The organism is Bradyrhizobium diazoefficiens (genome assembly GCF_016616235.1).
Lineage (GTDB): Bacteria > Pseudomonadota > Alphaproteobacteria > Rhizobiales > Xanthobacteraceae > Bradyrhizobium > Bradyrhizobium diazoefficiens_H.
In genome coordinates this window covers 566,008-1,022,484 of record NZ_CP067100.1, presented here as the reverse complement: position 1 = coordinate 1,022,484, position 456,477 = coordinate 566,008, and the positions used below count along the sequence as shown (strand labels likewise).

The following is a 456,477-nucleotide window of genomic DNA, read 5'->3' as shown; positions in this document are numbered from 1 at the left end:
ATCGAGATGATGACGACCCTTGGCTTCGTAGTGGAGCGTGCCGCCAACGCAAGAGAAGCACTCGCTAAGCTTGCGGCCAAGGGCCGGAACGTCGGCCTCGTATTCTCCGATGTTGTGATGCCCGGGGGCATGCTCCTGCCGAGATCCCCCTAGACGGCGGTTCCATGCGCTGCTTGAGACTCGCAAGATCGGCGCAGCGACCTACATTGGGCGCAGGGCCTGCCAAAAATCCCAAAAATCAAAGGGGCACCGATGCCGGGAGTGATCGAACGAAACAACGTGCACGTTCACGGCGGCGGCATGAGGGCGATAATGTTTGCCCATGGATTTGGCTGCGACCAGAACATGTGGCGGTTCGTGGCGCCCGCGTTCGAAAAGGACTTTAGGATCGTCCTGTTCGACCATGTCGGCGCAGGTGGCTCTGACTTGAGCGCGTACGACAAGAACAAGTATTCGAGCCTGGAGGGGTACGCAGACGATGTCGTCGAGATCGGTCGCGAGCTGAAGCTGAAGGATGCCGTTTTCGTCGGGCACTCCGTCAGCAGCATGATCGGCGTGCTTGCCTCGCAGAAGGCGCCCAAGATGTTCGGCAAGCTGGTGCTAATCGGTCCCTCCGCCCGCTACATCGACGAGGAAGGGTATGTCGGCGGCTTCAGCGCCAGCCAAATCGAGGAGCTGCTGCAATTCCTGGACGCGAACCACATGGGTTGGTCGACCCAGATGGCGCCGATGATCATGGGCAATCCCGACCGGCCAGAGCTCGGCCAGGAGCTGACCAACAGCTTCTGCCGTACGGATCCCGAGATCGCCAAGGCCTTCGCCCGCGTCACCTTCACTTCCGACAACCGCAAGGACCTGGCCCGCGTCGCCGTCCCTACTCTCGTCTTGCAATGTAGCGAGGACATTATCGCGGGTCAGGAGGTGGGCGATTTCGTCAATCAGAACATTCCGAACAGCCGCATGATCGTCCTGAAGGCGACCGGCCACTGTCCGAACCTGAGCGCGCCGCAGGAAGTCGTTTCCGCCATGCGAACCTTCGTGTAACCATCCATGAATGGCGCCAATCATCTCGATTTCGAGGATATGGTCGAGGAGGCGCCTTGCGGGTACATCTCGCTGTCGCCCGGCGGCCGGATCGAGCATGCGAATCGGACTTTTCTCGGCTGGACCGGCCATGCGGCCGAGCAAATGGTCGGAAAGCGCCTGAGCGACTTCCTGACGATGGCGGGCCGCATCTACTACGAAACGCACATCGCGCCGCTGCTGCGGATGCAGGGCGCCTTTGAGGAATTCGCCGTCGACGTATTGAAGGCCGATGGGCAGCCGTTGCAGATGATCGCCAACGCCACCGAGCGGCGAGATTCAGATGGCCAGTGTCTTTCCATTCGCCTGGCGCTCATCCGGGCCACCGACCGTCGCCGTTACGAGCAGGAGCTCCTCGGCGCGAGAGAATTGGCGCGGGCGGCGGGGAGTGCGAGCGAAGAGAAGCTGCAGCGCGAGCATGAGGCTTCCGAGCTGCGCGAGCAGTTCATCGCCGTGCTTGGCCATGATCTGCGCAACCCGCTCGCCTCCATCAGCGCCGGAGCGCGCATCCTCGACCGCACGGTGCAAACCGACAAGGAGCACCAGGTCATCGCCATGATGCAGACGACGGTGGTCCGGATGGCGGGGCTGATCGACAACGTACTCGATCTCGCCCGCGGCCGGCTCGGAGGCGGCATCGGACTGGATCGGGACGCGGGAAAGCCGCTCGAGCCGGTTCTCATGGGGGTGGTTGATGAATTGAGACTGGCCTGGCCAGGTCGCGTGATCGAGGCCGAATTCAAGATCGATCGTTCGGTGAACTGCGACCGCTCCCGCATCGGGCAGTTGCTCTCCAATCTCGTCGGAAACGCGTTGACGCACGGAGCCTCCGCTCAACCCGTCATCGTCCATGGCGAGACGCGGGACGAATTCTTCGAGCTCTGGGTCGCTAACGCAGGCGATCCCATCCCGCAAGCGGCAATGGACAAGCTGTTCGAGCCGTTCTTTCGCGGGAACGCGCACGCGAGCAGGCAAGGCCTTGGACTGGGCCTCTATATCGCCTCCCAGATCGCCAAAGCGCACGGGGGCGAACTGACCGTTCGTTCGACGGAGGAAGAGACACGGTTCACTTTCGCCATGCCACTCGCGGCGGCATCGGCTCTCCCCTAGCCAGGGCCCGCCCGGCTAGGGCGATTCTGCTGCCAAGAGGTATACCGCGATCGAACATCGTCTTGGGCCGGGTGAGAACTGGCAGTTCGAAGTTCATCGCGAGGCCGGCCCATGTACTCCTCGAATATTTGCGCGGGCATCTACAGCGCGCGGCAGCTAACTATCGCCAATTTTGGGATGGTCTCGAAACGCCGGGTGAAGTCGACAAGATCGTCTCTGTCGAAGTCGAGGATTGAAAACCTTACAGGCTTTCGAAGGCGAACGTCGGCGCAGCCGAGATTGCCTCTCTTTAGGAGCGATGGCCGGCGCGACAAGCTTGACAGGACCTAACGATCAAAGTTGCAAAAACAGGAGCAAGGGCGAGGAAGCGCGCGTACTCGCGCGCTTATTGTGCCTCTACTAGAGGAAGAGCACCACGGCAAACCGTGACGTGGCGGACCCCGAGCCGAAGCTCGCGCAATGCCGTCGCACAATCGCACTCTGGCGTGCAAAAGCGTAGTTTTGGTGCCCAGGGGCGGAATCGAACCACCGACACTGCGATTTTCAGTCGCATGCTCTACCAACTGAGCTACCTGGGCGTGCTCCAAGAGAGGGGCCAGAGCCCATCGAGCGGGCGGGTTATAGTGGGCTCGGAGCGGCCTGTCCACCCGGCTTCGCCAAGAGGCTTCGCCGGGCGCGGCCCGGCTGTGTACAAGCTGGGGCCGGGTTGCCCGGCTCACCCGCGGCGCAGCTATCGCCACGACAAGACATTGGTATTATTTATCTATTCTCCGCCGTCGACCTCCTCATCTCGGCCGGGAATGACATAGGAGCCCTTCAACCAGCGGTTCAAATCGACGTCGCGGCAGCGCGAGGAGCAGAACGGACGGGTGGCCTGCACCTGCGGCTTGCCGCAGATCGGGCAGGTTTTGAGGGGCTTGGCGGGCTTGTTGACCTGGTCGTCCATGAGTTGCGCAGCTTACACGAGGTGAAGGAGTTCAAGCGCCTGTCGGCGAAGCGGTTCCTCGGCCGACCGCGCATGCGGGGCCGCCGGGGTCGAGAAGGCCCATTCTACTGTGCATGGGGTTGTTTTCGAGATTTTTGCAGAGCGGGTTTCGAGCTTCAAACGGCGGTGGCGTTGAGCCAGCCGAAGCGGATCGGAAAACCTTCGCCGCCGAGCAGGGTCGTGGTCTCGTAGAGCGGCAGGCCGACCACGTTGGTATAGGATCCGACCATCTTCACCACGAAGGAGCCGGCGATGCCCTGCACCGCGTAGCCGCCGGCTTTGCCGCGCCATTCGCCGGAGCCGATATAGGCCTGGATGTCGTCCTCCGAGAGGCGCTTGAAGCGGACGCGGGTCTCGACCAGGCGCTGGCGGAAGGCCTCGCGCGGCGTGACAAGGCAGATCGCGGTGTAGACGCGGTGATTGCGGCCCGACAAGAGCCGCAGGCATTGCGCGGCCTCGTCGACGAGGTTGGCCTTGGGCAGGATGCGGCGGCCGACCGCCACAACAGTGTCGGCGGAGAGGATGAAGGCGCCGCGCAGCTCGTCGTCGAGCTGCACGGATTTGAGCGCCGCATCGGCCTTGGCCCGGGCCAGACGGTTGGCGCAGGCGCGCGGCAGCTCGCCGCGCCTCGGCGTCTCGTCGACGTCGGCCGGCCGGAGCGCGTCCGGCTCGATGCCGGCCTGGTTGAGCAGCGACAGGCGCCGCGGCGAGCCGGAGGCAAGTACGAATTTGGGGCGGCCGAGCATCAGGTGATTTTTGGGGGACGAAGCAGGGGGTGAATTGCGCGCGGAACCTATCGGACGGGGGCTGATTTCACAACCCGGGAACCCGAGGTTAGATGATTCGGGGCTACCGATAAGCGTGTGCCCTTAGTCTGTGACGCAGGTGTTACGCCCGCCCGGTGCTACCCGCTGGCCGCGCCGACCTTGGCAAAGCGCCGGCGGATACGCATCAGGAGCTGGTCGCAGACGTCGCGGTAGGCGGCGAGCTTCTGGTCGCGGCTGCCCTCGATGGTGGTGGGGTCTTGCGTCGGCCAGTATTCGACGTCGGCGGCGAGCGTGCGGGTCAGCTCCAGCGCCTTGTGGTGCGCTTCCGGCGAGAGCGTGATGATGAGGTCGAAATTCAGCCCCTCCCAATCCTCCAGCTCCTCGAAGGTCTGCGGCTTGTGAACGGAGATGTCCTGGCCGAGCTCGGCCATGACGCTGACCGCGAACGGATCGAGCTCGCCGCGCCTCGCGCCGGCCGACTTCACGTAGAGGCCGTGCGGAAACATGTGCCGCAGCAGGCTCTCGGCCATCGGCGAGCGCACGCTGTTCATGGCGCAGGCGAACAGCACCGATTGCGGATCGCGTGCGCGTGAGGGCGCAGCCATCCGTCATCAGCCTTTCCAATGGAGGACGGTAATGAGCGTGAACAGCCGGCGCGAGGTCTCGAAGTCGACCCGCACCTTGCCCTTCAGCCGCTCCTGGAGCGTGCGCGATCCCTCGTCATGGATGCCGCGGCGGCCCATGTCGATGGCCTCGATCTTGTCCGGGGTCGCGGTGCGGATCGCCTGATAGTAGCTGTCGCAGATCATGAAATAGTCCTTCACGATCCGCCGGAACGGCGTCAGCGAGAGCAGATGTGCGACCACGGGCGTGCCGTCCTCGCGGCGGATGTCGAACATCAGGCGGTTGCCGGTGATGCCGATATGCAACGTGAACGGACCTTGCCCCTCGGCGCCGTCGGGCGCGAACAGGTTTTGCTCGATCAGGTCGTAGATCGCGATCGCGCGCTCATGCTCGATGTCGGGCCCGGACCGGCCGATCGAGTCCTCGTCGAGCGTGACGCCGACGATACGGTTCTGCGAGTCGTCCTGTTCGGGCGGCTTTGTCATGACAGATTGAGGCGCAATCCAATCGAGCGCGAATGGGCATCCAGCCCCTCCGCTTGTCCGAGCGTCATCGCGGCCGGGCCCAGCGCACGCAATTGCTCCGGGCCGCATTTCAGGATCGAGGTGCGCTTCATGAAATCGGCGACACCGAGACCTGAGGAGAACCGCGCCGAGCGCGCCGTCGGCAGCACGTGGTTGGAGCCGCCGACATAGTCGCCGATCGCTTCGGGCGTATGCGCGCCGAGGAAGACGGCGCCGGCGTTGCGGATTTTTGCGGCGAGCGCGTCGGGATCGGTTGTCATGATCTCGAGATGCTCGGCGGCAATTGCATCTGCGAGCGGGATGGCATCGGTGAGGTTCTTCACCATGATGATGGCGCCGAAATCGGCCCAGGAGCGGCCTGCGATCGCAGCGCGCGGCAGGGTCTTCAACTGCGCTTCGACCGCCTTTTCGACATCGGCGGCAAGCCGTAGCGAGTCCGTGATCAGGATCGATTGCGCGCTGGCATCGTGCTCAGCCTGTGCCAGCAGATCCGCGGCGATCCAGTCGGCATTGCCGGTGTCGTCGGCGATGACGAGCACTTCCGAGGGCCCGGCGATCATGTCGATGCCGACCTTGCCGAACACCAGCCGCTTGGCAGCGGCGACATAGGCATTGCCGGGACCGACGATCTTTGCCACCGGCGCAATCGTCGCGGTGCCGTGCGCGAGCGCGGCCACGGCCTGCGCGCCGCCGACGCGGTAGATCTCAGTGACGCCGCCGAGTTGCGCGGCCGCCAGCACCAATGGATTGAGCTTGCCGTCAGGCGAGGGCACCACCATCACCAGGCGCGAGACGCCGGCAACTTTTGCGGGCACCGCGTTCATCAGCACCGAGGAGGGATAGGCCGCGGTGCCGCCGGGGACGTAGAGGCCGGCGGATTCGATTGCGGTGTAACGCCAGCCGAGCTCGACGCCGAGCGCATCGGTGAAACGCTCGTCCTTCGGCAGCTGGCGGCGGTGATAGGTCTCGATGCGGTCGCGTGCGAGCTTGAGCGCATCCAGCGTCGCGGCATCGCAGGCCTTTACCGCTGTCTCGATCTCGGCGGCGGTGATGCGGAGGCCGGAGGCATCCAGCTTGAGCCGGTCGAACTTGGCGGTGGCCTCGAGCAGGGCGGCATCGCCGCGTTTGGCCACATCATCGACGATCGCGCGCGCGGCGGCCTCGACGTCGGCCGAGATCTCGCGCTTGGCGGCGAGGAAGGCCGCGAATCGCTGGTCAAAATCGGCGCTGCTGCGGTCGAGACGAACGGGCATTTTTGGCTTGGCTTCCGGCTGGTCTTTGGGGCGGATTGGCTCACCCGACCCCCTGCTCAATGGCGCGGCGGCGAAGCGGCGTCAACCCTCGCAAGGTGCCGTCCCGGCCGAGGCCCGGGCCGGTTCGACTGGTATACAGGTGACCTCAGCCCTCCCCCTCGATCCCCACTCCCGTTCCCAGCTCGTCCGCCCCGAGATCGGTCAGCTCGCATTCCAGGCATTCGACATCGAGGCGAATGGCGCCGCCCTGCGCGAACAGCAGCAAGGCGCTGCCGCCGGGCTCCTCGTCGCGGCCGTCCTGGGGATGAAACTCGATGCCGACGAGATCCAGAACCTTGTCCAGCGCACCGAGATCGATGTTGCGCGATTTGCAAGCGAGCACGCGGTCGAACCGGAGCGCGGCGACCAGCCGGCGCGGCTCGGCCTCGCCATCCAGCGTCTGCTCCCAATCCAGCCGGCTCATGCCGACTACCAGCCGCTTCTCGCTCTGCCGCCAGATGATATCGGCGGGCTGGACGCGAGCGTCCTGGACATGGGCCGAGATGACGGCGAGGTCGTCGGCATCGAGCGCGATCAATTTGAGCTGGGGAGACATCACACTACTTCTCCTCGGGAAGCGGACATGGCTCAACGCGCGCGGGCGGGGAAATTTCCTCCGAACGAAGGTGCGCATGAGAAGCCGGAAGCTTTCGTCAGGCGCACGTTCGATGCGATCCGGGCGATATTGAAGTGAGGTGCTTATCCTCCCTTGGAGGGCAGGCTCGGAGCCGCGTTTCGCTTACCCCCTGAAAAACGCCAGCAGGTCGGCGTTGATGGTCTCGGCATGCGTGGTCGGCATGCCGTGGGGGAAGCCCTTGTAGGTCTTCAGCGTGCCGTTCTTGAGCAGCTTGGCCGACAGCGGGGCGGAATCGGCGTACGGCACGATCTGGTCGTCGTCGCCATGCATCACCAGCACGGGGACGTTGATCTTCTTGAGGTCCTCGGTGAAGTCGGTCTGCGAGAACGCGACGATGCCGTCGTAATGCGCTTTCGCGCCGCCCATCATGCCCTGGCGCCACCAGTTCTGGATCACCGCTTCGGACGGTTTTGCGCCGGGACGGTTGTAGCCGTAGAACGGACCGGCGGCGATGTCGCGGTAAAAGGCCGAACGGCCGGCGGCAAGCGCGGCCTGGAAACCATCGAACACGCTCTTCGGCAGGCCGCCGGGATTGGCTGCTGTCTGCACCATCAGCGGCGGCACCGCGGAGAGGATCGCGGCCTTCGCCACCCGGCTCTCGCCGTGGCGCGCGATGTAGTGCACGACCTCGCCGCCGCCGGTGGAATGGCCGACGTGAATGGCGTTCTTGAGGTCGAGATGCGCGGTGACCGCGGCGAGGTCGTCGGCGTAGTGATCCATGTCGTGGCCGTCGGCGACCTGCGCCGAGCGGCCGTGGCCGCGGCGGTCATGGGCGATGACGCGATAGCCGCGCGTGACGAAGTACATCATCTGCGCGTCCCAGTCGTCGGCCGACAGCGGCCAGCCATGGCTGAACACGATCGGCTGGCCCGAGCCCCAGTCCTTGTAGAAAATCTCGACACCGTCCTTGGTGGTGATGGTAGGCATTGCAGCGCTCCTTTAGTGAAACGTCATTCCGGGCGCGCGAAGCGTGAACCCGGAATCTGGATATTGTTAGATCGACATTCCCGGGTTCATCGCTGCGCGATGCCCCGGCATGACGGCTATTGGCGATCAGGCAAGGGCCATCGGCTTGAAGCGGCGCCAGGCGCCGATGGTGAGCACCACGAAGAACACCAGCACGAGGCCCTGCACCGCCGCGAACACGGGGCCCGACGGCGGCGCCGGCGGCACAGCGGGTGCGAGCGCGGCCAGCGCCGGCACTTTCAGGAACGACTGGATGATCAGCACGAACACGTTGAAATAGAGCGAGATCATCGCCGTGACGATGTAGAGCGGACGCCAGACGCCTTTGAGCTTCATGCCATAGAGCGCGAAGCAGGCGATCGCGAGCAGCACCAGCGAGATGATGGCGATGATGTGCGAGGGCAGCACTTCCTTGAATGGAAACAGGAAGCCGGTGGCGCTGGTGAGGATCGTGAAAGCTAAGAAGATCGCGGTGAGGCCGGGCATCGGCCTGGAGCCGAGCAGGCCGAACATCACAACGAGGCCGGCGGCAATGGCGATCAGGCTGATGATGACATGGATCATCGTGAAGGCGGGCAGGCTCAACCCGAGAACCATGACGTCTCTCCTACTCTCTGCATTGAGGTCGGAAGATTAGTATTACGCGCCTCATCGGATTACCACCTGCGCCGGCACCACAGATGCGCGCGCAGCCATGCGTCATCGTGCGAATCGACAAAACGCATGGCTGTTTTTTTGCAGCCGTCACGAACGACGGCAGGTTTCGACGAAAGTTGGATCGAGTCTCAAACTTCCTTGGTATCGAAGATCAGCAGATCGGCGCCGCCGCTGGCGAATTTCGGCACGTCGCCCGCGGCCGCCTTGCCTTCTTCGCTGCCGAATGCCTTCTGGATGTCGGCCACGCTGTCGAAGGTGAGGATGGCGACGAGATGGATTCCGGACGGGCCGGCGGGGGAGCCGACCGGGCCCTTGCTGACGGCGTATTTCTTCAGGCCGGGCAATTTCTTGGCGAGCGGAATGTGGGTCTCGGCATAATGCTTGTCGAAAGCGGCAGCATCTTTGGGCGTCTTGTAGAGCACGACGAGTTCGGCCATTTAGTCCTCCCTATTGAATCTTTTATTCGCCTCACGGGCGAAGCGCCTCGCGACGAGGCGATAGTCTGTGGGACACGACACGATGGCAAGCCAGATTCGACCTGCCGTCTGCTTGTCTTGTCCTTGACTAAAGCGCCGGTTTTGCGGCGTCGCCGAGATAGCCGTGCAGGGAGGCCACGACCTGCGCGCCTTCGCCGATGGCACCGCCGACGCGCTTGACCGAGCCGGAGCGGACGTCGCCGACGGCGAAGACGCCGGGCACCGAGGTCTCCAGCGGCGCCACGAGGCGGCCCTGGTTCTGCTCGGACTGCGCGCCGGTCACGACGAAGCCGCCGCGATCGAGCGTGACGCCGCAGCCGTCGAGCCAGCCGGTGGCGGGATCGGCGCCGACGAACAGAAACAGATTTTTGATCTCGGCGGTGTCCTCGTCGTCCGAGAGCCGGCTCTTCCAGCGGATGCGCCGCAAGAGCGAGGCCTCGTCGCCCTCGAGCGCCGTGATCTCGGTGTTGAACATCAATTCGATGTTCGGTGTCGCTTCGATGCGCTCGATGAGATAGCGCGACATGCTGGCGCCGAGACCACCGCCGCGGATGATCATCAGCACCTTCTTGGCATGGCCCGACAGGAACACGGCGGCCTGGCCGGCCGAGTTGCCGGCGCCGACCAGGGCGACCTCCTCACCGGCGCACAATTTCGCTTCGACTGGCGAAGCCCAGTACCAGACGCCGCGGCCCTCGAACTTGTCGAGGTTCGCAATATCGGGCCGGCGATAGCGCGCGCCGCTGGCGACCACCACCGCGCGCGCACGCAGGGGTTCGCTGCCGTCGAGCGTCACCGCGAACGCGCCGTCCTTGCGGGTGCAGTCGAGCGACTTCGCCGTCACCGGGATCATGATGTCGGCGCCGAACTTCTGCGCCTGGTTGAACGCGCGTGCGGTCAGCGCCAGGCCGGAAATGCCGGTCGGAAAGCCGAGATAGTTTTCGATGCGCGCGCTGGCGCCGGCTTGTCCCCCGAAGGCGCGGGTGTCGAGCACGGCGACCGAAAGTCCTTCCGAGGCGGCATACACCGCGGTGGCGAGCCCCGCCGGTCCGCAGCCGACGATGGCGACGTCGTAGATACGGTTGTCGCTGGGGCCGCCGATCATCCCGATCGCGCGCGCAAGCTCGGTTTCGCCGGGATTGCGCAGCACCTCGCCGCCCGGCGCAACGACCAGCGGCCAGTCCTCAGGGCTCGGCGAATAGCGCGCGATCACCTCGGCGGCGTCACGGTCGCGCTCGGGATCGAGCAGATGATGCGGCTGGCCGTTGCGGGTGAGGAAGCCCTGAAGGCGCACCACGCCGGCCGAATGCGACGGACCGATCAGCACCACGCCGCCGACGCCGCCCTGGAGCAGATTGACCCGGCGCAGGATCAGCGCGCGCATGATGCGCTCGCCGAGTTCGGCCTCGGCCACCAGCAGTGCGCGCAGCCGGGGCGGCGGCAATAGCAGCGTCTCGACCTCGCCTTCGGCGCGGCCATCGACCAGCGCCGGCCGGCCGGAGAGCTGGCCGAGCTCGGCCAGGAATTGCCCCGGCCCCTGGTCGATCAGCGGGGTGACATTGCCGAGCCCGTCGCGCTGGGTGATGGCGACATGGCCCTTCAGCACGACGAACATGCCCGGCCCCGGCTTGCCGGTCTCGAACAGCAACTCGCCGTCGGAATAGCTGCGGACCTCGCCGAAATGCCTGATGCGTTCGATCTCGGCGGATGTCAGCGCCGGAAAGGTCTGCTCAGGACGGATGAACCGCGCCATCTGCGCATCTCCGCCGGTTCGTTGCTGTCCGTCCTGCCCCATTGCCACGTCCTGCACTCCAAAAATTCCAGCTGCCGGTCTCTAATTGCCGATCTTGCCAGTCCCCTCATTTGGGGAACCATCGTCGTTGTGCGAGGACTCGGCGGTCGCGGCGCGTTCGCGCGCCTGCACCTTCCGCCGCTTCAGGTTCTCGCGCAGCGCCGATTTCAGCCGCTCGTCCCGCGACACCCGATCCTGCCTCGCGCTCTTGTCGTTCTCGTCGGCCATCACAGGTCCCATACAGCGATCCGGGCTAACATGCCCAGCGAATGCGGCAGCTCAAGAGCCTGGGCGCGATCCGATCGTGCGAAACTCTAAATGGACCGGCCCTGACGATGTGGCCAACTGGCCAGTTGGCCGGGGATAAGCGGAGCCAGATCGTCGGAAAGCCGGTGCTTTCCCGCGAAAACCGGGCATTCGGCCCCGATATCGGCCCGATTTTCTCGTTTTCACGGGACTTGCAAGCTTGCACAGTAGGGGGGCTTGTGGCAGATATCGGCCCGCTTGGCAGGCCCCCTTGGCGGCCGATTCTTGTCCCAGCACATGCTGCCGTAGCTCAGTGGTAGAGCACTCCATTGGTAATGGAGAGGTCGACAGTTCAATCCTGTCTGGCAGCACCATTTTCTGGATCACATCACGCATGGATCGGCATTCTCGCGGCGGGAAATGCCCGAGTTTTGCTCTCCTCTTTCGCCCTCCTCTCTCGAAGAGGGCGCAGGGAAGGCCGGGTGCCGGCTGGCACCCATGATCCGCTGCGCGAAGACTTTGCACACGCAAATGCGCAGGCGGGTAACAGGTGGGCCGGAAAACACCCGGCCTTCCCTGCGCGATGGGTTGACGGCTTATACGCGCTCTCCCCGGAGCCGAGTTCCTTCTGGCCTCCGTCACCTCGCGAATTGACGATGCCTTCAGGCCCGGTTGAGCCCCAAAGCATCTCCGCAAGGCTTGACCGTAGCAACGACGGCCAGGACCACGCGCTTTCGCCGTACGCAGCCGACCTGCCTCGCCCAAAGGGGCTTCGCAGGACATCGGCGCCGTCCGTTCCGCAGGGAGCCGAGGACCTCACGAGGTTCATCTCGCCCTGGTCCGGCCTCCCCTGCCCGGCGCTGCCGCGCCCACCGCACCCCGATCCACGTTCGACACGACGTACGATCGCCCCTCTTCGAGGACCGGGATGACGGGATAGTGCCGCAAATCCGAATTTCGGTAAAGAGGAATATTTTTACGGGAGGAGGTTGACGGGTTTTGGCGAACGACGGGTGTTTTGCCCGACGGGACAGATTAATGCAGGTGATCTAAGCTTTTGAATCTTTGCGGGCATTCGCACGAACGCTTCCGGAAAAGCGCTGCCATCCTAGGGCTTACCGCAATCCCCGCTGTGGGTATGGAGCCAATTCAGCGCGCAACTGTTGCGCAGCCGACACTAGATCGATTTCTTCCATTGGAAATTCGACGCAAAGATCCTCCCATCCGGCACTCCGGCTCGACGCCCATGACGGCCGGGCTTCGAGATTGAAGTACACCCGGAGTACTGGTCGCTCCTGGCTCAATAACACTCGAAATTTGAGATTGGGCTCGGTGAAATCACACGTATCGGAACATGGACTTTTATCCGCCGCTGCATCCATCCAGGATGCCAGCCGCGCGGCTTCATAAGTAAGAAGGCACGGGTGAGTGAATCGCCAGGATCCCCTTGGATGCCTGCCTTCGCCAGCTACGACCAGCCAATTTGAATCGTATTCGGCCGTCTCCAAATGAGGAAATTCATATCCAAGGATTCGAAGTTCAAGGGATTGCCCGTCACGGCTAACGAGTTTCATGGCCTCGCACATTTATCTCGAGGGGCCTCGCCTTCCCCCACCTCGCGTCCCGCAAACCGCTCGTCCGCCCTTCGCAACCTCCGGCACAGCTCGCGATTGATGTTCTGCAGCACGATCACATAGGCGTGGATGTCGGCCTTGTAGCAGGCGTAGAGTTTTTGGGCGGTCAGCTCGTACAGCACCGTCGGGCTCTCCGCGACTACCGTGGCGGAGCGGTTTTGCATTTCGATCAGCGTCATCTCTCCGAAGAAGTCGCCGGGCTCCAGGACTGAAATCGGGACTGAAATCGGGATGGCGCTCCCCGTAGTCGCGCGTTTGCTCACCGCCAGACGGCCGGATTTGACGATGAACAGCGAACGTCCCGGCTCGCCTTCCGTCACGACGGTCGTGCCGGCATCGAAGCGGCGCTCGACCAGCATCGAGATCAGGAGGTCCAGACTCGGGTCCGAAAGGCCGCCGAAGAACGGCGTCGCCAGCAGGAACGCTTTCAGATCGGGGCCGCTGTCAACCATCGCGCCAGGATATGCCCCGCCGCCATCTGCGGCAAGCAAAGCGGCATCGGCGCTGACGATGCCGAACGGGTTCCAACAAGGCGATCAGCGAACGTTTCCGGAGGATGGGTAGACCACTTGCGAAGCCATCCTGTTTTCCGCACAGACAAGTGCGATGGGTTTCGCTTCGCTCTACCCATCCTACGCGCGCTGGCCTTCCCGCGGCCGGCTCCTACATGTGAGGCCACGCTCCTATCGGGAGCCCTATCCGGTGCCCACGCATGATCCCCTTCTCCGTGCTCGACCTCGCTCCGATCCGCCAGGGATCAGACGCGTCGCAGGCGTTCCGCAATTCGCTCGATCTCGCACAGCACGCCGAACGTTGGGGCTACAAGCGGTTCTGGCTCGCCGAGCATCACAACATGACGGGCATCGCGAGCGCGGCGACGTCGGTCGTGATCGGGCATGTCGCGGGCGGCACCAAGACGATCCGCGTCGGCTCCGGCGGTGTCATGCTGCCGAACCATTCGCCGCTGGTGATCGCCGAACAGTTCGGCACGCTGGAATCGCTCTATCCCGGGCGGATCGATCTCGGGCTCGGCCGCGCGCCCGGCACCGACCAGTTCACCGCGCGGGCGCTGCGGCGCGACCTCGCCACCGCTGCCGAAAACTTTCCGCATGACGTCCTGGAATTGCAGGCGCTGCTCGGCGACATCAAGCCGAACCAGGCGATCCGCGCCGTGCCGGGCATGGGGACGAAGGTGCCGCTCTGGATCCTGGGATCGAGCACCTTTGGCGCGCAGCTTGCGGCCATGCTCGGCCTGCCCTTCGCCTTCGCTTCGCATTTCGCGCCGCAGATGATGATGCCGGCGCTGCGCGAGTATCGCGCGCGCTTCGAGTCCTCGGCGCAGCTGGAAAAACCCTATGCGATGATCGGCGTCAACGTGTTCGCCGCCGACAGCGATGCCGAGGCGCAGCGGATGTTCACTTCGCTGCAGCAGCAGTTCATCAATCTGCGCCGCGGCACGCCTGGGCAGCTGCCACCGCCGGTGGACGACATGGACGCGCTGTGGTCGCCGGCCGAGAAGGCCGGCGTCAGCCAGTCGCTTTCGTGCTCTGCGATCGGCTCGCCTGCCGTGGTTGAGGAAAAGCTGAAGGCGCTGATCGCGGAGACCGGGGCGGACGAATTGATGACCACGGGCCAGATCTACGATCACGCCGCGCGGCTGCGCTCGTTCGAGATCGCGGCGGAGGTGCGGGACCGGCTGGCGGAACAAGCGGCGTGATGTAGGTCCGATTGTTGCAACGAAGACGGTGCGCTCCCTCCCCCGCTTGCGGGGGAGGGCTGGGGAGAGGGTGTCTCCCCAAGAGGAAAGAGCACTCACCCCGACCCTCTCCGCGAGCGGGAGAGGGAGTGCACCTTGTTCGTGGCGAGCTTCGGGCTCTAATCCGGAAAGCCGAACAGCTTTGCCGGATTGTGCACCAAGATCTTCTCCAGCTCCGCCTGATCGGGCGCGTAGCGGTACATCAGCTCGAGCAGGTCGGCATCGTTCGGCGGCTGCTTCACCGAGACCGGATGCGGCCAGTCGCTGGCCCAGACGCAGCGGTCGAGGGCGGCCTCGATATAGGCGCGCGCGATCGGGATGACGTCGTCATAGGGCGGGCCGGCCTTCGAGGTCTTCTCGCCGAGCGAGAGCATGACCCAGAAATTGCCCTGCTTGAGCAGCTCCAGCATCTTGCGCAAATTGGGATCGTTCTTGCCGGCGTCCGGATCGGGCCGCGCCATGTGGTCGATCAGCACGGGCACATCGAGACTCTCGTATTTGGCAACGCTCGACATGATGCCGTCCTTCTCGGGCTGGATCTTGACGTACCAGCCGAGCTCGCGGATGCGGGCGATGGCGCGAGCGAAATCGGCATCCGACAGCACGGCGCCCAGTTCCTGTCGAAAACTGAAGCGCGCGCCGCGCACGCCGGCATCGTGCAGCGTGGCGAGATAGGAGTCGCTCGCCTCCGCGAACACCAGCGCGTTGGCGCAGCCGCGATAGTTCGGGCCCATCGCGGCGAGGCCGTCGAGCACCACGGCATGATCGGCGCCATAGGTCGTGGTCTGCACGATGATGCCGCGCTCGATGCCGAGCTGCTTGTGCATCCGTAGCGCCGCTTCCCAGGTCGCGGTCGGCATCCGGTAGGCCGCGCCGGGGCGCTCCGGATATTTCTCGATCGGACCGAGCACGTGAAATTGGCTGTCGACGGTCTTCGGCGGCGGCGCCTTGAGGGGCCGGCGCGGGCTGGGGTCGAACGGCAGATAGGTCGGCATGCATATGCTCCTTCAGTCGATCACGGCGGTGAAGTCGCAACTTACCAGTGCGCCGCCGTCCATGTTGTCCATCGGCAGCGCATGGCGCGCCGGGCGCGAATGCTCGTCCGGAAACATCTTGAGCCATTCCACATTGAGAGGGCCGCGCTGGGTGCGGTCCTTCAACCACACCGTCATCTTGATGATGTCGTCGGTGGTGCCGCCGGCAGCCTCCACAATCGCCTTCATATGCGCGAACATGTTGGCACATTGCGCATCGAGACTTTCGGGCATCACACCGGCAGCGTCGCGGCCGAGGATCACGCCCGACATCACGAGATTGCCGATGCGGCAGGCGTTCGGAATCGGATTGGCGTGCTTGAAGCCGCCGATGTGAATGCTCCTGCGCCGTGTCATGGTGCGCTCCCTCTCTTTTGATTCAGACGAACTGGCACGACACCGAGCCGAACGTGCCATAATCGGCATGAAACGTGTCGCCGCGGCGGATGTCGACCGGACGCGTGAACGATCCCGCCAGCACCACTTCGCCGGCGGCGAGATGCTCGTCATGCGGCGCGAGCCGGTTGGCAAGCCAGGCGATGCCATTGGCGGGGTGGTTGAGCACGCCGGCGGCCAGCCCGGTCTCCTCGACCTCGCCGTTGCGGAACAACAGCGCGCCGATCCAGCGCAAATCGGCATCCATCGGCCGGATCGGCCGGCCGCCGAGCACGAGCGCCGCGTTGGCCGCGTTGTCCGAAATCGTGTCCATCACCTTGCGAGTCTTGCCGGTCTCAGGATCGACGCGATGCATGCGCGTCTCCAGGATCTCCAACGCCGGGGTGACGTAGTCGGTGGCGTTGAGCACGTCGAAGATGGTGCAGTCGGGCCCGCGCAGCGGCGCTTTCAGCGCGAAGGCGAGCTCGACCTCGATGCGCGGCGCGTGAAAGCGGTCGAACGGGATCGGCGTGGCGTCGGCATAGAACATATCGGCGAACAGCACGCCGTAATCGGGCTCGGAGATGCCGACTGCGTTCTGCATCGCCTTCGAGGTCAGGCCGATCTTGTGCCCCTTGACGATGCGGCCGCGGCCAAGCTGGAGTTTTGTCCAGGCGCGCTGGACGGCATAGGCATCCTCGATCGTAAGGCCGGGATACTCTTTCGAGAACATCGGGATCAGCACCTTGGTGCGCTCGGCCTCATCGAGCCGCGCGGCGAGGCGTTCGATCGTGGCGGCGTCCAGCATGACCTAGCTCTCCGCGGCGACGGTGTTGCGCAGCACGCCGATGCGGCTGGACTCGACCTCGACGACGTCGCCCACCTTGAGCCAGCGCGGCGGATCGAACCGGGCGCCGGCACCGGTCGGCGTGCCCGTCACGATCATGTCGCCTGGCTTCAGCGTGGCGAAAGTGGAGAGATAGGAGATCAGGAAGTCGAACGGAAACATCAGCCGCTCGGTCGTGTCCTGCTGGCGCACCTCGCCGTTGACGCGGGTGATGATGTCGTGCGGCCCGCGCGGATCGAGCTCGTCCGACGTGACAAGCCAGGGGCCGATGCTGCCGGAGCGGTCGAAATTCTTGCCCTGCGTGACATTGAACTTGCCGTGGCGCAGCCAGTCGCGAATCGTGCCTTCGTTGCACAGCGTCATGCCGAAGATGTGGCCCCACGCTTTCTCGCGCTGGATGTGCCGGCCGCCCTGCCCGATCACGATGACGAGCTCGCCTTCGTAATCGAGCTGGTCCGAGACTTTCGGCTTCTCCAGCGGCTGGCCGGAGCCGGTCATCGACGACATGCTCCGCACGAACAGGCTTGGATATTTGGGCTGGTCGGAATTGTCTTTGTATTCGGCGTTGCGCTCGGCGTAGTTGACGCCGATGCACCAGAGCTTTTCAGGCGCGAGCACCGGCGGCAGCAGGACGAGGTCTTCGAGCGCGTGGTCGGGCTTCTGCCCGGCCGCGGCCTCTTGTGCATCGGCGAGTCCATTGGCGGCGATCAGCGCCTTGACGTCGGAAAAGTCGCGGCCGATGCGGCTGGTCAGATCGACCACGCCACCAGCAACGGCCGCGCCGTAGCGCGGCTCTCCGTCCAGGAGATAGCTTACGAGTCGCATTGTTGTTCTCCAATGATCTTGAGGCGCGGTCGCGGCCTCGCGCTCAGTCTTTCGATTTGGGTGTCTGAAACACGGTGTTCAGCGTCACGATGTCGCCGAGCCGGGCGTAGCGCGGCCCGCCGATGCGGGCGATCGGGTCGAGCGCCTTGGTCTCGATCTTGCCGTGATTGACGAGGCCGTCGCGCAAGTGGAACATCACGACCTCGCCGACGATGAGGCGGCTCTTCGCCTCGCCGAATTCGAGGCACTGGTGGAAGCGGCATTCCATCGCGACCGGCGCCGCTGCAAGCCGCGGCACCTTGATGCGCTCGCTGGCGATCGTCTCCAGCCCGAGATGCTCGACCTCGCTGATCTCAGGCGGATGCTCGACCGAGCTGTCGTGCACCGCCGACATCAGCGGGGTATCGGCGATGTGGATCACGTATTCCCCGCTATCGAGGATGTTGTGCGCGGTGTCCTTGTAGTCACTGCCCTTGCGGCCGACGCTGATGGCGAGCATCGGCGGCTTCTGCGAGACGAAGGTGAAGGCGCTGAACGGGGCGAGGTTGAGCACACCCTTGCTCGAGAGGCTCGTCACCCACGCAATCGGGCGCGGCACCACGATGCCGGTCATCAGGCGGTAGATGCGCTCGGCGCCGAGCTCGGTGGGGTCGATCCGCATGCGATCAGTCAGCCTTGATGTTGGCCTTGCGCACGACCGGAATCCACTTGGCGTCCTCGCGCTCCAGATAAGCCCTGAACTCGTCCGGCGACATCGGAGTAGCCTCGCCGCCGAGTTTTTCGAATTTGTCGACCACGCCGGGGTCTTTCAGGATCGCGACCAGCGTCTCCTGCAGCTTGTCGACGATGGGCGCCGGCGTGCCCGCGGGCGCGAACAGGCCGGTAAAGGTCTGGCCGTCAAAATCCTTGTAGCCGAGCTCGATGAAAGTCGGAACATCAGGCAGCGACTTCAGGCGGTGCGGGCTGGTGACGGCGAGCGCGCGGAACAGGCCGGCCTTGATGTGCTGGAGGCTGACCGTGAGCTGGTCGAATGCAAATTGAACTTGCCCGCCGAGCAGGTCGTTGATCGCAGGCGCGTTGCCCCGGTAGTGCGCGGTGACCCATTGCAGGCCGAGGTTCGACTGCATCAGCTCGCTGAGCAGGTGGTTGGTGGTGCCGGGGCCGGGCGAGGCCATGGTCAGCTTGCCGGGCTCGCGCTTGGCGAGATCAATGAATTCCTTGAAGGTCGTCGCCTGCACCGACGGATGCACCTCGAGCACCAGCGGCGTCATCGAGATCGTCGAAATGGGGAGGAAGTCTTTCTTCCAATTGTAGGCGTCGCGCTTGTTGATCTCGGTCGCGAACAGCACCGGGCCGTTGGCGCCGACGAACAGCGTGTAGCCGTCGGGCGCCGATTTCGCGAAGGCTTCGCCTGCGATCATGCCGCCGGCGCCGGCCTTGTTCTCGATGATGAAGGGCTGGCCGAGCTTTTCCTGGAGCTTGTCGGCGATGATGCGTGCCGCGCTGTCGACGTTGCCGCCGGCAGGATAGGGCACGATCAGCTTGACGCTGCGCGCCGGCCATTGCTGGCCCGAGGCGGGTGCCGCCAGCATTGCGGCTGCGGCAGCCATGGCAATCCAGATTAATCTCATGTTAACCTCCGAGCGGCGCTTCCAATTTCAGGTCGGCTGCCTTGAGGCGGCAAGGCATTGCTGATTGGAGCGCAATCTCCAGACGCGCCCTTTACCTGTCGAGTGAATTGTGGCGTTCTTGTCCATATTATGGACAAGACAAAATCCGCCCGTAGCGCGATGGAACCGCGACAGGGCGCGCAGGCGATCCGGCGCGCGGTTGCGGTGCTGCGCATTCTTGCCGCAGGGCGCGAAAACGGCGTGCCGCTGGCCGAGGTCGTGCGCGGGACCGGCCTCACCCGTCCGACCGTGCATCGCATCGTCCATGTGCTGATCGAGGAAGGCATCGTCGAACGGAACGAGAGAAGCGGCCGCTACGCGATCGGCACCCAGGTGCCGGAGCTCGCGCTCGCGCGTCCGCGGCCGTCGCAGCTTCTGGTCGCCGCGAATCCGTCGCTGCGGCGCGTCTCCACCGCGATCGGCGACACGCTGTTCCTGACGGTGCGGACCGGCAACGACACGCTGTGCGTCGATCGGAGGATCGGCGTCTATCCGATCCAGGTGCTGTCGATCGAGGTCGGCGCGCGCCGGCCGCTCGGCGTCTCCAGCGCCGGCGTCGCCATCCTGGCGGCGATGCCGGCACCGGACGCGCGAAAGATCGTCGCAGCCAACGAGAAACGGTTCGAGGCCTACCACATCGACGCCGCTGGGGTGATGGACCAGGTCACCGCGGCGCGGCGGCGCGGCTATTATCTGAGGGAGATCGGCCTCGTGCAGGGCACGAAATCGATCTCGACCTGGATCAAGACCCCGGACGGCCAGCCCGCGGCGGCGATGACCGTCTCCGCCGTTCGGACGCGGCTCGGGCCAAGACGGGAGCAGGAGGTCGCGGAGATTTTGCTGCGGGAGACGCGCATCATCGAGCAGGCAATTCGCGGCTAGCTTCGCCTCTCCCCGTAAGAACGGGGCGAGGGAGCGCACCAATCGTGCGGCGCTGTCAATGGCTGACGTGGGGCGTATTTTTATGGCACAAGAGCCGCCATCGCCGACCGACCAACGAGGCCACGCATGCCCGCGCCAAAACCGCCTGCCTTCGAGACCCTGAGCCTGCATGCGGGCCAGCATCCGGATCCCGCGACGGGCGCCCGCGCGGTGCCGATCTACCAGACCACGTCCTACGTATTCCAGGATTCCGACCACGCCGCCGCGCTGTTCAATCTGGAGCGCGCCGGCCACATCTATACGCGCATCTCCAATCCGACCACCGCCGTGCTGGAGGAGCGGCTCGCGGCGCTCGAAGGCGGCGTCGGCGCGATCTGCACCGCCAGCGGCATGGCCGCGCTGCACCTGGCGATCGCGACACTGCTCAACGCCGGCGACCACATCGTGGCGTCGAGCTCGCTCTATGGCGGCACCATCAACCTTCTGGCGCATACGCTGCCGCGCTTCGGCATCACCACCAGTTTCGTCAAGCCGCGCGATCTCGACGCATTCCGGTCCGCAATCAGGCCGAACACGAAGCTGGTGATCGGCGAGACCATCGGCAATCCCGGGCTCGAGGTGCTCGACATTCCCAGGGTCGCCGCGATTGCGCACGAGGCGAAGATTCCGCTGCTGATCGACAACACCTTTGCCACGCCGTATCTCAGCCGCCCGATCGAGTGTGGTGCCGACATCGTCATGCATTCGGCGACCAAATGGATCGGCGGCCACGGCATCGCGATCGGCGGCGCCATCGTTGACGGCGGCCGCTTCGACTGGCGCGGCTCCGGAAAATTCGGCGTGCTGACCGAGCCCTATGGCGGCTATCACGGCATCGTCTTCGACGAGCAGTTCGGCACGGCCGCCTTCATCATGCGCGCACGCACCGAAGGCCTGCGCGATTTTGGCGCCTGCCTGTCGCCGACCAACGCCTTCCAGCTGCTCCAGGGCGTCGAGACGCTGGGCGTCCGCATGGACCGCCACATGCAGAACACGCACTCCGTGCTGGAGGCGCTGAAGTCCAACAAGGCCGTGGATTGGGTGCTGCACCCTTCGCTGGAGAACCACCCCGACTATCAGCTGGCCAAGACGCTGCTGCCGCGCGGCGCCGGTTCGATCGTCTCCTTCGGCATCAAGGGCGGCCGGCCCGCCGGGCGCAAATTCATTGAATCCCTGCGCATGATCAGCCATCTCGCCAATGTCGGCGATGCCAAGACCCTGGTGATCCACCCCGCCTCGACCACGCATCAGCAGATGGATGCCGAGCAGCTCAAGGCGGCCGGCATCGGCGAGGAACTGGTGCGGCTGTCGATCGGCATCGAGACCGCGTCCGACATCATCGACGATCTCGCGCAGGCGCTGCGCATCTCGCAGAAGGTCTGACACCATGAAGCTCTCCGTCAACAGCGCTGATGTGTTCGTCGCAACCGGCGGCCGCGACTTCGACAAGTCCCTGCCCGCGGTTGTCTTCATCCATGGTGCCGGCTTCGATCATTCGACCTGGGCGCTGCATACGCGCTGGTTCGCCCATCACGGCTTTGGCGTGCTGGCGCCCGACCTTCCCGGCCACGGCCGCTCGGCCGGACCGTCGCTGTCGAGCATCGCGGAAATGGCCGACTGGACCGGCGCGCTGCTCGATGCGGCGGGCGCTGAGAAGGCGCATCTGATCGGCCATTCCATGGGCTCGCTGATCTCGCTGGAGACGGCGGCGCGCCACCCCCACAAGGTCTCCGCGTTAAGCTTGATCGGCACCGCCGCGACCATGACGGTCGGTCCGGATCTGCTCAAGGCTGCCGAGGCCAATTCGCAGGATGCCAACGACATGGTCTCGATCTGGGGCCTCGGCTTCAACGCGGAGCTCGGCGGCAGTCTCGCGCCGGGCCTGTGGATGCATGGCGGCGCGCAGGCGGTGCTGAAGACTTGCGAGCCGGGCGTGCTGTTCAGGGATCTGTCGGCCTGCAATTCTTACGCGAATGCGCTTCAAGCCGCCGCGACGGTGAAGGTACCGACCACACTGATCCTCGGCGAGCGGGACATGATGACGCCGGCGAAGGCGGGCAAGGCGCTCGCCGCCGCGATCCCGCACGCGAAGACCGTCGTGGTGCCCGGCGCCGGACACATGATCATGGCCGAACGCCCGGATGAGCTGCTGGCGGCGCTGAGGAACTAGGCGGATCGATCTTCCATCTGGTGCGTTGCGGTCAGGTATCCCTGCCACTCAGAAAGGGGAACTCGACCATGCCAAGACAGGAAGTCATCCGTAAAGCGAAGCGGGACAAGCGTGCCGGCAAATCGGCGAGCACGCAGGCCGGCGAATTCGTCAAGGACGAGATCGACAGGATCCGGAAGGGCAAGCACGGCGCACGCTCGACCAAGCAGGCCATCGCCATCGGCCTGTCCGAGGCGCGTCGCGCCGGTGTCGACCTGCCGCCGCCGCGCAAGGGGCGAACCAAGAAGTCGACGCGCCGTAGCGCCAAATACGCCTATGAGGTCGGTCAGGGCAAACGCACCCCGAAGCGCCGGCCGAAAGTATCGCGCGCCGTCGAAGGCGTCATGAAGAAGGAGCCGCGCTCGACCGCGTCGCGGAGTGCCTTGTCGAAGCAGGGCAAGCGTGCCGCGAGCCAGCGGACCGCCGCCTCGCGTTCGGCCGCCGCGCGCAAGGCCAGCCGGACCAAGGGCGCCAAGGCCCGCTCCGCCGCCGCAAAGAAGGCCGCGCGTACCAGGGCGCGCCGCCGGAGCTGATCCCGGGTGGCGTTTTCTTCGCAACGGCGCGTCGCAAACTCAACCGTCGGGCATTCGCCCGCGTGATATGATCCGATCGTCACAACAGGCGGATGCGGGAGTTCGAACATGGCAGGGACTCTTGAAGGGCGCACGGCGCTCGTCACCGGAGGTTCGCGCGGAATCGGGGCTGCGATCTGCCGGCTACTGGCCGCATCAGGCGCGGCAGTGGCGATCAATTGCCGCGAGCGGATCGGACAGGCCGAGGAACTGGCGGACGAGATCAAGACGCGCGGCGGCCGTGCCATTGTCATTGCCGCCGACGTCTCGCAGCGCGAGGCCGTGGCCGGCATGGTCGAGCGCGTCACGGCCGGGCTCGGGCCGGTCGACATCCTCGTCAACAATGCCGGCATCGCCATCACGCGCGGCGTCGACGATCTCACCGAAGACGATTTCGACCGCACCATCCTGGTCAATCTGAAATCCGCCTTCCTGTGCACGCAGGCGGTGCTGCCGGCAATGCGCGCAAGGAAATGGGGGCGCATCGTCAACGTCTCCTCCGGCGCGGCACGCGGCGCCGGCTCGATCGGCCCGCACTACAATGCCTCCAAGGCCGGCATGGAGGGCCTCACGCGCGGTTATGCGGCGCGGCTGGTGAAGGACGGCATCACCGTCAACGCCGTGGCGCCGTCGCTGATCGAGACCGACATGATGAGCGGCCAGCCTCAACTGGTCAGCCGCATCCCGCTCGGCCGCTTTGGTACGGCGGAGGAGGTGGCGAAAGCCGTGATGCTGCTGGTCGACAACGCCTACATGACCGGGCAGACGATCGCGCTGAGCGGAGGGATGGCGTTTAATTAGGACGCTCTTCTCCCTCTCCCCGTAAGAACAGGGAGAGGGAGAAGAGGCAGCGGGGCGAGGGAGACGAGAGAGCGGGGGCTCACCACATCGTCGCGGCAGCACGGTCCGGCCAGATGCGGTCGTACTCCTCGCCGCCGACCCTGTTCTCGCTCATCTCGGCGAGGATTTGACCTGGCGTCGGCAGAGTCTTGGGATCGACACGCTTGTCGGGATTCCAGAGGTCGGAGCGGACGATGGCGCGGGCGCACTGAAAGTAGATTTCATCGACGGCGATCACCATCACGCTGCGCGGTGCCTTGCCGTCGACCTTGAACGAAGCGAGCAGATCCGGATCGATCGAGAGATGCGCGCGGCCATTGGCCCGGATCGCGTTGCCGGAGCCGGGAATCAGGAACATCAGCGACACGCGCGGGTCGCGCACGATGTTGCGCAGGGAATCGACCCGGTTGTTGCCGCGCCGATCCGGCAGCATCAGCGTCTTGGGATCATGGATGCGGACGAAGCCGGGCAGATCGCCGCGCGGCGAGCAATCAATGCCCTCCGGCCCGATGGTCGCGAGCGCAGCGAACGGCGCCTTCTCGATGAAGACGCGGTAGAGCGGCGTGACGTGGTCGGCGACTTTCACGGTCGAGGCGTCATTGGTGACGCCGTAGATGGCCTCTAATTGTTCGACCGTTTCGATCACCGACATCCCGTTCTCCTTGTTGTGCTACTCGTGCCAGCTTTGATTTCTGATCACGCGCTCGAGCTGGCGGCCGTGATAGTCCGCGCTGCCGGCATTGAGGATGGTGACGTCGGCATTCGCCGATGCGTCGTCGACGCTGCGCGCGAGGCGATTTGCGATATTGCCGTCGCTCACCCGCGCCCGCGCGGCAAGCCGCTGCGCCAGCACCTCCGGCGGTGCCGTGATCGCGACCACCACGACATTGGCATAGGCCTCGCGCAGCGCGGCGATCACGGTGCGCGAGACGTTGACGACGACGGCGTGGCCGGCGCGGATGTCGTCGTTGATCTCGAGCGGCAGGGCGTAGCTATGCCCGTGTGCCTCCCAGTGCACGGCAAAATCGCCGTGATCGCGGGCGCGGTTGAATTCGTCGGGGCTCATCGCGATATTGTCCTCGGCCGCGGAAGCTTCGCGCGTCACGATGCGGCGCGGGAAGACGATGTCGTGGTCCTCGGCGCAGGCCGCTTGCGCCTGCCGCAAGAGCGTGTCCTTACCGGCACCGCTGGGACCGACCACGAGCACGAGCCGCCCGGGTCCGATCGCGCCCGTCTCATCCTGCGCCACGGCCACGGTCTCGCTCATGCGACACGGCTCCCTTCGCGCCAGACGCTGCGGACGACGGGAAGTTGGCCTGCAACATGCACGCGGATCAGGTCGGCGCGCTTGCCGGTCGCGACCTCGCCGCGATCAGTGAGGCCGACCGCCTCGGCCGGCGCCTTGGTCACGGTGCGAACCGCAGCCGGAAGGCTGATCGCCGGCACATGCTCGGGCAATTGCAGCGCGGCCATCAAGAGGCTGGAGGGAATGTAGTCCGACGACAGGATGTCGAGCAGGCCCTCGCGGGCGAGATCGACCGCGGCAATGTTGCCGGAGTGCGAGCCGCCGCGCACCACGTTCGGCGCCCCCATCAGGATATCGATGCCGGCCTGATGCAGGCCGCGCGCGGCCTCCAGCGTGGTCGGGAATTCCGCCACCGAGACGCGATCGCGCACGGCGTCCGCGACGTTCTCCTCGGTGGTGTCGTCGTGGCTTGCGAGCGGGATGTTGTGCTGATGCGCGAGCGCGACGATCTCGCGCATGTTGGCCGCGGCATAAAGCTTCTGGTACTCGAAGCGCTTCGCGAACAATTCATCGAGCTCTGCGTCGGTCTTGCCGCCGCCCTTGCCGCGGTAATAGTCGCGCAGCTTGACCTCATCGCGGAACTGGCGCTGGCCGGGCGTGTGGTCCATCAGCGACATCAGCTTGACGTCGGGCCGTTCGATCAGCTCCCTGGCCTCCTCGACTACGCTCGGCATCGGGATCTCGCAGCGCAGGTGCAGGAAGTGATCGGCGCGCAAGAGATCACCCTTGCGCGCGGTCGTGATCGCGGCGGCGAGCACGCCGGCGCGGCCGTCGACCTCCTCGGCGCCATCCTCGCGCCAGACCCGGAGCGAATCGAATACGGTGGTGATGCCTGAGGTGGCGAGCTGGCCATCATAGGAGATCACGGCCGCAACCGGATTCCAGAATACTTTTGGCCGCGGCACGTAATGCGCTTCGAGGTGGTCGGTGTGGAGCTCGATCAGGCCGGGCATGATGAGGTCGCCGCCGGCATCCTCGGCACCAGCGGGCGCCCTGCCCTCGCCGATCTCGGCGATGCGTCCATCGGCAAGAGCAAGCCAACCCTGCTCGATCACCCGTTCCGCCAGCACGATCCTGGCGTTGGCGATCAAAATTTCCTTCGGATTGGCGTTCATGTCCCTTGTCCTTCAGGCCGCGGCGGCAAAACTGGTGACGTCGACGATACGATCGGCAATCAGATGGCGGATTTCGTCGTCATGGACAATGGCGACCATGGCCACACCCTGGCGCTTCTTCTCGGCGATCAGCGCGACCACCACAGCGCGGTTGGCGGCATCGAGCGAGGCGGTCGGCTCGTCCAGCAGCAGGATCGGCAGATCCGAGATGAAGCCGCGCGCGATGTTGACGCGCTGCTGCTCGCCGCCGGAGAAGGTCGCAGGCGGTAGCTGCCAGAGCCGCTCGGGGATGTTGAGACGATGCAGCAACGCGCCGGCGCGCGCCTGCGCATCGGCACGGGCCATGCCGTTGACGATCAGCGGCTCGGCGACGACGTCGATGGTCGCAACCCGCGGCACAGCGCGCAGGAATTGGCTAACATAGCCGATGGTCGAGCGGCGGACATTGAGCACCTGCCGCGGCTCGGCGCTGGCGAGATCGACCACCACACCGCGATGACGGATGCCGATGCGGCCGGAATCGCAGCGGTAATTGCCGAAGATCATCTTCAGGATCGACGATTTGCCGGCACCCGACGGTCCCGACAGCACGACGCATTCGCCGGGGTTGACGTCGAAGGTCACGCCACTGACGACGGGCAGCTCGATGCCGCCCTGGAGGTGCATCGTAAAGGTCTTCTTCGCGTCGGTGATAGCGATCATCGCGGTCATCGGAAAACTCATCTTGAAAAGCTTATGGCGGCAGAATCGAGGAGACGAGGAGCTGGGTGTAGGGCTCGCGGGGATCGTCGAGCACCTGGTCGGTGAGGCCGGCCTCGATGACGCGGCCGCCCTTCATCACCATCACGCGGTGCGACAGGAGGCGCGCGACCGCGAGGTCGTGGGTGACGATGATGACGGCGAGATGCAGCTCGGCGACGAGGCTGCGCAGGAGATCGAGCAGACGCGCCTGCACCGAGACGTCGAGGCCGCCGGTCGGCTCGTCCATGAACACCAGCCGCGGCTCGGTGACGAGGTTGCGCGCGATCTGGAGCCGTTGGCGCATGCCGCCGGAATAGGTTCGCGGCGCATCGTCGATGCGCGCGACGTCGATCTCGACGCGGGTGAGCCAGTCGGATGCAGTCTCGCGGATGCGGCCATAATGGTTCCAACCCACCGCCATCAGCCGCTCGCCGACATTGGCGCCGGCCGACACCGCCATGCGCAGGCCCTGCGCCGGATCCTGGTGCACATAGCCCCAGTCGGTGCGGAACAGGAAGCGCCGCTCGGCTTCGCCCAGCGTGGCGAGATCGCGGATGATGCCGTCACGCATGCGATAGGACACCTGGCCGGCGGTCGGCGCCAGCTGGCCCGACAGCATCTGCAGCAGCGTCGACTTGCCGGAGCCGGATTCGCCAACGACCGCCAGCACCTCGCCGGGATAGAGCGAGAACGACACCTCTCGGCATGCGGCGATGCGGCCATAGGACTTGCTGAGCGACTCCGCGACCAGCAGCGGCTGATCGTTCTCCAGCATATCGGGATCAGCCATTGTGCTTCTCCTGCGCCTTCTCCTTGTACGGCGCAGCGCTGAGGCTGCCGTGATGGCCGGCGGCCTGGCGGCCCTCGCAATAATCGGTGTCCGAGCAGACGAACATGCGCCCGCCCTTGTCGTCGGTGACGATCTCGTCGAGATAGGAGTTTTCAGCCCCGCACAGCGCGCAGGGCGCGTTGAAGCGGTACGGCTCGAACGGGTGATCCTCGAAATCGAGCGACACCACCTGCGTGTGAGGCGGGATCGCGTAGATGCGCTTCTCGCGGCCAGCGCCGAACAATTGCAGCGCCGCGCAATTGTCCATCTTGGGATTGTCGAACTTCGGGGTCGGCGACGGGTCCATCACATAGCGCGCGTTCACCTTCACCGGATAGGCGTAGGCGGTCGCGATGTGGCCGAAGCGGGCGATGTCCTCGTAGAGTTTTACGTGCATCAAACCGTATTCGGCGAGGGCGTGCATGCGCCGCGTCTCGGTCTCGCGCGGCTCGAGGAAGCGTAAGGGTTCCGGGATCGGCACCTGGTAGACCAGCACCTGATTCTCGTGCAGCGACGTCTCGGGAATGCGATGACGGGTCTGAATCACCGTTGCCTTATCCGTTGCCGTGGTCGTGGCGACGCCGGCGGTCTTGGCGAAGAATTTTCGGATCGAGATCGCGTTGGTGGTGTCGTCAGAACCCTGGTCGATCACCTTCAGCACGTCTTGGGGCCCGAGGATCGCCGCGGTCACCTGCACGCCGCCGGTGCCCCAGCCATAGGGCATCGGCATTTCGCGGCTGGCGAACGGCACCTGATAGCCAGGGATCGCGATCGCCTTGAGGATCGCGCGGCGGATCATCCGCTTGGTCTGCTCGTCGAGATAGGCGAAATTGTAGGCGGGCGCGTTCATTCCGCGGCCTCCTTCATGGCATCGGGCGCATGGGCATCAGCGAATTCCTTGCGCAGCTTGCGGAGCAGGCCGAGCTCCGACTGGAAATCGACATAATGCGGCAGCTTCAGATGCTCGACGAAGCCGGTCGCCTGGACGTTGTCCGAATGCGACAACACGAATTCTTCATCTTGCGCCGGGGCCACGGCCTCTTCGCCGAGCTCGCGGGCGCGCAGCGCGCGGTCGACCAGCGCCATCGACATGGTCTTGCGCTCGCTCTGGCCGAAGGCGAGGCCATAGCCGCGAGTGAAGCACGGCGCTTCCGTTGCTGACCCCTTGAACTGGTTGACCATCTGGCACTCGGTCAGCTCGATCGAGCCGAGCGGCACGGCGAAGCCGACGTCCTCGGCGAAGAATTCGACCTCGACCTCGCCGAAGCGGATCTCGCCGGCAAAGGGATGGTTGCGGCCATAGCCGCGCTGGGTGGAATAGCCCATCGCCAGCAGGAAGCCTTCGTCGCCGCGCGCAAGGTTTTGCAGGCGCAAATCGCGATCGGCCGGGAAGTTGAGCGGCTCGCGGGTGAGATCGCCGACGTCGGCGCCGCCTTCGGCCTGCGGCGAGGATTCGATCAGCCCGTCGCGGCCGAGAATATCCGTCACGCGCGGCGTCGGTGCGGTCGACGCTTCGGCCGTCGCCGGCGCTTCCGGCACAAATCCTTTCGCGAGTGAGGGATCGAGCAGGCGGTGCGTGTAATCGAAGGTCGGCCCGAGGATCTGGCCGCCGGGAATGTCCTTGAACGTCGAGGACACCCGCCGCTGCACCCGCATCGCGCCGGTGTCGACCGGCTCGCTGGCACCGAAACGCGGCAAGGTGGCGCGGAAGGCGCGGACCAGGAAGATCGCCTCGATCAGATCGCCGCGCGCCTGCTTGATCGCCAGCGCCGCGAGCTCACGGTCATAGAGCGAGCCTTCGCTCATGACGCGATCGACGGCGAGGCCGAGCTGCTCCGAGATCTGGTCGAGCGAGACTTCCGCAACGCTTTGATCGCCGCGCCTGGCGTTGGCGAGCAGGCGATGGGCGTTCTCGATGGCGCGTTCGCCACCTTTGACTGCGACATACATGCTTCAGCTTCCCTTGTTCGCGACACGCGTCGTGCGCGAGATCGCAACCACGGCGTCATCGGCGACCAGCACCACATCGATGCCGCGCGGAAACAGCGTTTCGTTGAACCTCAGGCGCTCGAACAGGTCGAAAGGTTTGATCGACGCCTGGAGCGTCGCGACACCGTCGATGCCGGGGCCGCGCAGCTCGAAGCCGCGCCCAGTGTCGAGGCTGTCGACCTGGATGATCACCGTGGTCGAACGATCCGGATATTCATTGGTGCCGAGCGCGAAGCGCTCGAGCGCCGGCAGCAGGATGCCGTCACTGATCAGCGCGAAGCTCGCGATCGAGGCATCCTGGATCACCGGCGCGCCGGTGTGGAACTTCAGCCATTTCGTCACGTCCGAGCTCTCCGACATCCGCGCATCGAGCCAGAGCGGCGTGTCGTGGTCGAACAGCGTCAGCGCGATCGCGGCGGTGCCGCGCATCATCATGCCGGGCGCGCCCGCCATCGGCACGATGCGCTGGACCGAGCCCGGCCGCGCCATCGCGTCCATCACCGAGCGAAAGGTCGATTGCGCCGACAGCACCTTGTCGACGAACCCCGGCGGCAGTTCCGCAATCGTGGTCATGGTCTCACCCCTCACCGCGCACCATGGTGTAGAAATCAACCTTCGTCGCGGCGGTCTCGGCCGCGACCTGCTTGCGCTCGACCATAAGCTGCTCACGCAACGGCGCGATAACGTCGCGCTCGACGGCGGCGCCGAAATTCGGCGACTGCATCAGGGCATCGCACAGCGCGATCAGCCGCGCCTTCTCACTATCGCGCCCAAGCGTGTAGCCGAAGCCGACCTCGCCGCTCGCAAGCCGCACCGCGGCGCGCGACACGGTCGCTTCGCCGAGATTGAACGGTGCGCCGTCGCCGCCGACCCGGCCGCGCAGCATGACGAGGCCGTTCTCCGGCGCACGCAGATCCTGATGACCCGGCAAGGCGATAGCGCTGAGACGGGCGGCAATCTCGGCCGCCTCCGCATGCGCCAGCACGGCCATCGCGGCTTGGCGCTGGGCTTGCTGGTTGTTGTGCTGGGTCACCTGATCCACCGAGCCTTCCGAGCGAACTTGCCGAGTCCAAGTTGTCTATGATAATAGACAACTTGATACGGAAGCGCCATGACCGTTTCGTGACAAACGTGTGATTTCTGGAGTAGGCTTTTCCGCGATATGAGCATGCAGGACACCGCCTCCTCGGGCGTCGCGCTGTGGCGCCTCGTTGCCGACGGCATCGAACGCGGCATCGCCGACGGCCGCTTTGCGGCCGGCGACAAGTTGCCGGGCGAGATGGAGATTGCCGAAACCTATCGCGTGAACCGCCACACCGTGCGGCGTGCGCTGGCGGCGCTTGCCGAGCGCGGCCTGGTGCGTGCCGAGCGCGGCAGCGGAACCTATGTCGAGACGCAGAAGCTCGCCTATCCGCTGCGCTCGCGCACGCGCTTCTCCGAGATCGTCGGCGCCGACGGCCGCGAGCCGCATGGCCGGCTGATCGAGGCGTCCGATGACGTCGCAACGCGCGAGGTGGCGCGGGAGCTCGGCCTGAAGCCGGGTGCGCCGCTGGTGCGGATCGAGGCGATCCGGCTTGCCGACAGCACGCCGATCTGCGTCTCCACGACTTGGCTGTCCGCCGAGCTGTTTCCCGGTGCCGGCGAGGTGTTCGCCGCGACGCGCTCGATGACGAAGTTGCTCGGGCACTTCGGCGTCCGCGACTATCGCCGCGGCGCGACCCGGATCACCGCCGGCATCATCGACGCGACCGATGCGGCGCGGCTTGACCTTCCGCTCGGACGACCGATCCTCGTGGTCGACGCCACCGATCACGATCTCGACGGCAAGCCGCTGGTGACCAAGCATTCGCGGTTTGCGGCCGAGCGGGTGGAGTTCCTGGTGGAGAACGGGTGAGGCCTGTTCCCCCTTCCCGTTCTTACGGGGAGAGGGTTGGGGTGAGGGGCTGCTTCCGCAATCACGGTGAGAGTTGGACTCGCGGAGAGTCCCCTCACCCGGAATCCGCGCTACGCGCGAATTCCGGCCTCTCCCCGCAGGCGGGGAGAGGCAAAGGACTTAGGCCACCGCTCGCCTTCCGATGATCGCGAACCGCAGCTTGCCTGAGATGAAATCGATCGCGGCGACGGCGACCAGGATCATCAGGATCAGGAACGACACCTTCTGCCATTCCAGGACGCGGATCTGCTCGGCGAGCTGGAGGCCGATGCCGCCGGCGCCGACGATGCCGATGATCGTGGCCGAACGCGTGTTGGATTCGATGAAATAGAGCACTTGCCCTGCGATCACCGGCAGCACCTGCGGCAACAGGCCGAAGCGGATCTCGTGCAGCGCACTGCCGCCGGAGGCGCGGACGCCTTCGACCTGCTTCTGGTCGGCGCCCTCGATCGCCTCCGAAAACAGTTTTCCAAACGCGCCGAAATCCGACACTGCGATGGCGAGCACGCCGGCGAACGGGCCGAGCCCGACCACGTTGATCCACACCAGCGCCCAGATCAGGGTGTCGACGCCGCGAATGCAATCCAGGAAGCGCCGCACCGGAAAGCGGAACAGGTTCGGGACGATATTGCGTGCGGCGAGCAGGCTGACCGGCAGCGCAAATATGGCAGCCAATGTGGTGCCCAGCAGCGCGATCGACAGGGTTTCACCCAGCGCCTTCAGATAGATCGGCAGCGATGTGCCGGGGTCAGGCGGGATCATCATCATGCTGATCCAGCCGAGCTGACTGAGACCCGCGACGAAGCGCGACGGCGAGAAGTCGAGATCGACGAGGCCATAGGCGAAGATCGCACCGGCTGCGACGATCGTCGCCGGCGTCGCGAGCCGCGCCGAGGCCGGTCGATGGAACACATCGGGATAGCGCGCGCGAATCTGCGCGGTATCGACCTGCTGCGGCTTCGTCACGTCCGCGCCTCCTTGCCGAACAGACGGGCGCGCAGCCAGCCGGTGGTGATGTCGATGATGAAGACGGTGAGGATGATCGTGACCAGGATGGCGCTGACGTCGGAGTAGTAGAACTTGCGGATCGCGACGACGAGCTCCTGGCCGATGCCGCCGGCGCCGACAAAGCCCATTACGGAGGCCTCACGGACGTTGATCTCGAAGCGCAGCAGCGCGTAGCTGGCATAGCCGGCAGTCACCTGCGGCAGAATGGCGAAGCGCATGCAGGCGAGCCAGCTCGCGCCGGTCGAGCGGATGCCCTCGACCGGCTTCATGTCGGCGTTCTCGACGATCTCCGAAAACAGCTTGCCGAGCGCGCCGGTGGAGTGAATCGCGATCGCGAGCACGCCGGCCATCGGCCCGAGACCGAACGCGATGACGAAGATCAGCGCGAACACGATGCCGGGTACGGTACGGGCGAATTCGAGCAGGCGCCGCACGGTGAAACGCAGCCAGGCTGCGGGCGAGGTGTTTTCCGCGGCGAAGAAGTTGAGTGCGAAGGCGAACACAGCCCCGGTCAGGGTGCCGACATAGCTGATCAGCAGCGTCTCACCGAGCAACTTCAACCATTTGTGCCAGCCCCAGAACCATTCGCCGAAATTGGTCCAGACGCGCTGGCCGTTGTCGAGGGTGAGGATGCGGTCGAAATAGCTGACGAAATTGCCGAAATAGGTGAAGAAGGTGCGCAGGTTCACTTCCGCGCCGATCGCGGCCACGATCAGCGCGGCAACGAACAAAGCCAGACCCGCCAGCAGCCGCAGACGCTTGCGCGCGACCGCCTTGCGGTAGGCGGCGTTCAGGGCGGCAAGCTGCTGCTCGGGAAGGATCGCAACCGCAATCGTCATCGAGGATATGGATCCACCAAGAAAAGAGCCGGGTCCATCGACCCGGCTCGAGGTGCGTCGTCCCGACGAAATCAGGACGCCTTCTTACGCAGAGCGTCGACGAACTTAATCAGCTCGATGGTCTTGTTGTAGTCGTCGTTGGCGATCGGCTCCCACGGCTTGTTCTTGCCGTCGGAGAGCTTCTTGAACGCCTCGGGGTCCTTCTGCGCCGCTTCGAGGAAGGCCTTCTTGATCGCGGCCTTCATGTCCTCGGGCAGATCGCTAAGATAGGCGTAGGGCGAATTGATGATGAGATCGGACTTCACGATGATGCGGAAGTCTTCCTTCTTCATTACGGTGCCGTCGGCCGACTTCACCATGCCCTTGTTGAGCATGCGGGTCAGGTTGGAATCGTCGTCGGCGTTCCACCAATTGGCGGCGACATCGACGGTGCCCTGGGCCAGCGCCAGCACCGCGTTCTCGTGGCTGCCCGTGAAGACGACCTTGGAGAAGTAGGCGTCGGGGTCGATGCCCATAGCGTTCAGCTTGAACCGGGGCATGTTGTTGCCCGAAGTCGAGTTCGGATCGACCAGGCCGAGATTCTTGCCCTTCAGGTCTTCGATCTTCTGGTAGGGCGACTTAGCCAGCACGTAGAAGACCGAATAGTAGCCCTTGGAGCCGTCGGCATTAACGTCGATCACGAAGGCATCGGTCTTCACGCCGGTCAGACGGGCGCGCGAGAACGATGCCGGACCGTAATAGCCGATGTGAATATTGCCGGCGCGCTGGCCCTCGATGACGGCGGCGTAGTCATTGGCGACGCGGAGCGTGACCTTGACGCCGAGTTCCTTGGACAGATAGTTCATGAAAGGTCCGTAGCGTTCGGTGACCCCGGAGCCGTTCTCGGCCGGAATCACCGCGAAGGTGATCTCCGGATATTTCGACTTCCAGTCTTCGGCGGAAGCGGATCCGGCAAAGGTCAGCGCGGCGGCGCCAGCAAGAACTAATCTGCGAGTGATCATGATACCCTCTTCATCGGTTGGGTCGGTGGACGCAAAAAACTTGAAACTGAGGTCTTGCAACTAAACAGCTGGCGCGGCTCAGGCCGCCGCAGCCGTTCCAAGCGCCGGAACGCCCTCGGGCGCCGGTGTGGATGCGCCGCCCATGACATCGGCGGCTTCGAGATCGTAGAGCTCGCGCGCGACGTGATCGGTCAGCTCGGACGGCACGCCGTCGAACACCACGCGCCCCTGCGCCATGCCGATGAGGCGGTCGCAATAGCTGCGCGCCAGGTCGAGCGAATGCAGGTTGCAGAGCACGGTGATGCCGAAATGCTTGTTGATGCGCAGCAGCGCATCCATCACGATTTTGGTGTTGCGCGGATCGAGCGAGGCGATCGGCTCGTCGGCGAGGATGATGTCTGGCTGCTGCACCAGGGCGCGGGCGATTGCGACGCGCTGCTGCTGGCCGCCGGAGAGCTGGTCGGCGCGCTGGGCGGCGAGCGAGGCGATGTCGAACTGTTCGAGCGCCGACATTGCCAGCGCCTTGTCCTGCTCGGGCCAGATCTGCGACAGCGAGCGCCAAGCCGGCATGGTGGCAAGACGGCCCATCAGCACGTTGGTGAGAACATCGAGGCGGCCGACCAGGTTGAACTGCTGGAAGATCATGGCCGAACGGGCCCGCCACTGCCGCAGATCCTTCCCGCGCAGCGCGGTCACATCGAGGCCGTCGAACAGGATGCGGCCCTGCGTCGGGATCACGAGACGATTGATGGTCCGCAGCAGGGTCGACTTGCCGGCGCCGGAGCGCCCGATCACCCCGACGAAACCGCCGGGGGAAATTTGAAACGAAGCGTCGTCCACCGCGGCTTTTGCGCCGAAGCGGCACGTCAGACCTTCTACCACCAGCATGCAGGGCTCCAGAGTAGCTGGCTGCCACCGCTAACGCCGGCGCTTGACACTTGTGTGACACACAGATTGCCGTGCGGCGATGCTACACATCTCGTCCCCTGTCATCCCAGCGTCATGACATTGTCATCGAGCCACTCGAAGAGGAGTGCCCGCCTTAGCATCACGGATGTCACATGGCCGGCAAGACGCTCTCGGATCAACCGACCATCGATGCTTCCGCAACGCTGCACGAGACCAGGCTCGGCGCCTATACCGAAGTCGGCGCACGCACCATCCTGCATGAAGTCGCAATGGGCGATTACTCCTACGTCGTGAACGACGCGCAGATCACCTACACCACCATCGGAAAGTTCTGCTCGATCGCGGCGATGACGCGGATCAATCCCGGCAATCACCCGATGCATCGCGCGACCCAGGCGCATTTCACCTATCGCTCCAGCGCCTATTTCCCGGGCGAAAGCGATGACGAGGAATTCTTCGACTGGCGGCGCCAGCATCACGTCCACATCGGTCACGACGTCTGGATCGGCCATGGCGCGATCGTGCTGCCGGGACGCAACATCGGCACCGGCGCGGTGATCGCGGCCGGCGCCATCGTCACCAAGGATGTACCGGCCTACGCCATCGTTGCCGGCAATCCGGCGCGCATCGTGCGGCGGCGGTTTTCGGAAGAGATCGCCGGGCGTCTCGCCAGGCTCGCCTGGTGGGACTGGGATCACGACAAATTGCGTGAAGCGCTGCCAAATTTTCGCAAGCTCGGGATTGAAGATTTTCTCGCAACATATGAAGCACGGGCAAGCTCTCCCCGCAGCAACAAGAGCGCAATCGCGTGACAGACATTTTCCTTGAAGGCGGCCGGACCCTGATCGGCTCCGATCTCGTCGAAACTTCACTTAGCCTGGCCGGAACTGAGATCGTCGCGGTCGATGCCTCGCGCGGCCGTGCGCGGCTGGCGATCGATGCACGCAACCTTCTGGTGCTGCCCGGCATCGTCGACCTGCACGGCGATGCGTTCGAGCGCCAGATGATGCCGCGCGCCGGCGTCGACTTTCCGATCGACGTTGCCCTCGCCGACAGCGACCGCCAGGCGATCAGCAACGGCATCACCACCGTGTTTCACGCCACCACCTGCTCGTGGGAGCCGGGCCTGCGCAGCGCCGACAATGCGCGCGACCTGATGGAGGCCATCGAGCGGCAACGTCCGCAATTTGCCGCCGACACCCGCTTCCACCTCAGGCACGAGACCTACAATCTCGCCGCCGAGGCCGAGATGACCCGGTGGCTGGCGGAGGGCCGCGTCGATTTGCTCGCCTTCAACGATCACATGGACGGGGTCGTTGCCGACATTTCCAATCCGCGCAAGCGCAACCGCATGGTGGAGCGTACCGGACTGTCGAGCGAGGACTTTGACGAGCTGGTCGGACACGTCGTGTCGCGCGCGTCCGATGTTCCCGCGTCCGTCTCGCGGCTCGCCGCTGCAGCCCGTGCCGCCGAAGTACGGATGCTCTCGCACGACGATGCGACACCGGCGATGCGCCAGGAGTATCGCGAGTTCGGCGCGCTGATCGCGGAGTTTCCGGTCAACGAGGAGACGGCACGCGCCGCCGCGGCTGCTGGTGATCCCATCGTCTTCGGCGCCCCCAACGTCGTGCGCGGCGGCAGCCACACCGGCTGGACCAGGGCGTCCGACATGATCGCCAAGGGGCTCTGCTCGGTCCTCGCCTCGGACTATTATTATCCCGCACAGCTGCTGGCCGCGTTCCGCCTCGCCGCCGACGGCGTGCTGCCGCTGACCGAAGCTTGGAACCTGATCTCCGCCGGACCGGCGCGCGCGACCGGCCTCACCGATCGCGGCGTCATCGCGGAAGGACGCCGCGCCGACATCCTGCTGGTCGATGACACCGTGGCGCTGCGGCCGCGGCTCGTCGCGGTGATCGCGGGCGGCAAGCTCGTGCATCTCACCGATGCGGCGCGCCTGCTCGCGGCGGCGACGACGCCGCGCGAGGCTGTCGTTGCGGCATGAATTGGTTATGCTGAGGCGATGACAGGCTTTCCCCGCTACGCGATCTATTTTGCCGCAGGCAGCGATAGCGCCATCACCCGCTTCGGCGCGGAGCTGCTGGGCTACGATGCCTATACCGGCCACGAGCTGCCCTTTCCCGCGGATGCGTTGCACGTCGCGCCGGACTGGCGCGACGTCACCGGCGATCCCCGCAAATACGGCTTTCATGCCACGCTGAAGGCGCCGATTGCGCTGGCGTCCGGCAAGAGCGAAGCGGAGCTCATGGCCGCCTGCGCGGCCTTCGCAGCCAAGGCGCGGCCAATCCCGGCGATCCGCCCGGTGGTCGATTCCATCAGCGGCTTCATCGCTGTGATTCCGGCCGAACCGGTCGACGCGCTTCAAGAGTTCGCTGCCGATTGCGTTCGCGAATTCGATTCTTTCCGCCCACCCCTGACAGCAGAGGATCGCGCGCGGCGCAAGCCGGACAAGCTGAGCGAGCGCCAGCGCGATTATCTCGACCGCTGGGGCTATCCCTACGTCATGGAGGAATTCCGCTTCCACATGACGCTGACAGGCCGGCTCGATGCGGAGCGCCGCGGGCCGATCCTGGAGATGCTGCGGGACAGGTTTGCGGCGCTGAAGGTCGATACGCTCGAGATCGATCGCATCGCGCTGTTCAGGCAGGATGACGCGAAGGTGCGCTTTCGCATCATCGACGAGTGGAAGCTGGCTCGTTAGCCGAAGTCGCGCGTCGCATTCAGCCTTCGAAGGGTGGGCAAAGGCGTGCAAGCGCCGTGCCCACCACTCTTCCTGGCGGCAACAAGTTGGTGGGCACGCTTCGCTTTGCCATCCTACGACAGCCGAGTATGTCGCCCTACTTCCCCCACCGCAGCGCCAAGGCGTCGCGCTCCCTGGCGAGCTCCAGCAATCCCGCGCGCGTGGCCGGATGCAGCGGCTGCAGCGGATGCCGCACGGCCTCCGACTTGATCACGCCGCCAGCCTGCATCATCACCTTGCAGGCGATCAGGCCGCATTGGCGGTTCTCGTAATTGATCAGCGGCAGCCAGCGCTCATAGGCGGCCTTCGCTTTCTCGCGGTCACCGGCGAAATAGGGATCGATGATCTGGCGGATGCCGTCGGGATAGCCGCCGCCGGTCATCGCGCCGGTGGCGCCGGCATCGAGATCGGCCATCAGCGTGATCGCCTCCTCGCCGTCCCACGGTCCTTCGATATCCTTGCCGCCCGCCTCAATCAGGCTACGGAGCTTTGACGCGGCACCGGGCACCTCGATCTTGAAATAGCGGATGTTGGCGTATTCGCGCGACAGCCGCGCCAGCAATTCGACCGACAGCGGCGTGCCCGCAACCGGCGCATCCTGGATCATGATCGGGATGTCGATCGCGCCGGAGAGCACCTTGAAGAATTCGACGATGCCCTTCTCAGGGACCCGGAAAGTCGCGCCGTGATAGGGCGGCATCACCATCACCATGGCGGCACCAGCAGCCTCGGCCTGCTTGCTGCGCGCCGCACAGACGGCGGAGCTGAAATGCGTGGTGGTGACGATGACGGGAACCCGGCCCGCGACGTGCTCCAGCACCGCATGCATCACGGTCTCGCGCTCGGCGTCGGTGAGCACGAACTGCTCGGAGAAATTGGCGAGGATGCAGAGGCCGTGCGAGCCGGCATCGATCATGAAATCGATGCAGCGGCGCTGGCCCTCGAGGTCGAGTTCGCCGCGCTCATCGAAGATGGTGGGCGCGACCGGGAACACGCCGCGATAGGGGCGCTGGGCCTTGTGTGGGGTGACCGGCATCGAACTCTCCATCGCTGATGTGCCTTGCGTCTGGTGCCGCGCTCGCGCGGCGGCACAGATGTACCCGCCGCGCGGACCGGCGGCAATGCCCGCGCGACGTTGACGGGAGAAGCGAGCGAAGCTAGGCGGTCTTCACCGCGCCGAGGAAGCCCTCGACGGCGACGCGGAGACGATCGGCGTCGGCCGACATCTGCTTCACGGATTCCGACAGCACCGTGCCGGCGTTGCCGGTCTCCTGGTTCAGCCTGGCGACGCTGCCGATGGTGTCGGTGACCTCGCGGGTGCCCTGCGCGGCCTGCTGGAAGTTGCGCGAGATCTCGGTGGTGGCCGCGCGCTGCTGCTCGACCGCCGCGGCAATCGCCGTCATCTTCTCGTCGATGCCGCTGATGGCGCCTCCGATCGAGCGGATCGCGGCAACCGCCTGGCCGGTCGCACCCTGGATCTCCTCGACCTGACGCGAGATCTCTTCCGTCGCCGTTGCCGTCTGGGCCGCGAGGCTCTTGACCTCGCCGGCGACCACGGCGAAGCCGCGGCCGGCTTCACCGGCGCGCGCGGCCTCGATGGTGGCGTTGAGCGCCAGCAGATTGGTCTGGCCGGCAATGGCGTTGATCATTTTCACGACCTCGCCGATGCGGCTCGCGGTCTGGTCCAGGATCTCGACCGTGGCGTTGGTCCGCTCGGCCTGCGAGACGGCCTCGCGTGCTTCGCGGGCGCTCGACTGCACCTGTGCGGAGATCTCGCCGACGGACGCGGAGAGTTCTTCAGTCGCAGCCGCAATGGTTTCGAGATTGTTGGTGGCCTGCTCGGCGGCAGAAGAAACCGCCGCGGTCTGGCTGCTCGATTCCGACACCAGCGAGCGCACGCCGGTCGCGGTGGCATCGAGCTCCTTCGTCGACGCCACGACGCTCTGGATGACCGCCTGCACGGTATCGTCAAAACTGCGGCAGGCCGCATCGACGGAGCCCGAACGGGCGAGCTGAAGCGCCTGCTGCGATTCGCGCTCCTGGCCGAGGCGCTCGGCGGTTGCCGCGCTCTCGCGCAGGCTTTCGAGCGCGGCGGCCATGGCGCCGAACTCGTCGGGATGGCGGGATTGCGGCACCGGTGTCGCGTAGTCGCGGGCGCTGATGCGCGCGATGGCATCGAGAATGGCGCGTACCGGGCGCATCAGGCGATTGCGCACGACGTACACGCCCGCCATGGTCACGGCGAGCGCGAGCAGGAATGCGAGCGACTGCACGACGAGGTTGGTCAGCGCTTTGGTCTGAACGGTCTCGGCGCGCGCGATCGACTGATCCAGCGCCTTGGTCGCGACGCCGACGATGAGCGGGAACGGCGACTGGCACAGCGCGTTCCATTCGGACGCCGGCATCGCAGGCTTGCCGCTGTCATCGAAGTTTTTGGTGAAATCGCCGATCTGCTTGAGGACGGCATCGGTCTTGGCCTTCGCGTCCGAGGCTGCCGTCACCAGTTCCGCCGTCACATCCGGCGCCGCCAGCAACTCCGCCATGCCCGCCCAGCCGGAGGCGATGGTGCCGTCCCATTGCGCCAGCGATCGCTTCTGCGCATCGTCGAGCGGCTTGCTGCTGTTGACGTTCGAACGCAGCATCGAACAATGGATGCCATAACGGTCGCGCACCTGCCAGGCGAAGCGGCGGACCTGGATCATACGGGCGATGTAGGGATCGTTCATCCAGGCGCGATTCGACACAGCGGTCGAGGCGAGGTTCGCCGTTTCGATCACCTTGGTGACGGCATCGTACCAGGAATTGGTCCGCTCGATCTTGCGCTCGGCACGCGGACGCTTGGCTTCGTCGTAAAACAGCTGGAATTGCGGTGCGGCGTCGCCCCAGCGCTGCTTCAGGGTGCTGGCGAGTTCGTCGCGGCGGGCGAACTCGATGGTGGCGAGCGCGGCGCTGATGCCGTCATAGCCGCCCTGCTCGGCCCTCTCGGCTTCGGCGAGCTTTGCCCTGGGATCGTCCTCGCCGAGGATGGCGCTCTGGGCATCGCCGCGATTGTTGCGCAAGGACAGCACGCCGTGGAAAATTGCCTTGTCGGCAGCGGCAAGCCGCGCCGTCTCGAGACTGTCGCTGTAACGGCCGAAGGCCCCGACCATCTGGATCGCCGTCGAGGCGAGCGCGCCGGCCGCCAGCAAAGCCATCAACGTCAGGAGGAGCGAGCTTACCGATTTCTTAAACATGGACATGGGTCAGGAGGCCTGCGCTTCACGTGCGGCCACCTTGCACCCGACATGCCAACGTTTCGTTAAGGTTTTAGTCGAATGCCCGGAGTTCCCGAATTGCCGAGCGTCGGACAGGCGACGAATGTCACGCAAGCTTCGTAAAATCAGGCGGACGGCGCTCGGCAAATGCGGTGAACGCCTCGCGCGCTTCGGCGGTGCGCAAACGCTGTGCGAACTGTTCGCTTTCCGCATTCATCTGCGCGACCAGCGCCTCGCCGCTGCGCATCAGCTTCTTAGTGGCGGTAAGCGCGCCGGCGGGCTGACGGGCAAGACGCTGCGCGAGCGCGAGCGCCTCGGCATCGAGCTTGTCGAGCGGCACCACGCGGTTGGCGAGGCCCCATTCCAGCGCGGACCTGGCCGGCACGGTCTCGCCGAGTGCAAACATTTCATAGGCCCGGGCATGGCCGATGCGCGCCGGCATCAGGAGGCTGGAGGCGGCCTCAGGCACCAGCGCGAGGCTGACGAACGGCGTCGACAATTGCGCGTTGTCGGCGAGCACGACGAGATCGCAATGCAGCAGCATCGTGGTGCCGATGCCGACGGCGCGGCCCTGCACGGCGGCGACCAGCGGCGGGGTGCACCGCGCCAGCGACTGGATGAAGCGTATGACGTTCCGACTTCCATCCGACTTGCCGGAGGCGACCGCCGCGAACTCGCCGACATCGTTGCCGGCAGTGAACATATCGCCCTCGCCGCGGATCAGGATCACACGGGCGGAGGGATTGAACTCGGCGGATTCGATGCTGTCGGCGAGCTTGCCGTACATCGCATCCGTCAGCGCGTTCTTCTTGTCGGGGCGCGCCAAGGTGAGGGTGAGAATTCCGCCGTTGTTCTCGATCCGGACATGCTCGGTCATGACTCTCTCCTGTTAGTCCTCTGGGTCTCTCGTCGAATCTCTCGGAATTTATCCCGGATGCTCGTCAGCCAGCGCGCGACGATGTCGATCTCCGCGCTGGTAAATCCCTCCGTCAGCGCCGCGTTGATGCCGGCGGCGGAGGTCTTGGCCTGCATCAGCGCGGCCCGCCCCTTCGGCGTCAGCCATACGCGAAAGGCGCGGCCGTCCTCGGAATCGGCCCGCCGCTCCACCAGCTTGACCGCCGCCGTGCGATCGACCAGGCCGGAAATGCCGGCCGGCCCGAGATCGAGCGCCGCACCCGCCTCGCCCATCAGCACGCCGTCCTGCTTGCCGAGGATGAACAGCAGCCCCGCCTGCGCCGGCGTCACTTCGCTTCCGGGCTGCGCCGCCATCCAGCGCTGCAGCCGGCGTTGCGCGACGTTCAGCAGATAGATCAGCCGGTGATGCTTCGCTGCGGCAGATTTATTTCGCATGCGAAATAGATAGCCTGAGACGTCCAGCTTGTCGATCGCCAATTTTGAGCGGCCGTCGCACTTGACGGCTGCTTGCCTTTATGTTCTCTATTCGTTCTATTCAATCATAGATTGTCCGGAGATCTTCGTGATGAATAGTATGCGTGGCGAGAGCCAGCCGACCCAACTCGTAATTCATAACGACGACGATACGCCGGACCAGTTCGTGATGGATCTGCTCCGCCAGGTTTTCGGCAAATCGGAGCGTGAAGCGGCCGCGCTGATCACTCAAATCGAGCAAAAGGAAAAGGCGGTTTGCGGGCCTTACCCGCAATCCGTCGCTGAAGCCCTTTTTAAATCCGCACGACAATCCATCGGCTTGGCCGGCCACCGGCTGCACCTCACGCTCGAGGCGATCAAGACTTCTTGCGAACTCTGTGGCAAGTCTGAGGGACAAACGGACGTTAGGATCGGCGACCGCACGGTCTGGCTGTGCAGCGAATGCATCCGTGCGGCGGACGGGCCTTCGAGCGAACAAGAAGAAGATTTCGACTTTGCTTGCGACGTTCTCAACTGGCACTTCGACGGCGTTCCGCACAGCAAGCTCGTCACCACGATCCGCCAGTTTCCCGGCCACATGCGGGTCGATGTCCAGGCAGCGATCGACAGGCTGTTCGGCAAGGCTGTCCGGCTGCTCGGGCTGAACGAGGAGCAGCGCTATGAAACGCTGTCGATTTCGCGGCTCCTCAAGGAGGGGCGCTATGCGCTCGCGATTGCTCCGCTGCAATATTCCGACGTCGATATAGGCGAGAAGAGCCCGGTCAAGTGCCTGGATAACGGACTGTGGCTGTGCGAGCAGGATGCTCTTCGCTATGCGGTCCTGCTCTGCGCGCATCGCGAGTACAGCCGCGAGCCGCGAATTCGGATCGAGATCCTGGTGCCATCAGGTTCCGCAGGCGCGGCTTTGGTCCAGCAATGCTTCGGTGAGTTGGAGGAGGCCGTGCAGTCCGCGCGGACCTATCGCGGCAAGATCCTCTCGCTCGATGCCGATTCCGATTATCGCGGCCGATCGCGCGGCATCACCGTGCACCGCTTGCCGCCAGTCGCACGCGACGAGGTGATCTTGCCGGAGCAGACCCTGCGGCTGCTCGATCGCAACGTGCTGACTTTCGTCGGCACCCGCGATCAGTTGCGCCGGCTTGGCCAGTCGACGCGTAAAGGCATTTTGCTGTACGGCCCGCCCGGCACAGGCAAGACCCATACCATCCGCTATCTCGCGACCCATTTGCCCGGGCACACGACGCTGATCATCACCGCCGAGCAAATCGGCCTGCTCGGCGCCTATATGAGCCTCGCACGGTTGCTGCAGCCTTCGATGGTGGTGATCGAGGACGTCGATCTTATCGCCCGCGACCGCGACGACATGGGACCGTGCGAAGAATCCATGCTGAACAAGCTGCTCAACGAAATGGACGGGCTGAAGGAAGATGCGGACATCCTGTTCGTCCTGACCACCAACCGGCCGCAAGATCTCGAAGACGCCCTCGCCGGTCGTCCCGGTCGTATCGACCAAGCCATCGAAGTGCCGCTCCCGGACGAGGCCGGCCGCGGCAAGCTGGTCCGGCTCTACGGCAAGGGGCTGCCGATCGAGGACACCGTCGTCGCCGAGGCGGCGCGGCGCAGCGAAGGAACGAGTTGCGCCTTCATCAAGGAATTGATGCGGCGGCTGGCGCAGGCGAGCCTCGCGCCCGACGGCGGCAAGTCGGTTATTTCCGCAGATATCGACGAGGCGCTCGACGACATGCTGTTCTCCGGCGGCCGGCTCAATGCGCAACTGCTCGGCGGGGCGCAGGCTATGGCGGCCGGATGACACCCGCCACCACAGCGATCGGCCCGGGCTCACCTGTTACGGCGCGCAGGTAAAGCTCGCCGCCTCCGTCACTGGCCCTGACTTGTAATGCGGCCAGGCCGGCCAGCGGCACAGCGGCATTGCGCGCGTCACCGCGAATGATGGCGCCTCGACCTTCTGTTCCGCAACCTCCAAATCGCCGGGCGCCTTGCCGTTCTCGACCCAATCGACCAGCGCGCTCAGCATGTCGACATTGGCCGGCGCGCCGGAGCCGACATGATCGACCCCGGGTGCGGTGTACAGCCGGGCGAACTCTGCGGTCTCGGCCCTGCCGAGCTTGCGCTCGACGCTCTCGAAATAGCGGATGCCGGCATAGGGGCTCTGCGCGTAATCGGCCATATGCTCGAGCATGATCAGCCGGCCGCCACGGGCGCGAAACCGGCTGAGATCGGGGTCGGTCGAGTCCATCAGACTGGAGACCTCGAGCAGCCGCGCCTTATGCTCCTCCACCTTGTAGGTGGTGACGTCGAGCTTGGGATCGCGCGCGAACACATATTGGATGCCGCCAGCGCCGTAGATCCAGGCGATGCCGTTGCTGGGCACCGGCGGCTGCGCCGGCGGCGCAGTGCCGAGCCACCACGCGACCCAGCCGCCGGTCGGCCCGATCGCGGGCGTGTCCTCGCCCGAGACGCCCCAGCCCGGATAATCGTCGAGACCATTGGCCAGCGCGAACGGGAATGTGTAGGTGGCGTGCAGCGTGTTCACGGCCTTGATCTGCGCCTCGGTGAGACACTGATCACCGCTCTGGCCCGCCGCGCAACGTAGCGTCTCGACCTTGAATGCCGCCTTGCAGACGACGGGGTCCTGCACCACGGCGTCGTCGGAGCCGTCGGCCTTGTCGCAGGCCGCCCGCACGGCGTTCGCGACGAGCTTCACCTGCGCCGGATTGATCCAGCCTTCGCCCATGGTCACGAGGCCCGAGCGCGTGCCGGCGTGCTGCAAGCCGACCCAGTTGATGACAGGGACGCGGGCGAAGATGCCGTCGAAATTGTCCGGGTAGCGCTGGGCCATGGTCAGCCCTTCGCGGCCGCCTTCGGACGAGCCCATGAAATACATTTTTTCCGGCTTCTTGCCGTAGGCGCGCTGCATCAGCGCAACGGCGGCGTCGCGCACTTTCTTGTAGGCCCGATGCGCGAAATTCTCGAAGGCCTCGTCATTGAGCGCGAACAGCTGTGGCGGCTCGCCGGGCCTGGACTCATGGCCGGAATCGGTGCCGTAGGTCACGAAGCCGCGGGCGAGCGGCGACGGCTTGTCGAAGGGATAGGCCGGCGGCAGTGCAAGTCCCGTGATCAGCACGCCATTGAAGCCGCCGCCGCCATATTGCAGCGAGCGTCCGTTCCATTCGACCGGAAGGTTGACCTGGAATTTGATCGGCGGCGCCTTGGGATCAACGGGATCGATATGACCGAGCACCTTGCAGAAGGCGGGATTGGCCGGCGTGATGCGCCCCGACGGCGTCGGTCCGCGCTCGGCGACGGCCAGTTGCGATGGCGCCAGCAATGTTGCGGAATCGATCTTCGCCGCGTCGCCGCCGCCGACGAGACCTTTGCAAACGGTGTCCGCGTCCTCTGCCAGCGTCGCCGCCGACCCGGCGCTCGCGCTCAGCGCAGCCGCACCGACAAGCCACGCACACAGTCTCACGACCTTGCGCACCATCGTTTCCTCCTGCTTTGTCTGGTCTCGTTCGTTCCGACTGGAGGCCGCATTCAAGGCGACCTCCGGCTGGCGGCGTAGGCAGCGCAGCGCGCTTAATGCTCGAACACCAGCCGCGCGCCGACCGTGCCCTCGAGGCTGCGGATTTGCGCGAGCAGCGCGCCTGAATCCTGGCCGCCGAGATCGGCGTCGAGCACGACATAGCCGAGGTCGCCGGCGGTCTCCAGGTATTGCGCGGCGATATTGATGTCGCGCTGGAGGAACACCTCGTTCAGACGCCGCAGCATGCCCGGCACGTTGCGATGGACATGGCTGAAGCGCGCGCCGGCGGGACGCAGATGCAGCTGCACCTCCGGGAAATTCACCGCGCCCATGGTCGAGCCGGTGATGAAATAGTCGACCAGCTTGCGCGCGACCTCGCCGCCGATGCGCTCCTGCGCCTCCTCGGTCGAACCGCCGATATGCGGGGTGAGGATGACGTTCTCGAGACCCTGCACCGGGCTCTTGAAGCGATCGGCGTTCGAGGACGGCTCGACCGGAAACACATCGATCGCGGCGCCGGCGAGATGGCCGTCACGCAAAGCGCGCGCGAGCGCGTCGAGATCGACCACGGTACCGCGGCTGTTGTTGATCAGGAACGAGCCCGGCTTCATCGCCCGCAATTCCTTCTCACCGATCATGCCTGATGTTTCCGGCGTCTCCGGCACGTGCAGGCTGACGACATCACTCTCCGCCAGCAGCTCCTCGAGCTTCTCGACCGGCTCGGTGTTGCCGTGGCGCAGCTTGTCGGTGCGGTCGTAGTAGATTACGCGCATGCCCATGGCTTCGGCCAGGGTCGAGAGTTGCGAGCCGATATTGCCGTAGCCGATGATGCCGAGGGTGCGGCCGCGTACCTCGCGACTACCGGTCGCCGATTTGTCCCAGCCGCCCTCATGCGCCGACACCGAGCGCGGGAAGATGCGCCGCAGCAGCATCACGATCTCGCCGATCACGAGCTCGGCGACGCTGCGGGTGTTGGAGAACGGTGCGTTGAACACGGGAATACCGCGCTTGCGCGCCGCCAGGAGATCGACCTGGTTGGTGCCGACGCTGAAGCAGCCGACCGCGAGCAGCCCATCTGCGGCGGCGAGCACGTCATCGGTGATCTGGGTGCGCGAGCGGATGCCGAGCAGCGACACGCCCTTGAGCGCCTGCCGCAGGTTGTCGCCATCAAGCGCCTTGGTCAGCCGCTCGACATTGGTGAAGCCGGCGCTCCTGAACAGGTCGACCGCGCTGTCGTTGACGCCTTCGAGCAGCAGCGCCTTCGCGTTCCGCTCGGGGCTTTGGCCTGGGGCTGGCATGGAATCTCCGTAAGTCACAGCTTTGCCGCAGCTCATAGACCGCGGACGAGACGCAGCACAATAGGGTTTGGATACGGGGAGAAGATGGCGGGGTGGCAGATGTGCTGGTGTACCAGACCCGTCAGATCACATAGAACCCGTGCGTGCCGTCAAGGCGCAGCTGCTCGACGAGGCCATATTCCCAGTCGAGATAGGCCTGCATCGCGGCTTGCGCGACGTCGGTGCCCTCATACGGCCGGCGGTAGCGGTGGGCCGGATCGGGTTTGGGCAGCACGCGCGGCGGGCCAATCTCGAGCGCGCCGTCATAGCCGCCGTCGAGCACATAGACCTCCCAACCCATCTGCGCGAGCCAGGATGCCGTCATGTCGGCGCGCACGCCCTTGTCATCAGTGAGGACGATGCGCGCGCCGCGCACCGGTGCGGCCATGTCGGTCTCCTGGACCAGCTGGCCGCCGGGATAGTGGCGGAAGCCCGGCAGATGACCGGCCTCGTATTCCTCGGCGTCGCGTACGTCGAAGCGGTAGAGCGTACGATCCGTCTGCGCGACCAGCGCAGCCATCTCGTTCGCGCCAACATGCCGAACGCCGGCGCGATAGGCGACGTCGCGCGCATTGGCCGGACCGCCCTCGAACGGCCCGATCGCGCCACGCTTGTCGGCGCCGTGGTTGAGCGTGTGCCGCGCCAGTGTCCATCCGATCGTTCCGTTGCGCAGCGCCCGCACCTTGTTGGGCAGGCCCGCATTGATCAGCGACTGGGTGCCGATGATCGAGCGGGTGCGGCCGGCGCAATTGACGATGATGGTGGTCTCCGGATCCGGTGCGGCCTGCCCCGCTCGCAGCACCAGCTCCGCGCCGGGCACGCTGACCGAACCCGGAATGTTCATGGTCGCATATTCGTCGAAGCGGCGGACGTCGAGGATGGCGATGTTGGCCTTGTCGGCGATGAGCTTGGCGACCTCATCTGCACTGAGAGACGGCGTGTGCCGGCGGGCCTCGACCAGCTCGCCAAACGCCTTGGCGTAGGAATTGACGTCCTCGAACATTTGATAGCCCGCCGCGCGCCACGCCTTCAGCCCGCCATCGAGCGCACTGACATTGGTATAGCCGAGCCCGGCAAGACGTTCGGCGCCGGTTGCAACAAGTCCCTCACCGTCATCATAGAGCACGATCTGCACATTCTTGCGCGGCAGCCTGACCTCGGCTTCGACCTCAATCCGATCGGCGGCCATGTTGGCGGCGAACAGCGGATGCCCGGTGGCGAAGCCGGCCTCATGCCTGAGGTCGAGCAGCGCGATCTCTTCGCGCAGCAGCAACGCGCGGCGGATATCGGCGGGAGTGACTGTCGGGATCTTCATGGCACGACCTTGAGAATACGGCCAAGAGCTTTTGAACGATTGCGAGAGTGTTGGCTAGCTTTATCGAGAATCGAAGACGAGGCGACAGTCGATCATGACTCGATCGAGGACGAGCTATGTTCTGGCCGTGTTGCGCAGACGCAAGCTCACCCAGCTGGCTTTGCGCTAGTCGCATTCCAACGTGGCGACGACCTGGGAAAAATCGAGTCGGGCAAGAGCATCCCGGTCGATCCAGAAATGAAGCACGCATCCGATATCGGAGTGCCAATCAAGAAACGCAAGCTCACCTTGGATTTGGAGTAACAATATGTCCTCCAAATGCTCTTCGGTCGCATCTTGCGGGCCGCTACCATATCCGAGCATCTGATGAAGCGCCGTGTCGAAATGGCGACGTTTTCCATCTTCCGCCGTCGGCGTTTTCCAACGATTTTGTCGCTCGAGATTCGCAACGTAGCTGAGAGGGGCGTCATCGCATGCATCAGCATCGTGCGCCGCCATGCAACGGATCGTGTGGTTGATGGCATCGCCCAAATCCGCCGCGAGAGCGCTCGTATACGTGCGTACTCGCCCGTCCATCTTCTTATAGGTCTGAACGGTGTCGAGCCACCATGACCTGAAGGCCATCTTTGTGTCTGGATCGACGTCATCCATTGGGGTCAATGCTCGGCAACGCTCGAGCCATCCGATGGCACGTGCATGAAGGCGGTTCAGTTCCACGATTGCTTCGTCGGCAAGCGGCTCGCCGTAATACCCAAGCTTCAAATCGCGCAGGACGTGCGACAAGACCGACCGAACCACATAATTGATCAGGAGCCAATTGAAGGGCCAATCCTCATCTTTCTCATACTCAGCCGCCGTCCGGAACTGAAGCAGATCACTTTCCTTCGGCTCACCCGGACCCAATGCCTTGCATAATTCTTCGATCATGAGTTCACCTCCCACATCATCCTCGCGGAAGTAGAAGTCGCGGATCAGCTGGAACGAAAGCGGGTACTTGAATTCGACCTTGGAATGAAAGTCGAGGGCCGGATCGAGCCACCTGACCTGGGCGTCACCGTCAGAGCCTGCCAGCGGCATAAGATTTGGCGGTGGCGCGCGGTCGGGATACGCACTGCCGTCGGTAGGGCTATAGAGAACGCGGCAAGGTGGACGCCCTTCGCCAACGAACACCGAACTGCAGAAGAAATAGAGCGTACCTCGCTTCGGAAGCGGCGACCAGCCGGAGCCAGGCACTTCGGCCAAGTCGATCTGCGCAACGAAGGTGATCGCCACTGTCTCTGGCGTTACATTCGCCGTGACTTCCGCCGTAGGCCACTCGAACTGCGGTGGGAGCTTGGGAAGTCCGCCGAAAAAACTCCGCGCTGGATGGGCAAGCGGCACAGGCAGATCGCTGCGTCTGATAAGCACTGCAGGCACCGCTGTCTCTTCAAGCTCGTCACGTTCCGATCGTCCCATTTAGCCCCTCTACGACTTAGGCGTGCATCGATCGGATCGAACCATTTTGCTAAATCTCCGACAAGCGTTTCTTGTCGGTCGCATGGCATACGTTGCATTGTGATCACTATTTGGGACCGTCCAGTAAGGGCTAAGCCGTCGGCCGGGCTTCGCGATCACTCGCCCGGAACGAGCCGCCCGAGTGGTGGCGGCGCCGGCTGCCGCAGCTTGCGGCGCGAGAGGTAGAGCAGGATGCCGGTGACCGAAAACAGCGGCATCAGCGCTGCGGCGATCATGAAGACGAGCTTGCCGGGCCGACCCAAAATGGCGCCGTGATGGATGTCGAGCAGGTTGGCGATGATCTTCTCACCGAACGTCTTGTCGGCATAGCGCTCCGCGGCGACCACCTGACCGGTGACCGCATCGACGCGAAATTCGTCGCGCGTGGTATCGAGCGTCGAATCCTTCGGCCACGACCGAATCCGGATCATTGTCCCGGGGCCGGCAGGCAGCGTCAGCAGCGCTTTGGAGAAGCGCCCGCCCTCCTCGCGTCGGAGCGTCGTCCATGCCTGGTCGAATCCGATCGGCTGGGCCGGCTCGGAATTGGCGGCACTACGCGATGCTATTGCAGACATCCTGGGCTGCATCTTCGCAGCAGTGACCTCCGGGCGCGAGAGCAGCCAGACGACACCGTCCTTGTACCAGTCGAACGAGTACCAGAGGCCGGTCAGTGTCATCACGAGGTAGATCGGAACAATCCATGTGCCGATCACCGCATGCAGCGACCGATGCAGCCCGCGGCCGCCGAGCGTCAGATTCGGCTTCAGCCACATCTTCACGCTCGTGGCGCGACGTGGCCAGCGCAGCACGACGCCGGAGACCAGCATGACGATGAGACCGAGTGCGGCCACGCCGGTGATCTGACGGCCCCAGCCCTTGGCATCGCCGGGAATGAGCAGCCAGCGATGCAGCCTGCGGACGGTTGCAAAAAACTCTTCGCCGCGTGGCGAGCCCAGCACGCGCGCGTCATAGGGGTCGACATAGAGCGAGGCCGCCCGCCCGCCCTGCTCATCTCGGCCGAAGCGGACACGCACGGCCGCCGTCGGATCACTCGACAGCGTGACGGCCGAGACCTTGCCGATGTCCTGCACCGCCTTCAGCCGCGCGATCAACTCGTCCGGCAGCAGCGCCGGCACCTCGCGCGGCGCGACCTGCATGAACCCGGCGTTGAGATGACCGACGATCTCGTCCTCGAAGCTCATGATCGCGCCGGTCAGTGCGATCAGGGCAAGCAGCAGCGCAAGCACAAGGCCCGCGATGGAATGGACCTGGAGCAGGGCGACCTTGATGGTATGCCCGAGCCGCGCCGCCATCGCTAGAACTTCACCGTCGCCGCCAGCGAGAAGCGCCGCGCATCACCGATCGCGACGTTCAAGGCGCTGCCGGTGGTGGACGTATAGTAGACCTTGTCGAACAGGTTCTTGACGTTGAACTGATACGTCACCGGCAGATTGTCGATCTTCGTTTCGTAGGTCGCAAAGATGTCAGCGACGGTGTAGGCCGGCATGAAGAACGTATTGGCGGAATCGCCGGGACGGTCGCCGACATAGTGGGCGCCGCCGCCGAGCCGCAGACGTCCGGGCAGCCGATCGCCGAAATCATAGACCAGATAGAGAGAGGCCGTGTTCATCGCGGCGTTCAGCAGCTTGGCGTTGCCGACGAGGGGATCGTTGATCAGGCGCGCGTCGGTATAGCCATAGCTACCGATCATGCTCCATTCATCGGTCAGCCTGCCAGTGACATCCAGTTCGACACCGCGCGACCGCGCGGCGCCTGAGGTGCGCGCCGCCTTATTGCCACCGCCGATGTCATCTATTACCAGCACGTTCTTCTTCTGGATATCGTAGACGGCCAAGGTGCCCGACAGACGCGTGTTGACGTCGAACTTCAGGCCGGTCTCCCACTGTGTTCCCTCTTCGGGCGCGATGGTGGAGTCGACGACGAAGCCGGCCGGAGCGCCGGAGAACGCCGCAATGGTCGAGGTCGGCTTCAGCGACTGCGTATAGCTCACGTAATACGACAGCTGATCGTTCAGCTTGAAGATGACACCGCCCAGCGGCAGCACCTTGTCGCCCGCCAGATTGGTGTTCGTGATGAACTTCGGCCGGCCTTTTCCGGCGAGTTGCTCGTACTCCATCCAGCGCACGCCGCCGACCACGGACAGCCAGTTGGTCACATGGAACGTGTCCTGGGCGAAGAAGCCACGCGTGCCGAGCTTGTCGGTCTGCTCGCTGTCGACCGCCGAAACCGTCGTGCCCGGTGTGATGAGTCCGTACACAGGGTTGTAGAAATTGAAGCTTGGGGTCGCCTGGCGGATCAGGTCGTGGCGATCGATCGTGCGGTACAACGCTTCGCCGCCGAACAGGATCTCGTTGCGGAAGCCGCCCACCCAAACGTCACCCTGCAAGTAAGAGGTGCCGTAACTGGCGTTGCTCAGCGAGTTGCGGGTGCCGTCGTTGCTGCGGGTCTCGACGCCGGTGGTGGCATTGACGTTTGTAATGCGCAGCTGATTGGCGCTGAAGGTCTCGGTGTTGTAGCTGTAGGCCGCCGTGACCTTCCAATTGTCGTCGAGCTTCTGCTCGACCGAGGCCTGCACCAGGTCGGAGGTGCCCCACATGTTGTTGAAGGGCTCGTCGAGCCGACGCGTCTTCGGGATCGCCAGCGGTGCGCCCTTGACGAAGGCCGTGCCGCGATCGAACGGATAAATGAACTCGCGGTGCTCATAGGTGAGCTGGACGGTCGTGTCCTGGCCGTACCAAGCCAGCGACGGATTCACCAGCATCTCGCGGTGGCGACCGAAATTACGCCAATAATCCTCGCTGACGCCATAGCCGACAAAGCGATAGGCTAGGCCCTGGTCTCCGATTGGACCGGTGACGTCGAGCGTGCCGTCAGCGCCGCTGCGGTTGTTCGCATAGGTCGAACCGAGCAGCGTCACCGAACCGTGCTGGTAGAGCTCCGGGCGCTTGCTGATGGTGTTGATGATACCGCCGGGGTCCATGATGCCGTAGAGCAGCGAAGCCGGCCCCTTCAGCACCTCTACACTCTCGACCGCGGGATTGAGGCTGCGCCCCTGCACCAGCGGCATGCCGTTGCGCATGATCGAGCCGTCACGGTTGTCGCCAAAGCCGCGGCGGATCACTGCATCCTGAGTGCCCGCAAGCGTATTGGTTTGAGTGATACCCGAGATATTGGCGAGCGCATCGTCGATGTTGCGCGGGAGTTGATCCTTCAACACCTGCGCGGGCACGACGTTGACGGACTGCGAGGTGTCGAGCGGCGAAGCCCCGCTGCGCAGCGTGGTTGCGCTCGGCATCGCGCGATAGCCGAGTTTTGCAGGCTGTTGCGCGGCGGCTTCCGCCGCGGCGCGCTCCGAGAGCGTCGGCGCTGCGGGCGCGGGATTGCGATTGGGCTGGCGGCGCGCCGCCGTTTGCGTACGGCGTGGAGACTGCTCCGATGCCCGCGCCGGCTTCGGCCGCTGCACTGGCGCTTCCACCGTCACCGGCGGTAGCGCCGACTGCGCCTGCGCGCTCGCCGTGCTGGAGGGAGCTTCGGCGAGCAGCACGGCTGCACCGACGAGAAGACCTGCACGGCTCTTGCCGGCACGACGACGATGGCCGCTGACGCGCTGGCCATCCACGAGAGCACGCACTTTCATTCCACTTCAAGTCAAGAACGTTGAAGTGCGGGCCTGTAACAGTCAGCGGGATCGAAGAGAACCGTAGCCGGCCTTGAATCGCTCTAGTGTTGAATCGTTCTAAGCGCAAAGCAGCGCCGAACGTCAATCACCGATTGATCTCGCAGGAAGTGCGACACGCGCTGCGCGAATTCGCGACAGGTTGTCGCGGCTTCATGCAGATCTCACACGATGGCGGGAGCGATCAACTCGTCGAGCTTCCGCTTGAACGCGGTGCCGTCGGACAGCGCGCGAAGCGGCGGACGCACGCGCAGCCAGGCTGCGTCGCCGGTCTGTGCCGCGAGGATCGCCTTCAGCGTTGCGAGGAACGATGGCGTCTTCACGACGACGTCGATCGCAGCTTGCATGCGCACCTCGACGTCCTTGCCGTCGACCATGCCCTTGACCAGCTCGGGCACGATATTGGCCATGCCGCAGATGGTGCCAGCGCCGCCGGCGGCGATTGCGCGGACGATGTCGGCCTCATTGCCGACGGTGATGGCTAATTCGGGAGCAGCGGCACGGAACGCCTGGAACTGCTTGAAGTCGCCGCTGGAGTCTTTCAGGCCCGCGACCAGCTTGCCATAGCGCTTGCGCAAATTCGCGGCGACCGTCGTCGGGACCGCGACGCCGGAGACCTGTGGGATGTGATAGAGCGAGGCGCGCAGGCGATCATCGGCGACGCCGTCGATGATCGCGGCGAATGCGTCCTCGACGCCCTCAGGCGTGACGCTGCGATCGAAATAGGGCGGCAACAGCAGAACGTGGCGCAGGCCGAGGCCGAGCACGGCGCGCGTCAGTGCGATGCTGTCGCTGATCGCGGGAAAGCCGCCGCCGATGCCGATGCGTTCCGCAGCAATGCCGGCCTTGAGCATGGCTTCGACGGCTGCGACGCGTTCGCTGACATTGAACGAGGTGCCCTCGCCGGTGGTACCGAACAGCACGATGCCATCGACGCCCTTGCCGAAGAGCTGCCTGGCATGAGCCGCGAGCCGGGCGGAGTCGACATGACCGTCTGCTGCCAGCGGCGTCGCCGATGCCACCCAGAACCCGCGAATTGCCTCTGCCATGTCACCACCCATCAGTTCTCTCTCCGGACCAAGCCCCTGATCTCCAACGATCATGAGGGACTTCCGGGCCTCGTTCTGCTTTACTTTCGCTCTTGTACCTTACATACAAGATGGACACAATCCTTTCCACCGTCACGGCGCGCATGAGGCGCAGCTGAATTTGGAGGAGGTCTGCATGAACATGGTGACCCCCATCGAACATCCCGGCCAATTGCTCGGCGCGCTGCGCGACAAACTTGGCGCAGCGGCGGTGCTGACCGGTACCGACGTGCCCGCGCGCAATTGCAACGACTGGAGCGCGAGCCTGCCGCAGACGCCGCTGGCGGTGATCCGCCCGCTCGATGCGCAGGGCGTTGCCGACGCGATTGCAACCTGCCGGCAGGCGCGCCTGCCCTTCGTGCCGCAGGGCGGATTGACCGGACTGTGCCGCGGTGCCTCGCCGGAGGCCGGCTGGGTCGCGATCTCGCTGGAGCGCATGAGCGGCATCGAGGAGATCGATCGTGCCTCGATGACGATGACGGTGAAATCAGGCACGCCGCTGGAGACGATCCAGAAGGCGGCGGACGAGGCCGGCCTGTTCTTTCCGCTCGATCTCGGCTCGCGCGGCTCCTGCGCGATCGGCGGCAACCTCTCGACCAATGCCGGCGGCAACCGCGTGATCCGCTACGGCATGACGCGCGAGCTGGTGCTCGGCTTGGAGGCGGTTCTGCCCGACGGCACCATCATCACCAGCCTCAACAAGCTGATGAAGAACAATGCCGGCTATGACCTCAAGCATCTCTTCATCGGCTCGGAAGGCACGCTCGGCATCATCACCCGCGTGGTGCTAAGACTGTTTCCGAAGCCGCGCTCGACCATGGCTGCGCTCTGCGCGCTGAAGGACTATGCCGCGGTGATCGATCTGCTCGGCGCCGCGCGCAGCGGGCTCGGCCCGCTGCTGTCAGCCTTCGAGGTGATGTGGCCGGACTATTGGGACGTCATCACGGCGCGCGCCGGCGTGAGGCCGCCGGTCGCCGCTGACCACGGTCTCTATGTGCTGGTGGAAGCGCAGGGCACCGACGAGAGCCTCGATGCGCCACGCTTCCAGGCCTGGCTCGAAGAGCTGATGGAGCGCGGGCTGCTGGCGGACGCCGCCGTGGCGCAATCGCTGGCGCAGACGCAAGGCTTCTGGCGCGTGCGCGACATCTGCGCCGAATTCGGCCAGGTGCTGGGTCCGCACATCTCCTACGACATCGGCCTTGCGGTCGCGCGGATGGACGAGTTTGCCACGCGCTGCAAGGCAGCCCTGGCCTCCGCCATCAAGGGCTGCGAGAGCGTCTATTACGGCCATATCGGCGACGGCAATCTGCATCTGGTTTCCTGGGTCACCGGCCTCACCGTCGCGCAGCAGCCGAAGGACGCGATGGACGCGGTCATCTACGGCCTCGTCCGCGAGATGGGCGGCAGCGTCTCCGCCGAGCACGGCATCGGCACGCTGAAGAAGCAATGGCTGGGCCACGCCCGGAGCGAGGCCGAGATCGCGCTGATGCGGACGCTGAAGGCGGCGCTTGATCCCGATCATTTGCTCAATCCCGGCAAGGTGATCTGAGCGCCTTATGCGATCGCTCAAGCTCGATACGCCGAAATCGCTGTCGCAGCGCGTGATGCAGCGGCTGCGGCAGGCCATCATCGACGGCGAGTTCGCGCTGGGAGCTGCCATCTCCGAGGAGATGGTGGCGAACGCCTTCGGCGTCAGCCGCACGCCGGTGCGGGAAGCGATGGGCCAGCTGCAGGCGCAGGGGCTCGTCGTGATCCGGCCGCAGGTCGGCAGTTTTGTCTTCACTCCGAGCGCGGACGACATCACAGCGCTCTGCGCCTTCCGCATCGCGCTCGAGCCCAAGGCGGCCGAGTTCGCCTTTCGCCATGATCGCGACGGCGCGCTCGGGACGATGAGTGAGGCGATCGCGGCGATGGAGCCAGCGGTTGCGGCAAAGGACAACATCGCCTATGGCCGCGCCGACGCCGCCTTCCACGAGGGACTGTTCGCCCATTGCGGCAACCGCTATCTCGCCGAGTCCTACCAGCTCGTCGCGGGCCGCGTCGCCGCGCTGCGCACCAATCTGACCTCGCCGATCGACGTGCGCACCCGCTCGTCCTTCGACGAGCATCGCAGGCTGCTCGACCTGTTCGCGCGCGGCGAGTTCGCCGCGTTCGAAGCGCTGATGACGACGCACATCACCAATTCGGGTACGGTCTATGCCAGAGCGCTGAAGGTGGGTTGAGCGCCTCAGGTCGTTTGAGCATGATCTTTCCGGAAGACCGCTTCACAGTTTCCGGATCATGCTCTAACGCGCGTCCTTCGATCCCGGGCGGTCCAGAAAATCCAGCGCCGTGTTGATCTGCTCAAGCTGGTGCTCGATCCTGTCGCGGTCCTCGACGACTTGCGCCTTCTCGAGTTCCTCCACGAGCTTTTGCTTCCGTGCCAGCAAGTTCTCTATGACCGTACTCACAAGTCCCCCATCGCCCCCAAAAAGCGAGCATCGGGGGCAAAAATCCGGCCTCGGGCTTGGCGCGGGGATTGTCGAGGCGCGCGCAAGCGGGGCTCGCGCGGGTGCCCAGCTCACAATGTTCGCGGAGGCTGTTGGTTCCTGACGCGCAGGCTCGGACTGCCACCCCGGAACCCTGATCTTTCAAGCGCCCGGCGGTTGTATTCGCCGGCCCGGAGTCCTATGCGTAGGCGCCATGGACATCCAGATCGTCGCCGCCGAAAAGCCCCTGATGGCCGAGGCGCGCCCGCGCAAGCCGGCGCCGTTCCTTCCCATGAGCCGTGCCGAGATGGATGCGCTCGGCTGGGACGCCTGTGACATCGTGCTGGTGACCGGGGATGCCTATGTCGACCATCCGAGCTTTGGCATGGCGATCATCGGCCGGCTGCTGGAGGCGCAGGGTTTTCGCGTCGGCATCATCGCGCAGCCGGACTGGCATTCGGCCGAGCCGTTCAAGGCGCTCGGCAAGCCAAAAGTGTTCTTCGGCGTCACCGGCGGCAACATGGATTCCATGGTGAACCGCTACACCGCGGACCGGCGCATCCGTAGCGACGACGCCTACACGGCCGGCGGCGAAGGCGGCAAGCGGCCCGACCGCTGCACCATCGTCTACGCCCAGCGCTGCCGCGAGGCGTTCAAGGACACCCCGATCGTGCTCGGCGGCATCGAGGCTTCGCTGCGCCGGATCGCGCATTACGATTACTGGTCCGACAAGGTGCGCCGCTCGGTGCTGGCCGACGCCAAGGCGGACTTGCTGCTCTACGGCAATGCCGAGCGCGCCGTCGTCGAAGTCGCGCAGCGTCTCGCCGCCGGCGAAGCGCCGCGCGCGCTCGACGACATCAGGGGCGTGGCGCTGTTCCGCAAGGTGCCTGCGGACTACACCGAGCTGCACGCCGACGATCTCGAGTCCGCCGACGAAGGCGCAACGCGCCAGAAGGGCTTGACCGTGATCCGGCTGCCGGCGCTGGAGCAGGTCGAGCAGGACAAGGAAGCCTACGCCCGCGCCTCGCGCGTGCTGCACCGGGAGAGCAATCCCGGCAATGCGCGGCCGCTGGTGCAGCGGCACGGCGACCGCGACCTCTGGCTCAACCCGCCGCCGATCCCGCTGACCAGCGAGGAGATGGACGCGGTCTACGATCTGCCCTACGCGCGCGCGCCGCATCCCTCCTATGGCGATGCGAAGATTCCCGCGTGGGACATGATCAAGTTCTCGGTGACGATCATGCGCGGCTGCTTCGGCGGCTGCACCTTCTGCTCGATTACCGAGCATGAGGGCCGCATCATCCAGAATCGCTCGGAAGGCTCGATCCTGCGCGAGATCGAAAAAATTCGCGACAAGACGCCGGGCTTCACCGGCGTGATCTCCGACATCGGCGGCCCGACCGCGAACATGTACCGGATGGCGTGCAAGGACCCGAAGGTCGAGGCCGCATGCCGGCGGCCGTCCTGCGTGTTCCCGGAGATCTGCCCGAACCTCAACACCTCGCATGACGATCTGATCCGGCTCTATCGCAAGGTGCGCGAGACCAAGGGCATCAAGAAGGTGATGGTCGCCTCCGGCGTGCGCTACGACCTGGCGGTCGAGAGCCCCGAATACATCAAGGAGCTCGTCACCCATCACGTCGGCGGATATCTGAAGATCGCGCCGGAGCATACCGAGCGCGGCCCGCTCGACAAGATGATGAAGCCGGGCATCGGCGCTTATGACAAGTTCAAGCGGATGTTCGATGCGGCGGCCGAGCAGGCCGGCAAGAAATATTACCTGATCCCGTACTTCATCGCGGCGCATCCCGGAACGACCGACGAGGACATGATGAACCTCGCGCTGTGGCTGAAGAAGAACCGCTACCGCGCCGATCAGGTGCAGACCTTCCTGCCCTCACCGATGGCGACCGCAACCGCGATGTACCACACCGGCGTCAATCCCTTGCGCGGCGTGCGCCGCGGCGGCAGCGACAAGGTCGAGGCGATCAAGGGCCTGCGCCAGCGCCGCCTGCACAAGGCGTTCCTGCGCTACCACGACCCCGACAATTGGCCGGTGCTGCGCGAGGCATTGATCCAGATGGGCCGCCGCGATCTGATCGGCTCACAGCCCCACCAGCTCGTCCCCGCATATCAGCCGCCCGGCACCGGCAAGGCCGCCGGCACCAAGCGTCCCATCCGCCCCGGCGGCAAGACGCAGCGGTTCACGACCAAGGGCGTGCGGGTGATGAAGTAGCGGGCGGGAGCCCTTTGCCTTGGTGCTCTCAAACAAAAATCGAAAACAACCCCATGCACAGTAGCCGGGGACAGCAAAATCAACGACTTGAAGCGTGACGAGATTGCGATGAAGCGTCATCGCGCTTTCGCTTGTTGTCTGGCGGAGTGCCCCCTTCGGAAAGTCATTGCGCGCCTTTCCGGTTTTACGAATCGGTTGACCCGTCGGGCAAAACAGGCGCATGATGGCATCATCGGCGCTGCGGGATCGGCGAGCCCCGCGCTACTCTGTATCGATATCTTCGAGCTTCACACCGCGTCCCGCACGCAGGCTGTTCCGCGCCTGTTCGACGCGCTGCAGGAAACGGGGATCGTGCTCCAAACGGTACTCGAACCAGTCGTCCTCCGATTCGAACCCAATCAGCACGCCAGCCGGCTTGCCATGACGCGTGATGACGATCTCCTGCGTTTCCGCTTCACGGAGATAGCGGGACAGATCATCCTTGATCGCTGAGAGCGGGACTTCTTTCACTCCGGACTTCCGAATTGTGCGAGCCATGACTCGGCCTCCGATTTGGCAACGATCGCCAGAATTTCGACGGTCGCGCCGGAAACATCGTAGAATACCTGGACGTCGTCCACACGGTTGACTTCGGTATCGTCATGTAACATACAAAGTTACATGAAACGAGACAGCCGCCTGTCGGGCGTGCTCCACGTGCTCCTGCACATGGCGCAGCAGCCCGGGCCCTTCACATCCGAGACTCTGGCGAAAGCCATGGACACCAATCCGGTGGTGATCCGCCGCATCATGGCGGGGCTGCGGGACCTCGGCTATGTCCGCTCCGAGAAGGGGCATGGCGGCGGCTGGTCGCTGGCTTGCGATCTTTCGAGAGTGACACTGCGCGACGTCTACGCCGCGCTCGGCAGTCCCTCGCTTCTCGCGATGGGCAATCGGACGGAGGCGCCCGGCTGCCTTGTCGAGCAGGCCGTCAATGCCGCGCTCGATCAGGCTTTTGGCGATGCCGAGACGCTGCTGCTGTCGCGCTTTGGCGAGGTGACGCTGGCGATGCTGAGCGACGATCTGCGCAAGCGCCTCGGGTCGCGGAAGCATCAGGGCATGAGCGCGCATCCGTGATCAATCCAACAGGGCCACATCGTGACCGACATTCAAACCGCGTTCTCCGATCCGAAGATGGTGGCGAACTATACGGAAGGACCGCCGCGGTTCGTTCCCGGCTACAATTCCATGCTGTCCATGGCGGCGATCCTTCTGGCCGAGCGCGCAGCCGAAGATGCCAGAGTGCTCGTTCTCGGCGCCGGCGGCGGCCTGGAATTGAAGGCATTTGCGCAGGCGCAGCCGCGCTGGACGTTTGACGGCGTGGACCCCTCCGCAGCGATGCTCGACCTCGCCGGGCAGACGCTGGGCCCGCTGGCGTCGCGCGCGCATCTGCATCAAGGCTATATCGACGATGCGCCGGAGGGGCCGTTCGACGGGGCCACCTGCCTGTTGACCCTGCACTTCGTGAGCGCCGAAGAACGGCGGCGAACAGCCTTCGAAATCCGCCGCCGCCTCAAGCCGGGCGCGCCGTTCGTGGCGGCCCATTTCAGTATCCCTGGCGGCGGCGACGAGCAGCCGCTTTGGTTCTCGCGTTATTCCGCGTTCCTGGCCGCATCCGGTGTCGAGCCAGACAAGGCGGCCGCCGCCCGCACCGCGATCAGGCAATTGAGCATTCTGCCGCCGGAGCAGGATGAGGCGATCCTGCGCGACGCTGGCTTCTCCGCCCCAACTCTGTTCTACACCGGCTTCACCTTCCGCGGCTGGGTCGCGTACGCGTGATACGACCCTGCCGCGCCAACACTGATAGACTGCCCGCATGAAAAAGATCGGATTCCTCTCCTTCGGACACTGGACACCCTCGCCGCAATCGCAGACTCGCTCGGCGGCGGATACGCTGCTGCAATCGATCGAGCTTGCGGTCGCGGCGGAACAGCTTGGCGCCGACGGCGCCTATTTCCGCGTGCATCATTTCGCGCGGCAGCTCGCTTCGCCCTTCCCGCTGCTTGCCGCGGTCGGCGCCAAGACGAGCAGGATCGAGATCGGCACGGCCGTGATCGACATGCGTTACGAGAACCCGCTCTACATGGTGGAGGACGCGGGCTCCGCCGATCTCATCGCCGGCGGACGGCTGCAGCTCGGCATCAGCCGCGGCTCGCCCGAGCAGGTGATCGATGGCTGGCGCTACTTCGGTTATCGCCCGGCCGAGGGCCAGAGCGATGCCGACATGGGCCGGCGCCACGCGGAAGTCTTTCTCGACCTGTTGCGCGGTGAAGGCTTTGCCGAGCCCAATCCGCAGCCGATGTTTCCGAACCCGCCGGGCCTCCTGCGCCTCGAGCCGCATGCGCAAGGCCTGCGCGAGCGGATCTGGTGGGGCGCCGGCTCGAACGCGACCGCTGTCTGGGCGGCCAAGCTCGGCATGAACTTGCAGAGCTCGACGCTGAAGAACGACGAGACCGGCGAGGCGTTTAACGTGCAGCAGGCCGCGCAGATCCGCGCCTATCGTGCGGCATGGAAAGAAGCCGGCCACATCCGCGATCCCCGCGTCTCCGTGAGCCGCAGCATCTTCGCGCTGATCGACGATCGCGACCGCGCCTATTTCGGCGGGGAGCGCGGCGGCGAAGACCAGATCGGCTTCATCGACCCGCGCACCCGCGCGATCTTCGGCCGAAGCTATGCGGCCGAGCCCGATGTGCTGATCGAGCAGCTCGGGCAGGACGAGGCGATCGCGGAGGCCGACACGCTGCTGCTGACGATTCCGAACCAGCTCGGGGTCGACTACTGCGCGCATGCGATCGAGGCGATCCTGACACACGTCGCGCCGGCGCTGGGGTGGCGGTGAGGCACTCCACCGGCTCACGTCAGGCCAGCTCCTGCTGGTCCTGATCTTCTCCAGCCACGCCCCCAAGCCGGGATGTCTCGTATGCCGGGCTTCCAGGCCTGCCAGTTCCTGCTGAAAGGCCGCCAGCGCAGCCCGTCACTTGCGCGGTGCCAGCTGCAGCTCCATCAAGGCGATCCTCTGGAGGTCAGCAACGTTACGTTCGCCCGCACCGGCCGTGCGCAGGATGGATTCGGCGAGCGCGTTGACATGCGAGGAATGCACAGGCTCCGGCAAGGTTGCGACCGCAGCTTGCAGGGCGGCGCTCATGAGCTCGATCACCTCAGGGGAAAATTCCGTGTTGGAAAGGTTCTTCATGTCGCGCGCCGCCCGCCTATGCGAGCCGCCGGCCCAACGCCGGGAAAAACTGGAAGTTCCTGCGATGGGCCCGTCGCCACGACTTGCCCCTGTTGACACGACCACCCCTGATGCAATTCTCCTGTCCGCGCGACAATCCAGCCGGACCCTTGAATTGCATGACGACCCTGGAAGCTGCATTGCGTGGAGGAGCGGTCGTCATCCTTCTTCTTCGCGCGACGGTCGCCGCTCGGAGCGCGCGGCGCGATGCCGTGAGCCGCTATGCCGCGCCGCTGGCAGCGGGGATTGCGGCCTATATCGTCGAATCGGCCCCCGGCTTCGGTACGCTGGATCTGCGCCTGCGCATTCCGGTCGCAATCGTCAGCGCCGGCGTGCCGGCCGCGTTCTGGATCGCCATGGGCGCGATGTTCACCGACGAGTTTCGGCCGCGCTGGTACCATGCGCTTGGCTGGCTGGCGCTGGTGGGGCTCGCCTTGATGGACCAGTTCAAGCACCCGATGGAAGTCGACGTGGTACGCACCGGCCTGTCGGTGGCCTTCCTGCTGCTCGGCGCCTGGCATGCCTTGTCGGGGCGCGCGATCGACCTAGTGGAAGGGCGGCGGCGGCTTCGCATCTGGTACGCCGCTGTTACCGTGCTCTATGCGCTGGTCGCGATCGCATCGGACTGGCTCTGGCCCGGCGGCCTCTCGGCAGCGCCGGTCAGCCTCGCCAATGCCGCCACTTTGACGATAGTGATCTTCCTGTTCGCCGTGCTGGGCTCGATCATTGCGGCCGAGACACAGCTGGCGCCTGCGGCGCTCCGGGCAACGCCATCGCCGCTTCCATCGGATTCGCGGCCGGCGGCACCGGCAACCGGGCCGGAAGCGGCGCAACTCGCCGCGCTTCAACATGTGCTCGACCACGACAAGGTCTTCCGCGAGCCGGACCTGAGCATCGCGTCCTTGTCGCAAAAGCTCGACATTCCGGAGTACCGGCTGCGCCATCTGATCAACCGCCAGCTCGGCCACCGCAATTTCAACGCCTTCGTCAACGGCTACCGGCTGGCTGAGGCCGAAGCCGCACTGAGCGATCCGGCGCAAGCCGGCGTCCCGATCCTGACCATCGCGCTCGATGCCGGCTTCGGCTCGATCGGTCCCTTCAATCGCGCCTTCAAGGTCCGGACCGGGCTGACGCCCTCGGAGTACCGGCGGACGCGTCTTGCCGGCGCGGAAGGGGCCGTCCAATCGCGTGTGGCCGTGGGACCAGATGCGGCCGTCGGACCGCATGCGGCCGAGACCTGACCGATTCCTGATCCCGAGCGACCGTTTGCAGGAATCGGCAATCCGCCGTCAGGAATCGGCGCGCCGCGGCATCTTCGCCATGCAAGCTGTCCTCCGGGCAGGCCGCGCGCCTGCGATACGGAGATTGCCATGACGCTGCTGCTCCAGGTGCTGAAATTCGCCCTTCCCGCCCTGATCGTGATCGCGACGCTGGAAGGCCTGGTCCTGGCCCTGGTGATGCGACGCGAGTACGACTGGCGCGCCTATTTGGCCTCGCTCGCGGACGCGCTCGGCCGGGAATATTTCGTCTACGCCATCGTGCCGCTCAGCCTGGCGCAGCCGCTGGTCGAGCTGGCCTGGAAGCATCGGCTGTTCACCGTGCCGCTGAACGGTCCGCTGGCCGTGGCCGTGCTCGTGATTGCCCAGGATTTCAGCTATTACTGGTTCCATCGTTGCAGCCACCGCGTGCGCTGGTTCTGGGCGACGCACGCCATCCACCATTCCTCGAACGAGTTCAACCTCGCGGCGTCCTACCGCTTCGGCTGGACCGGGCGGCTGACCGGCACCGCGATCTTCTTCGTGCCGATGATCTGGCTCGGCTTCGCCCCAGGCCCGGTGTTCACCGCCGCCGCCGTCAATCTGCTCTACCAGTTCTGGCTGCACGCGGAGTGGATTCCGAAGCTCGGCTGGCTGGAATATGTGCTCAACACGCCCTCGCATCATCGCGTGCACCACGCCTGCAACGCGGAATATCTCGACCGCAATTACGGCGGCATCTTCATCGTGTTCGACCGGATGTTCGGCACCTTCGTCGCAGAGCGCGACGATCTGCCGTGCCGTTACGGCCTCGTCACGCCGCTGCGCTCCAACAATCCGATCGTGATCGCGTTTCACGAATGGACGGCTCTGGCGCGCGATCTCTGGCGCTCGACCTCCTGGCGTGACCGGCTCGCCTGCCTGATCGGTCCGCCGCGCGGCGAACCGCCGGTGCCTGTCGTCACACCTGATGCAAACACCTGCCGGTTTCGAAGGCCCGCCTCTCCTGCCTGACATCGCGCGCCGCGACTCATGACGGTTGGCGCCGGCGCGAAACGATGCTTGCACGACCTGAAGTCGCAATTGACTTCAGCCACCACCCCAGCCAATGATGCCCGGGGACCATTGGAATTCGGGGCGAGAATGCGTTGGCGGATGGGGATCGTGGTCGTGGCCACCTTGCTTGCAGGGTGCGCATCGGGGCCGATGGGCAGCACGGCCCTGACTGACGGCGTCAAGTCAAATACGGCACGCCTGGTGGTCTACCGCACATCGGCCCTGGGATTTGCGATCCAGCCCAGCTATGCCGTCGACGGACGCGTGATTGGCGGCAGTCAGGCCGCCGGATTCGTGGCCTGCGATCTGCCCCCGGGCCGTCACGAGGTCGCCGTCAACAATCTGCCGTTGAGCAGCAATCTGTTCGGGCAGGGCAGCGAGAAGGTGAGCCTCGATCTGCGCGCCGGCAGCACCACCTATCTCTCCGCCCAACCACAGATGGGAATCGTGACGCCCGGCGCGATCACGCTGGTCCAGGTCACCGAAAACCAGGGCCGCGCCGACGTCGCCAGCCTGCATCAGAGCAACGGCGCGTGCGGGAAGGCGTGATCTGCATTTTGCCGTGATCAAAGCGCGAAGGAGTCGCCTCTCCTGCAATGATCGGGACGACACGATCCCCGCTCCCGGCCCGGAATGCCAGGCTTATTGCACCTCGATGTTCGCGTCCTTGACCAGCTTGCGCCAGCGCTCTTCCTCCTGCCGGACATAGCGATCGAGCTCTTCCGGAGCGCTTCCAACCATGATGAGACCTTCGTTTGCCTCCAGCTGCTTGAAAGCACCGGACCGAACGGCCTTTGCGACCGCCTGATTCAGGCGTGCGATCACCGGAGCGGGGGTCTTGGCCGGAGCGTACAATCCGTACCAGGACTCCGCGGCGTAGCCGGGCACCCCGGCCTCCGCGACGGTCGGCAATTGCGGAAACGCCGCCGAACGTTCGGCGGACGTGACGGCCAGCGCCCGGAGCTGCCCCGCGGCCACCAGCGAGGCCGCGCTTGCCACCGTGGTGAACATCACGTCGATCTGCCCGCCCAGGAGATCGCTGATGGCGGGCGCTGCGCCCTTGTAGGGCACCGCGGTCATCTTGACCTTCGCCATCGCATTAAACAGCTCGCCGGCGAGATGGGCGGAGGTGCCGGTGCCGAACGTACCGAAATTGAGCTTGCCCGGATTGGCCCTGGCCTCGGTGATCAGATCGGAGATCGAGTTGATTTTGGATGCCGGGTTGACGACCACGATATTGAAGGACCGCGCGATCAGCGAGACCGCCGCGAAATCCTTGTGCGGGTCGAACGGCAGCTTGTTGTACAGGCTCGGATTCACCGCGTGCGCGAAGGTCGCCATCAGCAGCGAATAGCCGTCGGGCTCGCTGGTGGCGACAGTCTGGGTGCCGATGATGGTCCCGGCGCCCGGCTTGTTCTCGATGATGACGGACTTGCCGAGGTCCGCCTGGATTTCCTGCGCCGTCGTTCGCGCGATGATGTCGGTGCCGCCGCCGGCCGCGAAGGGCACCACGATCTTGATGATCTTTTCGGGATATTCGGCGCGCGCCGGCACCGGTCCGAGCCCCGCGACCACCGGCAGGACGGCACAGGCGAGGACGGCGATATCCAGCCAGCGCCGCACGGCGCAACGCTTCCCGCGATCGACGTCGTGATTGATGATTTCGCCAATGGCCATATCGACCTCCATCCGATTCTGTTCAGGCATTGAGAACAACCAATCCGTCGGCCGCCTTCACGCCCTGGCCCGCCGGCAGCACGAAAACCGGATTGATCTCGGCTTCAGTGAGGCGGTCGCCGAGTTGCGCAACCATGCCCGAGAAGGCGACGATCGCCTCAGCGAGCGCTTCGACATCACATTTCGGGCGGCCCCGAAAGCCGTCCAGCAACGGCCATGCGATGAGCTCGCGCGTCATCGCGCGAGCCTCAGGCATGCTGAGGCCGCCTTGCGGCGGAAGCAGACGCATCGTCGTGTCCTTGAACAGTTCGGCGGTGACGCCGCCCATTCCGAGCAGGATCGCGGTGCCCAGGGGATCGCGATGCATTCCGAGAATGATTTCGACCCCGCCCGACACCATTTCTTGAAGCAGGAACCGTTCGGGCCGCGTCCCGGTCCTCGCTTCGACCTCGTCCGCCATCACCGTCAGGCGATTACCGATCGCATCGATGGTGAGGCCAACGGCGACGCCGCCGATGTCGCTCTTGTGCGCAATCTCGCGCGAGAGGATCTTGAGCACAGCACGGCCGCCGAAATCCCGCGCCGCCTGTTCCGCTTCGCCTGAGGTTGCGACCACCTTCTCTGCGACGACGGGAATACCGAAGCGGGCGAACAGGGCTTTCGCCTCCGCCTCATCCAACGATCCCGCCGGGACGTCGCTCATGTCGATTGTCCCGATCGCGCCTGACGTCTGGACCTGCACCGGCATGTCGGCCTGCAAGAGCCCGTCGAGCGCGGCAGCACAGCTTTCGGCCGACGTGTAGGCCGGGACGCCGCGCCGGGTGAGGACGGAGACCACGTCGGGAGCGTAGGGACTCACATAGGCAATGACGGGCTTGTCGCTGAGCGGCAGACAATCGTGGATGGCATCGGCCATCAGGGCTGGCGATCCCACGGCTGAGGAGCCGGCAATGATCGCCAGCGCATCGTAGGAGGAACTGGCGAGCAAGATGCGGATGGCGGCGCGCAGCAGATCCGGCTGCAGACCGGCCAGCGTCACGTCGATCGGATTGCGGTCGAGCGCGGCATGCGATCCCGATTGCAAGGCGCGCAATTGCGCGGCCGTTTCCGCATCCGGTGCGGGCGTTGCAAAGCTTGCGACGCCCAGACTGTCTGATACGATCGTGCCGGCGCCGCCGGTGGAGGTGAGGATCGCCACGCGCCTGCCGCGGAGCTTCCGTCCGGCCGCAAGCAATGCAGGAATATCGAGCAGGTCTTCGAATGTTTTCGCCCGGATCACGCCGAGTTGCCTGAACAGGGCGTCGTACATGCGATCGGAGCCCGCCAGCGCCCCGGTGTGCGAGACCGCCGCCTTGGCACCCGCCTCCGATCGTCCGATCTTGAAGGCAACGACAGGCTTACCGGCGCGGCGCGCCTTCAGCACCGCCTCGCGAAAGCGGGCCGGATTGCGGATCGCCTCGATATAGAGCGCAATGACCCTGGTTGCACTGTCGTCGGCAAGAAAGCCGATGAAGTCGGCGAGCTCGAGATCGGCTTCGTTGCTGGTCGACACCAGCTTGGACAGGCCGATGCCGCGCGCCGCGGCGCGCGACAGCAAAGCGCCCAAAATGCCTCCGCTTTGCGAGACGAGGCCGATGGGGCCCGCTGGAAAGTGATCCATCGCCAGCGCGCCGGACGCCGAAAGCACGATGTTGTCGGTCAGATTGACGAGGCCGATCGTGTTCGGCCCGAGCAGGCGCATGGATCCGGCGGCTTCCATGAGCTGCTTCTGGCGCTCGGCGCCGTCCGCCCCGGTCTCGGTGAAGCCGCTGGCGAGAACGATCGCCGCGGCGGCCCCGCGCCTGGACAAGTCGCGCACTGCGATGTGCGCGCGCTCCGCACCTAGCAGGACGATGCCGACATCAGGCACATCAGGCAGCGAAGCGACATCGGGGTAGCAGGCCAGGCCGCCGATCTCTGCGACCTTCGGATTGACGGGATAGATGTTGCCCGCAAAGCCATGCTTCTGGAGATAGGCGACCGGTCGCCCCGACGTCTTGCCCGGGTCCGCCGAGGCACCGATGATTGCGACGCTGCGTGGCCGGATCAGGCGCTGGATCGCATCCATCGCTCAATCCTTCGACGAGGATTGCGCAAGGAACGCCGTCACGGCCTCGCGATGCTCGGCGCTGGTGTAGCAGATGGCCTGCGCCTGGCTGCCCAGACTGAAAATGTCATGCGCGGAGTGCTCGAACGTCTCGTTCAGGATCTTCTTGCCCAGCGCCAGCGCGGTGGGAGATCCCTGAGCCAGCTCGGCCGCCCAGGCCTGCGCCGCCGGCAGCAATTCTGCCGAGGCCACCTTGCGATCGACGATGCCGAGCGCGAGCGCTTCATCGGCCTCGACCATGCGGCCGGTGAAGATCAGCTCTTTTGCCCCGGCAAGCCCGACCCGGCGCGGCAGGAAATACAGGCCTCCGCCATCGGGGATCAGACCGCGCTGGATGTAGGACCAGGTGAATTTCGATCGTTCCGTTCCCATCACGAAATCGCAGGCGAGCGCAGTGTCCGCACCGAGCCCCGCCGCGGCGCCATTGACGGCGGCGATGGTCGGCTTCGGCAGGCCGAGCAGGAACGACTGTACGTGGTGCACGCCCTGCTGACGGCTCCAGCCGTTGAAGGCCACCTCGCCCTGCGGCGCCTCGAGACGGCGCTTCATTCCGCTGATGTCACCGCCGGCACAGAAGGCGTTGCCGCGCCCCGTCAGCACCAGAGCCTTGACCGCTTTCTCGCGGGCGACGGTTTCGAGCGCAGTGACGAACTCGGCGCGCATCTCGTCGCTCATGGCGTTGCGTCGTTCCGGCCGGTTGAATGCGATCGTCGCGACACCGGCTTCGACGGAAAGTTCGATCAGCTGATAGGACATGGCAAAGCCCGTGGTTGCAGTCGCGCGGCGAGGCATTCGTCTTGTTTCGAGCGTATCGCGGCTTGCACCATCCGGAATATCCCCCTATTCCACTTAGTGGAAATGGTTTTGCCGGGGAATTGCTTGGGAGGCCGGATGTGGCGCAGGTGCGCAGATATGCGGGCGGGGTTGACGGCAACCGGTCGCTCGAAAGGGGCATCGAAATTCTTCGGGCGTTCCGGCCCGGGGTCGATACGCTGGGCAACGGCGAGATCGCGGAGCGATGCGGCTTGCCGCGATCGACGGTCAGCCGGCTGACCCGAACGCTGGTCAATTCCGGCATGCTCGACCAGGTCCGCACGGAGCGGACCTACCGCCTCGCCGCGTCCGTCATCAGCATCGGCCACGCCATGCGGACGGGATCGCCCGTGCTCAACGCGATCGGAGCGATGATGCGGGTGGAATCGGCGAAGCGCCGGCTGAACGTCGGGCTCGCGACCGCGGATCGGACCATGATGGTCTATCTGGAGTCGATCCGCTTTAGCCCGCGCGCGGCGCTGCGCAACGTGGTCGCCGGCCAGCAGGTCCCGATGGACCTGACGTCGCTGGGCCGTGCCTATCTGGCCGGCATCGCCGAGACCGAGCGCAGACGATTGCTGAAACAGTTCAAGCGGCGCAGCGCCGCGGCCACCAGGGCGCTGCTGGCGGACGTCGCGCGATCGATAGGCTCGGTCGAGCGCAACGGCTATTGCGCCGTGTCGTGGCAGCCTGGCGTTCTTGCCGTCGCGACGCCGATCCTGCTCGACGGGCTTCCGGTCTACGCGCTCAACATGAGCCTGCAAAATGTGGATCGGTCCGAGGCGCTGGCAAGCGAGATCGGCTCGTACCTCAACGCCTTTGCGGCCAAGTGCAAGGAGGCGCTGGCGGGCCGTTGAAGCGGATCGGCGGCGCCCGGTCGCCAACACCGGTTGAATTCACGCGGCTATGGCAGCCGCCCGTGTGTGCGTTCCGCATGAGAGACAAGAAGCTGCTCATCCGAAGTTTTTGAACCTGGATGTCGGTCAGGCCGGGACTTGTCTCAGTACTTGTCTCAGTACTTGGCGACGACCGGCCCTCCCCAGTTGAAGCGGTAGACCAGCGAGGTCGAGATGGTCTGGACCCAAGGTTTGAAGGTAACGGCTTCGCCCGTTATGCCGCCCAGACCAAGAAACGTCGTGGCCAAGGTCGCGCGGTTGTAGAAAGCCGCGCGATATTCGGTCTTCATGAACCAGCCCGGCGCCGAGATTCCGAAAATGTTGAGGCTGTTCTCCGCGCCGCCCCCGATGAACCAGCCGTTACGATGAAAGGAAGAGGTCGTGTCGAACGCCGGCAAGGCGGGGCTTGACATCGTCATGCCTGACCATTCCGAACCGGAGTAGCCGCCATTGACGTAGGATAAGACGTTCGGCGCGACGAGATAACCCAATCTCACGCCTGCTGCGTAGCTGGTGCGGAGCTTTTCGACACCATCGACGTCACCCACGAACGTCGGATCGCTCAGCGAACCACGAATGCTGCCGAATTGGCCATCGGCAAAAATGCCGGCCAGCCAGGTTCTGTTGAACTGCCAGTCATAGCCCGCGCCGACCGTTCCGAACCAACCCTCGCCACCGAAGCGCTGATCAAGCGTCAGAACAGTACCCGCGGGCCCAAAGGCGCCGAGGCTTCCGCCTGTGCTCACAGCGTTGCTGTCGGCATTCCACAGGCCCCCGCCGGCGCCGCCGAAGAGGTAGAAGCCGGTCCAGTTCGCCGCCGCCTCGCGGATGACAGGCGCCTTGGTGTAGGTGCGCGCCGGAAGATCGGCGGCGACAACGGATCCGCTTGTGTTGAAGCGGTACACCAGTGAAGTCGAGACGGTCTGCACGATGGGCTTGAACGTCGCCGACAAGCCATCTGGTCCGCCAACGGGGGTGAATGCTTCCGGCAACGCAATGCGGTCGTAGTAAGCCGCGCGGTACTCGGTCTTCATGAACCAACCCGGCGCTGTGATGCCGAAGATGTTGAGGTTGTTCTCGACGCCGCCGCCGACGAAAAAGCCGTCGCGATGGAACGACGGGGTGGCGAGAAAATCCCGGGTGCCCGCGGGAAACAGGCTCGAGAAGCTGGCCCCCGACCAATCGGAGCCGGAATAACCGGCATTGACGTACGACAGAACATTTGGCGCCACCAGATAACCCAGCCTGACACCGGCGGCGTAGCTGGTCCTGAGCGTTTCAGGTCCCGCTGCAGAAATGAAGGGTTCTGTAATCGAGCCGCGGATACTTCCGAATTGTCCGTCAGCAAAGATGCCGGCCACCCAACTCCTGTTGAACTGCCAGTCGTAACCGGCGCCGACCGTGCCGAAATAGCCGCTGCCGCCGAACCGCTGTTTGTGGCTGACGGCGGGCCCGCCTGTGTTGAGGACCTCATAGCTATCCGCGGCCCACAATCCGCCGCCCGCACCACCGAAAACATAAAAGCCGGTCCAGTTGGCGACCGGCTCAGGCATCACGGGCGCCCTGACGGTGGTTCGTGCTGGAAGGTCGGCCGCGAGAGCCGATCCAGTGAGTACCGCGACCGCTGTCGAAGCCAGCACCAACTTCTTCATATGTCACCCCCTCGGCCGGAGCGGTTGAAGTCCGGCCCGCAATTGGAAAACGCGCGTTCGTCTATGCTCCGCCCGGCCTGCTGGCCTGATCATGGTCGCAGGAACCCTCGGCACATCAGCTCTGTGCCGATTTCTGCGCCATGACATCAGGGGCAACCTAGGCTTGAGCCGCACATGGCGTTTGCACAGAGACGAACTGGAATGGGACGATCGGCGTTTTCGGCGCGATTCTGTCGGTATGTTGCCACGTCGACACATGGCCGCAGCACGCCACGTTGCTCGACGCTACGAACATCATACAAGCCAGAAGCCACAAATCGCCCATGGACAAGCAGCCTCAGAACATCATGGAAGGCGGCTCCCCGAACGAGGCAAAAACCAATGCGACGACACCTAGCAGCAGGCTGATGCCGCAGAAAATGACAGTGCCGGACGGGGAATCATCGTTGGCCGAAGGAGTTTCGGCATGCGCAATTGTGTGGACGAGTTCGAAGAGGGTCATTGTCTCGCTCTCTGCAATCCAATCGACGGGCTCAGGTAGCCGAGCGGCAAGGCTGGTGATGGCAAATCGTCGGCACCAATCCGGCCGTAGGCGAATGCTTGCAATCTAGCCCTTGCGCGACGCTCGCCGTTAGTCCTGCGCCGAAGTCGAATTGAACGCTCCGCTTGGTCGGCGGGATCTTGATGGAGTTCCACCCGGTCATGAGATGAGGGCAGAGCAGGTCCATGGACTGATGCGCACTGGTCTTGCCCGGAAGCGAACAAGCGCGCCGTGCCGATTTATTTGCTTTCAAATGCGACGCCAAATGCGATGTTGACGTGCAGAGTCGGAAGCGCGTGTCCGCCGAGGTCTTGGGGCCATCCCGTCACAACGGATGAGGTCACTTTTGAACAAGATTGCTTTTTCCACCGACGACCTGCCGGCCCAATTCGACGACCGGGCACGCCTGTCGGAATGGCGCGATTTTCTCCACGGCGTATTTGGCGGGATGGAGCTTTCCTGCCTGCCCGACCGCGCATTTTCGCAATACCTCGAGGCCACGCAATTCGGCAGCGCCTTGCTGGTCCGGCTTGCAGGAACGACCGATCGCTTCTCCACGTCGTCGAGCGTTGCCCGAGCCATGCGTCCGGACTTTTTTCTCTGCTTCCGCTCCGATCCGGGCCCGGCATCGTTCTCGCAGCGCGGGCGCGAGGTGAGCTTCGATTCGCCAACCGCCGTGCTTGGCAGTTGCAACGATCCGGTCGATTTGCGTACCCGCGATCGCAACGGATTTTTGCAATTGGCGATTCCCCAGCCACGTCTGGAAGATCATGTCGCCGGTCTGGAAGACCTCGTCGCCAAGCCGCTTGATTCCCGGACTCCAGCGATGCGGCATTTGGGCCGCTATCTGACGCTTCTGGTCGAATCGGGTGGACCGGGCGATGACCCCGATCTGACCGCGCACATCGAAACGACGCTGCTCGACCTCATGACGCTCGCGCTGGGAGCCGGCCGGGATGCCAGCGAAATCGCGCATATGCGCGGCCTGCGTGCCGCTCGCCTTCAGGACATCCTTGCGAGTATTCGGGCCGGCTTCGCCAACCCCGACTTCTCCCCGGACGAGATCGCGTCCAGGCTCGGCGTCACGCCGCGCTATGTTCAAACCTTGCTGCAGGAGGCCGGATCCACCTTCACCGAGCGCGTGCTGGAACTGCGGCTGCAGCGCGCCCGCGACATGCTGTCTGATTCTCGCAGCGACCGAATGAAGATCGGCGAAATCGCCGAAGCATGCGGTTTCAGTGAAATCTCCTATTTCAATCGCCGCTTTCGCCGACGTTTCGGTTTGACGCCAACGGCCGCGCGCGGGCGACCGGATGCCTTGTGAATCGCTCCCTTCCGGCAATCGCATTGGCGCTTCAAACATGCGTCGAGTTACGACGGCGACGAACCTGCATGGAGAGCGGGAGAGAGTCGCTGGGTCCGGACCACAGCGGGGTCTGGCGAAGAAATGGCGCGCCCGGAACGATTCGAACGTCCGACCCTCAGATTCGTAGTCTGATGCTCTATCCAGCTGAGCTACGGGCGCGTGTTTCGCGAACAGTGCGGGCCTTGGCCCGCAGGCAGCCTCCGGACAGCGCCGGAGGGGTGCGAAAGAGCGCTTTGACTAACCGCTCTTATCGCTGTTGGCAAGGTCCGGGATGGGGAGATTTTGCAGGAAGATGACGGTTTTCGGCGTCATTCCGGGGCGATGCGCAGCATCGAACCCGGAATCCCGCGCCAAACCTCGGGATTCCGCACTTCTCGCTTCGCGAGTCCCGGAATGACGGGAGACGCTCGGCCGCTGGCCGAGCTACGCCCGCTGCCGCTCGTTGCGGATCGAAAGCAGTTCCACGGGGCGGTCGGGGATAACGATGCGGAAGGTGGCGCCGATGGTGCCTTCGACCAGATGGATGTCGCCGCCATGGGCGCGCACCAGCTCCGCGGCGATGGCAAGGCCGAGCCCACTGCCGCCGGGGCGGCCGGAGGTCTGGAACGCCTCGAACAGGTGCTCCCTTGTCTTCTGCGGCACGCCGGGGCCGGTGTCGGAGACCTCGATGATGGCGACGGCGCCTTCGCGCTTTCCGGTGATCCGGATCTGCTGCACGCCGCCGTCGCCCGAGGCATGGCTTTCCAGCGCCTGCGCGGCGTTGCGGACGAGGTTGAGCAGCACGCGGAACAGCTGGTCGGGATCGGCATCGACCGCGAGCCCACGCTCGATCGCGGCGACCCAGGCGATCGAGGCGTCGTTGGCAAGGCCCGCCGTCTCGCGCACCTCCATCACCACGGGCTCGATCAGGATCATGCGGCGGTCGGGCGCGGCCTCCTGGGCGCGGCCATAAGAGAGTGTCGACTGGCAGAACGCGATGGCCCGCTCGAGCGAGCGCACCAGTTTTGGCGCAAAGCGCTGCACCCGCGGGTCCGGCACACTGGCGAGCTGATCGGACAAGAGCTGCGCCGAGGCCAGCAAATTGCGCAAATCGTGGTTGATCTTGGACACGGCGAGGCCAAGGGCGGCGAGCCGGCTCTTCTGATGCAGCATCGACATCAGATCGCGCTGCATGTCCGACAGTTCGCGCTCGGCGACGCCAATTTCGTCGCTGCGCTGGCTGGGCACGATGATCCCGGCCGAGCTCTCGGGGTTTTCATGGAAGCCGACCAAGCTCGCGGTCAGCCGCCGCATCGGACGCACGAACAAATAATGGAGCGCGAGATAGACCAGGCCGGCGGTCAGCACGCCGATGACCAGCGCCACCACCACGACATTGCGGGAGAAACGGTACATCGATTGCCGCAGCGGCAATTCGTCGGTCACGATCTCGACGAACTGGGCATTGCCGACGCCGGGGCCGACGATGCGGATCGGCTGGTTGCCGGTCTCCAGCATCATCTGGAACGAGCCGGTGATCGCCTCCCACACCGTCATGTCGCGTAGATCGACGTCATGGTCGATCGCAGTAGGCAGATTGTCGCTGGCGAGCAGCCGGCGCTGCTGGCCCATCTTGATGGCGACGGCGCGGGCATTGATGCTCTTCAGGATCTCGCGCGACAGCGAATCGGGCACCATGCCGAGCGGCGCGGCATCGAGCACCAGCGCCGCCGTGTTCGCCGCCGCGACGCGATCGTTCAGCCGGTTGACCCAGAAGTTCGCAATCGCGGGCACGTAGAGCAGGATCGCCGCAATCATCACCAGCGGCACGGTCAGCAGCAGCAGCTTGCCCGACAGTCCGAGCCCGCCTGCTCCACGCGGCCGCGCCGCCGGCGGATCCGGCTGATCCACATCCTGGATCGGCTGGCGGTCTGTCGTTGCCACGAAATTCGTCCTCGCTGCCTTGTCCGTAAACGACTTGCCCAGTGAGCGACTTGCCCAGTAAGCGACTTGCCCGGTGAACGATCTGGCTGAGGAAGGATGCGGTCCGCCCCCGGCCCGGTCAAATTACAGATCGCTAATCTGCCAAGGTGGGATGTAATCACGGGCGCCGCGAGTCGCTACCTCATGGGTTAAAAAGCCCGCACGAACAGCGATATTGGCCGGAACAGCGCGCTCTTGCGGCGTTGACGAAAACAAGACGCTCGCTTATAAGCCGCGCAAATTGTCCGCGATGACCCGGTGTGACGCCGGGAGCGGCTCTCTTGGGGCCGAAAAGGGCCCGTTTTGGGCCGCATCTTCCGGACTTTACCATCAATTCTACAGGCAAATTGCCCGGTCAGCGGAGAAAAACCCGTGAAGCGGACTTATCAACCCAGCAAACTGGTGCGCAAGCGCCGTCACGGTTTCCGTGCCCGTCTCGCCACTGCCGGCGGCCGCAAGGTCCTCGCCGCCCGCCGCGCCCGCGGCCGCAAGCGTCTGAGCGCCTGAGCCGGACCCCCATTTTTGGGATTTCATCATGGATCGGCTGAGGCAGCGGGCGGATTTCCTCGCCGTTGCCAATGGCGCGCGGGTGAATAGTCCCGCGTTCGTCCTGCAAAGCCGCCGCCGCGACGATTTCGGCCCTGTCAGAATCGGCTTCACCGTCACCAAAAAGAACGGCAACGCCCCCGAGCGCAATCGCATCCGGCGCCGGCTTCGCGAACTCGTGAAGCGGCTCGATCCGGTGTCGATGCAGCCCCATCATGATTATGTGCTGGTCGGCCGAAGGGACGCGCTCTCGCGCGACTTCACGACCATGCTCGACGATCTGCGCATAGCGTTTACCAAGCCCGCGCGGCATACGGCCAAGGCGCGCGGCCAGAGGCCAGGTCACGCCGCAGCGACCAGCCGCAAACCGGATTGATGACGAGACAATAGTGATGACCGACAATCGCAATACCATCCTCGCCGTCATTCTGTCGGGCCTCGTCCTGATCGCCTGGCAATATTTCTACAACGTGCCGCAGATGGAGAAGCAGCGCGCCCTGCAGCAGACGCAGGCCGAGCTCCAGAAGGGCACGCCGCAGCCGACGGCCTCCGCAACGCCCGGCACCACGCCGCAGGCCGGTGGCCCCGCGCAGCCGTCGACACCGGGCGCGAGCCAGCAGGCCCAGCCGGTCGTTGCGCGCAGCGCCGCGATCGAAGCCAGCCCGCGCGTGAAGATCGACACGCCGCGGCTTTCCGGCAGCGTCTCGCTGAAAGGCGGCCGCATCGACGATCTGGCGCTGGTGCAGTACCGCGAAACGGTCGACCCGACATCGCCGCCGATCATCCTCTATTCGCCCTCGGGCACGGCAGAACCCTATTACGCCGAGTTCGGCTGGGTGGCCGCCACGGGCGTGACGGCAAAGGTGCCTGATTCCCAGACCGTCTGGCAGCAGGACGGCAGCGGCAGCCTGACGCCGACGACGCCGGTGGTGCTGAAATGGGACAATGGCGCGGGCCTGACCTTCCGCCGCACGATTTCGGTCGACGACCATTATCTCTTCAGCATCAAGGACGAGGTGAGCAATGTCGGCAATTCGCCTGTCACGCTCTATCCGTTCGCGCTGATCTCGCGCCACGGCACGCCGCACGTCTCGGGCTACTACATCCTGCATGAGGGCCTGATCGGCTATCTCGGCGAGCACGGCCTGCAGGAATATGCCTACAAGAAGATCGACGAAGCCAAGAAGGTCGACTTCAAGGCCACCAATGGCTGGCTCGGCATCACCGACAAGTACTGGGCTTCGGCGCTGCTGCCCGACACCAATGCCCAGCTCCAGGCGAGCTTTTCATCGACCCTCGCCAACAACATCCACGGCTATCAGACCGACTATCTGCTCGATCCCGTCACTGTCGCGATCGGCGGCACCGCCACCGCGAATGCGCGGCTGTTTGCGGGCGCCAAGGAGGCCGGCGTCGTCGGCGTGTTCCCGTTCGCCGGCCTCGGCGGCTACAACAAGGAGCTCGGCCTCAACCATTTCGATCTGTTGATCGACTGGGGCTGGTTCTACTTCATCACCAAGCCGATGTTCCTCGGGCTCGACTTCTTCTACCGCTTCTTCGGCAATTTCGGCATCTCGATCCTGCTCGTGACCGTGATCGTGAAGCTGCTGTTCTTCCCCTTGGCGAACAAGTCCTACGCCTCGATGGCGAAGATGAAGTCGATCCAGCCGCAGCTTCAGGCGCTGAAGGAGCGCTACCCCGATGACAAGGTGAAGCAGCAGCAGGAGATGATGGAGATCTACCGCAAGGAGAAGATCAATCCCGTCGCCGGCTGTCTGCCCGTGGTGATCCAGATCCCGGTGTTCTTCTCGCTCTACAAGGTGTTGTTCGTCACCATCGAGATGCGGCACGCACACTTCTTCGGCTGGATCAAGGACCTCTCCGCGCCGGATCCGACCAACCTCTTCACCCTGTTCGGATTGATCCCCTACGATCCGACCACGATCCCGGTGTTCGGCCATTACCTCGCGCTCGGCATCTGGCCGATCATCATGGGCATCACGATGTGGTTCCAGATGAAGCTGAACCCGACGCCGCCCGATCCGACGCAGCAGATCATCTTCAACTGGATGCCGCTGATCTTCACCTTCATGCTGGCGGGCTTCCCGGCGGGCCTCGTGATCTATTGGGCCTGGAACAACACGCTCTCGGTGCTCCAGCAGAGCTTCATCATGCGCCGCAACGGCGTGAAGGTGGAGCTGTTCGACAATCTCAAGGCGACGTTTGCACGGAAGGCGACGTAGCTTCGCACGAGCGCGCGCGGTCATGCGGGCGCAAATGCCTCCACATCGTCATGCCCGGGCCGGTCCCGGGCATCCACGTTTTGGAGGGTTGCAACTTAGCCAAGACGTGGATGGCCGGGACAAGCCCGGCCATGACGAGAGGATAGAACCTTCGCATGACCGACAATAAAGATGCGAAGCTGATCGAGGCCGGGCGAAAGCTGTTCGCCCGCGACTGGCAGTTCATCTGGGCCTCGCCCTCGATCGCGACGCTGCCGCCGATGGCGGGGCTGGAGATCGCCTTTGCCGGCCGCTCCAATGTCGGCAAGTCGAGCCTGATCAACGCGCTGACCGGCCGCAACGCGCTGGCGCGCACCTCGCATACGCCGGGCCGCACCCAGGAGCTGATCTTCTTCGAGGTCCCCGGGAAGAGCGACCTGCGCCTCGTCGACATGCCCGGCTACGGCTACGCCAAGGCACCGAAGAGCCAGGTCGCGTCCTGGACCGAGCTGATCCACAAATTCCTGCTGGGCCGCGCCTCGCTCGCGCGCGTCTACGTGCTGATCGACGCGCGCCACGGGCTCAAGGATGTCGATCTGGAAGTGCTCGGGACGCTCGACCGCTCCGCGGTCAGCTACCAGATCGTGCTGACCAAGGCCGACCAGGTGAAGCCTGCCGAGCTGCAATCGCGCATCGCCGAGACCGAGGCGGCGCTGGCGAAGCATCCGGCCGCGTTCCCGAACGTGCTCGCGACCTCCTCGCGCAGCGCGACCGGCATGGCCGAGTTGCGGGCCGCGATGGCGAAGCTGTTGGAAGAGCGGGCGCCGTGATGGTGGCGCTTCGCCTGCTGATCGGGCTCGCCGGCCTAATGGGCGCCGCCGGCGTTGCGCTGGCCGCCGCCTCCGCCCATGGGGCGGATGCAAGCCGGCTCGCCTCCGCCAGCGCCATGCTGCTGTTTCATGCGACTGCCATCCTTGCAGCGGTCGCGCTGCTCGCGCGCGGCCTCCTGCACGGCGGAATTGGCCTCATCGCCGCGTTCGGCTTCGCGCTCGGCGCCGCGCTGTTCGCGGGCGACCTGACCTTGCGCCAATATGCGGGGCACGCGCTGTTTCCGATGGCGGCACCGACGGGTGGAACGGTGATGATTGCGAGCTGGCTGGTGGTGACGCTGGCGGCGGTGGTGGCGCGGACGTGACGCTCTTTCTTACCCTCCCCTGGTGGGGGAGGGTCGGCTCATATTGAGCGTAGCGAAATGTGAGCCGGGGTGGGGTGAAGGTCTTTCCCCATCCAACGGTGTTCGTGTGGAGAGATCACCCCACCCCGCTCGCGCTTCGCGCGATCGACCACGGGCGAGCTACGCTCGTCCCGGACCCCTCCAGGGGAGGGTAAGAGCACGCTTTGCGCCTCGCCCGCCAATCGGATAGAACGCAGGCCGCGTTCATCCCGCCAGCGAGATCGTGACATGACCGACATCTCCCCGCTCGACCAGGCCCGCATCCTGTCCGAAGCGCTGCCGCATATGCAGCAGTATGACGAGGAAACCATCGTCATCAAATATGGCGGCCATGCCATGGGCGACGAGGAAACCGCGAAGAACTTTGCCCGCGATATCGTGCTGCTCGAGCAGACCGCGATCAATCCGGTCGTGGTGCATGGCGGCGGGCCGCAGATCGCGACCATGCTCAAGCGTCTCGGCATCCAGTCGGAATTTGCCGCCGGCCTGCGCATCACCGATGCCGCGACCATCGAGATCGTCGAGATGGTGCTGGCCGGCTCCGTCAACAAGCAGATCGTCGGCTATATCAACGAAGCCGGCGGCAAGGCCGTGGGACTCTCGGGCAAGGACGGCAACATGGTGAAGGCGGCGAAGACGACGCGCACCATCATCGATCCGGATTCGCATATCGAGAAGGCGATCGATCTCGGGTTCGTCGGCGACCCCGAGAAGGTCGACCTCACTCTGCTCAACCAGCTGATCGGCTACGAGCTGATCCCGGTGCTGGCGCCATTGGCAACCTCCAAGGAAGGGCTGACGCTGAACGTCAACGCCGACACCTTTGCCGGCGCGGTTGCCGGCGCGTTGAAGGCCAAGCGCCTGTTGCTGCTCACCGACGTGCCGGGCGTGCTCGACAAGTCGAAGAAGCTGATCCCGCAATTGTCGGTGAAAGACGCGCGAAAACTGATCGCCGACGGCACCATTTCCGGCGGCATGATCCCGAAGGTCGAGACCTGCATCTACGCGCTCGAACAGGGTGTCGAAGGCGTCGTCATCATCGACGGCAAGATGCAGCATGCGGTGCTGCTCGAGCTCTTCACCAACCAGGGCACGGGCACGCTGATCCACAAGTGATGAGCGCGCGGCCAGGAACGGAGTCGGGAGAGCGGCGGCCTCGCCGCTCGGCCCTCACGCGCTTCCTGATGACACTGCCGGCCGCGGCTGTCTCTTATCTCTTCTCCTCCGCACCGGCCTTCGCCGACCTCAAGATCTGCAACCGCATGTCTTATGTCGTCGAGGCCGCGATCGGCATCGACGACAAGGCGGCGACCGCGACGCGCGGCTGGTTCAGGATCGATCCTGCCACCTGCCGCGTCGTGGTGCAGGGCACGCTGTCCGCCGACCGCATCCTGCTCAACGCCCGCGCGCTCGGCGTCTATGGCGCTTCCCCGATCCCACAGAACGGCAGCGACATGCTGTGCGTGGCGCAGGACAATTTCGTCATCGCCGCGGCGCGGCAATGCCGCAGCGGCCAGACGCAAGTCCCCTTCACGCAGGTGACGCCGACGCAAGGCGCAGACGGCAATCTGGTCTCCTATCTCGCCGAGGATTCCGAATATGACGACGAGCAGGCGCGCCTTGCCGGCATCCAGCGCCTGCTGGTGATCATCGGCTACGACGTCGGCGCGATCGACGGCGTCGACGGACCGAAGACGCAAGCCGCGCTGGCCGCGTTCCTGAAGAGCCGCGGCCTGTCGTCCGACGCCGTATCGTCGCCGAATTTCTTCAAGACCATGGTCGATGCGACGCAGACGCCGTCGCCGAGCGGCCTGACCTGGTGCAACGACACGCCGCACAAGGTGATGGCAGCGGTCGCCACCGACGACGGCAAATCGGTGACGAGCCGCGGCTGGTATCGCATCGATCCCAAGACCTGCCTGCATCCCGATGTCGCGGGCACGCCGAAGCAGATCTTCAGCTTCGCGGAGGCGCTCGATGCCGACAACCGCATCATCAAGCTGAAGGACAAGCCGCTGAACTGGGGCGGCGACAAGCAGCTCTGCACGCGCGAGACCAAATTCGAGACCAACGAGCAGACCGATTGCGGCGCGCGCGGGTTTGTAGCGACGGGCTTTGGTGCCGTGGACATGTCGAGCGGCGGCAAAACGCTGCGCTTTTCGGTGCCGTGATTGAGAGAGTTGTCATGAAATCGCTCCGCGCCTTCACCCATGTCGACACCTGGGTGTTCGACCTCGACAACACGCTCTATCCGCATCACGTCAATCTGTGGCAGCAGGTCGATGCGCGGATCGGGGAATTCGTGTGCAACTGGCTGAATGTCGGTCCTGAGGAAGCGCGCAATATCCAGAAGGACTATTACCGGCGCTTCGGCACCACCATGCGCGGCATGATGACCCTGCATGGCGTCTCCGCCGACGATTATCTCGCCTATGTGCACAAGATCGACCACTCCCCGCTGGAGCCGAACCCGCAGCTCGGCGCAGCCATCGCCAAGCTGCCGGGGCGCAAGCTGATCCTGACCAACGGCTCGGTGGACCATGTCGACGCCGTGCTGGCGCGGCTCGGCCTCGGCAGCCACTTCGACGGCGTGTTCGACATCATCGCGGCCGGCTTCGAGCCGAAGCCGGCGCCGCAGACCTATCAAAAATTCCTCGCCGACCATGCGGTCGATCCGACCCGGGCCGCGATGTTCGAGGACCTCGCCCGCAACCTCACCGTCCCGCACGCGCTCGGCATGACCACCGTGCTGGTGGTGCCCGACGGCACCAAGGAAGTGGTGCGCGAGGACTGGGAGCTGGAAGGGCGCGATGCCGCCCATGTCGACCACGTCACGGATGATCTGACGGGGTTTTTGGCGGGGTTGCCCCACCCCAAGTAGCTGTCATACCCCGCGAAAGCGGGGTCCAGTAATCACCGCTGTCTCGATTCATCACGACCGCTGCGGCGTACTGGATCACCCGCTTTCGCGGGTGATGACAGCGAACCAAGCTTGACTCTCCCCGCCCAAATCCCGAAAAAGCGCCCCAATCCATCAAAATTCCCGCCTGCCACTGAGGAAATCCCGATGTCCCTGTCCGCCCTCGAATCCACCATCAACAGCGCCTTCGACGCGCGTGACGGCATCTCGACCTCGACCAGGGGCGAGGTGCGCGAGGCGGTGGAGCAGGCGCTGGAGACCTTGGACAAGGGCGAGGCCCGCGTCGCCGAGCGCGGCGCTGACGGCAAGTGGAAGGTCAATCAATGGCTGAAGAAGGCGGTGCTGCTGTCGTTCCGCCTCAACGACATGGGCGTCATTCCCGGCGGCCCCGGCAAGGCGAGCTGGTGGGACAAGGTGCCCTCGAAGTTCGAAGGCTGGGGCGAGAACCGCTTTCGCGACGCCGGTTTCCGCGCGGTGCCGGGCGCGGTGGTGCGCCGCTCCGCCTTCATCGCCAGAAACGTCGTGCTGATGCCGTCCTTCGTCAATCTCGGCGCTTATGTCGATGAGAGCACCATGGTCGACACCTGGGCCACCGTCGGCTCCTGCGCGCAGATCGGCAAGCGCGTGCACATCTCGGGCGGCGCCGGCATCGGCGGCGTGCTCGAGCCGCTGCAGGCCGAGCCCGTCATCATCGAGGACGACTGCTTCATCGGCGCGCGCTCCGAGGTCGCCGAGGGCGTGATCGTGCGCAAGGGCGCGGTGCTGGCAATGGGCGTGTTCCTGGGTGCCTCGACCAAGATCGTCGACCGCGAGACCGGCGAGATCTTCATGGGCGAAGTGCCGGAATATTCCGTCGTCGTTCCCGGCGCGCTGCCCGGCAAGCCGATGAAGAACGGCCAGATCGGCCCGAGCACCGCCTGCGCCGTGATCGTCAAGCGCGTCGACGAGCGCACGCGCGCCAAGACCAGCATCAACGAGCTGCTGCGGGATTGATCGGCGCGCATGACCGACGCTCTCTCGATTGCCCGCGATCTCATCCGCTGCCCCTCGGTAACCCCGAACGATGCCGGTGCACTGGGGGTGCTCGAAACAGCCCTCACCGCAGCCGGTTTCATTTGCCACCGCGTCACGTTCAGCGAAGAAGGCACCGCGGACGTCGACAATCTCTATGCGCGGATCGGCACTGACGGCCCGCACCTCACCTTTGCCGGCCACACCGACGTGGTGCCGCCCGGCGACGAGAGCGCCTGGAGCGTCGGTGCATTCTCGGGCGAGGTGAAGGACGGCTTCCTGCACGGCCGCGGCGCGGTCGACATGAAGGGCGGCATCGCCTGCTCGGTCGCAGCCGTTCTGGAGCATCTTGCCGCCAATGGCGGCAAGCCGCGCGCGGACGGGACGGGCTCGATCTCGTTCCTGATCACCGGCGATGAGGAAGACGTTTCCATCAACGGCACGATCAAGCTGCTGAAATGGGCCGCCGAGCGCGGCGAGAAATTCGATCATTGCGTGCTGGGCGAGCCCTCCAATGTCGAGACGCTCGGCGACACCATCAAGGTTGGCCGTCGCGGCTCGCAATCCGGCACGCTCGTCGTCGAGGGCGTGCAGGGCCATGTCGCCTATCCGCACCGCGCCTCCAATCCGGTGCCGGATATTTCGCGGCTGATCGTGGCGATCTCGGACGAGCCGCTCGACCACGGCAGCGCGCAATTCCAGGCCTCCAATCTCGAGTTCACTTCAGTTGACGTCGGCAACAAGGCCAGCAACGTCATCCCCGGCGAGGCCCGCGCAAAGTTCAACATCCGCTACAACGACAACCATACGCAAGCGAGCCTGCGTGAACTGGTCGAGACCCGCCTTGCAAAAGCCTGCGGCAACCGCATCCGCGCTCGCATCGTCTGGGAGCCCTCGAACTCGAACGTGTTCGTGACCAAGCCGGGCCCGTTCACCGATCTCGCGGTCTCCGCAATCGAAGAGGTGACGGGGCGGAAGCCGGAGCTGTCGACGAGTGGCGGCACGTCGGATGCGCGCTTCATCTCGAGCTATTGCCCGGTGATCGAGTTCGGCCTGGTCGGCCAGACCATGCACCAGGTCGACGAGCGCGTGCCGGTGAGGGATCTGGAGAAGCTGACGAAGGTGTATCGCGGGATATTGGCAAGGTATTTTGGGTAGGGCGCTTCCGCCTCCACAAATATCGCTGTCATCGCCCGCGAAGGCGGGCGATCCAGTATTCCAGAGACTCCCGTGATTGAGCCGAGAGGCCGCGGCGTACTGGATGCCCCGCCTTCGCGGGGCATGACACCAATGGTGGGGCAAGAGCATCCGCCTCTCGCCTAATAATCCACCCTCATCAGGTACAGCCCCTCCGGCGGGGCGACGATGCCGCAGGCGGCGCGGCTTCGGGCTGCGAGCGCGGCGGAGAGATCGTCCGCGCTCCAACGGCCCTCGCCGACCCAGACCAGCGAGCCCACCATCGAGCGCACCTGGCTGTGCAGGAACGAGCGCGCCGAGGTGAGAATCGTGATCTCGCGGCCGTCGCGCAGCACGTCGAGCTGGTCGAGCGTCTTCTCCGGCGACTTCGCCTGGCACTCGGTGTCGCGAAACGTGGTGAAATCGTGTTTGCCGAGCAGGCGTTGGGCTGCCGCATGCATCGCGTCGGCATCGAGCTTGCGCGGCACGCGCCAGGCGTGGCCGGCGTCGAGCGCGAGATTGGCGCGGGTGTTGATGACGCGGTAGCGGTAATGGCGCTTGATGGCCGAGAAGCGCGCTTCGAACGTGTCAGGCACGATCTCGGCGTCCAGCACAGCGATCGGATGCGGGCGCAGATGCGCGTTGAGCCCGTCGCGAAAACGCCCCTGCGGAAACTGCTTGTCGACATCGACATGCGCGACCTGGCCGCGCGCGTGCACGCCGGCATCGGTGCGGCCGGCGCCATGCACCCGCGCGTCCGTTCCGGTCATCGCCTTCACCGCGGCTTCGAGCGCGCCCTGCACCGAAGGCAACGTGTCCTGCACCTGCCAGCCGAAGAACGGCGCGCCGTCATATTCGATGGTGAGCTTGTAGCGCGGCATCTTGTCCAATTTCGCTGTCATCGCCCGGCCTTGTGCGCAATTGCGCACAGGACCGGGCGATCCAGTACTCCGAGACATCTCTGTTCAGCCGAGAAGTCTCGGCGTACTGGATACCCCGCCTTCGCGGGGTATGACAGCGTCACGTGAATTTAGCTCCTGCCTTCAGCGGCACGCCGCGCAGGAAGTCTGCCGCCTGCATCCGCGCCTTGCCTTCGCGCTGCAGCTCGATGATACGGATCGCGCCCTCGCCGCAGGCGATGGTGAGCTGATCGTCCAGCACCGCTCCCGGCTCGCCCGATCCCTTTGCCAGTTCGCAACGCAGGATTTTTACGCGCGCGTTCTCACTCACGCCAGTGAGCTCGGCCCAGGCGCCGGGAAACGGCGACAGGCCATGGATGTGCCGCAGCACCGCGTGCGCGGGCCTGGTCCAGTCGATGCGGGCCTCGGCCTTGTCGATCTTGGCGGCATAGGTGACGCCGTCCTCGCTCTGCTTTGTGAGCTGGAGAGTGCCGCGTTCGAGCGCAGCCATGGCGCGCACCATCAGGTCGGCGCCGAGGCGGGAGAGGCGATCGTGCAGGTCGGCCGCGGTCATCGTGTCGGTGATCGGAAGCCGCTCGGCCATGGCGACGTCGCCGGTATCGAGGCCAACATCCATCTTCATCACCATCACGCCGCTCGCGGCATCGCCTGCCATGATCGCGCGGTTGATGGGCGCGGCGCCGCGCCAGCGCGGCAGCAGCGAGGCATGCAGATTATAGCAGCCGAGCTTTGGCGCATCGAGGATCGCCTGCGGCAGGATCATGCCATAGGCGACGACGACGGCGGCGTCGGCGCCAAAGGCGCGGAATTCGTCCAGCGCTTCCTCGGTCTTCAGCGTCTTCGGCGTCAACACGGGAATGCCGAGCTTTCGCGCGGCTTCCTCGACCGGGGTTGGCTGCAATTGCAGGCCGCGCCGCCCGCCCGGCTTCGGCGCGCGGGTGTAGACCGCCGCGATCTCGTGGCCATGCGCGACCAGCTCGAGCAGCGTCGGCACGGAGAAATCGGGCGTGCCCATGAAAATCAGGCGGAGGGGCATGTGACGAGACAATCCTCGGACAGAGCAAGGTACTCGTCATGGCCGGGCTTGTCCCGGCCATCCACGTTCTTCCTGCTCGCGGCGGCGAAGAACGTGGATGCCCGGCACAAGGCCGGGCATGACGGCGGAGGATGTGGCTACTCCGCGCGCTTGGCGGCTTTCTCGAACTTCTTGATCACGCGGTCACGCTTGAGCTTTGACAGATAGTCGACGAACAGCACGCCGTTGAGATGATCGATCTCGTGCTGGATGCAGGTGGCGTAGAGGCCTTCGGCGTCCTCCTCGTGCAGCTTGCCGTCGAGATCCGTGAAACGCACGCGCACCTTCGCGGGCCGCTCGACCTCCTCGTAATATTCGGGAATCGAGAGGCAGCCTTCCTCGTAAGTGGACAGCTCCTCGGACGAGGCGATGATTTCCGGATTGATGAAGACGCGCGGCTCCGGATTGGTCTCGCCGTTCTCGTCGCGCTTGGCGAGGTCCATGGTGATCAGGCGCAGCGGCTGCGCGATCTGGATCGCGGCCAAGCCAATCCCGGGCGCGTCGTACATGGTCTCGAACATGTCGTCGGCAAGCTTGCGGATCTCCGGCGTGACCTTCTCGATCGGCTTGGAGACCAGACGCAGCTGCTTGTCGGGCAGGATGATGATTTCTCTAAGAGCCATGGCCGCGATTTAAGCCGCATGCCGGATGCGGTCAATGCGGCCAGGAACCCCGTTAACCCCTCGCTAACCATAAAACTTCGCCTTTCGTTAACCATAAAACTTAGGGGACGGTTAACCATAAGCGTTCGCTATTCGTTCGCGCATCACCGCGAATCGGCTAGAACACGGTCATGAACGAGATCATTTTCATGGCTGGCGACTGGCCGGTGCGCACCATCGATGCGCTCATCGGCTTCGGCGCACTGATCCTCATCCTGCTGATTGTCATCGCCGTCGTGATCGTACGCTCCGGGCGGCGCGGCGCGGAACTCGCGATGGCGAGTGCCATCCGCGCCGACGAGCTTGAGGAGCGCCTCGCCCAGGTGCTACGCGCCCAGAGCGAGGCCGCCGGCCGGGCCGATGCCATGACTCAGGCGCTGGCCGGCCGCCAGGCCGAGATGGCCCGCGCCGTCAATGAGCGGCTGGATTCGGTGACCCATCGGGTCGGCCAGTCCATGGAACACTCCACCCGCAACACCATGGAGAGCCTGCGCGCGCTGCACGAGCGGCTCGGCATCATCGACAACGCCCACAAAAACCTCACCGACCTCACCACGCAGGTGACGACCTTGCGCGACGTGCTCGCCAACAAGCAGTCGCGCGGCGCCTTCGGCCAGGCACGGATGGAGGCGATCGTCCAGGACGGCTTGCCGAAGGGGGCTTACGAATTCCAGTTCACGCTCTCGACCGGAAAACGGCCGGACTGCGTGGTGTTCCTGCCCGACCAGCGCCCGCTCTGCATCGACGCGAAATTTCCTCTTGAGGCGGTGACGGCGCTGCACGATGCCCGCACCGACGAGGAGCGGCGGGTGGCCACGCAGCGGCTGCGCGGCGACGTGATGAAGCACGTCAGCGACATCGCCGACAAATATCTCGTCACCGGCGAGACCCAGGAGATGGCGCTGATGTTCGTGCCGTCGGAATCGGTCTACGCCGAGATCCATGACGGTTTCGACGACGTGATCCAGAAGGCCTATCGTGCCCGCGTGGTGCTGGTCTCGCCCTCGCTGCTGATGCTCGCGATCCAGGTGATGCAGCAGATCATGAAGGACGCGCGCATGCGCGATGCCGCCGACCAGATCCAGACCGAAGTGATCAAGCTCGGCGACGACCTCGGCCGCCTGCGCGAGCGCGTGCTCAAGCTCCAGAAGCATTTTGCCGACGCCAACGAGGACGTCCGCCAGATACTCATCTCCGCCGACAAGATCGAGAAGCGCGCAGGCCGAATCGAGGAGCTCGATTTCAGCAAGACCGATGCGCCGGCGGAAGCACCGCGGCTGGTGGCGACTGGGGCCGCCGAGCTGTTCCCGAGGAAGCTTCAGGCGGGGGAGTGACACTGCGCTGAGATGCAGAGACTGCCGCCTCAATTACAGGTGTCGTCGCCCGGCTTGACCGGGCGACCCAGTATCCCAGAGACGGCGCATGGGCGAACGCTGCTACTACGTCTACATTCTCGCCAGTAAGATCGGCGGCACGCTCTACATCGGCGTGACGAACGATCTCATACGCCGCGTGGCAGAACACAAACTGAAGCTCATCAAGAGCTTCACGAAAGATTACGATGTCGTAAAGCTGGTCTATTTCGAGCAGTTCGACGACCCCGAGAATGCGATCAAGCGGGAGAAGCGGTTGAAGAAGTGGAAGCGCGACTGGAAGATCGCACTGATCGAGAAGGACAATCCGAACTGGAACGATCTTTACTCGGGGATCGCTGGTCCTCCCTAACTCCGGCCTCTGGAATACTGGGCGGATTCAACCGCTCGTCGCAACACTTCAGCAAAGGAGGTTGCGATGGAGAACTATGTGCGATCAGGTCGGCCCCGAGAGGCCCTACGAAGGCATTACAGACCGTTCTGGGCTGCGATTGCTTCGGGACGATCGAGCGAGGATGCTGCGGTTGAGGCCGGGGTGTCGCCGGCGATCGGAGTACGCTGGTTCCGGAGGGCAGGCGGTATGCCGCCAACACATTTATCGCGGTCGTCCAAGCCTGCATCGGAGCGCTACCTCTCGTTCGCGGAACGTGAGGAGATTGCCATCTTGCGTGCACAGGGTCATGGGGTGCGAGCCATCGCTCGTCGGCTCGATCGGCCTCCATGCACGATCTCTCGTGAACTCCGGCGCAATGTGGCGCGCCGCCACGGTGCTCCAGAGTACCGAGCGACCACAGCACAATGGCACGCTGATCGGTCTGCCCGACGGCCCAAGTTGGCGAAGTTGGCCGTCAATCCGGCCCTGCGGGATTATGTGCAGGACAGGCTTGCCGGTATGATCGCCAAGCCGGACGGGGAACTCCTCGTTGGCCCGAAGGTCGTGTGGAAGGGACGCCGGGCTGTGCATCGGCAAAACCGACGCTGGGCGAGGGCATGGAGCCCCGAACAGATTTCTCGGCGACTTCGGCTCGACTTTCCCGAGGATGAGGCGATGCGCATCAGTCACGAGGCGATCTATCAGGCGCTTTATGTGCAGGGTCGAGGAGCTTTGCGCCGCGAACTGACGGCCTGCTTGCGCACCGGGCGGGCATTGCGGATGCCGAGAGCGCGCGTCCGTAAAGGCCGAAGCTTCATTCCTTCCGAGATCATGATCAGTCAGCGTCCGGCGGAGGCCGCTGATCGCGCGGTGCCGGGCCACTGGGAAGGTGACCTCATTATGGGTCTGGGAAGCTCCGCGATCGGCACCCTGGTGGAGCGTACGACCCGTTTTACCATCCTGTTGCATCTGCCGCGTATGACGGACCAGGAACGGGAAGCTGGGGTGAAAGGATCTGCACTCGCCGGACATGGCGCTGAAGCCGTGCGCGACGCCATCACCCGCGCAATCTTCACCATGCCCGAGCAACTGCGCCGGTCGCTGACCTGGGATCAAGGAGCTGAGTTGGCTCAGCATGCACGTCTGAGAATTGACGCAGGCGTGCAGGTCTACTTCTGCGACCCTCATAGCCCATGGCAGCGCGGCACCAACGAGAACACCAATGGGTTGCTGCGCCAGTACTTTCCCAAAGGGACCGATCTCAGCATGCACAACGCCGATGACCTTGAGGGCGTCGCTCTTGCTCTCAATACCAGGCCTAGGAAAACCCTGGGCTGGAAAACACCAGCGGAAACTCTCGACCAATTGCTCCGAGTGAGCGATACACAGCGTGTTGCGACGAGCGATTGAATCCGCCCTGGATCGCCCGGTCAAGCCGGGCGACGACACCTCCCTTGTGGCGGCCAGAATCTGCTAACACCTCCCCATGACCGCACCCGAGGCGACCTCCCCTGCTGCGACCGCCGCCCCTGCGACCTCCTGGCGCGAGGGCCTTGCCGTGTACCTGCAGCCGCGGGTGCTGATCGTGCTGTTCCTCGGCTTCTCCTCCGGCCTGCCGCTGGCGCTGTCGGGATCGACGCTGCTGGTGTGGATGCGCGAGGCCGGGGTCGATCTCAAGACGATCGGGCTGTTTGCGCTGGTCGGCACGCCCTACACGCTGAAATTCCTGTGGGCGCCGTTGGTGGATGCGCTGCATGTGCCGCTGTTCACCCGCGCGTTCGGACGGCGGCGCGGCTGGCTGCTGTTCTCGCAACTGCTGCTGATCATCGCAATCCTGCTGCTGGCGCTCACCGATCCCGCGCGCTCGCCGTTCTACGTCGCGCTCGGCGCGCTGCTGGTGGCGACGACATCGTCGACGCAGGACATCGTGGTCGACGCCTTCCGCGTCGAGAGCCTGCCCGAGAGCGAGCAGGCCGCCGGCATGGCGGCTTATGTCGCGGCCTACCGCATCGGCATGCTGGTCTCGACCGCAGGCGCACTGTTCATCGTCTCGGGCTTCGAGGGCACCGGCATCCCGCGTGCGTCGGCCTGGATGTGGGGCTATGTGGTGATGGCGGCGATGGTGCTGATCGGGACGATCACGGCGCTGACCGCAACCGAGCCCGAGCAATCGGTCCGGGCGGAAGCCGCGACGCAAACGGAGACTGCGTTCACGCGCGTGCTGCACGCCGCGATCGGCGCCTTCTCGGAATTCCTGTCGCGCAAGGACGCAGCTGCCGCGCTCGCCTTCGTCGTGCTGTTCAAGTTCACCGATGCTTTCTCCGGCACGATGACGGCACCGTTCGTGATCGACCTTGGCTTTTCCCGCAACGACTACGCAGCGATCGTGAAAGGCGTTGGCCTCGCCGCAACGCTGATCGGCGGCTTCGCCGGCGGATTTGTCGCGCGGCGCTACTCGCTCGCCGCATCGCTCTGGATCGGCGGCGTGGTGCAGGCGCTGGCCAATTTGACCTTCTCCTGGCTCGCCGTGGTCGGCACCAACCAGTGGGCGCTGGCGCTCGCCATCTGCGCCGAGAATTTCACCAGCGCCATCGGCACCGTGATCTTCGTCGCCTATCTTTCGGCGCTCTGCCAGAACCCGCTGCACACGGCGACGCAATATGCGCTGCTCACCGCGCTTGCGGCGGTCGGGCGGACGTATCTGTCGTCGGGTGCCGGCTTCGTAGCGGATACGACCGGCTGGCCGCTGTTCTTCGTGATCTGCGTGCTGGTGGCAATCCCAAGCCTGGTGCTGCTGGCGTGGCTGCAGAAGCGCAGGCATTTTGAGACGCTGGGGCCGGTGAGGGTGTAGGACTCGCCTCTCTCCTCGTCATTGCGCGCGAAGCGAAGCAATCCAGACTGCCGCTGCGGAAATAGTTGGGATTGCTTCGTCGCAAGGGCTCCCCGCAATGACGGCCGAGAGAGCCGTCGCGCCTCCTACTGCTTCCTGATCAAACTCCATTTCGTCACCACGGCCTCGCTCATCTGGCCGGGATCGCTGGCGCAGGCGACCTCATCGACCTTGACCGAGATCGCCTTGCCGACGAACGATTTCAGCTGTGCGGCCTGCGCGTCGCTGGAGGTGACGAGCTGGAAGGTCTCAGGGCCGGTCTCGAGATTGCACAGCCCGTTCGGCGCCGGCAGGCGGCGCGGCTCGGAGGTGATCTGATAGGTCGCGATCCGCTTGCCACCGTTCTTGACGTCACGCACTTTCAGTGCATTCAGCTCGCCCGAAAGCACGTCGCCATTGTTGATCGGCTTGCCGGGCTTGGGCGCCGGCGGCGCCTCGTCGTCCCGTTGCGCGGAGACGGCCGGGGTCACCAGCGTTATCATCGTCGCGACCAAAGCCAATCGTGTGGCGAAAAGTTTCGTCATGTCGTCCGTTCCGTAAAGTCTGGATGGCTAGAACAGCGTCCGCTGCCGCATGGCGGCCGATAGCGTACCTTCATCGAGATAATCAAGCTCGCCGCCGACGGGCACACCGTGCGCGAGTCGGGTTACTTTTACGTTGGCGTCCTGAAGCAGGTCGGTGATGTAGTGCGCCGTGGTCTGGCCGTCGACGGTCGCATTCAGCGCCAGAATGATCTCGTGCACCTCGGCCGCATGCGCGCGCGCCACCAGCGCATCGATGGTGAGGTCCTGCGGGCCGACGCCGTCGAGCGGCGACAAGGTCGCACCCAGCACGTGATAGCGACCCTGGGTCGCGTTGGCCCGCTCCAGCGCCCAGAGATCGGCGACATCGGCGACGACGACGATGATAGAGGGATCGCGCCTCGGATCGGTGCAGACGGTGCAGGGATTTTGCGTGTCGATGTTGCCGCAGGTCTTGCAGACCTCGACCTTGTCGAGCGCGACCTGCAAGGCCGAGGACAGGGGCATCATCAGCGCTTCGCGCTTCTTGATCAGATGCAGCGCCGCGCGCCGCGCCGAACGCGGACCGAGGCCCGGCAGCCGCGCCAGAAGCTGGACCAGCCGCTCAATTTCAGGACCTGCAACCGCGCCCATCTTACTGGCCGAACAGCCCCGGCGGCAGGCCGAGCCCGCCGGTGAGCGACTGCATCTTCTCCTGCATCGCCGCCTCCGCCTTGCGGCGGGCATCGCTCAAGGCGGTAACGAGCAGATCTTCCAGCACCTCGCGCTCTTCGGCCTTCATCAGCGAGGGATCGATCTTCACGCCCTTCACGTCCATCTTCGCGGTCATACGCACGGCGACGAGACCGCCGCCCGAGATGCCCTCGACTTCGACGTTGGCGAGCTGCTCCTGCATCTCCTGCATCTTGGATTGCAGCTGCGCCGCCTGCTTCATCATGCCGAGAAAATCAGCCATGGGTGCTTGTCCTCAAAACTGGCTCAGAGATCGTCGTCGGTATCGGAACCGTCGGGCGGATCGTCACTGCCATAGTCCGCGTTAATATTGGATTCCGGCGTCTCGGGGGCAAGCCTGCGGACCTCGACGACCTTCGATCCCGGGAAGCGCGACAGCACCTCCTGCACGCGCGGATCGGCCTCGGCGGTGCGTGCATGCTCCTGCTTCGCCGCCTGGTTCACCGAACGCAGCGTCGGCTGGCCCTGCTCGTTGGAGACGATCACCGTCCAGCGGCGGCCGGTCCAGAGCTCGAATTTCTTGGCGAGCTCCGAGATCATGGTCTTGGAGGCGTTCGGCTCGAGCGCCACCTCCAGCCGGCCCTCCTCGAACCGGACGAGGCGCATGTCGCCTTCGAGTGCGCCCTTGGTCATGAGATCGCGCTTCTGCCCGGCGAGCGCGACGAGCTGGGTGAAGCTGGTGATGCGCAGCTGCGGTGCCGCACTTTGCGGATCCGGCGCGGGCGCCGCCATCTGCGGCCGGGCGCCGCCGCCGCCGAACGCAGTCGGTGACGAGGTCGGCATGCGAACAGGCGCGGCAGACGCAACCGGCGCCGCGGAGGCCGCCGGTGCGGACGGACCGCTGGCGCGCGCGGCGCTGCCGCCGCTCACGACCGGCGAGCCGCCGCCGTTCTGCTCCAGCATCCGAATCGCTTCATCTGGCGTCGGGAGATCAGCGACATAGGCGATGCGCACCAGCACCATCTCGGCGGCTGCGGCGGGACGCGTCGCGGCTTGCACCTCGGTGATGCCCTTGAGCAGCATCTGCCACATCCGCGACAGCACGCGCATCGAGATCTTCGCGGCAAAATCCCGCGCGCGCACGCGCTCGGTCTCGCCATAGGCGACGTTATCGGCGGTCGCCGGCACGATCTTGACGCGGGTGACGAAATTGACGAATTCGGCGAGATCCGAGAGCACGACGATCGGATCGGCCCCGACGTCATACTGGTCGCGGAACTCCTTGAACGCGGCAGCAATGTCGCCGCGCGCCAGCGAATCGAAGAGGTCGATGACGCGGGTGCGGTCGGCGAGGCCCAGCATCTGCCTGACCGCATCGGCCTTCACGGCACCGGCCGCATGCGCGATCGCCTGGTCCAGCAGCGACAGAGAGTCGCGCACGGAGCCTTCCGCGGCACGCGCGATGATGCCGAGCGCTTCCGGCTCGATCTCGACGCTTTCCTTCGCAGCGATATTGGCGAGGTGCTTCATCAGCACATCCGCGTCGACGCGGCGCAGGTCGAAGCGCTGGCAGCGCGACAGCACGGTGACCGGAACTTTGCGGATCTCGGTCGTCGCGAACACGAACTTGGCGTGCTCGGGCGGCTCCTCCAGCGTCTTCAGGAAGGCGTTGAACGCCGCCGTCGACAACATGTGGACTTCGTCGATGATGTAGACCTTGTAGCGGGCGCTGGCGGGAGCATAGCGCACGCTGTCATTGATCTGGCGGACGTCGTCAACGCCAGTGTGCGAGGCCGCGTCCATCTCCAGCACGTCCATGTGCCGGCTTTCCATGATGGCCTGGCAATGCACGCCCAAGGTCGGCATGTGAATGGTCGGCCCCTTCACCGAACCATCCGGCATCTCGTAGTTGAGCGCACGGGCCAGGATGCGCGCCGTGGTGGTCTTGCCGACACCGCGGACACCCGTGAGAATCCAGGCCTGCGGAATCCGTCCGGTCTCGAACGCATTGGAGACGGTGCGGACCACGGCCTCCTGGCCGATCAGATCGTCAAAAGAGGAGGGGCGATATTTGCGCGCCAGAACCCGGTAGGGCGTTGCCTGGCCGGCGCTATCAGAGTTGGGAGGGGCGCCAGCTTCAGTCATCGGTCGATCCGCAATGGAATGTCTCTCGGCCGGCTTTTGCGGAAAGGAGCGCGCTGGCGGAGGCCCGCCGGCGCAATTCGCTCGGAAAAACAGGTAGGAGACTGACGAGCGACCCGATCCGGACCTCGTTAGGGCTGCTTCCTTCCGGACCTGACCCGGTTGGCGAGTGGCTCGTCCACCGCCAATCTCCCGGTCCCTATTTGGGGCCAAAAGAGCGGGAAAGCAAGCGAGTATCGGCTCAAGCCGTCGGGGTTTGCCCAGCATCCGGGCAAATCCGGGTCTGCCCAGCCGATAGGCTGTGCTTTCGCTGATGGGACCGCCTTGCTAAGAACGCTGCTGGAACTCCATCCAACCAGAAAAGCGATTGATCCCAATGGTTACACGTCGTGATGTCGCATCGATTGTCGGACTTGGCGCGATGACCGCGGCCGCGCTCGCCTCTCCGGCCGTGGCCCAGACGGCCGATCCCAACGAGTCAACCTTCGCCCGCATCCGCCGCACCAAGAAGATGCGGATCGGCGCGGTCGGCGGCGGCGCGCCCTATTACATGAAGGATCTTTCCAGCGGCCAGTGGAAAGGCTTCTACATCGATATCGCCAAGGGGCTCGCCGACGACATGGAGGCCGAGCTCGAGATCACCGAAACCACCTGGGGCAATTCGGTACTCGACCTGCAGTCCAACAAGATTGATATCTTCTTCGGGCTCAACCCGACGCCGAAGCGCGCGCTGGTGGTCGATTTCTCGGTGCCGGTGTTCAACAACGCCTTTGGCATTCTCTGCAAGAAGGACTTCAAGCCGAAAAGCTGGGCCGAGCTGAACTCGCCCGACATCAAGATCGCGGTCGACCAGGGCTCCTCGCACGACCAGGTCGTCAGCCGCCTGACGCCGAAGGCGCAGATCTCGCGGCTGAAGACCGCCGACGATGCCACCGCCGCGCTGCAGACCGGCCGCGTCGACGCGCAGTGCCTGATCACCATGCTGTCGCTGACCGTGCTGAAGAAGAACCCGTCGCTCGGCCAGTTCGTGCTGCCGACGCCGATCTTCGCGACGACGTCGAACGCCGGCTTCCGCCGCGAGACCGACAAGACGTTCCGCGACTACGTCAACACCTGGATCGACTTCAACAAGGGCCTCGGCTTCATCCGCAATGCGATCATCACCAACATGGAGCTGGTGGGCGTGACGGAAGCAGACATTCCGCCGGGCGTTTCGCTGTAAGGTATCGCAAACTTGGGGCAGTCTCGATCCGCGCGCGCCGCTCCACTCCCTCTCCCGCTTGCGGGAGAGGGCTGGGGTGAGGGTGTCTCCTCTAGGGAGATTCCCCAAGAGGAGAGAGCCCTCACCCGGCGCTTCGCGCCGACCTCTCCCGCAAGCGGGAGAGGTGCAGCGAGCGCGCGGCTCGAACTTTCCAAGCCATTACGCGACTGAGGTCCGAAAGAGTATGTATCAGTGGGACTTCGGCATTCTCTGGAGCTATCGCTGGCTCTTCCTTAACGGGCTCGGCGTCACCGTCGGCTTCACCGTGGTCATCGTGGTGCTCGGCCTCGTCTTCGGCCTGTTCGGCGCGTTCGGCAGCCTGTCGCGCTTCAAGGCGGTGCGCCTCCTCGCCCTCACCTTCATCGAGGCGTTCCGCTGCACGCCGATCCTGGTGCAGCTGATCTGGTTCTATTACGCGCTGCCGATCCTCGCCGGTGTCGAGATGACGCCGATCACGGCCTCCGCGCTGGCCCTGTCGCTCTATGGCGGCTCGTTCTACTCGGAGATCATCCGCGGCGGCATCGTCTCGATCGACCGCGGCCAGTCCGAAGCCGGCGCCGCGCTCGGCATGACGCCGGGACAGACGATGCGGCGCATTGTGCTGCCACAGGCGATCAAGCGCATGATCCCGGCGCTGATGAACCAGTCGATCATCCAGTTCAAGAACACCTCGCTGGTCTCGGTGCTGGCGGTGCCTGACCTCGTTTATCAAAGCCAGGTCGCGGCCCATGACAGCTACCGGCCGCTGGAGACCTACACCGCGGTCGCGGTCGCCTATGCGGCGATCCTGATTCCGCTCACCATCATCGTCCGCCGCGGCGAGAAGCAACTGGCGGTCGGCGAATGAACGAGACGTCCAACAACACTTTGAAGATCGAGATCCGCAGCCTTCGCAAGAGCTTTGGCAGCAACGAGGTCCTCAAGAACATCAATCTCGACGTCGCCAAGGGCGGCGTCGTCGCGCTGATCGGGCCATCAGGCTCGGGCAAGTCGACGCTGCTCCGCTGCATCAATCTGCTGGTCGTGCCCGACGGCGGCAGCGTTCGCGTCGGCGACACGCACTTCCGGTTCGGGGAAGGCACCAAGCCGCCGGACGTGAGGACGCTGGCCAAATTTCGCGCCACCACAGGGATGGTGTTTCAGCATTTCAATCTGTTCCCGCACATGACGACGCTTCAGAACGTGATGGAGGGGCCAGTCACCGTGCGGCGGATGGCCAAGGCTGACGCCGAAAAGCTCGCGCGTGCGCAGCTTGCCAAGGTGGGCCTTGCTGAGAAGGCCGACCAATATCCCGCGACGCTCTCCGGCGGCCAGAAGCAGCGCGTTGCGATCGCGCGTGCGCTGGCGATGGAACCGGATGTCATGCTGTTCGACGAAGCCACCTCGGCGCTCGATCCCGAGCTGGTCGGCGAGGTGCTGAGCGTGATCCAGCAGCTGGCCTCCGAGGGCATGACCATGGTGATCGTGACCCATGAGATCGCCTTTGCCCGCGAGGTCGCCGACCGCCTCATCTTCATGCGCGACGGTGTCGTGGTCGAGGAAGGCCCGGCCCGGCAGGTGATCGATAATCCGCAAGCAGCCGCAACGCGCGCCTTCCTCAGCCATTTCCACCGCACCGGCGCGCTGCCGCCGGCCAACGCAACACCGTGATGCCCGATATCGATCGTGTCTATCTCGTCACTGGCGCCGCCAGCGGTATCGGCCGCGCCACCGCAAAGCTGCTCGCGGCGCCCGGCACCGCGTTGCTGTTGCACACGCGTTCGAACGCTGAAGGTCTCGGTGCGACGGCGGCGGAAGCTGAAGCGAGAGGTGCTGTGGTCGCGAAGTGCCTTGGCGACCTCGCGGAAGAGACTGCCGCCGCCAACGCCATTGCCGCCGCGCAAGCGGCCTTCGGTCGGATCGACGGATTGATTCTCGTCGGCGGCCATGCCCGCCGCGGCAGCGCGATCGGCACGCCGGCGGATCAATTCCGGCGGGCGATGGATGAATCGGCGCTGGCGTTCACGCGAATGGTCGAGGCCGCGCTTCCTTTGCTGCGTGCAGGACAGGACGCCCGGATCGTCGCAGTATCGTCTTTCGTGGCGCATGCGATCCGGCCCGAATTCGCGCCGTTCGCGGCGACAGCGGCGAGCCGCTCCGCGCTGGAAGCACTGGTGCGGCTGACCGCGATCGAGCTCGCCAGCGACGGCATCAGCGTCAACGCGGTTGCGCCCGGCCTCATCGTCAAGGACAAGCCGAGCGCGAGCCGGCTCTCGCCCGAGCAGATCGCCGCGACCGAGGCGCTGATCCCGATGCGCCGCCGCGGCCGCCCCGAGGAAGTCGCCGAGATCATCGCCTTCCTGGCATCACCGAAGGCGTCCTACGTCACCGGCCAGGTCTGGCACGTCAATGGAGGCCTGACATGAGCGAAGCGACCATCGAACGTCTCAGGCTGTTCCTGATCGAAAGCCCGATCAAGATGGCGCGCCTGCAGGGCGTCGGCAACGTCAAGGGCACGGTGAAGCGCGTGCTGCTCGAGCTGACGTCGAGCGACGGCGTGATCGGTTGGGGCGAGGCCGCGCCGTGGGAGGTGTTCACCGGAACGCCCGAGGCCGCCTTCTCCGCGCTCGATATCTATTTGCGGCCGGTCTTGCTCGGCAAGCCGGTGCGCCGCATCCGGGCGCTGATGGCGGAGCTCGACCGCGCGCTGGTCGGACATGCGGAAGCAAAAGTCGCGATCGAGATGGCGCTGCTCGACATCGTCGGCAAATCGTCGGGGCTGTCCGTCGCCGACCTCCTCGGCGGCCGCGTGCGCGACACCATTCCGCTCTCCTTCTCGATCGCCGATCCGGATTTTGCCGCCGATCTCGAGCGCATGCGGACAATGGTTCCAGACGGCAATGTCATCTACAAGGTCAAGACCGGCGTGAAGCCGCATCGCGAGGACCTCGATCACCTCGCAGCGATCCGCAAAGAATTCGGTGACAAGGTCGATCTGCGCGTCGACTACAACCAGGCGCTGGCGCCGTTCGGGGCCATCAAAATCCTGCGCGACGTCGAGGAATTTGCGCCGACCTTCATCGAGCAGCCGGTGCCGCGCAAATATCTCGACGTGATGGCGCAGCTCACCGCGGCCTTGGAAACGCCCGTGCTCGCCGACGAAAGCTGCTTCGACCGCCGCGACATGATGGAGGTGGCACGCCGCGAGGCGGCCGACGCCGTCTCGATCAAGCTGATGAAGGCGGGCGGCCTGTTCGAGGCGCAGGCGATCATGGCGATTGCCGACATCGCCGGCCTGCCCGGCTATGGCGGCACGCTGTGGGAAGGCGGCATTGGCCTTGCCGCCGGCACGCAGCTGATCGCGGCCACACCTGGCATCTCGCTCGGCTGCGAATTCTACATGCCGCATCACGTGCTGACCGAGGACGTACTGGAGGAGCGTGTGGCGAACCGCGCAGGCCATGTTGTGGTGCCGGATGGTCCTGGCCTCGGCATTCGCGTCAGCGAGGCTTCCGTCCGCGGCAATGCGCGGGTGATCGCGGAGGCGTAAAGAGGATTCGGCGGCGCGCTCCGCTTCACCTCACCCCGCTTGCGGGGAGAGGTCGGATCGCTCTTGCGATCCGGGTGAGGGGGTACAGGTCTCTCGACGGTGTCACGTGTGGAGAGAGGCCCCTCACCCAACCCTCTCCCCGTAAGAACGGGGAGAGGGAGAAGAAAGCGACGACCGCGTATGCAGCGGCAGCGGGGCCCAATCCTTCCCCTACCGGACTCCCTATCGTATGGTGGCACCAACCAGCCCGCGCCAACGGGCCATCCGGAAACGCATATGCCCGATCCCGCCTGGTCGCTGCACTCCCGCCTGAAAGAGGACACCATCGACATCGGCGATCTGCCGCTGTCGAAGGTGCTGGTCATCAAGGACGCGCATTATCCCTGGCTGCTGCTGGTGCCGCGGCGGGTGGATGCGGTCGAGATCATCGACCTCGACGAGGTGCAGCAGGCGCAGCTGATGACCGAGATCTCCCGCGTTTCGCGCGCGCTCAAGGAGATCACCAAATGCGACAAGCTCAATATCGCAGCACTCGGCAACCTCGTGCCACAGCTGCACGTCCACATCATCGCGCGCCGGACCGGTGACGCGGCATGGCCGCGTCCGGTCTGGGGCGTGATGCCGCCTTTGGCGCACGACGCCACTGAAGTGCAGAATTTCATCAGCGCGCTGCGCCGAAAAATCTGGTTGGGTTGAAAGAATAACAATGTCAGCATTCGACTCGTTTCCACTGGGACAGCCGGCCTTCGTCACCAACGTCCTCGACCGCGCCGCGCATCTGCGCCGCGATGACGAAAAACTGTTCGCGCTGGAGCAGAAATCGTCCTCGCGCGCCTATGTCGCCTACCGAGACTCACTGCTGGTGAAGCGCGAGGGCGACAAGGTGCGCGCGCTGCTCAGAATGGACGAGGCGCTGAAATGCGGCGCCAATCCCGGCACGATCTTCTTAGGCCTTCGTGACGGCGCTGCCGTGTTCGGCATGGGCCTGTCGCAGGCCGCGGCCGAGAAGCTGATCGGACGCGAGGACTATACCGTCACCGAGCTGCGCGGCATGGCGATGCAGGGCGCGATCCCGCCCGACGAGCTCTCGGCAGTCGCGATGGCGAAGTCGATGGTGGGCTGGCATCAGCGCCACGGCTATTGCGCCAACTGCGGCGCCCGCACTGCGATGAAGGAAGGCGGCTGGAAGCGCGAATGCCCTACCTGCAAAGCCGAGCACTTTCCGCGCACCGATCCCGTCGTGATCATGCACGTCTCCTCCGGCGACAAATGCTTGCTCGGCCGCCAGAAGCAGTTTCCGCCGGGCATGTATTCATGCCTCGCCGGCTTCGTCGAGGCCGCCGAGACCATCGAGGACGCGGTGCGCCGCGAGATCTTCGAAGAATCCGGGATTCGCTGTACCGATGTGCAGTATTACATGACCCAGCCCTGGCCCTACCCGTCGTCGCTGATGATCGGCTGCAGCGCGCGGGCGCTGAACGAGGACATCGTCGTCGACCCCTCGGAGCTTGAGGACGCGCGCTGGTTCACGCGCGAGGAGGCCGCCCAGATGCTGACGCGGACCCATCCCGGCGGACTTGCCGGCCCGCATCCTTTCGCCATCGCCCATCATCTGCTAGGCCGCTGGGTGCACGCGAAGGGCTGATGACGCCGTAGTTGCTTCGCAACACATTGCAGCAGAACAGTTTTTTGGCGATTGCCGGATTCCGGCATCGCGCGGCCGTCGAGAATACGCGCTTGCCATAGAAAGATTTTCTCTATATCAGGGAAATCAGCCCCTGAAATGAAACAAAGTTCTTCAAATGACCGATGCTGCCGTCCAGATCCCCGAGACCAGCCGCCGCCTTGATGCCATCGACCGCAAGATTCTGATGGTGCTCCAGGAAGATGCTTCGCTCTCCGTCGCCGAAATCGGCGACCGCGTCGGACTGTCCTCGACCCCCTGCTGGAAGCGCATCCAGCGCCTGGAGGCCGACGGCGTGATCATCAAGCGCGTGGCGCTGGTGGACCAGAACAAGATCGGGCTCGGCATCTCCGTGTTCGTCTCGGTCGAGAGCGCCGACCATTCCGACGCCTGGCTCAAGAAGTTCGCCGAAGCTGTCAGCGCCATGCCCGAGGTGATGGAATTCTACCGGATGGCCGGCGACGTCGACTACATGCTGCGCGTCGTCGTCGCGGACATGCAGGCCTATGACGTCTTCTACAAGAAGCTGATCAGCGCCGTGCCGCTGAAGAACGTCACCTCGCGCTTTGCGATGGAGAAGATCAAGTCGGTCACGGCGCTGCCGATCCCGGCGGTGGTGGCGGCTTAGGCGGCAACCGAGACTGCTAACCTCGCCCCGCTTGCGGGGAGAGGTCGGATTGCGAAGCAATCCGGGTGAGGGGGTACAGGTCCCACTGCCATCACACGTGTGGAGAGAGGCCCCTCACCCCCAACCCTCTCCCCGTAAGAACGGGGCGAGGGAGCGCGCCGCCGTCGCGTCAGGCAGTCGTCAATCAGATCTTCTGATTGTACGCGCCGACCTCGGGATGGGTGCGCAGCACGCTGTTCACCATCTCGAACATGTCATGCATGCGCTGCTCGGAGACCGGACTCTCGACCACGACCACGAGCTCCGGCTTGTTGGAGGAGGCGCGCACCAGCCCCCAGCTGCCATCCTCGACCGTGACGCGCACGCCGTTGACGGTGACGAGATCGCGGATTGCCTGACCGCCGATCCTGACGCCCTGCGCCTGCAGTCCGTCGAAGTGCTTCACCACCTGGTCGATGACGCCGTATTTGACCTCGTCGGCGCAATGCGGCGACATGGTCGGCGATGACCAGGTTTTTGGCAGCGCGTTCTTGAGGTCGGCCATCGACTTGCCGGGCGCGCGGTCGAGCATGTCGCAGATCGCGAGCGCCGAAACCAGACCGTCGTCATAGCCGCGGCCATACGGCTTGTTGAAGAAGAAGTGGCCCGACTTCTCGAAGCCCGCGAGCGCGCCGGTCTCATTGGTGCGGCGCTTCATGTAGGAATGGCCGGTCTTCCAATAGGCGACCTTCGCGCCCTGCTTCTGCAACACCGGATCGGTGACGAACAGGCCGGTCGACTTCACGTCGACGATGAACTGCGCATCCTTGTGGATCGCCGACATGTCACGCGCCAGCATCACGCCGACCTTATCGGCGAAGATTTCCTCGCCGGTGTTATCGACGACGCCGCAGCGGTCGCCGTCGCCGTCGAAGCCGAGGCCGACATCGGCCTTGTGCTGCAGCACCGCATCGCGGATCGCGTGCAGCATTTCCATGTCTTCCGGATTCGGGTTGTATTTCGGGAAGGTGTGGTCGAGCTCGGTGTCGAGCGGGATCACCTCGCAGCCGATCGCCTCCAGCACCTGCGGCGCGAACGCACCCGCGGTGCCGTTGCCGCAGGCGGCGACGACCTTGAGCTTGCGCGTCAGCTTCGGACGGCTGGTGAGATCGGCGATGTAGCGCGCTGGATAATTCTCGTGGAATTGATAGGAGCCGCCGGCCTTGTTCTGGAAATCGGCATTGAGCACGATCTCTTTCAGCCGCGTCATCTCCTCGGGACCAAAGGTCAGCGGGCGGTTGGCGCCCATCTTCACGCCGGTCCAGCCATTGTCGTTGTGCGAGGCCGTGACCATGGCGACGCAGGGCACGTCGAGATCAAACTGCGCGAAATAGGCCATCGGCGTCACCGCAAGGCCGATGTCGTGCACCTTGCAGCCCGCCGCCATCAGGCCGGAGATCAGCGCGTATTTGATCGAGGCCGAATAGCCGCGGAAGTCGTGGCCGGTGACGATCTCCTGTTTGACGCCGAGCTCCGCGATCAGTGCGCCCAGCCCCATGCCGAGCGCCTGCACACCCATCAGGTTGATTTCCTTCTGGAACAGCCAGCGCGCGTCGTATTCGCGGAAACCCGTCGGCTTCACCATCGGCTCGGATTCGAAGGCGTAGGTGTTGGGCAGCAATACCGGTTTCGGCTTGGGAAACATTGAGACAATCTCGCGGAAAAGGACAGGAATTGGCGCAGCCTTAGCGAATGCCGGGCCGCAGCGGAAGGCGGGAATGGCAGCTTATGGCGGATAATTGCGGCAGTTTGGTAACGGGAAAACGCGGCCTAGCGCGAGACTTTCCGCCTGCCGTCCCGAAAATTGACGCGAACGACCATTCGCCGGCGCGGTCAGGAGCTTCTACTGCTCCAGCACCATCTGGCCGTTGGCGTATTCGAAGCGCTTGAGGCGGGACAGGAAGGAGAGGCCGAGCAGGTTCTCCGACAGCGCCTCGTCCGGCAGCACCATGGCATCGACATCGCGCACGACGAGGCCGCCGACATCCAGCATGGCGATGCGGGTGCGCGCGGCCTTGATGGTGCCGTTGGCGGTGGAGACGGTGGCGTTGTACTCGCCGCGTGACGGGCGCAGGCCGAAGCGGGCGGCCGAGGTCTCGTTCAGCGCCACCACGGAGGCGCCGGTGTCGACCATGAAGCCGACGCGCTGGCCCTCGATGCGGCCTTCGGTCTGGAAATGGCCGCGGCGATCGCGCGGGATGTTGAGGGTGCGGCCGGCGGCCGGCGCCGCGGTTGCAACCGCGACCGTCGTGCGCGGCACTGACGTGGCGGAGGCCGAGCTCATCCTGTCCGCCACCTGCGCCATGAAGGTGCCGAGACCGATCATCACGGCCGCGAAGATCATTATGTTACGCATCACACCACGTCCGAGCCGGAAAGCTCGATTTCATCACGCGCCACGGTTATCCGCGAGCGAGGCCACGGCTAAGGCGGTGCTATTTTGACGAAAAGGATGAGCGGGCGGTTAATGCGCGGTCTTGATTTCTCACGTCCCGCGCGGCTTCACCCGCCGGGTCGGCAGCGCGCTGGCCGGATCGTCCGGCCAGGGATGGCGCGGGTAGCGGCCGCGCAGCTCGGAGCGCACCGCGGCGTAGCTGCCGCGCCAGAAGCCGGGCAGATCGCGCGTCACCTGCACCGGGCGCTGCGCCGGCGACAGCAATTCCAGCACCAGCGGCACCTTGCCTGCGGCGACCGACGGATGGGTGTTGAGGCCGAACAATTCCTGGAGCCGCACCGCGATGGTCGGCCCCTGCTCGGCCTCGTAGTCGATCGCGAGCACGCTTCCGGTCGGCGCCTCGAAATGCGTCGGCGCCTCGCGGTCAAGCCGCGCGCGCATCTCCCAGGGCAGCAGCGCCATCAGCGCATCGGAGAGATCGCCGGCGGAGATGTCCTTGAGCGCAATCTTGTCGTAGAGCGCCGGCACCAGCCAGTCGTCACGGCGCGCGATCAGCCCGTCGTCCGATACATCAGGCCAGCTGTCGCCCTCGGCCTTGCGCAAGAACATCACGCGGTCGCGCCATTGCTTGGCAGCTTTCGACCAGGGCAGCCGGTCGAGGCCCGCGGCGATCAGGCCGTCGGCAAAGATGCGCGCGGTGTCTTCCGAAGGCGAGACGGCCATCGTCGCCTCGGAGAGTGTGATCGCGTGCAGCGCGCGCTTGCGCCGTGCGCGTAACGCCATCGCGCCGCGATCGAAGGAGATCTCGTCAACGCTTTCGATATGCTCGGCGAAATGCCGCTCGATTTCGTCCTGCGTGATTTGCGCGGCGAGCAGGATGCGTCCGCTCGCGGCCGTTCCCGTCATCTCGCCGATCGCGATATAGGGCGCGCGGGCGAGCGAGGAGGTCTGCTCCACGGCGGCGCCGCGGCCATTGGCGAGCACGAAACTGCCGTTGCCGCGGTTGCGCGCGACGCGGTCCGGGAAGGCATAGGCGAGCATCAGGCCGGTGGAGAGGTCATCCTGCTGCCCCGGCTTTTCCGACGCTGCGACCTGAGAGGCCCAGCGCCGCGCCAGATCGCGGGCGCTCGCGGCGCGCGGCGAACGATCACGGTGGAACTGGTCGCGGCGGTGCTCGAGATCGACACTGTCGCCCCCCAGCCCGCGCTCCGTGATGATGGCCGCGATCTCGGCGGCGGCTTCGCCTTCGCCGGCACGATGCGAATCCACGATCATGCGCGCCAGCCGCGGCGGCAGCGCCAGCGCGCGCAGGCTCCTGCCCTCCGCGGTGATGCGCCCGTCCCCGTCGAGCGCGTTGAGCTCAGACAGCAGGCTTTTCGCTTCCTTCCAGGCCGGCTGCGGCGGCGGATCCAGGAACGACAGCGCTGCGGGATCGCTGACGCCCCATTGCGCGAGGTCGAGCACCAGCGAGGACAGGTCGGCGCTCAAAATTTCCGGCTGGGTGTAGGGCGCGAGCGAGGCGGTCTGCGGCTCGTCCCAGAGCCGGTAGCACACACCGGGCTCGGTGCGGCCGGCGCGGCCGCGGCGCTGATCCACCGCCGCGCGCGCGGCGCGCACGGTCTCGAGCCGGGTCAGACCGATGTCGGGCTCGTAGCGCGGTACGCGGGCAAGGCCGGAATCGACCACGATGCGCACGCCTTCGATGGTGAGCGAGGTCTCCGCGATCGAGGTCGCCAGCACCACTTTTCGCGTGCCCTTCGGCGCCGGCGCGATGGCGCGGTCCTGCACGGCGGCATCGAGCGCGCCGAACAGCGGCACGATCTCGACGGAGGCGTCCTGCACGCGCTCGGCGAGGAAATTCTGGGTACGGCGGATTTCGGCGGCGCCGGGCAGGAACGCCAGAACCGAACCGGTGTCGGCGCGCAGCGCAGAGGCGATCGCATCCGCCATCTGCCGCTCGATCGGCGCATCGGTCTTGCGGCCGAGATAGCGCGTCTCGACCGGAAAGGCGCGGCCTTCGCTTTCGACGACGGGCGCCTCGCCCAGCAGCTTTGCAACGCGCGCGCCGTCGAGCGTTGCCGACATCACGAGGATACGTAAGTCCTCGCGCAAGCCCTGTTGCGCGTCCCGCGCCAGCGCGAGGCCGAGATCAGCGTCGAGCGAGCGCTCGTGGAATTCGTCGAACAGGATGGCGGCGACACCTGAGAGTTCAGGGTCGTCGAGAATCTGGCGTGTGAAAATGCCTTCGGTCACGACCTCAATGCGCGTCGCGCGCGAGATCTTCGAGCCGAAGCGGACGCGGTAGCCGACGGTTTCGCCGGTGCGCTCGCCGAGCGATTTCGCCATGCGGTCGGCGCTGGCGCGCGCAGCGATGCGGCGCGGCTCCAGCACGATGATCTTCTTGCCCTTCGCCCAGGGCGCCTCGAGCAGCGCGAGCGGCACCCGCGTAGTCTTGCCGGCACCAGGAGGGGCGACCAGCACGGCGGCGTTGTGCGCCTCCAGCGTGCGCGACAAATCGTCGAGCACGGCGTCGATCGGGAGGGGCGTGTCGAAGCTGCGGGGCAAAAGTCCTGGTCCGTCACCGTCCGCCTTGTGCGCGTTTGCGCACAGGGGCAGACAATCCAATCAACTCAGATCCCGGCCATTCCGGAGATTTGTGCGTACTGGATACCCCTTCGGTTCACGAAACAAGTGCAACACCTGCTAAGGTGTTGTTGCGATGGGACGATGTTATGGCCAGCTCAGCCTTGAGGAGCGCGTTGAGATATACCGCCTGCATGCAGGCGGTATATCTCAAAACCAAATTGCGGCGGCCCTGGGCCGGTCGCCTTCCACGATCAATCGGGAACTTAGGCGCAATTCCAAGCGGACGAAGGCTTGGGCCGGCGGGTATGAGCCGGTCCGCGCCCAGCAATTGGCCGAGCGACGGAGGCGATGGGATTGTCGCTTCAAGCTGGCGCGCCAGTCAGACCTGCGAAGATGCGTCGGCAAAAGCCTTGCGATGGGACATTCGCCGGAGCAGATCGCCGGCCGACTGGCGCTGAAGCATGGTCGCGTCATCATTAGCCATGAGTCAATCTATCGTTTCATCTATCATCGGACGGCCCAGAAGGATTACTGGTATCGTCTGCTGCCCCGTCACAAGAAAATGCGAGGGCGCCGGCGACGGGGCGGCAGCTCCGCCAGCCTCATAAAACAGCGGCGCTCGATCACAGAACGGCCCATTGAGGTCGAAGGCCGCCAGGTGCCGGGCCATTGGGAGGCCGACTTCATGATGTTCTCCCGATCCGGTCAGGGGCTGATGGTTCTCCATGAACGACACAGCCGCTTCAACCTGGTTCACCGCCCCGTTGACCGAAAAGCTATTCCCACCGCTCGAGCCATCGCCCGCCAGCTCGGCAAACTGCCACCAGCGATGCGCCAAACCATCAGCTTCGACAATGGCAACGAGTTTGCCGAGCACCATCGGCTTCACGATATCCTCGGCGTTCAGACTTTCTTCTGTGATCCTCACAGCCCTTGGCAAAAAGGCGGCGTTGAAAACTCGATCGGCCGCTTGCGACGCTCGCTGCCTCGCAAGACGGATCTCGATCTCCTCACGGCTGCCGATCTCAGACGATATGTTCAGCGCCTCAACAACACCCCACGCAAATGCCTGGACTTCAAGACACCCGCCGAGGCATTCTCCGACCTTAGATCAACCGTTGCACTTCAAACGTGAATCCATCCCCGGCCTTCGCGGGGTACGACAATCATGGGTGGCGATCAGCCTTGCACCGGCGGACGGCCGACGCTCTCATAGGTGAAGCCAGCGGCTTTCATCTCTTCGGGGCGGTAGATGTTGCGGAGGTCGACGACGACGGGCTGCGCCATGACGCTCTTCAGCCGGTCGAGATCGAGGCCGCGGAACTGGGTCCATTCAGTGACGACGACGAGCGCGTCGGCGCCTTGCGCGCAGGAATAGGCATCCTCGCAATAGGTGATATTGGGCAGCTCACTCTTCGCCTGCTCCATGCCGACGGGATCGAACGCCCTGACCTTCGCACCCATGTCGATCAGGCCGGTGACCAGCGGGATCGACGGCGCATCGCGCATGTCGTCGGTGTCGGGCTTGAAGGTGAGGCCGAGCACCGCGATGGTCTTGCCACGCAGGGAGCCGCCGAGCGCCTGGCTGACTTTCCGCGCCATCGCGCGCTTGCGGTTCTCGTTGACCGCCAGCACGGATTCGACGATGCGCAGCTGCACGTCATGGTCCTGCGCGATCTTGATCAGCGCCTTGGTGTCCTTGGGGAAGCAGGAGCCGCCGAAGCCCGGGCCGGCATGCAGGAATTTGGTGCCGATGCGGTTGTCGAGGCCAATGCCGCGCGCGACCTCCTGGACGTTGGCACCCGCTTTCTCCGAGAGATCGGCGATCTCGTTGATGAAGGTGATCTTGGTCGCGAGGAAGGCATTGGCGGCGTATTTGATCATCTCCGCGGTGCGGCGCGCGGTGAACATCAGCGGCGCCTGGTTCAGCGACAGCGGCCGATAGATGTCGCCCATCACCTTGCGGCCGCGCTCGTCGGAGGTGCCGACCACGATACGGTCGGGGAACTTGAAGTCGCGGATCGCCGCGCCCTCGCGCAGGAATTCGGGGTTGGAGGCGACGACCACATCGGCCTTGGGATTGGCCTCGCGGATGATGCGCTCGACCTCGTCGCCGGTGCCCACCGGCACGGTCGATTTGGTGACGACGACGGTGAAGCCCGACAGCGCCTGCGCGATCTCTTTGGCGGCGGCGTAGACATAGGACAGATCGGCGTGGCCGTCGCCGCGGCGCGACGGCGTGCCGACCGCGATGAACACGGCGTCGGCTTCGGCGACCGGCTTCGACAGATCGGTGGTGAAGTCCAGCCGCCTGGCCCTGACGTTATTGGCGACGAGCTCGTCGAGGCCGGGCTCGTAGATCGGAATCTCGCCGCGATGAAGCGCCGCGATCTTCCTCTCGTCCTTGTCGACGCAGGTGACGTCGTGACCGAAATCCGCAAAGCAGGCCCCGGACACCAGTCCCACATAGCCCGTGCCGATCATCGCGATTCGCATGAAAAACCCTGTTCTGGCTTGGTTAACGAAACCCCAATTCGGGGCGGTTTAGCACTTTCCGGCGGGGAGGGAACAGTCCGCATGCAAAAACCGGCACGCGAATTGAACCGGTAAAGAAGTCGGAAACCACTGCGATCCAGACTGCCCCACGCCCACACAGAGCCGGGCGGAACACGCCTCGAAACAGGACACCATGGCATCATCAGGTACAATCGCCGCGAGCGGAAGCCCGAAGGCCCCGACTGCCGCGCGTGTCGACTGGGTCGACTACGCCAAAGGCATCTGCATCGTCATGGTGGTGATGATGCATTCGGTGCTGGGGGTCGAGCTCGCCGCCGGCGAGACCGGTTTCATGCATGTCCTGGTGGCCTTCGCAAAGCCGTTCCGGATGCCCGATTTCTTCCTGATTTCGGGCCTGTTCCTGCCACTGGTGATCGATCGGGACTGGCGAACCTATCTCGACCGCAAGGTGGTGCATTTCGCCTATTTCTATGTCGTTTGGGTGACAATCCAGTTCGGCTTCAAGGCGCCCGTCTTCGCGGCGCAGACGGGCTGGCGCGAGGCCGGCCTGCTGTATCTGGAATCCTTCATCGAGCCGTTCGGCACGCTGTGGTTCATCTATCTGCTTCCGGTGTTCTTCGTCGTCACAAAATTGACACGCAAAATCCCGCCGTTCGCGATCTGGATCATCGCCGCCGCGCTGGAGACGGCGCGCATCTCGACCGGCTGGACCGCGATCGACGAGTTCTGTGCGCGCTTCGTGTACTTCTATTCGGGCTATCTGTTCGCGCCTTACGTGTTCGCGCTGTCGGAGCGCGCGCGCAGGCATCCCGCGCTTGCGCTGGCCGGGCTCGCAACCTGGGCACTGGTCAATGCCGGTCTCGTCGCCCATGGCGCCAGCGAGTGGAAGATCGTCTCGCTCGTGCTTGGATTTGCCGGCGCGTGTGCCATCATCATATCAGGCACGCTGCTCGCACGCGCGCATTGGCTGAACTCCTTCCGCTTCTGCGGCGAGCATTCGATCGTGATCTATCTCGCTTTCTTCCTGCCGATGGCCGCAACCCGCACATTGCTGCTGCGTACCAGCGTCATTGCCGATATCGGCACGGTCTCGCTGATCGTCACCATCGTCGGCGTACTTGGATCGCTCGCGATCTGGCAGGCCGCCTTGCGCCTCAACGCCCACTTCCTGTTCGAACGGCCGGATGCGTTCTGGATCGCGCCGAAGAAGGCGGGGCCCGTCTTGCAGGCGGCGGAGTAGCTGCATTCTCGGTGTCGTCGCCCGGCTTGCCGTCTTCGCTAAAGCTTCGCCGGCCCAATACCGAAGAGCCCGGCGAAGCCTTGGCATAGCCGGGACCGGGCGACCCAGTATTCCAGAGACAGCAATTGTTGACCGATACGCCGCGGCGTCCTGGATTCCCCGCTTTCGCGGGGAATGACGGCGGGGGGTGTGGGGAATGACAGTGGGGATAGCGGCAACCGCAAGCCAAAAATCCCCCTCCCGAGGCTGTCAAAGCCCGCAAAAATTCATACATTGCGGCCATGCCCAAAACATCGCCGAAGACCGCCACCAAAGCTGACACCCAGGCCACGCCGAAGGCTGCGGCCGAAAACAAACCTGCCGCGACAGCTGTTGCCAAACCGGTCGCGGCGAAGGCGGTTGGCAAGGGCGACCACGTCTTCCTGGTCGACGGTTCCTCCTACATCTTTCGCGCCTATCACGCGCTGCCGCCGCTGAACCGCAAGTCCGACGGCTTGCAGGTCAATGCCGTGCTCGGCTTCTGCAACATGCTGTGGAAGCTGCTCCGCGACATGCCCGAGGACAACCGGCCGACGCATCTGGCCATCGTGTTCGACAAGTCGGAGATCACCTTCCGCAACAAGATCTACCCCGAATACAAGGCGCACCGGCCGCCGGCGCCTGATGACCTGATCCCGCAATTTTCGCTGATCCGCGAAGCGGTCCGCGCCTTCGACCTGCCGTGCCTGGAACAGGTGGGCTTCGAGGCCGACGATCTCATCGCGACCTATGTGCGGCAGGCCTGCGAGCGCGGTGCGACCGCGACCATCGTGTCCTCCGACAAGGATTTGATGCAGCTCGTCACCGATTGCGTCACCATGTACGACACCATGAAGGACCGCCGCATCGGCATCCCCGAGGTGATCGAGAAGTTCGGCGTGCCGCCGGAGAAGGTGGTCGAGGTGCAGGCGCTCGCCGGCGATTCCACGGACAACGTGCCTGGTGTGCCCGGCATCGGCATCAAGACCGCCGCGCAGCTGATCGTCGAATATGGCGATCTCGACCAATTGCTGTTCCGCGCCGGCGAGATCAAGCAGCCGAAGCGGCGCGAGGCGCTGCTCGAGAACGCGGAGAAGGCGCGGATCTCGCGCCAGCTCGTGCTGCTCGACGACAAGGTTGACCTCGAGGTGCCGCTCGACGACCTCGCCGTCCACGAGCCCGATGCGCGCAAGCTGATCGCGTTCCTGAAGGCGATGGAATTTTCGACGCTGACGCGCCGCGTCGCCGATTATTCGCAGATCGATCCCGCCAGTGTCGACGCCGATCCCGGCTACGCCAGCGGCGCCAGCGTGTTCTCGCCGCTACCGCCCTCGGATGTGGTGCCCGCGCCGGGACCGGGCACACCGGCGCAAGCCGCCCCTCGCGATCCCAACAAGTCGGCGGGCAAGGAGGACAAGGCCGCGAGCCCGAAGGGCGCGCCGATCTCGCTGGCCGCCGCACGCGAAGAGGCGCTGCGCAAGCTTCCGGTCGATCGCAGCAAATACCAGACGATCAAGACGCTGAAAGAGCTCAACGCCTTCATCGCGCGCATCCACGATGCCGGTCATGTCGCGATCGAGATCCAGGCGAACTCGATCGACCCGATGCAGGCCGATCTCTGCGGCATCGCGCTGGCGCTGGCGCCAAACGAGGCCTGCTATGTGCCGCTGGCGCACAAGCAATCCGGCGGCGGCGCCGGCCTGTTCGACGCCGGCCTCGCGCCCGACCAAGTCAGGCATGACGACGCGATCGAAGCGCTGCGGCCGGTGCTGGAATCACCGGGCATCCTCAAGATCGGCTTCGACGTCAAGTTCGCCGCGGTGATGCTGGCGCAGCACGGCATCACCTTGCGCAACACCGACGATGCCCAGCTCGTCTCCTATGTGCTCGACGCCGGCCGCGGCTCGCACGCGATCGAGCAGCTTGCCGAGCGCTGGTTCGGCCACGCCATGCTGAAGCAGAACGAGTTGCTTGGCAGCGGCAAGGGCAAGATCACCTTCGACCAGGTGCCGATCGAGAAGGCGGCGCCGCTGTCGGCGGAAGGTGCCGACATGGCCCTGCGGGTCTGGCGCGTGCTGAAGCCCCGCCTCGTCGCCGAGCACATGACCACGGTCTATGAGACGCTGGAGCGGCCGCTGGTCGCGGTGCTGGCGCGCATGGAGCGGCGCGGCATCTCGATCGACCGCCAGGTCTTGTCGCGGCTCTCGGGCGAGTTCGCCCAGACCGCCGCGCGCGTCGAGGCCGAGATCCAGGAGATCGCGGGCGAGCCGGTCAACGTCGGCAGCCCCAAGCAGATCGGCGACATCCTGTTCGGCAAGATGGGATTGCCGGGTGGCAGCAAGACCAAGACCGGCGCATGGTCGACCACCGCGCAGGTGCTCGACGAGCTCGCCGAGCAGGGCTACGACTTCCCGAAGAAGATTTTGGAGTGGCGCCAGGTCTCGAAGCTGAAATCGACCTACACCGACGCGCTGCCGACCTATGTCCATCCGCAGACCCATCGCGTCCACACGACATACGCTCTGGCCGCGACCACGACGGGCCGGCTGTCGTCGAACGAGCCGAACTTGCAGAACATTCCGGTGCGCACCGAGGACGGCCGCAAGATCCGCCGCGCCTTCGTCGCAACGCCCGGACACAAGCTCGTCTCGGCCGACTATTCGCAGATCGAGTTGCGCCTGCTGGCGGAGATCGCCGACATTCCCGTGCTGAAGCAAGCGTTCCGCGACGGCCTCGACATTCACGCCATGACGGCATCGGAAATGTTCGGCGTGCCGATCGAGGGTATGCCCAGCGAGATTCGCCGCCGCGCGAAAGCAATCAATTTCGGCATCATCTATGGCATCTCGGCCTTCGGCCTCGCCAACCAGCTCGGGATCGCGCGCGAGGAAGCCGCGGCCTACATCAAGAAGTACTTTGAGCGCTTCCCCGGCATCCGCGCCTATATGGACGAGACCAAGGAGGCATGCCGCAAGAACGGCTATGTGACGACGCTGTTCGGCCGGAAGATGTACTATCCCGACATCAAGGCGTCGAACGCCTCGGTGCGCGCCTTCAACGAACGCGCCGCGATCAATGCACGCCTGCAAGGCACCGCCGCCGATATCATCCGCCGCGCCATGATTCGCATGGAAGACGCGCTCGCGGCGAAGAAGCTCTCGGCGCAGATGCTCTTGCAGGTGCACGACGAACTGATCTTCGAGGTGCCGGACGCCGAGGTCGAGGCGACGCTGCCCGTGGTGCAGCACGTGATGCAGGACGCGCCGTTCCCGGCCGTGCTGCTCTCACTGCCGCTGCATGTCGACGCGCGCGCGGCAAACAATTGGGACGAGGCGCACTGATCTTTCCTACCTCGCCCCGCTTGCGGGGAGAGGTCGGATCACATCGCCAGATGTGATGCGGGTGAGGGGGTACAGGTCCATCGACGACCTCAAGTGTGGAGAGAGGCCCCTCACCCCATCCCTCTCCCTGCAAGAGCGGGGCGAGGGAGCGCACCGCGTTCGCCGCACCATGTCGAATTGTCCTCCGAGCAATTGCGCGATGGCTCCGCGGTCTCACGCATATTAGAACCGTGCCATCTCCCGCACCGGTTCACCCATGCCCCACAATTCCGCCCTGCTCGGTTTCGCTCTCGTCTGCCTCGGTCTCGTGCTCACGCCGGGGCCGAACATGATCTACCTGATCTCGCGCTCGATCACGCAAGGACCCGCGGCCGGCATCGTCTCGCTCGGCGGCGTTGCGCTCGGCTTCGTGTTCTACATGCTGTGCGCGGCGTTCGGCATCACGGCGCTGCTGCTCGCGATTCCCTTTGCCTATGACGCACTGCGCTTTGCCGGCGCCTTCTATCTCTTGTGGCTCGCCTGGCAGGCCGTGAAGCCGGGCGGGCGCTCGCCATTCCAGGTCAAGCAACTCGCAATCGACAGCCCGCGCAAATTGTTCGCGATGGGCTTCGTCACCAATCTGCTCAACCCGAAGATCGCGATGCTGTATCTGGCGCTGCTGCCGCAGTTCATCGATCCCGCCGCCGGCAGTGTGCTGACGCAGTCGGTGGTGCTCGGCGCGATCCAGATCGCGATCAGCGTCAGCGTCAATGCGATGATCGCCCTCGCCGCCGGATCGATCGCGCTATTCCTGGCGAGCCGGCCGAGCTGGATGCTGGTGCAGCGCTGGCTGATGGGCACGGTGCTGGCCGGCCTTGCGGTCAGGATGGCGGTGGAAGCAAAGAAGGTGTGAGCTTTTATTTACCCTCCCCTGGAGGGTAAGTAGATCAATCCAGCTTCGCGTCCATCCCCCGCTTCACTCCTGGGCGCGCCATCAGAGCGTCATACCAGCGCTTGACGTTGGGGAAGTCGGCCAGGTCAACCTTGTGGCGAGGGTGGCGCCAGGCCCAGCCCAGGATGGCGAAATCGGCAACCGAGAGGTCGCCTGCGACGAAATCGTGGTCCGCCAGCCGGCGGTCCAGCACGCCGTAGAGCCGGCGCGTTTCGGCCATGTAGCGCTTCAGGCCGTAGGCGCGGTCCTGCTCGTTCTCAAGCGCGATGAAATGATGCACCTGGCCGGGCATCGGGCCGAAGCCGCCCATCTGCCACATCAGCCATTCATAGACGGGAATGCGCGCGACAAGCGATTTCGGCAGGAATTTGCCGGTCTTCTCGCCGAGATAGAGCAGGATCGCGCCGGACTCGAAGATGCCGACCGGCTTGCCGTCCGGCCCCTCGGGGTCGAGGATCGCGGGGATCTTGTTGTTCGGGGAAAGTTTGAGGAACCCGGGCGCCATCTGCTCGCCCTTGGTGATGTTCACCGGGACCACCTTGTAGGGCAGCCCCATTTCCTCCAGCGCGACCGAGATCTTGCGGCCATTCGGCGTGTTCCAGGTGTGCAGCTCGATCGTCATTGCCCGTTTCCTTCCCCGCTGATCTGGCATCCCACTACTCCAGGACGTTGCGGCCTTACAACCAGCGGTTCGGCATGGATGCCCTGTTGACGGTGGTTTTGCGGACCCTGCCCCCTCTTTCATGTCGCAGCGGTCGCGGATAAATTCCGCCTCCTCTCAAAACGCCGTTCGAGGGACCACAGTGTCGAAATCCGCCTCCCGCGCCCGTCTGTTCGAAATCATCCGCCGGCGCTCCTTCGGCCGCGGCGAGGTGACGCTCGCGTCGGGCCGCAAGAGCGATTTCTACTTCAACCTCAAGCCGACCATGCTCGACCCCGAGGGCGCGACCCTGCTCGCCGAACTGACCTATGAGGCGCTGAAGGACGACCAGCTCGATTTCATCGGCGGGCTCGAGATGGGCGCGGTGCCGCTCGCCGGCGCGCTGGCGCAGATCTCCTGGATCAAGGGCCATCCGATTGCGGCCTTCTTCGTGCGCAAGAAGCCGAAGGAGCACGGCGCAAAACTCGCGATCGAAGGGCTGCCCAAAGGCGAGACGCTTCAGGGCAAGCGCGTCGTGATCGTCGAGGATGTCACCACCACGGGCGGCTCGGCGATGAAAGCGGTGGAATCCGTGCGCGAGACCGGCGCCGAAGTCGTGCTGGTGCTGACGATGGTCGACCGCGAGGAAGGCGCCACCGACACGTTTGGCAAGGCCGGGCTGCCGTTCCGCTCGTTGTACAAGGCGTCGGAGTTTTTGAAGGCGTGATGGGGCGAAGCATCCTTCGCCGCCACGCCCGGGCGTGGCCCGGAAGCAACGATCGTTCGGAAGCTGTGCCTGGCCCTAAAGAGGCCACCACCTTGTCTTGAAACCGCCTCCGCTCAACTGCTCATTTACCATCGCGCACTATGGTGAATCATGTGCTGCGACCTCAAAGGTCTCGGCCTGTTCAGTAGCGTCGGGTGGAGTGAGCATTGCGTACACACTTGTCCCATGCGCGGCGGCGGCCTCGCGCAGTGCTTGTAGCCAGCCTCCTTGCGGCTCCAATGCTGGCAGCTCCCACTCCGGTTTCGGCCGAAGGCCTGTTCGACTTCCTCTTCGGCGGCCTGCAGCAGCAGCGACCGCAGCGTGAGGCGCCGCAGCAGCCGAGCTCCTATGCCGATCCCTTCACGGGCCAGCAGAACGCCGCAACCCCGCAATATGTGCCGCCGACACGCTCGGCGGCAGCCGGCGGCTCCGGCCCGGCCTTCTGCGTGCGCAGTTGCGATGGCAAATATTTTCCGCTGATGCGTGGCCTCGTCTCGCCGGCGCAGATGTGTCAGGCGTTCTGTCCCGCCAGCGCGACCAAGGTCTATTTCGGCTCCTCGATCGATGGCGCCTACTCGCAGACCGGCGAGCGCTACGCTGACAGCGAGAACGCGTTCGCCTATCGCAAGGCACTGCGCTCGGACTGCACCTGCAATGGCCGCGAGCCGGCCGGCCTCGCCCCGGTCGATCTGGCGCTGGACTCCTCGCTGAAGGCCGGCGACGTCATCGCTACCAGCGACGGCCTCGTCGCCTATACCGGCATCCGCGTCGGCAACGACCAAGCCGCCGACTTCACTCCGGTCGCCTCCTATCCGGGCCTCACCGCGCAGGTCCGCGCGCGCCTGGGCGAGATGAAAGTTGCGCCCGTGCGGGCCGAAACGGTGTCGGCAGATGCGCCGGCCCAGGCCGAGATCGTGCGCGAGGCGCTGCCTGACGTGACGGTGCCGAAGACACAGCCGAAGCCGGCGAAGCGGGCGGGATTGGATTAGCTCAGTCTCGTGTCCCGGACGCGGCGCGGCATGCAATGACGCGACGCAGAGCCGGGACCCAGAACGCCGCGAGCATGGGCCCCGGCTCTGCAGCGCACCGCTCAAGAAGCGCTGCGCTGCGTCCGGGGGACGCAACTACCTTCCAATGATCACCCCGATCACATTCGGCGCGGCCAGATATTTCTCCTCAATCGCCGCGCGCGCGGCGGCGCGGTTTTCAGCCGTCAGCAGGCCGCGCTTCTCGGCCAGGATCATCCAGCAGAAGCCCCACCAGTCGGTCAGCATGCCCGTCTCGCCGATGAGGTCATAGCCCTGCTCGGCCGCGAAAATCCGCGCATGCGCTTCGTCGAGCGTGTCGAGGAACAGATGGTCCTCGGACGAAAACAGATCGTCGCTGATGTCGTCGATGGTGTAGCCCCAGATCGACTGGCATACCGCGTTGAACTCGCGGTCGAACTGGTCGTCATCGACCGCGTGACGCCGCGCCGCCTGATGCAGCCGTGACAGCGAGCGCGCGAAATCCGCGATGCGGGTGAGGGCAAACTGATCGAAAGCAATGTTGGACATGTAGTCCCCGCAGAGTCTGACAGACGCTAGATATGGTATCGGCAACGCGCCGAATCACAATGATATATCAAAGACTTGCTAAAGTGTTCTTAATTTGTTCCGGCGCACGCCGGAATCTCAGTAACAACGCGAGGCCGCAATGGCGTGGACGCGGCGGTCGCCGAGCAGATGGGCGATAAAGCCGTTCCTCGGGAAGATCTTAGCAAAGGCCGCGTCGCGGATGCTGAGGCCGCCGGCATAGGCGCCGAAGGCGGGCATCACGGCGCGCATCCCGTCGCTGGCGAAACAGCGGCGCTCCATCGAACGACCGCGCGCGGAGACGCGCGCCTTGGGGTGCAGATGGCCGGCGATCTCGCCATGCGCGCCGGTCGGCTCGTGGCGGAAGGTGATTGGGCCGATCGCGACCCCCTCGGCGACCGTGCCGCCGAGATCGCGCGGCAGCATGGGGTCGTGATTGCCCGAGATCCAGATCCAGTCGCGGCCGGTCTGGAGCGCCGCAACGGCGTCGCGATCGTCCCTCGAGAGGCGCTCATGTGCGGTGCGATCGTGAAAACTGTCACCGAGCGCGATGACGGTGCGCGGATCATGGCGGGAGATGACAGCAGCAAGCCGGCTCAGCGTTGCCAGCGTATCATAAGGCGGCAGCAGCACGCCGCGCGTGGCGAAGCTCGAACCTTTTTCAAGATGCAGATCGGAGACGACGAGCAGGCGCTGCTCTTCCCAAAACAGCGCGCCCGACAGATCGGCCGCGAAGGTCACATCGCTGATGCTGACTCTGGAAACGCGCATGTCCTCGACATCTCCTGAAACCTGCGCGCCCGCCGTCACGTCAAACCTGCTCTTATCCCATCGCCTCTTTGACCAGCTCGTCGGCGGCCTCCGCCAACAGCTCGTCGCCAGCTTCGCCATAAACTGACTCGCGGCCGATTTCCAGCATCACGGGCACGGCGAGCGGGGAGACGTGGTCGAGTTCCCGGTGCGTGATGCGGCCCTGAATGCGGGTGAGCATGTCGCTGAGGCGGCGCAGATCGAGCAGGCCGGTGGCGGCATCGGCGCGGGCGGCGCGCAGCAGGACGTGGTCGGCCTGGTGTTTTCGCAAGACGTCGTAGACGAGGTCAGTGGAGAACAGCACTTGGCGGCGGCTCTTCTCCTCGCCGGTATGCCGACGCGCGATCAGGCCGGAGATGATCGCGCAATTGCGGAAGGTGCGCTTCATCAGCGCGGATTCGGCGAGCCAGGCCTCGAGGTCGTCGCCGAGCATATCCGGGTCGAACAGCGCGTCGAGGTCCAGCCTGCCGTTGCGGATCATGAACGACGTGTCGCCAAGGCCCCAGATCGCCACCGCATATTCATTGGCGACGAAGCCGAGCGGACGGGCGCGGGCGCGCTCGAGCCGGCGCGTCAACAGCATGCCGAGGGTCTGGTGCGCCAGCCGCCCTTCGAAGGGGTAGCAGACGATGTAATGCTTGTTGGCGCGCGGGAAGCTCTCGACCAGCAGTTCGCGTACGGCCGGCACGCGTGAGACGTCCTTCTGTTGCGACAGCCAGTCGCGCACCTGCTCCGGCAAAGCCCCCCATGCGCGCCCGTCATCGAGCAGGCGGCGGACGCGCTCGGCGAGATAGGTCGAGAGCGGAAACTTGCCGCCCATATAGGACGGTACCTTCGGGTCCTTCTCATGCGCGCGCGAGACATAGACCTGGTCCTCGACCAGGGTTTCGTAGCGCACCACCTCGCCTGAGAACACGAAGGTGTCGCCGGGCGAGAGGCCCTCGATGAAAGCCTCCTCGATCTCACCGAGCAACCGGCCGCCACGCGCGATCACGCCGGTCGACCCCGTTCCACCGCCGCGCGAGCGCACCAGCCGCACCTTCAGCATGTCGTCCTCGACGATGGTGCCGACATTCATCCGGTAGCTCTGTCGCACCTTTGGATTGGCGACGCGCCAGCGGCCCTCCTTGTCCTGCTTGATGCGGGCGAAGCGCTCATAGGTCTTGAGCGCGTAGCCGCCGGAGGCGACGAAATCGACGACGTCGTCGAAATCCGGCCGCGTGAGACCTGCGTAGGGCGCGGCGGCGCGGATTTCGCCGTAGAGCTCGTCACTCAGGAACGGCTCGCCGCAGGCGCAGCCGAGCACATGCTGGGCCAGCACGTCGAGCGCGCCGGTGCGCAACGGCGGCGTGTCCTGCGCGTTCTCGGCGATGGCATCGATGGCGACCCGGCATTCCAACACCTCGAACCGGTTGGCGGGCACCAATACCGCGCGCGAGGCTTCGTCCAGGCGGTGGTTGGCGCGACCGATGCGCTGCATCAGGCGCGATGAGCCTTTTGGCGCGCCGATGTTGACGACGAGATCGACGTCGCCCCAGTCGACGCCGAGGTCGAGCGAGGAGGTGCAGACCACGCCGCGCAGGCGTCCTGCCGACATGGCGTCCTCGACCTTGCGGCGCTGGGCGACGTCGAGCGAGCCGTGATGCAAAGCGATGGCAAGGCCGTCATCGTTCATGCTCCAGAGATTCTGGAACAGCATCTCGGCCTGGCTGCGGGTGTTGACGAACACCAGCGTGGTCTTGTTCGCCTTGATCAGCTCGTAGATCTCGGGGAGCGCATGGCGCGCGCTGTGGCCGGCCCAGGGCAGCCGCTCGCGGGTGTCGAGCATCTCGACCAGCGGCGGCGCCGCGCCGCCGGCGACAACGATGTCGGCCGATACGGCGCTGTCCTTCGGCTGTGGGACCAGGAATCGTGCCAGCGATTCCGGCTCGGCCACCGTCGCCGACAGGCCGATCGCGCGCATCTGCGGCGCCAGTCGCCACAACCGCGCCAAGCCGAGCGAGAGCAGATCGCCGCGCTTCGAGGTCACCAACGCATGCAGCTCGTCCAGCACGATGCGCTTCAGCGAGGAGAATAGGAACGGTGCGTCATCGGAGGACAGCAGCAGGGCGAGCTGCTCCGGCGTCGTCAGCAGGATGTCCGGCGGATAGCGCCGCTGCCGCTGCCGCCGCGACACCGGCGTGTCGCCGGTGCGGGTCTCCACCTTGATCGGCAGCCCCATCTCGGCGACCGGCCGCTCGAGGTTGCGGGCGATGTCAACGGCGAGCGCCTTGAGGGGGGAGATGTAGAGGGTGTGGAGGCCGGCGCTGCGCTGAACGCGGCGGCCGGTGGAGACGAGACTTTGCTTCGCACTTGCATCCCGTGCGGGAGACGACAGCTCCACCAGCGTCGGCAGGAAGCCCGCCAGCGTCTTGCCGGCGCCGGTCGGCGCGATCAGCAGCGCGCTAGCGTCCTCGCGCGCTTTCTCCAGCAGCGCGAGTTGATGCGCGCGCGGCGACCAGCCGCGGGCCGCGAACCACGCCTGGAAGCGGTCGGGCAGCAGCGTGGTCGGCTTGGCCGGGATGTCGAGGATGCGGGGCGGCACGGCATGACAGGTAAGCCGTGGGCGCGGGTTCGTCGAGGGGTGGGGCGGGGCTTCCTTCGCCTCTCCCCGCGTGCGGGGAGAGGCCGGAATTTGCGCGCCAGCGCGAATTCCGGGTGAGGGGGAGTCTCCGCGCATCCAACTGCCAGCGTCCCTGCGGAGACTCCCCCTCACCCTACCCTCTCCCCGCAAGCGGGGCGAGGGAAGAGACATGCCGTCCTACTCCGACATCGGCTTGTCGGAGATGTCCCAATCCTTGCCGCTGAAGGTGGAGATGAACAGCGTCTTCATCGGGGTGTAGTCCTCGGGCGTGTAGCTGTAGGTGACGCCGTCGAGGAAATAGGGCGAGTGGAAGCCGTTGAGATTCGAGGCCTGCTTCAGCACGTTGGCGCGGGTGAGATCGTCGCCGCAGCGGCGCAGGATCTCGCCCATCGTCACCGCCTGGCCGTAGCCGGCAAAGGCGATGGTGTTGTCGGGATCGATGGCCGGCGTGTACTTCTTGCGCAGCTCCTCAAACGCCATCACGTCCGGGTCCTTCTCCCATTTCGGCAGGCCGACCTCCTTGTTGTAGCGGATGGCGACAATGCCGGTGCAGTTCTCAAGGCCCGCGGCGTTGAGAATCGAGCGGCCGGTCGAGCCGGCGGACAGCAGCTGCAGTGGCTTCCAGCCGAGCTCGGCCACTTTCCGGATCGATTGCGACGACGCCTTGCCGGTGGAGATGTTGTAGAAGACGTCCGCGCCCGATTTCGAGAGATTGATGAGCTGGGAATCGACGGTCGGATCGGTGAGATCGTAGGTCTGCTCCATGATCACCTGCGCGGTGCCGCCGACGTCGGCCAGCACCTTCTTGAACGGACCCAAGAAGTCGCGGCCGAAATCGTCATTCTGGTAGAGAATGCCGACCTTGGCGTTCGGCTTCACGCTGACGACGTGCCGCGCCAGGATGCGTGCCTCGGTCGGATAAAGCGGCAGGCCCGCCATGGTCCATTTGAACTCCTTCGGGTTATTCCATTTCGACGCGCCGGTGTTGAGCAGCAACTGCGGCACCCCCTTGGAGTTCAGGTATTTGTGCACGGAGGTCTGCGGCGCGGTGCCGAGCGAACCGTAGAGCGCGAGCACTTCCTCCTGCTCCACCAGGCGCCGCGTCGCCTCGACGCATTTCGGCGCGCTGTAGGCATCGTCCATGGTCAGGAATTTGACCTTGCGTCCGTTGATGCCGCCCTTCTCGTTCAGCATCTGGAAATAGGCCTCGCCGATGCGCCCGAGCACGCCGTAGAGCGAACCGGGGCCGGAATGCGGCACGGTCTGGCCGATCTTGATCTCGGTGTCGCTGGCGCCGGCATCGTATTTCTTCTCCGCGGCCCAGACATACGGCGCGGGCAGCACGGACGCAGCGATGGTGGCGAGCGCGGCGGCGCCGACATCGCGCCGCGATGGATTCTTCGTCATTGTTGTTTCTCTCCCTGTGCGCGCATTGTGCTGGCATCGCCGCACAGCTCGCAAGTGGGAAGTCGCAGCTTTGCGACGCAATGACGCTCAAATCGGCTGGCGGCTAGCGCCTAGACTCAAGTTTTCTCGGCAACAACGACGAGGCCGCGTACCGGCTCGTTGTTCTCGTTGCGCGGCGAGGCCGGCTCCAGGGTCAGCAGCTTGAGCCCGGCTCCGGCGATGGCTCCGCGCACGTATTCCGCGGCATGGGCATAGCGCAGACCTTCGCCGAGAACGATGCCGCTGCCGTCATGCGTCTCCAGCGTGAAGGCGAGCACGCCGCCGGATACGAGCACGCGCCTGGCTTCGGTGAGCACCGGCGCGAGATCGGAGAGATAGACGAACGCATCCGCCGCCACGACCAGGTTCGCACTGGCATCGCTCTTGCCGCGCAAGCCGTCGATCATGTCGGCGACCTCGAACTCGGCATAGAGGCCGGTGGCGCGCGCCTGCTTGATCATGCCGGGTGACAGATCGATTCCGACGAACTGATCGACCTGTCTTGCGAAGGCCGCGGCCGCAAGCCCGGTGCCGCAACCAAGGTCGATGGCGCGCTTGAACAGCGCGGGCTTCTTCGCCGCGACGCGGGCGGCGAGCACGGCCTTGAAAATCAGCGATGGCGCGCGATAGCCGAGATCGTTGATCAGCACGTCCTCGAAGCGCGGCGCATATTGATCGAACAGGGCCTGCACGTAGGCCTTGGGCATCTCGGACAATTGCTCATCGCCCAATCGGATCAAATGCAGGCCGGCGCCGTGCTGGTCAGCAGGATCGGATCGGCGCGCCTCGCGAAAGGCGGCGATCGCCTTGTCGCGCTCGCCGAGCTGGCTGCGGATTTCGCCAAGCGTAAACCAGGCCGACGTGAAGCTCGGCGCGAGCTCGAGCGCCTGCTCCAGCAGGTCGGCAGCGGCCGGCAGATCGCCCTTGAGCTGGAGGTCGCGCGCGAACTCGAAGCGGCGGTCGGCCATCAGATCGCCGGAGGACAAGAACAGGCGCAGGGGCATCTTTGGAACCGGAGTGTCAGTGCCGGGCTTGACCGGCAATCCATCAAAAGAACGACTGTTTAAGAGGACGGATGCGCGGGTCAAGCCCGCCCATGACGGGTTAATTTGGAGTGACCGCTTCCTATATGAACACCATGCGTCCGCAAGACATCCTGCTGCCAGTTGCTGCCGGCCTGTGCTGCAAGCCCGGCGGCTTCCATATCGACCCTGTCCGTCCCGTCGAGCGGGCCGTGATCACCCACGGCCATTCCGACCACGCCCGCGCCGGCCATGGCGCGGTGCTGGCGACGCAGGAAACGCTTGATATGATGCGGCTGCGCTATGGTGAGAATTTTGCCGGATCGACGCAAGTCATCCGCTATGGCGAAGAGATCCGGCTCGGCGATGTCAACGTCAAGTTTCATCCGGCCGGTCATGTGCTCGGCTCGGCCCAGATCGCGGTGACGTGCAAGGACACCTGCATCGTCGCCTCCGGCGACTACAAGGATGCGCCCGATCCGACCTGCACGCCCTTCGAGCTGGTGCCCTGCGACGTCTTCATCACCGAGGCCACCTTCGGGCTGCCGGTTTTCCGGCACGGCGATGCCGGCGACGAGGTGAAGAAGCTGCTGGCCTCCGTCGCGCTGTTTCCCGAGCGCGCGCATCTGGTCGGCGCCTATTCGCTCGGCAAGGCGCAGCGCGTCATCGCGCTGTTGCGGCAGGCCGGCTATGACGCGCCGATCTATCTGCATGGCGCGATGGAGACGATCACGCATTACTACCAGAGCCGCGGCATCGATCTTGGCGAGCTCAGGCCCGTGAAGGGCATGAAGAAGGCGGCGCTCGCCGGCACCATCGCGCTGGCGCCGCCATCGGCGACGTCCGATCTCTGGACGCGCCGGTTTCCCGATCCGGTCACCGCCTTCGCATCGGGATGGATGCGCGTGCGCGCCCGCGCGCGGCAGCGCGGCATCGAACTGCCGCTGGTGATCTCCGACCACGCCGATTGGAACGGCCTCACCGCGACCATCGCGGCGACCGGCGCGGAAGAGATATGGGTCACTCACGGCCAGGAAGACGCGCTGGTGCATTGGTGCAGGTCGCGCGGCCTGCGGGCGCGGCCGCTCGATCTCGTCGGCTACGGCGATGAGGAGGAGAGCGAGGCGCCACTTGAGGGCGAGGCCGAGGCATGAACCGCTTCGCCGAACTCCTGGACCGCCTCGCCTACGAGCCCGGCCGCAACAACAAGCTGCGGCTGATCACCAGTTATTTCCGCGAGGTCGGCGATCCCGACCGCGGCTATGCGCTCGCCGCGCTGACCGGCGCGCTCAGCTTCAAGCATGCCAAGCCCGCACTGATCCGCGATTTGATCGCGTCACGCACCGACCCGGTGCTGTTCGGGTTGAGTTACGACTATGTCGGCGATCTCTCGGAGACGGTGGCGCTGATGTGGCCGCGGAGAATCGTCAACAATGGCGAATCTTTTCCGGGCCACCCCTCTCCCCCACCCTCCCCCACAAGAGGGGAGGGAGCGCAGTTGCGCGCGCGGCGACGGACGGGCTCGACCAATGAAATTGATTCAGCGAGTGATGGACGCACGAACCTCTCCGTCCCCTCCCCCCTTGCGGGGGAGGGTCAGGGAGGGGGGTACCGCGGGCGAGATGCCAGTGATGCGCCTCACCCGAGCAATCACAACAACCCACCGCCGCCGACCCTCACCGAGGTCGTCACCACGCTGCGCACGCTTGGCAAGACCGAGCTGCCCAAGCAGCTCGAACGCTGGCTCGACGAGTTAGATGAGACCGGCCGCTGGGCGCTGCTGAAACTGGTCACCGGCGCCTTGCGCATTGGCATTTCCGCGCGTCTGGCGAAGACCGCCGCGGCCGCGCTCGGCGACAAGGACCCGCATGAGATCGAGCTGATCTGGCCGGGCCTCTCGCCGCCCTATCTCGACCTGTTCGCCTGGCTGGAAGGCCGCGCCGACAAGCCGGTCAATCGCGATCCCGCGCCGTTCCGCCCCGTGATGCTGGCGCATGCGATCGAGGACACCGATTTCGCCGCGCTCGATCCTGCCGACTACATCGCCGAATGGAAATGGGACGGCATCCGTGTTCAGGCGGTGGCCGGGCGCGACGACCGCGGCCACATCACCGCGCGGCTCTATTCGCGCACCGGCGAGGACATCACGGGGAGCTTTCCCGACCTCGTACCGTCGCTGCGGCTGCCTGGCGCCATCGACGGAGAGTTACTGATCCTGCGCGAAGGCCGCGTGCAGAGCTTCAACGTGCTGCAACAGCGGCTCAACCGCAAGGTCGTCTCGCCAAAACTGATCAAGGAGTTTCCGATCCATCTTCGCGCCTACGACCTGCTCGGCGACGACGAGAACGATCTGCGCGAGCTGCCGTTCGCGGAGCGGCGCGAGCGGCTGGAGACATTCATCGCAAAGCTCGACGATCCGCGCATCGATCTCTCACCCACCGTTCCCTTCGCAAGCTGGGACGCATTGACCGCTGCACGCGCCGATCCTGCAAGCGCCGGTGCTGGCGAAGACGCCGACGCCGTCGAAGGCGTGATGCTGAAGCGGCGCGATGCGCCTTATCTGCCGGGACGGCCGAAGGGCCAATGGTGGAAGTGGAAGCGCGATCCGCACATCATCGATGCCGTGCTGATGTATGCGCAGCGCGGCCACGGCAAGCGCTCGTCCTATTATTCCGACTACACCTTTGGCGTCTGGACCGAAGGCGATGCCGGCGACGAACTGGTGCCGGTCGGAAAAGCTTACTTTGGCTTCACCGACGAGGAGCTCCTGCAGATCGACCGTTTCGTCCGCCGCAACACCACCGAAAAATTCGGTCCCGTCCGCCATGTCGTCCATGAGGCGGACAAGGGCTTGGTGCTGGAGGTGGCGTTCGAGGGCCTGCAGCGCTCGCCGCGGCACAAATCCGGCGTCGCCATGCGCTTCCCCCGCATCAATCGCCTGCGCTGGGACAAGCCGCCGCGGGAGGCGGATAGGCTGGAAACGCTGGAAAAGATGCTGAAGGCCGAGGCGGCCGAGATTGAAGCGTGAAGGGATGAGGCTCGATCGTCGCCGCAGAGACAGTGCGCCCCCTCGCCCGCTTGCGGGAGAGGGTTGGGGACATGGGCGCTAGGTTATGCGTTTGTGTAGATAGTCGCATTGTTTTCTGCGCCGGCGTGGCGGTTCGCAGAAGTGCCGGCGGGCTCGGGTGAAGAGATTACAGAAAGCCTGCCAGAGAAGTGGTCCACGAATGGCGGCACGAACGGTCGCCAGGGCGATCTTCATGAGGCGCCAACGCGATGGGCTTGCTTGTGGTGGTTCCGAACTCAGAGGGGAAAGAGTCCGGGACTTGCCCGGCGATCTGTTCAGCGATGATGGCGACGATCAGTCTGGCGTAGATCCACGCCCGCGCAAGTTCAGGCTTCTTGGCTGGCAGCATGTCGAGCCCGGCTAAGCTCTTGAACCGCTTGAATGCCAGCTCGATCTGCCAGCGGAAGCGATAGAGGGCGAGGACATCGGCCGGTGGGAAGGTGGCGACTGGCAGCGAGGTAAGGAGAAGAATGTACTTCGCCGCCTCGAGACTGCGTGGATCGGGTTGCTTGCCGCGCTTCTTGGCATCCTTGAGCAGGCGCTTTCGCTCGGTTTCGGCCTGCTCCGGCGGCTTGCGTCGCACGACGAGGCGCAGGATCAGCGGCTCCGGCGGTGGAGTCTTTGTCTGGCCCTCGTGGACGCGAACTTGCAGCTCGCTTTCCTGTTCCGACTGAGCCGCGAGAGCGGCAAACAGATCAAAGGGCTCGCCATTGGCCTGCAACAGGCGCAACGAGTTCCAGCCAGTCCGCACGATGAAGTCTGCACCGGCTTCGATCACCGGCCGCAGATCGCGCGGCCTCGCATAATAGCGGTCGCCCAGCACGATATCGCCGTGTGCGTAGGTGAGGCGCTGAAGATTCTCCGCGCCATGCACGTCGGTTAGCTCAAGCTGATCAACCTGACCCGTTGCCAGATCGTAGCCGACGTGCAGCCGCCACGTCGTACGGTCAGCTCCCGGTTCGCAGATCGAGGTTCCGTCGAGTGCACGCAGGCGATACCCAACCCAGCTCCCCGCCGTCATTTTGGCCTGTTCGGCGATCAGCGCAGCCACAATGTCACCAAGCCAGGGCGCGGCTTTACACAGCCGATCGAGCAGTGATGGATCGGACAAACGGACGATGCCGCCGGCTTCCGCCCACACACACGTCTCACGCAGCGACATGCCCAAGCCGCCATAGGCAAGCGCCAACCGCAACAGCGTCTCGGCGTTCTTAATCTCCCGCGCCCGGGTAAAGGCTCCGCGTAACCGCGCCGTGGCTTCCAGGTCGAAGCCTCCCGGAAGTCGCGCACTCACCTCCGGCCAATGATCCAGAATCTCAGGACGAATCTTCATCCCAAGTTTGAATCATATCGAGATTCTTCGTGTCCAGAGCTAAACCTAGCGCCTATGAGGGTTGGGGTGAGGGGCCTCTCTCCACACGAGAGGTCGCCGAGAGACTTGTGCCCCCTCACCCGGATCGCAAGGGCGATCCGACCTCTCCCCGCAGGCGGGGAGAGGTTAAGGAACTCCCGGCGCCAGCGCGCCCGAAGCTTCGGCGCGGCCCGAATTAAACTCCCGTAAGCCGATTGACGCCCCGCTACGGGTTCCCCATGTGCCTCGCGCTGCCCTATAATGGGGTCGAATCCGCCTGAGGAGTTTGCGATGGTCCAAGACGTCAGAGATTTGCCGGCCGGCCGCAGCGATGGCCTGAACCGCTTTCTCGGCGGCTCACCGCTCGCGGTCGCGTTCCGCCTGGTGCTGCTCTCGATCCTGGTCGGTGTCGTGCTCGCCGCAATCGGCTTCGATCCCTGGAACATCATCTACAGCATTCGCCTCTTATTCCAGCGTCTCTGGGATCTCGGCTTCGATGCCGTGAACTGGCTGTGGCGCTACTTCCTGCTCGGCGCCGTCATCGTGATCCCGATCTGGCTGCTCTCGCGCGTGTTCGGCGCGCCGCGCCGCTAAGTCCGGATCATACTCAGGGAGGCCGCAGCCGATGCAACTACGCTTTGTCGGCTGCGGCGATGCCTTCGGCTCCGGTGGCAGGCTCAACACCTGCTTCCATATCTCGGGGCGCGCGGCGAACTTCCTGATCGATTGCGGCGCGTCGGCCCTGCCGGCGCTGAAGCGGCTCGAGATCGACCGTAATGAGATCGATCTCATTCTCATCACGCATTTCCACGGCGATCATTTTGCCGGACTGCCGTTCTTTCTGCTCGACGCCCAATTCTCGCGGCGGACGCGCCCGCTGACCATCGCGGGCCCGCAAGGCATCGAGATGCGCCTTGCGCAGGTGATGGAGGCGCTGTTCGAGCACTCCTCCAAAACCAAGCAGCGGTTCGAGCTGAACATCGTCGAACTCACGCCCGGGCAAAGCCGGAGTTTTGGCGCGGTGATGGTGACGCCCTACCCGGTCGTGCACGGCGAATCCGGCGGTCCCTTCCTCGCCTATCGCATCGAGGCCGACGGCCGGACGCTTGCTTACAGCGCCGATACCGAATGGACGGAGGCGCTCATTCCGCTGGCGCATGGCGCGGACCTTTTCATCGCCGAAGCCTATATGTACGAGAAGGTGGTCAAGAACCATCTCAGTCTAAAGACCTTGGAACGGCATCTCCCCGCCATCGGCGCCAAACGCCTTGTCCTCACTCATATGAGCGACGACATGCTGTCGCGCCTGGACGACATCGAGCATCTCGCCGCCGAAGACGGCATGGTGCTCGTGTTCTAAAATGCACGCGCCCGTTCCCCTCAAGATCGGCTCCCGCCAGGTGTTCGCCATCGCCGGCCCCGCGATGGTCGCGAATCTGACCACGCCGCTGATCGGCGTGGCCTCGACCACGGCGATCGGGCGACTCGACGATGCCGCCCTGCTTGGCGGTGTCGCGATGGCTTCCGTCATCTTCGACTGCCTGTTCTGGCTGTTCGGCTTCCTGCGCATGAGCACGCTCGCCTTCACCGCGCAAGCGCTCGGCGCCGGCGAGACGCGCGAGCAGACCGTGATCCTGGTGCGCGGCTTCATCGTCGCAGGGCTCATCGGCGCCGCGCTGATCGCGCTGCAATTGCCGCTCGGCACCGCGCTGTTCGACCTGATGGGCGGCAGCGAAGGCGTCACGCGCGCCGCAAAGACCTATTTCATGATCCGGATCTGGTCATCGCCGTTCGCCTTCGCGAACTATGTCATCCTCGGCTGGCTGGTGGGGCAGGCCCGCGCCAATCCGGCACTCGCGCTTCAGGTCGTCATCAACCTCATCAACATGGCGGCGACGATCTTGCTGGTGCTGGTTTACGATACCGGCATCGCGGGTGCGGCGATCGCGGCGCTGCTCTCGGAGGGCGTGGGCTTTGTCCTTGGCGTCATCGTTTGCCGGCGCTATGCACATGGCGGCTTTGCCGTTGCCCGCGCAACGCTGTTCGACCGCGCAAGGCTGATGCGGATGCTGGCGGTGAATTCCGACATCCTGATCCGCACCGCGGCTCTGATCGCCGTGTTCCTGTTCTTCACCGCCAAGGGCGCGCGTGCCGGCGACGTCACGCTGGCGGCGAACTCCGTGCTCAATAATTTCCTGCTGGTCAGCGCCTTCTTCCTCGACGGCCTTGCCAACGCCGCCCAGCAGCTCTGCGGCCGCACCTTTGGCGCGCGCGACGCCAAAGGCTTTGCGGATTCGACCCGGCTGGTGCTCTCCTGGGGCCTCGGCTTCGCCATGGTCGTTGCGGTGCTGTTCGCGCTGTTCGGGCCGAACCTGATCAATTTCATGACCACTAGCGAGGACGTCCGCCGCGCCGCGCGCGACTTCCTGCCGTTCATCGTGCTCGCGCCCATCCCCGGCGTGTTCGCCTTCGGCTTCGACGGCATCTATGTCGGTGCCACCTGGGCGCGCGAGATGCGCAACCTGATGCTGGCCTCGCTCGCGATCTTCCTTGGCACTTGGCTGGCGCTGCGATCGTTCGGCAATGCCGGGCTGTGGTGCGCGCTGATCGCGTTCTACATCGCCCGTGGCGGCCTGCAGGGCACCAGGTATCCGGCGCTGTACAGGATGACGTTTGCCCCTTCTCCTTCTTCCCGCTTGCGGGGAGAAGGTCGGGATGAGGGGGAGCTTCCGCAAGGACGGTGAGAGACGGACTCGCGGAGAGTCCCCCTCACCCGGAATTTGCTTTCGCAAATTCCGGCCTCTCCCCGCGAGCGGGAGAGGCGAAGAGCCTACATCCCCGGCCAGTCTTCCGCCGTGAGCGTCGCGGCATCGGCACCGACGATTTCGGACAATGAATCCCGGCCCGTGCGCAACAATGTCGAAGTCAGATCGCGCTTGATCTCGTCGACGAGGCCGAGGCCCTTGTAGACCAGCGACGAATAGAGCTGGATCAGGCTGGCGCCGGCCCTGATCTTCGTCAGCGCCGCGCCGCCGGAATCGACACCGCCGACGCCGACCAGGGGGAATGCGCCCTCGACGCGCACATAGGTCTCCGCGACCATGCGCGTCGATAGTCGGAACAGCGGCCGGCCGGACAAGCCGCCCTGCTCCCTGGCGCGCATCTGCTCGCGCAGCGTGCTCGGCCGCGCGATGGTCGTGTTCGACACGATCATGCCATCGACCCGGCGCGAGCGCGCGACCTGCACGACGTCGTCGAGCTGGGCGAGGCTCAAATCCGGCGCGATCTTGAGCAGCACCGGCGTGTCGCCGGCCTTCTGGCGCACCCGCTCGCGCGCGTCGATCACGCGCGCAAGCAGATCGTCCAGCAGCGCGCCTTCCTGCAGATTGCGCAGGCCCGGCGTGTTCGGCGAGGAGACGTTGACGGTGAAGTAGCTCGCGACCGGCGCAAACGTCTCGATCAGCTTGACGTAGTCGTTGACGCGATCCGGCGAGTCCTTGTTGGCGCCGACATTGACCCCGACGATGCCGCCATGCTGTGCGCGCGCGGCGAGCCGGCGCAGCGCGACGTCCGCGCCGTCATTGTTGAAACCCATGCGGTTGATGACGGCCTCGTCGCGCTCGAGGCGAAACAGCCGCGGTCGCGGATTGCCGGCTTGCGGCTTCGGCGTCACCGAGCCGATCTCGACGAAGCCGAAGCCGAGCCGCAGCAGCGCATCCGGCACCTCCGCGCTCTTGTCGAAACCCGCGGCCATGCCGACCGGATTGGGAAAATTGAGCCCAAAGGCGCGCACCGCGAGCTTGGCATCGTCCGGGCGCGGCTTGACCGGCGGCAGGAAACGCAGGCCCTGGATTGCGAGGCGATGCGCGTCCTCCGGATCGAGCCAGCGCAGCACCGGCAGCGAGAGAGCATCGAAGGCGCGGATCACGGGGCGAGCTCCGGACAATGGTGGCTGCCGTCGGAGCGCATATTGAGGTTCGTCACCGCGATCACTGCGCCAAGGTCGAGCTCGCCGTAGAGATGCGGAAACAGCTCGTCGTTACGCGAGGGCTCCCAGCGCAACTCGCTGCCGAGCGCATCGCCATCGACCTCGACCAGGAACAGCGCGCGCTGCCTGAAATAATGCTTGCGCAGGGTCTCCGGAACCTGGGCGGCGGTGGAGAAATGGATGAAGCCGTCGCGCGCATCGTCCGCGCTGCCCCGATACACGCCCTGCCGTTCCGCCTCGCGCCAGGCCGAGGCCGGACAGATTTTGTAGATCTTGACCACCTGCTGCGGTGCCTTGTTTGCTCTTTGAGTCTCTTGAGGTTTTTGGCCTCTTGCAGGCCCAAAAACCCGGCGCGACCGTAAAGGCCGCCCCCTCCGAACTCAAGACTTAGCGCCGCCTCTTGCGCGAAAAACGGAAAACCGGTTGATTTGAGGATAGTTTTCCTGAGTTGCGACGGCTGGGACCTTCCATGGTCAAGCAGGCCAAAGCGCAGAGGATGCTGACCCACGACCAGATCTGGGTCGCGCTGGATCGGCTGGCGGAGCGTGCCGGCCTGTCGCCGTCGGGCCTTGCCAAACGCGCCGGACTCGACCCCACCACCTTCAACAGGTCCAAGCGCGTCACCTCCGACGGCCGCGAGCGCTGGCCATCCACCGAATCGGTCGCGAAAGCGCTCGCCGCGACCGGCGCCTCGATCGCGAGCTTTGCGCGACTGGTCGACGATGACGCGGGCGATGGTCGCTCGGTGCCGCTGCTCGACGTCGCGCTGGCCGGCGCGAGCGGCGCTTTCGACGAGTCAGGCTTGCCGTCCGGCAAGGGCTGGAGCGAAATCGCGCTGCCCGGCAGCGGTGACGGGCGCACGTTTGCGCTGGCAATTTCCGGCGATGCGCTCGCGCCTCTCTATCGCGACGGCGACGTCATCCTGGTCTCGCCCGGCGCGCCGATCCGGAAAGGGGATCGCGTGGTGGTGAATATCCGGGCGGGCGAGGTCACCGTCGCGACGCTGAAGCGCCGTACGGCCAAGGCGCTGGAATTGCAGCCGCTCGATGCGTCGCAGAGCGAGCGCACGATCGCAGTGGGGGACGTCGGCTGGATCGCGCGAATTGTGTGGGCGAGCCAGTAAGGGTCACCACGTATTCCAATGTCATTCCCCGCGAAAGCGGGGAATCCAGTACGCCGTAACTCGGTTCTATAATCACGGCCTCTGGAATACTGGATCGCCCGTCAAGCGCGGGCGATGGCAGCGAGGACATCCCTCACGCACTCCGCGCCAGCGCGCCGTCGATCATGTTGACCGCGTTCTGCACGCCGTAGACCGCGACGAAGGAGCCGAAGCGCGGACCCTTCTCCTGGCCGAGCAGCACCTGGTAGAGCATGTTGAACCAGTCGAGCGTCACGCCGGGACGGCCGTCCTTGCCCTTCTTGACCTGGTCGAGGAACGGCTCGCGGCGGCCGATCTCGTAGACGACGTTCTGGATGTCCTCGGCCGAGGCATCCTGCGGCAGCTGCGACAGCGCTTCGCGCAGATCCTGCAACGCGGCGCGCTCGGTCTCCGTGGGTACGCGGAACTGCTTGGTCGGCGCGACGAAGTCGCGATAGTAGTTGATGGCGTAGCCGACCATCGCGTCGAGCTTCGGATGCGTTTGCGGGCTCACGCCGGGACGATAGCGGCCGATGAAGCCCCACAACGTCTCGGCATTCTCCGCGTTCGACGATGACACCAGCGTCAAGAGAAGCTGAAACGTGACGGGCATGTCGCCCTTCGGCGGATGGCCGCTATGGATATGCCAGACCGGATTGCCAAGCTGCTGTTTGGCATCCTGCTTCGGGAAGCCGTCGATGAACTGCTGATAGTCGTCGACATTGCGCGGGATGACGTCGAAATACAGCCGCTTCGCCGCCTTGGGCTCGCGATACATGAAGAGCGACAGCGATTCCGGCGAAGCGTAGCGCAGCCATTCGTCGATGGTGAGACCGTTGCCCTTCGATTTCGAGATCTTCTGGCCCTTCTCGTCGAGGAAGAGCTCGTAGTTGAAGCCTTCGGGCGGCGTGGCGCCAAGCGCCCTGGCGATCGCACCGGAGAGTTTTACCGAATCGATCAGATCCTTGCCGGCCATCTCGTAGTCGACGCCGAGCGCGACCCAGCGCATCGCCCAGTCGGCCTTCCACTGGCACTTGACGTTGCCGCCGGTGACGGGCGTCTCGACTTCCTGGTTGGTATCAGGATCGACATAGGTCACCGTGCCCGCCGCAACGTCGCGGCGGATCATCGGCACCTGCAGCACGACACCGGTGGTCTTGCTGATCGGCAGGAACGGCGAATAGGTGGCACGGCGATCGGGGCCGAGCGTCGGCAGGATGATCGCCATGATCTTGTCATAGGCGGCCAGCATCTTGAGCAGCGTCGCGTCGAAGCGGCCGGAGGTGTAATAATCGGTCGAGCTCGCGAACTCGTAGTCGAAGCCGAAATGATCCAGAAACGCGCGTAAGCGCGCGTTATTATGCGCGCCAAAGCTATCATGGGTGCCGAATGGATCTGGCACGCGCGTCAGCGGCTTTCCGAGATTGGCTTCCAGCGGCGCCTTGTTCGAGACGTTGTCCGGCACCTTGCGCAGGCCGTCCATGTCATCCGAGAACGCCAAGAGCCGGGTCTTGATCTTGTCTTCGGTGAGCACGCGGAAGGCATGGCGCACCATCGAGGTGCGCGCGACCTCGCCGAAGGTGCCGATATGCGGCAGGCCGGACGGACCATAGCCGGTCTCGAACAGCACCTCGTCTTTCGGGCTTTTCTTCAGCCGCGCGACAATGGCCTTCGCCTGCTCGAACGGCCAGGCGTTGGATTGTTCGGCGAGCGCACGCAGGTCGCTCGGATTCGCGGCGAGATCGAGTACGGACATTAAGGGCCTCCGGAAGGGCCGGAAAATAGCGATTTCCGGACAGAATGCAAAAGTTGTGAGCGGCTGTCGCCGCACTACTCCCTCTCCCGTTCTTACGGGAAGAGGGCTGGGGTGAGGGGCTGCTTCCGCGATCACGATGAGAGTTGGACTCGCGGAGAGTCCCCTCACCCGGAATTTGCTCTCGCAAATTCCGGCCTCTCCCCGCAGGCGGGGAGAGGCGAAGAAGCTAGAACGGGCTCACCGAAAAATACCGCAGCCACAGATCGGTGTAGCGGCCTTTTTCCCAGACGCGGAACAGGGCCCAGTTCAAGGCCTGGCGCAGCACGTCGTTGCCCTTGCGCACCGCGATGCCGATGCCCTCGCCGAAGAAGCGGCTCTCGACGAAGGGGCCGCCGGAGAAGGCGCAGCAATCGCCGGAATCGGTGCCGTTGATCCAGAACGCCAGCGAGATCGCATCGCCGAAGATGAAGTCGACCTCGCCCTTCCGAAGTGCGGTGCGCAGCGCTTCGTCGTTGGGATAGGCATGCAGCTCGGCATCGGTGAACATCGCCTTCAGATACGCCTCATGCGCGGAGCCGGCGATGACGCCGACCTTCTTGCCCTCGAGATATTCGGGCCGGATCTCCGGCATCACCGCATCCTTGCGCGAGGCGAACCGCGCCGGCACGCGGTAATAGGGATCGGTGAAATCGACGCGGGCGCGCAGCTGCGGACTCACCGCCATCGAGGCGATGATGGCATCGCCCCGATTGGAGGTGAGCGCATCGACCAAGGTCTCGAAGCGGCGCATCTGCACCGTGCAGGTGACCTTGATCTCGTCGCACAGGCTGCGGGCGAGATCGACGTTGAAGCCGGCCGGGTTGCCGTCGGCGCCGGTGTAGTTGAACGGCGGATAGTCGGTCTCGGTCAAAAAGCGGATCACGGTCAGGCGCGACAGATCCGGCCGCTCCGGCCGGCGCCGCGGGTCCCAGAAGCCAGGCACGGCCTGCGGGGCCGCCTGGGGCGCGACCCGCGGCGAGGCCTGGGGTGCCGCTGGCGGCTGCTTCGCGGGCGCCTGGGCCTCGGCGGCGGTTAGCCCGGCCAGCAGGCAAAGGCCGGTCGTCAGCCCGAACAGGGCGCTGCGCACGATTTTGGGCGATTTTACCTGTCGCGAGGGGGCCATCGGCGGGAAATGAACAAATTCCGTTGGGATCGGAGGGCCTTATAGACCATCCGACCGGGAACGCGAGCGCGGATTGCGGTCAACCGAAGCCCTAGAGATACCGCTTCAAATCCGCCGCCGCCTCTTCCGGGGGGCGCTTAAGGTTGAACGGCGAGACGAAGCGGCCATCGCGGTCCATCAGGTAGGTCAGCGCGGTGTGGTCCATGGTGTAGTCGCCGTCCTTGCTCGGGACCTTCTTGGCGTAGACCCGATAGGAGGTGATCACCTTGGCGATCTCGGCGGGATCGCCGGACAGGCCTTCAAGATGCGGATCGAAGCTCGACAGATAGTCCTTCATCGTCGCCGGCGTATCGCGCTCGGGATCGACCGAGATGAAGACGGCATTGACCTTGTCGGCATCCTTGCCCATCGCCCGCAGCACTTCCGAGATCTCGAACAGCGAGGTCGGGCAGACGTCGGGGCAATGGGTGTAGCCGAAGAAGATCAGGGTCGGCTTGCCCTTGAGGTTCTGGTCGGTGACGGCCTTGCCGTTCTGGTCGGTCAGCTGGAACGGGCCGCCGATCGCGGCCGGCTGCGCCACTTTGCTGACCCCGCCCATGGCCCAGAACAGGATCAGCAGCCCAACGACGAGGCTTGCGGCGAAGGCGGTCGCGATCACCAGCGGACGGGCGGTGGAGCTCATGAGCGGAAAACTTCCTGTCGCGGATCAGAAGCAGGCGGCAAAGCCGGTCCTGATCATTTCGAAGAACACCTGGCTGCCATAATGGAACCAAAGCGCCAGTGCGCCGAGCACGACCAGCCCGCCGATCCCTGCGCCGGCCAACAGGAGCACGGACGGCAGCCGGCCGGCAGTGGGCGAATTGTCCGATACAGGATGGAGCGGGTGCAGTGGTTGAACCATGACAATGATCGGAGACAACGATCGGGGCGAAGGCCCCGGTTCCCGAACCTTCAGATAAGCTTTGGCCCGCCTGCGGGCAAGACGCCGCTGGCGGGCCAAAACGATCCCGTCATGTCGAGGATGTCAGTGAAGCAGCTGGCCCCGGGCCGACTCGAGCTGTTCCGACTGCGGGAGAGATCGGCGTGACGGCTTGCTGGCCGAGGCCTGCGCGTCCAGGTAGCAAGGCTTATACATGGCCTGAAGCTGCTTGCCTCTCAGGAACAGCATGTGCGGGGTGAGACCGCCGCGCTGGCTGATCCAGCGCCTCACCTGCGAGGGATACATCGCATAGAGCATCTGGGTCGCTTCGGGATTGGTGACGGCGCGGCCATTGGCGCCGAAATCCCAGGCTGCATGGAAGCCGAGCGTCGCGCTCGAGGTCACGCAGATCCGGTCGTGCGGGATGGCGCCGAGCACGATGGTGCAGGCCGAGGCGCAAAGACCGTCGATGATGACGGTATCGCCGGACTGGCGCAGATCCTGGTATTTGTCGACATAGGTTCCGATCCGGCCGCCGCGGTCATCCGCGATCCGAACCACCGCGTGAGAAGCCCCCATACAAGCGATCAGCAGAACTGCCGCAAGCAATCCGGTCAGAAACTTCATTGTCCCCCGCCCCAGTCGAATACGATTCTTTGTGTCAGGTGGTGATGCACAGCTAGCGTCTGTCGTAACCAAGGTTTTGTCTAGGCAGGCCGGCTCGCTCAAAACAAATTCAAATCCAGTGTTGCGTCCGCGCTGCACTCGGCCAGCCTCTATCCCAAAGTGGAACAAGTTAATGATGTCTTACGCGCCCCGCCCTTGATCTCAGGTGCAACCGCTGGCTTCAATCCCGGGTAACTACAGGGGGGAACTCATGGGCGGGCAGACAGACGTCATCGTCGTCGGTGCAGGACTATCCGGACTCGTCGCCGCAACCGAGATTGCGGACGCGGGCAAGCGCGTGATCGTGGTCGACCAGGAAGGCGAGCAATCGCTCGGCGGCCAGGCGTTCTGGTCGTTCGGCGGATTGTTCCTGGTCGATTCGCCCGAGCAGCGCCGGCTCGGCATCAAGGACTCCTTCGAGCTCGCGCTGCAAGACTGGCTCGGCACCGCCGGCTTCGACCGCGACGAGGACTTTTGGCCGCGGCAATGGGCCGAGGCTTATGTCGCGTTCGCAGCGGGCGAGAAGCGCGATTGGCTGCGCGCGATGGGCCATCGCATCTTCCCCGTGGTCGGGTGGGCCGAACGCGGCGGCTATGATGCGATGGGCCATGGCAATTCGGTGCCGCGCTTTCACGTCACCTGGGGCACCGGGCCCGGCATCGTCGAACCGTTCGAGCGCCGCGCGCGTGACGCGATGAAGAGTGGCCGTCTGACGTTCAAGTTCCGCCATCGCGTCGACGCGCTCTCCATCACCAATGGCACGGTGGACGGCGTCAGCGGCGCGGTGCTCGCACCTGACAACGCCGAGCGCGGCAAGAGCTCGTCCCGCAATGTCGTCGGCGCGTTCGCGCTGAAGGCGCAGGCGGTGATCGTGGCGTCCGGCGGCATCGGCGGCAATCACGAGCTGGTGCGGCAGAACTGGCCGCAGCGGTTAGGTGAGCCGCCAAAGTTCATGATCTCCGGCGTGCCCGAGCACGTCGACGGCCGCATGATCGGCATCACTGCAAAGACTGGCGCGCGGCTGATCAACCGCGACCGCATGTGGCATTATGTCGAAGGCATCCGGAACTGGGCGCCGATCTGGCCGCGCCACGGCATCCGCATCCTGCCGGGTCCCTCCTCGATGTGGTTCGACGCCACCGGCACGCGGTTGCCGGCGCCGCTCTTCCCCGGCTCCGACACGCTGGGCCAGCTCCAATACATCATGTCGACCGGCTACGACTATTCCTGGTTCATCCTGACCCAGAGCATCATCAAGAAGGAATTTGCGCTGTCGGGCTCGGAGCAGAACCCGGACCTGACCGGCAAGAGCTGGCGCATGACCTTGCGCCGCGCCACCAACAAGGGCGCGCCAGCGCCGGTCGAGGCGTTCAAAAGCCATGGTGCCGACTTCATCGTGCGGGACAAGATCGAGGACCTCGTCGCCGCCATGAACAAGCTCGCCGGCAACGACCTGCTCAAGCTCGAGCACATCAAGATGCAGATCGAGGCGCGCGACCGCGAGATCGCCAATCCCTACGTCAAGGATGCGCAGGTGATGAACATCCACAACGCGCGCCGCTACATCGGCGACAGACTGATCCGCACCGCCTCGCCGCACCGCATCCTCGATCCCGCGCAGGGGCCGCTGATCGCGGTCAAGCTCAACATTCTCACCCGCAAGACGCTCGGCGGCTTCGAGACCGATCTCGATTCGCGCGTGTTCGGCCAGGAGGGCAGCGTCATTCCCGGCCTCTATGCGGTCGGCGAAGCCGCGGGCTTCGGCGGCGGTGGCGTCCACGGCTATCGTTCGCTGGAGGGCACGTTTCTGGGCGGCTGCCTGTTCTCCGGCCGCAACGCCGGCCGCGCCGCGGCGAAGGCGGTGGGCTAGATCATGCCGCGACGGATGCGTCAACGGTGACGCGGATTGCCTCGCGCTGTCCCAAGGGGCACGATGTCGTGCTCTATCGCGTCAACGGCGGCGGCCACCGCCTGCCTGGCCTCGCGCCGGATGCCCGCTTTCCGAAAATTCCGGTGCGCCTGCTCGGGCCGCAGAACGGCGATATCGACGGCGCCGAGACGATCTGGTCGTTCTTCAGTCAATTCCCGTAAAATCAGCGCATGCATTGCCGGCAACGCATGCGTGCCTGGGGTGGCAGAGTACGGGGCGCTGCGCTAGACAGGGCCGCCATCCCAGCAGGAGATCCCCAATGAGCATTCAGCGTTTCGAAACCGGCCCGCGCATGAGCCAGGTCGTCGTGCACGGCGACACCGTCTATCTCGCCGGCGTCGTCGCCACCAAGGCCGCTGGTGAAAGCGTCACGAAGCAGACCCAGGACATCCTGGCCACCATCGACGGCCATCTCGCCAAGGCCGGCACCGACAAGTCGAAACTGCTCTCGGCCACGATCTACATCACCGACATGAAGACCTTTGGCGAGATGAACGCGGTGTGGGACGCCTGGGTCTCGCCAGGTAACACTCCAGCCCGCGCCACCGTCGAGGCCAAGCTGGCGGCGCCGCAATACACCGTCGAGATCATGGTCACGGCCGCGAAGTAGTCTTCGCGTTGCAAATTGGTGCGCGCCGATGACCTCCAAGGTAATCGATCGGCGCGCGCAATCCTTCGATAGTCAGGTCAGCCGAACCTCACGGCACCATCGAAGGAGAGCAACATGACCGACCACACCGCCATCGCCCTCTGCTACATCGATCTTTGGAACGAACGCGCGAGCAGCCGCCGGCGCGAGCTGCTGAGCGAGACCTGGACCGCGGATGCGAGCTATGTCGATCCGATGATGACGGGCGACGGTCCTGATGGCATCGACGCGCTGATCGCCGGCGTGCAGCAGCGCTTCCCCGATTTCACATTCAAGCTGATCGGCGAGCCCAACGGCTATGGCGACCATCTCCGCTTCAGCTGGGGACTTGGCCCTGACGGCGTCGACAGCCCGATCAAGGGCACGGATTTCGCGGTCCTGAAAGACGGGCGCATCAGGAGCGTGACGGGATTCTTGGACCAGGTGCCCGCGGGCGCGTGAAGCTTTCTTACCCTCCTCTGGAGGGGGAGGGTCGTTACGCATGGAGCGAAGCGCAATGCGGAGCGGGGTGGGGTGACGGTCTCTCCACGTTGAACACTGCCCGAGTGGAGCGATCACCCCACCTCGCGCTTCGCGCGATCGATCCTCCCCCTCCAGGGGAGGATAGGTACCTCGACGCTCCGTCCCTAGCTTGCGATGGCGAGCCGGTACGCCTGCTTCGCATTCACCCCGAACGCCTTCTCGCGCACCTCCGAGCCGAGCCTCACTAGACACGCCTCCAGCGCGCTCTTGATCTCGCCATAGCTGCCCGCAAGCAGACACACCGGCCAGTCCGAACCGTAGATCAATCGGTCCTCGCCAAAACATTTGGCAGCATGTTCGACAAACGGAAACAACCGCTCTGCATCCCAATCGTCCCAGGCCGCCTCCGTGGCCAGCCCCGAAATCTTGCACCAGACGTTGCCGCAGGCAGCTAACGCTTCGATGCGGTCGGACCATTCGTCGCTGCCGCCATCGGCGATCGGCGGTTTTGCGGCATGGTCGAGCACGAAGTGCGCTTGCGGAAAAGCCTGCGCGGTCGCGATTGCCGCGGGCAGTTCGCGGGTACGAACGAGGAAGTCGTAGGTGAGATCGCGGGCGAACACTGCTATGAGGCCGCGCTGGACGTCTTCGCGCAGCAGCCAATCCGCGTCGGCCTCGTCGTGGACCTGGTGGCGGATACCTATCAGCTTGTCACCCCCAGGCGACGCACGCAGCCGATCCAGCGTTTCGCCGAGGTCGCCATCCGTCAGATCGGCCCAGCCGACGACGCCGATCACCGATGGCGTGCCATGCGCGATGCGTAAAAACTCCTCGGTCTCCTCCAGCGCGGAGCGGCACTGCACAACGATGCTCGCGTCGATGCCGTTCGCCTTCAACAGCGGCGCCAGATCAGCCGGGCCGAAGGCGCGGCGGATCGGTGTCAGCTCGGGCGCGTCCATCCAGGGATAATCGGCGCGCGCAGGATTCCAGAAGTGCTGGTGGGCGTCGATGATCATGGCTCACGCTCCACCCGGCAGCGGAGCCCGGGCGTCAACGAGGCCGCGCGCCCGCAATTCCTGCCAAAGGGCCTGCGGCACGCTCCTCTCGGACATCGCGATGTTATCGGCGACCTCGGCCGCATTGCGCGCGCCGAGCACGGCCACCGTCACGGCGGGGTGAGCCATGCAGAACTGGAGCGCGGCCGCCTTCAGCTCGGTCCCGTGCTTGCGGCAGAGCTCGTCGAGTTCGAGCGCCCGCGCAACCAGCGCCGCATCGGCATCCTGATAATTGAACTTCGCGCCGGCGCTCGGATTGGCCAGGATGCCGCTGTTGTAGATGCCGCCGAGCAGGATGCCGATGTTTTTCGCCTGACAGACCGGAAACAGCGCATCGAGCGCGCCCTGATCGAGCAGCGTATAGCGCCCGGCGAGCAGGAAGCAGTCGACCGGCACGGCCTGCGCAAAGCGCACCAGCATTTCGGACTGATTCATGCCGGCGCCGATCGCCTTGACCGTGCCGTCCTCGCGCAGGCGCTGGAGTGCGCGGAACGCGCCGGAAACGGCAGCGTCATAGTGGTCGTCGGGATCGTGCACGAGCAGGACGTCGACGCGGTCGAGCCCGAGGCGCGCAAGACTCTCCTCGACCGAGCGCATCACGCCGTCATAGGAGAAGTCGAACACCGGCCGCTCGCGCGGGGTGCCCTTGTAGTGCTCGTCCTCAACGGCGGCGCCATCGGGCACGCGCAGCAGGCGGCCGACCTTGGTCGAGATGGCGTAGGACTCGCGCGGCTGTTGCCGCAGGAATGCGCCGAGCCGGCGCTCGGCCAGGCCAAAGCCGTAGAGCGGCGCGGTGTCGTAGAAGCGGACACCGAGCGACCAGGCGCGTTCGATCGTGGCCTCCGCATCGGCATCGCTGACGGGGCTGAACAGTCCGCCGAGCGGGGCGGAACCGAGACCGATTGAGGTGACGTCGAGAGAACCGAGCCGCGACCGTTTCATTTCCATTGCCTTCAACAGCCTGACCTCAAAATCATCTCTCCCGCTTGCGATAATTCGCAAGCGGGAGAGGCACGCAGGAGCGGGGGCTGGCGACGCTCCTACTTCAGCATCTGCGCGACATTGTCCCTAGTGACGAGATCGAGGCCGGTGTAGACGATCTCCGGCACCTTCTCGCCCTTCTTGATGGCGAGCAGCGTGTCCATCGCCTTCTCGCCCATCTCGAACGGCCGCTGGCCGACCAGCGCATTGGCGTAACCGTCACGCAGCAGTTCGAGCTGCATCTTCAGCGTATCGGCGACGACCAGCGTGAACTTGCCGCTGTCGATGTCCTTCTTGTTCTTGCTGGCGAAGGCCTTGAAGCCCTCCGGGGCGAACATCGGCCAGCCGCCGACGGGAACGATCGCGGCAAGATCGGGCGTTGCGGTGCGCATGTCAGTCATCTGCTGGACCGCGAGCGCAGGATCGTCGTTGCAGAAGGTCGGCGAGCCCGCGACCTCGGTCCATTTCGAGCCCTTCAGCGCCTCGCGCACGCCGTCGACGCGCTCGGCAAGGTTCTTGGCCCCGGGGCCGCCCGAGACCATGGCGTATTTGCCGCCATCGGGCCGCAGCTTTAGGAGCTGCTTGCCGAGTGCGAGCCCGAATTCCTTGTTGTTGGTGCCGATATAGGCGATGCGCTTGGAGCCGGGCGCATCCGCGTCGAAGGTGATGACGGGGATGCCGGCGGCGGTCGCCGCCTCGATCGACTTGGTCATGGCCGCGACGTCGGCGACCGAGATGGCGAGCCCGTCGGCCTTCTGGGTGACGAAATCCTGGATGATCTGCGCCTGTGTCGCCGGCTCATGCTCGACCGGCCCCTTGTAGATGCACTCGATATTGCCGAGCTCCTTGGCCCGCTTCTGACAGCCGTCGCGCGCAAAGTCGAAGAACGGATTGTTCATCGCCTTGGGTACGATCACGAAGCGGTAGTTCGCGGCGAACGCCGGGCTCGCCATCATTGCGACCGCGATGCCGGCAGAAAGAAGTTTCCTCATTGTCTCCTCCACCCTTGTTTGGTGCCCATCCTCTCGAAAGTGCCCGGGAAGCGGACAGGCCACATTTTCGTTGTCTTCCCGAGATGACGTCACGTCAGATCGTCCGCGAACGGATGCGGTCGACCAGCACCGCCAGGATGATGATCACGCCCACCAACGCCTGCTGCCAGTAGGAGCTGACCTGCGCCAGCACGAGGCCGTTGCGGATCACCTCGAGCAGCACACAGCCGACGATGGCCCCGAGCGGACCGCCGATGCCACCGGCGAGGTTCGCGCCGCCGATCACGGCGGCCGCAATCACATTGAGCTCGTAGGAGGTCGCCATGTTGGCGGGCGCCGATCCGAGCCAGCCGGAGATGATGATGCCCTGCAGGCCCGCGGCGAGCGCGCAGATCACGTAGACCTCGATCTTCACCCGCACCACGGGGATGCCGGTGAGCTCGGCCGCCTTCTCGTTACCGCCGAGCGCGAAGACGTGACGACCGAACGAGGTGTGATGCAGCACCACCGCCATCGCCAGTGCCAGGATCACGAGATAGATGAACGGCACGGGCACGCCGAGCACGTCGCCCGAGGTGAGCGCATAGAAATAGTCGGCGTCCGGTCCGCCCGGGAAACTGCCGCGGCCATTGGAGACGACATAGCCGAGCCCGCGCACGATCGAGAGCATGCCGAGCGTGGTGACGAAGGGCGACAGGCCGAGCACAGCGATGCAGAAGCCGTTAACGAGGCCACCAATCAGCGCGACACCGAGGCCTGCGACGATGGAGACCAGCAGGATCAGGCCGGGGACATTGGCCAGCACGGTCTTGCCGTCGGCGGCCATATGCACGAACAGCGAGGCGCCGAGGCCGCCGGGCGTCGACAGCTCGGTCATGACCATCGAGGTGATCATGGCCGAGAAGCACATCATCGAGCCGACCGACAGGTCGATTCCGCCGGTGATGATCACGAAGGTGACGCCGAGGGTGGCGATGGCGATGAAGGAGAAATTCTTCGCCACGTTCTGCATGTTGCCTTCCGTGAAGAAATACGGGCTGGCGAAATGCATGATCACCAGCAGGACCACCAGCGCGAGCAGCACGTAGCCGGTCTGCGAGGCGAAGATGCCACGCTGCCACCATCTGATCTTGCCGACATTGGAGAAGGTGATCGGACTTTCCAGGGGCATGGCCATCACGCCGCCTCCTTCGCGCCAGTGATGAGGGCCGTGACTTCCTCGGGCGAGGTCTGGTGGATCGGCTTGTCGGCCCGCTTCTCGCCGCGGCGCATCACGACGACACGGTCGCACACCGCGAACACGTCGGGCATGCGGTGCGAGATCAGCATCACCGCGACGCCCTGCTCCTTCAGCCGATGGATTAGGCCGAGCACCTGCTCGACCTGGCGCACCGAGATTGCCGCGGTCGGCTCGTCCATCATCACCAGCCGCGCATTGGAAAGCCGCGTCCGCGCGATCGCGACCGCCTGGCGCTGGCCGCCGGACATCTGCTTGACGAGATCGTCCGGGCGTGTCTCCGAGCGCAGCTCGCCGAACAGCTCCAGCGCGCGGGCCGCCATCGCCTTGTGGTCGAGCAAGGCGATTGGACCGAACCTGCGTTTCAGCTCGCGGCCGAGGAACACATTGGCCGCGGCCGTCAGATTGTCGGCCAACGCAAGATCCTGATAGACGACCTCGATCCCGACGGCGCGGGCATCGACCGGGCGGGTGAAATGGACCGCGCTGCCGGCAAACCGGATCTCGCCATGAGTGGGACGGAAATTGCCGGCGATGATCTTGACCAGCGTCGACTTGCCCGCGCCGTTGTCGCCCATCAGGCCGACCACTTCGCCCGGGAGGACCTGCAGGTCGACGTCATGCAACGCGCGGATCGCGCCGAACTCTTTGCCGACGCCGGTCAGTTCGAGGACGGGTGTTGCTCCGTCACTTGTCATCGGCGGCCTTTCTCAGACATAGCGGTTGACCAGGGATTCCAGATATTCCTGCCGGCCCGAGCGCGGCTGCGGATCGAAGCCTGGAGCGAGCGCACGATCGGCGAGATCGGCGAGCGAACGCTGCCCGCCGAGAATGGCGCGGCCCTCGGGCGCGGCCCATCCCTCGTAGCGCTTCGCAAGCGGCGCATTGAGCGCGCCGGCATCGAGCATATCGGCGGCGGCGAGGAAGGCGCGCGCGCAGGCATCCATCGAGCCGACATGGGCGTGAATGAGGTCATCAGGGTCGATCGATTGGCGGCGGATCTTGGCGTCGAAATTGAGCCCGCCCGAGGTGAAGCCGCCGCGGTTCAGGATCTCGTGAAACACGAGCGCCAGCTCCGGCACGTTCATCGCGAACTGGTCGGTGTCCCAGCCGAGCAGATCGTCGCCGCGGTTGATGTCGAGCGAGCCGAACACGCCGAGCGCGTCGGCGAGCGCAACCTCGTGATGGAAGGAGTGGCCGGCGAGGATGGCGTGGTTCTGCTCGATGTTGAGCTTGACGTCCTCGAGCAGGTCATAGCGCGCGAGGAAACCGTAGCAGGTGGCGACGTCGAAATCATATTGATGCTTGGTCGGCTCCTTCGGCTTCGGCTCGATCAGGATCGGCCCCTTGAAGCCGATCTTGTGCTTGTGCTCGACGACCAGCGAGACGAAGCGGCCGAGCTGGTCGAGCTCGCGCTTGAGATCGGTGTTGAGCAGCGTCTCATAGCCCTCGCGCCCGCCCCACAGCACATAGTTCTGGCCGCCGAGCCGGTGCGTCACCTCCAGCGCGGCGCGGACCTGGCCGGCGGCATAGGTGAAGATGTCAGGGTCGGGATTGGTCGCGGCGCCCGCCATGTAGCGGCGATGCGTGAACAGGTTCGCGGTGCCCCAGAGCAGGCGGACTTTGGCCGAGGCCATCTTCTGTTCGAACAGATCGGCGATGGCGTTGAGATTGGCCACGGACTCGGCGAGCGAGGCGCCCTCCGGCGCGGCGTCGACGTCGTGGAAAGTGAAGAATGGCACGTCGAGCAGGCGAAACAGCTCGAACGCGACATCGGCCTTGGCGCGCGCCAGCGCCATCGGATCAGTGCCGTGGTGCCAGGGTCGCAAAAACGTCTCGCCGCCGAAGGGATCGCCGCCCGGCCAGCACAATGAATGCCAGTAGCAGACTGCAAAACGAAGATGATCCTCGAGCCTGCGGCCGTGGACCATTCGGTCCTTGTCGTACCAGCGGAAGGCGGGCGCCTCGCCGGCGTTCTTGCCGGCGTCCTTGCCGGCAAAGGCGACGGGTGCGCTGACATCGAAGAATTTGGCTGGCGCGTTCACTTAAGTCGTCTCCTTCAACGCGGGATAAAGCTCGCGCCATCGGCGATAGGCATCGTCATAGGCGGCAGCGACGGAAGCGCGCGGCGCGAAACTTGCGAGCCGTCGTGGAGGGGTGCAGACCTGCGCCGCATCCTCGCCGGTGGCGGCAAGCCGGCCGAGCCGTGCGGCGCCGAGCGCGGCCCCGACCTCGCCCTCCTCGACGCGGTGGATGGCAATGCCGAGCACGTCGGCGCAGATCTGCGCCCAGAGCGGCGAGCGCGAGCCGCCGCCGACGAGATCGACCTCTAAGACTGGTCCGCTCGCGGCGCTCAGCGCCGCCAGATTATCGCGCGCGGCAAAGGCAACGCCTTCGAGCACGGCCTGCACGATCTGACTCCGGCCAGTCGCACCGCGCAGGCCGACGAAGGCGCCGCTCGCGGCAGCGTCGTTATGCGGCGTGCGCTCGCCGTCGAGATAGGGCAGGAATTTAATCGGGCTCGGCCCATCGACGCGCTCGCCGAGCGGCGCCAGCAGGGCGGCGGCCGGTGTCTCCATCACGCCCGCGAGCCAGGCGAGCGAGGCGGCCGCCGACAGCATCACGCCCATCTGGTGCCAGAGGCCAGGCACGGCATGGCAGAAGGCATGAACGGCCGAGGCCGGCGCCGGTGCGAAGCGATCGGTGACGCGGAACACCACGCCAGACGTGCCGAGCGACAGGAACGCATCGCCGGGCGCGATCGCCCCGAGCCCGATCGCACTCGCAGCGTTATCGCCGGCACCGCCGGCGACCACCACATTCTTTGCCATGCCCCAGCGCTGCGCGTATTCCGGCGCAAGCACCGCGCTGATGTCGCTGCCTTCAACGAGGCGCGGCATGTGGCGAAGATCGAGCCCGGTGGCATGCAGCAGCGCTTCCGACCAGCAGCGCTGGCCGACATCGAGCCACAGCGTGCCGGCGGCGTCCGACATGTCCTCGACCATCTCGCCGGTGAGGCGATAGCGGACATAGGCCTTCGGCAGCAGGACCGTTGCCACGCGTTCGAAAACGTGGGGCTCGTGCCGCGCCACCCAGAGCAGCTTTGGCGCAGTGAAGCCGGGCATGGCCAGATTGCCGGCAAGAGCGTGCAGGGACGGACAACGCCGCTCCAGCTCGCCACATTCGGCCTGCGAGCGGCCATCGTTCCAGAGGATCGCGGGTCGCAGCGGACGGCCGTTCTCGCCCAGCAGCGTCGCGCCATGCATCTGGCCGGACAAGCCGATGCCGGCTACCCGCGCGACCTCGCGCGGATGATGGCTCGCGAGATCATCGACGGCGCCGGTTGTCGCGCCGACCCAGGAATCGGGGTCCTGCTCGGACCACAGCGGCGCCGGATGCGACAGCGCGAGCTCGCGCGCCGCCGTCGCGACAATCGCGCCGGCTTCGTTCACGAGCACTGCCTTCACACCGGACGTGCCGATGTCTAGTCCGAGATACACGCCATCCTCCCTGTTTCCGGTGGCGTGCGCGAGTTCAAACTTCGCCCTTTCGCCACAGGCCGTCCAAAGTCGCGCCGCCGCTACGGCAGATTGTCCCGCATCACGATGTCGATCCTGATCTTCTCCTGTTCGCGCAGGATCGGCTCGCCACGGGCGAGTGCGAGCAGCACGCGCACGGCGGCGCGCGCCTCGTGGCCCGGATTCTGCGAGATCGCGGCATCCATCACCCCCTGGAGCAGCAGCCGGCGCGTCAACGCGGTGACGTCGTGCCCGACGAACACGACCTTGTCGCGGCTGGCCTCGCTCAACGCTTTGGCGACGCCCTGTGTGCCGGCACCGACGTTATAAAGGCCGACAATGTCAGCATGCCTGCCCAACAGTCGCGCCAGGAGTTGCTCCGACCGCGCGTCCTCGTCGCGTCCTTCCAACACGGGCAGCAGGCTGAGCTGCGGAAACTCGGAGGCCATCACCTGATTGAAGCCAAAAATGCGCTCGGCGTGGTCGCGCAGGCCCTGCGATCCCGCGACGATCGCGACCTTCCCGGACCGGCCGCCGGCCAGCCGCCCGACCAGCGCGCCGGCGGTGCGACCGGCCGCAATGTTGTCGATACCGATATAGTGGTGGCGGCGCGAGGACGGCACATCGGAGACCAGCGTGACCACACTGGTGCCGGCATCGACGAGATCATTGATCGCGGCACGGACGCCGGGATGATCCAGCGCCACCACCGCGACGCCGTCATAGTCGCCCGACAGCGCCTCCAGCGAGGCAGCCAGCACCGAAGCGTCGAACACGTCGGTCGCGACCAGCTCGACGCCGAGGCGACGCGCCGAGAGCCAGGCCGACATCTCGCCGAGATAGGCCTCGATCTGCTGCATGAACGGGTTCGGCCCTGACGGCATCACGAACGCGAAGCGGCGGACGCGGCCGCGGGCGAGCTCGGCGGCCGCCACATGTGGCTGGAACTGATTGCGTTCGATCGCTTCCCTGACGCGCCGGACCGTATCCGGCCGCACCCCCGGGCGGTTGTGCAGGACCCGGTCCACCGTCGCCAGGCTGACGCCCGCCTGCCGGGCGATGTCCTTCAGCGTCAGCGCGGCCGCGGTAAGAGTATCGGTGTCCTCTGCCATGGCTGAAGGCTAGCAGAGGCGGTTTGAGGTGCGCAACTCATTTTGAGGGGCAAGCGCGGCTTTTTGAGCGCAGTCGCGCCCGCGCTGCCGTCGGCAGGCTCAGCGGCCGGTCAAATCGAGCGTCAGGAACAGGCTATTGCGATCCTCGACATAGGCTTGGAACGGGCCGCAGAGGACGAAGCCGTGGGCTTGGTAGAGTGCCAGCGCGGGCTTGAAATAATCCCACGACCCGGTCTCGAGACTGAGCCGCGTCATGCCCCGCGCGCGCCCCTCCGCAATGATTTGGCGGAGCATCTGGCCGCCAAAGCCGCGCCGCCGCGCGGTTTGCAGCGTGTGCATCGACTTCACCTCGCCATGGTCGGCCGACAGCGTCTTCAGCGCGCCGGTGGCGACCAGCGTCTCGCCGTCCCAGCCGGTCCAGAACGCGACGTCGCTGGCGCGAAGGCCGGCCAGGTCGAGCGCATGGGCGCTGCCCGGCGCGGTCTGCGCCCGCGCGGCCGCGACGTGATGGTCGAGCAGCGCGATCACGCGCGGATCGTAGGTGTCGCCGGTGCGGATCTGCATCGTCACGGCCTCACACCACTTGCGAGCTGCTTCTGCATGAAGACGAGATCGAGCCAGCGGCCGAACTTGCAGCCGACCTCCGGCATGCGGGCGACCTCGGCGAAGCCGAGCGAGGCATGCAAGGCGATCGAGGCGGCGTTGGCGGCATCGATGCCGGCGATCATCGCGTGCTTGTTCATCGCGGTGGCGCGTTCGATCAGCGCGGCAACGAGGCTGCGGCCGATGCCGAGCCGATGATGCCGCTCGTCGACATAGACCGAGTTCTCCACCGTGTGGCGATAGCCGCGGAACGGACGGAAATCACCGAACGAGGCAAAGCCGACGGCATGGCTGCCCTTCATCGCGACCAGCACCGGATAGCCGGCCTCCCGCCGCGCGTCGATCCAGGCGCGCCGCGAGGCGAGGTCGGCCGGACCGTCGGTCCAGACCGCCGTGGTGTTGAGCGCGGCGTAGTTGTAGATGGCGAGAATGTCGGCGGCATCCTCCAGTGTTGCGTCCCGCACGATCAGCGACATCACATTTTCCCATAAGACGTGCCGCGCCGCGTGATGATGACGTAGCGTGCATCCTGCTTGGTTTCGTTCTCGAACGTCACGGCGCGCATGACGTCGAAGTCGAGACAGTCGCCGTCGCGCAGGCGCACCGTCTTGGCGTCGATATACACGCAGACCGCCCCCTCCAGCATCAGGAGCTGCTGGGTGAAGGCATTGCGGCCCCAGGGGCTGTAGGAGACGCGCGCGCCGGCCGGCAGGTCGACGACGATGATCTCGATGCCGCTCGCTGCATCCGGCGGCGAGGCATGACGCCGCCGGTAGCCGCTGTCGGGATCACGCCAATGCGGCTGGTCGGCCAGCCGCATCAAGCGCTCCGGCGGCTTCTCCGCGAGCGCGACGACGTCGCTCAGCGACACGTCGAGCGCGGCGCAGAGCTTGCCGAGCAGCGCGGCGGTCGCGCTGCTCTGCGCCCGCTCCACCCGCCCGATCATGGCCCGGCTGACGCCGGATCGCGCTGCCAGCTCGTTCAAGGTCATGCCGCCTTGCGTCCTCAGCGTCTTCAAGCGGCGACCGATCGCGCGGTCGAGTTTCTGCTGGTTCATGGTCTCTGATCCGAACATTGCCCGACAGGAGGACCGCATCCGGCGGGCGGGCGGAGCTTAAGCCGGGGAAACGGCGCGTGCCGGAAGCGAGGAGCTAATGTATTGGAATCTTCGGGCGGCGCGCGAGCGCGCGCTTTGGACAGTCAGACCAAATGGACATGCAATTGCGAAAGCTTGGAGCGGGCGAAGGGAATCGAACCCTCGTATGCAGCTTGGGAAGCTGCCGTTCTACCATTGAACTACGCCCGCTTATGCGCCTTGCGCCTGTCCTGATTAGCCGAGACGGCGCGCCCCGCCAAGCGGTTTGGCGCGCGGATGCTTCTTAACGTTTTGGCAAGATTCCAGGTGCGCCGGATTGTGGCAGTGTTATGATCCTCGTGTCTGGGGAGAGACGTGCACTGAGTGGGGCGTGTGCATGGTGGGGCACGGCTATACAATATTCGACACGGCCATAGGCCGTTGCGGCATGATCTGGAGCAGCACCGGCGTCGTTGCCGTGCAATTGCCGGAGGCGCGGGAGCTCGACACCCGCCGCCGGATTTTCCAAACCCATCCCGAGGCGCGCGAGCAGCGGCCATCCGAGAACGCGGAGCTGGCGATCGAGGGGATCGTGGGCCTGCTGCAAGGCAGCGATCCCGATTTTTCCGAGGTCAGCCTCGACGCCGGCGGGGTGCCCGGCTTCAACCGGCGGGTCTATGAGTACGCCTGCACGATCCCGCGCGGGGAGACGCGCACCTATCACGAGGTCGCCAAGGCGCTGGGCGCCTCCGGCGCCGCACATTCGCTGGCGCAGGCGATCGCCAAAAATCCTTACATGCTGATCGTGCCCAGCCACAGGGTGCTGGAAGCCGGCAATTACACCGACCGGCTCTCGCCTTACGGCGGAGTGATCTCCAAGCGACGGCTGCTGGCGCTGGAGGGCGCGCACCCAATCGCCAGCAAGACCCTGTTCGACGTGCTGCTGCCCGTTGCTCCGCCCCGTGCGCCTACCTAAATAGGCGCGATGGACGCGACCACGCTGCTGACGACACGCTCAATGACCGTCTCCGAGTTTCGCTGCGATGCGGGACCGGACGACACGCCGTTTGCGGAGTGCCGCACCGGCCATTCCATCGCCTATGTCCGCTCCGGCAGTTTTGGCTGCCATTGCCGTGCCGGTTTCTTCGAGCTGGTGGCGGGCGCGATGCTGGTCGGCGCGCCGGGCGAGGAATACACCTGCACCCATGAGCATGTCTCTGGCGACGTCTGCCTCGGCTTCTTCCTCAGCGCGGACCTGGTCGATGCGCTCGGCGGACAGCGCGAGGTCTGGCAAGTCGGAGCAACGCCGCCTCTGCCCGAATTGATGGTGCTGGGCGAACTCGCCCAGACGGCAGCGGATGGCAACAGCGACTTGGGTCTCGACGAGGTCGGGCAAATCCTGGCCGGCCGTTTCGTCGACGTCGTCTCCGGCAAGGCGCGCAAGCAGACGACGCCGACCGCACGCGACCGCCGCCGCGCGGTGGAAGCTGCGCTGTGGATCGACGACAATTCGCATACTGAGGTCGACCTCGAACAGGCAGCAAAGCAGGCGGGCCTCAGCCCGTTCCATTTCCTGCGGCTATTCTCGAGCGTGCTCGGCGTCACCCCGCATCAATATCTGGTGCGCTCGCGGCTGCGACATGCGGCGCGCCTCCTCACGGACGAGGACATCGCGGTCACCGACATCGCCTATGACGTCGGCTTCGGCGACCTTTCCAACTTCGTCCGGACGTTTCATCGCGCCGCCGGCGTGTCACCCACAAAGTTCCGGCAGGCTTCGAAGGGTGAGCGCAAGATTCTCCAAGAGCAGCTTGCCCTCAACTGACTAGAGTCGTCTCCAGCGCGCACCGCCACGCGGCACACTTTGCAAATGGAGACCACCATGTATGACCACATCGGACTTCGCGTTGCCGACCTCGACGCCTCAACGCGCTTCTATACCGCGGTGCTCGCGCCGCTCGGTTACGTCCTGTGCTCCAGCGGCGAGGGCTATGCGGGTTTCGGGCCGAAGGGCGAGCCGGCGCTGTGGCTGCATCTGAACAAGGGGCGGAAGGCCGACGGCGCACATATCGCGTTTCGCGCCAAGGACCACGACGCGGTCAAGGCGTTTCACAGCGAAGGCCTGAAGAGCGGCGGCCGCGACAATGGCGGCGCCGGTCCGCGCAAGGATTACAGCCCGACCTACTTTGCGGCGTTCTTGATCGACCCCGACGGCAACAATGTCGAGGCGGTTTGCGTGTGAGCATGCTCGCGCCACACCACACGTCGTCATGCCCCGGCTCGACCGGGGCGTCCAGTACGCCGGGGCCTCTCGATTCTATCACCTCGGTCTCTGGACTGGATCGCCCGATCAAGTCGGGCGACGACAGCTGAGATGATGGCCCTATCGCCCGCCTCTCCACATTACAGGAATCCCCATGGCCTCCATCCACAACGACATCCGCCTCTCCGCTTCCGCGCACGATGTCTGGGACGCGGTGCGCGATTTCGGCGCGCTGCCGCAACGGCTGGCGCCGGGCTTCGTCACCGCCTGCACGCTCGACGGCGATGCGCGCATCGTCACCTTCGCCAATGGCTCCGTCGCGCGCGAGGTGCTGGTCGATTGCGACGATGCGCGGCGGCGGCTGGTCTATGCGATCAACAGCGAGCGGCTGAAGCATTACAGTGCCTCGGTGCAGGTGATCGCGGAGGGCGACAAGAGCTGCCGCCTGGTCTGGATCATCGACATGCTGCCGAACGAGCTTGCGGCCTATGTGCAGGGACAGACTAAAGACGCCGTGATCGCCATCCACAAGGCGTTTCCGCCCGCTGCAGCCTAGCGGAGGCTCACGCGTCGCGGCTCAGTGATTTTTCTCACAGAGCCCTCCTCTCCTCAGCCGTAACCATGGCAGCGTGCGTCCGGTTGGCGCCGCTCTCCCGGTGGCGCCACGCACGCGAGGAGCAGGCCATGAGAGGTGCGGACAAGGTGATCTGCCAGGCGGCCGCCGTGCTGCTGTTGTTTTCGATCTCGAGCGCGCCGGCAAAGGCGCAGTTCCTCGGCGGCGGCGGTGCCGGCGGCGAGGACATGATGACGCAGATGGCGCCGATGCTGGAGATGATGAAGGCGAAGATGGGCAAGCGCCGCTTCGCCATGCTGATGCAGACCATGGGCCCGATGATGAGCCGCATGATGGAGAACGGCGGCGGCGGATTTGGTGGTGGCCTCGGCGGCGGCAATTTTGGCGGCGGATTCGGCGCGCCCAATTACGGCGGCTACACCCCAATGGGCGGCAGCACCATCCCGGCCGGCTTTGGCGGCATGGGCGGCGGCGATATCATGGGCATGCTCGGCGGCGCCGGGAGCGGCGACATGATGGCGATGATTCCGCAACTGATGCGGCTTGCCAATGTCGGCGGCGGCCATCGCCGCCACAGGCATCGTTAATCGGCAACGGTCGAGAGCACCGGCCTGACTGCAGGCTTTGTGTCCCGCGGCCCCCAGCGCGTCAGCACCACGCTGGAGCAGGAGAGCAGGCCGAGCACGACCATCGAGCTCGCGGCCAGCCAGAAGAAGTTTTGCGCAGTGGCGTCATGCGTCGACAGCCACCAGCCGATCGCGGCGATGTAGACGAGCCGCGCGGTCTGCGCCAGCACTGGGCCGATCACCTTGGCCGCCCCTTGCGAGGAGAAGTACATGGTCGAGGCGAGACCGATGAAGGCGTAGAATGGCGCGACCGTCGACAGATATTGATGGCTTGTCGCTCGCACCGTCGCGCTGTCGGTAAAAATGTTGACCCAGAGATCGGGGAAGGTGGCGACCAGGCATGCCGGCGTGCCGACAGCGACGAAAGCGGAGACACCTGCGATCCAGGCAATGCGGCGGGCCCGCGCGATGCGGCCGGCGCCGACCGCCATGCCGATCATCGGCACCGAGGCAATGCCGAACGAGAACGCGATCGAGGTCAGCAAGAATTCCAGCCGGGCGCCGATGCCGTAGCCGGCGAGGATCGCGGTGCCGAACTTCGCCAGCAGGTGGGTGAAGATCGAGATCGTCAGCACCGATTGCAGAGGCGAGAAGCAGGCAATGGCGCCGACCTTCAGGATGTCGAAGAACATCGCCCATTGGACGCGCAGGCCACGCAGTTTTGGGACAACGCGCGCGCGGCCGGAGAACAGGTACCAGCCCATCACGCAGATGTTCATGGAATAGGCGATCAGCGCGCCGGCCGCGACGCCGCGCATGCCGAGCTGCGGCACAGGGCCGAGCCCAAGGCCGAGCGTGCCGCCGAGCACGACCTGCCAAACAGCGGAGTTGAGGATCAACAGCGACGGCAGCTTCATGTTACCGGTGCCGCGCAGCACGCCCGCCATGGTGTTGAGCAGCCAGGGCAGCACCGCGCCGCCGAAAAACACCTGCGTGTAGGCGATCGCATGCGTCAGCACATCGCCGCGACCGCCGAGCATTTCGAGCACTTTGGGTCCATAGAGCAGCATGCCCAGCATGAAGACCAAGCCGAAGGTGATACCGATCAGCAGCGCATGCGCGGCGAGTGTGCCCGCACGCTCGCGATCGCCGGCGCCGAGCGCGCGCGCGATGGCGGAGGCCACCGCGCCGCCCATGGCGCCGCCCGACATGGTCATGGTCAGGATCACGGTCGGAAACACCAGCGCCATCGCGGCCAGTGCTTCCACGCCAAGACGTCCGATATAGGAGGTCTCCGCGATCACCACGCAGGTGCCCGCTGAGAGCGCGACCACGTTCGGCCAGGCGAGGGAGAGCAGCGTCCGCAGGATCGGGCCGTCCATCAGCGCGCTCCGCACCGGCCGCGGAGGTGGCGGCAGCGGACGCTCTTGCTCATCGACCGGGATTTCGGCGATGTCGGACATATTCTCTCCCGGGCACGGGCGCCATTGGCGGCGCGGCAAATGAGCAGGTGTGCCAATGAATTTGTTCGCGCAGAAGGCGCCGAGATGGTTGTTAGCACGCCAATTGCCGATTCCTCCTGCGTCAGGTGCAGGCGTGCCCTGCGGCAGCGCATTTCAGCCCGTGGAATTGCGGTGCTTCCTTTCTTCTCCTTCTCTCCGTTCTTACGGGGCCGCGACGAGCTTCGCTCGCGCTGAGAGGGTCGGGGTGAGGGGCTCTATCCGCGCAGACGGTGAGAGCTGGACTCGCGGAGAGTCCCCCTCGCCCCGAATCTGCGGCCGCAAATTCCGGCCTCTCCCCGCACCCGGGGAGAGACGAAGTGCGCGGCGACAGTCCTGTCTACCCGATTGTCCAGACCAGCGGCGGGCGGCCAGTTGCCGCCGGGCGAAGCTGCACGCCGATGTGCCGGCCGCATCCGGCAGCGAGACCCTCGAACAAGCCTTCCAGCACTCTGGCGCAGGCGCTGTGATAGTCGGCGACGTCATCCATCAACTTCCAGCTCTGCTGGCGGATTTCGAATGTGCCTGCGGACTGCACCGTCTCGGCGGCGTCATCCTGCGCGGCGGACAGCGCGTTGAGGAATGATGCGAATTCGCTTGCACCGCCGCGATTCATCGCGAGCGCGGCCGCGACCTCGTCGAAATACTGCATGCCGATCAGCTTGCCGGTGAGATGCAGCAGATAGCCGGCGTCTTCCGGGCCGAACAGCTGCACCATCACGGGCGCGGCGGTGCGGACATATTCCATCGCGTAGTTGCGATAGGCTTTTTCCAGCCGCGGTTTCGGCCAGCTGGCGACGGGCAGCGCCGGCGCGGTCTTCGCGTCGAACAACGGCGCCTCCAGGTGCCGCGCGAACACCAGACGCCCGTCGAGCTCGAGCGGGTGGTCGTATTGGTGGTAGTAGCCTTCGAGCCCGTCCTGGCCATCGACGCTCTGCTTGGTGCAGACGAAGCCCAGCCTGGTATCGCCGAGTGCAACGCCGTTGTTGGCGTGCCAGCCGCGCAGCATCGCGCGAGAGACCTCGCCCGGCACGCCGCAGATCGCGGTGCCCTTCCAGATCCAGCGCGGCGGCGGATAACGGATCCATGCCTTGGTGTCGCTCTCATACATGTATTCGACATGCACGCCGCCGATCCAGTTGGAGAGATAGTGATATTGCGCGGCAGCGACCGCCGGCGGCAGGTGGTCGAGGCCGAGCTTCTTGAGCCCCGGCAGGAAGCGCTCCTGCTGCTGGCGGCGGAAGACACGGAAGACGAACTCGGCCGCATCGGCCGTGCCACGTCGGGTGACGACAGTGAGGATGAGGCCGGTGAAATAGGCATGGTACAGATCGGCGACGGCGCGCCAGCGTTTCCATTGCGCTTGCTGCGCGGCGTCTGCGGCCATGTTCGCTCCCGATCGTTGTCTTGATCGAGTGTGTCACCGCCCCCGGTGACGGGCAACCTGACGTTCATGCAGGGCGCCCTGCACGGCGGCCCATCAATTCCGCGTCACGAATTTTGCGCAGCCTTGGCCGCGCGCTCGCGCTCGACGCGTTCCGTCACGTCGCGCGCCATCGCGACCGATCCTTGCACCGCCCCGCCAGCATCCCGCACCAGCGCGAAGGTCATCTCGATGTAGAGTTTGCGCTCGCTCTTGTGCAGCGCGCGGGTCAGCGTCGGCCTGCCCGCAAGCTTCATTGCGCCGCTGGCAAGCGCGGCCTCGAAGCCTTTCCAGTGCGCAGGCCGCAGATGTTCGGGAATGATCAGATCGAGGTTCTGGCCCAGCGCTTCCGCGGCGGTGAAGCCGAACAGGGTGGTCGATGCGCGATTCCAGCGCATGATCGTGCCGGAACGGTCGGCATAGATCAGCGCGTCGGCGACATCGTCGAGGATTTTTGCATCGAGTTCGGATGGATTGCTCATCTCGTCACCTCGCGTGTAGCCGGATTGACTTCGTATCCTGCCACACATTCGGTGTCATCGCCCGACCTTGATCGGGCGATCCAGTATTCCAGAGGCGGTTGTGATGGAGTCGAAGAGCCGCGGCGTACTTGATTCCCTGCCTTCGCGGGGAATGACAGGGCTGACACTACACCCGAAAATGCTTGCTCAGCTTCAGGCCCTGCGCCTGGTAGTTCGAGCCGATGCGCTGGCCGTACATCGCGTCGGGACGGGCCAGCATTTTCTCGTAGACGAGGCGGCCGACGATCTGGCCGTGCTCGAGGATGAACGGCACTTCGCGCGAGCGCACCTCCAGCACGGCGCGCGATCCCAGCCCGCCGGCGCCGGCATAGCCGAAGCCGGGATCGAAAAAGCCGGCATAGTGCACGCGGAATTCGCCGACCAGCGGATCGAACGGCACCATCTCCGCGGCGTAGTCGGGCGGCACCTGCACCGCTTCCTTGGAGGCGAGGATGTAGAACTCGCCGGGGTCGAGGATCAGGTTGCCGTCCGGGCGCGCCGAGATCGGCTCCCAAAACTCTTCGACTGCGTAGCCGGAGCGGCGGTCGACGTCGACGACGCCGGTGTGGCGCTTGGCGCGATAGCCGACGAAGCCATTTGCCTTTTCGCCGGAGAGATCGACGGAGACGGCGACGCCGCCGGACAGATCGGCGTCCTCGATGTCGACGAGGCGCTCGGCGGCATGCAGGTTATCGAGCTCGTCGGCATTGAGGATGGCATCGCCGGTGCGGAAGCGCACCTGGCTTAGCCGCGAGCCCTCGCGCACCAGCACCGGAAACGTTTTCGGGCTGATCTCGGCATAAAGCGGGCCGTGATAGCCGGCGCCGATCATGTCGAAGCGGCGGGTGCCGTCGGCGATCACGCGGGTGAAGACGTCGAGCCGGCCGGTCGAGCTTTTGGGATTGGCGGCCGCGACGATCTCCGGCGGCAGCGCGAGGCTTTCCAGCAGCGGCACGATGTAGACGCAGTTGGTCTCCAGCACCGCACCATCGGCGAGGCTGAACTCGTGCAGCTTCAATTCGTCGATGCGCTCGGCAACGGTTGCGCCGGGGCCCGGCAGGAAGCTCGCGCGAACGCGATAGGCGATGTCGCCGAGGCGCAGATCGAGGCTCGCCGGCTGGATCTGGCTTTCGACGAAATCGTATGCGGGCAAGATCAGCCCCGCCTCCGCCATCGCCGCGATCATGCGGTCGGGCAGGATACCATTGGCGTCGGCAGCGACCGTGAATGTCAACCGGGGGTCCTCATCGGGGGGCAAATACATCCGGACATGCGGGAAATACGAGCCTTTTACGGCTATCCGATGGACGCCTTGACGGAAAGGCCATTGCGGAATATGAGCATCACTTATCCCGTGGTGATTTGAGCCGGCCGGCTTGCAGCCACGTTAAATAAGTCGCTAAACAGGCCGGGGACCTCTGTGATCCCGGCCCGTGGTTTTGTCCAGGCCGGTTTTTTTGTGACCGTTTTCGACGAGACGGTCATATCGGAGGATCCTATGTCGAAGTCGCCTGCCACCTACCGCCCCGAAACCCGCCTGGTCCATTCCGGCACCCTCCGCTCGCAATATGGCGAGACCTCGGAGGCGCTGTTTTTGACCCAAGGCTACGTCTACGAAAGCGCCGAGCAATGCGAGGCGCGATTCAAGGGCGAGGACCCCGGCTTCATCTATTCGCGCTACTCCAACCCGACCATCGCGATGTTCGAGCGCCGCATGATCGAGCTCGAAGGCGCGGAAGCCGCCCGCTCGGCGGCAACCGGCATGGCGGCGGTGACGACCGCGATCCTGGCGCCGCTGAAAGCCGGCGATCACGTCGTCGCGTCGCGCGCGCTGTTCGGCTCCTGTCTCTACGTCGTCCAGGACCTGCTTCCTCGCTACGGCATCGAGACCACGCTGGTCGACGGCCTCGACCTCGACCAGTGGCAACGGGCGCTCAAGCCGAATACCAAGACGTTCTTCCTGGAGAGCCCGACCAATCCGACGCTCGACGTGCTCGACATTCCCGGCATCGCCGAGATCGCGCACAAGGGCGGCGCACGGCTCGTCGTCGACAACGTGTTCGCGACACCGATCTGGCAGAGCCCGCTCGCGCTCGGTGCCGACGTCGTGGTCTATTCCGCGACCAAGCACATCGACGGCCAGGGCCGCTGCCTCGGCGGCATCATCCTGTCGTCGGAAGCCTTCATCGCCGAGCACATCCACAATTTCATGCGCCAGACCGGTCCGTCGATCTCGCCGTTCAACGCCTGGGTCCTGCTCAAAGGCCTCGAGACGCTGGGCGTGCGCGTGCGCGCGCAGACCGACACGGCCGCGCGCATCGCCGACGTGCTGGCGGACCACCCCAAGATTTCGCGGCTGGTTTTTCCGGGCCGCGCCGATCATCCGCAGGCGGCACTGGTGAAGAAGCAGATGCGCGGCGGCTCGACGCTGGTCGGCTTCGAGGTCAAGGGCGGCAAGGCGGCGGCGTTCCGCGTGCTCAACGAATTAAAGCTGGCGAAGATCTCGAACAATCTGGGCGACGCCAAGAGCCTCGTCACGCATCCGGCGACCACGACGCATCAGCGCCTGAAGCCGGAAGACCGCGCCGCACTCGGCATCAGCGAAGGTTTCATCCGCTTCTCCGCAGGACTGGAGCATGCGGATGATCTGATCGAGGATCTAGCGGCGGCGCTGGAGAAGGCGTGATTTGTCTTACCCTCCCCTGGAGGGGAGGGTAAGCGACGCCTACATCGGCCGATACGCGCGCACGTCCGCAGGCACGTTCACGCCGATCTTGATCTGGCCGACCGAGCGGATGATGTCGTCGCCCAGCAACTGGGCGAAGCAGGCATAGCCCCAATCGTTCATGTGCAGGCCGTCGGCGATCACGAAACCCTCGACCGGGATCGCCTGCTTCTCGTGCCAGTCGCGCATCACCTCGAAGCGCGGGAAGATGCCGACGTGACGAAGCTCGGCGACCTTGCCGAGCAGCTTCACCATCTTGCCGGCGCTCTCGGCGCGCTGATTGACGGCCGGGGAATATTGCGGATCGACCAGCACGATGTCGGTGCCACCCGAAGCCTGGATGCGGGAGATGCCTTCTTCGACGATCTTGGCGGTCTCGCCGGGATCGAGATTGCGCAGCACGGCGTTGGTGCCGACCTGCCAGATCACCAGATCCGGATGCGCATCGATCACCTCCTTCTGGAGGCGCTTCATCATCTCGGGCGCATCCTCGCCGCCGACGCCGGCATTGACGACGGTGATGTCGGCGCTCGGATATTGCCGGCGCAGCTGCGCGGCGAGCCGGTTCGGATAGTTGAACTCCGGCGAGCTCGCACCGAATCCAGCGGTCGACGACGAGCCGAATGCGACGATGACGACGGGCTGGCCGGCGACCAGCTTGCCCGCGACATGCGGCAGCGAGCCCATCGCCTTCGATCCGCCCTTCGGCCGCAAACAGGGAACGCGGCTGAAGATGTCGCCGGCGGATTTCGCGACCTGCTTGACCTTGTCGATGGCGCGCGCGGTGATGCCGCGCTGCTCAGGCGACGTCGCGGCGACGGTGGTCTGGGCGGGCGATGCGGGAGCGGGACTAGCCGACTGCGCGGGCGCGGGTGTTGCCTGCGCGGCTTGCGCCTGCGCGCGCGACTGCGAGGCCGGGGTCAGCAACAGCAGCGCTGCCGCTGCGGGCGCAGCCAGCCAAGCCGACAGGCAAAAAGGGCGGAAAGAACTCATTTACGCTAGACCTCAATTTTGCTGCTGGGCCGGCTCCAGATGGGCAGCGTCGATCACGAACTGTGCCAACGCCCGGCCAAGGCAATCATGGACTTGTTTCGCCAGCTCCGGCCCGCGGGACGGGCTGAACAGGTCGAACTGACCCTGATCATTCCACTGCCGCATGATCGCGAAACGGTCAAACAGCGGGATGTCATGCTCCTGCGCCACCACCCGCATGTTGTCGAGGTATGGCGGCACCGAGATCATGGTTTCGGTACGCGGGCTGTACTGCAAATTCATCAAGACGACGTCAGCCCCTGCATTTTGCAACGCGGTAACCCCTTCGGTCAGCGCGCCGCGAAAATCGTCGGGATCGATGGCTCGGATAGCATCCACCGTCCCGGTCTGCCAGATGACCAAAGTAGGCTTTTTTGCTTCCATCAGCTTAACGAAGGTTCCGGCCGCCTCCTCGGCCGTCTTCTTGCTCTGTATTTCTACGGAGACGTGCACGACCTCCGACGGCGGCAGCTTGTCCTTCAAAACGGCCTGCATGCGCGCCGGATATGAGCTGTCCTCCGAGGCCGGAATGGTGGTCGAACGGCTGCCGATGACCAGGATTTCGAGCGGGTTGCCTGATTTGACGGTCTCGGCGACCTTGGGAAGCTGGCTCTCGCTGGTGAGCAGATAGGGCGGCACTTCGCAGGCTGCGGGCGCGGCAGGAGCGGCAGCAGGCGCAGCATCGCCCGCGCGCGCCGGCGGCGCGGCGAGGCTACCGCATAGCAGGACCAGGCTCAGGAGAACCTTCGCCTTCATCAGCCCCCTCCCGCCAGATCGGCGTTGCCGACGGCGTTTTTGGTTTTCGCACCGCTTTTGTCAGCCACGCGCTTGTACCACGAAATCACCGCGGCCACGCCCCACATGATCAGGATTCCGCAGAGACTAATCAACGCATGCATGACGGCGCCGCCGGAGACCTCGGCCAGGATGAAATGGCCGGCAAAGGCGAGGAAGACGCCGAGGCAGAAGATCTCGAGCGAATGCGAGCCGCACAGGATCAGCGGCCGCAGCCAGGGCGATTTCAGGCCCGGCCACTCCCGCGGCAGGAACCGCACGGTGAGCGCGGCCAGCGCCAGGAAATGCGTGAAGCGCAGCACGTCGAGGTCGGTCTTGTCGATCGGATACATCCACTGCTCGAGCCGCTTCGGCATGAAGTGCGAGAGCTGCGGCACGTACCAGGTCAGCGTCACGCAGAACGCCGCGACGATATAGGCCATCGCGATCCACATCGTCACGGGCGAGGCCAGGATACGCGACATGCGCCGCGCACCTCCGAGCGCACACCATGCACCGAACACGAACAGCAATTGCCAGGCGAGCGGGTTGAACGCCCAGAAGCCGTTCGGATAGGCGGAGAAGTAGAGGTCGAATTCCCAAGTCACCGCATAGAGCACGACCGAGAGCGCGAGCGTGACGTCGGGCTTCCACTTCATCGAATAGAGGATCAGCGGCAGCGCCAGCATCAGCACGATGTAGAGCGGCAACACGTCCATGTTGACGGGACGGAAGCGCAGCAGCAGCGCCTGCACGATGGTGACGTCGGGCTGCTTGAGGAAATCCATGATCCCCATCTCTTCGGTGTAGAGCGGGTTCTCGAAGCTGGTCGCCACATAGGAGATCTCGGCAAGGAAGATCGTGAACAGGAAGACGTGGGCGACATAGATCTGCCAGACGCGCCGCAGGATGCGCGCGGTGGCGATGAGAAAGCCGCTCTCCAGCATTGCGCGGCCGTAGACGAAGGCGGCGGTGTATCCGGAGATGAAGATGAAGATCTCGGTGGCGTCGCTGAAGCCGTAATTGCGGATCGTGAACCAGGTCAAGAGACTCGGCGGCAGATGGTCGATGAAGATCAGCCACAGCGCAAGTCCGCGGAACAGGTCGAGCCGGAGCTCGCGCTCGCCGATAGCCGGCAGCGAGATGGCCGGCAGCGAGGTGGCCGGCGCAGCCGCGCGCGGCTTGGCTTCTGCCGGTTTCGCGGTTCCCGCGATCGTCGATCCCGTCACTTGGTCGGCAATGGTCATCGGGGCCAAAAACCCTTGCGCAAATCGCGACGCATTGAGGAGTGTACAGGTCCGGTCGCTGTCTCGAAAGCGGCCGGATCACATTGGGGTCTACTTCCTCACCAATTCTGGCGGGACGATGTCGCGAAATCCGCCTGCGGCGTTTGGTTCCGGAGCCGGATTTCGTTATGATGGCAGCCATGTACCGCGCCGTGACCCGTCAGATCGAAGTGACCGTCGAGCCGAACTTTGTTCCGGAGCAGTCGTCGGCCGACCGCTCGCGCTTCTTTTGGGCTTACACCATCGTCATCACCAATTCCGGCGACGAGACCGTGCAACTCAAGACGCGGCACTGGATCATCACCGACGCCTCCGGCCGTCAACAGGAGGTGAAGGGTGAGGGCGTGGTCGGCGAACAGCCGATCCTCGCCCCCGGCGAGCGTTTCGAATACACCTCCGGCGTGCCGCTCACGACCGCCTCCGGGTTCATGACGGGCCGCTACCAGATGGTCAGCGAAAGCGGCGAACGCTTCGAGATCGACGTGCCGACGTTCTCGCTTGACAGCCCGGACAGCAAGCGGGTGTTGAATTAGGCGATGCCGTAGGGTGGGCAAAGGCGCAACGTGCCGTGTCCACCATCTCTCTCGAATTCGGAGATGAAGCGGTGGGCACGCTTCTGCTTTGCCCACCTTACGATGCGGCGACTTACGCGCGCTCCACACCGGCCTCGTCCGGCGTGAACTGATAGACCGACGAGCAGAACTCGCAGGTCACCACCACCTTGTCGTCCTTGACCATGGCGGCGCGATCGTCGGACGAAAAACTCCTCAGCATCGAGGCGACCGCGTCGCGCGAGCAGGAGCATTGCGCCCTGAGGTTCAGCGGGTTGAACACGCGCACGCCGCGCTCGTGGAAGAGACGGTAGAGCAGCCGCTCGCCGGACAGCTCGGGATCGATCAGCTCGACGTCCTCGACGGTCTCGATCAGCGAGCGCGCCTCGACCCAGGCGTCGTCTTCCGCAACGCTGTGCACCTCGACGCCGTCGGGTGCATCGCCGGGATGCAGGTCGGCCTGCCGCGCGCGCTCGGGCGCCTTCGGCAGGAATTGCATCAGCATGCCGCCGGCGCGCCAACGGTGCTTGCCGCCGTCGCTGGAGCGCCACTCCTCGCCGACCGCAAGGCGCACCTTGGTCGGGATCTGCTCGGAGCGCAGGAAATATTCGTGGGCGGCATCTTCCAAGCTGCCGCCGTCGAGCGCGACCAGACCCTGGTAGCGGCTCATGTCGGGGCCCTGGTCGATGGTCATGGCGAGATGACCGCGGCCGAGCAGCGCGCCGGTATCCCTGGTGTCACCAAGGCGGGCGGCATCGAAGCGCGCATAGGCGCGCAGACGATCCGGTGCCTGGTAGTCCACCACCAGGAACGACACCGGGCCATCGGTCTGGGCCTGGAGGATGAAGCGGCCTTCGAATTTCAGCGCCGAGCCGAGCAGCGTCGTCAGCACGATGGCCTCGCCCAGCAGCTTGCCGACGGGCGCCGGATAATCGTGCTTGGTCAGGATCTCGTCGAGCGCAGGCCCGAGCCGCACCAAACGGCCGCGCACGTCGAGCGCGTCGACCTCGTAGGGCAGCACGGCGTCATCGATGGGAACCGCCGATGGCGCGCGAACCGGGCCTTCAGGCCCGGTTTTCATGTCAGGGGATTGGGAAACCATGGCGCTTTATCTGGGGTCCGAGGTGGTGAAATGGAAGGGCCGCGAGGCGGTGTGTTCCGGATACAGTTATGATCGCACACGATCCTGCAAATTCGATGTCATCGCGCGGCGCGCCACTTGTCCGCCGAAGCTCAAAGAGCGAAGACGGAAGCGCGCACCGGGACCCATAATCACAGGATTACGTTGTAACCGGCGATGACAACTCCGAGTCATCGTCAAGCCACATCCTGTGGTTATGGGTCGGATCTGCGCTTACGCTTCTCCGCGAGGACAGCGGAGGATGGGTGCACCAGCACAGCCACCCCGCTCCGCCACAGCCTACTTCACTGCGTCGAAGCACCAGGCCAGAATGCCCTTCTGCGCATGCAGGCGGTTTTCGGCCTCGTCGAACACGACCGATTGCGGACCGTCGATCACCTCGTCCGTGACCTCCTCGCCGCGATGGGCGGGCAAGCAGTGCATGAACAGCGCGTCGGGCTTGGCCAGCGACATCAGTTTCGAATTGACCTGATAGGGCTTGAGCACGTTGTGACGGTGCTCGCCTTCCTTGTCGCCCATCGACACCCAGGTGTCGGTGACGACGCAATCGGCGCCCTTCACGGCGGCCTCGGGGTCGGTGCCGAGCACGATCGGCGCGCTGGTCGCCTTGATCCAGTCGCGCATCACCTTCTTCGGCGCGAGCTCAGGCGGGGTCGCGACGTTAAGCCTGAACTTGAAACGCTCGGCGGCGTGGGCCCAGGACGCCAGCACGTTGTTGTCGTCGCCAGTCCAGGCCACCGTCTTGCCCTCGATCGGGCCGCGATGTTCCTCATAGGTCATGAGGTCGGCCATCACCTGGCAGGGATGCGAGCGCCGCGTCAGGCCGTTGATGACGGGCACCGTGGCATATTCCGCGAGCTCCAGCAGCGCCTCGTGATTGAGGATGCGGATCATGATGGCGTCGACATAGCGCGACAGCACGCGCGCGGTATCGGCGATGGTTTCGCCGCGGCCGAGCTGCATCTCGGCGCCGGTGAGCATGATGGGCTCGCCGCCGAGCTGGCGCATGGCGACGTCGAACGACACGCGGGTGCGGGTCGAGGGACGCTCGAAGATCATCGCCAGCGTCTTGCCTTCGAGCGGCTTCACCGGCTGGTGTGCCTTCTGCTTCGCCTTCATCGCGGAGGATGCGGCAAGCATGCGCTTGAGCTCGGTCAGCGGCAGCTCGTTGATGTCGAGAAAGTGCTTTGGCGTGTTATTGGGCGAACCGCTCATCAGCTTACCGCCCGCTTGTTGCCGGCGAGCGCAGTGCAGGCGCGCTCGAGCCGCGCGACGCCATCCTCGATCTCGGCTTCGGTGACGACGAGGGGCGGCAGGAAGCGCACGACGTTGTCGCCGGCACTCACCGTAAGCAATTTTTCGTTGCGCAGCGCGGCGACCAGATCACCGGAGGGCACCACGGCCTTGATGCCGATCAGGAGGCCCTCGCCGCGCACTTCACTGACGATTTCAGGATGGCGGTCGATCACGGAAGCAAGCTTCTGCTTGAGCAGCAGCGACATTCTCTGCACGTGGTCGAAGAAGCCGGGCTTGAGCATGACATCGAGCACGGCATTGGCCGCCGAGATCGCGAGCGGATTGCCGCCGAAGGTCGAGCCGTGCGAGCCCGGCCCCATGCCGGCCGCCGCGCCGGCTGTCGCCAGCACCGCGCCGATCGGGAAGCCGCCGCCGAGCGCTTTCGCCAGCGACATCACGTCAGGCGTCACGCCGGTGCGCCGATGTGCGAACAGATCGCCGGTGCGGCCCATGCCGGTCTGCACCTCGTCGAATGCGAGCAGCAGGCCCTTCTCATCGCAGAGCTGGCGCAGCGCCTTGAGGAAGGCCGGGGTCGACGAGCGCACGCCGCCCTCACCCTGGATCGGCTCAATCAGGATGCCGGCGGTTTGCGGACCGATCGCCTTCTTCACGGCCTCAATGTCGCCATGCGGGACCTGGTCGAACCCTTCCATCGGCGGACCAAAGCCTTCGAGATATTTTGCAGAGCCCGTCGCAGCCAAGGTTGCCAGCGTGCGGCCGTGGAAGGCGCCCTCGAAGGTGATGATGCGGTAGCGTTCCGGATAGCCCTTGGAGAAGTGATGATGGCGTACCAGCTTGATGACGCCCTCCAGCGCCTCGGCGCCGGAATTGCAGAAGAACACGAAGTCCGCAAAGCTCTCGCTGCAAAGACGCGCGGCGAGCTTCTCGCCGTCTGGGCTCTGGAACAGGTTCGACATGTGCCAGAGCTTCGTCGCCTGCTCCTGCAACGCCCTGACCAGCGCGGGATGGGCATGGCCGAGCGCGTTCACGGCGACGCCCGAGGTGAAATCGAGATAGCGCTCGCCATTGGTCGCGATCAGCCAGCAGCCTTCACCGCGCTCGAAACCGAGATCGGCCCTGGCGAAAACGGGGAGCAAATGCGGCGCTGCGCTGATAGTCATGGCGGTCACTTGAATGTTGCGGCGGACTGGGCGTGCATTGCGCAACGCACCATTGACCGGCCCGGAAAACGAAACGTGCCGCCTTTTAAGGGCGGCACGCGTGACTATCTTATGCCTGGTAAGACGGGTGTCAATGCCGCCCGGAAAGCCTCGCGAAACGCTGAATCCGTAGTCTTGCGGTGCAGATTTTGCGGGATTTTCACCACGGAACATGTGGAAGCGAGTCGGCGGACTCTTGCGCGTGAGTCACGCCATATTGTAGCGTTTGGCTTGTCAGATACGACATCTCGTGCAGCAGTTCTGATCCCAAGAGTCCTCATGTACCGGCGTAACGTTCGGGCGTTCTAGGCGCGCCCGGCGAGCCTTAAGGGATTCTGACGGCACGGGTTTTTCGAGGCTTAGGCATTCGCCGCGAGGCGCCAGGACGGCAGCTGCGCGGCGAGGGAAAGGGTGCAATGACGGTTTTGACCTGGTCCGATGATCGCGTCGAGCAGCTGAAAAAGCTCTGGGAAGCAGGACTTTCTGCCAGCCAGATCGCAGCCGAGCTCGGCAATGTGACCCGCAATGCCGTGATCGGCAAAGTGCACAGGCTCGGCCTGTCCGGACGCGCCAAGAGCCCGTCATCGGCAGCGCCCCGGCCGCGCAAGGCGCGTCCGGCGCAGCACATGATGCGGGTGAGCCGGCCGATCTCGCGCGGCAACACCGCGCTGGCGCAGGCCTTCGAGGTCGAGATGGAGGCCGAGCCGGTCACCTACGACAACGTGGTGCCGATGAGCCAGCGCCTGTCGCTGCTGGAGCTGAACGAGGCGACCTGCCACTGGCCGGTCGGCGATCCCTCCAGCCCGGATTTCTTCTTCTGCGGTGGCAAGGCGCTCTCGGGCCTGCCCTATTGCGCCCAGCATTCGCGGGTTGCGTATCAGCCGGCCGCGGATCGCCGCCGCGCGGCACCGAAGCCGGGTCCCCGCTGAGTACGTCCAAAATCTGCTGATGATGTCGTTCACTCTCCCCGCTTGCGGGGAGAGGTCGAAATCCAAGCATCGCTTGAATTTCGGGTGAGGGGCACTCTCCACGACTCCAGCTGTCACCGCCCTTGCGGAGCTCCCCCGCAAGCGGGCGAGGGAGCAGCAAACAGCTCGCAAACCCTACGTCTGCTCAGCCTTGGCAAACCGATCATCCAGCGCGTAACCCGCGCCGCGGACGGTGCGGATCGGGTCCTGTTCGCGGCCGAGATTGAGCAGCTTGCGCAGGCGGCCGATATGCACGTCGACAGTGCGTTCGTCGATGTAGATATCGCGGCCCCAGACGCTATCGAGCAGCTGCTCGCGCGAGAACACGCGGCCGGGATGCTCGAGGAAGAACTCCAGCAGGCGATATTCGGTCGGGCCGAGATCGATCGGCCGGCCCGAGCGCGCGACGCGGCGCTTGTCGCGGTCGAGCTCGATGTCGCCATAGGCGAGCACGGTGGCGAGCCGCTCGGGGCTGGCGCGCCGCAAGAGGCCCTTCACGCGCGCCAGCAGCTCCGGCACCGAGAACGGCTTGACGATGTAATCGTCGGCGCCGGTCGCAAGACCGCGCACCCGCTCGCTCTCCTCGCCGCGCGCGGTGAGCATGATGATCGGGAGCTGCTTGGTCTCCGGGCGGGTGCGCAGCCGCCGGCACAGCTCGATGCCGGAAAGGCCCGGCAGCATCCAGTCGAGCACGATGAGGTCGGGGATGTGCTCCTTGAGACGGGTGTCGGCGTCGTCGCCGCGCATCACCGTCTCGACGTCATAGCCGTCGCCTTCGAGGTTGTAGCGAAGCAGCTCGGTGAGAGCTTCCTCGTCCTCAACCACCATAATGCGTGCGCCCATGGTGTCGTCGCTCCTTGGCTCTTCAGGTATTCGGGACCGTCGTCGCGAAGGTCGTCATGTCGCCCTTCGGCCGCTTGTCGGTGATCGCCTGGCCTTCGATCATGTAGAACACGGTCTCGGCGATGTTGGTGGCGTGATCGCCGATCCGCTCGATGTTCTTGGCGCAGAACATCAGGTGGATGCAGAACGAGATGTTGCGCGGATCCTCCATCATGTAGGTGAGGAGCTCGCGGAACAGCGAGGTGCAGATGGCGTCGACTTCCTCGTCGCCCTTCCACACCGCCATCGCCGCCGGCAGATCGTGCGCGGCGTAGGCATCCAGCACCGACTTGACCTGCTGCTGCACGAGGTCGGTCATGTGCTCGAGGCCGCGGAACAGTTTCAGCGGATGGAAATCCGTCTCCAGCGCCGCGACGCGCTTGCCCATGTTCTTGGCGAGGTCGCCGATGCGTTCGAGATCGGTCGCGACGCGCATGGCACCGACGATCTCGCGCAAATCGACCGCCATCGGCTGGCGACGGGCGATAGTGAGAACAGCACGCTCCTCGATCTTCTTCTGGAGCGCGTCGATCTCGGCGTCGGTCGCGACCACGCGCTGGCCGAGCGCGACATCGCGGCGGATCAGCGCATCGACGGAATCGACGATCATGCGCTCGGCGAGGCCGCCCATCTCGGCGACAAGGCGAGTGAGCTCCTGGAGGTCGGTGTCGAAGGCCTTTGCGGTGTGTTCAGAAACCATGTCCAGTCTCCTCAGCCGAACCGGCCGGTGATGTAGTCCTGCGTGCGCCGATCGGTCGGCGACGTGAAGATCTTGCTGGTATCGTCGAACTCGATCAGCTCGCCGAGATACATGAACGCGGTCTTGTCGGAGACGCGCGCCGCCTGCTGCATGTTGTGGGTGACGATCGCGATCGTGTAGTTCTCGGACAGCTCCTGGATCAGCTCCTCGACCTTGGCGGTCGAGATCGGGTCGAGCGCCGAGCAGGGCTCGTCGAACAGGATCACCTCGGGCCGCACCGCGACGGTGCGGGCGATGCAGAGGCGCTGCTGCTGGCCGCCCGAGAGCGACAGGCCGGAGGCATTGAGCTTGTCCTTGACCTCGTTCCAGAGCGCGCCGCCGCGCAGCGCCTTCTCGACGCGGTCGTCCATCTCGGACTTCGAGATCTTCTCATAGAGACGGATGCCGAAGGCGATGTTCTCGTAGATCGTCATCGGGAACGGCGTCGGCTTCTGGAACACCATGCCGACCCGCGCGCGCAGCAGGTTGAGGTCCAGCTTGGGGTCGAGGATGTTGGTCTGGTCGAGCATGAGCTGACCGGTGGCGCGCTGGCCCGGATAGAGGTCGTACATCCGGTTGAAGATGCGCAGCAGGGTCGACTTGCCGCAGCCGGACGGGCCGATGAACGCCGTGACGCGGTTGGTGCCGAGCGTCAGGTTGATGTTCTTCAGCGCGTGGTGTTCGCCGTAATAGAAATTGAGGTTGCGAACCGTCACCTTGGCGGGAGCCTCGGGCAGCATCGGCGCCTGCGGAAGCCCACCGGACGCGCTCATCGACGATACGGAAAGATCACTCATTTTGCGGTCCTTTCGGCGCCAAGGATGCGCGCGCTGATGTTCAGGGCAAGCACTGTCAGGGTGATGAGCAGCGCACCGCTCCAGGCCAGCTGCTTCCAGTAGACGTAGGGGCTCTGCACGAAGTTGTTGATGGTCACCGGCAGGTTCGCCATCGTCTTGGTCAGATCCAGGCTGAAGAACTGGTTCGACAGCGCGGTGAACAGCAGCGGCGCGGTTTCACCGGCGACGCGCGCGGTCGCGAGCAGCACGCCGGTGATGAGGCCGGACCGGGCGGCACGATAGGCGATCCGCTTGATCACCAGCGAACGCGGCAGTCCGAGCGCCGAGGCTGCCTCACGCAACGCGCTGGGCACCAGCAGCAACATGTCCTCGGTCGTGCGCAGCACCACCGGGATGACGATCACGGCGAGCGCGAGACAGCCGGCGATCGCCGAGAAGCCACGCATCGGCACCACCACCGCGCCATAGATGAAGAGGCCAATGATGATCGAGGGGGCCGAGAGCAGGATGTCGTTGATGAAGCGGATCACCGAGGTCAGCTTGTCGTTGCGGCCGTATTCCGCAAGATAAGTGCCAGCGAACATGCCGAGCGGCGCACCGATGCCGACGCCGATCAGCGTCATGATCAGCGAACCGACGATGGCGTTGAGCAGGCCGCCTTCGGTCGAGCCAGGAGGCGGCGTGTTCTCGGTGAAGATCTGGACGTTGAGACCGGCCACGCCGTTGTAGAGCAGCGTGATCAGGATCAGCGCAAGCCAGGTGACGCCGAAGGCGGCAGCGGCGAAGCAGAGGCCGCGGACGACGATGTCCCATCGGCGGCGGCGTGAATAGATCGGGTTCAAGGCCATCGCGTCACTTCCCCGCCTTCTGTTCGAGCCGCATCAGCATCAGCCGTGCGGCCGCGAGCACGAAGAACGTCAGCACGAACAGCAGGAGGCCGAGCAGGATCAGGCCGGACTGGTGCAGGCCGTCGCTCTCGGCGAACTCGGATGCGATCGCCGCCGAGATCGTGGTGCCCGGTGCGAAGATCGACGAGGAGATGCGAAACGAGTTGCCGATGATGAAAGTCACCGCCATGGTCTCGCCGAGCGCGCGGCCGAGCGCCAGCATGATGCCGCCGATGACGCCGACGCGGGTGTAGGGGATCACGACGCTGCGGACGACTTCCCAGGTGGTGCAGCCGACGCCATAAGCGGCCTCCTTCAGCACCGGCGGCACCGTCTTGAACACGTCAACCGAGATCGAGGTGATGAAGGGCAGCACCATGATGGCGAGGATCAGCGCGGCGTTGAACAGGCTGAGATAGGACGGCGGACCGGCGAAGATCGCGCCCAGCACTGGGATGCCGTCGAAGATCTTGATCATGAAGGGCTGGAAGGTGTTGGCCAGGAACGGGCCCAGCACGAAGAAGCCCCACATGCCGTAGATGATCGATGGGATGCCGGCAAGCAGCTCGATCGCCATGCCGATGGGGCGGCGCAGCCACTGCGGGCAGAGCTCGGTGAGGAAGATCGCAATGCCGAGGCCGACCGGAATGGCGATCAGCATCGCAATGAACGAGGTGACGAGCGTGCCGTACATCGGCCCGAGCGCGCCGAGCACGGGCGGATCCGCCGACGGCGCCCAGCGCTGCGTCCACAGGAAGGAGAGGCCGTATTCCTTCATCGCCGGGAAGGCACCGATGATCAGCGAAACGATGATGCCGCCAAGGATCAGCAGCACGGAAATCGCGCTGAGGCGAGTGATCCAGTAAAAAGTGACGTCACCGAGCCTGAAGGCGCTCAACGCTTTGGCGCGATCATATGGTCCGGCGGCATCAACTACATTGCTCTCGACAGCCATCTCTGCCACGCCGATCCCCTGTACTGACAGATACTATTTCTAGGTCGCCGGTCTCCGGCCCAAGACGGTTCGCAGATCGCGAGTCCGGCCCGGAGAACGATAGTCCGCAAAGCGCCCCGGGAGCGGCGGCGCGGCTTTCGCCGCACCGCCTTTCGGAACAGAAGAGCTTAGCTCTTGATGTCGGCCGACCAGGTCTTCTCGATCAGCTTCACGACGCTCTCGGGCATCGGAATATAGTCGAGCTCCTCAGCCGCCTTGGCGCCGTTCTTGAACGCCCAGGCGAAGAACTTGAGGGCTTCCTTCGACGCCGCCTTATCAGCCGGCTCCTTGTGCATCAGGATGAAGGTCGCGGCCGTGATCGGCCAGGACTTGTCGCCGGGCTGGTCGGTCAGGATGACGTAGTAGCCGGGAGCCTTGGCCCAGTCGGCGTTGGAAGCGGCCGCCTGGAACGCCTCGACGGTCGGCTGGACGGTCTTGCCGGACTTGTTGACGAGTGCAGTGTAGGTCAGCTTGTTCTGCTTGGCATAGGCGTACTCGACATAGCCGATCGAGTTCTTGGTCTGGCTGATGTTGCCCGACACGCCTTCGTTGCCCTTGGCGCCGACGCCGACCGGCCACTCGACCGCGGTGCCCTCACCGACCTTGCTCTTCCAATCCGCGCTGGCCTTGGAGAGATAGTTGGTGAAGTTGAAGGTGGTGCCCGAGCCGTCCGAGCGGCGGACCACGGTGATGGCGTCCGACGGCAGCTTCACGTTCGGATTGAGCTTCTTGATCGCAGCGTCGTCCCACTTTGTGATCTTGCCGAGATAGATGTTGGCGAGGGTCTCGCCGTCGAACACCAACTCGCCGGGCTTGACGCCCTCGATGTTGACGACGGGAACGATCGCGCCCATCACCATCGGCCACTGGACGAGGCCGTCCTTCTCGAGCTGCTCGGCCTTGAGCGGCGCGTCGCTGGCGCCGAACGTCACGGTCTTGGCCTGGATCTGCTTGATGCCGCCGCCGGAACCGATCGACTGGTAGTTCAGACCGTTGCCGGTCTCTTTCTTGTAGGCGTCAGCCCACTTCGAATAGATCGGGAACGGGAAGGTCGCCCCGGCACCCGTGATGTCGGCAGCGAAAGCCGCCGTCGCCGATGCGGCGACCAAGCCAGCAGCGACGACAGTTTTGATGAAATTCATGCTGGTCTCCATACAGGGGAACGAAGCGCCATGCGCGCCCGATTGCGCTCCCCGTGCCGCCCCTTTAGGAGCGGTCGGCTGTGCTTTTACGAAGGTTTCATGACAGTCGGATGACACAACCAAGCGATTGGAATCACTAGAAATTCAGCCCTGCGTCAGGGTCTTCGCCTGGGGGAAACAGGCGGTGAAAGTGGCGCCCTGTCTGGGCACGCTTTCGATCAAAAGCCGGCCGCGATGACGGTTAAGAATATGTTTCACCAGCGATAATCCCAGTCCCGTCCCGCCCTGCGAGCGGCTGTCGCCGACGTCAACCCGATAGAACCGCTCGGTCAGGCGCGGCAGGTGCTCGGGCGCGATGCCGGGACCGAAATCGCGCACCATGACCCGGATTTCCTGAGTGCCGTCACTGGCCGCCGGAACCGTCAGCGACACGATAACACGCCCGCCCGAGGCGCCGTATTTGAGCGCGTTCTCGATCAGGTTCTCGAACAGGCGCAGCAGCTCCTCGCGATCGCCGGCGATCATCACCGGCGCCTCCGGCAGATGGGTCTCGACCTCGACCTGGCGTTCCCGCGCCAGCGGCTCGAGCCCATCGGCGACCTGGAGGATGATTGGCAGCAGGTCGACCAGGGTGTCCGGCCGCACATGGGCCGACAGCTCGACGCGCGAGAGCGAGAGCAGATCGTCGATCAGGCGCGCCATGCGGGTGGCCTGGTTGTGCATGATCCCGAGAAAGCGCTCGCGCGCCTTGGGATCGTCCTTGGCTTGCCCTTGCAGCGTGTCGATGAAGCCCGACAGCGCGGCGAGCGGCGTGCGCAGCTCGTGGCTGGCATTGGCGACGAAGTCGGCGCGCATTTCCTCGACCCGGCGCAGTGGCGTCTGGTCATGGAAGGTCATCAGCATGCATTTGTCGGCGCCGCCGAAGCTGGTCGGAACCGGCACCGGGGTGATGATCAGCTCCATCCAGCGGTCGACCGGGACATGGTCGAGATAAGTCGCGCGGCGCGGCTCGGTGGTGGCGATCGACTCGCGCAGCGCGGTGATGATCTCCGGCGAGCGCAGCGCGAACTGGGCGAGCTCGTTCTTGCGCAGCGCCGGCGCAAGCTGGGCGGCAGCGGCATTGAGATGGATGACGCGGCCGGCGCGGTCGAGCAGCACCGCCGGATCCGGCATGCCGGCGACCACCGCGGCCACTGCTGCGCTTTCGACCGGATTGACGCGGCGGGTGTCGTCGCGCGAGGCGGCATGATCGTGCAGCCGCCAGGGGATCAGCGCCGCGGCAGCGATGCAGAGGAACACCGTCGCGGCGCGCATCACTGACAATTCGCCGAGCGAGACCACCACCGACAGCGCCACCGCCGCGGCGATCAGGATGACAGTGGAATGCCGCAGCCGGTCGGACCAGGGCTGGGTGGAGGGAGACGATGGGGCGTCGATCGCCATCGGGGCGGGCTTCTCCTAGGGGCTCAGGCGCCGCTGTCGCTGCGTTCTCTCACATAAGCGGCTTCACGCGCCGGGCCGGGGTCGAGCTTGAGCGCCGCCTGCTGCAAACGCTTCGATCGTGCACCGATTATAACTTCGCGAAACGTCAGCAAGATTACAGATATGACGAAGGGGGACAGATAGTAGAGCACGCGGAACAGCAGCATGCCGCCAAGGAGTTCCTCGCGGTCCATCTGCCAGAGCCCGACCAGCATGGCGGCGTCGAACACCCCGAGGCCGCCGGGCGAGTGGCTGGCAAAGCCGAGCAGCGTCGCCGAGACGAAAATCACCGCGACCACGACGAAGCCGAGGTTGGGCTCGTCCGGCACCAGCACGTACATCGCGAGCGCGCAGAAGCCGAGATCGACGATGCCGATCGCGATCTGGAGCAGTGTCAGCGGGCCGCCCGGCAGCATCACGGTCCAGGGTCCGCGGCCGACCACGCGCGGCTGGGTCCAGACCCACACCACATAGGCGACCAAGGCCACGATGATCATCATCGCCATCGCCCGGTTCAGCCAGGGCGGAAGCTGGTCGATCGCGGCGGCGGCCTCCGGATGGTAGGAGATGCCGAGGCCGAGCACGGCGGCATTGCCGAGCCAGAAGGTCAGGCCGGCGAGGAAGCAGATCTTCGCAACGTCGATCGCGTTCAGCCCATAGGCCGAGTAAATGCGGTAACGTACCGCACCGCCGGTAAAGACGCTGGCGCCGACATTGTGGCCGATCGAATAGCTGGTGAAGGCGGCGAGCGCGTTGACGCGATAGGGTACGTGGGCATGGCCGATCGCGCGCACGGCGAACAGGTCGTAGAAGGTCAGGGTGAAATAGCCCGCGGCGACGAACAGCGCCGCCATCGCAATCTGGCTCGGCTCGGTGCTCTTGATCGCCTCGAGCACCTCGTTGAAATCGATGCCGCGCAGCATATGGTAGAGCACATAGCAAGCGATGCCGATGACCGCGACGCTGACCACAACTCCAAGTTTGTGCAGGATTTGCTTCTGGCGCAGAAACGTCATCGCCCTGCGGATAGCTTCCAGCATCTAGACCTCGAACAACGCTTCAGCGGCCGGGGTGGCCGACGGACAGGCAGACGACGCACTGGCACTCAACGAACCCTTGCCAGGCCCTTTGCCGCCGGCTCCGGCCTCGCGCATGCCCCCTGCCCCTCCACTAGCGCGTTTTGCGGCCGAGTGGAATTCGCCAATTCGAATAAAAACTCGTGCCTTCAATGTTTTAGGCAGGCTATGGGCTCCGGGTGCACGGGTTTGGCGCTTTCGGCGGCAGGACCTGAGGCGAATCTCCATGGCAATCCTGCGCAGGTGCCATGAAGTTTTGATGATTTCAGCCGCACAATGTTCCGTCGCGGCTTAAGCCGACGTCAATCTATGGACCGCGCCTGCCTGTTGAAAGAGGGGCAGCCCGAAGCCGTTGTTCACGGTTTTCCAATGTGCCGAAGGGCTACGTAGCCAGACCCTGCCGCCAATGGTCAGGGTGCGCAGCAACATCACGGAGCCGCTGGCGGCGCGGTCCGCGATACTACCCGGTCGCGCAGCCAGGCCCCGATGGTGCAGCCGACGAGATAGCAGGCGAACATGATCAGGCCGAGGTCGAGCCAGTAGCCGAAGCGACCGGGGACCACATGCGTGAATGAGGCCGCGACCAGAGCGGCAGCGAGCGCGGCCAGCCAGCGGGCGGTGACCTTCGAGGTGCCGTTGCCGCGCTGGACCACCGAGATCCAGCCCATACAGAAGCCCAGCAGCAGCGAGCCGATCAACCAACCCACATGAAACGAGACCAGATAGGGCATGGTCACCTCACCAGAAATTCGATGCGGCGGTTTTGCGCCTTGCCTTCGTCGCTGTCGTTGCGGGCGAGAGGCTGCGTGGCGCCGTAGCCGACCGCGGTGAAGCGGGTGGCGGGCAGACCGGCCTTGACCAGATAATCGATCACTGCCTGCGCGCGCTTCTCCGAGAGCGCCTGGTTGAAGGAGTCCTCGCCGTCGGCATCGGTGTGCCCGGCGACCTCGATATTGGTGGTGGGACAGCGCAGCGCCGTCTCGATCAGATGATCGAGAACGCCGGCGGAATCCGGATCAATGTCGGCGCGCTTGGCCGCGAAGCGGATCTTGCCCTTGTTCAGCAGCTCGGTGAACAATTGCTGGCACACCGTGCCGTCGACCGGGCCCGCCGCGGGCTTCACCGTGATCTCGGGCTTGTACTGCCAGTTCTTCGGAAAGTCCTTGCCGAGCCCTGCGCGAATGTCGTTGGCGGCGCCTTCATAGAGCGCATCGCCCGACAGCTTCACCTCGCGATCGGACACCACGAGCGTGCCGGTCGACAGCCGCGACAGCGCGCCGAGCGCGGCGACCACGGCGGTGCTGAACGAGCCGGGCGCCCCGATGCTGGCCTTCAGATTATCGACCACCTTCTCGCCAAAGAATTTGCGCGACGCACTGGTCGCGATCGCCCCATGCACGTCGTTGTCAGGCACGTAGCCGGTCAGCGTCACGGTCGCGGCGACCGGGTCCTTGTAGGCCTGGAAGATGTAAGGCGGCGCCTTGATGGCGTTGCCGGCGATCGAAAAGCCTTCGGGCAGATTCTTCAGCGCCGCGGCGATGGCCTCGCGGCCGCCGAGCTCGCGCGCCATACCCGACAGATTGACCTTGGTATCGGCGATCGTGATCTTGCCGTCCTTCAGCTTGCCGATCTGGTCGAGCAGCAGCATCGCAGCCGCTTCGAAGCGCGGCGGCGCACCGCGCGCCAGCCCCATCTGATCGGCGACCTCGCCCCCGTTGACCTCCTTGCGGGCCGCCTCGGTCAGCCGCTGCTTCATCGACGGCAAGGGCGCGGAGCCCGACAGCGTCACCCGCACCACGTCACGTTCGGCATTCCAGACGAAGGGTTTTGCTTCGGGAACAAGGCGAGTCCGGTCGTCGACGAGGCGCACGCCGGGAACGGTCTCGACCGCCGTCACGGCGTCGCGGCGCCCTTCCTCGGAAAAGGCCTCCGCGGCCAGGCTGACGTCGCGGCCGTCGACCGTGATCCGCGTCTTATCGAGGACTGTGTCCTTGAGCGCCGCCGTGCTGCGGGCCGAGAGATCCGCCTCGACCGGCAAGGTGTTATTCCAGGCCGCAAATCCCCACATGACGGCCAGGGGGATCAGCCCCGGCCACCATTTGCTGGCCCACCTGAAAAGTTTGTGCATTCGACGACCCGAACTCTGGAACCGAAGACAAAACAAACCCTTGGCGGGCTGTCAAACCGGAAATGGTCCCTTTTCGGGCGCCTTTCGTGAAACATTTGGAATAACTTTTTCTTCAAGGGTCACACCCTAAGTTGTGGGCGGAATGCCCCGGGGGTTCGCCAGCCTGCAATGAAACAACTCCGCAACAACGTCATTCGCGCCGGGCTGGGGGCGCTCTATTTCAGTGGGGCGCACCATTTGCTGCGTCCGCTGTTGTCGGGCGTCGGCGCCATTTTCATGCTGCACCATGTGCGGCCGGCTCGTGAAGGCGCGTTCCAACCGAACCGGCATCTCGAAGTCACCCCCGAATTCCTGCGCGCCACGCTGTGCCATCTGCGCTCGCGCGACATCGACATCGTCAGCATGGACGAGCTACATGAGCGGCTGGTGCAGGGCCGCTTCGCCCGCCGCTTCGCCGCCTTCACCCTCGACGACGGCTATCGCGACAATGTGGACTATGCGCTGCCCGTGCTGCGCGAATTTGACGCGCCATTGGCAGTCTATGTCGCCAGCGATTTCGCCGAAGGATCCGGACGGCTGTGGTGGGCGGCGCTGGAAGCGGTCGTCGCCAAGGCGGAGCAGATCGAGGTGAGAATCGGCAATGCCGCGCTGCGCCTTGATGCGACGACGCCGGCCGCAAAGCAGGCGGCATTCGACCGCCTGCATGATTGGCTGCGCGCGCTGCCGGGCGAGCACGACCTCAAGCGCGAGATCGAGGCGCTCTGCACGACATACGGCGTCGACCTAGGCGCGCTGTGCCGCAGCCTGTGCCTGTCGTGGGACGAGGTGAAGACATTTGCCGCCGATCCGCTGGTGACGATCGGCGCCCACACCATCAGCCATTGCAATCTCGCCAAGCAGGCCGAAGATATCGCCGCGCAGGAGATGGCGATCGGCCGTGCCCGGATCGAAGCGGCGCTGGAGCGCCCCGTACAGCATTTCGCCTATCCCTATGGCGACCGCGAGGCCGCCGGGATGCGCGAATTCGTCCTTGCCGCATCCGCCGGCTTCAAGACCGCGGTGACGACGCGGCCCGGCATGCTGTTCGCCGAGAACGCCGGCCACCTGACCGCGCTGCCGCGGGTCTCGCTCAACGGCAATTACCAGGACACGCGGATTTTGCCGGTGCTGACCTCGGGCGCTGCGACCGCGATGTGGAACGGCTTTCGCCGAATCGCGGCGGCCTGATCCGTCCGCACATTCAGACCTTATCCTGAGGAGCGCTCCGAAGGAGCGCGTCTCGAAGGATGGCCGCCCGCATCCTTCGAGACGCGCTGACGCGCTCCTCAGGATGAGGCGGAGCGATAGCGGAGATTGACTCCCCACCCCTCCCCGCCCACAACGAGCGCCAACAAGGGAGGCACCATGTTCAACGACCTGTTCTCACTCAAAGGCCGCATTGCGCTCGTCACCGGCGGCTCGCGCGGCATCGGCAAGATGATTGCGGCGGGTTTTCTCAGCGCCGGCGCGGCGAAGGTCTACATCACCGCGCGCAAGGCCGGGCCGTGCGAGGAGACCGCGAAGGAGCTCTCCGCACGTTATGACGGCGAATGCATCGCGCTGCCGATCGACATCTCGACGCTGGCCGGCGCCGAGCTGCTCGCCGGCGAATTCAAAAAGCGCGAGCCGAGGCTCGACATCCTCGTCAACAACGCCGGTGCGGCCTGGGGCGCCGCGTTCGACGAATTTCCGGAGAGCGGCTGGGACAAGGTGATGAACCTCAACGTCAAGGCGCCGTTCTTCCTGACCAAGGCGCTTGCACCGGCCCTGCGCGCGGCAGCGAGCGCCGAGCGGCCGGCCAAGGTGATCAACATCGCCTCGATCGACGGCATCTTCGTCAACCCGATGGAGACCTATTCCTACGCCGCGAGCAAGGCCGGGCTGATCCACCTGACCCGGCGCATGGCGGTGAAGCTGATCTCCGACCACGTCGTCGTCACGGCGATCGCGCCGGGCCCGTTCCAGTCCGACATGAACCGCGCCGCCCGCGACCACGGGGACGAGGTCGCGACCCGCGTGCCTGCGGGGCGCATCGGCACCGACGAGGACATGGCGGGCGCAGCGATCTATCTCGCCTCGCGCGCGGGGGATTACGTGGTGGGCGCGACCATCGCGGTCGATGGCGGGATCGTCTATGCGAATCCGGGGATCAAGGGGAGCGGCTGGGATAGCTGAGAGCGCCGCCCATCCTTCAAGGCCCGCAAAACGACGCCTCGCTCAAGACGCTAGCCGGAACGTCACGCCGCCCAGCAGGAACTCGTTGCCGGCAACCGCGAGCCCCCTTTGCCGCGCCGCGTGCAGGGCACTTGCAGGATCGGCAACCCGAAACTCCAGCGCGCTCATGATCTCGCTGGCGCCGGTGGCGAAGCGGAAGGTCGCATTTGGAAGTTTCAGTTCGGCATCGCCAGTCGGGGCAACCCCGATGATCTTGCCCCAATGCGCCGCCAGCCCCTGTGGGTCCGGGCTCTGCATCTCGACGCTGGTCAGCGCCTGGGTCACATCCTTGCGGATGAATTTCTGCCAGTCGGGTCCCGCCGGCGGATACGGGCCTAAAATGTCGTCGCTGCCTTCGGTGTGGTTGAACTCGATGAAGGCCGCGCGGCAGTCGCGGGGGTGGAGCTGCACGCCGTGATAGGGCGCGTGGTCAATAACGTTCGCCGTGCGCACACCCATCGCATTGGCATGACGCCCGCGCTCGTCGGGATCGTTGCAGCAGAAGATCGCCATGTAACCGCCGCGGCCGCCGGTCTTCTCGATGAAGCGGCCGGCCGCGGTGCCGTCCTTGAACGGCGCGACCACCTCCAGCAGGATCGTGTCGACCGGGAGCAGCGCGTTCTCCAGGCCATATTTCGCGACATTACCGTCGCGGTAGCAGACGGCGAGGCCCATGATCCGGGCGATATCCGTGATCACCGGCTCGAGCTGCGGCGCGACCAGGCAGATCTGACGCAGCCGGACATAGGGCGCCATCGTCATGCGCCCTTGAACGTCGGCTTGCGCTTCTCGACGAAGGCCTTTGCAGCCTCCTTGTGATCCTCGGTATCGCTGCAGCGGGTGTGGTGGATCGCTTCGCCATCGAAACAGTCCTCCAGCGGCAGATGCTCGGCATTGTTGATGTTGCGCTTGATGAAGCCGAGCGCGATCGACGGCCCTTGCGCCAGCGACAACGCAAGTTCGTGCGCGGCGGCATCGATCTCGGCGTCGGGCACGACCTTGGTCACCATGCCGATCGCATGCGCTTCCTTCGCGGTCAGCACCGGCGACATCAGATAGAGCTCCCGCGCCCGCGCGCTGCCGAGCAGCTGGGTGAGAAAATAAGTGCCGCCGTAATCGCCGGAAAAACCGACCTTGGCGAAAGCGGTCGTAATCTTGCAGGATTCGCTGGCAATGCGCAGGTCGCACGACAGCGCCATCGACAGGCCGGCACCAGCTGCTGCACCATCGAGCTGCGCCACCACGGGCTTCGGCATCTGGTGCAGGATGCGCGAGACCTCCATGCCGCGGCGCAGGTTCGCCATCTTCACCTCGAATGGCAGCGGGGCGCGGCCTGCCGCCATCGATTTGACGTCGCCGCCGACGCAGAACGAGCCGCCTGCGCCCTTGAACAGCACCGCCCGCACCTCCGGATCGTCGGCCGCGCGCCGTGCCGCTTCGACAAGGCCGGCGACCATCTCGGGATTCAGCGCATTCTTCCGTTCGGGCCGGTTCATGGTGATGGTGAGCAGCCCGCCTTCGAGCTTTTGCAGGACCATGTCGTTCATGGGGTGGTCTCCCTTGTTGTTGTTTTGATCGGTCATTCTGGGGCGCGCGAAGCGCGAGCCCGGAGTCCATTTTTCGACAGTCACTGCGGCCCGATGCATCCCGGGCTCTCGCTTCGCGAGCCCGGGATGACGTCGCGACCTACGTCACGATGTCATTTCTTCACCAGCGGGCAGCGCGACTGCTCCAGCGACTGGAACGCCTCGCTGCCGGGCACGGTGGCGAGCAGCTTGTAGTCGTCCCAGCGGCCCTTGGACTCCGACGGCTTCTTCACCTCGAACAGGTACATGTCGTGGATCATGCGGCCGTCCTCGCGGATCCTGCCGCCGTGAGCGAAGAAGTCGTTGATCGGCGTCTCCTTCATCACCTTCATCACCGCGGCGGCGTCTGTCGTGCCGGCGGCCTTCACGGCCTTCAGGTAATGCGTGACGGAGGAATAGACGCCGGCCTGCGCGGAGGTCGGCGGCCGCTTCATGCGCTCCTGAAAGCGCTTCGAGAAGGCGCGGGTCTCGTCATTGAGGTCCCAGTAGAACGCTTCCGCGAGCAGCAGGCCCTGCGCCGTTTCCAGCCCGATCGAGTCGATGTCGGTGACGAAGGCGAGCAATGGCGACAGTTTCTGGCCGCCCTTCATGATCCCGAACTCCGCCGACTGCTTGATGGCGTTGACGGTATCACCGCCCGCATTGGCGAGCCCGATCACCTTGGCTTTCGAAGCCTGGGCCTGGAGCAGGAACGACGAAAAGTCCGACGTGTTGAGCGGATGGCGCACGCTGCCGAGCACCTTGCCGCCGGTCTTGGTGACGACGGCGCTGGTGTCCTTCTCCAGGTCCTGGCCGAAGGCGTAGTCCGCGGTGAGGAAGAACCAGGTGTCGAGGCCGGACTTCACCGCGGCAAGGCCGGTCACGTTGGCCTGGGCGAAGGTGTCGAACACGTAATGCACCGTGTAGGGTCCGCAGGCCTCGTTGGTGAGACGGATCGAGCCCGGGCCGTTGAACATGATGATCTTGTTGCGCGCCTTCGCGATCTCGCCGGCGGCAAGCGCGGTCGCGGACGCCGCGACGTCGTAGATCATCTCGACGCCCTGGTTGTCGATCATGTCGCGGGCAATGTTGGCGGACAGGTCGGCCTTGTTGAGATGGTCGGCCGCCAGCACCTGGATCTTGCGTCCGAGCACCTCGCCGCCAAAATCCTCGACGGCCATCTTGGCTGCGGTCTCACTGCCGGCGCCGGTGATGTCGGCGTAAAGGCTCGACATGTCGAGAATGCCGCCAATCTTCAGCGGCGGCTTGTCCTGGGCCTGTGCCGCGGCGCTCGCACTGAGGGCAAACGCTGCGGCAAAAATGCCCGACAAAATATGCTTCATGGAAAAAGACTCCCCTTATCGCGCCGTTGCTCTGATGGCGGCTTGGTTATCGTTGTTGCCGCGATCATGCCGCATGCGCGACAGCGCAGCAAGCACGGGTGCGGATGAACGATCATGCGCATGTTTTCCGTAAAACGGAACGAAGCCCCTTCGCGCTCCACCGCGCGTGAGTTAAGGTCGACGCGTAACGCAACCTCTCCGGGTCACGTGACGCAACGGCTTCGTCTCATCGTCGCATCCTTTCTCCTCGTGGGTCACGCCGCGCTGGCCGCGCCGTGCCAATTCGACACGCAGGGCGAAGGACGCGTCGCCACGATTGTCGATGCGCGCAGCGTGCGTCTCGACGACGGCCGCGAGGTGCGCCTCACCGGCATCGAGGCGACCGCAACGACGAAGCAGGCGCTGACTTCTCTGCTCGTCGGCCGCGACGTGATCCTGCGCGGCACTGACGACACGCCCGATCGCTATGGCCGGCAGGGCGCGCTCGTGTTCATCGGCGAGAGCGACATGTCCGTGCAGGCCCTGCTGCTCGCCCAAGGGGACGCCCTCGTCTCCGCCGAGATCACCGACAAGGACTGCGCGGCGGTCCTGATGTCGTCGGAGGCCGAGGCGCGGCGCCAAAAAAAGGGCAGTTGGGCTGACCTGTCGGCCATAAAAAACGCGGAAAGTCCGGACGATATTTTGGCCGGGATCGGGCGCTTTATGGTGGTCGAGGGCAAAGTCCTGTCGGTCCGGCAAGCTGGGGCAACGACCTACCTCAACTTCGGACGAAGCTGGACACGCGGCTTTGCCGTGACTATTTCAAAGCGCGTGCTGCCGGCGTTCGAAACCGCCGGAATCGCCCTCAAGTCCTTGGAAAATCGTCGTATTCGAGTTCGGGGCTGGGTCGAGGGGAATACGGGGCCGCGGATCGATGTGCGCCTCATCGGACAGGTCGAATTGCTGGGCGCAAACGAGCCGACAGGGGTAAGGCCTTAGATAAGGCTGGGCACAGGTTAAGCGACGTGAATGGGGTGCTAGAACGGCACGGACGAAGTAATGGCCGCCGCCTGCGGGCTGCGCCGGCCGCGCTTTGCCTTGCGCTGGGCGGGCTCCTCGCCGGTTGCGGCGACATGAACCGGTTCCAGACTGCGGCCGCTCCGCCGACCGTGGCGATGCCCAAGCCGAAGCCGGCCGTCGCGCAGACTCCTGCCACCGAGAAGGAGCATGAGCGGATCCTGGCGAGCTACGGCGGCACCTATGACGACCCCAGGCTCGAGGCGCTCGTCAGCAAGACCGTCGACCGGCTCGTCGCCGCGTCCGACCGTCCCGACCAGGGCTACAAGGTCACCATCCTCAATTCCGGCGCGGTGAACGCCTTCGCGCTGCCGAACGGCCAGCTCTATGTCACCCGCGGACTGCTTGCGCTCGCGAGCGATACCTCGGAATTGTCCTCGGTGCTGAGCCACGAGATGGCGCATGTGCTGTCCAAGCACGCGGCGATGCGCGAGGACCAGGCCCGCCAGGCTGCGATCGTCACCCGCGTCGTCACTGACATGAGCACCGATCCCGACCTCACCGCGCTCGCGCTCGCCAAGACCAAGCTCACCATGGCGAGCTTTTCGCGAAACCAGGAGTTCGAGGCTGACGCCATGGGCGTCGGCATCTCCGCCAAGGCCCATTTCGACCCTTATGGTGCTGCACGGTTTCTTTCGGCGATGGAGCGCAATGCCGAGCTGAAAGCCGGCAAGACCTCGCTCGATCCGCGCGCGCAGGATTTCACCTCATCGCATCCGGCAACGCCGGAGCGCGTCCAGAACGCGCAGGCCATCGCGCGGCAATATACTGCCCCTGAAGGCGCCGAGCGCGACCGCGAGAGCTATCTCGCCGCGATCGACAATCTCGTCTATGGCGAAGATCCCAGCGAAGGCTTTGTCCGCGGCCGCCGTTTTCTGCATCCCAAGCTCGGCTTCACCTTCCAGGCGCCGGACAATTTTACGCTCGACAATACCGCGCAGGCTGTGATCGGCGTGCGCGACGGCGGCTCGCAGGCGATGCGCTTCGATGTCGTGCGCGTGCCAGCCGAGCAGTCGCTCGGCGATTACCTCAATTCAGGCTGGATGGAGGGCGTCGAGAAGGCATCGACCGAGGACCTCACCATCAACGGTTTTCCGGCGGCGTCCGCCACCGCCAAGGGCGACCAATGGCAGTTCAAGGTCTATGCGCTGCGGTTCGGCAGCGATGTCTACCGCTTCATCTTCGCGGCACGGCAGAAATCGACCGAGAGCGAGCGCAACGCGCGCGAGACCGTCAATTCATTCCGCCGCCTGACGCTCGACGAGATCCAGGCCGCGCGCCCGCTGCGCATCAAAGTCATCACCGTGCAGCCCGGCGATACCGTGGAATCGCTCTCGCACCGCATGGCCGGCGTCGATCATCCCGCCGAGCGGTTTCGTGTGCTGAACGGACTCGATCGCTCCGCGCAGGTGAAGGTGCGCGACCGCGTGAAGATCGTCGCGGATTGACGCTGCCGTATCTCGACAAATTCCGCCGTCGTCCCGGACAAGCGTAAGCGCGGATCCGGGAGCCATAACCACAGAATTTGGTTTGGCGAAGACTCGTGGTTGCCAGCTCGCCCCTACAACCCCACCCTGGGGTTATGGGTCCCGGCGTTCGCCGGGACGACACCTGTTTTGGAGCTGCAGCTCGCGCCTAGCTAACCGCCCGCGTCCATGTCGCCGGCTTCGCGCTGGCCGCTGAGCCAGAGCGCAAGCAGGGTCCAGAACGCGCCTGACAGCAGATACGCACCCGAGGCGATGACGCCGAGATTGGTGGCGAGCAGCAGTGCGACGAGCGGCGCGAAGCCGGCACCGAACAGCCAGGCCATGTCCGAGGTCAGCGCCGAGGCCGTGTAGCGGTAGGCCTGCCTGAAGTTCGAGGCGATCGCGCCCGAGGACTGGCCGAACGACAGGCCGAGCAGGATGAAGCCGATCACCATGTAGATGGTCTCGCCGAACGCGCCGGCATCGAGCAGCTGCGGGGCGAAGCCGCTGTAGATCGCGATCGCGATTGCCGATCCCATCAAGAGCGACTTGCGGCCGACGCGGTCGGCGATGATGCCCGAGATCACGATCGCGGCGACGCCGAACACGGCAGCGACAATCTCGATGATCAGGAAGCGCACCGGGCTTTCGCGGGTGAACAGGAACACCCAGGACAGCGGAAACACCGTGACCATGTGGAACAGCGCGAAGCTCGCCAGCGGCGCGAACGCCCCGAGCATGATGTTCTGGCCCTCGCGCGCGACGGTCTCGGAGATGCGCGCGGGCTGCAATTCGCGGGTCTCGAACAGCGTGGCATATTCCTCCGTCGTCACCATGCGCAGCCGCGCGAACAGCGCCACGACGTTGATGGCGAAGGCGACGAAGAACGGATAGCGCCAGCCCCAATCGAAGAAATCGTCGGCCGAGAGGTTGCCGGCGAAATAGGCAAACAGCGCGCTCGCCACGATCAATCCGAGCGGAGCCCCGAGCTGCGGCACCATCGCGTACCAGCCGCGCTTGGACGGCGGCGCGTTCAGCGCCAGCAGCGAAGCCATGCCGTCCCAGGCGCCGCCCCAGGCCAGGCCCTGCGCGATACGCGCCAGCGCCAAGAGCCAGATCGCCGCACTGCCGATGTCGCGATAGCCGGGCAGGAACGCGAGCGCGACGGTGGCGGTGCCGAGCAGGAACAGCGCCGAGACCAGCTTGGCCGTCTTGCCGTACTCCCGGTCGACAATCATGAAGATGACGGTGCCGATCGGGCGGGCCATGAAGGCCAGCGCGAAGATCATGAAGGAATAAAGGGTGCCGGTCAGCTCGCTCGTGAACGGGAAGACCAGGCGCGGAAACACGATCACCGAGGCGATCGCGAAGACGAAGAAGTCGAAGAATTCCGAGGTGCGGCCGATGATGACGCCGATGGCGATCTCGCCGGGACTGGCCTGGTCGTGGCCATGCTCGCCCGAGTGGAGGTCTGCCATTGCGGGGGTCTGTGCCGTCGCCATGCGTGCGCCCTTAACGTCCTGAAAACCAAAGCCGGCCGCCCGGCGGATGCCAGGCAATCTGGGCCTGTTTGACCCAACATCCCGCACTGCAACATTGGACAAATTGTCCAATGTCCTGATTGTTGCGCCGCAGCTACCCCTTGGTCCCGCAAAGGAAACCCATTCTCAAAGGTTCGGCCCGTGTCCCGTCTCAAGATCCTGGCGCTGCTACCCCTGGCAGTTGCGCTCAGTGGCTGCAACTACATCGTGCTGGCGCCAGCCGGCGACATCGCTGCCCAGCAGCGCGACCTCGTCATCATCTCCACCGTCCTGATGCTCCTGATCGTCGTCCCCGTGATGGCGCTGACGGTGCTGTTCGCCTGGCGCTACCGCCAGTCCAACAATTCGGCCCGCTACGAGCCGGAATGGGATCACTCGACCAAGCTCGAGCTGGTGATCTGGTCGGCACCGCTGCTGATCATCATTTGCCTCGGCGCGCTGACCTGGATGGGCACGCATCTGCTCGATCCCTATCGCACGCTCGGCCGCATCCACGCCGATCGCGCGATCGACCAGTCGAAGGCCCCGCTCGAGGTCGACGTCGTCGCGCTCGACTGGAAGTGGCTCTTCATCTATCCGGACTATGGCATCGCCAGCGTCAACGACCTGGCGGCACCGGTCGATCGTCCGATCAATTTCCGCATCACCGCCTCCTCGGTGATGAACTCGTTCTACATCCCCGCGCTGGCCGGCCAGATCTACGCGATGCCCGGCATGGAGACCAAGCTCCACGCCGTCGTGAACCACGCCGGCACCTACAAGGGCTTCTCGGCGAACTACAGCGGCGCCGGCTTCTCCGGCATGCACTTCAACTTCCAGGGCCTCGACGACAAGGGCTTTGACGCCTGGGTCGCGCAGGCCAAATCGGCCGGCGGCTCGCTCGGCCGCACCGAATATCTCCAGCTCGAGAAGCCCAGCGAGAACGAGCCGGTGCGGCGCTACGGCACCGTCGATGCCGATCTCTACCGCCTGATCCTCAACATGTGCGTCGAGACCGGCAAGATGTGCGCGAGCGAGATGATGGCGATCGACGCCAAGGGCGGCAACGGCCATGAGGGCCTGAACAACACCCTGCCGCTCACCTATGACAAATACGCCCGCCGCGGCAGTCCGTTCGGGCCGGAGCCGACCTTCGTCGCCGGCACCTGCACACCGGATGCGCCGCAAGGCGCCGCGACCACGGCCGCGATCAAGGCCCCCGTCGACACGGCGCCGCTCATTGGCGCCGGTCTGAAGCGACCGACCTTCGCGCCGCTGAAGTCCTCGTCCTTCTTCCTCGGACAACGTCCCAGGTCCGACTCCTGAAGTCAGACTCGTAAAAGAGATCCCGCATGTCTCCTGATCTTCTCAAGCTCATCTTCGGCCGGCTCGGCCTCGATTCGCTGCCGCTGCACGAGCCGATCCTCGTCGGCACCTTCGCGGTGGTCGCGCTCGGCGGTATCACGCTGTTCGGCGGCGTGACCTATTTCCGCCTCTGGGGCTATCTCTGGCGCGAGTGGTTCACCACGGTCGACCACAAGCGCATCGGCATCATGTACATGATCCTCGGCATCGTGATGCTGCTGCGCGGCTTCGCCGACGCCCTCATGATGCGCGCTCAGCAGGCGCTCGCGTTCGGCGGCTCCGAAGGCTTCCTTCCCGCCCATCACTACGACCAGGTCTTCACCGCTCACGGCGTGATCATGATCTTTTTCGTGGCGATGCCGCTGGTCACCGGCCTGATGAACTACGTCGTGCCGCTCCAGATCGGCGCGCGCGACGTGTCGTTCCCGTTCCTGAACAATTTCAGCTTCTGGATGACGGTCGGCGGCGCGGTGCTGGTGATGGCCTCGCTGTTCATCGGCGAGTTCGCCCGCACCGGCTGGCTGGCTTATCCGCCGCTGTCGAACATCGGCTACAGCCCGGACGTCGGCGTCGACTATTACATCTGGGCGCTGCAGGTCGCCGGCGTCGGCACGACCTTATCCGGCATCAACCTGATCTGCACTATCGTCAAGCTGCGCTGCTCCGGCATGACCATGATGAAGATGCCGGTGTTCACCTGGACCTCGCTGTGCACCAACGTCCTGATCGTCGCCTCCTTCCCGGTCCTGACCGTCGTGCTCGCGCTGCTCTCGCTGGACCGCTATGTCGGCACCAACTTCTTCACGAACGATTTCGGCGGCAGCCCGATGATGTACGTGAACCTGATCTGGATCTGGGGTCACCCCGAGGTCTACATCCTGGTCCTTCCCGCCTTCGGCATCTTCTCGGAAGTGACCTCGACCTTCTCCGGCAAGCGGCTGTTCGGCTACACCTCGATGGTCTACGCCACGGTCGTCATCACCATCCTGTCGTACCTGGTCTGGCTGCACCACTTCTTCACGATGGGCTCGGGTGCCAGCGTCAACTCGTTCTTCGGCATCACCACGATGATCATCTCGATCCCGACGGGTGCGAAGATGTTCAACTGGCTGTTCACGATGTATCGCGGCCGCATCCGCTACGATCTGCCGATGCTGTGGACCATCGCCTTCATGCTGACCTTCGTGATCGGCGGCATGACCGGCGTGCTGCTCGCGGTGCCGCCGGCCGACTTCGTGCTGCACAACAGCCTGTTCCTGATCGCGCACTTCCACAACGTGATCATCGGCGGTGTGGTGTTCGGCGCGTTCGCCGGCATCAATTACTGGTTTCCGAAGGCGTTCGGCTTCAAGCTCGATCCGTTCTGGGGCAAGATGTCATTCTGGTTCTGGGTCACCGGCTTCTACCTGGCTTTCATGCCGCTCTATGTGCTCGGTCTGATGGGCGTGACCCGGCGCCTGCGCGTGTTCGACGATCCGTCCCTGCAGATCTGGTTCGTCGTCGCCGCGATCGGCGCCGTCTTCGTCTTCATCGGCATCCTCTCGATGCTGATGCAGTTCGCGGTCAGCTTCCTCAAGCGCGAGCAGCTCAAGGACGTCACCGGCGATCCCTGGGATGCGCGCACGCTGGAATGGGCGACCTCCTCGCCGCCGCCGGACTACAACTTCGCCTTCACTCCCGTGGTTCACGACAATGACGCGTGGTGGGACATGAAGAAGCGCGGCTACCAGCGTCCGCTCACCGGGTTCAAGCCGATCCACATGCCCAGCAGCACCGGCACCGGCGTCATCCTCGCCGGCCTCGCCACCGCGATGGGTTTCGGCCTGATCTGGTACATCTGGTGGTTGGCTGCGTTGAGCTTCATCGCGATGCTTGCCGTCGGGATCGGTCACACCTTCAACTATCACCGCGACTTCGACATTCCGGCTGAGGACGTCATCCGGACCGAGGACGCGCGCACCAAACTGCTCGCCGGAGCCAAGTAAATGACTGTCGCTGTCAATCCCACCCAAACCGGCGAGCCGGTCTTCTATCTTGCCGACGAGCACCCGCATCCGGAAGGCTACAGCACATCGCTCGGCTTCTGGATCTACCTGATGAGCGACTGTCTCATCTTCGCGATGCTGTTCGCCGCCTTCGGCGTGCTCGGCGGCAACTACGCCGCCGGCCCGGCGCCGAAGGACCTGTTCGACCTCGACCTGGTCGCGGTGAACACCTCGATGCTGCTGCTCTCCTCGATCACCTATGGCTTCGCCATGCTGACGATGCAGCAGAACAAGATCGCCCTGACCCAGATGTGGCTGGCGATCACCGGTCTGTTCGGCGCAGCTTTCATCGGCATCGAGCTCACCGAGTTCGCCCACATGATCCATGAAGGGGCGACCCCGCAGCGCAGCGCCTTCCTGTCCGCCTTCTTCACCCTGGTCGGCACCCACGGCCTGCACGTCTCCTGCGGCCTGATCTGGCTGGTCACCTTGATGGTGCAGGTCTGGAAGTTCGGCCTGATCGAAGCCAATCGCCGCCGCCTGATGTGCCTGTCGATGTTCTGGCATTTCCTCGACGTGGTCTGGATCGGCGTCTTCACCTTCGTCTATCTCCTGGGAGTTCTGCGATGAACACCGATACCCACGCTGCGCACGCGGCCGATCATCACCACGGCGACAGCCACGCCCATGGTACCTTCTCGAGCTACATGCTCGGCTTCGTGCTCTCGGTGGTGCTGACCGCGATCCCGTTCTGGCTGGTGATGAGCGGCGCGCTGCCGAGCAAGCAGATCACCGCGCTGGTCATCATGGCTTTCGCGGTCGTGCAGATCGTCGTGCACATGATCTACTTCCTGCACATGAGCCCGAAATCCGAGAACGGCTGGAGCATGATGGCGCTGATCTTCACCATCGTCATGGTGGTGATCGCGCTGTCCGGTTCGCTGTGGGTGATGAACCACCTCAACAGCAACATGATGCCGATGCACGAAATGACGGGGATGAGGTGAGCGAGCCTCTGACGTGAGCAAAACCGGGACCGAGACAGAAGAGGAAAACGGGGCGCGCGGCAAGGCTGCGCGTCCTTCCCTGTGGCTCACCGTCCTCTCGCTTGCCGCCTTTGCTCTTCTGATCGCGCTCGGAATCTGGCAGGTCGAGCGCCGGGCCTGGAAGCTGGCGCTGATCGACCGTGTCGAGCAGCGCGTCCATGCCCCGGCCCAGCCGATCCCCTCACCGGCTTCATGGCCCGAGGTCTCGACCACGAACGACGAATACAGGCATGTGAGCGTCGCCGGCCGCTTCCTCCATGACCGCGAAACTTTGGTTCAGGCGGTCACTGAGGAAGGCCCCGGCTATTGGGTGCTGACGCCACTTGCGCGCAGCGGCGGCACGCAGATCCTGATCAACCGCGGCTTCGTGCCGAGCGACCGGCGCGAGGCATCGACGCGGCAGGAGGGCAATCCGCAAGGCGAGGTCGAGATCACCGGCCTGCTCCGCATGACGGAGCCGAAAGGCGGCTTCCTCCGGAACAACGTTCCCCAACACAACCGCTGGTATTCGCGGGATGTCGCCGCGATTGCGGCGGCGCGCGGCCTGCACGATGTCGCCCCATTCTTCGTCGATGCCGACGCCGGGTCACAATCCGCCGGCGGGCCAATCGGCGGATTGACCGTGATCCGCTTTCCCAATAACCACCTGATCTACGCGCTGACGTGGTTTGCTCTGGCTTTCATGCTGGCCGGTAGGCTTTTCGTCACATTCGGCGGCGGGCTGTTCCGCCGCAAGCGCTTCGTCCACGAACCGGCCAGCGGCCACGATGCCGCCGTGCGCAGGACGGGATCAGATGCTGGAACGATCGTCGAACAGGCCTGACGGAAGGACGCAAGCACTTGGCGAGCTCGTGGTCACGCTGCAATCGCAGGCGGACGCGCGCCGCGAGCTGATCGGCGCTGCGCCGACCGACGACGAGACCAACCGCAAGAACATGGCGCTGCTGATCCAGCTGCGCTGGACCGCAGTGGTCGGCCAGATCGTCACCATCGGCGGCGTGCATTTCTGGCTCGGCATTCCCCTGCCCTTGCCCCGGATGGGCGCGGTGATCGGGGCGCTGGTGCTGCTCAATGTCTCGAGCCTGGTGTGGGTGCGCCACCGCGCCGCCGTCACCAACAACGAGCTGCTGGTCTCGCTGATGCTGGACGTTGCAGCCCTGACCGCGCAGCTCTATCTGAGCGGCGGCGCCACCAATCCCTTTACCTCGCTGTTCCTGCTTCAGGTGACGCTCGGCGCCGTGCTGCTCGATGCGCGCTCGACCTGGTCTCTGGTGGCACTGACCAGCGCGAGCTTCGTGTGCTTGACGCTGTCTTACAGGCCGCTGGATCTGCCGCCGAACTTGCTGAGCGAGACTTACACTCTCACCGTGACTGGCATGCTGCTGGGCTTCATGCTCAACGCCGTGCTGCTGGTCGTGTTCGTGACTCGCATCAATCGAAACCTGCGCTCGCGCGATGCGCATCTGGCGGCGCTGCGCCAGCATGCGGCCGAGCAGGACCACATCGTCCGCATGGGCCTGCTCGCCTCCGGGGCAGCGCATGAGCTCGGCACGCCGCTGGCCTCGCTGTCGGTGATCCTCAGCGACTGGCGCCGCATGCCGGACCTCGCCGCCAACCAGGAGCTCGCCGAGGATCTCGCGGAGATGGAAACCTCGCTGCAACGCTGCAAGTCCATCGTGACCGGCATTCTGGTGTCGGCAGGCGAGGCGCGCGGCGAAGGCTCCTCGCCGACGACGGTCACGGCCTTCGTCACCGCACTGGTGGAGGAGTGGCGCAACGCGCGCTCGGCGCGCACGCTCTATTTCGTCAATACGTTCGGGGAGGATGTCGCGATCGTCTCCGACGTCGCGCTGAAGCAGGTGATCTTCAACGTGCTCGACAACGCCTATGAGGTCTCGCGCGACTGGGTCGAGCTCGTCGCCGAGCGCGACGGCGACAATCTCGTGCTGGCGATCAGCGACCGCGGCCCGGGCTTTGCGCCGGAGATGCTGACCCAGCTCGGCAAGCCCTATCAGTCGAGCAAGGGCCGCGCCGGCGGCGGGCTCGGCCTGTTCCTGGTGGTAAATGTCGTGCGCAAGCTCGGTGGCACCGTGACTGCCGAGAACCACAGGAAGCGCGGTGCCACGGTGCGCCTGACGCTGCCGCTCGCCACGCTCGCGATCGGAGGCAAGTTTGACGTCTGACCGTTCGCTGATCGTCGTCGAGGACGATGCGGGCTTCGCGCGCACGCTGAAGCGCTCGTTCGAGCGCCGCGGCTACGAGGTCGTGCTGGCGGCCTCCATCGAGGAGGTGCGCCAGGTGCTGGAGGAGCGCTCGTTCGGCCATGCCGTGGTCGACCTCAAGCTCGGCGGCGCCTCCGGGCTCGCCTGCGTCGAGCTGCTGCACACCCACGACCCTGACATGCTGATCGTGGTGCTCACAGGCTTTGCCAGCATCTCCACCGCCGTCGAAGCGATCAAGCTCGGCGCCTGCCACTATCTCGCCAAGCCCTCGAACACCGACGACATCGAGGCCGCCTTCAACAAGGCCGAAGGCAACGCCGAAGTCGCGCTCGATACCAGGCCGACCTCGATCAAGACGCTGGAATGGGAACGCATCCACCAGACCCTGATCGAAACGGATTTCAATATCTCGGAAGCGGCGAGACGGCTGGGGATGCACCGCCGCACGCTGGCGAGGAAGCTTGAGAAGCGACCTGTGAAGTAGGAGGACCGCGTCGAGGTCCTCGTACTTTTCTTTCTCTCTTGAGACGCTTATTTGCCGAACCGCGCAATGACATCGGCTAGCGCGATGTGGCCTGCACAATATCCTGCTCCCGGATCAGAGGCTCCATTCTCCAAAGCGGTGGCGTAGACCACAGCAGGATCGGCTTCGAGGCGAGCTCGCAGAGCCGCCAGCTTCGGCCAACGGCTCCTCTCCGCAACAGCATGGAAATCGAGCCAGCGCGCAACACCGGCCAGCAAGGCGTCGGCGAGGGTCGGCCGGTCGCCGAGCAGGAATTCCCCCGCATCGATCATCGCTTCGAGCTTGTCGTGGCGCTCGATCACCTTCATCCTGCCAAAATTCCGCAAGGCCGACTTCATTGCGGGCTCCATCCCTTCGGCTTCCATTGCGACCCAGAGCGGCGTGAAGGCGGCAGTGAAACCGGTATTCACGAACGCCATGAGCTGATGCATGCGATCGGCCTTTCGCGACAGAGGATCGAAGCTCACGCGCCGTTCGACGTCCCTGGCTTCGAGCCAGGCCGCGATCGCCATTGTTTCCGTCAACAGCTCGCCTTGCTCCGTGATGAATGCAGGCGTCTCATGTCGCGGGTTGACCCGGGCATAGGAGGCGCTCCGCATCTCGCCGAGCATGTCGACGCGACACAAACGGTACGGCTTGCCCAGCCATTCGAGAGCCGCAACGAGCCCCATGGAGCTTCCCATCGGGAAGCCGTAGATTAGAATTGGGTCCATGATCTATTCTCCGTGATTTCTGATGATCACGCTGCGCAGCGATGCCAGACCTTTAGCCACTCGCTGCATCAAGTAAATTGCGAACTTTTTTGTAACCGGGAGTCGCCGATGAAAGATCTCGTGTCGAGATGTCCGATCGAGGAGGTGATGCAGATTCTGAGCGGTCGCTGGCCGACGCTTCTGATCTACTATTTGAAGTAGGGCACCAAGCGCTTCAGCGACCTGCGCCGGGACAATCCGACCATCTCGCACAGGATGCTCGCCCTGGAGCTTCGCAAGCTGGAGGATGCCGGCATCGTGACTCGCACCGAATTCGATGGATATCCGCTGCGGGTCGAGTATGACCTGACCTCCGCCGGTCACACGCTCGTGCCGTTGATCGACGCATTGGGCGACTGGTGGTCGACCGTCGCACCATTGGCCGGCGGAGAGGGCCGCGAGACCGGGATCGGCTCGACGCGACGCGCACCCCCGATTTGATCCTGCGCAGGACCAACATCGCCGAACGACGACAGCTATCGTTCAAAACAAAAAGCCCGGCCGAAAGGCCGGGCTTTTGATCTGTTGCGATCGACGCAAGAGGAGCTTACGCGGCCTCGTCGGCGACGGTGGTATCGTCGCCATCGCCGTCGTCGGTCTCGCCCTCGGCATCCGTCTCGCCCTCGGCGGTTTCCGCCTTGGCGTTGCGGCGCGGGCTCTTGGCGAGCTGGGCCTCGATCTCCTTGACCGCTTCGGTCTCGGTCGAGTGCTGCACCACCGCGATCTCGCGGGACAGACGATCGAGCGCCGCTTCATAGAGCTGGCGTTCAGAGTACGACTGCTCCGGCTGCGACTCCGAGCGGTAGAGGTCGCGCACGACTTCCGCGATCGCGACGATGTCGCCCGAATTGATCTTCGCTTCGTATTCCTGGGCGCGGCGCGACCACATGGTGCGCTTGACGCGGGCGCGGCCCTTGAGCGTCTCGAGCGCCTTCTTGACCAGCGCCGGGTCGGACAGCTTGCGCATGCCGACATTGGCGACCTTGGCGGTCGGCACGCGCAGCGTCATCTTATCCTTGATGAAGTTGATGACGAACAGCTCGAGCTTCGCACCGGCGATCTCCTGCTCCTCGATGGCCAGGATCTGCCCGACGCCGTGAGCGGGATAGACCACGAATTCATTGGCTTTGAAGCCCTGACGCTGAGTCACGACCTTCTTTTCCTCGGCCTTCGGCGCGGGTGCGGCGGCCTTCACGACCGGCTTGGCAGCAACGGGAGCCTTGGCAGGAGCAGCAGCAACCGGAGCCTTCGCAGCGGGCTTCGCAGCAGCGTGAGCCTTGGCTGTAGCAGGCTTGGCAGCCGCAGGCTTGGCAGCGGTCGCTTTCGCGGCCGGTTTGGCAGTCTTGTGAGGCATTGCGCTTCTTTTGTTCTTCGAGGACTTTGCAGCCGGCGCCTTCGTCGCGGTCCGACCCTTGGATGCGCTACGGCTGGCCGCGGCGACTTTCTTGGCCACCTTATGGGAGGCCCTCGCTGAAGTACTCTTTTTACGCGTTTTCTGTGACACAGCCTGCGCGCGGAAACTGCCACGCCCCTGTTCGACATTTGGTTTCACGGGAACCCAGAGGGGCCAACGGGGCTGACGGGGTTCGGCTTAATGTGCCCAATATAGCACATTTCCCGCAAAAATCAATGATTTAGGGACTTTTGTGACTGGTTTTCGGCGCCGACGAAGGTATTAGGGTTAAGTTTGCCCCTGATTCAGTCTCCGGAGCCGGGGTTCGGAGAAAAATATTTCTCGAACTTGCCTTCCTGACCGTCGAATTCCTTGGCGTCGGCCGGTGATTCTTTCTTCTGGGTGATGTTCGGCCAGCTCTTGGCGTAGTCGGCGTTGACCTGGAGCCACTTTTCCAGCCCCGGTTCCGTATCCGGCTTGATGGCGTCGGCGGGGCATTCCGGCTCGCACACGCCGCAGTCGATGCACTCGTCCGGATGGATGACGAGCATGTTGTCACCCTCGTAGAAGCAGTCGACCGGGCAGACCTCGACGCAGTCGGTGTACTTGCACTTGATGCAGTTTTCAGTGACGACGTAAGTCATCCAACGCTCCGAAAAGCTCTTTTAAAAGTCGCGGCTTGCGTAGCGCGGATGGCCCGGCGCCGCAAGGTCGGGAACGCCCGATCATGACGGCTTTATGTGCGTGATCGGCCAAGAAGTGAATTCTGACCGCAATTAATTGCGCTTTGCTTCACTCAGCTCCTCGTAGAGCACGCGCGCCGAGGCGGCGTCGCCGCGGCGCTCGTTGAAGGCGGTCACTTTCAACACGCGCACGGTGCGATCGAGCGCGATGGTGAGAACGTCGCCGATCTTGACCGCATGGCCCGGCGATTTTTCGCGCTCACCATTGACGCGGACGTGGCCGGTGACGACCAGCTCAGCCGCGGAGGTGCGCGCCTTCACCACCCGCGCGTGCCACAGCCATTTGTCGATGCGCTGCCGCTCGGTCGTCGTGGGATTACTCCTTCCGCCCCGAGAGCTGCTCTTTCAGCGCGGCGAGCTTTGCGAAGGGCGAGTTCGGATCGGCGGGACGATCGCGCTCGCGCGGGTTCGCGCTCGAGGCGTAGGGACGCAGCGAGGGACCGCCCTGACGGTCACGCCCCTTGTCGCGGTCGCGGCCGCGATTGTCGCGGCCCTTGTCGCGATCGCCGCCGAACTTGCCCTTGTCGCGGTCCCGTCCCTTGTTGTCGCGGTCTTTGTCACGATCCTTGCCTTCGAAGCGACGATTCCTGTCGTCACGCCCCCTGTCGTCCCGCCCCTCTTGGCGCGGCGCAGCTTCGCCGCCGCCTTCGCGCGGCTTGCGGAAGTCTCTGCCGCCGTCGCGACGATGACCGCCGTGACGATGGCGCTCGCCACGCTTCTCGCCGTCGGTGCCTTGCGCCGCCTCACCTTCAGCGGGCGCAGCGCCAGCCTCGGCACCGGCCTGCGGGCGCTGATTTTGATGACGTTGGTGACGATGGCGCTCGTGGCGCGGCTTGCGGTCCTCGTGACGGCCACCGGGACGCCAGACCTCGACGAGCTCGGGCTCGGCGGGCGCAGCCGCAGCCTCCACAGGCGCAGCGGCATCGGCCGATGCGGCGGCTTCCGTCGCAGCGGCCTCGGCCGGTGCGGCTTCAAGGCCAGCAGCCTCCCCCGTCGGCGCAGCAGGTTCTTCCGCCGGCGGTGCGATGCCCGGAGCGTCCTCGGACGTGACGGGAGCCTCGGGCGAAGCTTCGAGCGCCGGCGCTTCGGCCGCTCCCTCGTCGTGCGGCTCCATGCCCGGCGCGTCTTCGACGGTGATGGCTTCAGCAGCGGGCATATCGGAAACGGCAGCCTCGGCCGGCAGACCGGCGACCGCTTCAGCTGCGGTCTCGGTCGAGGTCTCCGCGCTGCCCTCAGCGGGCGGCGTCTCGGCCGCAACCGTCTCCGCGGCAGGCGCCGCCGGCTTTGGCGGCAGCGGCGGGCGCTTCTCCATGCGATAGCCGAGCGCACGCAGCACCGACGCAAAGTCCTCGCCGGCCGAGCCGGTGAGCGAGGTCATCGCCTGCGTCACGACAAAGCTGCGGCCGTCGAACGCGCCGGCGGGCTTTTCGCCGGGCGAGTTCTCGCGCCAGGCCAAAGCGGGACGGATCAGATCGGCAAGGCGCTCCAGGATGTCGACGCGCACGGCGCGCTCGCCAGCCTGCTTGTAGCCGAGCACGCGATAGGCATCGCGCGGCAGAGCCTTGTCGACCGGGAACGAGGTGCGGCCGGACGAGGCCAGATGCTGCGCGCCGGAGAGCGAGGACAGATCGACATTGTCCTGCTTCAGCGCCCACAACAGCGCGGCGAGCGCACGTGCGGCGGGCTTCAAGAGGCCGGGGAAATAGAGGTGATAGGCGCCGAAGCGGACGCCGTATTTGCGCAAGGTCGCGCGCGAGGGCTGGTCGAGATCCTTCAGCTCGTTGGCGATCTTCGGACGCTCGAGCACGCCGAGCGCCTCGACCAGCTGATAGGCGATGCCGCGGGCAATGCCGGTGACGTCCTCGGCCTTCGACAGCTCGAACATCGGCCCGAGTAGTTTTTCGATATGGGTCTTGAGCCAGAGCTCGAGGCGGGCCTGCACTTTGTCACGCGGCGGCCCGGTGAGCCTTTCGTCGGAGATGATGCGGATGCGCGGATGCAGCGCCTCGTCCGCGGCGGACAGCCGCGCCACGGCATCACCGGTCCAGCGGATGATGCCTTCCGAGGTCAGCACGAACTGCTCGTCCGGCGCGTTGCCGAGCTTTTCGGCGCGCGCGTTGATCTCGCCGGCGAGCACCGCTTGCGCTGCAGCCTGCAAGGCTTTCGCATCAGAGCCGGCTTCCGCCGCATCCGGTGCAAAGGTGAAGCCATCGAGGCGGCCGATGACATGGCCTTCGACGATGACTTCGCCGGTCTTGCCGATTTCAGTATTCAAGCTCGTGTTCTCCCGCAGGCGGCGCATCAATACACTGGTCCGGCGATCAACGAAACGCTCAGTCAAGCGTTCGTGGAGCGCATCCGATAATTTATTTTCGACCTCCCGCGCGATCCCCTGCCAGCGCTCGGGGTCCTTCAGCCAGTCCGGGCGGTTGGCGACGAAGGTCCAGGTGCGGATCTGCGCGATTCGGGCCGACAGCGTGTCGATGTCGCCGTCGATGCGGTCGGCCTGGTCGACCTGAGCCGCGAACCAGGAATCGGGGATGCAGCCCTTCTTCATCAGGAAGCCGTACAGCGTGGTGACGAGCTCGGCATGGGCCGCCGGGGACAGTTTTCTGTAGTCCGGGACCTGGCAGGCCTCCCACAGCCGTTCCACCGCCGCCTTGCCATGCGCGATATCGCGCACCTCGACGTCGCGGGCGGCATGGTCGAGCACGCGCATGTCCTCGGCAACCGGCGCGCGCGTCAGCGCCTGGCCGGGGGCGAGGTTCAGCGAGACCTGGAGCGCGCCGAGCGAGGCGAAATCCAGCTTCGAGTTGCGCCATTGCAGCACCTTCACGTTGTCGAAGGTGTGGTTCTGGAGCGCGTTGACGAGTTCGGGCTCGAACGGGGCGCAGCGGCCTGTGGTGCCGAAGGTGCCGTTGCGCGTGGCGCGGCCGGCGCGGCCGGCGATCTGCGCGAACTCGGCCGGCGTCAGGCGGCGGAACTGGTAGCCGTCGAACTTGCGGTCGGAGGCGAAGGCGACGTGGTCGACGTCGAGATTGAGACCCATGCCGACGGCGTCGGTGGCGACGAGATAGTCGACATCGCCGTTCTGGAACATCGCGACCTGCGCATTGCGGGTGCGCGGCGAGAGCGAGCCCAGCACCACGGCGGCGCCGCCATGCTGACGGCGGATCAGCTCGGCGATGGCATAGACTTCATCCGCCGAGAACGCGACGATGGCGGTGCGGCGCGGCTGGCGGGTGATCTTGCGGTCGCCGGCGAATTCGAGGCTCGACAGGCGCGGCCGCGTGATCATGGAGACGCCCGGCAAGAGCCGCTCGATGATCGGGCGCATGGTGGCGGCGCCCAGCAGCAGCGTCTCGTCGCGGCCGCGGCGGTTGAGCAGCCGGTCGGTGAAAACGTGGCCGCGTTCGAGATCGGAGGCGATCTGGACCTCGTCGACGGCGAGGAAGGAGACGTCGAGGTCGCGCGGCATCGCCTCGACGGTGGAGACCCAGTAGCGCGGGTTCTTCGGCTTGATCTTCTCCTCGCCGGTCACCAGCGCGACGCTCTCCACGCCGGCGCGGTCGGCGATCTTGTTGTAGACCTCGCGCGCGAGCAGGCGCAGCGGCAGGCCGATCATCCCGGAGGGATGCGCCAGCATCCGCTCGATGGCGAGATGGGTCTTGCCGGTGTTGGTCGGCCCGAGCACCGCAGTGACGCCAGCGCCGGCGGCGCGCTCGGAAGCGAAGGGGGAGGGAGAAAAAGCCATCTGGGGGATTAGGTAGTGGCGATTGGGGCAAATGTCAGTGCTGTTTGGGGCGGGTCGGGGACTGGTGCTTGTTGGCTGCGTCTCCGATCGCTCCGCTGCCGCGCCGCTCTCCGCGGTCATGCCCCGGCTTGACCGGGGCATCCAGTACGCCGCGGCCTGTCCGCTCGACCACATCCGCCTCGGCGTACTGGATCGCCCGGTCAAGCCGGGCGATGACACGGTGAGTGTGGAAGCTGCCTTCCCGAACCTCGCGCAACTGTCTCACTTTGCGACGCTTTTCCCGTTCGCTTTAAGCTTCGGAACGACTCCAGAACGAATCGCGGCCGAATCGCTGACTCCCCCGGGAGTCCCGTTCCGTTCACGCAAGATGTTGCGGGACTCGTTTTGCGTGCGCACTAGATGGAGTTTTGCGCTGCCGCACAAGCGGCGTTTCGAGGGCGCAATCGGTTAAGTTGGGGACGGCGCGGAGTCGAATCAGAATCGGGGCGGAGTCAAATGGATTCCCGGATTCGGGGGCGGCAAGGCAAAAGTTGCGAAAACAACCCCATGCACAGTAGGCAAGCCATTGAATTTGCGTGCTTTCTTACCCTCCCCTGGAGGGGGAGGGTAAGATCACTGCGTCTTCGCGACGCGCGGCGGCTGGGCGGAGGTGATGAAGCTTGTCGCTTCCAGCATCGCCGGCCCCAGCGGCGTCGGGACCTTCAGCCAGAACGGGACCAGGATGCGCGTGCCGGCGACCGGCGCAAACGCGATCTCAATGTTGCGCTGGGCGGCGAGGTATTTGATCACGGGGCGGTCGGGGATGTAGCCGGCCACAGGCACGAAATAGAGCGCGCAGACCACGACCGGGCCGTGATAGCCCTTCTCGGCCTTCACGTTCTCCATGCGCTTGAAATCGAGCTTGAGGTCGTAGCGCATGCGGCCGTCGAACACGGGCGCCGAGTTGTGGCAGGCCTCCGGCGTGACGGGGTCGCCGGTGCCGGGCACGCGCAACAGCGAGGCCGTCATCGGATCCCAGACGCCGCGGCGATGCGCATCGGTGACGACGATGCGGTCGGCATCGACCGGCGGCTCCGGCACGATGCCGAACTCCTTCACATTGCCCTTGTCGAGCGTGATGTGGATCTGTTCGGTCTTCTTCGAGGTGGTGGTGGAGGCCTGGTAGGCGGTCGCAACCAGCGCGCCGCCAACGACGCGGCCCTGCGAAGCGCCGGTGCCCGAGCCGCCCGCGAAGGATTTCAAAATCCCCGTGGTGCCGCCGGAGGCTGCGGCGGAGAACACGTCCTCCCCAATATCGATGTTCCAGGCACCCTTGCCGACCGGAATGCCCGCCAGCGTCGCCTCATACTGCGCCTCGAGCTTGCCCTGCGCCGCCACGGGCTCCGCGCCCCACGCCAAGGCGAGCCCGCACAGGGCCGCGAAGGCCATCCGGCGAGCCGAGCGCGGCCGGAGCGCAAGTCGGGGAGAACTGAGCACGAAACTTTCCAATCGGGGCGCGACGGCTGTTACTTAAGCCAAAAACCGCGGCAGACAATGTGTCCGGGCCTGTCCGGCCTGGAACTTGGGCTGACTCTTCAGGCCCGATTGCGCCGTTTATGTGATGGTAAGCGGTTTCAATCATTGCCGTTTTGGTGATCGGGGCAGCGGGCGGGCTAACCTCTCCCGCGTGCGGGAGAGGTCGCGCGCAGCGCGGGTGACGGCTCTCTCCTCTGGGGGACACTCACGACTGCCCCGCCGCGGAGGCACCCTCCCCAACCCTCCCCGCGCGCGGGGGAGGGAGCGCACCGCCCGAGCGGCGCAACCCCCGCCCAAATCCTTGACTACCCGCCCCTTCCCCCTATACGTCCGCCGCTCCCTGCAAGGACAGAGAATTAGCCCCCGTGGCGCCCCGAATGGCGGCCGCACATCGTTGGGGGTTCGAACCTAAGGATTGATGCCATGTCTCGCCGCTGCGAACTGACGGCCAAGGGCCCCCTCGTCGGCCACAAGGTCAGCCACTCCAACATCAAGACCAAGCGCCGCTTCCTGCCGAACCTCGTCAACGTGACGTTCATCTCGGAAGCCCTCGGCCGCAACGTGCGCCTGCGCGTCTCCACCAACGCGGTCAAGAGCGTCGACCACAATGGCGGCCTCGATGCCTTCCTGCTCAAGGCCAACACCGAGGCCCTGTCGCCGCGCGCGGTCGACCTGAAGCGCGCCATCCAGAAGAAGGTCGGCGACACCGCGCCGGCGAAGAAGGCGAGCTAAAGATTTTTGGAATTGGGCGGGGGCTAGGTTGCGTCGCGTGGCGTAGGCTTAGCCGGTAGAGTTTTGCGTTGCGGCCGGATCGGAAGATCCGGCCGTTTTTGTTGGTGGGAAGGCGACACGCGAAATTGGATGCAGCTTTCTACGTCTACGCGTCGCTCGCGCTAGGATGAACCTGCCTTTAGTAATCCGCACGCAGCGAACTCAGACACAAAATCCTCGACACAGCTCTCTGGTACGGCAAGAACAAAGAGATTACGTGCACGAGTGACTGCAACGTACCCGATCCGCCCAATCTCGGTATGAGTTCCGTCGAGCATACTCCGCACCTGCGCCTTGTCAGCAACGTACATAACGGCGCTAATGCTCTCGCCTTTCACTTGATGAACTGTGGACACATGCATAGGCCCGCTTTGGTTGCCGGCGAGATCAGATAGCTCGATAATCGGAGCATCGGACAAGGCCTTGTTCGCCAACTTCTGACCGACGTTATCTGCGGGCGCGAGCGAGAACTCGGTCTCTAACCGTTGAAGCAGCGCAAGCAACCGAGCCTTCAAGAGCGGATGCCACTGCGACTTGGCGAGTAGTTTCCCAGAAGGCAACCCATCGTCCGCACCTCGTACAAACGACCAGATGACTCGCCGCAGAGGAATTGCTGTGGCACGCGGCTGTCCTCTCTTCAGCACTGCGACTAGATCGCCATGGTCCTCTCCTAACAAGCCGACAATACCTTTACAGGCCTTGTCGAAAGCCTCGTCGAACCGGCCGAGTTTGTCGCGCATAATGGTGGCTTCTATAAACGACCTTACAATTCCCTGGCCCTGCGCTTCGCCGCCTCCTCGCCACTCATCCACCCAATTCGTACTGCGACAGAGGATTACCGCATCCCTCGCGTCGATATCTGCAGATGCAAGCATGCTCTTGTAGGCTGCAAGTAGCTTGGCTTTCTCCGCCTTCTTGTACGGAATGTAGTAGGCGCCGCTCATCTCCGAAGGTGCAGTTCGATTGGCGATATCAGAGCGTCCCGACAGCTTATTGGCGACCTCGACGACGGTGGGTACAGACCGGTAAATCTTCCCTTCTGAACATTATTTTGCGAGCGCTCAAACATGCCACTGAACAGCACTCTCGCTTTCGCAGCATCGCTAACCTCCGAAGCCACATCTAAGCGCGTCGACAACTGCGGTCTTACCAATATTGTTTGGACCGACGAGCACGTTAAGACCGGGTACAAATCTAAGGGTGGCTTCGCTTAAGCGACGGAAATTCTTGATGGACAATTCAGCTAAGTACATTTCGCCCCTATGATTCTCACGAGAATTGCGTGCTATTGATTTTGGAGTAGATTCGCGAAAACAATTATGCGCGTCACTCTCAACTTGCTCCCCATTTTCCGCTATACTCGCCCCGGTAGCATCACCCGGAGGCGCATCCCATGGAGCACGCAGCCAACCCAGACCACAACCCCTCGCCGAAGCACCTCGTCATCTGCTGTGACGGCACCGGCAACGAGATCAGCGAAAGCATCTCCAACGTCCTGAAGCTGTATCGCTGCCTGCGCAAGACCGACAGGACGCATCCCAGGCAGATGGTGTTTTACGACCCCGGGGTCGGCACGGTGACGGAGCCGACGACGTGGCACCGGCTCAAGGCCAATATCGACCTGGTGCTGGGGCTCGCCACCGGCTACGGGCTGGATGCCAACGTTCTCTCGGCCTATTGCTTCCTGGTCCAGCATTATGCGCCCGGCGACCGCATCTATCTGTTCGGCTTTTCGCGCGGCGCCTACACCGTTCGCGTGCTGGCGGGGCTGATCCACAAGATCGGGCTGATCTCGCCGGAGCAGGCGAACCTCGCAGGCTCGGGGCTCGTCGCCTACAAGCAATATTCCGGCACCGGGCGCGGCAACGACATCGACGATCTCAAGGACATCGCGGTCGACGAGCAGGGGCCGCTGCCGAAGGGCACGTTCGACCTCGCCGCGCAATTCGCGCGCATCACCTCGACGCGCTGGCCGACCATCCACTTCATCGGCGTCTGGGACACGGTGGCGAGCGTGATCGTGCCGCGGCGCGACAATTTCTTCTATCTGTTCAGCCTGGAGGAGCTCGCCTTCACGCTGCGCAATCCGAGCGTCAAGATCTTCCGGCAGGCGATCGCGATCGACGAGCGGCGCTGCATGTTCCGCCTGAAAGAGTACTGGGAGCCGCAGGAGTTCTGGCGCAACCGCTATGTGCCCGACGAGAAGAAGGAGCCGCAGGATATTTTGCAGGTGTGGTTCGCCGGCGTGCATTGCGACGTCGGCGGCGGCTATCCGGAAGCCGAGAGCGCGGAGTCGAAATGGCCGCTGATCTGGATGATCGAGGAGGCGGCGAAGGCGGGGCTGAACTTCAATCCGCGCACCGTGAACCAGCTCGCCTGGGGCGTGCCGCGCAAGAACTCGCCGTTTAGATATGTCGCGCCTGAATACACCGGCAAGGCGGGCGCATTGCACAACTCGATGACGGCGGCCTGGCGCGTGCTGGAGTATGTGCCGAAGCGTGCGACGTACAAGGAATGGCCCGACCGGAAGGTGTTTGCCGGCTTCTACATCCCCGATCGCGAGCCGCGCGTCATCCCCGAGGGCGCGCATGTGCATGAGAGCGTGGTGAAGCGGATGGCGGTGGAGCCGGACTACCGGCCGGTGAATCTGCCGAAGGTGTATGTGACCGTGCCGATGCCGGTCGGGCCGCATGCGGAGGCGGCGGCGGAGGAGAACGTGGCGTGAGGGGATTCCTCTTACCCTCCCCTGGAGGGGGAGGGTCGGCTCGCATCGCGCAGCGAGGGGAGACGGGGTGGGGTGACGGTCTCTCAGCATCCAGCAGTGCCCGTGTTGAGAGATCACCCCACCCCGCTCGCGCTGTGCGCGATCGACCCTCCCCCTCCAGGGGAGGGTGGCACCGCGCTACCGCTGCTTCCGGCATTCGCTGCTACTTTTCATTAAAATTCGCGCGCTCGCCTTAGCCGGATCGCATCAACTCCGTTTCATCATTGCGACCAAGCCCGCCGCGACCCTTTTGGTTGGGCATGATCTGCTCGGAAAACCGCTCACACTTTTCCCGATCATGCCCTGCGGAGTTGGAGGAGATGTGCCAATGCATCCGCGACGATTTACCCGCGTGAAACCCGCCGGCCTGGTGTCCCGCCAGGCCAAGATCATCACCGACCCGCGCGCGCCGGTGATCAACTGCACCCTGATCGACTATTCGCCCGGCGGGGCCTGCGTCGATCTCGGCGGGCAGGTGAGCATCCCCGACCGGTTCGAGCTGCTGCACGTCAACACCAAGAAGCGGTGCCGGATCGCCTGGAAGCGCGGCACGCGGGTCGGCGTGGTGTTTTAGGATTTTGTAGACTTCAGCATCACCACGCGGGAGGTACGCTCCCTCCCCCGCTGGCGGGCAGGGGAATCGCATATGAGTAAATCGCGGCTTGCGGATCGGCGTTTGAGAGATTCTGTTGTGGTTTTCTCTTTGCGGAGAAGGCCTGATGCAGTCTTACATCTCGATATTGCGAGAAGTACGCGACCCACGCGACATCAATGCTCGTCACCCTATTGGAACTATACTGTTTTTGACTTTGGCGGCGACGCTGTGCGGAGCCAAGAGCGGTGCTGAAGTCGCCGATTTCGCAGAAGCGCGTGTGGAAGAGCTTTCTGCGATTGTCGACCTGCCCCACGGGGCACCGAGCCACGATACCTTCAGCCGTCTGTTCCGCCTGCTTGATCCGGACGAGTTGGCGAAGGCGTTTATGGCCTTTATGACGGCACTGCGGGCGGAGCTCGGGTTGAAGCCTGCGCCAGGGGTTGTGGCGGTCGACGGCAAAAGCCTGCGACGCGGCTATGAGAAGGGGCGGGCCTACCTGCCGCCACTGATGGTGAGCATCTGGGACACCCAGACGCGAGTGGCCTTGGCCCAAGCGCGCGCCCCCGGCGGCAATGAGGTGGCCGCAACCCTGCAATTGCTGGGCAGCCTTGTCCTCAAGGGCTGCACCGTGACGGCGGATGCACTGCATTGTCACCCGGCGATGGCGCAGGCGGTCTTGGACGCCAAGGCCGATTATGCTCTGGGTCTCAAGGGCAACAATGGTCCGCTTTACGCCGAGGCCGAGCGCGCCTTCGCAAAAGCCGGCGACGTCGCTGCTTCGCTGGCCACGGAGGAGAAGGCCCACGGCCGGATCGAGCGGCGCCGCGCGAGCGTAATACCGGCTCCAGCCGCAGCGCGGGCCTTGCTGCCTGGTCTCAAGGCGTTTGGCCGCATCGAAGCAGAACGCACCACGGCCAATGGCAAGCGCGAAACCGCCACACGCTATATTGCGCTCTCGCGCAGGCTATGAATGGCCCAAGTCGTGCGCGCACATTGGGGTATCGAGAACCAGTTGCACTGGATTCTCGATGTCGTATTCGACGAGGATTCCGCACGCACCCGCAAGGATTATGGGCCGGAAAACTTCGCTGTGATCCGCCGTCTTGCTCAAAACATCTTGCGAATGCATCCCTCCAATACATCCATCAGCAGTAAAATGCGCCGCGCCATGTGGAGCAAAGACTTCTTCTTCGAGCTCTTTACTCATATGCGATAGCCCTGCGCTGGCGGGGGAGGGTCGGGGAGAGGGTGTCTCCGCGATGGGACACTCCCCCAGAGGAGGGAGCCCTCACCCGCGCCTTCGGCGCGACCTCTCCCGCACGCGGGAGAGGTTGCAGCGCGCGCGGCGCGATCGTTCTTCAACAACTCCCCCGCTACCCGCGCATCCTGGCTTTCGCCCCTGCGACGATCTGCATGGCGACGCCGGCGATCCAGCCGAGCAGCGCGAGCCAGCTCCAGGCGATGTGCGGGTCGAGCCGCAGCACGATCACGGCGACGGAGGCGAGCGCGGTGAAGGTGGCGCAGAGCGTGCCGGCGGCGCTCAGGAATTCCGCGGCGTCGATGTGGCTGTGCGCTTCGTCGAAGGGCAGCTGCGGCGTGTCGATGCCGAGATAGAAGCCGACGAAGCCCAGCACCATCATCAGCAGCAGGAAGCCCTGCGTGGTGAGGTGCGGGATCGCCGATCCCACATAGGCGCCGACGAACAGCCCGCACGCCGCGCCTGCCATCGCAAGGCCCACGCGCTCGAACACATGGGCAGTTTTGCGAACACCAAAACGCATGGCCGGCCTCCGTGAGGCGTTGCAGGTTGCGGAGGTTAGGCCAGTTTTGCGGGGGGTGGAAGGTTGGGGGGAGTTACGGATGCGTGAGGGGGAGATGTCTCCCTCTCCCCGTTCTTACGGAGTCGCGACGAGCTTCGCTCGCGCTGAGAGGGTTGGGGTGAGGGGCCTCTCTCCGCGAATGAGATCACCATGAGACCTGTACCCCCTCACCCGAATTCGATCTGCGATCGAATTCGACCTCTCCCCGCAAGCGGGGAGAGGTAAAGACATCACCGCGCCCCGAACGTGGTCTTGCCGAACAGCGCCTTCTGGCTGGAGGGCTGCGAGCGCCAATATTGCGGCGGGGCTTCGACCTCGCCGCCGAGCTCGGCGGCGGCGTGCCAGCCCCAGCGGGGGTCGTAGAGCATGCCGCGGGCGAGCGCGACCATGTCGGCCTTGCCGGACGCGACGATCTCTTCGGCCTGCTTGGGCTCGGTGATGAGGCCAACGGCGATGGTCGGCACGCCCGTCTCGCGCCTGATGGCCTCGGCGAACCGGACCTGATAGCCGGGGCCGAGCGGAATCTTCTGCAGCGGCGAGACGCCGCCGGAGGAGGCGTCGATCCAGTCGACACCGCGCGCCTTCAGCGCTTGCGCGAATTCGATGGTCTGCGCCAGATCCCAGCCGCCCTCGACCCAGTCGGTCGACGACACCCGCATGCCGACCGGCTTGTCGTGCGGGAACACGGCCCGGACCGCGTCGTAGACCTCGAGCGGGAAGCGCATGCGGTTCTGCAAAGACCCGCCGTACTCATCCGTGCGCTTGTTGGAGATCGGCGACAGGAACTGATGCAGGAGATAACCGTGCGCGCCGTGCAGCTCGATGGCGTCGATGCCGATGCGGTCCGCGCGGCGGGCACAGTCGACGAAGGCGTCGCGGATGCGCTTCAGGCCCGCGGCATCGAGCGCAAGCGGGGCGGCCTCGCCCTCCTTGTGCGGCACCGCCGACGGCGCCACCGTCTGCCAGCCGCCGTGCTCGACCGGGATCAGCTGGCCGCCGTCCCAGGGCCGCGCGCTCGACGCTTTGCGGCCGGCATGGGCGAGCTGCATCGCCACCGCCGTGGAGGAACGCTTGCGCACGGAGCTAAGGATCTGCTTCAGCGCGGCCTCGCAAGCATCGCTGTAGAGCCCGAGGCAGCCCGGCGTGATGCGGCCGATCGCCTCCACATGGGTTGCCTCGATGCAGAACATCGCCGCGCCCGAGAGGCTGAGATTGTTGATGTGGGTGAAGTGCCAATCGGTGGCGACGCCGTCCTCGGCCGAATACTGGCACATCGGCGACACCACGACGCGGTTCTTCAAAGTCAGGCCGCGCAGCTTGATCGGGGAAAACAGGGCGCTCATGCGGGAGTTCCGGGGATGGAGGGATGGAAGCGATTGCATGAAGTTTAGTGGCCCGGCGGCGAATTGCGAGTTGCGCAGGCGGCATGGCCGCCTGCGGGGCCATGCATTGCGGGTCATGTGGTCACGAGGTGAGCCTTCACATTCCGCTGTCGACCCTGCGAAAGCAGGGACCCAGAACCACAGGGAGGAGTTTGGCGGAGATTAGTCGTTCGGGATTGGCATCATCCCCAATCGCTAGATCACGCGGTATGGGTCCCTGCGCCCCGTGCGCAATTGCGCACTAGGCAGGGACGACAGGAGAGTGTGTCGCGCCCCCGCTACTCCACCAGCGCAAACTGCAGCAGCAATGTCCGCTGCAACATGGAAAAGTTGTCGTCCGACACCAGCGTCAGCACGGTCTCGCCCTCGGCCGTGACGTGGGCGTCGATGCCTTCCATGTTGTCGATCTCGTGGCCGAGATCGGCGGCGAACAGCGCGGGGCCGTCGACCAGCGCGCCCGGTGCGATGGATTTGAGCGGGATCGCGCGGATGCGGATGTTGACGCCGGTGAACCAGGAGAATTTGCGTTCGAGGATCAGGAGCTCGCCGCTGGGCAGCAGCACGGCGTCGCTGATGTCGAATTTCTCGGTGCGGCGCACGCTGAACTGGCCGGGCGTGGGGCCGCCGATCAGGAACGCGAGCAGATTGCCGTCGGCATCGAGCCCGCGCTCGGAGAAGGCGATCAGGGTGCCGGCCAAGGGTTGGCCCTTCGGCACAAACACCAGCGCCTCCAGCCCCTTGTTATCCGGCAGCTTGCGGATCGCCGCCGGCGTCGGCACCACCTCGCCGCGCGCCTGCATGCCGCCCCTGGCGAAATCGAAGCGCATGATCTGGTTGACGCGCTCGAGCCCGACATAAAAGACATTGCCGTCACGCGCGAGCGACTCAGTGTCGTACCAATTGCGCTTCTCGGTGATCGGCCGCCCCTCGGCATTCAGCATCGGCGCCGCCTCGACATCGTCGAGCGCGACCATCTTGCCGCCAGAATAGCGGATGCGCCCGGTGAACCAGCTGCCCTGGTCGGACAGCGCGAGAAAACGCTCGCCTTTGCTGTCGAGAAAACGGAGCGCGGACAGGCCGCCAAAGCCGCGATGCGGCGAGGTCAGCACGAGACCGCTGCGATATTGCAGCGAGCCGAAGCGCACGCGCGCGCGGTCGCGCGGCTCGAATGACGGAATCGGCCGCGCATTGACCTCGATGCTGACAGGCGCAGTGATGGCGTGCTCAACCTGCGCCTGCGCCACTCCAGGGATCGCTAGAATGGAAAATCCCGCCGCCGCGTGGCCGAGAAAGCTGCGGCGGGATTGATCGGTGCTCACGAATGCAATTTGCGGCGCGGGCGGGCGGCCGGCTGGCTCGGCGCGGTGTTGGTCTCGCTGAACAGCTCGGCGAGCTTTTCGGTGATGGCGCCGCCGAGCTCCTCGGCGTCCACGATCGTCACCGCGCGGCGGTAGTAGCGCGTCACGTCATGGCCGATGCCGATCGCGATCAGCTCGACCGGCGAGCGGGTCTCGATCTCCTCGATGATGTGGCGCAGATGCCGCTCGAGATAATTGCCGGGATTGACCGACAGCGTGGAATCGTCGACCGGCGCGCCGTCCGAGATCATCATCAGGATCTTGCGCTGCTCGGCCCTCGCCAGCAGGCGCTTGTGCGCCCAGTCGAGCGCCTCACCGTCGATGTTCTCCTTGAGCAGCCCTTCGCGCATCATCAGGCCGAGATTTTTTCGTGCACGGCGCCACGGCGCATCCGCCGACTTGTAGATGATGTGGCGGAGATCGTTAAGACGGCCGGGGCTGGCCGGCTTGCCGGCGGCAAGCCACGCCTCACGCGACTGCCCGCCCTTCCAGGCGCGGGTGGTGAAGCCCAAAATCTCGACCTTGACGCCGCAACGCTCCAGCGTGCGGGCGAGAATGTCGGCGCAGGTGGCGGCCACGGTGATGGGCCGACCGCGCATCGAGCCGGAATTGTCGAGCAGCAGCGTCACCACGGTATCGCGGAACGTCGCCTCCTTCTCGTGCATGAAGGACAGCGGGTGATAGGGATCAGTGACGACGCGCGAGAGGCGCGCGGGGTCAAGAATGCCCTCTTCGAGGTCGAACTCCCAGGCGCGGTTCTGCTGCGCCATCAGGCGGCGCTGGAGACGATTGGCAAGACGGGCGACGATGCCCTGCAGATGCGCGAGCTGCTTGTCGAGATAGGCGCGCAGCCGCTCCAGCTCGTCATGGTCGCAGAGGTCTTCGGCCGCGATGACCTCGTCGAATTTCGGCGCGAAGGCGTGGTATTCGGGCCCGCGCGGCTCGTTCTTGCCGTGCGCGTTCGGACGCGTCGCCTCGCCCGGGGTCTCGTCGTCGCCGAGCTCGCCGTCGTCGAAGCTGTCGGAGGTCGAGGCCTGCGCGCTTTCCATTGCGCTGTCGGCCATCTCCTCGGATGAGGCTTGCGCCTGGTCGGCGCTCATCTCCTGCGCGGCATCGGAATCGGGCGAGCCTTCGGCGCCGGACTGATCGTTGTCGCCGTCCTGGTTCTCGTCGTTGTCCTCATCGTCCTCGCTGTCGGCGCTGCGCTCGTCGCCGAGCTCGAGTGCGGTCAGGAGATCATGCACGGCATCGCCGAACCGGATCTGGTCCTCGAGCACGCCGTCGAGCCGGTCGAGCCGCTTGCCGATCTTGTCCTCGAGAATCGGACGCCAGAGATCGACCATCTTCCTGGCGGCCGCCGGCGGCGCCATGCCGGTCAGGCGCTCGCGCACCAGCATCGCCAACGCGTCGGCCAGCGGCGCATCGGCGCGGTCGGTGATCTCGTCGAACTTGCCGCGATGGAAATGGTCGTCGAGCATCGCGGTGAGGTTTTTCGCAACGCCGGCCATGCGGCGCGCGCCGATCGCCTCGACGCGGGCCTGCTCGACCGCCTCGAACACGCCGCGCGCCTGCGGGTTGCCGGGCATCAGCTTGCGGTGAACTTTGGGATCGTGACAGGCGAGCTTGAGCGCGATGGAATCGGCATGGCCGCGCACGACCGCGGCATCGCGCTTGGTCATCTTGCGCGCCGGCTCGGGCAGCCGCGCCTTGCCCGGCGCAAGGCCGGGACGCTCGGCGGCGAAGGAGACGTCGAGCTCAGGCGATTTCGCGATCGCCTTGAGGCAGGAGGCGACCGAGCGCTTGAACGGCTCGGTCGGCGCTTCCTTGCTGTTACGGAATTTGGAATTGGAGGTGGTCATCTCACCCTATCCGTCGTCCCGACCCGGCGCGCAATTGCGCACGGGGAGCCGGGACGACATCCTAGACCTCAGCTGAGCGCCACGTTGACCGCCGATTCCGGCAGCTCCGCATTGAAGCAGCGCTGATAGAACTCGGCGACCAAGGGACGTTCGAGCTCGTCGCATTTGTTGAGGAAGGTGACGCGGAAGGCGAAGCCGATATCGCCGAAGATGTCGGCGTTCTCCGCCCAGGTGATCACCGTGCGCGGGCTCATCACCGTCGACAGATCGCCATTGGCGAAGGCGTTGCGGGTGAGGTCGGCCAGGCGCACCATCTTGTTGACGGTGTCGCGGCCTTCCTGAGTGCGATAGTGCTTGGCCTTGGCCAGCACGATCTCGACTTCCTCGTCATGGCTGAGATAGTTCAGCGTGGTGACGATCGACCAGCGGTCCATCTGGCCCTGGTTGATCTGCTGGGTGCCGTGATAGAGGCCCGAAGTGTCGCCGAGACCGACCGTGTTGGCGGTCGCAAACAGCCGGAACGCCGGATGCGGCTTGATCACCTTGTTCTGGTCGAGCAGGGTCAGGCGGCCCGAGACTTCCAGCACGCGCTGGATCACGAACATCACGTCGGGACGGCCGGCGTCGTATTCGTCGAACACCAGCGCGACGTTGTTCTGCAGCGCCCAGGGCAGAATGCCGTCGCGGAATTCGGTGACCTGCTTGCCGTCGCGGACCACGATCGAGTCCTTGCCGACGAGATCGATACGGCTGATATGGCTGTCGAGATTGACGCGCACGCAGGGCCAGTTCAGACGGGCGGCGACCTGCTCGATATGGGTGGATTTGCCGGTGCCGTGATAGCCGGTCACCATGACGCGGCGGTTCTTGGAGAAACCTGCGAGCACGGCGAGCGTGGTGGCGCGGTCGAAGCGATAGTCGGAATCAACTTCCGGCACATGAGGGTCGACTTCGGAATAGGCCGGCACTTCGAGATCGCTGTCGATCCCGAACACCTGGCGCACCGACACCTTCATGTCGGGCAGACCGGAAACTTCCTCAACTTTGGACAGGGCGGCGGTCGTCATCAATCCTCCGAGGTCCCGGGCGATCCCGAGACCAGTTATTTGCACGTTGGCTGCGGCTGGGTGCGGCTGCGAACCTATCAGAGACAACGTGCGGGCAGAAGCCCGCGCCCCAATCAAAGTTCCGTTGTCTTTTCATTTAGATAGGTGAGGAACGCAGTTTTTGGAGGGCTGCCTTGCGAATCACGCCCGAATTTCGCCTCTGGACGGGCGAGGGGCCTTGCGCGAGTGGCACTTTCGCCGCCCTGCCTTACTTAACCAGGGTCTGAACCGGATAGTCCCAGCCCACCACAGAGACGACGTGACGTCCTTCCTCGATCCCCTCATCTCGTTTGTCTCGGCCCATGCGTGGCTGGCCTATCTGACCCTGTTCCTGGCGGCTCTGTTAGAGGCGGTTCCGGTGGTCGGATCGGTGATCCCGGGCTCGACCATCATCCTGGCGCTGAGCGCGCTGGTCCCCGGCGGCGAGCTGCAGCTGCAATGGGTGCTGCTGGCGGCCGCGCTCGGTGCCGTGCTCGGCGACGGCTCGGCCTACTGGATCGGGCACCGGCGCCAGCGCGAGATCCTCACCGCCTGGCCGCTGACCAATTATCCGCGTGTGGTCGCCGAGAGCGAAAGCTTCTTCCACCGCTTCGGCACCTGGGCCGTGTTCTTCGCCCGCTTCGTGCCGCCGATCCGCGCCTTTGTGCCGGTGACGGCGGGCGCGCTGGGAATGGCGCCGGCGAGATTCTATGCGGTGAATATCCCGGCGATCCTGCTGTGGGCGCCGGCGCATGTGCTGCCGGGCGTTCTGGCGGTGTCGGCTCTGCACGAATATGCCGGGCTGCATCACCATGGGCATGTCGGCAAGCACATCTGGATTTTGACCGTGGTCGGCGCGGCGCTCGGTCTGGGTGTAGCGATGTGGATCTATCGCCGGCGAAACGGCGACGGCTTCGCGAAAGGCAAACCGCGGGCCTAGAGTGTGCGCTACAACTTGGTTCAGCCGAGGAAAGCATGCATTGTCGTAGCGACGGTATCGCGCGGTGGGCGCAACTAACAGCGCCGATCAGGCTCCCGCTAGGCGAAGCGCCTCCCGCAATCGGCGGGTTGGAGCGCTCTTAACTACGCAACGGATGCGCCACACGCAAAAGAAAGCACCTGCTGGCATTCTTCCTTGAAGTATTCCCGGTGCTGGTGTATTGTTCCCGCATCGATACTGGCCGAACAACTGTTCCGCTTTCGCCTCAGATCCTGACGGCGCGCACGTTTCAGACATTCTCCAAAATCGACTACCCGGAATGATGGCCGCGATTCCCGCGAGCCAGTTCCTGCGTGCACCCGAAAGGAAAACCTGATGAACACAGGTACAGTGAAGTGGTTTAACGGCCAAAAGGGCTTCGGCTTTATCCAACCGACGGACGGCAGCAAGGACGTGTTCGTTCATATCAGCGCCGTCGAACGCGCCGGCATGGGCAGCCTGAACGAAGGTCAGACGGTGTCGTATGACATCGTCGCAGACCGTCGCACGGGAAAGTCGGCTGCTGAAAATCTTCGTGCTGCTTAAGCAGTAGCACAACAGCCATGTCGCTCTAGCCACGGATGTACTGGCAGGGCCTGTGGTCCCGCCCCGCCGCCGCGTGATCGGAGGCGGGGCTTTTTTTGACTCGGCAACTCATGTCACGCTGGCCAGCGGCCCTTTCGGCCTGACTGCCGCAGCCCTCAGTCTCCGCACGAAACTGTTCAGCGCGTTTGTCGGAAATACGGCCCAGCTAGCACACAACGAGGAGACCCAATGAGCATTGTAAAGCGCCATCTGGCCGAACAAGAAGAGCGCCTCGTCCTGGTTGAGGAGATTTGCATCGACAAAGGCGCGCTGGTCTTGGATCTCGCAACCGACGAAGTGTACTTTTCGGCAGACGAAGAGGCCTACAAAAGCGCCTACGTCACCGTGTTTCAGGCTTGGGCCAAGGGCACAATCAAGGGCACGGCGGAACAAGTCTTCTTAGCCACGAAATCCATTCTTGAGGACTAGAAGATCTGCTCGCGCTTGCAGCGCAACTGCATCCTACAACGTCAGTGCGGCTCATTTGAGCCAGCGGCTATGGGGCTGACGACTTCGAGCCAGTGCTTCTGGACAGAGGACTGCCGGGCAGCGCACTTCACTCGTTGGTCTTACGTCCGGCGTCCCGCGCTAGCCGCTCCGCTCTGAGACGTTCATGATTTTCCTTGAACTCTGGATCGGCGTGGCTATCCGCTATCGTTTGGCGCGCCCCAACTGGGTTTTGCGCCTTCCGGTCGGCCTCGTCGGCGAGCTGCTGCTCGGCGGAGCGTTTCGCTTTGCTCATTGTTAGATGATCCTTGCACCCTATGCCTCAGGGCTGCGCGCCGTGGTGCTTCCACGTTTTACCAGCTAGGGGCCTATCTGAAAAGATTGCTGCGGTCTCGAGACGCAGGCTTGACGAACTCTACAGCGACGTACGATCCGAGCCGGCGCATTGCAGCAGGCGTGAGTATATGCCCTAGGCCTTCTCCACGACCATCGATCTCCGCCCCGGTGCCGGTCCCACATACCGCGCCCGTGGCCTGATCAGCTTGCCGAACTGCAATTGCTCGCTGGCGTGCGCGATCCAGCCGACGCTGCGGGCCATCGCGAACAGAGCGAGTTCGCTGCCAGCCGGCAGGCGCAGGGCATGCACCAAGACCGCGAGCGCGTAGTCGATGTTGACCAGCTCGCCGGTTGCCTCGACGATCCGCTCCGGCACCTCCCGGGTGAATTTTCGCGGCGCGCCCGCACGGGCGAGTGCGTTCAGCAGCGATTGCGCGCGGGGATCGCCGCGCTTGTAGACGCCATGGCCGAAGCCGGCGAAACGCTCGCCGAGCGCGACGCGCTCGCGCACCATCGGCTCGACATCGCGGTCGATCAGTGTCTTGACCAGCTGCGAGGCCAGCACGCCGGCGCCGCCATGCTTGGGGCCTTTCAGCGCGGCAAGGCCAGCAATGACGGAATCATAGAGGTTGAGTCCGGTGGAGGCCGCGCAGCGCGCGGTGAAGGTCGAGGCATTCAGCTCGTGGTCGGCGAGCAGCACCAATGCGCGTCGGATCAGATCGGGCGCATGCTTGTTGTCCGCCGCCCACGCTTTCGCGACCTGCTGATGCAGCGGCTCGGCCGAGGCTTCCGCATTGAGCATAGTGGCGACCAGGAGGCGGACGATGCGCGCGCCGACCAGCGCGCGGCCATCGGACGCGCGGGTGAAGGCACGCGGATCGGCGCTGGCGGCGAGCGCGAGCACGGCGATGGCGCGATCGATCGGCGCGGCCCGGCGCGCGGCTTCTGCAATCGCGCGCATCTCCTCGGAGATCGCGGGCTGATTGTCAGGCGCGAACGGATCGACGCCGGAGACGTCCCAGAGCAGTGTTGCGGTGTGCTCCAGCGTGTCGTTCTCGGCGAGATCGACGCAGTTCACGCCGCGATAGATCGCGCCCTCTTCGCTGATGGTCGAGATCTCGGTATCCATCACCGGCAGATCGGCGTCGAAGCTGCGCAGGCCCTTTGGCTCCGGCGCCGGCACCCGGCGCTCCTTCAGGGCGCGAACGTCCTCGGCGCGGTAGCGGTTCTTGCGGGAATCCGGCGTCGGCTCGGAGCGGATCAGGCCGCGGCTGACATAGGCGTAGAGGGTCGCCGGCGAGATCGCAAGTTCGGCGGCGGCTTCCCGGGCCGAGAGGTAGAGCTCCCTGGAATTTTTCATATTGATTTATGTAATCAAGATTGATCAATCTGTCGAGAGGCCCGACCTTTCTCTTCGTGCAGTGCAAAGGAGATCGGGTCATGAACATCCACCTCACCAAAAGCCAGATCGGGCTGGACGGCATTCCCGCGGCCGAGACCGCGCTGAGCCATGTCGACGGCGAGCGCGGCGAGCTGATCATCGCCGGCGAGCATGTCGGGCGCCTCGCCGCCACATCGAGCTTCGAGGGCGTCACCGCGCGGCTCTGGAACGGCGCCAGCGCAAGCAAGACCAGCTTGAGCGAAGCCGATGTGCAAGCGAGCCTCGGCGCGGCCCGTAAGCGCGCTTTCGCGCGGCTGGACGAGTTGCTGCCGGCGACGCGCGGCATGGGCATCATCGACGGCTTTCGCGCGGCGGTCGCCGGACTTCGCGCCGAAGAGGGCCTTACGCATGAAGCGACCATCGTCGGCGCGTTTCCGGTGATCGCCGGCGCGCTGGTCCGGCGCGCCAAGGGGCTCGATCCGGTCGCGCCCGAGCCGAGCGCGAGCCACGCCACCGACACGCTGCGCATGCTGCATGGGCGCGGGCCTGAAACGCGCGAGGTCACGGCGCTCGACGCCTATCTTGTCACCGCCAGCGACCACGGCATGAACGCCTCGACCTTCACCACGCGCGTGGTTGCCTCGACGCAAGCCGATCTGTTCGCCGCCGTCACCGCCGGCTATTGCGCGCTGACCGGCCCCTTGCACGGCGGCGCGCCCGAGCCGGTGCTGGAAATGCTCGACGCGATCGGCTCGCGCGAGCGCATCCAGCCCTGGGTGGATGCGGCCCTCGCCCGCGGCGAGCGGATGATGGGCTTCGGTCACCGCGTCTACCGCGTGCGCGATCCGCGCGCCGACGTGCTCAAGGCCGCGGTCGAGGCGCTTGCCGCCAACGGCGCCGACTTGCCCTTCGCGGGCGAGGTCGAGGCCTATATCCGCAGCGCGCTACGCAAGAAGAATCCGGAGCGGCCGCTGGAAACCAACGTGGAGTTCTTCACCGCGATCCTGCTCGATGCGCTCGCGATCCCAAGGCAGGCCTTCACGCCGATCTTCGCGGTCGCGCGCGTCGCGGGCTGGACCGCGCATGCGCGCGAGCAGCAGCGCACGGGACGGCTGATCCGGCCGAGTTCGTCCTATGTTGGGGCGATGCCGGAGGAATGACGAAGCAGTTCCGATGGAGCGAAGCGCAATCCGGAAAAGTCGCTTGTGCGAGATGGACCCGGACGACGCTGACGCTCCATCCGGGCGCCTCGGCTATGGAAAGGTCGAGGGGCCTGCTCGTCCCCGAGGAGCAATGTGGAACCTATACGCGGCCGACGAATTGCCTGATGTGGCGCGTAGAGGAACGCAATGCTGGACTTGTTTGGGCCATCTGACGAGGCCAGGATTGGCGAGATCGCCAGACAGGCAGCAAGCAGCAGCGCGGCCGGCGCGGATTCCGAGAGGCGATTCCGGGACTTGCTCCAGGCACTGCCCGCAGCCATCTACACCACCGACGCAGAGGGCCGCATCACCTTCTTCAATCGGGCCTGCATCGACTTCGCCGGACGCACGCCGAAGATTGGCGAGATGTGGTGCGTGACTTGGAAGCTCTATTTGCCCGACGGCACACCGCTTCCCCACGACAAATGCCCCATGGCGGTCGCCCTCAAGCAGAATCGTCCCGTGCGTGATGCCGAGGCTGTTGCCGAACGGCCCGACGGCTCGCGGATCTGCTTCGTGCCCTATCCCACGCCGCTGCGCGACGAAGACGGCCAGCTGGTCGGAGCCGTCAACATGCTGGTCGACATCACGGCCCGCAAGCAGGCGGAAGAGCGGATGATGCTTCTCACCGCCGAAGTCGACCATCGGTCCAACAACCTGCTAGCGGTGATCCAGGCGATGCTGCGGCTAACGAAGGCCGAGAGCGCGGACGAGTTCCAGGCCGTTTTTCAAGGCCGGCTCAGCGCCCTTGCCAACGTGCAGAGACTGTTCTCGGCTTCGCGCTGGACCGGCGCGAGCCTGAAGACGATCGTCGAAGAAGAGCTCCGGCCCTACGCAAGCGGGGACCGCGAACGGGTCCGCATCGAGGGCGAAGACATCCGCCTGCCGGCGATGCTGGCCCAGTCGATCGCAGTTGCCGTCCATGAGCTGGCGACCAACGCCGCCAAATACGGCTCGCTGTCGACGCCTTCGGGCCGGTTGAATATCCGCTGGGAGGCCGATCCGGCCACGTCTCTCGTCCTGCGCTGGTCGGAAAGCGGCGGGCCGGAGGTCACCGAGCCGACCCGCAAGGGTTTTGGGATCGGCGCTGTCGATGGTGTGATCCGGACCTTGCGGGGAAGAATCACCCGGCAATGGAGGCCAGAAGGATTGGTCTGCGAGCTGTCTTTCCCGGAGATCGCGGCCTAGAGCATGATGCTCGACCCATAACCCAAATCGCGATGAGGATTCATCCCGACCTCGTCGCGCTTTAGGCCTCGCGCACCACCGTCTTCAGGTAATTATACGCCTTGATGATCTCGATCAGGCGGTCTTCGGTCGAGCGGTCGCCGCCGTTGGCATCGGGGTGGTGCTGCTTGACCAGCGCCTTGTACTTGCTCTTGACGTCGGCGAGTGTGGAATTGGGGCCGAGACCCATGACCTGGAGCGCCTTGCGCTCGGCGTTCATCACCTTGCGCGTCTCGGCCTTGGGCTGGGCCTCCGGGCCCTTCCGCCAATTCGCACGGCCGTTGATCTCGGAGAACATGCTGAACGGATCGGACGCCATGTCGATCTCGGCTTCCGCACCCTTCTTGCCGCCGTTGGCGCCCATCTTCCAGGTCGGACGGTGGCCGGTCAGCGCATCCTTCTGGTAGCGCGCAACCGCGTCGGCATTCATGCCGGAGAAGAAATTGTAGTTCTGGTTGTACTCGCGCACATGGTTCAGGCAGAAGTGCCAGTACTCACGCTGGTTCTCGCGGCCCTTCGGCGCACGGTGCGCGCCCTTGTTCTGACACCCGGCCCATTCGCAGTTGACCACGGCGTCGCGCGGCTTCACTTCCGGCTGCTTGCCCCGCGGCTTCACGCGGATGGAGTCGAAGAACTTTGATGAATCGATCGGCATGGCTGACTTTGACTACGCAATGCAAAAACCTTCAAGTCTTGACATTGCAATTAGGGCGAAACCCCGTAGCACCTCGGCATTTTTTAGGACCGCCGCCAGAGGCGGCCTATGCAATTGACGGGGCGCTTGCGCACGCTTTAATGGCACTCATGGTTATGAAAGACACTATCAGCAACAAGTTGCAGGAAGCTTTCACGCCGGAAAGCCTGCAAGTCGTCGACGAGTCACATTTGCATGAGGGCCACGCCGGCCATCGGCCAAGCGGCGAGACGCACTTTCGCGTTTATATCGTGTCTGCCGCCTTCAAAGGGAAGAGCCGGGTCGACCGCCACCGCATGATAAATTCGGCGCTGGCGGCGGAACTCTCCGGCACCGTCCACGCGCTCGCGATCCACGCGCAGGCACCGGGGGAAGGGTGACCGCTGTCATGCCCCGCGAAGGCGGGGCATCCAGTACTCCGCGGCGGATGTGGTGGGAGCGAATCCCCAACGCCGGCCTCTGGATACTGGATCGTCCGCCTTCGCGGACGATGACAGCTCGCCATGCGTCAAAACGACGTCCCGGCCCTTCTTGGCTTGGCCCCCTCCAGCTCGGCCTCGCGCGGCACCGGTGAAATACGGAGCGCGGTGATGCGGTTGCGTTCCCGGCGGAGAACGCGGAAGCGGAAGCCGTGGAAGGTAAAACTCTGGCCGCGGTCGGGGATCGAGCGCGCCTCGTGAATGACGAGGCCGGCGACCGTGGTTGCCTCCTCGTCGGGCAGGCGCCAGTCCATGGCGCGGTTGAGATCGCGGATCGGCACCGAGCCGTCGACCACTACCGAACCGTCCGGCTGGGCGCGCACGCCGGCGACCACGACGTCGTGCTCGTCGGAGATGTCGCCGACGATCTCTTCCAGAATGTCTTCCAGGGTCACGAGACCTTCGACTTCGCCGTACTCGTCGACGACCAGCGCGAAATGGGTCTTGCGGCGGCGGAAGGCCTTGAGCTGCTCGGACACAGGCCGCATCTCCGGCACGAACCAGGGCGGCAGCGCGATGGTGGAGACGTCGATGCGCGAGGTGTCGCCGTCGGCGGCGCGGATCGCGCGCAACAGGTCCTTGGCGTGAAGCACGCCGATGATGTTCTCCGGCTTCTCGCGCCAGAGCGGGATGCGGGTGTACTCGGTCGCCAGCACCTCGCGCACCAGCTCCTCCGGCGGCAGGTCGGCATTGATCATCATCATCTCGGTGCGATGGATCATGACGTCGGAGACCTGGAGCTCGCGCAGGTCCAAGAGCCCGCCGAGCATGTCGCGGTCCTGCTTCTCGACCTTGCCCTCGTGATGCAAGAGGTCGACCGCGCCGCGCAGGCGCTCGGTCGGCGACAGGATGGCCTGGTGCTCGCCGGCGAGGCCGAACAGGCGCAGCAACAGGCGGACGATGACTTCGACAATCCGTAATAGGGGCCCCAGCACGTACATGGTCAGCCGCATCGGCCGCGCGACCGCAAGCGCCATGCGGTCCGGCGCATTGATCGCGATGGTTTTTGGCAGCACTTCCGCAAAAATCACGACCAGCGCCGTCATCACGCCGGTGGCGTAGAGCACGCCGACGTCGCCGAACCAGGCGGTGAAGATCGAGGTCGCCAGCGCGGAGGCGCTGATATTGGCGATGTTGTTGCCGAGCAGCAGCGCGCCGATCAGGCGCTCGCGCATGTCGAGCAGGTCCGAGACCACGTCGGCCTCGCGGTTACCCTGCTTGGAGAGGCGGAGCATGCTGGCGCGCGAGGCGCCGGTCAGCGCGGTCTCGCTCGCGGCGAAGAAGCCCGAGACCAGCAGGCAGATGATGACGATGGTGAAGCCGAGCCAGTCCATGAACCACTCTGGTTTCTTGTTTGACGCGTTTTCTTGACGCGAACCGGGTACCCACTTCGCTCGAAAACGCTTTAGCGAAATTCAGCCGCGTTTCAGGCCCTTTGCGCGAGCTTCTCTTTCAGGAAGTCGCGCACAGGAGCCGGCTCCACGTCTTTCGCGATGACGGCGCGCCCCACTCCCTCCAGCAGGATGAAGGTGAGCTTGCCGCGCTTGACCTTCTTGTCCTGCGCCATCAGCGCCATCAGCGCGTCGGCATCGGCAAGACCTTCCTGCGCAAAGCCCGCGATGTCCTGCAGGTGTGTCGGCAGGCCGGCTTCGATCAGATGACGCTCGACACGCATCGCATCGGCTTCGCCGATCATGCCGAGTCTTGCGGAGAATTGCGCCGCCAGGGTCATGCCGATCGCCACGCCCTCGCCGTGAAACAGGCGGTCAGAAAAACCGGTTGCGGCTTCCAGCGCGTGACCGAACGTATGGCCGAGATTGAGCAGCGCCCGCTCGCCGGTCTCGCGCTCGTCGCGCGAGACGATTGCCGCCTTGGCGCGGCAGGAGGTCGCGATGGCGTGCTCGCGCGCGGAGCCGCCCTTGACGATGTCGGAATGGTTCTTTTCCAGCCAGCTGAAGAAGGCCTCGTCGCCGAGCACGCCGTATTTGGCGACCTCGGCATAGCCGGCGCGGAACTGCCGCGGCGACAGCGTGTCGAGCACGGCGGTGTCGGCGATGACGAGAACCGGCTGGTGGAAGGCCCCTAACAGGTTCTTGCCCTGCGGCGAATTGATGCCGGTCTTGCCGCCGACGGAGGAATCGACCTGCGCCAGCAGCGAGGTCGGCACCTGCACGAAATCGACGCCGCGGCGCAGGATCGCGGCGGCAAAGCCGGCGAGGTCCCCGACCACGCCGCCGCCGAGCGCGATGACGAGATCGGTGCGCTCGATTTTTGCCGCGATCAGGGCTTCGCTGACCTTTTCGAGGCCCGCATGGGTCTTGGAGATCTCGCCTTCCTCGACGACGATGCGCGAGGTCGGAATGCCTGCTGCGGCAAGCGACGCTTCCGCCGGCTCAAGCCAGTATTTCGCGACCGTGCGATCCGTCACGATCGCGGTGCGCACGCCGGGGCGTAACGCTGCGACCCGCTCGCCGAGCGAAGCCAGCACGCCGCGGCCGATGACGATGTCGTAGGCGCGATTCTCCAGCGCGACCTCGACGTTGATAGGATCGGAGTGTTTCAAAGGCGCGGTCATCGAACGGCACTCGCGAGGTCGGCTGGTGGTTGGCCGCAGAGATACGCATGCAGCGTCGCGATGGTCTCATCGACGATTCTGTCGTGCGGCACCTCGCGCGAGGCGATGGTGAGGTCGGCATTGCTATAAACCGGCTCGCGCTCGGTGAGCAGTCGCGTCACGGTTCCCTCGGGATCGGCGGTCTGGAGCAGCGGGCGGTCGGCGCGGCGGCGGACCCGGCGCATGATGACGTCGTGATCGGCCTTGAGCCAGATCGAGACCGCCTTGGCCGCGATGCGCGCCCGCGTCTCCTCGCGCATGAAGGCGCCGCCGCCGGTCGCCAGCACGATGGGTCCGCCCTCGAGCAGCCGCGCGATCACGCGGGCCTCGCCGTCGCGGAAATGCGGCTCACCATGGCGCTCGAAAATCTCAGGGATGGTCATGCCGGCCGCCGCCTCGATCTCGCTGTCGGCGTCGACGAAGGGCAGCTTGAGCCTCAGAGCCATGCGGCGGCCGATGGTGGATTTGCCCACTCCCATCATGCCGACCAGCACGATCGAGCGCGCGCCCAGCGCCGACAGGATGTCGGCCTCAGGGGATGCTGGTATCGGCAGCGCGGCGTCGGACATAAATCTCGCTCTGGATCTCGCTCGATCTGCCGCCAAAGGCGGCATGGTTTGGCCACCTATACGACCCCGCAGGGGGCCTCGCCAGAGGACTCTTGCCACGAAACGGCGAACATGTTGGATGATTTCATTGGTTAATTCGCCGCGCCTCGAGACCCTCCCGAGATCTTGCCCGATGCCCAGCCTGTTCCGCTTCCTGACGGTCGTCGCCGTGATCGCCGGCATCGTCTATGGCGTGGTGTTCGCGCTGGCAAACTTCGTGAGCCCGAAGCCGCGGGAAATGACGGTGACAATCCCGCCGGATAAGTTTCTCAAGAAATAGCAGCTAGCCTGACCGGCATGCGCACCAGATCTTCCGCCAACAAGCCCTCGGATGCCAAGCTCACGGGCCTGTTCCTCGACATGCTCGCGGCGGAACAGGGCGCCGGCCCCAACACGCTCGATGCCTACCGCCGCGACCTCACCGATTTCTCGGAGTTTCTGGGCCGGGTCGGCCACACATTCGCGGACGCCGAAACGCAAGTCCTGCGCGACTACCTCGCCGACCTCGACACCCGCGGCTTCAAATCCACCAGCGTCGCGCGCCGGCTGTCGGCGATGCGGCATCTCTATCGCTTCCTGCTGAACGAGCGGATCCGGAGCGATGATCCCGCCGCGATCCTGTCCGGCCCGAAGCGCGGCCGCGGCCTGCCAAAGGTGCTGTCGATCGCCGATGTCGACCGCATGCTCCGCCGCGCCAAGGAATTGAGCGAGGCGGAAGATGCCTCACCCTCGAAGCGGCTGCGCGCGTTGCGGCTCTATTGCCTGCTGGAAGTGCTCTACGCCACCGGCCTGCGCGTCTCCGAACTGGTGGCGCTGCCGCGCTCGGCGGCCAAGCGCGATGCGCGCATGATCGTGGTGCGCGGCAAGGGCAACAAGGAACGGCTGGTGCCGCTCAACGAGGCCTCGCGTCAGGCGATGGCGGATTATCTCGCGGCGACGGAAGCCGCGAAGACCGAGAAAAAGAAGCACAGCCTCGCCGCCGCGAAATGGCTGTTCCCCTCGTTCGGCGAGAGCGGGCACCTGACGCGGCAGCATTTCGCCCGCGACCTCAAGGAGCTCGCGGTCGCATCCGGCCTGCAGGCGCGGCTGGTCTCCCCGCACGTGCTGCGCCATGCCTTTGCCAGCCATCTCCTGCACAACGGCGCCGACTTGCGGATCGTGCAGACGCTGCTGGGGCACACCGACATCTCGACCACCCAGATCTACACCCATGTGGTTGAGGAGCGGCTGAAGAGCCTGGTGCGCGACCTGCACCCGCTGGCGGAGAAGTAAACAGGTCTCGTGCCCCGGATGCAGCGCAGCGTGAAACGGTGCGCTGCTGAGCCGGGGCCCATGCTGCTTGCTGGGTCCCGGCTCTGCGCAGCAGCGCGATAGAGCGCTGCAGCGCGTCCGGGACACGAGAGTTCGGCCCCGGGCAACCCCCGAAACCGCCTTGACTTCGGCCACATCTCCGCAGAAAGAGCCGGGGCCTTTCGAACGATCTGGCGCGCTTCGCATGGCGCTCAGGTCAAGTCCTTGAAGAAGCTACAGTTCTTTCCTTGAGCCCAGATCCGCTTCGCCGCCTCGCCCGATCCTTCCTATATTGAGTTGATGCCAGACCAGATGCGCAGCTATCTCGACTTCGAAAAGCCCGTCGCCGAGCTCGACTCCAAGCTCGACGAATTGCGCACGCTTGCGGCCTCCGGCACCGACATCAGCGATGAGATCGGGCGGATCGAGGACAAGGCGGCGCAGGCGCTGGCCGACCTCTATCTGAATCTGACGCCGTGGCAGAAGACGCTGGTGGCGCGGCACCCGCAGCGACCGCATTTCAACGACTTCATCAAGGGCCTGATCACCGAATTCACCCCGCTCGCCGGCGACCGCAAGTTCGGTGAGGACGAGGCGCTGGTGGCCGGCTTCGGCCGTTTCCGCGGCGAGCCGATCTGCGTCATGGGCCAGGAAAAGGGCGATTCCACCGAGAGCCGTATCAAGCACAATTTCGGCATGGCGCGCCCCGAAGGCTATCGCAAATGCGTGCGGCTGATGGAGATGGCCGAGCGGTTCGGCCTGCCGGTGCTGTCGCTCGCCGATTCCGCCGGCGCCTATCCCGGCATCGGCGCCGAAGAGCGGGGCCAGGCCGAGGCGATCGCGCGCTCGACCGACGCGTGCCTGGCGCTGACCGTGCCGAATGTCGCGATCATCACCGGCGAGGGCATGTCGGGCGGCGCCATCGCCATCACCACTGCCAACAAGGTGTTGATGCTGGAGCACGCGATCTACAGCGTGATCTCGCCGGAGGCGGCGTCCTCCATCCTCTGGCGCGACGGCACCAAGGCGCAGGAAGCCGCCAACAACATGAAGATCACCGCCCAGGACATGCTCCGCTTCGGGGTGATCGACCAGATCCTGAAGGAGCCGGTCGGCGGCGCCCACCGCGACCCCGCCGCCATGATCGCCACCACCGGCGATGCCATCGCCAAGGCCTTCGACGAACTCCGCGGCCTCGACGGCGAGGCCATCCGCAAGCAGCGGCGGCAGAAATTCCTCGATATCGGCCGGAAACTGGGGTGATTCGAGCCCATTTCGGCGCGACGGCGGTGGTGCGCCCCCTCCCTCGCTTGCGGGAGGGTCGGGGAGAGGGGGTCTCCGCAAATGAGAACCCCCAAGAGGAGAGAGCCCTCACCCGGCGCCATAGCCGATGCTTCGCATCGGCGTTCTCGAAGAACGGCGGCCAAGGCCCGCCTATGCCGACCCCTCCCCGCAAGCGGGAGAGGCGAAGAGCCCCGGTAACCCCGCGTTAACCCTTTTTTTGCCCAAATCAGCGATCTCCGTTCCAATTTGGCTGCAAGGTCCAAGTTCCGCCCAGTTTAAGTCTCTGTTGACCACACCTTTGGGCCAACGCCCTCGTGATCCCCGCTCGGGTTGCGACCGCATCACCCAGAGGTTAGAATTTTAATCAATGGCTTCAGGGCATCAGCGCTGGGGCGTGATCTGAACGAGCCCGCCACGGCGGGTCGGTTGTCCGCTCGGATCATGCGCCAAACGAAGTGGGGTTCGCGCTCTCTGCCCGGCACGGTGTGGGGTCCATCTTGATTTCTCGTTCGCTTGCTCGCGCGCTCTTGGCTTCGGTTGCGCTGATGACGGCCGGCGTTCTGCTGACCGGCTGCGACACCGACCAGGTTTCGCTCGCGACCAATGCCAAGGCCAACCAGCCGGTGCCGCCAAAACTTCTCGCCGCGATGGCCGAGAAGGACATGGACCTGCAATCGCCGATCCTGGTGCGCCTGTTCAAGCAGGAGGCCGAGCTCGAAGTCTGGAAGCAGACCCGAAGCGGCCAGTTCGCGCTGCTCAAGACCTATCCGATCTGCCGCTGGTCGGGCGATCTCGGCCCCAAGGTGCGCGAAGGCGACCGCCAGGCGCCGGAAGGATTTTATTCGATCAATCCGAGCCAGATGAATCCGCAATCGGCCTATTATCTTTCCTTCAATACCGGATACCCGAACGCGTTCGACAAGGCGCTGGGCCGCACCGGCTCGCAACTGATGGTGCATGGCGACTGTTCTTCGCGCGGCTGTTACGCGATGACGGACGAGCAGATCGCGGAGATCTATTCGTTGGGGCGCGAATCCTTCTTCGGCGGCCAGAAGGCGTTCCAGCTGCAGGCCTATCCGTTCAAGATGACGCCGGTGAACATGGCCAAGCACCGGAACAATCCGAACATGCCGTTCTGGAAGATGATCAAGGAAGGCTATGATCATTTCGAGGTGACGCGGCAGGAGCCGAAGGTCGATTTCTGCGAGAAGAAATACGTGTTCGACGCGGCCAAGCCGGCCGATGCCAAGCGCGATCCCATATTCGATGCTTCCGCAAAATGCCCGGCCTATGTGATCCCCGAGGAGATCGCGAGCGCCGTGCGCGAGAAGCAGGCCAAGGACGAGGCCGAATACGCCAAGCTCGTCGCCAAGGGCACGCCGGTGGCGCGCATGAACACCGGCATCGACGGCGGCATGAACAAGATCTTTGCCGCCAAGATTCCGGAAGGCTCGACCGGCCTGTCCGAGAGCGCCGAAGGCACCACCTTGCAGATGCTGGCGATGGCGAAGGCGCCGGGCACGATCCCCGGCCACGTCAATCCGCCCAAGCCGAACCTCGATGCGGTGGCGTCCGCGCCCGCGCCGCAGGAAGAGCCGGTCGTTGCCGTAGCCGCGCCCGCGACCAACACGCGCGTCGCCGCGGCCGAAAAATCCGGCGGCGGCTTCTTCTCCAACCTCGGCCGCAAGATGGGCCTCGGCTCCGCCGACACGACGGCGACGACGACACCACCGCCGCAAGCCACTGCGTCCGTCGCCCCGGCCGCGACGTCCACGACGCCGACCACCGCAGCGTCAAGGCTGAAGGCTGCCGTGACCCGCTTCGTGCCGGGCCACGACAAGTCCAAGGAAGCGGTGAAGGATGCAGCAAAGGACGCGCCGAAGCCGGCGGTTGCCGCGGCCAAGCCCGCCGAGGCGCCGAAGCCGCAGCCCGACACGCGGCTCGCCCAGACGCGTCCGGCGCTGAAGCCGTCGGTGAGCGATGGGGCGGCCGACAGCACGCAGATGGCCGGCGCAGCACCCGTGGTGTCGTCGAACTCCTTTGAGAGCCGGTTCGGGGCGGTGAAGTAAAGCCGCCGCGCCTTTCTCACGTGAAACGCCCTCAGCCATCATCGCCGTGTCGTGCGCAACCGCGCATGAGGGCGGGCAATCCGGTATTCCAGCGAAAGTTGTGATTAAGCCGAGAAGCTGCGGCACACTGGGGCGCCGGTCGAGCCGAGCGACGACAGTGGAGAGCGAGGCGCTATCGTCGCGCCTCGCAAACGCATTCAGCCCTTACGCGTACCGCCCGTGGCAGTGCTTATACTTCTTGCCACTGCCGCACGGGCAATCCTCGTTGCGGCCGACCTTGCCCCAGCTCGCCGGGTTCTTCGGGTCGCGCAGCGCTGCGTCGGTGGCCTGCGGGGCGAGGGTGACGCTGGCGAGCGCCATTTCGTCTTCGCCGGTGTTCGGATCGAACTTGTGCGCTTCCATCGCGGGCAGCATCGGGGCTTCCTGCTCCGGCGGGACGATCTCGACGCGCATCAGCTGCGCCGTGACGGCCTCGCGCAAATGCGCGCTCATCTCCTGGAAGAGGTTGAAGGCCTCGGTCTTGTACTCCTGCAACGGATCGCGCTGGCCGTAACCGCGCAGGCCAATGACTTGGCGGAGGTGGTCGAGCATGATCAGATGCTCGCGCCAGAGATGGTCCAGCGTCTGCAGCAGAATGGTCTTCTCGACGTAACGCATCACGTCGGGACCCCATTGCGCGACCTTGGCCGCCATGTGCTCGTCGGCGCGGTTTTCGATGCGGGTGAGCAGCTCCTCGTCGGCGATACCCTCTTCCTTGGCCCAGTCGTCGACGGGAAGGTCGAGATCGAGCACACGCTTCAGCTCTTCCTTGAGCCCGGCTGTGTCCCACTGCTCGGCATAGGCATGCTCGGGCACGTGCTTGGTGACGAGGTCCTCGATGAAGGCGTGGCGCATGTCTGCGACGGTCTCGGCGACGCTCTCGTCCTTCATCAGCTCGACGCGCTGGTCGAAGATCACCTTGCGCTGGTCGTTCTGGACGTTGTCGAACTTGAGCAGGTTCTTGCGGATGTCGAAGTTGCGCGCCTCGACCTTCTGCTGCGCCTTCTCCAGCGCCTTGTTGATCCAGGGATGGATGATGGCCTCGCCCTCCTGCAGGCCGAGACGCTGCAGCATGCTGTCGAGACGATCCGAGCCGAAAATGCGCATCAGATCGTCTTCCAGCGACAGGAAGAACTTCGAGCGGCCGGGGTCGCCCTGACGGCCGGAGCGGCCGCGCAGCTGGTTGTCGATGCGGCGGGATTCGTGGCGCTCGGAGCCGATGATGTAGAGGCCGCCCGGCTTCTTCACGGTTTTGGCGGGCTTTGAACCCTTCGCCGGCTCGACCTCGACGGTCTCTTCCGCCTTCAGCACGATGTCGCGGAAGCGCTCGATGTCGGCCTTGATCTGCTCGATCTTCTTCGCCTTCTCTGCCTCGTCGGTGATGCCGGCGGTCTCCTGCTGGAGACGCATCTCGAGCGAGCCGCCGAGCTTGATGTCGGTGCCGCGGCCGGCCATGTTGGTCGCGATCGTGATCGCGCCGGGCACGCCCGCTTCCGCGACGATATAGGCTTCCTGCTCGTGGAAGCGCGCATTCAGCACCGCGAACAGTTTTGCCGGCTTGCCGGCGCGGGCGGCGGCGTAGAGCTTGTCGAGCGCGTGCTCCTTGCCGAAGTCGATCTGCTTGTAGCCGTTCGATTTGAGGAATTCGGCGAGCACTTCCGATTTTTCAATCGACGCCGTGCCGACCAGCACCGGCTGCAGCCGCGCGTTCGCCCGCTCGATCTCGGCGAGGATCGCCTGGTACTTTTCCTTCTGCGTCCTGTAGACCTCGTCGTCTTCGTCAAGACGCGCCACAGGCAGGTTGGTCGGGATCTCCACGACCTCGAGCTTGTAGATGTCGAACAGCTCGTCGGCTTCGGTCGCGGCCGTGCCGGTCATGCCGGCCAGCTTCTCATACATGCGGAAATAGTTCTGGAAGGTGATCGAGGCCAGCGTCTGGTTCTCGGGCTGGACCTGGACGTGCTCCTTGGCCTCCAGCGCCTGATGCAGGCCTTCGGAATAGCGCCGGCCCGGCATCATGCGTCCGGTGAACTCGTCGATGATGACGACCTCGTCGTCGCGGACGATGTAGTCCTTGTCGCGGGTGAACAGCGTGTGGGCGCGCAGCGCCTGGTTGATGTGGTGCACGACGGAGACGTTCTCGACGTCGTAGAGCGACTCGCCCTTGAGCTGGCCGGCGTCGCGCAGCAAGGTCTCGATCTTCTCCATGCCGGCTTCGGTCAGCGTCACGGTGCGCTGCTTCTCGTCGACGTCGTAGTCGGACTTGTCGAGCTTCGGCAGGAAACCATCGATGGTGTTGTAGAAATCAGAGCGGTCGTCGAGCGGGCCGGAGATGATCAGCGGCGTGCGCGCCTCGTCGATCAGGATGGAGTCGACTTCGTCGACGATGGCGTAGAAGTGCGGCCGCTGGACCATGTCGTCGAGCCGGTACTTCATGTTGTCGCGCAGATAGTCGAAGCCGTATTCGTTGTTGGTGCCGTAGGTAATGTCGCAGGCATAGGCCGCCTTGCGCTCGGAATCGTCGAGGCCGTGCACGATGACGCCGGTGGTCAGGCCGAGGAAGCCATAGATCTGGCCCATCCAGCCGGAGTCGCGGCGGGCGAGGTAGTCGTTGACGGTGACGACGTGAACGCCCTTGCCGGCGAGCGCGTTGAGGTAGACCGCGAGCGTCGCCACCAGCGTCTTGCCTTCGCCGGTCTTCATCTCGGCAATGTCGCCCTCGTGCAGCACCATGCCGCCGATCAGCTGGACGTCGAAATGGCGCTGGCCGAGCGTGCGCTTGGCGGCCTCGCGCACGGTGGCGAAGGCGGGCACCAGCAGGTCGTCGAGCGTCTTGCCCTCGGCGAGCTGTTTCTTGAATTCGGCGGTGCGGGCCTTGAGTTCCTCGTCCGAGAGCTTGATGAGCTCGGGCTCCAGCGCGTTGATCGCGTTGACGCGGGACTGATATCCCTTCACCCGCCTATCGTTGGAGGAGCCGAAAAATTTGCGGGCGAGCGCGCCGATCATGACCAGTTCCTGTGTTCGCGATTTAACCGCGTGGCAGCCGAAATGTTGTCACCCACCTGCCTATCAACTCACCGTGACGCTTTATGGCGCCAGAGCCCGGACTGCGGGGGGTCGTCCGCCATATGGGTGGGAATTGGGCAAGTCAGGGTTCAACGGCCAAAAACGCAGCAAAATAAACGCCATCGCCATGGACGCGACCGGGCAGAGATATGGCCGGCCCCTAGCCTTGTCAACGGCGGCCGCATTGCGGCCAATTCATCAAATTGACAGACTTTTCGCGTTGCAAAGCCCCCCTGAATTGGGCGAGTGTCCGCCCCGCTCGAGCAGCCCCCTGCTTCAACAAAAGGATTTTCCATGACCACCTCGTTCCCGGTAACCACCGGCCAGCGTTTCCGCCATGCCTCCGCCCTGGCTGGATGCCTCGCTCTGGCGCTGTCCCTGGCGCTTCCGGGCCCGTTGCGGGCCGCCGACGATCCGGTGCTGGCGAAGGTCAATGGCGCGGAGATCAAGAAGAGCGACGTCGCCATGGCCGAGGAGGAGCTCGGGCCGAGCCTCGCCCAGATGGACCCAGCGACCAAGGACGAGAATGTGCTGTCGTTCCTGATCGACATGAAGATCGTCAGCAAGGCTGCCGAGGACAAGAAGATCGGCGACAGCGAGGAGTTCAAGAAGCGCCTGGCGTTCGCCCGCAACCGCCTGCTGATGGACGGCCTGCTCGCCAACGAGGGCAAGGCCGCCACCACCCCCGACGCCATGAAGAAGGTCTATGAGGAGGCCTCCAAGCAGATCACCGGCGAGCAGGAGGTGCGTGCCCGCCACATCCTGGTGGAGACCGAGGACGAGGCCAAGGCGGTGAAGGCCGAGCTCGACAAGGGCGCCGACTTTGCCGAGCTCGCCAAGAAGAAGTCCAAGGATCCGGGCTCCGCCGACGGCGGCGATCTCGGCTTCTTCACCAAGGAGCAGATGGTGCCGGAATTCTCGGCGGTGGCCTTCGCGCTGGAGCCCGGCAAGATTTCCGACCCCGTGAAGTCGCAGTTCGGCTGGCACATCATCAAGGTCGAGGAAAAGCGCAATCGCAAGGCGCCGGAGTTCGAGCAGGTCAAGCCCCAGATCGAGAACTACGTCACCCGCAAGGCCCAGGCCGATTACGTCGCCAAGCTGCGCGCGGACGCCAAGGTCGAGCGGATGGACCAGGCCGACGCCTCCAAGGACGCCAAATCGGACGCGAAGCCGGCCGACGCGGCCAAGCCGTCCGACAGCAAGATGGCGCCGCCTGCAAAGAAGTAGGACCGCGAAGAAGTAAGAATTCGCTGTCACTTCTGGGACGCCAATAGTATCTAACGTCGCAATGGCCGGGCATCGCCCGGCCATCTGCATGTTCAGACCTCATCAAGGCGCCCATGATGTCCTCAGCCGTCTCTCCCCTCGCCCCGAAGAACGTTCCCGACATGCCCACCATTGCGGGCGTCCGCCTCGCGACGGCCGAGGCCGGTATCCGCTACAAGAACCGCACCGACGTCCTGCTGGCAATGATGGACAAGGGCACCGCGGTCGCCGGCGTCTTCACCAAATCGAAGTGCCCGTCAGCGCCGGTCGAATGGTGCCGCGCCAAGCTGAAGGGCGGCAAGGCGCGCGCGCTGGTCGTCAATTCCGGCAATGCCAATGCCTTCACCGGCAAGACCGGCCGCGCCTCCACCGCGTTGACCGCCAAGATCGCGGCCAAGGCGGTCGGCTGCAGCGAGAGCGAAATCTTCCTGGCCTCGACCGGCGTAATCGGCGAGCCCCTGGATGCGACCAAGTTCGACGGCGTGCTGGGGCGCCTCGCCGAGGCCGCCGAGCCCGGCGACTATCTCGCCGCCGCCAAGGCGATCATGACCACCGACACCTTCCCCAAGATCGCGACCGCGACGGTCAAGCTCGGCAAGGCCAAGGTCACCATCAACGGCATGGCCAAGGGCGCCGGCATGATCGCGCCCGACATGGCGACGATGCTGTCCTTCATCTTCACCGACGCGCCGATCGCGCCGGCCGCGCTGCAGGCGCTGCTCAAGGCCGGCGTCGAGGACACGTTCAACGCGGTGACGATCGACGGCGACACCTCGACCTCCGATACGCTGCTGGCGTTCGCCACCGGCGCTGCCGCCGCGCACGGCGCGCCGAAGATCAGCCGCGCCAGCGACCCGCGCCTGAAAGCGTTCGCCAAGGCGTTCAACCAGATCCTCGCCAACCTGTCCGAGCAGGTGGCCCGCGACGGCGAAGGCGCGCGCAAGCTGGTCGAGATCACGGTCGAGGGCGCCAAGACCAAGGCGTCCGCGCGCAAAATTGCGATGTCGATCGCCAACTCGCCGCTGGTCAAGACCGCGATCGCCGGCGAGGACGCCAATTGGGGCCGCGTGGTGATGGCGGTCGGCAAGGCCGGCGAGCCGGCCGACCGCGACAAGCTCTCGATCGCCTTCAACGGCATCCGCGTCGCCAAGAGCGGCGCGCGCGATCCTAATTACGACGAGGCGCAGGTGTCAGAGGCGATGAAGGCCCCGGAGATCGCGATCAAGGTCTCGCTCGGCCTCGGCAAGGGCCGCGACCGTGTGCTGACCTGCGATCTCACCAAGGAGTATGTCGCGATCAACGGCGATTACAGGTCGTAGGGCATGGCCGAGCTCAAGCTCACCCTTGTCGTGGCCTGTGCGCTTGTGGACGCCGACAAGCGCGTCCTGATCGCACAGCGCCCTGAGGGCAAGCCGCTGGCGGGCTTATGGGAATTTCCCGGCGGCAAGCTCGAGGCGGGCGAGCGGCCGGAACAGAGCCTGATCCGCGAGCTCCACGAGGAGCTCGGCATCACTGTTGCCGAGCCCTGCCTGGCCCCGCTCACTTTCGCGAGCTACGGCTACGAGACCTTTCATCTGTTGATGCCGCTGTACATCTGCCGGCGCTGGGAGGGCATGGTGGAGGCGCGCGAGGGCCAGAATCTGGCCTGGGTCCGCGCCAACAGACTGCGCGACTACCCGATGCCGCCGGCGGATATTCCGCTGATCCCGCATCTGATTGATTTGCTGATGTGAGATCAGTGTGCCCCGGACGCAGCGCAGCGCTCTTGCGGTGCGCTGCAGAGCCGGGGCCCTGCTTTCGGCAGGCTGGGTCCCGGCTCTACACAGCAGCGTAAGAACGCTGCTGCGCGTCCGGGACACACGTCACTTTCTCCCCGTCTTCTTCACCGCCTCCGCGAGACTCGCCTTCGCCGAACCCGGCTTCAACGGCTGCTGCTGGCTCGCATGCGGCGCCCAGCCTGAGAGCCAGATGATGTCGAACGTCGCGCGGATGCGGCCGTCGGCATCGGCAAAGCGATCGGCGTAGATTTCGGCCATGCGCAGCAGTGTCGCGCGACGGCTCGGCGCGCGGCGCCGCTCGAGCAGCATATTGGCCGCGCCCATGCGCCGGAGATCCTGCATCAGCGCGAACGCATTGGCATAGCGCACCACGACGCGGTCGACATCGGTCACCGGCAGCGCAAAGCCCGCCCGCTGCAACAGCGCGCCGATGTCACGCAGATCGGCAAATGGCGCCACGCGCGGCGATACGCCGCCTTCGCATTCGGCCTCCGCCGCGGCAAAGGCCTGCCGCAGCTCGGTCAGGCTGTCGCCGCCGATCATCGCGGCGAGCAGCAGCCCGTCCGGCTTCAGCGCCCGGCGGATTTGCGCCAGTACGCCCGGCAGGTCGTTGACGAATTGCAGTGCCAGCGCGGAGACGACGAGATCGAGGCTTTCCGGCGCGAAGGGCAATTTCTCCGAGCCTGCCGCATCGAGCGCGATCCGTTCGATGGACGGAAGCCGCGTGCGCAGCCCCGCGAGCCCTTCACCGGGTGTCCAGAGATCGGCCGGGGCGTGAAACGCGCGCATCACCGCGGCCAGCCGGTCGGACATGTCCTCGGCGACGCGATCAAGCAAAAAGGTCGCCGCGCCCTGCGCCCGCGCGCGGTGCTGCCGCGCAAGCAGCAAGGCACGATCGAACAAAGCGGGCGGGGTTTGCGGGGGCTGGGCCATGCCGCTGGTTACGCCGATCCAAGTCGGTCTGGCAATCGCTCTCGTGTCCCGGACGCGGTGCGGCACGCAGTGACGCTCCGCAGAGCCGGGACCCATGTCTCGGCGCACACAGGTTCTGGGCCCCGGCTCTGCAGCGCACCGCTACGCGCTGCGCAGCGTCCGGGGCACGAGAGCGTGGCTTGAGCCCCCGCAAACAGAGCGCTAGCCTCCTTCGATGGAAGCCGACGCCGCCCCCACCCGTTCCCTCTCCGCGCCGCTGCGGGCCGCATGGACGGCCGGCCGCCATGTGCTGGTGCGGGCGACACGGCTGGCGCTCGACATTGCGCTGCCGACGCTGTGCGTGTCCTGCCGCGAGCCGGTCGACGGCGAAGGCGTGTGCGCGGCCTGCTGGGCAAAGCTGTCGTTCATCGAGCGGCCCTATTGCCCGCGGCTCGGCATTCCCTTTGTCTATGATCCCGGCCCCGAGATGCTGTCGATGGAGGCGATCGCGAGCCCGCCGGCTTACCAGCGGGCGCGTGCAGCGGTGCGTTACGACGACATCGCGCGCACGCTGGTGCATGCGCTGAAATACCAGGACCGCACCGATCTGGCGCCGGCCATGGGCCGCTGGATGGCGCGCGCCGGCGGCGAGCTGCTCGCCGGCGCCGACATGCTGGTGCCGGTGCCCCTGCATTGGCGGCGGGCCTGGCGCCGCCGCTACAATCAGTCCGGCGCGCTGGCGCGCATCATCGAACGGCAGAGCGGGGTCAAGGTCCGCGGCGAGGTGCTGCGCCGGGTGCGCGCCACCGAGCAGCAGATCGGCCTGTCGCGGGCTCAGCGCGCTACCAATGTGCAGGGCGCATTCCAGGTATCCGCCGACCGTCAGGCGGAAATCCAGGGCCGCCGCATCATCCTGATCGACGACGTCCTGACCACGGGTGCGACGCTGGAGGCCTGTGCGCGGGCCCTGCTCCGCGCCAAGGCGGCCCAGGTCGACGTGCTGGTCTTTGCCCGGGTTGTCGAGAGCGGCCCCCGTCCCATATAATTCAATGAATTCATGAATTGAGAGCGCTGGACGAGATGACCGCTGCTGTCGAGATCTATACCAGGCCGGGATGCGGCTATTGTTCCGCCGCGCGGTCGCTGCTGACCCGCAAGAAGGCCAGCTTCACCGAGTTCGATATCGCCAAGAACCCGTCTTGGCGCCAGGAGATGTACGACCGCGCCGGCGCGGGCTCCACGTTCCCGCAGATCTGGATCGGCGGAACCCATGTCGGCGGCTGCGACGAACTTTACGCGCTGGATCGCGAGGGCAAGCTCGATGGCCTGCTCGAAAGCGTGAAGGCGGTGTCATGAGCCAGACTCAAGCTCAAGACAGGACCTTCACCGCCGCGATGGTGCAGATGCGCACCGGCCTGCTCCCGGGGCCGAGCCTCGAGCAGGCGACGAAACTGATCCGTGAGGCGGCGGCCAACGGCGCCGACTACGTGCAGACGCCCGAAGTCAGCAACATCATGCAGCTGAACCGCAAGGCGCTGTTCGAGCATCTGCAGAGCGAAGAGGATGACGCCTCGCTGAAGGCCTATCGCGCACTTGCCGCTGAGCTCGGAATTCACATCCATGTCGGCTCGCTGGCGCTGCGCTTCTCGCCGGAGAAGGCGGTCAACCGCTCGTTCCTGATCGGGCCCGAGGGCACCGTGCTCGCGAGCTACGACAAGATCCACATGTTCGACATCGAGCTGCCGGACGGCGAGAGCTATCGCGAATCCGCCAATTACCAGCCCGGCGAGACCGCCGTGATCTCCGACCTGCCCTGGGGCCGCGTCGGCCTCACGATCTGCTACGATGTGCGCTTCCCCGCGCTCTATCGCGCCCTGGCCGAGAGCGGCGCCTCTTTCATCACGGTGCCGTCGGCCTTCACCCGCAAGACCGGGGAAGCACATTGGCACGTGCTGCTGCGCGCACGCGCGATCGAGACCGGCTGCTTCATTTTTGCCGCCGCGCAGGCCGGCCTGCACGAGAACAAGCGCGAGACCTACGGTCATTCGCTGATCATCGATCCCTGGGGCGAGATCCTCGCCGAGGGCGATGTCGAGCCCGGCATCATCATGGCCAGAATCGATCCGACCAAGGTCGAGACCGCGCGCCGGGCGATCCCCTCGCTCCAGCACGGCCGCCGCTTCGGCGTCGCCGACCCGAAAGCGGGGCCGGATCACCTGCACCTCGTGCGGGGATCGGTATGATCCGCTACGCACTGCACTGCGACCGCGGCCACGATTTCGAAAGCTGGTTCCAGAGCTCGTCGGCCTATGATTCCCAGGTGAAGCGCAAGCTGGTGACCTGCCCGATCTGCGGCTCGGCCAAGGTCGACAAGGCGATCATGGCCCCGCGCATCGCAAGCAAGAAGGGTCGCGCGACGCCGCTGCCCGAGCCGGCCACGACCGCCGCGCCCGAAGCTGCGGCAGCCGGATCGACCTCGCTGATGATGGCGCAGGAGCGCGAGCTGCGCGCCAAGCTGAAAGAGCTGCGCGACCACATCGTCAAGAACGCCGACAATGTCGGCGAGCGTTTTGCCAACGAAGCGCGCGCGATGCATTACGGCGACAAGGAGCACCGCCCGATCTATGGCGAGGCTTCGCCCGACGAGGCGAAGTCGCTGATCGACGAAGGCATCGAGGTCTCGCCGCTGCCGACGCTGCCGGAAGACCGGAATTAAACTCCGACCAGCAGCGCGACACCGACCACAATCAGCACGATGCCAAAAATCTCGCGCGGCGCGATCGGCTGCTTGAACGAGTAATACGCCACGGCTTGCGCGAACAGCACCTCGACCAGCGCGAGCGTGCGGACATTGGCCGCGGCCGTCAGCGCGAAGGCCAGGAACCAGAATTGCGAGGCGAAGGCGCCCGTGAAGCCCGCCAGCATCGACGGCCGCCACATCGCGAGGATACCCTGCAGAACCTTTGGCGCGCGCCAGAGCAAATAAATCGTCAGCACCAGCGTCTGCACGAACAGGCCGAGCACCAGCGTGAACGAGGCCGAGGTCACGAAGGAGACGCCGGGGACGTTGATGATCGCACCGCGAAAACCAACCGCAGACAGCGCGAAGGCCGCTGCGGCGACGAGGCCGGTGATGGTCGGCTTCAGCTCGGCAAAACTCTTCTCGCCGCCGGGCCGCAGCGCGGTGATGACGACGCCGACCGTGGCAATCACGATCGCCAGCACTTTCAGCCAGGTCAGGTGATCGCCGAGGAAGACAAAGCCGAAGATCGCGGTCTGGATCGCCTCGGTCTTGAGGTAGGCCGTCGTCACCACGAACGAGCGGTCGTTCATCGCGAGCAGCATCAAGCCGGTCGCGACGATCTGGCTCAGCGCGCCCAGCAGCAGCCATGGCCAGAACACGGTCGGCGGCAAGCCGAGATGATCGCCGGTCGCCGCCAGCACAACGGCCAGAAACAGCAGCGAGAACGGGAAGCCGAATAGAAAGCGGATATTGGTCGCGCCCCATGTCCCCAGCGGCTTCGTCAACGACCGCTGCATCGCATTGCGCGCGACCTGGCCGAGCGCTGCAATGACGGTGAAGGGAATCCAGAGGCTGGCGATAGTGAACATGGGATGAAAACGGGCGGAGGGCTGAAGACGTCGGCCAACCTGCCGCTAGCGGCGAAGCAGGTCAATCACGCCCACGTCATAGGAGCGATGCTCGCGCCTCGCTCACTCGCCCCTCATAGCATCCGTTCCGCCACCACCATGTAGTTCACGTCCATATCCGACGAGAGCGTCCATTTGTCGGCGAAGGGCGAGTAGACGACGCCGGTCTGCTCGGTGATGACGAGGCGGTTGTCGAGCAGGTATTTGGTCAGCTCGTCGGGGGTGACGAACTTGTTCCACTCATGGGTGCCGCGCGGCAGCCAGCGCAGGACGTATTCGGCGCCGACGATGGCGAGCGCGAAGCTCTTCCAGTTCCGGTTCAGGGTCGAGACCACCATCAGGCCGTTCGGCTTCAGCATCGCGGCGCAGCGCTTGAGGAAGACGCCGACGTCGACGACATGCTCGACCACCTCCATCGCCAGCACGATGTCGAAGCGCTCGCGGGGGTCGATCTCCTCCACCGTGGTGCAGCGATAGTCGATCGCAAGATGGCTCTTGTCGGCATGCAGCTTCGCAGCCGCGATGTTGCTGGCCGAGGGGTCGACGCCGATGACCTGCGCGCCGAGGCGCGACAGCGGCTCGCACAACAAGCCGGCGCCACAGCCGATGTCGAGCAGGCGCAGGCCGCCGAGACAGTTGAGGCTGCGCACATTGCGCTCGAACTTGCGGCAGGCGGCGTCGCGGATGTAGCCGAGCCGCAGCGGGTTGATCCGGTGCAGCGGCGCCATCTTGCCCTTGGGGTCCCACCACTCGGCCGAGAGTTTTGAGAATTTCGCGATCTCGGCGGCGTCGACAGTCGAGCCCGGCTGGGCGGTGGCGGTTGCGGAGGTATTTTGCTGCATGCTCATGCTTACGCGCGGTCCTACCGCGTGGTGATCGAACTACGGAAGGCGAGCGGCGAGGCGATGGTCCTGATCGTCTCGACCCCCTCGCCCACGCCGCGAATCGTCACGTCGCCGTAGTTGAGAATACGTCCAGGAATGGTCTGATCGACGTCGACGCTCTCGACCTTGTCCAGCGCCATCTCGAAGGTGCGGCGCTTGATGAACCCGGTCTTGTGCACGACCCTGAGGTTCGTGACGTCGGTCTCGGTGGTGAAGCGATGGAACCAGCCCTTCACGGTCCAGAACAGGGCCGCCAGCGCGACCAGCGCTGAGCCGATGAGACACAGCATCACGAGCCCATCGGCCGTGGCCTGCCGTGACAGGACCAGCAGGACCAGAGCCAAGATCCAGGCCACGATGGCCGGAAAATAGAAAATCCAGTGCGCATTGGTCGAATACAGCACCTTCTCGCCGGGCTGAAGAATCTCGTCGATATAGCGCGCCATGATCCCGGTTAACCCATTACCCCCGCACCCTGCCCCCGCAGGAACCCGCTTGCCCCCGGCGCCGCCGCTATGTATACGCGCGGTCGGTGTCCGCGAGGCTCCGTCCAGTGCGGCCACCATACTGATCCTTATGAGGGAATGCACGCGTCGTCATGAGCCGCCTCGTGATGAAATTCGGCGGCACATCCGTCGCCAATATCGAACGCATCCGCAACGTCGCACGCCATGTGAAGCGTGAGGTCGACGCCGGCCATGAAGTGGCCGTGGTCGTCTCGGCGATGTCCGGAAAGACCAACGAGCTGGTGGCCTGGTGCACCGAGGCCTCGCCGATGCACGATGCGCGCGAATACGACGCCGTGGTCGCCTCGGGCGAGCAGGTGACGTCGGGTCTGCTCGCCATCGTGCTTCAGGGCATGGGCATCCAGGCCCGCTCCTGGCAGGGCTGGCAGATCCCGATCAAGACCAGCGACGCCCATGCCTCGGCGCGGATCGAGGACATCGACGGCAGTGAGATCATCAAGCGCTTCCGGGAGCACAAGGAAGTCGCTGTCATCGCCGGCTTCCAGGGCATCGACCCCGAAACGAACCGCATCACCACGCTTGGCCGCGGCGGCTCGGACACCTCGGCCGTGGCGGTCGCCGCTGCCGTCAAGGCGGATCGCTGCGACATCTACACCGACGTCGACGGCGTCTACACCACTGACCCGCGAATCGTGCCGAAGGCCAAGAGGCTCGACAAGATCGCATTCGAAGACATGCTGGAACTGGCTTCGCAGGGCGCCAAGGTGCTCCAGGTGCGCTCGGTGGAACTCGGCATGGTCCATAACATGCCGATCTTCGTCCGCTCGAGCTTCGACAAGCCCGAGGATATCGACCCGCATGCCAACCAGCCGCCCGGCACGCTGATCTGCAGCGAGGAGGAGATCATGGAAAGCCACGTCGTCACCGGCATCGCCTTTTCGAAGGACGAGGCCCAGATCTCGGTGCGCCAGATCGAGGACAAGCCGGGCGTTGCGGCGTCGATCTTCGGCCCGCTGGCGGATGCCAACATCAACGTCGACATGATCGTGCAAAACGTCTCCGAGGACGGCAAGACCACCGACCTCACCTTCACGGTGCCGGCGGCCGACTACGGCCGCGCCAAGGACACGATCACCGCCGCCAAGGGCAAGATCGGTTATGCAAGGCTGGATACAGCCACCGACGTCGCCAAGATCTCGGTGATCGGCAGCGGCATGCGCAGCCATGCCGGCGTCGCCGCCCAGGCGTTCTCGGCCCTCGCGGGGCGGAATATCAACATCCGGGCCATCACAACCTCCGAGATCAAGTTCTCGGTTTTGATCGACACGGCCTATACCGAGCTTGCGGTGCGCACCTTGCACACGCTTTACGGCCTGGATCAGGGCTGAAGCGCGCCCCGTCATCGCGCTTCAGATTTGTTGTTTGAGCCTGATCGTTCCGGAAAACCGCTTCGCCCTTTTGCGGGCCATGCTTGGACTAATTTTCTCTTAGCGGTCGCAGCAAACGCGAAGGTGTACACACCTTCGCGTCTGGCAGGCGTTTTGCTTGGCAAAACAAGCCTCAATTCGCTATACGGCGGACAGGGCGGGCTGCCACAGACTGTGCCCCAGTCGAGGCGGCGCTGATTCGGCTCAGGTAGGCAGCCTGGGCCGTTGCCGGATAAGCAAATTCGTTGTTTTTCTGGATTTCGGGCGAGCCGCCGGGCACCTTTCGGGCCCGGCTGACGGAGGAGATTGACGGTTCATGCGGAGCGCGTCGGGAGGTCCCCGCGTCTTGTTGAGACGGCTCCGCGAAACCATGGCGGAGCAGGTCTCGGCCCAGGAGCGGCTGGACAAGATCGTGGTGCTGATCGCCGCCAACATGGTGGCCGAGGTGTGCTCGGTCTATGTGCTGCGCGTCGACAACACGCTCGAGCTCTACGCTACCGAAGGCCTCAACCGCGAGGCCGTGCACCATACCGTGCTTAGCGCCCATGAGGGCCTGGTCGGCCTCGTCGCCAGCGAGGCGACCCCCCTCAACTTGAGCGATGCGCAGAGTCATCCGGCCTTCTCGTTTCGCCCCGAGACCGGCGAAGAAATCTACCACTCCTTCCTCGGCGTGCCGATTCTGCGCGCCGGCAACACGCTCGGCGTGCTGGTGGTGCAGAACCGCGCCAAGCGCAACTATGTCGAGGAGGAGCTCGAGGCGCTGCAGACCACCGCCATGGTACTGGCGGAGCTGATCGCCTCCGGTGAATTGTCTGCGCTGGCGCAGCCGGGCCTGGAGCCCGCCGCGCGGCATTCCGCGCAGAAGGTCGGTGCCATCCTGTCGGAAGGCATCGCGCTCGGCCATGTCGTGCTGCATGAGCCGCGCGTCGTCATCAAGGACTACATCGCGGAAGACCTGCCGAAGGAAATCAAGCGGCTCGACACCGCGCTCGCCAAGCTCCGCGCCGATCTCGACCGCATGCTGGAGCGCGGCGATGTCGCCGAGGGCGGCGAGCACCGCGAGGTGCTGGAAGCCTACCGCATGTTCGCCAACGACCAGGGCTGGTCGCACAAGCTGCACGAGGCGGTCGCCACCGGCCTCACCGCGGAGGCCGCCGTCGAGCGCGTGCAGTCCGACACCCGTGCGCGCATGCTGCGCTCGACCGATCCCTATTTGCGCGACCGGCTGCACGACCTCGAGGATCTCGGCTACCGCCTGATGCGGCAGCTGGTCGGCCAGGATCACGCGCCGTCACGCGAGCAACTGCCCGATAACGCCATCGTCATCGCGCGCGCCATGGGTCCGGCGGCGCTGCTCGATTACGACCGCAAGCGCCTGCGCGGCATCGTGCTCGAGGAAGGCACCGCCAACTCCCACGTCTCGATCGTGGCGCGCGCGCTCGGCATTCCCGCGGTCGGCGAGGTCCCGAATGCGCCCGGCATTGCCGATCCCGGCGATGCCATCATCGTCGACGGCACCTCCGGCTCGATCTATGTGCGCCCGTCGCAGGAGGTCGAAGCGGCCTTCGCCGAGCGCGTGCGCTTCCGCGCCCGCCGCCAGGCGCAATATCTCGCGCTGCGCGACCGTCCCTGCGTCACCAAGGACGGCCAGAAGGTCGAGCTGATGATCAACGCAGGGCTCGCGATCGACCTGCCGCACATCGAGGACACCGGTAGCGCCGGTATCGGCCTGTTCCGCACCGAGCTGCAATTCATGGTCGGACAGAGCCTGCCGCGCACCAGCGACCAGCTCGCACTCTATCGCACCGTGCTGGACGCGGCGGGCAGCAAGCCCGTCACCTTCCGCACCCTCGATATCGGCGGCGACAAGGCGCTGCCCTATATGGAAGCCGTGATCGAGGAGAACCCCGCGCTCGGCTGGCGCGCGATCCGGCTTGGACTGGACCGTCCGGGCCTGCTGCGCGGCCAGATCCGTGCGCTCTTGCGCGCCGGCGGCGGCCGTGCGTTGCGCATCATGTTCCCGATGATCTCGGAGGTGACCGAATTCGACGCGGCGAAGGCGCTGGTCGAGCGCGAACTGACTTACCTGCGCCAGCACGGCCACACGCTGCCGGAGCGCATCGACATCGGCACCATGGTCGAAGTCCCCGCCCTGCTCTACCAGCTCGACGAACTCCTGAGGAAGGTCGACTTCATCTCGGTCGGCTCCAACGATCTGTTCCAGTTCCTGTTCGCGGTCGATCGCGGCAATCCCAAGGTCTCCGAGCGTTTCGACACCATGTCGGCCCCCATTCTGCGCGCGCTGCGCGATATCGCGCGCAAATCGCAGGCCGCGCAGAAATCGCTGTCGCTGTGCGGCGAGATGGCCTCCAAACCGATCGGCGCGCTGGCGCTGATCGCGATGGGCTATCGCTCGCTGTCGCTGTCGGCGACCGCACTGGGGCCGGTCAAGGCGATGGTGATCGATCTCGATGCCAGGAAGGCCGAGACGATGCTCAACCCTCTGCTGGATGCGCCCGCCGGCAGCGTCTCGATCCGGCAGAAGCTGACGGAATTTGCCGAGGCCGAAGGCCTGGCGTTGTAGCGGGCCTGCCGCCGCTTTCCGCCGCCTCACCTCCTTCCGCCTCTTGAGACTGAACCGATGTCGTCACTCCCCGAAGCCAAACTGGACGTCCTGCTCGCGCATCACGCCTCGCTCGAGGCCGAATCGCTGGGACAGCTCGCCTCCGAGCGCTATGTGCAGATCACCCGCGAGCTCGCCGAACTCACGCCACTGATCGAGGCGGTGAAGGCTTATCGGTCTGCGGTCAAGGAGCTCGCCGACACCGAGACGCTGATCGCCGATCCCGCAACCGATGCCGAGATGCGCAGCATGGCGGAAAGCGAGCGCGACGAGCTGACGTCCCGGATCGAGGAGCTGGTCCAGAAGATCCGCGTCGCGCTGCTGCCCAAGGATGCCATGGACGATCGCAACGTCGTGCTGGAAATCCGCGCCGGCACCGGCGGCGACGAGGCTTCGCTGTTCGCCGGCGACCTGTTCCGCATGTACGAGCGCTTCGCCAGCTTGCAGGGCTGGAAGGTCGAGGTGATCTCGGCCAGCGAAGGCACGGTCGGCGGCTACAAGGAAATCATCGCGGAGGTGCAGGGCCGTGGCGCGTTCTCGAAGCTGAAGTTCGAATCCGGCGTGCACCGCGTGCAGCGCGTGCCCGATACGGAAACCCAAGGACGCATTCATACGTCCGCAGCGACCGTTGCAGTGCTGCCGGAGGTCGAGGATGTCGACGTCGACATCAAGAACGACGACCTCCGCATCGAGACCATGCGTGCGCAGGGCGCCGGCGGCCAGCACGTCAATAAGACGGAATCGGCGATCCGCATCACCCACATCCCGACCGGCATCGTGGTGATGATGCAGGACTCGCGCTCGCAGCATAAGAACCGCGCCTCAGCCATGAACATCCTGCGCTCGCGCATCTATGACGCCGAGCGCCAGCGCGTCGATGCTGCACGTTCGGCCGAGCGCAAGGAGAAGGTCGGCTCAGGCGACCGCTCTGAGCGGATCCGCACCTACAATTTCCCGCAAGGCCGCGTCACCGACCACCGCATCAACCTGACGCTCTACAAGCTGCCGCAGGTGATCGCGGGCGAGGCGCTGGGCGAGTTGATCGACGCGCTGACCACCGAGCACCAGGCAGCGCAACTCGCGGCGCAAGGCGCGGCGGCTTAAAGCTCGCGCCTCAACGCGCTTTTGGCCCGGAACGATCGCAGGATCTTGCCCAAAGCGGGCGCGGCGGCAGTCAGCTCGTCCAGATGAATGCGCGAGAGCGATCTCAGTTTCTGCTCGCCCTTGGCCGTCAGCTTGACTAGGACGCGACGCGCGTCCTCGGGATCGGCTTGCCGGCCGATCAGCTTCAGCTTCGCCATCCGATCCACCAGCTCCACTGCGGTGTGGTGTCGGATCAGGAGGAAGCGCGCGAGATCGCCGACGCTGGCGCCGTCCGGATCAGCCAATCCCTTGATCGCCAGCAGCGCCTGGTGCTGCTGCGCCGTCAATCCGGCGTTCTGGGCCGCGGCTTCGCTGAAGGCCAGGAAGGTTCGGAGCTGGTAGCGGAATTGCGCCAACGCCGCGTAGTCGGAGTCGCGCATGGTGCGGCTGTCTGAAGACCGTGCAGGCATTGTCGCCGCGGACCGTTGCGCCTTCTTCGCCTGAACCATGCGGTGCCGCCTCCGACCCTGCGCCCGGCGATGCGGGCGGCTTAGCCAAAAGTAGCAAGCAGCGGCCGCCGAACCAATCGGCGGGCGCCGCGGATGCACAAATATCGGCGCCTTGCGGCCGGCTATTCGAAGCTGGACAGCAGGATTTTGACGAGGATGACCTGAAACGCGATCGGGATGCGGACGCTCTTGCGCCGGATCGAGCGCTGGAGCGCGCTGACGATCTCCGCACTGCTGAGGGCACCCGTCGATGCATTGATGATCAGCTCGGACCACATCTGCGACAGCGAGCCGCCGGGCCGGATCACCGGCTTGATGGTCACGCCGCAGCCCTGCGCCCAGTCGACGATCTCCCGCATGGTGTGGGGACCGCAATTGCGTGCGGTCGCGAGGCGCTCGGCCGTCAGCGCGCGCAGCAATTCGCGCGAGGGCGACCAATTCCCCTTCGGCGGCTGCTCGCCGGTAAGCTCGACCGCGAGCTCCTTGAGGACGTTCTGGGCGCGGACGCTCAGGCGTTTCATCGGCACCGGCGCGCGCTTCGCCGGAACGGAGCCGACGGCCGGTCCGCGCTCGACGGCCGGCCGATTGTGCGGCTCGGGCATGCGGAAGGCATCGCCCGACTGCGGCGCCGTGCGCTGGTCGCCCGCCTCTCCGGCGGGCCGCACAGCCTCTTGCCGCTCCGCCTCCTGCGGCCAGGATCGCCGCTTCCGGGCACCTGCCACTGTCGTCTGCCGCGCCATGTCCCTCGCCGAACGCCAGCCTCGTACTCACAAAGACTAATATATATCGTCATACGACATGTTTTCACGACATAATTTTCGTCGTTCGACCAAAGGCGAAATTGACAGAAGGTCTTCACAAGCAATGCTTATGGCCAGGAACTACACGCGGATGTGACGTGCCCGGCGGGGGCAGGCCAAGCGAGGCCGGTTGCCGCCGGACAGGTCGTGTCTGGCCTGCAACCAAGAACGATGTTCGGAGGAAACGATCATGACTGACAAACTCGTCCGCCGCGGCCTCTCGCGCCGTGGCCTGCTCCAGACCACCGCAGGCCTGATCGGCGGCTCAGTGCTGCCCGCGCTGCCGGCATTCGCCGAGGACAAGCCGGCGATCGGCACCTATCCCGCGGGCGTATCGGGTTCCACCGCCTTCATCGGCATCTCGGTACCGCGCACCGGCACCTATGCCGTGCAGGGCGAGGACGAGCTCAAGGGCTATCAGCTCGCGATCGAGCACATCAACAGCGGTCACGATCTGATCAAGAAGATCTCGCCGAAGACCAGCAAGGGCGTGCTCGGCAAGGAGCTGAAGTTCGGCGTCGCGGATTCCGCGGCGAAGCCCAACGAGGCGGTGCAGGCGCAGCAGCGCTTCATCAGCGAGAACAAGGCGATCATGATCACCGGCGGCACGTCGAGCGCGGTCGCGGTCGCGCTCAACAAGCTCGCCCAGCGCGAGAAGGTGATCTTCGTGTGCGGCATCTCCGGCTCGAACGACACCACCGGCAAGGATTGCGTCCGCTACGGCTTCCGCCAGAACTTCTTCGGCCAGACCGCGGCCGCGGCGATCGGCCCGGTGATGGTGCGCGAGTTCGGCAAGGGCAAGAAGGCGGCGTATCTCACGCCGGACTACACCTACGGCCACACCGTCACCAAGTCGATGCAGGACTTCCTCGCCGCCGCCGGCTGGACCACCGTGACCAACCAGGTCGCGCCGCTCGGCGCGCCGGACTATTCCTCCTATTTGCTGAACGTCGCGAATTCCGGCGCCGACGTGCTCATCAATGTCAACTGGGGCCACGACGCGGTGCTGTCGACGCAGCAGGCCAAGCAGTTCGGCGTGCTCGACAAGATGAAGCTGGTGGTGCCCTATCAGGTGCCGTTCATCGCGCGCGAGACCGGCGGCCTGATGCAGGGCGTCTACGCCGCCACCGACTATTGGTGGACGATAGAGGACAAGTTCCCGCTGGCCAAGATGTTCAACGAGGCCTTCGAGAAGAAGTACGGCTACAAGCCGGAATGGGGCGCCGAGAACGCCTATGTCAGCTTCGCGCACTGGGCCCGCATGTGCGAGGAAGCCGGCAGCTTCAATCCGCCCGACGTGATCAAGGCCTATGAGAAGGGCGAGACCATCCCCTCGCTCGTCGGCGACGTGCATTACCGTCCCGAGGATCACCAGTGCGTCCGTCCTGTCATCATCGTCAAGGGCAAGCAGCAGAAGGACATGAAGAACAAGGAAGACTGGTACGACGTCGTCGAGATCGTCCCGGGCGAGGGCTTGATGCAGAAGCCGGACGCGTTCGGCTGCCATCTCGGCGACTACACCTGATCCCGCGCTAACCCCTGTGACGCCGCGGGCTGTACTCTGGTCCTGCGGCGTCGCCTTTTTTTGACGCGCGCTGCTGTCGCGTCGCAACGGCGACCATTGCATGATTAGTTGGCCCAATCTCGTTTCGCAGCTCTTCAATGGGCTCGCGCTCGGCGCGCTGCTCGCGCTGATCAGCTCCGGCCTGACCATCATCTACGGCACGCTCGGCGTGCTCAACCTCGCGCATGGCGCGATGTTCATGATCGGCGGCTATGCCGGCTTCGTCACCTACCAGTACACGGAATCGTTCGTCCTCGCCGTGATCGCGGGCTCGCTGTTCGTGATGCTGCTCGGGGTCGCGATGGAGCGCGTCATCATCCGCCATTTCTATCATCGCCCGCACGAGGATCAGCTGCTGGTGACGTTCGGGCTCGGCATCTGCTTCGTCGAGCTCGTGCGGCTGATCTTCTCGAGCCAGTCGCAGATCGTGCCGCCGCCGCCGCTGTTCCAGGGCATCACCAATCTCGGCTTCATGTTCTATCCGACCTACCGCCTCGCCGTGGTCGGCATCGTCGCGGTCGCGCTCGGCGCGCTGTTCCTGGTGCTGTACCGGACCCGCCTCGGCATGATCGTGCGCGCCGGCATCGAGGATTCGGTGATGGTCGATTCGCTCGGCATCAACGTCTACCGCGTCTTTATGGTGGTGTTCGGCATCGGCGCGGCAGCCGCCGGCTTTGCCGGCATCGTCAACGCACCGGTGGTGTCGCTGACCCCTGGCATCGGCGACGACATCCTGGTCCAGACCTTCGTGGTGGTGGTGATCGGCGGCGTCGGCTCGTTCCCCGGCGCGATCCTCGGCGGCTTGATCGCCGGCGAGATCATCAGCGTCACCTCCATGTTCAACCCCGGCTATGCCTATGTGATGCTGTTTGCGGCAATGACGCTCGTGCTCGTGGTGCGACCGCATGGCCTGCTCGGCGTCCAGGGCCGCGAGTAAGCGATCCCCTGATGCTCAAGCAACGCCCGTTCCTGATCGAGACCCTCACCGCGATCGGGTTGATCGCAGCGCCCTTCGTGCTGCCTCATCTCGGCTTCGCGCCCAACACCGTGAACCGGATCCTGGTCTGGGGCCTGTTCGGCCTCGGCTTCGACATCCTGTTCGGCTTCACCGGCCTTCTGTCGTTCGGCCAGTCCGCCTTCTACGGCACCGGCGGCTTCGTCGCCGCCTACCTTTTGACCCGCGCCGGCTTCGGCAACGTGCTCGGCGCGCTGGTCATCGGCATGATCGCGGCGGCCGCGACCGGCTACCTCATAGGCCTGATCGCGCTGCGCCGCACCGGCATCTACTTCGCGATGATCACGGTGGCGATCGCGGAAGTGTTCTTCTTCGTCGAGTTCAATCCGCTCTCCGACTTCACCGGCGGCGAGAACGGCCTGCCGGGCGTGCCGACGCCGAGCTTCAATCTCGGCTTCACCACCATCCACTTCACAAACGGCTGGTCGCTCTACCAGTTCATCGCGCTGTGCTACTTCATCGGCGTCATCATCGCGCTCAGGATCGTGCGGTCGCCGGTCGGAGCGATTCTGAGCGCGATCCGCGACAATCCGCTGCGCGCCACCGCGGTCGGCCACAACATCCACGGCTACAAGCTGACCGCCTTCGTGATCGCAGCCGCTTACGCAGGCTTTGCCGGCGGCCTGCTCGGCGTGCTCCAGGCCTTCATGCCGCCCGACGCCTTCACCTTCGACACCTCCGGCCAGCTCGTGATGCAGACCGCCATCGGCGGCCGCGGCACGCTGTTCGGACCGCTGGTCGGCGCAACCGTCTGGCTGTTCCTCCAGGATTTCCTCCAGTCCGCGCTCGGTCTCGGAGCCGCCTGGAAGCTCGTGCTCGGCGTCGTGTTCGTGCTGCTGGTCTGTTTCCTGCGCGGCGGCATCATCGGCGGTCTTGCCGATCTCTATCGCCTCGTTTCCGGCAAGCGTCAGCGGACGGAGACGGAGAACGAACGGGACGCCGCGGATTCCGAGGCCGCACAGCAACTCGCGCCGGCCCCGATGCAGGCCAAGGAAGCTCAGCACCCCGCTTATTCCGGACCGATCCTGAAAGCCACCGGCCTCACCAAGCGCTATGGCGGTCTCGTCGCCAACAGCGACATCGATTTCAGCGTCGATCGGGGCGAGCTGCGCGGCATCATCGGGCCCAACGGCGCCGGCAAATCGACCTTCTTCAAGATGCTGACCTGCGAGATCGCGCCGACCTCCGGCCAGATCGTGTTCGAGGGGCGCGACATCACGGGCCTGAAGGTCACCGAGGTGTGCCAGCTCGGGCTCACCAAGAGCTACCAGGTCAACCAGCTCTTCACCGGCCTGACGGTGCGGCAGAACCTGACCATCGCCGCACTCGCCGAGCTGCGCGGCAAATTCCGGCTTGACCTGTTCAGGAAGCTCTCGAGCGTCAAGGGCCTGACCGAGCAGGTGGAGCACACGCTCGCGCTGGTCAACCTGACCCGCCGCGCCGACACGCCGGTATCCGAGCTCGCCTATGGCGAGAAGCGCAGGCTGGAGATCGGGCTCGCGCTCGCGACCTCGCCGCGCCTGCTGCTGCTCGACGAGCCGCTCGCCGGCATGAGCCCGCGCGAGCGAGTCGAGACCGTCAAGCTGCTCAAGTCGATCGCGCGCGGCCGCACCATGATCATCATCGACCACGACATGGATTCGCTGTTCGAGCTGGTCGAGCGCGTCACCGTGCTGCAGGAGGGCAAGGTGTTGATCTCCGGCACGCCCGAAGAAATCAAGACCAATGCCGCGGTGCAGGAGGCCTATCTCGGCGGCGTGCATGGGGAGATCGCCGCATGAGCCTGATCGAGGTCAACGGGCTGAACAGCTATTACGGCGATTCCCACATCCTGTTCGACGTCGCCATGCACGTCGAGCGCCACGAGGTGGTGGCGCTGCTCGGGCGCAACGGCGCCGGCAAGAGCACGACGCTGAAAAGCCTGATGGGCGTGGTGACGCCCCGCAGTGGCAGCGTGAAGTTCGACGGCATCGACATCGCCGGACGCCGGAGCCACAGAATCGCGCAGGCGGGCATGCAGCTCGTGCACGAGGAGCGCCGCATCTTCGGCAGCCTCTCGGTGGAGGAGAACATCATCCTCGCCGGCATCACCGCGCCAAAGCGCTGGCCGCTTGGGCGCATCTACGAGATGTTTCCACGCCTGAAGGAGCGGCGCAACAACCGCGGCACCGAGCTTTCCGGCGGCGAGCAGCAGATGCTGGCGATCGCGCGGGCGCTGGTGCGCGATCCCAAGATCGTGCTGCTGGACGAGCCGTTCGAGGGGCTCGCCCCCGTCATCGTCCACGATCTCGTCAAGGCCTGCCGCGAGCTCGCCGCCGCCGGCCAGACCATCGTGCTGGTCGAGCAGAACCTCGCCGCAACGCTGGCGCTGGCGAGCCGGATCTACATCATCAACAATGGGCACATCGTGCATGAGGGGCCGGCGCAGGAGCTCAAGGCACAGCCGGAGCTGCTGCAGCGCTATCTCGGCGTCTAACCCGCGAGCGCAGCGACCATCCGCCTGGCGTGATCGGCGAGCACGGCCATGTCCTCCTTGCGCGTCTGCGCCGGCAACAGCTCGACGCCGGCCCTGACCGGCATGACATGCATGTGCAGGTGAAGCACCACCTGCCCACTGGCGGGCTCGCTGAACTGCTGGAGAATGATCCCTTCCGCGTCGAACGCCTTCATCGCCGCGATCGCGATCCGCTTGGCGGTGCGAGCGACCGCGGCGAGATCGTCATCGGCGATGTCGAGAATGCCGCGCGCCGGTGCCCTCGGAATCACCAGCGTGTGGCCGGGCGAGCGCGGCATGATGTCGAGAAAGGCCAGGCTGCGGTCGTCCCTGAACACCTCGAAGCAGGGAATTTCGCCGCGCAGGATCTTTGCGAAGACGTTCTGATCGTCATAGGCCGTCATGGATCCTCTCCTTCGCTGCGCGGCGCGATCAAACGCGCTCCTTTCCGTTGACGCAAGCAAGTCCGCCGATCTATCCACGATGCCAGGCAGGATGGTTCCATTGGCGACAGATTCCGGACACAGCATCGAGAGGGCGCGGCGCGCGCTTGCGGCACGGCTGCAAGCGGCGGGCATCGAGGAGCCCGCCCTCGACGCCCGCCTGCTCGTCGGCGCCGCGGTGGAGCTCGATCTCACGGCGATGGTCACGCAGGCGGCGCGACGATTGACGCCTGAGGAGGCTGCCCGGCTCGAAGGCTATGCGCAGCGCCGGCTTGCGCGTGAGCCGGTCGCCCGCATTTTGGGAGCGCGGGAATTCTGGGGCCTGCCGTTCCGCCTGTCGGAGGCAACGCTGGTGCCGCGGCCGGACACCGAGACCGTGGTCGAGTTGGCGCTCGCAGTTTTTCGCGAACTCGATCTATCGGGCCGGCGGCCGCGGATCGCTGACATCGGCACCGGATCCGGCGCCATTTTGCTCGCATTGCTGCACGAGATTCCCGCCGCGTTCGGCGTCGGCACCGATGTCAGCCTGACGGCACTCAACACCGCACGTGACAACGCGGCCGCGCTCGGCCTCGCAGGCCGCTCCGGCTTCGTCGCCTGCTCCTATGCGGCGGCGCTTGATGGCCCGTTCGATCTCATCGTGTCGAACCCGCCCTATATCCCCTCGGGGGAAATTCCGAAGCTGAGCCGCGAGGTGCGCGAGCACGATCCGCATCTGGCGCTCGACGGCGGCAATGATGGCTATGACGCCTACCGCGCCCTGATCCCGCAGGCGGCCGAGCGGCTCGCGCCCGGCGGGGCCCTGATCGTCGAGGCCGGACAGGGCCAGGCCCGGGATATTGAAACCTTGATGGCAGCTGCCGCGTTATCGCTGGACAGGCCGCCGAAGGCCGATCTGGGAGGCATTCTCCGGGCGGTTTCGGCCCGAAAAATGCCCCCATAAAAGCCCGATTGGCCTGCAAAAAGCTCTTGGAATATCGCTTGGGAACGACTACCTTCCGATTAACACATCGGTGTCGGCCCCGTAGACCTACGGGCGAAAGCCGGGCTCTCGAGCGAGAGCTTCACTGATTTAAGGTTCCAAGCCGCAGGTCCCAATAAGCGCGATGGCTATCGAAGCTGCGCTGCTTTCCGACCGCAACGTGAACGAAAGCCTGATATTGCGCTTGAACACTTACGCAAGAAAGCTGGGCTTGTTTCGGCAGGCGATATGAATGGGTTCGCTGGCAATGAATGCTGGCGGGTGGGGAACGCGTCTTTGTTGAACGCGACGGTCGACGAACATCGGCAGGGTTTGATCCGTTTTTGCGCGCGGTGCGTGCAAGATGTGTGAACCGCTGTCACCAGGTCACTCACCAGGTCACTCCTGGCAATCAGTAATGCGTGCAACCTTTAGGGCTGGAATTAAAGGCAGGACATGAGAAACGGTCAGAACAAGCAGCGGATGCGCAACCGCAACAACAATAACAACAACAACCGGCGCGGCCAGAACCCGATGACCCGGGTCTACGAGTCCAACGGACCCGACATCAAGATCCGCGGCACGGCCTCGCACATCGCTGAAAAGTATCTCCAGCTGGCGCGCGATGCGCGCTCCTCCGGCGACCCCGTCGCTGCCGAGAACTACTATCAGCATGCCGAGCACTATTTCCGCCTGATCGCGGCGGCCCAGGAACAGTTCCGCCAGAATCAGCAGCAGCCGCGCGGCGACGAGCCCATCAGCACGAGCGACGACGGCGAGGACGACGGCGAGAATTTCTCGAATTTCGGCCAGGAGCCGGGCTTCGTTCCGCAACCGCCGCAGCAGCAGCCTTACATGCGCGAGGGCCAGCGCGATCATCACCAGCGTGATCACCAGAGCCGCGACAATCAGCAGCCCTATCAGCGGGAGAACCAGCAGCCGCGCGAGCAGCGCGAACGCGAGCCTCGTCCGCAGCCGCAATATCAGCCGCAGCCTGCGAACCAGCCGCAGCCCGTTATCGCCGACGCCGGCAGCGTCGATCGCCTGCCCTCCTTCATCACCGGCGCGCAGCCGCAGGCGAATGTCGGCGCCAATGGCGGCCAGGGCGGCTTCGAGGGCGGTGGTGGCGGCGAGCGCTATCCGCGCCGGCGTCGTCGGCCGCATGGCCCGCGCCCCGAGCGCGAGGCGGCGCCAGCCGGTTCGAGCGATGATCTCGCCCCCGGCGAGTAAGCGCCTTCTTCTGATTTTATGGACTGCCATCGTCCTGGCCTCGCGCCGGGACGATTTGTTTCTAGCTGCGCGTGACCGTCGAGGACGGCACCAGCACCGGCTTGGTCAGCGCGGGAATCAGGCGCGCCCGTTCGCGCTTGGCGGGGATCGCGCGGTAGACCTGCTTGGTGGCCTCGACGATGTGCACGCCGGCAAAGGGCAGCGACAGCGCCGCGCCGGCACGCTCCCACATCTGCGCCGATTTCAGCACCCAGCCGCCAGCATAGGGCGGCATGAATAGCGCCTCGCCCCAGGCGGTCGGCGTGAACCAGGTCTGGCGCAGCAGCTCGGTGATCTGCGAGCGCGAATAGGGCCGGCCGTGGCCGAACGGCGTGTTGTCGGTGCGGGTCCACACCCCGCGCCGGTTCGGGATCACCGCGATGACGCGCCCCGAGGGCGACAGCACGCGCCATACCTCGCGCAGCAGCGCGGCCGGATCGTCCGACATCTCCAGCGCATGGATCAAGAGGATGCGGTCGATGGCGGCATCAGGAAGCGGCAGCGTGAACTCGTCCACCAGCGAGGCCAACGCCGGCCGGCCCGTCGGCCATTTCAGCACGCCCTGGGCCGCCGGCATGAAGGCAATGCAGCGCTCGGCATCCTCGCGGAACAGTCCGAGATAGGGCGTGGGATAGCCGATGCCGAGCACGCGCTGGCCCCCGGCGTTCGGCCAGCGCTCCCTGATGCCGCGATTGATCATTTGCCGCGCCACAATCCCGAGGCGGCGGGAATAGAACTCGCGAAGGTCGACGACGTCGATGGTCATGACCGTAATGTAACATGCACAAGGGCGCAGCCGCGCGCGGAATATTGCATTGCCTGCGCAACGTTAACGCCATATCTGTCTGGCGGGGCTGAGCGCGATGGAGATGTCATGGCCGCCGAAATTCGTACTTTCACCTGTTTAAACGACAATTTCGGTTATTTGATCCACGATGTGGAAACCAAGGCGACCGCATCGATCGACGCGCCGGAGGCCGGTCCCATCCTGGCGGCGCTCGAGCGCGAGGGCTGGCAGCTCACCGACATCCTGATCACCCATCATCACGGCGATCATGTCGGCGGGGTCGCCGAACTCAAGCAGAAATACAATTGCCGCGTCGTCGCGCCGCACGACAAGACGACGAAGATCGCCGATGTCGATTTGCGCGTCGCCAATGGCGACGTGGTCAAGGTCGGCAGCTTGCTCGGGCGCGTCATCGAAACGCCCGGCCATACCCTCGACCACATCTCCTACGTGTTCGACAACGAGAAGACGGTGTTCGCCGCCGACACGCTGTTCTCGATCGGCTGCGGCCGCGTGTTCGAGGGCACCTACCCGATGATGTGGGATTCGCTGTTGAAGCTGCGCGCCCTGCCCGACGACTTCAAGCTTTATTGCGGCCACGAATACACGGCGTCCAACGTCAAATTCGCGCTCACCATTGAGCCCGACAATGCGGCGCTCCAGGCGCGTGCGGCGGAAGTGACGAAGCTGCGGGCCGAGAACAAGCCGACCATTCCGTCCCTGCTTGGCGACGAGAAGCGGGCAAATGTGTTCCTGCGCGCCGACGAACCGTCGGTTGCGGCCAAGCTGCACATGAAGGGCGCGGATGCCGCCGCGGTGTTCGGCGAACTGCGCGAACGCAAGAACAAGTCCTGACGAAGAAAGTGCTGACCGGATCGATGCCGACCGCAGCCGAGATCATCGCGCGCCTCGAACTCCGCCCGCATCCCGAGGGCGGGCACTATCGCGAGACGTTTCGCGACCAGACCACGGACGCCAATGGCCGCTCGCGCTCGACCCTGATCTACTTTCTGCTCGCGCGCGGCGAGCGCTCGCACTGGCATCGCATCGATGCGGTCGAGGTCTGGCACTATTACGCCGGCAGCCCGCTAACGCTGCGCATTGCGCATGAAGGCTGCTCGCAGCACGTGGTACGGCTCGGCACGGATCTCGTGAGCGGCGAGCGGCCGCAGGCCATCGTGCCGGCTGAGGCCTGGCAGACGGCCGAGACCACCGGCGAATGGACGCTGGTCGGCTGCACCGTGGCGCCCGCCTTCGAGTTTGCAAAATTCGAGCTCGCGCCAAAAGGCTGGGAGCCGTAGTCCAATCTGGAATCGGGTGGGATCGATCAATCCAACACCGTAGGACGGCGCTCTCAGCAAAGAGGAGCGCACGATGCACGGAACACTCGGTCCCGCCGCCATCCAGATCGACCCGGCCATTTTGTATTTCGGAACGCCGGTCGTCCTGATCGGATCGACCAACGACGACGGCTCTCACAATCTCGCGCCGATGTCCTCGGCATGGTGGGTCGGGTGGCGCTGCATGCTCGGGCTCGCGCGCAATTCGAAAACCACCGAGAACATGATTCGTACCGGCGAATGCGTGCTCAATCTACCGTCGGCCGATCTCGTTGCCGCCGTCGACCGCCTCGCGCGCACGACAGGCTCGAATCCAGTGCCGCCTGGAAAACTCTATCGCGGCTATCGACATGAGAAGGACAAATTCGGGCTTAGCGGCCTGACCGCGCTGGCGAGCGAAACGGTCAGCGCGCCACGCGTGGCCGAGTGCCCGGTGCAGATGGAAGCGAAGGTCACTCATGTGCACGAGATGGCGCAGGACGATTCGGTCTGGCGCGGCAATCTGGCCGCGATCGAGGTGCGCATCACGCGCGTGCACGCCCATCCCGACATCATGATGAACGGGACGAGCAACCGCATCGATCCCGACAAATGGCGGCCGTTGATCCTCAGCTTTCAGGAATTCTACGGCTTGACGCCGCAACGCTTGCAGCGCTCCGAACTCGGACAGATTCCGGAAGCGATGTACCGGCCGCCGGGATGGCAGCCAGCGCTTTAGCCGCGGATCAATCCTTGTCGGCTGGAATGGGCTTCCGCACGGGTATCCGGCGAACAATCACCGTCGGAAGGCTTTCGTAGGCCGGCCGATAACCGCCAGCTCGATATTCTTCTTCGGTCAGTTGGCTGAAGGATTTTCCATTGGTTATCGTAACGGTCTTGGGGCGGCCATACGCGCCCTTGCTCCGATGAATGTCCGTGAATGTTTCGGGAGTCCCGCTGACTTGCGCCATAGCGCCTGGAGTGGCGAGCACCGGGATCAGCATCAGCGATATGGAGAAAGAGCGCCTCACCGCTTCCTCCACACCATGTCCTTCGCCGCGATCAGGCCGCCCCCGGCGATCAGGATCGCGGCGATGGCGATGTTGGCGCTGGCTTTGGCGAAACCGGCGGCGATGAGGAAGCCGGTCGAGAGCAGCGGCGTCGCGTAGGAGGCGGCGCCGAGCACGCGGATGTCTCCGCGCTTCATGCCGATGTCCCAGGCGTAGAAGGCCGCGCCGACCGGGCCGATGCCGAGCCCGATCACGGCGAGCCATTGCAACGCAGTCTCAGGCCACACGGTGGTTTCCAGCATGCTATGCATCAGCGCGGCGAGCGCCGATGTGGCGAGGCAGAAGCCCGCGACCGCATCGGTCGGCACCGCCTTCAGCCGCCGCGACAGCACCGAATAGGCCGCCCAGACGAAGGCAGCGATGAAGGCCGCGACCAATCCCGGCACCGCGCCGGGCGCGAAGCCGGAGGTGTTGCCGGCGAACAGCAGCACGGTGCCGACGAGGCCGAGCACGGCGCCGATGATGTGATGCGCGGCAAGCCGCTCGCCGGGCAGGAGCGATGAGAACAGCACGATCAGCAGCGGCCACATGTAGTTCAAAAGGCCGGCTTCAGCCGGCGGCGCGAAGCGCAGCGCAAGGAAGTACAGGGCGTGATAGCCGAACAGGCCACCAACGCCGACAATCCAGACAACCAGCGGCTGATGCAGGCTTTTCGCCGCACCGCCGCGGCCGATCCAGGTCAGCAGCCCGACGGCACCGCCGATCGCAAAGGTCATTGCGGCGAGCTGAAACGCCGGGATCGTTCCGGTCGCGACTGTCATCACTGACAGCAGCGACCACATCAGGATCGCGGTCAATCCGATCAGGGTGGCGGCGCGCGGATTCATCAATTGAAAGGCTCTGAGGACGCGGATGCCCGGCACGGGGCCGGGCATGGCGTCTCTCTCTTATCGTCTCGCCGCGCGCGAAGCTAGAAACTTGGCGCTACGTCACGCGTGGTACTGGCCGCCATTGATGGTCAAGGTCGAGCCGGTGATGAAGCCGGCCTCATCGGCCGCGAGGAACACCACCGCTCGCGCGATCTCCTCGGGCTCGCCGAGACGATTGACCGGGATCTGCGGAATCACGTTCTTCTCCAGCACGTCCTTCGGCACGGCCTGCACCATTTCGGTGTTGATATAGCCGGGCGCGATCACGTTGACGGTGATGCCGCCCTTGGCGTTTTCGATCGCCAGCGCCTTGGTGAAGCCGATGTCGCCGGCTTTCGCCGCGGAATAGTTGACCTGGCCGAACTGGCCTTTCTGGCCGTTGATCGACGAGATCGAGATGACGCGGCCGAACTTGCGCGCGCGCATCCCCTCGATCACCTGGCGCGTCATGTTGAACAGCGAGCCGAGATTGGTGTTGATGACGGCGTTCCACTGCTCCAGCGTCATCTTGTGGAACGCGGTGTCGCGGGTGATGCCGGCATTATTGACGAGCACGTCGATGGGGCCGAGCTCGGCTTCGACCTTCTTCACGCCATTGGCGCAATCGTCGAAGGACGCGACGTCCCATTTGTAGACGGGGATACCCGTTTCGGCCTTGAACTTCTCCGCCGCGGCATCGTTGCCGGCGTAGCTCGCCGCGACGTTGTAGCCGGCCGCCTTCAGCGCCTTGCTGATCGCAGCTCCGATGCCCCGCGTACCACCCGTCACCAATGCAACACGTGCCATATCGTATTCCTTCCCTTGGACGCTTCGGACGTTTCTGAGTGACCGTTTTTAACGGTGGATTATGCGGTTGGTTTGACGGACATCAAGAACAAAACGCCCGGCGTCGAGCCGGGCGTTTCTATTTAGTCGAGGCTTGCGCGGTTGCGAAGAATATTTGATTTGCAACCGCTGCCTTTTTAGTCGCGTGCAACGCACTCAGTCTGTGTGCAGCGCACGCGCAAGTTATACGTAAGCTAGACGTCAGTCATTTTCAGTCGCGCGCCAGACACATTGCGATACCCATGCCGCCGCCGATGCACAGCGTGGCGAGGCCCTTCTTCGCATCGCGCTTCTGCATCTCGTGCAGCAGCGTCACCAGCACGCGCGCGCCGGAGGCGCCGACCGGATGACCGATCGCGATCGCGCCGCCATTGACGTTGACCTTGGAGGTGTCCCAGCCGAGGTCCTTGTTGACGGCACAGGCCTGTGCCGCGAAGGCCTCGTTGGCCTCGATCAGGTCGAGATCGCCGACGCTCCAGCCGGCCTTCTTCAGCGCGGCGCGCGAGGCCGGGATCGGGCCCGAGCCCATGATCTTCGGATCGACGCCGGCCTGCGCCCAGGACACGATGCGCGCGAGCGGCGTCTTGCCTTCCTTGGCGGCCTGCTTGGCCGTCATCAGCACCACGGCGGCAGCGCCGTCATTGATACCCGAGGCCGAGCCCGCAGTGACCGTGCCGTCCTTCTCGAAGGCGGGCTTGAGCTTGGCCATCGCGTCGAGCGTGGCGCCATGACGCGGATATTCGTCGTCGCTGAGGACGATGTCGCCCTTCCGGGTCTTGATGGTGACGGGAACGATCTCGTCCTTGAACTTGCCGGCCTTCTGCGCGGCCTCGGCCTTCTGCTGCGAGGCGACCGCAAACTCGTCCTGCTGAGCGCGGGTGATCTGCCACTGCCGCGCGACGTTCTCGGCAGTGTTGCCCATGTGGTAGCCGTTGAAGGCATCCCACAGGCCGTCCTTGATCATGGTGTCGACGAACTCGACCGCGCCCATCTTGACGCCGCCGCGCAGGTACTGGGCGTGCGGGGCCATGCTCATGGACTCCTGGCCGCCGGCGACCACGATCTCCGAATCGCCGTTGAGCAGCGCCTGATAGCCGAGCGCGACCGTGCGCAGGCCCGAGCCGCACAGCTGGTTGACGCCCCAGGCCGGGCTCTCCACCGGGATGCCGGCCATGATCGAGGCCTGGCGGGCGGGGTTCTGGCCCTGCGCGGCAGTCAGGATCTGGCCCATGATGACTTCCGAGACCCGGCCGGGCTCGATGCCACCGCGCTCCAGCGCGGCCTTGATGGCGACGGCGCCGAGATCGTGGGCGGGAAGGGTCGCGAAGGCTCCGTTGAAGCTTCCGACCGGGGTGCGGGCGGCGCTGACGATGACGACATCGTCTGACATGGGCATCTCCTGGGGCTTGAGGTTCTTTGAAATGGGGGCAGGCGGGTGACGAGAAAAGGGGTCGCCAGTCTCGAAAGGCATCCTGTTAACGTCGTTGCGGCATGTCAATCGGGCGGGCGCCAGATTCATGCCGCAGCGCATTCAAAATAGCGCATCTGGTGTTTTCGCAAGCAAGTATTTGCTGTGCAATTAACCGTGCCGCACAAAACGGTAGCGTGACCCCTTTGAAAATGCTTATTTTGTTGCGTTGCGTAGCCGTCCCGCCTTGCGGCATTGCCGCAGGTTCCCGTTCTCAGCGTCCTTCAAGTGAGAGCCCATGGCGAAATCTGACCAACCCACCACCATCAAGAAATACGCGAATCGCCGGCTCTATAACACCGGAACGAGCACCTACGTGACGCTGGAAGACCTCGCCACCATGGTCAAGGAGGGCGAGGATTTCCTGGTCTACGACGCCAAGACCGGTGACGACATCACCCGCTCCGTGCTTGCCCAGATCATCTTCGAGCAGGAGAACAAGGCCGGCCAGAACCTGCTCCCGACCACCTTCCTGCGCCAGCTGATCCGCTTCTACGGCGACAGCATGCAGATGGTGGTGCCGAAATATCTGGAGCAGTCGATCGCGACGCTGACCCAGGAGCAGGAGAAGTTCCGCAAGCAGATCGCCAATACACTGTCCGGCACGCCGTTTGCGCCGCTGGAAGAGCAGGTCCGCCGCAACATGGAGCTGTTCCAGCAGACCTTCTCGATGTTCAAGCCGTTCGCCGCGCCCCGCCCGGCGGCCAGCCCCGAGCCGGAGCCCGATGCAGGCGCCGAGGCGCCGAAGGACAGCAACATCGACGATCTGCGCCAGCAGATGAAGGAAATGCAGGAACGCCTCGATCAGATGTCGAAGAAGGAAGAATAGGTCTTTCATTCGCATCGGCGCGTCCGCATGCGGCGGGCGCGCGAATTTCCGATTGATTGTGCATCGCCATTTGCGCGTTGCCGTCCGGGTCAGGGCCGGAGCCGCCATGTCGGACCGCACCACGCACTGGCAGAACGTCTACGCCACCAAGGGCGAGGCCGAGGTCAGCTGGTTTCAGGACAGCCCAACGATCTCACTCGATATGATTCGCGCGGCCCGTCCGGACCGTGACGCGGCCATCATCGATATTGGCGGCGGGGCCTCGCGGCTGGTCGATGCGCTGCTGCGCGAGGGATATCGCGATCTCACTGTGCTGGATCTTTCCGCCAACGCGCTTGATACGGCGAAGAAGAGGATCGGCGCCGCCGCTTCAACGGTCGACTGGATCGTCGCGGATGCCACGACATGGCGGCCGATGAAGACCTACGATGTCTGGCACGATCGCGCGGCGTTTCACTTCCTGACCGATCCGCACGACAGGGCTGCTTATGTCGAGCGCCTGCGGTTGGCAGTCAAACCAGAAGGGCATGTCATCATCGCGACGTTCGCGCCGGATGGTCCGGAGACATGCAGCGGCCTGCCGGTGCAGCGGTATGACAGCGCGAGCCTTGCCGCGCAGCTCGAGCCCGACTTCGAACTCGTCGAGACGCGGAGCGAGACGCATCGCACGCCGTGGAATTCGACGCAGGCGTTTCAGTTCAGCCGGTTTCGAAGGCGCGGCTCGTGAGCCCGCGCCGCAGGCTCGGCCTTACGCCGCCAGCTTCACCGCATGCGCAAAGTCCCAATAGAGTTTTCGCGCCCTGGTGTAGAGCGGGCCGGGCTTCAGCTCGCGCTGCTCGATGCGGATCACCGGCGCGACTTTCGCAAAGTTGCCGGTGGAGAAGATCTCGTCTGCGGCGAGGAAGTCGGCATAGCGCAGCGTCGTCTCGACCACGGTGACACCGTCGCCGCGCAGCAGGCTGATGACGCGCTGACGCGTGATGCCGTTCAGGAAGGTGCCGTTCGGCACCGGCGTGAACACGACGCCGCCTTTCGCCATGAACACGTTGGAATTGCCGAACTCGGCGACATTGCCGAGCATGTCCAGCATCAGCGCGTTCTGGAAACCGCGGGAAGCGGCTTCCGCCAGCGCGCGCGAATTGTTCGGATAGAGGCAGGCGGCTTTCGCCTCGACGGGTGCACATTCGGCGGTCGGCCGGCGGAACGGCGACAGTGTGATCGCGTTGCCGACGGGTTTCGGCATCGGTGCCTCGTAGATGCACAGGCACCAATTGGTGGTCTCGGGGTCGAACAGCACGCCGCCGCCCGAGCCGTTCTGCGCCCAGTACATCGGGCGCACGTAGAGCTCGGCATTCGGCGCGAAGCGCGCAATGCCTTCATTGGCGAGCCCAAGCCAAGTGTCGGTATCGACCACCGGCTTCAGGCCGAAATTGACCGCGGATTGGTTGGCGCGGGCGACGTGACGATCGAGGTCCGGCGCGACGCCTTCGAACGCGCGCGCACCGTCGAACACGACCGAGCCGAGCCAGGCCGCGTGCGTGCGCGGCCCCATGATCGGCACGTTGCCGTCATGCCATTTGCCCTCGAAGAAGGTCCAGCTCGGCGAATATTCGATCGGCTTCTTGATCTCGGCCATGACCGGCCTCCCCTTGACATAAGCGGACACTATTGGCCCAATTTCTAAACGATTTGCTGCGGGATTGGACACCTCGCCTGGAGGTAAACGGAGCAGACCGGCTATACAGTCGGGCAGTCACGGAGTTTCCCATGCCGCTCGATCCGCTCGCCAAGCGCTTGTTGACCATGATGGCTGCGGCCGCGCCGCAGGCGCGCAGCCGGCCGAGCGTGGAGGCGCGGCGGCAGTCGCTGGCGAAGCTGATGCAGTTCGCGCGCGCCGATGCGCCTGATGTAACGGCGTCAGACGGCGTACTGCCCGGTCCCGGCGGCGAACTGCCCTATCGCCTCTACACGCCCGCGGCCGCCGGCGGGCACACGCCTGGCTTCGTGTTCTTTCATGGCGGCGGGCTCGTCGCCGGCAGCATCGCCACGCATGACCGCATCGCCGCGGCGCTGGCGCATGCGACCGGCTGCCGCCTCGTCTCGGTCGATTACAGGCTGGCGCCCGAGCACAAATGTCCCGCGGCCGTGGACGATGCGATCGCCGCAACTGAATGGGTCGCGCGGCAAGCGTCCGCGCTCGGCATCGATGCCGAACGCCTGGTGGTCGGCGGCGATTCCGCCGGCGCCACACTTGCTGCGATCGTGTGCCAGGAGGCAGCGCAGAACGCCGGCCTCTCGATCGTCGCGCAATGCCTGATCTGTCCGGTGCTGGATTTCGAAGAGACCTCGCCCTCACGCAAGGAATTCGCCGAGGGCCATCTGATCGATCGTGTCACGATCGAGGCCGATCTCGCCGATTACCTGCCCGATGATATCGACGCCGCCGATCCCCGCATCTCGCCTCTGCGCGGCACGCGGCTCGCGGGCCTGCCGACCGCGATTATCCACACCGCCGAGTTCGACCCGATGCGCGACGAGGGCAATGCCTATGCCCGCAAGCTGCTCGCCGCGGGCGTCGCGGTCGAGCACGTCTGCCATGACGGCATGATCCACAATTTCCACGCCATGGGTGCGATCCTGCCGCAGGCGCAGCTCGTGCTGTCGCAGATCGGCGAGCAGGTGCGGCGTGCGGTGGAGAGGTGAAAGCGCAAATCAGACCCGCGCGCCAATCACCGCGCGCGCGGCCACGACATATTCAGGCCAATACGCATCAGCATAACGCTCGGCCTGCCGGGCGCAGCTGAGGTTGGGCGCATGCGCGGCGGCAATCGTGCGCGCGAAACGCTCTTCGGCAACCGTCACGGCACCAGGCTCGGACGACGGTACGGCGGCGGATGCTGCGGTCGGAGCCACGGCGAGCCCCGCGATTCCAGCGAGCAAGATGCGGCGTGACGTGTCCATTGCTTTCAATCCCACTTGTTCTCGACATCCATGGTAGCCGACAATGCGTCATGGCGGCGGCAACGTAACGCCGTGCTCGTATCCGGTCCAGAATTCGCTGATGCGACACGAACGCCCGATCTCGCAACCCGGTTCCGTGATCACAGGACCGGAGCGCAGCATCGACGAAGCCGCCCGCCGACGAGATGGTGCGGCTATTCCGGCACCGGCACGTCGAACGTGTTCAGCGTGACCGAGACCATGCAGTAGACGCCGACCAGGTAAGACAGCTCGGCCGCGCCGTGCTCGCCGAATTCCTTCACCGCCGCCCGCCAGGTCAGCTCCGGCAGCACGCCGCCGCTGACCAGCGCCGAGGCCATGTCGTAGGCGACCGCTTCCTGCTTGGTGAGATCGACCGGCCGCTGTCCGGCGACGATGGTGGCGAGCTTCTCGTCGGAGAGGCCGCGCTGCTCGGCGACGAGCACATGGGCATAGAGCTCGTAGCCGGAGCGGAAATGCGAGCCGGTGACGAGGATCGCGACCTCACGCACAGCGGCGGGCAGCAGCGGGTTCGACGCGATCGCCTTGACCAGCTCCCACACCGGCCCGCCGAAGCGCGGCTCGCGAATCCATGGATTCCAGGGCCCGAGCAGCGCGCCGTCGTCGCGCATGTTCACAAAGCCCTTGAAGTGGTCCTTGATGCCGGCTCGCATGTCGGCATAGAGCGGCTTCTGTTCGTCGGTCAGCTCTTTCGGATCGAGAATGGGAAGGCGCACGGCAGGATCTCCTCGTTGAGAAGCGGCGAGGCTCGCCCGCAGATGCGTGCATGGCAAGTGAAGTTGCCGTGACGACCGTGCGATTCGAAAAGCGGCATGGAAGCATCAGCATGTGCTCAAAACTCCAGCGGCGCGTTGTCGACGACTTCCTTCATCACGAAGAAGGTGCGGGTCTGCCGCACGCCGGGCAGCGCGATGAGCTGCTCGCCGTGGATACGGTTGAAATCCTCCATGTCGCCGACGCGGATTTTCAGGAAATAGTCGAAGTCGCCGGCGACGAGATGGCAGTCGAGCACGAATTTCAGTTTCGCGATCGCCTGCTCGAAGGTCGCAAAACTCTCCGGAGTCGAGCGGTCGAGCACGACGCCGACCATCACCAGCGTGCCCTTGGCCACCTTTTTCGGCGCGACCATGGCGCGCACAGTGGCGATAAACCCGTCCTCGAACAGACGCTGGGTGCGACGATGACAGGTCGCGGGGCTGATGGCGACGGTTTCGGCCAGCTCCGCATTGCTGAGCCGGCCGTTATTCTGGAGCAATCTCAGGATCTTAAGGTCGGTTCGATCGAGCCTGGCGGCCATGGAAGAAGCTTCCAGAATTGCGGACATTTAGGAAGGAATTCTATCCAAATACCCCAAGTGCGCAAGAACATGCGCAACATTGGCGCAATATTCGAGAGCACCTTTTCCCAATGAGGTGCTAGCCACGTCCCGGACATCAACGCCAATCGGGATCACCTGACGATGCTGGAAAAATTCGCGCGCTATCCGCTCACCTTCGGCCCGACGCCCATCGAGAAGCTGGAGCGGCTGTCAAAGCATCTCGGCGGCACGGTCGAGATCTATGCCAAGCGCGAGGACTGCAATTCGGGCCTTGCCTATGGCGGCAACAAGCTGCGCAAGCTCGAATACATCATCCCCGACGCCATCGCCTCCAACGCCGACACGCTGGTCTCGATCGGCGGCGTGCAGTCCAACCACACCCGCATGATCGCCGCCGTCGCCGCCAAGATCGGCATGAAGTGCCGCCTGGTGCAGGAATCCTGGGTACCGCACGAGGACGCCGTCTACGACCGCGTCGGCAACATCATGCTCTCGCGCATCATGGGCGCCGACGTGCGCCTCGTCGACGACGGCTTCGATATCGGCATCCGCAAGAGCTGGGAGCAGGCAATCGAGGACGTGAAGGCGGCCGGTGGCAAGCCTTACGCGATCCCCGCTGGCGCCTCCGTGCACAAATTTGGCGGGCTCGGCTATGTCGGCTTTGCGGAGGAAGTCCGCAAGCAGGAAAAGGAGCTCGGCTTCAAGTTCGACTACATCATCGTCTGCACCGTCACCGGCTCGACCCATGCCGGCATGCTGGTCGGCTTTGCCGCTGACGGCCGCGCACGAAAGGTGATCGGCATCGACGCCTCGTTCACGCCGGCGCAGACGAAAGCGCAGGTGCTTGAGATCGCGCAGAACACCGCCAAGCTCGTGGAGCTCGGCCAGGAGCTCGTCGCCGATGACGTCGTGCTGATCGAGGACTATGCCTATCCCGCCTACGGCGTACCATCGGAAGAGACCAAGGAGGCGATCCGCCTCACCGCGCGTCTCGAGGGCATGATCACCGACCCCGTTTACGAGGGCAAGTCGATGCAGGGCCTGATCGACCTGGTGCAGAAAAACCATTTCGAGAAGGGCGCGAAGATTCTGTACGCCCATCTCGGCGGCGCGCCGGCGCTGAACGGATATGCGTATGCGTTCCGGAACGGGTGAACGAGCCCGGCCTCGCGCCTCGTACACCGGTGTCGTCCCGGGCAAGCGTTAGCGCAGACCCGGGACCCATAACCCAGGGAGATGTTTGGCGAAGACTCGTGGCGACCGGCTCACTCTAACCACATCGTCCTGTGGCTATGGATCCCGGATCGGCGCTCCGCTCTGGACAACGCTGCGCGTTGCCAAGAGCTGCGCTTGTCCGGGATGACGTGTGGAGGGAGTTGAGCGCGCCAATGACCGATCCGTTATTCGCTACCGCGTCCTGACGATCTGCAACAGCTCCTCGCCGTAATGCTCGAGCTTCTTGTCGCCGATGCCAGGCACGTTGCGGAGCTCGTCGAGCGTGGTCGGCCAGGCCCGGACGATGCCGTCGATGGTGGCATCGTGCAGCACCACATAGGCCGGCACGCCGCGTTCGCGCGCGACGTCCGAGCGCCACGCCCGCAGCCGTGCGCGCAATTCGGGATCGACATCGCCTTGCGGCGCGGCCGCCGCCGGGGCGAGATCGCCGCGGCGGGATTTTGCGCGGCTCGACCGGATGCGCGTGCCGGGCGCCTCCTCGCGCAGCCACACCTCCGTTTCACCGCGCAGCACGCCGCGCGAGGACTCCGTCAGCTTCAGCGCGCCGTAAGCCTCGCTGTCGCTCTGCAAATGGCCCATCGCCACCAATTGCCGCAGCACGGTGCGCCACTGCTTCTCGTTGAGCTCGCGCCCGATGCCGAACACCGACAGCTTGTCGTGGCCGAACTGCGTCACCTTCTCGGTTAGGCGTCCGATCAGGACGTCGATCAGGTGCATCGCGCCGAAGCGCTGGCCGGTGCGATAGACGCAGGACAACAGCTTCTGCGCCAGCACCTTGCCGTCGCGCATCTTCGGCGGCGTCAGGCAATTGTCGCAATTGCCGCAGCTCTCCCCCATCACGATCTCGCCGAAATAGCCGAGCAGCCGCTTGCGGCGGCAGTGCGCGGTCTCGGCGAGGCCGACCAGCGCGTCGAGCTTGCGGATCGAAACGCGCTTGAATTCGTCGGAGCCGCTGGACTCGTCGATCATGCGGCGCTGTTGCACGATATCGGAGAGGCCATAGGCCATCCAGGCCGCAGACGGCTTGCCGTCGCGGCCGGCGCGCCCGGTTTCCTGGTAATAGGCCTCGATGCTCTTGGGCAAATCGAGATGGGCGACGAAGCGCACGTCGGGCTTGTCGATGCCCATACCGAAGGCGACGGTCGCGACGATGACGATGCCGTCCTCGTTGAGGAAGCGGTCCTGGTTGCGCGAGCGCAACGACCCGTCGAGACCGGCATGATAGGGCAGCGCGGCGATGCCGGCATCGGCGAGCGCGGCGGCGACCTCCTCGACGCGGTTGCGCGACAGGCAGTAAACCACGCCGGCATCGCCCGCATGACGCTCCCGGATGAACTCCTTCAGCTGCGACACCGCATTGCGCTTGTCGACGATCTCGTAACGGATGTTGGGGCGGTCGAAGCTGGAGACGAATTGCGGCGCGTCCGTGAGCCGAAGCCGCTCGACGATCTCCTTGCGCGTCAATTCGTCGGCGGTCGCCGTCAGCGCGATGCGCGGCACCTCGGGAAAGCGCTCGGCGATGATGGAGAGCCCGACATATTCGGGGCGGAAGTCATGCCCCCATTGCGAGACGCAATGGGCTTCGTCGATCGCGAACAGCGCCACCCTGGCCTGCGCCAGCAGCGACATACAACGCGGCGTGACCAGGCGCTCGGGCGCGACATAGAGCAGATCGAGATCGCCGGCAACGAGACGACGCTCGATATCGGAGGCTTCCTGCGGCGTCAGCGACGAGTTCAGCGCGGCGGCGTTGACGCCGGCTTCGATCAGGCCTGCGACCTGGTCGCGCATCAGCGCGATCAGCGGCGACACCACGATGCCGCAGCCTTCGCGCAGCAGAGACGGTAACTGGTAGCACAGCGACTTGCCGCCGCCGGTCGGCATCAAGACCAGGCAGTTGCCGCCGCCTGTGACGTGGGCGATGATCTCACCCTGCGCGCCGCGGAACCCGGGCAGGCCGAACACCGAATGCAGCACCGACAGCGCGTCGCGGCCGTTGGCCGGCGCAGGCGGCGGAGCGGTGGAAGGGGCGGACATGGGCGCGTGTCGGAAGCCTTGGGATTCGTCACAAGGCCAGTCGCATGGCTGCGCGGGCATGGCAAGGCTGTTTGCCCTGCCTGTTCCCCCTCTCCCCGCCCTTGCGGGGCCGCGCCGAGCTCCGCTCGCGCTGAGAGCGTTAGGGTGGGGCCTCTCTCCGCACATGAGATTGCTGATGGACCTGTACCCCCTCACCCGGATCGCATCTAGCGACGCGATCCGACCTCTCCCCGCAAGCGGGGAGAGGTTAAAGAACCTACGCCCCGATCCTGCGCAGCGCTTCCGCGACCGTCACGATCGGCATGTTACGCTCCCCCGCCGCTTCCAGCGCATGGCGCATCAGGGCCGGCGTGCAGCCATAGGGGCTCGGCGCGTTCGCGACGTCATGCCCGTAGAAAATCAGCCAGCCGCCGCTTGCGACCGCTTCGTCGAAATAGCGAGCGATGCCGGCGCGGTCGATCTCGCATTCGACCAGGGGCGAGGCGCGCAGGAATTGGAGATCGATGACATCGCGATTGACGCCGGGGAGGATGCCGCGCGCCGAGCGGAACGCCTTGGCGAGCTGCGGCTTGCGCCACACCGAGGCGATGCCATAGGGGTAGGCGAAATTCTCCAGCATGATCGACGAATCGATGCCGCGGAAATGATTGCGGTTGTGCTCGATCTCGCGGGCCATCGCAGCCTCGTCGAGATCGGCCGAGCTCTGGTGCGAGAAGGTGTGGCAGGCGATCTCGTGCCCGGCGTGGTGAAGCCGCACGACGGCGTCATTCGACAGGCCATGCCAGTGGTCGGATGGATGATCGATCAGGCTGCCGGCGATGTAGTACGTTCCGCGGCCGCCATGCGCTTCGAGCAGCGAGGCCCCCTCGCCCGCGGCGCTGTCAGGCGCATCGTCGAAGGTGAAGCTCACCATCGGCGTATGCGCGGGCAGGCGGTGCGGCGCGGCGCGAAAATGCCGGGCCAGCCGATTGCTCACGCGTCCCTGGAGTGCCGACCACACGACCGCATTTCCTGTTTGCCCCGATTCGCGCAATCAAACATTCGTGCGTGGTCCGAGGCAAGCTTCACACCTTGTTAGTCCTAACAGAAAACCCGCTGCCCCGGCCTAGCGCACCACGACCGATGCGTCGGCATCCGCGCCGAGATATTGCAGCCAGTTGCGGAACAGCACCGCCGCCGCATTGCGGGCCGCGATATCGTTGCGCAGATTCAGCGCGGGCAGCTCGTTGGTCAGCGCCGGATGACGCTGGTGCTTCGCCTGCTTCTCGAAACGGAGGAGCTTCTCCTCCGTGGCTGCGTCAAAATAGCTCACGGGCAGGTGCGGATAGGTTTCGCGCTCACGCGCGAGATAGCGGCCGATGTCGCGCAGATATTCGCGCTGCAGCGACAGCGCGTCGTATTCCGGGTGACCCTGGAAGAACACGAACCGGCTGGCATGTTGGCGGATGAAGATGTCGACGCCGGCCTGAGCCGAACGTGTCAGCACCTGATAACCCGCCTCGTCGAGGTCGCTCTCGGCGATCTCGTTCAGCCGCGAATGCGAGACTTTTAACGGCGCGGGCGCCGCGCGGGTCAGGGCATCGTAGGTCACGGCTTCGCAGTCGAAGATGCCGTGACATTTGGACGGCAGCCGGCGCCGCTGGATATGGTCGAGATGCAGCACCGCCGCATGGGCGGCGAGGCACGACCAGATCGTCGAGCGCGTGTTGACCTTGGCCCAGTCGATCAGCTCGGTGAGATCGCGCCAATACGGCTCCTGGTCGAGCTCGGGTGCGACCGGCTCGGCGCCGGTCACGATCAGCCCGTCGAATCTGTGCCGCCTGAGATCGGCGAGATCGGAATATTCGCTCTCGACATGCCACTTCGCCTCTGGCGAGCGCTTCACGGACGGCAGCGAGAAGCAGTGGAAGTGGATGCGGCGCGCACCGGCGGCGGCCTGGAGCAGCTTCATGAACTGCCGCTCGGTCGCCTTCAGCGCCGTATCAGGCATGTTGTTGATCAGGCCGATGGTGAGCTCGCCTTGGTCGCGCGCGAGATCGCGCTCTGCCGGCACCAGCGCCGGGCTCGATATACCTTGATCCCTGTCGATCAAGATCGTCATCGATCCCGCCGCCTACTCCGCAGCCTGAAGGCGCGCCGACGGACACGCCTTTTCCAGCGCCTGGTCGATGTCCTCGATGATATCAGAGGCATGCTCGATGCCGATCGAGAGGCGGATCGTCTCCGGCAGCACGCCGGCTGTGCGCTGCTGCTCCGCCGACATCTGGCGGTGCGTGGTCGAGGCCGGATGGCAGGCCAGCGATTTGGCATCGCCGATATTGACGAGCCGCGTGATCAGCTTCAGCGCATCATAGAAGGTCTTGCCGGCTTCCATGCCGCCCTTGATGCCGAAGGTGAACAGCGAGGACGCGTTGCCGTTGAGGTACTTTTGGACCAGCGGATGATAGGGGCTGTCCGGGAAGCCGGTGTAGTTGACCCAGGCGACGCGCGGGTCCTTGCGCAGGAATTCCGCGACCTTGCGGGCGTTCTCGACATGGCGCTCCATGCGCAGCGCCACGGTCTCGATGCCCTGGAGCAGCAGGAAGGCATTGAACGGCGACAGCACCGAGCCCATGGTGCGCTGATAGACGCTGCGCGCACGCTCGATATAGGCAGTCTTGCCGAAGCGCTCGGCATAGACGAGGCCGTGATAGGAGGCGTCCGGCTTGTTGTAGGCCGGAAAGCGGTCGGCGTATTTCGCCCAGGGGAAGTTTCCGGAATCGACGATGGCGCCGCCGAGTGTGGTGCCGTGGCCGCCCAGGAACTTGGTCAGCGAATGCACGGCGATGTCGGCGCCGTAGTCGAATGGCTTGAGCAGGATGGGGGTTGCGACCGTGTTGTCGACGATCAGCGGCACGCCATGGGCATGCGCGATTTTCGCCAGCGCCTCGATGTCGCAGACATTGCCGGCGGGATTGCCGATGGTCTCGGCGAACACCGCCCGGGTGTTCTCGTCGATCAGCTTCGCGATCGCGTCCGGCGCGTCGCTCTCGGCAAAGCGGCCGGTGATGCCCTGGCGCGGCAGGATATGGGAAAGCAGCGTATGCGTGGTGCCGTAGAGCTGCGGCACGGACACGATGTTGCCGCCATGGTCGGCGACGTTGACGAAAGCGAAATGCAGCGCCGCCTGACCGGTCGCGACCGCAAGCGCGCCGACGCCGCCTTCGAGCTGGGCGATGCGCTTCTCCAGCACCGCGCTGGTCGGATTGGCGATACGGCTGTAACGAAAACCCTCGGCCTCGAGATTGAAGAGCGCCGCGCCATGATCGGCGCTGTCGAAGGCGTAGGCCGCGGTCTGGTAGATCGGCACGGCGACAGCGTGCGTGGTGGCTTCGGGCTCGTAGCCGGCGTGAATAGCGATCGTCTCGTTGCGCATCGTGCCACCTCCGCGTGGAGCGGCCGCACTCATTGGCCTGTATGAGGCATGTGCGTTGTCCGCCGTCCCTCTGTTAGAGGCGGGCGGTAAAGCGGACAATAATTCGCATAGAGATCGAGGAAGTAACCCTAACGGTTGTTGGCGAATTGGATCAAATTCGAGTTAATTTGGATTCATGAATTGATGCATCCTATCGTCGATGAACGGCACCATTCCGACCCCCGGCGACGGCTCGTCATCCTCACCGCAGAAATGGCTATTCTTCGTCTCCGACGGCGTGGCCGACTACTACTACCCCTCGAACTGCAGCCAGACCGTGATCTCCTCGTCGGGCCGGTGCCGGGAGCCGCTGACCACGACGATCTGCGGCACCATCAAGGCACGAGGGGTCAAGATCGCCGTGCTCTACACCACCTATCTCGCGATCACCAACAACAGCTGGTACAACACCTATATCGCGCCATGGCGCAGCTCGATCGCGACCAAGATGCAGTCCTGCGCGACGTCGGGTTACTATTACGAGGTCTCGAGCGATTCGAGCATTACCGACGCGCTGAATGCACTGTTCCAGAAAGCGATTGCCGCCTCGCATCTGACGAACTAGCCGCGCGCCTCCGATCGGCCGGCGACGTCGCACGCAGAGCTCTCGCGGGGCGTCCGACGCCGCGCTGCACGGCCTGCGCCGCAACGCCGGGCAGGCCGGTTGATCGCAGAGGTCAGCCATCGCCGAGACTCGTCCTCATTCCGCCGGACACGCCGCGGCGGCCATCTGTCTACGGTCGAGTTGGAGGCTCCAGAGGGCGAGCAGGAGGCCGACCGCGGTGATGCCGGCCGCGACCAGCGGCAGCGCGGAGAGGCCGAGCCCGCGATCGATGGTGAGGCCGCCGGCCCAGGCGCCAAGCGCATTGCCGAGATTGAACGCGGCGATGTTGAGGCTCGATGCGAGCGTGCGACCGCTGGGCCCGGCCGCTTCCAGCACGCGCAGCTGAAGCGGCGCGACGGTTGCGAAGGCGGCAATGCCGAGCAAGAGGATCAGCACGACGGCAGCGATCTTGACCGACAGCACGGCGGCCAAACCGAGCAGCACGAGCGCGAGCGCGGCCAGCGTGCCGATCAGGGCGCGCGCGAGGCCGCGGTCGGCGAGCCTGCCGCCCGCGACATTGCCGATCGCAAGGCCGACGCCGAACACCAGCAGGATCGGCGAGACCGCAGCTTCCGAGAAGCCGGTGAAGCGGGTCAGGATCGGCTGGATATAGGTGAAGACGACAAACAGGCCGGCGAAGCCGAACACGGTCATGGCAAGGCCGAGCAGCACCTGCGGACGGCCGAGCACCGCGACCTCCTCCGCAAGCGAGATCGGCTTGTCGCCGCTGCCGACATGGCCGGGCACCAGTGCCGCCACCACGGCAAACGCAATCACGCCGATCACTGTCACCGCCCAGAACGCCGCGCGCCAGCCGAGCATCAGGCCGAACCAGGCGCCGAAGGGCACGCCAAGGAGCGTCGCGACGGTGAGGCCGATGAACATAGTGGCAATGGCGGAGGCGCGCTTGTCTTCGGCAACAAGACTGGTCGCCACCACTGAGCCGACGCCGAAGAACGTGCCGTGGGCGAGCGAGGTCAGCACCCGCGCCGCCATCAGCAGCTCGTAGCTCGGCGCGAGCGCGCAGGCGGCGTTGCCAAGCGTGAAGATCGCCATCAGCGCCAGCAGCACGGTCTTCCGCGGCATTCTTCGTGTCGCCAGCGTCAGCACCGGCGCGCCGACGAACACGCCGAGCGCATAGCCGGAGATCAGCAGGCCTGCGACCGGCACGGAGACCCCCATGTCGGCAGCGACCTGGAGCAACAGGCCCATGATGATGAATTCGGTGGTGCCGATGCCGAAGGCACCGGCGGTGAGGGCGAGGACGGCGGGAGGCATGCGTGGCTCCAATGGATGAGACGAGCCACGCAGATAGCCGCGCCTGCACAAAACCATTAGAATGTCCGCAATCCAACCATCTGTGACGTGAATTCAACATGGCCCGCTTCGACCTCAACCGCTCAGCCGAGATGGAGGTCTTCGTCCGCGTCGTCGATCTCGGCGGATTCACCCAAGCTGCGCGAAAACTGCGGCTGACGCCGTCGGGCGTCAGCAAACTGATCTCGCGGCTGGAGACTCGGCTCGGCACGCGGCTGATCAACCGCACCACGCGCAAGCTGACGCTGACGGAGGAAGGCCGGGCCTTTTACGAGCGCGCCGTGCGCATCCTCGCCGAGATGGAGGAGGCCGAGCGCGAAGCAGCCTCTGGCGCTGCGCCGCGTGGCCGCCTCACGGTCAACTGCAACATTCCGTTCGGCATGCTGCATGTGATGCCGCTGCTCCCGCGCTTCCTGGAGCAGCATCCCGAGATCACGCTCGATCTCGTCTTGACCGACACGCTGATCGACCTGATGCAGGAGCGCGCCGACGTCGCCATCCGCGCCGGCCCGCTGCGGGCCTCCCGCCTCGTCGCGCGAAAGCTCGGCACCAGCCGCATGGTGGTGGTCGGCGCGCCGAACTACCTGGCACGCTCAGGCACGCCGAAGAGTCCGGCCGATCTCGCCGACCACCGCGGCATCGGCTGGACCTTTCCGCGCTCGATCCGCGCCTGGCCGTTCAAGCGCGGCGATCACGCCGAGGAAATCGTGCCGCCGCCGGTCGCGCGCGCCAGCGACGGCGAAGCCGCCCGCCGCCTCTGCCTCGGCGGCATCGGCCTCGCCCGCCTCGCCGTCTTCCACATCGGCCCCGACATCGAAGCCGGACGGCTTATTCCGGTTCTTCAAAACTATAATCCCGGAGACCGCGAAGACATCCACGCCGTCTATGTCGGCCCCACTGCGCCCCTTCCGGCCCGCGTCCGGGCGTTCATCGACTTCCTCGCCGAGCACGTGCGGATGAGCGATCCCGCGCTGAAGCGCGCTGGGGATGGAAGATGGAAATTGGTGGGATGAGGCTGATGGCGCCCGCGCAATGCATGGGATCACCAGGCGTAGCGCAGCGCCACCGTGCCGGCGTAGAAATCCGAGCGCCTAGCGAACTCGCCGTCGAACTTGGCGAGCAGCTTCCAGTCGCGGTTCAGGTACCAATCGGCGCCAAGCGACGCGAGCCCCGAGTTCTGCGCGGTCGGCGCGCCGAACACCGTGAAGTTCGAGAGCGGCAGCGCCTGAAACGCTGCGCTCAACGAGGGCGTGTTGACGAAGTCGTGCGCCCACGCCAGCCGCGCGCGGATGACGAGCGGTGTGCCGGCGAGCAGCGTCGGGCTGTCGAACCGCGCGCCGAGCTCGGCGCGGACGTCGGTCGCTTCCTTCGCCGCATAGTTCAGTCCGAAGCCCATGTTGTTGACGTCGCTCTCGCCATAGCTGCCGGAGTGGAATGCCTGCGCCTGCGCCGCCGCGTAGGGTGTGATGCCGAAGTTGGGTGTCACGGCAACGCGATAGCCGCCCTCGATACGCGCGCCGATGCTCTGGCCGGTGAAGGTGGCACGCAGATTGTCGCCGAGCGCCGTTCGATTGGTCGTGAACCAGTGGCTCGCAAAAGCGATCGACTCCGCGATGTAGGCCGGACCGATCACCGTCCTCGCATAGGCGCCGATTTGCGCCGACTCGCTGCGACCATTGCCAAGGCTGTTGGACAGCCCCCAATTGGTGCCGCCGCCGGCCGCGGCAAGGCCGACCACCGTGTGAGGCGAGAAGCGATAATCGAGACCGCTGGCGAAGCCATAGGTGCTGAGCCGCGTGTCGGTCGAGCCGATCGCGGGATCCCCACTGGTCTTGCCGCTGCCGCCGAACGCCGCATTCCACAGGCTCCAGCGCTGCTCGAAGCTTGCCGGTTGCGGTGCCTTGAACACGGCGGCGTAGGCCTGCGCCATCTCCGGCGGCAGGTCGGCCTGCTCCTCCGGCGCAAAGCCGGAGACACCGCCCGCGGCGGTGCCGAAATGGCCGTCGATAGCGGGGTTCAGCATCAGATTGAGGAATTCGTCACCGAGGCGGAACGCGGCGCGTTGCGCGCCGGTCGCAGCTTCGCCGTCGAGCTGGGTAAAGGCCGCGCTCGCCTGCGATGCGGACAGGCCCAGCAGCAAGTTCAGCAGCGGTCCGCTGAAGCCATTGGCGTTGCCGGCAGCGTTGAGCGCCGACGCAACATTGAACTGGTTGACCGTCTGCGTCACCGTCGTGAAGTCCACACTGCCGCCGGCGCCATTGCCGGTGATGCTCAGGTAGACGTGCGTCGGATCGTAAGACAGCGATGTCGTCAGAAACGCCGAACCTGTCGGGGCCGACAGCGAGGCGAAGGTGCCGCTGATGGCGCCTCCGGTCATGATGGTGTGCGTGCCGACGGCAGCGCCCAGATTGGAGATCGATGCCGATACACTGGCGCCGGAGACCGTGACGATGCCGGTGGCCGTGATGGAATCGTTGACGGCGCCGTTGACGCGGATGCTGTAGGTCGCGCCTGACGCGAGCAAAACCGGGCCGTTCACGCTCAGGGTCGGTCCGACGGTCGAGCCGGCCAATGCCGGCATCAACGAGCCCGCCTGCAACTGAATGCCACCGTTGATCGCGCCGCCCGGGCTGATGGCGTTCGCGCCGCCGGTGAGCTGGATGGCGAGTTCGCGCGTGGTCCCCGTGCCGTCCAGACCGCCGCTGATCGTCCCGCTATTGGTGATGGTGAGGCCCGCGCCAATGATGCCGATGCCGCCCGCGCCTGCAGTGCCAAGGAGGCCGGGAGCGGCACCAGCGCCGCCGGCAATCTGACCGGCGTTGATCAGGGTTGCTCCCGAAGTGGTAAACCGAATTGCAGCGCCACCGGCGCCACCGGTTCCACCAACGGGGCCCGCTCCGCCGGTTCCGCCAGCCACTGCCCCCATGTTGTTGAATGTCGAACCGGCTCCTTGAAACAGGACGCCCGTTCCGCCTGTGCCGCCGACACCCGAAAGTCCTGCTCGAGTCACAACTGTCCCGCTGGCGCCAGCATTGACCCCTGCGCTTGCACCCGCGCCGTCTCCACCAACACCGCCGGTTCCGGCAATCACCGAGCCCAAGTTCATGAAGCTGACGTTGGAGCCGGCAAAGACGGCGCCGGCGCCGCCAGTCCCTCCGTTCCCGCCGTTTCCACCAATTCCGAGGGCATGATAGATGCCGGTTGCCGCGTCGGCCTCTGTCGTTCCCGATCCCTCACCGCCCTTTCCACCGATGCCACCCGCCCCGCCAGTGGCGGTGGCTGTATTGATCACGGTGATATTGGACCCGGTCGATTCGAGAGCGGCGCCGCCACTGCCGCCGTTGCCGCCATTGCCGCCTGTCCCGGTCGCATTCGCGGTCCCGCCTGCACCAAAGGACGCCGCGCTAGCGGTGCCGTCGCCGCCCATCCCGCCGGTACCTCCAACGCCGCCGAAGCTGTTGGTGCTGAATGTGAACGATCCGCTTCGCAGATTGCCGACACCACCGTCGCCGCCGCCACCCCCGCCGCCGCCGGTGACGATCGCGGTCACAACACCGCCGGCACCAACCGTCGCATTGATCTTCGCATTCCCGCCCTTGCCACCGGCGCCGCCCAAACCGCCCGTGGCGAGACCGGAGCCACCGCCGCCGCCGCCACCACCGCCGCCCGTCTCCAGCACGTTGGTACCACCGCCAACAAAGCCGGCGACGTCTAGCCCGGCGCCTCCGTTGCCGCCTTGACCGGCCACGGCACCATTGAAGCCACCACCGCCACCGGCGCTGGTGCCGCCTGCGGCTCCGTTTGGAGAGCCGGCCGTGCCGCCCGCACCGCCTGGGCCCCCGAAAGCCCCCCCTCCTGCGCCGCCATTCCCGCCGCCGCCTGCGCCACCGCCTCCGCCGCTGCCTAGATTGCCGTTGTCGCCAGTGGCGGTGTTGGCTGTGCCGTCACCTCCCGCAGCGCCGGTATTACCGGCACCGCCCGTTCCGCCAGCGACCGCGCCCGATGCTCCGCCAGTCCCGCCGTTGGCGCGTGCAATTGGCGTAGTGGCGACAATTACCAGAGTCGCGAGTGCCGTGCTCGCGAGCAATGTCCTGAGCACGCGCGCATGCAAGCGCGGCCGCTCCCAGGTCGAAGCGCGCGCCGCGCCAGTGTTCTGAAGCCTGGAAAATATCTTCGGCATGGTTGCCCCGCTGAGAATTTTCCGACGCGATGCTGAATGACTCGGTCGATCCGTCGGTTGCGTCAACCTCGCACAGTCCGCGCGCAACTTCTGTCGTGCGGGGGCAACAGCGCGATTTACGCGCTTGACCTATAGTGTGATGGGCTTTGCAAATCGTGCGCCGGCGCAGGCCGGATTCGTCCGGAGCTACAGAACGATTATCTGCGATCCCGCCGCGCATGGCGGCGGCATCACTTGATCTATTGCGCATATGTCTTGCATTTTTGCGTACAGCGGACGGAAGCGTTGCACTTGAAGGCTGTCCCGCCGCTTCGTGACGCGCGACCGCTCGCCTTCCGAGAGTAACCGGCTCAGCTCCGTGAAACAGCGTCTGCCTCGATGCGACGGGACCGTACTCGTAGATCGTGGCCATCGTCTGGAGACGCCGTTTCGACGGAATTCGCAACTTTTTCGGATCGGATTCAGGAAACGCCTTGGCGTCCGTGAAACGATGGCACGGGTATCCGTTGGCATTTGTAACGGCGGTTAACAACCGGGCGTGCGGAGCTGGCGGTCTTGCGTGCGTTGCTGCACGCAAACGCGCACCTGTGCGCGTGTGCTCATTTGGAATGAAATCCATTGTGGCGATGAACGCCGACGACATTGACCGGAAGCCGATGCAATTTACGACCGACGCGGTTCCCGAGCATGAGCGACTCGCCCGCTGGCGGGAAGAATTCGGCAAGACCATCATCAGCGTCGATATCGCGCCGCTGGCGCCTGAGGAGCCCTTCCGCGCCGAAGCTTTGCTGCAGCGATTACCCGGCGTCCGCATCGCGCTGTGCGACGGATCGGCGGCCGAGTTCACGCGCACGCGCGCTCAAGCCGCAGCAGGCGGCGACCCGGTCTGGATGATCGTCAATCTCGGCGAGCCGGCCTTCGCCCTGCAGCGCGATACCGAATTGACCCTTGGCATTGGCGATGCCGTGCTCGTGCGTCCGGACGAGCCGGGCCGGCTGCGCGGCGTGACGCATCTCGATCTGGCCATTCCCCATGCGCCACTGGCTGAGCGCCTGCACGACCTCGATGGCGTGTTCATGAAGCCGGCCCCGGCAAGCCATGAAGCGCTGCGCCTGTTCATGCGCTATCTCCGGATGGTCCTGTCCGAGCCGAAACCGGAGGAGTCGGCGCTGCAGCAGGCCATCGTCAATCACATCCACGATCTTGCCGCCCTCGCCTTCGGCGCCACCCGCGACACCTCCGAGCAAGGACGCCGGGCGATCGCCGCAGCGCGGCTCGCCGCTGTCGTCGAGCATATCGGCAAGCACTTTGCCGATCCCGCCCTGTCGGTGGCAAGCGTTGCGCTTCATCACGACATCTCGCCGCGCTACTTGCACGAACTGCTCGAGCAGTCCGGCGCCTCCTTCGTCGCACGCGTCAACGAATTGCGCTTGAAGCGCGCCTTCGCCCTGCTCACGCGCTTTCCGAACCGGGCCGTGGCCGAGATCGCAGCGCAAGCCGGCTTCTCCAACGTCTCGCATTTCAACCGCCTGTTCCGGATGCGTTTCGGCGCCAGCCCGAGCGGCGTGCGCAGCCGCTCGTGACGCTTTCGCCAATTAGTCCGGCAGCGCGGCAGGGCGGCAACGCGTTAGGCGCTTAGCCCAGGCCGGCTTTGCGGAGTCCGTCGAGGAAATGATCCCGGTCGGCGCGGTCTCTGTACCTACTGGCGCGCATCCGAGCGAGGTCGAGCGTGTTGAGCGGCGGAGCTTCACCATTCTCGCTTAATTCCAGACACCTCTCTCGAACGAATGCGCGCGCCTCGAAACCTGCTTCCGTCAGCCGATCGGTTTGCGCGTAGCATGCCGCGAGGAGCGCGCGCGACCATCCTCGTGACAGGCTGCATCGCCTTCGCGCTTCTGACACTTCTGCTGTCACGAAGCGGCACCGTGCTTCCCATCGTCGTTGCTCTTGGAGTCCTTTGCGGCCTGCCCGCCGGTGCGATCATGAGCCTGCCTGCGCGTGCGCTCGAGCAGACGACGCGGCCGACCGGAATGGAACTGTTCTATACCGTCTTCTATGCCGGCATGCTGGCCGGGCCGGCGATCGGAGGAAAGCTTTCCACCTCGGTCGTCTTCGTGAGCGCCGCGCTCGATTTCGGCGCCGCCATGCTCCTTTTTGCCCCGTCATCCTGTGGCTCTTCCGCCAGATCGTTGCCCGCGGGTATCGGCCGGTCACTTCACCGATGCTCAAATCACATGGTCAACTCATGTCCGCCCGGCACGACGCACGAGCACAAAACAGAACGTGAAACCGGCGACTATCGTGGTCCCGCCACCATAGCGAGCGAGCCGGGTCGCCGGCTGCATCTGGCTGTTTTGCCCATCGCACGTCGGGTACCCGGCATTGCGAGCGTCGCCGCTTTGGAACGTTCGTTCAATTTCAGCGTTCCCGCGTAGACCGCTTCCGTCAATTCCTTGAGGCGGGGTTCGAGGTGCCGGCAGCGATAGAACAGAACGACCGGGTAGGCGTAACGCAATGATCGTTTCAACAGTAGCCGTAGCGTCATTCTCCCAGCTGCGATCTCATTCGATAAAAAAGCTGAAAACGCGATTCACTCGATTGCCTGGCTCGTGAGGTGGAGCATGGAGGCTGGACGGCCATACTCTCGGTTATTGTTGCGGCTCGAGCGATTCAACGCGCTCTCGGCTGAAGACCGACGGCGCATCGCCGACCTTCCGTTAAAGGTCGCAACTTGTACGGCGGATCGGGAGGTCCTTTCACCGGGCGACCTGGCTTCGCGGTGCACGTTTGTGCTCGATGGATTTTTGTACAGCCACAAGCTGGCCGCGGGATCGCGCCGACAGATCACATCCTTCTTCGTACCCGGCGACATCGCCGACCTCAATACTTTGTACCTGCCTTCGGTCGACTACGGCATCACCAGCCTGGGGTCCGCGGTGGTCGCATTCGTGTCCCATGCAGCGTTGAAGGAGATGTTGGACAGATCGCCGTCCCTGACGCGAGCTTTCTGGCGCGAGTCGCTGATGCAGGCGGCGATCTGGCATGAATGGGTCACCAATCTGGGACGGCGCGATGCGCTCGCGAGGATCGCACATGTCCTCTGCGAGCTGACGCTTCGGCTTCAACTCGCCGGGCTGGCGCGCGAACAGTCCTTTTCGATGCCCTGCACGCAGGTGGATATTGCGGATGCCTGCGGAATTTCGAGCGTTCACGCCAATCGGATCATTCAGGAGCTCCGGCAACTCCACGTGGTCGAATGGGATTCGAGGCGCGTAAGAATCCTCGACTGGCTCGCGCTGGCTCGGCTTGGCGATTTCAGCGGTAGCTATCTGCAATTGAAGCAGCCTGCACCAGACAGGAAGCAGGCTCCGCCCTCCGGGCAAGGCGTTCCGGAGTGGATTTAAAGAAGATGCCGGCTTTACCCCTCGCATCGCAACGAACTGCCGGCGACCGCGCGAGCGGCGAATTGAGCTCTACCCTCCGCCGGAATGTCGAGAACTTGAGAAACCGCCGCAAGCAGGAGACGCGCACGGCGCGATTCGAGGACAGGCTCGCTGATGCCATTACCGCTTTCACCGGCAGCATGCGATCCGTGTACTTGCATCTGGTTGTCTATGGCGCCTGGATTACATGGAATCTGCTGCCGGGCGTTCCGCATTTCGACCCGACCTTCGTGATCCTGGCGATGGAAGCTTCGGTTGAGGCGATCTTCCTCTCCACTTTCGTGCTTATCAGTCAGAACCGGGCTTCAGCAGCGGCAGACAAGCGCGATGATCTCGACCTGCACATCAACCTGCTAACCGAGCACGAGTTGACCCGGCTGATCCAGATGGCCACGGCCATTGCCGAAAAGCTCGAGGTGCGCACCGGCACGGAAGAGGAAATCCCCGACATCACAAAGGATGTTGCCCCCGAAGCTGTACTCGACGAAATCGAGCAGCAGAACCGCAAGGGTTGAGGAACTTTGGCACCTTGAACAGCTTCCTGAGCAACGCCGGAATTTGGCGCGCCCGTCAGCGTTCGTGCCGTTGTTGTTTGATCATGATCTTTTCGGAAAACCGCGGCACACTTTTTCGGATCATGCTCTAGTGCAACCGGCGAGCGCGGTGCTCGGCAACTGGAAGCGTGCTAAGCCGACTTGCGGGAAAAAACTTCGTTGAGTGCAATCCGTGCGACCGTCTTGAACTCGCCTAAGGTGGTGCTGCCCCGGCGCGCGCTGCGAATCAGCTCCTTGGCGATTCGCTTTCGAGTCTCGTGATCACCGCCATGCGGGAGGACGCTGCAGACCTCCTCGAGTGCAACATCCATGTTCGCCGCTGTTCGTTCGTCAATCTGCTTCATGGCAGCCCCAATGATCAGCAGAAAGTCAAGGGAGAGCGCCCGGATCCTAGCGCAATCGCGCGATCGAGAATTTAGCATATGTTAAGTCGGATCTTTCCTGCCCACAGCCGGCGGGGTATGAAGCCGCCAGGGATCCGCAATATTGATACCGCGCCCCAGGTCCCTCAGGCGGAGCGCACCATGTCCTGCATTTTCACCCTGTTTCGCGCCTGAAGGGCGCAGCGGACCTCCTCGATCACGTCGCTCCATTCTCCAGCACGATGCTGATGGAACAGTCGCGCACGCGGATACCAACACGTTCCGCCGTTGCCCTTCAGAGGCCAGCGCCAATCGCAGTCGGCATGCAGCAGCACCCAGGCTTCGTGCCCGAGGGCGCCGGCAAGATGTACCGGCATAGTGTCGACGCTGACGATCAGGTCCACCTCGCCCATCCGATGACCCAAAGTAATCAGGTCCGGCGTGCTGATATCGCGAGCGCCGATCTCGGCTGCTGCAGCGCACGCGGCGCCCCGTTGGAAGGAAAAAAGTTCGACGCCATCGGAAGCGAGCCGCTTCAGCAAATGCGGGGGAACCGCCCGGCGCTTGTCCCAGTCGCCGACTTCCCAGACCAGCCCGATGGCCAGACCTTGGCGCCCCCGGCCAAGGCACTTCGTCGCTTCGCTTGGCGGCAGGGTCAAATATGGCCCGCGCCGCATGACAAGCTCGCGCCCCGCCCGGATTGCATGCGGAATTTCCATGATCTCGATATCGACGTCGAAGTCGGCATCCGGCGCGCCGTCATGCAGCGGCATTGTTCGGTCAACGCCCTGCAGGCGTTCGATCAGCGGCTGCAGTTCGGGCTGGCACCAGACCACGAGCCCGCCGGCGAGTTCCGCCAACGCCGGCAGGAAGCGCGCAAACTGAATGGTATCGCCGAGGCCGTGATAGCACCGCACCAGAACACGCCGGTCCCGCAGTTCCTCGCCCCGCCAGATTCGCTGCTGGTGGCGCGGCCCCGTGTGCTTCGCGATTCCGCTGCGGCGATATGCGGCGAGATCGCGGTCGCTGATCGACCACGCGCGTTCGAAATCGCCGGCGCGCATGGCGCAAACCCAAGCGGTGGCCTCGACGTCCTCACAGCATTCCGGACTGGATTCGCTCGATCGTCCCGAATTCATGCGCCGGAACGCCGGACGAACTTGTGAAACCGGCTCAGGCCTCCGTCTTTGGTGCGGTCCTGATACAGGAATGCGAGATCAGCCTCGTCGAATTTGCGGAAAAATTCATCCCATTCGATCTCGTCAAGTCGATCCTCCTTGGGACCGAAATCGATCCGGAGGATCCCGGCGTGTCCGCCCTCTTCGGTTGCGCGCACTGTCGCCGGCCGTCCATCGCGTTCCTCTATCCATTTCCGAATGACCTTGTGATCGGTGGTCGTTTCGCTGTCGCTCATCGGCCGCTCCTTCTGAACTACCGACCGACCGACAAAGGACGGTCAGCCGCTGCTGCATGCAACGCCCGGTGCAGCCATTCGTTCTTTCGGTGCGCGAACGATCTTCGTGTCGGCGATCGCTGCGTCTTCAACGCTCCCGCGGAGCAGCCAGCTTCTTCTTCATCTTCTTCTACCCTGCCTTTCGTTCCAGCAGCGGAAGCGATCGTCTTAAACCAGGTTAAGGTTTTTTGGTTTTTCACCGCCAAATCGACGGGCATGGCGGCCGACGGGTCATCGGCACAGGAACGAACGTATCGATCATACGTTCGGCCAACGTACTTACGTTCGCGCCCTGCATTTCCCCGGAGGCCATGATCGATGCATTCACGTCTTCAAGACAGGCGGCGCGTCCGCGTCGGCCTTGTCGGAGTGGGCAATTGCGCAAGCTCGTTCGTTCAGGGGCTGACCTATTATCGCGAAGCCAAATCCAACGAGCCTGTGCCGGGATTGATGAATGCCGATGTCGGTGGCTATCACATCAGCGATATCGAGATTTCCTCAGCCTTCGACGTCAACGCCAACAAGGTCGGCCGCGATGTCGCGGAGGCCATTTTCACAAGACCGAACAACACGCATCGCTTTTCTGCCGTTGAAGAAACCGGAGTCACCGTGCGCCGCGGCCCCGTGCTCGACGGCGTTGGCCGCTATCTCGAGGATGACGTCCCGATCTCCGGTGAAGCTGAAGCCGACGTGGCGGACGTGCTTAGGAAGTCGCGCACCGATGTGGTGGTGTCGTATCTTCCGGTCGGCTCGCAAAAGGCGAGCGAATGGTACGCCAGCCGCGCGATCGAAGCCGGCTGCGGCTTTGTCAATTGCATTCCGGTCTTCATCGCGTCCGATCCTGCGTGGCGTCACCGCTTCGAGCAGGCCGGCGTGCCCGTGATCGGCGACGACATCAAGAGCCAGGTGGGCGCGACGATCCTGCACCGCGTTCTCGCCAATCTGTTCCGCGAGCGCGGCGTACGGCTGGACCGCACCTATCAGCTCAATGTCGGCGGCAACACCGATTTCAAAAACATGCTGGAACGGGAGCGTCTGACCTCGAAGAAAATATCGAAGACGCAAGCTGTGACGAGCCAGTTCGATGTCCCGCTCGAAGCCGACAACGTTCACGTCGGCCCCAGCGACCACGTCCCATGGCTCACCGACCGCAAGCTCGCCTACATTCGTCTGGAGGGCACCACGTTCGGCGGCGTCCCGTTGAGTGCGGAGGTGCGGCTTGAGGTCTGGGATTCACCCAATTCCGCCGGCGTCGTCATCGATGCCGTCCGTTGCGCCAAGCTGGCGATGGATCGCGGGATCGGTGGCGCGCTGACGGGCCCTTCGAGCTACTTCATGAAATCGCCGCCGCGGCAGTTCACCGACGAAGAGGCGCGCCGCAAGACCCGCGCCTTCATCGAAGACGAGGCATGAACCGGTCATGGTGAAAACGATTCACCTCGTGCGCCACGGTCATCATGCCCTGCTCGGCGTTAAATTGTGCGGCAGGATGCCGGGCGTCGAGCTCGACGATCTCGGTTGTCAGCAAATGGCCCGCTGCGCGGAGATGATCCCGGGGGTGCCTGCGGCGATACAATCAAGCCCGCAGCGTCGAACGCAGCAATCTGCATTCATCCTTGCCGCGCGTTTTGGCGTGCCCGTCGAGATCGTTCCCGCCTTCGATGAGATCGACCTCGGAGATTGGACCTCACGCTCGTTTGCCGATCTCGAATCCGACCGCCGCTGGACCAGGTGGAATGCATGCCGCGGCGCCTGCCGGCCGCCGAACGGCGAAAGCATGTGGGAGCTGCAGCAACGTGTGGTCCGGCATCTCGAGCAACTCCGCACGCTTCAGATTCCCGGGCCGATCGTCATCGTCAGCCACGCCGAGCCGATCCGGGCAGCCCTGCTGCACTATTCACGGATTCCGCTGGACAACTTCCTTTCGATCGGGGTGGACCCCGCCAGCATCAGCACGCTGGTCGTGGACGACAACGGCATTCGCGTATCGCAGATCAATCAACAGGTGCCGGCGTGAGGATCGTTATCTTTGGCCTGACCATCTCTTCATCCTGGGCGAACGGACACGCGACGCTGTGGCGTGGGCTGTGCAAGCACCTCGTCCTGTCAGGACATTCCGTCGCGTTCTTCGAGCGCGACGTTCCCTATTATGCGAACGCCAGGGATTTTTTCGAAATTCCAGGCGGCCGGCTCGTGCTCTATTCGGCGTGGGAGGAAGTCAGATCGCTGGCACGTTCCGCCGTGCTGGAAGCCGACGCCGCGATCGTGACCTCCTATTGTCCCGATGCGCTGGCTGCGACCGAGCTCCTGCTCGACCAGCACCGCGCTCTTCCCGTTTTCTACGATCTCGACACGCCGGTGACGCTGGCGACGCTCCAGGCCGGAGAGAGCGTGCCCTACATCGGACCTCGGGGCCTCGATGGATTTGCTCTGGTGCTGAGCTTCACCGGCGGCCAGCGGCTGTTCGACGCGTTTCGCCGCAAGCTCGGCGCGCACGACATCCAACCGCTTTATGGACACGTCGACGCCGACGTCCATTGTCCGGCTGCTCCCGAGCCGCATTATCGTTGCGATCTTTCCTATCTGGGCACCTACTCGGAAGACCGGCAAGCTGCGCTCGAAAGCCTGTTGGTCACGCCCGCACGGTCGCGCCAGGACCTGCGGTTTCTGATCGGCGGCGCGCAATATCCACCGGATTTTCCGTGGTCGCCAAACATCTATTTCGTCCGGCACCTGCCGCCCTCGGAGCACCCGCCGTTCTATGCGTCGTCGCGGTTGACCCTCAACGTCACCCGCCGCGCGATGGCGGAAATGGGCTGGTGTCCTTCGGGCCGCCTGTTCGAAGCGTCGGCTTGCGGCGCTCCGCTGCTGAGCGACAGCTGGCCGGGCATCGATGAGTTCTTCGCGCCCGGCGAGGAGATCATCCTGACCGCAAGTTCGCAGGACACGCTCGATGCCTTGCAGCTCGGTGAGAGCGAGCTGGCGACCATCGCCAAGCGAGCTCGCCAGCGAACGCTCGAGCAGCACAGCTCGCAGACGCGGGCGGCAGAACTGGTCGCCTTGCTCGAGCGCGCGGCCAATCGCGGCGTCCGTCAACCTGAGGCGCAGGGAGCCTGACATGTGGGGCATCGTTCCAGCGGCCGGACGCGGCAGCCGCATTCAGCCATTGGCCTTCTCGAAGGAATTGCTGCCAGTGGGAAGTCGCCTGGACAACGGCGTTGATCGCCCTTGTGCTGTTTCGGAATACCTTGTCGAACGCCTGATCCTCGGTGGCGCCGACAAGATTTGCTTCGTTATCTCACCCGGCAAGTCCGATATTCTGGAATATTTCGGCGACCATTATGACAATGCGCAGCTTGCCTATGTCGTGCAGCCGCAGCCGTCGGGCCTGTGCGACGCTGTTTTCCGGGCAAGTACTGTCGCGGGCGACCGCGAAGACGTGCTGGTCGGGCTTCCGGATACGGTCTGGTTTCCGAAGGCCGCGCTCGCAGCCTTGCCCGACGTCGACCTGTCCTTCCTGCTGTTTCCGGTCGAGCACCCCGAATTCTTCGATGCGGTGGTGCTGGATGGCGAGCAGGTGCGCGAGATTCAGGTCAAACAGCCGAACGCAAGGTCGAACTGGATCTGGGGCGCGTTTCGGATGTCGACTACGGGCTTCCGGGATTTGCAACTGCTGTGGAAGCAGCGGGGTTGTCAGGACGAATATTTCGGGACGCTGGTGAATGCGTACCTCGCCGCCGGCGGGCGCGCCACCGGCATCAAGGCGGGCGACTCCTATGTCGACGTCGGCACCCTCAACGGCTACCGGACGGCGATGGCGCTCCTGTCCGACAAACCGCCCCTCGATGGCCAGACTGGACCTGCCCCATTTGCTTCAATCGACGTCCAAACAGCTTCGCCCCTGTCCATTGGAGGGACCTCATGACCGATGTCCGCTCCAAGGAAGAAATTCGCCGCCGTGTCGCGGCGCTGGGGCCGTGGTTTCACAATCTGGATCTGAAAGGCGTCAGCACGGCGCCGTCGCATTTTCTCGGGGATTATCCGCAGGTGAAATGGCGTCGGTTCTCCGGGGTCATTCCTGACAATCTGCAGGGCAAGACTGTGCTCGACATCGGCTGCAACGCCGGATTCTATGCGATGGAAATGAAGCGCCGCGGCGCCGAACGCGTGCTCGGCCTCGACACCGACGAAGAATATCTGGAACAGGCGAGATTCGCCGCCGACGTCAACGGTCTCAAGATCGAGTTTCGCAAGATGTCGACCTACGATGTCGGCCAGCTCGGCGAGAAATTCGATCTCGTGATCTTCATGGGCGTGCTCTATCACCTGCGCCACCCTCTGCTTGCGCTCGACCTGATCCACGAGCATGTCGCGCGCGATCTGTTGCTGTTTCAGTCGATGCTGCGCGGGTCCGATCAGGTGGACACAGTCGAGCGCAACTACGATTTCTGGAGCACCTCGCATTTTGGTAGTCCGGGCTATCCCAAAATGCATTTCATCGAGCACAAATACGCCGACGACCCGACCAACTGGTGGGCGCCGAACAGGGCCTGCGTGGAAGCCATGCTCCGCAGCGCCGGTTTTGCCATTGCTGCGCATCCGGAAGAAGAGGTCTATCTCTGCCGGCGTATCACAAGGCCGCCGGATGTTCCGATCCTCGAGATGTCGCGAGGTGCCGAGCGATGATCGAGGCTGCGAAGATATGGAACGAGCCGAACAATAAATCTCATTGGGACCTTCAGCTCGATCCCGGTTGGGAGCGTTTTGCGGAGATGACCATCGCCGCGAGCCGGGCGATTCGCGCCGTGCATCCAACGCTGACGCGGGTGCTGGGGGGCATTTCGCCGATTGATCCCTCCTTCATGGAAAACATGAAGATGCGCGGCGTGCTCGATCATGTCGACGTGGTCGCCGTGCATGGCTTTCCGCTCGACTGGAATCTTTGGCAGATCGATCAGTGGCCGAATAAACTGGCGGAAATCCAGGCCGTTGTGCCATTGCCGGTGTGGGTGACGGAAGTCGGCGTATCCTCGTTCGGAGCCGAAGAGGTTCAGGATTGGGGGCTCCGCCGCACGGCCGAATTGCTCGCAGGGCGTGCTCAACGCATCCATTGGTACAGCCTCTACGATCTTCCTTCGACCTGGGAAGCAACGACGCGGCATCGCGAAGCCGAGGGATCATCCTATTATCGTCATTTCCATATGGGCTTGCTGCGCGAGGATGGGACGCCCAAGGCCGCGCTCAAGAGCTTCGAACAGTACGCTGACGTGATGGGACTGTGCCAATGGTTTCATTTCAACGATCATCGTCTCGACGACGCCGTGCGTTGGATGCGGCGCCTCGGCGTCAAGCATGTGCGAACCGGATTATCCTGGGCCGACAGCTTTCGTCCAAACGCTCTCGACTGGTTCGACAGGCAGATGGAGGCACTGGCGGAATTCGAGGTGACAGTGACGTTCTGCTTCACGCCGGAGCACCGCGGCATCGCGCCGCATCACACCAGTCCTCCCATCGATGCAGACGAATTCGCCGATTTTTGCGCGCAGATGCTTCGCCGCTATTGTGATGTGCCGGCGGCACGTGCTGCCGCGCCCGCACCATTCGAACCGGAAACTCTGCCGCTATGCGCGCCATGATCCTCGTGATGGATTCGGTCGGGATCGGTGCCGCGCCGGACGCGGCGACCTACGGTGACGAAGGCGCGGATACGATCGGTCATATCGCCGAAGCCTGCGCCCTCGGGGATGCGGACAGCGATGCGCGCGCGGGACCGCTGCACCTGCCTCATCTGGTCGGACTGGGGCTCGGCGAGGCGAGCCGCCTTGCCACCGGCCGTGAGCTGCCGGGTCTCGCCCATCGCGGCGATTTCGGCTCGCAATTCGGATGCGCCAGCGAACAGTCCCGCGGAAAGGATACGCCCTCCGGGCATTGGGAGATTGCCGGCGTGCCCGTCAGGTTCGATTGGGGCTATTTCCCGAAGACAGAACCCTGCTTTCCGCAAAAGCTGATCGACGACCTGATTGCGGGAGCCGCGCTGCCCGGCATTCTTGGCAACCGGCATGCCTCCGGAACCGAGATCATCGAGCAACTGGGGGAACATCACCTGCAATCCGGCAAGCCGATCTGCTACACGTCCGCAGACAGTGTGTTCCAGATTGCCGCCCATGAGCAGAGTTTTGGACTGGACCGGCTTTACGACGTTTGCCGGGTGGCCCGGCGGCTGGTCGATCGCTTCAACATCGGCCGGGTGATCGCGCGGCCTTTCACTGGGACGTCCCCTCAAGACTTCAAACGAACGTCACACCGGCGCGATTTTGCGGTGCCGCCTCCGGAGCCGACCATCCTGGACATTGCCGAGGCGGAGCGCCGCGACATCGTTTCGATCGGCAAGATCGACGACATCTTCGCTCACCGCGGAACCGGACTGAACAAGCGAGGCGACGGCAACGATGCGCTGTTCGATTGTCTGCTGGAGGGATGGGATCATCTGGCGGACGGCGGGCTGTTGTTCGCCAATTTTGTCGACTTTGATACGGTTTATGGCCATCGTCGTGACGTTGCTGGGTATGCTTTGGCTCTCGAGAGGTTCGATGCTCGTCTTCCCGAGCTGCTGAACCGGCTGAAGTCGGGCGATCTCCTGATCGTGACCGCGGACCACGGTTGCGACCCGACCTGGGCCGGCAGCGATCACACGCGCGAGCAGGTCCCCGTGCTGCTCGCCGGTGCGCCGCGCCATTCGCCGATTGGCAGGCGCAACGGTTTTGCCGATATGGGCGCGACGGTCGCACATCATCTCGGACTTCCACCGCCGGCCTGCGGAGTCCCGTTCTGACATAACGGACCCGCGCGGACTCACCCATGTTATTGATCTAGGTTAGTGGAATCTTTGTTTGTACATTTGCTAGGAACCAACATTCCTTGCGCTGCTTCTAACTCACACATGTGATCAAGCGCGCGGTCGTTCGACCCAACTCTCCCGAGGCGCTTTCACTCCCAATCGCTGATCGGTCGCGAGACCGTCTGATGTCGAGCAAGGAGAGCCAGCGGATGGCACGAGTACTGATTACGGGTGGCGCCGGCTTCATCGGCTCACATGCAGCCGACGCCCTTTTGGCAGCCGGCCACGAAGTCAGGCTGCTCGACAACCTCTCGCCGCAAGTTCACGGCTCGCAACGCCATCGACCGCTCTACCTCGACAAGGCCGCCGAACTCGTCGTCGGTGACATCACCGACGCGCTTGCGATCGAGCGCGCGCTGCGCGGTGCTGACATGGTGCTGCATCTGGCATCGTCCGTTGGGGTCGGACAGAGCATGTACGACATCGCTTCGTATGTCAGAACCAACGAACTCGGAACCGCGATGCTGCTCGAAGCGCTTTCCAAGCGGCCCGTCGAACGGCTCGTCGTCGCCTCATCGATGAGCATCTATGGCGAAGGACTTTGCCGCTCGGCCGACGGTTCCGTCGTCGCACCCGCCGAACGCACGATCGGTCAATTGCGGAAAGGGCAATGGGAACTGAGAGACGATGACGGCAGGCCGCTTGAACCGTTGCCGACGCCCGAGTCCAAGCAGCCGACACTCAGCTCGATCTACGCCTTGAACAAATACGCACAGGAACGGATGTGCCTGATCATCGCCAAGGCCTACGGCATTCCCACCGTGGCTTTGCGCTTCTTCAACGTATTCGGGCCGCATCAGGCGTTGTCCAACCCTTACACCGGCGTGCTGGCGATTTTTGCGGCGCGCCTGTTGAACAACCGTCCCCCGCTCGTATTCGAGGACGGGCTGCAACGCCGTGACTTCATCCATGTCACCGATGTTGCGCGCGCCTGCGTTCTCGCGCTTGAGAGCGATCGCAGCGACGACGTGTTCAACATCGGCTCCGGGCAAAGCCGCACCATCTTGTCCGTCGCCCACGATCTGGCCCGGGTGATGGGCCGACCTGGCATTGCGCCGGAGATCACCGGAAAATATCGCGCAGGCGATATTCGCCATTGCTTTGCTGATATCAGCAAGGCCCGTGACGCGCTCGGTTTCGAGCCGCGCGTTGGCTTCGAAGAAGGCCTCGACGAACTCGCCGGTTATCTGGCGGATCAGATCGCGGAAGATCGGGCGGAAAAAGCCACCGAAGAACTGTCACAGCGAGGACTCGTGGCATGACGGAAAATCGCACCGACCGACCCGTTCTCGTCACCGGCGGCTGTGGCTTTATCGGCTGCAATCTGGCCGACCGCCTCGCCGCGCGCGGCAATGCGGTGATCGTGCTCGATAATCTGACGCGCGCCGGCGTGCGGGAGAACGCGCAGTGGCTGAAGGCACGCCATGGCGAGCGCATTGACATCGTGACCGCCGACATTCGCGATTCGATATCCGTCATCGGCGCGGTCCGCGAGGCCAGCGCTGTGATTCACCTCGCAGCCCAAGTGGCCGTCACCGACAGCATTGCGGATCCTGTCGCCGATTTTGAGGTCAATGCACGCGGCACTGTCAATGTGCTCGAGGCGGTGCGGCTGCACAATCCGACGGCGCCCGTGCTGTTTGCCTCCACCAACAAGGTCTACGGCAGATTGATCGACGACGCCCAGATCGCGCGAGCCGACCAGCGGTATCAGCCGGTCAGTTCGGAACTGGCCGACGGCATCACAGAGAATGCGCCGCTCGATTTCTACAGCCCCTACGGCTGTTCGAAGGGCACTGCCGATCAGTACGTCCGCGACTATTCGCGCGTATTCGATCTGCAGACGGTGGTGATGCGCATGAGCTGCATCTACGGCCCTCGTCAGTTCGGGACTGAGGATCAGGGCTGGATCGCTCATTTCCTACTCAGTGCGCTGCGCGGGGACAGTCTCACGATTTACGGCGATGGTTATCAGGTTCGTGACGCGCTCCACGTGTCGGACGCGGCGGACGCCTGGCTCGCCGCACTCGACCACATCGGCTCGGTCCGCGGCCGCGTTTTCAATCTGGGTGGGGGACCTTCGAATTCGGTCAGCCTTCTTGAACTGATTGCGCTTCTCAGGGAATTGACCGGCCGCGACGTCGCGCATTCGTTCGCGGACTGGCGACCCGGAGACCAGCCCTGGTACGTCACGGACACAAGCGCCCTGTTCAATGCGCTCGGCTGGCGGCCAAAAATTCCGCTGCGGGAGGGCCTGATCTCGCTGCACGAATGGCTTGCAAGCCGCTTCGGCGAATCCGGCAAACGCGAGGCCTTTGCATGACGCGCGTCGCCCTGATCAATCCGAACTGGAATTATGACGGCAGCATCTATTTCGGATGCCGGTCGCCGCATCTGCCGCTCGAACTGGGAATCTCCCAGCACTACCTGAAGGAAGCCGGTCATCAGACGCTGCTGCTTGATGCGCATATGTTCGGCCTGTCCTTCTCCGACCTTCAGTCCGAGCTGCGCGCCTTCGGTCCGGACATGATCGTCATCACCACGGCGCCGACCTACCTGTTTTGGCGTTGTGCGCCCCCCGAACTGCGGGTGCCGCAGCAACTCGCCCTCGCCGTTCGCGATCTGGCGCCAATGCTCGTTGCGGTCGGTCCGCACGGCTCGACCACACCGCGGGCGACGCTGAAGAAGCTCGCCGTCGACATCGTTGTGATGGGTGAATGCGAGCAGTCGCTGCTCCGGCTTGCGAACGGAGAGCGGGATTTCGCCGGCCTCGCTTTTGCGGAGAACGGCGCCGTTCACGTCAATGGCGCGCCGCAGGCCGTCGGCTTCACGGATCAGCCGGCTCTCGACTGGCCGCAGGAGATGATCGCAAGGCACAGTCATCATCACCATCGCTTTGAAGCCGAGCCCATTGGCCCGGGGGCCGAGGTCGAGGCCTCGCGCGGCTGTCCCTACAACTGCACCTTCTGCGCCAAGGAAAACTTCCGCAATGCCTACCGCAAGCGGCCGCCTGCCGTTCTCCTCGAAGAAATCGATCGGCTGCGCCAGCGGGGTGTGGAGTACATCTACTTCATCGACGAAATCTTTTTGCCCAATCCAGAGTTGCTAGAAGGTCTGGTTGCGCGCGGCCTGAAGTTCGGCGTGCAGACCCGGATCGACCTCTGGAAGCCGGACATGCTGAAGCTGCTCGGCCGCGCCGGCTGCGTCTCGATCGAGGCCGGTATCGAGAGTCTTACGCCGGAAGGTCGCGCATCGCTTGCCAAGAATTGCAAGATGACCACCGAGCAACTTGCGGACCGGCTGGTGGAAGCCCGGCGGCATGTGCCCTTCGTACAAGCCAATCTGATTGAAATGCCGCAGGATGACGATCCCGTCGTGCAGCGCTGGCGCGGCCGGATGCAGGATGCCGGCGTCTGGGCCAACGACCCGGTACCGCTCTATCCCTATCCCGGCTCTCCCGACTATCGAAAGCTCTGGGGCGAGCCCGACGATTTCGCCTGGGAACGCGCGCATAAGCACTACCTCGCGATGTTCGATCAATTCAGCGACGTCCAGGAGCAACGGCCGGTGCCTCTGAGCGAACTCGAACTGCAGGTCGCCCGATGAACGCGATACGTCCCACCAAAGTGCTGATGACGGCCGACGCGGTTGGCGGCGTGTGGACCTATGCCACGGAATTGGCTTCAGGGTTGGCCGCGCTGGGCATCGAGGTCCACCTGGTCACCATGGGGCCGCCGCCGCGGGACGAGCAGCGCACGATGCTGCGCGACCTGCGCGTTCGCCTGATCGAGAGCAGTCTCGCTCTCGAATGGCAGGACGCCGGTGGCGACGACCTGCCCAACGCCCGCCGCTTCCTAGCAGATCTCGAAGAGGCGATTCAGCCCGACATTGTTCACCTCAACAGTTTTCGCGAGGCTACGTTCGACTGGAACGCGCCATGCGTGGTCGTGGCGCATTCCTGCGTCAATTCCTGGGGCATCGCCTGCAACGATACCCAATGGCTTTCGGAGCCGAAATGGCAACATTACACGAGAGCCGTCGCGGCCGGTTTGGACGCAGCGCGAGCTTGGGTGGCGCCCAGCCGAGCCTTTCACGATGTCATCCACGATCTCTACCGCCCTAGATCACCGGGCAAGGTGATCTGGAACGGCATCCCGTCTGCGACCACTCTCCCCGGTTCGAAACGGCGCTTTATCCTGGCGGCAGGTCGCATGTGGGATGCGGCCAAGAACCTAGCGGCACTGGCGCGCGCTTCGAGGAGCCTGGATTGGCCAGTGTTCGTCGCCGGGTCCACGTCGGAGGCCGGCGGCCACGACCCGGGCGCACTTACCTTGATCGGCAATCTCGCACACGAGGCGCTACGCTCACGAATGCAGCACGCGGCCATCTTCGCAAGCCCCGCGCTCTATGAACCATTCGGCCTTTCCGTTCTGGAAGCCGCCTCGGCCGGATGTGCGCTCGTGCTCTCGGATATCCCGACCTTCCGGGAGTTGTGGGACGGCGCGGCGTTGTTTGTCGACCCGCACGACGATCGGGCGTTGCACCAGGCTCTCGCCACTCTCTGCAGCGACGACGGGCAGCGCGCGCAGCTCCAGCGTGCCGCCTGGGAGCGATCGAAGAGCTATTCGCTCACTGAAACGACCGGACGCTATTTTTCGCTCTATGAGGGCCTGGTAAACACGCGTGAGTGCTCCGCATCACACCGGCTGGTCGAGGTGCATGCATGAAGTGCGTTTTCTTCTGTCATGCGCTCACGTCCTGCTGGAACAACGGCAATGCGCATTTCCTGCGCGGCATCGCGCGCGAGCTGAGCGAACTCGGGCACCAGGTCGTCGTTTACGAGCCAGCTGATGGATGGAGTCGGCTGAATGCAATCAGGGACGGCGGTGAAGGCTCGCTGCAGGAGGTAGCGGGACTGCTGGCCGGCATCGACATCAGGCAGTACGTCACGTCTCCGGATCTGGAGCAAGCCTTGCAAGGCGCCGATCTGGTCATGGTCCATGAATGGAATGCTCCGGAGCTGATCAGGGATCTCGGACGGTACCGGATACTGGGAGCGCCGTTTACATTGCTGTTTCACGACACCCATCATCGTGCCGTGACAGCGCCCGAACAGTTGGAGCAATTCGACCTGGACGGGTATGACGGTGTGCTCGCCTTCGGCGAGGTCCTGCGGCAGATCTATCTGAGGCTCGGCTGGGCCAACCGGGCCTTCACCTGGCACGAAGCCGCTGATGTGAGGCTGTATCGGCCGCATCCCGAGATCGAGCGCACCCACGACGTAGTCTGGATCGGAAATTGGGGCGACGGCGAACGAAACGCCGAACTCAACGAATTTCTGATCAGGCCTGTGTTCGAACTCGGTCTGCATTCCCGAATCTACGGTGTCCGCTATTCGCTGGACGCGCTGCGTGCCATCGACGCCGCCGGCATCGAATACTGCGGCTGGTTACCCGCGCATCGTGCGCCTGCCGCCTTCGCGCGCGCCCGCGCGACGGTGCATGTTCCGCGCGGGCCTTATGCCCGGTCGCTGCCGGGCATTCCCACCATCCGGATGTTCGAGGCGATGGCATGCGGGATTCCGGTCGTGTCTGCGCCATGGGATGACGCCGAAAGCCTTTTTCCCGACGGATCGTATCTCCGTGCCGGCAATGGCGACCAGATGAAGGAGATGTTGCTGACGCTATTTCGAGATCCCGATCTTGCCGCCTCGCTGACGAGCACCGGTCTTCAAACCATCGCCAAACGTCACACCTGCCGGCACCGTGCGATCGAACTTGTCGGAATCGTGAACTCGCTTCGCGGCGCGCAACATCCGGCGTCGTCCGCGCATTTGGAAGGAGCGTTGCAATGAGGATTGGCTTCTTTGGCTCAAGCCTCGTGTCATCTTATTGGAACGGCGCAGCCACCTACTACCGCGGCATGCTGAAGCACGTAGCCGCGCTCGGACACGACATCACGTTTTTCGAGCCGGACGCTTTTGAACGGCAATCGCACCGCGACATCGATGATCCACCCTATGCCCGCGTTTGCGTTTACCCGGCAACGCAGGATGGCTGGCAGCGCGCGCTGGCGCAGGCCAGCCGTTCCGCAGATTTGCTCGTCAAAGCCAGCGGCGTCGGCGTATTCGACCGCGAACTGGACGACGCGATCGCGCAAGCGCCTTCGTCGGCCCAGCGGCTTTATTGGGATGTGGACGCTCCGGCAACGCTCGATGCGATCGCGGGCAATCCGGATCATCACCTGCGGGAGGCGATCCCGCGCTACGACGCGGTCCTGACCTATGGCGGCGGCGACGCCGTGGTCTCCGGCTATCGTGCGATCGGCGCGCGTGATTGTGTGCCATTGTATAACGCGCTCGATCCGGCCACGCACTTTCCCGCCCCGCCGAAGCCCGCATTCACGTGCGATCTCGGCTTGCTCGCCAATCGGTTACCCGATCGTGAGGCGCGCGTGGAAAGCTTCTTCCTTGACGTCGCCCGCAACCTGCCCGGCAAAACGTTCGTTCTGGGCGGCTCCGGCTGGGAGACGAAGGCAACGCCTGACAATGTGCGAAAGCTCGGCCACGTCGGCACCAACGACCATAACACCTTCTTCGGATCGGGCTTAGCGACCCTCAACGTCAATCGCGACAGCATGGCAAGGTATGGCTTTTCGCCGCCCACCCGGGTGTTCGAGGCCATCGGCGCCGGCGCTTGCCTGATTACAGATGATTGGAAGGGCATCGAATTTTTTCTTGAGCCGGACAGCGAAATCCTGGTCGCATCGAATGGCGCTGCGGTCGCCGAACATCTCGCGGCCCTCACCCCGGCGCGCGCCCGCGCCATCGCCGAACGTGCCCGGGCTCGCATCCTGGCACACCACACCTATGCGCAGCGCGCTTTGCAATTCAATCAATTGCTCGAAGGGATGAGCACAAGAGTCGAGGCGGCGGAATGAATCTCAACATTGTAATCATCGGGCTCTCGGTCACCTCTTCGTGGGGCAACGGTCATGCCACGACATATCGAGCCCTGATCGAGGCGCTGGCAAGGCGCGGCCATCAAGTGACATTCCTGGAGCGTGACGTTCCCTGGTATCGCGGTCACCGCGACCTGACGAAACCTGCAGCCTGGAACGTGAAGCTGTATCAATCCCTGCAAGATCTCCCACGGCGATTCACCTCGCTCATCCGCGACGCAAATCTTGTCATCGTCGGCTCATATGTTCCAGACGGCATCGCCATTGCGGAATGGGCCACGGCGCACGCGCAGGGGATCACCGCCTTCTACGATATCGACACACCGGTTACGCTGGCCGGCCTCGACCGCGGCCTCGACTATCTTTCGGCGGCAATGATCCCGCGATTTGATATGTATCTGTCGTTTTCAGGCGGGCCGGTGCCCGGCCTGATCGAGGAAGCTTACGGCAGCCCGATGGCGCGCGTGCTGTATTGCAGTGCCGATCCCAGCCTTTACCGGCCGCATCCGCTCGAAAAGCAGTGGTCGATGGGCTATCTCGGCACCTACAGCGAGGACCGGCAGCCGTCGCTCGAGCAATTGCTGCTGGCTCCGGCGAGTGTGCTGAGCGATCATCAATTCGTCATCGCCGGATCACGCTACCCGGACCATATCGAATGGCCCGGCAACGTGCATCGTATCGAGCATCTGGTGCAACACGAGCACCCGCCGTTCTACTCGCGTCAGCGATTCACGCTCAACCTCACCCGGGCCGATATGCGTTCCCTGGGCTTTTCTCCCAGCGTACGGCTGTTCGAGGCGGCTGCCTGCGGCACGCCCGTGATTTCGGATCGCTGGCCCGGACTCGAGACCATATTCGATCCGGCGACCGAAATCCTGCCGGTGTCCGATGCCCGTGACGTGAAGCAGATCCTTCTGGAGCTTCCAGAGGACCGGCGCCTTACCATCGCCGACAAGGCGCGGCGACGCATCCTCGCCGACCACACCCCAGACCACCGAGCCCGCCAACTGGAATCTTACTACCTTGAGGCGGCAAGCCGACGGCGGCGCGAGCTGCCGGCAACCCCAGCCAACCGGACCATGCAGGTTGCGGAAGTGTGAATGAGGCAGCCATGACAGTTCAAACCCGCATCGACGGCTCGTTCCACGCCCCGCGTGCCCACCGGATCTTGATCACAGGCGGTGCCGGGTTCATTGGATCGCACTTGTGCGATACGCTTCTGCAACGAGGCGAGTCGGTCATCTGCATGGACAATCTGTTCTCCGGGTCCATGCGCAACATCCGCCCGTTGATAAATCATCCCAACTTCATATTCATCGAGCACGACATCCGTGAGCCGATCGAGATCGGCGGCAAGATCGACCGGATCTACAATCTCGCCTGTCCGGCCTCTCCCCGGCACTATCAGCGGGATCCCGTCGGTACGATGAAGACATGCGTTGTGGGAACCATCAATGTGCTCGAGCTGGCGAAACAAAAATCGTCTCGAGTCCTGCAGGCATCTACCAGCGAGGTCTACGGCGACCCCGAGGTTCATCCGCAGCCGGAAGCCTATCTGGGCCATGTCAACCCGATCGGCCCCCGTGCGTGTTACGATGAGGGCAAGCGAGCCGCAGAGACCCTGATGTTCGACTACCACCGCCTGCATGGGCTCGAGGTGAAGGTCGCCCGCATCTTCAACACTTACGGACCACGAATGCTGGAAAATGACGGGCGCGTCGTATCGAACTTCATTGTCCAGGCACTGCGTGGAGAGCCGGTGACGGTTTACGGCAAGGGCACGCAGACCCGGAGCTTCTGCTTCGTCGACGATCTCGTGCGCGGACTTGAATTGCTGATGGAGAGCCCAGCCTCTGTCACCGGCCCCTGCAACCTTGGAAACCCGCATGAGGTGACCATTGAAGCGATCGCCCGGGAAGTTCTGGCCTACACCAAATCCACGTCTCCGCTGCGCTTTGAGCCGCTACCGACAGACGACCCCAAACGGCGAAAGCCGGCGATTGAAACCGCGCTTCGCACCTTGGGCTGGCATCCGCGTGTCTCGCTCAAGGAAGGCCTTGAGGCGACCATCGCCTATTTCGCGCTTCGCACCGCTACTCCCGAGTTCGCGATGGCAACCAGCGAGCGGCAAGCGCGCCGTCCGCGCGGACGCGGCCGGCTTACGCTCGCCAGCCAACAATAGGAGGCAAGGTCGAAAAGCTGCGTTCGCAAGTGCTGCCTTCATTCAGAACCACCTTACTTTACTGAATTGCCGCGGCACATATTGCGACTGAGTACACGCTGAGTGGGGAACAGCCGAATCCCCCAGCGCCAGATGACTTCGCCCCATACGCCTTTCGGCATGAACAGCATGATGAGAATCGCGATGGCGCCGAGCACGACCAGATAGAGACTGCCATATTGAGCCAGGTAGGTGATTAGACCCCACAAGACCAGTACGCCGATCATTGGCCCTTCGATGGTGCGGACGCCACCGATCACGACGATGAAGATGACATAGGCACTCCAGTCGGTAACGCTGAAAGCGGCGTCCGGCGAAATCCGCGCCTTCTGGAGGTAGACGATCGCGCCGACCATGCCGGTCGCGAACGCAACGGCAATCCAAAGCAGGTATCGGATGCGGCCTGTGTGCACGCCAACGCTCCGCGCTGCGACGGCATTGTCCCGACTGGCCGCAAGCGCGAGTCCCATCCGCGAGCGGACGAACGCGGTGATGCCGAGCGTCACGATCGTGGCAAGCAGCAGCGCAATCCAGTAGACCAGCACATCCCGCGCGGCCGCCGGACGCAGGCCGAACAACGACTGCACCCATTTCAAGCCGAACATTTGCGACAGGTCCGACGGCGCGATCGACATTCCGGTGCCGCCACCAAGCGGCTTGACCTGTGCGCAAACCAAGCGGAGCGCTTCTGCCGCCACCCAGCTGCCGATGGCGAAATATGGCCCCTCCAGCCGAAACAGCAGCGGACCCAGTACCGTTGCGACCATTGCGGCGAACAGGCCAGCCACTACGATCGCGAGAACCGGGTCGATTTGGAGCATGACGAGGCTGGCAAATAGCATGTAGGCACCGAGCCCGACAAACGCCTGCTGCCCGACCGAGACCAGACCGCCCCACCCTGCGAGCACGTTCCACAATTGCGCCAGCGTCAGCATGGTCGACACGAAAATCAGATCCTGAATCACGCTCCGCGATGCGATCGCCGGCAACAACGCGAGCGCGACCACGACGGCGACCGCGGCAATCGCCGTCGCGCGCGACAGTGGCGTGCCGACGCGTACCCGCCACACCAACGCCGCACCGATTTCATTGTCGACCTTGGCCTCCTCGCACCCGGTAATCGCGCTCATGCTCGCCTCGACGGAAACAATCCGCGCGGGCGAACCATCAGCACCACGAGGAACGCCAGATGACCGGCAAGAATCTGCCATTCGGGATTGATGTGCCCGCCAATGGTTTGCGCCAAGCCGAGCACAATACCCCCTGCCAGCGTGCCCCACAGGCTGCCCAGGCCGCCGATGATCACCGCCTCGAATGCATAGAGCAGCCGCGCCGGTCCAATCGAGGGATCGAAATTGGCACGGATGCCGAACGTGATCGCGGCGACCACCGAGACCGCAAGGGAGATGCCGACCGCAATGGCGTAGATGCTGCGCTCGTTGATGCCCATGAGCTGCGCAATCTGCGGATTGTCGGCCGTGGCGCGAAACGCGCGCCCCAGCGCGGTGCGATAGAAAATCAGTTGCAGCAGCGCGACGGCAACGACGGCCGTGAGCAAGGCCGCCAGTGGCGCGAGCCCGACGCTCAAGCCGCCTCCCAGCATCACCGACGCCGACTCGAAATCGCCGGCCTGAAGCCTGTGGCTGTCGGCGCCATACGCCAGCAGCAAGCCATTCTGAATGACGATGGAGAGCCCGAAAGTCACCAGCAGGGGCGGCAAGATGTCGTCGCCGAGCACGCGCTGGAGCACCAGCCGCTGCAGTGCGTAGCCCGCGATGAACATTACCGCCACAATCAGGAGCATCGCCGCGATCAATGGCATGCCAAGCACCGTGGTGACGCTGAATACCAGATAGGCCGCAAGCAAGATCAAGTCGCCATGGGCGAGATTGACCAATCGCATGATGCCAAAGATGAGCGACAATCCCAAAGCGAACAACGCATAAACGCCTCCCAGCAACACACCCTCGATCGCGGTGTCCAATCCGATCATCGCCGCCTCACGTTCCGAAATAAGCCGAGTGAATGGCATCCTGGCTGGCATTCGCCGGCCGGCCCGCGAGCGTGACCCGGCCCTCTTGCAGGCAGTAAAAGCGATCGGTGCTGCGTAGCGCCCGGGCGATGTCCTGCTCGACGACGACGATTGCAGTACCGTTGTCGCGAATCCGCGGCAGCATCCGATAGATATCCTCAACGATGATGGGTGCCAGCCCGAGGCTGATCTCGTCACACAGCAGAACCGATGGATTGGACATCAGCGCGCGGCCGATCGCCACCATCTGCTGCTGGCCGCCTGACAACACCGTGACGCTGCTACGCCGCCGCTCCCGCAGCATCGGAAACATCCGATACACCGACTCCAAATTCCATGGCGAGGTGCGCTCGCCGCCAAACGCACCGATCAAAAGATTTTCCTCGACCGTGAGCGAGGGAAATAGCTGCCGGCCTTCCGGCACCAGCGCGAGCCCCAGCCTCACGATGCTTGCGGCTGGACTGTCGCCGATCGGCCGGCCGGCAAGACGGACAGCATCGTTCCGGTTGCGCACCAGTCCCGCCAGTGATTTCAACAGCGTCGATTTGCCGGCGCCGTTCGCGCCGATGACGGCCACTGCCTCGCCCTCTCGGAGATCGAAATCGATGCCGAACAGCGCCTGGAAGTCGCCATAGAACGCATCGAGCGCGGTGACGCTGAGCAGCGCGGTCATGCCGGCACGCCCATGTAGATGGTCTGCACCTCGCTGGAGCGCATCACCTCGGATGGCACGCCCTGCGCCACCACACGGCCGAAATCCAGCACCACCAGGCGCTGAACCACAGCCAGCAAGGCGTGGACCACATGCTCGATCCAGATGATGCCGACGCCTTGCGCGTGGATGGTACGAATGGTCTCGATCAGTTCGTGGCATTCGCCTTCGGTCAAGCCGCCGGCTATTTCGTCGAGCAGCAGCGTGCGCGGACGCGTGGCGAGCGCGCGCGCCAGCTCCAGACGCTTGCGATCGAGCAGTGGCAGGCTTCCAGCCAACCGGTTGGCCTTCGCCTCGAGTCCCGTCAGCGCCAGCGTCCGGCCGCAGACCTGAACGGCGTCGGCCTCTGCGAGGCCGCCGCCGAACAGGGCGGCGACCGACAGATTTTCAAACACCGACAAATGATCAAACGGCAGCGGAATCTGAAATGAGCGACCGATGCCGGCGCGGCATCGGTCTTCCGGCGCAAGATCCGTGATATCCTTGCCGTCCAGGATGACGCGACCGGAATCCGGTCGCAGCATCCCGCTGATGAGATTGAACAGCGTCGACTTGCCGGCGCCGTTGGGTCCAATCACGCCCAGCGCTTCGCCAGACGACAGGCGGAGATCGATCCGCTCGGCCACGACGATTGCGCCGAACGCTTTGGAGACTGCTTTGAGTTCAAGCATCCTTGCGACCCGGTATTGTTCCGGCCATGATGACGAATGCGCTAAGCTAGCTCAGCGCCTGCATGTCGCCGCCGAGCGGGATCTGTGGCGCCTGTTTGTTCTCGGTGATGACGATGTCGTATTTTTCACCGCTTAGTCGCCACTGGCCGCCGACAAGCGGTGTCTTGGCGACATTCTTGGCCGCGAACGGCGGCACCTTGTCGGAGCCGAATGCCACCGGGCCGACGATGGTGTCGAGCTTGGTGGCGCCGATCGCCTTCGCAAGCGCGGCACCATCGGTCGGATCACCGGCGCGCTTGATGGCATCGACAGCGACTTCGAACAGCGAATGGACGAAGCCGATCGGTTGGGTCCATTGCTTGCCGGAGGCTTGCTCGTAAGTCTTGGCGAGATCCCTGGCGCTGATGCCGCTCAGGCTCGATTTGTAGGGATGGGTCGGTGTCCACCACACCTCGGTCGAGATGTTGTTGCCGCTCTTGCCCAGCGCCAAGACCGTCGTCGGGAACAACAGCGCCTTGGCGACCGAGACGACCTTGGGCTTGAGGCCCTTCTGGCGCGACTGATTCCAGAACGTCGTGAAATCGGGCGGGATGATTACGCCGGTGACGATCTCGGCGTCGGCGCCGCGGAATGCGGATATCTGCGAGGAGAAATCGTCGGTCAGATTCTGGAAGCGACCCGGATCGGTTAGTTTGAAGCCTTGCGCCGAAAGCACCGGCGGAAAAGCGATGGCCTTGTCGCCCCAGGCATTGCCATCGGCGTCGTTGGGAAACAGTGCGCCCACCGATTTATTGGTCGCGACCTGCTGCCACATGCCGGTGAAGACGCCAATGACATCCTCGAGGCCCCAAAAATAATGGAAGGTGTAGTCGAACGGCTTCCAGCTCTTGGGATCGGCGGGATTGGTCTGCCGGCCGATGAAGTTGGTCTGCCACGGCGCCACGGTGGAAATGCAGGGAATCTGTTCTAGCTCGCATTGCGTCGCAACTGGATTGTTGGTCTCGGGCGTCGCCCCGACCAGGATCAGCGAGACGTTATCGCGGGTGATCAGCTCCTTCGCCACTTCGGCAGCGCGATTCGGGTTCGACTGGCTGTCCCTGGTCACGACCTCGATCGGGTAGATCTGCGAGCCGACCTTGATGCCGTCCTTGGCGAATTTGCGAAACTCGCCAAGGACGAAATCGTCCGCCTCGGCAAAGGCGGCGAGCGGTCCGCTTTTCGGCGAGACGTAGCCGATCTTGATCGGCTTTGCGGCGCGAACCGCGGGGGCGAACAACGTCATCGTCCCAGTTGCAGCGATACCGCCGGCGAGCCCTTGCAGAATGCGGCGACGATCGATTTGCGACGCCGCATATCCGGATATCTTGCTGGTCATGTGGTTTTCCCTCCCTCCGTGCTGGCCGATTCATAGCCGGCCGCGATCCATTTGCTTGCAGCGCTCTCAGGCCGCGGCGACCGAAGCCTCAGCGCGACCGGCTTTGACGGCGCGACCGAGCAACTGCCCGAACACGCCGACCAGAACATCCGAAGCACCCGCCACGGCCTGCTTGGCCCGCCAGGCCACATACATGTCCGGCCGCACCACGACACAGCCGTCCTCATCGATCTCGCTCTGCCGATACCAATCGGCATAGATGTCCTGCGCGTCGCAGCCGGCGGGACCGATGCTCACGACGTCAACGGGCAAGCCATAGGTCGCTTCGACCGCCGCGGCGGCATCGCGCCAGCATTCGCCGCCGATGCCGGTCAGCAGGGTGAAACGACCCTTGCCGACGAGGTCGAGCGTCGACTTGCGAACGCCGTGATGCTCGACCCAGACATGGGGAAGATGCGCGCCCGGCCAAGTGGTGGCGTGGTAATAGAGCTCGTGGTCGCGCGTGAACGCCGGCTCCGCCGTGCCGTCGGAGACCACGGCGCTGGACGCGTAGCGCTGATTCATCTCGACGCCGTGACAGTTGAACTCGTAGCTCTTGTGCGCGATCGCGGCATAAAGCTTCTTGCGGCGCACCTTGCCCTCCTCGGTCGGAGCCTTGCGCGCCTCGATATTCTTTCTTGCCTGATCCGGATCGGTGGACGATAGCAAGCCGACAGCCTCGAAGATCGGCGGAAAGTCGCCGATGCTCTTGTTGGCACGGGTCACGATCTGCTTGCCGACGGGCTGACGTTCCGCGGAGTAGCTGTCGAGCAGTGCCGGCGCAGCCTTGTTCTCCAGAACCAGCTTCAGCTTCCAGCAGAGATTGTAGGCATCCTGGATCGAAGTGTTGGAGCCGAGCCCGTTGGTCGGCGGATGCCGGTGCACCGCGTCGCCCATGCAAAATACCCGGCCCGATGAATAGTGACCCGCATACATTTCGTTGACGGTCCACGTCGAGGTCGAGCGAACCCTGACCTCGAGCGTCTCGTCACCGACCAGATTGCGTACGATCGAAATCGCCTCGTCATTGGTCAGCTGCCGTTCGCCCTGCTCGATGTCATAGCCCCAGATGAACAGCCATTCGTTCCAGGGCCGCACCATGCGCACGAGGCCGGCACCGATGCCGCCGATCTGCGCGCCGGGCTGCAGCACCCAGTACAGAACGCTCGGTCGATGGGCGACATATTTGGTGAGATCGGCCTGCACGATGATGTTCATGCTACCGGCGCGGCCCATCTGCCCCAACATCGGCAAACCGATGACTTCCGCGACGCGGCTGCGGCCGCCGTCGGCGCCGATCAGGTATTTGGCGCGGATCTCGTAGGTCTCGCCGGACAGCCGATCCTTCACGGTCGCGCTGACGCCATCGGAATCCTGTACCAGATCGAGGAATTCGGTGTTGAAGCGAATCGAAGTGCCGCGCTGGCCTGCGGCCTCGAGCAAAATCGGCTCCAGAAAATTCTGCGGCAGGTCGCAGATGCTGACCGGGCTCGCCAGCTCATAATCGGCCCGCCGCGCCGGATGATTGCCCCACGAGTACAGCCGGCCGAGCTCTTCGCCGGCGAGACTTTCGCAGAACACGTTGTTGGCCATCAGATGCTGCGGGGTCGCCTGGGCAACGGCCTTTTCCTCGAGGCCAAGGTCGCGCAGCACTTCCATGGCCCGCTGGTTGGTGATGTGGGCGCGCGGCGTGTCGGCGAGCCAGCCATATTTGGTCACGAGAATATGCTTGACGCCGTACATGCCGAGCAGCGCCGCGGCGGTCCCACCGGCGGGTCCGCTTCCCACCACCAGAACGTCGGTCTCAACTGTGGTCCTCGGCGTCTTGGCCATTTCCTTCTCCTAGTCTCCAGATTCAATATCGTGACGTGCGCGATCACGTCATTCGGCTGCGGTCATCATCGGCCGCGGCACGACACCCGCACCCGGCTTCATCTGAAATTCGTAAGCCATGAGGTGCCACGGCCCCGATGCCGGCGTGCCATCGGGCATCAGCGGCTCGTCGTGACGTTCCACCCTCGCCACGAGTTCATCCTTGACGCCGAACACTGCATCCGAGGCGAGATATTCGTCGCCCTCGATGAACACATGGGTGACGAGCGGCTCGAAACCCTGCGCCTTCGCCAGAAAGTGGACGTGGGCTGGCCGCATCGGATGACGCCTGGTCGCCGCCATCAATTCGCCGACCGGGCCGTCGGTCGGAATCGGATAGCTGCAGGGCAGAATGGTGCGAAACGAAAACCGCCCGTCTGCATCCGTCACGAACCGCGCCCGCAATGAGGGGCCCTGCGTCTCGTAGGACGGCTTCTGCGAATCGTAGAAGCCGTCGTCATCGGCGTGCCAGACGTCGATCTCGGCGCCCGCGAGCGGCTGGGCGGTCAAATCGGTGACGCGGCTCTGCACGAACATGGGCTCGCCGCTGACGCCCCGCGCAATATCGGATCCATGCGGCGTCGGCTTGTGTTCGCCCACGTAGAACGGACCGAGCACGGTGGTCTCCGTGGCGCCCTCCCGCTCGCGGTGATTGACCGCATCGACCAGCATCGATACCCCGAGCACGTCCGACAGCAGGATGAATTCCTGCCGCAGCGGCGTGCAGGCTTGTCCGGTTCGGGTCAGGAAATCGATCGCCCGCTCCCACTCTTCAAAGGTGAGATTGGTGCGGCGCACGAGGTCGTGGAGCGACGTCACGACCTGTTCGAGAATGAATTTGAGCCTGGAATCCGGTGTTGCGTCAAAGCTGCGGATCACGTCCGCGGTGAGTTCTTGTTCGTCGAATTTGCCTGCATGTTCGGCTCCAGTTCCGGCGATGCTCATGGCGTCCTCCCGCACCGGAACTTCCGGCGAGCTGGATTGCTTGTCGTTTTGGGGGGAGGCTATGCGCGACGAATGTTGCGGGCCTGCACGAAACCGGAGGAATCTTGCACAAAACTGCAAAAATGATGCCCTCTCCTGCCAAGAGGACAAGAGACCGGTTTAGCGCCCGCGTTTAGTGGGTGTCCCGGTAGCGGCCCGGGGTCGTGCCGGTGAAGCGGCGGAACATGCGCGTCAGGTGTTCCTGATGCGAGAAGCCGCATTGCAGGGCGACATCGGCGATGCTCGTGCCTTCCTCGCAAAGCAACGCCTTGGCGCGCTCGATTCGAAGGTTGAGCACGTATTGGTAGGGCGAGATGCCGACGGTGGCTTTGAAGATGCGCACGAAATATTCGGTGCTGCGGCCGCAGGCCGCTGCCATCATGTCCAGCCGGATATCGTTCTCGAGGTTGGCCTCGACGAAGTCGCGGATTCGCTGCATCTGTCGATGATTCAGCCGCTGCGTCTGCTTGCCCGGCTCGGCCGCCGGTGTGTGATAATTAAGGGCGATGAAGCGGTTAGCGATCGCCTTGACGATCGGGTCGACGAACAGCGATGCAGCCGGCAGGCCACCGATGATGGTCTCGCCGATCGCCGCAGCGAGGTGCTCGAGGACCGCGTCCCTCTCGCCGAGCCTGGGCGCCAGTCCGCCGACGACGTCATGGGCGCCCCTCTCCTGATCCGCGAACAGGTCGGAGCGAAGATAGATGTGGGTCGTATCGAGCGCGGCACGCAGCGCAATGTCGCATTCATGGCCAGCCGGGAGAAAGAACACGCCGCCCTTGGGAATGTGCCGGCTAATGGATCTTCCGTCCATGGTATAAGTGATATCGACCGGGCCGCCGCGGTGCAGGACCATCAGACTATCCGAGAGCACGTGCAGCCTGCCCTCATAGGCTCGTTCCCGCTGGATCGAGGCAAATGCCGAAGACCAGCCGAGGCCCTCGCTTGAGGCGCGAATGTCGGCCTGGAACCGGTGCAGGATACGGTGGGTATCCTCTATCCCAAAAACCGGCTTCGATTGCATCGGGCAGCCAACACGGGTTCGAGACATCTGGCGTGGAAGTGAAGCCCAAACGCGTTGGAGTTTCAACAGATGGCAGGAGCCAATGGCCGCGCAGTTCCGAGCGTGATTGGCTCTGCTGCAGCGCAACGAGGACTGCGGCATCGCATCCGCTGGAGTTCATCGTCCGAGCGCGTTACAGGCATTCGACTGTCGCTTCACCGGCCCATTTACCCAGTCGCAATCAGGCTCCTTACGCCGCGCGTATCCTCGCCAGATGGACAGCCTTTGCCGGAAACCGCCTGCGCGGGCAGCAGCAACTGGGCAGCCCCGCCCCCGGCAGCTACGTTGCAGGCGTCGACGAAAGTCGCGGCCACATCCTGGGTACCTTGTGCAGCCTGATGCACATTGTACGAAATTTCGCGTCTCGCAGCTTCTTCTTGCTCGACCACCGTCTCTATGTGGAGCTCCTGCTCAACTTCTGATCCGAAGGCGAGCGAGTAGGCGCCATTGATGCATCGGCAATCTAGCGAAGGCGGTCGTACGGAATCGTAATTTGACGTGCAAAATCGTGCCACTGATGGCGAGACTGTCAGTCAATCCCTGTTGAAAGATAAAGCGTTTTCGACCTTCCGAGACCAAAACCCACCGTTTGGGCTACTGTAAAAATGGGATTTCGCTGTCGGTGCCGCCATAACGCAACTGCACTTCTCGGAAACGCGCTGTGTTCTCACGCATTCCTCCGCTGCCGCCCACTCGCAAGCAGCACGAGCATGAGGGACGCTGCCGTCATCAGTGTGGAGATCGCGGCGATGGTGGGATCGATCTCGTCGCGCAATGCCGTGAACATCCGCTTGGTGAGCGGCTGGTACCGGCCGCCGGAGATGAACAGCGCGACGATGGTCTCGTCCATTGCCGAGATGAAGGCGAAGATGCCGCCGGCGACGACGCTGGATTTGATTTGCGGCAGCGTGACCACGAAGAAGCTGCGCAGGCGGTTCATGCCCAGGCTACGCGCGACCATCTCCTGCGCCGGATCGAAGCTCTGCAGGCCCGCCAGCACCGAGATGACGACATAGGGAAGGCCCAGCATGACGTTCGCCAGCACGAGGCCTGGCAGGGTCGCGACCAGTCCGACCCTGGCATAGACAAAGAAGATACCGACCGCTGTGATGATGATCGGCACGACGAGCGGCAACAGCAAAGCCATATGGATCACGCGCATGATGCGCAGCTTCGATTGGCTGATAGCGTAAGCCGCAGCGACGCCGAGCGGGGTGGCGATCAACACGGTGAAAGCGGCAACGATCAGCGTGACTTGCGTCGCCTGCATCCAGGCCGGGTTGGAGAAGTACTGCTGGTACCAGCGCAGCGACAGCGAAGGCGGCGGGAAGGTGAGGAAGCGCGCGCCGGAAAACGAGATCGGCACGATGATCAGCACGGGCAGGATCAGAAAGACCAGCACCAGCGAGCAAGCGGCGATCAGGGCCATCCGTGCGGGCGAGAATGTCTTCATTTCTGCCCCAACACGCGATCGAGCGAAATGAAGCGGCTGGCGATGAAGAAGATCAGGAGCACGCTGACCAGCAGCACGACGGCGACGGCGCTTGCGGCGCCGAACTGGTTGTAGAGCTCGACATTGCGGCTCACCAGCATCGACACCATCACGGTGCGGCCGCCGCCGAGCAATTCCGGCGTGATGTAGAAGCCGAGGCACAGCACGAAGACCATGGTCGAGCCGGCGAGCGCGCCGGGCAGAGACAGCGGCAGGAAGATCCGGAAGAAGGCATGCGCCGGATTGGCGCCGAGGCTGGCGCCGGCCTGCATCAAATCGCGCGGGATCTTCTGCATCGCGGCGTAGAGCGGCAGCACCATGAAGGGCAGCAGGATGTGCACGGTCGCGACCACCGTTCCGAACGTGTTGTGCACGAGCGCAAGCGGTGTGTCGATGACATCGAGGTAGCGCAGGAACTGGTTGATCACACCGGTTCGCTGCAACAGCGCCAGCCACGCATAGGCGCGCACGAGCACGCTGGTCCAGAACGGCAGCACGACGAGGGCAAGAATGAAGATGCCCCATCCTTTCTGCGCTGCGTTGGCGGCATAGGCGACGGGGTAGCCGAGCAGCAGCGCGATCACTGTCGCGAACAGGCTGATCTCGAATGTCAGCGCAAAGCTACGCCAATAAATTTCCTCGGTCAGGATGCGGCGGTAGTGCTCGAGCGTGAAACCGTCATGGTAGATCGATTGCCAGGCGAGCCAGCCGACCGGCAGCACGATGAGCAGGCCGATCACGAGCAGCGCCGGCGACACCAAAGCCAGCATCAGGCCGTGTTCGCGGCGCTGATGCCTCAAGGAGGGATTTGGCCTGGACGTCGTCAACGCTGCCTCGCTCATTTTCATTTCTGCATGAAGGCGGCCCAGCGCTTCTCGGCCGCTTCGCCCTGCGGCGACGACCACCAGGCGTAGGACATCAGCGCCTGCTTGGCCGCGTTCGCGGGTTCACTCGGCAATTGCGCCGCGCGCTCCGGCTTGATCACGCCGGTCTCGAAGGCCTTGGGATTGCCGGGGCCGTAATCGATCTGCAAAGGCAGGTTGGCTTGGTGTACGGAGTCGACGGCTTCGTTGATGAACTTGACGGCGGTCGCCAGATTCGGCGCACCCTTGAGGATGCAGAGCGAGGTGCTCTGCAGAATGCCCTGATTGTAGGTGTAGGCTACCTTGGCGCCTTCCTTGGCGACGGCGCTGACGCGGCCGTTCCAGGCCATCTCCATGTCGACCTCGCCGTCGTTCAGCAGCTGTGCCGATTGTGCGCCCGAAGTCCACCACACCGTGATGTGCGGCTTGATCTCCTCGAGCTTCTTGAACGCGCGGTCGACGTCGAGGGGATAGAGCTTGTCGGCCGCAATGCCATCCGCCATCAGCGCAGCCTCCAGCGTTGCGATCGGATGATTGCGCAGCGCGCGCCGGCCGGGGAATTTCTTCACGTCCCAGAAATCGGCCCAGCTGTTGGGCGCATCCTTCGGAAATGTCTTCTGGCTGTAGGCCAGCACGCTGGAATAGAACTCGTAGGACACCGAATAGGGGCTGCGATAGGCCTCCGGCATTGCCGCCGCATTGGGGATCTTCGAGAAATCGAGCTTCTCGATCAGCCCCTGCTCGCCGCCGCGCAGACAATAGCCGGTCGGAGTGTCGACGACGTCCCAGATCGGCTTGCCGCTGCCGACCTGCGTCTTGATCGCGGGCCACGCATCCGGAATCGAATCCTGGTTGATGGTGATGCCGAGCTTCTTGGCGGAGGGATCGAGGATCGCCACCGTCTGCGCCTGCTGATAGGCGCCGCCCTGCGAGACGAAGGTGATCTGCTCCGCCGCATGGGCTGCGCTCGCGGCCAATTCGAGCACGCCGAGCGATGCGCCGAACAAGGCCGGTCCAAACAATCTGAAGCCGATGGTTGTCATTGTGTCCTCCTCTCTCGTAGATCTCATTGTCCGATTGCGTCCAGAAACTGGTACCACCCGGCGACCATGCGCACGGCGGGCTCACGAAGCGGATAGAAGGGAATCGCCTTGAGACGGCTGGCATCGAGCAGCCCGACCTCCGGGGTCTCGCCGCGGACGAAGGCGGCCAGATAGCGACCCATCAGGCTCGACATCGCAACACCGGCGCCGTTGTAGCCCATCGCAAACAGGGTTCGATCGTCGAGCCGTCCGATATGCGGCACCGAGTCCAGGGTCATGCCAACCAGGCCCGACCATTTGTAGGCGAGCGGCACGTCCGACAGTTCCGGGAAGATGCCGACCATCGCCTTGCGCAGCGCGTCGAAGGCTGATTCTGAGTCCTGCCTGCCGAAGGCGCCGCGTCCGCCAAAAATCACGCGGTTATCGACCATGCGAAACCAGCGCATCATGCGCTTGGTCTCGGTGTAGGTGCGGCCCGTCGGCATCAGGCGACCGGCGAGATTGCGCGGCAGCGTGTCGGTGGCGATGATGGCGCTGCGGAACGGCACCAGCGTGCGCTGCATGTGGCGCGTTGCGTCCGTCAGGTCGGAATAGCTGTTGGTGGCGATGATCGCCTGCTTGGCGCGCACTGCGCCTTGCGGCGTCTCGGCGACGATGCCGCCGCCCTCGCGGCGCAGCTTCAGCACCGGCGTATCCTGATAGACCGGCACGCCGCGGCGCGCCACGCCGTCGGCAAGGCCCCGCACGTAATTGAGCGGATGGATGCCGCCGGAGCCCGGATTGAGCACCCCGCCGACGAAGGCCTCCGAACCGGTCTCCTCGCGCACTTCACGGGCGTCGAGGATGCGGACCTCTGCATCGCCCATCTCCCGCTTCATCCAGTTGGCCTCGTCGATTGCGGCCTGCAGCGTGACGTGATTATGCGCGGCCTTGACCTGGCCGGTGCGCGTCAGGCGCGCCCCTGATATGGCGAACTCGGACACCAGCTCCTCGACCATGTCGGTCGATTCATGGGCGATCTCGTACATGCGCTGCGCCATGGCGCGGCCATGCGCGGCATCGATCTCGCGGAACGAGAGACGGAATTTGGCGGTGATCACCCCGCCATTGCGGCCGCTCGCGCCCCAGCCCGGACGGTTGGCCTCGAGCACGACCGGCGCAAGTCCGCTTCTGGCAATGTGATGCGCCGCCGACAGGCCAGTGTAGCCCCCACCGATGATGATCACATCGGCCTGGCTCTCGCCCGACAGGACCGGAAAATCGCGCAATGGCTCCGCCGTGCTCGCCCACAGCGAGTTGACCGAAGAAAGCGACCTCCAGTCCTGGCTCATCGGCGAACCCATGATCACGCCGCAGCGCCAACGGCCGCGTCCGCGAAGGCTTTCATGGTCGGGAAATGGAAATCCGGCTCGGTCAGCTTCTCCACGGCGGGCGTGCCGCCGAAGCCGGCCATGCCCTGGCGGCGCTCGATCCAGCACACCTTGTAGCCGAGCGTTCGCGCGATTCCGATGTCGTGGTACTGGCTCTGCGCCACGTGAAGGATGTCGGCCTGCTTATAGCCGAAGGCAGATTGCCGGCCCTTGTTATAGGCAAAGAACTCCGGATTGGGTTTTGCCACGCCGGTGTCGTCAGCGCAGACGGTGTCGTCGAAGGGATTGCCGAGCGCGTGTGCATAGCAGGACAGCGCGACGCGATCGGCGTTGGTCATCGCCACCAGGCGGAATTTCGTGCGCAGGCGCTTCAAAGCCTCGGAGGAGTCCGTGAATGGTGGCCAGCGCAGCACCGCGAGCTGGAACACGTCGCAGGAGGAATCGTCGGCCGGCAGCCCAAGCTCCTTGGCGAGATGGCGATAGACGTGGAACATCACCTCGCTCGACCGCTCCGGATGCAGGTCGCGGCCGCGCTTGTAGGCGGCGAAGATCTGGTCGTCGGAGAGCTCGGCCAGTGACTTGCCCGAGATTCTGCGCACTGCGTTGAGCACGCCGGTCTCGAAATCGATCAAGGTGCCGACGACGTCGAAGGTGAGGACCTTGAAATTGCTGAACGAAGCTGTGGATGGCATTGGAGGCTTCTTCTCTTCTGTTGGGAGGCTCAGTCGCCCGCCTTCGGCACGACGATGGTATCCTCGGGGTGAAGGGTGACGGTCAGGCTGCCGCCGACGGGCGGGATGCGGCGATAGGCTTCGTGATGGCTCGGCTGGCGCAGGCTGAGCGCGGTGCCATCGGCAAGCGCAAGGAAAACGCGCAGGCTTTCCCCTTGGTAGACGACATCGGTGACGATGCCGGTCAGGTGGTTGCGGGCAGCATCGATTCCGCCATCGCCGATCAGGAGCTTTTCGCTGTGCACCACGAGCATGAGGTCGTCGCCTGCGGAAATCGGACGGGCGCTGCGCAGCACCGCGCTGCCGAGCGCGACACTGCCGGCGTCGACGCGGCGGACCGGCAGTAGCGTCGCTTCGCCGATAAAGCTGGCAACAAAGGAGTCCGCAGGATGGTCATGCAGGCGCGCCGGCTCGTCGATCTGGATCAGCCGCCCCTCCTTCATGACCGCGACGCGATCGCTCATCGTCAGCGCCTCGCGCTGGTCATGGGTGACATAGATGATGGTGGCGCCGATCCGCCGGTGCAGCTCGCGCAATTCGATCTGCATGGATTCGCGCAGCTGCTTGTCGAGGGCGGAGAGCGGCTCGTCCATCAGGATCAGGCGCGGCTCGAAGATCATGGCGCGCGCCAGCGCGACGCGCTGCCGCTGACCTCCGGAGAGTTGGGCGACGCCGCGTTCCTCGTAACCGGACAGCCCGACCATCGCCAGCGCGGAACGCACCTTCTCAGGCCATTTCGTCTTGGGCAGGTGCCGTGCCCGCAAGGGGAAGGCGACGTTCTCGCCGACGCTCATATGAGGAAACAGCGCGTAGTTCTGGAATACGACGCCGATGTCGCGCTTGTGCGGCGGCATGTAGGTGACGTCGCGGCCGCCGAAATGGATCGAACCGGATGACGGCAGGATGAAGCCGCCGAGAATGCCGAGCAGTGTGGTCTTGCCCGATCCGGACGGTCCGAGCAGCGAGACAAACTCGCCGGCGTTGACGTTGAGGGAAACATCGTCGAGCGCCCGCACCGCACCATAGGCCTTGCTGGCGCACCTGATCTCGACGCTTTCCGCTCGTTTGTCCAACGATCGACCTCCGTCCCATTCGGTGGCGCGCGGCGCTGCGCGACATAAGCCTGTTTTATAGGCGGCGCTGGAGCAATCTCGCAGCGCACCATCGGATGCACGCCAATCTGCTCTCGCAACCCTTGTTCGTAGGCTGTCATGCCGATGACATCAGAGTTGGCAAAGCTCGGCAATTGCCAAATTCTTACCAGGCACATAACATGACGTTATGCCAGAGCTCCGCCGGATGCTGCCCTCGTCAAACGCGTTGTTCGTCTTCGACGCGGCCGCACGCAACGGCAGCTTCACCGCGGCCGCAGCCGAATTGAACGTCACGCAACCTGCGGTGAGCCGGATGCTGGGCCAGTTCGAGGAGCATCTCGGCGTTCGGCTGTTCGACCGCAAGGCGGGCCGCGCGGTGCTGACCGAGGAAGGTGAACTGCTCTATCGCCGCGTGCTCGATGGATTCCGCAGCATTGAGACCGGGCTGATCGAAATCGAGCGGCGGCGCAAAGGCACCGAGACGGTCACGCTGTCGGTGTCCTCCGCCTTTACGACGCATTGGTTGATGCCCCGCATTGACAAGCTGCAGCGGCGCTTTCCAAGCGTCGATCTGCGCTTCCAGCTGATATCAGGCGCACTGCGCGGTGCGGTCGAGAATGTCGACCTCGGCATGCGTTTTCGCGACCGCGACGAGCCCCATTCCGACGGTACACTGGTTATGAAGGAGGTCATGCTGCCGGTCTGCAGTCCAGGCTACATGAGCGAAGCCGAACCTGCGCAAGGCAATACGATCATTCGTCTCGTCGATACGCCGGGCGACTGGGCGGCGGACTATCCGCACTTTCTGACCAAGCGGCGCGGGCCGGCCAAGATGTTGAGCTTCACGGATTATGCCGTGGTTGTGCAGGCCGCGCTGCTCGGCCAGGGCATTGCGCTTGGCTGGCTAACGGTCACCTCGCACTGGCTTCTGACCGGAGCGCTGGTGCCGGCGTCCAATACGCTCGCCACCACGAGTCGGATCTGCGAATTCCTGCCGCCGCGCAACCGCCCGATGCGCCCTGTCGCCGCAGAAATCCGGGACTGGATCATCGAGCAAATGCGCACCGAAATCGCGAAAATCGACCGGGAGCATCCACGGCTTGGACTGATGGCCGCATGTTATTGATATCGGCAGCCGGACCTAGCCCGATTTGTCCTTTCACCGTGGCTGCGAGTTCGCAGCTCGCCTCGTAAAACTGCTCGCGCGGCGAACATCCGCAGATTTGTCAGCGGCGACCGGTAGACTCGACATTTTCCATGGCCGCTTCGACGCCAGCCCGCGGTCGCAGCCTTTGTTTCTGCGGGCGCGCTCCGAAACGATTGCCATTGTTATCGCGCAGAAGTCCGATTTACGCGCCCGAATATCCAAATCTACGACGCGCACGCAGTCTGCCTGTACCAATGGATCAGGGCGCGGTATCTCGTTGGTGTGAGCGTACAACATAGGCGGCTGGCGGAGGGAGAGAGTCTAGAAAGAAACTTGCTCAGCAGACTGCCTCTCAGGTCCTGAGATCCAGATCGAGGAATTCTCCCAGCAGATCTGGAGCCAGCCGGCGGCCATTCTGCCCTCTCCGAAGGTGCCTTTTGGCCTCGGGCTGCTACTTCTCCATAAGCCCGCTCGGCTAGCGGAAAACCGTAAAATCTAAGCAGCGCATACATGGCTCAACCAAACCGCTCGCCAGGCGGGCAAGGCACGCGCAGGGGACCGCTGAAACCCGCCGAGAACACCTCCGCCCTCAATTGGGATGTTAGACAGTCGGCTTCCAGAAAATATGGCGCTGGTGCTTAGCTTTCGGGAGGTACAGCTCCCTTGCATTCGCGCTGGGGTTGCGGTTTGATAGCCGTGAGTTTGGGGGGCCTATGCGAAAATTGGTGGTCATCGCGGTGAGCGCGATCCTAGGTGGTTGCGCATTTCAAAGAGCTGAGATCGCACAGGATGCGCGCGCTCAAATGGTGGGTATGTCGAAGGAAAGAGTGCTCGCCTGCATGGGTCCACCTGCCAACAAAGCCGTTGAAGGCAGTACAGAGGTCTGGGGCTACGATTCCGGAAATGGCATGCAGGTGGCTAGCGTCAGCGGCGATCGGTATAGTGCCACCGCGGTCAGCTCGAAGCGCTTTTGCAAAATCAATATTGTGTTCGCCGCCGGTCAAGTTTCTTCCGTAAATTACTCTGGCCCAACCGGTGGCATCCTGACGGCTGGCGAGCAGTGTGCTTATGCAGTTGATGCGTGCGTGGTGAAGCGACAGTAGCCGAGGGCATATTGATGCGAAACGCTGTAGCTCTCGCATGCTGTTGGTTGCTTTCGAGCGCACCCGGGCACGCTACATGCGGAGACAACGGCGGCCCAGGCTATCGGAGCCAAGCGGGCAAGTGCGTGGGCTGGGAGGGACTAGCCCGCCAGTGCGGGAATCCGCCCTCGGCAAAATGCACGCCTGAGAACGTCGCCGGGGGATCCGAGGACGCCGCAGCGAAGGGGTCCTCTATCCGTTCACTTATGGATCGCTCGCATGCACCCAAGGCTTCTGCAAGTCGTTGAAGCGCGAAGCCTACTGCGCCCATTCTTCGACCGTCCAAACGTAGCGACTGTCGAAGTCGTTATCCATATGGATGCTCGCCCTCCCTACTCTCGCCGCCATCGATCCGGCATCGCATCCGAGATAGATGGGCCACGCTTCGGTATCTCGAGCAATGGCAGAGGATCGGTTTCCAATCGGAACGTCTCTCGGTCCGAACAGCGCCGCAGCTCCAGGTCTCCATTCAGGCCGGGGCCCAGCATGCAGGCCTCGCACGCGCCGGCTTTCAACTTCGGCACCGGCAAGGTTTAACCGCCGTTGAGCGGAGACGAGTTTGAGGACGACGCGGAAATAGTCTCCTTAGACAACTGTCCACGCGGGCAGCCATAACGCAATTCTACCAAATTTCTGCAGTCGATTACGTCGATAAGCCAAGTAGCGACCAGAAATGACGAAACGCTCTTGAGCAATCGTAGGCGGAGGAGTTTTATCTGCGCTTGATGCTCTGTGTAGTGGAGGCGACGAATGGGCAATGCGCTGGTCGTCCACAAAGCTCATTTGCCGAAGGCGCTCCTGGGCGTTCGGGCCGCTCAGTATGTTCGGATGTCGACTGATCGGCAGCAGTACTCAATCCAGAACCAGGCTGCCGTCATTGGCGCATACGCTCTTGCCCACAACCTAGCGATCGTTCGGACCTATAGCGACGAAGGTGAAAGCGGTCTCCGCATAACGAACAGGGCTGGCCTGACTCAGCTTATCAAGGATGTTTCCACGGGGCAGGCGGATTTCTCTTGGATATTGGTATATGACGTCACTCGCTGGGGTCGGTTTCAAGACACCGACGAGAGCGCCCATTACGAATTTATCTGCAAGAAGGCTGGCATCAAGGTCATCTATTGCGCCGAGCAATTCGAGAACGATGGCAGCATGCTGTCGAACATCGTGAAGAACCTCAAGAGAGTAATGGCCGCTGAGTACAGCAGAGAATTGTCAGCTAAGGTACATGCTGGGGCATGCCGGTTTTCACGTCTAGGCTTCCTTGTGGGTGGCAAGGTCGGTTACGCACTGCAGCGGGAGCTGTTCGATAAGAATCAGGTGTCAAAGGGCATTCTCGAAAATGGCGCCCACAAATACCTAGTCACCGATCACGTAAGGCTCCGCCCCGGCAAAGCAAATGAGGTGGCAATCGTAAAATGGATTTTCCAGCGGTTCTTGACCTTGAAGTCAGAGCGAGCAATTGCCCGCGAATTGAACCGACATGGAATTACCGCATACGACGGCGGTCGTTGGCGAGGGTCGCTGATCAGCGCCATTCTCAAGAACGAGAAATACATCGGCGACCTTGTCTACAACCGCACTTCAAGGAAGTTAGGAGGACAGGCCGTAGACAATCCTAGCCAGGCTTGGATCACGAGTGAAGGATGTATCGAACCCATCGTGGATCGCGATAGCTTCTTCAAAGTGAAGAAGATTATCGAAGAGCGGCGCGTGAGCTTGCCAGAAGAAGAGATGCTACTTGGGCTACGCAAGGTGCTGTTGAAGGAAGGGCGGATTAGCCAAAAGATAATCAATGCAACGAAGCGATTGCCTAGCGACAAATCCTACATCAAGCACTTTGGTAGCCTCAGGAACACTTACAAGCTCGTTGGCTATGCCTCTCCGCACAAGGCCGACTATCTCGACACTCGGCAGAAATGGCTCGACGTTCTGAAGAGCCTTGTTTCTCGGGTAGCCAGCAAGCTCGCAGAGAGGGGCGCCATGGTCTCTATGCCTGCAAGCTACAATCTGCTGGTTAACGGCACCGAGAATGTCGGCTTCCGAATTGCCAGATGGAGCCCCGGGCGCGACGGCGAGCACCTCCCCTATTGGGTGATACAGCGGCGGCACGTAGCCACCGGCTGGATTGTTGCCATCCGGCTGGGAGAGAACAACAGCTCTGTGTTTGATTACGTGCTCCTTCCTACAAGCGTTACCGATAGAAATGTGATCAGATTTTCGGAGAGGGGACGTGCGCGGGGGAAGCTGGGCGTACGGCGCTTCGCATCCGAGGGCCCACTAATCCGCTCGCTCAGCCGATGCGTGGCCAATTCAGGCCGTTCCTCGCCACCCAAGCCAAAGCGGCCGAGCAAATCAGAGAGATCAAGCCGCGCCAAAACCAAGAACGTCCGCGCGCGGCATTGATCGAATGCAAATACAGAAATGCTCCTAGCAGCGTTCCGTAGTTCCTCCGAAAATCTCCATTGAGCTTAGCGATTTTTGAGAGTTCAGAAGGGATCTCCACTTCGTCCGCCATGATCTGGTTCCTATCGATACAACTAGAGCCAGCATCCTATGAACCACTGTTTTGCCCGACGGCACAAGTCGTTATTTTTGGATTTCCGAAGTTTTTGTGCGCATTTGGAACAACGCTGATTGACGTACGGTGGCACGCCCGGAACATGGCACAAGAAGAGGAGCGGTGAGGACGGCGCGGGATGGCTTTCTTCAGACTATTGAGCATGGCTTCGTTCGGCCGGCACTCCGCCGCACTAGGCCGCCACCCGCGCGGGCGCGGCACGATGCCCGAAGATCAATCGCGTTCGGCACGATTTTCAGATCAAGAGCCCGTCAGCCTATCAGCACCAGTTCGACTGGGAGCTTGCCGTCAAACGTGGCTGCTATAGGTTAGAAGGCGCAATGCCTAAATCGGCCGTGCAGGTCCTTCTTAGCAATCTTCAGCGGCTGAGTTCACTAGGCTACGTCTGTCCTGTGTCTCAATAACCTGCGAGAGCAGGTCAGCTGTGACTTGTAAGCTGTTCCTTACTTCCTCGAGCCTTCGACTGGATAACAACGCCGGTCGATGCGATAGCCTCAAAACAAACTCAAAGACTCGGTCCGAATTGCGCATGAGCTGCAAAAGATGTTCGCCGCTCGGGCCGTTCGTGCCCGAAAGCCAATTCTTAGCAGTCCTTTCATTCGCTCCCGTCCAGCGCATCAGAGTCTTGTGAGCTTGATGGCTCTTGCCAAGCTCGGACTTGAGGATATCGGCGATCAAGCTCGCGTAAGTGGGTGCCGCCCTTCCGTCGTTCGGAAACTTCTTGCCCGTTTTCGGAAACATGTTTCCCCCCGAGCTACGTTATAGTTTCAAATACTCGATCATGCATTCTTGACGCTAGTAGGGCGACGATGTTGCAGGGCACCTTTCATTCAGGCGCTGAACCGGAGAGCCAGGCCGCCAAACCCGCTGCGGAATACGTGCGGATGTCCACCGATCATCAGCAATATTCGACGGCGAACCAGTCACAAGCCATTCGTGAGTACGCTGCTCGTCATGGCTTCCGCATAGAAAGGACGTACGAGGATAGCGGGAAGAGCGGGCTCAATCTTGATGACCGGCGGGCTCTCAAACAGCTCATTGACGATGTGCAGAGTGGGGCGGCCGAATTCTCGACAATTCTCGTCTACGATGTAAGTCGCTGGGGCCGCTTCCAAGACGCCGATGAAAGCGCCTATTACGAGTACATTTGCAAACGCGCGGGCATATCGGTCCGCTACTGCGCGGAGCAATTCGAGAATGACGGCAGTCCGGTCTCGACCATCGTGAAAGGCGTCAAGCGGGCGATGGCTGGCGAGTACAGCCGAGAACTGTCAGTGAAGGTTTTTGCGGGACAGCGGCGGCTGATCGAGCTTGGCTACCGTCAGGGCGGCCCCGCCGGGTTTGGGCTAAGGCGGCAATTGATTGATCAAAACGGTGTCGCCAAAGCGGAGCTGGTTCGCGGCGAGCACAAGAGCATCCAAACCGATAGAATAGTACTCATCCCCGGCCCAGAGCGAGAGATCGAGACCATCCGGTTCATCTACGAGGCCTTCGTTGTCCAAGGCAAGAGCGAGCGGGAAATCGCGGACAGCCTCAATTCCAGAGGTCTCACCACTGATCTCGGTCGCTCCTGGAGCAGGGCCACCGTGCATCAGATCCTCATTAACGAGAAGTACATTGGCAACAATGTTTGGAACAGATGCTCATGCAAGCTCAAAGGGCGAAGGATCTATAATCCTCCCGAGCGCTGGATACGCCACGATCAAGCTTTTGAGCCCATCGTCGACGAGGACACATTCAGATCCGCGCAAGCCATCATTTCTGATCGCTCCAAACGCTATTCTGACGAGGAGCTTCTCGATGTGCTCCGCGGCCTCTTGGAGCAGCACGGTTATCTTTCTGGCATCATCATAGATGAACTGGAGATTGGGCCGTCCAGCAGCGCCTATCGCACTCGCTTTGGCAGTTTGATCCGCGCCTATGAACTCATAGGATTCACCCCAGACCGGGACTATCGCTATATCGAGATCAATCGCGCGTTGCGCCGGATGTATCCGGACTTCATTGCCGCCACGGTGCGCGGGATTGGGGCGATCGGGGGATCGGTCCGCCAGGATACGGAAACTGACCTCCTCACCGTCAACGACGAGTTCACCGCATCTCTTTGCCTCGTCCGATCTCAGGAAACCATAGCCGGGTCCTACCGGTGGAAGATACGCTTTGATGCGGGTCTACGGCCGGACATCACGGTGGCGATCCGGATGAACCAGATGAACAGCGCCGTGCTCGACTACTACCTCTTGCCGCGCTTTGAGATGGAAGCAGAGCAGGTTGCTCTCGCTGAACACAACGGCCTGGCACTCGATGCTTATCGTTTCGACACGCTGGATATGCTGTTTGAACTTGCAGCCCGCTCGCAACTGATGGAGGTCAGCTATGGGATCGGCTCAATGCATTGAGATCATTCCGGTCGGATCCATCGATGTCGTCAATCCGCGGGCACGCAACCGCCGGATCTTCAAGGAGATTGTGACCAGCGTCGCCGAACTAGGCCTGAAGCGGCCAATCACGGTCAAAAGGAAAGCCTGCGAGGGTGAACTCCGTTACGATCTCGTTTGCGGCCAGGGGCGCCTGGAGGCTTATCAGGCCCTGGGGCAGCGAGAAATCCCTGCCGTTGTCGTAGACGCGACCAATGAAGACAGCGCTATAATGAGCCTGGTCGAAAATTGCGCCAGGCGGCAGCACCGCGCCATCGACCTCCTGCACGATATCGAGGGGCTGCGTACACGCGGCTATGATTTCGATGACATCGCCCGCAAGACCGGCCTCAGCATCGAATATGTCAGGGGCGTGAGTAGTCTGTTGGAAGGCGGCGAGCACCGGCTACTCCGTGCCGTTGAGGCGGGACAGATGCCCGTCAGCATCGCTGTGATGATCTCGCAAGCGCAGGACAGCGACATCCAGTCCGTGCTGCAGCAAGCTTACGAGGAACGCCTGCTGCGAGGGCAAAAGCTGCTGGCGGCCAAAAAGCTGATTGAGCAACGCCGCCGGCGGGGAAAGGGCTACAAGACCGGTCCGAGGCGAACCGATGGGGCGCCGATCAGCTCAAACGCGCTGCTGCGCGCGTACCGGCAAGACGTCGACCGCAAGCGCGTCCTCATTCGTAAGTCCAACAGCACCAAGGCGCGCTTGATCTTCATCCTAGAGGCTCTTCGCAAGCTCTTGGTCGAGCCGGAGTTTTTGTCGATCCTTGAGGACGAGAAGCTCGATACGCTCCCGAAGAACCTGGCGCTCCGGCTGCATGGACAGGCCTAGGCTATGGCACGGCGTCCCCACATCTCGGTGCGGATGAGCTTTGAGGAGCGGACGGCGATGGTCCGAATCGCCGACATCCAGCCTCTCAAGCTGGTCTCTGAGGAGGTGAAGCGCTCGCCGAAATATCGCCAAATCGCAGCATCCGTTGCGGAGATCGGCTTGGTCGAACCGCCCGTCGTGGCGCGCAGCCGTGACGGTCAGGGCAAATTTCTGCTGCTGGACGGTCATTTGAGGCTCGAGGTGCTGCGCGACCGCGGCCTCTTAGAGGTTGAGTGCCTGGTCTCAACCGAGGATGAGGCCTTCACCTATAACAAGCGCGTCAACCGAATCGCGATCATTCAAGAGCACCGCATGATCCTGAAGGCGATCGAGAACGGCGTCTCGGAGGCTCGAATCGCAAAGGCGCTGAATGTCGATGTTGCGAGTATTAGGAGGCGCCGCAAGCTGTTGGACGGTATCTGCACTGAAGCGGTCGATCTGCTCAAAGAAAAGCACCTGACCCTCAACTCCTTCTCCGAGCTGCGAAAGCTCGCGCCGATCCGACAGATCGAAGCCGCCGAGCTGATGATTGCGATGAACAACTTCTCCAACAGCTATGTGCGCTCGCTCGTGGCGGCGACGCCCCGCAATCAGTTGGCGGCCGGCTACACCCCGCGCGCACCCAAAGGCCTATCGGATGAGCAATTGGCATTGATGGAGCGGGAGTCTGCGTCGCTTGCAAGAGAGTTCAAGGTGGCGGAACAGACCTACGGGACTGATCATCTCGATCTGGTGCTGGCGGTCGGCTATCTGTCGAAGCTGTTACGAAACGGCAAGGTGGTCGGGTATCTCGCCAAGCACTTTCAGGAATTGCTCTTTGAATTCCAGAGGATCACCGAATCCGAGGCCAATGCGGCGTGACTTCCACGGCTCATTTAAGTCGATTACGTCGCATTCGCGTATGCCGCATTATGGAATGATTCAGACGAGATCCGCTCGGGTGCACTCAGCGGGCGAGCGAAGTTGTAAATCTGACGTCAGCATTGGGTCTTCGCTACAAATTGCGAGGACGCTTGGCGGCGATAGAACAAGCTATTCGTTCAAATCCGTCCTGGCGGTCACACTCGCAGGCACGTTCAAGTTACTGTCGACGAAGGTTGAGAACGATGTCGTCCCACGCACCGATTGCGGTAATGTCCCTGGGCGTAGGCCCGCTAAGCTTGCTCTCTAGCAGCCATCGGCAATTCTGAGGCGTACATCATCATAAGTGTCCCATACTCATCTGATGCTTGGTCCTGAGCGATGCGCCCCAGGAGAAGCTTTGTTCGAAAGACATTCAGCTTGGTGTACATAAGTAAGTGAAATTTCCATTTTTCCCTGAAGAGGAGGCTCTTCTCCGTCCCCACCAAAACGGTGGCGATGCCGGCGAGTATCGCCGCGACTTTAGATGCGCCACTCGCCGCGAAGTAGGTTGCGCCAGCCGAGCAAATGAGTGTTCCGACCGTTGTGAGAACGTAGGCACTCATAGAGAGAATGCGCCAACGCTTCTGGAAAGCGAGCTGTGAAGCGAGATCCGCCAACAACGTCGAATACGCTTCTGAAGTGTCAGAAACCGACATGAGAGCTTTCTTAAGAAGCGAGGGGAATTAGGGCTTTACTACAGGCTGGACTTTGTCGCCATAAATCCATTCAGGCGTAGGCCGCTGTTGATCGAAATCGTCAGGTGAAAACGACAAAAGCTGAATCTGCTCTGACTTGAGGTATCTGAGAAGCATCATCGACGTTGAAAAGTCACTCAAGCGCCAAAAGTCTGGGTGCATTCGCTGGAGCCAAGCTAGTGGCATTCTGATCTCCGCCTCACCTTTTGGCAGATGTTCTGCCCGATCTTCGTCGGCTCCAGCCGCCTCGCTAACTCGAAATAGAGAAACGGCAAATCGCCCGTCTTCATCAGCATTTCTACTAGAAGACGTGTGAACTGCCAAAGTTGACGTTGAGCCGTTTTGGTCGAGATCAATTACTCCGTCTTGTTCAAAGAACTGCCACGTACCGGCTCCTTCTTTAGCGGCATCCAGCGCGCTACGCATGTTGTTTGCTGTATGCTCGTCGAGTGCGACGGCGTTGGCTTCATCGAAGAGCCGCTTAGTATCGTTGAACCAAAAATCGATGCGGGCTGCCGACCAAGCGAGCTCGCGTCCGTGAACGGCCGGATGGAATACGATCGAACGTGGCTGTTCTCCGTGGGTCGCCTGGTATTGTTTTTCGGCTTCCTGGACTGCCTCTACAGCACTTTTGGCGAGATCAATTTCTTGGCGAAGCTGATTGAGCTTCGCTTCAAGCTTCTTGATGTCTGCTGCCGGATTGAGGGAATCAAACTGAGTACCGAAATCGAGCCCCTGGTTGAATTTCTGGGAAAGCGATTTTTTTGCGGATGCGACTGTAGCATTGTACGATGCGATCAAGCTTTCGTACCTCCGGATCGAGCCCTGCTCCTTGTTGGCGAGAGCTTCCAATCCTTCCGGCAACACCCAAGGATTCATACTCATTAGCACTGTAATGTCACCCTCAACGAACTGTGCTTCCGGGTTGAACGCCCCCCAAAGTAGCTGGTTTGCCGCCATGAAGCTGTCGACATGTAATCGTTTTGATGCTGCGACTATAGGGTCGCCCTTGCATTGACCCAGCATTTCCCAAACGAACTTGAACCAATTTTCTTTGCAAGGAGCGAAGGAAATCACTAAGCGTCCAAAGCGTTCGTTTGTTTTGTCGGCGATCCAATAAGCCTTGAGTGGCCGCCGAGCTACCTCGCTTCTCATCTCGGCGCCAACAGCGATACCTCTCGCCGCTCTCGGTGACATGATTGCAACTCGATAAGTTCGTGGTACCGGCGGCGAGCGCGGTGCCCATGCAGGAAGTGGTGGCGCATTTCCTACGTTGCTTCTTCGCTGGAAACTCTGCTCAACGTACTGCTGATGTTTTTGTGCCAGCCCACTACCTCCGTTTGGTCGCGGCTGCGGAAAAGGAAGCCCTCCGCCGCTAGCTAGCGGGGTATCAGCAGTGGACTCTGCTGCTCTAGACAGTGCAAGGGTCACCTTTGCGTCGGAAGACATGGGGTCGGCCGAGGACTTTGCTGAACCTTGTTTTGCATCGTGAGTTTGTTGGAAAGCTGCGTCACCTTGAACGAGCCTCTGTTCGAGCTCGCTGAGTTCGCTCGAGAGGCTGACCATCACCTTGGCTACGGCCGGGTCGACAGCGAAAGCACCACTGGACCGGGCGAAGTCCTCGATAACTCGCTGAACGGCTATTTGAAGCTTGGGAGGTGGGGTGTGCGCAATAAAGGCTGCTGCTATTACACCTTTTCTGCTCGTCGCGCGGCGCACTAGATCATCGAACTTGCGAACAGCATCTTTGCCGTCACTTGAGCTCTTCAGGTTCAGGTTTCGAAGGAGAACGCCCCGTACGTGTCCCAAGCCTCGCGAACTTGTGTGCTCGCTAAGGATGGTCAAAGCATCCTCGATAGCTGGCGAAAGCTCCTTTCCGATGGTGGTAGAATCTATGGTGGCGATATCTGCGAAAATGATCGGCCCCGACCGCCGAGGGACGGCGTCAAGAAATTTGAGCCTTGGATCTTCAGCGAGGGCGGCTGAGGTAGACGACAGGGTATCTTTTAAGCGCGCGAGGAGCAATTCGCCCTGTCCAGATCCCCCGCTTTCGGCCCGTTGGTAGAGCATTTCGATTTGGGATCGCGCCGAAAAATTGTAGTATTGGAAGTCGGTTTTCTCTTGCGCGTCACGCAAAGCTTTTTGAACGTCTGGCCCAAGCCGGTTGAGTACCTGGCTGGTTGACTGGACGCCCTGGACGAGCGCTTGCTCAAGCAGTCCGCTGAATATCGGAGCGTCCACAAAGCTAGGTTTTACCTCTGCGAAAGCGGCACTAAAGCATGCAGAGAAAACTAGAGTAGTGGCAAAGAAGATTTGGCGAATAAATCGATTTGCAACCATCAAAGTTACTCCAGGGATTCGAGAGTTCTCCTCAGTTCACTGAACGCATTGACTGCTTCAGGCCCGTACAAGGCCGGATCCGGAGCATTTGGTGCTACCGTAAATGCAGCAAGGGTTCTCCTTGATTTGTTTCCGGCAAGCGTCAGTACCTCAGTCCAGAAATCGATAAAATTCCCAGGCGACATACCGAGGTCATGGGGTTCTATGAGTATTTGCTGCTCCGTGTTGTTTTCCGGATTCAGCTTAATTCGTAGGGCATTTACACCATTGATGAAATTTCTGGCAGCGGGCAGCGTCGAGTACGCGCGAGCAAACGCTTTGATCGTTTCATAGGGTATCTGGTGCGGCTTTACGGCGGGGTAATTCTTGATTCCCAACAGCCATGTCTCACTCTCGCTTCTATTGCACGAGATGAGAGATGCCGTCTCCAAGGTCGCGCTATTCGCTTGTTCCTTGGGAGGCTGTACTTGTTGACTCAGTTCGGCTGAAAAACAGGTCGAGATAAAACGTTCTACGGTTACATACAGAAGGTCTTCGCGGGATTCAGGCTTGCACATTGTGAGATGCGTGCCGTCCAGGGGTATTGCAGCAACTGCCTCAATGGTGGGATCAGCTGCAGTTTCGTCGACAACCAGAATTCCGTGCGTTGGTTGTTTCTCGTAGAATGGAAGCGTCTTGATCTTCAGTTGCCGGGCGGCGTTTCGATACCATTCATTGATATCTCGAAGGCTTGGACTGTTTTTAGCCAGTTCTGTGATCGAAACTGAAGTGCCGAGGATCGTTCCGAGTCGACTCAGCGTTCCAGCGATGTCCGCGCCCGTGTGAGGCGTTCCCAAAAAGACGACGCCCCTTGTTTGATTGGCAATAGCGCGCCAGTTGTCGATGCCGCCTGTACTGGCTAGGCGAATCATTTGCTTAACCAGAAGTCCGCCGAGGCTGTGACAAATGAAAACGAGCGGCTTCTCTGCAAGGGGCTCAAGCCAAGTAAGCGTTTGCTTGGCTCGATCGAAGATGGGCATCGTAGTGCCCAGCCAAGCTAGCGGCGCGGCCTCATAAGATAACGAGTAGATGTCAAGCTGCGGAAAGTCGTCGGCGAGCCATTGCGGCCAGAAAAGGTTAGCGTCTTTGCCCTTTTGCCATGTCGCGAATGCATCCCCGCCAAGACCATGGACAAATATCACGCCACCAAGTGAAGGTTGCGTTCGCCTGTTCGATATTTTGTGGAGCCTGCTCACCGTCTGGCCTGCGTCCGATGCAATTGAAATATCTGTTTAGATGCAATCACTTAGCGAATATAATTGTATTCTGGCGGCTATTCCCGACAAATCAAATAGTGGCACACTTTGGGATTGTTTGGCTAGACGGTTGATCTTGTTGCGTGGGCTGGACGATAAACGGCACCCGGAAAGTAGCCAAAAGCGTACGCCACGCTGCCCCGTTCAAAATCCGATCGATATTCGGGTTGCGGGACTGGCTCAACAATTTTGGTTTCTCCGTCAGGCCAGCCTCCGCGGGGCTTGTTGATACCAGTCACTGTGACTTCAGACCAGTTGTAAGAGGTGCAAGACTCCTCCCTGCGTCCTCGACGCTGCCGTCTTCGCAGTTAAAGACGGATACCTGGCGCAACCACGAAGGTCATAGCCCGCGCTCGTCCTGCCGCGACGGGTCCGGTGGTCCGCCAAATAGACCGTGCCATAAGGCAACGCGGAAACCGACTGACTTCGCCTCGGGAGGGCGCCGGCCGAAGGGGCGATGACTGGGTGCGGCCGGAGCTGAGTGGCTGCGTTCGCACATCCGTTGTTATGGAAGAAGTCGGCCTTTGGCCGATCCGGCCCCGCTGACTAACCTGCCCGCAAAGCTTTGGAGCTCGCAACTAAAGCGGACGAGCCAACTCGAGATAGCGGCAGAACGCGTTTGCCAATTGCATCTGGCGGGGCGTTCGGCACTCAACCTCGAACAGCCGCGGACAGGCGACCAAAACACAGATGCACTTAGCCCGCGAAGTCGCCACGTTCAGCCGGTTCGCGCTGTAGAGAAACTCCATTCCGCGTGGGGCGTCGGCATGAGACGAAGTCGTCATCGAATAGATCACGATCGGCGCCTCCTGTCCCTGAAACTTGTCGACGGTACCAATGCGCGCACCCGGCAATCGTTCCTGAAGTTCGAAAACCTGGGCGTTATAGGGAGCGATGATCAGGATGTCCTCCAGCCGGATTGTCGATTCCTCGCTTGAACCGTCGACCCAGCTTGTGTTGCCGGCGAGAATTTCATCAACGAGTTTCTTGATCTCGTCCGCCTCCTCGCGAGACGAATTCTGGTTGCCGACATGCTGGACAGCGAGGTAGCGCAGCCCCACCCCGTTCACACGGCTTGATGACCTGATCTCCTGCTGCTCCAATCCAGCACGCGAGCGAAGTCGGCTTTCATAGAAGAGCTCCGATGTAAAGGCGCAAATATCGGGGTGTAAGCGCCATGTCTCCTCGAGGAAAAGGCCGTGGCCAGCCCCGATCGTTGCATGTTCACCCAAGACATGATCAAGCGCGGACGTTGCAACGCCATCGGGATGGCTTCCCTGTATCGGCTGCTCAAGCTGCCTTGGGTCGCCCAGAAGAACGATGCTCTCAGCCGCCTGCGAAACGGCCAACACGTTTGCCAATGACATTTGCGCCGCTTCGTCAACGAACAGAACATCTACACTCCCTGCCGCATCTGGCCGCGCCCAAAACCAGCTGGTGGCACCGCCAACCCGGCAGCCATTGCCAAGCGCGTTGATGAAGTCCGGGTTCTTCGTCGTCTGCTGCAGTCCCGGCAGAGAGGCCGGATCATCCTTGACCTTTTGAATGCATTGAATTGGAATTCGTTGCTCAGCGGCCGCTTCCCGAGATTTGTCAAGCAAGTGGCGAATGACCTTATGGCTATTGGCCGTAACACCAACTGTCCGCTGATCCCGCACAAGCGCGCAAATCATGCGTGAACCGGCGTGGGTCTTGCCAGCCCCAGGCGGCCCCTGCACCGGCAAAACGCTCTGATCAAGCGAGAGCGCAGCACGTATTGCGGTCGCTAGCGGCGACTCGCCGGCTTGCTCGAACACCTGCTCGAACAGTCGTGGAGCGACTTTGAGCAGCAAGTCGCGAGCAGCACGATATGCACCAGGCCCAATGATCCCGTGGTCCGCGACATACTCACCAATCCGGAACACCGATTCAGCGAGAACCTGATTGTCGATGAATTTATGCGCGAACACGGCCTCGGGGTGGAAACTGGCCGTGTCCTGGCGCTTCTTGATGTCGATGGTTCTGTCATCATCGGAAATCGCTACAACACTGCCAAGCTTGGCGCCGCCTGCGTTTCTCAGATCATCATCAGCGCGAACATCCGTCTCCTGAACCGCGAACCTATAGCGGTGAATGGGCGCCTTCGCTGTTCCACCAACGTGACTGAGAAAGGTTAGCTCTCCCAACCCCGCGCGCTCATACAAGAGATCCTCGGCCGACAAATCGCTCAACCGAAAATACTCCCACCAGACCGCCTTGTTCTCTCGGCCGAAGAAGTCGATCAGGTGAGCCAGCAGCCCGCGCGCCTGCTGCTCTGGGCTTCGTTCGGCGACGTCGTCAGGAACGTCGCCGGTCAGCCGCGCGACAAGCCCGGCGACCCGGCGCTTCCAATCGCTGAGATCCGCGCTAATTTCGGCAGGCTTGGGCTGCGGGCGATCGATCGTCTTCCCCTGAGCGATTAGCCCGCTCCGTACCCCCTCGAGCCAGTCCCTCAAAGCGCGGGTCGAGGCGCAGTCATCCCGGTTGTATCCGACGATGGCTGCCTGATCACCGACATCAATCGCATCAGCATCGTCCAATTCGAGGCTGGCCTGCACGCGTGCCATGGCGCGGCCCACATCGATCAACGCAACGACGCGGTCAAATCGGTAGAGCGGCTCTAGCTTCTTGATCGAGTAGCTTTCGACGCTGGCGCGAATACTCTGCCGAACAATGGCGTACAAGTCCACGAATACGCCGGCCCGAAGCAGATTGTCGACCTCGTCCTCTCGCGTGGCGTATCGTCCCATCAATCGCTTCAACGCCGCCGGCTCATAGGGAGCGAAGTGATAGATGTGCAAGCCGGGATGCTTGCTCAGCCTCTCCGTAACGAAGTCGATGAATCGCTCGAACGCCGCCCGTTCGTGCTGCCGTGTGGTCACCCAGTCGCCGACATAGGCGTCTGTGCCGTCGTCATTGGCATAGAGGTAGCCGAACAAGAACTCGAGCCCGCCGCCGTCCACGAATGGATCGCCCTCGAAATCGAAAAAGATGTCGCCGGCTGATGGCTCAGGCAGCCTGAATAGACCGAAATCCGCGACCAGCGGCAGCGCCTCGTAAAGCACCTGGCCCGCCCTGCGCCCCTCGACCTGGAGCCTCGCTTGTTCACGCACCTTCTCGTAGCTTGGCGCAGTACCCCGATCAGGTCGCCACTGCAGCGGGATAGGGAGGGTCGCAAGTGCGGCCATTGTACCCGCACCTCGCCGGACCAGCTCCTCGATCTGAGTTTTGGCTATTCCGGCGACAAGGGACAGGTGATCGTCGGCGCGCCGCCTCGAAGCACAGGGCTCGCGCCATCGACAGACCTCGCAGTGCTCGATCGGATCCGGATAGAGGCTGTCATGCGGAGGCGCAACCGCAAAGCTCTCCAGGCTTCGCCTGATACGCCGGTAGAATGCCGCAAAATCAGCAACGCGGTAGGCCTCCGGCTGGTACTCTGTCCCGGGCGTCACAACATGGGCCGTCTCCGGGACCTTCTGCTGTGTGATCGCCAATAGATCCGAGTAGAGGCTCAGCTGCAAAACCGTGTTGCCCTTGGTCTCGCGGGCCAACTTGGTGTCGGTGACCTCGTAGGACCAGGCGCCCAAACCGCTGGGTGTCTCGACTCGCCGCAGCACGTCAGCGCGACCGCTCCAATGCCCATTCCGTAACGCCGCCTGAACGATTACCGCATCGCCCCGCACCATCGCTTGCTGCGTTTGGTCAACCGAGACATCATCGACACCGACGCCGTCGATAGCCGTGACGGTCCCACCCTCCTTGGCCAGGTGATCGACGAAACCCTGCTCATGAGCCTTGCCGCGCTCCGCCAGGGCATTGAGGGTCGGGTCATCGCGGAGTTTTGGCTTGGCCAGTTCGCCGTGGGCGACCTTGATGTCGAGGTGTGTGAGGTAACGACAATTTAGATGGCCGACGAGGTCGCTCGCGCTGAAGACGATCCCCTCACCACTCCTTTGCATTCACTTCTCCGACGTTTGTTCTGCAATGCAGCAGGGAATGGATTCGGCCTGACATCATAATCTATTAGTTGGAGTGACTCTGTAGCAAGGGCAAGTAATTCTATCTAGGCGCAAAATCGGACCTCAATCCTGAACGGAAACAATGTGTTGTTTGTTCTGGGTGCGCTTCGAGGAAAAATCGAAGCCGCGTTCGTCACCGAGAAGAATTTCCTTCAAACGCTTCCCGACGGATTCCGGCTTAACAAGATCTACAGTCGCTATTCCGATAAGACTGTCCGATTTGGTCGCGATCTGATGAACTGCAACTAGCCCTTCCCTATCGGCAAGCTCATGGTGATGAGGATAAAGCAGCATCAATCGATCGCAGTTGTACACGTGAGCATAGGCCATCATCTGATAAACGTCCCACTGGCTCACGCCCCGCTTTGGATCGTCAGTCGCCTCCTTAATTCGCTTCCACTTCGTATCGATAACGAGCCGCGGCTTTCCGTTCTGACTAACGACAACGTCCGGCCGAGTCGCAAAGCGCAACGCCCCACTTTGTTGATCTATCAGAGCATATTCCCTGGGGCCTTGGAGCCGTACAGCAAGGTCCGTCCCCTGGAGCGCACGCTTGAGGCTGCGCCCGACGAACTCCTCAAAGAGCTTGTTCATCTCAAACAGCAGGGAGAACCCGTCAGATGTTCCCGTAGTCGTGGACTGATAGCGGCCTTGGAGTAGCAGCTTTGCAAAGCTAAGAAGTTCCTTCCAACCGACGTTTGTTCGATCGAGCACGACCTGGCCCCAACGCAGCGACCGGACTGGAATGGGCGCTACTTCTTCATAAACGAAAGCCAGCTCCATCAAACGTCGCTGATTTTCGGCGTTTCTTGAGATTTTTAGAAGCTGAGCGACTGCCGCTTTCATGATTTGATTTAGGACGATGTTCGGACTCAACTCGTCAAAGCGGCACGCCAGTCTTTGTGGCGTTGATGCCAATATTGTAAACTGGCGCACGACGTTAAGGCTCCCACGCAGAGCCGGCAAGTCATCCTCGCGACCAGTGTACGCCCTCGGCATTCCCTGACGCAGCATAGCGAATAGCTTTTCGCTGAACAGGCGAATGAGGATTTCTAGCAAGTTCTCATGCTGCCAGGTAAAGGCCGCGGCTGCCCCGACCGCGATATCTAGATCGAGAACTAGAGCCAACATATGCACGAGGCTTCGCCGAATCGCTTGATCTTCGCTCAACCCTTCGATTTTTGGCAGAATTTCTACGGTCACACCTTTTGCGACCAACACACCAACAACCTGCTGTGCGCGGAGCTTCGACGACCCCTCCAGCAATACTCGTTCCCCGCCATCACCTCCTAAGTTCGCGCTACGAGCAACGCTCATTACGCGATCGGCGACGGACCGGGTGAACGCCCTGGGCCCGTTCGAAGCAGGCTCAATCTGCAGATAGTCCCACTCCTTAACCGTTCGATGAATCACACCGTTAAACCTTCATAGGCCCCCTCTAGGAAATTAGAACGAACCGTATACCGAAACCGCTCTGGCGCACTCTCTTCGGGAAGAAATGGCGGAGGCGGCAGCTTTGTTCGAACAACGAATCTTCCTTCGTCGCTCGTCTCTCCGAGGACTAGCCTGACCTTTTCCCAATCGTCATAGAAATACTCAGCGAGCAAAGGTATGACCTTGTTACGCATGACGTCGTCCAATTGATGTTTCGTGTCACAGCCTATGAAATATGCGTGACCAATCTGGTGCTCCCGATCAAAGAGGTATTCCACCCTCTCGTTTATTCGCCGCAGCACCGATGAAACGTCAATCGAACCAACTCGACCTAAGACGGAAGGGTTGGGCATTAGCTCTTTGAACTGAAACCGCCGTCGCAGGGCGGTATCGAGCAGCGCGATCGATCGATCGGCTGTGTTCATTGTCCCAACTATGTGCAAATTGGCCGGCACACCGAAATCCTCTCCCGAATATGGCAGAGTTACCGTCAGCGCGTTCTCGGTTCCGAGACGCTTGTCAGGCTCGATCAGCGTAATAAGTTCGCCGAATACCTTTGAGATGTTAGCTCTATTGATCTCATCGATAATCAAAACATAGGGAAGCGGCGGCCCCTCATCTGAAGCGCTTGGCTTGCCCTCACCAATGAGGGTGTTCAGCGCCGAAAGATTGAGCCGATCTCGATCCAGCTTGTAAAGGGCAAGCTGCGTGAATTTTCCTCGTAGGATTGTCTCGACTGGCAGAGGGCGATCAAATACTCGAAGCCACTGAACCTTTCGTCTATGGCGGAATTGGCTTGCGTTTGCGACGTACTCATAGGGGCCGATTACTTCACCGATCGCTCTAAACTGGCTATTCCCGTACGAGACAACGACTATATCTCCTTCTTTAATTACCGCCCTCATGTAGTGGCTCTGGCGCACGCGAGAGCTCTGGCTAGTTACATTCGTGTCCTCAGTGCGCCACCTTTCCAGAATCGCATCAAACTCCCGGTAAATTGGATCGCTCCAATCAAACTCGGTTCCCCATCCGAGCGCGATGTAGCCTTCATCAATCGACGATCGATAGACATCTTCGTCCTCATCTACCGAGCCGAGCGACATCTTGAAAAACTCTCGAGTGTGCAGGTCTATACCGGATGGCGCTGCCCTCCTTGCTTGCTGGGCGACCGCGGCCACGCGCTTGAAAATGCCATCGGTTGGTTTTAACCTGAAGCCTACGGCATTTTGGCCTTCGCGATCCTGCGCCGCAGTTTCAGGCCTTAGCCCCTCCACGAATTCTTCATAGCTGTAGCTTTGATGAAACGTTACGAAGGCGATTCGACCCGCCTCTTTAAGAGCATTGAAACGTTCCATGAGCGCCGTCCGGCCGGGTATTTTCGGTAGCTCCCCATCACACAACGCCACAGCTTCACGCGCGCTGGAGTATGTTTTCCCTGTTCCTGGGGGACCATAGAGAATCAAATTCGTTGGAAGCTGCCGCGCCACACCGACCTTCCGGTCACTAAGTCTCGCCGGGCCTCCTTCCGGTGCGCGGTCGCCCGAACTTCGCTGCTCGTACCAATCCAGTATTGACGTTAGCTGCGTACGACTTGTCACACGGACGCTTCGTACAGGTCGAGGGAAACCCTGCTCCCTGAAGGACGCGGTCGGCTGATGCGCCAAGCGGTTAGGTAGGTTTGAATGCCGGCCCTCATTGGGCTCATACAATCTTTGCTCCGCTCCGGGGACGGGCCCATTGTCCTCAAGCCAGAGTTGCACCATCGCATTGCCCCGCTGAAGGGCGATTGCTCGCGCATCTGGCAAATCAAACGATATCAAGTTTTTTGTATCGACGTCCGGTGTCCCGTAGCGGCGGCGCAGTTCTTGTTCGGCCAGAGGAACGCTGAGGGATTCACTGTTTGCGAGTTCAAATTTGAAAGTCGTCGAGGTACTGTTTTGGGGACCTTCTCTCGCGACCAGCAGAACGGCAGCCTCTTCAATAAATTTGTCACTGCCGATCGCACTGCAAACGGCAGGCAGTGCGTTGCTAAGCGCCATCGCCTTGTGCACATCGCCCGCTCTAATCGAGATAGAGCTCTCTCCGTGCGCTCTTGCTGGCTCAATGAAGTTCTCACGCACGAAATGGCGAATATCGTCAGCTTGACTCATCAACAATTTTCCAGAGTTACTATGCAACCTAACAGTCGAGCTCTATAGTTTGTAACAAGTTCTGCAAATATCGCTCGACAAGACTGGATTTTGCAATGCCCTATTGGAAGCCAGTCCCATTGGACTATGAGCCATACGGCGAGGGAACGGAGACGTTCGTCGCATCCGACTCTGTGTTTGATGCGAGCTCCCTTGGTAAGACAACGGCGGCCGCAAAGGGTCCGCGCCAACAGCACTTCTTAAAGCAATTGGAAAACATAGCGTGGCATCTCGGGACGAGAGATGTGCCCGTGTTCGTGGACTTCAACGGCGACAAGCGCCGCATGGACAAGGGCTGTATTGGACATGCTGTCTCAGCCGGCGCGATAGAGTCACCCAGGAACGGACCCGACGGATACGTGATCAGTGTGACCCTCCTGCATCAACAGAATGCCGCAAAAAGCCGAGAAGAAATTGCACTTACTAGCTTCAAGCAGGCTTACCGAGCGTACGTTTTGAGTAGATACAAGCAATTTGATCTCACCCACCAGCCGGGAGGTGATAAGGCATATTATTTTAAAGCAGTCGATTTTCCTCCCCACATGAGGCTGGTGCACAGCTTCACAAAATCCATTGTATCTCTTGTATACGAGGGTCCCTGGAAGCACATCGCATCGGGCAAATTAAAAGATCTCCCGAGTTCGATGTGGCTCAAGCAACACGAGAGGACGGTGGACCTGGTGACAAAGACCGAACCTGTCGATTGTACCGCCCCCTTTGAAAAGCAAATAGTGCTGATCGACGCAGCGATGGATGCCGCACAACGACTTCTGCCGTTTGCTCGACTGGTGCAGCAGGCCGATGCCGAGCAAGAGCAATGAAGTTTATCTCTTGAGGCTCCCGACGAGCCGGTGCCCACAGCGATAGCCGAGTTCGCGAAACAGATGTTATGGAAGAAGACAGCCAGAGGCCTAGCTCCTCTCCGAATGACTGGGAGCGCAAGAACAGCAGCGTGCTAAAGTACCGCTAGTCGACGTGTCCCGCTTCATCCGCGACCGCGTCGCGGATTCTGGGACGCAGGACGTTCACAAAGGTGTTTACGCGCTCCGCCAACCAGTCAAAGGCCACCTTTCGAATGGCAGTGTCGTTCAAGTTTCCTACTGTCTTGGAATCGATGATCCGCTTGCGATTATATTTATCGTCCGTTAGCCGGGCTGTGCCGTTCAAAGCGGGTTTAATTTCGTCCCAGTTGGCAATGATTTCATTCATAGCGATCTCGCCGGGGCTGTTCTGACTGGCAGAGAGGAAAATGCCAACCTCTCCTTTGTGAAGGTCTCGGAAGACCGTGAGCCAGCTGCTGCCTTGGGGGGCCGGCAACATAAATGCGAGATAGCCCTGACGCGCAGGCTTGGGGACGCCTTGGGTCCGATCGTCCAGTTGCAAATGAGCGTCCAAAAACTCCTTCCAGAACGCCTGCTGTGTAGCGGCCAAAGCAGCGCGGTCTGGATCGATCTCTGTGTCATCTTCAGCTGCGACTTCGTTCAGATCCTGCACAATAAAGCGTTCAGGCACCGCAACGACATTGCGCAAAATGGACGTTGTGCGGGCGACGACACGGGGTGCGACCAGATGCTCTCCGCTAGGCAACCGATATATCGGAAATTCCACAAGACCAAAGGTGAAATGCAATCCGGCATGTATCTGCAGATAACTCGCTATGGCCTCGACATCCTCGCGCACTCCATCACCGAGGATTAGTAGCAGAAAGCGACCGCGGCGTAGGTTTGCCGTGACAGCGTCGGTGAATTGGATCTCGTCAGCATTCGGGGCTACTCTGCGGACAAGTTGGAGAAGTGCGTCCGGCCCCATGCCTGTGCGGCTCCCAACTTCTCGCTGGAGATCAGAAAAAGACCATCGACTAAGCACCTTGGCATAGTCGAGGATCTGGCCGATCACCTCCCGCCGCGCTTCCGGATTACGCCACAGCTTGCACTCGACCAGCACCGGCAGGCCCGAAGGAGTGATTAGGAAATTGTCGACGCGCCCAGCCTTGCCAAGTTGCATTTCCCGGCAGACGCTAATCGCACCCACAAACATAGGATCAATTTCGGCGATTGGCAGCGCGGAGGGGTGAGCATGGACTAACTCCTGTATTTGCGCCTCAAGCATCGTTGACGTTGAACCGCGCTGCGGGACCGGCTCAAGAACAACAGAGTATCCCTCTGCAGTGAGAAGAACAGGCGCGCTATGTTGTCGATCCAAAGTGTGCTCCTAGGGAACTGTTAAAACCGCCCGGCCCAGATATTTGCTCTGATCGCTGGCTGCGCGCCGAGTTCGTTGATCAGACCGTACAAATCGGCCAGCTGCCGATGTTCACGTTGACGCCACACGGAACCAAAGAGGTTTGGGTCGGATGTCAGCGACGGTCGAGAAACTGATGCATCGCGTGGTTGAGTTTGCGGGTTTCAGGTTACCATCTAATGCGAGCTGAAGCTCGGCGATTAACCATATCATCAAGGCAAGCGTCCTTCTCTCCCAATTCGCCTAAAAAGTGTAATAGACTGTTAACTATCGAAGATTGTTGCAAAAAGGGGGGATCTTTGCGGCAATTGCTGGCTGTCGCAGCCCTATTCATCAGCATGCACGCCGCGGGCGCCGGGCAGGTGCGCGGCGTGCCGCAAATCGTTGATGCAGACACCGTCTACATCGGCCAGACCAAGATCCGGTTTAGCGGGGTCGACGCCCCCGAGACCGATCAGATCTGTCTTGATGCTGCGGGCAAAACATGGACTTGCGGCATCGAAGCGCGGGAGCGCCTGCGGTCCTTCAGTAAAGACCGGGAGTGGTCCTGCGAGCTGACGGGCACGGACATTTACAGGCGATCGCTTGGTTTATGCGCGGTCGGCGGCGAGAACGTATCGCGGTGGCTTGTCCAGAACGGCTGGGCTTTGGCGTTTCGCAGATATTCCGCGGAATACGTCAACGACGAAAATTTGGCGCGCGAACATCAGCGCGGACTTTGGGGCGGAGCTTTCATAGCCCCTTGGGATTGGCGCCATCGCAGTAATTCGACGGAGATCCTGGGCGCACTCTCCGTCCCATCCTCAGCGCAGCGAGCCTTAGTCTCGAATACGGCAGCGAATCCTGCACCACCGACTGGCAATTGTTTGATCAAAGGTAATTTGAGCAGTACGCCACAATGCATATATCACGTGCCGGGCGGTCGCTTTTACGACAGGCTGAGCATGCAGCCGAGTTCGTTGCGGCGCTGGTTCTGCACCGAGGCGGAAGCCCAGGCTGCCGGCTGCCGTAAATCGAAGCTTTAATTGCGAACCACGATGGACCGATCACAGACACGGCTCTCCCCAATCGCGCGGCTTTGGGCCCTGCTCAACAAGCCGCCGCACGACTATCGTCCGGCCACGACCGTATTCGTTGATCTCAACGTCGACCGAGTAGCGGACGAGCTGAAGCTCACGAATCTTGGCCGGGAACGCGGTTCACAGAACCGGCCAGGTTCCGATGACCAGACGCTGGACGACGTCGAACATTTAATTGTCGAGCGGATAGAAGCCCACAAGCAAGATTCTCATTCGGTCTACCAAGACCATCTACATACGTACGACGAACGCATGACCTCGCTCAGTTTCGAGGAGCGCTTCGCTGTGATCCAGCAAACCGCGCCAGAAGCCGTTGGAGATTTCGAAGCGGAAGCGACTATGGGGCGCGACGAGTTGTTCGTCCACCGTCGCCGGCTCCATGAATCTGAGCTGGAACGTGAGGCGTTCCGCAAGCGGCACCGTCTGCAGCGGCCGGCCCGGCTAGCAACGCCAGGAAAGATTATCCTGAAGGTCGGGCTGCTTGCGATTCTCTTTGTGATCGAGGTCGCGGTCAACGCGGGCTTCCTCTCCAAGGCCAATATGGGCGGTTATATCGGCGCGGCTATCCAGGCGGCCACGTTTGCCGCGCTGAACATCCTTGCGAGCTTCTTGTGGGGCTTGGTCCTCATCAGGCCGATCTTCCACCGCAATCTTTTACTCAAGCTGATCGGCGCGATCTTCTTTGTCAGCTATCTGGCCTTCGCGGGTGCACTGAACCTGACCCTTGCGCACCTTCGCGAAATGAAGCCCAGTCTGGCCGGAGATGTGGGCCAGGATGTTTTGCATCGCCTCCTGACGGCCCCTTTCGATTTGACTGACGTCAATTCGTGGGTGTTTATCAGCATCGGCCTGGTTTTCTCGCTTGTCGCGATGGCGGACGGACTCACGTTCTTCGATCCTTACATCGGCTATGCCGGTCTTGAGCGGCGCTGGAACGACGCTAGCAAGCAATTCACGGATATCAAAAGCGACCTGATCGAGCGGCTCAGAGACATTCGACAGGACGCCACCGACGTTATGAACGCGGCATCCACCGATCTTTCGAAGCGGCGCGCCGAATACGACTCGATCCTCCAGGGCCGGAGCCGGCTCAATCAGCGCTTCATCCAGCAGCAGAACCAGATCGAGACGGCAGGCCGCACACTGCTCGGCCTATATCGCGAGGCGAATCGCAAGGCACGATCAACCCCACCGCCCGCCTCCTTCGCCAAGCCGTTTGTCCTCGAACGCATCGTGTATGCCAATGCCGAACCCGACTCGACTGCCCGCGATCGGCTGCGCCAGATGATTGACGAGACCCAAGGCTTATTGAAGGACCAGATCAAAGCCATCAACGAGGCCTTCGAACGGGCGATGCGGTCCTACCGCGAGATCGACCAGTTCTTTCCGGAGAAGGACAGCAAGAGTGGCTAGGCCTACACCGCGGCGACGGAGTTCCCCCGGCATCGGCTGGGCAGGATACCTCGGCATTGTTCTTTTCCTGGTTGCGGTCTCCTGTGGCGCAGCGCTGATGTATTTGGCGTTCTTCACCGAGCGGCCCCCGACCGTGGCTGAGGAGACCCTTTGTCCTCTTGGCGGTGCCCAAGGTGTCACCGTCGTATTGATCGATACGTCGGATGATTTGCCTGATGCCACTCGGCGCGAGGTTCTCGGGCTCCTGCAGGAGATCGTCACCACGCTACCGCCCTACCACAAGCTCGACATCCGGGTGCTCGATATCGCCGGCCTACGCAGCCGCTCGCTGTTTGCCAAATGTAATCCCGGCAACGGTACGGGCCTTAGCGAGTGGACAAACAATATCGAGGCTGCGCGCTTGCGCTGGATCGAGAGTTTCCGCAAGCCGGCATTGGAGGCCATCGATAAGAGTGTCACGCCGGCCCGGGCCACCGCCTCACCGATCATGGGCGCGATCCAGGACATTGCGATAAGCGAGTTTTCCGGGAGCGCCAGGCAAAACACCAAAAAGACACTCTACGTCATCTCCGACATGATCGAGTCCACAAAGGACTACAGCCAATATCCCCGATCCGGTGACCTGTCCTATCAGCGGTTCAGGCAATCCCCTGCCTATTTGAAGTACCGGACCGAGCTCCACGATGCGACGGTTTTCGTACGGCTGGTTAGCCGCCAGGTGAACGGCAAGGCGGTTGTGGACGACGGCCAGCTGATGGGCTTCTGGCGAGAATGGATCTCGGACAATCGCGGACTGATCGGCAGCCTCAAGCGCCTGCAGGGAGCATGACCGATGGCGGCCGACAATAAAGACAGGCTCTTGCCGCCAGGCTTGTTAAGCGGGCTGGTGTTCTTCGCCGTCGTGCTGGCGGGCAGCGGATACATCGTCTTTTCGAAAGCGCACGATTTCGCACCTGTTTTGGTGACGGCGGTGCCCGTCCTGATCATGATCGGGTACGCGCTCCTCCTCGGATCTGCGCGGCTCTTTCGCCTTCGGGACGACCAGTCCGGCGATAATCTGTATTACATGGGCTTTCTGTTCACGCTGACCAGCCTTGGAGTATCGCTCTATCAGTTCTCACCCGAAGGCGGGTCCGAGCAGATCGTGAGGAATTTTGGTATCGCCATCGCCTCGACGATTGCCGGCGTCGCGCTCCGCATCTTCTTTAACCAGATGCGCCGCGATCCGATCGAAGTTGAAGCGACGGCGCGCCTAGAGCTTGCCGAAGCCTCTCGTAAGGTGAAAGTTGAGCTGGAGAGCACCATTCTTGAGTTCAGTTCCTTCCGCAGGATGACCCAGCAGTCCTTAGGCGATGCGCTTGATGAGCTGAAGGAGACCCTTGGCGAGACCCGCAAGGAACTTGCAGGCGAGATCAAGGATTTCGCGGTCACCGCGCGTCAGCCTCTTGAGGATGCGTCCAAGCGTTCGGGCGAAGCCCTCAATATGATGAACAGCCAGGCGACAAGGACGTTCGAGGCCATGTCCAAGCAGCTGGTAGACCAGGGGGATCGGCTGACGAGAAGCACGGCAGCCATGATCAAGGCGATCGACACTGTCGTGGGCAAGTTGACGTCGCTGCAGACGCCGGAGCAGATTATCGAAATCAAGCTCGCGCCGATGATCCAGGGCCTTTCGCGGGCTGTAAATTCGTTCAACAAGAGTGCCGAGACACAGGCAAAGGCAATGGACGAGAACCTTCGGCAAACGCAGGTTCTTGCAACAGCGCTAAACGACCTAATGAACGAAATCCGCGCGGAGAATGCGCAGCGGTATGCCACCGGCCCTTGGGCCGGCCGTGGACACAACACCTAGGCGGCAACCATGTCAGTCGTGAACGGCCAGATCAGCAGGCAAGGCTCCTCGTACCGGAAGGGCCTGGTGCTCGGCCTGACGATGGCAGAAATCATGCTCCTCCTGGTCTTCTGTCTGCTCATTGCCATGGCGACCTTCATCCTGAAGGAGCAGGAGAAGCGCGCTGCGGCGGACAAGCGCGTCGAGCAGCTGCTTGCCGATAATCAACGCAGTCAAGACCTTGTACAAACGCTGGGCAAGAACGAGGCCCTCGTCGAAAAGCTCAAGGCTCTCGCAGGCGGTAGCGATCCTCAGGCAATTGATCAATACTGGCGGGAACTGGTGGAAGGTCGCGCAACCGCCGATGAGCTCAAAAAGTCCGGTATGACGCTGAAGGAGCTTCGTGAGCGGATTGCACAAGTCAAGACGTTGGATGCCAATGGCATCGACGTCGAAAAGGCGGTCAAAGACGCAAACACCATGGCGGCGATCAACCGTGAGCTGGCAAAGCCGGGCGAGCCTTCTGTATCAACACAGTCCATCATCGATGCGCTTAAGCGTACCGCTCCGGCCGGAGGCGCGCCTGGCCATTTGTGGCCACCGATCATCAGCCTCAGCGAGGCTGACGGCAATTTCTTCAAGAGCGGGAGCGCAGAGCTTTCTGCACCTTTCCGTGATAGCCTCCTGACCAAAATCCCAACCAAGGTGCTGGAGTACATTAAACAGTATGAGGTGGATGTCGTCGAGGTGGTTGGTCACACCGATGAGCAGCCCCTCGGCGTGCACCAGTCCAATCTGGACCGGGATTTGCTGACCGTCCTGAAAGGCAAGACGGAGGTCGCAAAGCTTGTTCCGGCCGACAACGCCGGCTTGGGGCTGGCACGTGCAGTATCGGTCGTGAGCGCCCTCAAGCAGAACGCGCAGCTTGCAAACTACAAGATCATTCCACTTTCAGGCGCGCAGCTCGTGAATACAGATGAGACGCTCGCAATCGAGGGGATTCCCGCGAATATCCCGGAACGGCGCCGAATTGAAATTCGGCTGCGGAAGTCGAGCGCCCATGAGGCCACCGCGAGCATTGCGCAGCCCACTCCCGCTCGCGCACCAAGTGTTACGCCCCGTGCGCCGGTCGCTCCAGTCAAGCCCCGCCCCGCGGCACCTGCGCCCATATTCCTCTTACCCCGACAACCGTCCTCACCGCCCAAATTGGCAGCAACGCCCGTGATCCGACCAACGCCGGGTACGACCGCGATCGCGCATTGATCAATAACATCCCTGAAGAGGCGTGTCCGGTCTCAGGATTGCATAGCGTGGACCATGACGCCACACAGCTTGCCGCGAGATGCCCTAAGATTTAGACGGGCAGTTCGCTTCCGTCTCAGCGGAAATGCCGGACTGATTACCGGGTGCGCCGTTTTGAGTAAGATCGCCTGAGCGCGTTGCCAATCTCCGCGACGAGCCGTTCGCCATTAGCTCGCGAAGCCGAATCGACGATTACGTCCGCCTTCTTTTGCGAACATCTGACGTCATTCGGATATGAGATGTTATGGAAGAAGTGAGCCGTTGACCGATTGCCGAATAGGCCGCACGCCACAATCGACCAAGTAATCGGCCAGCCGATCCATCTCGAACGGTGATCTGGTCTGGTCCTCCTCGTCTCCCAGGGGCACCCAAATCACCATTCCCTCACGTGCCCTGGTCAGAAGAACACGATACTTGTTGATCGTGTACTCGCGCTCCCTCGGCCGCCTCACGTTGGTCCAGTTGGTCCCGCGGAATGTCCGCGGCAGAAGTTCACCATCGCCAACGGTCAGGTCCCACCCCCAGCAAATGGCCACCCTATCTAACTCGAGGCCCTGGCACTCGAATTCCGTTGCGGCGGTCTCCAATGCAAATGACGATCGCAAATCACCTCGCGGCGCGGTGAACCACTCAGCGTAGTCCAATTCCTTCCTGAACCCGGCAGAAACTTCGAGCCCATATGGCCTCAAGCGAGAACAGCCCGAACTTGCGACCAAGCCGAAGCGCCTAGACCCGAGGGTCGTCTTGCGTAGCCACGCCTTAGCATCATCCAGCCGCCTGACGAGGGCTATCGGGAAACCGGTATAATCTATGTGTTGGCGCGCATCTTTGGGACGTCCCGTCAGCACAGCATCCACCCAATCAGCATGCTCAGACGCACGATGACTGCGGATTGAGCTGGTCAGATGCATACTTGGCCACACTTCGGCATTTACGCCCGCGGCGTCCACACCCGCTCGCTCTATCGCAGAAGGGCTACAGATGAGCCGCCAATCGGCATAGGACTGATTCCGAGCGGCGATCCATTCTCCAACGCCAGCTTCCCCATCATGGATCTCTTGCCCGCTTCCGCAGAGAGCCACGACCATGACGCCGTCCGCATGGCGGTTCATTACTTCGAGAATCTGAGCCGGTTCGGAAGTTGCCGTAGCAGGTGCCGACAATTCAGTCACGGCACCGAAGCTACGCTGTCGCGCCGCCATCTTCTGCATCTTGGCTGCATCCCAGGCGCGCTGCGCTTCATCAAAAATCACAACGCTCTCTGACGGCGGCGATTCGGTCTTTTGAGCTTCGGCAAGGTATGCATGCACACTATGCAGCAATGATTCGGCATGTCGCTGCGCAATAGCTTTGGTGCAGCCCTGATGATCTTTATAGTCCGCCGCCAAAGCAGCTTTCAGGACCTTCAACAATGGACCGTTTCCAGACAGGAAGACGCTCCGCCAACCGGCCTGCAGAAATTCCGGACTGTGTGCGATACGAAGTCCGGTTAGCGTCTTGCCCGCGCCGGGAACGCCCGTGAGAAGGCACAAAGTCTTTTGGCTCCGCTCGCGAGACTCTCGCGCGATGCCCTCGATCGCCCTCATTGAGCGATCGATCGTATTGCGGTCGGCCAGCGCGGCGTTGATGTCGTCCGAGCCGTGCTTGTTGAACAAGCTTACCGTGGTTTCAATGACTCCAGGAATCGGTCGATAGGAACTCGCGCACCACCGCACGTGCGAAATATTATCAGAAGTCCCCTGCCTGTCGCCGTCTGCAATGCGGGTCAACAGTGCCGCGAAATCCGCTTCACCGACGCACTGTGTGTCCTCGATCAACGTCGCATCGGAGGTAGGCACTACCTGGCTGGACTGGGCCTCCGTTGAGCACACGATGGGAACGATCTTCCTCCCTCGGCTTTCCGCGTGATAGTAGGCCAGATCGAGACAATAGTCGGCAACTTGAGCCAAAGCTTCGCTCGTCGCTGCGGAACTCCCTGCTTTGAACTCAACAACTGCGATTGTTTCGCGAAATAGGAAGGCAGCATCCAACCGCTTTTCTCGGCGGGGGATGCGGTACTCCAAGACGATGCCGACATCTGAATATCGTACATCAGCGGCGATGAGCTGCTCGCAAACCGACTTCATAAGCCGAACGGCTTCACCCCACGACCATCCTTGTTTATGAGAGAATTGGCTGAAGCCAGAAACTGCATCACTTCGAACCAGACGGGCGAAAATCGCGTCGTCCGGCGTAATGAGAAATTCTTGAGCCGTATAGCTCGCATATGCGACCATATCGAAAAAGTATCCCCTCTTATCTGCACGACCATTTCTAAATTACTGGCTACTATAGGCGCGAATGTCCACAGGGCGCTCAGCTCTCTCCATCCTCGCCATCAAAAAGTGGTAGCTGATCTTGTGGGGGCAAGGATATCCGACTCCGGCTTGCAGGCGTGAAACCGAACTCCGACGCAATGCGCATCATGATCTCTGCCTGTCGATTAGCGATTGCTAGGTAGGGTGACTGTATCGGATATCCTGTCGGTGATTTAACCATCGTACCGAACTTCTGGATCTGCTCCATCGCTTCCGCCCACATCGCATAGGCGCCGCAGTAGGTAGCTAGCGCGCCGCGATCGAGGTGAGTTATGAGGCCGAGTTTTGAAAGCTCGCCGGTCAGCCGCGCCCATTCGCGCCTGGCAACCAAATTGAGTTCCAGTGGGCACTCGGGTAGCGCGGGTTCAGGCCGCGGCTCGTGCACATTGAGGGGACGCTTCCCCGGGTTGCCCGTCAAAGCCTTAATCCTTGTTGGTTTTGGACGACGGCCACGCATGTCCGTTCCGATCACACTAGCGGACCATGAGCGCCATCCGAGGATTGCGTTTCCTGCTCCAACGAATCAAAGAAGGCGCCATCTCGCTCGCGAATTGCCTTCTCACCTGTGAAGGCTTGCCAACGGCGGATCGCGACATCGACGAACAATGGATCGATCTCGGACGCCAAGCAGATGCGCCCACACGATTGCGCCGCGATCAGGGTCGTTCCGCTTCCAAGGAAGGGTTCATATACCGCCTGTCCAGGACTGCAATTGTTTAGCATCGGCCGGCGCATGCATTCGACCGGCTTTTGGGTCGAGTGCTTGGTTTCGGCATCCTGCCCGCCGCTGCTGATATTCCAGACGGTCGTTTGCTTGCGATCGCCAGTCCAGTTACCCTTCTTCCGGACCGCATACCAGCAGGGCTCATGCTGCCAGTGATAGTCTCCCTGGCTCATGACTAAGCGCTCCTTGGCCCAGATGATCTGCGCGCGGATCGAAAAGCCGCTCTTGAGAAGGCTTTCGGCTACGATAGTCGACCGTAAAGCACCATGCCAGACATAAGCGATCTCGCCTGGATATAAGCCCCAGGTAGGCGCCCAGTCGGCGATCTCGTCATTGCGGACTTTGCCGGTTCGCTTCGAATTGTTGACGCCCCGACGATGACGCCATTCCGGGTCGTAGTCGACGCCATAAGGCGGATCGGTGACCATCAATTGAGGCAAGGCACCAGCCAGCAGTGAACGGACGAGAGCTGCGTCTCGACTATCGCCGCACGCAACGCGATGAGGGCCGAGCTGCCAGATGTCACCGGGTCGGGAGACGGCGACCTCGACGATCGAGGGGGTATCGTTTTCGTCCGTTAAGCCGCTCTCGACCCGTGATAGCGCGGCCGCCAACTCTTTTTTGCTGAAGCCAATTGACGCGAGATCGGCACCCAACGCAGACAGGTCAGCCAGTTCGAGGCTTAGCATCTTGCTGTCCCAACCTGAATTTAGCGCAATCCTATTGTCGGCAAGCACCAACTGGCGGCGTTGCACCTCCGTCAATCCTCGGAGGACCACGACCGGCGCCTCTGTCAGACCAAGCTTGCGAGCAGCGGCTAGCCGGCCGTGTCCCGCGATGATATCTGCGCCTTCGCTGACGAGGATCGGGTTCGAAAAGCCAAAGGCGCGAATGCTGCCGGCGATCTCGGCGACCTGGGCCGGACTATGGGTGCGCGCATTGCGCGCGTAGGGGATTAGCCGATCAAGCGGCCAGTATTCGATTTGAAGTCGTGCGTTCGCTTCCTCTGGGTACGCCGCGTGTGTCATGTCTTGCCTCGGCCTTTTGCACATTGCCATGTCATCGACGCCCCCCTCCCCCTAGGGAATTTCGCGACAATTTTCCCAAACCAGGGCCATTGAATTGATTCACCTTTTTAAGCAGGGTCGCGCGTGACCATCCCGAGCCGCTCAAAGGAAAATAATGGTCGGTTTTGCTTGCTGCTTGCTGCGTTGAGGCAGACACGAAGGGCAACAGAACCACCCGTCCGAAATTGTGCTGCGTCTTCAAAGTGTTGCAGGTGGTCGCCGCACGGCTAGATGCTTGGCAGGGTGAGGCGCCCGAAATGCATCCCCCTACAGGCCCGAAAATTCGCCTGCGCTGGAAAAAAATCCCTGAATGAGAGAGGCGCCGGTCCGTGCTTGCACGCGGCCCTGAGGTTTGACCCGCCCCCCCGGTCTCACTATTCACCACGATCTCCCATCTTCAAGGTACTGTCGCGGTAGCGCTGCAGGACAAGTCGGAGTCCAGCTCCGCGACAGTTGAGTTCAGCTTCCGTCGCAGCACTACGGAGTGGCTCGTCTATGAAATCGACAATTGCTCCGTAAACCGCGACCTTCGTTGACAGCTCACATCGGAGATTGTCGCTCCATCGCCTTTCGGCAGCCGTACGCGCCACGTTTGCGGAGGACGTCGTCAGCGTTCTTGAATTGAATGCTTCGAACTCCTTCCTCGGCAACTTCGTCGCCAAGCCTGTAACCGGCGCTGCTCGCGCGGCCGAACCCTCAGGACGTTTGGCCGCTAAGGTTTTATATGATGGATTACTAGAATAGGTTTGGTGGCCATGCCCGTCACCGCCAGGGTGTCGCGTCTGTCCCGCCGAAGGTGACACATAGAGCGACGCAGACTTCTGCTTCCGAAACTTGCGTCGAGCATTCCATCGGTCTTCGGCTTCTCTAAACGAAGGCCAGATTGGTTCGTAACTATTACGGTGGAACTTGCCACCGTGCCGCACCTTCCGAAAGAGGCTCAACCGTTCCAGACGAGCGACCGCACGCATAACCGTGCGACGGCTCATACCAATAAGATCTGCGAGCGTATTGAGACTCGGGTCGCACTGGCCCGTGCGACGGTTAAAATGATCGAGTAGCGCGCCGGCGACGCGCTTTTCTGCTCCTGAAAGTTCAGTAGCCAGATTGATGACCTTATGAGCGAGGAGAGTTTCTAGTGGCGTGACTGACATGCGAATCCCGTGTGCTCTACGTACGCAATCAGAGGTCCCCTCGTGCCAAATGGAAATTGTGAAGATCGACTACTATTATGTAAAAGGATTATTCTTGCTCACAGGCGCTCGAATATTATCGTGATGACGAATCATTACGAGGGTTTCGAGCCATGGGAATGCATCGGAGGCACTCAGCAACTGACGATCCTAGACAGCGTCAACTCCATCAATTGCAAATGGCGACAGATGCTGGTATCGAACTCGCACCAGCCGCCGCGCTTTTCTTCTGCGATCGTCACAAGGTACCCGTTCCTGACTGGCTCGTGAGTCACGCTGCTCGGGGATACTGCCAGCAATTGGCTCCCAGTCGACCCAAGAACCGAGGCCGCTCGTCGGGCATCCTGGACCGTTGCCGGCAAGATATGATCGATCTGATGCGTTGGGATTTAGTCCGAGAAGCTCGCCTTCAGCAAAAGACCTTTAGCGAGACGCTCAAAACGGATGCAGACGCACCTCCTAGCGTGCTCGAGCATCCAATGAAGATGTCCATCTGGTACGGACACGACTGGCTAAGGGCCTACGAATGCGCATCGATGCTTCTCAGGAACACGCCTGCCTTCGGCGGGCCAGATGCTATTAAGGCAAGCTACTGCCGCGTCGAGCGCAATATGGCGCACCCGAAAGATTCTTGGCGATACTTCCTGTTCGAGCCCGAATTTCTAGAGACCATTGGACTTGAGCATCCCAGCCGCTGGGGTCAGTCTAGCAAATGGGCGCCATTGTATCACCTGACGCTATAAGCACCTTCTGACAGTTTCCTTGGCACAAGGCGAATCATAGTGACCAAGGAGAATGAAGGTGCATCAAGAACAATGCCGAAGGCTGCGAGCGATTGAAGCCGCAAAGTATCTTTGCGTGAGTCGATCTACGCTCGCCAAGTGGCGCATGACTGGCATAGGGCCGCCCCATCATCACTGTGGCCCCCGTCTGGTCTACTATTATTTGCACGAAATCGAGGCGTGGCTAGCGGCATGCGACGCCGCAGCCAATGGCCAACCATGAGTCAGCGGGTCGGTACGACACCGAACCCCGCAGCTGATGTCTGTTTGTCCGAAATATCTGAGATTTTGGCGTGCGGTCTAGCGCGCCTGTTGAACCGAAAGTCCAGTCAAGTTTCGGACCTGAACGGAAAAGATCCGCTTTACTCCGCTCGTTTTCCAGGCGGTGGTCGACCCATACCGCCGATCGGAGAAGGGTCATGAATTCGTCTATGCTGGCGCAGTTGGCCGCCCTGAAGGGCGCCGCTGCCCCCGTCCTGAAGGCCCGCTGGCGCGAACTATTTGACACCGAGCCGCCTGCCTACAACCGACGATTCCTGGAGAGCCGGCTAGCCTACCGCATCCAGGAGCTGGCCTATGGCGGCCTGACCCGGGAAACCACCGAGCGCCTCAAAGCCATGGCCAAGCAGTATGCCGACCAAAAGCCGGCGGATCGCAAAATTCGACCGCTTCTGCGGCCCGTCGCCGGGACGAAGCTGATCCGTGAATGGGAAGGCGTTGAGCACTGCGTCACCGTTCGCCACGACGACTTTGAATATCTAGGCCGCCCCTACAAGTCGCTGTCCTCCGTCGCCCGCCAGATCACCGGCACAAAATGGAATGGTTGGGTCTTCTTCGGCTTGAAGAACTCGGTGGGCAAATGACTTCCCGCAGACCGGCAAAGGGACGAGCCAGCCCCTTCGCGGACGCCTTCGAGCGATCCGCCTCAAGCCCGGCATCGGCGCGGAAGATCCGCTGTGCGATATATACCCGCAAGTCGAGCGAGGAAGGCCTCGACATGGACTTCAACTCGCTCGATGCGCAGCGAGAATCCTGCGAGGCCTACATCACGAGCCAGCGAGCTGAGGGTTGGACGCCGGCCCCGGACCGCTACGATGATGGTGGCTTTTCCGGCGGCACTCTCGAACGGCCGGCTCTGAGGCGGCTAGTTGCTGCTGTCCAGGCGGGCAAGGTCGACGTCATCGTCGTTTACAAGATCGACCGCCTTTCACGGTCGATGCTGGATTTTCTCAATCTTGTCGAAATGTTCGAACGCCATGGGGCGACGTTCGTCTCCGTCACCCAATCGTTCAACACAAAAGATGCCATGGGCCGCATGGCGTTGAACATCCTGGTGACCTTCGCGCAGTTCGAACGCGAGCTGATCGGTGAACGGATCCGCGATAAGGTCGCGGCTTCCCGCAAGCGCGGTAAGTGGATGGGTGGTTGGACCCCTCTCGGCTACGAAGTCGGAGACCGCAAATTGCTGGTTCACCAAGCTGATGCCGAGCGCGTGCGGACGATTTTCCGGCGCTTCGTACAACTCAAATCCGCGACCCTTCTGGCTCGAGAGCTTATCTCTGCTAACGAACGCACTCGCTACGGTCACCTTATCGACAAGACGCTGCTGTATCGAATCCTTCGCAACAGGGTCTATCTCGGCGAGGCGGTCCACAAAGGCGTCTCTTATCCAGGCGAACATGAAGCGATCATCGATCGCAAACTCTGGGATCAGGCGCACGGCATTCTCAAGGAAAGCCCGCGCAAGCGCGCGAACAACAGCCGGGCTCAAACGCCCGCTCTATTGAAAGGCCTGCTGTTCGGTCCGGATGGCGCCGCAATGTCCCCGACCCACACGCGAAAATCAGGACGCCTCTATCGTTACTATATCAGCCAGACAGCTATGAAGCAGGGGAGATCGGATTGCCCGGTTAAGCTGGTGCCCGCTGCGGAGCTGGAGCGCATCATCATAGATCAAGTCCGTAGGCTGTTACAAACGCCTGAAGTCATCGTCCAGACCTGGCGCGCACTTAGCAAGCAGGTCGGTGAGGTCAACGAAAACGAAGTGCGAACTGCGCTGGTCGGCTTTGACGAACTTTGGGAAGAACTGTTTCCTGCCGAACAGGCGCGTGTCATTCAGCTTCTGGTCGAACGCATCGACATGCATGCCGAGCGGATGGACATCACGTTGAAGATCCAGGGCCTGACCTCACTCTCAACCGAATTGCAGCCACTGCCCTTCCAGCAGGCCGCCGAATGAACAGGCCAACCACCCTCACCCTCGGCCCCATTGGTCGACCGAAGCTCGGTCGCGACGGCCGAACAATGGTCGTGCGCATCCCGATCTCGTTTCGCCGGCAGGGCGGTCGTAAACGCGTCGTAACCCCGGCCAATGCGGAAGCCTGGTCGCCGCCGCAGCCGCAGGTCGACAACACGCTGGTCAAGGCGGTCGTGCGGGCCCATCGCTGGCGCAATATGCTGGAATCGAACCTGTTTAGCTCGGTGCGAGACCTCGCTAAGGCCGAGAAGATCAACGAGTCCTATCTCTGCCGGGTGCTGCGGCTCACGCTGCTCTCGCCGGCCATTACCGAAGCCATCCTGAATGGGCTGCAGCCGGACGGTCTTCAGCTGGCTCAGCTCCTGAAGTCCATCCCAGCTGAGTGGGATCAGCAGCAGGCTTTGCTCAGTTCATCGGCCGGGGATACCGGAAGCCGGTAAAGCCCTCTCCAAGCTGGGAGAGGCGCGGCGTGGATTCGCACATCGGATGTTATGGAACAACTTGCTTCAAGCACCACCTATCCCAGCTTGGGGACAGATTATAATCGTCTTGAATCAACGAGTTACGTGACGCCAAGCTCTTTTTTGCTCGGGACGATGGGAATTGAGTCAAAACGCTTGAAAAATGGAACCTGCATCTCCACGTTGTGATTTCCGCTGGCGATGACCTGGCGACACCGGATGTTCGGATCGTAATGGTTCGGATGTTCGCGTTCGAACAACTGATGCGTGATGAAACGTTGCGTATCAGGTGCTTCTCGGTTGACGACTCCAAGTTATTGGGTCGCGGGTAGCTGGCGGGGAACTATGGAGATGCCATATGCGCAAGTTTTTAGCACGTATGGCGACCCTTACCCGCAAGATCGCGGAATGGTTGATCCCGGTACTGACCGTCGTCAATCTTCTGATTGAAATTGTGGGTAAGGTCGCCAACTGCCATGATCGTCAATTACGAGTTCAAATATCGGTCGCGCGGTAAGTGGTTTTTCGTTCCGAATGACAAATGCGAACGGCGTGGCCGGCGGATGCTCGCCTACTTCAAACGCCGCGTGATATTTCCCGATTACATGTACCACTTCAAAAAGGGTGGACACGTCGCGGCGCTGCACTCGCACCTGAACAACAATCTCTTCTTCAAGATCGACATCCAAAATTTCTATTACTCGATCGCTAGAATGCGCGTGACCCGAGCGCTTCGGCAATGGGGCTACCCGGGCGCCAACACCTTCGCGATGTGGTCATGCGTTCGCAATCCGCTGCCGGGACCGGCACACGCCCTGCCCATCGGCTTCGTGCAATCGCCGCTGCTTGCGAGCCTCGCGCTAATGAAGTCCGAGGTCGCTGACGCAATCGAGCGGGCGATAGCGAAGGGAGTGTGTATCTCTGTCTACCTCGACGACTTCATCGGCTCGCACAAGGACGAGGCGGTCCTTACGGCTGCCTATGAGGACGTACGCGATACATGCGTTGCGGCCGGGTTCATTCCCAACCCCGGCAAACTTGTCCCACCGCAAGCCGCCATAACGGCTTTCAATTGCGATCTGACTAACGGCACAGCGCAAGTAACTGCGGCTCGCGTTGCCAAGTATTTCAGCCGGACAGACCGCACGGCCCTTTCAGACGCGGGATTTGATGAGTATCAGGATCTTGTGGGTTCGCAGAACGTATAAAATAGAAAAGCCGCCCCTTTCCGGAGCGGCCCTTCCATTCAGAACAGCCTTACGATCACGGCAACCATCGAAGCCAGTTGCGGGGGCACGAGGCACCCTAGGCCGAGACGGTAGACCTTACCGTTTGGCTGACTGGCTTCGAGGACGAGGAAGATGCCCATATGGGCCTCCTGTCATCGTGCGCGGGGTCCTAACTTAGTCGACATCGCGCGTTAAGCCAGCGAGCTGGGGATTTTTGGGCGTTTACATTAGTCTACCGGTGTCCCCTACACGCTTCGACTATTTCGGTGTCGCGGGACACATGGGAGCACCTCGGATGGGCCGCAAGGGTGTGGATATGAATTTCTACCGTTGACCGCCGGCGAATCAGAAGCCCGGCGCGGGGCCCGGCTGTTTGTCAGTAGCCTGGTCGCCCCGCTCAAGAGCACTTACCCGTTTATCCCTCCAGCCGCTTGGGGCCGCGCCTCAAGCCGCATGAGGAAAAGAGAGTGTTGAGGAATTCGCGATGCGTGCCCCTCTTCAGGGCGAGCCACGCATGTGCTCGCTCACTCGTTCTTGCCGCCCGTTTTGTTTAACTGCAGCCCATCCCGACTTGCGAGCGCTGCCGCGGCTTCTGATGTGTTCGTGCTGAGAGTATAACACATACGGACGGCCGCATAACGCGGGTGGGGGAAAATGCGGTCACTTGAACATCCTGAGGGCACGAAGCTGCCGGCACTCGAACGGAATATTCTCAAGTTCCGCGCGTTCGAGATGATGCTGTCGTTTTTCTACGCGGAGGACCTGAAGCGATTCCTGACCTCCACCGTCGAGGTCAGCGACCGCTTCCGCACAAAAAAGAGATTCAAACCGGGCACGAAATTCAACTACGCGATGGCGGCCGATTTTTTCCTCAAGGAAGGCCACCTTTCGAAAGCCGAGCGCCACGAGCTGAAGACCCTGATCGACTTCCGCAACGATATTGCGCACGAACCCCACACGTTGACCTTCGACATTGGCCGCTCGAATTTCATCCGCAAACTGTTAGAGCATAAGATCGAGACGCCGAAATACGACTACGGGAAACTGAAGCGCCTAAAGTGGTACAGGCGAGCATTGCCGGAACGCTTCGGCAAGCACTTCGGCCTGGCCATGAGTTCGGACCGCCTGTTTTTTGAGGCGGCGGAGAAAACCTACGAAGCGGAGTTGAGTAAGCTAGCAAAGAAGATCAACCGCCAGATCGCGGCGCGGAAAATCAGGACCGACCAGATAGTCAAGGAAACGACGCTCGGCGAGTTGGTGGGTCTCGAGCCAGACGATCCCGCGCACTTCCGCGACAACGGCACGCTGTCGGAGCGAGGCGTCGAAGTCTGCTATCGCCTCTTCGATGCCGGAAAAACACCGCTCGCTGTTGCGTACATGATGCGCGTCTCAAAGCGCACAACGCTCGCGCGGCACAAGGAGTGGAAGAAGATCGGCGGCGTCAAGCGGCCAACGGTCGAACTCCCGCCGAGACACCCGCGTAAGGAGCGCAGGTCTCGGAGACGTTATACTTAGGCGGGCAGCTCTTTTTAGGTCAGCAGTCCGTATGCAGATCCTGTCGGCGATTCGGGATAAATACGCCGGGTGACGGCCGGCCCATATGAACAAGCTAATATTTGGCCTCGCCGACAAAACTGGTTTGCTTCCCGAGCAACCGAGATTTTCTTTTGATAGACGACGGCCCGCTGTGCGACGCCGCTGCGGAGCGCGCCACCTGGCTTAGGGTTGTCGACCCTGCCGAGCACAGTATCAATCCGCTCATAAAGGGAGACGTGGAGCAGGCTCGCCGGCTCGCTTCCGTTTCCTATGGCTCGGAAGGAAGAGACACCCTCACGGTCCGAAATGGAGAGCGAATATTGGCTACCAACTTCATGGATGCCGAGCGGGCGGACTAAGATCAAATTCGAAGAGTGACAAGGAAAAGAAGCCAAAGCGGCTGCTCGAGGACATGCTGCTCTGACCGACTATGCAGCGCGTGTTGTGCAGACGGACGAACTTCCACCTGAAAATGGGCGCCTCGATCGTCGCGCGCCTGGACCGCAAGGAGATAGACGAAGATGAGGCCTTCCGGCTCGCCCAGCTGTTCGTAAGTCGCTATCCGGGTCAGGTCATCATTTCCGACTTCGGGTCCTACGCCCGCCCCTTCCACTGCCCGCTAATCCGGCAAAACTGCCTGGCTGTCGGCGTCAACAGCCTCGCCGAACTCGACACCAAGATGCGGCAGATGTGCTGCTCATGGAGGACAAGACGGGTCGGCAATGCACTTACGAGGATGCTGGACGCTGGCGAAATATTATGACGGGCTCGTGCCGAGCACCGCGGCCTCTTCTGATTTCGTCCAGGACCGGATGTAGTATTGTCCCACCACAACGGGCAGGGGGAGCGCATGGCTGAAGAAAACTGGGTGATGCTCGAAGAGCCAGAGCCTACCGAACAGGAAAAAACGTTCGCAGAGGCCCACAAGAAGGCAACCGAACGCATCCGGCAATCTGAAGAGCGCGTCCTCACCGTAATAAGGGCTCACCTCGGTGCCGAACAGGCCCTTAATGCCCTCATGAAAGCGGGCCGCAGGCGCAGAAAGAACCGCACCTTCTCTGGCAAATGGTGGGTCGCGAAAGGATTATTAGTCAAGGAAATGACGGAAGAGTTATGGGAAGTCCTCAAGGTCGGCAACGAACTACGTAACGCGATCGCGCACGCTGAAAAACCGGGTTTGATAGAAGCGAAGATTGTCGAGCTTCGCAGAGCCTTCATAGCCGCCAACACCCCGCAGCAAAAGAAGTACATCGAGGCCATGACAGAAACGCAGATGATCGCGATGGCTTTCAGCCACGCGAGCAGCCACATGACCGTGGCGGCCGACAGGTTAGAGCGCCGAGGCTAGAATGACGCCGGAACTGGCGTCCGGTGAACTGTCGCCAATGTCGTCACCTTCCGCTCCTCTGGGAAATTCTCCAGAGCAAGCAGCGCGAGCTCGACAAGGCGCGGCAGAGGCTCGGTCGATTTCTCCCACGTAATGATGGTCTGGCGGGATTTGACGCCCAGCGCCATCCGCAGCGTGTCCTGGGTGAAGCGGTTCTTTGCCCGCCACTGCGGGAGTTCAGTGCCGAGCATCGGAGGGCTCCACGGTTGTGACTGTTTCTTCTGCGGCGACCGCACCGGTCCACCAGTTCAGTTTGAACTTTCGCGTGCGGACCACCGCTCGCAGTCCGTTTGCTAGGACGCCGCGGATAACGTCCAATATTTGGACGTCTATTTTTTGGACATTTCGCTGTTGATTCGACATTTGAGGCCTCGAAAACCAAGAGAAAAGGGGATTCGGCAGCCTCAAAATATGCGGACCGGGTAAACACGAAGTTAAGCATGCCGGACCTTTTTTCAGGCGAGAAAGCCAGGCAAGACCGAGCTCTCCCCCGATCAGCAACGCAAGCGCGCTGAGGGTCCAAAAGTCATGAATGCTATAAATGATTGCGGCCCAGCCGATGGTCTTCATAGGACAATCCCCACGACCCCAATGTTTCCATTGAGGAAAAGTTACGTGTTGGGATCGTCCCTGTGTGGCCTAGGCCCGCCGCACTGGCATCTAGCGTAGATGCCGGGAAGATCATTTCCGGAAGCGCTCCGGTCGATATTTACGAGGGGAAGCGCTACTTCCCTATTCATGCGTCCAATCTTTTTGAAAAAGGACGCCGTGGGCTGCCCTCACCGACATGGGCTAAATCAGCGGTGCTGCCTCTGAGAAGTCATGTACGCTGAGTCTTGGCAAATTTCAACGTCCAGGATTCCGACAACGCCCTCACGGACGCTCTCGTGACGGCGACGCTTTGTGCTTATCCTTACCTTGAACCATACCTATGATGTACCACGCCGCTGGAAGCGGAAATGAAGGGATGAGGATTACTCGTCGTCGATCGGAGCGACGTACATGATCGTGCCGACCGCGCCGTTGGAATTGCCAAGCGGCGAAGAAGTCGAGGTACGTATTCCAGTAAAGACAGCGCGGGTCTGCGGTTGCGGCGTCGGGAAACATGTCACTGCGCCGCTGCACCAAACTCAGCTTCCGGCATGTGGAAGAAACCTCGGGATGCTTGAAGTCGATCTGGTGCATCGAATGGGCGAAGATATTTCGGACCTTGTTGATGATCCGCAAATCATCCCGAGACGGCTTTTCGAGAGACCGGGCGGCGTAAGCGATAGTGATTTTCGACGATGCCGTTGATCGGAAGCCGTTCTGCGCGCCGTCGAATGTCCGCCCGTCCTCGTCCTTATGCGGAAGCGCTCTTGGATGACCATTTCGAGCGCGTAGTCCACGTAGGCAGCCGCGGTGATCGCGATCATGTGGTCAGGCGCGGTTCTGAGGGCTTGCAGAACGTCAATCTGCTGGTCCTCAGTCCCCCGATCTCTGAGCGGGTCGGGACGTTTTCCAGGCAAGCGGGAGGGTCTAGAAGGGGATGTCGTCGTCCATGTCCATGTTTCTGCCGTTCGTCCGCCTGGGCGGCGGGAGTTTCGGCTTCGGCGGCTCGATCTTTTTCTGCGGCGGAGGCAGCTTGGCGTTCTCGGCGTCATAGCGAGCGCCAAAGATCGCGGCGATCAGTCGCGCCCATTTCCACGTCGGCTCCAGCTCCTCGGTCGCATCCGCCGTTGTCCTGGCCAGCCCCATGATGAAATCGCTGAACCGCTGCATTGAGGTGCGGTCGCGATCGACCTCAGCCAGAAACGCATTCAGCTTATTCAGCAAGGCTTCCTTCTTGCCGATTTCGAGCGCCGAGGCTTCGACAATTTCCTTGATCTTCGTGACGTAGGCTCGGATGTGCTTCTTGTCGTGCTCTTCGAGGGGCAACGACGTGGACGGACCGTGCCGGACATTTCGAATGTGGGCGCGCACCGTGTAGTTATCGACGGCCCTGAGGAATGCGTTGTGAATGTCCTGGAGGTTTGAAGTATTGTCCTCGTCGGGGATAGAGAAGAGGTCCAGGAAGTCCAACCCAAGTGCCTCGGCGGCGGCGTGAGTGTGGTTCATGTATTCAATGATGTAGTGCGCCCAGGTGTTATTGTTCTGGGAGTTATCAAGATTGTTTTCGAGCCGCTGTCGGAATCTCTTCTCTAGCCGGGCAAACGCCAAATCCGGCGGGCAGTCGGCGACGGCCGCAAAGTCTTCCTCGGTAATCATTTTCGCCCCTCCCAGGCGGTTTGGCGACAATCTGGGGGGACGGGCGCCAGGATACAAGTGGGCAGTTTCGCTTAACCACGGGCACCTAACGCAAGTCACGGGGGATTTAGGATATCAGGACGCGGCGAGGTCGTCCTTGAGGGTGGTCAGCGGGAAGCTCTTGCCTTTCGAGCGATCCAATTCTTGTTCAGCTCATGCAGATCCGCGTATGTGTATTTATTCTTCTCCCGGATGGCGAGAAAATCGAGAACAGGTTTTGCATCGCTGTAGTGGTTTGTTAGGGTGTCGCCCAATAAAAGTAACATACGTCGGCATCCAACACCTCTTCTCGGAGGCCGACCGCAATCAGTTCGTGGATATTAAGATATTTGCGGATGCAGAAATAGTGCTTACGCATCTCTCGGTCTTCCGAGGTACAGAACGCCTCAACACTCGATGCCTTTCTCATTGCCTGAATGCCGGCGTGAAAGTTGTCGAAGGCGGTCAGCATCTTTTCGTCGGTTTCAGTCTTGAGAAAGATGTCGAAAGCGGCTCGACGTCGCGCAATGACCCGTTGCGACTGAAGAGAAGTATACGCCAGCCATCCTGCCGTTGCGGCGATGCCCGCAGTGATCCACTGCGGTACGTTTCCGAAATCAAGAGCCATTCTTTTCCCGGGCGTTAGGAGATAACCTACCTTAGAATGCAGTGATCGTAGCAATCAACCCGTAAGGTTTCGTGTCGCGGCTGGTGATGCCTGGCGGAGCTAGTAGTAAATCAAACAACCGGCGATCGGGCGGCAGGGACCGAATGTGCAATTCGCTGCTCTCGGTTGAGCGAGACGGATTCAAACCGCCGCGCAGCCAAGCCGTTGATTTTCTGAGAAATGCCGTACTAGACCGATTTTGCGGGTTCAAAGATTCGGAGAAAATTCGGTTCTCCGGCTTCATTCAGGGCCTTGTTGGAAGACCGCAGGGAGTTCTCCGCCCACGAAAAAGCAGGAGAACGGCCGAGTTTCTGGCCTGTCTGCAGCTCCAAGTACGAGATCGATTTTGCCAGGTGGCGGAGAGAGTGGGATTCGAACCCACGGTACGGTTTCCCGCACACACGCTTTCCAAGCGTGCGCCTTAAGCCACTCGGCCATCTCTCCGGAGCGCCCTCTCTTGAAGGGGCGCCGATGATTTTGCAAGGGATCGCGGGGGAATCGCGCTAAATTTCCGCAAGCCGTTGTATTTAAAAGGGAATATTAGAGGTAGACGATCCGTCGAAACCTCGTCGCTCGGTGAACCGGCGGCGGGTTTGGCGCGACGATTCACCTGAGCCGACCAGACATGACCGGGGACGCCATGACCATCCGCAAGACCATCGCCGCGCTGAGCCTGATTTCGGCCCTTGGCTCGGCCTTTGCCGCACCGGCCCTGGCCCTGGTCTGCATCCGGCAGGGGGTCGAGGTGAGTTGCGACGATGGGCGCAACGGGATCCTGTCGGGCGATGCCATCCTCTGGCCGGACGGCACGCGCTCGAGCTCGACACCGCATCCGAGTGTCATCATCGGCAACAAGAGCTCGATCCATGTTGGACCCGGCGTATTCGTCGGCCAAGGCAAGGGCATGGTGCCGCTGGACGATCCCAACGCGCCGAACAAGCGGCAATGCGCGATCCTGGATGGGGTGTCGTATTGCTATTGAGGCTTTCTTTTCACCTCTCCCCGTAAGAACGGGGCGAGGGAGAATATCTTAGCTCAGCCGCACGCCTGAAATCGCCGACTTCAGCCAGCGCAGTGCCTGCGGCGGCTGTGTTGCAAGCGGCGCGACGGCGGCCTTCTCCGTCCGGCACTTCTCCAGCTCGGCGACGAAGTCCGCCGACCATTGCTGGATGGTGTGGCCGCGTAGCGTTTTCATCATCGCATTCCAGCGCATCTTGCGCTCGGTGAGCGGCATCGCAGCCGCGACCGCGATCGCGCGCGCCATGCCGTCGATGTCGTGCGGGTTGACCAGGAGCGCGGTGTCGAGCTCGTTGGCCGCGCCGGCAAATTTCGACAGTACCAGCACGCCGGGATCGGCCGGATTTTGCGCGGCGACATATTCCTTGGCAACCAAGTTCATGCCGTCATGCAGCGGCGTCACCACGCCGATCTGCGCGGTACGGTAGAGGCCCGCGAGCACGGCCTGGCTGAAACCCTTGTTGAGATAGCGGATCGGTGTCCAGTCGACCTCGCCATGGCGGCCGTTGACGTCGGTGACGAGGCGGGCGACCTCGTTCTGGAGATTGCCATAAGCCTCGATGCCGCCGCGGGAGGGATTGGCGATCTGGAGCAGCGAGATGCTGCGCGCGAATTGCGGCTGCTCGGTCCAGAGCCGGTCGAACGCGCTGATGCGGTTGACGAGGCCCTTGGAATAATCGAGCCGGTCGACGCCGATTGCGAGCCGCTCGCCATTGAGGCTGCGGCGCAGGCGCGAGACATCCGGATGCGACGCCGATTTCGCGGCATAGGCTGCGAACTTCTCCGCATCGATACCGATCGGAAACACCTCGCAGCGGGTGCGGCCGTGCTGCGAAAGCACGATACCATCGTCGATGGCGAGGCCGAGCTCGCCGCTGACATAAGAGAGGAAGTTCTGGCGATCCTCCTCGGTCTGGAACCCGATGAGGTCGTAAGCCAGCATCGCGGTGATCAGCTCGCGATGATTGGGCACACCCTGCATCACCGCGGCGACCGGCCAGGGCGTATGCAGGAAGAAGCCGATCGGATCGTCGACGCCGAGATCGCGCAGCTCGGCGCCGAGCGCGAGGAAATGATAATCCTGCACCCAGAACGCAGTTTTGGGTTTGCGGAATCGCATCAAGGCGCGCGCCATGAAGGCGTTGACCTCGCGATAGCTCACATAGTCCTCGCGCGAGACGCGGATCAAATCGCTGCGCGAATGCAGCGCCGGCCAGAGCGCCGAATTGGCAAAACCTTCGTAGTAGCCGCCGTAATGCGCCGCCGGCAGATCCAGCGTCGCAATCGCGCCTGAGCCCAGCGCTTCGATCTCGGCAAACGGCTCCTTCTGATGGCCATCGCGCACGCGGCCCGAGGAGCCCACCCAGATCGCCCCCGAATGTTCCACCACGGGAAGCAAGGCCGCGGCGAGGCCGCCCGTCATGGGCTCGTTGGGTTTACCGCGCGCAACTCGATTTGAAACGACGACTAAGTTCACAGGTCGTCCCCTCCTGTTCATTCCACCCCGTTTAACTGCCGTTCATCAATATGGTTCCGGTCATCATTTCCACGAAATGAAACCAAAGTCGGGCATGCGCGTTGGAACCAGTTTCCTTCGGAGGGAACCTAGCGATTTCATTCGACAAAGGGGTTGTTTAGCGCAGCGTGAATGGCGTCCGCACTGGAACGCCGCCCGCCATAATGTGGCTGTGAGGTGGCCGCGCCTTATTCCAACCTTGTGTCGTCGAGCAGACGCGCGAGGAACGCGCGCACATCGTTCGGCGCATCGAAGTGACCGTTCACGCCGATGGCACGGCGACCGACCGAGAAGGCGAGCCCGTTCATGTCGGGCATGATCGCGAATACGGTTTCATCCGTGACGTCGTCGCCGATGAAGATCGGGCGGCGCCCTCTGAACGGTTCGTGCTTCATCAATTCGCGCACGCCGGTCGCCTTGGTGAATCCGGAATGCTTGATCTCGCAGACGAACTTGCCGGGCAGCACCTCGATGGGCGCGTTGGGCAGGTCGGCGCGGATCAGCGAGACGGATTCGTAGATCGCCTTCTCCGCGTGCGGCGCGAGCCGATAGTGCAGCGCCAGCGAATAGCCCTTGTCCTCGAGCAGAATGCCGGGACTGAGTTTTGCAATCGCAGCCAGCCGCCGCTTCAGCTCCTTGTCCAGCGGCGGCGCGTGCACGTCATCCGCCTCGTTGTCCACCGACAGCCGCATCTCCGCGCCGTGACCGGCAACGGCGCGGAAGACATCGGGCGCGAAGATCAGGTCGATGTCGTTCAGCGAGCGGCCGCTGACCATCGCCAGCGCGCCCGATGTGCGCTCGGTCAGCCGATTGAGCGTCTCCGACAGGCCCGGCGGCACCCACACTTCGCGCGGCGTGGGCATCAGGTCGAGCAGCGTACCGTCGATGTCGAGCAGGATCGCGATCTCGTCGAGATGCGGCACGAGCGCATGCGGCACCGGCACCGAGTCCGGAGCTTCATCATCGGCCATGGCGTGCTTCTGATCCAGTTCAGCGAGTTCTGATGTCATAGTCTACTCCATGAAGGCGAGCGGCCGGGCGATTTGTTCGAGCGATTGGCGTTCCGCTGACACGGCATAGCGCCACGCCACGATCGCGGCCGCGATCATCAGGAACGACCCCAGCAGATAGCCGGCGAACACACTCGTGCGTGAGCCTGTATCGATCAGCGCGCCGAACAGCGCCGGCCCGATCACGCCCCCGATGCCGGTGCCGACCGCGTAGAACACCGCAATGGCCAGCGCGCGAACTTCGAGCGGAAAGGTCTCGCTGACGGTGAGATAGGCTGCACTCGCGGCCGGCGAGGCAAAGAAGAAGATCACCATCCAGGCAATCGTCTGTCCTTGCGCGCTCAAGGCCCCGATCGAGAACAGATAGCCCGACAGCGCCAGCAGCAGGCCAGACACGCCATAGGTGAACATGATCATGGTGCGACGGCCGAGCGTATCGAACAGGCGGCCGAGCAGCAGCGGGCCGAGGAAATTGCCGGCCGCGAAGGGCAGTAGATACCAGCCGACGTGGTCGGCGCTGATGCCGTAGAAGTCGGTCAGCACCAGCGCGAAGGTGAAGAAGATGGCGTTGTAGAAGAAGGCCTGCGCGCTCATCAGCACGAGGCCGACGAGCGCGCGCTGGCGATAGGCGGAGAACAGGGTGTGCACGACCTCGCCGATCGGCGTGTGGTCGCGCATCTTCAACCGGATTTTGGTGAAGCGCCCGTCGCTCGGGTCCTGGTCGTGTCCGACCACCGAGCGCTCGATGTCATCGACGATGGCGTGAGCCTGGTCGGGCCGGCCGTGGATCATCAGCCAGCGCGGACTTTCCGGGATCCACATCCGCATTAACAGCACGACAAGGCCGATGGTCGCGCCGATGAGATAAGCGAGGCGCCAGCCGAGGTCGGGGCCGACCATGGCGGGATCGAGCAGCACGATGGCCGCCACCGCGCCCATCGCCGCACCAATCCAGAAGCTGCCGTTGATGACGAGATCGGTCCAGCCGCGATAGCGCGCCGGCACCAGCTCCTGGATGGTCGAATTGATGGCGGTGTATTCGCCGCCGATGCCGGCCCCGGTCAGGAAACGGAACAGCGCGTAGCTGGCGATATCCCACGACAGCGCGGTGGCGGCCGTCGCGGAGAGATAAAGCGCGAGCGTGATGAAGAACAATTTCTTGCGGCCGATGCGGTCGGTGAGCCAGCCGAAGCCGAGCGCACCCAACACCGCGCCGGCGAGATAGGCGGAATTGGCAACGCCGAGATCGAGATTGGAGAAGTGCAGCGTCGGGCTCTGCTTCAGCGCGCCGGAGAGCGCGCCGGCCAGCGTCACCTCGAGCCCGTCGAGGATCCAGGTGATGCCGAGCGCGAGCACGACGCGGCTGTGAAAGCCGCTCCAGGGCAACGCGTCCAGCCGCGAGGGAATGCTGGTCTCGACGATGCGGTCGGCCGCGGCCACCGCCGGGATCGCAGGTCCATAGTTCAGCGCTGGGCTTTGCTGCAATTCCATCGCGTTGTTGTCTGACCAACGAAAGCCGCCCGGTTCACGTGATGTGGACGGGGACGATCCGATCATGGGAGTGCGGCATTCCGCCTGCCACCTGCGACAACGTCTGCGGCAAGAGCAGGTTCCCCTGGGAACGGCAGCCGATACCGCCCGTTTCCGATGGAGCCGCAAGGAGTTGACGCATGGCTCATGTCAGAAAGACGACACATTCGCGCAAAACGACCGCGCGCAAAGCAGCCGCCCGCAAAGCAGCCGGCCACAAGACCGCGCGCCGGAAGACCGGTGCCCGGCGCAGCACCGCGCGCAAGAGCACAAAGCGCGCGACGCCAAAACGCTGGTCACAGCGCGTGACCAGGCAGAGCGATGCACTCGACCTCAAGCAAGGCGTGTTCAAGCTGACCAGCGCGAAGAAGATCGCGGCGTCGCTGAAGCGCTCGGCCGAGCATAGCTCACGCCGCAAAACCGGCGCCTATCGTTCAGCGCTGTCGATGCTGACCTTCTACATCAATCGCGCCGGCAAGACGTTGCCGACGACGCAACGCACGCGGCTGGAACGGGCGAAGGTTGAGCTGAAGCGGGCGTTCGGGAGGGAGTGAGCTTTACGCTGCCCGGATATTCCCCATGAAGCGGTCGAGCTCGGCGCGCAGGCGGGTGCTTTCGGATGACAGCGTCTTGGCCGAATTCAGCACCTCTTCCGAGGCCGAGCCGGTTTCAGCTGCGCCGCGGTTGACTTGGCCGATATCGGTCGCCGCGGTCTGAGTGCCTTGCGCCACGGACTGGACGCTGCGGGCGATCTCCTGGGTCGCCGCGCCCTGCTGCTCGACGGCGCTGGCGATCGAGGTCGAGATCGACGAGATCTGGCCGATGGTGGCGCCGATCTCCTTGATCGCGGCGACCGATTCGGCGGTGGCGCCCTGCATGCCGGCGATGTGCGAGGAGATCTCGTCGGTCGCCTTGGCAGTCTGGCTGGCCAGCGACTTCACTTCGCTGGCGACCACGGCAAAGCCACGGCCGGCTTCACCGGCACGCGCCGCCTCGATCGTGGCGTTGAGCGCCAGAAGGTTGGTCTGCTCGGCAATCGCCGTGATCAGCTTGACGACCTCGCCGATCTGCTGGGCGGCATGCGAGAGCTTGCCGATGCGGCCGTCGGTTTCCTTGGCCTGCACCACGGCGGCCTCTGCGATCCGGCTGGAATCGCGGACCTGGCGGCCGATCTCCTCGACCGAGGCCGACAGCTCTTCGGTTGCGGTCGCGACCGACTGCATGTTGCTGGAGGCCTGCTCGGAGACGCCGGCGACCTGGCTCGAGAGGCTCTGCGTGGTCTCGGCAGTGCGGGTCAGCGTGGAGGCCGCCGATTCCAGCTGCACCGCAGAAGACGAGACATTGGAGACGATGGCGCCGACGGCGCTCTCGAAATCATCTGCGAAACGAATCAACTCGGAGCGGCGCGCGGCGGCCAGCTCCTTGTTCTGGGCTTCGCTGGCTGTGGCATCGCGCTCGGCCTTGGCCACCGCCTGAACCTTGAACTCCTCGACGGCGCCGGCCATCTCGCCGATCTCGTCCTTACGGCCGAGACCCGGCAGCACGACATCGAAATTGCCCGAGGCGAGCTCGCGCATCGCCTTGCACATCGCGATCATCGGACGCGAGATGCCGGTGCCGAGCAGGAAGGCGAGCACAGCGCCGAGCAGTGTGCCGCCAACCGCCAACATCAAGACCAGTTGCTCGGTCCGCCCGATGGTCGCTTCCGATTCCAAATCCAGCCGCTGCTGTTCGGCGACGAGGTCCGCCTTCATGGCAGTCGCGCCTTGCAGGATTGCACCGGCCGAACCGCTCATTTCGGTCACGAGCTCATCAACCATCTTGGCGTTGGCTGTCAGCTTCTCCAGCGCCTCGCGATAGGCCGCGAGCAGCGCCTTGGCATCCTTCAGCCCGGCGACGATCTTGTCGTCCATGGAATAGACGGCGCCGAGCGAGTTCTCGACGAATTTCAGCCGCGCCAGCGCGCTGGTGGCGATCGCCTGGTCGGAGGTCAGCACGAAATTGGTCGCTGCCGCGCTCGCAGTCTGGAACTGGGCGTTGACCTGTTTGGTGCCGAACTCGATCGCCTGCGCCTCGGCGTCGGAAGCGTTGTTGCCGATGTCGTCGAGCTTGTACTTCAGCAGGTTGGCGTTGCGCGTCAGCTGGTTCTGCACCAGCAGCGCGCTGTCGCGCTTGGCCTGGAGCACCTTCGCGAAAGTCGCGGAAAAGTTGGAAAACTCCTTGGCGAGCTTATCGAGGCCCTCCTGCCGCGCCGGCTTCTTGGCGCTCCTGACGGCTTGATCGATGGCATTCTTCAGGTTCGCTTCGGCGTCCAGCGCCGTCTTGGCGTCGTCTTCCTTGCCGGTGACGACGAAATATTTGGCCGCGGAACGGTACGCCAGCAGCTCGCGGTCGATGTTGCGGGCAAGGTCCGCCTCCGACACGCTGGTACGGTAGGATCCAACCCCGGACGAGACCCGTTCGAAGCCGAAATAAGAGAAGGCCATGCTGCCGGCGGAGATCACCAGTACGGCGGCAAAGCCGAGGCTGATCTTGGCACGGAACCTGAGCGTCGGAAATATTGTACGTTTCGACGGCGACGCGATACGCCCGGACATTCCCAACCCCCGTTTTCTCTTCAGCCGCAGCCCCGGGGGCGCCCCGCCCCCAACACCCGGATGCGCAAAACTAGGGCACAATGGATAAGGCGCGGTAAATTCGGTACGCCCGCGCAATGCCGGGCTTCGTCAGCCAGGAGCCGACCGGATCAGATGACGGCTGGCATCCCACACCTCTGGGCCGGTCCGGCCGGGGAAATGCCCCGACCCGCGCGCACAAGTCATTGCGCCCGCGGCAGGATCGATGACTTTTCCATGACCGGAGCGACCAAAATCCTAGTTGCAAAGTCCGGAGGCGCTGTCTCTAATTAGAAACAATCAAAATCACCCCGGGAGGACTTCACCGTGTCTACAGTCAAACTGACAGTGAACGGCAAAGCCGTTGCTGTCGACGTCGAGGATCGCACGCTGCTGGTCCAGCTACTGCGCGATCACCTCAACCTCACCGGAACCCATGTCGGCTGCGACACCAGCCAGTGCGGCGCCTGCGTCGTGCACATGGACGGCCGGGCCGTGAAATCCTGCACCATGCTGGCAGGCCAGGCCGACGGCGCCAACGTCACCACGATCGAAGGCATTGCCAAGGGGGACGAGCTGCACCCGATGCAGGCCGCGTTCCGCGACAATCATGGCCTCCAGTGCGGCTATTGCACGCCGGGCATGATCATGTCGGCGATCGACATCGTGCGCCGGCATCGTGGCCAGCTTGACGAGACCACGGTCCGCCAAGAGCTCGAAGGCAATATCTGCCGCTGCACCGGCTACCATAACATCGTCAAGGCCGTGCTGGATGCAGCCGGCCGCATGAAGGTCTCGCAGGCGGCCGAGTAAGCGGCCCGCCTCGAACAAGAACCACCGCTGCTGCTTTCGAGGGAAAGCGCGGTCAAAGAAATTTCCGGTCGGGAGGACCAGACATGGGTGTTGAGGGTATCGGCGCGCGCGTCGTGCGCAAGGAAGACAAGCGTTTCATTACCGGCAAGGGCCGCTACGTCGACGACATCAAGCTGACGGGCATGACCCATGCCCATTTCATCCGCAGCCCGCACGCGCACGCCAAGGTGAAGAAGATCGACTCTTCCGCCGCGCTGAACATGCCGGGCGTGGTCGCGGTGCTCACCGGGCAACAACTCGTCGACGACAAGGTCGGCAACCTCATCTGCGGCTGGGCCATCACCTCCAAGGACGGCAGCCCGATGAAGATGGGCGCATGGCCGGCGATGGCGCCGGAAACGGTGCGCTTCGTCGGTCAAGCCGTCGCGGTCGTGATCGCCGAGAGCAAGAATCTAGCGCGCGACGCGGCCGAAGCCGTGGTCGTCGATTATGAAGAACTGCCGGCGGTTGCCGACATCCAGGCCGCGATCAAGTCCGGCGCGCCGCAGCTTCACCCCGAAGCGCCCGGCAACCAGGTCTATGACTGGGTGCTCGGCGACGAGGGCGCGACCGATGCCGCCTTCGCCAAGGCCGCCAATGTCGTCAAGCTCGACGTCACCAACAACCGCCTCGCCCCGAACGCAATGGAGCCGCGCGCGGCGATCGCCGACTACGACGCCGCCGAAGAGCACTTCACTCTCTATACGACCTCGCAGAACCCGCACGTCGCCCGCCTCGTGCTGTCGGCGTTCTACAACATCGCCCCCGAGCACAAGCTGCGCGTGATCGCGCCCGACGTCGGCGGCGGCTTCGGCTCGAAAATCTTCATCTATCCGGAAGAGATGGTGGCGCTGTGGGCCTCGAAGAAGGTCGGCCGTCCCGTGAAATGGACCGGCGACCGCACCGAGGCCTTCCTCACCGACGCGCATGGCCGTGACCACGTCACCCATGCCGAAATGGCGTTCGACGCCAACAACAAGATCACCGGCCTCAAGGTGAAGACCTACGCCAATTTCGGCGCCTACATGTCGCTGTTCTCGTCCTCGGTGCCGACCTATCTCTACGCGACGCTGCTGTCGGGCCAGTACAACATCCCGGCGATCCATGCCGAGGTGATCGGCGTCTACACCAACACCACGCCGGTCGACGCCTATCGCGGCGCGGGCCGCCCGGAGGCGAGCTACCTGATCGAACGTCTCATGGAGACGGCGGCGCGGCAGCTGAACGTCGATCCGGCCCAGTTGCGCAGGAACAACTTCATCACAGAATTCCCGCACCAGACGCCTGTGATCATGGCCTATGACACCGGCGACTTTAACGCCTCGCTCGATGCCGCGATGAAGGCGATCGACTATGCCGGCTTCCCCGGGCGCAAGGCCAAAGCGAAAGCCGACGGCAAGCTGCGCGGCATCGGCGTGTCCTGCTACATCGAGGCCTGCGGCATCGCGCCGTCCAAGGCGGTCGGCAGTCTGGGCGCCGGCGTCGGCCTCTGGGAATCGGCCGAGGTGCGCGTCAATCCGGTCGGCACCATCGAGATCCTCACGGGCTCGCACAGCCACGGCCAGGGCCATGAGACCACGTTCTGCCAGCTCGTCGCCGACCGCCTCGGCGTTCCCATCAGCCAGGTCTCGATCGTTCACGGCGACACCGACAAGGTGCAGTTCGGCATGGGCACCTACGGCTCGCGCTCGGCGGCCGTCGGCCTCACCGCGATCCTGAAGGCGATGGAGAAGATGGAGTCCAAGGCCAAGAAGATCGCCGCGCATGCGCTCGAGGCCTCGGAAGCCGACATCGTCATCGAGAACGGCGAGTTCAAGGTGACGGGCACCGACAAGGCGATCGCCTTCCCGATGGTGGCGCTCGCGGCCTACACCGCACACAATCTGCCTGACGGGATGGAGCCGGGCCTGAAGGAAAGCGCCTTCTACGATCCGACCAACTTCACCTTCCCGGCCGGCGCTTACATCTGCGAGCTCGAGGTCGATCCCGGCACCGGCAAGACGAGCTTCGTCAACTTCGTCGCGGCCGACGATTTCGGCCGGCTGATCAACCCGATGATCGTCGAGGGCCAGGTCCATGGCGGCCTCGCGCAAGGGATCGGGCAGGCGCTGCTCGAGCACGCCATCTACGATGCCAACGGCCAGCCGGTCACGGCCTCGTTCATGGATTACTCCATGCCGCGCGCCGACGATCTCCCCTCGTTCAACCTCTCCCACACCACGACGCTGTGCCCGGGCAATCCGCTCGGCATCAAGGGTTGCGGTGAGGCCGGCGCGATTGGGGCGTCAGCGGCCGTGATCAACGCGATCACGGATGCGATCGGCAAGAACAATCTGGAAATGCCCGCAACCCCGGATCGGGTGTGGCGCACGATCCACGCGGCCTAAAGAGGAGCAAGCACATGTATCAGACCACTTATCATCGCGCCTCCTCGGTCGACGAGGCCGCCAGTCTGTTTGGCAAGAGCAGCGAAGCCAAATTCCTCGCAGGCGGCCAGACGCTGCTCCCGGTGATGAAGCAGCGGCTCGCGAGCCCGTCCGACGTGATCGACCTCGGCAGGATCAAGGAGCTGCAGGGCGTCGAGCTCGCAGGCGACGTGCTGACCATCAAGGCCGCCACGACCTATTACGACATCATGACGAATGCCGACGTGAAGCAGGCGATCCCCGCGATTGCATATCTCACCTCGGTGCTCGGCGATCCCGCGGTGCGCTATCGCGGCACGATCGGCGGCTCGATCGCCAACAACGATCCCGCCGCCGATTTTCCGGCCGCGCTGCTCGCGCTCGGCGCCACCGTGAAGACCAACAAGCGATCGATCGCGGCGGAGGACTTCTTCCAGGGCCTCTTCACCACGGCCCTCGAAGACGGCGAGATCATCACCGCCGTGTCGTTCCCGGTTCCGGCGAAGGCAGGTTACGAGAAGATGCGGCATCCGGCCTCGCGATTTGCGTTGACCGGCGTGTTCGTCGCGCAGACCAAATCGGGCGAGGTCCGGGTGGCCGCGACCGGAGCCTCCCAGAGCGGCGTGATGCGGGTGCCCGCGATCGAATCCGCGCTGAAGGCGAACTGGTCGCCGTCGGCACTCGATAGCGTCAGCATTTCCGCGAATGGATTGCTGGCCGACATCCATGGCACGGCGGAGTACCGCGCCAACCTTGTCAAGGTGATGGCGCAGCGCGCGGTGGCGGCCGCGGGGTGACGATCGGGTCCTAGCGCCTGGGCGCAAATTTTCCGCGGCGCGCAGAAATGCGCGCCGCTTTTATTATGCGCCCATGCGTGGAAAGCGCTTGCCTCGCTGGCGTGAAGGCGAGAAAAGTTAATCAGCCAATTAACTCGCTCGCAGAGGAACGTCCGAGGCGATTGCCGGACCATCGGCAATCTGCCCCGACCCGAGGAAACAACAACGTGCTCAATAAATCAGCCCAAGAAAAATCAGAAGGCTCGTCCGTCCGCACCTCCGGCCCGCTCTCGGGTTTTCGCATCGTCGAGTTCGCCGGTATCGGACCCGGCCCGTTCGCCTGCATGATGCTGGCCGACATGGGCGCCGAGGTCGTCACGCTCGATCGCATTGGCGCGAAGAAGGGCATGAAGTCGGTGGCCGGCCGCGGCCGCAAGGTGATCGAGCTGGACCTCAAGGACAAGGCGGCGATCGCGGAGGTGCTCGACCTGCTCGCAAATGCCGATGCGCTGGTCGAAGGTTTTCGTCCCGGCGTGATGGAGCGGCTCGGGCTCGGCCCTGATGTCGTGCTCCCGCGCAACCCGAAGCTGGTTTACGGCCGCATGACCGGCTGGGGCCAGGACGGCCCGCTCGCCAATGCCGCCGGTCACGACATCAACTACATCTCCATCACCGGCGCGCTCGCCGCGATCGGAACGAAGGAGGCGCCGGTGCCGCCGCTCAACCTGGTCGGCGATTTCGGCGGCGGCGCGCTCTATCTCGTCGTCGGCGTGCTCGCCGCGCTCCTGGAAGCGCAGAAGTCGGGCAAGGGCCAGGTCGTCGACGCCGCGATGTGCGACGGCGCGGCCTCGCTGATGTCGTTCTTCTTCGACATGAAGACGCTCGGCCGCTGGACCGAAGGCCGCGACCGGAATTTTCTGGATGGCGGCGCGCACTTCTACGGCGTCTATGAATGCGCCTGCGGCCATTTCGTTTCGATCGGTTCGATTGAGCCGCAGTTCTACGCGCTGCTGCGCGAGCATGCGGGCCTCACCGACGCGGACTTCGACGCGCAGATGGACCCGAAGGCCTGGCCCGTGCTGAAGGAGAAGCTAAAGGCCGTGTTCAAGAGCAAGACGCGCGAGGACTGGTGCAAGATCATGGAGGGCACCGACATCTGCTTCGCCCCCGTGCTGACCATGTCGGAAGCGACCGAGCACCCGCATATGGTCGCCCGCAACGTCTTCATCGAGCGCCACGGCGTGAAGCAGCCGGCGCCGGCGCCGCGCTTCTCGCGCACGCCGTCGGCGGCGCGCGAGCCGGAAGCGGCAGAGATCGGGGCGGTGATGGCTGCGTGGAAGGGGCGTTAGACGCTAGCTGTCGCGTCTAACTCCGCTGTCGTCCCGGCGAACGCCGGGACACATAACCACAGGGAAGTGGTTTGGCGAAGATGTGCGGTTCGGTACTTCTGCCGATCTCAATCGATAGATTCCGCGGTATGCGTCCCGGATCTGCGCTACGCTTGTCCGGGACGACACCGACGATGTGGCGACAGGCCTGGTCTAACGCGAGCCATCGCTACGCTGCGTTATCCACCTTCAACACCCCGCGCCGGATCTGATCTTCCTCGATCGATTCGAACAGGGCCTTGAAGTTGCCCTCGCCAAAGCCGTCGTCGCCCTTGCGTTGGATGAACTCGAAGAAGATCGGACCGATCGCGTTCGCCGAGAAGATCTGCAGCAGCACTTTGGTCTGGCCGCCATCGACCACGCCCTCGCCGTCGATCAAAATGCCGTTGGCCTTGAGCCGCGCGACGTCCTCGCCGTGCCTGGGCAGGCGCGCGTCGATCCGCTCGAAATAGGTGTCAGGCGGTGGCGGCATGAACGGCAAGCCAGCGGCGCGCAGGCGTTCGATGGTCTGATGGATGTCGCGGCAGCCGCAGGCGATGTGCTGGATGCCCTCGCCGCGATAGATCGTCAGATATTCCTCGATCTGGCCGGAATCGCCGGCGTCCTCATTGATCGGAATCCGGATCTTGCCATCCGGGCTGGTCAGCGCCCGCGAGAACAGGCCGGAGGCGCGACCTTCGATGTCGAAGAACCGGATCTGGCGGAAGTTGAACAGCTTTTCGTAGAAGCCCGTCCACACGTCCATGCGGCCGCGATGGACGTTGTGGGTGAGGTGGTCGAGATAGAACAGGCCGGCGCCAACGGGACGCGGGTCGCGCGCGCCGAGCCATTCGAACTCGGCATCGTAGGCCGAGCCCTTGGCGCCGTAGCGATCGACCAGATAAAGCAGGCTGCCGCCGATACCCTTGATGGCGGGTACGTCGAGCGTCTTCTGCGCGGATGATACATCGGCAGGCTCCGCGCCAAGCGCGATCGCGCGGTCATAGGCCGCCTTGGCGTCAACCACGCGGAATGCCATCGACGGCGCGCACGGGCCGTGCGCGGCCACGAACGACGTGCCGTGGGTGCCGGGCTCCTCGTTGACGAGATAGTTGATGTCGCCCTGGCGATAGACCGTGATCTTCTTCGTTCTATGGCGCGCGACGGGCGCATAGCCCATTAGATTGAACAGCGCGTGCAGCTCCTGCGGATTGGGATGCGCATATTCGACGAACTCGAACCCGTCGGTGCCCATCGGATTGTCGGCGCTAATCCTGGCCGGCGGTGCATCGTGTGGAAACGGACCCATGGTGTTCTCCCGAATGGCTGCTGCAATGAACTATCCCTCATCGGACGCGCAAAGAGCGTGCAAATGGGACATGTTTTGGCTATCGTATGCACGATCCGTGCATAAAATGGGCTAATGGCGCATGATTTCGGTGGATGCCTTCGACCTCAAGATCCTGGGCGCGCTCCAGGACGACGGCCGCCTCACCAACCAGCAGCTCGCCGAACTCGCGGGCCTGTCGGCCTCGCAATGCTCGCGCCGGCGGATGCGGCTAGAGGAGGAGAAGATGATATCAGGCTATCATGCCGATCTCTCCAGCGAGGCGCTCGGCTTCGGCGTGATCGCCTTCATCCAGGTGACACTCGCGACCCATTCGCCGGACAATTCCAAGCGCTTCCGCACCCTCCTCAACCGCATCGACGAGATCCAGGAAGCCTATTCGCTGACGGGCGATGCCGATTACGTGCTCAAGGCCGTGCTGCGCGACCTCAAGGGCCTCTCCAATCTGGTCAACGACGTCCTGATGCCGCACCAGAGCGTGGCGCATGTACGCTCATCCATCGTGCTCGATCGGCTGAAGGAGAGCTCAAAGCTGCCGCTCGAGGAAATCAAGCCCGGCTGAAATCGAGGGAACTACGGCATTCGCGCGACGTGCACGGTCTGCGATGATCCCGGTTGATCCCGGAGACTCAGCTATGGCGCTCCAGCTTCGACCGAACTGCGAATATTGCGACCGCGACCTGCCGCCTGATGCGACGGATGCGCGGATTTGCTCCTATGAATGCACATTCTGCGCGGACTGCGTTGAGACCAAGCTCTTCAACGTCTGCCCGAACTGCGGCGGCGGCTTTGCCCCGCGTCCGATCAGGCCGACGCAGGAATGGCGCCCGGGCGTGTGCACGAGCAAGCAGGCACCGTCGGACAAGCGGGTGCATTTGAAACACAGCCTGGACGACGTCGCGGCGCATTGCGCGCGGATACGCGACGTGCCGCCGGAGCAGCGCTAGGTCTCGTAGGGTGGGCAAAGCGTAGCGTGCCCACCATGGCGACTACACCCGCGGAGAACAATGGTGGGCACGTCGCGCGAAGAGCGCGCCTTTGCCCACTACGAACTATGGACCATGCCGGAACGACGGAGATCAATTACTCCGCCGCCAATATCGTCCCCTCGACCTCGCCAAACCCGACGCGATAGCCGTTGCCCTGGCACCAGCCGCGCATGACGAGGCTATCGCCGTCCTCCAGGAACGAGCGCTTGGCGCCGCCAGGCAGTTCGACCGGCTCGGTGCCGTTCCAGCTGATCTCCAAGAGGCTGCCGCGCTGATTCTTCTCCGGGCCGGAGATGGTGCCGGACCCCAGGAGATCGCCGACATTCATGGCGCAGCCGGAGGAGGCGTGGTGCATCAGTTGCTGCACCGAGGACCAGTACATGTATTTGAAATTGGTACGGCTGATGCTGGCAGGCGCATTGGCGCCGGCGGCGCGCAAGCAGACGTCGAGCTCGACGTCGTAGTTCTGCGGCTTGGCCTGCTTGAGATAATCGAGCGGCGCCGGCTCCTGCTCCGGCCCTTTCAGGCGGAACGGCTCCAGCGCCTCGCGCGTCACCACCCACGGGCTGATCGAGGTCGCGAATGCTTTTGCCAGGAACGGGCCGAGGGGCACGTACTCCCATTGCTGGATGTCGCGCGCGCTCCAGTCGTTGAGCAGCACGAAGCCGAAGATCATCTCTTCGGCCTGCTGCTCGGTCAGCATGCCGCCCATCTGCGAGGGCTGGCCGATCACCACACCCATCTCCAGCTCGAAATCGAGCCGCTTGCAGGGCGCAAAGCTCGGCACGTCCACGTTCGGCGGCTTCAGCTGCCCGCACGGCCGCTTCACCTGGGTACCGGAGACCACAACGGTGGAGGCGCGACCGTTATAGGCGATCGGCATATGCAGCCAGTTCGGCTGCAGCGCATTGTCCTTGCCGCGGAACATGACGCCGACATTGGTCGCGTGCTCCTTCGAGGAATAGAAGTCGGTGTAGCCGGACACCGCGAACGGCAGATGCAGCCTGACATCGCGCATCGGCACCAGCGCCTGCCTGCGCAGTTCCTCATTGTCGCGCAGCTCCGGATGATCGTGCCGCAACAGTTCGCTGATCCGCGCCCGCGTCCTGCTCCAGACCTTTGGCCCGAGCGCCATGAACGCATTGAGCGAGGGTCCGGAGAACACGCCGAGCGGCCCGACATCGAGCCGCGAATCTTGCTCGAGCTCCCAGAGATCGAGCACGTAATTTCCGATCGCAACGCCAACCCGCGGCGTCGGATTGGCCGCGGTCGAGAACACGCCGTAGGGCAGGTTCTGGATCGGGAAGTCGGAGGAAGGATCGACGTCGATGAAGGAGCGGAGGCTGGGGTCGTTGGGGTGGGGCATTGGTTTCCCGTGGCGCAGCGGTGAGGGTGCAACCCTCCCCTGGAGGGGGAGGGTCGGCTCATATTGAGCGCAGCGAAATATGAGGCGGGGTGGGGTGATCTCTCAACACGGGCAGCGTTCCCTTACGGAGAGACCGTCACCCCACCCCGCTACGCATTCCGCTTCGCTGCATGCGTAGCGACCCTCCCCCTCCAGGGGAGGGTAAGCAAGACTACGGCCTGTTCGGATCGAAGCGTTTCTCCAGGCCCTTCCAGCAATCGGCGTAATCGTCCTGGAGCGTCGGCGACTTCGCGGCGTGCGCGGTGACGCGCTGCGGGTAGCGGGTCTCGAACATGAAGGCCATGGTGCCGGTGAGCTTCACCGGCTTCAGCTCGCTATTGCTGGCGTGCTCGAAGGCGTCGCGATCGGGGCCGTGCGGCAGCATGCAATTGTGCAGACTGATGCCGCCTGGCACGAACCCTTGCGGCTTGGCGTCGTAGACGCCGTAGATCAGGCCCATGAACTCGCTCATGATGTTCATGTGGTACCAGGGCGGCCGGAAGGTGTTGTCGGCGACCATCCAGCGCTCGGGGAAGATGACGAAATCGATATTGGCGGTGCCCGCGGTCTCCGACGGCGACGTCAGCACTGTGAAGATCGAGGGATCGGGATGGTCGAAGCTGATGGCGCCAACCGGCGAGAAGCTGCGCAGATCATATTTGTACGGCGCGTAATTGCCGTGCCAGGCGACCACGTCGATCGGCGAATGCGGCAAATTCGTCTTGAACAGCGATCCGCCCCACTTCACGTAGAGCTCGGTCGGCGCGTCCTTGTCCTCGTAGTTCGCTACGGGCGTGAGGAAGTCGCGCGCGTTGGCGAGGCAATTGGCGCCGATCGGGCCGCGCTCCGGCAGCGTGAAGGCGCCGCCGTAATTTTCGCAGAGATAGCCGCGGGCCGAACCGTCCGGAATCTCGACGCGGAACTTGACGCCGCGCGGGATCACCACGATCTCGCCGGGCCCGGCATCGATGCGGCCGAACTCGGTGACGAGGCGCAAGCCTCCCTGCTGAAGCACGAACAGCAGCTCGCCGTCCGCATTGTAGAAGTGCTGGTCCACCATCGACTTGGTGATGAGATAGATATGCGCGGCCATACCGGCCTGGGTATTCACATCGCCGGCGGTCGTCATGGTCTGCACGCCCTGGAGGAACGTGATCTCCTCCGTCGGGATCGGCGCCGGATCCCAGCGCAGCTGCGCGATCGGCAGATCATATTCATGGCACGGCGCCGAGCGCCACAGCCCGGCATCGACCTTCTCGAAGCGCCCGGAATGCTTCACCGAGGGGCGGATGCGATAGAGCCAGGAGCGCTCATTGGTGCCGCGCGGCGCGGTGAAGGGCGAGCCCGAGAGCTGCTCGGCATAAAGGCCGTAGGCGCAGCGCTGCGGCGAGTTGCGCCCGATCGGCAGCGCGCCCGGCAGCGCCTCGGTCTCAAAACTGTTGCCGAAGCCGGACATGTAGCCCGGCGTGACCTGGGCCGAACTGCGGACGATCTGATCAGGCGAGGTATTGATGTTCATGACTATCCTCCTCCTTGCAAGGCCGCCCACATTTCCTGGTCGCGCTTGTCGGTCCAGATCACGGGATCGTCGATGCCCGACGCCTCGTCATAGGCGCGCGACACGTTGAACGGCAGGCAATGCTCGTAGATGGCGAAGCTGGAAAACTTCGGGTCCATCACCTGGCGCGTCGCCGCCATCGATTCCTTCAGCGTGCGGCCCTTGGCGACCGAGATTTCGGCGGCGCCATAGAGCGAGGTGACGAAGTCGCGCGTCATCGCGATAGCCTCCCGCACCGTGCCAACGCCCTTCAGCGCGTCGCCGCGGCCGGGCGCGATCGCCTTCGGATTGAAGTTGCGGATCTCGTTCAGCGTCAGCGGCCATTCGCGCAAATGCGCATCGCCGCAATAGCAGGCCGAGTGATATTCGATGAGATCGCCGGAGAACATCACCTCCGCATCCGGCACCCAGGCGACGATGTCGCCGGAGGTGTGGCCCGCGCCAAGCTGCATCAGCCGCACCTCGCGTTTGCCGAGATAGATCGTCATCTCGCCTTCGAAAGTCAGCGTCGGCCAGGTCAGGCCGGGGATACTCTGCGCATCCTGGAACAGGCGTGGAAAGCGGCCATATTCGGAATCCCAATCCTGCTGACCGCGCTCCGCGATCAGCCGATGGGTCTCCTGCGAGGCGACGATGCCTTGCGCCTTGTAGGCGGACGCACCCAGCACGCGCACGGCATGATAATGCGACAGCACGACATATTTGATCGGCTTGTCTGTGACGGTGCGCACGCGCTCGATCACCTTGTTCGCCATCGCCGGCGTCGATTGCGCGTCGAACACCAGGCAACCGTCGTCGCCGACGATGATGGCGGTGTTCGGGTCGCCCTCGGCGGTGAAGGCATAGAGGTCGGGGCCGATCTCGGAGAAGGTGATTGTCTTCTCGGAGAGATCGCCGGTGGACGCGAAGTTCTTCGCCATCAGTTCATCCTTCAATCATAGGGTCATTGTTGTTGCTGTTGTTGCTGCTGCAGGCCGTCGATCATGCGGCGCTTCGCCAGCCCGATCGCCTCCTGCAGCACGTCGATGTCGCCGATATGGTTGGCGAGGATCAGCACCAGAGCCGCGTCGACATCGGCGCTCTGCTCGTCGGTGAGGCCGCGATGCGCCTCGACGATGGCGCGAAAGGCGTCGTCCGGCCGTGTGAAGTTCGAGCTGGTTGAAAGCGGCATGAGAGACCTCAATCCAAGCCTTGCGCCCGCGACAACGCGGCTGCGATCACCTCGCGCGTCGGATGGCGAAAGCGCGCCGCGACATAGCCATCGGGTCTGAGCAGGTAGGCTGCGCCCGGCTGCGCATCGTAGCGCTTTGCGACCAGGCCCGAGGGATCGGCAAGTCCGCCCTCGCCGCCGATACGGATATCCTTGACGCCGGGCGCGTCGATGGCCGCGCCATTGTTGAACGACAGCAAGGTGAAGTCCGTTCCACCCTTGCGGAACGCATCGGTTAAATACGCCTGCTCGCCGGCACGCGTCGCAACCGGCGCATCGAGCATGGAACAGCCGGGAGACGGGCCACCGCGCCAGGCATCCGCATCAGGCGACGACAACGGCGAGTTGTAGCTGCACGGCACCGAGAGCCGGCCGCCATTGACCATGCGCTTGCCGAACTCGGTCTCCTTCGCCAGCGCCAGCACCGCCTGGCGCAGCCGCGCCTCCTGATGCGAGTTCGGCGCCATGAAATCGGTCGAGCGGGTGGATTCACGGATGTTCTCGTCGGCCGCGAGGCTGCGCTCGACGTGGTAGCTCTCGAGCAGGCTCGCGGGCGACGTCCCGCGCAGCACGCGCTCGAGTTTCCAGGAGAGATTTTCGGCATCCTCGAGTCCCGAGTTCGCGCCGCGCGCCCCAAAGGGCGAGACCTGATGCGCGGAGTCGCCGGCAAAGATCACGCGGCCGTGGATGAAGCGGTCCATCCGCCGGCACTGGAATTTGTACAGCGAGATCCACTCGAACTCGAACTTGTCGTGACCGAGCATGCGCGCGATCCGCGGCCGCACGTTCTCCGGCCTCTTCTCGACGACCGGATCGGCATCGCGGCTGAGCTGAAGATCGATGCGCCAGATATCGTCGGGCTGGCGGTGCAGCAGCGCCGAGCGTCCGGCGTGAAACGGCGGATCGAACCAGAACCAGCGCTCGGTCGGGAATTCCGCGGTCATCTTGACGTCGGCGATCAGGAACTGGTCCTCGAACACCTGTCCGGCAAACTCGGCGCCGACCATCTGCCGCAGCGACGAGCGCGCCCCGTCGCAAGCGACGACATATTGCGCACGCAGGCGATAGGCGCCCTCGGGCGTGTCGATCGTCAGCGCGACGGAATCGTTGCGTTGCTCCAGTGCGATCACCTTGTTGCGCCAGCGCAGATCGATCGCGGGCAGATCGCTGATGCGGTCGACCAAATAGGCTTCGGCATAATATTGCTGCAGGTTGATGAAGGCCGGCCGCTTGTGGCCGTCCTCGGGCAGCAGGTTGAACTGATAGAGCTGGGATTCACCGTGAAAGATGCGGCCGACGCTCCACACCACGCCCTTCTCGACCATGCGGTCGGCGACGCCGAGCCGGTCCCAATATTCCAGCGAGCGTTTCGAGAAGCAGATCGCGCGCGAGCCTTCGCCGATGCGGTCGGCGTCGTCCAGAAGGACGACGCGCTGGCCGCGCTGGGCCAGATCAATGGCGAGCGACAGGCCGATCGGGCCGGCGCCGACAACCACCACCGGATGCTCGGCCGGATTTTGGCCAGGGCGATCTTGGTCGGGGTGGCGGCGATAGCCGAACTGGGTTTTGGCCTTTTGCGTATTGGCCTGCGCCATGCGCTAACCTCGGCTCTGGTCAGGAGAGGACTAATCTGCTAGATAGTCTCACGTGCAACTATTTTGGACCGGAGCCGGCCGGCCGTCAACTGAAATTCGGAGCGCTCTCCTTGGCGAGGACATCCAGCGACATCGCGTTGAAGCCACGGGAAGCCGACGAGGCGTCGCCGCGGCCAAAGGCACGGCTCGATCTGTTCAAATTCGTGCCGTTCCGCCTCAACCGGCTTGCAGCGGAAGTCAGCGGCGCGCTCGCGGTCGAATATCAGGAGCGTCACGGCCTCGACATTCCGGCCTGGCGCGTGATCGCCACGCTCGGCTTCCGCGTTGACGCCTGCAGCGCGCAATACATCGCGCAATGCACCCGCACGCACAAATCCACCATCAGCCGCGCCGTGACTACGCTGCTCAATGAGGGGCTGATCGAGCGGGTCGAGAACGAAGCCGATCGCCGTGAGTTCCGCCTGCAGCTGACCAAGAAGGGCCGCGCACTTTACGAAGAGCTGTTCCCGCAATTGCTGCGGCGGGAAGACGAAATCCTCGCCTGCCTCTCCGCGCAGGAGCGCAAGCAGCTCTCGGCACTGCTCGGCAAGATCGAGGAGAGCCTCGATTTGATCCAGACCAGCGAAGAGGCCGACGCCAAGCAGGCGTATTAGCTTCTTCCGTCATTCCGGGGCGCCGCGATAGCGGCGAACCCGGAATCCATTCATCTACGTAACCGGTGGCGCAATGGATTCCGGGTTCGCGCTACGCGCGCCCCGGAATGACGCTATCCTGTCATTTCGCAAACGACCTTGTCGGCGGCAGGTGCAGCGCCCAGGCCTCGACCTTGTCGCTGGCGCGCGGATAGATCTCGGTCACGATCGGATCATGGCCGGGAATGAACCTGTCAGGATGACCGGCGAGGCGTTCAATCGTCTCCCAGCCTGCCGCCATGTCACCGATATTGTAGACGATCGGAAACGGGCTCCTGCGCTGGAGATTGGCGTAGTAATGCGCAGCGTCGGACGCCAGCACAACCGGGCCCCGCGCAGTCTCGACCTTGACCACCTGCAAGCCATCCGAATGGCCGCCGACGCGGTGCACGGTGATCCCTGGCGCGATCTCACCGTCACCGGAATGGAAGGTGACACGCTCGCCATAGACGTGGCGCACCATCTGCGTGACGTGCTCGACCGAGAACGGATGTCGCAGCAGGCCGTTGCACATGCAGCGCCCCGTCGCGTAAGCCATCTCGCGCTCCTGGAGATGGAAGCGCGCGTTTGGGAAGCGATCGAGATTGCCGGCGTGGTCGTAATGCAGATGCGTCACGATAATGTCGCGAATGGCAGATGCCGCGACGCCGAAGCGCTCCAGCGCATCGACCGGATTGAGCGTCAGCTTGCGCGCCCGCGCGCTCGCCTCCTCGGCATTGAAGCCGGTATCGACCAGGATGTCGCGACCCTGCCCCCGGATCAGCCAGACGAAATAGTCGAGGTCCTGCGCCGCGCTATCATGCGGGTCGGGCGCCAAAAAATTCATGTGGGGGGTGCGCGGCGACATCGTCGCGTAGCGCAGCGCGTAGATTTCGTAGGCGTTTCCCATGGTCTTGCTTTTCTTGAGTTGGATCTTGCCGGACGATCGCGCGCACCAAGCCATTGTCCGCAGGAAAGGTCAAACGCCGCAAGCTGCGGTGACGGCACACCTACAATGTGAGACCCATCACATTTTCGTCGCCATGCCCGCCCTAACATGGCTCCCCTAACATGCTGCCGCAAACGTCAAACCGGATCGCGTCGAGCCGCAATCATGACAGCCCGTTCATTCTTCCTGCGGCGCGCCCTTGCGTTGCGGTCAATCGTCGCGATTACGCCGAATCTCCAAGCGGTTGACGCCCCCTCTCCCCGGTTTGATAATGCACATTGCGTAAGTTAAGGTCGCCGCGGCGCAAGCTGGGAACGGCGCCTTTTTGGCTGGACCGCGCTGATTATGAAAATTCGCTTTCTTTTTGTTCTGCCTCTCCTCATTTCGCTTGTCCCGGCCGCGCCATCCCTGGCCGCCGGCGACCGCTTTGCGCTGGTCATCGGCAACGCCAAATATCCGGATGCGGATGCCCCGCTGAAGGAACCGCTCAACGATGCGCGCGATGTCGCCGACGAGCTCAAGCGCGACGGTTTTTCCGTTGAGGTCGGCGAGAACCTGACCGGCGACGCCATGCGCCGGGCTTTCGACAAGCTGTACGGGAAGATCAAGCCCGGCTCGGTGGCGCTGGTGTTCTTCAGCGGTTTCGGCATCCAGTCGGCGCGCCAGAGCTACCTGCTGCCGGTCGACGCGCAGATCTGGACCGAATCCGACGTGCGCCGCGACGGCTTCAGCCTCGAGATGGTGCTCGGCGAGCTCAACACCCGCGGCGCCGGCGTCAAGATCGCGCTGATCGATGCCTCCAGGCGCAACCCGTTCGAGCGCCGGTTCCGCAGCTTCTCGGCCGGCCTCACCCCGGTGATCGCGCCGAACGGCACGCTGGTGATGTATTCGGCGGCGTTGGCCTCGGTGGTGTCGGATGCCGGTGGCGAGCACAGCCTGTTCGTCCAGGAGCTGCTCAAGGAAATCCGCGTCCCCGACCTGATGGCCGAGGAGACGCTGAACCGCACCAAGATGGGCGTCACCCGCGCCTCCCGCGGCGAACAGGTGCCGTGGATATCCTCCTCATTGGCCGAGGATTTCTCGTTCATTCCGGGAGCGGCTGGATCGCGCCCCACGACGACACCACCGGCTCCCCCGCCGCCGGTCGTTGCCAACAACCCGCCGCCCGCACCACCCGCGCCGCCGAAGCCGGCCGATACGGCTGCGGCACCTGCGCCGCCGGCCTCTGCTCCCGCGCCCGCACCGGCCCCCTCACCAAAGCCGCAGGTCGAGGCGGCTTTGCCGCCACCGCAGCCGCCCGTGAAGCCAGCCGAGACCACCCCGGCGCCGAGCCCCGATGGCGGGCCGAGCGCCGCCGCCCTGGCTGAGGACCCGACGATCAAGGGCCTCACTGCCAAGATCGCGGCCAATCCTGACGACGTGAATGCGCTGTACCGGCGCGGGCAGGTCTACGCCAGCAAGGGCGCCTATAATCTCGCCATCAAGGATTTTGACGACACGCTGAGGATCAACGCAAAGGACGTCGAGGCGCTCAACAACCGCTGCTGGACCCGCACCGTGGTCGGCGATCTCCAGGGTGCGCTGAAGGATTGCAACGAGGCGCTGCGGCTGCGGCCGAACTTCGTCGATGCGCTGGACAGCCGCGGACTCGTCAACCTCAAATCGGGAGCCGTCAAGAACGCCATCGCCGATTTCGACGCGGCCCTGCGGATCAACCCGCGCCTGACCTCCTCGCTCTACGGCCGCGGCCTCGCCAAGCAACGCAACGGCTCGGCGCAGGACGGCGCGGTCGATATCGCCAATGCCAAGGCGATGGACCCGAACATCGTTCAGGAATTCGCAAGCTACGGAGTACGCTAGTATTTTTTTGCGCTGAGGCGCGCGACGTCTCGAACCCCTGGCGGCCCAGGCAAGACTAAAGGACGGATGCCGCAAGCGGCCTTTCCGGGGGCTTATTGCAAGAAATTTTGGAACGCGCAGGTCGGCTGCGCAGGAGGGACTGGCAATGAGATTTGCTGCAAAAGGAATTACCGCGATCCTGTCCGTCATGGCGATCGGCGCTGCGCTGTCGCTGCCGGCCGCACCCGCTTTCGCCGGCGATGACGGCAACAGCAAGAACGTCACCGAGGACGAGATCGTTCGCGCGCTGGCGCCGCCGCCGACAAAGCCGCTGACCCGCGGCCTCTCGATCGCCCCGCAGGCCGATCCCGCGCCGAATGTGGCTGAGACCAAGCTGATCCAGTCCGTGCGCGGCCGCGCCACCCGCTCGCTGTCGTCGACCGAGCGCGAGGAGATCGCGTCCGCCGCCAAGGACAAGCCGAACATCGATCTCGAGATCACGTTCGACTACAACTCGGCCAATATCAGCAATAAGTCGCTTGCCTCCGTGCAGGCGCTCGGCCGCGCGCTGACCAGCCCCGACCTGAAGGGATCGACCTTCGTGGTGGCCGGCCACACCGACGCCGCCGGCGGCGAGGCCTACAACCAGGATCTGTCGGAGCGCCGCGCGGACTCCATCAAGCGCTACCTCATCGAGAAGTACGGCATATCGGCGGCCGACCTCGTCACTGTCGGCTACGGCAAGAGCAAGCTGAAGGATCCGAGCCAACCGCTTGCGGAGGTCAACCGCCGCGTGCAGGTCGTCAACATGGAAAACAAGACCACCGCATCGAAGTAAGCACGACGCAATCCGTTGAAATGACACGTCGTGATGTGGTGTAAAGTCTTGCTTGCGAAGCGCGTCCCGCAGCCTTGCGGGACGCCGCTTTATTTCAGGGAAACGCTCTTCATAGGCCTCGTGCGGATGGCCGTGAGCCAGGCCAGGACAATCCGGCGATGAACGTCTCCGAATATCTCAAACCCGCCGGAACCGTGTTGTTGGTCGTCGTACTCGGTGCCGGCTATTATCTGTTCGAGCATCGGCGTCGGCCTGAGGCGAAGGAAACGCCGGGTGAGGCGCTGGTCATCGTGACCAAGTCGACCAATGCCTGCTTCTCCGACCTCGTGCGGGTGACCGGCTTCTTCGTGCCGCGCCGCGAAGCCGTGGTCGTGGCCGACCAGGAAGGCTCAAGGGTCACCGACCTCTTCGTCACCGAAGGCACTGTCGTCACTGACAATCAGGAACTGGCGCGCCTGACGGCGCCGCCGCAGATTCCGGGCCAGCCGCAACGGCCCGGCCCGCAAGGCCCGGTCTCGCTGAAGGCGCCGGCGCCGGGCCTCGTCACCGAGGTCCGCACCATCGTCGGCGCGCCCGCTTCCCCGCAGGCTGGCCCGATGTTCCGGATTGCCGTCAACAACGAGATCGAGCTCGACGCTCAAGTCCCCGCCGTGCACATGCCCAAGCTCAGCTCCGGCGCGACGGTGCGCATCAGCCGCGACGACGCGCCCGATCTGATCGGCCGGGTGCGGCTGGTTGCGCCCGAGATCGACCGCGCCACCCAGCTCGGCCGCGTCCGCATCAGTGTCACCAACAATCCTTCGCTGAAGGTCGGCGTGTTCGCCCGCGCCTCCATCGATGCCAAGCGAAGCTGCGGCGTCGCGGTTCCCAAGACGGCGATTGACCACCTCACCGTGCAGGTGGTCAAAGGCAACATTGTCGAGACCCGCAGGGTCCGTGTCGGGCTGACATCCGACAGCCAAACGGAAATCCTGGAGGGTCTCGACGTCGGCGAAATCGTCGTGGCCGACGCCGGCTCTTCGCTGCATGACGGCGACCAGATCAAGACCATGTTCGCCGATGAACTCGATCGCACGCGGGTACGCTGATGGCTCTCAATATCTCGGCATGGTCGATCCGTAATCCGCTGCCGTCGGTGGTCTTCTCGATCATCCTTCTGATCCTCGGCTGGACCTCCTTCACCAAGCTCGCGATCACGCGGCTGCCCTCGGCCGACATTCCCGTGATCTCGGTCGCGGTCTCGCAGTTCGGCGCCGCGCCCGCCGAACTCGAATCCCAGGTCACCAAGACGGTCGAAGACGCGGTCTCCGGCGTCGAGGGCGTGCGGCACATCACCTCCTCGATCACCGACGGCTTGTCGGTGACCACCATCCAGTTCGCGCTGGAGACGAACACCGACCGCGCGCTCAATGACGTCAAGGACGCGGTGACGCGCGTGCGTTCTAACCTGCCGCAAAACGTCACCGAGCCGCTGATCCAGCGCGTCGACGTCATCGGCCTGCCGATCGTGACCTATGCCGCGATCTCGCCCGGCAAGACGCCGGAGCAGCTGTCCTATTTCGTCGACGACGTGGTCAAGCGCGCGCTGCAGGGCGTGCGCGGCGTCGCCCAGGTCGAGCGCATCGGCGGTGTCGAGCGCGAGATCCTGGTCTCGCTCGATCCCGACCGGCTGCAGGCCATGGGGCTGACCGCGGTCAATGTCAGCCAGAGCCTGCGCGGCACCAATGTCGACGTCGCCGGCGGCCGCGCCGAAATCGGCAAGAACGACCAGGCGATCCGCACGCTGGCCGGCGCCAAGACGCTGAGCGACCTCGCCGGCACAATGGTCCCGCTGTTCGGCGGCGGCGAGGTCCGGCTCGACGATCTCGGTACCGTCACCGACACCATCGCCGACCGCCGTACCTTCGCCCGCTTCAACGGCGAGCCGGTCGTCGCGCTCGGCATCAAGCGCTCCAAGGGCGCCAGCGACGTGAAGGTCGCCGAAGCCGTGCAGAAGCGCATCGACGCGTTGAAGGCCGCCTATCCCGACGTCGATCTCAAGCTGATCGACACCTCGGTCGAATATACCAAGGGCAACTACGAGGCCGCGATCTCGACCCTGTTCGAGGGCGCCATCCTCGCCGTCGTCATCGTGCTCCTGTTCCTGCGCGATCTGCGCGCCACCATCATCGCCGCGATCTCGTTGCCGCTGTCGATCTTCCCGGCGTTCTGGGCGATGGACATCCTCGGCTTCTCGCTCAACCTCGTCAGCTTCCTCGCCATCACGCTGTCGACCGGTATTCTGGTCGACGACGCCATCGTCGAGATCGAGAACATCGTGCGGCACATGAACATGGGCAAATCGCCCTATCGTGCCGCGCTGGAAGCCGCCGACGAGATCGGCCTCGCCGTGATCGCGATCTCGCTCACCATCATCGCGATCTTTGCGCCCGCAAGCTTCATGTCAGGCATCGCCGGACAGTTCTTCAAGCAGTTCGGCATCACCGTCTCGGTGCAAGTGTTCTTCTCGCTACTCGCGGCGCGCTTCGTGACACCGATGCTGGCGGCCTATTTCCTCAAGCATCATGCCCATGAAGAGCCGCCGCCTGGCCGTATCCTGCGGACCTATCACGGCATCGTGTCGTGGTCGGTGAAGCACTATTTCATCACGGTGCTGATCGGCTTCGGCATCTTCGCCGCCTCGATCTGGAGCATCACGCTGCTGCCGCAGGGCTTCCTGCCGGCGCAGGACAGCGCGCGCTCGCTGCTTGCCCTCGAGCTGCCGCCGGGCACCCAGCTCGCCTACACCGAGAAGGTCACCGAGGACATCGTCGCGCGGCTGCGCAAGCGGCCGGAGGTGAAGAGCATCTTCGTCGACGGCGGCCGCGTTCCGCCGGGGACCCAGGAAGTCCGGCGCGCCGCCCTGATCATCAACTACACGCCCAAGGACAGCCGCGACATCACGCAGCGAGAGCTCGAATTCTCGATCAGCCAGGAGCTGGAGAACGTTCCCGATATCCGCTTCTGGTTCCTCGACGAGAACGGCTTGCGTGCGATCTCGCTGGTGGTGACCGGCGTCGACGCCAACATCGTCAACAACGTCGCCAGCGAGCTTGCGACGCAGATGAAGCGGATTCCAACCATCTCCGACGTGATCTCGGAGACCGCGCTGGAGCGCCCCGAACTGCGCATCGAGCCGCGCGCCGATCTGGCCGCGCGCCTCGGCGTCTCGACCGAGAGCCTGTCGCAGACCATCCGCGTCGCCACCATCGGCGACGTCGGCCCCGCGCTTGCCAAGTTCGACGTCGGCGACCGCCTGGTGCCGATCCGCGTGCAGCTCGAAGATGCTGCCCGGGGCAATCTCAAGACTCTGGAGCAATTGCGCGTGCCGCTCGGCGAGCACGGCGAGAAGGGCGGCGTGCCGCTCTCGGTCATCGCCGACGTCAAGCTCGACCAGGGTCCGACCAGCATCAACCGCTACGACCGCGAGCGGCAGGCCACCGTGGCCGCCGATCTCGTCGGCTCCGCCGCGCTCGGCGATGCCACCAAGAAGATCTACGACCTGCCAGTGATGAAGAGCCTGCCGAAGGGCGTGAAGGTCTCACCCTCCGGCGACGCCGAAAGCCTGAACGAGCTGTCCGACGGCTTTGCCACCGCGATCACGGCTGGCCTCATGATGGTCTATGCGGTGCTGGTGCTGCTGTTTGGCACCTTCCTGCAGCCGATCACCATCCTGTTCTCGCTGCCGCTCTCGATCGGCGGCGCCATAGCGGCCCTGCTCGTCACCGGCAAGCAGCTGACGACGCCGGTCTGGATCGGCATCCTGATGCTGATGGGCATCGTCACCAAGAACGCGATCATGCTGGTGGAATTCGCGATCGAGGCGATCAACGGCGGCAAGCCGCGCGACGAGGCCATGATCGACGCCGGCATGAAGCGCGCCCGCCCGATCGTGATGACCACGATCGCGATGGCCGCCGGCATGATGCCGAGCGCCCTTGCGGTCGGCGCCGGCGGCGAATTCCGCTCGCCGATGGCGCTCGCGGTGATCGGCGGCCTGATCTTCTCGACCATCCTGTCGCTGGTGTTCGTGCCCGCGATGTTCATGGTGATGGACGATTTGGGCGCGCTGATCTGGCGCTTCGGCAGTCGGCTGATCGTGCACAGCGAGGATGCCGAGACGAAGGGGCATCAGGAAGCCGCGCCCGCGGAAGCACGGCCGGGGCCGAAGAACATCGTGCATCCGGCGGCGGAGTAGACGCATGGATCATACTGGCCGGCGACGAGCGGCCGAACTTCGTCAGCTGTTGGGGGCTGTGATGAGTGCAGCGAACAACGTGGAAGATCGGACGCCTCGAGCACTGGACGTTGTTGCATTGCTCGCAAGCCTTCCGGAACACCGGTTAGCTCGGGGGAATGTCGGCACCATCGTCGAAGACCTCGACGACAAAACCGTGCTCGTCGAATTCAGCGACGATGATGGGCGGCCATATGCCATCGCCCCGTGCCTGCGATCTGAGCTGCTGACATTGCACTATGTACCGGAAGCGGCCTAGCCGCCTCCCTACTCGTTCCGCGCGATCGCGGTCAGCTTGGTCATGTTCCTCAGCAAGATCCGGCCGCGCTGGAGATCGAGGATGGCCTCCTTGCGCCAGGCCTGAAGCTGGCGGTTGACGCTTTCGCGGGCGGCGCCGACGAAGATGCCGAGCTGCTCCTGCGAGATGTGCACCTCGGAGCCGAAATCGGCGGCGAGCGCGCAGAGTCGCCGTGCCAGCCGCACCGGCAGCGGCTGCAGCATGGATTCTTCCATGCGCTCGCTTTGCCAGCGTATCCGGTGGCACAATAGCGCGATGATCTTGATCGCGACCTTCGGTTCTCGCTCGAGGAAAGCGAGGAAATCTTCGCGCCGCAGCACGAACAGCTCGCTGGCCTCGCCGGCGGTCGCATCCGCAGTGCGGCTCTGGCCGTCCAGCACCGCGACCTCGCCGAACAAATCGCCCGGCCCCATGAAATTCAGCGTGAGCCGGCTGCCGTCAGAGGCGCCGGTCTCGATGCGGACCTGACCGCGGCGCACGCCGAACAGCGCGTCGCCAGGATCGCCCTTCTGGAACAGCACCTCACCATTGCCCAGATGCTGAGTGTGGCAGAGATTGGCCAATCGCTGCAGCTCGTCCGCGCCGAGGTCGGCGAACATCGCATTCATCTTCAGGATGACCGCAAATTCGGCCTGCTTGCTCATTTCGATGTCCTTGTGAATTTCTTTGGCAAATCGCTTGGAGCCATCAACATCAGGATCGCGTAAAACCGCGCCGGCGAAGTGTGTCATAAGTCACATAACTTTGCAGCTCCCCTTGATTATTTTTGAGCGCTTGGAGCCGCTTCCCGTCCAGGGATAAACTCAGGCGCAAAGGACGGGTCGCAAAGTACGCGTATCTGCGGTTTCGACGCCGATGGTCCGTCGCTGGAAAGTCGATATGAGAGCAGTAAAATTCGCCGGCGCAGCCGTGGCCGCCGTCATCATCGTGATCGCACTCCTGCTGGTGGTCGGGGTTCCCTCGGGCTTCCTGACCTCGATGATTGCCTCGCGGGTCGAGAGCGCGACCGGCTATCGCCTGTCGATCGATGGCACCGCCAGGATCAGCGTGTGGCCGACGCTGAACGTCACGTTGAACGATCTCACGCTTGCCGACCCCAAGGACCGCAGCGGCATCACGCGCCTCACCGTCGACAGCGTGCAGGCTGACATGTCGCTCTCGAGCGTATGGTCGGGCCGTCCTGAAATCAGCGAGCTCATCGTCACCCATCCCGTGCTCCACCAGCCGCTGCTGCGCGAGCGGCTGCCGAATGCCGGCACGTCGTCGAAGCCGCTCGCGCTCGACGCGAACGGCGCGACCATCGACCGCGTCAAGGTCACCGACGGCGAGATCGCATTCGCGCGGGTGCGCGACCGTGTCGAGGGGCGCATCAGTGCCGTCAACGCCGAGGCGGTCGTCGGCCGCGACCGCAAGGTCGACATCACCGGCACGGCCCGCGTCGGCGAGCACCCGACCAGGTTCGACATCAAGGCGGCGACGCCGGCCCCGCCGGCTGACCGGCCCACGATCCCGGTGGACTTCGCCATCGACATGCCCGATGTGCTGAAGTCCCAGCTCACCGGTCGGGCCGAGATGCGGCTCAACGGCGATATCGTGATGATCAACGGCATCAACGGCACGCTCGGCGAGGGCGCGTTCAACGGCTGGGCTTCGGTCGACATCGCGAGCAAGCCTCTGGTCAAGCTCGATCTCGACTTTCAGCGGCTGGCTATACCGCTGGCGAAATCGCCGGACGGCGCGCCCGGGCGACCCTGGAGCGATGCGCCGATCGACGTCTCCGGGCTGAACTATGTCGATGCGCAGATCAGGATCTCCGCGAACGAGGCTGTGATCGGCGATGCGCGCCTCGCGCCGCTGGCGCTCGATGCCAAGCTCGCCGGCGGCGTGCTGAAGGCCAGCACCGCCAATCTCGGCGCCTATGGCGGCCAGGTCTCGGGCGAGGTGATCCTGGATGCGACCAGCGGCACGCCGAGCTTTGCCATGCATTCCGATCTCGCCGGCGTGCGCGCGCTGCCGCTGCTGCAAGGCCTCGCCGAGTTCGACCGCATCGACGGCAAGCTTCAGGCCAAGCTCGCATTGCGCAGCGTCGGCGCCAGCCAGCGCGCGCTGATGGCGAACATGCAGGGCACCGCCTTCGTCAATTTCCAGGACGGCGCCATCCGCGGCATCAACGTCGCGCAGATGATCCGCTCGCTGACGTCGGGCACGCTGAACGGCTGGCAGGATAACCAGGACCAGAGCCAGGAGCAGAGTACCGACCTGTCGCAGCTCTCGGCGTCGTTCCGCATCGACAAGGGTCAGGCGGTGACGACCGATCTCAATCTGATCGGGCCGCTGGTGCGCGTGACCGGCGCCGGCACGATTGCACTCGATACCAAGATGATGGGCTTCCGCGTCGAGCCGAAGCTGGTGATGACCACCGAAGGCCAGGGCCGCACCAACGAGCCAGTCGGCTTCGGCATCCCGGTGATGATCCAGGGCACCTGGTCGCAGCCGCGGATCTATCCTGATATGGCCGGCATGCTGGACAATCCCGACGCCGCCTACGCCAGGCTGCGCGAGATGGGCAAGGGCCTGTTCGGCCCTGATGGCGCCGGGCTCGGCAATATCCTGAACAGCTTCGGCCTCGGCGGCACGACCGCGCCAAGTGGCGGCAACGCGCCCGGCAATGCCAATCCGCAGGGACAGCAGCCGGGGCAGAACAATCTGCTCGGCGGACCGCTCGGCGAAGCGATCGGCAACCTGATCCAGCAAGGGCTGTCCGGTGGCGCCGGCACTGGGACAGGCGCCGGCCGGAGCCGCAGCCTGCCGGCGACGCCATCCACGCCCGCTCCGCAGGCCTCGCCCGCGCCGCCGGAGGCCCCGCCGGCGGCGCAGCAGGACAGTCAACCGATGAACGACGTGCTGCGGCAGCTCTTTAACCGGTGATTGGCGGACCAAGGGCCTCGACTCCACGCCCATCCCTTACATCGGCTGTCGCGTCCACTGCTTCCTCCGAACGGATGAGGCTGCGACATTTCACGGCCGCTCTACCCTGCCGCGGGTAACCACACCGGCTGCTCGACCGGCGGCGGGACGGCCCTCTGGCCCAAATTGTGGTAGAAGGCTGCCGGGGCCGGTACGGCCCGCAGCGCCGGCGTCGATGGCGGCGCAAGAGGATCGGAATGGCAGGGGCGAACGACAAGACACGGTTTCTGCGCGAGGGCCTGTTCGCCAAATACGTCGTCTCCCTCGTCGGCCTCGTCGTGTTCGTGCTCGCCGTCAACGGGGCGATGGAGACCTGGATCTCCTATCGCGCCACCAAGACACAGCTGATCGACGGGCTCGAGGACAAAGCACAAGGCGCCGCCCGGCGCATGGAGCAATCCGTCTCCGAGCTCGAGCGCCAGATCAGCTGGGTGACGACGGCAAGCCGGGACACGCTCGAGAAGCGCCGCGCCGACTACGCCCAGCTGCTGCAGCAGGTCTCGGTCGTCAACCAGCTGTTCCAGCTCAACGGCGAAGGCCGCGAGGTGCTGCGCGTCTCGCGCCAGTCGGCCAGCACCGGCGGCAATGCCGATCTCTCCCGCGACATGCGCTTCACCGACACCGTCGCGCGCGGCGTCAGCTATTCACCGGCTTACTTCGTCGACGAGCGGCCGGTCATGTCGATCTCGGTGGCGCATTCCGGCTTCAACGCCGGCGTCACCGTCGCCGAGATCGATCTCGGCTTCCTCTCCGATTTCCTGTCCGACGCCCAGGTCGGCAAGGCGGCGTTCGCCTATGTGGTCGACACACGCGGCCGCGTGCTGGCGGCCTCGTCGAAGGGGCCTGACATCGGCAAGGATCTGTCGAAGCTGCCACAGGTCGCGGCTGCCATCGCACCCGGCCGCGGGCCCGACACCTCGGGCACCGACTTCAATGGCCATGCGGTGCTGTCAGCCGCCAGCACGGTGCCGAAGCTCGGCTGGAGCGTGCTGTTCGAGCAGCCGACGACGCAGGCCTTGATGCCGATCCGCGACCAGCTGGTGCGCATCGCGCTTCTGATCGGCATGGGCCTGATGGTCGCGATCCTCGCCGGCACGCTGCTCGCCCGCCGCATGATCATCCCGATCACGGCGCTGCGCGACGGCGCGCACCGGCTCGGCGAAGGCGATTTCAGCCACCGCATCGACGTCCACACCTCCGACGAGCTGGAAGATCTCGCCGGCCAGTTCAACCGCATGGCCGGCCAGCTTCAGGAGACCTATTCCAATCTCGAAGCCAAGGTCGAGGAACGCACCCGCGACCTCGCCCAGTCGATCAACGAGCTCAAGGTGCTGGAAGAGGTCGGCCGCGCGCTCGCCTCCTCGCTCGATCTTAACGCGGTGCTGCCGACGATCGCGGCCCGCGCGATCGAGATCACTCATGCCGATGCGGTGCTGATCTACGGCTATGATGCCGAGACGCGCCGCTTCGATCTGGTCGAAGCTGAAGGCATCGATCAATCGGCCGAAGGCGCACATGTCAGCATCCGCGAAGGCGAGAACATCCTAAGCGATGCCGCCACAAGCGGCGAGCCGATCGCGATTGCCGATCTCGACGATGCCCCTGGGCAGCCGCTGCGCGATGCCGCGATCGAAGCCGGCTTCCATTCGGTGCTGGTGGTGCCGCTGCTCGACCAGCAGGGCACGCTCGGCGCGCTGGTGGTGCTGCGCCGCGCCGGCGGCGAATTCGGCGCCAGCCTCATCGGGTTGATGCGCACCTTCGCCAACCAGGCGGTGCTGGCGATGCGCAATGCGCGGCTGTTCACCGAGGTCGACCACAAGAGCCATGCGCTGGAGGCGGCGAACGAGACCGTGCGCGCCCAGGCCGACAAGCTGCGCCAGCAGACCGAGCAGCTCAAGGACTGGAACAAGTCGCTGGAGCAGCGCGTCGAGACCCAGCTCGGCGAGATCGAGCGCATCCGCAAGCTCGAGCGTTTCCTGGCGCCGCAGGTGGCGCAGCTGATCGCCTCCTCCGACAGCCCCGAGGGGCTGCTGACCAGCCAGCGCCGCGAGGTGACCGTGGTGTTCTGCGATTTGCGCGGCTTCACCGCGTTCACGGAGGCGACCGAGCCGGAAGAGGCGATGAACGTGCTGCGCGAATATCACGCCGCGCTCGGCACGCTGATCTTCAAGTACGAGGGCACGCTCGACAAATATGCCGGCGACGGGGTGATGATCCTGTTCAACGCGCCGATCCAGTTCGAGGACCACACCAAGCGCGCCGTGAAGATGGCCGTGGAGATGCGCGACACCATCGGCCCCTTGACCGAGCGCTGGCGCAACCGCGGCCATAGCCTCGGCTTCGGCATCGGCATCGCGCTCGGCTATGCCACGCTCGGCCAGGTCGGCTTTGAGCAGCGGCTGGAATATGCCGCGATCGGCAGCGTCACCAACCTCGCCTCCCGCCTCTGCGGCGAGGCCAAGGCCAACCAGATCGTGGTGAGCCGCCGCGTCTACGGCATGGTCGAACCTTTCGTCGAGGCCCGCGCCCTCGACGATCTCCAGCTCAAGGGCTTCAATCACCCGGTGCTGGCGATGGAGATTTTGAGCTGGCGCGAGGAGGTGGAGAACGTGGTGGACGCGGCCGCGGCGAGGCGGCGGGGGTAGTGGGCGACAAAAGTTGCGAAAACAACCCCATGCACAGTAGACGGGGCTCTGGCTGGTCTTGCAAATTTCCAAGCGATACGGATTTTACGAAATTACCTTTGACACGTCGGGCAAAACACTGGCAGGATGGCATGATCGGGCAATAGCGCCGAACTCATCCCATCATGCTCTGTTCCCCAGGCCTATCGGGCGAACTCTTGGCTCTCAAGCCACTGCACTGTCGTTGATTTCGCGGATCGTGCTGACGAGGCGGACCACCTTGGCTTCATCGAACAGGTGCTCGGGTCCCGTCGGCGCAATCGCGGTAAAGGGCGGCTCGTAGAGCAGCGACGGCTCCATCGTGCCTTGGTCAGTCAGGTGCTCGATCACCATGTTGATGAATTCGATCTGCGCCGCGGTCGCGGTGCCGGCCGCCAGGAATTCGCCGAACGCTTCGCTGACGGCGGCGCGATCTAATCCCACCAGAGAGCGCACGAAGCGGCCAAAGCCTTCGCTGATCTCCCTGGCGCGGGCGATATCGGCTGCCTCGCCGATCCCGGCGTCGAGCAACATGGCTTCGAGTTGGGTGAGATCGGAGGCGGTCAGCGGCTTACCCTGACGCAGCTTGTGCAGGACGATGTTGTCCTGATGCGCGCGCAGGAAATGGCGGGCCTTGGATTTGAAGCGGATGAAATCGGCCTCTCCAATTTGCGGCAACATGATCTCGACACCGTCGCCGATCTCGTCGGTGAAATTGGAATAGACGATCGCCCTGCGGGATTTCTCGATGTGCTGAATCAGGTCGCGCAGCCGCAAACGAACTAACTCCAACAAGGGCACGGTGACCCCTTCCCACCAATGATCGGTCTGGATCTCCTCGATCAGCGCCGCATGCTGGGCGATCGCCGGAATTCCGGTCTGTTCCTCGAGCGCGGAGGCGATCTCCATCAGTTGCTTGCGCAGGGTGTCGAAGCGCTTGGAGCCTTTCAGTAGCGCGAGCTCCAGCGAGAACATCAACAGGTCGAACCGCTTTGCCTCTTCGGTTCCGAGTGAATGGCCCGACGGCAGCGGCGCGACCTCTTCGACCAGTTCCTTGCGCTTGTCGTCGCTGATCGAAGTCCATGCCTGCGGGTCGCGGTATTTCTCGACCGCGCGCCGATGCTGGCGGACAATGAAACTGTCGGTGTTGAGGCCATGGACGACGTTTTGCAGGGTTTTTGCAGCGTCCTCGCGTATCTCCGTCTCGCTCGGCGGCGCGGCGTCCCCTGCCTGATAATCCGATTGCTCGCCTGCGGCGAAGCCACCTGAAGCCTGCTTGTCATCGAGCGCGCGCACCAGATCGAGCCGGCCTGCGAACAAACGTTCCGATAGCGACTTGGCTGCGCTCGCCTCCTTCAATTCAGGATTGGCGCCGAAGAATTCGATGTTCTCGCAATAGTCGAAGACGCGGAAGAACTCCTTGTCCTGCCCGGGTCCGAACAGATCGGGACACAGCCGTGTGCCGCGGCCGATCATCTGCCAGAACTTTGTCTTCGACCGCACCGGCTTGAAGAACACGAGGTTGACCACTTCGGGCACGTCGATGCCGGTGTCGAGCATGTCGACGGAGATCGCGATGTGCGGCGCCTTCGCCTTGTTGGAGAAGTCGTCGATCAGGGTCTGCGCGTAAGCGCCGGTCTTGTAGGTGATGACGCGGGCGAAATGGCCGGCGAGCGCGGGAAACGCGACGTTGAAGCGCTTCTCGATATACAGCGCATGCGCCTCGTTCTTGGCGAAGATGATGGTCTTGCCGAGGCGGTCGCCGCCCTCGACCTTGATGCCGTGCTGCATCAGGTGTGCGATGACGTGATCGACCGTGTCCTCGTTGAACAGGCGCTTGTTGACCTCGGCGGCTTCGATGGTGTCGGGGATTTCGTCCTCGCCCCATTCCAGCATATCCCACTGGTCTTTTTCCTCGGGACTGAGGTCGTCGTAGCGCAGGCCAGAGCGCACGATCCTGAGTGGGACCGAGATCGCCTTGGGCGGCACGAGATAGCCCTCGGCGACGGCCTCGTCGAGCGTATAGGCGTCGGTCGGAACGCCGTCCTCCAGGTCGAACAGCGAATAGGTGTTCTTGTCGATCTCGTCCTTCGGGGTTGCGGTGAGGCCGACGAGGAAGGAATCGAAATAGTCGAAGATGGCGCGGAAGCGCTGATAGACCGAGCGATGCGCCTCGTCGATCACGATGAGGTCGAAATGACCAGGGCCGAACTTGACCTTCCCCTCCTGCTTGCCGTCGATCAGGTTCATCATGGTCGGATAGGTCGACAGGAACACGCGACCATCGCTGGTGCGCTCGGTCACGAGATTGACCGGCGCCGCATCCGGCAGATGGGCCTTGAAGGCGCTGGCCGCCTGGTTCACCAGCGCGACCCGATCCGCCAGGAACAGCACGCGCTTGACCCAGCCCGCGCGCATCAGGAGATCGACCAGGGCAATGACGGTGCGGGTCTTGCCGGAGCCGGTCGCCATCACCAGCAGCGCCTTGCGCTCGCCGTCCTGCTCGAAATGCCTGTTAATGGCGCGGATCGCACGGTGCTGATAGGGCCGCTCGACGATCTTGCTGCTGATCGCCTCGGACGAGAGCTGCTTGCGGGCCGTCCTGCGCTGGATCAGCAGCTCCAGCTCCTCGCGCTTGTAGAAGCCGCCGATCTGGCGCGGCGGATAACGCGTGTCGTCCCAGATCCAGTGCTCATAGCCGTTGGAATAGAATATCACGGGACGCTGGCTGAACTGCGCCTCCAAGCGATCGGCGTAGAGCTTGGCTTGCTGGCGGCCCTCACGCGCATCCTTGCGGGTGCGCTTGGCTTCGACGAGGCCAAGCGGCTTGCCATCCGCGCCCCACAGCACGTAGTCGACGAAGCCCACGCCTTCGTTGTTGGGCATGCCCTCGACGCGGAACTCGGCATCCTCGGGCCTGTCGAGCGCCCAGCCGGCTTCGCGCAGCAGCAGGTCAATATAGCGGTCGCGGGTCTCGGCTTCGTTGTAATCGTGCCGGTCAGGCCGCGCCTCCGCCGCCTTGCGGGCCGCGGCAACCTCGGCCCGCGCCTTTTTCAGCTCCTCATCGAGGTTCTGCTTGTCGAGCAGAAGCTTCGTCAGTTCGCCATTTTTGGCATCGAGCGCGGCCTGCTGCGCCTTGATGTGGCTGAAGGCCTTCTTCAGCGCCTCGTCGCGGCGCGACAGCACGGACGGATCGAAGGCGAGCCCGTCGACCGGCTTCTGCTTGCGCGCATAGGTCCGCGCGAACCAGAAGCAGACGTGAAACAGCTCGGTGACCGCGCCGGCCGCGTCGCCCGCGCTGATGCGCTTTTCCTCGTGGACGGCGCGGTTGCGCAGCGTATTGATGTAGCGCGCCTTGGCGAACACGGCTTCGCCGGCGGCGCGGCGGAAACTCGGCTCATGCAGCAGGGCCGAGATATTGTCCTGATAGGGCAGCTTGAGGCCGGGGTCGTTGCGGAACGCCCATTTCACGGCGACCTCGACCGTCTTGCCGGCAAAGAACGCCGCCGCCGTCGGCGACACCGCCGCCTGACGCTCCGCTTCCAGAGCGGCCTCGTGAACGGCCGGGAATTCGTCGGCAAGGAAGGTGAAGTTGGACATATGGCAGCGGCGCCCCTCAACGCCAGACCAGGACGTCACGCCGGAGGCGCGGATCATGTGATCGCATCGACCATACGACAACCCAGGGGCGATCTCCTAGCCCCGCGACCTGTTGCAGGTGCGTTATAGCGTGGTACGCTGTTCGATCCGACGCCAATCCATGATCCAATTTCCTTGAATCCGTGCTGATGACGAAACGCAAGCCGGCCTCGATCGGCGAGATCCTGGTCGAGGAATTCATGAAGCCGATGGGCCTGACGCCGGGCGCGCTAGCGGATGCCATGGGCGTACAGCGCAAGCACGTCAACGAGCTGTGCAACGGCCGCCGCAACGTCTCGGCGGCAACGGCGCTCATCCTCGCGCGCGTGTTCGGCAACAGTCCGGAGTTCTGGCTGAACGTGCAGCGGCGAACCGATCTGTGGGAAGCGATGCATTCGGCCAGCGCCCGCAAACGGATCGAACGGGCGCGACCGCTGACGCCGGCATGACGGCCCGGAGAGGCCTTCTCGCCCCGGCCGCAACCTCACTTGGTGGCGTCGATGCGCTCGATGTCTTCCTTGAGAAGGGTGTTCACGAGATCGTTCAGCGAAGTTCCCTGGGTGACGGCAAGGTCCGATAGATAGGCCAGAACGTCAGGCTCCAGATGAACGGGCGGCACGAGGCGCGCGCCTGTCCGGAAGAACTTACCGCGCTTGGCGGTCGAGAAATCGTACTCGTCCTTCATGGGATCACCGATCACCTTCTTCGTAAGACCTGATCTCGCGGCGGGTCGGCTGGCGTGCCGAGATGATGCGGATCGAAGCTCTATCCGCGGATAGCTCGATATAAGTATGCACGACCAGTAGCAGGTTGCCAGCCGGGTTCCGACCCATGGTAACCCATCGCTCCTCCCCTTCGCCAGACTCTTTGTCGAGCAGCGACAGCGCCAGCGGATCGCCGAAAACGCCCATCGCCGCCTCGAAGGCGACCCCATGCTTGCGCCGATTGCTCTCCGCCTTGACCGGGTCCCAATCGAACTCGAACTGCATGGTCAGAGCTGCCCGGAAAAGGCGCGATGCTGGAGGGAGGAGAAGAGCTCCTCAAGCTGCACGAGGTGCGAGCGATACCGTGCAATAGAATTGTCGACCCACCCAGCGACCTTAGAGAATTCCTTCTGTAGGGCCAATGGCGGCAGAATTGTCGACAGTTCACGCTGCCTCGTGATACCGATGTAAGCCCGTGTGGATTGCTCTGCTGCGAAACCAAGAAGCGTCTGAAAGGATTTACTTTCAAACGACCCTAGCAGAAAGCGCGCATCCAATTCCGGACCTAGGCGGTAATATGTAACTTGAGGGGAGAGGATCACAGGACCGACGTTTGGCGGCACTATGGCTACTTCGCCCACCGTGCCCTTGTGAGAAAGCAATAAGTCTCCCGGTTGGGCGAATCCCACTCGGAGTTTTGAAAGCCACACTGCATCTAGTTTGTAAGCATTTTCGATATTCAACCTACCATCTCTAAGGCAATTTGCCGTTATGAATGGGATTCCAGTCGCTACAAAATCCGTGACCTTTGGATGCCGCTCGCCGTGATTTCCATCCTGAACCTCTCGAATATACCCCGCATCGAGTGCACCGCCCAACGTTACAGCAGTCCACTTTCGCTCGTTCTGGACCGGATCGCCAAAAGTGCTCAGATATAGCGCGCTTCTAAGTTCTCGCAGATACTCGATAGATTCTTGGCGCTTGCGACTTAGCGCATCCGCCTTGTCCAAGATCGCCGCAATCCGCCGCTGCTCATTGAGGGAAGGAAGAGGGATGCGATGATCAAGAAACTCCTTTCGATTGATGTGCTTCATGGTCGAGCCATGCGTGAATCGTTCCATCTCGTGGATCGACGCATCGATTGCATGGCGCAAATAATCAAGATCAATCTTCTTAAGGTTAGGGACAACTTTGAAAATGTGCTGGTTCACGACCGCTTCGGGTCCTTGCCATCGAAACACCCCGAGGCTTGCTGACCATGAAACGAGAAGGTCACCCCGATTGATCCGGTATTTTCGCGGCACTTCCAGTTGAGTTCGATTAAATTCGGTGCCGAATCCCGTCAAATTTTGGATACGGACGATAGGAAGGCCTTCGATGCTCCAATCCTCAGGCTTAAACGCGTAGCCGTTAATGAAGTCAGCAACTTCACCAAGTGGCACCTCCGGGGGTAAAAGAGGTGCATTCACAGCATCGCCTCCAACTCAGCGAGACCTGCCGCGATCTCCTTCTCTATGTTCTTCAACTCGGCAATGATCTCCTCCGGCCGCCGGTGCTCCGTCGCCTCATTCGCGACTTCCTTGTAGCGATTAAGCGAAAGATCGTAGCCTGCCGCGGCGATCTCCGCCTTGGGCACACAAAAGCTCTGCGCCGTGCGCAACCGATCGCGCTCGGCGTCGGAACGTTGCTTCCAGCGCGCGGCAACGTCGGGAAGATTGTTCTTCGCTTCCTCATCGCCATCGAGCTTCGCCTTGGGTCCGATCTTCTCCGCCGACAACAACGGATTGCGCTTATCGTCCAGCGAAAATCCGTCCGCCTGGCAATCGTAGAACCAGACGTATTCGGTACCACCGGAATTGGTCTTGGTGAACAGCACGATCGCGGTGGAGACGCCTGCATAGGGCCGGAATACGCCCGACGGAAGCTTGACGATGCCGTCGAGCCGGTGATCCTCAACCAGCATCTTGCGGATAGCCTTGTGCGCAGTCGAGGAGCCGAATAGCACGCCATCCGGCACGATCACCGCCGCGCGCCCGCCGGGCTTCAGGAGCTTGAGAAACAGCGCCATGAACAGGAGTTCGGTCTTCTTGGTCTTGACGAACGCAAGCAAGTCCTTTGCCGTCGTCTCGTAGTCCAGTGATCCCGCGAACGGCGGATTGGCGAGCACGAGGCTGTAGCGATCTTCGTCGCCGGCGTGCTCCTGCGACAGCGAATCCTTGTAGCGGATGTCGGGATCCTCGACACCGTGCAGCGTCATGTTCATCGAGCCGATGCGCAGCATCGTGCTGTCGAAATCAAAGCCGTGGAACATCTCCTCATTGAAATGGTCGCGGCTTGCCTTGTCGTGGAAGAGCTTTGGGTGATTGTCGCGGAGATATTCGCCTGATGCGACCAGGAAGCCGCACGTGCCGCAGGCGGGATCGCAGATCACGTCTTTCGGGTTAGGGGCCATCATCTCCACCATCAGCGCGATGATGTGGCGCGGGGTGCGGAACTGGCCGTTCTGGCCGGCGCTCGCAATCTTGCCGAGCATGTATTCGTAGAGGTCGCCTTTGGTATCGCGATCCTCCATGGGGATGTCGGCGAGCAAGTCGACCACCTTCGCCAGCAACGCCGGCGTCGGAATGGTGAAGCGCGCACCCTTCATGTGGGTGGCGTGCGCGGTGCCCTCCTCCGCCATGGTGCGCAGGAACGGGAAGACGTGCTCTGAGACGATCGTGTACATCGTCGCGGGATCGCGGTTCTTCAACCGCGACCAGCGCATATCCTCATAGGCCACGCCTCCACTCTTGCCGATACCGTCCTTTCCTTTCGGAAAGATCGTGCGCTCAATCGGCTTGTTCGTGCGCGTCGCCTTACGCTCAGCAAGCGTATGCGCGTCGTCGAGGCCGCGGATGAAGAGGAGATAGGTGATCTGCTCGATCACCTCCAGCGGGTTGGCGATGCCGCCCGCCCAGAAGGCATTCCAGACGTTGTCGATCTTGGACCGGAGTTCACCCGTGAGCATTCCCTGCCTCGCATAGCTGCCGCTGAAAGTTGCAATATCAAACAGTTCAGGGGAAGCGAAGCGATGCTTTCGAACGGCGCCAATACTGTGGAGAATAGTGGGTCATTGCGCGCTCACGGCGCATAATCATTCAATCCGCATTCGATGGAGCTAAGCCCCTCACCCGGCTCGCATCTTCGATGGGATCCGACCTCTCTCTCCGGGAGCGGTGATGCGCGTCTTCGGCGCGCACTGATGCAACCAATTTATTTCGCGCGGGAGCTCCGACCCGACCGGAGCGCGCGTGAGCTGCCGATCACACCCCCCGATTCGGCCCGATCGCCTCGAAGGCCGCTTTTTGCTCGTCGCTCAGATCCGCCTCGAAATCATCGAGCGCATCCGCAACGCCCTTCACCGCTTGCAGCATCGTCTCCAGCCGGCCCTTCACCTCTGCGAGGCGGGCCTGCGGGGTCGCTGCTGTCTCCCTCACGGCGCACGGGCTCAGCGTCTCCAGGGTGCGCAGCGTGGTGTCCTGGAGCACGTCGAGGCGGGCACGGCCGGTGTCGTCGAGCTTGAGCGTCGCGGCGATGTCGGCGGCGGGCCATTGCTGCTGCACCAGCTGCTCGTACTGGCGCTGGGCCTGCACATCATAGCGCGGATCGTTGTCCACATCGCAGGAGGCCGCCGGTGCGTCCTTCTGGGCGTTCTTCTGTTCGTTCTTGCGCTGGCTGGCCGCAAGCGCGGCGCGGCGCTCATTGGCCAGCGCCTCGAGCTTCGCCTTCTGGCCGTCGTCGAGGAGATCCTGGAATTTTGCCAGCGGCGGCGCGAGCGCATCCGTCGCCTTGATCATCGCCTCCAGGCGCGTCTGCATCAGGCCGAGCCGGTCCGATGCATTCACCGGGGCCTGCGTCGGACAGGCGGCGCGGATGGTATCGCGCGCCGAGAGCCAGGCGGTCGCGAGCTCGTCCAGCGCTGCGCGCTGCACTTCGTTCGGCTGCACGGCAGCGGCGATGCGGTCGACGGGGAAGCCGCCGGTGTCGCTGGCGTCGCAGACACCCTCCAGGGTCGGGACCTTTCGTCCGCGCCTGACCTGCGGTGAGGCATAGGCGGCGAGCTCGGCCGCCGCATAAGGCGCGAAGATCGCGGCATAGATGTCGCCATAGCCGTAAAGCGACAGACTGGTGGTGTCGCCGAGGATCACTGCGGTGGTGAGGTCATCATGGGCGTAGGGCCAGAACACCGGGCCGACCCAGCCATAGCTGCCGTCGGGATGGCGCCACCAGCCCTGCGGGCTGCGGCCGCCGTGCCAGCCCGACAGCGCGGCCTGTGCCGTCAGCGCAGCGCGCAAAATGTAGGGATTGGGCGGCTGCCAGCGCTCGGCACCGCGGGGATCTTGCGAGCGCAGCGCGGCGGAGCGGTACCGGCCGCCGCGCACCGCCATCCGGGCGTGGCGCAGCCGCGACATGCCGATGACATGACCGACCGCGAAGCGCGCGACGCCAAGCGGCCCGCCGCGAATGCCGAACTGTGCTTCCGCCCTGGTCGGCAGCAGCGCTGCCAGAACCACGAGGGTTGCGCCCGCCAGCGCCAGTCCCATGCGCGAACCCCGCATGATCGCGGAATCGACCACTGAGTTGACCAATTCTTGGCCCTCCTTCAGCGCCAGGCGCGCAACGCGCGGCAGGGAGATGACTCAGAGCGGAACCAAAGGTTCCGCAGCCGCACCGGTCAAAGCGTCGCAGAAAACCTCATTGCGCCTTTTGCGGCAGTACAAGGGTCTGGCCGGGATAGATCAGGTTGGGGTTGTGGATCTTGCCGCGGTTGGCGTTGAAGATCACGGCGTAGCGGGCGCCGTCCCCGTAAGCGAGGCGGCTGAGCGTCCACAGGCTGTCGCCGCGTGAGATCACCCGGCTGCCGCCCGCTTCGGCCGGCGCAGTGTTGAAGACCTCCGCCGGCGAGGCCGATGCGACCGCCGTGGCCGCGGCCGGCGCATGCGCCATGAGCTTCGACGGGCCCTTTGGCTTCGCCGGGCCCATCAGGCGGGGATGGGCCGCGGGCTTGTCCGATACCGAAGCGAGGTGCGGCGATGGCAGGGACGCCACGATATCCAACTTGTCGTCGGGCTTCTCAGCCTGCTTCGGCTCCTGCCGGGCGGCGGCCGGGAGCGGTGGCGCGGCTTCGGCGACGGTCACCGGCATGGTGCGGGCGGACTGCGCGACGGTGCCGTCAGGCGCTTTCGCCCGCAGGGTCAGTTCGTAGGAGCCGGCGGGAAGTTTTGGCGGGGTCATCACGAACTGGCCCGACGCATCGGCCACCACGCTATCGAGCGGCTTGCCGTCGCGCAGCAGCTCGACCGTGGCACCCGGCGCGGCCTGCCCCGCGATCACCGCCGCCTCGCCGTGATCGTCGACGCGTGCGACGTCGAACCGCGGGCCGGCATCGGCCGCGGGTGCCGGCGGACTGGGCGGGGCGACATCGCCGAGTGCCGCGATCTGCTTCTGCGTCTCGGCCAGCGCATCGGCCTTCGGCGCCGGGCTTGGGGCCGCAGGCGGCGCAGTGGCGGCAAGCTTTGGCTCGTCCGGCTTGGCATCGGCTTTGGCTTCGACCTTGGCCTCGGGCTTGGCGGCGGCCTCGGTTTTCGCTCCCGGCAGCAGCCGGCGCAGCTCGGTCGGGCCGATCACCAGGACGGTGCCGACCAGCGCGAGCAGACAGAATGCAATGAAGGCCTTGGTCGCGGTGATCATCACGAAAAAAACCCTGGATCGCAAAACAGCCGGTCGGCGCAAATTGCGCCGATTTGGCTCCGGCAGCAAGACGGTCGATAGGAGGATCGCGATTTCGGATGAACCGGCGCTGCCCCTCCGGAGTCCAACGCGCAAGGCCGCAGCGCGGCATTTATTTCAAGGATTTTCCCGTGACCGGATTTTGCCGTCCCGCGCCGTGGCTGGCGCTTGCCCTGCTGCTCGCCGCCGCCCCCGCCCGCGCCGCATCCGGGCCGCCGCCGGGATTCGTCCTTACCGACGATGCCGATCTGGCCTTCACCTCGCCCGACGGCGCCACCAGGCTCGAGCAGTACATGAAGGACAGTGAAGACCTTTTCGGCGTCAAATGGCAGGTCTGGGCGCGGCGCGGCGAAGAGATGACCGAGCTGAAGCCCGAGCAGGCCTATCCGGCCTTCTTCCGCTTCACCGCCGACTCGCAATGGCTGGTGCGGATGCAGAAGACCGGCTCGGGCGAGCAGGACCTGTTTCTCTACCGTGCCGAAAACGGAACTTTCGTGAGTGCGACCAAGACGTCGCTCAGCGATCTGGCCTGGGCCTATTTCCACAGCCGGCCCGACACGAGGACCATGAAGCTCGACTACCACATCTCGGCCAATCTGATGAAGGGCACCGAAGAGGCCTATCGCTGGCTCGGCGTGGACTGGCCGAACAACCGCTATCTCCTGATCTCGCTGTCGGGCGAAATGGACAAGCATCCAAAGAACGTCGCCGTGAAGGGTCTCGCCGACTGGAAATGCCGTTATGACCTCAAGAGCGGCAAGTTCGACGTCCCCGCGATGTTCGCCAAGGAGAACGCCAAGGCGCTGAACTGGGAGATCAAGCGGTGAGATTTCACTGTCTGCACGAGATCGTCATGCCCGGGCTTGTGCGCCTAACGATACCGGGCGCGGAACCAAGCCCCTGATTCCGCTCCGATTCATACTTTCCTAACCTTCACTGGTAACCCGCCCTTGTCGGTTTTGCTGCATCTTGCATTCCACGGGAGAGCTGGATGGGCACATCAATTCGATGGAGCGCGCGGATGCGCGCGTTGCTTCGCCGTTGGCAGGGAGCACCGCTGACGTGGCTGATCGTCGGCGGCGTCGTGCTGATGGTGGCGATGGCCATCGGCACAGCGCTCACCGTCGACCGCTTCAGGCAGAATGCGATCGAAAGCGGCCGCGACAGCCTGGAAAACTCCGTGCGGCTGCTGGCGCGGCATTTCGACCGCGAGTTCGAGGATTTTGCGGTGCTCCAGAAAAGCGTCATCGCGGAACTCGAGAGCCACGGCATCGAATCCCCCGAGGTCTTCCGCAGCGAAATGGGCACGCTCGCGGTGCACGAGGTGCTGCGTGCCAAGGCCAGCGGCTGGTCCGACGTCGCCGGCGCCAACGTATTCGATGCCGACGGCATCCTGATCAATTCGTCGAAGCGCTGGCCGGTCGCCGACGTCTCGGTCGCCGACCGCGGCTATTACAACCGCCTCAAGAACGATCCGTCCTCGCAGGAAGAGGTCGAGGTCGTGCCCGGCCGGTTCGGCAGCGAGCGGGCGATCGTGTTCGCGCGGCGCGTGTCCGGTCCGCATGGCGAATTCCTCGGCATCGTGTCGCGCGCGATCACGCCAGAGCAGCTGGAATCCTTCTTCGCCTCGACGGGCCTCGGCGAGGAATCCTCGATCGCGATGCACCATCAGAACGGCCAGCTGCTCGCACGCATTCCGCATGTCGATTCCATGATCGGGCAGAACTATCGCAACGGCTCACCCGAGCAGATGGCGGTGTTCGAGCGCACCTTCGTCACGACGCGGCTCGCAAGCCCGATCGACGGCAAGGATCGCATCGTCGCCGCGCGCATGCTGACCGGCGAGCCGCTGGTCGTGGTCGCGACCAAATCGCTGGATGCGACGCTCGCGACCTGGCGCACCCAGACCAAATTCTTCGTCTTCGTGGCCGTGCTGTCGATCGGCCTGCTCGTGCTCACGCTGTTCCTGATCTTCCGCCAGATGACGAGCCGGCTGTCAGTGGAGAAGCAGCGGCTCGACACCGCGATGAACACCATGACCCAGGGCCTGCTGATGTTCGATCAGGACCAGCGGCTGATCGTCTGCAACCGGCGCTATGTCGAGATGTATGGCCTGTCCACCGACGTGGTGAAGCCCGGCGCCTATTTCCGCGACGTGATCCAGCACCGCCACGACACCGGCTCGTTCCATGGCGACGTCGATGCCTATTGCGACGACATCCTGCACCATGTCGGCCGCACCCAGAGCACCATCGTCGAGACTGCCGACGGTCGCCTGATCGAGATCAAGAACCAGCCCGGCGCGGCCGGCGGCTGGCTTGCCACCCATGACGACGTCACCGAGCGCATCCGCGCCGACGAGCGCATCGCGCATATGGCGCATTACGACGCGCTGACCGACCTGCCCAACCGCGTGCTGATGCGCGGCCATCTGGAGCGCCGCATCGCGGAGCTCGGCCACGGCAAGCCGTTCGCGATCCTCTATATCGACGTCGACGAGTTCAAGGGCGTCAACGATTCGCTTGGCCATGAGGTCGGCGACGAGCTGCTGCGCCAGGTAGCGCACCGCCTGCGCGCCTGCGTCAGCGCCAACGACCTCGTTGCCCGGCTCGGCGGCGACGAATTCGCCATCGTCAAGGCCGACACCTGCGACCAGGCCGAGCTGACGGCGCTGGCGGACACCATCCTGAAGTCGCTGCGCATGCCGGTGGACTGCAAGGGCCAGGAAATCTCGACCGATGCCAGCATCGGCATCGCGATCGCGCCCGACCATGGCGACAATCTCGACGATCTGCTCAAGCGCGCCGATCTTGCGATGTATGCCGCCAAGACCGAGGGCCGCGGTACCTTCCGCATCTTCATCTCCGAATACGACGCCAAGGCGCGGCAGCGCCGCCAGATCGAGCTCGATCTGCGCCAGGCGCTTAGCCGCGGCGAGTTCGAGGTGCACTACCAGCCGCTGGTCGATCTCGCGGCCAATATCGTCACCGGCTGCGAGGCGCTGCTGCGCTGGCGTCATCCCGAGCGCGGCATGATCTCGCCGGCGGACTTCATCCCGATCGCGGAAGAGACCGGCCTGATCGGCGAGATCGGCGAATGGGTGTTGCGGCAGGCCTGCCTCGAGGCCGCCAGCTGGCCGGGCGACATCCATATCGCCGTCAATGTCTCGCCGGTGCAGTTCCGCTCGAGGACGCTGGCGCTCAAGGTCGCCTCGGCGCTTGCGGAGTCGGGGCTCTCACCCGGCCGGCTCGAGCTCGAGGTCACCGAGACCGTGCTGATCCGCGACGACGAGGAGGCGCTCACGATCCTCCAGCAGCTGCGCGAGCTCGGCGTCCGCATCGCGCTTGACGATTTCGGCACCGGCTATTCGTCGCTGAGCTATCTGCACCGCTTCCCGTTCGACAAGATCAAGATCGACCGCAGCTTCATCAGCGACATCGGCGAGCCCGAGGACTCCTCGCCGATCGTGCAGGCCGTGGTCCACATGGCGGCCGCCCGCCACATGGCGACGACGGCCGAAGGCGTCGAGACCGAGGCCCAGCGCGAGGTGCTGCGCCAGCTCGGATGCAGCCAGATGCAGGGCTGGCTGTTCAGCCCCGCCGTGCCGGCGGCAAAGCTGAAGCAGTTGCTGTCCAAGGAGGCGGCGGCGGCCTAGCACCGTCCCGCGCCTGCCCACACCGGTGCCCGCCCGTTTTCAGGAAGGGGGCATTGGGGTGTTCTCGCCCCGACCGCTAATTTTTGATGCGGCGCCCTGGACGGTATTCCACTATGATGCTGCAAAATGAGGGCGTTACCTATGGTCGACCGTCTCAAGAGCGCAACTGAGCATCTCGAAGCGCCGATCTGTCCGACCTGCCACATCGAGATGAAATGGTTTCGCTCCGAGCTCGTCCGGGACGAGCCGGAGGTGCTGATCGCTCATCTGTTCGTCTGCCCGAATTGCAAACGGGCCGACCGGACAGAGACGAAATTGCAGCCGGCTCGCACGCCCCCGGACAAGCTTTCAGCGCCCCGCTTCATCGCCCGCGCCGCGTGACGATACTCTCAGCCGCATGACGATGGTCGTATCATAGGCCGGCAAGGAACCAGCCGCGCTCAGGCAGGTTGCACTTGCACGTCTCTCAACGCGCTTTCGCCCATGGCAAAACAGACCGATGACAAAAACAACCGTCGGTGACGCCCCCAGCCTTGAATTGCTGATCAATGCCATTGTCGATTACGCGATTTTCATGCTCGACACGGATGGCGTGATCAGGACCTGGAACAAGGGTGCCGAACGCCTCAAGGGCTACGCCGCGGACGAGATCATCGGGAAGTCGTTTGAGATCTTCTATACGCCCGAGGACCGCGAGAAGGGTCTGCCGCAAAAGGCCATCGCGACAGCCGGCGAAGCCGGCCGCTTCGCTTCCGAAGGGTGGCGGGTACGCAAGGACGGCAGCCGTTTCTGGGCGCTCGTCGTTCTCGATGCGATCCGCGACGAGGAAGGCCGGCTCGTCGGCTTCGCCAAGGTGACCCGCGATATCACGGAACGCCAACAGGCGCATAATGAGCTGCTGGAAAGCGAGCGACGGTACCGGCGGCTCGTCGAAGCCGTGGTCGACTACGCGATTTTCCAGCTCGACGCGTCCGGCCACGTGGCAACCTGGAATGCGGGCGCCCAGCGCATCAAGGGCTATGCTCCCGAGGAGATCATCGGCCGGAACTTCAGCGCATTCTACACGCCCGAGGATCTCGAGAGGGGCGTGCCCCAGATGGCGCTGAAGCAGGCTGCCGAGCAGGGGCGATTCGAAGCCGAAGCGTGGCGCATGCGCAAGGATGGAACGCGCTTCTGGGCCTCCGTCGTCATCGACCGCATCACGGACGAGAGCGGGGCAATCATCGGATTCGCCAAGGTCACGCGGGATCTCACCGAGCGCAAGCTGGCGCAGGACGAACTGAAGCGGGTCCAGGAACAGCTCGTTGCGTCGCAAAAGCTGGAGGCAGTCGGACAGCTCAGCGGCGGCATCGCGCACGATTTCAACAACCTCCTGATGATCGTCCTTGGCAACCTGGAGAACGCCGAGCGCAGCAGCCGCCACCTCGCTGGACCAAATCTTCACCGCGCATTGGCCAACGCGAAGCGCGGCGCGCAACGCGCTGCGGCGTTGACCAGCCGCCTGCTCGCCTTCTCGCGACGCCAGGCACTCGATCCCAAGCCGATCAACCTGAACAGCTTTCTTGGCGGCCTGCAGGAATTTCTTCAGCGCACGCTGGGCGAACGCATCGAGGTCCAGGCCGTCGGCGGCGCCGGCCTCTGGCAGATCGAAGCGGACGTCAATCACCTTGAATCGGCGATCGTCAATCTCGCCATCAACGCGCGCGATGCGATGCCGGATGGAGGCAAGCTCACCGTCGAGGCGGCGAACGTCGCGGCCGATGAGGACTATTCCCGCGTCAACCCGGAAGTTCTGCCCGGACAATATGTCGTCATTTGCGTGAGCGACACGGGCACCGGCATGAGCCCTGAAGTCCTCAATCACGCCTTCGAACCCTTCTTCACCACGAAGGAGCCCGGACAAGGCACCGGCCTTGGTCTCAGTCAGGTCTACGGTTTCGTCAAGCAGTCGGGAGGACATGTAAAAATCTATAGCGAGCTCGGCGAAGGAACGAGCATCAGGATGTATTTTCCCCGCTACCACGGCCACGAGCGGCCGGCCCCCGACAGCGAGGAAGAGTTCATCGCCGAAGGCGAGGCCGTAGAAGCCATTCTCGTCGTCGAGGACGATGCCGACCTCCGGGCCTATATTTCCGATGTCCTGCGCGACCTCAACTACTGGGTGGTCTCCGCCGGCAGCGCTCAGGCTGCGCTGACCATCCTGCTCCAGGATCAGCAGGTCGATCTGCTACTGACCGATGTGGTGATGCCCGGCCTCAATGGCCGGGAATTGGGCCGGCGCGCGCAGCAAATCCGGCCGCATCTCAAGATTCTCTACATGACCGGATATTCTCGAAATGCGGTGGTTCATCAAGGACGGCTAGACGAAGGCGTCGATCTCCTCGAAAAGCCGATCACTCAGGCCAAGCTGGCATTGCGGATCCGCGAGATCCTGGACCGGTAGCGGCTCCAGCCAGCTTCGCGCCTTGACGGCCGTTCTATGAAGCCTGACGGAGCGCGTCGGCTTTTTCGTACGCACCGACCGGGGGCAGACATACTTCGCCGCCGGCTTCAATCCGTTCACCCGTCATGCGGGTGAGCGCGTGCCGGACCGCGATCCAGCTCACAAGCGCGATGGCGAGACCCGCGGCCACGTCGGAAAAGTAATGACTTCCGTCCACCGGCGTTGCCGCGATCATCGCGACGTTGAGCAAGGTCGCGATCCAGCCGACATATTTGACCCGCCACAGCGCCAGCAGGAAGAGCAGCCCGAGCGCGGCATGCAGGCTCGGGAAGCTGATGATGCCCTCGGCGCCCTCGGCGACCAGATGCATGAACGTTCCATCGCGCAATCCAAAGAACACCGGAAGCGGCAGATCCCGGGTCACCGGCACGATGGCGGGAGAATTGACCGCGGACAGATGCAGATGACCCCAGACGCCTTGCGCCGGCATCACGGTCGACACGCCGATCGTCACAAGCGTCGTCAGCGCGAAGCTCAGCATGAAGACGCGCAATCGCAGCGCATGTCCTGCCGCAGCCAGGACGACGACGATGGCCGTCGCCTGCACGGCGAAGCTCGCATAGGCAAGCGCCAGGAGCCGGTGCAGCAAGGGTGCGGCATTCATGGCATCGAGCCACGATATCCAGTCGAACCCCATGCGCCGGTCCAGCGCCATGAGCTCGCTATCCCATAGCGGGAACGCCGCGCTCGCCGAGATGTAGGAGACGGGCGCTGCCACCGCCGCAAAAGCGATGATCTGCGCGGCACTGGTCAGCGCGTCGGCAAGAGCCGCGTCTTTTCTGACGGTGGCGTAGAACCAGCTTCCCAGCACCAGCAGCGAAGCAACGAGCGCCGGCTTCGAGAATGTCATCCATTCGATCTGGAACGGCCCGAGCATCGCGGCGAGCAACACCGAACCGGCCATGGCCGCAATCACGGACCAGAGGATACGATCGGCCTGCTTCAAGCGGTCAAGGTGGAGACGTTGGGTCATGGCGGCGATCGGCCCGAAATGACGGAATGGGTTCTACGGACGAGGCGCGGGACCGCGGAAAGAACAGCGCCTGCGGGGCAGTGACGAGCGCCGAACGCCGGCGACTGCAGCCAGTCGAGGCCACGCTTACCGTGCGATGGGTTAAGGACTCGTTCTCCCGGCCGTCCGGGCGCCTTGGCCAGACGATGGAGACCTCCGGCCGCCGCAAGAGTTGGATCAAACCTTGCCCTTTGGGGTTATCGCCCTGCGGGAACGGCTGGAACTCCGGCCGGCGGCGTCAGTCAACATGCATCACGCGCGTCGCAGGCGATTTGGGTCTGCGCGGGCGCGCGTGTGCGGATCGAGCGAGGCGACATGGCGAACGTGACTTTCAGGATGATCCCCGTTCTGGTGGCGATCGCCATGACTGGCCTGCCCGCGCAGGCGCGCGACGATGGTCGCTACGCCAATTCTCCGCTCAAGGGCTGGTTCGAGAGCCTGCACAGCAAGGCCGGCGGCCCCTGCTGCGCCGATGCCGACGGCACCGCCCTCGACGATGTCGATTGGGACACGCGCGACGGGCATTACCGGGTCAGACTCCAGGGCGCCTGGATCGAGGTGCCCGACGACACCGTGATCACCGAGCCGAACCGCGCCGGCCGCACCATCGTCTGGCCCTATTACGTCAACGGCCGGCCCATGATCCGCTGCTTCATGCCTGGCAGCATGACCTGAGGATCGCGAATTGTCGCAGTTGGGTCAGCTACGCTACACATCGGAGATCACGCTGCGCGGAGATTGCCGACGAAGCGGTCGACGTCGCACTTCAGATCGTCGGAGCGATGAGTCGGCCTCTTGGCGGAAGCGAGGTGCGGCCCGCTTCCATGTCACCTTGCTGTTTTGCAGGTCACCCATCTCTTCAAAGATCCCGTGCGCCAGCTAGAACTTGTAGTTTGCTCCGACCTTCACGATTTGAAGCTTGTGCTCGATGGTTTGCCGAACCGTGATGGTGCCGCCAGCGATCGCGCTGCTGAAAGTCTCCGTCGTGTTTCCAAGATCGACATAGTCGTATTCGATCTTGCCGGACCAGTTCGGTCCAAAGAAATGCTCAACGCCAGCGCCGCCGATCCAGCCGGTCAGAAGGTTGCTTTTCGTTCCAAAGTCGAGGAAGAGCGGTATGGGCGATACAAGACTGAAGCCGTCCTTGGCCTCACCGGCAGCAACACCTCCCTTGACATAGAGCAGCGTGCGGTCGAGAGCGAAGCCAGCCCGGCCGGTGAACTGCGTGAGCCAATCAATCTTTGACGTTGCGGTCGTCGGGAGAATGACGCCAACCGTGGTCAGCGTTCCCGCGGCGCTGCCTTTGTGGCCGAGCGCTGCGAAATCCCACTCGAAGCCGACAACCCAGTTGCCCGCCTGGTAGTTGGCGCCCGCCTGAACGCCCCCCAGCGCGCTGTTGGTGGTGGGGCTGATCGGACTCACGGCAATCGTCGGATCCTCGAGCACCCCGCCCGATGTCCAGCGGTTCGAACCCCAGCTGTAGCCGGCGTGCAATCCGACATAGATACCCGACCAGGAAAACACGGTGTCCGCTACGCCGTACGGCGCTTTTGTCGGCAAGTCGGCGGCCGGAGCGTTCGATACAGCGCCAAGGCTGAACACGAGGGCCGCCACGCTCGCAATTGTGTACCGCATTTCCAAAATTCCAATCTTCTTTCCACGCGTTGCTCGCGAACGGAAAGTAACTTCGCGGGACTTCGACGCATCAACCGATAGGTTGAGATCGCTACAGAGCTTCGCTTGCGACAGTCGATTTCGCGCATCGTGTTGCACAATTGCATCTTGTCGTGATTGTGCGCCGGAGCAGTCAGTGCGACGCCGACGCCCTCTGGTGCGGTAGAATGGAGGCAAGGACATCGCAGGATGTCGAAGGTCTCGTCGAGGAAATCGAGGGCGAGAAATAGAAGGCGAGCCAAAGAAGAGGCATTGTTGGCGGCCTGATCAGGCCGCCCTGAGATCACCAACGAAGCGGTCGGCGTCGCGCTCGAGATCGTCCAACAGGCGCGCCAGCATCCTGGCCGAATCCAGCACTTCGCCGGCGGCCGCGCCGGTCTGGCCGGCGGCTTGCGATACAAAGCGAGCTCACTTCACTTGCGTCGCTGCCCGGATCTCGGCGAACTCGGCGTCGGGATGGCTGACGATGGTGGCGAACATGATGCCGCTGATGATCAGTGACCATGCGGTGTCCCAATAAATCCAAAACACGTGCCGGCCTCCGCTTCCTTGCGCCCGCGGGAACCTAACGGCAAGGCGAGGCTGCCGTTCCTTTGAAGCGCAGCGCGGGCAAGACGCTCATTTTCTAAGCGCTATTTTCGTTTGGTCGGCGGGGCGCTGCGATCGGTTTGACCGGTGTGGCGCTTTGCCACGACATCCTCGTCGTGCGCGCCTTGGCGCGGGCGCGGCGGCGGCTCGGGTTGGCCGGCCTGACCGCCATGCTTGCCGCCCATGTCGGGCTTGCCTTCAAGATCGTTTTCACGGGGCATGCCGGATCAATGCGCGGGCACGGCATTTGGTTCGCAATGGCGCCACAGTTTGTCCTTGTGAATGAGTTCATAGGATCGTCGCGGTTTGCAGTGCACGATTGGAAGCGGCCCCGGGGCATCGATGACGGATGGATTTGGCCTGATGCGGAAGCGGTTAGTCGTCTGGACGATTTTGACCTGCGCGCTGGTGGCGGTCGCCGTCTGGAGCCTGCTCGGAGCACCCGACCATGCGGCCGGTCCGCACCTGCCGTCCCGCAGCCAGACGGCAGCGGCGCGATAATCCTGCTCACCCTCTTTGGCGCAACCGATACAATTTCTGCATCGATTGATCCCAACTGGAGTTTGGTGCGGCGGCACGGTTCCCGCTATCCTCTGTGTCAAAACGACAATGCCGCACCGGCCGGATGGAGGAGCCCCATGTTGAGACCGACACGCCGCAGCGCCCCGCGCGCTGCGATCGCCGCCGCATTTGCCTTGTTCGCCCTTGTTTCTGGAGCCCGCCCCGGCATGGCCGAGACCTTCGCCTATATCGGCAACGCCGACAGCAACGACATCAGCGTATTCAAACTGGCCGACAGCGGCGAGATGACCTTGCTGCAGACCGCTGCCTTCACCGGCGTGGAGAAGCCCGGCTCCTCGACGCCGCTCGCGATCACGCCCGACCACCGCGTACTGATCGCCGGCGTGCGCTCGCAGCCGTTCCAGGCGGTGAGCTTTGCGATCGATCCCAAGACGGGCAAGCTCAGCCCCATCGGCAACGGGCCGCTCGCCGACAGCATGGCGAACATCGCCGTCGACCGCAGCGGCAAATTCCTGTTCAGCGCCTCCTATGGCGGCAACAAGGTTGCGCTCAATCCGCTCCAGCCAAACGGCGTTGTCGGCGAGCCGAAGCAGGTGATCCCGACCGGGCTGAATGCACACGCCTTCCTGCCTTCGCCCGACAACCGTTTTGTGTTCGCAACCAATCTCGGCTCCGACCAGGTGCTGGCCTTTGCCTTCGACGCCGCGGCGGGCACGCTGACGCCGAGCGATCCGCCTGTTATCAAGGTGCCGGAGAAATCGGGGCCGCGGCACTTCGTATTCCACCCCAATGGAAAGTTCGTCTACCTCGTCCACGAGCTGAACGGCGACGTCGCCGCGTTCGCCTACGAGGCCAAGAGCGGCGCCTGGAATGAGATCCAGCGCACCACCGCGCTGCCCGAGGGTTTTAACGGAAAGCCCTGGGCGGCCGACATGCACATCACGCCCGACGGCCGCTTCCTCTACGCCTCCGAGCGCACCACCAATACGCTCACCGCCTACAAGGTCGATGCATCAAGCGGCAAGCTGACCACGATCGGCAGCGTGCCGACCGAGAAGCAGCCGCGCGGCTTCCACATCGATCCCTCCGGGCGCTATCTCGCCGCGGTCGGCGAGCTCTCGGACAGCAGGACGGTCTATGCCATCGACCAGAGCAGCGGCGCGCTGGGGAAGCTGAAGTCCTATCCGACCGGCAAGAAGCCGAACTGGGTGGAGTTTTTGACCCTGCCGTGAAGCTCTTTCTTACCCTCCCTTCTTACCCTCCCCTGGAGGGGGAGGGTCGGCTCACATGGAGCGCAGCGGAATGTGAGACGGGGTGGGGTGACGGTCTCTCCCCATCCAACAGTGCCCGCGTGGAGAGATCACCCCACCTCGCTCGCGCTGCGCGCGATCGACCACGGGCGAGCTACGCTCGTCCCGGACCCCCTCCAGGGGAGGGTAAGAGGCCGCGAACCTCTTTCTCCTTGCCACGACCAATTCAACAGGCGGCATCGCGCCGCCTGCGCTGCGGCATTTCTCATCCGGCCGGACCATGATCTGATCTTGGCCCACCGCTGGCGCTTCTGCTATCGATGAGGCCGTCAAGGCCCCAACCGGAATGACCGATGCGTCCATTGCCTGCGCGTTCCATTTCCAGACATCTCGTTGCGCTCACCGGACTGCTGCTGCTGTCCGCTCCCATCGCACTTGCCGCCGATGACGACGCGCCCAAGGGGCCTGCGGTCACGGTGCTGAAGGTCACGAAATCCTGCTTCTCCGACATCGTCGAAGCCACCGGCACGATCGTCGCGCGCGAGGAAAGCTCGGTGCGGCCCGAGCGTCCCGGCCTGAAGGTCACGGATGTGCTGGCGGAAGCCGGCGACACCACCACGGCCGGCCAGGTCTTGGCGCGGCTGGCGCTGCCCGAAGGCGGCACGCTTCAGGTCACCGCGCCCGTGGCCGGCGTGATCGCGACCTCGACCGCGCAGATCGGCAATCTCGCCTCGGCCAAGGGCGAGGCGCTGTTCACGATCGTGGCACGCAGCGAATATGATCTCGTCGGCCTCGTCGCGACGACCGACGTGCGCAAGCTCGCGGTCAACCAGACCGCGACGGTGCGCATTGCAGGCGCCGGCGATATCGACGGCAAGGTGCGCCGGATCGGGCCGACGGTCGAGCCGAACATCCAGCAGGGCATGGTCTATGTCGGCATCGCCTCGCAGAAGCGGCTGTTGCTGAACGCGAGCGGGCGCGCGCTGATCAAGACCGGACAGAGCTGCAACGTCGCGGTGCCGCTGACGGCGGTGCAATATTCCTCCGCCGGCACCGTGGTGCAGCTGATCCGCCGCAATCGCGTCGAGACCAAGCGTGTCGAGATCGGATTGATGTCGGGCGGCAATATCGAAGTCCGCGACGGCCTCAGCGACGGCGACATCGTCGTCGCCCGCGCCGGCGCGCTGCTGCGCGAAGGCGACCCGGTGCGCCCGGTGATGGCCGCGGAGGCGGCGAAGTAGAACTTGATACGGTGAGGCGCTTCACCCTCCCCTGGAGGGGAGGGTAACAAAAGCTAACCGCCGGCTTCGTTGAACTGCACGTCCTCGAGCAGCGAGGACGACACGGTCGGGACCTGATCGCCTTCGGAGGCGCGGGAGATGGCGAGGCGGGTCTTGTTGAAGACGCCTTCGGCGCTGCCCTGCGCATTCAAATTGTTGAGGAACTCGCCGACCAGCACGCTGTGCTCGCCCTTGCCGTCGTCGACGACCTTGCCCGGCGAGGCCGAGGTGAGGATCAGCGCATTGTCGGACGCGCTGATCGGCGCAAGGCCATGGCTGTAGGAGCGGAAGCGGCGCTCGTAAGGGTTACGGCGGGAGGCATCGACGACGACGAGCTTGGCCTTGGCGCCCTGCTCCTTCATCATCTCGAGCACGCCGTCGATGGAGACGCCCTGGCGGCGGACGTCGTTTTCCTTCCAGATCACCGCATCGACCGGCAGCATGTAGCTCTCGCGGCCGGCCTGCACGCCGTAGCCGCCGAAGAACAGCATCACGACGGTGTCGCGCTTGATCCGGGACTTCAGGCGATTGACGGCGCGGACCATGTCGTCCTTGGTGGCGTCTTCCACCATGTCGACGTCAAAGCCGTTCTTGCGCAGCGCCGAGGACAGCGCGCGGGCATCGTTGATCGACTGCGTCAGCGGCGCGTTGGCGTCGGGGTAATGACCATTGCCGATGACGAGCGCGAGGCGCGAGGTCTGGGCGAGCGAGCCGGTGACCTGGTCGGTCGTAACCGCCTTGGCGGCATCGAGCGCGCGCATGTTGAGGGCAGCATGGGCGCCGATGACGAGCGACACCGTGCCGATGAGAGCTGCGGCGACTGCGATCGTGCGTCGGGAAATGTCGAGCTGCCTGAGATTCATCTCGCTTCATTCCTGTCAGTGCCAAAGACCGGCCAAGCGCGCGCACACTGTTTGAGTAGCGCGATAGCGGCTTTAGGTTTGAGGGATTGGCCGGGGGTGTGCCCCCGAATTGCGCGCAATTTGCGGCGCCGCACCAAACAAACCCTTAACTGGATATCGGCCGGGGGGCAATAGATCGCCCCAAATTTGAGCTAAGCCACTGAATTCTCTTGTTAATTCTGCGAGCGAGATTGGTGTAATTTAGCTGTCCCCGTAGCCTTGCCGGGACCGATCATGCCCGCTTGAGACAGGCAATCTCTGTGACTGCCGTCACATTTGTATTTCCCGCGAATCCGGGTAGCTTTTTCAAAGACTTGCAAGGGAGCGGCGCGCGGCTTGGAACGTGCGCTGTCGCCCCGGGCAAGCCCCCCGCGACCAGGTATTTCATGAGCTTTCATTATTTCGCCGGTGCCGCCTGCCGGGCGCTGACAGCCCGCAAGGACGGCCCCTCCCTTTATGACGTCTGCGATCCCGTCTTGGCGGGCCCTGCCAGCGGCGATCCGCATCTGGCCAAATTCTACAAGATCGCGCTGGGCAATCCCGCACTGCGCCTGCTGCTGCGCCGCGCCGGGCTGCCTGAGCTGCGCAATGAGGCGAAGCTGGCCCGGCTGCGCGCGGCGCTCTCCCATGCTCGCGATCACGCCGAGCCCGACTGGGCCGCGGTCGGCCAGCCCGTCGCCGATCTCCTCGACAGCATCGCGCTCGATCATCCGAAGCCGCCGCCGGCGCCGTTCACCGCGGCGACGCCACAGCAATCGCAGATCGACGGCGTGATCCGCGATTGCGCGCAGCATCTGCTCGGCTCGTACCGCCGCAACGGTTTTCTGCCGACCTATGCCGCCTTCAACCTGATCGGCGATCCCGATTTTCGCGGGCGCGAGCTGATCATGGCGCTCACCGGCTTGAATGCGCGCGGCTACAAGAATTCGTCGCTGCTGTTCAACCTCGCGCGCGTCTTCATCGCGCGTTCGCACGCAGCCGCCGTGGTCAATCCGCCCTGGAAAGGCATCGCCGAGCCGATGTGGGAGCCGGTGCAGATCCGCCACCGCTCGGCCTATTATGATGCGTTCTTCATCGAGGCGCTGCTCAGCTTCGTCGAGACCGGGCTCGCCTCGCCCGCCGACAAGATCGCGGCAGAGCGCGCGATCGCCGACATGGTCGATTTCTGCGTCAACATCAGCCGCGAGGAGGTCGAGGGCATCGACGGGGCGCGGTTCAACGTCATCACCGCGCTGGCGCCCGCGCCGCATCCGCGCTTTTCCCGCTTCTTCGCCCAGATCAAGCAGGACCTCGGCTTCGGCATCTACGTGCCGGATTGCGACACCACGGCGTGCTCGATCTCCGCGGCAACGCAGGCCGGCTGCCTTGATCCGATCATCGACCAGCCGCTGCTGGACTTCTACGCGGGCTATCAGGTGCGTGCCGGCGTCAACGCGCCGCGCGTGACCGTGCCGCTCAACGACAACATCGACTATGAGGGCGGCGTTGCGACCTGGATCGACAACCTCGAGGGCGAGCGGCCCTACGGCAACGATCTCGATCCGACGCTCAATCTCGACATTCTCGAGGTGAGTTTTCGCAACCTCGCGCGCTGGAAAATCCTGGAGACGCCGGCGCGGCTTGCGACCGTGCATCGGATCATCGGCTTCCAGAAGCGGCTGGCGGCGAGCGGCGCCTTCGCCAATCCGCGCTCGCACATCTACTACCTGCCGGAGCTCTACTGCGCCTATTTCGGCCGCTGCTATGCCGCATTCCTGGCGCTGCCGCTGGCCGCGCAGGCCGCGATCGATCCCAACGGCGATTTCGATTTCATCCGCCACCGCGTGCTGTCCTACGTCAAGGGCGAGCTGATGGCCGCCGAGATGAACGTCTTCGACGCCGCACTGGCGCTGATCGCGCTCGGCCATCTCGGCGCCGATCCGCGCGCCTTCGCGCCGGCGCTCAACGTGATCGTCGCCGCCGTCGGAGAAGGCGGCCGCCGCGGCCCGTTCCGCGCCTATGAATGGAACAAGATGAAGACGCCGACGCGGATTCTGGTCGGCGGGCCGGAGGTGACGTCGGCCTTCGTGCTGATGGGACTGGCAGTGGCGAAGCGGGCGATGGCGCGGGGGTGAGGCGCTTTCTTACCCTCCCCTAGAGGGGGAGGGTCGGCACGCGATCGAGCGAAGCGAGATTGCGGGACGGGTGGGGTGATCTTTCCACTCGGGCACTGTTCGTCGCGGAGAGACCGTCACCCCACCCCGCTCGCGCTGCGCGCGATCGACCCTCCCCCTCCAGGAGAGGGTAAGCAAGCGCCACAATGACGGGAAGTTGAAAGCCTATCTGTTGGTCGTATGCTGGCTCACCGGCCAAAAGCCGACCACAATTGCGCGCCTCTATCGGCATTTTCATCACACGCGGACCGGCATGTTGCGAAAAGTCCTGATTGCGCTGTCTTTGCTCGCCCCCTCGCTGGCGCAGGCCGCCGACATCACCGGCACGGCAAAAGTCCGCGCCGGCGACTCCGTCGTGATCGGCAGCACGCGGATCCGGCTCGGCGGCATCGACGCACCCGCGACCGACCAGCTCTGTCTCAACACCAAGGGCGAGCGCTGGACCTGCGGCGTCGCGGCCCGTGACGAGCTCGCCAAATATGCCGAAGGCAAGAGCTGGATCTGCCATGCCCGTTCGGTCGACCGGCGCGGCCGCACCGTGGCGCGCTGCGAGGTCGGCGGCGAGGACATCCAGAAATGGCTGGTGCGCAGCGGCTGGGCGCTGGCCTACACCCGCCTCTCCCGCGACTACGAGCCCGATGAAGCCGCCGCGCGCGAGGCAAAAGCCGGCATGTGGCAGGGTGCCTTCATCGCTCCCTGGGACTGGCGCGTGCGCAACAAGAAGACGACGATATTGGGCGCGACCAAGCCGCCGGACGGCGCGCATGCGATCCTGCTCGCTTCGGCCTCCGGGCCGGTCGCGCCGTCGCCGGACTGCACCATCAAGGGCAATGTCAACAGCGCCGGCGAATGCATCTATCACCAGCCGACCAGCCGCTGGTATGCGCAGATCAAGATGAAGATCAGCAAGGGTACCCGCTGGTTCTGCTCGGTCGAGGAAGCCGAGGCCGCGGGCTGCCGCGAGACGAAGCGTTAGAGGCCGTCAGACCTGCGTTTTACGTGCTTTTCCCGGACGCCCACGGCGCGTAAAAGTGTGATTCAGCGACCCACCAGTCCGTCCTCCAGCAACAAGGACCAACAGCAATGACCGTTCGCGCGGGCCGGGAATTTCTGGCCATCCCCGGACCCACCACGATGCCCGACGAGGTGCTGCGGGCGATGCACCGCCCGGCGATCGACATCTACTCCAAGGAGATGCTCGATCTGACCGAGAGCCTGCTCGGCGACATCTCGAAATTGTTTGCGACCAGGGGCAAGTCTTACATCTACATCGCCAACGGCCACGGCGCCTGGGAAGCCGCGCTGAGCAACGTGCTGTCGCGCGGCGACAAGGTGCTGGTGCTGGAGAGCGGCCGCTTCGCGATCGGCTGGGGCAATGCGGCCGCGCTGATGGGCGCCGAGGTCGAGGTGCTCAAGGGCGACTGGCGGCGCGCGGTGCGGCCGCACGAGGTCGAGGAGCGGCTGCGCCGCGACAAGGAGCATACCATCAAGGCCGTCGTCGTGGTCCAGGTCGATACGGCCTCGGGCGTCCAGAACGACATCGAGGCGATCGGCAAGGCGATCAAGGCGGCCGGCCATCCCGCGCTGTACATGGTCGACACCGTGGCCTCGCTCGGCTGCATGCCGTACGAGATGGACAAATGGGGCGTCGACGTCACGATGTCCGGCTCGCAGAAGGGCCTGATGACGCCGCCCGGCCTCGGCTTCGTCGCCGCGAACGCGCGCGCGCTCGAGGTGCACAAGACCGCCAACATGGCGACGCCCTATTGGAGCTGGAGCGAGCGCGAGGGCACCGAGAACTACCGCAAATACGCCGGCACCGCGCCGGTGCATCTGCTGTTCGCGCTGCGCCGGGCGATCGACATGCTGCACGAGGAAGGGCTGGAGAACGCCTTCCATCGCCACAGCCTGCTCGGCGAAGCCGCACGCCGCGCGGTCGCCGCCTGGTCGGAAGGCCAGGTGCTCGGCTTCAACGTCGCGGAAGCCAGCGAGCGCTCCAATACCGTGACCACGGTGACGATGAGCAACGGCCATGATCCCGCAGTGCTGCAGCGCTATTGCAAGGACAAATGCGGCGTCGTGCTCGGCACCGGCATCGGCGATCTCTCCGGCCAGGCCTTCCGCATCGCCCATATGGGACACATCAACGCACCGATGCTGCTCGGCACGCTCGGGGTGGTCGAGATCGGGCTCAACGCGCTGAAGATCCCGCATGGCAAAGGCGGACTGGAAGCGGCGGTCGCCTATCTCGGCGAAGAGGTGGCGGTTTAGGAGTAACGACAAGCTCCGCTGTCGTCCCTGCGCCCCGTGCGCAATTGCGCACTAGGCAGGGACGACAATCGAGTTTGCGATAGCTATTTCTGCAGCCGATACGCCTCGACCTGCGCCTTCAGTTCGTCCAGTGACGCGGTCGGCTTCTTCCCATCGACGCGATACTCCCCGCTCCCCAGCCAGTTCAGCACCATCGCGTCCACCACCGGCGAATGATGGATGACGTCGCCGTAGTTGTTGAGGTCGTGCGTCACCGCCTTGATCGCACGAAAATCGTGGAGGCGCACATTGGGGAACTGCGTCAGGCGCTGCGCAATGATCGCGGTGAGATCGGTGACGATCTTCAGCGTCTCCGGCGAAGCATCGCGCATCGCGACGAATTGCAGGATCGAATAGGGCGGGAAGTAGATGTCGAAGGTCACGTCCGGATGGCGCGTGATCAGACCAACGGCGTCCTGCTCGAAATGCCGGACCATGGCGTCGTAACCATAGCCTTCGCCGAGAAAACGGCTGCGCGAGGGCGCGGTGATGTAGGCGAACGAGGCCAGCGTCTTCGCCGCGTTGTAGCTGCGCGCGACGTCGAAGTTTCGCGGCAGCGCGTGGATGTCATCGACATCGGCGAGCGCGAACTTGACGGGTAGATAGGGCGTCGCTCGCGCCAGCGGCCGCCGCAGCGGCGGGACCGACCGCAGCACTGCAAAGAGCGACTCCTTCGCCATCGCCGTGCTGAACAGGTAGGACGCGATGCCCTTGGCGGTTCCGCGATAGAGATCGACGGAGAGATAGGGATCGGTCTCGATGTCGGCGGCATCGACGAAGATAAAATCGTCCATCTCCCAGATCACGCGCCTTGCGCCGCGGTCGATGGCCTGCTCCAGCACGAAGGCCTGCTGGCGTGAGTTGGAGCCGGTCATGGCCAGCTTGAGCGAATGGACGCCAAGCGCGCGGTCGATGTCGCTCTGGCGGAAATGGATCGCGAGCGAGGTGCCCATGAAGGCGGTGTCGAACGACTGGCTGCGGATCAACCCGGCGTTCTGCACGCGGGTGTCGTCGGAATAGAAGGCCAGGCGCGAGGGACGAAACAGTTGCAGGGGATCGACGGCGTAGGTGAGCGCGGCCGCGCCCAGCACGCATGCGATGCTGGCGAGCAATAGACGATTCACGCTGGTGAACGTGCCGCGCATCAGAACCGGAAATAGATGAATTCGCTATGGCTCTGGATGCCCAGAATGCCGAACGCGAGCACCAGTGACGCGCCATAGAGGATCAGCGGCCGCATGCGCCCTGCCCTTAACGCCTCACCGACCCGGCGGTTGCCGTGATCGTATCCCATGATCTGTTGCGTGTTCGGCGCCAGCCACACCAGCGCGGCATAAATTGCGACCAGCACCAGCGCCGCGATCTCCTCGCGACCGAACACGATATTTGTGGGATCAGCCATCGCGTGAAGAACGCGTAGCGCCCAGGCAACGCTCTCGGCGCGGAAGAACACCCAGGCGACGACGACGGCAAGGAAGGTCAGCAACGCACCGGCAGCGCGAACCGGTCGTGCGAGCAGCGGCGGGACGCTCGGCACCGACGCATTGAACGCGTGATTGATACAGAGATAGGCGCCATGCAGCGCGCCCCAAATGACGAACGTCCAGGCCGCCCCGTGCCAGAGCCCGCCGAGCAGCATCGTGATCAGCAGGTTGACGTAGCGCAGCACGCGGCCGTGGCGGTTGCCCCCGAGCGGGATGTAGAGATAGTCGCGCAGGAACTGCGATAGCGTCATATGCCAGCGGCGCCAGAACTCGACGATGCTGGTGGCCTTGTAGGGCGAGTTGAAGTTGACGGGCAGGAAGATGCCGAACATCAGCGAGATCCCGATCGCCATGTCCGAATAGCCGGAGAAGTCGAAATAGAGCTGAAACGTATAGGCGAGCGCACCAAGCCAGGCCTGGTCGAAGCTGGGCGATCGCGCCTCGAAAGCGAGCGCGACCAGCGGCTGGATGCCGTCGGCAAGGCAGGTCTTCTTGAACAGGCCGATGGCGAAGATGATGAGTCCGCACAGGATCAGATGCGCGTCCGGGTGTTTTGACTCCTCCCGCTCGAATTGCGGGATCATGTCCTTGTGGTGGAGGATCGGCCCCGCGATCAGATGCGGGAAGTAGGTTACGAACAGCGCGTAATGCGGCAGCCCATAGGCCGCGACCTGGCCACGATACGCGTCCACCAGGAACGCGATCTGGGTGAAGGTGTAGAAGGAGATGCCGACCGGCAGCAGGATGTGGACCGCAAAATGCGTGCCGAACAGCGCATTGATGTTCTCGGTAGCGAAGCCGGCATATTTGAGGATGCCGAGCACGAGGAGATCACCGGCGACGCCGAGCGCCAGCGCTGCCTTGCGCTGTGACGGGCGGAGCTTTGCCACGACGAGCAGATGGCCGACGCCGTAATTGAACGCAATCGATAGCAACAGCAGGGCCACGAACTGCCAGCTGCCAATGGCATAGAAGGCGAGCGAAGCCAGCGCCAGCCAGATCACCGGCGCCAGACTGCTGCGCCGCCCCAGCCAGAAATAGCCGCCCAGCACCACGGGGAGGAACAGCAGGATGAACGGGTAGGAGTTGAACAGCATCAGGCTGGACCGGCGGCGGGATATGGAGGCTAAAGCATACAAGGGGGCGGGCAACAACCCGGCGACTTGGCACAGCACGCTGGCAATTCGCGGAATCGAGACGATATAAGGCGGCGAAACCCTCTTCTCCCTCTCCCCGTTCTTACGGGGCCGGGACGAACTTCGTTCGCCCTGAGAGGGTTGGGGTGAGGAGCCTCTCTCAGCGAATGAGATCGTTGTGAGACCTGTACCCCCTCACCCGAATTCGATCTGCGATCGAATTCAACCCCTCCCCGCAGGCGGGGAGAGGTGAAGAAAGAGCGCTGCACGAATGAGAGATGACGAGGACCGCGTGACACAAGCCAAAACACCTTCCCAGCCTCCCGTCGCCCCGCGCCGGCCGCATTCCTTCACGCGGCACGGGATCACCGTGACCGACGATTATGCCTGGCTGAAGGACGCGAAATGGCAGGAGGTGCTGCGCGACCCCAAGGTGCTCGATCCCGACATTCGCAAATATCTCGATGAAGAGAACGCCTACACCGAGAGCCTGCTCGGCCATACCTCTGCGCTGCAGAAGACGCTGGTGCGCGAGATGCGCTCCCGGATCAAGGAGGACGATTCCAGCGTGCCGTCGCCGGACGGGCCGTTCGCCTATTTCCGCAGGTTTCGCGAAGGCGGGCAGCATGAGTTGTTCGGCCGCATGCCGCGCGACGGCGGCAACGAGCATATCGTGCTCGACGGCGACGCACTGGCAAAGGGCCACACATATTTCAAATTCGGCGGCAGCCGGCACTCGGACGATCACACGCTGCAGGCCTGGAGCGCCGACACCAAGGGCTCGGAATATTTCACGATCCGCGTGCGCGACTGGGCGACGGGTGCGGATCTCGACGACGTCGTCGAGGAGACCGACGGCGGCATGGTCTGGAGCAAGGATGCCAAGTCCTTCTTCTATGTGAAGCTCGACGACAATCACCGGCCGATGCAGGTGTGGCGGCACAGGCTCGGCACCAGGCAGACCGAGGACACGCTGGTCTATGAGGAGCAGGATGCCGGCTGGTTCACCCATCTGCACGAGAGCACCAGCGGGCGTTTCTGCGTGATCGCCGGCGGCGATCACGAGACCTCGGAGCAGCGGCTGATCGATCTCGCCAATCCGGAAGCGCCGCCGCGCCTGGTCGCGGCGCGCGAGGACGGCGTGCAATATTCGCTGGCCGATCGCGGCGACGAGCTGTTCATTCTCACCAATGCCGACGACGCCATCGACTTCAAGATCGTTACCGCGCCGCTCTCCTCACCCGAGCGCAAGAACTGGCGCGATTTGATTCCGTATCGCCCTGGCATCTACATCATCGACCTCGATCTCTATGCCGGCCATCTGGTGCGGCTGGAGCGCGCCAACGCGCTGCCGTCGATCGTGATCCGCGACCTCGCCTCGAACGAGGAACACGCCATCGCCTTCGACGAGGCCGCCTATTCGCTCGACACCATGGGCTCCTACGAGTTCGACACGACCAATCTGCGCTTCTCCTATTCGTCGATGACGACGCCGTCGGAAGTCTATGACTACGACATGGTCAAGCGCACGCGCGCCCTGCGCAAGCGCCAGGAGATACCCTCGGGCCACAACGTCGCCGACTACGTCACCACCCGCATCATGGCGACATCGCATGACGGCGCCGAGGTGCCGGTCTCGATCCTGTATCGCCGCGGCCTGACGCTCGACGGCTCGGCACCGCTGCTGCTCTACGGTTACGGTTCCTACGGCATGGCGATGCCGGCCTCGTTCAGCGCCAACCGCCTGTCGCTGGTCGATCGCGGTTTTGTCTACGCCATCGCTCATATCCGCGGCGGCGCCGACAAGGGCTGGGGCTGGTATCTCGACGGCAAGCGCGAGAAGAAGACGAATTCGTTCGACGATTTTGCGGCCAGCGCCCGCGCGCTGATTGATGCGAAATACACCAGCGCAAAACGCATCATCGGCCATGGCGGCTCGGCGGGCGGCATGCTGATGGGCGCGGTCGCGAACCGCGCCGGCGAGCTGTTCGCAGGCATCGTCGCCGAAGTTCCGTTCGTCGACGTGCTCAACACCATGCTCGACGACACCCTGCCGCTGACGCCGCCGGAATGGCCCGAATGGGGCAATCCGATCGAGAGCGAGAAGGATTTCCGCACCATTCTCTCGTATTCGCCTTACGACAACGTTGCCGCAAAAGACTATCCGGCGCTTCTGGCGATGGGCGGCTTGACCGATCCGCGCGTCACCTACTGGGAGCCCGCCAAATGGATCGCGCGCCTGCGTGCGACCATGAGCGGCGGCGGCCCGGTCCTCTTGCGCACCAACATGGGGGCCGGCCATGGCGGCGCCTCGGGACGGTTCGACCGGCTCGACGAAGTGGCGATCGTGTATGCGTTTGCGCTGTGGGCGGCGGGGATGGCGGAAGCGGAGGTGTAGCTTCGCAGCCCGGATGGAGCGCCGCGTAATACGGGATTGGTGCAGCCGGCAAGACCGGTCCCGGATCGCGCTGCGCGCCATCCGGGCTACGGCAGCGCGATGCTGCGCTACCTTCCGTTCTTCTTCCGCCATTCCGCAAAATCGGTGAGCGTCTGCGGATCGGTGGCGGGATAGAGACCGAAGATGCCGCGGCCCTTGCCGACCTCCTCGGTGACGAAGTCCTCGAACGCGGTCATCTCGAAGGTCTCGCTTGCGATCTCGCCGGCGAGATGCGCGGGGATGACGATGACGCCGTCGGCGTCGCCGAGGACGACGTCGCCGGGAAACACCGGCGCATCGCCGCAGCCGATCGGCACGTTGATCTCGATCGCCTGGTGCAGCGTCAGATTGGTCGGCGCCGAGGGGCGATGGTGGTAGGCGGGAATACCGAGCTTGGCGATCTCGGCGGAATCGCGAAAGCCGCCGTCGGTGACGACGCCGGCGACGCCGCGCTTCATCAACCGCGTCACCAGGATCGCACCGGCCGAGGCCGCGCGCGCGTCCTTGCGGCTGTCCATCACCAGCACGGCGCCCGGAGGGCAGTCCTCGACCGCCTTGCGCTGCGGATGCGAGCGATCCCTGAAGACATCGATGGTGTTGAGATCCTCGCGCGCCGGCATGTAGCGCAAGGTGAAGGCTTCGCCCACCATGGTCGGCTGGTCGGGGCCGAGCGGGTGCACATCCTGGATCATCTGGATGCGCAGGCCGCGCTTGAACAGCGCAGTGGCCACGGTGGCGGTGGAGACGGATTTGAGCTTGTTGCGGCTGGCTTCGCTGAGTTTGGTCATCTCATACTCTCTCTGTTCGTCATTCCGGGGCACGCGCAGCGCGAACCCGGAAATCCATCGGGCCACACGCACGGCGGTGAAATGGGTTCCGGGTTCGATGCTCCGGGCCGCGCTTCGCTGTCCCGTCGCATCGCCCCGGAACGACGGTGTTAGTAGATGGACGGCTCGCCGACCGGCGCGCCGAAATCGGTCTCGAGAAAATCGAAGTCGCAGCCGTCATTGGCCTGCTTGATGTGCCTGGTGAACATCCAGCCATAGCCGCGCTCGAAGCGGGGCTCAGGCTGCTTCCAGGCGGCGCGGCGCTTATCGAGCTCGGCGTCGGGGACATCGAGATTGATGGTGCGCGCTGCGACATCGAGCGTGATCCGATCGCCGTTCCGCACCAGCGCCAGCGGGCCGCCGATGTAGGACTCGGGCGCGACATGCAGAATGCAGGCGCCATAGCTGGTGCCGCTCATGCGCGCATCCGAGATGCGCACCATGTCGCGCACGCCCTGCTTCACGAGTTTTGTCGGGATCGGCAACATGCCCCATTCCGGCATGCCCGGTCCGCCTTGCGGCCCGGCATTGCGCAGGATCAGGATGTGGTCCTCGCTGACGTCCAAATCGGGATCGTCGACCGCCTTCTTCATCGACGGATAATCGTCGAACACCAGCGCCGGCCCCGTGTGCTTGAGGAAGCGCGGCGCGCAGGCGCTTGGCTTGATAACGCAGCCGTCGGGCGCGAGATTGCCCTTGAGCACCGCGAGCGCGCCCTCCTTGTAGATGGGATTGTCGACCGAGCGGATCACGTCGGCATTGTGAACTTCAGCGCCGTCGATATTTTCGCCCAGCGTCTTGCCGGTCACGGTGACGCAGTCGAGATGCAGATGCGGCTTGATCTGACCCATCAGCGCTGGCAAGCCGCCGGCATAGAAGAAGTCTTCCATGAGGTAAGTATCGCCGCTCGGCCGGACGTTGGCGATGACCGGGACCTTGCGGCTGGCGACCTCGAAATCGTCGAGGCCGATGTCCTGGCCGGCGCGGCGGGCCTGCGCGATGAGATGGACGATGGCGTTGGTCGAGCAGCCCATCGCCATCGCCACCGCTATTGCGTTCTCGAATGCCTTGCGGGTCTGGATCGTTTTCGGCGTCAAGTCTTCCCACACCATCTCGACGATGCGGCGGCCGCATTCGGAGGCCATGCGGATGTGGTTGGCATCGGCGGCGGGAATCGAGGAGGCGCCCGGCAGCGTCATGCCGATCGCCTCGGCGATCGCGGTCATGGTCGAAGCCGTGCCCATCGTCATGCAGGTGCCGTAGCTCCGAGCGATGCCCGCTTCGATATCGAGCCAGTCCTTGTCGGAGATTTTTCCGGCGCGGCGCTCGTCCCAATATTTCCAGCCGTCGGAGCCGGAGCCGAGTGTCTTGCCCTTCCAGTTGCCGCGCAGCATCGGACCTGCCGGCAGATAGATCGCCGGGATGTTCATCGAGGTCGCCCCTAACAGCAGTGCCGGCGTCGTCTTGTCGCAGCCACCCATCAGCACCACGCCGTCGACGGGATGGCTGCGCAGCAGCTCCTCGGCGTCCATCGCCAGCAGGTTGCGGTAAAGCATGGTGGTGGGCTTGAGCAGCGATTCCGACAGCGACAGCGCCGGCAGCTCCAGCGGCAGGCCGCCCGCCATCAGGACGCCGCGCTTGACGTCGTCGACGCGCGACTTGAAGTGCATGTGGCAGGGCTGAGCGTCCGACCATGTGTTCAGGATCGCGATCATGGGGCGGTCCTTCCACTCCTCCGGCGCATAACCCATCTGCATGGTGCGGGAGCGGTGGCCGAACGAGCGGAGATCGTCGGGCGCGAACCAGCGCGTGCTGCGGAGCTGGTCGGGTGTTTTCTTCTTGGTCATGATTGGGTGCCCCATTTCTGGACCGTGTTCCGCTCAATGGCGCGGAAGATCAGGTTCTCGACAAAGAGCCCGATGATGATCACGGTCAAGAGGCCTGCGAACACCGCGGGTATGTCGAGCAGATTGCGGTTCTCGAAGATGAACCAGCCGAGCCCACCCTGCCCCGAGGAGACGCCGAACACCAGCTCGGCCGCGATCAGCGTGCGCCATGCAAAGGCCCAACCGATCTTGAGGCCGGTGAGGATCGAGCCGAACGCGGCAGGGATGAGGATCTTGGCCACGTAAGGCAGCCCGCGCAGGCCGTAGTTGCGCCCGACCATGCGCAGCGTGTTCGAGACGCTCTTGAAGCCGGAATGGGTGTTGAGCGCGACCGGCCATAGCACCGAATGGATCAGCACGAAGACGAGGCTGCCGTTGCCGAGCCCAAACCAGATCAGGGCCAGCGGCAGCAGCGCGATCGCTGGCAGCGGGTTGAACATCGCGGTGACGGTTTCGAGGAAGTCGGTGCCGATGCGGGTGGAGATCGCGAGGATCGTGAAGATCGCGGCCAGCACGATCCCGGCCGAATAGCCCATGAACAACACCTTCAGCGAGGTCCATGCCCGCATCGGGATCGTGCCGTCCCTGACGCGGTCGACCAGCGTCACGATGGTGTCGTGCAGCGTCGGAAACAGCAGCGGGTTGTCGAGAGTGACGCCGTAGGCTTCCCAGACCGCGGCCAGGAACAGGATGATGACGCTCTTGCGGACAAAGCCATCGTTCCAGAGCAGCTCGAGCACGCTCAGCTTGCGCTCGACCTCGCCTGCCCCGGTGGCGGCGACCGGCGCGTCACGCAGCAATATTCTCGCTTCGCCCATCAGCTGTTCCCTCAATGCGCTGTTGCTTCGCCGGCGAACAGGAGATCGTGGATCTCCTTCTCCAGCCGGCCGGCGCTGCCGTCTTCGTTCGAGACCTTGTCGACGTCGACCACCTCGGCCTTGACCCGGCCCGGATGCGGCGACAGCAGCAGGATGCGGTTGCCGATGCGGATCGCCTCCGCAATCGAATGCGTCACGAACAGCACCGTGAACCTGGTCTCGCTCCAGAGCTGGAGCAGCTCGTCCTGGCAGGTCCTGCGCGTCAGCGCATCGAGCGCGGCGAACGGCTCGTCCATGAGCAAAATGTCCGGCTCCATCGCCATGCCGCGCGCAATCGCAACGCGCTGCTTCATGCCGCCGGATAGCGTATGCGGATAGGCATCGACGACGCGGGTGAGGCCGACCTTCTCGATATAGGCCCGCGCCTTTGCCTCGGCGTCCCTGCGCGACAGTTTTCGCGCGGTGAGCAGCGGGAACATGACGTTGGCGAGCACGCTCTTCCAAGGCAGCAGCTGGTCGAACTCCTGGAAGATCATCATGCGGTCGGCGCCGGGCCCGTTGATCTCGCGATCGTTGATGCTCATGCGGCCTTCGCTCGGGCTCATGTAGCCGCCGACGGCCTTGAGCAAAGTGGACTTGCCGCAGCCGGACGGTCCGAGCAGCACGAAGCGGTCGGACTTGTCGACGGTGAAGCTCACCCTCTCGGTCGCGGTGACGACTGCGCTCGAGGTCTTGTAGCGCAGCGTCACGGAGTTGACGTCGAGCAGCGCCATCAGCTGCCCTTCAAGTCGTGCGCAACGGGGAGATAATAGTCGGTCCAGGCCTTGGGCTGGGTCTTCAGCGTGCCGGTCTTGTACAAATGCGCGGCGAATTTCATCGTACCCTGAGGCTCGAGATTCCACTCCATCATGCCGGGCTGCTTGAGAAGATCGAGCAGATCTTCCACGGTGGTCTTGTCGGCGGTGATCTCCTTGTAGATCTCGACCGCCTGTTTGGTGTCGCTGCGGATCAGGTCCTGCGCTTCCCTGGTGGCATCGCGCACCGCCTGGATGATTTTTGGATTGGCGTCGGCGAATTTGGTCGTGGTGAAGAACTGCGCCTGGCTCAGCGGACCGCCCATCACGTCGGGCGAGTTCAGCACGACATGCGCGCCCGGCACGTTCTTCAATTCGAGGAACGTGAACGGCGGAATCGAGAGGTGGGTGTGCACCTCGTGCTTGGGATTGGACAGCGCCGCATAGGCATCAGGATGGCCGAGCTGCACGGTGTTGGCGTCGAGCTTGGACCATTGGTCGGCGCCGAACGCCTCGGCGGCGGCGATCTGGAGCACGATCGCCTGGGTCGAGACCTTCACCGTCGGCACCGCGATCTTGTCGCCGGGGGCGAAATCCTTAATGGACTTGATGTTGGCGTCGCGGCTGATCAGCGTCATCGGCTGCGCCGAGGTCGCGACGATGCCCTTCACGCCGCCGCGGGTGCGGTCCCACAGCAGCAGCAGATTGCCGGTGCCGGTGTTGAGGATGTCGACGCCGCCGGCGAGCAGCGCATCGGTCTGCGCGCCGCCGCCGGAAAAGGTGACCCATTTGGTGGTGACGCCGGGAACGCCGAGCGCTGCCGCATGCTTCTCGATCAGCTTCAGCTTTTCCATGATGTGGCTCGGCATGTAGAAAATGCCGGGCTGGCGCGACAGCGCGACCTCGGATTTCTGCTGCGCCAGCGCGGTCGATGCCGAGAGCGCGGTCGCGGCAATCAGGATGCCAGCCGCGAGCTTGCTGCGAAGATGCTTAATCATTGTTGTGTGTTTCCTCCGGGTTAGCGCCGAGCTGCGTTGACCCTGGTGATGCACTAATATATTAGTGCATCAAAGGCAAGCGGGACCCGATATGGAAGTAGTCGCCTCCGCGCCACGCGCGCCCGCAAAGACGGCATCAAGGCTCGATCGCGCCCGACAGGCCGCGCCGCAGGTGTTCGAGCGCCTTCGCAACGCGATCATCGCGCTCGAACTGCCGCCGGGCGCGCCGCTGTCGCGCGCCGAGCTTGCCGGCCAGTTCGGCGTCAGCTCGACGCCGGTGCGCGATGCGCTGATGCGGCTCGAGGAAGAAGGCCTGGTCGACGTCTTCCCGCAGCACGCGACCGTGGTCAGCCGGATCGACATCGGCCGCGCCCAGCAGGCGCATTTCCTGCGTCAGGCACTCGAGCTGGAGATCGTCCGGCTCCTCGCCGCGAGCGCCGACGCTGCGCTGGTGATCCGCCTCGATCACGCCATCGCGCTGCAACAGCAATTCGCCAAGGCCGGTGAGTTCGAGGCGTTCATGGCCGGCGACAATGATTTTCACGGGCAGCTCTACGCCGCGGCCGGCAAGCAGGATTTGTGGACACTCGTCCGCAGCCGCAGCGGGCATATCGACCGGCTGCGCCGGCTGCATTTGCCTTCGCCCGGCAAAGCCCAGAACATCGTGCGCCATCACAGGCTGATCGCGCGCGCCATCGAGGCCGGCGATGCCGATGCCGCGCAACAGCACCTGCGCAAGCATCTGTCAGGCACGCTGAGCGAGCTGGATAATATCCGAAGCCATCACCCGGAATACCTGACCGACTAGGCTGCGATAACTCTTCGAACTTTAGAACAAATGTTCGGGCATGCGCGCCGATATCTCTGGGACCAGGTTCGGCGCCCAGTCCCATGGCTGGCGCAGGATGGTTCCAAGCCCCGTTCGGGCGGGACCTTGTGCACGGAAGCATGCATAATGACCACGCCGGGCCGAGGTGCGCCCGATGACCGCCGCAGCGTCGCGAAGTGCTTGCAGGCTGAACGGAATCCGCGCAACAATTTCGTATTTGATGGTTTGATTTGGGGGGCGGCGGAATGTCCCATCGCCCCGGAGGATGTCAGACGTGGCCAACATCCTGATCGTGGATGACGACCCGGCCGTACAGATCACGATCCGGCTGCTCCTGGAGAGGGCCGGGCATCGCGTCACCATCGCCGGCGATGGCCACCAGGGACTTGCGTTGTTCGAGGCCGGCCAGTTCGACCTGCTGTTCCTCGACATCTTCATGCCCGGCATGGACGGGCTGGAGACGATGCGCCGCATCCGGATGCTGCAGCCGGCCATGCCGATCATCGTCATTTCCGGCCGCTCGATCACGCCGGACGCCTATGCGGAGCCGGATTTCCTGAAGATGGCGACCAAGCTCGGCGCGGTGGCGAGCCTGCAGAAGCCGTTCCGGCCAGACGCCCTGCTCTCCGCGGTCAATGGCTGCCTGAGGGCGCGGGAGCCGGAGGGGTCCGATGTCAGCTCCGGCAACCGATGACGAGGTTGCCTCCTCTGCTGCAGGCAACAACAAGCACGGTCATACCGAAAGCCCAGCGAATATCCGCATGACGCTCGCAACGCGGCTGGCCATCGCGATGATCCTGCTGGTGACGGTGACCGTGGCCGCGGTCGGCTGGCTCGGCTATCGCAACATCACGCAGGCGGTCATTCCGCGCGTGCTGGAGCGAGTCGAAGCCCAGTCGCGCCTGCTGGCGACCAATCTGGAATCCTACGTTTCCGGCGTCCGTGGCGACCTGATCGGCTATCGCTCCGCCGCGGCGATCAACGGCCTGATCCGCGCCCACGTCGGCGGCGGAATTGACGCAGCCGACCGCGTTTCGGAGCAGACCTGGCGCGAGCGCATCGCGACGCGGCTCGCGGCCGAGATCGAGGCCAAGCCCAGCTACGGGCAGTTTCGCATCATCGGCCTCGACGACGACCAGCGCGAGCTGGTCCGCGTCGACCGCTCGGGCCCGAATGGAGCGGCACGGATCGTCCCCGACGGCGAGCTGGAGCGGAAGAGCGAGCGAGCCTACTTCCAGGAAACCATCCGGCTGGCGCCCGGCGAGATCTACGTTTCGCCGCTCGATCTCGCGACCCGCCAGGGCGGGACCACGACCGCGCACATTCCGACCCTGCGGGTCGCAACGCCCCTGTTCACGCCGGACGGCAAGCCGTTCGGCATCATCATCGCCAATATCGATATGCGCCCTGCCCTCGACCGCATCCGCGCGGCGACGAACTCGGGAGGAGCGATTTACGTCGTGAATTCGCGCGGCGACTATCTCGTCCATCCAGATCCCGCGCAAGAATTCGGCACTTTGCGCGGCCATCCGACAAACTGGCGCAATGACTTTCCATTTTTTGCGGCCATGGCCGGCACGCGGGAAGGGTCCACGCAGCTCACGGCCGACGGATTGGGCCGGCCGACCGGCGCGGCGATCGCACCGGCGCTGCTTGCCGGCAAGGAATGGATCGGGGTTATCGTGGCCGTTCCTCCCGCCGTGTTCGGCCGCGTGCCGGCCGCGATTCAGAAGGCGTCCCTGCTCGTCGGCGTGCTCGCCGTGCTCGCCGCGGCAGCGCTCGCAGTGCTGCTGGCGCGCTCATTGACCCGTCCGATCGGGCGCCTCACCGCGGCGGTGGAAGCCATCGGCAGCGGACGGCCGGCGGACATACCCGTCGATGCGAGCGGCGAGACCGGCGTGCTGGCGCGGGCCTTTGCCCAGATGGTGGAAGAGATGCGCGCGAAAACCGCCGCGCTCCAGCGCGAGATCCGGGAGCACCGCCGCACCGAGGCCGAACGAAACCATCACGCGGCGCGCGAGCAGCTGTTCAGCGCCGCCGTCGAATCGTCCGACGATGCGATCGTCATGCAGACGCTCGAGGCCATCATCACGGGCTGGAATCCCGCCGCCGAACGCCTTTATGGCTATTCGGCGGACGAGGCGATCGGTCAACCCACCTCGATCATCGTCCCGCCCGACCGCCGCGAGCAGGGCAAGGTCTATCTGGCGCGGATCGCCCGGGGCGAGCCGATCGAACGGTTCGAGACGGTACGTCTTCGCAAGGACGGCACGCCGGTCGAAATCTCACTCAGTCTCTCCCCCATCCGGGGGCCATCGGGCGAGATCATTGGCGCCTCTGGAAGCGCGCGCAGCCTCACCGATGCGCGGCGGGCCGAGCGGCAGCTCCAGCAGCAGATCGAGGAGCGCCGGCAGCTCTTCGACACCTCGCAGGATCTGATCATGATCATGGACTCGCGCGGCCATATCGCGCAGATCAGCCCGAGCTGCGAGACCGTTCTCGGCTACCGGCCCGACGACATGATCGGCCGCAGCGGCGCCGATTTCATCCATCCCGCCCATCTCGATCAGTCCCGCGAGGAAATGCGCGCGCTCCGGCGCGGCGGACGCCCCAAGCTCGGCGACACCCGCTGCTTCCACAAGGATGGGCGCGAAGTCTGGCTGTCCTGGCGCGGCAGCTGGTCCGATCAGGCCGACCGCTTCTTCTTCGTCGGACGCGACATGACCGAGGCGAGGCTTGCGGAGGAATCCTTGCGCGAAAGCGAGCAGCTCGCGCGCAACATCGTCGAGACCGCGCTCGACGCCTTCGTCCAGACCGACGATCGCAGCACCATCCTGAACTGGAGCTCGCGCGCCGAAGAGCTGTTCGGCTGGCGCCGCGACGAGGCGCTGGGCAGGAATGCCATCGACCTGATCGTCGCTCCCAGCGAGCGCCAGCGAGTCAAGACAGGTCTGTCGCGCTTCCTCGATTCCGGAGGCGGCCAGACGCTCAATCGCCGCCGCGAGCTCATGTGCTGCCGCCGCGACGGCAAGGAATTCAAGGCCGAGCTGAGCGTCACCGCGCTGAAGCGCCGCGACGGCCTGCTGTTCAACGTGTTCTACCGCGACTTGACCGACAAGATCGCGGCCGAGGAGCGCATCCGTCACGCCGAGAAGATGGAGGCAGTCGGCCAGCTCACCGGAGGCGTTGCGCACGACTTCAACAACATCCTCACCGTCATCACCGGAACGATCGAGATCCTGGCGGAGGCGGTGGAGAAGGAGCCGGAGCTTGCGGCGATCACCAAGATGATCGACGAGGCCGCCGGACGCGGCGCCGAGCTGACCCAGCATTTGCTTGCCTTCGCGCGCAAGCAGCCGCTCCAGCCGCGCGAGATCGACATCAACTCGCTGATCATCGACACCGCGAAGCTGTTGCGTCCGACGCTCGGCGAGCAGATCCAGATCGAATCGGTATTCGAGGACGAGACCTGCGTCGCGATCGTCGACCCCAACCAGCTCACCACCGCGATGCTCAACCTCGCGCTCAATGCCCGCGACGCCATGCCCGGCGGCGGCAAGCTGATCGTGGAGACGGGCGGCGCCTATCTCGACGAGGTCTATGCCAGCGTCAACGACGTCCGGCCGGGACACTATGTGCTGATCGCCGTGAGCGACACCGGCACCGGCATTCCCGCAAGCATGCTCGCCAGGGTGTTCGATCCCTTCTTCACCTCGAAGGGCCCCGGCAAGGGCACCGGGCTCGGGCTGTCGATGGTCTACGGCTTCATCAAGCAGTCCGCCGGCCACATCAAGATCTACAGCGAGGAAGGCCACGGCACCACGATCAAGATGTACCTGCCGCCCGGCAAGACGCCGACGGCGGTCGGCGAGGGCGTGACACCGGCCACGATCGAGGGCGGACACGAGACCATCCTCGTGGTCGAGGACGACCGGCTGGTGCGCGACTACGTGCTGGCGCAGCTGCATTCGCTGGGTTACCTCACTTTGCAGGCGGCGAACGCCGCCGAGGCGCTCGCGATCGTCGCCGCCGGCAAGCCGTTCGATCTGCTGTTCACCGACGTCATCATGCCCGGCAAGATGAACGGACGGCAGCTCGCCGACGAGCTGATGAAGACGCGTCCCGATCTGAAGGTGGTCTACACATCAGGCTATACCGAGAATGCGATCATCCATCACGGCCGGCTGGATTCGGGCGTGCTGCTGCTGGCGAAGCCTTATCGCAAGTCTGATCTGGCGCGGATCATCCGCAAGGCGCTGAATGGCTGAGGCGCGATCTCGTGTCCCGGCTCAGCATGCGCTGCGTCCGGGGCACGAGAGAGGATGGCCGCTCGCCCTACGACGCGCGCTGGGCCGCGGTCATCACGATGCGGATCAGGTCGGCGGCATTGCGCGCGCCGAGCTTCTTCATGATGTTGGCGCGGTGGTCCTCGATGGTGCGCGGGCTGATGCCGAGCGTGCGGCCGGCTTCCTTGTTGGACGCACCGGAGGCAAACTGCTCGAGCACCTCGCGCTCGCGCCGCGTCAGCGGCTCGCGCCCGGGGAAATGCAGCGAGCCGAATTTCGGCGAGGCGTTTTCCGCCTGCCTGCGTGCATAGGCTCCGATCGCCTCGTCGAGCCGGCCGACGATCTCGCTGCCGCGGAACGGCTTCTCGATGAAGTCGAGCGCGCCGCTCTTGATCGCGCCCACCGCCATGGCGATGTCGCCCTGCCCGGAGATCATGAAGATCGGCGCCGGATAATCCTCGCCGTGCAGCTCCTTCAGGATGTCGAGGCCCGACTTTCCGGGAATGTGTACGTCGAGCAGGATCGCAGCCGGTGTGCGGTTTCGCGCGACGGAGAGCAGCGCTGCGCCGTCCGCAAAACAGATCACCTCATAGCCCGCCGCCTTCAACACCATCGACAGGGTGTCGCGAACGGCAGGGTCGTCGTCGACCACGAAGATTTCACCGCGAGAGTTTTGTTCGGCCATGTGCCACATCCAGTTGGCATGAAGGACTCGCGTCCGCACCAACTGTTATGGCGTTCGGCGCGGATTCGGCCCACCCGTATTTGTACGGGACATGGACTTAACGCACAAGTAGCGGCAGGGTGCCTTATTGCGGGGAACGGAGAATATCCATGCTGAATTACACCGGCACACCCCCGCTCGCCGCGATCGCCGACACTGACAGCCGTCAGTTGATCGCAGCCGAACTTCGCTCTCTGATCGCGCGCATCGAGATCAGTATGCGTCTGATCGATGCCGCCATGGAGCGCGAAGACGATAGCGCTATCGCGGGTTCCAGCGAGATTGTCGTGCTCGACGACATCACGCCCCGCTATGCTACGGCGAGCGCGGCCCTCAACGCCTGCCGCGCAGAGCTCGACCACGCCCTGCAACAATTGTCCGAATCTGGCAGCGCAGCGTAAGCCGCAATGAGCGCGGCTGACCTGCCGCGGCTGATTGCATGGCAGCTCCGCGCCTCAGGCGCGGTGCCGTTCCACGATCGCGTCGGTGGCGACGCCACCCCAGGTGTGGATCGCCGGCAGGCCCATCGCGGTCTTGCCGAGATTAGCGAGGCTGATGCGCAGGGCCGCGAGGTCGAGCGGCTTCGGCAGGCTCTGCAGACCAATCCCGACCGAGCGGGCGAAGCTGCGGGCGGCGCTGCGGCGCTTGCCGTCCATGCCGCTGACGACGATCACGGCACCGGCGAATTTCGCCGCCGCCATCTCGCGCAGCACGTCGATGCCATCGCCGTCCTCCAGCACGAGATCGAGCGTCACGCAGTCGAAGCGCGCGGCACGGAGCTTCTCGATCGCCTCCGCGACGGACGGCGCCACCGTGACCTCGTGGCCGGCCTGCTTGGCGGCGACCGTGATCAGGCTGCGCTGCGTGGCGTCGTCGTCGACCACCAGAAGCTGAAGCGCACGCCGCTCGGCGACGTCGGGCAGGTTGGAGGAGATGGGCGAGAGGGAGCTTCTGGGCATTGCCGAATCCTGAGATTGAGACCTGCCATGGATACAAGGTTCGCGCTTAGGCGGCGTAAAGCGGCGACGTCAAATTCATTCGGATGTTTCAGCAAATCTAAAGCAACATGGCGGAAAACGCGCAGTCGCCGCGCGCGGATCACGCCGCGGCGTCGTGGCCGCCGGCTGCGCCGCGCTTCTTCCTGTTCTTGCCGCGCAGGAATTGGATGTCCATCTCGGCGCCATTGACGCGCACCAGCTCGCAGCGGCGATAGGCAAGACCGGTGGACGACAGCAGCAGGAAGAACTCCTTCAGGTTCAGGCCCTGGATCGAGCCTTCCACCGTGAGGATGGCGTCGGTGTCGGAGATCGCATTGAGCTTGCAGTCGCGGCGCCAGGTGCCGTCGATGGCCATGATGCAGACATCATAGCCGCGGCTGAAGGTGACGCGCTCCGCGCCTTTGCCATCCTCGGTCATGCCTATCGTCCTGCCAATACTGCCATGCGCGCCGGCGCGCCGGCGGCGACAACCGGCTTGGCGGCTGCGGCGCGCGGATCGTTCGGCTTGTAGAGGCCGCGCCGCTCCGGAATCGGCCTGAACGTATCGGTCAGCCCGACAACGGTTTCGGCCGCACCGAGCACCAGGAAGCCGTCACCTTCGATCTGCCGCGCCAGACGGTTGAAGATGTTGATCTTGGTATCCTGGTCGAAATAGATCAGCACGTTGCGGCAGAAGATAACGTCGAAGGTGCCGAGCTGGGCGAAATCGTGCAGCAGGTTGAGCTGGCGGTGCTGGATCATCGCCCGCAATTCGGGATTGATCTGCCAGGTCTCGCCGGTCTGCTTGAAATATTTGACCAGCATGTGGATGGGCAGGCCGCGCTGCACCTCGAACTGGCTGTAGATGCCGGCCCTGGCCTTCTCCAGGACTTCCTGCGACAGGTCGGTCGCGATGATCTCGACGCGCCAGCCGGTGAGGGCCGCGCCCATCTCCTTCAAGCACATCGCCAGCGAATAAGGCTCCTGTCCCGTCGAACCGGCGGCGCACCAGATGCGCAGGCTGCGGCGTGCCGCGCGCGCCTTGATGACCTCGGGCATGATGGTGTCGCGGAAATGATCGAATGGGACCTTGTCGCGGAAGAAGAAGGTCTCGTTGGTGGTCATGGCTTCGACCACGCTGGCGATCAGCACGCTGGAGCCGGCCTGAAGCTTCTGCACGAGCTCGGTGAGGCCGGCGAATCCGGCCTTGCGCGCCAGCGGCAGCAGGCGGCTTTCGATCAGATATTGCTTGTCTGCGGACAGGTCGAGACCGGAATGATCCTTCAGAAACTTACGCAGATACTCGTACTCGGTCGGGGTCACGGATGGCCTCTTCGAAGCTTGTACTGGAACACTCTGGCCGGACACTCTGGCCAGACACACTCAGACCATGGCTTGTCCGACCGGGATCAGACCAACTTCGGCGAACTTGTCCGCGATGATGTCTTTGTCGAAGGGCTTCATGATGTACTCGTTGGCGCCGCCGCTCAGCGCCTGGGCGATGTGAGCCACATTGTTCTCGGTGGTGCAGAACACCACTTTCGGCTGGTCGCCGCCGGGCAAGCGGCGCATGTGGCCCATGAACTCGAAGCCGTCCATCACGGGCATGTTCCAGTCGAGCAGCACCGCATCGGGCAGCTGCTTCTGGCAGATCTCCAGCGCCTTGGAGCCGTCCTCGGCCTCGGTGACCTGGAATTCCAGGCCTTCCAGGATCCGGCGCGCGATCTTGCGCACGACACTGGAATCATCGACCACCAAACACGTTTTCATCTTGGTTCTCCGGCTTCGATGTTTCGTCGGCTCACGCAGCCATCTGCACTTCTGTCTTCAGCTCGAGCACGCGATCGACGTCGAGGACGACCATGAGCTGGCCGTCGAGGCGGTGGACGCCGCCGGCGAGCTTGGCCATGCGGGGGTCGAGGTTGACGGGGTTTTCCTCCTTGCCGTCCTCGGCAAGGCGCAAGACCTCGCCGATCTGGTCGATCAGCAGGCCGTAGGATTCGCCGCGCAGATCGACCCCGACCGCCATCGGCGCCTTGCCGTCCTCGGGCCTCGGCAGGCCGAGCCGGGCGCGCATGTCGACCACGGTGACGATGCGGCCGCGCAGGTTCAAAACGCCCGCGATCTCGCGCGAGGACAAGGGCACGCGGGTGACGCGCTCGGGCATGAACACGTCCTGGACGCGGGAGATCGGCAGGCCGAACAGCTGGCCGCCGATCATCGCGGTGACGTATTCGACCATGGCGCCTTCAGTGGACTGGGTCTTCTTGCTCATCGGCGTATCTCCTCCATCCGTCCTAGGCGGCTGCCCGGCTCAGCTCGGAAGCGCCGGCGGCGCCCGCGGTCTGCTCCTTCAGCGCCGCGATCAGGCCGGGACGGTCGAACTTGGCGACATAGTCGTGGAAGCCGGCCTGCCGGCCGCGCTCGATCGCCGCCGGCGACACCAGCGCCGAGAGGCCGATGATCGGCGTCGATGCGAGGTTGTTGTCGGAGCGGATCACTTCCGCGAACTCGAAGCCGTTCATGTCGGGCATCTCGATGTCGGTCAGGATCACGTCGAAGTTTTGCGCGCGGAGCGCAGCCAGGCCCTCCTGCGCGGTCGGCGCGGTGCGGACGCGATAGCCGGCGGCCTTCAGGACGGGTGCCAGCATGTTGCGGAAGAACGCGCTGTCGTCGACCAGCAGCACCGACTGCGCGTGCATCGAAGGCTTCATCTCCTTGCGGGTGAACCAGTCGGCGAATGCCATCGGCAGGAAGTGGCCGACGTCGATCACCTCGGTGGCCTGGCCCTTGATCACGGCCGAGCCGAGAATGCCGCTGGCCGAGCCGCCGACCTCGATGTTGAGGCGCTCCTCGACGATGTCGATGATCTCGTCGACGACGAGGCCCATCGAGCGGCCGTCATCGGCGAACACCAGGATCGGCTGGACGCCCTGCGTGGCGATGGTGACGCTCTCCATGGCCACCAGCGGCATCAGCTGCTCGCGGTACTGCACCATGTAGCGACCGTTACTGAACTCGATCTTGTCGGCGGGAAGCTCCTCCAGGCGGGTGACCAGCCCGAGCGGAACCGCCTTGGGCTGCGACGAGCCGGCGCGGAACACCAGGAGCGAGGTGGTCTGCTCGCCCGAGCCGATGTGATGGCCGGCGGCCTCGTCGGCCATGTCATGGGCCGAGGAGCCGGAGGCGCCGAGCGCTTTGGCAATGCCGTTGGGGTCGATGATCATGATGACGGCGCCATCGCCCAGAATGGTGTTGCCGGAGAACATGTCGATGTGACGCAGCTTGGTCGACATCGGCTTGACCACGATCTCTTCGGTGTGGAACACGCCGTCGACGACGATGCCAAAGGTCTGGCTGCCGACTTGGGTCACCACGATGAAGCCGTTCTCGGGATCGCTGGCGGCGCCGTCGTCGATCTTCAAGAGCTTCTTGAGGTGGATCAGCGGCAGCAGCTTGTTGCGCAGGCGCAGGACCGCGGTGTCCTTGATGCGCTCGATGCGGTGCTCCGAGTTGGCGCGGGCCCGGACCAGCTCGACGACGGAGAGCTGCGGGATGGCAAAACGGTCGCCGGCCGCTTCCACGATCAGGGCGGAGACGATCGCCAGGGTCAGCGGGATCTTGATGGTGACGGAGGAGCCCTCGCCGGCCACGCTCTTGATGTCGATGGTGCCGCCGATCTGGTCGATATTGGTGCGGACCACGTCCATGCCGACGCCGCGGCCCGAGACCGAGGTGATGGCGGCCGCGGTCGAGAAGCCCGGCGCGAAGATGAACTTGTGGATCTGCGCTTCGCTCATCTTCTCCAGCTCGGCCTCGGTGACGAGACCTGACGAGAGCGCCTTGGCCTTGATCTTCTCGGTGTTGAGGCCGCGGCCGTTGTCGGCGATGCAGATGATGATGTGACCGCCCTCGTGATAGGCGGAGAGGCGAATGGTGCCCTGCTCGCCCTTGCCGGCAGCGAGGCGCTCGGCGGGGGTCTCCAGGCCATGGTCGGCGGAGTTGCGCACCATGTGGGTGAGCGGATCCTTGATCAGGTCGAGCACCTGGCGGTCGAGCTCGGTGTCGGCGCCGTGCATCTCCAATTCGATCTGCTTGCCGAGTTCTGAGGAGAGATCGCGGACGATGCGAGGCAGCTTCTGCCAGGCATTGCCGATCGGCTGCATGCGCGTCTTCATGACGCCTTCCTGCAGCTCGGCGGTGACGTTGGAGAGGCGCTGCAACGGCACCTTGAACTCGGTGTCCTCGTTGCGGCGGGAGATCTCCAAGAGCTGGTTGCGGGTCAAGACCAGCTCGGAGACCATGGTCATCAAATGCTCCAGCGTATCCACGTTGACGCGGATCGACTGGTTGGCGATGCGGTCGCCCTCGCCCATGACCTCGTCGGCCATCGACTTCTTCGGTGCGGCTTTTTCCTTGGCCGGCTTGGCGGCTTCCTTCGCAGCGGGCGCGGGCGCTTCAGCAGTCGGCGTGGGCTCCGCCTTGGCAACGGGCGCAGGTGCGGGCGCTTCGATCGCGGTCTCGCGGAAGGCGCGCTCGAGCTCGTCCAGCGAGACCTCGCCCGGGCGCAGCGGGCGCTCCAGGGTCTGGTCGATCAGCATGCCCTGGGTCATTGCTTTTGCGGGCGCCGGCTTGCTCTCGGCCTCGGCAACCGGCGCTTCCGGCACCAGCGGCGGCGCCTCGGCAACGGGAGCTCCAGCGGCCATCGCCGCCATGCCCTGCTCGACCATCGCCTCAAGCTTGTCGATGAGGTCGCGGTCGTTGCCCTCGGGCTCGGCTTCGGTTGCCTCCAGGCCGGCGAGGATCTCCTTGATGCGGTCGATCGAGGACAGGATCACCGTCACCGCCTGCCCGGTCACCGGCATGCCGTCGCGGAATTTGCCCATCAAGGTCTCGCCGGCATGCGCCAACGCTTCCAGCCGCGGCAGGCCCAGGAAGCCGCAGGTGCCCTTGATGGTGTGGACCAGGCGGAAGATGTTATCCAGGATCTTGGCGTTGTTCGGCTCCTGCTCGAACTTCACCAGCTGATTGTCGACAGTGTCCAGGCTCTCGCTGGTCTCCGTCAAAAACTCCCGCAACAGATCATCCATGCGTTACGCCTTACTGACCCCGACCTGCCTGGCCTCGACGCCGCAGCCGCGCTTGGCATCGACGGAAGCCCTCTTCTGGATCGTTAGACATCCCCTTTCACGGTCCCGTTAATTTCAGCCTCCGTGCTAATACGGATATTGAAGAGAAGTTTGCGATTTGGCTGCGTGGGGGAGGGCTTTTCGGCAAAACCGGCGCAGCGCCGCGGCCGGGAAAGGAATGAGGTAAACGCGGCGATAACAGCGGCGATGTGCGCGGGAAAGCGTTGACCGTGAAGGGCGATAGGCCAGGCGCGTACCCGCAAACGGGCGCCCGCGCGACCACCGATTCCTGCTTGGCCGAAATTCGGCAAAATTCGCGCTTGCGGTAAACGAACGGTTACCGGCCGCCGCCGCGGGCCGTGCCGCGCTAACCGAGCCGCGCGGCCGCGGCAACGTCGCCGTCGGGACGGTGCTCCGCCAGGCAATCGTTGATGGCGGCGAGCAGCGCGTTGGGCGTGAACGGCTTGCGCAGACAGCGTGCCGCGCCAAGCTCGAGCGCCATCCGGAGGAAGTCCGGTGCAGGCGAATTCAGATTCGCGAAGGCATAGCCGGACATCGCGATCAGCGGAATGGCAGGCGCCTGCTCGTGGAAGATCCGGATCGATTCGAACCCGCGCATGTGCGGCATGAAGATATCGACGATCATCAGGTCGAACTGTTCGTGTTCGAGGGCCCGCAGCCCGGCTTCGCCTCCATCGGCGATCGTCACCCGAAAATTGTTGCGCTGGAGATAGATCTCGATGGCCATGCACACCATCGGGTCGTCGTCGACAACGAGAATATGGCGTAGACCTTCTGTCCTCGTTTGAGCTTCCCGTTCCGGCGATTCAATAATTGAATCGTGGGGCACGCCGTTCTCCTTTGCTTGCGATCGAGAAATGGAAAGTTGCGAATGTCGTCGGCCCGGCGCGGAAAACCGAGAGGATGAACGCGACATCTGCGGCCACACGGCGCCATGGCTCGGAGCAGTATCGGAGCGCGGTAGGCACTCGTCCAGCGGACCAGGCTGCGTGGGTCGAACCGTATCCGACCGCAGCCCGGACGCAATGGTTCCGGCTCATGAAGCCCCCTTTGCTGCTTTTTCCCGCGACGTGTGCAGGAACCGGCGCAAGGACCCGCAAACGAATCATCGCGCCCGTTCTCATTTCCGCCGCAAATCCGGCAGGCTGTCTGCCCTCTAACAGGTATATGGACGGCGCCACAACCATTACAATATAATTTTTCCGCCGTACAACTGGTGCCGAACAGGTACGGCGTCGGATCTTCATTCGAACGCGCCGATTAATCTTTCATGACCGCGAGCAGCCACCCGACCAATCAGTTGCTGCAAATGCTCGATGCGGCAGATCTCGATCTGCTGCGCCCCCATCTGGCGACCGTCGAAATGGTCAGGGAAACTGCCTTGGGCGAGGCCGGCGCCGCGCAAAGATACGTCTATTTCCCGCATGGCGGATCCGTCTCCATTGCCGTGGGCTTGTCCGAAGGACAGATGATCGAGGTCGCGTTGCTCGGTCGCGACGGCGTCGTGGGCGGCGGCGCGGCACTCGCCGACGGCATCGCGCCGGCCGACGCCATCGTTTTGTTCCCGGGAACTGCATCCATATTGGAGGTCGCCGCGTTCCGGGCGGTGGCTGCCGCGAGCGCACCGTTTCGTAGCCTCATGGTCCGCCATGAGCAGGCCCTGTTCGCGCATGCGCAGCAGTCGCTGCTTTGCAATACGCTCCACCCGGTCGAGGCGCGGCTGGCACGCTGGCTTTTGCGGGCCCGCGATCTCTCCGACAGCCAAATTCTTCCGCTGACACAGGAGGCGCTCGCGCAGATGATGGGCGTCAGGCGCAACGCCATTTCGCTGGTTGCCCACGCGCTGCAGCGGGCCGGCATCATTCGCTACAGCCGCGGCCAGATCGAGATCGTCGACCTCCGCGCGCTGGAAGCGACGTCCTGCGATTGCTACGCGGCGGTCAAGGCCCATCACATGCGCCTGGTTGGAGTCCAGCGGTGACGGGCGCGCCGACTGCATGCGGAGATGCACACAGCGCTGCGGGCAATCGACACGGTTGGAAACCTTTTCCCAATTGCCAATATATCCCGACGCGAAGATGATGAAACTAACCCGCGAAGGAAACGACGGGAAACGGGAGACGGTTTTGGAAACGATGGTGCGCCCATCCAACGGTTTCCTGTCCGCGCTGCCGGCAGACGATTACGAATTGATCCGCCCACACCTGCGCACGGTCGATCTGCCGCAAGACGCGGTGCTGGTCGAAACCGGCGAGACGCTGGCGCGCGCCTACTTCCCCCACCGCGGCATCATCTCGCTGGTGGTGAAGCTCGCCAAGGGCGAGCATGTGCAGGTCGCCATGGTCGGCCGCGACAGTGTGCTCGGGACACTCTCGACCATGGGCGATGCCTGCGCGCTCAACACGGCCATCGTGCTGATTCCCGGCGTCGCCTCCGTGATGGATCTCGACGTGCTGCGCAGCGCGGCCGAACAGAGCAGCGGCTTGCGCACGCTGCTCACGCGCCATGGGCTGGCGGTCTACGCCCAGGTGCAGCAGAGCGCGGGCTGCAACGCCGCCCATCCGGTGGAAGCGCGGCTGTCGCGCTGCCTGCTGCACACCCATGATCTGTCGGGCGACTACCGGCTGCTGCTGACCCAGGAGGCGATGGCGCAGATGATCGGGGCGCGGCGCAATAGCGTGTCGCTGGTCGCCAACACGCTGCAGCAGGCTAATTTCATCCATTACAGCCGCGGACACATCCAGATTCTCAATCTTGACGGACTGCGCCAGACCGCATGCGAATGCTACGCCACCGTAAAGGCCCAGTACGACCGCCTGCTCGGTCCGCGCTGACCCGCGCCCGCATATGGTAAACCTTCGGCTAACGCCGGCCTGCAAACGCAAATTGTCCTGCTACCGGAACTGAAATTCGAATGCCGTAGACACGGGGCTCGCGCCGGACCGGCCGCGACCGACCAACCGTGATCAGGACGGGCAAAGCCATGTTTGAAGTGACCGTCGCGCGCAGGCAGAAGGTGCTGGATGCTGAGCCCGCACGCGACCCTGGCGCATATCAGGCGCTGGTCGCCGAGATCGGTGAGGACGGCGCCGCTGAAGTGCGCGCCGTATTCTGGAGCGAGACCTGCGCGCGCCTGCAATTGTTCCGCACGCTTGCGCTCGCGCAGCACCACGCCAGGATCGCGCGCGAGGCCCATTCGCTGAAGAGTGCGGCCGGAACCTTCGGTTATGTCAGGCTCGCGGCGCTGGCGCTGCGGCTGGAGACAACCGCGGAGAGGCTTCACGAGAGCGAATTCCACGACCTGCTGGACCTCATGGATGCCGCCTTCGACGCCGCCTGCGCGCAGGAACCGCAGAGGTAGAAAACTGCGTGCAAAGCCCGCCGTACTTCTACGGTTTGGGATTTTTAGAGATGGCTAATCATAGGTGGCGATAGTCGCCGGAAACCAGGAGGTTTCCATGTTCACCTATGAGACCGCGGACCAGAAAGAAGTTCGTCGCTTCCGCATCGCGCAGTTCAACGGCCGGATGGCGACGGTGAAGGCTGGCGAGGCAACGGTGACTGGTTTCGTTCGCTCGGTGCTGGAGCAGGAATCGAGCATGCCGCCGCGCTGGACCATCACGATCATTCCGAACGCGCAGAGGGACGAGCCCAAGCCGCTGCGGCCTTCGCCGCGTACACGTCCATTCGCCGAAGACTATTTCTGAGCGCGATCGGGTTCCCGGCCTTTCGCAGGCCCGGGCAACGAAAGAGATCTCAATCGATCGAATGCAGCAGCGCCGCACGGACGAGGTCCGCGGTGTTGCGCGCGCCGAGCTTGCGCATCGCCTCGGCGCGATGGCTCTCGAACGTGCGCGGGCTGATCTGCATCCGCAGCGCGCCCTGCTTGTTCGAATAACCCTCGCTGATCAGCCGCAGCACCTCGCGCTCGCGCTTGGTCAGCCGCTTCTGGCCCGACACGCCGAGCAGCTCGGCGCTGGACAGGCGCTGCGGCTGCGCCAAGCGGGCGGGCTTCAATTCGGCATCCTCGGCGCCGGACGGGATCGGTAGAGCACTCTTGTGAGGACCGGCAAGCTGCTTGACGAGGCCGCACACGCGCTCGGTCTGCGCCAGCGCGTTCTCGACCACGCGCTGCAGATAGACACGGTCGGCCGTGACAGGCGCGAGCTGATCGCTGTGATGCTTGATCTCGCCCATGTAGAGCAGCAGCGCAGTCAGGGGACCGTTGAGCTCGCGGGCGATGGCGGCCGCCATTTCATCGGCGGCCTTGGCCCGGACCGCATTCACGCGGACGAAATCGAGCTCATCGGCTGGAGCAGCGCCGCTCTCGAACCATTCAGACGGCCGCGAATCGGTGGCCGTATCATTCTGTGACCCCATGTCACTCGTTTACCGGAACCGACCCCGCTCTGTGGTTAACAATTTACTCCGTAAGACTACGGTGATTTTGACGGTTTTGTGCTGAAATATCGACCTCGGCACAATTTGTGCTTGCGGGCCGCGGCGACCGGCCCCGCCAAGGTTGAGATTTCCGCACAGAAATCCGGGCAGCGCGCGGAAACCGCCTCCACCGCGGGGCCCTGCCGGACCTCCGCAGCTCCTGGTTTTTACGGATTAATTAACGGCGATTTGCTTCTCTAGCAGATTGAGAGCGCGCAAATGCCTCCCCGCATCGAGCCTGTCGGCCCTTGCGGGAAACGCTGCGGAAGATTGCGTGCCATGAACGAGGTCGATCGGCTGTCGGAATTCCTGCAGAGGCTGACGCCACTGTCGCGCAGCTGTCTGCTCAGCGAGCTGGAGCGGCTCGAGCTGTGCGGCATCGACATGCCGGGCTCGGCCGACATCCTGGCGCGCCTGCGCGCCGAGTTTCGCAAGGACGGATCGACCCAGGCGCGCGCCGCCAGCCCCTCCCGCTATTTCTTCGCGCCGCTCGAACTGCTGCTGATCGACGGCGCGCCCGAGCATGCCAACGCCGGGCGGATTTCCCGCAACACGCTGACTCCGATCTGGGAGTGGATCTGCCGCGACCTGCTGCCGACCATGGCGCGCGACTACGTCAAGGCGATCAGCGACCAGGTCGCCGCCAACAATCAGAAGGAAGTGCTGAAGACCGCCGCGACCTTCCAGATCAAGGTCGTCAAGGTGCTCGAGAACACGCTGGCCTCGGCGGAGAGCGCCGAGTTCGCACGCGGCAGGCTCGCGCAATACACGGCCTCGCGCACCGCCTTCGACGATGCGAAGAAGATGCAGCAGGTGCTGCGCGCCGGCGATGCGCTGCCCAAGTTCAACGAAAAGCTGCCCGAGAAGATCGCGACGTTCGACGACGGTCAGGTGGCGCGGGTCACCGTCCAGCTCGACGCCTTCAAGAAGGCCCATCCCGGCGCGCTGCCCTTCGCGCTGACGCTGGTGGCGCGGCG

425 protein-coding genes, 5 tRNA genes, 1 other RNA gene, 4 pseudogenes and 1 riboswitch (2 of these 436 cut by a window edge) are annotated in these 456,477 nt (G+C 63.9%); of the genes and pseudogenes, 204 read left to right on the top strand and 231 right to left on the bottom strand.

The genetic code is table 11. The annotated features are described in order from the left end of the window. The 3 genes from JJB99_RS04825 to JJB99_RS04815 all read left to right on the top strand — a co-directional run. On the top strand, positions 1-153 hold the 3' portion of the coding sequence (locus JJB99_RS04825; protein ID WP_200497646.1) for a response regulator. Its footprint begins 117 nt before the window's first position; only the last 153 of its 270 coding nucleotides appear in the window; its start codon lies beyond the left edge, outside the window; the stop codon is at positions 151-153. A gap of 99 nt (positions 154-252) precedes the next feature. Further along, positions 253-1,044, top strand: a complete 792-nt coding sequence (locus JJB99_RS04820) for an alpha/beta fold hydrolase (RefSeq protein WP_200497645.1) — start codon at positions 253-255, stop codon at positions 1,042-1,044. Between the two features lie 6 nt (positions 1,045-1,050). After that, on the top strand, positions 1,051-2,193 hold the full coding sequence (locus JJB99_RS04815; RefSeq protein ID WP_200497644.1) for a PAS domain-containing sensor histidine kinase: 1,143 nt from the start codon (positions 1,051-1,053) through the stop codon (positions 2,191-2,193). 502 nt (positions 2,194-2,695) lie between these two features. On the opposite strand, the gene JJB99_RS04810 is transcribed toward JJB99_RS04815, so the two are convergent. The 12 genes from JJB99_RS04810 to JJB99_RS04755 form a co-directional block, all read right to left on the bottom strand. Continuing rightward, positions 2,696-2,771, bottom strand: a tRNA-Phe gene (locus JJB99_RS04810). Between the two features lie 185 nt (positions 2,772-2,956). Further along, complete coding sequence (gene yacG, locus JJB99_RS04805) at positions 2,957-3,139, bottom strand: DNA gyrase inhibitor YacG (protein WP_200497643.1); 183 nt, start codon at positions 3,137-3,139, stop codon at positions 2,957-2,959. A 155-nt stretch (positions 3,140-3,294) separates the two neighbouring features. Continuing rightward, positions 3,295-3,924, bottom strand: coding sequence for a Maf-like protein (locus tag JJB99_RS04800; RefSeq protein WP_128963902.1), 630 nt, complete (start codon positions 3,922-3,924; stop codon positions 3,295-3,297). Positions 3,925-4,082: 158 nt separating this feature from the next. After that, complete coding sequence (locus JJB99_RS04795; RefSeq protein ID WP_200497642.1) at positions 4,083-4,550, bottom strand: low molecular weight phosphatase family protein; 468 nt, start codon at positions 4,548-4,550, stop codon at positions 4,083-4,085. A 6-nt stretch (positions 4,551-4,556) separates the two neighbouring features. Beyond that, positions 4,557-5,054: a UPF0262 family protein gene (locus JJB99_RS04790; RefSeq protein WP_200497641.1), complete on the bottom strand. Its 498-nt coding sequence runs from the start codon at positions 5,052-5,054 to the stop codon at positions 4,557-4,559. Next, entirely contained in the window at positions 5,051-6,346 is a 1,296-nt protein-coding gene (gene hisD / locus JJB99_RS04785; RefSeq protein ID WP_200497640.1) for a histidinol dehydrogenase, read from the bottom strand. Before hisD ends, JJB99_RS04790 begins: the two co-directional genes overlap by 4 nt. 145 nt (positions 6,347-6,491) lie before the next feature. Next, a complete protein-coding gene (locus JJB99_RS04780; protein ID WP_200497639.1) occupies positions 6,492-6,941 on the bottom strand; it encodes a DUF2948 family protein in 450 nt (149 codons plus the stop codon). Between the two features lie 183 nt (positions 6,942-7,124). After that, entirely contained in the window at positions 7,125-7,949 is an 825-nt protein-coding gene (locus JJB99_RS04775) for an alpha/beta fold hydrolase (protein ID WP_200497638.1), read from the bottom strand. Between the two features lie 126 nt (positions 7,950-8,075). Continuing rightward, complete coding sequence (locus tag JJB99_RS04770; protein WP_200497637.1) at positions 8,076-8,585, bottom strand: hypothetical protein; 510 nt, start codon at positions 8,583-8,585, stop codon at positions 8,076-8,078. A 188-nt stretch (positions 8,586-8,773) separates the two neighbouring features. Next, positions 8,774-9,082: an EthD family reductase gene (locus JJB99_RS04765; RefSeq protein ID WP_200497636.1), complete on the bottom strand. Its 309-nt coding sequence runs from the start codon at positions 9,080-9,082 to the stop codon at positions 8,774-8,776. Positions 9,083-9,209: 127 nt separating this feature from the next. Beyond that, complete coding sequence (locus JJB99_RS04760) at positions 9,210-10,916, bottom strand: FAD-dependent oxidoreductase (protein WP_200500049.1); 1,707 nt, start codon at positions 10,914-10,916, stop codon at positions 9,210-9,212. 39 nt (positions 10,917-10,955) lie between these two features. After that, on the bottom strand, positions 10,956-11,141 hold the full coding sequence (locus JJB99_RS04755; protein ID WP_200500050.1) for a hypothetical protein: 186 nt from the start codon (positions 11,139-11,141) through the stop codon (positions 10,956-10,958). 317 nt (positions 11,142-11,458) lie between these two features. Between JJB99_RS04755 and JJB99_RS04750 the strand changes: the two genes are divergently transcribed. Next, positions 11,459-11,533 (top strand) — tRNA-Thr (locus JJB99_RS04750). Between the two features lie 741 nt (positions 11,534-12,274). On the opposite strand, the gene JJB99_RS36885 is transcribed toward JJB99_RS04750, so the two are convergent. Next, positions 12,275-12,733: a WapI family immunity protein gene (locus JJB99_RS36885; protein ID WP_433995750.1), complete on the bottom strand. Its 459-nt coding sequence runs from the start codon at positions 12,731-12,733 to the stop codon at positions 12,275-12,277. Further along, complete coding sequence (locus JJB99_RS04745; protein WP_200497635.1) at positions 12,730-13,245, bottom strand: Crp/Fnr family transcriptional regulator; 516 nt, start codon at positions 13,243-13,245, stop codon at positions 12,730-12,732. The genes JJB99_RS36885 and JJB99_RS04745 overlap by 4 nt, the downstream gene beginning before the upstream one ends. A gap of 260 nt (positions 13,246-13,505) precedes the next feature. Between JJB99_RS04745 and JJB99_RS04740 the strand changes: the two genes are divergently transcribed. Then, complete coding sequence (locus tag JJB99_RS04740) at positions 13,506-14,510, top strand: LLM class flavin-dependent oxidoreductase (protein WP_200497634.1); 1,005 nt, start codon at positions 13,506-13,508, stop codon at positions 14,508-14,510. Positions 14,511-14,668: 158 nt separating this feature from the next. On the opposite strand, the gene JJB99_RS04735 is transcribed toward JJB99_RS04740, so the two are convergent. From JJB99_RS04735 to JJB99_RS04710, 6 genes are read right to left on the bottom strand one after another with little or no spacing between them, the layout of a single operon-like run. Continuing rightward, complete coding sequence (locus tag JJB99_RS04735) at positions 14,669-15,544, bottom strand: amidohydrolase family protein (protein WP_200497633.1); 876 nt, start codon at positions 15,542-15,544, stop codon at positions 14,669-14,671. 12 nt (positions 15,545-15,556) lie between these two features. Next, positions 15,557-15,940, bottom strand: a complete 384-nt coding sequence (locus JJB99_RS04730; RefSeq protein ID WP_200497632.1) for a RidA family protein — start codon at positions 15,938-15,940, stop codon at positions 15,557-15,559. Between the two features lie 22 nt (positions 15,941-15,962). After that, a complete protein-coding gene (gene hpaH, locus JJB99_RS04725; protein WP_200497631.1) occupies positions 15,963-16,766 on the bottom strand; it encodes a 2-oxo-hept-4-ene-1,7-dioate hydratase in 804 nt (267 codons plus the stop codon). A gap of 3 nt (positions 16,767-16,769) precedes the next feature. Continuing rightward, on the bottom strand, positions 16,770-17,630 hold the full coding sequence (locus tag JJB99_RS04720) for a fumarylacetoacetate hydrolase family protein (RefSeq protein WP_200497630.1): 861 nt from the start codon (positions 17,628-17,630) through the stop codon (positions 16,770-16,772). Between the two features lie 43 nt (positions 17,631-17,673). Further along, positions 17,674-18,291 carry a flavin reductase family protein gene (locus tag JJB99_RS04715; protein WP_200497629.1) on the bottom strand — a complete coding sequence of 206 codons (618 nt, stop codon included), beginning with the start codon at positions 18,289-18,291 and terminating at the stop codon, positions 17,674-17,676. Positions 18,292-18,295: 4 nt separating this feature from the next. Then, positions 18,296-19,261, bottom strand: a complete 966-nt coding sequence (locus JJB99_RS04710; RefSeq protein ID WP_200497628.1) for a Bug family tripartite tricarboxylate transporter substrate binding protein — start codon at positions 19,259-19,261, stop codon at positions 18,296-18,298. 129 nt (positions 19,262-19,390) lie between these two features. Between JJB99_RS04710 and JJB99_RS04705 the strand changes: the two genes are divergently transcribed. The 5 genes from JJB99_RS04705 (at position 19,391) to JJB99_RS04685 (ending at position 23,803) form a co-directional block, all read left to right on the top strand. Further along, on the top strand, positions 19,391-20,182 hold the full coding sequence (locus JJB99_RS04705; protein WP_200497627.1) for an IclR family transcriptional regulator: 792 nt from the start codon (positions 19,391-19,393) through the stop codon (positions 20,180-20,182). Positions 20,183-20,308: 126 nt separating this feature from the next. Further along, positions 20,309-21,604, top strand: a complete 1,296-nt coding sequence (locus JJB99_RS04700; RefSeq protein WP_200497626.1) for an O-acetylhomoserine aminocarboxypropyltransferase — start codon at positions 20,309-20,311, stop codon at positions 21,602-21,604. Positions 21,605-21,608: 4 nt separating this feature from the next. Next, on the top strand, positions 21,609-22,391 hold the full coding sequence (locus JJB99_RS04695; RefSeq protein ID WP_200497625.1) for an alpha/beta fold hydrolase: 783 nt from the start codon (positions 21,609-21,611) through the stop codon (positions 22,389-22,391). A 68-nt stretch (positions 22,392-22,459) separates the two neighbouring features. Continuing rightward, the gene (locus JJB99_RS04690; RefSeq protein ID WP_200497624.1) at positions 22,460-22,963 is read left to right on the top strand and encodes a DUF6496 domain-containing protein; all 504 of its coding nucleotides are present in this window, start codon (positions 22,460-22,462) and stop codon (positions 22,961-22,963) included. 108 nt (positions 22,964-23,071) lie between these two features. Beyond that, positions 23,072-23,803, top strand: a complete 732-nt coding sequence (locus tag JJB99_RS04685) for an SDR family NAD(P)-dependent oxidoreductase (RefSeq protein ID WP_200497623.1) — start codon at positions 23,072-23,074, stop codon at positions 23,801-23,803. Between the two features lie 79 nt (positions 23,804-23,882). Here JJB99_RS04685 and JJB99_RS04680 read toward each other — a convergent pair whose 3' ends face one another. From JJB99_RS04680 to phnG, 9 genes are read right to left on the bottom strand one after another with little or no spacing between them, the layout of a single operon-like run. Beyond that, entirely contained in the window at positions 23,883-24,494 is a 612-nt protein-coding gene (locus JJB99_RS04680; protein WP_200497622.1) for a pyridoxamine 5'-phosphate oxidase family protein, read from the bottom strand. An 18-nt stretch (positions 24,495-24,512) separates the two neighbouring features. Next, a complete protein-coding gene (phnN, locus tag JJB99_RS04675) occupies positions 24,513-25,109 on the bottom strand; it encodes a phosphonate metabolism protein/1,5-bisphosphokinase (PRPP-forming) PhnN (RefSeq protein WP_200497621.1) in 597 nt (198 codons plus the stop codon). Continuing rightward, positions 25,106-26,263 (bottom strand): alpha-D-ribose 1-methylphosphonate 5-triphosphate diphosphatase, encoded by a 1,158-nt coding sequence (locus JJB99_RS04670; RefSeq protein ID WP_200497620.1) that lies wholly within the window; start codon positions 26,261-26,263, stop codon positions 25,106-25,108. The genes phnN and JJB99_RS04670 overlap by 4 nt, the downstream gene beginning before the upstream one ends. A 12-nt stretch (positions 26,264-26,275) precedes the next feature. Beyond that, positions 26,276-26,974, bottom strand: a complete 699-nt coding sequence (gene phnL, locus JJB99_RS04665; protein ID WP_200497619.1) for a phosphonate C-P lyase system protein PhnL — start codon at positions 26,972-26,974, stop codon at positions 26,276-26,278. Positions 26,975-26,996: 22 nt separating this feature from the next. Then, positions 26,997-27,794, bottom strand: a complete 798-nt coding sequence (gene phnK / locus JJB99_RS04660) for a phosphonate C-P lyase system protein PhnK (protein WP_200497618.1) — start codon at positions 27,792-27,794, stop codon at positions 26,997-26,999. Beyond that, positions 27,787-28,683 carry an alpha-D-ribose 1-methylphosphonate 5-phosphate C-P-lyase PhnJ gene (locus JJB99_RS04655; protein ID WP_200497617.1) on the bottom strand — a complete coding sequence of 299 codons (897 nt, stop codon included), beginning with the start codon at positions 28,681-28,683 and terminating at the stop codon, positions 27,787-27,789. Before JJB99_RS04655 ends, phnK begins: the two co-directional genes overlap by 8 nt. After that, entirely contained in the window at positions 28,680-29,783 is a 1,104-nt protein-coding gene (locus JJB99_RS04650) for a carbon-phosphorus lyase complex subunit PhnI (protein ID WP_200497616.1), read from the bottom strand. The genes JJB99_RS04655 and JJB99_RS04650 overlap by 4 nt, the downstream gene beginning before the upstream one ends. A 3-nt stretch (positions 29,784-29,786) precedes the next feature. Then, on the bottom strand, positions 29,787-30,395 hold the full coding sequence (gene phnH, locus JJB99_RS04645; RefSeq protein ID WP_200497615.1) for a phosphonate C-P lyase system protein PhnH: 609 nt from the start codon (positions 30,393-30,395) through the stop codon (positions 29,787-29,789). A 4-nt stretch (positions 30,396-30,399) separates the two neighbouring features. Then, complete coding sequence (gene phnG, locus JJB99_RS04640) at positions 30,400-30,864, bottom strand: phosphonate C-P lyase system protein PhnG (RefSeq protein WP_200497614.1); 465 nt, start codon at positions 30,862-30,864, stop codon at positions 30,400-30,402. Between the two features lie 120 nt (positions 30,865-30,984). Between phnG and phnF the strand changes: the two genes are divergently transcribed. Continuing rightward, positions 30,985-31,716, top strand: coding sequence for a phosphonate metabolism transcriptional regulator PhnF (gene phnF, locus JJB99_RS04635; protein WP_200497613.1), 732 nt, complete (start codon positions 30,985-30,987; stop codon positions 31,714-31,716). Between the two features lie 159 nt (positions 31,717-31,875). Here phnF and phnE (JJB99_RS04630) read toward each other — a convergent pair whose 3' ends face one another. From phnE (JJB99_RS04630) to phnC, 4 genes are all read right to left on the bottom strand, one after another. Continuing rightward, complete coding sequence (phnE, locus tag JJB99_RS04630; protein ID WP_200497612.1) at positions 31,876-32,721, bottom strand: phosphonate ABC transporter, permease protein PhnE; 846 nt, start codon at positions 32,719-32,721, stop codon at positions 31,876-31,878. After that, positions 32,718-33,602 carry a phosphonate ABC transporter, permease protein PhnE gene (gene phnE, locus JJB99_RS04625; RefSeq protein ID WP_200497611.1) on the bottom strand — a complete coding sequence of 295 codons (885 nt, stop codon included), beginning with the start codon at positions 33,600-33,602 and terminating at the stop codon, positions 32,718-32,720. The genes phnE (JJB99_RS04630) and phnE (JJB99_RS04625) overlap by 4 nt, the downstream gene beginning before the upstream one ends. Before the next feature lie 71 nt (positions 33,603-33,673). Further along, positions 33,674-34,603 carry a phosphonate ABC transporter substrate-binding protein gene (phnD, locus tag JJB99_RS04620; protein ID WP_200497610.1) on the bottom strand — a complete coding sequence of 310 codons (930 nt, stop codon included), beginning with the start codon at positions 34,601-34,603 and terminating at the stop codon, positions 33,674-33,676. Between the two features lie 78 nt (positions 34,604-34,681). Further along, positions 34,682-35,491, bottom strand: coding sequence for a phosphonate ABC transporter ATP-binding protein (gene phnC / locus JJB99_RS04615; RefSeq protein ID WP_200497609.1), 810 nt, complete (start codon positions 35,489-35,491; stop codon positions 34,682-34,684). 173 nt (positions 35,492-35,664) lie between these two features. On the opposite strand from phnC, the gene JJB99_RS04610 reads away from it, so the two are divergent. The 3 genes from JJB99_RS04610 to JJB99_RS04600 are packed head-to-tail and all read left to right on the top strand — an operon-like array spanning position 35,665 to position 38,231. Continuing rightward, complete coding sequence (locus JJB99_RS04610; RefSeq protein ID WP_200497608.1) at positions 35,665-36,324, top strand: chloramphenicol acetyltransferase; 660 nt, start codon at positions 35,665-35,667, stop codon at positions 36,322-36,324. Next, a complete protein-coding gene (locus tag JJB99_RS04605) occupies positions 36,321-37,514 on the top strand; it encodes an alpha-D-ribose 1-methylphosphonate 5-triphosphate diphosphatase (RefSeq protein ID WP_200497607.1) in 1,194 nt (397 codons plus the stop codon). The genes JJB99_RS04610 and JJB99_RS04605 overlap by 4 nt, the downstream gene beginning before the upstream one ends. A gap of 18 nt (positions 37,515-37,532) precedes the next feature. Then, positions 37,533-38,231 (top strand): DUF1045 domain-containing protein, encoded by a 699-nt coding sequence (locus JJB99_RS04600; protein WP_200497606.1) that lies wholly within the window; start codon positions 37,533-37,535, stop codon positions 38,229-38,231. A gap of 136 nt (positions 38,232-38,367) precedes the next feature. Here the strand turns inward: JJB99_RS04600 and JJB99_RS04595 are convergent, their stop codons facing one another. The 4 genes from JJB99_RS04595 to JJB99_RS04580 form a co-directional block, all read right to left on the bottom strand. Then, a complete protein-coding gene (locus JJB99_RS04595; protein WP_200497605.1) occupies positions 38,368-39,306 on the bottom strand; it encodes a dihydrodipicolinate synthase family protein in 939 nt (312 codons plus the stop codon). 121 nt (positions 39,307-39,427) lie between these two features. Further along, a complete protein-coding gene (locus JJB99_RS04590; protein ID WP_200497604.1) occupies positions 39,428-41,509 on the bottom strand; it encodes a methyl-accepting chemotaxis protein in 2,082 nt (693 codons plus the stop codon). A 121-nt stretch (positions 41,510-41,630) separates the two neighbouring features. Next, positions 41,631-42,401: an enoyl-CoA hydratase gene (locus JJB99_RS04585; RefSeq protein WP_200497603.1), complete on the bottom strand. Its 771-nt coding sequence runs from the start codon at positions 42,399-42,401 to the stop codon at positions 41,631-41,633. Next, positions 42,398-42,874 carry a MarR family winged helix-turn-helix transcriptional regulator gene (locus JJB99_RS04580; protein WP_200500048.1) on the bottom strand — a complete coding sequence of 159 codons (477 nt, stop codon included), beginning with the start codon at positions 42,872-42,874 and terminating at the stop codon, positions 42,398-42,400. Before JJB99_RS04580 ends, JJB99_RS04585 begins: the two co-directional genes overlap by 4 nt. A 130-nt stretch (positions 42,875-43,004) precedes the next feature. Between JJB99_RS04580 and JJB99_RS04575 the strand changes: the two genes are divergently transcribed. Then, entirely contained in the window at positions 43,005-44,723 is a 1,719-nt protein-coding gene (locus JJB99_RS04575; RefSeq protein WP_246775143.1) for an ATP-dependent Clp protease adaptor ClpS, read from the top strand. A gap of 36 nt (positions 44,724-44,759) precedes the next feature. Here the strand turns inward: JJB99_RS04575 and JJB99_RS04570 are convergent, their stop codons facing one another. The 7 genes from JJB99_RS04570 to JJB99_RS04540 form a co-directional block, all read right to left on the bottom strand. Next, on the bottom strand, positions 44,760-46,418 hold the full coding sequence (locus tag JJB99_RS04570; protein WP_200497602.1) for a tannase/feruloyl esterase family alpha/beta hydrolase: 1,659 nt from the start codon (positions 46,416-46,418) through the stop codon (positions 44,760-44,762). A 92-nt stretch (positions 46,419-46,510) separates the two neighbouring features. Further along, positions 46,511-47,755 carry a phosphoglycerate dehydrogenase gene (serA, locus tag JJB99_RS04565; protein ID WP_200497601.1) on the bottom strand — a complete coding sequence of 415 codons (1,245 nt, stop codon included), beginning with the start codon at positions 47,753-47,755 and terminating at the stop codon, positions 46,511-46,513. Positions 47,756-47,876: 121 nt separating this feature from the next. Then, on the bottom strand, positions 47,877-49,109 hold the full coding sequence (locus JJB99_RS04560) for a rhodanese-like domain-containing protein (protein WP_200497600.1): 1,233 nt from the start codon (positions 49,107-49,109) through the stop codon (positions 47,877-47,879). Positions 49,110-49,274: 165 nt separating this feature from the next. Continuing rightward, on the bottom strand, positions 49,275-50,564 hold the full coding sequence (locus JJB99_RS04555) for a DUF1963 domain-containing protein (RefSeq protein ID WP_200497599.1): 1,290 nt from the start codon (positions 50,562-50,564) through the stop codon (positions 49,275-49,277). A 155-nt stretch (positions 50,565-50,719) separates the two neighbouring features. Then, positions 50,720-51,916, bottom strand: a complete 1,197-nt coding sequence (locus tag JJB99_RS04550; protein ID WP_200497598.1) for a PepSY-associated TM helix domain-containing protein — start codon at positions 51,914-51,916, stop codon at positions 50,720-50,722. 2 nt (positions 51,917-51,918) lie between these two features. Continuing rightward, on the bottom strand, positions 51,919-54,261 hold the full coding sequence (locus JJB99_RS04545) for a TonB-dependent siderophore receptor (protein ID WP_200497597.1): 2,343 nt from the start codon (positions 54,259-54,261) through the stop codon (positions 51,919-51,921). Positions 54,262-54,464: 203 nt separating this feature from the next. Continuing rightward, positions 54,465-55,349 (bottom strand): dihydrodipicolinate synthase family protein, encoded by an 885-nt coding sequence (locus JJB99_RS04540; protein WP_200497596.1) that lies wholly within the window; start codon positions 55,347-55,349, stop codon positions 54,465-54,467. Positions 55,350-55,524: 175 nt separating this feature from the next. Here JJB99_RS04540 and JJB99_RS04535 point away from each other — a divergent pair, with 175 nt between their 5' ends. Together JJB99_RS04535 and JJB99_RS04530 are read left to right on the top strand one after the other, a co-directional pair. Further along, positions 55,525-56,937: an FAD-binding oxidoreductase gene (locus JJB99_RS04535; protein WP_200497595.1), complete on the top strand. Its 1,413-nt coding sequence runs from the start codon at positions 55,525-55,527 to the stop codon at positions 56,935-56,937. A gap of 7 nt (positions 56,938-56,944) precedes the next feature. After that, positions 56,945-57,610, top strand: coding sequence for a GntR family transcriptional regulator (locus tag JJB99_RS04530; RefSeq protein ID WP_200497594.1), 666 nt, complete (start codon positions 56,945-56,947; stop codon positions 57,608-57,610). A gap of 63 nt (positions 57,611-57,673) precedes the next feature. Here the strand turns inward: JJB99_RS04530 and JJB99_RS35980 are convergent, their stop codons facing one another. Further along, entirely contained in the window at positions 57,674-57,838 is a 165-nt protein-coding gene (locus JJB99_RS35980; RefSeq protein WP_210347638.1) for a hypothetical protein, read from the bottom strand. A gap of 232 nt (positions 57,839-58,070) precedes the next feature. Here JJB99_RS35980 and JJB99_RS04525 point away from each other — a divergent pair, with 232 nt between their 5' ends. After that, the gene (locus JJB99_RS04525; RefSeq protein WP_200497593.1) at positions 58,071-60,092 is read left to right on the top strand and encodes a YgiQ family radical SAM protein; all 2,022 of its coding nucleotides are present in this window, start codon (positions 58,071-58,073) and stop codon (positions 60,090-60,092) included. A gap of 261 nt (positions 60,093-60,353) precedes the next feature. Here JJB99_RS04525 and JJB99_RS04520 read toward each other — a convergent pair whose 3' ends face one another. Continuing rightward, on the bottom strand, positions 60,354-60,629 hold the full coding sequence (locus tag JJB99_RS04520; protein WP_200497592.1) for a type II toxin-antitoxin system Phd/YefM family antitoxin: 276 nt from the start codon (positions 60,627-60,629) through the stop codon (positions 60,354-60,356). Positions 60,630-60,752: 123 nt separating this feature from the next. Between JJB99_RS04520 and JJB99_RS04515 the strand changes: the two genes are divergently transcribed. Genes JJB99_RS04515 through JJB99_RS04505 form a run of 3 tightly spaced genes read left to right on the top strand, consistent with a single transcriptional unit; the run spans position 60,753 to position 62,970 of the window. Then, positions 60,753-61,208, top strand: a complete 456-nt coding sequence (locus JJB99_RS04515; protein ID WP_200497591.1) for an Rrf2 family transcriptional regulator — start codon at positions 60,753-60,755, stop codon at positions 61,206-61,208. A 57-nt stretch (positions 61,209-61,265) separates the two neighbouring features. Beyond that, a complete protein-coding gene (locus tag JJB99_RS04510; RefSeq protein WP_200500046.1) occupies positions 61,266-61,910 on the top strand; it encodes a class I SAM-dependent methyltransferase in 645 nt (214 codons plus the stop codon). A gap of 37 nt (positions 61,911-61,947) precedes the next feature. Further along, the gene (locus tag JJB99_RS04505) at positions 61,948-62,970 is read left to right on the top strand and encodes an LLM class flavin-dependent oxidoreductase (RefSeq protein ID WP_200497590.1); all 1,023 of its coding nucleotides are present in this window, start codon (positions 61,948-61,950) and stop codon (positions 62,968-62,970) included. 135 nt (positions 62,971-63,105) lie between these two features. On the opposite strand, the gene JJB99_RS04500 is transcribed toward JJB99_RS04505, so the two are convergent. Further along, positions 63,106-63,324, bottom strand: coding sequence for a hypothetical protein (locus JJB99_RS04500; RefSeq protein ID WP_200497589.1), 219 nt, complete (start codon positions 63,322-63,324; stop codon positions 63,106-63,108). A gap of 158 nt (positions 63,325-63,482) precedes the next feature. Here JJB99_RS04500 and JJB99_RS04495 point away from each other — a divergent pair, with 158 nt between their 5' ends. The 3 genes from JJB99_RS04495 to JJB99_RS04485 all read left to right on the top strand — a co-directional run bounded on the left by JJB99_RS04495 (position 63,483) and on the right by JJB99_RS04485 (position 66,224). Further along, entirely contained in the window at positions 63,483-64,604 is a 1,122-nt protein-coding gene (locus JJB99_RS04495; RefSeq protein WP_200497588.1) for an AraC family transcriptional regulator, read from the top strand. Positions 64,605-64,733: 129 nt separating this feature from the next. Next, positions 64,734-65,633, top strand: coding sequence for a sterol desaturase family protein (locus JJB99_RS04490; protein ID WP_200497587.1), 900 nt, complete (start codon positions 64,734-64,736; stop codon positions 65,631-65,633). Positions 65,634-65,681: 48 nt separating this feature from the next. Then, entirely contained in the window at positions 65,682-66,224 is a 543-nt protein-coding gene (locus tag JJB99_RS04485) for a DUF2846 domain-containing protein (protein WP_246775142.1), read from the top strand. A 93-nt stretch (positions 66,225-66,317) separates the two neighbouring features. On the opposite strand, the gene JJB99_RS04480 is transcribed toward JJB99_RS04485, so the two are convergent. From JJB99_RS04480 to JJB99_RS04470, 3 genes are read right to left on the bottom strand one after another with little or no spacing between them, the layout of a single operon-like run. Continuing rightward, the gene (locus JJB99_RS04480) at positions 66,318-67,352 is read right to left on the bottom strand and encodes a tripartite tricarboxylate transporter substrate binding protein (RefSeq protein WP_200497586.1); all 1,035 of its coding nucleotides are present in this window, start codon (positions 67,350-67,352) and stop codon (positions 66,318-66,320) included. A gap of 22 nt (positions 67,353-67,374) precedes the next feature. Next, a complete protein-coding gene (locus JJB99_RS04475) occupies positions 67,375-69,459 on the bottom strand; it encodes an acetate--CoA ligase family protein (RefSeq protein WP_200497585.1) in 2,085 nt (694 codons plus the stop codon). 3 nt (positions 69,460-69,462) lie between these two features. Beyond that, on the bottom strand, positions 69,463-70,254 hold the full coding sequence (locus JJB99_RS04470; RefSeq protein ID WP_200497584.1) for an enoyl-CoA hydratase/isomerase family protein: 792 nt from the start codon (positions 70,252-70,254) through the stop codon (positions 69,463-69,465). A 137-nt stretch (positions 70,255-70,391) separates the two neighbouring features. On the opposite strand from JJB99_RS04470, the gene JJB99_RS04465 reads away from it, so the two are divergent. Further along, entirely contained in the window at positions 70,392-71,168 is a 777-nt protein-coding gene (locus JJB99_RS04465) for an IclR family transcriptional regulator (protein WP_200497583.1), read from the top strand. A gap of 155 nt (positions 71,169-71,323) precedes the next feature. On the opposite strand, the gene JJB99_RS04460 is transcribed toward JJB99_RS04465, so the two are convergent. After that, positions 71,324-72,859, bottom strand: a complete 1,536-nt coding sequence (locus JJB99_RS04460; RefSeq protein ID WP_200497582.1) for an outer membrane protein — start codon at positions 72,857-72,859, stop codon at positions 71,324-71,326. Between the two features lie 337 nt (positions 72,860-73,196). Next, positions 73,197-73,361 (bottom strand): hypothetical protein, encoded by a 165-nt coding sequence (locus tag JJB99_RS04455; protein WP_200497581.1) that lies wholly within the window; start codon positions 73,359-73,361, stop codon positions 73,197-73,199. Positions 73,362-73,746: 385 nt separating this feature from the next. On the opposite strand from JJB99_RS04455, the gene JJB99_RS04450 reads away from it, so the two are divergent. Continuing rightward, positions 73,747-74,724 carry an AraC family transcriptional regulator gene (locus tag JJB99_RS04450; RefSeq protein ID WP_200497580.1) on the top strand — a complete coding sequence of 326 codons (978 nt, stop codon included), beginning with the start codon at positions 73,747-73,749 and terminating at the stop codon, positions 74,722-74,724. A gap of 124 nt (positions 74,725-74,848) precedes the next feature. Here JJB99_RS04450 and JJB99_RS04445 read toward each other — a convergent pair. Together JJB99_RS04445 and JJB99_RS04440 are read right to left on the bottom strand one after the other, a co-directional pair. Further along, positions 74,849-74,925, bottom strand: a tRNA-Arg gene (locus tag JJB99_RS04445). A 264-nt stretch (positions 74,926-75,189) separates the two neighbouring features. Then, on the bottom strand, positions 75,190-76,689 hold the full coding sequence (locus tag JJB99_RS04440; protein WP_200497579.1) for a sensor histidine kinase: 1,500 nt from the start codon (positions 76,687-76,689) through the stop codon (positions 75,190-75,192). A gap of 411 nt (positions 76,690-77,100) precedes the next feature. On the opposite strand from JJB99_RS04440, the gene rpmH reads away from it, so the two are divergent. The 10 genes from rpmH to dapE all read left to right on the top strand — a co-directional run bounded on the left by rpmH (position 77,101) and on the right by dapE (position 85,819). Then, on the top strand, positions 77,101-77,235 hold the full coding sequence (gene rpmH, locus JJB99_RS04435) for a 50S ribosomal protein L34 (protein WP_008542748.1): 135 nt from the start codon (positions 77,101-77,103) through the stop codon (positions 77,233-77,235). A gap of 28 nt (positions 77,236-77,263) precedes the next feature. Continuing rightward, on the top strand, positions 77,264-77,650 hold the full coding sequence (gene rnpA / locus JJB99_RS04430) for a ribonuclease P protein component (protein WP_200497578.1): 387 nt from the start codon (positions 77,264-77,266) through the stop codon (positions 77,648-77,650). Positions 77,651-77,666: 16 nt separating this feature from the next. Further along, a complete protein-coding gene (gene yidC, locus JJB99_RS04425; protein ID WP_200497577.1) occupies positions 77,667-79,517 on the top strand; it encodes a membrane protein insertase YidC in 1,851 nt (616 codons plus the stop codon). Positions 79,518-79,672: 155 nt separating this feature from the next. Continuing rightward, positions 79,673-80,326 carry a ribosome biogenesis GTP-binding protein YihA/YsxC gene (yihA, locus tag JJB99_RS04420; RefSeq protein WP_200497576.1) on the top strand — a complete coding sequence of 218 codons (654 nt, stop codon included), beginning with the start codon at positions 79,673-79,675 and terminating at the stop codon, positions 80,324-80,326. Continuing rightward, positions 80,326-80,691 carry a DUF423 domain-containing protein gene (locus JJB99_RS04415; RefSeq protein ID WP_200500044.1) on the top strand — a complete coding sequence of 122 codons (366 nt, stop codon included), beginning with the start codon at positions 80,326-80,328 and terminating at the stop codon, positions 80,689-80,691. Before yihA ends, JJB99_RS04415 begins: the two co-directional genes overlap by 1 nt. Positions 80,692-80,958: 267 nt before the next feature. Continuing rightward, a complete protein-coding gene (gene argB, locus JJB99_RS04410; RefSeq protein ID WP_200497575.1) occupies positions 80,959-81,846 on the top strand; it encodes an acetylglutamate kinase in 888 nt (295 codons plus the stop codon). A gap of 68 nt (positions 81,847-81,914) precedes the next feature. Continuing rightward, positions 81,915-82,901, top strand: a complete 987-nt coding sequence (locus tag JJB99_RS04405) for a DUF1036 domain-containing protein (protein ID WP_200497574.1) — start codon at positions 81,915-81,917, stop codon at positions 82,899-82,901. Positions 82,902-82,915: 14 nt separating this feature from the next. Then, complete coding sequence (locus tag JJB99_RS04400) at positions 82,916-83,611, top strand: pyrimidine 5'-nucleotidase (protein WP_200497573.1); 696 nt, start codon at positions 82,916-82,918, stop codon at positions 83,609-83,611. A gap of 186 nt (positions 83,612-83,797) precedes the next feature. Next, positions 83,798-84,643, top strand: a complete 846-nt coding sequence (dapD, locus tag JJB99_RS04395; protein WP_200497572.1) for a 2,3,4,5-tetrahydropyridine-2,6-dicarboxylate N-succinyltransferase — start codon at positions 83,798-83,800, stop codon at positions 84,641-84,643. Between the two features lie 9 nt (positions 84,644-84,652). Beyond that, positions 84,653-85,819 carry a succinyl-diaminopimelate desuccinylase gene (gene dapE, locus JJB99_RS04390; RefSeq protein ID WP_200497571.1) on the top strand — a complete coding sequence of 389 codons (1,167 nt, stop codon included), beginning with the start codon at positions 84,653-84,655 and terminating at the stop codon, positions 85,817-85,819. A 161-nt stretch (positions 85,820-85,980) separates the two neighbouring features. Here the strand turns inward: dapE and truA are convergent, their stop codons facing one another. The 3 genes from truA to def all read right to left on the bottom strand — a co-directional run bounded on the left by truA (position 85,981) and on the right by def (position 88,455). Continuing rightward, entirely contained in the window at positions 85,981-86,718 is a 738-nt protein-coding gene (gene truA / locus JJB99_RS04385) for a tRNA pseudouridine(38-40) synthase TruA (RefSeq protein ID WP_200500043.1), read from the bottom strand. Positions 86,719-86,857: 139 nt separating this feature from the next. Beyond that, positions 86,858-87,793: a methionyl-tRNA formyltransferase gene (gene fmt / locus JJB99_RS04380; RefSeq protein ID WP_200497570.1), complete on the bottom strand. Its 936-nt coding sequence runs from the start codon at positions 87,791-87,793 to the stop codon at positions 86,858-86,860. A gap of 137 nt (positions 87,794-87,930) precedes the next feature. After that, complete coding sequence (gene def / locus JJB99_RS04375; protein ID WP_200497569.1) at positions 87,931-88,455, bottom strand: peptide deformylase; 525 nt, start codon at positions 88,453-88,455, stop codon at positions 87,931-87,933. A 170-nt stretch (positions 88,456-88,625) separates the two neighbouring features. Between def and JJB99_RS04370 the strand changes: the two genes are divergently transcribed. The 4 genes from JJB99_RS04370 (at position 88,626) to JJB99_RS04355 (ending at position 93,091) form a co-directional block, all read left to right on the top strand. Further along, a complete protein-coding gene (locus JJB99_RS04370; protein WP_200497568.1) occupies positions 88,626-89,828 on the top strand; it encodes a DNA recombination protein RmuC in 1,203 nt (400 codons plus the stop codon). Positions 89,829-89,916: 88 nt separating this feature from the next. Then, positions 89,917-90,219 (top strand): GIY-YIG nuclease family protein, encoded by a 303-nt coding sequence (locus tag JJB99_RS04365; RefSeq protein WP_200497567.1) that lies wholly within the window; start codon positions 89,917-89,919, stop codon positions 90,217-90,219. A 66-nt stretch (positions 90,220-90,285) separates the two neighbouring features. Further along, a complete protein-coding gene (locus JJB99_RS04360) occupies positions 90,286-91,650 on the top strand; it encodes an IS30 family transposase (protein ID WP_210347628.1) in 1,365 nt (454 codons plus the stop codon). A 76-nt stretch (positions 91,651-91,726) separates the two neighbouring features. After that, on the top strand, positions 91,727-93,091 hold the full coding sequence (locus JJB99_RS04355) for an AmpG family muropeptide MFS transporter (protein WP_200497566.1): 1,365 nt from the start codon (positions 91,727-91,729) through the stop codon (positions 93,089-93,091). Between the two features lie 125 nt (positions 93,092-93,216). Here the strand turns inward: JJB99_RS04355 and JJB99_RS04350 are convergent, their stop codons facing one another. The 5 genes from JJB99_RS04350 to ffs form a co-directional block, all read right to left on the bottom strand. Next, positions 93,217-93,654 carry a hypothetical protein gene (locus JJB99_RS04350; RefSeq protein WP_200497565.1) on the bottom strand — a complete coding sequence of 146 codons (438 nt, stop codon included), beginning with the start codon at positions 93,652-93,654 and terminating at the stop codon, positions 93,217-93,219. 27 nt (positions 93,655-93,681) lie between these two features. After that, positions 93,682-94,284, bottom strand: a complete 603-nt coding sequence (gene recR, locus JJB99_RS04345) for a recombination mediator RecR (RefSeq protein WP_200497564.1) — start codon at positions 94,282-94,284, stop codon at positions 93,682-93,684. 1 nt (position 94,285) lies between these two features. Beyond that, complete coding sequence (locus JJB99_RS04340) at positions 94,286-94,606, bottom strand: YbaB/EbfC family nucleoid-associated protein (RefSeq protein ID WP_200497563.1); 321 nt, start codon at positions 94,604-94,606, stop codon at positions 94,286-94,288. Positions 94,607-94,629: 23 nt separating this feature from the next. Beyond that, positions 94,630-96,468 (bottom strand): DNA polymerase III subunit gamma/tau, encoded by a 1,839-nt coding sequence (locus JJB99_RS04335; RefSeq protein WP_200497562.1) that lies wholly within the window; start codon positions 96,466-96,468, stop codon positions 94,630-94,632. 93 nt (positions 96,469-96,561) lie between these two features. Further along, positions 96,562-96,658: signal recognition particle sRNA small type (gene ffs, locus JJB99_RS04330), an RNA gene on the bottom strand. Between the two features lie 183 nt (positions 96,659-96,841). Between ffs and JJB99_RS04325 the strand changes: the two genes are divergently transcribed. The 8 genes from JJB99_RS04325 (at position 96,842) to JJB99_RS04290 (ending at position 103,567) form a co-directional block, all read left to right on the top strand. Then, positions 96,842-97,687 (top strand): transporter substrate-binding domain-containing protein, encoded by an 846-nt coding sequence (locus tag JJB99_RS04325; RefSeq protein WP_200497561.1) that lies wholly within the window; start codon positions 96,842-96,844, stop codon positions 97,685-97,687. A gap of 223 nt (positions 97,688-97,910) precedes the next feature. Next, positions 97,911-98,573: an amino acid ABC transporter permease gene (locus JJB99_RS04320; protein WP_200497560.1), complete on the top strand. Its 663-nt coding sequence runs from the start codon at positions 97,911-97,913 to the stop codon at positions 98,571-98,573. After that, positions 98,570-99,376, top strand: a complete 807-nt coding sequence (locus JJB99_RS04315) for an amino acid ABC transporter ATP-binding protein (protein WP_200497559.1) — start codon at positions 98,570-98,572, stop codon at positions 99,374-99,376. The genes JJB99_RS04320 and JJB99_RS04315 overlap by 4 nt, the downstream gene beginning before the upstream one ends. Next, entirely contained in the window at positions 99,376-100,131 is a 756-nt protein-coding gene (locus JJB99_RS04310; RefSeq protein ID WP_200497558.1) for an SDR family NAD(P)-dependent oxidoreductase, read from the top strand. The genes JJB99_RS04315 and JJB99_RS04310 overlap by 1 nt, the downstream gene beginning before the upstream one ends. Further along, entirely contained in the window at positions 100,128-101,255 is a 1,128-nt protein-coding gene (locus tag JJB99_RS04305; protein ID WP_200497557.1) for a muconate cycloisomerase family protein, read from the top strand. The genes JJB99_RS04310 and JJB99_RS04305 overlap by 4 nt, the downstream gene beginning before the upstream one ends. 276 nt (positions 101,256-101,531) lie before the next feature. Then, the gene (locus JJB99_RS04300) at positions 101,532-101,951 is read left to right on the top strand and encodes an HIT domain-containing protein (protein ID WP_200497556.1); all 420 of its coding nucleotides are present in this window, start codon (positions 101,532-101,534) and stop codon (positions 101,949-101,951) included. A gap of 10 nt (positions 101,952-101,961) precedes the next feature. Next, positions 101,962-102,900: an NAD(+) diphosphatase gene (nudC, locus tag JJB99_RS04295; RefSeq protein ID WP_200497555.1), complete on the top strand. Its 939-nt coding sequence runs from the start codon at positions 101,962-101,964 to the stop codon at positions 102,898-102,900. A 157-nt stretch (positions 102,901-103,057) separates the two neighbouring features. Beyond that, the gene (locus tag JJB99_RS04290) at positions 103,058-103,567 is read left to right on the top strand and encodes an Lrp/AsnC family transcriptional regulator (RefSeq protein WP_200497554.1); all 510 of its coding nucleotides are present in this window, start codon (positions 103,058-103,060) and stop codon (positions 103,565-103,567) included. A 184-nt stretch (positions 103,568-103,751) separates the two neighbouring features. Here JJB99_RS04290 and JJB99_RS04285 read toward each other — a convergent pair whose 3' ends face one another. The 3 genes from JJB99_RS04285 to hrpB all read right to left on the bottom strand — a co-directional run bounded on the left by JJB99_RS04285 (position 103,752) and on the right by hrpB (position 108,566). Further along, positions 103,752-105,251 (bottom strand): phosphomannomutase/phosphoglucomutase, encoded by a 1,500-nt coding sequence (locus JJB99_RS04285; RefSeq protein WP_200497553.1) that lies wholly within the window; start codon positions 105,249-105,251, stop codon positions 103,752-103,754. Positions 105,252-105,449: 198 nt separating this feature from the next. Next, positions 105,450-105,962, bottom strand: a complete 513-nt coding sequence (locus JJB99_RS04280; protein ID WP_200497552.1) for a TIGR02281 family clan AA aspartic protease — start codon at positions 105,960-105,962, stop codon at positions 105,450-105,452. A gap of 129 nt (positions 105,963-106,091) precedes the next feature. After that, positions 106,092-108,566, bottom strand: coding sequence for an ATP-dependent helicase HrpB (gene hrpB / locus JJB99_RS04275; protein ID WP_200497551.1), 2,475 nt, complete (start codon positions 108,564-108,566; stop codon positions 106,092-106,094). Positions 108,567-108,720: 154 nt separating this feature from the next. On the opposite strand from hrpB, the gene JJB99_RS04270 reads away from it, so the two are divergent. Then, positions 108,721-109,722, top strand: coding sequence for an IS30 family transposase (locus JJB99_RS04270; RefSeq protein WP_200495045.1), 1,002 nt, complete (start codon positions 108,721-108,723; stop codon positions 109,720-109,722). A gap of 44 nt (positions 109,723-109,766) precedes the next feature. Here the strand turns inward: JJB99_RS04270 and JJB99_RS04265 are convergent, their stop codons facing one another. Next, the gene (locus JJB99_RS04265) at positions 109,767-111,083 is read right to left on the bottom strand and encodes a UDP-glucose dehydrogenase family protein (protein ID WP_200497550.1); all 1,317 of its coding nucleotides are present in this window, start codon (positions 111,081-111,083) and stop codon (positions 109,767-109,769) included. 193 nt (positions 111,084-111,276) lie between these two features. On the opposite strand from JJB99_RS04265, the gene JJB99_RS04260 reads away from it, so the two are divergent. From JJB99_RS04260 to JJB99_RS04250, 3 genes are all read left to right on the top strand, one after another. After that, a complete protein-coding gene (locus JJB99_RS04260) occupies positions 111,277-112,344 on the top strand; it encodes an acyltransferase family protein (protein ID WP_200497549.1) in 1,068 nt (355 codons plus the stop codon). Positions 112,345-112,625: 281 nt separating this feature from the next. After that, entirely contained in the window at positions 112,626-115,703 is a 3,078-nt protein-coding gene (polA, locus tag JJB99_RS04255) for a DNA polymerase I (RefSeq protein WP_200497548.1), read from the top strand. 256 nt (positions 115,704-115,959) lie between these two features. After that, the gene (locus JJB99_RS04250; RefSeq protein WP_200497547.1) at positions 115,960-116,595 is read left to right on the top strand and encodes a LysE family translocator; all 636 of its coding nucleotides are present in this window, start codon (positions 115,960-115,962) and stop codon (positions 116,593-116,595) included. Between the two features lie 34 nt (positions 116,596-116,629). On the opposite strand, the gene JJB99_RS04245 is transcribed toward JJB99_RS04250, so the two are convergent. After that, positions 116,630-117,256 carry a glutathione S-transferase family protein gene (locus tag JJB99_RS04245; protein ID WP_200497546.1) on the bottom strand — a complete coding sequence of 209 codons (627 nt, stop codon included), beginning with the start codon at positions 117,254-117,256 and terminating at the stop codon, positions 116,630-116,632. Between the two features lie 181 nt (positions 117,257-117,437). On the opposite strand from JJB99_RS04245, the gene pyrE reads away from it, so the two are divergent. Together pyrE and JJB99_RS04235 are read left to right on the top strand one after the other, a co-directional pair. Continuing rightward, positions 117,438-118,001: an orotate phosphoribosyltransferase gene (pyrE, locus tag JJB99_RS04240; RefSeq protein WP_200497545.1), complete on the top strand. Its 564-nt coding sequence runs from the start codon at positions 117,438-117,440 to the stop codon at positions 117,999-118,001. A gap of 278 nt (positions 118,002-118,279) precedes the next feature. Further along, the gene (locus JJB99_RS04235) at positions 118,280-119,029 is read left to right on the top strand and encodes a DUF2865 domain-containing protein (RefSeq protein ID WP_246775141.1); all 750 of its coding nucleotides are present in this window, start codon (positions 118,280-118,282) and stop codon (positions 119,027-119,029) included. Positions 119,030-119,164: 135 nt separating this feature from the next. On the opposite strand, the gene JJB99_RS04230 is transcribed toward JJB99_RS04235, so the two are convergent. From JJB99_RS04230 to JJB99_RS04210, 5 genes are all read right to left on the bottom strand, one after another. After that, positions 119,165-119,596 (bottom strand): hypothetical protein, encoded by a 432-nt coding sequence (locus JJB99_RS04230; protein ID WP_200497543.1) that lies wholly within the window; start codon positions 119,594-119,596, stop codon positions 119,165-119,167. Positions 119,597-119,713: 117 nt separating this feature from the next. Beyond that, complete coding sequence (pdeM, locus tag JJB99_RS04225; RefSeq protein WP_200497542.1) at positions 119,714-120,385, bottom strand: ligase-associated DNA damage response endonuclease PdeM; 672 nt, start codon at positions 120,383-120,385, stop codon at positions 119,714-119,716. Positions 120,386-120,437: 52 nt separating this feature from the next. Beyond that, the gene (locus JJB99_RS04220; RefSeq protein WP_200497541.1) at positions 120,438-123,008 is read right to left on the bottom strand and encodes a ligase-associated DNA damage response DEXH box helicase; all 2,571 of its coding nucleotides are present in this window, start codon (positions 123,006-123,008) and stop codon (positions 120,438-120,440) included. A 216-nt stretch (positions 123,009-123,224) separates the two neighbouring features. Then, positions 123,225-124,454: an ABC transporter substrate-binding protein gene (locus JJB99_RS04215; RefSeq protein ID WP_200497540.1), complete on the bottom strand. Its 1,230-nt coding sequence runs from the start codon at positions 124,452-124,454 to the stop codon at positions 123,225-123,227. 116 nt (positions 124,455-124,570) lie between these two features. Next, positions 124,571-125,497: a class I SAM-dependent DNA methyltransferase gene (locus JJB99_RS04210; protein ID WP_200497539.1), complete on the bottom strand. Its 927-nt coding sequence runs from the start codon at positions 125,495-125,497 to the stop codon at positions 124,571-124,573. A gap of 134 nt (positions 125,498-125,631) precedes the next feature. Here JJB99_RS04210 and JJB99_RS04205 point away from each other — a divergent pair, with 134 nt between their 5' ends. Together JJB99_RS04205 and JJB99_RS04200 are read left to right on the top strand one after the other, a co-directional pair. Beyond that, positions 125,632-126,669, top strand: a complete 1,038-nt coding sequence (locus JJB99_RS04205; RefSeq protein WP_200500042.1) for a ligase-associated DNA damage response exonuclease — start codon at positions 125,632-125,634, stop codon at positions 126,667-126,669. Next, positions 126,666-128,543, top strand: coding sequence for an ATP-dependent DNA ligase (locus JJB99_RS04200; protein WP_200497538.1), 1,878 nt, complete (start codon positions 126,666-126,668; stop codon positions 128,541-128,543). The genes JJB99_RS04205 and JJB99_RS04200 overlap by 4 nt, the downstream gene beginning before the upstream one ends. Positions 128,544-128,709: 166 nt before the next feature. Here the strand turns inward: JJB99_RS04200 and JJB99_RS04195 are convergent, their stop codons facing one another. After that, complete coding sequence (locus JJB99_RS04195) at positions 128,710-129,915, bottom strand: IS4 family transposase (RefSeq protein WP_200495226.1); 1,206 nt, start codon at positions 129,913-129,915, stop codon at positions 128,710-128,712. Between the two features lie 309 nt (positions 129,916-130,224). Between JJB99_RS04195 and JJB99_RS04190 the strand changes: the two genes are divergently transcribed. Genes JJB99_RS04190 through JJB99_RS04180 form a run of 3 tightly spaced genes read left to right on the top strand, consistent with a single transcriptional unit; the run spans position 130,225 to position 132,677 of the window. After that, positions 130,225-130,527, top strand: coding sequence for a DUF6460 domain-containing protein (locus JJB99_RS04190; RefSeq protein ID WP_028172810.1), 303 nt, complete (start codon positions 130,225-130,227; stop codon positions 130,525-130,527). A 31-nt stretch (positions 130,528-130,558) separates the two neighbouring features. Then, positions 130,559-131,293, top strand: coding sequence for an MBL fold metallo-hydrolase (locus JJB99_RS04185; protein WP_200497537.1), 735 nt, complete (start codon positions 130,559-130,561; stop codon positions 131,291-131,293). 1 nt (position 131,294) lies between these two features. Then, positions 131,295-132,677, top strand: coding sequence for an MATE family efflux transporter (locus JJB99_RS04180; RefSeq protein WP_200497536.1), 1,383 nt, complete (start codon positions 131,295-131,297; stop codon positions 132,675-132,677). An 86-nt stretch (positions 132,678-132,763) separates the two neighbouring features. On the opposite strand, the gene JJB99_RS04175 is transcribed toward JJB99_RS04180, so the two are convergent. Then, on the bottom strand, positions 132,764-133,861 hold the full coding sequence (locus JJB99_RS04175; protein WP_200497535.1) for a quinone-dependent dihydroorotate dehydrogenase: 1,098 nt from the start codon (positions 133,859-133,861) through the stop codon (positions 132,764-132,766). Further along, the gene (locus JJB99_RS04170) at positions 133,858-134,202 is read right to left on the bottom strand and encodes a DUF952 domain-containing protein (protein ID WP_200497534.1); all 345 of its coding nucleotides are present in this window, start codon (positions 134,200-134,202) and stop codon (positions 133,858-133,860) included. The genes JJB99_RS04175 and JJB99_RS04170 overlap by 4 nt, the downstream gene beginning before the upstream one ends. Before the next feature lie 188 nt (positions 134,203-134,390). Here JJB99_RS04170 and JJB99_RS04165 point away from each other — a divergent pair, with 188 nt between their 5' ends. Further along, positions 134,391-135,044 (top strand): S24 family peptidase, encoded by a 654-nt coding sequence (locus JJB99_RS04165; RefSeq protein WP_200497533.1) that lies wholly within the window; start codon positions 134,391-134,393, stop codon positions 135,042-135,044. Positions 135,045-135,177: 133 nt separating this feature from the next. On the opposite strand, the gene JJB99_RS04160 is transcribed toward JJB99_RS04165, so the two are convergent. The 5 genes from JJB99_RS04160 to JJB99_RS04140 all read right to left on the bottom strand — a co-directional run bounded on the left by JJB99_RS04160 (position 135,178) and on the right by JJB99_RS04140 (position 139,526). Then, the gene (locus JJB99_RS04160) at positions 135,178-136,818 is read right to left on the bottom strand and encodes a lysine--tRNA ligase (RefSeq protein WP_200497532.1); all 1,641 of its coding nucleotides are present in this window, start codon (positions 136,816-136,818) and stop codon (positions 135,178-135,180) included. A gap of 226 nt (positions 136,819-137,044) precedes the next feature. Further along, complete coding sequence (locus tag JJB99_RS04155) at positions 137,045-137,980, bottom strand: transporter substrate-binding domain-containing protein (RefSeq protein ID WP_200497531.1); 936 nt, start codon at positions 137,978-137,980, stop codon at positions 137,045-137,047. A gap of 91 nt (positions 137,981-138,071) precedes the next feature. Then, positions 138,072-138,662: an SCO family protein gene (locus JJB99_RS04150; RefSeq protein ID WP_200497530.1), complete on the bottom strand. Its 591-nt coding sequence runs from the start codon at positions 138,660-138,662 to the stop codon at positions 138,072-138,074. A gap of 24 nt (positions 138,663-138,686) precedes the next feature. Further along, positions 138,687-138,881: a hypothetical protein gene (locus JJB99_RS04145; protein ID WP_200497529.1), complete on the bottom strand. Its 195-nt coding sequence runs from the start codon at positions 138,879-138,881 to the stop codon at positions 138,687-138,689. 123 nt (positions 138,882-139,004) lie between these two features. Further along, complete coding sequence (locus tag JJB99_RS04140; RefSeq protein ID WP_200497528.1) at positions 139,005-139,526, bottom strand: hypothetical protein; 522 nt, start codon at positions 139,524-139,526, stop codon at positions 139,005-139,007. A gap of 250 nt (positions 139,527-139,776) precedes the next feature. Between JJB99_RS04140 and JJB99_RS04135 the strand changes: the two genes are divergently transcribed. The 4 genes and pseudogenes from JJB99_RS04135 to JJB99_RS04120 all read left to right on the top strand — a co-directional run bounded on the left by JJB99_RS04135 (position 139,777) and on the right by JJB99_RS04120 (position 142,585). Next, positions 139,777-141,435 (top strand): FAD-binding dehydrogenase, encoded by a 1,659-nt coding sequence (locus JJB99_RS04135; protein ID WP_200497527.1) that lies wholly within the window; start codon positions 139,777-139,779, stop codon positions 141,433-141,435. After that, positions 141,435-141,656, top strand: a pseudogene (locus JJB99_RS04130) (alpha/beta hydrolase family esterase); the annotation flags it as partial. The gene JJB99_RS04135 and the pseudogene JJB99_RS04130, both read left to right, overlap by 1 nt. Before the next feature lie 98 nt (positions 141,657-141,754). Continuing rightward, positions 141,755-142,105, top strand: a complete 351-nt coding sequence (locus JJB99_RS04125) for a RidA family protein (protein ID WP_200497526.1) — start codon at positions 141,755-141,757, stop codon at positions 142,103-142,105. A 114-nt stretch (positions 142,106-142,219) separates the two neighbouring features. Then, the gene (locus JJB99_RS04120) at positions 142,220-142,585 is read left to right on the top strand and encodes a nuclear transport factor 2 family protein (protein WP_200497525.1); all 366 of its coding nucleotides are present in this window, start codon (positions 142,220-142,222) and stop codon (positions 142,583-142,585) included. Between the two features lie 185 nt (positions 142,586-142,770). On the opposite strand, the gene JJB99_RS04115 is transcribed toward JJB99_RS04120, so the two are convergent. The 12 genes from JJB99_RS04115 to JJB99_RS04060 form a co-directional block, all read right to left on the bottom strand. Further along, positions 142,771-143,622 carry an amidohydrolase family protein gene (locus tag JJB99_RS04115; RefSeq protein WP_200497524.1) on the bottom strand — a complete coding sequence of 284 codons (852 nt, stop codon included), beginning with the start codon at positions 143,620-143,622 and terminating at the stop codon, positions 142,771-142,773. Positions 143,623-143,625: 3 nt separating this feature from the next. After that, positions 143,626-144,603: an aldo/keto reductase gene (locus tag JJB99_RS04110; RefSeq protein ID WP_200497523.1), complete on the bottom strand. Its 978-nt coding sequence runs from the start codon at positions 144,601-144,603 to the stop codon at positions 143,626-143,628. Positions 144,604-144,701: 98 nt separating this feature from the next. Next, the gene (locus JJB99_RS04105) at positions 144,702-145,634 is read right to left on the bottom strand and encodes a sugar-binding protein (RefSeq protein ID WP_200497522.1); all 933 of its coding nucleotides are present in this window, start codon (positions 145,632-145,634) and stop codon (positions 144,702-144,704) included. A gap of 94 nt (positions 145,635-145,728) precedes the next feature. Further along, the gene (locus JJB99_RS04100) at positions 145,729-146,811 is read right to left on the bottom strand and encodes an ABC transporter permease (RefSeq protein WP_200497521.1); all 1,083 of its coding nucleotides are present in this window, start codon (positions 146,809-146,811) and stop codon (positions 145,729-145,731) included. Then, positions 146,811-147,569, bottom strand: a complete 759-nt coding sequence (locus JJB99_RS04095; protein WP_200497520.1) for an ATP-binding cassette domain-containing protein — start codon at positions 147,567-147,569, stop codon at positions 146,811-146,813. The genes JJB99_RS04100 and JJB99_RS04095 overlap by 1 nt, the downstream gene beginning before the upstream one ends. Positions 147,570-147,581: 12 nt before the next feature. After that, entirely contained in the window at positions 147,582-148,916 is a 1,335-nt protein-coding gene (gene xylA / locus JJB99_RS04090) for a xylose isomerase (RefSeq protein WP_200497519.1), read from the bottom strand. Beyond that, positions 148,917-150,371 carry a xylulokinase gene (gene xylB / locus JJB99_RS04085; RefSeq protein ID WP_200497518.1) on the bottom strand — a complete coding sequence of 485 codons (1,455 nt, stop codon included), beginning with the start codon at positions 150,369-150,371 and terminating at the stop codon, positions 148,917-148,919. Positions 150,372-150,451: 80 nt separating this feature from the next. Beyond that, the gene (locus JJB99_RS04080; RefSeq protein WP_200497517.1) at positions 150,452-151,501 is read right to left on the bottom strand and encodes a LacI family DNA-binding transcriptional regulator; all 1,050 of its coding nucleotides are present in this window, start codon (positions 151,499-151,501) and stop codon (positions 150,452-150,454) included. A gap of 99 nt (positions 151,502-151,600) precedes the next feature. Next, positions 151,601-152,065, bottom strand: a complete 465-nt coding sequence (locus JJB99_RS04075; protein ID WP_200500041.1) for a GNAT family N-acetyltransferase — start codon at positions 152,063-152,065, stop codon at positions 151,601-151,603. Between the two features lie 2 nt (positions 152,066-152,067). Further along, positions 152,068-152,580, bottom strand: coding sequence for a GNAT family N-acetyltransferase (locus tag JJB99_RS04070; protein ID WP_200497516.1), 513 nt, complete (start codon positions 152,578-152,580; stop codon positions 152,068-152,070). Further along, the gene (locus JJB99_RS04065) at positions 152,580-153,161 is read right to left on the bottom strand and encodes a helix-turn-helix domain-containing protein (RefSeq protein ID WP_200497515.1); all 582 of its coding nucleotides are present in this window, start codon (positions 153,159-153,161) and stop codon (positions 152,580-152,582) included. The genes JJB99_RS04070 and JJB99_RS04065 overlap by 1 nt, the downstream gene beginning before the upstream one ends. Positions 153,162-153,336: 175 nt before the next feature. Then, positions 153,337-153,410: transfer RNA gene (locus JJB99_RS04060), tRNA-Gly, on the bottom strand. Positions 153,411-153,576: 166 nt separating this feature from the next. Between JJB99_RS04060 and JJB99_RS04055 the strand changes: the two genes are divergently transcribed. The 5 genes from JJB99_RS04055 to JJB99_RS04035 all read left to right on the top strand — a co-directional run bounded on the left by JJB99_RS04055 (position 153,577) and on the right by JJB99_RS04035 (position 156,603). Continuing rightward, complete coding sequence (locus JJB99_RS04055; protein WP_200497514.1) at positions 153,577-154,155, top strand: methylated-DNA--[protein]-cysteine S-methyltransferase; 579 nt, start codon at positions 153,577-153,579, stop codon at positions 154,153-154,155. A 9-nt stretch (positions 154,156-154,164) separates the two neighbouring features. Then, a complete protein-coding gene (locus JJB99_RS04050) occupies positions 154,165-155,004 on the top strand; it encodes a helix-turn-helix transcriptional regulator (protein ID WP_200497513.1) in 840 nt (279 codons plus the stop codon). A 57-nt stretch (positions 155,005-155,061) separates the two neighbouring features. Further along, a complete protein-coding gene (locus JJB99_RS04045; RefSeq protein WP_200497512.1) occupies positions 155,062-155,421 on the top strand; it encodes a VOC family protein in 360 nt (119 codons plus the stop codon). Between the two features lie 175 nt (positions 155,422-155,596). Next, positions 155,597-155,998: an SRPBCC family protein gene (locus JJB99_RS04040; RefSeq protein ID WP_200497511.1), complete on the top strand. Its 402-nt coding sequence runs from the start codon at positions 155,597-155,599 to the stop codon at positions 155,996-155,998. Positions 155,999-156,126: 128 nt separating this feature from the next. Continuing rightward, complete coding sequence (locus JJB99_RS04035; RefSeq protein WP_200497510.1) at positions 156,127-156,603, top strand: hypothetical protein; 477 nt, start codon at positions 156,127-156,129, stop codon at positions 156,601-156,603. Here the strand turns inward: JJB99_RS04035 and JJB99_RS04030 are convergent. The 4 genes from JJB99_RS04030 to JJB99_RS04015 form a co-directional block, all read right to left on the bottom strand. Then, positions 156,600-158,045: an MATE family efflux transporter gene (locus JJB99_RS04030; protein WP_200497509.1), complete on the bottom strand. Its 1,446-nt coding sequence runs from the start codon at positions 158,043-158,045 to the stop codon at positions 156,600-156,602. The two genes, JJB99_RS04035 and JJB99_RS04030, sit on opposite strands and share 4 nt — an antisense overlap. A 376-nt stretch (positions 158,046-158,421) precedes the next feature. Beyond that, positions 158,422-159,468 carry a hypothetical protein gene (locus JJB99_RS04025; protein ID WP_200497508.1) on the bottom strand — a complete coding sequence of 349 codons (1,047 nt, stop codon included), beginning with the start codon at positions 159,466-159,468 and terminating at the stop codon, positions 158,422-158,424. A gap of 104 nt (positions 159,469-159,572) precedes the next feature. Continuing rightward, positions 159,573-159,986 (bottom strand): PAS domain S-box protein, encoded by a 414-nt coding sequence (locus JJB99_RS04020; RefSeq protein WP_200497507.1) that lies wholly within the window; start codon positions 159,984-159,986, stop codon positions 159,573-159,575. A 166-nt stretch (positions 159,987-160,152) separates the two neighbouring features. After that, positions 160,153-161,289 carry a 2'-deoxycytidine 5'-triphosphate deaminase gene (locus tag JJB99_RS04015; RefSeq protein WP_433995749.1) on the bottom strand — a complete coding sequence of 379 codons (1,137 nt, stop codon included), beginning with the start codon at positions 161,287-161,289 and terminating at the stop codon, positions 160,153-160,155. Between the two features lie 80 nt (positions 161,290-161,369). Further along, positions 161,370-161,449: riboswitch (SAM riboswitch) on the top strand. 74 nt (positions 161,450-161,523) lie between these two features. On the opposite strand from JJB99_RS04015, the gene JJB99_RS04010 reads away from it, so the two are divergent. Next, on the top strand, positions 161,524-162,711 hold the full coding sequence (locus tag JJB99_RS04010; RefSeq protein ID WP_200497505.1) for an O-succinylhomoserine sulfhydrylase: 1,188 nt from the start codon (positions 161,524-161,526) through the stop codon (positions 162,709-162,711). A gap of 39 nt (positions 162,712-162,750) precedes the next feature. Here the strand turns inward: JJB99_RS04010 and JJB99_RS04005 are convergent, their stop codons facing one another. Genes JJB99_RS04005 through JJB99_RS03995 form a run of 3 tightly spaced genes read right to left on the bottom strand, consistent with a single transcriptional unit; the run spans position 162,751 to position 165,803 of the window. Further along, the gene (locus JJB99_RS04005) at positions 162,751-163,743 is read right to left on the bottom strand and encodes an SGNH/GDSL hydrolase family protein (protein WP_200497504.1); all 993 of its coding nucleotides are present in this window, start codon (positions 163,741-163,743) and stop codon (positions 162,751-162,753) included. Between the two features lie 12 nt (positions 163,744-163,755). Continuing rightward, on the bottom strand, positions 163,756-164,538 hold the full coding sequence (locus JJB99_RS04000; RefSeq protein WP_200497503.1) for an SGNH/GDSL hydrolase family protein: 783 nt from the start codon (positions 164,536-164,538) through the stop codon (positions 163,756-163,758). Then, positions 164,538-165,803 carry an OpgC domain-containing protein gene (locus tag JJB99_RS03995; protein WP_200497502.1) on the bottom strand — a complete coding sequence of 422 codons (1,266 nt, stop codon included), beginning with the start codon at positions 165,801-165,803 and terminating at the stop codon, positions 164,538-164,540. The genes JJB99_RS04000 and JJB99_RS03995 overlap by 1 nt, the downstream gene beginning before the upstream one ends. A gap of 167 nt (positions 165,804-165,970) precedes the next feature. Here JJB99_RS03995 and apaG point away from each other — a divergent pair, with 167 nt between their 5' ends. Next, positions 165,971-166,375 (top strand): Co2+/Mg2+ efflux protein ApaG, encoded by a 405-nt coding sequence (apaG, locus tag JJB99_RS03990; RefSeq protein ID WP_200497501.1) that lies wholly within the window; start codon positions 165,971-165,973, stop codon positions 166,373-166,375. A gap of 112 nt (positions 166,376-166,487) precedes the next feature. Here apaG and JJB99_RS03985 read toward each other — a convergent pair whose 3' ends face one another. The 3 genes from JJB99_RS03985 to JJB99_RS03975 all read right to left on the bottom strand — a co-directional run bounded on the left by JJB99_RS03985 (position 166,488) and on the right by JJB99_RS03975 (position 169,951). Further along, positions 166,488-167,495, bottom strand: a complete 1,008-nt coding sequence (locus JJB99_RS03985; RefSeq protein WP_200497500.1) for an Hsp33 family molecular chaperone — start codon at positions 167,493-167,495, stop codon at positions 166,488-166,490. A gap of 318 nt (positions 167,496-167,813) precedes the next feature. Next, positions 167,814-168,749, bottom strand: a complete 936-nt coding sequence (argF, locus tag JJB99_RS03980; RefSeq protein ID WP_200497499.1) for an ornithine carbamoyltransferase — start codon at positions 168,747-168,749, stop codon at positions 167,814-167,816. Continuing rightward, positions 168,749-169,951, bottom strand: a complete 1,203-nt coding sequence (locus tag JJB99_RS03975) for an aspartate aminotransferase family protein (protein ID WP_200497498.1) — start codon at positions 169,949-169,951, stop codon at positions 168,749-168,751. The genes argF and JJB99_RS03975 overlap by 1 nt, the downstream gene beginning before the upstream one ends. Positions 169,952-170,406: 455 nt before the next feature. Between JJB99_RS03975 and JJB99_RS03970 the strand changes: the two genes are divergently transcribed. Further along, positions 170,407-170,919 carry a GcrA family cell cycle regulator gene (locus tag JJB99_RS03970; protein WP_200497497.1) on the top strand — a complete coding sequence of 171 codons (513 nt, stop codon included), beginning with the start codon at positions 170,407-170,409 and terminating at the stop codon, positions 170,917-170,919. Between the two features lie 174 nt (positions 170,920-171,093). On the opposite strand, the gene phoB is transcribed toward JJB99_RS03970, so the two are convergent. The 10 genes from phoB to JJB99_RS03920 all read right to left on the bottom strand — a co-directional run bounded on the left by phoB (position 171,094) and on the right by JJB99_RS03920 (position 181,085). Further along, positions 171,094-171,801: a phosphate regulon transcriptional regulator PhoB gene (gene phoB / locus JJB99_RS03965; RefSeq protein WP_008143479.1), complete on the bottom strand. Its 708-nt coding sequence runs from the start codon at positions 171,799-171,801 to the stop codon at positions 171,094-171,096. 22 nt (positions 171,802-171,823) lie between these two features. Then, the gene (gene phoU, locus JJB99_RS03960; RefSeq protein ID WP_200497496.1) at positions 171,824-172,540 is read right to left on the bottom strand and encodes a phosphate signaling complex protein PhoU; all 717 of its coding nucleotides are present in this window, start codon (positions 172,538-172,540) and stop codon (positions 171,824-171,826) included. An 11-nt stretch (positions 172,541-172,551) separates the two neighbouring features. Further along, a complete protein-coding gene (gene pstB, locus JJB99_RS03955; RefSeq protein WP_200497495.1) occupies positions 172,552-173,376 on the bottom strand; it encodes a phosphate ABC transporter ATP-binding protein PstB in 825 nt (274 codons plus the stop codon). Further along, positions 173,373-174,218, bottom strand: coding sequence for a phosphate ABC transporter permease PstA (pstA, locus tag JJB99_RS03950; RefSeq protein ID WP_200500040.1), 846 nt, complete (start codon positions 174,216-174,218; stop codon positions 173,373-173,375). The genes pstB and pstA overlap by 4 nt, the downstream gene beginning before the upstream one ends. Before the next feature lie 10 nt (positions 174,219-174,228). Further along, positions 174,229-175,218, bottom strand: coding sequence for a phosphate ABC transporter permease subunit PstC (gene pstC, locus JJB99_RS03945; protein WP_200500039.1), 990 nt, complete (start codon positions 175,216-175,218; stop codon positions 174,229-174,231). 167 nt (positions 175,219-175,385) lie between these two features. Next, positions 175,386-176,399: a phosphate ABC transporter substrate-binding protein PstS gene (gene pstS, locus JJB99_RS03940; RefSeq protein WP_200497494.1), complete on the bottom strand. Its 1,014-nt coding sequence runs from the start codon at positions 176,397-176,399 to the stop codon at positions 175,386-175,388. Positions 176,400-176,543: 144 nt separating this feature from the next. Further along, positions 176,544-177,842, bottom strand: a complete 1,299-nt coding sequence (locus JJB99_RS03935; RefSeq protein ID WP_200497493.1) for an ATP-binding protein — start codon at positions 177,840-177,842, stop codon at positions 176,544-176,546. 23 nt (positions 177,843-177,865) lie between these two features. Continuing rightward, positions 177,866-178,921 (bottom strand): lysylphosphatidylglycerol synthase domain-containing protein, encoded by a 1,056-nt coding sequence (locus tag JJB99_RS03930; protein ID WP_200497492.1) that lies wholly within the window; start codon positions 178,919-178,921, stop codon positions 177,866-177,868. Positions 178,922-179,385: 464 nt separating this feature from the next. Next, entirely contained in the window at positions 179,386-179,688 is a 303-nt protein-coding gene (locus tag JJB99_RS03925; protein WP_200497491.1) for a hypothetical protein, read from the bottom strand. Positions 179,689-179,690: 2 nt separating this feature from the next. Beyond that, positions 179,691-181,085, bottom strand: a complete 1,395-nt coding sequence (locus tag JJB99_RS03920; RefSeq protein ID WP_200497490.1) for an OmpA family protein — start codon at positions 181,083-181,085, stop codon at positions 179,691-179,693. 168 nt (positions 181,086-181,253) lie between these two features. Here JJB99_RS03920 and JJB99_RS03915 point away from each other — a divergent pair, with 168 nt between their 5' ends. Then, positions 181,254-182,312 (top strand): polysaccharide deacetylase family protein, encoded by a 1,059-nt coding sequence (locus JJB99_RS03915; protein WP_200497489.1) that lies wholly within the window; start codon positions 181,254-181,256, stop codon positions 182,310-182,312. A gap of 177 nt (positions 182,313-182,489) precedes the next feature. Next, positions 182,490-183,299 (top strand): SDR family oxidoreductase, encoded by an 810-nt coding sequence (locus JJB99_RS03910; RefSeq protein ID WP_200497488.1) that lies wholly within the window; start codon positions 182,490-182,492, stop codon positions 183,297-183,299. Positions 183,300-183,341: 42 nt separating this feature from the next. Here the strand turns inward: JJB99_RS03910 and JJB99_RS03905 are convergent, their stop codons facing one another. The 3 genes from JJB99_RS03905 to JJB99_RS03895 form a co-directional block, all read right to left on the bottom strand. Next, positions 183,342-184,094: a hypothetical protein gene (locus tag JJB99_RS03905; RefSeq protein WP_200500038.1), complete on the bottom strand. Its 753-nt coding sequence runs from the start codon at positions 184,092-184,094 to the stop codon at positions 183,342-183,344. A gap of 2 nt (positions 184,095-184,096) precedes the next feature. Further along, positions 184,097-184,885, bottom strand: a complete 789-nt coding sequence (locus tag JJB99_RS03900) for an enoyl-CoA hydratase (RefSeq protein ID WP_200497487.1) — start codon at positions 184,883-184,885, stop codon at positions 184,097-184,099. Between the two features lie 152 nt (positions 184,886-185,037). Then, positions 185,038-186,246 (bottom strand): ABC transporter substrate-binding protein, encoded by a 1,209-nt coding sequence (locus JJB99_RS03895; protein WP_200497486.1) that lies wholly within the window; start codon positions 186,244-186,246, stop codon positions 185,038-185,040. Positions 186,247-186,366: 120 nt separating this feature from the next. Here JJB99_RS03895 and JJB99_RS03890 point away from each other — a divergent pair, with 120 nt between their 5' ends. Together JJB99_RS03890 and JJB99_RS03885 are read left to right on the top strand one after the other, a co-directional pair. Next, a complete protein-coding gene (locus JJB99_RS03890; RefSeq protein ID WP_200500037.1) occupies positions 186,367-187,224 on the top strand; it encodes a thermonuclease family protein in 858 nt (285 codons plus the stop codon). Between the two features lie 134 nt (positions 187,225-187,358). After that, positions 187,359-188,750, top strand: a complete 1,392-nt coding sequence (locus tag JJB99_RS03885; protein WP_246775139.1) for a M48 family metalloprotease — start codon at positions 187,359-187,361, stop codon at positions 188,748-188,750. Between the two features lie 191 nt (positions 188,751-188,941). On the opposite strand, the gene JJB99_RS03880 is transcribed toward JJB99_RS03885, so the two are convergent. Beyond that, positions 188,942-190,270: an MFS transporter gene (locus tag JJB99_RS03880; protein ID WP_200497485.1), complete on the bottom strand. Its 1,329-nt coding sequence runs from the start codon at positions 190,268-190,270 to the stop codon at positions 188,942-188,944. Positions 190,271-190,450: 180 nt separating this feature from the next. On the opposite strand from JJB99_RS03880, the gene cyoA reads away from it, so the two are divergent. The 7 genes from cyoA to JJB99_RS03845 are packed head-to-tail and all read left to right on the top strand — an operon-like array spanning position 190,451 to position 197,390. Next, positions 190,451-191,614 carry a ubiquinol oxidase subunit II gene (gene cyoA, locus JJB99_RS03875; protein ID WP_200497484.1) on the top strand — a complete coding sequence of 388 codons (1,164 nt, stop codon included), beginning with the start codon at positions 190,451-190,453 and terminating at the stop codon, positions 191,612-191,614. 26 nt (positions 191,615-191,640) lie between these two features. Further along, positions 191,641-193,638 carry a cytochrome o ubiquinol oxidase subunit I gene (cyoB, locus tag JJB99_RS03870; RefSeq protein WP_200497483.1) on the top strand — a complete coding sequence of 666 codons (1,998 nt, stop codon included), beginning with the start codon at positions 191,641-191,643 and terminating at the stop codon, positions 193,636-193,638. Beyond that, positions 193,639-194,268, top strand: coding sequence for a cytochrome o ubiquinol oxidase subunit III (cyoC, locus tag JJB99_RS03865; protein WP_200497482.1), 630 nt, complete (start codon positions 193,639-193,641; stop codon positions 194,266-194,268). After that, positions 194,265-194,645 (top strand): cytochrome o ubiquinol oxidase subunit IV, encoded by a 381-nt coding sequence (gene cyoD, locus JJB99_RS03860; protein ID WP_200497481.1) that lies wholly within the window; start codon positions 194,265-194,267, stop codon positions 194,643-194,645. Before cyoC ends, cyoD begins: the two co-directional genes overlap by 4 nt. Before the next feature lie 13 nt (positions 194,646-194,658). Continuing rightward, a complete protein-coding gene (locus tag JJB99_RS03855; protein WP_200497480.1) occupies positions 194,659-195,507 on the top strand; it encodes an SURF1 family protein in 849 nt (282 codons plus the stop codon). After that, positions 195,479-196,867: an ATP-binding protein gene (locus JJB99_RS03850; RefSeq protein ID WP_200497479.1), complete on the top strand. Its 1,389-nt coding sequence runs from the start codon at positions 195,479-195,481 to the stop codon at positions 196,865-196,867. The genes JJB99_RS03855 and JJB99_RS03850 overlap by 29 nt, the downstream gene beginning before the upstream one ends. After that, complete coding sequence (locus JJB99_RS03845) at positions 196,857-197,390, top strand: response regulator transcription factor (RefSeq protein WP_200497478.1); 534 nt, start codon at positions 196,857-196,859, stop codon at positions 197,388-197,390. Before JJB99_RS03850 ends, JJB99_RS03845 begins: the two co-directional genes overlap by 11 nt. A 47-nt stretch (positions 197,391-197,437) precedes the next feature. On the opposite strand, the gene JJB99_RS03840 is transcribed toward JJB99_RS03845, so the two are convergent. Beyond that, positions 197,438-198,142, bottom strand: coding sequence for a glutathione S-transferase family protein (locus JJB99_RS03840; protein ID WP_200497477.1), 705 nt, complete (start codon positions 198,140-198,142; stop codon positions 197,438-197,440). Between the two features lie 108 nt (positions 198,143-198,250). Here JJB99_RS03840 and JJB99_RS03835 point away from each other — a divergent pair. After that, a pseudogene (locus tag JJB99_RS03835) lies at positions 198,251-198,622 on the top strand (winged helix-turn-helix transcriptional regulator). A 106-nt stretch (positions 198,623-198,728) separates the two neighbouring features. Here the strand turns inward: JJB99_RS03835 and JJB99_RS03830 are convergent. The 4 genes from JJB99_RS03830 to JJB99_RS03815 form a co-directional block, all read right to left on the bottom strand. After that, positions 198,729-199,535 carry a CarD family transcriptional regulator gene (locus tag JJB99_RS03830; RefSeq protein WP_200497476.1) on the bottom strand — a complete coding sequence of 269 codons (807 nt, stop codon included), beginning with the start codon at positions 199,533-199,535 and terminating at the stop codon, positions 198,729-198,731. Between the two features lie 344 nt (positions 199,536-199,879). Continuing rightward, a complete protein-coding gene (fdxA, locus tag JJB99_RS03825) occupies positions 199,880-200,218 on the bottom strand; it encodes a ferredoxin FdxA (RefSeq protein WP_200497475.1) in 339 nt (112 codons plus the stop codon). A gap of 132 nt (positions 200,219-200,350) precedes the next feature. Then, positions 200,351-200,581, bottom strand: a complete 231-nt coding sequence (locus JJB99_RS03820) for a S4 domain-containing protein (RefSeq protein WP_246775138.1) — start codon at positions 200,579-200,581, stop codon at positions 200,351-200,353. Between the two features lie 52 nt (positions 200,582-200,633). After that, entirely contained in the window at positions 200,634-204,071 is a 3,438-nt protein-coding gene (locus JJB99_RS03815) for a helicase-related protein (RefSeq protein WP_200497474.1), read from the bottom strand. Between the two features lie 31 nt (positions 204,072-204,102). Between JJB99_RS03815 and JJB99_RS03810 the strand changes: the two genes are divergently transcribed. Then, positions 204,103-204,522: a hypothetical protein gene (locus tag JJB99_RS03810; protein WP_200497473.1), complete on the top strand. Its 420-nt coding sequence runs from the start codon at positions 204,103-204,105 to the stop codon at positions 204,520-204,522. A 161-nt stretch (positions 204,523-204,683) separates the two neighbouring features. Here JJB99_RS03810 and JJB99_RS03805 read toward each other — a convergent pair whose 3' ends face one another. Beyond that, positions 204,684-205,499: a DUF3108 domain-containing protein gene (locus JJB99_RS03805; RefSeq protein WP_200497472.1), complete on the bottom strand. Its 816-nt coding sequence runs from the start codon at positions 205,497-205,499 to the stop codon at positions 204,684-204,686. A gap of 510 nt (positions 205,500-206,009) precedes the next feature. Here JJB99_RS03805 and rpmB point away from each other — a divergent pair. Further along, positions 206,010-206,318 (top strand): 50S ribosomal protein L28, encoded by a 309-nt coding sequence (gene rpmB, locus JJB99_RS03800; RefSeq protein ID WP_200497471.1) that lies wholly within the window; start codon positions 206,010-206,012, stop codon positions 206,316-206,318. A 161-nt stretch (positions 206,319-206,479) separates the two neighbouring features. Here the strand turns inward: rpmB and JJB99_RS03795 are convergent, their stop codons facing one another. Together JJB99_RS03795 and JJB99_RS03790 are read right to left on the bottom strand one after the other, a co-directional pair. Further along, positions 206,480-207,301 carry a hypothetical protein gene (locus JJB99_RS03795; RefSeq protein WP_200497470.1) on the bottom strand — a complete coding sequence of 274 codons (822 nt, stop codon included), beginning with the start codon at positions 207,299-207,301 and terminating at the stop codon, positions 206,480-206,482. A gap of 159 nt (positions 207,302-207,460) precedes the next feature. Beyond that, complete coding sequence (locus JJB99_RS03790; RefSeq protein WP_200497469.1) at positions 207,461-207,610, bottom strand: AAA family ATPase; 150 nt, start codon at positions 207,608-207,610, stop codon at positions 207,461-207,463. A gap of 140 nt (positions 207,611-207,750) precedes the next feature. Here JJB99_RS03790 and JJB99_RS03785 point away from each other — a divergent pair, with 140 nt between their 5' ends. From JJB99_RS03785 to JJB99_RS03775, 3 genes and pseudogenes are all read left to right on the top strand, one after another. Continuing rightward, positions 207,751-209,082 (top strand): DUF2235 domain-containing protein, encoded by a 1,332-nt coding sequence (locus tag JJB99_RS03785; protein WP_200497468.1) that lies wholly within the window; start codon positions 207,751-207,753, stop codon positions 209,080-209,082. Positions 209,083-209,449: 367 nt separating this feature from the next. Next, positions 209,450-209,695: a PilZ domain-containing protein gene (locus JJB99_RS03780; RefSeq protein WP_200497467.1), complete on the top strand. Its 246-nt coding sequence runs from the start codon at positions 209,450-209,452 to the stop codon at positions 209,693-209,695. A gap of 145 nt (positions 209,696-209,840) precedes the next feature. Continuing rightward, a pseudogene (locus tag JJB99_RS03775) lies at positions 209,841-210,932 on the top strand (ISAs1 family transposase). 157 nt (positions 210,933-211,089) lie between these two features. Here JJB99_RS03775 and JJB99_RS03770 read toward each other — a convergent pair. The 5 genes from JJB99_RS03770 to cobS form a co-directional block, all read right to left on the bottom strand. Further along, complete coding sequence (locus tag JJB99_RS03770) at positions 211,090-211,497, bottom strand: hypothetical protein (RefSeq protein WP_200497466.1); 408 nt, start codon at positions 211,495-211,497, stop codon at positions 211,090-211,092. 269 nt (positions 211,498-211,766) lie between these two features. After that, a complete protein-coding gene (locus JJB99_RS03765) occupies positions 211,767-212,879 on the bottom strand; it encodes an NADH:flavin oxidoreductase/NADH oxidase (protein ID WP_200497465.1) in 1,113 nt (370 codons plus the stop codon). A 317-nt stretch (positions 212,880-213,196) separates the two neighbouring features. Continuing rightward, the gene (locus tag JJB99_RS03760) at positions 213,197-214,237 is read right to left on the bottom strand and encodes an esterase-like activity of phytase family protein (RefSeq protein WP_200497464.1); all 1,041 of its coding nucleotides are present in this window, start codon (positions 214,235-214,237) and stop codon (positions 213,197-213,199) included. Continuing rightward, positions 214,234-216,135, bottom strand: coding sequence for a cobaltochelatase subunit CobT (cobT, locus tag JJB99_RS03755; RefSeq protein ID WP_200497463.1), 1,902 nt, complete (start codon positions 216,133-216,135; stop codon positions 214,234-214,236). The genes JJB99_RS03760 and cobT overlap by 4 nt, the downstream gene beginning before the upstream one ends. A gap of 68 nt (positions 216,136-216,203) precedes the next feature. Next, the gene (gene cobS, locus JJB99_RS03750) at positions 216,204-217,202 is read right to left on the bottom strand and encodes a cobaltochelatase subunit CobS (protein WP_200497462.1); all 999 of its coding nucleotides are present in this window, start codon (positions 217,200-217,202) and stop codon (positions 216,204-216,206) included. 298 nt (positions 217,203-217,500) lie between these two features. Between cobS and JJB99_RS03745 the strand changes: the two genes are divergently transcribed. From JJB99_RS03745 to JJB99_RS03735, 3 genes are all read left to right on the top strand, one after another. Continuing rightward, entirely contained in the window at positions 217,501-218,160 is a 660-nt protein-coding gene (locus tag JJB99_RS03745) for a DedA family protein (protein ID WP_200497461.1), read from the top strand. Positions 218,161-218,535: 375 nt separating this feature from the next. Then, positions 218,536-218,745, top strand: coding sequence for a cold-shock protein (locus tag JJB99_RS03740; RefSeq protein ID WP_200497460.1), 210 nt, complete (start codon positions 218,536-218,538; stop codon positions 218,743-218,745). Between the two features lie 228 nt (positions 218,746-218,973). After that, positions 218,974-219,213, top strand: coding sequence for a hypothetical protein (locus tag JJB99_RS03735; protein WP_200497459.1), 240 nt, complete (start codon positions 218,974-218,976; stop codon positions 219,211-219,213). A gap of 127 nt (positions 219,214-219,340) precedes the next feature. Here the strand turns inward: JJB99_RS03735 and JJB99_RS03730 are convergent, their stop codons facing one another. After that, a complete protein-coding gene (locus tag JJB99_RS03730; RefSeq protein ID WP_200497458.1) occupies positions 219,341-219,526 on the bottom strand; it encodes a hypothetical protein in 186 nt (61 codons plus the stop codon). 174 nt (positions 219,527-219,700) lie between these two features. Beyond that, positions 219,701-220,927: a citrate synthase family protein gene (locus JJB99_RS03725; protein WP_200497457.1), complete on the bottom strand. Its 1,227-nt coding sequence runs from the start codon at positions 220,925-220,927 to the stop codon at positions 219,701-219,703. An 80-nt stretch (positions 220,928-221,007) separates the two neighbouring features. On the opposite strand from JJB99_RS03725, the gene JJB99_RS03720 reads away from it, so the two are divergent. Together JJB99_RS03720 and JJB99_RS03715 are read left to right on the top strand one after the other, a co-directional pair. Next, positions 221,008-222,108: a citrate synthase/methylcitrate synthase gene (locus tag JJB99_RS03720; protein WP_200497456.1), complete on the top strand. Its 1,101-nt coding sequence runs from the start codon at positions 221,008-221,010 to the stop codon at positions 222,106-222,108. A gap of 189 nt (positions 222,109-222,297) precedes the next feature. Continuing rightward, entirely contained in the window at positions 222,298-223,338 is a 1,041-nt protein-coding gene (locus tag JJB99_RS03715; protein ID WP_200497455.1) for a sensor histidine kinase, read from the top strand. A gap of 61 nt (positions 223,339-223,399) precedes the next feature. Here the strand turns inward: JJB99_RS03715 and JJB99_RS03710 are convergent, their stop codons facing one another. Next, positions 223,400-224,032, bottom strand: coding sequence for a J domain-containing protein (locus tag JJB99_RS03710; protein ID WP_200497454.1), 633 nt, complete (start codon positions 224,030-224,032; stop codon positions 223,400-223,402). Between the two features lie 149 nt (positions 224,033-224,181). Here JJB99_RS03710 and JJB99_RS03705 point away from each other — a divergent pair, with 149 nt between their 5' ends. Then, positions 224,182-224,451 (top strand): BolA family protein, encoded by a 270-nt coding sequence (locus tag JJB99_RS03705; RefSeq protein WP_246775362.1) that lies wholly within the window; start codon positions 224,182-224,184, stop codon positions 224,449-224,451. Positions 224,452-224,579: 128 nt separating this feature from the next. On the opposite strand, the gene JJB99_RS03700 is transcribed toward JJB99_RS03705, so the two are convergent. From JJB99_RS03700 to JJB99_RS03690, 3 genes are all read right to left on the bottom strand, one after another. Beyond that, positions 224,580-225,884, bottom strand: a complete 1,305-nt coding sequence (locus tag JJB99_RS03700; protein WP_200497452.1) for an HlyC/CorC family transporter — start codon at positions 225,882-225,884, stop codon at positions 224,580-224,582. A gap of 92 nt (positions 225,885-225,976) precedes the next feature. Continuing rightward, positions 225,977-227,125 carry a 3-dehydroquinate synthase gene (gene aroB, locus JJB99_RS03695; protein ID WP_200497451.1) on the bottom strand — a complete coding sequence of 383 codons (1,149 nt, stop codon included), beginning with the start codon at positions 227,123-227,125 and terminating at the stop codon, positions 225,977-225,979. Further along, entirely contained in the window at positions 227,122-227,733 is a 612-nt protein-coding gene (locus JJB99_RS03690) for a shikimate kinase (protein ID WP_200497450.1), read from the bottom strand. The genes aroB and JJB99_RS03690 overlap by 4 nt, the downstream gene beginning before the upstream one ends. Positions 227,734-227,905: 172 nt before the next feature. Between JJB99_RS03690 and JJB99_RS03685 the strand changes: the two genes are divergently transcribed. The 4 genes from JJB99_RS03685 (at position 227,906) to JJB99_RS03670 (ending at position 232,415) form a co-directional block, all read left to right on the top strand. Continuing rightward, a complete protein-coding gene (locus tag JJB99_RS03685; RefSeq protein ID WP_074116966.1) occupies positions 227,906-228,052 on the top strand; it encodes a histidine kinase in 147 nt (48 codons plus the stop codon). A gap of 17 nt (positions 228,053-228,069) precedes the next feature. Further along, a complete protein-coding gene (xerD, locus tag JJB99_RS03680; RefSeq protein WP_200497449.1) occupies positions 228,070-229,044 on the top strand; it encodes a site-specific tyrosine recombinase XerD in 975 nt (324 codons plus the stop codon). 318 nt (positions 229,045-229,362) lie between these two features. Beyond that, complete coding sequence (locus JJB99_RS03675) at positions 229,363-230,325, top strand: acetyl-CoA carboxylase carboxyltransferase subunit alpha (RefSeq protein ID WP_200497448.1); 963 nt, start codon at positions 229,363-229,365, stop codon at positions 230,323-230,325. Between the two features lie 566 nt (positions 230,326-230,891). Beyond that, on the top strand, positions 230,892-232,415 hold the full coding sequence (locus JJB99_RS03670) for a L,D-transpeptidase family protein (RefSeq protein WP_246775137.1): 1,524 nt from the start codon (positions 230,892-230,894) through the stop codon (positions 232,413-232,415). A gap of 204 nt (positions 232,416-232,619) precedes the next feature. Here the strand turns inward: JJB99_RS03670 and secA are convergent, their stop codons facing one another. Further along, the gene (gene secA / locus JJB99_RS03665; RefSeq protein WP_200497446.1) at positions 232,620-235,460 is read right to left on the bottom strand and encodes a preprotein translocase subunit SecA; all 2,841 of its coding nucleotides are present in this window, start codon (positions 235,458-235,460) and stop codon (positions 232,620-232,622) included. 354 nt (positions 235,461-235,814) lie between these two features. On the opposite strand from secA, the gene JJB99_RS03660 reads away from it, so the two are divergent. The 3 genes from JJB99_RS03660 (at position 235,815) to JJB99_RS03650 (ending at position 238,519) form a co-directional block, all read left to right on the top strand. Continuing rightward, positions 235,815-236,747: a peptidylprolyl isomerase gene (locus tag JJB99_RS03660; RefSeq protein ID WP_200497445.1), complete on the top strand. Its 933-nt coding sequence runs from the start codon at positions 235,815-235,817 to the stop codon at positions 236,745-236,747. 116 nt (positions 236,748-236,863) lie between these two features. Then, positions 236,864-238,105 carry a bifunctional glutamate N-acetyltransferase/amino-acid acetyltransferase ArgJ gene (gene argJ, locus JJB99_RS03655; RefSeq protein ID WP_200500034.1) on the top strand — a complete coding sequence of 414 codons (1,242 nt, stop codon included), beginning with the start codon at positions 236,864-236,866 and terminating at the stop codon, positions 238,103-238,105. 3 nt (positions 238,106-238,108) lie between these two features. After that, positions 238,109-238,519: a (deoxy)nucleoside triphosphate pyrophosphohydrolase gene (locus JJB99_RS03650; protein WP_200497444.1), complete on the top strand. Its 411-nt coding sequence runs from the start codon at positions 238,109-238,111 to the stop codon at positions 238,517-238,519. 129 nt (positions 238,520-238,648) lie between these two features. Here the strand turns inward: JJB99_RS03650 and JJB99_RS03645 are convergent, their stop codons facing one another. Then, complete coding sequence (locus tag JJB99_RS03645) at positions 238,649-239,497, bottom strand: methyltransferase domain-containing protein (RefSeq protein WP_200497443.1); 849 nt, start codon at positions 239,495-239,497, stop codon at positions 238,649-238,651. Positions 239,498-239,711: 214 nt separating this feature from the next. Here JJB99_RS03645 and JJB99_RS03640 point away from each other — a divergent pair, with 214 nt between their 5' ends. The 4 genes from JJB99_RS03640 to JJB99_RS03625 are packed head-to-tail and all read left to right on the top strand — an operon-like array spanning position 239,712 to position 242,192. Then, positions 239,712-240,521, top strand: coding sequence for a ComF family protein (locus JJB99_RS03640; protein ID WP_200497442.1), 810 nt, complete (start codon positions 239,712-239,714; stop codon positions 240,519-240,521). A 35-nt stretch (positions 240,522-240,556) separates the two neighbouring features. Further along, the gene (gene grxC / locus JJB99_RS03635) at positions 240,557-240,832 is read left to right on the top strand and encodes a glutaredoxin 3 (protein WP_200497441.1); all 276 of its coding nucleotides are present in this window, start codon (positions 240,557-240,559) and stop codon (positions 240,830-240,832) included. Continuing rightward, positions 240,829-241,719 carry a carbon-nitrogen hydrolase family protein gene (locus JJB99_RS03630; RefSeq protein WP_200497440.1) on the top strand — a complete coding sequence of 297 codons (891 nt, stop codon included), beginning with the start codon at positions 240,829-240,831 and terminating at the stop codon, positions 241,717-241,719. The genes grxC and JJB99_RS03630 overlap by 4 nt, the downstream gene beginning before the upstream one ends. After that, entirely contained in the window at positions 241,716-242,192 is a 477-nt protein-coding gene (locus JJB99_RS03625; RefSeq protein ID WP_200497439.1) for a DUF1178 family protein, read from the top strand. The genes JJB99_RS03630 and JJB99_RS03625 overlap by 4 nt, the downstream gene beginning before the upstream one ends. Here JJB99_RS03625 and JJB99_RS03620 read toward each other — a convergent pair. From JJB99_RS03620 to JJB99_RS03610, 3 genes are all read right to left on the bottom strand, one after another. Further along, the gene (locus tag JJB99_RS03620) at positions 242,189-243,088 is read right to left on the bottom strand and encodes an EamA family transporter (RefSeq protein WP_200497438.1); all 900 of its coding nucleotides are present in this window, start codon (positions 243,086-243,088) and stop codon (positions 242,189-242,191) included. The two genes, JJB99_RS03625 and JJB99_RS03620, sit on opposite strands and share 4 nt — an antisense overlap. 113 nt (positions 243,089-243,201) lie before the next feature. Then, positions 243,202-243,975: a bifunctional 2-polyprenyl-6-hydroxyphenol methylase/3-demethylubiquinol 3-O-methyltransferase UbiG gene (gene ubiG, locus JJB99_RS03615; protein WP_200497437.1), complete on the bottom strand. Its 774-nt coding sequence runs from the start codon at positions 243,973-243,975 to the stop codon at positions 243,202-243,204. A gap of 14 nt (positions 243,976-243,989) precedes the next feature. Next, complete coding sequence (locus tag JJB99_RS03610; protein WP_200497436.1) at positions 243,990-244,457, bottom strand: PH domain-containing protein; 468 nt, start codon at positions 244,455-244,457, stop codon at positions 243,990-243,992. 152 nt (positions 244,458-244,609) lie between these two features. Here JJB99_RS03610 and JJB99_RS03605 point away from each other — a divergent pair, with 152 nt between their 5' ends. The 3 genes from JJB99_RS03605 to prfA all read left to right on the top strand — a co-directional run bounded on the left by JJB99_RS03605 (position 244,610) and on the right by prfA (position 249,632). Beyond that, on the top strand, positions 244,610-245,866 hold the full coding sequence (locus JJB99_RS03605; protein ID WP_200497435.1) for an aspartate kinase: 1,257 nt from the start codon (positions 244,610-244,612) through the stop codon (positions 245,864-245,866). Positions 245,867-246,221: 355 nt separating this feature from the next. Next, on the top strand, positions 246,222-248,489 hold the full coding sequence (gene ptsP / locus JJB99_RS03600) for a phosphoenolpyruvate--protein phosphotransferase (protein ID WP_200497434.1): 2,268 nt from the start codon (positions 246,222-246,224) through the stop codon (positions 248,487-248,489). Between the two features lie 57 nt (positions 248,490-248,546). Continuing rightward, positions 248,547-249,632 (top strand): peptide chain release factor 1, encoded by a 1,086-nt coding sequence (gene prfA, locus JJB99_RS03595; RefSeq protein WP_200497433.1) that lies wholly within the window; start codon positions 248,547-248,549, stop codon positions 249,630-249,632. Here the strand turns inward: prfA and JJB99_RS03590 are convergent. Together JJB99_RS03590 and JJB99_RS03585 are read right to left on the bottom strand one after the other, a co-directional pair. Beyond that, positions 249,629-250,120 carry a MarR family winged helix-turn-helix transcriptional regulator gene (locus tag JJB99_RS03590; protein WP_200497432.1) on the bottom strand — a complete coding sequence of 164 codons (492 nt, stop codon included), beginning with the start codon at positions 250,118-250,120 and terminating at the stop codon, positions 249,629-249,631. The genes prfA and JJB99_RS03590 overlap by 4 nt on opposite strands. A gap of 122 nt (positions 250,121-250,242) precedes the next feature. Next, a complete protein-coding gene (locus JJB99_RS03585) occupies positions 250,243-250,860 on the bottom strand; it encodes a hypothetical protein (RefSeq protein WP_200497431.1) in 618 nt (205 codons plus the stop codon). A 250-nt stretch (positions 250,861-251,110) separates the two neighbouring features. Here JJB99_RS03585 and JJB99_RS03580 point away from each other — a divergent pair, with 250 nt between their 5' ends. From JJB99_RS03580 to JJB99_RS03565, 4 genes are all read left to right on the top strand, one after another. Continuing rightward, positions 251,111-252,445, top strand: a complete 1,335-nt coding sequence (locus JJB99_RS03580; protein ID WP_200497430.1) for a substrate-binding protein — start codon at positions 251,111-251,113, stop codon at positions 252,443-252,445. 100 nt (positions 252,446-252,545) lie between these two features. Continuing rightward, positions 252,546-253,421 carry a branched-chain amino acid ABC transporter permease gene (locus JJB99_RS03575; protein ID WP_200497429.1) on the top strand — a complete coding sequence of 292 codons (876 nt, stop codon included), beginning with the start codon at positions 252,546-252,548 and terminating at the stop codon, positions 253,419-253,421. Positions 253,422-253,432: 11 nt separating this feature from the next. Then, positions 253,433-255,280 (top strand): branched-chain amino acid ABC transporter ATP-binding protein/permease, encoded by a 1,848-nt coding sequence (locus JJB99_RS03570; protein ID WP_200497428.1) that lies wholly within the window; start codon positions 253,433-253,435, stop codon positions 255,278-255,280. Next, positions 255,277-255,975: an ABC transporter ATP-binding protein gene (locus JJB99_RS03565; RefSeq protein WP_200497427.1), complete on the top strand. Its 699-nt coding sequence runs from the start codon at positions 255,277-255,279 to the stop codon at positions 255,973-255,975. The genes JJB99_RS03570 and JJB99_RS03565 overlap by 4 nt, the downstream gene beginning before the upstream one ends. Here the strand turns inward: JJB99_RS03565 and JJB99_RS03560 are convergent. Further along, positions 255,972-256,397, bottom strand: coding sequence for an HIT family protein (locus JJB99_RS03560; protein ID WP_200497426.1), 426 nt, complete (start codon positions 256,395-256,397; stop codon positions 255,972-255,974). The two genes, JJB99_RS03565 and JJB99_RS03560, sit on opposite strands and share 4 nt — an antisense overlap. A gap of 91 nt (positions 256,398-256,488) precedes the next feature. Here JJB99_RS03560 and prmC point away from each other — a divergent pair, with 91 nt between their 5' ends. Beyond that, positions 256,489-257,379: a peptide chain release factor N(5)-glutamine methyltransferase gene (gene prmC, locus JJB99_RS03555; protein ID WP_200497425.1), complete on the top strand. Its 891-nt coding sequence runs from the start codon at positions 256,489-256,491 to the stop codon at positions 257,377-257,379. Positions 257,380-257,853: 474 nt separating this feature from the next. After that, positions 257,854-258,627, top strand: a complete 774-nt coding sequence (locus tag JJB99_RS03550; RefSeq protein WP_200497424.1) for a DUF4167 domain-containing protein — start codon at positions 257,854-257,856, stop codon at positions 258,625-258,627. Positions 258,628-258,688: 61 nt separating this feature from the next. On the opposite strand, the gene JJB99_RS03545 is transcribed toward JJB99_RS03550, so the two are convergent. Next, positions 258,689-259,432, bottom strand: a complete 744-nt coding sequence (locus tag JJB99_RS03545) for a methyltransferase domain-containing protein (protein ID WP_200497423.1) — start codon at positions 259,430-259,432, stop codon at positions 258,689-258,691. A 108-nt stretch (positions 259,433-259,540) separates the two neighbouring features. Here JJB99_RS03545 and gloB point away from each other — a divergent pair, with 108 nt between their 5' ends. From gloB to JJB99_RS03530, 3 genes are all read left to right on the top strand, one after another. Then, positions 259,541-260,308 carry a hydroxyacylglutathione hydrolase gene (gene gloB / locus JJB99_RS03540; RefSeq protein ID WP_200497422.1) on the top strand — a complete coding sequence of 256 codons (768 nt, stop codon included), beginning with the start codon at positions 259,541-259,543 and terminating at the stop codon, positions 260,306-260,308. Between the two features lie 23 nt (positions 260,309-260,331). Next, the gene (locus JJB99_RS03535; protein ID WP_200497421.1) at positions 260,332-260,754 is read left to right on the top strand and encodes a cupin domain-containing protein; all 423 of its coding nucleotides are present in this window, start codon (positions 260,332-260,334) and stop codon (positions 260,752-260,754) included. A 73-nt stretch (positions 260,755-260,827) separates the two neighbouring features. After that, the gene (locus tag JJB99_RS03530; protein ID WP_200497420.1) at positions 260,828-261,511 is read left to right on the top strand and encodes a flavin reductase family protein; all 684 of its coding nucleotides are present in this window, start codon (positions 260,828-260,830) and stop codon (positions 261,509-261,511) included. 7 nt (positions 261,512-261,518) lie between these two features. Here the strand turns inward: JJB99_RS03530 and JJB99_RS03525 are convergent, their stop codons facing one another. The 4 genes from JJB99_RS03525 to JJB99_RS03510 all read right to left on the bottom strand — a co-directional run bounded on the left by JJB99_RS03525 (position 261,519) and on the right by JJB99_RS03510 (position 264,926). Then, positions 261,519-261,803 carry a hypothetical protein gene (locus JJB99_RS03525; protein ID WP_200497419.1) on the bottom strand — a complete coding sequence of 95 codons (285 nt, stop codon included), beginning with the start codon at positions 261,801-261,803 and terminating at the stop codon, positions 261,519-261,521. After that, entirely contained in the window at positions 261,800-262,669 is an 870-nt protein-coding gene (gene yddG / locus JJB99_RS03520; protein WP_200500033.1) for an aromatic amino acid exporter YddG, read from the bottom strand. Before yddG ends, JJB99_RS03525 begins: the two co-directional genes overlap by 4 nt. A gap of 102 nt (positions 262,670-262,771) precedes the next feature. Next, on the bottom strand, positions 262,772-263,497 hold the full coding sequence (phbB, locus tag JJB99_RS03515) for an acetoacetyl-CoA reductase (protein ID WP_200497418.1): 726 nt from the start codon (positions 263,495-263,497) through the stop codon (positions 262,772-262,774). A gap of 250 nt (positions 263,498-263,747) precedes the next feature. After that, positions 263,748-264,926, bottom strand: a complete 1,179-nt coding sequence (locus tag JJB99_RS03510) for an acetyl-CoA C-acetyltransferase (protein ID WP_200497417.1) — start codon at positions 264,924-264,926, stop codon at positions 263,748-263,750. A gap of 316 nt (positions 264,927-265,242) precedes the next feature. On the opposite strand from JJB99_RS03510, the gene phaR reads away from it, so the two are divergent. Together phaR and JJB99_RS03500 are read left to right on the top strand one after the other, a co-directional pair. Further along, the gene (phaR, locus tag JJB99_RS03505; RefSeq protein ID WP_200497416.1) at positions 265,243-265,833 is read left to right on the top strand and encodes a polyhydroxyalkanoate synthesis repressor PhaR; all 591 of its coding nucleotides are present in this window, start codon (positions 265,243-265,245) and stop codon (positions 265,831-265,833) included. A 106-nt stretch (positions 265,834-265,939) separates the two neighbouring features. Further along, positions 265,940-266,560, top strand: coding sequence for a class I SAM-dependent methyltransferase (locus JJB99_RS03500; protein ID WP_200497415.1), 621 nt, complete (start codon positions 265,940-265,942; stop codon positions 266,558-266,560). Positions 266,561-266,581: 21 nt separating this feature from the next. On the opposite strand, the gene JJB99_RS03495 is transcribed toward JJB99_RS03500, so the two are convergent. After that, on the bottom strand, positions 266,582-267,469 hold the full coding sequence (locus JJB99_RS03495) for a branched-chain amino acid aminotransferase (protein ID WP_200497414.1): 888 nt from the start codon (positions 267,467-267,469) through the stop codon (positions 266,582-266,584). 131 nt (positions 267,470-267,600) lie between these two features. Here JJB99_RS03495 and JJB99_RS03490 point away from each other — a divergent pair, with 131 nt between their 5' ends. Continuing rightward, positions 267,601-268,536, top strand: a complete 936-nt coding sequence (locus JJB99_RS03490) for an alpha/beta hydrolase (RefSeq protein ID WP_200497413.1) — start codon at positions 267,601-267,603, stop codon at positions 268,534-268,536. A gap of 9 nt (positions 268,537-268,545) precedes the next feature. Here the strand turns inward: JJB99_RS03490 and JJB99_RS03485 are convergent, their stop codons facing one another. From JJB99_RS03485 to JJB99_RS03475, 3 genes are all read right to left on the bottom strand, one after another. After that, complete coding sequence (locus JJB99_RS03485; protein ID WP_200497412.1) at positions 268,546-268,794, bottom strand: hypothetical protein; 249 nt, start codon at positions 268,792-268,794, stop codon at positions 268,546-268,548. 194 nt (positions 268,795-268,988) lie between these two features. Continuing rightward, positions 268,989-269,549, bottom strand: coding sequence for a carboxymuconolactone decarboxylase family protein (locus JJB99_RS03480; protein ID WP_200497411.1), 561 nt, complete (start codon positions 269,547-269,549; stop codon positions 268,989-268,991). A gap of 116 nt (positions 269,550-269,665) precedes the next feature. Further along, entirely contained in the window at positions 269,666-270,130 is a 465-nt protein-coding gene (locus tag JJB99_RS03475) for an Lrp/AsnC family transcriptional regulator (RefSeq protein WP_197964128.1), read from the bottom strand. A 162-nt stretch (positions 270,131-270,292) separates the two neighbouring features. On the opposite strand from JJB99_RS03475, the gene JJB99_RS03470 reads away from it, so the two are divergent. After that, positions 270,293-271,306: a 1-aminocyclopropane-1-carboxylate deaminase gene (locus JJB99_RS03470; RefSeq protein WP_200497410.1), complete on the top strand. Its 1,014-nt coding sequence runs from the start codon at positions 270,293-270,295 to the stop codon at positions 271,304-271,306. A gap of 252 nt (positions 271,307-271,558) precedes the next feature. Here the strand turns inward: JJB99_RS03470 and recQ are convergent, their stop codons facing one another. The 4 genes from recQ to JJB99_RS03450 form a co-directional block, all read right to left on the bottom strand. Further along, positions 271,559-273,424, bottom strand: coding sequence for a DNA helicase RecQ (gene recQ / locus JJB99_RS03465; protein WP_200497409.1), 1,866 nt, complete (start codon positions 273,422-273,424; stop codon positions 271,559-271,561). A 256-nt stretch (positions 273,425-273,680) separates the two neighbouring features. Then, the gene (locus tag JJB99_RS03460) at positions 273,681-274,424 is read right to left on the bottom strand and encodes a polysaccharide deacetylase family protein (protein WP_200497408.1); all 744 of its coding nucleotides are present in this window, start codon (positions 274,422-274,424) and stop codon (positions 273,681-273,683) included. A 105-nt stretch (positions 274,425-274,529) separates the two neighbouring features. Next, positions 274,530-275,525, bottom strand: coding sequence for a homoserine O-succinyltransferase MetA (gene metA, locus JJB99_RS03455; RefSeq protein WP_200497407.1), 996 nt, complete (start codon positions 275,523-275,525; stop codon positions 274,530-274,532). Between the two features lie 12 nt (positions 275,526-275,537). Beyond that, on the bottom strand, positions 275,538-276,839 hold the full coding sequence (locus JJB99_RS03450) for an O-acetylhomoserine aminocarboxypropyltransferase/cysteine synthase family protein (protein ID WP_200497406.1): 1,302 nt from the start codon (positions 276,837-276,839) through the stop codon (positions 275,538-275,540). A gap of 190 nt (positions 276,840-277,029) precedes the next feature. Here JJB99_RS03450 and JJB99_RS03445 point away from each other — a divergent pair. Then, positions 277,030-277,443, top strand: a pseudogene (locus tag JJB99_RS03445) (pilus assembly protein); the annotation flags it as partial. 135 nt (positions 277,444-277,578) lie between these two features. Here JJB99_RS03445 and JJB99_RS03440 read toward each other — a convergent pair. Beyond that, positions 277,579-278,760 (bottom strand): MFS transporter, encoded by a 1,182-nt coding sequence (locus tag JJB99_RS03440; protein ID WP_200497405.1) that lies wholly within the window; start codon positions 278,758-278,760, stop codon positions 277,579-277,581. Positions 278,761-278,858: 98 nt separating this feature from the next. Between JJB99_RS03440 and JJB99_RS03435 the strand changes: the two genes are divergently transcribed. Beyond that, a complete protein-coding gene (locus JJB99_RS03435; protein WP_200497404.1) occupies positions 278,859-279,812 on the top strand; it encodes a LysR family transcriptional regulator in 954 nt (317 codons plus the stop codon). Positions 279,813-279,841: 29 nt separating this feature from the next. Here JJB99_RS03435 and JJB99_RS36650 read toward each other — a convergent pair whose 3' ends face one another. Continuing rightward, positions 279,842-282,979: an autotransporter outer membrane beta-barrel domain-containing protein gene (locus JJB99_RS36650; RefSeq protein WP_200497403.1), complete on the bottom strand. Its 3,138-nt coding sequence runs from the start codon at positions 282,977-282,979 to the stop codon at positions 279,842-279,844. Positions 282,980-283,383: 404 nt separating this feature from the next. Here JJB99_RS36650 and JJB99_RS03425 point away from each other — a divergent pair, with 404 nt between their 5' ends. The 4 genes from JJB99_RS03425 (at position 283,384) to JJB99_RS03410 (ending at position 286,937) form a co-directional block, all read left to right on the top strand. Beyond that, positions 283,384-284,562 carry an AraC family transcriptional regulator gene (locus tag JJB99_RS03425; protein ID WP_200497402.1) on the top strand — a complete coding sequence of 393 codons (1,179 nt, stop codon included), beginning with the start codon at positions 283,384-283,386 and terminating at the stop codon, positions 284,560-284,562. 285 nt (positions 284,563-284,847) lie between these two features. After that, positions 284,848-285,414, top strand: a complete 567-nt coding sequence (locus tag JJB99_RS03420) for a hypothetical protein (RefSeq protein WP_246775136.1) — start codon at positions 284,848-284,850, stop codon at positions 285,412-285,414. Between the two features lie 354 nt (positions 285,415-285,768). Continuing rightward, on the top strand, positions 285,769-286,383 hold the full coding sequence (locus JJB99_RS03415; RefSeq protein WP_246775135.1) for a Crp/Fnr family transcriptional regulator: 615 nt from the start codon (positions 285,769-285,771) through the stop codon (positions 286,381-286,383). Between the two features lie 5 nt (positions 286,384-286,388). Beyond that, positions 286,389-286,937 carry a DUF1003 domain-containing protein gene (locus JJB99_RS03410; protein ID WP_200500032.1) on the top strand — a complete coding sequence of 183 codons (549 nt, stop codon included), beginning with the start codon at positions 286,389-286,391 and terminating at the stop codon, positions 286,935-286,937. A gap of 170 nt (positions 286,938-287,107) precedes the next feature. Here the strand turns inward: JJB99_RS03410 and JJB99_RS03405 are convergent, their stop codons facing one another. The 3 genes from JJB99_RS03405 to JJB99_RS03395 form a co-directional block, all read right to left on the bottom strand. Continuing rightward, positions 287,108-287,320, bottom strand: a complete 213-nt coding sequence (locus tag JJB99_RS03405; RefSeq protein ID WP_200497400.1) for a hypothetical protein — start codon at positions 287,318-287,320, stop codon at positions 287,108-287,110. A gap of 164 nt (positions 287,321-287,484) precedes the next feature. Then, the gene (locus JJB99_RS03400; protein ID WP_200497399.1) at positions 287,485-288,402 is read right to left on the bottom strand and encodes a hypothetical protein; all 918 of its coding nucleotides are present in this window, start codon (positions 288,400-288,402) and stop codon (positions 287,485-287,487) included. 71 nt (positions 288,403-288,473) lie between these two features. Next, positions 288,474-288,752: a hypothetical protein gene (locus tag JJB99_RS03395; RefSeq protein WP_200497398.1), complete on the bottom strand. Its 279-nt coding sequence runs from the start codon at positions 288,750-288,752 to the stop codon at positions 288,474-288,476. A gap of 357 nt (positions 288,753-289,109) precedes the next feature. Between JJB99_RS03395 and JJB99_RS03390 the strand changes: the two genes are divergently transcribed. From JJB99_RS03390 to JJB99_RS03320, 15 genes are all read left to right on the top strand, one after another. Then, positions 289,110-290,204, top strand: coding sequence for an inositol-3-phosphate synthase (locus tag JJB99_RS03390; RefSeq protein WP_200497397.1), 1,095 nt, complete (start codon positions 289,110-289,112; stop codon positions 290,202-290,204). 7 nt (positions 290,205-290,211) lie between these two features. Continuing rightward, the gene (locus JJB99_RS03385) at positions 290,212-290,808 is read left to right on the top strand and encodes a histidine phosphatase family protein (protein WP_200497396.1); all 597 of its coding nucleotides are present in this window, start codon (positions 290,212-290,214) and stop codon (positions 290,806-290,808) included. Next, positions 290,805-291,908, top strand: coding sequence for a CgeB family protein (locus JJB99_RS03380; RefSeq protein ID WP_200497395.1), 1,104 nt, complete (start codon positions 290,805-290,807; stop codon positions 291,906-291,908). The genes JJB99_RS03385 and JJB99_RS03380 overlap by 4 nt, the downstream gene beginning before the upstream one ends. 1 nt (position 291,909) lies before the next feature. Further along, the gene (locus JJB99_RS03375; RefSeq protein WP_200497394.1) at positions 291,910-292,716 is read left to right on the top strand and encodes a nucleotidyltransferase family protein; all 807 of its coding nucleotides are present in this window, start codon (positions 291,910-291,912) and stop codon (positions 292,714-292,716) included. Further along, entirely contained in the window at positions 292,713-293,477 is a 765-nt protein-coding gene (locus JJB99_RS03370; protein ID WP_200497393.1) for a TIGR04290 family methyltransferase, read from the top strand. The genes JJB99_RS03375 and JJB99_RS03370 overlap by 4 nt, the downstream gene beginning before the upstream one ends. Continuing rightward, complete coding sequence (locus JJB99_RS03365; protein WP_200497392.1) at positions 293,474-294,427, top strand: glycosyl hydrolase; 954 nt, start codon at positions 293,474-293,476, stop codon at positions 294,425-294,427. Before JJB99_RS03370 ends, JJB99_RS03365 begins: the two co-directional genes overlap by 4 nt. Next, positions 294,415-295,623, top strand: a complete 1,209-nt coding sequence (locus JJB99_RS03360) for a phosphopentomutase (protein WP_200497391.1) — start codon at positions 294,415-294,417, stop codon at positions 295,621-295,623. The genes JJB99_RS03365 and JJB99_RS03360 overlap by 13 nt, the downstream gene beginning before the upstream one ends. A 215-nt stretch (positions 295,624-295,838) precedes the next feature. After that, positions 295,839-296,951, top strand: coding sequence for an NAD-dependent epimerase/dehydratase family protein (locus JJB99_RS03355; RefSeq protein ID WP_200500031.1), 1,113 nt, complete (start codon positions 295,839-295,841; stop codon positions 296,949-296,951). After that, positions 296,948-298,012, top strand: a complete 1,065-nt coding sequence (locus JJB99_RS03350) for an SDR family NAD(P)-dependent oxidoreductase (RefSeq protein WP_200497390.1) — start codon at positions 296,948-296,950, stop codon at positions 298,010-298,012. The genes JJB99_RS03355 and JJB99_RS03350 overlap by 4 nt, the downstream gene beginning before the upstream one ends. Then, a complete protein-coding gene (locus JJB99_RS03345) occupies positions 298,009-299,295 on the top strand; it encodes a TIGR04295 family B12-binding domain-containing radical SAM protein (RefSeq protein ID WP_200497389.1) in 1,287 nt (428 codons plus the stop codon). The genes JJB99_RS03350 and JJB99_RS03345 overlap by 4 nt, the downstream gene beginning before the upstream one ends. Further along, positions 299,292-300,416 carry a glycosyltransferase family 4 protein gene (locus JJB99_RS03340; protein ID WP_200497388.1) on the top strand — a complete coding sequence of 375 codons (1,125 nt, stop codon included), beginning with the start codon at positions 299,292-299,294 and terminating at the stop codon, positions 300,414-300,416. Before JJB99_RS03345 ends, JJB99_RS03340 begins: the two co-directional genes overlap by 4 nt. Continuing rightward, complete coding sequence (locus JJB99_RS03335) at positions 300,413-301,543, top strand: CgeB family protein (protein WP_200497387.1); 1,131 nt, start codon at positions 300,413-300,415, stop codon at positions 301,541-301,543. The genes JJB99_RS03340 and JJB99_RS03335 overlap by 4 nt, the downstream gene beginning before the upstream one ends. Next, the gene (locus JJB99_RS03330; RefSeq protein ID WP_200497386.1) at positions 301,540-302,628 is read left to right on the top strand and encodes a CgeB family protein; all 1,089 of its coding nucleotides are present in this window, start codon (positions 301,540-301,542) and stop codon (positions 302,626-302,628) included. Before JJB99_RS03335 ends, JJB99_RS03330 begins: the two co-directional genes overlap by 4 nt. Further along, positions 302,625-303,749: a CgeB family protein gene (locus JJB99_RS03325; protein WP_200497385.1), complete on the top strand. Its 1,125-nt coding sequence runs from the start codon at positions 302,625-302,627 to the stop codon at positions 303,747-303,749. Before JJB99_RS03330 ends, JJB99_RS03325 begins: the two co-directional genes overlap by 4 nt. An 11-nt stretch (positions 303,750-303,760) precedes the next feature. Further along, entirely contained in the window at positions 303,761-304,831 is a 1,071-nt protein-coding gene (locus tag JJB99_RS03320; protein ID WP_200497384.1) for a UDP-glucuronic acid decarboxylase family protein, read from the top strand. A 53-nt stretch (positions 304,832-304,884) separates the two neighbouring features. On the opposite strand, the gene JJB99_RS03315 is transcribed toward JJB99_RS03320, so the two are convergent. From JJB99_RS03315 to JJB99_RS03250, 14 genes are all read right to left on the bottom strand, one after another. Further along, the gene (locus tag JJB99_RS03315; protein WP_200497383.1) at positions 304,885-306,000 is read right to left on the bottom strand and encodes a branched-chain amino acid ABC transporter permease; all 1,116 of its coding nucleotides are present in this window, start codon (positions 305,998-306,000) and stop codon (positions 304,885-304,887) included. Beyond that, positions 305,997-306,863 (bottom strand): branched-chain amino acid ABC transporter permease, encoded by an 867-nt coding sequence (locus JJB99_RS03310; RefSeq protein WP_200497382.1) that lies wholly within the window; start codon positions 306,861-306,863, stop codon positions 305,997-305,999. Before JJB99_RS03310 ends, JJB99_RS03315 begins: the two co-directional genes overlap by 4 nt. 7 nt (positions 306,864-306,870) lie before the next feature. After that, a complete protein-coding gene (locus tag JJB99_RS03305; protein ID WP_200497381.1) occupies positions 306,871-307,575 on the bottom strand; it encodes an ABC transporter ATP-binding protein in 705 nt (234 codons plus the stop codon). Then, on the bottom strand, positions 307,572-308,285 hold the full coding sequence (locus JJB99_RS03300; RefSeq protein WP_200497380.1) for an ABC transporter ATP-binding protein: 714 nt from the start codon (positions 308,283-308,285) through the stop codon (positions 307,572-307,574). Before JJB99_RS03300 ends, JJB99_RS03305 begins: the two co-directional genes overlap by 4 nt. 46 nt (positions 308,286-308,331) lie before the next feature. Beyond that, a complete protein-coding gene (locus JJB99_RS03295; RefSeq protein ID WP_433995748.1) occupies positions 308,332-309,660 on the bottom strand; it encodes an ABC transporter substrate-binding protein in 1,329 nt (442 codons plus the stop codon). 66 nt (positions 309,661-309,726) lie between these two features. Next, complete coding sequence (locus JJB99_RS03290; RefSeq protein WP_200497379.1) at positions 309,727-311,532, bottom strand: FAD-dependent oxidoreductase; 1,806 nt, start codon at positions 311,530-311,532, stop codon at positions 309,727-309,729. A 48-nt stretch (positions 311,533-311,580) separates the two neighbouring features. Further along, a complete protein-coding gene (locus tag JJB99_RS03285) occupies positions 311,581-312,516 on the bottom strand; it encodes an intradiol ring-cleavage dioxygenase (RefSeq protein ID WP_200497378.1) in 936 nt (311 codons plus the stop codon). Between the two features lie 172 nt (positions 312,517-312,688). Then, complete coding sequence (locus JJB99_RS03280) at positions 312,689-313,720, bottom strand: helix-turn-helix domain-containing protein (protein WP_200497377.1); 1,032 nt, start codon at positions 313,718-313,720, stop codon at positions 312,689-312,691. Positions 313,721-314,285: 565 nt separating this feature from the next. Further along, the gene (locus JJB99_RS03275; protein ID WP_200497376.1) at positions 314,286-315,071 is read right to left on the bottom strand and encodes an ABC transporter permease; all 786 of its coding nucleotides are present in this window, start codon (positions 315,069-315,071) and stop codon (positions 314,286-314,288) included. Beyond that, complete coding sequence (locus tag JJB99_RS03270) at positions 315,068-315,880, bottom strand: ABC transporter permease (protein ID WP_200500029.1); 813 nt, start codon at positions 315,878-315,880, stop codon at positions 315,068-315,070. The genes JJB99_RS03275 and JJB99_RS03270 overlap by 4 nt, the downstream gene beginning before the upstream one ends. Before the next feature lie 74 nt (positions 315,881-315,954). Next, positions 315,955-317,016, bottom strand: coding sequence for an ABC transporter substrate-binding protein (locus JJB99_RS03265; protein ID WP_246775133.1), 1,062 nt, complete (start codon positions 317,014-317,016; stop codon positions 315,955-315,957). 23 nt (positions 317,017-317,039) lie between these two features. Continuing rightward, on the bottom strand, positions 317,040-318,347 hold the full coding sequence (locus JJB99_RS03260; protein WP_433995806.1) for an NAD(P)/FAD-dependent oxidoreductase: 1,308 nt from the start codon (positions 318,345-318,347) through the stop codon (positions 317,040-317,042). Positions 318,348-318,361: 14 nt separating this feature from the next. After that, entirely contained in the window at positions 318,362-319,078 is a 717-nt protein-coding gene (locus JJB99_RS03255; RefSeq protein WP_200497374.1) for an HAD family hydrolase, read from the bottom strand. Positions 319,079-319,107: 29 nt separating this feature from the next. Further along, positions 319,108-320,190 carry an ABC transporter ATP-binding protein gene (locus tag JJB99_RS03250; RefSeq protein WP_200497373.1) on the bottom strand — a complete coding sequence of 361 codons (1,083 nt, stop codon included), beginning with the start codon at positions 320,188-320,190 and terminating at the stop codon, positions 319,108-319,110. A gap of 208 nt (positions 320,191-320,398) precedes the next feature. On the opposite strand from JJB99_RS03250, the gene JJB99_RS03245 reads away from it, so the two are divergent. From JJB99_RS03245 to JJB99_RS03220, 6 genes are all read left to right on the top strand, one after another. Continuing rightward, positions 320,399-321,337 (top strand): LysR family transcriptional regulator, encoded by a 939-nt coding sequence (locus JJB99_RS03245; RefSeq protein ID WP_200497372.1) that lies wholly within the window; start codon positions 320,399-320,401, stop codon positions 321,335-321,337. 734 nt (positions 321,338-322,071) lie between these two features. Further along, on the top strand, positions 322,072-322,461 hold the full coding sequence (locus JJB99_RS03240; protein ID WP_200497371.1) for a hypothetical protein: 390 nt from the start codon (positions 322,072-322,074) through the stop codon (positions 322,459-322,461). A gap of 789 nt (positions 322,462-323,250) precedes the next feature. Next, on the top strand, positions 323,251-324,906 hold the full coding sequence (locus JJB99_RS03235) for a recombinase family protein (protein ID WP_200497370.1): 1,656 nt from the start codon (positions 323,251-323,253) through the stop codon (positions 324,904-324,906). Positions 324,907-325,890: 984 nt separating this feature from the next. Next, positions 325,891-327,480 carry a recombinase family protein gene (locus tag JJB99_RS03230; protein ID WP_200497369.1) on the top strand — a complete coding sequence of 530 codons (1,590 nt, stop codon included), beginning with the start codon at positions 325,891-325,893 and terminating at the stop codon, positions 327,478-327,480. Beyond that, positions 327,458-328,336, top strand: a complete 879-nt coding sequence (locus JJB99_RS03225; protein ID WP_200497368.1) for a ParB/RepB/Spo0J family partition protein — start codon at positions 327,458-327,460, stop codon at positions 328,334-328,336. The genes JJB99_RS03230 and JJB99_RS03225 overlap by 23 nt, the downstream gene beginning before the upstream one ends. 3 nt (positions 328,337-328,339) lie before the next feature. Continuing rightward, the gene (locus tag JJB99_RS03220; RefSeq protein WP_200497367.1) at positions 328,340-329,236 is read left to right on the top strand and encodes a plasmid partitioning protein RepB C-terminal domain-containing protein; all 897 of its coding nucleotides are present in this window, start codon (positions 328,340-328,342) and stop codon (positions 329,234-329,236) included. A 293-nt stretch (positions 329,237-329,529) separates the two neighbouring features. Here JJB99_RS03220 and JJB99_RS03215 read toward each other — a convergent pair whose 3' ends face one another. The 6 genes from JJB99_RS03215 to JJB99_RS36050 form a co-directional block, all read right to left on the bottom strand. Next, positions 329,530-329,934: a hypothetical protein gene (locus JJB99_RS03215; RefSeq protein ID WP_200497366.1), complete on the bottom strand. Its 405-nt coding sequence runs from the start codon at positions 329,932-329,934 to the stop codon at positions 329,530-329,532. Positions 329,935-329,961: 27 nt separating this feature from the next. Next, positions 329,962-332,313 (bottom strand): hypothetical protein, encoded by a 2,352-nt coding sequence (locus JJB99_RS03210; protein ID WP_200497365.1) that lies wholly within the window; start codon positions 332,311-332,313, stop codon positions 329,962-329,964. 5 nt (positions 332,314-332,318) lie between these two features. After that, a complete protein-coding gene (locus JJB99_RS03205) occupies positions 332,319-333,548 on the bottom strand; it encodes an esterase/lipase family protein (RefSeq protein ID WP_200497364.1) in 1,230 nt (409 codons plus the stop codon). Between the two features lie 638 nt (positions 333,549-334,186). Beyond that, positions 334,187-337,585 (bottom strand): TM0106 family RecB-like putative nuclease, encoded by a 3,399-nt coding sequence (locus JJB99_RS03200; protein WP_200497363.1) that lies wholly within the window; start codon positions 337,583-337,585, stop codon positions 334,187-334,189. A gap of 123 nt (positions 337,586-337,708) precedes the next feature. Then, positions 337,709-338,962 carry an McrC family protein gene (locus tag JJB99_RS03195; RefSeq protein ID WP_246775132.1) on the bottom strand — a complete coding sequence of 418 codons (1,254 nt, stop codon included), beginning with the start codon at positions 338,960-338,962 and terminating at the stop codon, positions 337,709-337,711. Positions 338,963-339,054: 92 nt separating this feature from the next. Beyond that, positions 339,055-341,229 carry an AAA family ATPase gene (locus JJB99_RS36050; RefSeq protein WP_246775131.1) on the bottom strand — a complete coding sequence of 725 codons (2,175 nt, stop codon included), beginning with the start codon at positions 341,227-341,229 and terminating at the stop codon, positions 339,055-339,057. A gap of 95 nt (positions 341,230-341,324) precedes the next feature. On the opposite strand from JJB99_RS36050, the gene JJB99_RS03185 reads away from it, so the two are divergent. Next, positions 341,325-342,089 (top strand): hypothetical protein, encoded by a 765-nt coding sequence (locus tag JJB99_RS03185; protein ID WP_200497361.1) that lies wholly within the window; start codon positions 341,325-341,327, stop codon positions 342,087-342,089. A 145-nt stretch (positions 342,090-342,234) separates the two neighbouring features. On the opposite strand, the gene JJB99_RS03180 is transcribed toward JJB99_RS03185, so the two are convergent. After that, a complete protein-coding gene (locus JJB99_RS03180; RefSeq protein WP_200497360.1) occupies positions 342,235-343,470 on the bottom strand; it encodes a hypothetical protein in 1,236 nt (411 codons plus the stop codon). 347 nt (positions 343,471-343,817) lie between these two features. Between JJB99_RS03180 and JJB99_RS03175 the strand changes: the two genes are divergently transcribed. The 5 genes from JJB99_RS03175 to JJB99_RS03155 all read left to right on the top strand — a co-directional run bounded on the left by JJB99_RS03175 (position 343,818) and on the right by JJB99_RS03155 (position 349,095). Beyond that, positions 343,818-344,534: a thermonuclease family protein gene (locus JJB99_RS03175; RefSeq protein ID WP_246775130.1), complete on the top strand. Its 717-nt coding sequence runs from the start codon at positions 343,818-343,820 to the stop codon at positions 344,532-344,534. A 12-nt stretch (positions 344,535-344,546) separates the two neighbouring features. Further along, the gene (locus tag JJB99_RS03170; RefSeq protein WP_200497358.1) at positions 344,547-346,001 is read left to right on the top strand and encodes a hypothetical protein; all 1,455 of its coding nucleotides are present in this window, start codon (positions 344,547-344,549) and stop codon (positions 345,999-346,001) included. Between the two features lie 97 nt (positions 346,002-346,098). Further along, positions 346,099-346,830, top strand: a complete 732-nt coding sequence (locus JJB99_RS03165; protein WP_200497357.1) for a hypothetical protein — start codon at positions 346,099-346,101, stop codon at positions 346,828-346,830. A gap of 3 nt (positions 346,831-346,833) precedes the next feature. Next, positions 346,834-347,853 (top strand): hypothetical protein, encoded by a 1,020-nt coding sequence (locus tag JJB99_RS03160; RefSeq protein ID WP_200497356.1) that lies wholly within the window; start codon positions 346,834-346,836, stop codon positions 347,851-347,853. Positions 347,854-347,862: 9 nt separating this feature from the next. Further along, complete coding sequence (locus tag JJB99_RS03155) at positions 347,863-349,095, top strand: hypothetical protein (protein WP_200497355.1); 1,233 nt, start codon at positions 347,863-347,865, stop codon at positions 349,093-349,095. Between the two features lie 281 nt (positions 349,096-349,376). Here the strand turns inward: JJB99_RS03155 and JJB99_RS03150 are convergent, their stop codons facing one another. The 4 genes from JJB99_RS03150 to JJB99_RS36880 all read right to left on the bottom strand — a co-directional run bounded on the left by JJB99_RS03150 (position 349,377) and on the right by JJB99_RS36880 (position 354,436). Next, a complete protein-coding gene (locus JJB99_RS03150) occupies positions 349,377-351,410 on the bottom strand; it encodes a DNA/RNA helicase domain-containing protein (protein WP_200497354.1) in 2,034 nt (677 codons plus the stop codon). Positions 351,411-351,489: 79 nt separating this feature from the next. Beyond that, on the bottom strand, positions 351,490-351,822 hold the full coding sequence (locus tag JJB99_RS03145; protein WP_246775129.1) for a phage terminase small subunit P27 family: 333 nt from the start codon (positions 351,820-351,822) through the stop codon (positions 351,490-351,492). 137 nt (positions 351,823-351,959) lie between these two features. After that, complete coding sequence (locus tag JJB99_RS03140) at positions 351,960-353,243, bottom strand: site-specific DNA-methyltransferase (protein ID WP_200497352.1); 1,284 nt, start codon at positions 353,241-353,243, stop codon at positions 351,960-351,962. A 413-nt stretch (positions 353,244-353,656) separates the two neighbouring features. Next, positions 353,657-354,436 (bottom strand): helix-turn-helix domain-containing protein, encoded by a 780-nt coding sequence (locus tag JJB99_RS36880; RefSeq protein ID WP_200497351.1) that lies wholly within the window; start codon positions 354,434-354,436, stop codon positions 353,657-353,659. Between the two features lie 404 nt (positions 354,437-354,840). On the opposite strand from JJB99_RS36880, the gene JJB99_RS03130 reads away from it, so the two are divergent. The 10 genes from JJB99_RS03130 (at position 354,841) to JJB99_RS03085 (ending at position 362,088) form a co-directional block, all read left to right on the top strand. Further along, positions 354,841-355,218: a hypothetical protein gene (locus tag JJB99_RS03130; RefSeq protein ID WP_200497350.1), complete on the top strand. Its 378-nt coding sequence runs from the start codon at positions 354,841-354,843 to the stop codon at positions 355,216-355,218. A 52-nt stretch (positions 355,219-355,270) separates the two neighbouring features. Then, the gene (locus JJB99_RS36875; protein WP_200497349.1) at positions 355,271-355,480 is read left to right on the top strand and encodes a helix-turn-helix transcriptional regulator; all 210 of its coding nucleotides are present in this window, start codon (positions 355,271-355,273) and stop codon (positions 355,478-355,480) included. Between the two features lie 196 nt (positions 355,481-355,676). Next, entirely contained in the window at positions 355,677-356,120 is a 444-nt protein-coding gene (locus tag JJB99_RS03120) for a DUF2924 domain-containing protein (RefSeq protein WP_200497348.1), read from the top strand. Positions 356,121-356,254: 134 nt separating this feature from the next. Then, complete coding sequence (locus JJB99_RS03115) at positions 356,255-357,496, top strand: recombinase family protein (RefSeq protein WP_246775128.1); 1,242 nt, start codon at positions 356,255-356,257, stop codon at positions 357,494-357,496. A 65-nt stretch (positions 357,497-357,561) separates the two neighbouring features. Beyond that, entirely contained in the window at positions 357,562-357,954 is a 393-nt protein-coding gene (locus JJB99_RS03110; protein ID WP_246775127.1) for a hypothetical protein, read from the top strand. A 379-nt stretch (positions 357,955-358,333) separates the two neighbouring features. Next, positions 358,334-358,492 (top strand): hypothetical protein, encoded by a 159-nt coding sequence (locus tag JJB99_RS03105; RefSeq protein ID WP_200497345.1) that lies wholly within the window; start codon positions 358,334-358,336, stop codon positions 358,490-358,492. Continuing rightward, positions 358,452-359,183, top strand: coding sequence for a reverse transcriptase domain-containing protein (locus JJB99_RS03100; RefSeq protein WP_200497344.1), 732 nt, complete (start codon positions 358,452-358,454; stop codon positions 359,181-359,183). Before JJB99_RS03105 ends, JJB99_RS03100 begins: the two co-directional genes overlap by 41 nt. Before the next feature lie 675 nt (positions 359,184-359,858). Further along, the gene (locus tag JJB99_RS03095; RefSeq protein ID WP_200497343.1) at positions 359,859-360,719 is read left to right on the top strand and encodes a hypothetical protein; all 861 of its coding nucleotides are present in this window, start codon (positions 359,859-359,861) and stop codon (positions 360,717-360,719) included. 493 nt (positions 360,720-361,212) lie between these two features. After that, complete coding sequence (locus tag JJB99_RS03090) at positions 361,213-361,503, top strand: hypothetical protein (RefSeq protein WP_200497342.1); 291 nt, start codon at positions 361,213-361,215, stop codon at positions 361,501-361,503. An 87-nt stretch (positions 361,504-361,590) separates the two neighbouring features. Further along, positions 361,591-362,088, top strand: a complete 498-nt coding sequence (locus JJB99_RS03085; RefSeq protein ID WP_246775126.1) for a hypothetical protein — start codon at positions 361,591-361,593, stop codon at positions 362,086-362,088. Here JJB99_RS03085 and JJB99_RS03080 read toward each other — a convergent pair. Together JJB99_RS03080 and JJB99_RS03075 are read right to left on the bottom strand one after the other, a co-directional pair. Continuing rightward, on the bottom strand, positions 362,085-362,318 hold the full coding sequence (locus JJB99_RS03080; RefSeq protein WP_200497341.1) for a hypothetical protein: 234 nt from the start codon (positions 362,316-362,318) through the stop codon (positions 362,085-362,087). The two genes, JJB99_RS03085 and JJB99_RS03080, sit on opposite strands and share 4 nt — an antisense overlap. Beyond that, complete coding sequence (locus tag JJB99_RS03075) at positions 362,305-362,697, bottom strand: hypothetical protein (protein ID WP_200497340.1); 393 nt, start codon at positions 362,695-362,697, stop codon at positions 362,305-362,307. Before JJB99_RS03075 ends, JJB99_RS03080 begins: the two co-directional genes overlap by 14 nt. A gap of 432 nt (positions 362,698-363,129) precedes the next feature. On the opposite strand from JJB99_RS03075, the gene JJB99_RS03070 reads away from it, so the two are divergent. Then, on the top strand, positions 363,130-363,423 hold the full coding sequence (locus JJB99_RS03070; protein WP_200497339.1) for a hypothetical protein: 294 nt from the start codon (positions 363,130-363,132) through the stop codon (positions 363,421-363,423). A 222-nt stretch (positions 363,424-363,645) separates the two neighbouring features. Here the strand turns inward: JJB99_RS03070 and JJB99_RS03065 are convergent, their stop codons facing one another. From JJB99_RS03065 to JJB99_RS03055, 3 genes are all read right to left on the bottom strand, one after another. Further along, positions 363,646-364,374, bottom strand: a complete 729-nt coding sequence (locus tag JJB99_RS03065) for a hypothetical protein (RefSeq protein ID WP_200497338.1) — start codon at positions 364,372-364,374, stop codon at positions 363,646-363,648. A gap of 277 nt (positions 364,375-364,651) precedes the next feature. After that, the gene (locus tag JJB99_RS03060; RefSeq protein ID WP_200497337.1) at positions 364,652-365,020 is read right to left on the bottom strand and encodes a DUF4760 domain-containing protein; all 369 of its coding nucleotides are present in this window, start codon (positions 365,018-365,020) and stop codon (positions 364,652-364,654) included. 393 nt (positions 365,021-365,413) lie between these two features. Continuing rightward, a tRNA-Ser gene (locus JJB99_RS03055) sits at positions 365,414-365,503 on the bottom strand. 196 nt (positions 365,504-365,699) lie between these two features. On the opposite strand from JJB99_RS03055, the gene JJB99_RS03050 reads away from it, so the two are divergent. Next, positions 365,700-366,041, top strand: coding sequence for a hypothetical protein (locus JJB99_RS03050; protein ID WP_200500025.1), 342 nt, complete (start codon positions 365,700-365,702; stop codon positions 366,039-366,041). 48 nt (positions 366,042-366,089) lie between these two features. On the opposite strand, the gene JJB99_RS03045 is transcribed toward JJB99_RS03050, so the two are convergent. The 3 genes from JJB99_RS03045 to JJB99_RS03035 all read right to left on the bottom strand — a co-directional run bounded on the left by JJB99_RS03045 (position 366,090) and on the right by JJB99_RS03035 (position 370,093). Continuing rightward, positions 366,090-367,553 (bottom strand): trehalose-6-phosphate synthase, encoded by a 1,464-nt coding sequence (locus tag JJB99_RS03045; RefSeq protein ID WP_200497336.1) that lies wholly within the window; start codon positions 367,551-367,553, stop codon positions 366,090-366,092. Between the two features lie 227 nt (positions 367,554-367,780). After that, positions 367,781-368,602, bottom strand: coding sequence for a trehalose-phosphatase (gene otsB, locus JJB99_RS03040; protein WP_200497335.1), 822 nt, complete (start codon positions 368,600-368,602; stop codon positions 367,781-367,783). Between the two features lie 3 nt (positions 368,603-368,605). Continuing rightward, positions 368,606-370,093 (bottom strand): MFS transporter, encoded by a 1,488-nt coding sequence (locus tag JJB99_RS03035; RefSeq protein ID WP_200497334.1) that lies wholly within the window; start codon positions 370,091-370,093, stop codon positions 368,606-368,608. Between the two features lie 179 nt (positions 370,094-370,272). Between JJB99_RS03035 and JJB99_RS03030 the strand changes: the two genes are divergently transcribed. Then, positions 370,273-370,686, top strand: a complete 414-nt coding sequence (locus tag JJB99_RS03030) for a DUF3175 domain-containing protein (protein WP_200497333.1) — start codon at positions 370,273-370,275, stop codon at positions 370,684-370,686. A 3-nt stretch (positions 370,687-370,689) separates the two neighbouring features. Here JJB99_RS03030 and JJB99_RS03025 read toward each other — a convergent pair whose 3' ends face one another. After that, positions 370,690-372,729 carry a methyl-accepting chemotaxis protein gene (locus JJB99_RS03025; protein WP_200497332.1) on the bottom strand — a complete coding sequence of 680 codons (2,040 nt, stop codon included), beginning with the start codon at positions 372,727-372,729 and terminating at the stop codon, positions 370,690-370,692. A 345-nt stretch (positions 372,730-373,074) separates the two neighbouring features. Between JJB99_RS03025 and JJB99_RS03020 the strand changes: the two genes are divergently transcribed. From JJB99_RS03020 to JJB99_RS03005, 4 genes are all read left to right on the top strand, one after another. Then, positions 373,075-373,560 (top strand): (2Fe-2S)-binding protein, encoded by a 486-nt coding sequence (locus JJB99_RS03020; protein WP_200497331.1) that lies wholly within the window; start codon positions 373,075-373,077, stop codon positions 373,558-373,560. An 83-nt stretch (positions 373,561-373,643) separates the two neighbouring features. Next, positions 373,644-375,986, top strand: a complete 2,343-nt coding sequence (locus JJB99_RS03015; protein WP_200497330.1) for a xanthine dehydrogenase family protein molybdopterin-binding subunit — start codon at positions 373,644-373,646, stop codon at positions 375,984-375,986. A 14-nt stretch (positions 375,987-376,000) separates the two neighbouring features. Then, positions 376,001-376,801 (top strand): FAD binding domain-containing protein, encoded by an 801-nt coding sequence (locus tag JJB99_RS03010; protein WP_200497329.1) that lies wholly within the window; start codon positions 376,001-376,003, stop codon positions 376,799-376,801. A gap of 206 nt (positions 376,802-377,007) precedes the next feature. Then, on the top strand, positions 377,008-378,129 hold the full coding sequence (locus JJB99_RS03005; RefSeq protein WP_200497328.1) for a CaiB/BaiF CoA transferase family protein: 1,122 nt from the start codon (positions 377,008-377,010) through the stop codon (positions 378,127-378,129). Positions 378,130-378,337: 208 nt separating this feature from the next. On the opposite strand, the gene hppD is transcribed toward JJB99_RS03005, so the two are convergent. Beyond that, positions 378,338-379,456, bottom strand: a complete 1,119-nt coding sequence (hppD, locus tag JJB99_RS03000) for a 4-hydroxyphenylpyruvate dioxygenase (protein WP_200497327.1) — start codon at positions 379,454-379,456, stop codon at positions 378,338-378,340. 121 nt (positions 379,457-379,577) lie between these two features. On the opposite strand from hppD, the gene JJB99_RS02995 reads away from it, so the two are divergent. Then, on the top strand, positions 379,578-380,057 hold the full coding sequence (locus JJB99_RS02995) for an Lrp/AsnC family transcriptional regulator (RefSeq protein ID WP_200497326.1): 480 nt from the start codon (positions 379,578-379,580) through the stop codon (positions 380,055-380,057). 73 nt (positions 380,058-380,130) lie between these two features. After that, positions 380,131-380,442, top strand: coding sequence for a DUF1272 domain-containing protein (locus tag JJB99_RS02990; RefSeq protein WP_200497325.1), 312 nt, complete (start codon positions 380,131-380,133; stop codon positions 380,440-380,442). Positions 380,443-380,578: 136 nt separating this feature from the next. Here the strand turns inward: JJB99_RS02990 and fahA are convergent, their stop codons facing one another. The 5 genes from fahA to JJB99_RS02965 form a co-directional block, all read right to left on the bottom strand. Further along, a complete protein-coding gene (gene fahA, locus JJB99_RS02985) occupies positions 380,579-381,850 on the bottom strand; it encodes a fumarylacetoacetase (protein WP_200497324.1) in 1,272 nt (423 codons plus the stop codon). A gap of 211 nt (positions 381,851-382,061) precedes the next feature. Further along, positions 382,062-383,408 carry a homogentisate 1,2-dioxygenase gene (gene hmgA / locus JJB99_RS02980; protein WP_200497323.1) on the bottom strand — a complete coding sequence of 449 codons (1,347 nt, stop codon included), beginning with the start codon at positions 383,406-383,408 and terminating at the stop codon, positions 382,062-382,064. Positions 383,409-383,410: 2 nt separating this feature from the next. Beyond that, positions 383,411-384,367 (bottom strand): MBL fold metallo-hydrolase, encoded by a 957-nt coding sequence (locus JJB99_RS02975; protein WP_200497322.1) that lies wholly within the window; start codon positions 384,365-384,367, stop codon positions 383,411-383,413. Between the two features lie 23 nt (positions 384,368-384,390). Next, the gene (locus JJB99_RS02970) at positions 384,391-384,618 is read right to left on the bottom strand and encodes a DUF2783 domain-containing protein (protein ID WP_200497321.1); all 228 of its coding nucleotides are present in this window, start codon (positions 384,616-384,618) and stop codon (positions 384,391-384,393) included. 8 nt (positions 384,619-384,626) lie between these two features. After that, complete coding sequence (locus tag JJB99_RS02965; RefSeq protein ID WP_200497320.1) at positions 384,627-386,252, bottom strand: FAD-dependent oxidoreductase; 1,626 nt, start codon at positions 386,250-386,252, stop codon at positions 384,627-384,629. A 110-nt stretch (positions 386,253-386,362) separates the two neighbouring features. Between JJB99_RS02965 and JJB99_RS02960 the strand changes: the two genes are divergently transcribed. Continuing rightward, on the top strand, positions 386,363-386,905 hold the full coding sequence (locus JJB99_RS02960; protein ID WP_200497319.1) for a MarR family winged helix-turn-helix transcriptional regulator: 543 nt from the start codon (positions 386,363-386,365) through the stop codon (positions 386,903-386,905). 121 nt (positions 386,906-387,026) lie between these two features. Here the strand turns inward: JJB99_RS02960 and JJB99_RS02955 are convergent, their stop codons facing one another. Further along, positions 387,027-387,833 carry an N-acyl homoserine lactonase family protein gene (locus JJB99_RS02955; RefSeq protein WP_200497318.1) on the bottom strand — a complete coding sequence of 269 codons (807 nt, stop codon included), beginning with the start codon at positions 387,831-387,833 and terminating at the stop codon, positions 387,027-387,029. A 384-nt stretch (positions 387,834-388,217) separates the two neighbouring features. Between JJB99_RS02955 and JJB99_RS02950 the strand changes: the two genes are divergently transcribed. From JJB99_RS02950 to JJB99_RS02930, 5 genes are all read left to right on the top strand, one after another. After that, positions 388,218-389,732 (top strand): caspase family protein, encoded by a 1,515-nt coding sequence (locus tag JJB99_RS02950; RefSeq protein WP_200497317.1) that lies wholly within the window; start codon positions 388,218-388,220, stop codon positions 389,730-389,732. Between the two features lie 145 nt (positions 389,733-389,877). Further along, a complete protein-coding gene (locus JJB99_RS02945) occupies positions 389,878-390,549 on the top strand; it encodes an OmpA family protein (protein ID WP_200497316.1) in 672 nt (223 codons plus the stop codon). Between the two features lie 158 nt (positions 390,550-390,707). Beyond that, positions 390,708-391,637, top strand: coding sequence for an efflux RND transporter periplasmic adaptor subunit (locus tag JJB99_RS02940; protein WP_200497315.1), 930 nt, complete (start codon positions 390,708-390,710; stop codon positions 391,635-391,637). Beyond that, positions 391,637-394,786 (top strand): efflux RND transporter permease subunit, encoded by a 3,150-nt coding sequence (locus JJB99_RS02935; protein WP_200497314.1) that lies wholly within the window; start codon positions 391,637-391,639, stop codon positions 394,784-394,786. Before JJB99_RS02940 ends, JJB99_RS02935 begins: the two co-directional genes overlap by 1 nt. 4 nt (positions 394,787-394,790) lie before the next feature. Further along, entirely contained in the window at positions 394,791-395,084 is a 294-nt protein-coding gene (locus JJB99_RS02930) for a DUF4926 domain-containing protein (RefSeq protein ID WP_200497313.1), read from the top strand. Between the two features lie 8 nt (positions 395,085-395,092). Here JJB99_RS02930 and JJB99_RS02925 read toward each other — a convergent pair whose 3' ends face one another. Further along, positions 395,093-395,767, bottom strand: a complete 675-nt coding sequence (locus tag JJB99_RS02925; RefSeq protein ID WP_200497312.1) for a Crp/Fnr family transcriptional regulator — start codon at positions 395,765-395,767, stop codon at positions 395,093-395,095. A gap of 235 nt (positions 395,768-396,002) precedes the next feature. Here JJB99_RS02925 and JJB99_RS02920 point away from each other — a divergent pair, with 235 nt between their 5' ends. Beyond that, positions 396,003-398,051 (top strand): AsmA family protein, encoded by a 2,049-nt coding sequence (locus JJB99_RS02920; protein WP_200497311.1) that lies wholly within the window; start codon positions 396,003-396,005, stop codon positions 398,049-398,051. A 236-nt stretch (positions 398,052-398,287) separates the two neighbouring features. Next, positions 398,288-400,735: an adenylate/guanylate cyclase domain-containing protein gene (locus tag JJB99_RS02915; protein ID WP_200497310.1), complete on the top strand. Its 2,448-nt coding sequence runs from the start codon at positions 398,288-398,290 to the stop codon at positions 400,733-400,735. A gap of 204 nt (positions 400,736-400,939) precedes the next feature. Here the strand turns inward: JJB99_RS02915 and JJB99_RS02910 are convergent, their stop codons facing one another. Beyond that, on the bottom strand, positions 400,940-404,410 hold the full coding sequence (locus tag JJB99_RS02910) for a DEAD/DEAH box helicase family protein (RefSeq protein WP_349629004.1): 3,471 nt from the start codon (positions 404,408-404,410) through the stop codon (positions 400,940-400,942). A gap of 125 nt (positions 404,411-404,535) precedes the next feature. Between JJB99_RS02910 and JJB99_RS02905 the strand changes: the two genes are divergently transcribed. Continuing rightward, positions 404,536-404,841, top strand: a complete 306-nt coding sequence (locus JJB99_RS02905) for a HigA family addiction module antitoxin (protein WP_200497309.1) — start codon at positions 404,536-404,538, stop codon at positions 404,839-404,841. Between the two features lie 35 nt (positions 404,842-404,876). Here the strand turns inward: JJB99_RS02905 and JJB99_RS02900 are convergent, their stop codons facing one another. The 6 genes from JJB99_RS02900 to JJB99_RS02875 all read right to left on the bottom strand — a co-directional run bounded on the left by JJB99_RS02900 (position 404,877) and on the right by JJB99_RS02875 (position 410,826). After that, on the bottom strand, positions 404,877-405,077 hold the full coding sequence (locus JJB99_RS02900; RefSeq protein ID WP_200497308.1) for a hypothetical protein: 201 nt from the start codon (positions 405,075-405,077) through the stop codon (positions 404,877-404,879). A gap of 4 nt (positions 405,078-405,081) precedes the next feature. Then, positions 405,082-405,381: a BrnT family toxin gene (locus tag JJB99_RS02895; RefSeq protein ID WP_200497307.1), complete on the bottom strand. Its 300-nt coding sequence runs from the start codon at positions 405,379-405,381 to the stop codon at positions 405,082-405,084. A gap of 2 nt (positions 405,382-405,383) precedes the next feature. Continuing rightward, entirely contained in the window at positions 405,384-406,565 is a 1,182-nt protein-coding gene (locus JJB99_RS02890; protein WP_200497306.1) for a restriction endonuclease subunit S, read from the bottom strand. Then, complete coding sequence (locus tag JJB99_RS02885; RefSeq protein WP_200497305.1) at positions 406,562-408,103, bottom strand: type I restriction-modification system subunit M; 1,542 nt, start codon at positions 408,101-408,103, stop codon at positions 406,562-406,564. The genes JJB99_RS02890 and JJB99_RS02885 overlap by 4 nt, the downstream gene beginning before the upstream one ends. A 295-nt stretch (positions 408,104-408,398) precedes the next feature. After that, complete coding sequence (locus tag JJB99_RS02880) at positions 408,399-409,694, bottom strand: Spy/CpxP family protein refolding chaperone (protein ID WP_200500023.1); 1,296 nt, start codon at positions 409,692-409,694, stop codon at positions 408,399-408,401. Between the two features lie 136 nt (positions 409,695-409,830). Then, entirely contained in the window at positions 409,831-410,826 is a 996-nt protein-coding gene (locus JJB99_RS02875; protein ID WP_200500022.1) for a LysM peptidoglycan-binding domain-containing protein, read from the bottom strand. Positions 410,827-410,996: 170 nt separating this feature from the next. Between JJB99_RS02875 and JJB99_RS02870 the strand changes: the two genes are divergently transcribed. The 4 genes from JJB99_RS02870 to JJB99_RS02855 all read left to right on the top strand — a co-directional run bounded on the left by JJB99_RS02870 (position 410,997) and on the right by JJB99_RS02855 (position 416,963). Then, a complete protein-coding gene (locus tag JJB99_RS02870) occupies positions 410,997-411,692 on the top strand; it encodes a hypothetical protein (protein ID WP_200497304.1) in 696 nt (231 codons plus the stop codon). Positions 411,693-411,856: 164 nt separating this feature from the next. Further along, a complete protein-coding gene (locus JJB99_RS02865) occupies positions 411,857-414,520 on the top strand; it encodes a bifunctional diguanylate cyclase/phosphodiesterase (protein WP_200497303.1) in 2,664 nt (887 codons plus the stop codon). A gap of 141 nt (positions 414,521-414,661) precedes the next feature. Beyond that, positions 414,662-414,901, top strand: coding sequence for a hypothetical protein (locus tag JJB99_RS02860; protein ID WP_200497302.1), 240 nt, complete (start codon positions 414,662-414,664; stop codon positions 414,899-414,901). A 118-nt stretch (positions 414,902-415,019) separates the two neighbouring features. Beyond that, on the top strand, positions 415,020-416,963 hold the full coding sequence (locus JJB99_RS02855) for a hybrid sensor histidine kinase/response regulator (RefSeq protein ID WP_200497301.1): 1,944 nt from the start codon (positions 415,020-415,022) through the stop codon (positions 416,961-416,963). Positions 416,964-416,997: 34 nt separating this feature from the next. Here JJB99_RS02855 and JJB99_RS02850 read toward each other — a convergent pair whose 3' ends face one another. Beyond that, positions 416,998-417,996: a phosphatase PAP2 family protein gene (locus JJB99_RS02850; RefSeq protein ID WP_200497300.1), complete on the bottom strand. Its 999-nt coding sequence runs from the start codon at positions 417,994-417,996 to the stop codon at positions 416,998-417,000. Between the two features lie 354 nt (positions 417,997-418,350). Here JJB99_RS02850 and JJB99_RS02845 point away from each other — a divergent pair, with 354 nt between their 5' ends. Next, entirely contained in the window at positions 418,351-418,710 is a 360-nt protein-coding gene (locus JJB99_RS02845; protein ID WP_200497299.1) for a hypothetical protein, read from the top strand. Between the two features lie 204 nt (positions 418,711-418,914). Here the strand turns inward: JJB99_RS02845 and JJB99_RS02840 are convergent, their stop codons facing one another. The 3 genes from JJB99_RS02840 to JJB99_RS02835 all read right to left on the bottom strand — a co-directional run bounded on the left by JJB99_RS02840 (position 418,915) and on the right by JJB99_RS02835 (position 420,518). Then, on the bottom strand, positions 418,915-419,670 hold the full coding sequence (locus JJB99_RS02840) for an outer membrane protein (protein WP_200497298.1): 756 nt from the start codon (positions 419,668-419,670) through the stop codon (positions 418,915-418,917). Positions 419,671-420,117: 447 nt separating this feature from the next. After that, a complete protein-coding gene (locus tag JJB99_RS36645; RefSeq protein WP_283816019.1) occupies positions 420,118-420,240 on the bottom strand; it encodes a hypothetical protein in 123 nt (40 codons plus the stop codon). A gap of 101 nt (positions 420,241-420,341) precedes the next feature. Further along, on the bottom strand, positions 420,342-420,518 hold the full coding sequence (locus tag JJB99_RS02835) for a hypothetical protein (protein ID WP_200497297.1): 177 nt from the start codon (positions 420,516-420,518) through the stop codon (positions 420,342-420,344). Between the two features lie 142 nt (positions 420,519-420,660). On the opposite strand from JJB99_RS02835, the gene JJB99_RS02830 reads away from it, so the two are divergent. From JJB99_RS02830 to JJB99_RS02820, 3 genes are all read left to right on the top strand, one after another. Further along, positions 420,661-420,798, top strand: a complete 138-nt coding sequence (locus JJB99_RS02830) for a hypothetical protein (RefSeq protein WP_200500468.1) — start codon at positions 420,661-420,663, stop codon at positions 420,796-420,798. A 137-nt stretch (positions 420,799-420,935) separates the two neighbouring features. Beyond that, entirely contained in the window at positions 420,936-422,051 is a 1,116-nt protein-coding gene (locus tag JJB99_RS02825; RefSeq protein ID WP_200497296.1) for a lactonase family protein, read from the top strand. Between the two features lie 371 nt (positions 422,052-422,422). Continuing rightward, positions 422,423-423,310 (top strand): efflux RND transporter periplasmic adaptor subunit, encoded by an 888-nt coding sequence (locus JJB99_RS02820; RefSeq protein WP_200497295.1) that lies wholly within the window; start codon positions 422,423-422,425, stop codon positions 423,308-423,310. A 53-nt stretch (positions 423,311-423,363) separates the two neighbouring features. Here JJB99_RS02820 and JJB99_RS02815 read toward each other — a convergent pair whose 3' ends face one another. Further along, positions 423,364-424,212 (bottom strand): caspase family protein, encoded by an 849-nt coding sequence (locus JJB99_RS02815; RefSeq protein WP_200497294.1) that lies wholly within the window; start codon positions 424,210-424,212, stop codon positions 423,364-423,366. A 425-nt stretch (positions 424,213-424,637) separates the two neighbouring features. On the opposite strand from JJB99_RS02815, the gene JJB99_RS02810 reads away from it, so the two are divergent. From JJB99_RS02810 to JJB99_RS02800, 3 genes are all read left to right on the top strand, one after another. Next, complete coding sequence (locus JJB99_RS02810; RefSeq protein WP_200497293.1) at positions 424,638-426,365, top strand: hypothetical protein; 1,728 nt, start codon at positions 424,638-424,640, stop codon at positions 426,363-426,365. A 292-nt stretch (positions 426,366-426,657) separates the two neighbouring features. After that, positions 426,658-427,380 carry a thermonuclease family protein gene (locus JJB99_RS02805; protein ID WP_200497292.1) on the top strand — a complete coding sequence of 241 codons (723 nt, stop codon included), beginning with the start codon at positions 426,658-426,660 and terminating at the stop codon, positions 427,378-427,380. Between the two features lie 107 nt (positions 427,381-427,487). After that, complete coding sequence (locus JJB99_RS02800; protein ID WP_200497291.1) at positions 427,488-428,675, top strand: pyridoxal-phosphate-dependent aminotransferase family protein; 1,188 nt, start codon at positions 427,488-427,490, stop codon at positions 428,673-428,675. A gap of 83 nt (positions 428,676-428,758) precedes the next feature. Here JJB99_RS02800 and JJB99_RS02795 read toward each other — a convergent pair whose 3' ends face one another. Together JJB99_RS02795 and JJB99_RS02790 are read right to left on the bottom strand one after the other, a co-directional pair. Next, positions 428,759-429,859 (bottom strand): hypothetical protein, encoded by a 1,101-nt coding sequence (locus tag JJB99_RS02795; protein WP_200497290.1) that lies wholly within the window; start codon positions 429,857-429,859, stop codon positions 428,759-428,761. Then, positions 429,859-431,295: an MBOAT family O-acyltransferase gene (locus JJB99_RS02790; protein ID WP_200497289.1), complete on the bottom strand. Its 1,437-nt coding sequence runs from the start codon at positions 431,293-431,295 to the stop codon at positions 429,859-429,861. The genes JJB99_RS02795 and JJB99_RS02790 overlap by 1 nt, the downstream gene beginning before the upstream one ends. 331 nt (positions 431,296-431,626) lie before the next feature. Between JJB99_RS02790 and JJB99_RS02785 the strand changes: the two genes are divergently transcribed. Next, positions 431,627-433,732 (top strand): S9 family peptidase, encoded by a 2,106-nt coding sequence (locus tag JJB99_RS02785; RefSeq protein ID WP_200497288.1) that lies wholly within the window; start codon positions 431,627-431,629, stop codon positions 433,730-433,732. A 107-nt stretch (positions 433,733-433,839) separates the two neighbouring features. Here the strand turns inward: JJB99_RS02785 and JJB99_RS02780 are convergent, their stop codons facing one another. The 5 genes from JJB99_RS02780 to JJB99_RS02760 all read right to left on the bottom strand — a co-directional run bounded on the left by JJB99_RS02780 (position 433,840) and on the right by JJB99_RS02760 (position 439,094). Then, a complete protein-coding gene (locus tag JJB99_RS02780; RefSeq protein WP_200497287.1) occupies positions 433,840-434,559 on the bottom strand; it encodes a ribonuclease activity regulator RraA in 720 nt (239 codons plus the stop codon). 149 nt (positions 434,560-434,708) lie between these two features. Next, positions 434,709-436,445, bottom strand: a complete 1,737-nt coding sequence (gene araD, locus JJB99_RS02775) for an L-arabinonate dehydratase (RefSeq protein ID WP_200497286.1) — start codon at positions 436,443-436,445, stop codon at positions 434,709-434,711. Next, the gene (locus JJB99_RS02770; RefSeq protein WP_200497285.1) at positions 436,442-437,302 is read right to left on the bottom strand and encodes an ABC transporter permease; all 861 of its coding nucleotides are present in this window, start codon (positions 437,300-437,302) and stop codon (positions 436,442-436,444) included. The genes araD and JJB99_RS02770 overlap by 4 nt, the downstream gene beginning before the upstream one ends. Positions 437,303-437,313: 11 nt before the next feature. Then, a complete protein-coding gene (locus JJB99_RS02765) occupies positions 437,314-438,075 on the bottom strand; it encodes an ABC transporter ATP-binding protein (RefSeq protein WP_200497284.1) in 762 nt (253 codons plus the stop codon). Next, entirely contained in the window at positions 438,075-439,094 is a 1,020-nt protein-coding gene (locus JJB99_RS02760; protein ID WP_200497283.1) for an ABC transporter substrate-binding protein, read from the bottom strand. The genes JJB99_RS02765 and JJB99_RS02760 overlap by 1 nt, the downstream gene beginning before the upstream one ends. Positions 439,095-439,185: 91 nt before the next feature. Here JJB99_RS02760 and JJB99_RS02755 point away from each other — a divergent pair, with 91 nt between their 5' ends. The 3 genes from JJB99_RS02755 to JJB99_RS02745 all read left to right on the top strand — a co-directional run bounded on the left by JJB99_RS02755 (position 439,186) and on the right by JJB99_RS02745 (position 444,191). Next, positions 439,186-439,902 (top strand): GntR family transcriptional regulator, encoded by a 717-nt coding sequence (locus tag JJB99_RS02755; RefSeq protein ID WP_200497282.1) that lies wholly within the window; start codon positions 439,186-439,188, stop codon positions 439,900-439,902. Positions 439,903-440,197: 295 nt separating this feature from the next. Continuing rightward, on the top strand, positions 440,198-440,617 hold the full coding sequence (locus JJB99_RS02750) for a response regulator (RefSeq protein WP_200497281.1): 420 nt from the start codon (positions 440,198-440,200) through the stop codon (positions 440,615-440,617). Continuing rightward, entirely contained in the window at positions 440,595-444,191 is a 3,597-nt protein-coding gene (locus tag JJB99_RS02745; RefSeq protein ID WP_200497280.1) for a PAS domain S-box protein, read from the top strand. The genes JJB99_RS02750 and JJB99_RS02745 overlap by 23 nt, the downstream gene beginning before the upstream one ends. A 67-nt stretch (positions 444,192-444,258) precedes the next feature. Here JJB99_RS02745 and JJB99_RS02740 read toward each other — a convergent pair whose 3' ends face one another. Then, complete coding sequence (locus JJB99_RS02740; RefSeq protein WP_200497279.1) at positions 444,259-444,894, bottom strand: response regulator transcription factor; 636 nt, start codon at positions 444,892-444,894, stop codon at positions 444,259-444,261. A 149-nt stretch (positions 444,895-445,043) separates the two neighbouring features. Here JJB99_RS02740 and JJB99_RS02735 point away from each other — a divergent pair, with 149 nt between their 5' ends. Then, positions 445,044-445,334: a hypothetical protein gene (locus JJB99_RS02735; RefSeq protein ID WP_200497278.1), complete on the top strand. Its 291-nt coding sequence runs from the start codon at positions 445,044-445,046 to the stop codon at positions 445,332-445,334. A gap of 54 nt (positions 445,335-445,388) precedes the next feature. On the opposite strand, the gene JJB99_RS02730 is transcribed toward JJB99_RS02735, so the two are convergent. The 7 genes from JJB99_RS02730 to JJB99_RS02700 form a co-directional block, all read right to left on the bottom strand. Then, on the bottom strand, positions 445,389-445,892 hold the full coding sequence (locus JJB99_RS02730) for a response regulator (RefSeq protein WP_200497277.1): 504 nt from the start codon (positions 445,890-445,892) through the stop codon (positions 445,389-445,391). Between the two features lie 139 nt (positions 445,893-446,031). Next, positions 446,032-446,349 (bottom strand): PilZ domain-containing protein, encoded by a 318-nt coding sequence (locus tag JJB99_RS02725; protein WP_200497276.1) that lies wholly within the window; start codon positions 446,347-446,349, stop codon positions 446,032-446,034. 2 nt (positions 446,350-446,351) lie between these two features. Beyond that, positions 446,352-447,233 (bottom strand): CheR family methyltransferase, encoded by an 882-nt coding sequence (locus tag JJB99_RS02720; RefSeq protein WP_200497275.1) that lies wholly within the window; start codon positions 447,231-447,233, stop codon positions 446,352-446,354. Between the two features lie 60 nt (positions 447,234-447,293). Continuing rightward, complete coding sequence (locus JJB99_RS02715; protein ID WP_027563594.1) at positions 447,294-447,680, bottom strand: response regulator; 387 nt, start codon at positions 447,678-447,680, stop codon at positions 447,294-447,296. Positions 447,681-447,711: 31 nt separating this feature from the next. Then, on the bottom strand, positions 447,712-448,185 hold the full coding sequence (locus JJB99_RS02710) for a chemotaxis protein CheW (RefSeq protein ID WP_200497274.1): 474 nt from the start codon (positions 448,183-448,185) through the stop codon (positions 447,712-447,714). Positions 448,186-448,207: 22 nt separating this feature from the next. Beyond that, positions 448,208-451,000: a hybrid sensor histidine kinase/response regulator gene (locus tag JJB99_RS02705; protein WP_200495935.1), complete on the bottom strand. Its 2,793-nt coding sequence runs from the start codon at positions 450,998-451,000 to the stop codon at positions 448,208-448,210. Between the two features lie 406 nt (positions 451,001-451,406). After that, a complete protein-coding gene (locus JJB99_RS02700; RefSeq protein ID WP_200500021.1) occupies positions 451,407-451,889 on the bottom strand; it encodes a response regulator in 483 nt (160 codons plus the stop codon). A gap of 441 nt (positions 451,890-452,330) precedes the next feature. Between JJB99_RS02700 and JJB99_RS02695 the strand changes: the two genes are divergently transcribed. From JJB99_RS02695 to JJB99_RS02680, 4 genes are all read left to right on the top strand, one after another. After that, entirely contained in the window at positions 452,331-453,041 is a 711-nt protein-coding gene (locus JJB99_RS02695) for a Crp/Fnr family transcriptional regulator (RefSeq protein ID WP_200497273.1), read from the top strand. A 154-nt stretch (positions 453,042-453,195) separates the two neighbouring features. Further along, complete coding sequence (locus JJB99_RS02690; protein WP_200497272.1) at positions 453,196-453,894, top strand: Crp/Fnr family transcriptional regulator; 699 nt, start codon at positions 453,196-453,198, stop codon at positions 453,892-453,894. Between the two features lie 149 nt (positions 453,895-454,043). Then, on the top strand, positions 454,044-454,421 hold the full coding sequence (locus tag JJB99_RS02685; protein WP_200497271.1) for an Hpt domain-containing protein: 378 nt from the start codon (positions 454,044-454,046) through the stop codon (positions 454,419-454,421). 97 nt (positions 454,422-454,518) lie between these two features. After that, positions 454,519-454,767, top strand: coding sequence for a hypothetical protein (locus tag JJB99_RS02680; RefSeq protein WP_200497270.1), 249 nt, complete (start codon positions 454,519-454,521; stop codon positions 454,765-454,767). Between the two features lie 49 nt (positions 454,768-454,816). Here the strand turns inward: JJB99_RS02680 and JJB99_RS02675 are convergent, their stop codons facing one another. Further along, positions 454,817-455,440 (bottom strand): helix-turn-helix domain-containing protein, encoded by a 624-nt coding sequence (locus tag JJB99_RS02675; protein ID WP_200497269.1) that lies wholly within the window; start codon positions 455,438-455,440, stop codon positions 454,817-454,819. 339 nt (positions 455,441-455,779) lie between these two features. Between JJB99_RS02675 and JJB99_RS02670 the strand changes: the two genes are divergently transcribed. Beyond that, positions 455,780-456,477, top strand: partial view of a hypothetical protein gene (locus JJB99_RS02670; protein WP_200497268.1) — the 5' portion only. It continues 466 nt past the right edge of the window; the window shows 698 of its 1,164 coding nt (coding positions 1-698); it begins with the start codon at positions 455,780-455,782; its stop codon lies beyond the right edge, outside the window.

Coding starts and splice junctions, on each gene's coding strand:
- JJB99_RS04820 (WP_200497645.1), top strand. CDS start 253: ATGCCGGGAGTGATCGAACGAAACAACGTGCACGTTCACGGCGGCGGC.
- JJB99_RS04815 (WP_200497644.1), top strand. CDS start 1,051: ATGAATGGCGCCAATCATCTCGATTTCGAGGATATGGTCGAGGAGGCG.
- yacG (WP_200497643.1), bottom strand. CDS start 3,139: ATGGACGACCAGGTCAACAAGCCCGCCAAGCCCCTCAAAACCTGCCCG.
- JJB99_RS04800 (WP_128963902.1), bottom strand. CDS start 3,924: ATGCTCGGCCGCCCCAAATTCGTACTTGCCTCCGGCTCGCCGCGGCGC.
- JJB99_RS04795 (WP_200497642.1), bottom strand. CDS start 4,550: ATGGCTGCGCCCTCACGCGCACGCGATCCGCAATCGGTGCTGTTCGCC.
- JJB99_RS04790 (WP_200497641.1), bottom strand. CDS start 5,054: ATGACAAAGCCGCCCGAACAGGACGACTCGCAGAACCGTATCGTCGGC.
- hisD (WP_200497640.1), bottom strand. CDS start 6,346: ATGCCCGTTCGTCTCGACCGCAGCAGCGCCGATTTTGACCAGCGATTC.
- JJB99_RS04780 (WP_200497639.1), bottom strand. CDS start 6,941: ATGTCTCCCCAGCTCAAATTGATCGCGCTCGATGCCGACGACCTCGCC.
- JJB99_RS04775 (WP_200497638.1), bottom strand. CDS start 7,949: ATGCCTACCATCACCACCAAGGACGGTGTCGAGATTTTCTACAAGGAC.
- JJB99_RS04770 (WP_200497637.1), bottom strand. CDS start 8,585: ATGGTTCTCGGGTTGAGCCTGCCCGCCTTCACGATGATCCATGTCATC.
- JJB99_RS04765 (WP_200497636.1), bottom strand. CDS start 9,082: ATGGCCGAACTCGTCGTGCTCTACAAGACGCCCAAAGATGCTGCCGCT.
- JJB99_RS04760 (WP_200500049.1), bottom strand. CDS start 10,916: ATGGGGCAGGACGGACAGCAACGAACCGGCGGAGATGCGCAGATGGCG.
- JJB99_RS04755 (WP_200500050.1), bottom strand. CDS start 11,141: ATGGCCGACGAGAACGACAAGAGCGCGAGGCAGGATCGGGTGTCGCGG.
- JJB99_RS36885 (WP_433995750.1), bottom strand. CDS start 12,733: ATGAAACTCGTTAGCCGTGACGGGCAATCCCTTGAACTTCGAATCCTT.
- JJB99_RS04745 (WP_200497635.1), bottom strand. CDS start 13,245: ATGGTTGACAGCGGCCCCGATCTGAAAGCGTTCCTGCTGGCGACGCCG.
- JJB99_RS04740 (WP_200497634.1), top strand. CDS start 13,506: ATGATCCCCTTCTCCGTGCTCGACCTCGCTCCGATCCGCCAGGGATCA.
- JJB99_RS04735 (WP_200497633.1), bottom strand. CDS start 15,544: ATGCCGACCTATCTGCCGTTCGACCCCAGCCCGCGCCGGCCCCTCAAG.
- JJB99_RS04730 (WP_200497632.1), bottom strand. CDS start 15,940: ATGACACGGCGCAGGAGCATTCACATCGGCGGCTTCAAGCACGCCAAT.
- hpaH (WP_200497631.1), bottom strand. CDS start 16,766: ATGCTGGACGCCGCCACGATCGAACGCCTCGCCGCGCGGCTCGATGAG.
- JJB99_RS04720 (WP_200497630.1), bottom strand. CDS start 17,630: ATGCGACTCGTAAGCTATCTCCTGGACGGAGAGCCGCGCTACGGCGCG.
- JJB99_RS04715 (WP_200497629.1), bottom strand. CDS start 18,291: ATGCGGATCGACCCCACCGAGCTCGGCGCCGAGCGCATCTACCGCCTG.
- JJB99_RS04710 (WP_200497628.1), bottom strand. CDS start 19,261: ATGAGATTAATCTGGATTGCCATGGCTGCCGCAGCCGCAATGCTGGCG.
- JJB99_RS04705 (WP_200497627.1), top strand. CDS start 19,391: ATGGACAAGACAAAATCCGCCCGTAGCGCGATGGAACCGCGACAGGGC.
- JJB99_RS04700 (WP_200497626.1), top strand. CDS start 20,309: ATGCCCGCGCCAAAACCGCCTGCCTTCGAGACCCTGAGCCTGCATGCG.
- JJB99_RS04695 (WP_200497625.1), top strand. CDS start 21,609: ATGAAGCTCTCCGTCAACAGCGCTGATGTGTTCGTCGCAACCGGCGGC.
- JJB99_RS04690 (WP_200497624.1), top strand. CDS start 22,460: ATGCCAAGACAGGAAGTCATCCGTAAAGCGAAGCGGGACAAGCGTGCC.
- JJB99_RS04685 (WP_200497623.1), top strand. CDS start 23,072: ATGGCAGGGACTCTTGAAGGGCGCACGGCGCTCGTCACCGGAGGTTCG.
- JJB99_RS04680 (WP_200497622.1), bottom strand. CDS start 24,494: ATGTCGGTGATCGAAACGGTCGAACAATTAGAGGCCATCTACGGCGTC.
- phnN (WP_200497621.1), bottom strand. CDS start 25,109: ATGAGCGAGACCGTGGCCGTGGCGCAGGATGAGACGGGCGCGATCGGA.
- JJB99_RS04670 (WP_200497620.1), bottom strand. CDS start 26,263: ATGAACGCCAATCCGAAGGAAATTTTGATCGCCAACGCCAGGATCGTG.
- phnL (WP_200497619.1), bottom strand. CDS start 26,974: ATGACCGCGATGATCGCTATCACCGACGCGAAGAAGACCTTTACGATG.
- phnK (WP_200497618.1), bottom strand. CDS start 27,794: ATGGCTGATCCCGATATGCTGGAGAACGATCAGCCGCTGCTGGTCGCG.
- JJB99_RS04655 (WP_200497617.1), bottom strand. CDS start 28,683: ATGAACGCGCCCGCCTACAATTTCGCCTATCTCGACGAGCAGACCAAG.
- JJB99_RS04650 (WP_200497616.1), bottom strand. CDS start 29,783: ATGTATGTCGCAGTCAAAGGTGGCGAACGCGCCATCGAGAACGCCCAT.
- phnH (WP_200497615.1), bottom strand. CDS start 30,395: ATGACCACGATTGCGGAACTGCCGCCGGGGTTCGTCGACAAGGTGCTG.
- phnF (WP_200497613.1), top strand. CDS start 30,985: ATGAGCATGCAGGACACCGCCTCCTCGGGCGTCGCGCTGTGGCGCCTC.
- phnE (WP_200497611.1), bottom strand. CDS start 33,602: ATGACGATTGCGGTTGCGATCCTTCCCGAGCAGCAGCTTGCCGCCCTG.
- phnD (WP_200497610.1), bottom strand. CDS start 34,603: ATGATCACTCGCAGATTAGTTCTTGCTGGCGCCGCCGCGCTGACCTTT.
- phnC (WP_200497609.1), bottom strand. CDS start 35,491: ATGCTGGTGGTAGAAGGTCTGACGTGCCGCTTCGGCGCAAAAGCCGCG.
- JJB99_RS04610 (WP_200497608.1), top strand. CDS start 35,665: ATGGCCGGCAAGACGCTCTCGGATCAACCGACCATCGATGCTTCCGCA.
- JJB99_RS04600 (WP_200497606.1), top strand. CDS start 37,533: ATGACAGGCTTTCCCCGCTACGCGATCTATTTTGCCGCAGGCAGCGAT.
- JJB99_RS04595 (WP_200497605.1), bottom strand. CDS start 39,306: ATGCCGGTCACCCCACACAAGGCCCAGCGCCCCTATCGCGGCGTGTTC.
- JJB99_RS04590 (WP_200497604.1), bottom strand. CDS start 41,509: ATGTCCATGTTTAAGAAATCGGTAAGCTCGCTCCTCCTGACGTTGATG.
- JJB99_RS04585 (WP_200497603.1), bottom strand. CDS start 42,401: ATGACCGAGCATGTCCGGATCGAGAACAACGGCGGAATTCTCACCCTC.
- JJB99_RS04580 (WP_200500048.1), bottom strand. CDS start 42,874: ATGCGAAATAAATCTGCCGCAGCGAAGCATCACCGGCTGATCTATCTG.
- JJB99_RS04575 (WP_246775143.1), top strand. CDS start 43,005: ATGAATAGTATGCGTGGCGAGAGCCAGCCGACCCAACTCGTAATTCAT.
- JJB99_RS04570 (WP_200497602.1), bottom strand. CDS start 46,418: ATGGTGCGCAAGGTCGTGAGACTGTGTGCGTGGCTTGTCGGTGCGGCT.
- serA (WP_200497601.1), bottom strand. CDS start 47,755: ATGCCAGCCCCAGGCCAAAGCCCCGAGCGGAACGCGAAGGCGCTGCTG.
- JJB99_RS04560 (WP_200497600.1), bottom strand. CDS start 49,109: ATGAAGATCCCGACAGTCACTCCCGCCGATATCCGCCGCGCGTTGCTG.
- JJB99_RS04555 (WP_200497599.1), bottom strand. CDS start 50,564: ATGGGACGATCGGAACGTGACGAGCTTGAAGAGACAGCGGTGCCTGCA.
- JJB99_RS04550 (WP_200497598.1), bottom strand. CDS start 51,916: ATGGCGGCGCGGCTCGGGCATACCATCAAGGTCGCCCTGCTCCAGGTC.
- JJB99_RS04545 (WP_200497597.1), bottom strand. CDS start 54,261: ATGAAAGTGCGTGCTCTCGTGGATGGCCAGCGCGTCAGCGGCCATCGT.
- JJB99_RS04540 (WP_200497596.1), bottom strand. CDS start 55,349: ATGGCAGAGGCAATTCGCGGGTTCTGGGTGGCATCGGCGACGCCGCTG.
- JJB99_RS04535 (WP_200497595.1), top strand. CDS start 55,525: ATGAACATGGTGACCCCCATCGAACATCCCGGCCAATTGCTCGGCGCG.
- JJB99_RS04530 (WP_200497594.1), top strand. CDS start 56,945: ATGCGATCGCTCAAGCTCGATACGCCGAAATCGCTGTCGCAGCGCGTG.
- JJB99_RS04525 (WP_200497593.1), top strand. CDS start 58,071: ATGGACATCCAGATCGTCGCCGCCGAAAAGCCCCTGATGGCCGAGGCG.
- JJB99_RS04520 (WP_200497592.1), bottom strand. CDS start 60,629: ATGGCTCGCACAATTCGGAAGTCCGGAGTGAAAGAAGTCCCGCTCTCA.
- JJB99_RS04515 (WP_200497591.1), top strand. CDS start 60,753: ATGAAACGAGACAGCCGCCTGTCGGGCGTGCTCCACGTGCTCCTGCAC.
- JJB99_RS04510 (WP_200500046.1), top strand. CDS start 61,266: ATGGTGGCGAACTATACGGAAGGACCGCCGCGGTTCGTTCCCGGCTAC.
- JJB99_RS04505 (WP_200497590.1), top strand. CDS start 61,948: ATGAAAAAGATCGGATTCCTCTCCTTCGGACACTGGACACCCTCGCCG.
- JJB99_RS04500 (WP_200497589.1), bottom strand. CDS start 63,324: ATGAAGAACCTTTCCAACACGGAATTTTCCCCTGAGGTGATCGAGCTC.
- JJB99_RS04495 (WP_200497588.1), top strand. CDS start 63,483: ATGACGACCCTGGAAGCTGCATTGCGTGGAGGAGCGGTCGTCATCCTT.
- JJB99_RS04490 (WP_200497587.1), top strand. CDS start 64,734: ATGACGCTGCTGCTCCAGGTGCTGAAATTCGCCCTTCCCGCCCTGATC.
- JJB99_RS04480 (WP_200497586.1), bottom strand. CDS start 67,352: ATGGCCATTGGCGAAATCATCAATCACGACGTCGATCGCGGGAAGCGT.
- JJB99_RS04475 (WP_200497585.1), bottom strand. CDS start 69,459: ATGGATGCGATCCAGCGCCTGATCCGGCCACGCAGCGTCGCAATCATC.
- JJB99_RS04470 (WP_200497584.1), bottom strand. CDS start 70,254: ATGTCCTATCAGCTGATCGAACTTTCCGTCGAAGCCGGTGTCGCGACG.
- JJB99_RS04460 (WP_200497582.1), bottom strand. CDS start 72,859: ATGAAGAAGTTGGTGCTGGCTTCGACAGCGGTCGCGGTACTCACTGGA.
- JJB99_RS04455 (WP_200497581.1), bottom strand. CDS start 73,361: ATGACCCTCTTCGAACTCGTCCACACAATTGCGCATGCCGAAACTCCT.
- rnpA (WP_200497578.1), top strand. CDS start 77,264: ATGGATCGGCTGAGGCAGCGGGCGGATTTCCTCGCCGTTGCCAATGGC.
- yidC (WP_200497577.1), top strand. CDS start 77,667: ATGACCGACAATCGCAATACCATCCTCGCCGTCATTCTGTCGGGCCTC.
- yihA (WP_200497576.1), top strand. CDS start 79,673: ATGACCGACAATAAAGATGCGAAGCTGATCGAGGCCGGGCGAAAGCTG.
- JJB99_RS04415 (WP_200500044.1), top strand. CDS start 80,326: ATGGTGGCGCTTCGCCTGCTGATCGGGCTCGCCGGCCTAATGGGCGCC.
- argB (WP_200497575.1), top strand. CDS start 80,959: ATGACCGACATCTCCCCGCTCGACCAGGCCCGCATCCTGTCCGAAGCG.
- JJB99_RS04405 (WP_200497574.1), top strand. CDS start 81,915: ATGACACTGCCGGCCGCGGCTGTCTCTTATCTCTTCTCCTCCGCACCG.
- JJB99_RS04400 (WP_200497573.1), top strand. CDS start 82,916: ATGAAATCGCTCCGCGCCTTCACCCATGTCGACACCTGGGTGTTCGAC.
- dapD (WP_200497572.1), top strand. CDS start 83,798: ATGTCCCTGTCCGCCCTCGAATCCACCATCAACAGCGCCTTCGACGCG.
- dapE (WP_200497571.1), top strand. CDS start 84,653: ATGACCGACGCTCTCTCGATTGCCCGCGATCTCATCCGCTGCCCCTCG.
- truA (WP_200500043.1), bottom strand. CDS start 86,718: ATGCCGCGCTACAAGCTCACCATCGAATATGACGGCGCGCCGTTCTTC.
- fmt (WP_200497570.1), bottom strand. CDS start 87,793: ATGCCCCTCCGCCTGATTTTCATGGGCACGCCCGATTTCTCCGTGCCG.
- def (WP_200497569.1), bottom strand. CDS start 88,455: ATGGCTCTTAGAGAAATCATCATCCTGCCCGACAAGCAGCTGCGTCTG.
- JJB99_RS04370 (WP_200497568.1), top strand. CDS start 88,626: ATGAACGAGATCATTTTCATGGCTGGCGACTGGCCGGTGCGCACCATC.
- JJB99_RS04365 (WP_200497567.1), top strand. CDS start 89,917: ATGGGCGAACGCTGCTACTACGTCTACATTCTCGCCAGTAAGATCGGC.
- JJB99_RS04360 (WP_210347628.1), top strand. CDS start 90,286: ATGGAGAACTATGTGCGATCAGGTCGGCCCCGAGAGGCCCTACGAAGG.
- JJB99_RS04355 (WP_200497566.1), top strand. CDS start 91,727: ATGACCGCACCCGAGGCGACCTCCCCTGCTGCGACCGCCGCCCCTGCG.
- JJB99_RS04350 (WP_200497565.1), bottom strand. CDS start 93,654: ATGACGAAACTTTTCGCCACACGATTGGCTTTGGTCGCGACGATGATA.
- recR (WP_200497564.1), bottom strand. CDS start 94,284: ATGGGCGCGGTTGCAGGTCCTGAAATTGAGCGGCTGGTCCAGCTTCTG.
- JJB99_RS04340 (WP_200497563.1), bottom strand. CDS start 94,606: ATGGCTGATTTTCTCGGCATGATGAAGCAGGCGGCGCAGCTGCAATCC.
- JJB99_RS04335 (WP_200497562.1), bottom strand. CDS start 96,468: ATGACTGAAGCTGGCGCCCCTCCCAACTCTGATAGCGCCGGCCAGGCA.
- JJB99_RS04325 (WP_200497561.1), top strand. CDS start 96,842: ATGGTTACACGTCGTGATGTCGCATCGATTGTCGGACTTGGCGCGATG.
- JJB99_RS04320 (WP_200497560.1), top strand. CDS start 97,911: ATGTATCAGTGGGACTTCGGCATTCTCTGGAGCTATCGCTGGCTCTTC.
- JJB99_RS04315 (WP_200497559.1), top strand. CDS start 98,570: ATGAACGAGACGTCCAACAACACTTTGAAGATCGAGATCCGCAGCCTT.
- JJB99_RS04310 (WP_200497558.1), top strand. CDS start 99,376: ATGCCCGATATCGATCGTGTCTATCTCGTCACTGGCGCCGCCAGCGGT.
- JJB99_RS04305 (WP_200497557.1), top strand. CDS start 100,128: ATGAGCGAAGCGACCATCGAACGTCTCAGGCTGTTCCTGATCGAAAGC.
- JJB99_RS04300 (WP_200497556.1), top strand. CDS start 101,532: ATGCCCGATCCCGCCTGGTCGCTGCACTCCCGCCTGAAAGAGGACACC.
- nudC (WP_200497555.1), top strand. CDS start 101,962: ATGTCAGCATTCGACTCGTTTCCACTGGGACAGCCGGCCTTCGTCACC.
- JJB99_RS04290 (WP_200497554.1), top strand. CDS start 103,058: ATGACCGATGCTGCCGTCCAGATCCCCGAGACCAGCCGCCGCCTTGAT.
- JJB99_RS04285 (WP_200497553.1), bottom strand. CDS start 105,251: ATGTTTCCCAAGCCGAAACCGGTATTGCTGCCCAACACCTACGCCTTC.
- JJB99_RS04280 (WP_200497552.1), bottom strand. CDS start 105,962: ATGCGTAACATAATGATCTTCGCGGCCGTGATGATCGGTCTCGGCACC.
- JJB99_RS04270 (WP_200495045.1), top strand. CDS start 108,721: ATGGGACGATGTTATGGCCAGCTCAGCCTTGAGGAGCGCGTTGAGATA.
- JJB99_RS04265 (WP_200497550.1), bottom strand. CDS start 111,083: ATGCGAATCGCGATGATCGGCACGGGCTATGTGGGACTGGTGTCCGGG.
- JJB99_RS04260 (WP_200497549.1), top strand. CDS start 111,277: ATGGCATCATCAGGTACAATCGCCGCGAGCGGAAGCCCGAAGGCCCCG.
- polA (WP_200497548.1), top strand. CDS start 112,626: ATGCCCAAAACATCGCCGAAGACCGCCACCAAAGCTGACACCCAGGCC.
- JJB99_RS04250 (WP_200497547.1), top strand. CDS start 115,960: ATGCCCCACAATTCCGCCCTGCTCGGTTTCGCTCTCGTCTGCCTCGGT.
- JJB99_RS04245 (WP_200497546.1), bottom strand. CDS start 117,256: ATGACGATCGAGCTGCACACCTGGAACACGCCGAATGGCCGCAAGATC.
- JJB99_RS04235 (WP_246775141.1), top strand. CDS start 118,280: ATGCTGGCAGCTCCCACTCCGGTTTCGGCCGAAGGCCTGTTCGACTTC.
- JJB99_RS04230 (WP_200497543.1), bottom strand. CDS start 119,596: ATGTCCAACATTGCTTTCGATCAGTTTGCCCTCACCCGCATCGCGGAT.
- pdeM (WP_200497542.1), bottom strand. CDS start 120,385: ATGCGCGTTTCCAGAGTCAGCATCAGCGATGTGACCTTCGCGGCCGAT.
- JJB99_RS04215 (WP_200497540.1), bottom strand. CDS start 124,454: ATGACGAAGAATCCATCGCGGCGCGATGTCGGCGCCGCCGCGCTCGCC.
- JJB99_RS04210 (WP_200497539.1), bottom strand. CDS start 125,497: ATGCCCCTGCGCCTGTTCTTGTCCTCCGGCGATCTGATGGCCGACCGC.
- JJB99_RS04205 (WP_200500042.1), top strand. CDS start 125,632: ATGCGTCCGCAAGACATCCTGCTGCCAGTTGCTGCCGGCCTGTGCTGC.
- JJB99_RS04200 (WP_200497538.1), top strand. CDS start 126,666: ATGAACCGCTTCGCCGAACTCCTGGACCGCCTCGCCTACGAGCCCGGC.
- JJB99_RS04195 (WP_200495226.1), bottom strand. CDS start 129,915: ATGAAGATTCGTCCTGAGATTCTGGATCATTGGCCGGAGGTGAGTGCG.
- JJB99_RS04190 (WP_028172810.1), top strand. CDS start 130,225: ATGGTCCAAGACGTCAGAGATTTGCCGGCCGGCCGCAGCGATGGCCTG.
- JJB99_RS04185 (WP_200497537.1), top strand. CDS start 130,559: ATGCAACTACGCTTTGTCGGCTGCGGCGATGCCTTCGGCTCCGGTGGC.
- JJB99_RS04180 (WP_200497536.1), top strand. CDS start 131,295: ATGCACGCGCCCGTTCCCCTCAAGATCGGCTCCCGCCAGGTGTTCGCC.
- JJB99_RS04165 (WP_200497533.1), top strand. CDS start 134,391: ATGGTCAAGCAGGCCAAAGCGCAGAGGATGCTGACCCACGACCAGATC.
- JJB99_RS04160 (WP_200497532.1), bottom strand. CDS start 136,818: ATGTCCGTACTCGATCTCGCCGCGAATCCGAGCGACCTGCGTGCGCTC.
- JJB99_RS04155 (WP_200497531.1), bottom strand. CDS start 137,980: ATGGCCCCCTCGCGACAGGTAAAATCGCCCAAAATCGTGCGCAGCGCC.
- JJB99_RS04150 (WP_200497530.1), bottom strand. CDS start 138,662: ATGAGCTCCACCGCCCGTCCGCTGGTGATCGCGACCGCCTTCGCCGCA.
- JJB99_RS04145 (WP_200497529.1), bottom strand. CDS start 138,881: ATGGTTCAACCACTGCACCCGCTCCATCCTGTATCGGACAATTCGCCC.
- JJB99_RS04140 (WP_200497528.1), bottom strand. CDS start 139,526: ATGAAGTTTCTGACCGGATTGCTTGCGGCAGTTCTGCTGATCGCTTGT.
- JJB99_RS04135 (WP_200497527.1), top strand. CDS start 139,777: ATGGGCGGGCAGACAGACGTCATCGTCGTCGGTGCAGGACTATCCGGA.
- JJB99_RS04125 (WP_200497526.1), top strand. CDS start 141,755: ATGAGCATTCAGCGTTTCGAAACCGGCCCGCGCATGAGCCAGGTCGTC.
- JJB99_RS04120 (WP_200497525.1), top strand. CDS start 142,220: ATGACCGACCACACCGCCATCGCCCTCTGCTACATCGATCTTTGGAAC.
- JJB99_RS04115 (WP_200497524.1), bottom strand. CDS start 143,622: ATGATCATCGACGCCCACCAGCACTTCTGGAATCCTGCGCGCGCCGAT.
- JJB99_RS04110 (WP_200497523.1), bottom strand. CDS start 144,603: ATGAAACGGTCGCGGCTCGGTTCTCTCGACGTCACCTCAATCGGTCTC.
- JJB99_RS04105 (WP_200497522.1), bottom strand. CDS start 145,634: ATGAGGAAACTTCTTTCTGCCGGCATCGCGGTCGCAATGATGGCGAGC.
- JJB99_RS04100 (WP_200497521.1), bottom strand. CDS start 146,811: ATGGCCATGCCCCTGGAAAGTCCGATCACCTTCTCCAATGTCGGCAAG.
- JJB99_RS04095 (WP_200497520.1), bottom strand. CDS start 147,569: ATGACAAGTGACGGAGCAACACCCGTCCTCGAACTGACCGGCGTCGGC.
- JJB99_RS04080 (WP_200497517.1), bottom strand. CDS start 151,501: ATGGCAGAGGACACCGATACTCTTACCGCGGCCGCGCTGACGCTGAAG.
- JJB99_RS04075 (WP_200500041.1), bottom strand. CDS start 152,065: ATGCAGATCCGCACCGGCGACACCTACGATCCGCGCGTGATCGCGCTG.
- JJB99_RS04070 (WP_200497516.1), bottom strand. CDS start 152,580: ATGTCGCTGATCGTGCGGGACGCAACACTGGAGGATGCCGCCGACATT.
- JJB99_RS04065 (WP_200497515.1), bottom strand. CDS start 153,161: ATGAACCAGCAGAAACTCGACCGCGCGATCGGTCGCCGCTTGAAGACG.
- JJB99_RS04055 (WP_200497514.1), top strand. CDS start 153,577: ATGGTGGGGCACGGCTATACAATATTCGACACGGCCATAGGCCGTTGC.
- JJB99_RS04050 (WP_200497513.1), top strand. CDS start 154,165: ATGGACGCGACCACGCTGCTGACGACACGCTCAATGACCGTCTCCGAG.
- JJB99_RS04045 (WP_200497512.1), top strand. CDS start 155,062: ATGTATGACCACATCGGACTTCGCGTTGCCGACCTCGACGCCTCAACG.
- JJB99_RS04040 (WP_200497511.1), top strand. CDS start 155,597: ATGGCCTCCATCCACAACGACATCCGCCTCTCCGCTTCCGCGCACGAT.
- JJB99_RS04035 (WP_200497510.1), top strand. CDS start 156,127: ATGAGAGGTGCGGACAAGGTGATCTGCCAGGCGGCCGCCGTGCTGCTG.
- JJB99_RS04030 (WP_200497509.1), bottom strand. CDS start 158,045: ATGTCCGACATCGCCGAAATCCCGGTCGATGAGCAAGAGCGTCCGCTG.
- JJB99_RS04025 (WP_200497508.1), bottom strand. CDS start 159,468: ATGGCCGCAGACGCCGCGCAGCAAGCGCAATGGAAACGCTGGCGCGCC.
- JJB99_RS04020 (WP_200497507.1), bottom strand. CDS start 159,986: ATGAGCAATCCATCCGAACTCGATGCAAAAATCCTCGACGATGTCGCC.
- JJB99_RS04015 (WP_433995749.1), bottom strand. CDS start 161,289: ATGTATTTGCCCCCCGATGAGGACCCCCGGTTGACATTCACGGTCGCT.
- JJB99_RS04010 (WP_200497505.1), top strand. CDS start 161,524: ATGTCGAAGTCGCCTGCCACCTACCGCCCCGAAACCCGCCTGGTCCAT.
- JJB99_RS04005 (WP_200497504.1), bottom strand. CDS start 163,743: ATGAGTTCTTTCCGCCCTTTTTGCCTGTCGGCTTGGCTGGCTGCGCCC.
- JJB99_RS04000 (WP_200497503.1), bottom strand. CDS start 164,538: ATGAAGGCGAAGGTTCTCCTGAGCCTGGTCCTGCTATGCGGTAGCCTC.
- JJB99_RS03995 (WP_200497502.1), bottom strand. CDS start 165,803: ATGACCATTGCCGACCAAGTGACGGGATCGACGATCGCGGGAACCGCG.
- apaG (WP_200497501.1), top strand. CDS start 165,971: ATGATGGCAGCCATGTACCGCGCCGTGACCCGTCAGATCGAAGTGACC.
- JJB99_RS03985 (WP_200497500.1), bottom strand. CDS start 167,495: ATGGTTTCCCAATCCCCTGACATGAAAACCGGGCCTGAAGGCCCGGTT.
- argF (WP_200497499.1), bottom strand. CDS start 168,749: ATGAGCGGTTCGCCCAATAACACGCCAAAGCACTTTCTCGACATCAAC.
- JJB99_RS03975 (WP_200497498.1), bottom strand. CDS start 169,951: ATGACTATCAGCGCAGCGCCGCATTTGCTCCCCGTTTTCGCCAGGGCC.
- JJB99_RS03970 (WP_200497497.1), top strand. CDS start 170,407: ATGACGGTTTTGACCTGGTCCGATGATCGCGTCGAGCAGCTGAAAAAG.
- phoB (WP_008143479.1), bottom strand. CDS start 171,801: ATGGGCGCACGCATTATGGTGGTTGAGGACGAGGAAGCTCTCACCGAG.
- phoU (WP_200497496.1), bottom strand. CDS start 172,540: ATGGTTTCTGAACACACCGCAAAGGCCTTCGACACCGACCTCCAGGAG.
- pstB (WP_200497495.1), bottom strand. CDS start 173,376: ATGAGTGATCTTTCCGTATCGTCGATGAGCGCGTCCGGTGGGCTTCCG.
- pstC (WP_200500039.1), bottom strand. CDS start 175,218: ATGGCTGTCGAGAGCAATGTAGTTGATGCCGCCGGACCATATGATCGC.
- pstS (WP_200497494.1), bottom strand. CDS start 176,399: ATGAATTTCATCAAAACTGTCGTCGCTGCTGGCTTGGTCGCCGCATCG.
- JJB99_RS03935 (WP_200497493.1), bottom strand. CDS start 177,842: ATGGCGATCGACGCCCCATCGTCTCCCTCCACCCAGCCCTGGTCCGAC.
- JJB99_RS03930 (WP_200497492.1), bottom strand. CDS start 178,921: ATGCTGGAAGCTATCCGCAGGGCGATGACGTTTCTGCGCCAGAAGCAA.
- JJB99_RS03925 (WP_200497491.1), bottom strand. CDS start 179,688: ATGCCCTATCTGGTCTCGTTTCATGTGGGTTGGTTGATCGGCTCGCTG.
- JJB99_RS03920 (WP_200497490.1), bottom strand. CDS start 181,085: ATGCACAAACTTTTCAGGTGGGCCAGCAAATGGTGGCCGGGGCTGATC.
- JJB99_RS03915 (WP_200497489.1), top strand. CDS start 181,254: ATGAAACAACTCCGCAACAACGTCATTCGCGCCGGGCTGGGGGCGCTC.
- JJB99_RS03910 (WP_200497488.1), top strand. CDS start 182,490: ATGTTCAACGACCTGTTCTCACTCAAAGGCCGCATTGCGCTCGTCACC.
- JJB99_RS03905 (WP_200500038.1), bottom strand. CDS start 184,094: ATGGCGCCCTATGTCCGGCTGCGTCAGATCTGCCTGGTCGCGCCGCAG.
- JJB99_RS03900 (WP_200497487.1), bottom strand. CDS start 184,885: ATGAACGACATGGTCCTGCAAAAGCTCGAAGGCGGGCTGCTCACCATC.
- JJB99_RS03895 (WP_200497486.1), bottom strand. CDS start 186,246: ATGAAGCATATTTTGTCGGGCATTTTTGCCGCAGCGTTTGCCCTCAGT.
- JJB99_RS03890 (WP_200500037.1), top strand. CDS start 186,367: ATGTTTTCCGTAAAACGGAACGAAGCCCCTTCGCGCTCCACCGCGCGT.
- JJB99_RS03885 (WP_246775139.1), top strand. CDS start 187,359: ATGAACCGGTTCCAGACTGCGGCCGCTCCGCCGACCGTGGCGATGCCC.
- JJB99_RS03880 (WP_200497485.1), bottom strand. CDS start 190,270: ATGGCGACGGCACAGACCCCCGCAATGGCAGACCTCCACTCGGGCGAG.
- cyoB (WP_200497483.1), top strand. CDS start 191,641: ATGTCTCCTGATCTTCTCAAGCTCATCTTCGGCCGGCTCGGCCTCGAT.
- cyoC (WP_200497482.1), top strand. CDS start 193,639: ATGACTGTCGCTGTCAATCCCACCCAAACCGGCGAGCCGGTCTTCTAT.
- cyoD (WP_200497481.1), top strand. CDS start 194,265: ATGAACACCGATACCCACGCTGCGCACGCGGCCGATCATCACCACGGC.
- JJB99_RS03850 (WP_200497479.1), top strand. CDS start 195,479: ATGCTGGAACGATCGTCGAACAGGCCTGACGGAAGGACGCAAGCACTT.
- JJB99_RS03840 (WP_200497477.1), bottom strand. CDS start 198,142: ATGGACCCAATTCTAATCTACGGCTTCCCGATGGGAAGCTCCATGGGG.
- JJB99_RS03830 (WP_200497476.1), bottom strand. CDS start 199,535: ATGCCTCACAAGACTGCCAAACCGGCCGCGAAAGCGACCGCTGCCAAG.
- fdxA (WP_200497475.1), bottom strand. CDS start 200,218: ATGACTTACGTCGTCACTGAAAACTGCATCAAGTGCAAGTACACCGAC.
- JJB99_RS03815 (WP_200497474.1), bottom strand. CDS start 204,071: ATGGCTTTTTCTCCCTCCCCCTTCGCTTCCGAGCGCGCCGCCGGCGCT.
- JJB99_RS03810 (WP_200497473.1), top strand. CDS start 204,103: ATGTCAGTGCTGTTTGGGGCGGGTCGGGGACTGGTGCTTGTTGGCTGC.
- JJB99_RS03805 (WP_200497472.1), bottom strand. CDS start 205,499: ATGGCCTTCGCGGCCCTGTGCGGGCTCGCCTTGGCGTGGGGCGCGGAG.
- rpmB (WP_200497471.1), top strand. CDS start 206,010: ATGTCTCGCCGCTGCGAACTGACGGCCAAGGGCCCCCTCGTCGGCCAC.
- JJB99_RS03795 (WP_200497470.1), bottom strand. CDS start 207,301: ATGAGCGGCGCCTACTACATTCCGTACAAGAAGGCGGAGAAAGCCAAG.
- JJB99_RS03790 (WP_200497469.1), bottom strand. CDS start 207,610: ATGTACTTAGCTGAATTGTCCATCAAGAATTTCCGTCGCTTAAGCGAA.
- JJB99_RS03785 (WP_200497468.1), top strand. CDS start 207,751: ATGGAGCACGCAGCCAACCCAGACCACAACCCCTCGCCGAAGCACCTC.
- JJB99_RS03780 (WP_200497467.1), top strand. CDS start 209,450: ATGCATCCGCGACGATTTACCCGCGTGAAACCCGCCGGCCTGGTGTCC.
- JJB99_RS03770 (WP_200497466.1), bottom strand. CDS start 211,497: ATGCGTTTTGGTGTTCGCAAAACTGCCCATGTGTTCGAGCGCGTGGGC.
- JJB99_RS03765 (WP_200497465.1), bottom strand. CDS start 212,879: ATGAGCGCCCTGTTTTCCCCGATCAAGCTGCGCGGCCTGACTTTGAAG.
- cobT (WP_200497463.1), bottom strand. CDS start 216,135: ATGACCACCTCCAATTCCAAATTCCGTAACAGCAAGGAAGCGCCGACC.
- cobS (WP_200497462.1), bottom strand. CDS start 217,202: ATGACGACCGCCGCCCTGTCCAAAGTTGAGGAAGTTTCCGGTCTGCCC.
- JJB99_RS03740 (WP_200497460.1), top strand. CDS start 218,536: ATGAACACAGGTACAGTGAAGTGGTTTAACGGCCAAAAGGGCTTCGGC.
- JJB99_RS03735 (WP_200497459.1), top strand. CDS start 218,974: ATGAGCATTGTAAAGCGCCATCTGGCCGAACAAGAAGAGCGCCTCGTC.
- JJB99_RS03730 (WP_200497458.1), bottom strand. CDS start 219,526: ATGAGCAAAGCGAAACGCTCCGCCGAGCAGCAGCTCGCCGACGAGGCC.
- JJB99_RS03725 (WP_200497457.1), bottom strand. CDS start 220,927: ATGAAAAATTCCAGGGAGCTCTACCTCTCGGCCCGGGAAGCCGCCGCC.
- JJB99_RS03720 (WP_200497456.1), top strand. CDS start 221,008: ATGAACATCCACCTCACCAAAAGCCAGATCGGGCTGGACGGCATTCCC.
- JJB99_RS03715 (WP_200497455.1), top strand. CDS start 222,298: ATGCTGGACTTGTTTGGGCCATCTGACGAGGCCAGGATTGGCGAGATC.
- JJB99_RS03710 (WP_200497454.1), bottom strand. CDS start 224,032: ATGCCGATCGATTCATCAAAGTTCTTCGACTCCATCCGCGTGAAGCCG.
- JJB99_RS03705 (WP_246775362.1), top strand. CDS start 224,182: ATGGTTATGAAAGACACTATCAGCAACAAGTTGCAGGAAGCTTTCACG.
- JJB99_RS03700 (WP_200497452.1), bottom strand. CDS start 225,884: ATGGACTGGCTCGGCTTCACCATCGTCATCATCTGCCTGCTGGTCTCG.
- aroB (WP_200497451.1), bottom strand. CDS start 227,125: ATGACCGCGCCTTTGAAACACTCCGATCCTATCAACGTCGAGGTCGCG.
- JJB99_RS03690 (WP_200497450.1), bottom strand. CDS start 227,733: ATGTCCGACGCCGCGCTGCCGATACCAGCATCCCCTGAGGCCGACATC.
- JJB99_RS03685 (WP_074116966.1), top strand. CDS start 227,906: ATGCCCAGCCTGTTCCGCTTCCTGACGGTCGTCGCCGTGATCGCCGGC.
- xerD (WP_200497449.1), top strand. CDS start 228,070: ATGCGCACCAGATCTTCCGCCAACAAGCCCTCGGATGCCAAGCTCACG.
- JJB99_RS03675 (WP_200497448.1), top strand. CDS start 229,363: ATGCCAGACCAGATGCGCAGCTATCTCGACTTCGAAAAGCCCGTCGCC.
- JJB99_RS03670 (WP_246775137.1), top strand. CDS start 230,892: ATGACGGCCGGCGTTCTGCTGACCGGCTGCGACACCGACCAGGTTTCG.
- secA (WP_200497446.1), bottom strand. CDS start 235,460: ATGATCGGCGCGCTCGCCCGCAAATTTTTCGGCTCCTCCAACGATAGG.
- JJB99_RS03660 (WP_200497445.1), top strand. CDS start 235,815: ATGACCACCTCGTTCCCGGTAACCACCGGCCAGCGTTTCCGCCATGCC.
- argJ (WP_200500034.1), top strand. CDS start 236,864: ATGTCCTCAGCCGTCTCTCCCCTCGCCCCGAAGAACGTTCCCGACATG.
- JJB99_RS03650 (WP_200497444.1), top strand. CDS start 238,109: ATGGCCGAGCTCAAGCTCACCCTTGTCGTGGCCTGTGCGCTTGTGGAC.
- JJB99_RS03645 (WP_200497443.1), bottom strand. CDS start 239,497: ATGGCCCAGCCCCCGCAAACCCCGCCCGCTTTGTTCGATCGTGCCTTG.
- JJB99_RS03640 (WP_200497442.1), top strand. CDS start 239,712: ATGGAAGCCGACGCCGCCCCCACCCGTTCCCTCTCCGCGCCGCTGCGG.
- grxC (WP_200497441.1), top strand. CDS start 240,557: ATGACCGCTGCTGTCGAGATCTATACCAGGCCGGGATGCGGCTATTGT.
- JJB99_RS03630 (WP_200497440.1), top strand. CDS start 240,829: ATGAGCCAGACTCAAGCTCAAGACAGGACCTTCACCGCCGCGATGGTG.
- JJB99_RS03625 (WP_200497439.1), top strand. CDS start 241,716: ATGATCCGCTACGCACTGCACTGCGACCGCGGCCACGATTTCGAAAGC.
- JJB99_RS03620 (WP_200497438.1), bottom strand. CDS start 243,088: ATGTTCACTATCGCCAGCCTCTGGATTCCCTTCACCGTCATTGCAGCG.
- ubiG (WP_200497437.1), bottom strand. CDS start 243,975: ATGAGCATGCAGCAAAATACCTCCGCAACCGCCACCGCCCAGCCGGGC.
- JJB99_RS03610 (WP_200497436.1), bottom strand. CDS start 244,457: ATGGCGCGCTATATCGACGAGATTCTTCAGCCCGGCGAGAAGGTGCTG.
- JJB99_RS03605 (WP_200497435.1), top strand. CDS start 244,610: ATGAGCCGCCTCGTGATGAAATTCGGCGGCACATCCGTCGCCAATATC.
- ptsP (WP_200497434.1), top strand. CDS start 246,222: ATGCGGAGCGCGTCGGGAGGTCCCCGCGTCTTGTTGAGACGGCTCCGC.
- prfA (WP_200497433.1), top strand. CDS start 248,547: ATGTCGTCACTCCCCGAAGCCAAACTGGACGTCCTGCTCGCGCATCAC.
- JJB99_RS03590 (WP_200497432.1), bottom strand. CDS start 250,120: ATGGTTCAGGCGAAGAAGGCGCAACGGTCCGCGGCGACAATGCCTGCA.
- JJB99_RS03585 (WP_200497431.1), bottom strand. CDS start 250,860: ATGGCGCGGCAGACGACAGTGGCAGGTGCCCGGAAGCGGCGATCCTGG.
- JJB99_RS03580 (WP_200497430.1), top strand. CDS start 251,111: ATGACTGACAAACTCGTCCGCCGCGGCCTCTCGCGCCGTGGCCTGCTC.
- JJB99_RS03575 (WP_200497429.1), top strand. CDS start 252,546: ATGATTAGTTGGCCCAATCTCGTTTCGCAGCTCTTCAATGGGCTCGCG.
- JJB99_RS03570 (WP_200497428.1), top strand. CDS start 253,433: ATGCTCAAGCAACGCCCGTTCCTGATCGAGACCCTCACCGCGATCGGG.
- JJB99_RS03565 (WP_200497427.1), top strand. CDS start 255,277: ATGAGCCTGATCGAGGTCAACGGGCTGAACAGCTATTACGGCGATTCC.
- JJB99_RS03560 (WP_200497426.1), bottom strand. CDS start 256,397: ATGACGGCCTATGACGATCAGAACGTCTTCGCAAAGATCCTGCGCGGC.
- prmC (WP_200497425.1), top strand. CDS start 256,489: ATGGTTCCATTGGCGACAGATTCCGGACACAGCATCGAGAGGGCGCGG.
- JJB99_RS03550 (WP_200497424.1), top strand. CDS start 257,854: ATGAGAAACGGTCAGAACAAGCAGCGGATGCGCAACCGCAACAACAAT.
- JJB99_RS03545 (WP_200497423.1), bottom strand. CDS start 259,432: ATGACCATCGACGTCGTCGACCTTCGCGAGTTCTATTCCCGCCGCCTC.
- gloB (WP_200497422.1), top strand. CDS start 259,541: ATGGCCGCCGAAATTCGTACTTTCACCTGTTTAAACGACAATTTCGGT.
- JJB99_RS03535 (WP_200497421.1), top strand. CDS start 260,332: ATGCCGACCGCAGCCGAGATCATCGCGCGCCTCGAACTCCGCCCGCAT.
- JJB99_RS03530 (WP_200497420.1), top strand. CDS start 260,828: ATGCACGGAACACTCGGTCCCGCCGCCATCCAGATCGACCCGGCCATT.
- yddG (WP_200500033.1), bottom strand. CDS start 262,669: ATGAATCCGCGCGCCGCCACCCTGATCGGATTGACCGCGATCCTGATG.
- phbB (WP_200497418.1), bottom strand. CDS start 263,497: ATGGCACGTGTTGCATTGGTGACGGGTGGTACGCGGGGCATCGGAGCT.
- JJB99_RS03510 (WP_200497417.1), bottom strand. CDS start 264,926: ATGTCAGACGATGTCGTCATCGTCAGCGCCGCCCGCACCCCGGTCGGA.
- phaR (WP_200497416.1), top strand. CDS start 265,243: ATGGCGAAATCTGACCAACCCACCACCATCAAGAAATACGCGAATCGC.
- JJB99_RS03500 (WP_200497415.1), top strand. CDS start 265,940: ATGTCGGACCGCACCACGCACTGGCAGAACGTCTACGCCACCAAGGGC.
- JJB99_RS03495 (WP_200497414.1), bottom strand. CDS start 267,469: ATGGCCGAGATCAAGAAGCCGATCGAATATTCGCCGAGCTGGACCTTC.
- JJB99_RS03490 (WP_200497413.1), top strand. CDS start 267,601: ATGCCGCTCGATCCGCTCGCCAAGCGCTTGTTGACCATGATGGCTGCG.
- JJB99_RS03485 (WP_200497412.1), bottom strand. CDS start 268,794: ATGGACACGTCACGCCGCATCTTGCTCGCTGGAATCGCGGGGCTCGCC.
- JJB99_RS03475 (WP_197964128.1), bottom strand. CDS start 270,130: ATGGCCGCCAGGCTCGATCGAACCGACCTTAAGATCCTGAGATTGCTC.
- JJB99_RS03470 (WP_200497410.1), top strand. CDS start 270,293: ATGCTGGAAAAATTCGCGCGCTATCCGCTCACCTTCGGCCCGACGCCC.
- recQ (WP_200497409.1), bottom strand. CDS start 273,424: ATGTCCGCCCCTTCCACCGCTCCGCCGCCTGCGCCGGCCAACGGCCGC.
- metA (WP_200497407.1), bottom strand. CDS start 275,525: ATGACGATCTTGATCGACAGGGATCAAGGTATATCGAGCCCGGCGCTG.
- JJB99_RS03450 (WP_200497406.1), bottom strand. CDS start 276,839: ATGCGCAACGAGACGATCGCTATTCACGCCGGCTACGAGCCCGAAGCC.
- JJB99_RS03440 (WP_200497405.1), bottom strand. CDS start 278,760: ATGCCTCCCGCCGTCCTCGCCCTCACCGCCGGTGCCTTCGGCATCGGC.
- JJB99_RS03435 (WP_200497404.1), top strand. CDS start 278,859: ATGGCCCGCTTCGACCTCAACCGCTCAGCCGAGATGGAGGTCTTCGTC.
- JJB99_RS36650 (WP_200497403.1), bottom strand. CDS start 282,979: ATGCCGAAGATATTTTCCAGGCTTCAGAACACTGGCGCGGCGCGCGCT.
- JJB99_RS03410 (WP_200500032.1), top strand. CDS start 286,389: ATGCCGGCTTTACCCCTCGCATCGCAACGAACTGCCGGCGACCGCGCG.
- JJB99_RS03405 (WP_200497400.1), bottom strand. CDS start 287,320: ATGAAGCAGATTGACGAACGAACAGCGGCGAACATGGATGTTGCACTC.
- JJB99_RS03400 (WP_200497399.1), bottom strand. CDS start 288,402: ATGCGCGCCGGCGATTTCGAACGCGCGTGGTCGATCAGCGACCGCGAT.
- JJB99_RS03395 (WP_200497398.1), bottom strand. CDS start 288,752: ATGAGCGACAGCGAAACGACCACCGATCACAAGGTCATTCGGAAATGG.
- JJB99_RS03390 (WP_200497397.1), top strand. CDS start 289,110: ATGCATTCACGTCTTCAAGACAGGCGGCGCGTCCGCGTCGGCCTTGTC.
- JJB99_RS03385 (WP_200497396.1), top strand. CDS start 290,212: ATGGTGAAAACGATTCACCTCGTGCGCCACGGTCATCATGCCCTGCTC.
- JJB99_RS03375 (WP_200497394.1), top strand. CDS start 291,910: ATGTGGGGCATCGTTCCAGCGGCCGGACGCGGCAGCCGCATTCAGCCA.
- JJB99_RS03370 (WP_200497393.1), top strand. CDS start 292,713: ATGACCGATGTCCGCTCCAAGGAAGAAATTCGCCGCCGTGTCGCGGCG.
- JJB99_RS03365 (WP_200497392.1), top strand. CDS start 293,474: ATGATCGAGGCTGCGAAGATATGGAACGAGCCGAACAATAAATCTCAT.
- JJB99_RS03360 (WP_200497391.1), top strand. CDS start 294,415: ATGCGCGCCATGATCCTCGTGATGGATTCGGTCGGGATCGGTGCCGCG.
- JJB99_RS03355 (WP_200500031.1), top strand. CDS start 295,839: ATGGCACGAGTACTGATTACGGGTGGCGCCGGCTTCATCGGCTCACAT.
- JJB99_RS03350 (WP_200497390.1), top strand. CDS start 296,948: ATGACGGAAAATCGCACCGACCGACCCGTTCTCGTCACCGGCGGCTGT.
- JJB99_RS03345 (WP_200497389.1), top strand. CDS start 298,009: ATGACGCGCGTCGCCCTGATCAATCCGAACTGGAATTATGACGGCAGC.
- JJB99_RS03340 (WP_200497388.1), top strand. CDS start 299,292: ATGAACGCGATACGTCCCACCAAAGTGCTGATGACGGCCGACGCGGTT.
- JJB99_RS03335 (WP_200497387.1), top strand. CDS start 300,413: ATGAAGTGCGTTTTCTTCTGTCATGCGCTCACGTCCTGCTGGAACAAC.
- JJB99_RS03330 (WP_200497386.1), top strand. CDS start 301,540: ATGAGGATTGGCTTCTTTGGCTCAAGCCTCGTGTCATCTTATTGGAAC.
- JJB99_RS03325 (WP_200497385.1), top strand. CDS start 302,625: ATGAATCTCAACATTGTAATCATCGGGCTCTCGGTCACCTCTTCGTGG.
- JJB99_RS03320 (WP_200497384.1), top strand. CDS start 303,761: ATGACAGTTCAAACCCGCATCGACGGCTCGTTCCACGCCCCGCGTGCC.
- JJB99_RS03315 (WP_200497383.1), bottom strand. CDS start 306,000: ATGAGCGCGATTACCGGGTGCGAGGAGGCCAAGGTCGACAATGAAATC.
- JJB99_RS03310 (WP_200497382.1), bottom strand. CDS start 306,863: ATGATCGGATTGGACACCGCGATCGAGGGTGTGTTGCTGGGAGGCGTT.
- JJB99_RS03305 (WP_200497381.1), bottom strand. CDS start 307,575: ATGACCGCGCTGCTCAGCGTCACCGCGCTCGATGCGTTCTATGGCGAC.
- JJB99_RS03300 (WP_200497380.1), bottom strand. CDS start 308,285: ATGCTTGAACTCAAAGCAGTCTCCAAAGCGTTCGGCGCAATCGTCGTG.
- JJB99_RS03295 (WP_433995748.1), bottom strand. CDS start 309,660: ATGACCAGCAAGATATCCGGATATGCGGCGTCGCAAATCGATCGTCGC.
- JJB99_RS03290 (WP_200497379.1), bottom strand. CDS start 311,532: ATGGCCAAGACGCCGAGGACCACAGTTGAGACCGACGTTCTGGTGGTG.
- JJB99_RS03285 (WP_200497378.1), bottom strand. CDS start 312,516: ATGAGCATCGCCGGAACTGGAGCCGAACATGCAGGCAAATTCGACGAA.
- JJB99_RS03280 (WP_200497377.1), bottom strand. CDS start 313,720: ATGCCGCAGTCCTCGTTGCGCTGCAGCAGAGCCAATCACGCTCGGAAC.
- JJB99_RS03275 (WP_200497376.1), bottom strand. CDS start 315,071: ATGAAGACATTCTCGCCCGCACGGATGGCCCTGATCGCCGCTTGCTCG.
- JJB99_RS03270 (WP_200500029.1), bottom strand. CDS start 315,880: ATGCTGGCTTTGGTGTCGCCGGCGCTGCTCGTGATCGGCCTGCTCATC.
- JJB99_RS03265 (WP_246775133.1), bottom strand. CDS start 317,016: ATGACAACCATCGGCTTCAGATTGTTTGGACCGGCCTTGTTCGGCGCA.
- JJB99_RS03260 (WP_433995806.1), bottom strand. CDS start 318,347: ATGAGCCAGGACTGGAGGTCGCTTTCTTCGGTCAACTCGCTGTGGGCG.
- JJB99_RS03255 (WP_200497374.1), bottom strand. CDS start 319,078: ATGCCATCCACAGCTTCGTTCAGCAATTTCAAGGTCCTCACCTTCGAC.
- JJB99_RS03245 (WP_200497372.1), top strand. CDS start 320,399: ATGCCAGAGCTCCGCCGGATGCTGCCCTCGTCAAACGCGTTGTTCGTC.
- JJB99_RS03240 (WP_200497371.1), top strand. CDS start 322,072: ATGCGAAAATTGGTGGTCATCGCGGTGAGCGCGATCCTAGGTGGTTGC.
- JJB99_RS03235 (WP_200497370.1), top strand. CDS start 323,251: ATGGGCAATGCGCTGGTCGTCCACAAAGCTCATTTGCCGAAGGCGCTC.
- JJB99_RS03230 (WP_200497369.1), top strand. CDS start 325,891: ATGTTGCAGGGCACCTTTCATTCAGGCGCTGAACCGGAGAGCCAGGCC.
- JJB99_RS03225 (WP_200497368.1), top strand. CDS start 327,458: ATGGGATCGGCTCAATGCATTGAGATCATTCCGGTCGGATCCATCGAT.
- JJB99_RS03220 (WP_200497367.1), top strand. CDS start 328,340: ATGGCACGGCGTCCCCACATCTCGGTGCGGATGAGCTTTGAGGAGCGG.
- JJB99_RS03215 (WP_200497366.1), bottom strand. CDS start 329,934: ATGTCGGTTTCTGACACTTCAGAAGCGTATTCGACGTTGTTGGCGGAT.
- JJB99_RS03210 (WP_200497365.1), bottom strand. CDS start 332,313: ATGGTTGCAAATCGATTTATTCGCCAAATCTTCTTTGCCACTACTCTA.
- JJB99_RS03200 (WP_200497363.1), bottom strand. CDS start 337,585: ATGCAAAGGAGTGGTGAGGGGATCGTCTTCAGCGCGAGCGACCTCGTC.
- JJB99_RS03195 (WP_246775132.1), bottom strand. CDS start 338,962: ATGAGCGTTGCTCGTAGCGCGAACTTAGGAGGTGATGGCGGGGAACGA.
- JJB99_RS36050 (WP_246775131.1), bottom strand. CDS start 341,229: ATGAGTCAAGCTGACGATATTCGCCATTTCGTGCGTGAGAACTTCATT.
- JJB99_RS03185 (WP_200497361.1), top strand. CDS start 341,325: ATGCCCTATTGGAAGCCAGTCCCATTGGACTATGAGCCATACGGCGAG.
- JJB99_RS03170 (WP_200497358.1), top strand. CDS start 344,547: ATGGACCGATCACAGACACGGCTCTCCCCAATCGCGCGGCTTTGGGCC.
- JJB99_RS03165 (WP_200497357.1), top strand. CDS start 346,099: ATGTATTTGGCGTTCTTCACCGAGCGGCCCCCGACCGTGGCTGAGGAG.
- JJB99_RS03160 (WP_200497356.1), top strand. CDS start 346,834: ATGGCGGCCGACAATAAAGACAGGCTCTTGCCGCCAGGCTTGTTAAGC.
- JJB99_RS03155 (WP_200497355.1), top strand. CDS start 347,863: ATGTCAGTCGTGAACGGCCAGATCAGCAGGCAAGGCTCCTCGTACCGG.
- JJB99_RS03150 (WP_200497354.1), bottom strand. CDS start 351,410: ATGGTCGCATATGCGAGCTATACGGCTCAAGAATTTCTCATTACGCCG.
- JJB99_RS03140 (WP_200497352.1), bottom strand. CDS start 353,243: ATGACACACGCGGCGTACCCAGAGGAAGCGAACGCACGACTTCAAATC.
- JJB99_RS36880 (WP_200497351.1), bottom strand. CDS start 354,436: ATGTCAGTCACGCCACTAGAAACTCTCCTCGCTCATAAGGTCATCAAT.
- JJB99_RS03130 (WP_200497350.1), top strand. CDS start 354,841: ATGATCGATCTGATGCGTTGGGATTTAGTCCGAGAAGCTCGCCTTCAG.
- JJB99_RS36875 (WP_200497349.1), top strand. CDS start 355,271: ATGAAGGTGCATCAAGAACAATGCCGAAGGCTGCGAGCGATTGAAGCC.
- JJB99_RS03120 (WP_200497348.1), top strand. CDS start 355,677: ATGAATTCGTCTATGCTGGCGCAGTTGGCCGCCCTGAAGGGCGCCGCT.
- JJB99_RS03115 (WP_246775128.1), top strand. CDS start 356,255: ATGGACTTCAACTCGCTCGATGCGCAGCGAGAATCCTGCGAGGCCTAC.
- JJB99_RS03110 (WP_246775127.1), top strand. CDS start 357,562: ATGGTCGTGCGCATCCCGATCTCGTTTCGCCGGCAGGGCGGTCGTAAA.
- JJB99_RS03105 (WP_200497345.1), top strand. CDS start 358,334: ATGCGCAAGTTTTTAGCACGTATGGCGACCCTTACCCGCAAGATCGCG.
- JJB99_RS03100 (WP_200497344.1), top strand. CDS start 358,452: ATGATCGTCAATTACGAGTTCAAATATCGGTCGCGCGGTAAGTGGTTT.
- JJB99_RS03095 (WP_200497343.1), top strand. CDS start 359,859: ATGCGGTCACTTGAACATCCTGAGGGCACGAAGCTGCCGGCACTCGAA.
- JJB99_RS03090 (WP_200497342.1), top strand. CDS start 361,213: ATGGGCGCCTCGATCGTCGCGCGCCTGGACCGCAAGGAGATAGACGAA.
- JJB99_RS03085 (WP_246775126.1), top strand. CDS start 361,591: ATGGCTGAAGAAAACTGGGTGATGCTCGAAGAGCCAGAGCCTACCGAA.
- JJB99_RS03080 (WP_200497341.1), bottom strand. CDS start 362,318: ATGCTCGGCACTGAACTCCCGCAGTGGCGGGCAAAGAACCGCTTCACC.
- JJB99_RS03075 (WP_200497340.1), bottom strand. CDS start 362,697: ATGAAGACCATCGGCTGGGCCGCAATCATTTATAGCATTCATGACTTT.
- JJB99_RS03070 (WP_200497339.1), top strand. CDS start 363,130: ATGATCGTGCCGACCGCGCCGTTGGAATTGCCAAGCGGCGAAGAAGTC.
- JJB99_RS03065 (WP_200497338.1), bottom strand. CDS start 364,374: ATGATTACCGAGGAAGACTTTGCGGCCGTCGCCGACTGCCCGCCGGAT.
- JJB99_RS03060 (WP_200497337.1), bottom strand. CDS start 365,020: ATGGCTCTTGATTTCGGAAACGTACCGCAGTGGATCACTGCGGGCATC.
- JJB99_RS03050 (WP_200500025.1), top strand. CDS start 365,700: ATGACCATCCGCAAGACCATCGCCGCGCTGAGCCTGATTTCGGCCCTT.
- otsB (WP_200497335.1), bottom strand. CDS start 368,602: ATGACATCAGAACTCGCTGAACTGGATCAGAAGCACGCCATGGCCGAT.
- JJB99_RS03035 (WP_200497334.1), bottom strand. CDS start 370,093: ATGGAATTGCAGCAAAGCCCAGCGCTGAACTATGGACCTGCGATCCCG.
- JJB99_RS03030 (WP_200497333.1), top strand. CDS start 370,273: ATGGCTCATGTCAGAAAGACGACACATTCGCGCAAAACGACCGCGCGC.
- JJB99_RS03025 (WP_200497332.1), bottom strand. CDS start 372,729: ATGTCCGGGCGTATCGCGTCGCCGTCGAAACGTACAATATTTCCGACG.
- JJB99_RS03015 (WP_200497330.1), top strand. CDS start 373,644: ATGGGTGTTGAGGGTATCGGCGCGCGCGTCGTGCGCAAGGAAGACAAG.
- JJB99_RS03010 (WP_200497329.1), top strand. CDS start 376,001: ATGTATCAGACCACTTATCATCGCGCCTCCTCGGTCGACGAGGCCGCC.
- hppD (WP_200497327.1), bottom strand. CDS start 379,456: ATGGGTCCGTTTCCACACGATGCACCGCCGGCCAGGATTAGCGCCGAC.
- JJB99_RS02995 (WP_200497326.1), top strand. CDS start 379,578: ATGATTTCGGTGGATGCCTTCGACCTCAAGATCCTGGGCGCGCTCCAG.
- JJB99_RS02990 (WP_200497325.1), top strand. CDS start 380,131: ATGGCGCTCCAGCTTCGACCGAACTGCGAATATTGCGACCGCGACCTG.
- fahA (WP_200497324.1), bottom strand. CDS start 381,850: ATGCCCCACCCCAACGACCCCAGCCTCCGCTCCTTCATCGACGTCGAT.
- hmgA (WP_200497323.1), bottom strand. CDS start 383,408: ATGAACATCAATACCTCGCCTGATCAGATCGTCCGCAGTTCGGCCCAG.
- JJB99_RS02975 (WP_200497322.1), bottom strand. CDS start 384,367: ATGGCGAAGAACTTCGCGTCCACCGGCGATCTCTCCGAGAAGACAATC.
- JJB99_RS02970 (WP_200497321.1), bottom strand. CDS start 384,618: ATGCCGCTTTCAACCAGCTCGAACTTCACACGGCCGGACGACGCCTTT.
- JJB99_RS02965 (WP_200497320.1), bottom strand. CDS start 386,252: ATGGCGCAGGCCAATACGCAAAAGGCCAAAACCCAGTTCGGCTATCGC.
- JJB99_RS02955 (WP_200497318.1), bottom strand. CDS start 387,833: ATGGGAAACGCCTACGAAATCTACGCGCTGCGCTACGCGACGATGTCG.
- JJB99_RS02950 (WP_200497317.1), top strand. CDS start 388,218: ATGAAAATTCGCTTTCTTTTTGTTCTGCCTCTCCTCATTTCGCTTGTC.
- JJB99_RS02945 (WP_200497316.1), top strand. CDS start 389,878: ATGAGATTTGCTGCAAAAGGAATTACCGCGATCCTGTCCGTCATGGCG.
- JJB99_RS02940 (WP_200497315.1), top strand. CDS start 390,708: ATGAACGTCTCCGAATATCTCAAACCCGCCGGAACCGTGTTGTTGGTC.
- JJB99_RS02935 (WP_200497314.1), top strand. CDS start 391,637: ATGGCTCTCAATATCTCGGCATGGTCGATCCGTAATCCGCTGCCGTCG.
- JJB99_RS02930 (WP_200497313.1), top strand. CDS start 394,791: ATGGATCATACTGGCCGGCGACGAGCGGCCGAACTTCGTCAGCTGTTG.
- JJB99_RS02925 (WP_200497312.1), bottom strand. CDS start 395,767: ATGAGCAAGCAGGCCGAATTTGCGGTCATCCTGAAGATGAATGCGATG.
- JJB99_RS02920 (WP_200497311.1), top strand. CDS start 396,003: ATGAGAGCAGTAAAATTCGCCGGCGCAGCCGTGGCCGCCGTCATCATC.
- JJB99_RS02915 (WP_200497310.1), top strand. CDS start 398,288: ATGGCAGGGGCGAACGACAAGACACGGTTTCTGCGCGAGGGCCTGTTC.
- JJB99_RS02910 (WP_349629004.1), bottom strand. CDS start 404,410: ATGATCCGCGCCTCCGGCGTGACGTCCTGGTCTGGCGTTGAGGGGCGC.
- JJB99_RS02900 (WP_200497308.1), bottom strand. CDS start 405,077: ATGAAGGACGAGTACGATTTCTCGACCGCCAAGCGCGGTAAGTTCTTC.
- JJB99_RS02895 (WP_200497307.1), bottom strand. CDS start 405,381: ATGCAGTTCGAGTTCGATTGGGACCCGGTCAAGGCGGAGAGCAATCGG.
- JJB99_RS02885 (WP_200497305.1), bottom strand. CDS start 408,103: ATGCTCACGGGTGAACTCCGGTCCAAGATCGACAACGTCTGGAATGCC.
- JJB99_RS02880 (WP_200500023.1), bottom strand. CDS start 409,694: ATGCGGGGTTCGCGCATGGGACTGGCGCTGGCGGGCGCAACCCTCGTG.
- JJB99_RS02875 (WP_200500022.1), bottom strand. CDS start 410,826: ATGATCACCGCGACCAAGGCCTTCATTGCATTCTGTCTGCTCGCGCTG.
- JJB99_RS02865 (WP_200497303.1), top strand. CDS start 411,857: ATGGGCACATCAATTCGATGGAGCGCGCGGATGCGCGCGTTGCTTCGC.
- JJB99_RS02860 (WP_200497302.1), top strand. CDS start 414,662: ATGGTCGACCGTCTCAAGAGCGCAACTGAGCATCTCGAAGCGCCGATC.
- JJB99_RS02855 (WP_200497301.1), top strand. CDS start 415,020: ATGACAAAAACAACCGTCGGTGACGCCCCCAGCCTTGAATTGCTGATC.
- JJB99_RS02850 (WP_200497300.1), bottom strand. CDS start 417,996: ATGACCCAACGTCTCCACCTTGACCGCTTGAAGCAGGCCGATCGTATC.
- JJB99_RS02845 (WP_200497299.1), top strand. CDS start 418,351: ATGGCGAACGTGACTTTCAGGATGATCCCCGTTCTGGTGGCGATCGCC.
- JJB99_RS02840 (WP_200497298.1), bottom strand. CDS start 419,670: ATGCGGTACACAATTGCGAGCGTGGCGGCCCTCGTGTTCAGCCTTGGC.
- JJB99_RS02835 (WP_200497297.1), bottom strand. CDS start 420,518: ATGCCCCGTGAAAACGATCTTGAAGGCAAGCCCGACATGGGCGGCAAG.
- JJB99_RS02830 (WP_200500468.1), top strand. CDS start 420,661: ATGCGGAAGCGGTTAGTCGTCTGGACGATTTTGACCTGCGCGCTGGTG.
- JJB99_RS02825 (WP_200497296.1), top strand. CDS start 420,936: ATGTTGAGACCGACACGCCGCAGCGCCCCGCGCGCTGCGATCGCCGCC.
- JJB99_RS02820 (WP_200497295.1), top strand. CDS start 422,423: ATGCGTCCATTGCCTGCGCGTTCCATTTCCAGACATCTCGTTGCGCTC.
- JJB99_RS02815 (WP_200497294.1), bottom strand. CDS start 424,212: ATGAATCTCAGGCAGCTCGACATTTCCCGACGCACGATCGCAGTCGCC.
- JJB99_RS02810 (WP_200497293.1), top strand. CDS start 424,638: ATGAGCTTTCATTATTTCGCCGGTGCCGCCTGCCGGGCGCTGACAGCC.
- JJB99_RS02805 (WP_200497292.1), top strand. CDS start 426,658: ATGTTGCGAAAAGTCCTGATTGCGCTGTCTTTGCTCGCCCCCTCGCTG.
- JJB99_RS02800 (WP_200497291.1), top strand. CDS start 427,488: ATGACCGTTCGCGCGGGCCGGGAATTTCTGGCCATCCCCGGACCCACC.
- JJB99_RS02795 (WP_200497290.1), bottom strand. CDS start 429,859: ATGCGCGGCACGTTCACCAGCGTGAATCGTCTATTGCTCGCCAGCATC.
- JJB99_RS02790 (WP_200497289.1), bottom strand. CDS start 431,295: ATGCTGTTCAACTCCTACCCGTTCATCCTGCTGTTCCTCCCCGTGGTG.
- JJB99_RS02780 (WP_200497287.1), bottom strand. CDS start 434,559: ATGACCAAACTCAGCGAAGCCAGCCGCAACAAGCTCAAATCCGTCTCC.
- araD (WP_200497286.1), bottom strand. CDS start 436,445: ATGACCAAGAAGAAAACACCCGACCAGCTCCGCAGCACGCGCTGGTTC.
- JJB99_RS02770 (WP_200497285.1), bottom strand. CDS start 437,302: ATGGGCGAAGCGAGAATATTGCTGCGTGACGCGCCGGTCGCCGCCACC.
- JJB99_RS02765 (WP_200497284.1), bottom strand. CDS start 438,075: ATGGCGCTGCTCGACGTCAACTCCGTGACGCTGCGCTACAAGACCTCG.
- JJB99_RS02760 (WP_200497283.1), bottom strand. CDS start 439,094: ATGATTAAGCATCTTCGCAGCAAGCTCGCGGCTGGCATCCTGATTGCC.
- JJB99_RS02755 (WP_200497282.1), top strand. CDS start 439,186: ATGGAAGTAGTCGCCTCCGCGCCACGCGCGCCCGCAAAGACGGCATCA.
- JJB99_RS02745 (WP_200497280.1), top strand. CDS start 440,595: ATGTCAGCTCCGGCAACCGATGACGAGGTTGCCTCCTCTGCTGCAGGC.
- JJB99_RS02740 (WP_200497279.1), bottom strand. CDS start 444,894: ATGGCCGAACAAAACTCTCGCGGTGAAATCTTCGTGGTCGACGACGAC.
- JJB99_RS02735 (WP_200497278.1), top strand. CDS start 445,044: ATGCTGAATTACACCGGCACACCCCCGCTCGCCGCGATCGCCGACACT.
- JJB99_RS02730 (WP_200497277.1), bottom strand. CDS start 445,892: ATGCCCAGAAGCTCCCTCTCGCCCATCTCCTCCAACCTGCCCGACGTC.
- JJB99_RS02725 (WP_200497276.1), bottom strand. CDS start 446,349: ATGACCGAGGATGGCAAAGGCGCGGAGCGCGTCACCTTCAGCCGCGGC.
- JJB99_RS02715 (WP_027563594.1), bottom strand. CDS start 447,680: ATGAAAACGTGTTTGGTGGTCGATGATTCCAGTGTCGTGCGCAAGATC.
- JJB99_RS02710 (WP_200497274.1), bottom strand. CDS start 448,185: ATGAGCAAGAAGACCCAGTCCACTGAAGGCGCCATGGTCGAATACGTC.
- JJB99_RS02705 (WP_200495935.1), bottom strand. CDS start 451,000: ATGGATGATCTGTTGCGGGAGTTTTTGACGGAGACCAGCGAGAGCCTG.
- JJB99_RS02695 (WP_200497273.1), top strand. CDS start 452,331: ATGACCGCGAGCAGCCACCCGACCAATCAGTTGCTGCAAATGCTCGAT.
- JJB99_RS02690 (WP_200497272.1), top strand. CDS start 453,196: ATGGTGCGCCCATCCAACGGTTTCCTGTCCGCGCTGCCGGCAGACGAT.
- JJB99_RS02685 (WP_200497271.1), top strand. CDS start 454,044: ATGTTTGAAGTGACCGTCGCGCGCAGGCAGAAGGTGCTGGATGCTGAG.
- JJB99_RS02680 (WP_200497270.1), top strand. CDS start 454,519: ATGTTCACCTATGAGACCGCGGACCAGAAAGAAGTTCGTCGCTTCCGC.
- JJB99_RS02675 (WP_200497269.1), bottom strand. CDS start 455,440: ATGGGGTCACAGAATGATACGGCCACCGATTCGCGGCCGTCTGAATGG.